General features: G+C 73.1%; 420 protein-coding genes, 6 tRNA genes, 3 rRNA genes, 7 pseudogenes and 1 riboswitch (2 of these 437 cut by a window edge). Of the genes and pseudogenes, 267 read left to right on the forward strand and 169 right to left on the reverse strand.

From position 1 onward, the window contains the following. The 3 genes from QFZ62_RS12275 to QFZ62_RS12285 all read right to left on the reverse strand — a co-directional run. Nucleotides 1-921, reverse strand: partial view of a catalase gene (locus QFZ62_RS12275; protein WP_307506145.1) — the 5' portion only. The gene continues 744 nt to the left of window position 1, outside the view; only the first 921 of its 1,665 coding nucleotides appear in the window; it begins with the start codon at nt 919-921; its stop codon lies off the left edge, out of view. 104 nt (nt 922-1,025) lie between these two features. After that, the gene (locus tag QFZ62_RS12280) at nt 1,026-2,939 is read right to left on the reverse strand and encodes an amidase (protein ID WP_307506146.1); all 1,914 of its coding nucleotides are present in this window, start codon (nt 2,937-2,939) and stop codon (nt 1,026-1,028) included. A gap of 132 nt (nt 2,940-3,071) precedes the next feature. Beyond that, nucleotides 3,072-3,257 (reverse strand): PspC domain-containing protein, encoded by a 186-nt coding sequence (locus QFZ62_RS12285; protein WP_307506148.1) that lies wholly within the window; start codon nt 3,255-3,257, stop codon nt 3,072-3,074. 268 nt (nt 3,258-3,525) lie between these two features. Here QFZ62_RS12285 and QFZ62_RS12290 point away from each other — a divergent pair, with 268 nt between their 5' ends. After that, nucleotides 3,526-4,110: an ANTAR domain-containing protein gene (locus QFZ62_RS12290; protein ID WP_307506151.1), complete on the forward strand. Its 585-nt coding sequence runs from the start codon at nt 3,526-3,528 to the stop codon at nt 4,108-4,110. A gap of 100 nt (nt 4,111-4,210) precedes the next feature. Here QFZ62_RS12290 and QFZ62_RS12295 read toward each other — a convergent pair whose 3' ends face one another. Further along, the gene (locus QFZ62_RS12295) at nt 4,211-5,191 is read right to left on the reverse strand and encodes a sigma-70 family RNA polymerase sigma factor (RefSeq protein WP_307506154.1); all 981 of its coding nucleotides are present in this window, start codon (nt 5,189-5,191) and stop codon (nt 4,211-4,213) included. A 251-nt stretch (nt 5,192-5,442) separates the two neighbouring features. Here QFZ62_RS12295 and QFZ62_RS12300 point away from each other — a divergent pair, with 251 nt between their 5' ends. Further along, nucleotides 5,443-6,975 carry an amino acid permease gene (locus QFZ62_RS12300; protein ID WP_307506157.1) on the forward strand — a complete coding sequence of 511 codons (1,533 nt, stop codon included), beginning with the start codon at nt 5,443-5,445 and terminating at the stop codon, nt 6,973-6,975. 30 nt (nt 6,976-7,005) lie between these two features. Here QFZ62_RS12300 and QFZ62_RS12305 read toward each other — a convergent pair whose 3' ends face one another. The 3 genes from QFZ62_RS12305 to QFZ62_RS12315 all read right to left on the reverse strand — a co-directional run bounded on the left by QFZ62_RS12305 (nt 7,006) and on the right by QFZ62_RS12315 (nt 13,404). Next, nucleotides 7,006-7,809 carry a DNA-formamidopyrimidine glycosylase family protein gene (locus tag QFZ62_RS12305; RefSeq protein ID WP_307506160.1) on the reverse strand — a complete coding sequence of 268 codons (804 nt, stop codon included), beginning with the start codon at nt 7,807-7,809 and terminating at the stop codon, nt 7,006-7,008. Nucleotides 7,810-7,839: 30 nt separating this feature from the next. Then, nucleotides 7,840-12,657: a DEAD/DEAH box helicase gene (locus tag QFZ62_RS12310; RefSeq protein ID WP_307506163.1), complete on the reverse strand. Its 4,818-nt coding sequence runs from the start codon at nt 12,655-12,657 to the stop codon at nt 7,840-7,842. A gap of 105 nt (nt 12,658-12,762) precedes the next feature. After that, complete coding sequence (locus QFZ62_RS12315) at nt 12,763-13,404, reverse strand: alpha/beta hydrolase (RefSeq protein ID WP_307506166.1); 642 nt, start codon at nt 13,402-13,404, stop codon at nt 12,763-12,765. Between the two features lie 146 nt (nt 13,405-13,550). Here QFZ62_RS12315 and QFZ62_RS12320 point away from each other — a divergent pair, with 146 nt between their 5' ends. After that, nucleotides 13,551-14,105 carry an NUDIX hydrolase family protein gene (locus QFZ62_RS12320; protein ID WP_307506168.1) on the forward strand — a complete coding sequence of 185 codons (555 nt, stop codon included), beginning with the start codon at nt 13,551-13,553 and terminating at the stop codon, nt 14,103-14,105. A gap of 37 nt (nt 14,106-14,142) precedes the next feature. Here the strand turns inward: QFZ62_RS12320 and QFZ62_RS12325 are convergent, their stop codons facing one another. The 3 genes from QFZ62_RS12325 to QFZ62_RS12335 form a co-directional block, all read right to left on the reverse strand. Then, on the reverse strand, nt 14,143-14,766 hold the full coding sequence (locus QFZ62_RS12325; protein ID WP_307506171.1) for a TetR/AcrR family transcriptional regulator: 624 nt from the start codon (nt 14,764-14,766) through the stop codon (nt 14,143-14,145). Nucleotides 14,767-14,955: 189 nt separating this feature from the next. Beyond that, the gene (locus QFZ62_RS12330; protein ID WP_307506174.1) at nt 14,956-16,497 is read right to left on the reverse strand and encodes a DEAD/DEAH box helicase; all 1,542 of its coding nucleotides are present in this window, start codon (nt 16,495-16,497) and stop codon (nt 14,956-14,958) included. A 222-nt stretch (nt 16,498-16,719) separates the two neighbouring features. After that, on the reverse strand, nt 16,720-17,382 hold the full coding sequence (locus tag QFZ62_RS12335) for a DUF1684 domain-containing protein (RefSeq protein WP_307506177.1): 663 nt from the start codon (nt 17,380-17,382) through the stop codon (nt 16,720-16,722). Between the two features lie 160 nt (nt 17,383-17,542). On the opposite strand from QFZ62_RS12335, the gene QFZ62_RS12340 reads away from it, so the two are divergent. Continuing rightward, a complete protein-coding gene (locus tag QFZ62_RS12340; protein WP_307506179.1) occupies nt 17,543-18,001 on the forward strand; it encodes a hypothetical protein in 459 nt (152 codons plus the stop codon). A gap of 8 nt (nt 18,002-18,009) precedes the next feature. Here the strand turns inward: QFZ62_RS12340 and QFZ62_RS12345 are convergent, their stop codons facing one another. Then, nucleotides 18,010-18,555, reverse strand: coding sequence for a hypothetical protein (locus QFZ62_RS12345; protein WP_307506181.1), 546 nt, complete (start codon nt 18,553-18,555; stop codon nt 18,010-18,012). 80 nt (nt 18,556-18,635) lie between these two features. On the opposite strand from QFZ62_RS12345, the gene QFZ62_RS12350 reads away from it, so the two are divergent. From QFZ62_RS12350 to QFZ62_RS12360, 3 genes are all read left to right on the forward strand, one after another. After that, nucleotides 18,636-19,136: an EVE domain-containing protein gene (locus QFZ62_RS12350; protein ID WP_307506184.1), complete on the forward strand. Its 501-nt coding sequence runs from the start codon at nt 18,636-18,638 to the stop codon at nt 19,134-19,136. Next, the gene (locus QFZ62_RS12355) at nt 19,120-19,710 is read left to right on the forward strand and encodes a 2-phosphosulfolactate phosphatase (RefSeq protein WP_307506187.1); all 591 of its coding nucleotides are present in this window, start codon (nt 19,120-19,122) and stop codon (nt 19,708-19,710) included. The genes QFZ62_RS12350 and QFZ62_RS12355 overlap by 17 nt, the downstream gene beginning before the upstream one ends. 129 nt (nt 19,711-19,839) lie before the next feature. Continuing rightward, nucleotides 19,840-20,142: a DUF427 domain-containing protein gene (locus QFZ62_RS12360; protein ID WP_307506189.1), complete on the forward strand. Its 303-nt coding sequence runs from the start codon at nt 19,840-19,842 to the stop codon at nt 20,140-20,142. Between the two features lie 13 nt (nt 20,143-20,155). Here QFZ62_RS12360 and QFZ62_RS12365 read toward each other — a convergent pair whose 3' ends face one another. The 6 genes from QFZ62_RS12365 to QFZ62_RS12390 are packed head-to-tail and all read right to left on the reverse strand — an operon-like array spanning nt 20,156 to nt 24,756. Continuing rightward, nucleotides 20,156-20,869: a CGNR zinc finger domain-containing protein gene (locus QFZ62_RS12365; RefSeq protein WP_307506192.1), complete on the reverse strand. Its 714-nt coding sequence runs from the start codon at nt 20,867-20,869 to the stop codon at nt 20,156-20,158. Continuing rightward, nucleotides 20,866-21,372 (reverse strand): SprT-like domain-containing protein, encoded by a 507-nt coding sequence (locus QFZ62_RS12370; RefSeq protein ID WP_307506194.1) that lies wholly within the window; start codon nt 21,370-21,372, stop codon nt 20,866-20,868. The genes QFZ62_RS12365 and QFZ62_RS12370 overlap by 4 nt, the downstream gene beginning before the upstream one ends. A 36-nt stretch (nt 21,373-21,408) precedes the next feature. After that, the gene (locus QFZ62_RS12375) at nt 21,409-21,939 is read right to left on the reverse strand and encodes a hypothetical protein (RefSeq protein WP_094127718.1); all 531 of its coding nucleotides are present in this window, start codon (nt 21,937-21,939) and stop codon (nt 21,409-21,411) included. A gap of 10 nt (nt 21,940-21,949) precedes the next feature. Continuing rightward, a complete protein-coding gene (locus tag QFZ62_RS12380) occupies nt 21,950-23,134 on the reverse strand; it encodes a sorbosone dehydrogenase family protein (protein WP_307506198.1) in 1,185 nt (394 codons plus the stop codon). 43 nt (nt 23,135-23,177) lie between these two features. Then, nucleotides 23,178-24,035 carry a spermidine synthase gene (locus QFZ62_RS12385; RefSeq protein ID WP_307506201.1) on the reverse strand — a complete coding sequence of 286 codons (858 nt, stop codon included), beginning with the start codon at nt 24,033-24,035 and terminating at the stop codon, nt 23,178-23,180. Nucleotides 24,036-24,087: 52 nt separating this feature from the next. Further along, entirely contained in the window at nt 24,088-24,756 is a 669-nt protein-coding gene (locus QFZ62_RS12390; protein WP_307506205.1) for an MBL fold metallo-hydrolase, read from the reverse strand. Between the two features lie 304 nt (nt 24,757-25,060). On the opposite strand from QFZ62_RS12390, the gene rpoB reads away from it, so the two are divergent. The 36 genes and pseudogenes from rpoB to map all read left to right on the forward strand — a co-directional run bounded on the left by rpoB (nt 25,061) and on the right by map (nt 55,904). Continuing rightward, nucleotides 25,061-28,549 carry a DNA-directed RNA polymerase subunit beta gene (gene rpoB, locus QFZ62_RS12395; RefSeq protein ID WP_191147471.1) on the forward strand — a complete coding sequence of 1,163 codons (3,489 nt, stop codon included), beginning with the start codon at nt 25,061-25,063 and terminating at the stop codon, nt 28,547-28,549. 48 nt (nt 28,550-28,597) lie between these two features. After that, nucleotides 28,598-32,498: pseudogene (locus tag QFZ62_RS12400) on the forward strand (DNA-directed RNA polymerase subunit beta'). Nucleotides 32,499-32,694: 196 nt separating this feature from the next. Then, the gene (locus tag QFZ62_RS12405; protein WP_307507796.1) at nt 32,695-33,174 is read left to right on the forward strand and encodes a hypothetical protein; all 480 of its coding nucleotides are present in this window, start codon (nt 32,695-32,697) and stop codon (nt 33,172-33,174) included. 201 nt (nt 33,175-33,375) lie between these two features. Further along, the gene (locus tag QFZ62_RS12410) at nt 33,376-34,224 is read left to right on the forward strand and encodes an amino acid ABC transporter substrate-binding protein (RefSeq protein WP_307506210.1); all 849 of its coding nucleotides are present in this window, start codon (nt 33,376-33,378) and stop codon (nt 34,222-34,224) included. A 44-nt stretch (nt 34,225-34,268) separates the two neighbouring features. Beyond that, complete coding sequence (locus QFZ62_RS12415) at nt 34,269-34,934, forward strand: amino acid ABC transporter permease (RefSeq protein WP_307506213.1); 666 nt, start codon at nt 34,269-34,271, stop codon at nt 34,932-34,934. Further along, a pseudogene (locus QFZ62_RS12420) lies at nt 34,921-35,752 on the forward strand (amino acid ABC transporter ATP-binding protein). Before QFZ62_RS12415 ends, QFZ62_RS12420 begins: the two are co-directional and overlap by 14 nt. 73 nt (nt 35,753-35,825) lie before the next feature. Beyond that, nucleotides 35,826-36,827 (forward strand): hypothetical protein, encoded by a 1,002-nt coding sequence (locus tag QFZ62_RS12425; protein ID WP_307506216.1) that lies wholly within the window; start codon nt 35,826-35,828, stop codon nt 36,825-36,827. A 19-nt stretch (nt 36,828-36,846) separates the two neighbouring features. Then, on the forward strand, nt 36,847-37,272 hold the full coding sequence (locus QFZ62_RS12430; protein WP_307506219.1) for a DUF6121 family protein: 426 nt from the start codon (nt 36,847-36,849) through the stop codon (nt 37,270-37,272). 265 nt (nt 37,273-37,537) lie between these two features. Then, a complete protein-coding gene (gene rpsL, locus QFZ62_RS12435) occupies nt 37,538-37,912 on the forward strand; it encodes a 30S ribosomal protein S12 (protein ID WP_012039312.1) in 375 nt (124 codons plus the stop codon). Next, a complete protein-coding gene (gene rpsG, locus QFZ62_RS12440; RefSeq protein ID WP_012297750.1) occupies nt 37,912-38,382 on the forward strand; it encodes a 30S ribosomal protein S7 in 471 nt (156 codons plus the stop codon). Before rpsL ends, rpsG begins: the two co-directional genes overlap by 1 nt. Before the next feature lie 47 nt (nt 38,383-38,429). Then, nucleotides 38,430-40,544 carry an elongation factor G gene (fusA, locus tag QFZ62_RS12445; RefSeq protein ID WP_307506223.1) on the forward strand — a complete coding sequence of 705 codons (2,115 nt, stop codon included), beginning with the start codon at nt 38,430-38,432 and terminating at the stop codon, nt 40,542-40,544. A gap of 113 nt (nt 40,545-40,657) precedes the next feature. Continuing rightward, nucleotides 40,658-41,852, forward strand: a pseudogene (gene tuf / locus QFZ62_RS12450) (elongation factor Tu). 156 nt (nt 41,853-42,008) lie between these two features. After that, the gene (locus tag QFZ62_RS12455; RefSeq protein ID WP_307506225.1) at nt 42,009-42,977 is read left to right on the forward strand and encodes a DNA topoisomerase IB; all 969 of its coding nucleotides are present in this window, start codon (nt 42,009-42,011) and stop codon (nt 42,975-42,977) included. A gap of 438 nt (nt 42,978-43,415) precedes the next feature. After that, nucleotides 43,416-43,724 (forward strand): 30S ribosomal protein S10, encoded by a 309-nt coding sequence (rpsJ, locus tag QFZ62_RS12460; RefSeq protein ID WP_012039307.1) that lies wholly within the window; start codon nt 43,416-43,418, stop codon nt 43,722-43,724. A gap of 8 nt (nt 43,725-43,732) precedes the next feature. Next, nucleotides 43,733-44,386, forward strand: coding sequence for a 50S ribosomal protein L3 (rplC, locus tag QFZ62_RS12465; protein ID WP_012039306.1), 654 nt, complete (start codon nt 43,733-43,735; stop codon nt 44,384-44,386). 2 nt (nt 44,387-44,388) lie between these two features. Then, nucleotides 44,389-45,045: a 50S ribosomal protein L4 gene (gene rplD / locus QFZ62_RS12470; protein ID WP_307506227.1), complete on the forward strand. Its 657-nt coding sequence runs from the start codon at nt 44,389-44,391 to the stop codon at nt 45,043-45,045. Beyond that, nucleotides 45,042-45,341: a 50S ribosomal protein L23 gene (gene rplW / locus QFZ62_RS12475; RefSeq protein WP_191147461.1), complete on the forward strand. Its 300-nt coding sequence runs from the start codon at nt 45,042-45,044 to the stop codon at nt 45,339-45,341. Before rplD ends, rplW begins: the two co-directional genes overlap by 4 nt. A gap of 22 nt (nt 45,342-45,363) precedes the next feature. Then, nucleotides 45,364-46,203 (forward strand): 50S ribosomal protein L2, encoded by an 840-nt coding sequence (gene rplB, locus QFZ62_RS12480; RefSeq protein WP_307506231.1) that lies wholly within the window; start codon nt 45,364-45,366, stop codon nt 46,201-46,203. A 12-nt stretch (nt 46,204-46,215) separates the two neighbouring features. Further along, on the forward strand, nt 46,216-46,497 hold the full coding sequence (gene rpsS / locus QFZ62_RS12485; RefSeq protein WP_012039302.1) for a 30S ribosomal protein S19: 282 nt from the start codon (nt 46,216-46,218) through the stop codon (nt 46,495-46,497). A gap of 25 nt (nt 46,498-46,522) precedes the next feature. After that, nucleotides 46,523-46,915 carry a 50S ribosomal protein L22 gene (rplV, locus tag QFZ62_RS12490; protein ID WP_116054425.1) on the forward strand — a complete coding sequence of 131 codons (393 nt, stop codon included), beginning with the start codon at nt 46,523-46,525 and terminating at the stop codon, nt 46,913-46,915. Continuing rightward, nucleotides 46,915-47,712 carry a 30S ribosomal protein S3 gene (gene rpsC / locus QFZ62_RS12495; RefSeq protein ID WP_012039300.1) on the forward strand — a complete coding sequence of 266 codons (798 nt, stop codon included), beginning with the start codon at nt 46,915-46,917 and terminating at the stop codon, nt 47,710-47,712. The genes rplV and rpsC overlap by 1 nt, the downstream gene beginning before the upstream one ends. A 2-nt stretch (nt 47,713-47,714) precedes the next feature. After that, nucleotides 47,715-48,134 carry a 50S ribosomal protein L16 gene (rplP, locus tag QFZ62_RS12500; protein WP_191147459.1) on the forward strand — a complete coding sequence of 140 codons (420 nt, stop codon included), beginning with the start codon at nt 47,715-47,717 and terminating at the stop codon, nt 48,132-48,134. Next, nucleotides 48,134-48,460 carry a 50S ribosomal protein L29 gene (gene rpmC, locus QFZ62_RS12505; RefSeq protein WP_063070794.1) on the forward strand — a complete coding sequence of 109 codons (327 nt, stop codon included), beginning with the start codon at nt 48,134-48,136 and terminating at the stop codon, nt 48,458-48,460. Before rplP ends, rpmC begins: the two co-directional genes overlap by 1 nt. Nucleotides 48,461-48,462: 2 nt before the next feature. Then, a complete protein-coding gene (rpsQ, locus tag QFZ62_RS12510) occupies nt 48,463-48,759 on the forward strand; it encodes a 30S ribosomal protein S17 (RefSeq protein WP_094116585.1) in 297 nt (98 codons plus the stop codon). A 28-nt stretch (nt 48,760-48,787) separates the two neighbouring features. Next, complete coding sequence (gene rplN / locus QFZ62_RS12515) at nt 48,788-49,156, forward strand: 50S ribosomal protein L14 (RefSeq protein ID WP_012039296.1); 369 nt, start codon at nt 48,788-48,790, stop codon at nt 49,154-49,156. A 2-nt stretch (nt 49,157-49,158) separates the two neighbouring features. Next, nucleotides 49,159-49,518, forward strand: a complete 360-nt coding sequence (gene rplX, locus QFZ62_RS12520; RefSeq protein WP_043668810.1) for a 50S ribosomal protein L24 — start codon at nt 49,159-49,161, stop codon at nt 49,516-49,518. Between the two features lie 2 nt (nt 49,519-49,520). Then, complete coding sequence (gene rplE / locus QFZ62_RS12525; RefSeq protein WP_043668813.1) at nt 49,521-50,117, forward strand: 50S ribosomal protein L5; 597 nt, start codon at nt 49,521-49,523, stop codon at nt 50,115-50,117. A gap of 129 nt (nt 50,118-50,246) precedes the next feature. Next, entirely contained in the window at nt 50,247-50,645 is a 399-nt protein-coding gene (gene rpsH, locus QFZ62_RS12530) for a 30S ribosomal protein S8 (RefSeq protein ID WP_012039293.1), read from the forward strand. 4 nt (nt 50,646-50,649) lie between these two features. Then, nucleotides 50,650-51,186 (forward strand): 50S ribosomal protein L6, encoded by a 537-nt coding sequence (gene rplF, locus QFZ62_RS12535; RefSeq protein ID WP_307506247.1) that lies wholly within the window; start codon nt 50,650-50,652, stop codon nt 51,184-51,186. A gap of 2 nt (nt 51,187-51,188) precedes the next feature. Further along, nucleotides 51,189-51,560 (forward strand): 50S ribosomal protein L18, encoded by a 372-nt coding sequence (rplR, locus tag QFZ62_RS12540; RefSeq protein ID WP_307507798.1) that lies wholly within the window; start codon nt 51,189-51,191, stop codon nt 51,558-51,560. Between the two features lie 35 nt (nt 51,561-51,595). Then, nucleotides 51,596-52,261, forward strand: coding sequence for a 30S ribosomal protein S5 (rpsE, locus tag QFZ62_RS12545; RefSeq protein ID WP_012039290.1), 666 nt, complete (start codon nt 51,596-51,598; stop codon nt 52,259-52,261). Beyond that, nucleotides 52,261-52,443, forward strand: coding sequence for a 50S ribosomal protein L30 (rpmD, locus tag QFZ62_RS12550; RefSeq protein ID WP_012039289.1), 183 nt, complete (start codon nt 52,261-52,263; stop codon nt 52,441-52,443). Before rpsE ends, rpmD begins: the two co-directional genes overlap by 1 nt. Further along, nucleotides 52,443-53,018, forward strand: a complete 576-nt coding sequence (gene rplO / locus QFZ62_RS12555) for a 50S ribosomal protein L15 (protein WP_307506249.1) — start codon at nt 52,443-52,445, stop codon at nt 53,016-53,018. The genes rpmD and rplO overlap by 1 nt, the downstream gene beginning before the upstream one ends. 124 nt (nt 53,019-53,142) lie before the next feature. Then, complete coding sequence (gene secY, locus QFZ62_RS12560; protein WP_307506252.1) at nt 53,143-54,465, forward strand: preprotein translocase subunit SecY; 1,323 nt, start codon at nt 53,143-53,145, stop codon at nt 54,463-54,465. Continuing rightward, a complete protein-coding gene (locus QFZ62_RS12565; protein WP_307506255.1) occupies nt 54,462-55,064 on the forward strand; it encodes an adenylate kinase in 603 nt (200 codons plus the stop codon). Before secY ends, QFZ62_RS12565 begins: the two co-directional genes overlap by 4 nt. Nucleotides 55,065-55,067: 3 nt before the next feature. Next, nucleotides 55,068-55,904: a type I methionyl aminopeptidase gene (gene map, locus QFZ62_RS12570; RefSeq protein WP_307506258.1), complete on the forward strand. Its 837-nt coding sequence runs from the start codon at nt 55,068-55,070 to the stop codon at nt 55,902-55,904. A gap of 50 nt (nt 55,905-55,954) precedes the next feature. On the opposite strand, the gene QFZ62_RS12575 is transcribed toward map, so the two are convergent. Continuing rightward, nucleotides 55,955-57,979 carry a transcription antiterminator gene (locus QFZ62_RS12575; protein ID WP_307506260.1) on the reverse strand — a complete coding sequence of 675 codons (2,025 nt, stop codon included), beginning with the start codon at nt 57,977-57,979 and terminating at the stop codon, nt 55,955-55,957. Between the two features lie 209 nt (nt 57,980-58,188). On the opposite strand from QFZ62_RS12575, the gene QFZ62_RS12580 reads away from it, so the two are divergent. From QFZ62_RS12580 to glmM, 17 genes are all read left to right on the forward strand, one after another. Next, the gene (locus tag QFZ62_RS12580; protein WP_307506263.1) at nt 58,189-58,614 is read left to right on the forward strand and encodes a PTS sugar transporter subunit IIB; all 426 of its coding nucleotides are present in this window, start codon (nt 58,189-58,191) and stop codon (nt 58,612-58,614) included. A 113-nt stretch (nt 58,615-58,727) separates the two neighbouring features. Then, nucleotides 58,728-58,994: an HPr family phosphocarrier protein gene (locus tag QFZ62_RS12585; protein ID WP_191147452.1), complete on the forward strand. Its 267-nt coding sequence runs from the start codon at nt 58,728-58,730 to the stop codon at nt 58,992-58,994. Further along, complete coding sequence (ptsP, locus tag QFZ62_RS12590) at nt 58,991-60,661, forward strand: phosphoenolpyruvate--protein phosphotransferase (protein ID WP_307506268.1); 1,671 nt, start codon at nt 58,991-58,993, stop codon at nt 60,659-60,661. Before QFZ62_RS12585 ends, ptsP begins: the two co-directional genes overlap by 4 nt. 110 nt (nt 60,662-60,771) lie before the next feature. Next, nucleotides 60,772-62,310: a PTS mannitol transporter subunit IICB gene (locus QFZ62_RS12595; RefSeq protein WP_307506270.1), complete on the forward strand. Its 1,539-nt coding sequence runs from the start codon at nt 60,772-60,774 to the stop codon at nt 62,308-62,310. Between the two features lie 118 nt (nt 62,311-62,428). Then, nucleotides 62,429-62,866 carry a PTS sugar transporter subunit IIA gene (locus QFZ62_RS12600; protein WP_307506273.1) on the forward strand — a complete coding sequence of 146 codons (438 nt, stop codon included), beginning with the start codon at nt 62,429-62,431 and terminating at the stop codon, nt 62,864-62,866. Then, on the forward strand, nt 62,863-64,038 hold the full coding sequence (locus tag QFZ62_RS12605) for a mannitol-1-phosphate 5-dehydrogenase (RefSeq protein WP_307506276.1): 1,176 nt from the start codon (nt 62,863-62,865) through the stop codon (nt 64,036-64,038). Before QFZ62_RS12600 ends, QFZ62_RS12605 begins: the two co-directional genes overlap by 4 nt. 231 nt (nt 64,039-64,269) lie before the next feature. Further along, complete coding sequence (gene infA, locus QFZ62_RS12610) at nt 64,270-64,491, forward strand: translation initiation factor IF-1 (protein ID WP_012039277.1); 222 nt, start codon at nt 64,270-64,272, stop codon at nt 64,489-64,491. 70 nt (nt 64,492-64,561) lie between these two features. After that, a complete protein-coding gene (gene rpmJ, locus QFZ62_RS12615; protein WP_043668846.1) occupies nt 64,562-64,675 on the forward strand; it encodes a 50S ribosomal protein L36 in 114 nt (37 codons plus the stop codon). Nucleotides 64,676-64,830: 155 nt separating this feature from the next. Further along, nucleotides 64,831-65,205, forward strand: a complete 375-nt coding sequence (gene rpsM / locus QFZ62_RS12620; RefSeq protein ID WP_015491172.1) for a 30S ribosomal protein S13 — start codon at nt 64,831-64,833, stop codon at nt 65,203-65,205. A gap of 45 nt (nt 65,206-65,250) precedes the next feature. Continuing rightward, nucleotides 65,251-65,649, forward strand: coding sequence for a 30S ribosomal protein S11 (gene rpsK, locus QFZ62_RS12625; RefSeq protein WP_012039274.1), 399 nt, complete (start codon nt 65,251-65,253; stop codon nt 65,647-65,649). Nucleotides 65,650-65,812: 163 nt separating this feature from the next. Continuing rightward, nucleotides 65,813-66,808 (forward strand): DNA-directed RNA polymerase subunit alpha, encoded by a 996-nt coding sequence (locus QFZ62_RS12630; RefSeq protein WP_043668849.1) that lies wholly within the window; start codon nt 65,813-65,815, stop codon nt 66,806-66,808. Between the two features lie 51 nt (nt 66,809-66,859). After that, the gene (gene rplQ, locus QFZ62_RS12635) at nt 66,860-67,429 is read left to right on the forward strand and encodes a 50S ribosomal protein L17 (RefSeq protein WP_307506280.1); all 570 of its coding nucleotides are present in this window, start codon (nt 66,860-66,862) and stop codon (nt 67,427-67,429) included. Nucleotides 67,430-67,545: 116 nt separating this feature from the next. After that, nucleotides 67,546-68,637, forward strand: coding sequence for a GNAT family N-acetyltransferase (locus QFZ62_RS12640; RefSeq protein ID WP_307506281.1), 1,092 nt, complete (start codon nt 67,546-67,548; stop codon nt 68,635-68,637). 30 nt (nt 68,638-68,667) lie between these two features. Next, nucleotides 68,668-69,657, forward strand: a complete 990-nt coding sequence (gene truA / locus QFZ62_RS12645; protein ID WP_307506283.1) for a tRNA pseudouridine(38-40) synthase TruA — start codon at nt 68,668-68,670, stop codon at nt 69,655-69,657. 151 nt (nt 69,658-69,808) lie between these two features. After that, nucleotides 69,809-70,255, forward strand: coding sequence for a 50S ribosomal protein L13 (gene rplM / locus QFZ62_RS12650; RefSeq protein ID WP_043668861.1), 447 nt, complete (start codon nt 69,809-69,811; stop codon nt 70,253-70,255). Between the two features lie 50 nt (nt 70,256-70,305). Beyond that, nucleotides 70,306-70,791, forward strand: coding sequence for a 30S ribosomal protein S9 (rpsI, locus tag QFZ62_RS12655; RefSeq protein WP_043668864.1), 486 nt, complete (start codon nt 70,306-70,308; stop codon nt 70,789-70,791). Between the two features lie 23 nt (nt 70,792-70,814). After that, nucleotides 70,815-72,164: a phosphoglucosamine mutase gene (gene glmM, locus QFZ62_RS12660; RefSeq protein ID WP_307506285.1), complete on the forward strand. Its 1,350-nt coding sequence runs from the start codon at nt 70,815-70,817 to the stop codon at nt 72,162-72,164. A 32-nt stretch (nt 72,165-72,196) separates the two neighbouring features. Here glmM and coaA read toward each other — a convergent pair whose 3' ends face one another. Further along, a complete protein-coding gene (gene coaA / locus QFZ62_RS12665; RefSeq protein WP_307506287.1) occupies nt 72,197-73,156 on the reverse strand; it encodes a type I pantothenate kinase in 960 nt (319 codons plus the stop codon). Nucleotides 73,157-73,358: 202 nt separating this feature from the next. Here coaA and glmS point away from each other — a divergent pair, with 202 nt between their 5' ends. The 7 genes from glmS (at nt 73,359) to QFZ62_RS12700 (ending at nt 81,222) form a co-directional block, all read left to right on the forward strand. After that, nucleotides 73,359-75,209, forward strand: coding sequence for a glutamine--fructose-6-phosphate transaminase (isomerizing) (glmS, locus tag QFZ62_RS12670; protein WP_307506289.1), 1,851 nt, complete (start codon nt 73,359-73,361; stop codon nt 75,207-75,209). A gap of 10 nt (nt 75,210-75,219) precedes the next feature. Next, the gene (locus tag QFZ62_RS12675) at nt 75,220-75,579 is read left to right on the forward strand and encodes a holo-ACP synthase (protein ID WP_307506291.1); all 360 of its coding nucleotides are present in this window, start codon (nt 75,220-75,222) and stop codon (nt 75,577-75,579) included. Continuing rightward, the gene (gene alr / locus QFZ62_RS12680) at nt 75,576-76,733 is read left to right on the forward strand and encodes an alanine racemase (protein WP_307506293.1); all 1,158 of its coding nucleotides are present in this window, start codon (nt 75,576-75,578) and stop codon (nt 76,731-76,733) included. The genes QFZ62_RS12675 and alr (QFZ62_RS12680) overlap by 4 nt, the downstream gene beginning before the upstream one ends. Next, nucleotides 76,730-78,445 (forward strand): alanine racemase, encoded by a 1,716-nt coding sequence (gene alr, locus QFZ62_RS12685; protein WP_307506295.1) that lies wholly within the window; start codon nt 76,730-76,732, stop codon nt 78,443-78,445. Before alr (QFZ62_RS12680) ends, alr (QFZ62_RS12685) begins: the two co-directional genes overlap by 4 nt. A gap of 9 nt (nt 78,446-78,454) precedes the next feature. Next, a complete protein-coding gene (gene tsaB, locus QFZ62_RS12690; RefSeq protein ID WP_307506297.1) occupies nt 78,455-79,072 on the forward strand; it encodes a tRNA (adenosine(37)-N6)-threonylcarbamoyltransferase complex dimerization subunit type 1 TsaB in 618 nt (205 codons plus the stop codon). Further along, nucleotides 79,069-80,682, forward strand: a complete 1,614-nt coding sequence (gene tsaD, locus QFZ62_RS12695; RefSeq protein ID WP_307506299.1) for a tRNA (adenosine(37)-N6)-threonylcarbamoyltransferase complex transferase subunit TsaD — start codon at nt 79,069-79,071, stop codon at nt 80,680-80,682. The genes tsaB and tsaD overlap by 4 nt, the downstream gene beginning before the upstream one ends. A gap of 114 nt (nt 80,683-80,796) precedes the next feature. Continuing rightward, nucleotides 80,797-81,222, forward strand: coding sequence for a DUF4190 domain-containing protein (locus tag QFZ62_RS12700; protein WP_307506301.1), 426 nt, complete (start codon nt 80,797-80,799; stop codon nt 81,220-81,222). 82 nt (nt 81,223-81,304) lie between these two features. Here QFZ62_RS12700 and QFZ62_RS12705 read toward each other — a convergent pair whose 3' ends face one another. Continuing rightward, nucleotides 81,305-82,507 carry a class I SAM-dependent methyltransferase gene (locus QFZ62_RS12705; protein ID WP_307506303.1) on the reverse strand — a complete coding sequence of 401 codons (1,203 nt, stop codon included), beginning with the start codon at nt 82,505-82,507 and terminating at the stop codon, nt 81,305-81,307. A gap of 144 nt (nt 82,508-82,651) precedes the next feature. Here QFZ62_RS12705 and groES point away from each other — a divergent pair, with 144 nt between their 5' ends. The 3 genes from groES (at nt 82,652) to QFZ62_RS12720 (ending at nt 85,478) form a co-directional block, all read left to right on the forward strand. Further along, nucleotides 82,652-82,948, forward strand: a complete 297-nt coding sequence (gene groES / locus QFZ62_RS12710) for a co-chaperone GroES (RefSeq protein WP_012039257.1) — start codon at nt 82,652-82,654, stop codon at nt 82,946-82,948. Nucleotides 82,949-83,056: 108 nt separating this feature from the next. Beyond that, nucleotides 83,057-84,010: an EamA family transporter RarD gene (rarD, locus tag QFZ62_RS12715; RefSeq protein WP_307506305.1), complete on the forward strand. Its 954-nt coding sequence runs from the start codon at nt 83,057-83,059 to the stop codon at nt 84,008-84,010. A gap of 178 nt (nt 84,011-84,188) precedes the next feature. Next, nucleotides 84,189-85,478, forward strand: a complete 1,290-nt coding sequence (locus QFZ62_RS12720) for an ABC transporter substrate-binding protein (RefSeq protein WP_307506307.1) — start codon at nt 84,189-84,191, stop codon at nt 85,476-85,478. A 449-nt stretch (nt 85,479-85,927) separates the two neighbouring features. Here the strand turns inward: QFZ62_RS12720 and QFZ62_RS12725 are convergent, their stop codons facing one another. The 4 genes from QFZ62_RS12725 to QFZ62_RS12740 are packed head-to-tail and all read right to left on the reverse strand — an operon-like array spanning nt 85,928 to nt 89,860. Continuing rightward, nucleotides 85,928-86,686, reverse strand: coding sequence for an ABC transporter ATP-binding protein (locus tag QFZ62_RS12725; protein WP_307506309.1), 759 nt, complete (start codon nt 86,684-86,686; stop codon nt 85,928-85,930). Beyond that, nucleotides 86,683-87,606, reverse strand: coding sequence for an ABC transporter ATP-binding protein (locus QFZ62_RS12730; RefSeq protein ID WP_307506311.1), 924 nt, complete (start codon nt 87,604-87,606; stop codon nt 86,683-86,685). Before QFZ62_RS12730 ends, QFZ62_RS12725 begins: the two co-directional genes overlap by 4 nt. Continuing rightward, nucleotides 87,599-88,570 (reverse strand): branched-chain amino acid ABC transporter permease, encoded by a 972-nt coding sequence (locus tag QFZ62_RS12735; RefSeq protein ID WP_307506313.1) that lies wholly within the window; start codon nt 88,568-88,570, stop codon nt 87,599-87,601. Before QFZ62_RS12735 ends, QFZ62_RS12730 begins: the two co-directional genes overlap by 8 nt. Nucleotides 88,571-88,576: 6 nt before the next feature. Continuing rightward, nucleotides 88,577-89,860 carry a branched-chain amino acid ABC transporter permease gene (locus QFZ62_RS12740; protein ID WP_307506315.1) on the reverse strand — a complete coding sequence of 428 codons (1,284 nt, stop codon included), beginning with the start codon at nt 89,858-89,860 and terminating at the stop codon, nt 88,577-88,579. A gap of 412 nt (nt 89,861-90,272) precedes the next feature. On the opposite strand from QFZ62_RS12740, the pseudogene guaB reads away from it, so the two are divergent. The 8 genes and pseudogenes from guaB (at nt 90,273) to guaA (ending at nt 99,454) form a co-directional block, all read left to right on the forward strand. Beyond that, nucleotides 90,273-91,776, forward strand: a pseudogene (gene guaB / locus QFZ62_RS12745) (IMP dehydrogenase). 165 nt (nt 91,777-91,941) lie between these two features. Then, complete coding sequence (locus tag QFZ62_RS12750) at nt 91,942-93,060, forward strand: hypothetical protein (RefSeq protein ID WP_307506317.1); 1,119 nt, start codon at nt 91,942-91,944, stop codon at nt 93,058-93,060. Then, nucleotides 93,053-94,171 carry a GuaB3 family IMP dehydrogenase-related protein gene (locus QFZ62_RS12755; RefSeq protein WP_307506318.1) on the forward strand — a complete coding sequence of 373 codons (1,119 nt, stop codon included), beginning with the start codon at nt 93,053-93,055 and terminating at the stop codon, nt 94,169-94,171. Before QFZ62_RS12750 ends, QFZ62_RS12755 begins: the two co-directional genes overlap by 8 nt. 98 nt (nt 94,172-94,269) lie before the next feature. Beyond that, nucleotides 94,270-94,803, forward strand: coding sequence for a cation:proton antiporter regulatory subunit (locus QFZ62_RS12760; RefSeq protein ID WP_307506320.1), 534 nt, complete (start codon nt 94,270-94,272; stop codon nt 94,801-94,803). 3 nt (nt 94,804-94,806) lie between these two features. Continuing rightward, the gene (locus tag QFZ62_RS12765; protein ID WP_307506322.1) at nt 94,807-96,336 is read left to right on the forward strand and encodes a cation:proton antiporter; all 1,530 of its coding nucleotides are present in this window, start codon (nt 94,807-94,809) and stop codon (nt 96,334-96,336) included. Further along, entirely contained in the window at nt 96,336-97,322 is a 987-nt protein-coding gene (locus tag QFZ62_RS12770) for an SURF1 family protein (protein WP_307506324.1), read from the forward strand. Before QFZ62_RS12765 ends, QFZ62_RS12770 begins: the two co-directional genes overlap by 1 nt. A gap of 9 nt (nt 97,323-97,331) precedes the next feature. Beyond that, nucleotides 97,332-97,877: a DUF3817 domain-containing protein gene (locus QFZ62_RS12775; protein ID WP_307506326.1), complete on the forward strand. Its 546-nt coding sequence runs from the start codon at nt 97,332-97,334 to the stop codon at nt 97,875-97,877. Continuing rightward, on the forward strand, nt 97,874-99,454 hold the full coding sequence (guaA, locus tag QFZ62_RS12780; protein WP_307506328.1) for a glutamine-hydrolyzing GMP synthase: 1,581 nt from the start codon (nt 97,874-97,876) through the stop codon (nt 99,452-99,454). Before QFZ62_RS12775 ends, guaA begins: the two co-directional genes overlap by 4 nt. A gap of 99 nt (nt 99,455-99,553) precedes the next feature. Here guaA and QFZ62_RS12785 read toward each other — a convergent pair whose 3' ends face one another. After that, nucleotides 99,554-100,357, reverse strand: a complete 804-nt coding sequence (locus QFZ62_RS12785; protein ID WP_307506330.1) for a Bax inhibitor-1/YccA family protein — start codon at nt 100,355-100,357, stop codon at nt 99,554-99,556. A 141-nt stretch (nt 100,358-100,498) separates the two neighbouring features. Between QFZ62_RS12785 and QFZ62_RS12790 the strand changes: the two genes are divergently transcribed. Further along, on the forward strand, nt 100,499-101,566 hold the full coding sequence (locus QFZ62_RS12790; protein ID WP_307506332.1) for a glycerophosphodiester phosphodiesterase family protein: 1,068 nt from the start codon (nt 100,499-100,501) through the stop codon (nt 101,564-101,566). 225 nt (nt 101,567-101,791) lie between these two features. Then, entirely contained in the window at nt 101,792-104,242 is a 2,451-nt protein-coding gene (locus tag QFZ62_RS12795) for an ATP-dependent helicase (RefSeq protein ID WP_307506334.1), read from the forward strand. Here the strand turns inward: QFZ62_RS12795 and QFZ62_RS12800 are convergent. Both QFZ62_RS12800 and QFZ62_RS12805 read right to left on the reverse strand, forming a co-directional pair. Next, nucleotides 104,214-106,214 carry a hypothetical protein gene (locus QFZ62_RS12800; protein ID WP_307506336.1) on the reverse strand — a complete coding sequence of 667 codons (2,001 nt, stop codon included), beginning with the start codon at nt 106,212-106,214 and terminating at the stop codon, nt 104,214-104,216. The genes QFZ62_RS12795 and QFZ62_RS12800 overlap by 29 nt on opposite strands. Before the next feature lie 101 nt (nt 106,215-106,315). After that, the gene (locus QFZ62_RS12805; protein ID WP_307506338.1) at nt 106,316-107,137 is read right to left on the reverse strand and encodes an oxygenase MpaB family protein; all 822 of its coding nucleotides are present in this window, start codon (nt 107,135-107,137) and stop codon (nt 106,316-106,318) included. Nucleotides 107,138-107,385: 248 nt separating this feature from the next. Between QFZ62_RS12805 and sucC the strand changes: the two genes are divergently transcribed. The 11 genes from sucC to QFZ62_RS12860 all read left to right on the forward strand — a co-directional run bounded on the left by sucC (nt 107,386) and on the right by QFZ62_RS12860 (nt 125,005). Next, on the forward strand, nt 107,386-108,549 hold the full coding sequence (gene sucC / locus QFZ62_RS12810; RefSeq protein ID WP_307506340.1) for an ADP-forming succinate--CoA ligase subunit beta: 1,164 nt from the start codon (nt 107,386-107,388) through the stop codon (nt 108,547-108,549). A gap of 27 nt (nt 108,550-108,576) precedes the next feature. Then, nucleotides 108,577-109,464 carry a succinate--CoA ligase subunit alpha gene (gene sucD / locus QFZ62_RS12815; RefSeq protein ID WP_307506342.1) on the forward strand — a complete coding sequence of 296 codons (888 nt, stop codon included), beginning with the start codon at nt 108,577-108,579 and terminating at the stop codon, nt 109,462-109,464. A gap of 159 nt (nt 109,465-109,623) precedes the next feature. Next, nucleotides 109,624-110,904, forward strand: coding sequence for a DUF6350 family protein (locus QFZ62_RS12820; RefSeq protein ID WP_307506345.1), 1,281 nt, complete (start codon nt 109,624-109,626; stop codon nt 110,902-110,904). A 9-nt stretch (nt 110,905-110,913) separates the two neighbouring features. Further along, on the forward strand, nt 110,914-111,507 hold the full coding sequence (gene purN, locus QFZ62_RS12825) for a phosphoribosylglycinamide formyltransferase (protein ID WP_307506347.1): 594 nt from the start codon (nt 110,914-110,916) through the stop codon (nt 111,505-111,507). Beyond that, entirely contained in the window at nt 111,504-113,129 is a 1,626-nt protein-coding gene (gene purH / locus QFZ62_RS12830; RefSeq protein ID WP_307506350.1) for a bifunctional phosphoribosylaminoimidazolecarboxamide formyltransferase/IMP cyclohydrolase, read from the forward strand. Before purN ends, purH begins: the two co-directional genes overlap by 4 nt. A 574-nt stretch (nt 113,130-113,703) precedes the next feature. After that, nucleotides 113,704-115,224 (forward strand): 16S ribosomal RNA (locus QFZ62_RS12835). Between the two features lie 427 nt (nt 115,225-115,651). Next, nucleotides 115,652-118,771 (forward strand): 23S ribosomal RNA (locus QFZ62_RS12840). A gap of 117 nt (nt 118,772-118,888) precedes the next feature. Then, a 5S ribosomal RNA gene (rrf, locus tag QFZ62_RS12845) occupies nt 118,889-119,005 on the forward strand. Together the 16S, 23S and 5S rRNA genes form the textbook arrangement of a ribosomal RNA operon. Before the next feature lie 548 nt (nt 119,006-119,553). Further along, the gene (ddaH, locus tag QFZ62_RS12850) at nt 119,554-120,735 is read left to right on the forward strand and encodes a dimethylargininase (RefSeq protein ID WP_307506353.1); all 1,182 of its coding nucleotides are present in this window, start codon (nt 119,554-119,556) and stop codon (nt 120,733-120,735) included. Nucleotides 120,736-121,433: 698 nt separating this feature from the next. Continuing rightward, complete coding sequence (locus QFZ62_RS12855; protein ID WP_307507801.1) at nt 121,434-123,200, forward strand: ABC transporter ATP-binding protein; 1,767 nt, start codon at nt 121,434-121,436, stop codon at nt 123,198-123,200. Further along, on the forward strand, nt 123,197-125,005 hold the full coding sequence (locus QFZ62_RS12860; protein ID WP_307506355.1) for an ABC transporter ATP-binding protein: 1,809 nt from the start codon (nt 123,197-123,199) through the stop codon (nt 125,003-125,005). Before QFZ62_RS12855 ends, QFZ62_RS12860 begins: the two co-directional genes overlap by 4 nt. Nucleotides 125,006-125,062: 57 nt before the next feature. Here the strand turns inward: QFZ62_RS12860 and QFZ62_RS12865 are convergent, their stop codons facing one another. The 3 genes from QFZ62_RS12865 to QFZ62_RS12875 all read right to left on the reverse strand — a co-directional run bounded on the left by QFZ62_RS12865 (nt 125,063) and on the right by QFZ62_RS12875 (nt 126,477). After that, nucleotides 125,063-125,581: a hypothetical protein gene (locus QFZ62_RS12865; RefSeq protein ID WP_307506357.1), complete on the reverse strand. Its 519-nt coding sequence runs from the start codon at nt 125,579-125,581 to the stop codon at nt 125,063-125,065. 119 nt (nt 125,582-125,700) lie between these two features. Beyond that, nucleotides 125,701-126,021 (reverse strand): MGMT family protein, encoded by a 321-nt coding sequence (locus QFZ62_RS12870; RefSeq protein ID WP_307506359.1) that lies wholly within the window; start codon nt 126,019-126,021, stop codon nt 125,701-125,703. A gap of 3 nt (nt 126,022-126,024) precedes the next feature. Continuing rightward, nucleotides 126,025-126,477, reverse strand: a complete 453-nt coding sequence (locus QFZ62_RS12875; RefSeq protein ID WP_307506363.1) for a GNAT family N-acetyltransferase — start codon at nt 126,475-126,477, stop codon at nt 126,025-126,027. Between the two features lie 221 nt (nt 126,478-126,698). On the opposite strand from QFZ62_RS12875, the gene QFZ62_RS12880 reads away from it, so the two are divergent. From QFZ62_RS12880 to QFZ62_RS12900, 5 genes are all read left to right on the forward strand, one after another. Then, the gene (locus tag QFZ62_RS12880) at nt 126,699-127,913 is read left to right on the forward strand and encodes an NADP-dependent isocitrate dehydrogenase (RefSeq protein WP_307506365.1); all 1,215 of its coding nucleotides are present in this window, start codon (nt 126,699-126,701) and stop codon (nt 127,911-127,913) included. A 258-nt stretch (nt 127,914-128,171) separates the two neighbouring features. Then, the gene (locus tag QFZ62_RS12885; protein ID WP_307506368.1) at nt 128,172-131,234 is read left to right on the forward strand and encodes a S8 family serine peptidase; all 3,063 of its coding nucleotides are present in this window, start codon (nt 128,172-128,174) and stop codon (nt 131,232-131,234) included. 310 nt (nt 131,235-131,544) lie between these two features. Beyond that, nucleotides 131,545-135,156, forward strand: coding sequence for a S8 family serine peptidase (locus tag QFZ62_RS12890; protein ID WP_307506371.1), 3,612 nt, complete (start codon nt 131,545-131,547; stop codon nt 135,154-135,156). A gap of 109 nt (nt 135,157-135,265) precedes the next feature. Then, the gene (locus tag QFZ62_RS12895; protein ID WP_307506374.1) at nt 135,266-136,321 is read left to right on the forward strand and encodes an ATP-binding cassette domain-containing protein; all 1,056 of its coding nucleotides are present in this window, start codon (nt 135,266-135,268) and stop codon (nt 136,319-136,321) included. Then, on the forward strand, nt 136,318-137,172 hold the full coding sequence (locus QFZ62_RS12900) for an ABC transporter permease (protein WP_307506377.1): 855 nt from the start codon (nt 136,318-136,320) through the stop codon (nt 137,170-137,172). Before QFZ62_RS12895 ends, QFZ62_RS12900 begins: the two co-directional genes overlap by 4 nt. Nucleotides 137,173-137,206: 34 nt before the next feature. Here QFZ62_RS12900 and purU read toward each other — a convergent pair whose 3' ends face one another. Further along, nucleotides 137,207-138,079, reverse strand: coding sequence for a formyltetrahydrofolate deformylase (gene purU / locus QFZ62_RS12905; protein WP_307506380.1), 873 nt, complete (start codon nt 138,077-138,079; stop codon nt 137,207-137,209). Between the two features lie 78 nt (nt 138,080-138,157). Here purU and QFZ62_RS12910 point away from each other — a divergent pair, with 78 nt between their 5' ends. The 3 genes from QFZ62_RS12910 to QFZ62_RS12920 all read left to right on the forward strand — a co-directional run bounded on the left by QFZ62_RS12910 (nt 138,158) and on the right by QFZ62_RS12920 (nt 141,778). Continuing rightward, nucleotides 138,158-139,468 (forward strand): MFS transporter, encoded by a 1,311-nt coding sequence (locus QFZ62_RS12910; protein ID WP_307506383.1) that lies wholly within the window; start codon nt 138,158-138,160, stop codon nt 139,466-139,468. 47 nt (nt 139,469-139,515) lie between these two features. Beyond that, nucleotides 139,516-140,436, forward strand: a complete 921-nt coding sequence (locus tag QFZ62_RS12915) for a hypothetical protein (protein WP_307506386.1) — start codon at nt 139,516-139,518, stop codon at nt 140,434-140,436. 91 nt (nt 140,437-140,527) lie between these two features. Further along, the gene (locus QFZ62_RS12920) at nt 140,528-141,778 is read left to right on the forward strand and encodes an Nramp family divalent metal transporter (protein ID WP_307506389.1); all 1,251 of its coding nucleotides are present in this window, start codon (nt 140,528-140,530) and stop codon (nt 141,776-141,778) included. Between the two features lie 23 nt (nt 141,779-141,801). On the opposite strand, the gene QFZ62_RS12925 is transcribed toward QFZ62_RS12920, so the two are convergent. Then, nucleotides 141,802-142,482, reverse strand: coding sequence for a metal-dependent transcriptional regulator (locus QFZ62_RS12925; RefSeq protein ID WP_307506392.1), 681 nt, complete (start codon nt 142,480-142,482; stop codon nt 141,802-141,804). 156 nt (nt 142,483-142,638) lie between these two features. Here QFZ62_RS12925 and QFZ62_RS12930 point away from each other — a divergent pair, with 156 nt between their 5' ends. After that, complete coding sequence (locus QFZ62_RS12930) at nt 142,639-143,670, forward strand: aldo/keto reductase (protein WP_307506394.1); 1,032 nt, start codon at nt 142,639-142,641, stop codon at nt 143,668-143,670. Here the strand turns inward: QFZ62_RS12930 and QFZ62_RS12935 are convergent. Next, entirely contained in the window at nt 143,579-145,048 is a 1,470-nt protein-coding gene (locus tag QFZ62_RS12935; RefSeq protein ID WP_307506397.1) for an MFS transporter, read from the reverse strand. The two genes, QFZ62_RS12930 and QFZ62_RS12935, sit on opposite strands and share 92 nt — an antisense overlap. Nucleotides 145,049-145,199: 151 nt before the next feature. Here QFZ62_RS12935 and QFZ62_RS12940 point away from each other — a divergent pair, with 151 nt between their 5' ends. Continuing rightward, the gene (locus QFZ62_RS12940) at nt 145,200-146,057 is read left to right on the forward strand and encodes a LysR substrate-binding domain-containing protein (protein WP_307506400.1); all 858 of its coding nucleotides are present in this window, start codon (nt 145,200-145,202) and stop codon (nt 146,055-146,057) included. Nucleotides 146,058-146,066: 9 nt separating this feature from the next. Here the strand turns inward: QFZ62_RS12940 and QFZ62_RS12945 are convergent, their stop codons facing one another. Both QFZ62_RS12945 and QFZ62_RS12950 read right to left on the reverse strand, forming a co-directional pair. Beyond that, entirely contained in the window at nt 146,067-146,570 is a 504-nt protein-coding gene (locus QFZ62_RS12945) for a hypothetical protein (RefSeq protein ID WP_307506402.1), read from the reverse strand. A gap of 40 nt (nt 146,571-146,610) precedes the next feature. Continuing rightward, nucleotides 146,611-147,234: a DUF3459 domain-containing protein gene (locus QFZ62_RS12950; protein WP_307506404.1), complete on the reverse strand. Its 624-nt coding sequence runs from the start codon at nt 147,232-147,234 to the stop codon at nt 146,611-146,613. A 1,205-nt stretch (nt 147,235-148,439) separates the two neighbouring features. After that, a riboswitch (ZMP/ZTP riboswitch) is annotated at nt 148,440-148,523 on the forward strand. 32 nt (nt 148,524-148,555) lie between these two features. Between QFZ62_RS12950 and glyA the strand changes: the two genes are divergently transcribed. Beyond that, nucleotides 148,556-149,833, forward strand: coding sequence for a serine hydroxymethyltransferase (gene glyA / locus QFZ62_RS12955; protein ID WP_307506406.1), 1,278 nt, complete (start codon nt 148,556-148,558; stop codon nt 149,831-149,833). After that, entirely contained in the window at nt 149,830-150,732 is a 903-nt protein-coding gene (locus QFZ62_RS12960) for a bifunctional methylenetetrahydrofolate dehydrogenase/methenyltetrahydrofolate cyclohydrolase (RefSeq protein ID WP_307506408.1), read from the forward strand. Before glyA ends, QFZ62_RS12960 begins: the two co-directional genes overlap by 4 nt. 48 nt (nt 150,733-150,780) lie before the next feature. Here QFZ62_RS12960 and QFZ62_RS12965 read toward each other — a convergent pair whose 3' ends face one another. The 4 genes from QFZ62_RS12965 to galT are packed head-to-tail and all read right to left on the reverse strand — an operon-like array spanning nt 150,781 to nt 154,639. Continuing rightward, nucleotides 150,781-151,374: a gamma carbonic anhydrase family protein gene (locus tag QFZ62_RS12965; RefSeq protein WP_307506410.1), complete on the reverse strand. Its 594-nt coding sequence runs from the start codon at nt 151,372-151,374 to the stop codon at nt 150,781-150,783. Continuing rightward, entirely contained in the window at nt 151,371-152,297 is a 927-nt protein-coding gene (locus tag QFZ62_RS12970; protein WP_307506413.1) for a GNAT family N-acetyltransferase, read from the reverse strand. Before QFZ62_RS12970 ends, QFZ62_RS12965 begins: the two co-directional genes overlap by 4 nt. Before the next feature lie 42 nt (nt 152,298-152,339). Further along, a complete protein-coding gene (galK, locus tag QFZ62_RS12975; protein WP_307506417.1) occupies nt 152,340-153,500 on the reverse strand; it encodes a galactokinase in 1,161 nt (386 codons plus the stop codon). Continuing rightward, nucleotides 153,497-154,639 carry a galactose-1-phosphate uridylyltransferase gene (galT, locus tag QFZ62_RS12980; RefSeq protein WP_307506419.1) on the reverse strand — a complete coding sequence of 381 codons (1,143 nt, stop codon included), beginning with the start codon at nt 154,637-154,639 and terminating at the stop codon, nt 153,497-153,499. The genes galK and galT overlap by 4 nt, the downstream gene beginning before the upstream one ends. Nucleotides 154,640-154,731: 92 nt before the next feature. On the opposite strand from galT, the gene QFZ62_RS12985 reads away from it, so the two are divergent. Continuing rightward, a complete protein-coding gene (locus QFZ62_RS12985) occupies nt 154,732-155,556 on the forward strand; it encodes a DeoR/GlpR family DNA-binding transcription regulator (RefSeq protein ID WP_307506422.1) in 825 nt (274 codons plus the stop codon). A 10-nt stretch (nt 155,557-155,566) separates the two neighbouring features. Beyond that, the gene (locus tag QFZ62_RS12990) at nt 155,567-156,487 is read left to right on the forward strand and encodes an aldose 1-epimerase family protein (RefSeq protein WP_307506425.1); all 921 of its coding nucleotides are present in this window, start codon (nt 155,567-155,569) and stop codon (nt 156,485-156,487) included. Here QFZ62_RS12990 and QFZ62_RS12995 read toward each other — a convergent pair. The 3 genes from QFZ62_RS12995 to QFZ62_RS13005 all read right to left on the reverse strand — a co-directional run bounded on the left by QFZ62_RS12995 (nt 156,484) and on the right by QFZ62_RS13005 (nt 157,069). After that, the gene (locus QFZ62_RS12995) at nt 156,484-156,729 is read right to left on the reverse strand and encodes a hypothetical protein (RefSeq protein ID WP_307506427.1); all 246 of its coding nucleotides are present in this window, start codon (nt 156,727-156,729) and stop codon (nt 156,484-156,486) included. The two genes, QFZ62_RS12990 and QFZ62_RS12995, sit on opposite strands and share 4 nt — an antisense overlap. A gap of 59 nt (nt 156,730-156,788) precedes the next feature. Then, a tRNA-Lys gene (locus QFZ62_RS13000) sits at nt 156,789-156,861 on the reverse strand. A 34-nt stretch (nt 156,862-156,895) separates the two neighbouring features. Further along, the gene (locus QFZ62_RS13005; RefSeq protein ID WP_307506429.1) at nt 156,896-157,069 is read right to left on the reverse strand and encodes a hypothetical protein; all 174 of its coding nucleotides are present in this window, start codon (nt 157,067-157,069) and stop codon (nt 156,896-156,898) included. A gap of 84 nt (nt 157,070-157,153) precedes the next feature. On the opposite strand from QFZ62_RS13005, the gene QFZ62_RS13010 reads away from it, so the two are divergent. The 3 genes from QFZ62_RS13010 (at nt 157,154) to QFZ62_RS13020 (ending at nt 159,831) form a co-directional block, all read left to right on the forward strand. Beyond that, nucleotides 157,154-157,786: a DNA-directed RNA polymerase subunit beta gene (locus tag QFZ62_RS13010; protein WP_307506432.1), complete on the forward strand. Its 633-nt coding sequence runs from the start codon at nt 157,154-157,156 to the stop codon at nt 157,784-157,786. Nucleotides 157,787-158,374: 588 nt separating this feature from the next. After that, nucleotides 158,375-158,977: a sigma-70 family RNA polymerase sigma factor gene (locus tag QFZ62_RS13015; protein ID WP_307506434.1), complete on the forward strand. Its 603-nt coding sequence runs from the start codon at nt 158,375-158,377 to the stop codon at nt 158,975-158,977. Continuing rightward, nucleotides 158,974-159,831: an anti-sigma factor domain-containing protein gene (locus QFZ62_RS13020; RefSeq protein WP_307506437.1), complete on the forward strand. Its 858-nt coding sequence runs from the start codon at nt 158,974-158,976 to the stop codon at nt 159,829-159,831. Before QFZ62_RS13015 ends, QFZ62_RS13020 begins: the two co-directional genes overlap by 4 nt. Nucleotides 159,832-159,910: 79 nt before the next feature. On the opposite strand, the gene pstB is transcribed toward QFZ62_RS13020, so the two are convergent. The 8 genes from pstB to QFZ62_RS13060 all read right to left on the reverse strand — a co-directional run bounded on the left by pstB (nt 159,911) and on the right by QFZ62_RS13060 (nt 169,092). Then, nucleotides 159,911-160,690 (reverse strand): phosphate ABC transporter ATP-binding protein PstB, encoded by a 780-nt coding sequence (gene pstB / locus QFZ62_RS13025; RefSeq protein ID WP_307506439.1) that lies wholly within the window; start codon nt 160,688-160,690, stop codon nt 159,911-159,913. Between the two features lie 43 nt (nt 160,691-160,733). Beyond that, nucleotides 160,734-161,834 carry a phosphate ABC transporter permease PstA gene (gene pstA / locus QFZ62_RS13030; RefSeq protein ID WP_307506443.1) on the reverse strand — a complete coding sequence of 367 codons (1,101 nt, stop codon included), beginning with the start codon at nt 161,832-161,834 and terminating at the stop codon, nt 160,734-160,736. Further along, the gene (pstC, locus tag QFZ62_RS13035) at nt 161,834-162,835 is read right to left on the reverse strand and encodes a phosphate ABC transporter permease subunit PstC (RefSeq protein ID WP_307506446.1); all 1,002 of its coding nucleotides are present in this window, start codon (nt 162,833-162,835) and stop codon (nt 161,834-161,836) included. Before pstC ends, pstA begins: the two co-directional genes overlap by 1 nt. Nucleotides 162,836-162,940: 105 nt before the next feature. After that, nucleotides 162,941-164,044, reverse strand: a complete 1,104-nt coding sequence (locus QFZ62_RS13040) for a phosphate ABC transporter substrate-binding protein PstS (protein WP_307506449.1) — start codon at nt 164,042-164,044, stop codon at nt 162,941-162,943. Between the two features lie 203 nt (nt 164,045-164,247). After that, nucleotides 164,248-165,189: an NUDIX domain-containing protein gene (locus QFZ62_RS13045; protein ID WP_373425959.1), complete on the reverse strand. Its 942-nt coding sequence runs from the start codon at nt 165,187-165,189 to the stop codon at nt 164,248-164,250. Nucleotides 165,190-165,242: 53 nt separating this feature from the next. Then, entirely contained in the window at nt 165,243-167,423 is a 2,181-nt protein-coding gene (locus QFZ62_RS13050) for an RNA degradosome polyphosphate kinase (protein ID WP_307506454.1), read from the reverse strand. Nucleotides 167,424-167,516: 93 nt separating this feature from the next. Further along, nucleotides 167,517-168,431, reverse strand: a complete 915-nt coding sequence (mshD, locus tag QFZ62_RS13055) for a mycothiol synthase (RefSeq protein WP_307506459.1) — start codon at nt 168,429-168,431, stop codon at nt 167,517-167,519. Continuing rightward, nucleotides 168,400-169,092: a response regulator transcription factor gene (locus QFZ62_RS13060; protein WP_307506461.1), complete on the reverse strand. Its 693-nt coding sequence runs from the start codon at nt 169,090-169,092 to the stop codon at nt 168,400-168,402. The genes mshD and QFZ62_RS13060 overlap by 32 nt, the downstream gene beginning before the upstream one ends. Before the next feature lie 53 nt (nt 169,093-169,145). Here QFZ62_RS13060 and QFZ62_RS13065 point away from each other — a divergent pair, with 53 nt between their 5' ends. From QFZ62_RS13065 to QFZ62_RS13080, 4 genes and pseudogenes are all read left to right on the forward strand, one after another. Then, the gene (locus QFZ62_RS13065) at nt 169,146-169,412 is read left to right on the forward strand and encodes a hypothetical protein (protein WP_307506463.1); all 267 of its coding nucleotides are present in this window, start codon (nt 169,146-169,148) and stop codon (nt 169,410-169,412) included. A 193-nt stretch (nt 169,413-169,605) separates the two neighbouring features. Next, nucleotides 169,606-170,205 carry an FABP family protein gene (locus QFZ62_RS13070; protein WP_307506466.1) on the forward strand — a complete coding sequence of 200 codons (600 nt, stop codon included), beginning with the start codon at nt 169,606-169,608 and terminating at the stop codon, nt 170,203-170,205. After that, a pseudogene (locus QFZ62_RS13075) lies at nt 170,195-171,347 on the forward strand (folate-binding protein YgfZ). The gene QFZ62_RS13070 and the pseudogene QFZ62_RS13075 overlap by 11 nt, the downstream one beginning before the upstream one ends. Then, nucleotides 171,331-172,452, forward strand: a complete 1,122-nt coding sequence (locus QFZ62_RS13080) for an aromatic acid exporter family protein (RefSeq protein WP_307506469.1) — start codon at nt 171,331-171,333, stop codon at nt 172,450-172,452. The pseudogene QFZ62_RS13075 and the gene QFZ62_RS13080 overlap by 17 nt, the downstream one beginning before the upstream one ends. Here QFZ62_RS13080 and QFZ62_RS13085 read toward each other — a convergent pair. After that, complete coding sequence (locus QFZ62_RS13085; RefSeq protein ID WP_307506471.1) at nt 172,449-173,261, reverse strand: class I SAM-dependent methyltransferase; 813 nt, start codon at nt 173,259-173,261, stop codon at nt 172,449-172,451. The two genes, QFZ62_RS13080 and QFZ62_RS13085, sit on opposite strands and share 4 nt — an antisense overlap. 35 nt (nt 173,262-173,296) lie before the next feature. Here QFZ62_RS13085 and QFZ62_RS13090 point away from each other — a divergent pair, with 35 nt between their 5' ends. Then, entirely contained in the window at nt 173,297-174,052 is a 756-nt protein-coding gene (locus QFZ62_RS13090) for a phosphoglyceromutase (RefSeq protein WP_307506473.1), read from the forward strand. Nucleotides 174,053-174,139: 87 nt separating this feature from the next. Here QFZ62_RS13090 and phoU read toward each other — a convergent pair whose 3' ends face one another. Further along, nucleotides 174,140-174,793, reverse strand: a complete 654-nt coding sequence (phoU, locus tag QFZ62_RS13095) for a phosphate signaling complex protein PhoU (protein ID WP_012039182.1) — start codon at nt 174,791-174,793, stop codon at nt 174,140-174,142. Nucleotides 174,794-174,998: 205 nt separating this feature from the next. Here phoU and QFZ62_RS13100 point away from each other — a divergent pair, with 205 nt between their 5' ends. Then, nucleotides 174,999-176,162 (forward strand): cell wall metabolism sensor histidine kinase WalK, encoded by a 1,164-nt coding sequence (locus QFZ62_RS13100; RefSeq protein ID WP_307506476.1) that lies wholly within the window; start codon nt 174,999-175,001, stop codon nt 176,160-176,162. After that, nucleotides 176,159-176,839 carry a response regulator transcription factor gene (locus QFZ62_RS13105; RefSeq protein WP_307506480.1) on the forward strand — a complete coding sequence of 227 codons (681 nt, stop codon included), beginning with the start codon at nt 176,159-176,161 and terminating at the stop codon, nt 176,837-176,839. Before QFZ62_RS13100 ends, QFZ62_RS13105 begins: the two co-directional genes overlap by 4 nt. A 90-nt stretch (nt 176,840-176,929) precedes the next feature. On the opposite strand, the gene QFZ62_RS13110 is transcribed toward QFZ62_RS13105, so the two are convergent. Next, nucleotides 176,930-177,496, reverse strand: coding sequence for a hypothetical protein (locus tag QFZ62_RS13110; RefSeq protein ID WP_307506484.1), 567 nt, complete (start codon nt 177,494-177,496; stop codon nt 176,930-176,932). 161 nt (nt 177,497-177,657) lie between these two features. Between QFZ62_RS13110 and QFZ62_RS13115 the strand changes: the two genes are divergently transcribed. The 4 genes from QFZ62_RS13115 (at nt 177,658) to rlmB (ending at nt 181,998) form a co-directional block, all read left to right on the forward strand. After that, nucleotides 177,658-178,140 (forward strand): CarD family transcriptional regulator, encoded by a 483-nt coding sequence (locus QFZ62_RS13115; RefSeq protein WP_307506486.1) that lies wholly within the window; start codon nt 177,658-177,660, stop codon nt 178,138-178,140. Nucleotides 178,141-178,182: 42 nt separating this feature from the next. Continuing rightward, nucleotides 178,183-179,415, forward strand: a complete 1,233-nt coding sequence (ispD, locus tag QFZ62_RS13120; protein ID WP_307506488.1) for a 2-C-methyl-D-erythritol 4-phosphate cytidylyltransferase — start codon at nt 178,183-178,185, stop codon at nt 179,413-179,415. A gap of 83 nt (nt 179,416-179,498) precedes the next feature. Continuing rightward, entirely contained in the window at nt 179,499-180,950 is a 1,452-nt protein-coding gene (cysS, locus tag QFZ62_RS13125) for a cysteine--tRNA ligase (protein ID WP_307506491.1), read from the forward strand. Further along, complete coding sequence (gene rlmB, locus QFZ62_RS13130) at nt 180,940-181,998, forward strand: 23S rRNA (guanosine(2251)-2'-O)-methyltransferase RlmB (RefSeq protein ID WP_307506493.1); 1,059 nt, start codon at nt 180,940-180,942, stop codon at nt 181,996-181,998. The genes cysS and rlmB overlap by 11 nt, the downstream gene beginning before the upstream one ends. A gap of 70 nt (nt 181,999-182,068) precedes the next feature. Here rlmB and QFZ62_RS13135 read toward each other — a convergent pair whose 3' ends face one another. Both QFZ62_RS13135 and QFZ62_RS13140 read right to left on the reverse strand, forming a co-directional pair. Further along, nucleotides 182,069-183,373: a DUF4032 domain-containing protein gene (locus tag QFZ62_RS13135; RefSeq protein ID WP_307506496.1), complete on the reverse strand. Its 1,305-nt coding sequence runs from the start codon at nt 183,371-183,373 to the stop codon at nt 182,069-182,071. 101 nt (nt 183,374-183,474) lie between these two features. Then, nucleotides 183,475-184,575, reverse strand: coding sequence for an ABC transporter ATP-binding protein (locus QFZ62_RS13140; protein WP_307506499.1), 1,101 nt, complete (start codon nt 184,573-184,575; stop codon nt 183,475-183,477). A gap of 316 nt (nt 184,576-184,891) precedes the next feature. On the opposite strand from QFZ62_RS13140, the gene QFZ62_RS13145 reads away from it, so the two are divergent. Both QFZ62_RS13145 and QFZ62_RS13150 read left to right on the forward strand, forming a co-directional pair. Next, a complete protein-coding gene (locus QFZ62_RS13145) occupies nt 184,892-185,809 on the forward strand; it encodes a thioredoxin domain-containing protein (RefSeq protein WP_307506502.1) in 918 nt (305 codons plus the stop codon). A gap of 41 nt (nt 185,810-185,850) precedes the next feature. After that, nucleotides 185,851-185,923: transfer RNA gene (locus QFZ62_RS13150), tRNA-Thr, on the forward strand. Between the two features lie 40 nt (nt 185,924-185,963). Here QFZ62_RS13150 and QFZ62_RS13155 read toward each other — a convergent pair. Then, nucleotides 185,964-186,566: a nitroreductase gene (locus tag QFZ62_RS13155; RefSeq protein WP_307507804.1), complete on the reverse strand. Its 603-nt coding sequence runs from the start codon at nt 186,564-186,566 to the stop codon at nt 185,964-185,966. A gap of 5 nt (nt 186,567-186,571) precedes the next feature. Continuing rightward, nucleotides 186,572-186,973, reverse strand: coding sequence for a peptide-methionine (R)-S-oxide reductase MsrB (msrB, locus tag QFZ62_RS13160; protein ID WP_116056251.1), 402 nt, complete (start codon nt 186,971-186,973; stop codon nt 186,572-186,574). A 236-nt stretch (nt 186,974-187,209) separates the two neighbouring features. Between msrB and QFZ62_RS13165 the strand changes: the two genes are divergently transcribed. From QFZ62_RS13165 to groL, 4 genes are all read left to right on the forward strand, one after another. Beyond that, on the forward strand, nt 187,210-187,539 hold the full coding sequence (locus QFZ62_RS13165; RefSeq protein WP_307507807.1) for a DUF3263 domain-containing protein: 330 nt from the start codon (nt 187,210-187,212) through the stop codon (nt 187,537-187,539). Between the two features lie 33 nt (nt 187,540-187,572). Next, nucleotides 187,573-188,145: a LytR C-terminal domain-containing protein gene (locus QFZ62_RS13170; protein ID WP_307506507.1), complete on the forward strand. Its 573-nt coding sequence runs from the start codon at nt 187,573-187,575 to the stop codon at nt 188,143-188,145. Nucleotides 188,146-188,376: 231 nt separating this feature from the next. Beyond that, complete coding sequence (locus tag QFZ62_RS13175; protein ID WP_307506510.1) at nt 188,377-188,595, forward strand: cold-shock protein; 219 nt, start codon at nt 188,377-188,379, stop codon at nt 188,593-188,595. 189 nt (nt 188,596-188,784) lie between these two features. Beyond that, nucleotides 188,785-190,404, forward strand: coding sequence for a chaperonin GroEL (gene groL, locus QFZ62_RS13180; RefSeq protein WP_094116505.1), 1,620 nt, complete (start codon nt 188,785-188,787; stop codon nt 190,402-190,404). A 102-nt stretch (nt 190,405-190,506) separates the two neighbouring features. On the opposite strand, the gene QFZ62_RS13185 is transcribed toward groL, so the two are convergent. From QFZ62_RS13185 to QFZ62_RS13210, 6 genes are all read right to left on the reverse strand, one after another. Next, nucleotides 190,507-190,797, reverse strand: a complete 291-nt coding sequence (locus tag QFZ62_RS13185; RefSeq protein ID WP_307506513.1) for a WXG100 family type VII secretion target — start codon at nt 190,795-190,797, stop codon at nt 190,507-190,509. Between the two features lie 46 nt (nt 190,798-190,843). After that, nucleotides 190,844-192,604 (reverse strand): cell wall metabolism sensor histidine kinase WalK, encoded by a 1,761-nt coding sequence (locus QFZ62_RS13190; RefSeq protein ID WP_307506516.1) that lies wholly within the window; start codon nt 192,602-192,604, stop codon nt 190,844-190,846. Nucleotides 192,605-192,722: 118 nt separating this feature from the next. Continuing rightward, the gene (locus tag QFZ62_RS13195; protein ID WP_012039163.1) at nt 192,723-193,415 is read right to left on the reverse strand and encodes a response regulator transcription factor; all 693 of its coding nucleotides are present in this window, start codon (nt 193,413-193,415) and stop codon (nt 192,723-192,725) included. 64 nt (nt 193,416-193,479) lie between these two features. Next, nucleotides 193,480-195,132 carry a DNA repair helicase XPB gene (locus tag QFZ62_RS13200; protein WP_307506518.1) on the reverse strand — a complete coding sequence of 551 codons (1,653 nt, stop codon included), beginning with the start codon at nt 195,130-195,132 and terminating at the stop codon, nt 193,480-193,482. Nucleotides 195,133-195,152: 20 nt separating this feature from the next. Next, nucleotides 195,153-197,039 (reverse strand): helicase-associated domain-containing protein, encoded by a 1,887-nt coding sequence (locus QFZ62_RS13205; protein WP_307506521.1) that lies wholly within the window; start codon nt 197,037-197,039, stop codon nt 195,153-195,155. A 10-nt stretch (nt 197,040-197,049) separates the two neighbouring features. After that, entirely contained in the window at nt 197,050-197,319 is a 270-nt protein-coding gene (locus QFZ62_RS13210; protein WP_307506524.1) for a hypothetical protein, read from the reverse strand. 154 nt (nt 197,320-197,473) lie between these two features. On the opposite strand from QFZ62_RS13210, the gene QFZ62_RS13215 reads away from it, so the two are divergent. Beyond that, nucleotides 197,474-197,857: a cold-shock protein gene (locus tag QFZ62_RS13215; protein ID WP_307506527.1), complete on the forward strand. Its 384-nt coding sequence runs from the start codon at nt 197,474-197,476 to the stop codon at nt 197,855-197,857. Continuing rightward, complete coding sequence (locus QFZ62_RS13220; RefSeq protein ID WP_307506528.1) at nt 197,850-198,593, forward strand: DUF3027 domain-containing protein; 744 nt, start codon at nt 197,850-197,852, stop codon at nt 198,591-198,593. The genes QFZ62_RS13215 and QFZ62_RS13220 overlap by 8 nt, the downstream gene beginning before the upstream one ends. Before the next feature lie 79 nt (nt 198,594-198,672). On the opposite strand, the gene serC is transcribed toward QFZ62_RS13220, so the two are convergent. Further along, a complete protein-coding gene (gene serC / locus QFZ62_RS13225; RefSeq protein ID WP_307506532.1) occupies nt 198,673-199,791 on the reverse strand; it encodes a phosphoserine transaminase in 1,119 nt (372 codons plus the stop codon). 109 nt (nt 199,792-199,900) lie between these two features. Here serC and QFZ62_RS13230 point away from each other — a divergent pair, with 109 nt between their 5' ends. From QFZ62_RS13230 to QFZ62_RS13245, 4 genes are all read left to right on the forward strand, one after another. Next, nucleotides 199,901-200,599, forward strand: a complete 699-nt coding sequence (locus QFZ62_RS13230) for a metal-dependent transcriptional regulator (RefSeq protein ID WP_307506535.1) — start codon at nt 199,901-199,903, stop codon at nt 200,597-200,599. A gap of 402 nt (nt 200,600-201,001) precedes the next feature. Further along, on the forward strand, nt 201,002-201,853 hold the full coding sequence (locus QFZ62_RS13235; RefSeq protein ID WP_307506538.1) for a C40 family peptidase: 852 nt from the start codon (nt 201,002-201,004) through the stop codon (nt 201,851-201,853). 357 nt (nt 201,854-202,210) lie between these two features. Then, on the forward strand, nt 202,211-202,708 hold the full coding sequence (locus QFZ62_RS13240) for an HNH endonuclease (protein WP_104235109.1): 498 nt from the start codon (nt 202,211-202,213) through the stop codon (nt 202,706-202,708). Nucleotides 202,709-202,766: 58 nt separating this feature from the next. Continuing rightward, entirely contained in the window at nt 202,767-204,839 is a 2,073-nt protein-coding gene (locus QFZ62_RS13245; protein WP_307506541.1) for a prolyl oligopeptidase family protein, read from the forward strand. A gap of 42 nt (nt 204,840-204,881) precedes the next feature. Here QFZ62_RS13245 and QFZ62_RS13250 read toward each other — a convergent pair whose 3' ends face one another. The 4 genes from QFZ62_RS13250 to QFZ62_RS13265 all read right to left on the reverse strand — a co-directional run bounded on the left by QFZ62_RS13250 (nt 204,882) and on the right by QFZ62_RS13265 (nt 209,154). After that, a complete protein-coding gene (locus QFZ62_RS13250; RefSeq protein WP_307506544.1) occupies nt 204,882-205,703 on the reverse strand; it encodes a bacterial transcriptional activator domain-containing protein in 822 nt (273 codons plus the stop codon). 200 nt (nt 205,704-205,903) lie between these two features. Continuing rightward, nucleotides 205,904-207,445 carry a hypothetical protein gene (locus tag QFZ62_RS13255; protein WP_307506546.1) on the reverse strand — a complete coding sequence of 514 codons (1,542 nt, stop codon included), beginning with the start codon at nt 207,443-207,445 and terminating at the stop codon, nt 205,904-205,906. 220 nt (nt 207,446-207,665) lie between these two features. Continuing rightward, nucleotides 207,666-208,016: an Lsr2 family protein gene (locus QFZ62_RS13260; protein WP_204570022.1), complete on the reverse strand. Its 351-nt coding sequence runs from the start codon at nt 208,014-208,016 to the stop codon at nt 207,666-207,668. Between the two features lie 355 nt (nt 208,017-208,371). Then, nucleotides 208,372-209,154, reverse strand: coding sequence for an L-threonylcarbamoyladenylate synthase (locus QFZ62_RS13265; protein ID WP_307506549.1), 783 nt, complete (start codon nt 209,152-209,154; stop codon nt 208,372-208,374). Between the two features lie 204 nt (nt 209,155-209,358). On the opposite strand from QFZ62_RS13265, the gene QFZ62_RS13270 reads away from it, so the two are divergent. Together QFZ62_RS13270 and QFZ62_RS13275 are read left to right on the forward strand one after the other, a co-directional pair. Then, nucleotides 209,359-210,909 carry a DUF4041 domain-containing protein gene (locus QFZ62_RS13270; protein ID WP_307506552.1) on the forward strand — a complete coding sequence of 517 codons (1,551 nt, stop codon included), beginning with the start codon at nt 209,359-209,361 and terminating at the stop codon, nt 210,907-210,909. 182 nt (nt 210,910-211,091) lie between these two features. Further along, on the forward strand, nt 211,092-212,204 hold the full coding sequence (locus QFZ62_RS13275; RefSeq protein WP_307506554.1) for a type I restriction endonuclease: 1,113 nt from the start codon (nt 211,092-211,094) through the stop codon (nt 212,202-212,204). Between the two features lie 83 nt (nt 212,205-212,287). On the opposite strand, the gene QFZ62_RS13280 is transcribed toward QFZ62_RS13275, so the two are convergent. Further along, nucleotides 212,288-212,359, reverse strand: a tRNA-Arg gene (locus QFZ62_RS13280). 187 nt (nt 212,360-212,546) lie between these two features. On the opposite strand from QFZ62_RS13280, the gene QFZ62_RS13285 reads away from it, so the two are divergent. Then, a complete protein-coding gene (locus QFZ62_RS13285) occupies nt 212,547-216,353 on the forward strand; it encodes an AAA family ATPase (RefSeq protein ID WP_373425960.1) in 3,807 nt (1,268 codons plus the stop codon). Next, nucleotides 216,353-216,625, forward strand: a complete 273-nt coding sequence (locus QFZ62_RS13290) for a hypothetical protein (protein WP_307506558.1) — start codon at nt 216,353-216,355, stop codon at nt 216,623-216,625. The genes QFZ62_RS13285 and QFZ62_RS13290 overlap by 1 nt, the downstream gene beginning before the upstream one ends. 49 nt (nt 216,626-216,674) lie before the next feature. Here QFZ62_RS13290 and mscL read toward each other — a convergent pair whose 3' ends face one another. From mscL to QFZ62_RS13305, 3 genes are read right to left on the reverse strand one after another with little or no spacing between them, the layout of a single operon-like run. After that, entirely contained in the window at nt 216,675-217,157 is a 483-nt protein-coding gene (mscL, locus tag QFZ62_RS13295; protein WP_307506560.1) for a large conductance mechanosensitive channel protein MscL, read from the reverse strand. A gap of 28 nt (nt 217,158-217,185) precedes the next feature. Beyond that, on the reverse strand, nt 217,186-217,614 hold the full coding sequence (locus tag QFZ62_RS13300) for an FmdB family zinc ribbon protein (RefSeq protein ID WP_307506562.1): 429 nt from the start codon (nt 217,612-217,614) through the stop codon (nt 217,186-217,188). Between the two features lie 6 nt (nt 217,615-217,620). Continuing rightward, nucleotides 217,621-218,196 carry a 5-formyltetrahydrofolate cyclo-ligase gene (locus tag QFZ62_RS13305; protein ID WP_307506563.1) on the reverse strand — a complete coding sequence of 192 codons (576 nt, stop codon included), beginning with the start codon at nt 218,194-218,196 and terminating at the stop codon, nt 217,621-217,623. A gap of 40 nt (nt 218,197-218,236) precedes the next feature. On the opposite strand from QFZ62_RS13305, the gene galU reads away from it, so the two are divergent. The 4 genes from galU to QFZ62_RS13325 all read left to right on the forward strand — a co-directional run bounded on the left by galU (nt 218,237) and on the right by QFZ62_RS13325 (nt 221,120). Continuing rightward, nucleotides 218,237-219,133 (forward strand): UTP--glucose-1-phosphate uridylyltransferase GalU, encoded by an 897-nt coding sequence (gene galU / locus QFZ62_RS13310; RefSeq protein ID WP_307506565.1) that lies wholly within the window; start codon nt 218,237-218,239, stop codon nt 219,131-219,133. A gap of 93 nt (nt 219,134-219,226) precedes the next feature. Next, the gene (locus QFZ62_RS13315) at nt 219,227-219,895 is read left to right on the forward strand and encodes a GNAT family N-acetyltransferase (protein WP_307506568.1); all 669 of its coding nucleotides are present in this window, start codon (nt 219,227-219,229) and stop codon (nt 219,893-219,895) included. A gap of 120 nt (nt 219,896-220,015) precedes the next feature. Next, nucleotides 220,016-220,978 carry a hypothetical protein gene (locus tag QFZ62_RS13320; RefSeq protein WP_307506571.1) on the forward strand — a complete coding sequence of 321 codons (963 nt, stop codon included), beginning with the start codon at nt 220,016-220,018 and terminating at the stop codon, nt 220,976-220,978. A 69-nt stretch (nt 220,979-221,047) separates the two neighbouring features. Next, nucleotides 221,048-221,120 (forward strand) — tRNA-Ala (locus QFZ62_RS13325). Between the two features lie 351 nt (nt 221,121-221,471). On the opposite strand, the gene QFZ62_RS13330 is transcribed toward QFZ62_RS13325, so the two are convergent. Then, nucleotides 221,472-222,068, reverse strand: coding sequence for a hypothetical protein (locus tag QFZ62_RS13330; RefSeq protein WP_307506574.1), 597 nt, complete (start codon nt 222,066-222,068; stop codon nt 221,472-221,474). A 118-nt stretch (nt 222,069-222,186) separates the two neighbouring features. On the opposite strand from QFZ62_RS13330, the gene QFZ62_RS13335 reads away from it, so the two are divergent. Together QFZ62_RS13335 and QFZ62_RS13340 are read left to right on the forward strand one after the other, a co-directional pair. After that, nucleotides 222,187-223,806: a methyltransferase gene (locus QFZ62_RS13335; protein ID WP_307506577.1), complete on the forward strand. Its 1,620-nt coding sequence runs from the start codon at nt 222,187-222,189 to the stop codon at nt 223,804-223,806. 9 nt (nt 223,807-223,815) lie between these two features. After that, on the forward strand, nt 223,816-224,211 hold the full coding sequence (locus QFZ62_RS13340; protein WP_307506580.1) for a DUF3054 domain-containing protein: 396 nt from the start codon (nt 223,816-223,818) through the stop codon (nt 224,209-224,211). Nucleotides 224,212-224,218: 7 nt separating this feature from the next. Here the strand turns inward: QFZ62_RS13340 and QFZ62_RS13345 are convergent, their stop codons facing one another. Further along, complete coding sequence (locus QFZ62_RS13345; protein ID WP_307506583.1) at nt 224,219-224,656, reverse strand: pilus assembly protein CpaE; 438 nt, start codon at nt 224,654-224,656, stop codon at nt 224,219-224,221. A 118-nt stretch (nt 224,657-224,774) separates the two neighbouring features. On the opposite strand from QFZ62_RS13345, the gene QFZ62_RS13350 reads away from it, so the two are divergent. The 5 genes from QFZ62_RS13350 (at nt 224,775) to QFZ62_RS13370 (ending at nt 230,789) form a co-directional block, all read left to right on the forward strand. Continuing rightward, entirely contained in the window at nt 224,775-225,782 is a 1,008-nt protein-coding gene (locus QFZ62_RS13350) for a LacI family DNA-binding transcriptional regulator (protein WP_307506585.1), read from the forward strand. Nucleotides 225,783-225,880: 98 nt separating this feature from the next. Further along, nucleotides 225,881-227,233, forward strand: a complete 1,353-nt coding sequence (locus QFZ62_RS13355; protein WP_307506587.1) for an extracellular solute-binding protein — start codon at nt 225,881-225,883, stop codon at nt 227,231-227,233. A gap of 73 nt (nt 227,234-227,306) precedes the next feature. After that, nucleotides 227,307-228,254, forward strand: coding sequence for a carbohydrate ABC transporter permease (locus QFZ62_RS13360; protein WP_307506590.1), 948 nt, complete (start codon nt 227,307-227,309; stop codon nt 228,252-228,254). Next, nucleotides 228,251-229,165 carry a carbohydrate ABC transporter permease gene (locus QFZ62_RS13365; protein ID WP_307506592.1) on the forward strand — a complete coding sequence of 305 codons (915 nt, stop codon included), beginning with the start codon at nt 228,251-228,253 and terminating at the stop codon, nt 229,163-229,165. Before QFZ62_RS13360 ends, QFZ62_RS13365 begins: the two co-directional genes overlap by 4 nt. 85 nt (nt 229,166-229,250) lie before the next feature. After that, nucleotides 229,251-230,789 carry an alpha-N-arabinofuranosidase gene (locus tag QFZ62_RS13370; RefSeq protein WP_307506595.1) on the forward strand — a complete coding sequence of 513 codons (1,539 nt, stop codon included), beginning with the start codon at nt 229,251-229,253 and terminating at the stop codon, nt 230,787-230,789. A gap of 69 nt (nt 230,790-230,858) precedes the next feature. Here the strand turns inward: QFZ62_RS13370 and QFZ62_RS13375 are convergent, their stop codons facing one another. Next, on the reverse strand, nt 230,859-232,433 hold the full coding sequence (locus tag QFZ62_RS13375) for a S1C family serine protease (RefSeq protein ID WP_307506598.1): 1,575 nt from the start codon (nt 232,431-232,433) through the stop codon (nt 230,859-230,861). 137 nt (nt 232,434-232,570) lie between these two features. On the opposite strand from QFZ62_RS13375, the gene QFZ62_RS13380 reads away from it, so the two are divergent. After that, complete coding sequence (locus QFZ62_RS13380) at nt 232,571-233,035, forward strand: hypothetical protein (RefSeq protein WP_307506600.1); 465 nt, start codon at nt 232,571-232,573, stop codon at nt 233,033-233,035. A gap of 49 nt (nt 233,036-233,084) precedes the next feature. Then, entirely contained in the window at nt 233,085-234,077 is a 993-nt protein-coding gene (locus tag QFZ62_RS13385) for an aldo/keto reductase (RefSeq protein WP_307506603.1), read from the forward strand. A 66-nt stretch (nt 234,078-234,143) separates the two neighbouring features. Here QFZ62_RS13385 and QFZ62_RS13390 read toward each other — a convergent pair whose 3' ends face one another. Next, nucleotides 234,144-234,623 carry a hypothetical protein gene (locus QFZ62_RS13390; protein ID WP_307506605.1) on the reverse strand — a complete coding sequence of 160 codons (480 nt, stop codon included), beginning with the start codon at nt 234,621-234,623 and terminating at the stop codon, nt 234,144-234,146. A 113-nt stretch (nt 234,624-234,736) separates the two neighbouring features. Next, the gene (locus QFZ62_RS13395) at nt 234,737-235,948 is read right to left on the reverse strand and encodes an MFS transporter (protein ID WP_307506608.1); all 1,212 of its coding nucleotides are present in this window, start codon (nt 235,946-235,948) and stop codon (nt 234,737-234,739) included. Between the two features lie 362 nt (nt 235,949-236,310). Between QFZ62_RS13395 and QFZ62_RS13400 the strand changes: the two genes are divergently transcribed. From QFZ62_RS13400 to QFZ62_RS13415, 4 genes are all read left to right on the forward strand, one after another. After that, nucleotides 236,311-238,812 carry a ribonucleoside-diphosphate reductase subunit alpha gene (locus QFZ62_RS13400; protein WP_307506611.1) on the forward strand — a complete coding sequence of 834 codons (2,502 nt, stop codon included), beginning with the start codon at nt 236,311-236,313 and terminating at the stop codon, nt 238,810-238,812. A 161-nt stretch (nt 238,813-238,973) separates the two neighbouring features. Then, on the forward strand, nt 238,974-239,969 hold the full coding sequence (locus QFZ62_RS13405) for a ribonucleotide-diphosphate reductase subunit beta (protein WP_015491025.1): 996 nt from the start codon (nt 238,974-238,976) through the stop codon (nt 239,967-239,969). Nucleotides 239,970-240,140: 171 nt separating this feature from the next. Further along, complete coding sequence (locus QFZ62_RS13410; RefSeq protein ID WP_307506614.1) at nt 240,141-240,677, forward strand: GNAT family N-acetyltransferase; 537 nt, start codon at nt 240,141-240,143, stop codon at nt 240,675-240,677. A 34-nt stretch (nt 240,678-240,711) separates the two neighbouring features. After that, on the forward strand, nt 240,712-241,560 hold the full coding sequence (locus QFZ62_RS13415; RefSeq protein ID WP_307506616.1) for a sulfurtransferase: 849 nt from the start codon (nt 240,712-240,714) through the stop codon (nt 241,558-241,560). Here the strand turns inward: QFZ62_RS13415 and QFZ62_RS13420 are convergent, their stop codons facing one another. Together QFZ62_RS13420 and hrpA are read right to left on the reverse strand one after the other, a co-directional pair. Continuing rightward, nucleotides 241,561-242,727, reverse strand: coding sequence for a PP2C family protein-serine/threonine phosphatase (locus QFZ62_RS13420; RefSeq protein WP_307506619.1), 1,167 nt, complete (start codon nt 242,725-242,727; stop codon nt 241,561-241,563). A 163-nt stretch (nt 242,728-242,890) separates the two neighbouring features. Further along, nucleotides 242,891-246,709, reverse strand: coding sequence for an ATP-dependent RNA helicase HrpA (gene hrpA / locus QFZ62_RS13425; RefSeq protein WP_307506622.1), 3,819 nt, complete (start codon nt 246,707-246,709; stop codon nt 242,891-242,893). A gap of 138 nt (nt 246,710-246,847) precedes the next feature. Here hrpA and QFZ62_RS13430 point away from each other — a divergent pair, with 138 nt between their 5' ends. From QFZ62_RS13430 to QFZ62_RS13450, 5 genes are all read left to right on the forward strand, one after another. Then, nucleotides 246,848-248,440 carry a long-chain fatty acid--CoA ligase gene (locus tag QFZ62_RS13430; protein WP_307506624.1) on the forward strand — a complete coding sequence of 531 codons (1,593 nt, stop codon included), beginning with the start codon at nt 246,848-246,850 and terminating at the stop codon, nt 248,438-248,440. Nucleotides 248,441-248,484: 44 nt separating this feature from the next. Continuing rightward, a complete protein-coding gene (locus tag QFZ62_RS13435) occupies nt 248,485-249,285 on the forward strand; it encodes an aldo/keto reductase (protein ID WP_307507813.1) in 801 nt (266 codons plus the stop codon). Between the two features lie 60 nt (nt 249,286-249,345). Then, a complete protein-coding gene (locus tag QFZ62_RS13440; RefSeq protein WP_307506627.1) occupies nt 249,346-250,521 on the forward strand; it encodes a magnesium and cobalt transport protein CorA in 1,176 nt (391 codons plus the stop codon). A gap of 67 nt (nt 250,522-250,588) precedes the next feature. Next, complete coding sequence (locus QFZ62_RS13445) at nt 250,589-252,496, forward strand: thioredoxin domain-containing protein (protein ID WP_307506630.1); 1,908 nt, start codon at nt 250,589-250,591, stop codon at nt 252,494-252,496. 157 nt (nt 252,497-252,653) lie between these two features. Next, on the forward strand, nt 252,654-253,100 hold the full coding sequence (locus QFZ62_RS13450) for a hypothetical protein (RefSeq protein WP_307506633.1): 447 nt from the start codon (nt 252,654-252,656) through the stop codon (nt 253,098-253,100). 39 nt (nt 253,101-253,139) lie between these two features. On the opposite strand, the gene QFZ62_RS13455 is transcribed toward QFZ62_RS13450, so the two are convergent. Beyond that, nucleotides 253,140-254,096 carry a 5-dehydro-4-deoxyglucarate dehydratase gene (locus QFZ62_RS13455; RefSeq protein WP_307506636.1) on the reverse strand — a complete coding sequence of 319 codons (957 nt, stop codon included), beginning with the start codon at nt 254,094-254,096 and terminating at the stop codon, nt 253,140-253,142. Between the two features lie 143 nt (nt 254,097-254,239). On the opposite strand from QFZ62_RS13455, the gene QFZ62_RS13460 reads away from it, so the two are divergent. The 3 genes from QFZ62_RS13460 to QFZ62_RS13470 are packed head-to-tail and all read left to right on the forward strand — an operon-like array spanning nt 254,240 to nt 256,982. Beyond that, the gene (locus QFZ62_RS13460) at nt 254,240-255,046 is read left to right on the forward strand and encodes an NAD(P)-dependent oxidoreductase (RefSeq protein WP_307506639.1); all 807 of its coding nucleotides are present in this window, start codon (nt 254,240-254,242) and stop codon (nt 255,044-255,046) included. Beyond that, complete coding sequence (locus QFZ62_RS13465) at nt 255,043-255,861, forward strand: IclR family transcriptional regulator (RefSeq protein ID WP_307506642.1); 819 nt, start codon at nt 255,043-255,045, stop codon at nt 255,859-255,861. Before QFZ62_RS13460 ends, QFZ62_RS13465 begins: the two co-directional genes overlap by 4 nt. Further along, entirely contained in the window at nt 255,858-256,982 is a 1,125-nt protein-coding gene (locus tag QFZ62_RS13470; RefSeq protein WP_307506644.1) for a hypothetical protein, read from the forward strand. The genes QFZ62_RS13465 and QFZ62_RS13470 overlap by 4 nt, the downstream gene beginning before the upstream one ends. Here the strand turns inward: QFZ62_RS13470 and QFZ62_RS13475 are convergent. The 4 genes from QFZ62_RS13475 to QFZ62_RS13490 all read right to left on the reverse strand — a co-directional run bounded on the left by QFZ62_RS13475 (nt 256,979) and on the right by QFZ62_RS13490 (nt 259,821). Next, complete coding sequence (locus QFZ62_RS13475) at nt 256,979-257,230, reverse strand: hypothetical protein (RefSeq protein WP_307506647.1); 252 nt, start codon at nt 257,228-257,230, stop codon at nt 256,979-256,981. The two genes, QFZ62_RS13470 and QFZ62_RS13475, sit on opposite strands and share 4 nt — an antisense overlap. A 158-nt stretch (nt 257,231-257,388) precedes the next feature. Then, complete coding sequence (locus QFZ62_RS13480) at nt 257,389-258,756, reverse strand: L-serine ammonia-lyase (RefSeq protein ID WP_307506650.1); 1,368 nt, start codon at nt 258,754-258,756, stop codon at nt 257,389-257,391. Beyond that, nucleotides 258,753-259,424 carry a hypothetical protein gene (locus tag QFZ62_RS13485; RefSeq protein WP_307506653.1) on the reverse strand — a complete coding sequence of 224 codons (672 nt, stop codon included), beginning with the start codon at nt 259,422-259,424 and terminating at the stop codon, nt 258,753-258,755. The genes QFZ62_RS13480 and QFZ62_RS13485 overlap by 4 nt, the downstream gene beginning before the upstream one ends. Before the next feature lie 136 nt (nt 259,425-259,560). After that, nucleotides 259,561-259,821, reverse strand: a complete 261-nt coding sequence (locus tag QFZ62_RS13490) for a GlsB/YeaQ/YmgE family stress response membrane protein (protein ID WP_043583378.1) — start codon at nt 259,819-259,821, stop codon at nt 259,561-259,563. Between the two features lie 184 nt (nt 259,822-260,005). Between QFZ62_RS13490 and QFZ62_RS13495 the strand changes: the two genes are divergently transcribed. Continuing rightward, complete coding sequence (locus QFZ62_RS13495; RefSeq protein ID WP_307506658.1) at nt 260,006-260,515, forward strand: DUF427 domain-containing protein; 510 nt, start codon at nt 260,006-260,008, stop codon at nt 260,513-260,515. A 34-nt stretch (nt 260,516-260,549) separates the two neighbouring features. Here the strand turns inward: QFZ62_RS13495 and QFZ62_RS13500 are convergent, their stop codons facing one another. From QFZ62_RS13500 to QFZ62_RS13515, 4 genes are all read right to left on the reverse strand, one after another. Further along, nucleotides 260,550-261,080 carry a CoA-binding protein gene (locus tag QFZ62_RS13500; RefSeq protein ID WP_307507816.1) on the reverse strand — a complete coding sequence of 177 codons (531 nt, stop codon included), beginning with the start codon at nt 261,078-261,080 and terminating at the stop codon, nt 260,550-260,552. Nucleotides 261,081-261,298: 218 nt separating this feature from the next. Beyond that, nucleotides 261,299-262,594 (reverse strand): O-acetylhomoserine aminocarboxypropyltransferase/cysteine synthase family protein, encoded by a 1,296-nt coding sequence (locus QFZ62_RS13505; RefSeq protein WP_307506661.1) that lies wholly within the window; start codon nt 262,592-262,594, stop codon nt 261,299-261,301. Nucleotides 262,595-262,701: 107 nt separating this feature from the next. Beyond that, on the reverse strand, nt 262,702-263,706 hold the full coding sequence (locus QFZ62_RS13510) for a YeiH family protein (RefSeq protein WP_307506664.1): 1,005 nt from the start codon (nt 263,704-263,706) through the stop codon (nt 262,702-262,704). Next, nucleotides 263,706-265,391, reverse strand: coding sequence for a dolichyl-phosphate-mannose--protein mannosyltransferase (locus QFZ62_RS13515; RefSeq protein ID WP_307507820.1), 1,686 nt, complete (start codon nt 265,389-265,391; stop codon nt 263,706-263,708). The genes QFZ62_RS13510 and QFZ62_RS13515 overlap by 1 nt, the downstream gene beginning before the upstream one ends. 181 nt (nt 265,392-265,572) lie before the next feature. On the opposite strand from QFZ62_RS13515, the gene QFZ62_RS13520 reads away from it, so the two are divergent. Next, entirely contained in the window at nt 265,573-265,938 is a 366-nt protein-coding gene (locus QFZ62_RS13520) for a DoxX family protein (protein WP_307506667.1), read from the forward strand. A 12-nt stretch (nt 265,939-265,950) separates the two neighbouring features. Here QFZ62_RS13520 and treS read toward each other — a convergent pair whose 3' ends face one another. Then, nucleotides 265,951-268,209 carry a maltose alpha-D-glucosyltransferase gene (treS, locus tag QFZ62_RS13525; RefSeq protein ID WP_307506670.1) on the reverse strand — a complete coding sequence of 753 codons (2,259 nt, stop codon included), beginning with the start codon at nt 268,207-268,209 and terminating at the stop codon, nt 265,951-265,953. A gap of 181 nt (nt 268,210-268,390) precedes the next feature. On the opposite strand from treS, the gene QFZ62_RS13530 reads away from it, so the two are divergent. Next, nucleotides 268,391-268,891: an ATP-binding protein gene (locus QFZ62_RS13530; protein WP_307506672.1), complete on the forward strand. Its 501-nt coding sequence runs from the start codon at nt 268,391-268,393 to the stop codon at nt 268,889-268,891. 55 nt (nt 268,892-268,946) lie between these two features. Here QFZ62_RS13530 and QFZ62_RS13535 read toward each other — a convergent pair whose 3' ends face one another. Next, nucleotides 268,947-269,819 (reverse strand): oxidoreductase, encoded by an 873-nt coding sequence (locus QFZ62_RS13535; RefSeq protein ID WP_307506674.1) that lies wholly within the window; start codon nt 269,817-269,819, stop codon nt 268,947-268,949. A gap of 111 nt (nt 269,820-269,930) precedes the next feature. Between QFZ62_RS13535 and QFZ62_RS13540 the strand changes: the two genes are divergently transcribed. After that, a complete protein-coding gene (locus tag QFZ62_RS13540) occupies nt 269,931-270,374 on the forward strand; it encodes a helix-turn-helix domain-containing protein (RefSeq protein ID WP_307506676.1) in 444 nt (147 codons plus the stop codon). A 19-nt stretch (nt 270,375-270,393) separates the two neighbouring features. Here the strand turns inward: QFZ62_RS13540 and QFZ62_RS13545 are convergent, their stop codons facing one another. Next, entirely contained in the window at nt 270,394-271,491 is a 1,098-nt protein-coding gene (locus QFZ62_RS13545) for an acyl-CoA desaturase (protein WP_307506678.1), read from the reverse strand. 232 nt (nt 271,492-271,723) lie between these two features. Between QFZ62_RS13545 and QFZ62_RS13550 the strand changes: the two genes are divergently transcribed. From QFZ62_RS13550 to rsmI, 3 genes are read left to right on the forward strand one after another with little or no spacing between them, the layout of a single operon-like run. Beyond that, on the forward strand, nt 271,724-271,876 hold the full coding sequence (locus tag QFZ62_RS13550; protein WP_307506680.1) for a hypothetical protein: 153 nt from the start codon (nt 271,724-271,726) through the stop codon (nt 271,874-271,876). Between the two features lie 3 nt (nt 271,877-271,879). Beyond that, nucleotides 271,880-272,218 (forward strand): hypothetical protein, encoded by a 339-nt coding sequence (locus QFZ62_RS13555; protein ID WP_307506682.1) that lies wholly within the window; start codon nt 271,880-271,882, stop codon nt 272,216-272,218. Then, on the forward strand, nt 272,215-273,030 hold the full coding sequence (rsmI, locus tag QFZ62_RS13560; protein WP_307506684.1) for a 16S rRNA (cytidine(1402)-2'-O)-methyltransferase: 816 nt from the start codon (nt 272,215-272,217) through the stop codon (nt 273,028-273,030). Before QFZ62_RS13555 ends, rsmI begins: the two co-directional genes overlap by 4 nt. 13 nt (nt 273,031-273,043) lie before the next feature. Here rsmI and QFZ62_RS13565 read toward each other — a convergent pair whose 3' ends face one another. Next, nucleotides 273,044-273,604 (reverse strand): CGNR zinc finger domain-containing protein, encoded by a 561-nt coding sequence (locus QFZ62_RS13565; RefSeq protein WP_307506686.1) that lies wholly within the window; start codon nt 273,602-273,604, stop codon nt 273,044-273,046. A gap of 73 nt (nt 273,605-273,677) precedes the next feature. On the opposite strand from QFZ62_RS13565, the gene QFZ62_RS13570 reads away from it, so the two are divergent. Continuing rightward, a complete protein-coding gene (locus QFZ62_RS13570; RefSeq protein WP_307506688.1) occupies nt 273,678-274,700 on the forward strand; it encodes a DMT family transporter in 1,023 nt (340 codons plus the stop codon). Here QFZ62_RS13570 and QFZ62_RS13575 read toward each other — a convergent pair. Next, nucleotides 274,686-275,789: an aromatic acid exporter family protein gene (locus tag QFZ62_RS13575; protein ID WP_307506691.1), complete on the reverse strand. Its 1,104-nt coding sequence runs from the start codon at nt 275,787-275,789 to the stop codon at nt 274,686-274,688. The genes QFZ62_RS13570 and QFZ62_RS13575 overlap by 15 nt on opposite strands. A gap of 77 nt (nt 275,790-275,866) precedes the next feature. Continuing rightward, a complete protein-coding gene (locus QFZ62_RS13580; protein ID WP_307506693.1) occupies nt 275,867-276,727 on the reverse strand; it encodes an aldo/keto reductase in 861 nt (286 codons plus the stop codon). 177 nt (nt 276,728-276,904) lie between these two features. Here QFZ62_RS13580 and QFZ62_RS13585 point away from each other — a divergent pair, with 177 nt between their 5' ends. Further along, nucleotides 276,905-278,455 (forward strand): MmgE/PrpD family protein, encoded by a 1,551-nt coding sequence (locus tag QFZ62_RS13585; RefSeq protein WP_307506695.1) that lies wholly within the window; start codon nt 276,905-276,907, stop codon nt 278,453-278,455. After that, nucleotides 278,455-279,369, forward strand: coding sequence for a methylisocitrate lyase (gene prpB / locus QFZ62_RS13590; protein ID WP_307506696.1), 915 nt, complete (start codon nt 278,455-278,457; stop codon nt 279,367-279,369). Before QFZ62_RS13585 ends, prpB begins: the two co-directional genes overlap by 1 nt. Here the strand turns inward: prpB and QFZ62_RS13595 are convergent, their stop codons facing one another. The 8 genes from QFZ62_RS13595 to QFZ62_RS13630 all read right to left on the reverse strand — a co-directional run bounded on the left by QFZ62_RS13595 (nt 279,370) and on the right by QFZ62_RS13630 (nt 287,079). Beyond that, complete coding sequence (locus tag QFZ62_RS13595) at nt 279,370-279,531, reverse strand: hypothetical protein (RefSeq protein ID WP_307506698.1); 162 nt, start codon at nt 279,529-279,531, stop codon at nt 279,370-279,372. Between the two features lie 464 nt (nt 279,532-279,995). Beyond that, a complete protein-coding gene (locus tag QFZ62_RS13600; RefSeq protein ID WP_307506700.1) occupies nt 279,996-280,904 on the reverse strand; it encodes a glycosyltransferase family 2 protein in 909 nt (302 codons plus the stop codon). Further along, nucleotides 280,897-281,997 (reverse strand): glycosyltransferase, encoded by a 1,101-nt coding sequence (locus tag QFZ62_RS13605; RefSeq protein ID WP_307506702.1) that lies wholly within the window; start codon nt 281,995-281,997, stop codon nt 280,897-280,899. The genes QFZ62_RS13600 and QFZ62_RS13605 overlap by 8 nt, the downstream gene beginning before the upstream one ends. Next, on the reverse strand, nt 281,994-283,250 hold the full coding sequence (locus QFZ62_RS13610) for a hypothetical protein (protein ID WP_307506704.1): 1,257 nt from the start codon (nt 283,248-283,250) through the stop codon (nt 281,994-281,996). The genes QFZ62_RS13605 and QFZ62_RS13610 overlap by 4 nt, the downstream gene beginning before the upstream one ends. A gap of 7 nt (nt 283,251-283,257) precedes the next feature. Beyond that, nucleotides 283,258-283,857 (reverse strand): CatB-related O-acetyltransferase, encoded by a 600-nt coding sequence (locus QFZ62_RS13615; protein WP_307506706.1) that lies wholly within the window; start codon nt 283,855-283,857, stop codon nt 283,258-283,260. Continuing rightward, entirely contained in the window at nt 283,847-285,100 is a 1,254-nt protein-coding gene (locus QFZ62_RS13620) for a lipopolysaccharide biosynthesis protein (protein WP_307506708.1), read from the reverse strand. The genes QFZ62_RS13615 and QFZ62_RS13620 overlap by 11 nt, the downstream gene beginning before the upstream one ends. After that, a complete protein-coding gene (locus QFZ62_RS13625; protein ID WP_307506710.1) occupies nt 285,100-286,200 on the reverse strand; it encodes a polysaccharide pyruvyl transferase family protein in 1,101 nt (366 codons plus the stop codon). Before QFZ62_RS13625 ends, QFZ62_RS13620 begins: the two co-directional genes overlap by 1 nt. A gap of 303 nt (nt 286,201-286,503) precedes the next feature. Beyond that, a complete protein-coding gene (locus tag QFZ62_RS13630; protein ID WP_307506712.1) occupies nt 286,504-287,079 on the reverse strand; it encodes a TetR family transcriptional regulator in 576 nt (191 codons plus the stop codon). Nucleotides 287,080-287,124: 45 nt separating this feature from the next. Here QFZ62_RS13630 and QFZ62_RS13635 point away from each other — a divergent pair, with 45 nt between their 5' ends. Continuing rightward, nucleotides 287,125-288,168 carry an NAD(P)-dependent alcohol dehydrogenase gene (locus tag QFZ62_RS13635; protein WP_307506714.1) on the forward strand — a complete coding sequence of 348 codons (1,044 nt, stop codon included), beginning with the start codon at nt 287,125-287,127 and terminating at the stop codon, nt 288,166-288,168. Between the two features lie 14 nt (nt 288,169-288,182). Here QFZ62_RS13635 and QFZ62_RS13640 read toward each other — a convergent pair whose 3' ends face one another. The 3 genes from QFZ62_RS13640 to QFZ62_RS13650 all read right to left on the reverse strand — a co-directional run bounded on the left by QFZ62_RS13640 (nt 288,183) and on the right by QFZ62_RS13650 (nt 290,678). Continuing rightward, entirely contained in the window at nt 288,183-288,773 is a 591-nt protein-coding gene (locus tag QFZ62_RS13640) for an NAD(P)H-dependent oxidoreductase (RefSeq protein WP_307506716.1), read from the reverse strand. A 55-nt stretch (nt 288,774-288,828) separates the two neighbouring features. Further along, complete coding sequence (locus QFZ62_RS13645; protein WP_307506718.1) at nt 288,829-289,062, reverse strand: PLD nuclease N-terminal domain-containing protein; 234 nt, start codon at nt 289,060-289,062, stop codon at nt 288,829-288,831. A gap of 143 nt (nt 289,063-289,205) precedes the next feature. Further along, a complete protein-coding gene (locus tag QFZ62_RS13650; protein WP_307506720.1) occupies nt 289,206-290,678 on the reverse strand; it encodes an NAD(P)/FAD-dependent oxidoreductase in 1,473 nt (490 codons plus the stop codon). 240 nt (nt 290,679-290,918) lie between these two features. Between QFZ62_RS13650 and QFZ62_RS13655 the strand changes: the two genes are divergently transcribed. From QFZ62_RS13655 to QFZ62_RS13675, 5 genes are all read left to right on the forward strand, one after another. Next, a complete protein-coding gene (locus QFZ62_RS13655; RefSeq protein ID WP_307506722.1) occupies nt 290,919-292,052 on the forward strand; it encodes a bifunctional 2-methylcitrate synthase/citrate synthase in 1,134 nt (377 codons plus the stop codon). Nucleotides 292,053-292,158: 106 nt separating this feature from the next. Continuing rightward, on the forward strand, nt 292,159-293,736 hold the full coding sequence (gene metG, locus QFZ62_RS13660; protein ID WP_307506724.1) for a methionine--tRNA ligase: 1,578 nt from the start codon (nt 292,159-292,161) through the stop codon (nt 293,734-293,736). Between the two features lie 58 nt (nt 293,737-293,794). Further along, nucleotides 293,795-294,745 carry a TatD family hydrolase gene (locus QFZ62_RS13665; RefSeq protein ID WP_307506726.1) on the forward strand — a complete coding sequence of 317 codons (951 nt, stop codon included), beginning with the start codon at nt 293,795-293,797 and terminating at the stop codon, nt 294,743-294,745. Next, a complete protein-coding gene (gene rsmA / locus QFZ62_RS13670; protein ID WP_307506728.1) occupies nt 294,742-295,665 on the forward strand; it encodes a 16S rRNA (adenine(1518)-N(6)/adenine(1519)-N(6))-dimethyltransferase RsmA in 924 nt (307 codons plus the stop codon). The genes QFZ62_RS13665 and rsmA overlap by 4 nt, the downstream gene beginning before the upstream one ends. A gap of 10 nt (nt 295,666-295,675) precedes the next feature. Further along, nucleotides 295,676-296,614 (forward strand): 4-(cytidine 5'-diphospho)-2-C-methyl-D-erythritol kinase, encoded by a 939-nt coding sequence (locus tag QFZ62_RS13675; protein ID WP_307506730.1) that lies wholly within the window; start codon nt 295,676-295,678, stop codon nt 296,612-296,614. Between the two features lie 31 nt (nt 296,615-296,645). On the opposite strand, the gene QFZ62_RS13680 is transcribed toward QFZ62_RS13675, so the two are convergent. After that, nucleotides 296,646-297,206 carry a helix-turn-helix transcriptional regulator gene (locus QFZ62_RS13680; protein ID WP_307506732.1) on the reverse strand — a complete coding sequence of 187 codons (561 nt, stop codon included), beginning with the start codon at nt 297,204-297,206 and terminating at the stop codon, nt 296,646-296,648. A 31-nt stretch (nt 297,207-297,237) separates the two neighbouring features. Here QFZ62_RS13680 and QFZ62_RS13685 point away from each other — a divergent pair, with 31 nt between their 5' ends. Beyond that, nucleotides 297,238-298,170 (forward strand): DMT family transporter, encoded by a 933-nt coding sequence (locus tag QFZ62_RS13685; protein ID WP_307506733.1) that lies wholly within the window; start codon nt 297,238-297,240, stop codon nt 298,168-298,170. A gap of 12 nt (nt 298,171-298,182) precedes the next feature. Here QFZ62_RS13685 and QFZ62_RS13690 read toward each other — a convergent pair whose 3' ends face one another. Then, nucleotides 298,183-298,725: a CGNR zinc finger domain-containing protein gene (locus tag QFZ62_RS13690; protein ID WP_307506735.1), complete on the reverse strand. Its 543-nt coding sequence runs from the start codon at nt 298,723-298,725 to the stop codon at nt 298,183-298,185. 44 nt (nt 298,726-298,769) lie between these two features. On the opposite strand from QFZ62_RS13690, the gene QFZ62_RS13695 reads away from it, so the two are divergent. Then, nucleotides 298,770-299,630, forward strand: a complete 861-nt coding sequence (locus QFZ62_RS13695; RefSeq protein WP_307506736.1) for an alpha/beta fold hydrolase — start codon at nt 298,770-298,772, stop codon at nt 299,628-299,630. 16 nt (nt 299,631-299,646) lie between these two features. On the opposite strand, the gene QFZ62_RS13700 is transcribed toward QFZ62_RS13695, so the two are convergent. Further along, complete coding sequence (locus QFZ62_RS13700) at nt 299,647-301,353, reverse strand: hypothetical protein (RefSeq protein ID WP_307506738.1); 1,707 nt, start codon at nt 301,351-301,353, stop codon at nt 299,647-299,649. Here QFZ62_RS13700 and QFZ62_RS13705 point away from each other — a divergent pair. From QFZ62_RS13705 to QFZ62_RS13720, 4 genes are all read left to right on the forward strand, one after another. Continuing rightward, complete coding sequence (locus QFZ62_RS13705; RefSeq protein WP_307506740.1) at nt 301,352-302,539, forward strand: ThiF family adenylyltransferase; 1,188 nt, start codon at nt 301,352-301,354, stop codon at nt 302,537-302,539. The two genes, QFZ62_RS13700 and QFZ62_RS13705, sit on opposite strands and share 2 nt — an antisense overlap. Further along, nucleotides 302,536-303,345, forward strand: a complete 810-nt coding sequence (locus QFZ62_RS13710) for a nucleotidyltransferase family protein (RefSeq protein WP_307506742.1) — start codon at nt 302,536-302,538, stop codon at nt 303,343-303,345. Before QFZ62_RS13705 ends, QFZ62_RS13710 begins: the two co-directional genes overlap by 4 nt. Before the next feature lie 98 nt (nt 303,346-303,443). Beyond that, entirely contained in the window at nt 303,444-304,436 is a 993-nt protein-coding gene (locus QFZ62_RS13715) for a hypothetical protein (RefSeq protein WP_307506744.1), read from the forward strand. Then, on the forward strand, nt 304,429-305,889 hold the full coding sequence (locus tag QFZ62_RS13720) for a hypothetical protein (protein WP_307506746.1): 1,461 nt from the start codon (nt 304,429-304,431) through the stop codon (nt 305,887-305,889). The genes QFZ62_RS13715 and QFZ62_RS13720 overlap by 8 nt, the downstream gene beginning before the upstream one ends. A 76-nt stretch (nt 305,890-305,965) precedes the next feature. Here QFZ62_RS13720 and QFZ62_RS13725 read toward each other — a convergent pair whose 3' ends face one another. Next, nucleotides 305,966-306,442 (reverse strand): OsmC family protein, encoded by a 477-nt coding sequence (locus QFZ62_RS13725; protein WP_307506748.1) that lies wholly within the window; start codon nt 306,440-306,442, stop codon nt 305,966-305,968. A 233-nt stretch (nt 306,443-306,675) separates the two neighbouring features. Here QFZ62_RS13725 and QFZ62_RS13730 point away from each other — a divergent pair, with 233 nt between their 5' ends. The 4 genes from QFZ62_RS13730 (at nt 306,676) to QFZ62_RS13745 (ending at nt 312,574) form a co-directional block, all read left to right on the forward strand. Continuing rightward, nucleotides 306,676-308,178, forward strand: coding sequence for a M20/M25/M40 family metallo-hydrolase (locus QFZ62_RS13730; protein WP_307506749.1), 1,503 nt, complete (start codon nt 306,676-306,678; stop codon nt 308,176-308,178). After that, the gene (locus tag QFZ62_RS13735; protein ID WP_307506751.1) at nt 308,175-309,443 is read left to right on the forward strand and encodes a glutamate--cysteine ligase; all 1,269 of its coding nucleotides are present in this window, start codon (nt 308,175-308,177) and stop codon (nt 309,441-309,443) included. The genes QFZ62_RS13730 and QFZ62_RS13735 overlap by 4 nt, the downstream gene beginning before the upstream one ends. A gap of 102 nt (nt 309,444-309,545) precedes the next feature. Continuing rightward, nucleotides 309,546-311,564 (forward strand): aldo/keto reductase, encoded by a 2,019-nt coding sequence (locus QFZ62_RS13740; protein ID WP_307507823.1) that lies wholly within the window; start codon nt 309,546-309,548, stop codon nt 311,562-311,564. Continuing rightward, the gene (locus tag QFZ62_RS13745) at nt 311,543-312,574 is read left to right on the forward strand and encodes a LacI family DNA-binding transcriptional regulator (RefSeq protein WP_307506753.1); all 1,032 of its coding nucleotides are present in this window, start codon (nt 311,543-311,545) and stop codon (nt 312,572-312,574) included. The genes QFZ62_RS13740 and QFZ62_RS13745 overlap by 22 nt, the downstream gene beginning before the upstream one ends. Nucleotides 312,575-312,603: 29 nt before the next feature. Here QFZ62_RS13745 and QFZ62_RS13750 read toward each other — a convergent pair whose 3' ends face one another. Next, on the reverse strand, nt 312,604-314,784 hold the full coding sequence (locus QFZ62_RS13750; RefSeq protein WP_307506755.1) for an ATP-binding protein: 2,181 nt from the start codon (nt 314,782-314,784) through the stop codon (nt 312,604-312,606). A 217-nt stretch (nt 314,785-315,001) separates the two neighbouring features. On the opposite strand from QFZ62_RS13750, the gene QFZ62_RS13755 reads away from it, so the two are divergent. Together QFZ62_RS13755 and QFZ62_RS13760 are read left to right on the forward strand one after the other, a co-directional pair. After that, entirely contained in the window at nt 315,002-315,352 is a 351-nt protein-coding gene (locus QFZ62_RS13755) for a GntR family transcriptional regulator (RefSeq protein WP_307506757.1), read from the forward strand. A gap of 17 nt (nt 315,353-315,369) precedes the next feature. Next, entirely contained in the window at nt 315,370-316,311 is a 942-nt protein-coding gene (locus QFZ62_RS13760) for a DUF1648 domain-containing protein (RefSeq protein WP_307506759.1), read from the forward strand. A 44-nt stretch (nt 316,312-316,355) separates the two neighbouring features. Here the strand turns inward: QFZ62_RS13760 and QFZ62_RS13765 are convergent, their stop codons facing one another. From QFZ62_RS13765 to QFZ62_RS13785, 5 genes are read right to left on the reverse strand one after another with little or no spacing between them, the layout of a single operon-like run. Continuing rightward, entirely contained in the window at nt 316,356-316,691 is a 336-nt protein-coding gene (locus QFZ62_RS13765; protein ID WP_307506761.1) for a hypothetical protein, read from the reverse strand. Between the two features lie 31 nt (nt 316,692-316,722). Further along, nucleotides 316,723-317,046, reverse strand: a complete 324-nt coding sequence (locus QFZ62_RS13770; protein ID WP_307506763.1) for a hypothetical protein — start codon at nt 317,044-317,046, stop codon at nt 316,723-316,725. Beyond that, a complete protein-coding gene (locus QFZ62_RS13775) occupies nt 317,043-317,555 on the reverse strand; it encodes a hypothetical protein (protein ID WP_307506765.1) in 513 nt (170 codons plus the stop codon). Before QFZ62_RS13775 ends, QFZ62_RS13770 begins: the two co-directional genes overlap by 4 nt. Beyond that, complete coding sequence (locus QFZ62_RS13780; RefSeq protein WP_307506766.1) at nt 317,552-317,935, reverse strand: hypothetical protein; 384 nt, start codon at nt 317,933-317,935, stop codon at nt 317,552-317,554. Before QFZ62_RS13780 ends, QFZ62_RS13775 begins: the two co-directional genes overlap by 4 nt. Next, nucleotides 317,932-318,585: a DJ-1/PfpI family protein gene (locus tag QFZ62_RS13785; protein ID WP_307506768.1), complete on the reverse strand. Its 654-nt coding sequence runs from the start codon at nt 318,583-318,585 to the stop codon at nt 317,932-317,934. Before QFZ62_RS13785 ends, QFZ62_RS13780 begins: the two co-directional genes overlap by 4 nt. A gap of 113 nt (nt 318,586-318,698) precedes the next feature. On the opposite strand from QFZ62_RS13785, the gene QFZ62_RS13790 reads away from it, so the two are divergent. Continuing rightward, on the forward strand, nt 318,699-319,712 hold the full coding sequence (locus tag QFZ62_RS13790) for a GlxA family transcriptional regulator (RefSeq protein WP_307506770.1): 1,014 nt from the start codon (nt 318,699-318,701) through the stop codon (nt 319,710-319,712). On the opposite strand, the gene QFZ62_RS13795 is transcribed toward QFZ62_RS13790, so the two are convergent. Next, nucleotides 319,663-319,929: a MoaD/ThiS family protein gene (locus tag QFZ62_RS13795; RefSeq protein ID WP_307506772.1), complete on the reverse strand. Its 267-nt coding sequence runs from the start codon at nt 319,927-319,929 to the stop codon at nt 319,663-319,665. The genes QFZ62_RS13790 and QFZ62_RS13795 overlap by 50 nt on opposite strands. A gap of 1 nt (nt 319,930) precedes the next feature. Next, nucleotides 319,931-321,016, reverse strand: coding sequence for a GTP 3',8-cyclase MoaA (moaA, locus tag QFZ62_RS13800; protein ID WP_373425961.1), 1,086 nt, complete (start codon nt 321,014-321,016; stop codon nt 319,931-319,933). A gap of 93 nt (nt 321,017-321,109) precedes the next feature. On the opposite strand from moaA, the gene QFZ62_RS13805 reads away from it, so the two are divergent. From QFZ62_RS13805 to QFZ62_RS13820, 4 genes are all read left to right on the forward strand, one after another. Further along, nucleotides 321,110-321,640, forward strand: a complete 531-nt coding sequence (locus QFZ62_RS13805) for a molybdopterin-binding protein (protein WP_307506775.1) — start codon at nt 321,110-321,112, stop codon at nt 321,638-321,640. Between the two features lie 114 nt (nt 321,641-321,754). Further along, a complete protein-coding gene (gene modA / locus QFZ62_RS13810) occupies nt 321,755-322,468 on the forward strand; it encodes a molybdate ABC transporter substrate-binding protein (protein ID WP_307506776.1) in 714 nt (237 codons plus the stop codon). After that, the gene (locus QFZ62_RS13815; RefSeq protein ID WP_307506778.1) at nt 322,458-323,279 is read left to right on the forward strand and encodes an ABC transporter permease; all 822 of its coding nucleotides are present in this window, start codon (nt 322,458-322,460) and stop codon (nt 323,277-323,279) included. The genes modA and QFZ62_RS13815 overlap by 11 nt, the downstream gene beginning before the upstream one ends. Then, the gene (locus QFZ62_RS13820) at nt 323,276-324,415 is read left to right on the forward strand and encodes an ABC transporter ATP-binding protein (protein WP_307506779.1); all 1,140 of its coding nucleotides are present in this window, start codon (nt 323,276-323,278) and stop codon (nt 324,413-324,415) included. The genes QFZ62_RS13815 and QFZ62_RS13820 overlap by 4 nt, the downstream gene beginning before the upstream one ends. Nucleotides 324,416-324,456: 41 nt before the next feature. Here the strand turns inward: QFZ62_RS13820 and QFZ62_RS13825 are convergent, their stop codons facing one another. Beyond that, on the reverse strand, nt 324,457-325,905 hold the full coding sequence (locus QFZ62_RS13825; RefSeq protein ID WP_307506781.1) for a glycosyltransferase 87 family protein: 1,449 nt from the start codon (nt 325,903-325,905) through the stop codon (nt 324,457-324,459). 78 nt (nt 325,906-325,983) lie between these two features. On the opposite strand from QFZ62_RS13825, the gene QFZ62_RS13830 reads away from it, so the two are divergent. Together QFZ62_RS13830 and QFZ62_RS13835 are read left to right on the forward strand one after the other, a co-directional pair. Next, nucleotides 325,984-327,228 (forward strand): molybdopterin-dependent oxidoreductase, encoded by a 1,245-nt coding sequence (locus QFZ62_RS13830; RefSeq protein ID WP_307506782.1) that lies wholly within the window; start codon nt 325,984-325,986, stop codon nt 327,226-327,228. After that, nucleotides 327,225-327,689, forward strand: coding sequence for a hypothetical protein (locus tag QFZ62_RS13835; protein ID WP_307506784.1), 465 nt, complete (start codon nt 327,225-327,227; stop codon nt 327,687-327,689). Before QFZ62_RS13830 ends, QFZ62_RS13835 begins: the two co-directional genes overlap by 4 nt. Here QFZ62_RS13835 and QFZ62_RS13840 read toward each other — a convergent pair. Genes QFZ62_RS13840 through QFZ62_RS13850 form a run of 3 tightly spaced genes read right to left on the reverse strand, consistent with a single transcriptional unit; the run spans nt 327,638 to nt 329,714 of the window. Beyond that, entirely contained in the window at nt 327,638-328,336 is a 699-nt protein-coding gene (locus QFZ62_RS13840) for a bifunctional 2-polyprenyl-6-hydroxyphenol methylase/3-demethylubiquinol 3-O-methyltransferase UbiG (RefSeq protein WP_307506786.1), read from the reverse strand. The genes QFZ62_RS13835 and QFZ62_RS13840 overlap by 52 nt on opposite strands. Next, complete coding sequence (locus QFZ62_RS13845; protein WP_307506788.1) at nt 328,333-329,016, reverse strand: DUF2064 domain-containing protein; 684 nt, start codon at nt 329,014-329,016, stop codon at nt 328,333-328,335. The genes QFZ62_RS13840 and QFZ62_RS13845 overlap by 4 nt, the downstream gene beginning before the upstream one ends. After that, on the reverse strand, nt 329,013-329,714 hold the full coding sequence (locus QFZ62_RS13850) for a glycosyltransferase family 2 protein (protein WP_307506791.1): 702 nt from the start codon (nt 329,712-329,714) through the stop codon (nt 329,013-329,015). Before QFZ62_RS13850 ends, QFZ62_RS13845 begins: the two co-directional genes overlap by 4 nt. Nucleotides 329,715-329,833: 119 nt before the next feature. On the opposite strand from QFZ62_RS13850, the gene QFZ62_RS13855 reads away from it, so the two are divergent. From QFZ62_RS13855 to QFZ62_RS13870, 4 genes are all read left to right on the forward strand, one after another. After that, nucleotides 329,834-330,670 carry a response regulator transcription factor gene (locus QFZ62_RS13855; RefSeq protein WP_307506793.1) on the forward strand — a complete coding sequence of 279 codons (837 nt, stop codon included), beginning with the start codon at nt 329,834-329,836 and terminating at the stop codon, nt 330,668-330,670. Beyond that, a complete protein-coding gene (locus QFZ62_RS13860) occupies nt 330,667-331,935 on the forward strand; it encodes a sensor histidine kinase KdpD (protein WP_307506796.1) in 1,269 nt (422 codons plus the stop codon). The genes QFZ62_RS13855 and QFZ62_RS13860 overlap by 4 nt, the downstream gene beginning before the upstream one ends. After that, nucleotides 331,932-333,551 carry a molybdopterin-dependent oxidoreductase gene (locus QFZ62_RS13865; RefSeq protein ID WP_307506799.1) on the forward strand — a complete coding sequence of 540 codons (1,620 nt, stop codon included), beginning with the start codon at nt 331,932-331,934 and terminating at the stop codon, nt 333,549-333,551. The genes QFZ62_RS13860 and QFZ62_RS13865 overlap by 4 nt, the downstream gene beginning before the upstream one ends. A 100-nt stretch (nt 333,552-333,651) precedes the next feature. Next, nucleotides 333,652-333,909, forward strand: a complete 258-nt coding sequence (locus QFZ62_RS13870) for a hypothetical protein (protein WP_307506802.1) — start codon at nt 333,652-333,654, stop codon at nt 333,907-333,909. A gap of 81 nt (nt 333,910-333,990) precedes the next feature. On the opposite strand, the pseudogene QFZ62_RS13875 reads toward QFZ62_RS13870, so the two are convergent. Further along, nucleotides 333,991-334,693 (reverse strand): annotated as a pseudogene (locus tag QFZ62_RS13875) (PadR family transcriptional regulator). A 266-nt stretch (nt 334,694-334,959) separates the two neighbouring features. Here QFZ62_RS13875 and QFZ62_RS13880 point away from each other — a divergent pair. Continuing rightward, entirely contained in the window at nt 334,960-335,652 is a 693-nt protein-coding gene (locus tag QFZ62_RS13880; RefSeq protein WP_307505201.1) for a hypothetical protein, read from the forward strand. 172 nt (nt 335,653-335,824) lie between these two features. Here QFZ62_RS13880 and QFZ62_RS13885 read toward each other — a convergent pair whose 3' ends face one another. From QFZ62_RS13885 to QFZ62_RS13930, 10 genes are all read right to left on the reverse strand, one after another. Then, a complete protein-coding gene (locus tag QFZ62_RS13885) occupies nt 335,825-336,019 on the reverse strand; it encodes a hypothetical protein (RefSeq protein WP_307506804.1) in 195 nt (64 codons plus the stop codon). 71 nt (nt 336,020-336,090) lie between these two features. Continuing rightward, nucleotides 336,091-337,482 (reverse strand): hypothetical protein, encoded by a 1,392-nt coding sequence (locus tag QFZ62_RS13890; protein WP_307506807.1) that lies wholly within the window; start codon nt 337,480-337,482, stop codon nt 336,091-336,093. A gap of 7 nt (nt 337,483-337,489) precedes the next feature. Then, the gene (locus QFZ62_RS13895; RefSeq protein ID WP_307506810.1) at nt 337,490-338,254 is read right to left on the reverse strand and encodes a TIGR03943 family protein; all 765 of its coding nucleotides are present in this window, start codon (nt 338,252-338,254) and stop codon (nt 337,490-337,492) included. A 140-nt stretch (nt 338,255-338,394) separates the two neighbouring features. Beyond that, nucleotides 338,395-339,330: a permease gene (locus tag QFZ62_RS13900; protein ID WP_373425980.1), complete on the reverse strand. Its 936-nt coding sequence runs from the start codon at nt 339,328-339,330 to the stop codon at nt 338,395-338,397. Between the two features lie 439 nt (nt 339,331-339,769). Next, a complete protein-coding gene (locus QFZ62_RS13905; protein ID WP_307506815.1) occupies nt 339,770-340,747 on the reverse strand; it encodes a hypothetical protein in 978 nt (325 codons plus the stop codon). Next, nucleotides 340,744-341,913: a hypothetical protein gene (locus tag QFZ62_RS13910; protein WP_307506818.1), complete on the reverse strand. Its 1,170-nt coding sequence runs from the start codon at nt 341,911-341,913 to the stop codon at nt 340,744-340,746. Before QFZ62_RS13910 ends, QFZ62_RS13905 begins: the two co-directional genes overlap by 4 nt. A gap of 28 nt (nt 341,914-341,941) precedes the next feature. Continuing rightward, a complete protein-coding gene (locus tag QFZ62_RS13915; RefSeq protein WP_307506821.1) occupies nt 341,942-342,832 on the reverse strand; it encodes an ABC transporter ATP-binding protein in 891 nt (296 codons plus the stop codon). Next, nucleotides 342,829-343,860: an iron chelate uptake ABC transporter family permease subunit gene (locus tag QFZ62_RS13920; protein WP_307506824.1), complete on the reverse strand. Its 1,032-nt coding sequence runs from the start codon at nt 343,858-343,860 to the stop codon at nt 342,829-342,831. Before QFZ62_RS13920 ends, QFZ62_RS13915 begins: the two co-directional genes overlap by 4 nt. Before the next feature lie 74 nt (nt 343,861-343,934). Next, nucleotides 343,935-344,993, reverse strand: a complete 1,059-nt coding sequence (locus QFZ62_RS13925; protein ID WP_307506827.1) for an iron ABC transporter permease — start codon at nt 344,991-344,993, stop codon at nt 343,935-343,937. Beyond that, entirely contained in the window at nt 344,990-346,021 is a 1,032-nt protein-coding gene (locus QFZ62_RS13930; RefSeq protein ID WP_307506830.1) for an iron-siderophore ABC transporter substrate-binding protein, read from the reverse strand. Before QFZ62_RS13930 ends, QFZ62_RS13925 begins: the two co-directional genes overlap by 4 nt. A gap of 244 nt (nt 346,022-346,265) precedes the next feature. Between QFZ62_RS13930 and QFZ62_RS13935 the strand changes: the two genes are divergently transcribed. The 3 genes from QFZ62_RS13935 (at nt 346,266) to QFZ62_RS13945 (ending at nt 348,072) form a co-directional block, all read left to right on the forward strand. After that, complete coding sequence (locus QFZ62_RS13935; RefSeq protein WP_307506833.1) at nt 346,266-346,715, forward strand: Dabb family protein; 450 nt, start codon at nt 346,266-346,268, stop codon at nt 346,713-346,715. 102 nt (nt 346,716-346,817) lie between these two features. Continuing rightward, nucleotides 346,818-347,207 carry a hypothetical protein gene (locus QFZ62_RS13940; RefSeq protein WP_307506836.1) on the forward strand — a complete coding sequence of 130 codons (390 nt, stop codon included), beginning with the start codon at nt 346,818-346,820 and terminating at the stop codon, nt 347,205-347,207. Nucleotides 347,208-347,283: 76 nt separating this feature from the next. Next, nucleotides 347,284-348,072: a glucose 1-dehydrogenase gene (locus tag QFZ62_RS13945; RefSeq protein WP_307506839.1), complete on the forward strand. Its 789-nt coding sequence runs from the start codon at nt 347,284-347,286 to the stop codon at nt 348,070-348,072. A 37-nt stretch (nt 348,073-348,109) separates the two neighbouring features. On the opposite strand, the gene QFZ62_RS13950 is transcribed toward QFZ62_RS13945, so the two are convergent. From QFZ62_RS13950 to QFZ62_RS13960, 3 genes are all read right to left on the reverse strand, one after another. Beyond that, nucleotides 348,110-348,559 carry a hypothetical protein gene (locus QFZ62_RS13950; protein WP_307506844.1) on the reverse strand — a complete coding sequence of 150 codons (450 nt, stop codon included), beginning with the start codon at nt 348,557-348,559 and terminating at the stop codon, nt 348,110-348,112. Between the two features lie 159 nt (nt 348,560-348,718). Beyond that, the gene (locus QFZ62_RS13955; RefSeq protein ID WP_307506846.1) at nt 348,719-349,783 is read right to left on the reverse strand and encodes an NAD(P)-dependent oxidoreductase; all 1,065 of its coding nucleotides are present in this window, start codon (nt 349,781-349,783) and stop codon (nt 348,719-348,721) included. Beyond that, nucleotides 349,780-350,733, reverse strand: a complete 954-nt coding sequence (locus tag QFZ62_RS13960; RefSeq protein ID WP_307506848.1) for an MTAP family purine nucleoside phosphorylase — start codon at nt 350,731-350,733, stop codon at nt 349,780-349,782. Before QFZ62_RS13960 ends, QFZ62_RS13955 begins: the two co-directional genes overlap by 4 nt. A 136-nt stretch (nt 350,734-350,869) precedes the next feature. Between QFZ62_RS13960 and QFZ62_RS13965 the strand changes: the two genes are divergently transcribed. Next, nucleotides 350,870-351,994: an NAD(P)/FAD-dependent oxidoreductase gene (locus QFZ62_RS13965; protein ID WP_307506850.1), complete on the forward strand. Its 1,125-nt coding sequence runs from the start codon at nt 350,870-350,872 to the stop codon at nt 351,992-351,994. Then, nucleotides 351,988-353,079: an arsenic resistance protein gene (locus tag QFZ62_RS13970; protein ID WP_307506851.1), complete on the forward strand. Its 1,092-nt coding sequence runs from the start codon at nt 351,988-351,990 to the stop codon at nt 353,077-353,079. Before QFZ62_RS13965 ends, QFZ62_RS13970 begins: the two co-directional genes overlap by 7 nt. A gap of 49 nt (nt 353,080-353,128) precedes the next feature. Here the strand turns inward: QFZ62_RS13970 and QFZ62_RS13975 are convergent, their stop codons facing one another. Beyond that, nucleotides 353,129-353,902: an isocitrate lyase/phosphoenolpyruvate mutase family protein gene (locus tag QFZ62_RS13975; protein WP_307506853.1), complete on the reverse strand. Its 774-nt coding sequence runs from the start codon at nt 353,900-353,902 to the stop codon at nt 353,129-353,131. Nucleotides 353,903-353,997: 95 nt separating this feature from the next. Next, entirely contained in the window at nt 353,998-354,222 is a 225-nt protein-coding gene (locus QFZ62_RS13980) for a hypothetical protein (RefSeq protein WP_307506855.1), read from the reverse strand. Nucleotides 354,223-354,454: 232 nt separating this feature from the next. On the opposite strand from QFZ62_RS13980, the gene QFZ62_RS13985 reads away from it, so the two are divergent. The 10 genes from QFZ62_RS13985 (at nt 354,455) to QFZ62_RS14030 (ending at nt 361,860) form a co-directional block, all read left to right on the forward strand. After that, nucleotides 354,455-355,207, forward strand: coding sequence for a GDSL-type esterase/lipase family protein (locus QFZ62_RS13985; RefSeq protein ID WP_307506858.1), 753 nt, complete (start codon nt 354,455-354,457; stop codon nt 355,205-355,207). 220 nt (nt 355,208-355,427) lie between these two features. Then, nucleotides 355,428-355,913 carry a hypothetical protein gene (locus QFZ62_RS13990; protein WP_307506860.1) on the forward strand — a complete coding sequence of 162 codons (486 nt, stop codon included), beginning with the start codon at nt 355,428-355,430 and terminating at the stop codon, nt 355,911-355,913. A 103-nt stretch (nt 355,914-356,016) separates the two neighbouring features. Beyond that, complete coding sequence (locus QFZ62_RS13995; protein ID WP_307506863.1) at nt 356,017-356,613, forward strand: DUF305 domain-containing protein; 597 nt, start codon at nt 356,017-356,019, stop codon at nt 356,611-356,613. Between the two features lie 330 nt (nt 356,614-356,943). After that, nucleotides 356,944-357,642, forward strand: a complete 699-nt coding sequence (locus tag QFZ62_RS14000) for a M23 family metallopeptidase (RefSeq protein ID WP_307506866.1) — start codon at nt 356,944-356,946, stop codon at nt 357,640-357,642. 163 nt (nt 357,643-357,805) lie between these two features. Beyond that, nucleotides 357,806-359,101: a gephyrin-like molybdotransferase Glp gene (gene glp, locus QFZ62_RS14005; RefSeq protein WP_307506869.1), complete on the forward strand. Its 1,296-nt coding sequence runs from the start codon at nt 357,806-357,808 to the stop codon at nt 359,099-359,101. After that, a complete protein-coding gene (moaC, locus tag QFZ62_RS14010) occupies nt 359,094-359,594 on the forward strand; it encodes a cyclic pyranopterin monophosphate synthase MoaC (RefSeq protein WP_307506872.1) in 501 nt (166 codons plus the stop codon). Before glp ends, moaC begins: the two co-directional genes overlap by 8 nt. Further along, nucleotides 359,591-360,130, forward strand: coding sequence for a molybdenum cofactor synthesis domain-containing protein (locus QFZ62_RS14015; RefSeq protein WP_307506875.1), 540 nt, complete (start codon nt 359,591-359,593; stop codon nt 360,128-360,130). The genes moaC and QFZ62_RS14015 overlap by 4 nt, the downstream gene beginning before the upstream one ends. Next, on the forward strand, nt 360,127-360,558 hold the full coding sequence (locus tag QFZ62_RS14020) for a molybdenum cofactor biosynthesis protein MoaE (RefSeq protein WP_307506878.1): 432 nt from the start codon (nt 360,127-360,129) through the stop codon (nt 360,556-360,558). The genes QFZ62_RS14015 and QFZ62_RS14020 overlap by 4 nt, the downstream gene beginning before the upstream one ends. Before the next feature lie 49 nt (nt 360,559-360,607). Beyond that, on the forward strand, nt 360,608-361,342 hold the full coding sequence (locus QFZ62_RS14025) for a glycosyltransferase family 2 protein (RefSeq protein ID WP_307506881.1): 735 nt from the start codon (nt 360,608-360,610) through the stop codon (nt 361,340-361,342). Continuing rightward, nucleotides 361,339-361,860: a DUF2304 domain-containing protein gene (locus QFZ62_RS14030; RefSeq protein WP_307506884.1), complete on the forward strand. Its 522-nt coding sequence runs from the start codon at nt 361,339-361,341 to the stop codon at nt 361,858-361,860. The genes QFZ62_RS14025 and QFZ62_RS14030 overlap by 4 nt, the downstream gene beginning before the upstream one ends. On the opposite strand, the gene QFZ62_RS14035 is transcribed toward QFZ62_RS14030, so the two are convergent. From QFZ62_RS14035 to QFZ62_RS14045, 3 genes are all read right to left on the reverse strand, one after another. Then, entirely contained in the window at nt 361,761-362,246 is a 486-nt protein-coding gene (locus QFZ62_RS14035) for a GtrA family protein (protein WP_307506887.1), read from the reverse strand. The two genes, QFZ62_RS14030 and QFZ62_RS14035, sit on opposite strands and share 100 nt — an antisense overlap. Continuing rightward, complete coding sequence (locus QFZ62_RS14040; RefSeq protein WP_307506890.1) at nt 362,243-363,877, reverse strand: DUF2142 domain-containing protein; 1,635 nt, start codon at nt 363,875-363,877, stop codon at nt 362,243-362,245. The genes QFZ62_RS14035 and QFZ62_RS14040 overlap by 4 nt, the downstream gene beginning before the upstream one ends. 195 nt (nt 363,878-364,072) lie before the next feature. Continuing rightward, nucleotides 364,073-365,392 (reverse strand): MFS transporter, encoded by a 1,320-nt coding sequence (locus QFZ62_RS14045; RefSeq protein ID WP_307506893.1) that lies wholly within the window; start codon nt 365,390-365,392, stop codon nt 364,073-364,075. 148 nt (nt 365,393-365,540) lie between these two features. Here QFZ62_RS14045 and QFZ62_RS14050 point away from each other — a divergent pair, with 148 nt between their 5' ends. Then, nucleotides 365,541-367,358: an ABC-F family ATP-binding cassette domain-containing protein gene (locus QFZ62_RS14050; protein ID WP_307506895.1), complete on the forward strand. Its 1,818-nt coding sequence runs from the start codon at nt 365,541-365,543 to the stop codon at nt 367,356-367,358. Nucleotides 367,359-367,370: 12 nt separating this feature from the next. On the opposite strand, the gene QFZ62_RS14055 is transcribed toward QFZ62_RS14050, so the two are convergent. Beyond that, complete coding sequence (locus QFZ62_RS14055; RefSeq protein WP_307506898.1) at nt 367,371-368,270, reverse strand: hypothetical protein; 900 nt, start codon at nt 368,268-368,270, stop codon at nt 367,371-367,373. Between the two features lie 307 nt (nt 368,271-368,577). Between QFZ62_RS14055 and QFZ62_RS14060 the strand changes: the two genes are divergently transcribed. Genes QFZ62_RS14060 through QFZ62_RS14070 form a run of 3 tightly spaced genes read left to right on the forward strand, consistent with a single transcriptional unit; the run spans nt 368,578 to nt 371,205 of the window. Continuing rightward, a complete protein-coding gene (locus QFZ62_RS14060) occupies nt 368,578-369,510 on the forward strand; it encodes a MetQ/NlpA family ABC transporter substrate-binding protein (protein WP_307506900.1) in 933 nt (310 codons plus the stop codon). After that, on the forward strand, nt 369,507-370,544 hold the full coding sequence (locus tag QFZ62_RS14065; protein WP_307506903.1) for a methionine ABC transporter ATP-binding protein: 1,038 nt from the start codon (nt 369,507-369,509) through the stop codon (nt 370,542-370,544). The genes QFZ62_RS14060 and QFZ62_RS14065 overlap by 4 nt, the downstream gene beginning before the upstream one ends. 1 nt (nt 370,545) lies before the next feature. Continuing rightward, complete coding sequence (locus QFZ62_RS14070) at nt 370,546-371,205, forward strand: methionine ABC transporter permease (protein ID WP_204567552.1); 660 nt, start codon at nt 370,546-370,548, stop codon at nt 371,203-371,205. Between the two features lie 50 nt (nt 371,206-371,255). Here the strand turns inward: QFZ62_RS14070 and QFZ62_RS14075 are convergent, their stop codons facing one another. After that, the gene (locus tag QFZ62_RS14075; protein WP_307506906.1) at nt 371,256-372,152 is read right to left on the reverse strand and encodes a LysR family transcriptional regulator ArgP; all 897 of its coding nucleotides are present in this window, start codon (nt 372,150-372,152) and stop codon (nt 371,256-371,258) included. A 69-nt stretch (nt 372,153-372,221) separates the two neighbouring features. Here QFZ62_RS14075 and QFZ62_RS14080 point away from each other — a divergent pair, with 69 nt between their 5' ends. Then, on the forward strand, nt 372,222-373,043 hold the full coding sequence (locus tag QFZ62_RS14080) for a LysE/ArgO family amino acid transporter (protein WP_307506908.1): 822 nt from the start codon (nt 372,222-372,224) through the stop codon (nt 373,041-373,043). After that, entirely contained in the window at nt 373,040-373,396 is a 357-nt protein-coding gene (locus QFZ62_RS14085; RefSeq protein WP_307506911.1) for a TraR/DksA C4-type zinc finger protein, read from the forward strand. The genes QFZ62_RS14080 and QFZ62_RS14085 overlap by 4 nt, the downstream gene beginning before the upstream one ends. Nucleotides 373,397-373,456: 60 nt before the next feature. Here QFZ62_RS14085 and QFZ62_RS14090 read toward each other — a convergent pair whose 3' ends face one another. Beyond that, a complete protein-coding gene (locus tag QFZ62_RS14090; RefSeq protein WP_307506914.1) occupies nt 373,457-373,960 on the reverse strand; it encodes a MarR family winged helix-turn-helix transcriptional regulator in 504 nt (167 codons plus the stop codon). A gap of 128 nt (nt 373,961-374,088) precedes the next feature. Here QFZ62_RS14090 and QFZ62_RS14095 point away from each other — a divergent pair, with 128 nt between their 5' ends. Continuing rightward, nucleotides 374,089-375,555: a DHA2 family efflux MFS transporter permease subunit gene (locus QFZ62_RS14095; protein WP_307506917.1), complete on the forward strand. Its 1,467-nt coding sequence runs from the start codon at nt 374,089-374,091 to the stop codon at nt 375,553-375,555. Between the two features lie 106 nt (nt 375,556-375,661). Here QFZ62_RS14095 and QFZ62_RS14100 read toward each other — a convergent pair whose 3' ends face one another. Beyond that, the gene (locus QFZ62_RS14100; RefSeq protein WP_307506920.1) at nt 375,662-376,474 is read right to left on the reverse strand and encodes an NADPH-dependent F420 reductase; all 813 of its coding nucleotides are present in this window, start codon (nt 376,472-376,474) and stop codon (nt 375,662-375,664) included. Between the two features lie 15 nt (nt 376,475-376,489). Here QFZ62_RS14100 and QFZ62_RS14105 point away from each other — a divergent pair, with 15 nt between their 5' ends. The 5 genes from QFZ62_RS14105 (at nt 376,490) to QFZ62_RS14125 (ending at nt 381,073) form a co-directional block, all read left to right on the forward strand. Continuing rightward, nucleotides 376,490-376,879, forward strand: a complete 390-nt coding sequence (locus QFZ62_RS14105) for a MerR family transcriptional regulator (RefSeq protein ID WP_307506922.1) — start codon at nt 376,490-376,492, stop codon at nt 376,877-376,879. A 75-nt stretch (nt 376,880-376,954) separates the two neighbouring features. Continuing rightward, the gene (locus tag QFZ62_RS14110) at nt 376,955-378,307 is read left to right on the forward strand and encodes an NtaA/DmoA family FMN-dependent monooxygenase (protein ID WP_307506924.1); all 1,353 of its coding nucleotides are present in this window, start codon (nt 376,955-376,957) and stop codon (nt 378,305-378,307) included. 104 nt (nt 378,308-378,411) lie between these two features. Next, a tRNA-Gln gene (locus QFZ62_RS14115) sits at nt 378,412-378,483 on the forward strand. Between the two features lie 53 nt (nt 378,484-378,536). Continuing rightward, nucleotides 378,537-380,081, forward strand: coding sequence for a bifunctional UDP-N-acetylglucosamine diphosphorylase/glucosamine-1-phosphate N-acetyltransferase GlmU (gene glmU, locus QFZ62_RS14120; RefSeq protein ID WP_307506926.1), 1,545 nt, complete (start codon nt 378,537-378,539; stop codon nt 380,079-380,081). A gap of 14 nt (nt 380,082-380,095) precedes the next feature. Continuing rightward, nucleotides 380,096-381,073: a ribose-phosphate diphosphokinase gene (locus QFZ62_RS14125; RefSeq protein ID WP_307506928.1), complete on the forward strand. Its 978-nt coding sequence runs from the start codon at nt 380,096-380,098 to the stop codon at nt 381,071-381,073. A gap of 32 nt (nt 381,074-381,105) precedes the next feature. Here QFZ62_RS14125 and QFZ62_RS14130 read toward each other — a convergent pair whose 3' ends face one another. Further along, a complete protein-coding gene (locus QFZ62_RS14130) occupies nt 381,106-381,480 on the reverse strand; it encodes a hypothetical protein (protein ID WP_307506930.1) in 375 nt (124 codons plus the stop codon). Between the two features lie 71 nt (nt 381,481-381,551). Beyond that, nucleotides 381,552-383,006 carry an NADP-dependent phosphogluconate dehydrogenase gene (gene gndA / locus QFZ62_RS14135; protein ID WP_307506933.1) on the reverse strand — a complete coding sequence of 485 codons (1,455 nt, stop codon included), beginning with the start codon at nt 383,004-383,006 and terminating at the stop codon, nt 381,552-381,554. A gap of 83 nt (nt 383,007-383,089) precedes the next feature. On the opposite strand from gndA, the gene QFZ62_RS14140 reads away from it, so the two are divergent. The 4 genes from QFZ62_RS14140 to mfd all read left to right on the forward strand — a co-directional run bounded on the left by QFZ62_RS14140 (nt 383,090) and on the right by mfd (nt 390,331). Next, nucleotides 383,090-385,075: a gluconokinase, GntK/IdnK-type gene (locus QFZ62_RS14140; RefSeq protein WP_307506935.1), complete on the forward strand. Its 1,986-nt coding sequence runs from the start codon at nt 383,090-383,092 to the stop codon at nt 385,073-385,075. 170 nt (nt 385,076-385,245) lie between these two features. After that, entirely contained in the window at nt 385,246-385,893 is a 648-nt protein-coding gene (locus QFZ62_RS14145) for a 50S ribosomal protein L25/general stress protein Ctc (protein ID WP_307506938.1), read from the forward strand. A gap of 141 nt (nt 385,894-386,034) precedes the next feature. After that, a complete protein-coding gene (pth, locus tag QFZ62_RS14150) occupies nt 386,035-386,622 on the forward strand; it encodes an aminoacyl-tRNA hydrolase (RefSeq protein ID WP_307506941.1) in 588 nt (195 codons plus the stop codon). Nucleotides 386,623-386,698: 76 nt separating this feature from the next. Next, nucleotides 386,699-390,331 carry a transcription-repair coupling factor gene (mfd, locus tag QFZ62_RS14155; protein WP_307506944.1) on the forward strand — a complete coding sequence of 1,211 codons (3,633 nt, stop codon included), beginning with the start codon at nt 386,699-386,701 and terminating at the stop codon, nt 390,329-390,331. Nucleotides 390,332-390,353: 22 nt separating this feature from the next. Here mfd and QFZ62_RS14160 read toward each other — a convergent pair whose 3' ends face one another. Further along, the gene (locus tag QFZ62_RS14160; RefSeq protein WP_307506947.1) at nt 390,354-391,586 is read right to left on the reverse strand and encodes a Na+/H+ antiporter NhaA; all 1,233 of its coding nucleotides are present in this window, start codon (nt 391,584-391,586) and stop codon (nt 390,354-390,356) included. 106 nt (nt 391,587-391,692) lie between these two features. On the opposite strand from QFZ62_RS14160, the gene QFZ62_RS14165 reads away from it, so the two are divergent. The 15 genes from QFZ62_RS14165 (at nt 391,693) to QFZ62_RS14235 (ending at nt 408,111) form a co-directional block, all read left to right on the forward strand. Then, nucleotides 391,693-392,487: a MazG family protein gene (locus tag QFZ62_RS14165; protein WP_307506950.1), complete on the forward strand. Its 795-nt coding sequence runs from the start codon at nt 391,693-391,695 to the stop codon at nt 392,485-392,487. Between the two features lie 155 nt (nt 392,488-392,642). Then, on the forward strand, nt 392,643-393,299 hold the full coding sequence (locus QFZ62_RS14170) for a TetR/AcrR family transcriptional regulator (RefSeq protein ID WP_307506953.1): 657 nt from the start codon (nt 392,643-392,645) through the stop codon (nt 393,297-393,299). A 12-nt stretch (nt 393,300-393,311) separates the two neighbouring features. Next, nucleotides 393,312-394,619, forward strand: coding sequence for a histidine--tRNA ligase (gene hisS, locus QFZ62_RS14175; protein ID WP_307506957.1), 1,308 nt, complete (start codon nt 393,312-393,314; stop codon nt 394,617-394,619). A gap of 115 nt (nt 394,620-394,734) precedes the next feature. Then, the gene (gene eno / locus QFZ62_RS14180) at nt 394,735-396,015 is read left to right on the forward strand and encodes a phosphopyruvate hydratase (protein WP_307506959.1); all 1,281 of its coding nucleotides are present in this window, start codon (nt 394,735-394,737) and stop codon (nt 396,013-396,015) included. 160 nt (nt 396,016-396,175) lie between these two features. Then, complete coding sequence (locus QFZ62_RS14185; protein ID WP_307506961.1) at nt 396,176-396,730, forward strand: septum formation initiator family protein; 555 nt, start codon at nt 396,176-396,178, stop codon at nt 396,728-396,730. Beyond that, on the forward strand, nt 396,727-397,242 hold the full coding sequence (locus QFZ62_RS14190) for a DUF501 domain-containing protein (RefSeq protein ID WP_307506964.1): 516 nt from the start codon (nt 396,727-396,729) through the stop codon (nt 397,240-397,242). The genes QFZ62_RS14185 and QFZ62_RS14190 overlap by 4 nt, the downstream gene beginning before the upstream one ends. Continuing rightward, nucleotides 397,239-398,513 carry a S8 family serine peptidase gene (locus QFZ62_RS14195; protein WP_307506966.1) on the forward strand — a complete coding sequence of 425 codons (1,275 nt, stop codon included), beginning with the start codon at nt 397,239-397,241 and terminating at the stop codon, nt 398,511-398,513. Before QFZ62_RS14190 ends, QFZ62_RS14195 begins: the two co-directional genes overlap by 4 nt. A gap of 43 nt (nt 398,514-398,556) precedes the next feature. Then, nucleotides 398,557-400,047, forward strand: coding sequence for an NAD(P)/FAD-dependent oxidoreductase (locus QFZ62_RS14200; protein ID WP_307506968.1), 1,491 nt, complete (start codon nt 398,557-398,559; stop codon nt 400,045-400,047). 116 nt (nt 400,048-400,163) lie between these two features. Further along, nucleotides 400,164-400,241: transfer RNA gene (locus QFZ62_RS14205), tRNA-Leu, on the forward strand. Nucleotides 400,242-400,416: 175 nt separating this feature from the next. After that, nucleotides 400,417-401,616 (forward strand): PP2C family protein-serine/threonine phosphatase, encoded by a 1,200-nt coding sequence (locus tag QFZ62_RS14210; RefSeq protein ID WP_307506969.1) that lies wholly within the window; start codon nt 400,417-400,419, stop codon nt 401,614-401,616. Next, entirely contained in the window at nt 401,613-403,604 is a 1,992-nt protein-coding gene (locus QFZ62_RS14215) for a glycosyltransferase (protein ID WP_373425962.1), read from the forward strand. The genes QFZ62_RS14210 and QFZ62_RS14215 overlap by 4 nt, the downstream gene beginning before the upstream one ends. Further along, nucleotides 403,601-403,939 carry an STAS domain-containing protein gene (locus tag QFZ62_RS14220; RefSeq protein ID WP_307506972.1) on the forward strand — a complete coding sequence of 113 codons (339 nt, stop codon included), beginning with the start codon at nt 403,601-403,603 and terminating at the stop codon, nt 403,937-403,939. Before QFZ62_RS14215 ends, QFZ62_RS14220 begins: the two co-directional genes overlap by 4 nt. 4 nt (nt 403,940-403,943) lie before the next feature. Further along, nucleotides 403,944-404,378: an ATP-binding protein gene (locus QFZ62_RS14225; protein ID WP_307506975.1), complete on the forward strand. Its 435-nt coding sequence runs from the start codon at nt 403,944-403,946 to the stop codon at nt 404,376-404,378. Between the two features lie 74 nt (nt 404,379-404,452). Then, nucleotides 404,453-406,984, forward strand: coding sequence for an OpgC domain-containing protein (gene opgC, locus QFZ62_RS14230; RefSeq protein ID WP_307506977.1), 2,532 nt, complete (start codon nt 404,453-404,455; stop codon nt 406,982-406,984). A gap of 185 nt (nt 406,985-407,169) precedes the next feature. Continuing rightward, complete coding sequence (locus tag QFZ62_RS14235; protein WP_307504607.1) at nt 407,170-408,111, forward strand: ferritin-like domain-containing protein; 942 nt, start codon at nt 407,170-407,172, stop codon at nt 408,109-408,111. Nucleotides 408,112-408,204: 93 nt separating this feature from the next. Here QFZ62_RS14235 and QFZ62_RS14240 read toward each other — a convergent pair whose 3' ends face one another. Next, on the reverse strand, nt 408,205-409,647 hold the full coding sequence (locus tag QFZ62_RS14240) for an amino acid permease (RefSeq protein WP_307506979.1): 1,443 nt from the start codon (nt 409,645-409,647) through the stop codon (nt 408,205-408,207). Between the two features lie 124 nt (nt 409,648-409,771). Beyond that, nucleotides 409,772-412,075 (reverse strand): hypothetical protein, encoded by a 2,304-nt coding sequence (locus QFZ62_RS14245; protein WP_307506981.1) that lies wholly within the window; start codon nt 412,073-412,075, stop codon nt 409,772-409,774. Between the two features lie 164 nt (nt 412,076-412,239). Here QFZ62_RS14245 and QFZ62_RS14250 point away from each other — a divergent pair, with 164 nt between their 5' ends. Both QFZ62_RS14250 and QFZ62_RS14255 read left to right on the forward strand, forming a co-directional pair. Next, on the forward strand, nt 412,240-413,658 hold the full coding sequence (locus QFZ62_RS14250; protein ID WP_307506983.1) for a glycoside hydrolase family 1 protein: 1,419 nt from the start codon (nt 412,240-412,242) through the stop codon (nt 413,656-413,658). 118 nt (nt 413,659-413,776) lie between these two features. Further along, nucleotides 413,777-414,343 (forward strand): LemA family protein, encoded by a 567-nt coding sequence (locus tag QFZ62_RS14255; protein WP_053775006.1) that lies wholly within the window; start codon nt 413,777-413,779, stop codon nt 414,341-414,343. 10 nt (nt 414,344-414,353) lie between these two features. Here QFZ62_RS14255 and QFZ62_RS15635 read toward each other — a convergent pair whose 3' ends face one another. Beyond that, nucleotides 414,354-415,208: a winged helix-turn-helix domain-containing protein gene (locus tag QFZ62_RS15635; RefSeq protein WP_373425963.1), complete on the reverse strand. Its 855-nt coding sequence runs from the start codon at nt 415,206-415,208 to the stop codon at nt 414,354-414,356. Further along, nucleotides 415,138-415,623: pseudogene (locus QFZ62_RS15640) on the reverse strand (DNA glycosylase AlkZ-like family protein); the annotation flags it as partial. The pseudogene QFZ62_RS15640 and the gene QFZ62_RS15635, both read right to left, overlap by 71 nt. A 98-nt stretch (nt 415,624-415,721) precedes the next feature. Here QFZ62_RS15640 and QFZ62_RS14265 point away from each other — a divergent pair. Continuing rightward, a complete protein-coding gene (locus QFZ62_RS14265) occupies nt 415,722-416,957 on the forward strand; it encodes an AI-2E family transporter (protein WP_307506986.1) in 1,236 nt (411 codons plus the stop codon). Further along, on the forward strand, nt 416,954-418,309 hold the full coding sequence (ilvA, locus tag QFZ62_RS14270; RefSeq protein WP_307506988.1) for a threonine ammonia-lyase: 1,356 nt from the start codon (nt 416,954-416,956) through the stop codon (nt 418,307-418,309). The genes QFZ62_RS14265 and ilvA overlap by 4 nt, the downstream gene beginning before the upstream one ends. A gap of 89 nt (nt 418,310-418,398) precedes the next feature. On the opposite strand, the gene greA is transcribed toward ilvA, so the two are convergent. Together greA and QFZ62_RS14280 are read right to left on the reverse strand one after the other, a co-directional pair. Next, on the reverse strand, nt 418,399-418,887 hold the full coding sequence (gene greA, locus QFZ62_RS14275) for a transcription elongation factor GreA (RefSeq protein WP_307506991.1): 489 nt from the start codon (nt 418,885-418,887) through the stop codon (nt 418,399-418,401). A 60-nt stretch (nt 418,888-418,947) separates the two neighbouring features. Next, the gene (locus tag QFZ62_RS14280; RefSeq protein WP_307506992.1) at nt 418,948-419,430 is read right to left on the reverse strand and encodes a DUF4307 domain-containing protein; all 483 of its coding nucleotides are present in this window, start codon (nt 419,428-419,430) and stop codon (nt 418,948-418,950) included. Nucleotides 419,431-419,496: 66 nt separating this feature from the next. Here QFZ62_RS14280 and mca point away from each other — a divergent pair, with 66 nt between their 5' ends. Together mca and QFZ62_RS14290 are read left to right on the forward strand one after the other, a co-directional pair. Beyond that, nucleotides 419,497-420,384 carry a mycothiol conjugate amidase Mca gene (gene mca, locus QFZ62_RS14285; RefSeq protein WP_307506994.1) on the forward strand — a complete coding sequence of 296 codons (888 nt, stop codon included), beginning with the start codon at nt 419,497-419,499 and terminating at the stop codon, nt 420,382-420,384. After that, nucleotides 420,384-420,725 (forward strand): hypothetical protein, encoded by a 342-nt coding sequence (locus tag QFZ62_RS14290; protein ID WP_307507834.1) that lies wholly within the window; start codon nt 420,384-420,386, stop codon nt 420,723-420,725. Before mca ends, QFZ62_RS14290 begins: the two co-directional genes overlap by 1 nt. A gap of 52 nt (nt 420,726-420,777) precedes the next feature. On the opposite strand, the gene QFZ62_RS14295 is transcribed toward QFZ62_RS14290, so the two are convergent. Beyond that, entirely contained in the window at nt 420,778-421,545 is a 768-nt protein-coding gene (locus tag QFZ62_RS14295; RefSeq protein WP_307506997.1) for a hemolysin III family protein, read from the reverse strand. Nucleotides 421,546-421,622: 77 nt separating this feature from the next. Here QFZ62_RS14295 and QFZ62_RS14300 point away from each other — a divergent pair, with 77 nt between their 5' ends. Together QFZ62_RS14300 and QFZ62_RS14305 are read left to right on the forward strand one after the other, a co-directional pair. Further along, nucleotides 421,623-422,411, forward strand: a complete 789-nt coding sequence (locus tag QFZ62_RS14300; RefSeq protein ID WP_307507001.1) for an isoprenyl transferase — start codon at nt 421,623-421,625, stop codon at nt 422,409-422,411. Between the two features lie 219 nt (nt 422,412-422,630). Then, nucleotides 422,631-423,977: a PhoH family protein gene (locus tag QFZ62_RS14305; protein ID WP_307507835.1), complete on the forward strand. Its 1,347-nt coding sequence runs from the start codon at nt 422,631-422,633 to the stop codon at nt 423,975-423,977. Nucleotides 423,978-424,065: 88 nt separating this feature from the next. Here the strand turns inward: QFZ62_RS14305 and QFZ62_RS14310 are convergent, their stop codons facing one another. The 5 genes from QFZ62_RS14310 to xseA form a co-directional block, all read right to left on the reverse strand. Beyond that, nucleotides 424,066-425,493 (reverse strand): aspartate ammonia-lyase, encoded by a 1,428-nt coding sequence (locus QFZ62_RS14310; RefSeq protein WP_307507004.1) that lies wholly within the window; start codon nt 425,491-425,493, stop codon nt 424,066-424,068. An 81-nt stretch (nt 425,494-425,574) separates the two neighbouring features. Further along, a complete protein-coding gene (locus tag QFZ62_RS14315; protein ID WP_307507007.1) occupies nt 425,575-426,222 on the reverse strand; it encodes a carbonic anhydrase in 648 nt (215 codons plus the stop codon). After that, on the reverse strand, nt 426,219-426,938 hold the full coding sequence (locus tag QFZ62_RS14320) for a DUF4245 domain-containing protein (RefSeq protein ID WP_307507010.1): 720 nt from the start codon (nt 426,936-426,938) through the stop codon (nt 426,219-426,221). Before QFZ62_RS14320 ends, QFZ62_RS14315 begins: the two co-directional genes overlap by 4 nt. Nucleotides 426,939-426,940: 2 nt before the next feature. Continuing rightward, nucleotides 426,941-427,183, reverse strand: coding sequence for an exodeoxyribonuclease VII small subunit (locus QFZ62_RS14325; RefSeq protein WP_307507012.1), 243 nt, complete (start codon nt 427,181-427,183; stop codon nt 426,941-426,943). A gap of 10 nt (nt 427,184-427,193) precedes the next feature. Then, nucleotides 427,194-428,510 carry an exodeoxyribonuclease VII large subunit gene (gene xseA, locus QFZ62_RS14330; protein WP_307507014.1) on the reverse strand — a complete coding sequence of 439 codons (1,317 nt, stop codon included), beginning with the start codon at nt 428,508-428,510 and terminating at the stop codon, nt 427,194-427,196. A gap of 101 nt (nt 428,511-428,611) precedes the next feature. On the opposite strand from xseA, the gene QFZ62_RS14335 reads away from it, so the two are divergent. Continuing rightward, nucleotides 428,612-429,646 (forward strand): 4-hydroxy-3-methylbut-2-enyl diphosphate reductase, encoded by a 1,035-nt coding sequence (locus QFZ62_RS14335; protein ID WP_307507839.1) that lies wholly within the window; start codon nt 428,612-428,614, stop codon nt 429,644-429,646. Next, nucleotides 429,643-430,515, forward strand: coding sequence for a DUF6264 family protein (locus tag QFZ62_RS14340; RefSeq protein ID WP_307507017.1), 873 nt, complete (start codon nt 429,643-429,645; stop codon nt 430,513-430,515). The genes QFZ62_RS14335 and QFZ62_RS14340 overlap by 4 nt, the downstream gene beginning before the upstream one ends. A 76-nt stretch (nt 430,516-430,591) precedes the next feature. Here QFZ62_RS14340 and fbaA read toward each other — a convergent pair whose 3' ends face one another. From fbaA to QFZ62_RS14355, 3 genes are all read right to left on the reverse strand, one after another. Then, the gene (gene fbaA, locus QFZ62_RS14345; RefSeq protein WP_307507018.1) at nt 430,592-431,617 is read right to left on the reverse strand and encodes a class II fructose-bisphosphate aldolase; all 1,026 of its coding nucleotides are present in this window, start codon (nt 431,615-431,617) and stop codon (nt 430,592-430,594) included. Between the two features lie 168 nt (nt 431,618-431,785). After that, entirely contained in the window at nt 431,786-433,159 is a 1,374-nt protein-coding gene (locus QFZ62_RS14350) for a DNA recombination protein RmuC (protein ID WP_307507021.1), read from the reverse strand. 88 nt (nt 433,160-433,247) lie between these two features. Beyond that, nucleotides 433,248-433,877 carry a 3'-5' exonuclease gene (locus tag QFZ62_RS14355; protein WP_307507024.1) on the reverse strand — a complete coding sequence of 210 codons (630 nt, stop codon included), beginning with the start codon at nt 433,875-433,877 and terminating at the stop codon, nt 433,248-433,250. A gap of 99 nt (nt 433,878-433,976) precedes the next feature. Here QFZ62_RS14355 and ychF point away from each other — a divergent pair, with 99 nt between their 5' ends. Together ychF and QFZ62_RS14365 are read left to right on the forward strand one after the other, a co-directional pair. Continuing rightward, a complete protein-coding gene (gene ychF / locus QFZ62_RS14360; protein ID WP_307507027.1) occupies nt 433,977-435,050 on the forward strand; it encodes a redox-regulated ATPase YchF in 1,074 nt (357 codons plus the stop codon). Nucleotides 435,051-435,209: 159 nt separating this feature from the next. Beyond that, nucleotides 435,210-437,030, forward strand: coding sequence for a DUF262 domain-containing protein (locus QFZ62_RS14365; RefSeq protein ID WP_307507030.1), 1,821 nt, complete (start codon nt 435,210-435,212; stop codon nt 437,028-437,030). A 156-nt stretch (nt 437,031-437,186) separates the two neighbouring features. Here the strand turns inward: QFZ62_RS14365 and QFZ62_RS14370 are convergent, their stop codons facing one another. From QFZ62_RS14370 to QFZ62_RS14380, 3 genes are read right to left on the reverse strand one after another with little or no spacing between them, the layout of a single operon-like run. Further along, nucleotides 437,187-437,954: an SCO1664 family protein gene (locus QFZ62_RS14370; protein WP_307507032.1), complete on the reverse strand. Its 768-nt coding sequence runs from the start codon at nt 437,952-437,954 to the stop codon at nt 437,187-437,189. Beyond that, nucleotides 437,954-438,505 carry a DUF3090 domain-containing protein gene (locus QFZ62_RS14375; RefSeq protein ID WP_307507035.1) on the reverse strand — a complete coding sequence of 184 codons (552 nt, stop codon included), beginning with the start codon at nt 438,503-438,505 and terminating at the stop codon, nt 437,954-437,956. Before QFZ62_RS14375 ends, QFZ62_RS14370 begins: the two co-directional genes overlap by 1 nt. Nucleotides 438,506-438,528: 23 nt before the next feature. Then, nucleotides 438,529-439,221 (reverse strand): histidine phosphatase family protein, encoded by a 693-nt coding sequence (locus QFZ62_RS14380; RefSeq protein ID WP_307507039.1) that lies wholly within the window; start codon nt 439,219-439,221, stop codon nt 438,529-438,531. Between the two features lie 209 nt (nt 439,222-439,430). On the opposite strand from QFZ62_RS14380, the gene QFZ62_RS14385 reads away from it, so the two are divergent. From QFZ62_RS14385 to QFZ62_RS14405, 5 genes are all read left to right on the forward strand, one after another. Continuing rightward, nucleotides 439,431-440,453 (forward strand): CPBP family intramembrane glutamic endopeptidase, encoded by a 1,023-nt coding sequence (locus QFZ62_RS14385; protein ID WP_307507042.1) that lies wholly within the window; start codon nt 439,431-439,433, stop codon nt 440,451-440,453. Further along, a complete protein-coding gene (locus tag QFZ62_RS14390; protein ID WP_307507046.1) occupies nt 440,440-441,783 on the forward strand; it encodes a sensor histidine kinase in 1,344 nt (447 codons plus the stop codon). Before QFZ62_RS14385 ends, QFZ62_RS14390 begins: the two co-directional genes overlap by 14 nt. Continuing rightward, entirely contained in the window at nt 441,780-442,460 is a 681-nt protein-coding gene (locus tag QFZ62_RS14395) for a response regulator transcription factor (protein WP_307507049.1), read from the forward strand. The genes QFZ62_RS14390 and QFZ62_RS14395 overlap by 4 nt, the downstream gene beginning before the upstream one ends. A 113-nt stretch (nt 442,461-442,573) precedes the next feature. Next, nucleotides 442,574-443,344, forward strand: a complete 771-nt coding sequence (locus QFZ62_RS14400; protein WP_307507052.1) for an ABC transporter ATP-binding protein — start codon at nt 442,574-442,576, stop codon at nt 443,342-443,344. A 3-nt stretch (nt 443,345-443,347) separates the two neighbouring features. Beyond that, entirely contained in the window at nt 443,348-445,216 is a 1,869-nt protein-coding gene (locus tag QFZ62_RS14405; protein ID WP_307507056.1) for an ABC transporter permease, read from the forward strand. A 65-nt stretch (nt 445,217-445,281) separates the two neighbouring features. Here QFZ62_RS14405 and QFZ62_RS14410 read toward each other — a convergent pair whose 3' ends face one another. Further along, entirely contained in the window at nt 445,282-445,734 is a 453-nt protein-coding gene (locus tag QFZ62_RS14410; protein WP_307507059.1) for a universal stress protein, read from the reverse strand. Nucleotides 445,735-445,736: 2 nt separating this feature from the next. Further along, nucleotides 445,737-447,203, reverse strand: a complete 1,467-nt coding sequence (locus QFZ62_RS14415; protein WP_307507062.1) for an APC family permease — start codon at nt 447,201-447,203, stop codon at nt 445,737-445,739. A 247-nt stretch (nt 447,204-447,450) separates the two neighbouring features. Here QFZ62_RS14415 and QFZ62_RS14420 point away from each other — a divergent pair, with 247 nt between their 5' ends. Both QFZ62_RS14420 and QFZ62_RS14425 read left to right on the forward strand, forming a co-directional pair. Beyond that, nucleotides 447,451-447,855 carry a hypothetical protein gene (locus tag QFZ62_RS14420; RefSeq protein ID WP_307507064.1) on the forward strand — a complete coding sequence of 135 codons (405 nt, stop codon included), beginning with the start codon at nt 447,451-447,453 and terminating at the stop codon, nt 447,853-447,855. A gap of 83 nt (nt 447,856-447,938) precedes the next feature. Continuing rightward, complete coding sequence (locus QFZ62_RS14425; RefSeq protein ID WP_307507067.1) at nt 447,939-448,502, forward strand: GIY-YIG nuclease family protein; 564 nt, start codon at nt 447,939-447,941, stop codon at nt 448,500-448,502. Nucleotides 448,503-448,520: 18 nt separating this feature from the next. Here QFZ62_RS14425 and QFZ62_RS14430 read toward each other — a convergent pair whose 3' ends face one another. Then, nucleotides 448,521-449,657, reverse strand: coding sequence for a zinc-ribbon domain-containing protein (locus tag QFZ62_RS14430; protein WP_307507070.1), 1,137 nt, complete (start codon nt 449,655-449,657; stop codon nt 448,521-448,523). Nucleotides 449,658-449,706: 49 nt separating this feature from the next. Here QFZ62_RS14430 and QFZ62_RS14435 point away from each other — a divergent pair, with 49 nt between their 5' ends. After that, nucleotides 449,707-450,261 carry a GNAT family N-acetyltransferase gene (locus QFZ62_RS14435; protein WP_307507073.1) on the forward strand — a complete coding sequence of 185 codons (555 nt, stop codon included), beginning with the start codon at nt 449,707-449,709 and terminating at the stop codon, nt 450,259-450,261. Between the two features lie 159 nt (nt 450,262-450,420). Next, the gene (locus QFZ62_RS14440) at nt 450,421-453,270 is read left to right on the forward strand and encodes a family 43 glycosylhydrolase (protein ID WP_307507076.1); all 2,850 of its coding nucleotides are present in this window, start codon (nt 450,421-450,423) and stop codon (nt 453,268-453,270) included. 50 nt (nt 453,271-453,320) lie between these two features. On the opposite strand, the gene QFZ62_RS14445 is transcribed toward QFZ62_RS14440, so the two are convergent. Further along, nucleotides 453,321-453,685 carry the 3' portion of a ChaB family protein gene (locus tag QFZ62_RS14445; protein ID WP_307507079.1) on the reverse strand. The gene runs 31 nt beyond the window's last position, so only the last 365 of its 396 coding nucleotides appear in the window; its start codon lies off the right edge, out of view; its stop codon occupies nt 453,321-453,323.

Below are 453,685 nucleotides of genomic sequence, written 5' to 3' on the forward strand. Positions count from 1 at the left end.
CTTCGGCGGGAAGTCGTTCTCGGGCCAGACCTTCGTGTCGTCGAGCGGGTCGAAGTCGAGCTCAGGGTGGTCGCCGTCGTCCATGAGCTGCACGCGGAGCTCCCACTCGGGGAAGTCGCCGCGCTCGATGGCCTCGTAGAGGTCCTTCGACGCGTGGCCGAGGTCGCCGCCCTGCACGACGGCCGCGTCGGCCTCGGTCATGCTGCTGACGCCGGCCTTCGGGATCCAGTGGTACTTCACGAGCTTCGTGCCGCCCTGGGCGTCCACCCACTTGTAGGTGTTCACGCCGAAGCCCTGCATGTGGCGGTAGTCGGCGGGGATGCCGCGCGGGCTGAACAGGTTCATCAGCATGTGCATCGACTCGGGCGTCTGCGACATGAAGTCGAAGATCCGCGCGGGCTCCTGGCGGAAGGTGACGGGGTCGGGCTTCAGCGAGTGGATCACGTCGGGGAACTTGATCGCGTCGCGGATGAAGAACACGCCGAGGTTGTTCCCCACCATGTCCCAGTTGCCGTCCTCCGTGTAGAACTTCACGGCGAAGCCGCGCGGGTCGCGGGCGGCCTCGGAGGAGTCGCGGCCGCCGATCACGGTGGAGAAGCGGATCGCGACGTCCGTGCGCTTGCCCGCCTCCTGGAAGAGCTTGGCGCGCGTGTACTTCGCGATGGGCTCGTCGCCCCACGTGCCGGTGGCCTCGAAGTAGCCGAACGCGACGGCGCCGCGCGCGTGCACGACGCGCTCCGGGATCCGCTCGCGGTCGAAGTGGCTGATCTTCTCGAGGAACTGGTAGTTCTCGAGCGTCGCGGGGCCGCGCGCGCCGACGGTGCGCTGGTTCTGGTTGTCGTAGACGGGGTGGCCCTGGCGGTTCGTGAGGACCTCGCGGTCATCGCCCTCGGCGGGGCCCTGGGAGGAGACGTCGGTCATGGGATTCCTTTCGTCGTCGTGCCTCCAGCCTGCCGGGGGACCGCCGACACGCCCAGCGCCGCGCGGCGACTCCCAGAGGATCGGCCGGTCGCGGAGGGCGGCGCCTAGGCCGGGCGGCGTCGCGGGCGTCGGCCTCCGCCTCCGCCTCGGCCTCGGCGTCGGCGGAGGAGGCCGACGGCGAGGGCCGTCACGATCCCGCCCGCGAGCGCGAGGCCCGCGGAGATGGCGGCGTTCTGCGCGCCGGTGTTGACGCCGAGGCCGGCGATGCGGGCGGCGCCGAGCGCCTGCGGGGCGGATCCGGCGGGCGCGGCGGGTACGGGGACGCTCGCAGGCTCCGCCGCGTCGTCCGCCGCCCCGTCAGCGCCGGGATCCGCGACGGCCACGAGCTCCGGCGTCGACGCGGGCGCGACCCGGTGCCGCGTCGCCTGTTCGTACGCGTAGGCCATCGCGAGGAGGTCGCCGTCACGGCTGCGGGGCGCGGCGAGCTCGAGGCCCACGGGCGCGCCCGTCGACGTGGTGCCCGCCGGCACCGAGATCGTGGGGATCCCGGTGTTCGCGCCGACGTCGCAGAAGGTGGTGCCCGCCCAGGTCGGGGTCGCGCTCGTCGCGCTCACGGGCATCGCGAGGGCGTCGACGTCGTGCTCGACGAAGAAGCGGTCCATCGCCGCCCTGCCCGCGTCCTGCTCGGCGATCGACCGCTCGTAGTCGGGGTTCGGGATGTCCTCGTGGCTGAGGAAGTAGGCGATGTCGCTGTCGGTGAGCGCGCTCGGCCGGTCGGCGATCACGTCGGCGAAGCTCAGCACGTCGGCCGGCTCCGTCCGCGCGGAGAGGCGGGCGGGCCAGGTCGCCGGCGTCTCGGCGAGGAAGCGGTCGATGCTCGGCCGGATGTCGCGCCAGCCGCCGCTCTGCAGCGTCCCCTCCACGAACTCGCGCGTGAGCGGCACCTCCACGACCTCGGCGCCCTGGGCCCGCAGGTCGGCGACGGCCCGCTCCATGAGGGCGGTCGTGTCGGCGAGGCCCGGCCGCTCGGGATCCTCCGCGATGTCCCAGCGCACCCAGCCGATGCGCTTCCCGGCGAGGGCGGTGGTCGACAGCCCGGCGACGTACGCGTCGGTCGCCTGATCGTCGGCGATCGCGGTGAGCGGATCCGCGGGGTCGCGCCCCGCGAGCACCTCCATCAGGAGCGCGGCGTCGGCGACCGTCGTGGCCATCGGCCCGGAGACGTCCTGCCGGGGCGACAGCGGCAGGATCCCGGCGGTGCTCGTAAGGCCCATCGTCGGCCGGTAGCCGACCAGGCCCTGGTGCGCGGCCGGGCCGAGGATGGATCCGCACGAGTCGGTGCCCAGCCCGGCCGGGGCGTACGCCGCCGCGACGGCCGCGCCCGTGCCGCCGCTCGATCCGCTCGCGCTGTTCCGCTGGTCGTAGGGGTTCGCCGTGCGGCCGCGCGCGGAGCTCAGCGTGTAGGTGCCGTGCCACGCGAACTCCGACATGTTGGTCTTCGCGAGGATGATCGCGCCGGCCGCCCGGAGGCGCGCGACCGCGGTGGCGTCCTCCTCGGTGCGGTAGGAGCGGAGGGCCGCGCTGCCCGCGGTGGTGGGCATGTCGGCGGTCGCGTGGTTGTCCTTCACGACGACGGGCACGCCGTGCAGCTTCCCGCGGATCGTGCCGGCCGCCCGCTCGGCGTCGAGCTCGGCGGCGGTCGCGAGCGCCTCGTCGTTCACCGTGATCACGGCGGCGAGGCCCGGCTGGTCGCCGTAGGCGTGGTCGTACGCCTCGATGCGCGCGAGGTAGGCCCGTGTCAGCTCGACGGAGGTGGTGGCGCCGGACTCGAGGAGCGCGAGCGCGTCCGCGACGCCGAGGTCGACGACGGCGGGCGCGGTCACGTCGGCCGCCCCGGCCGCGGGGAGGACGGGATCCGCGGCGGCGGGCACGACGCCGCCGGTGAGCGCGAGGCCCAGGCAGAGGACCGCGGCCGCGGGGAGGCCGACGGCCGCGCGGATCCGGCCACGTGCGGGCATGCGCGGTCCTCCAGGTCGGGGAGAGGTGTCTCCCCAGTCTGGGAACCGGGTGTTGCGGCGGCGTTTCGGGCGCGGGACGATCCCGGTCCGTCCGCGGTCACGCGCGCGGGTGGGAGGGCGCGCACGACGGGATCAGGCGCGCTGCTTGGGGAACACGATCCAGAGGATCAGGTACAGCAGCACCTGGGGGCCCGGCAGCACGATCGAGATCACGAACAGGAGCCGGACGAGGAACCGGCTGATGCCGAAGCGGTCGGCGAGGGCGGCGCAGACGCCGGCGATGATCTTCCCGCTACGGGGACGCATGAGGGTGGCCATGCATCGAGCATGGCAGGGGCGCCTGCGCCGCGGCCGGGAGGGCGCCCCCGGCGGATGCTCGCCGGATCCACCTCGGGGGCGCCGTCCGCGCCGCCGCGTGACGGGGAACGGCTCCCCGTGAGTTCTCCCGAGCCCCGGTTTGGGCCCAAAGCGATGGTGCGATACTCGAACGTCGAGCCGGGGCTCGGCGTCTCCTCGCGCCGGCGCGGGTCGCGGTCGCGCAGGCAGCCGCCGAGCCGTCCGCCCCACGAACCACGGGAGGAGCCGCATGCAGTCGCACTGCTCGCCCCTGCCCGCCCACGTCGTCGCCGGGTTCCACGCCGCTCCCGGCCGCGCCGCCGCCGTCGAGCTGCTCCTCGCCGCCCTCCTCGACGCCTCCTCCGCCACGGGGGCCGCCGTCCTCCTGCCGCGCGCGTCCGGGGTCGAGGTCGCGGGGGAGTCCGGCGACGCGCTCGCCGCGCTGCTCGCGCAGCCCGCTCCCGCGACGGGTCCGGGACTGCTGATCGTCGCGATGGGCGACGCCGCCGATGCGGCCGACGCCGACCCGCGGACGGCCGGGGCGGTCGCCCTCCACCGGGCGTCCGGCGCGCTGACGGGCGCCGACCGCGCGCTCGCCGCGGAGGTCGCCGTGCACGCGCGCGTCGCGCTCGCCGCATGGGACGCCACCGAGGAGCTGGAGCGCGGTCTCGCGGCGCGCACGCTCGTCGGCCAGGCCCAGGGGATCCTGATGGAGCGCTTCTCGCTCGACGCCGACCGCGCGTTCCAGGTGCTCCGCCGCTACTCGCAGGACGGCAACGTGAAGCTCGCGGAGGTCGCCCGCCGCGTCGTCGAGACGCGCGCGCTGCCCGGCTGACGCGCGCGCTGCCCGGCTGACGCGGGCTGCGCGGCTGGCGCGACTTCTGCACGCTGCCCGGCCGACGTGGGCACCGGGCGATCCGCGCCCGGCGCGTCGGTCAGGCCGAGCGGCGGTCCGCTTCGCGCAGCCGGATCGGCGACACGGCCGCGAGCGGCGCCGTCTCCGGCACGAGCTCCGGCTCGCCGCGCGTGAGCTCGGTCCGCAGCTGCCCGAGGATCCGCGCGAGCAGCCGCGACACCTGCATCTGGGTCACGCCCAGCTCGGCCGCGATCTCGCTCTGGCTGCACTCGTCGACGAAGCGGAGGTGCAGGATCCGCCGGTCGCGGTCGCTGAGGATCCCGCGCGCGGCGTCGAGCAGCACGGTGCGCTCGGCGCGGGCGTACCCGGGGTCGTCGGCGCCGATGGTGTCCGCGAGGGACGTGCCCTCGTCCTCGTGCACCGTGAAGTCGAGGGACACCGGCCGCAGGCTCGAGTGCGCGGCGAGCGCCTCGGCCACCTCCGCGCGCGGGTGCCCGGTGTGCGCGGCGAGCTCCGCGTCGGTGGGCGTGCGGCCGAGGCGCTGCGTGAGCGCGGGCACGACGGACAGCAGCGCGTGCCGCAGCTCCTGGATCTGCCGCGGCGGCCGCACCACCCAGCCGTTGTCGCGGAGGTGGCGCTTGATCTCGCCGGAGATGGTGGGGATCGCGAACGACACGAAGGGCGCGCCGAAGCCGGGGTCGTAGCGGCGCGCGGCCTTCACGAGGCCGAGGTAGCCGACCTGGCGGAGGTCGCTCCAGTCGTGGGTGCGGCCCGCGTGCTGGCGGGCGAGCTGGTCGGCGAGCTCCAGGTGGTCGAGCACGATCCGGTCGTGCAGGCGGCGGCGCTCGGCGTCTCCGGCCGGACCCTGGCCGACGGCGGCGGCGCGCACGAACCGGTCCTGCGTCACGCGGCGCTTCTCCTCGCGGGCGGCGGCGATCCCGGTCGGGACGGCGGCCGCGAGGGGCATGGCGGCCGCGAGGGGCACGGGCGTCGCGGGGGCGACGCCCCGCAGGGCGGACGGTGCGGCGACGAGGGCGCGCGAGCGCAGCGATTCGGTCACTCAGGACCCTCCGGACGAGGACGGATGCGGCACGCTGCTTGGCCGCTCCTCCAGAGAAGCACTGCTTCTCGGGGGTGCCTAGGTCGGGCGAGCACTTCTCCTCCTGCTTCTCCTGCTTCTCCTGCAGGCCGGGCGTGTCGACGGCCCGCGCATCCGCACCAGTCCGGAGCAGCGCCCCCGTCCGGGTGCGCGCGTCCCGCGCCGGTAGGCTCGATCCCCGTTCCCCGCCTCCCCACCCGAACGGACGCCCCATGAGCCTGTTCCGCACGAAGAGCATCGAGTCGTCGCTCGCCGACGCCGCGGGAGGCGAGCGCAGCCTCACCCGCTCCCTGGGCACCTGGGACCTCATGCTCATGGGCGTCGCCGTCGCGGTCGGCGCCGGCATCTTCTCCGTCGGCGCGAAGGCGGCCGGGAACTACGCGGGTCCGTCGGTGACGCTGGCGTTCGTGCTGGCCGCCGTCACGTGCGGCCTCGCGATCATGTGCTACGCCGAGTTCGCCTCGGCGGTGCCGGTCGCGGGCAGCGCGTACACCTTCACCTACGCGACCATGGGCGAGCTCCTCGCCTGGATCATCGGCTGGGACCTCATCCTCGAGATGCTCACCGCGGCGGCCGTCATCGCGAAGTACTGGGGCATCTACCTGGAGTCGGCGCTGCAGCTCGCGGGGCTCGACATCCCCGCCACCATCACCGTGTTCGGCCTCGGCATCAGCTGGGGCGCGGTGCTCATCACCGCGATCTTCACCGTGCTGCTCGTGCTCGGCACCAAGCTCTCGAGCCGCGTCTCGAGCGTCTTCACCGTGCTCAAGGTCGCGGTCGTCCTGTTCGTGATCGTCGTGGGCGCCTTCTACGTGAAGGCCGAGAACTACGCGCCCTTCATCCCGCCGCAGCAGCCCGCCGAGGGCGCCGCCGCCGACGTCTGGACCCAGTCCCTCTTCTCCTGGGCGAGCGGCCAGGAGCCCACGCAGTACGGCCTCTACGGCCTGCTCGCCGGCGCCTCGCTCGTCTTCTTCGCGTTCATCGGGTTCGACGTCGTCGCCACGAGCGCCGAGGAGGTCAAGGACCCGCAGCGCACCCTGCCGCGCGGCATCTTCGCGGGCCTCGCGGTCGTCACCGTCCTCTACGTGCTCGTGACCCTCGTGCTCACCGGCATGGTCCCGTACACGGTGCTCGCCGACGCCGAGGACCCCTCGCTCACCACCGCGTTCACCGCCGTCGGCGCGGGATGGGCGGCGCAGGTCATCTCCATCGGCACGCTGCTCGGCCTCACCACCGTGCTGATGGTGCTGCTGCTCGGCCTCGCGCGCGTGGTCTTCGCCATGAGCCGCGACGGCCTGCTGCCGCGCGGCCTCAGCCGCACGAGCGCGAAGCGGCGGACGCCGGTGCGCGTGCAGATCATCGCGGGCGTCGTCGTCGCGGCCCTCGCCGGCTTCACCGACGTGGGCGTGCTGGAGGAGATGATCAACATCGGCACGCTGTCCGCGTTCGTGCTGGTGAGCATCGGCGTGATCGTGCTCCGCCGGAAGCGCCCCGACATCCGCGCGTCGTTCCGCGTGCCGTTCATGCCGTGGCTGCCGATCCTCTCGGCCGTGCTCTGCGTCTGGCTGATGCTCAACCTCACGACCCTCACCTGGGTGCGCTTCGTCGTCTGGCTCGCGATCGGCTTCGCGATCTACTTCCTCTACGGCCGCCGCCACTCGGTGCTCGGCCAGGAGGAGGCGCGGATCGCGGCGGGCGGGGAGCCCGCGCCCGAGCTGCCGTCGGCGTCGACGCCGCGGGACTGATCCCGGGCTCGTGCGCCGTGCGGGCGTGCGTCAGGTTTGGCAGCGCGGGCACCAGTAGGTGACCCGGTCCTGCGATCCCATCCCGGGCCGCACGGGGTCGCCGAGCTGGCCCTGCAGGATCCGCGTGCCGCACCTGAGGCACGGCTTGCCCTTCCGTCCGTACACCCAGTCGGTGCGGCCGCGGCGGAGGTCGCCCGTGGTGGTGCGCTCGATGCGGTCGCGGTTGGCGCGCATGGTGCGGCGGGCGAGCGCGACCATCGCGGGCAGGTCCGGCACCTCGGACACGGGCCGCGTCGGCAGCACGCCGCGCAGGAAGCAGAGCTCGGCGCGGTAGACGTTGCCGATCCCGGCCGCGTTCCGCTGGTCGAGGAGCGCGAGGCCGACGGGCCGGTCGGGCTGGGCTGAGATCCGCCGCACGACCTCCTCCGCCTGCGCGTCGTCCCAGCCGGGCCCGAGGATGTCCGGGCCGAGGTGCCCCACGACCGTGTGCTCCTGGTCGCGGGGGATCACCTCCAGCACCCCCAGCGCGAAGCCCACCGTGATCCGCTCCGCCGTCTCGAGCACGACGCGCGCCTCGAACGCCGGCCGCCGCCAGGCCGTGCCGTGCTGGTAGATGTGCCAGGACCCCTCCATCTTGAGGTGGCTGTGGATCGTCAGGTCGCCGACGCGGTGCAGGATGTGCTTCCCGACGCTCACCACCTCGTCGACCTCCCGGCCCGCGAGGTCGAGCGTCGCGAAGGCGGGCACGCGGAAGTCGGAGCGCGTGAGCACCTGGCCGCCGATCGCCTCCTGCAGGTGCGCGGCGGTGCGGTAGACGGTGTCGCCCTCAGGCACGGGCGCCTCCGCCGCGTCGCGTGGACCGGGTCACGAGCGCATCCGCAGACCGCGCGGCGTCGCCGAGAAGCCGTGCTCCTGCAGCGCGGAGCCGAGCGGCGTGCCGAGGATGAACTCCCCGTTGACCTTCTCGATCGCGAGCTTGGCCACGCCACCGCGCCGCACGACGCCGCCGAGCGACTCGGCGGCCGCCCGCAGCACCGCCTCGTCGGCGTCGAACTGCAGCACCGTCTTGCCGCCGCGCTCCACGTAGAGCACGAGCTCGCCGTCGACCAGCACGACGAGCGCGCCCGCCTTCCGGCCGGCCCGGTGGCCCGTGGGCCGTTCGCCGCGGGCGTCCACGCTGCCGGAGGGGGCGACCGCGCCGGTCGCGGTCGCGTCGAGCGCTGCGGCCTCGCCCGCCGGATCCGCACCCGTGCCGTCGTCGCCGTCCGCCGCCGACCCGTCGAGCCGCGGCCAGGCCAGCGCCGCGCCGTACGCGTTGGCCGGATCCGTGGCCGCCAGCGTCAGCGCGTTCAGCGGCCGCTCGGCCGCGTCCGGATCCCGCGTGAACCCGCGCAGCCGGTCGACCGTGCCGCCCGTGGAGAACTGCGCCGCGCCCAGGGTCTCGATGAAGTACCCGCGTCGGGCCCGCCCGGTGTCCTCGAACCCGGCGAGCACCTTGTAGGTGAGCGCGAAGCCCCCGGGAACGCGCTCCGTCATGACGGACCCGCGCGTGACCACGCCGTACCGCTCGAGCAGCAGCTCGGCCGTGCCCGCGGCGCGCACGGTGGCGTCCGTCTCGGCGAGCGGCACGATCGACCACCGGCCGGCGGCCGTCGACGGCCCGGTGCGCGTGGGCATGTCGGGCCGCGGCATCCTCCCGCCCCGGTACATCCGCCCGCGCGGCGCCCGCTGCGGCGTCTTGTGCGCGGTGGATCCGCCCGCGAGCAGCGCCCGCAGCGGCGAGAGCGTGTCGTTCGTGACGAGGCCCGCCCACACGAGGTCCCACAGCGCGGTGACGAGCGCCTTGTCGTCCGTGGATCCCACGGCGTCGCTCAGCTGGCGGAAGAAGTAGCCGCCGCCCGTGCCGAGCGTGGTGAGGACCTCGCGCTGCAGCTCGTCGGTGTCGTGCGCGTCGGGCTCGGGCAGCGTGAGCGCGACCTGGTCGGCGAGGTGCAGGCTCACCCAGCCGTCGGCACCGGCGAGCGTGCCGGCGCCCGACCAGATGACCTCGCCCGTGGAGGTGAGCTCGTCGAGGAACGCGGGCGTGTAGTCGCGCACCCGGGCCGGCAGCACGAGCGTCTCCCACGCGGAGGCGGGGACGGGCGCACCCGCCAGCTGCTCGATGACCTGCAGCACGCCGTCGACCCCGCGGAGCCCGCGCTCGCGGTCCGCGCCCGCGCCCGCGACGTGCTGCCACGCCGGCAGGAAGCGCGCGAACGCCGCCTGCTCGACCGGCTCGACCTCGCTGCGGAGCGCGGCCAGCGAGCGGCTGCGGAGGCGCCGCAGCACCTCGACGTCGCACCACTCGCTGCCGGACGCGCCGGGCCGGAACTCGCCCTCGACCGCGCGCCGCTGGGCGCCGAGCCGGGCGAGCGTGTCGGCGATGACCGCGGATCCGAGGCCGATGGCGGTGGCCGCGTCGGCGATGGTGAACGGCCCGTGGGTGCGCGCGTAGCGGCCCACGAGGTCGCCGAGCGGATCGGCCACGGGCTCGACGAACGCCATCGGCGTGCCGATGGGCAGCGGCACCCCGAGGGCGTCGCGGAGGCGGCTCGCGTCCTCGATGGCGGCGACGCGCGGCCGCCCGCCGAACGAGACGCGGAGCGCGCGCTTGCCGGCGACGAGCGCGTCGAGGTGGTCCGCGGCCTCGCCCGCCTCCTCGGGCTCGAGGCGCGCCGCGACCTCCTCGGCGTCGAGCGGCCCCAGGATCCGCAGCAGGTCGGCCACGCCCTCCCGCCCCTTCGCGCGCCGGTCGGTCGCGAGGCGCTGCAGCTCGAGCTCGGTGCGCGCGATGACCGCCGGGTCCAGCAGCTCGCGCAGCTCCGCGCGCCCGAGGAGCTCCGACAGCAGCCCCGCGTCGAGCGAGAGCGCGGCGGCCCGGCGCTCGGCGAGCGGGCTGTCGCCCTCGTACATGAACGCGCCGACGTAGCTGAAGAGGAGGCTGCGCGCGAACGGCGACGCGTCCTCCGTGGTGGTCTCGACGATCTTGATGCGCCGGGCCTCGATGTCCTTCGCGAGCGACGTGAGCGCGGGCAGGTCGTAGACGTCCTGCAGCACCTCGCGCACGGTCTCGAGCACGATGGGGAACGCGGGGAACTTCCGCGCGACGTCGAGCAGCTGCGACGCGCGCTGGCGCTGCTGCCAGAGCGGCGAGCGGCGCCCGGGGTTGTAGCGCGGCAGGAGGAGCGCGCGGGCGGCGCACTCGCGGAAGCGCGACGCGAACAGCGCGGATCCGCCGACCTCGCGCGTGACGATGGCGTCGAGCTCGTCGGGCTCGAACACGAAGAGGTCGGCTCCCGGCGGCTCGCCGTCGGTCTCGGGGATGCGGACGACGATGCCGTCGTCGTTGGCCATGGTGGCGCCGTCGATGCCGTACAGCTCGGTGACCCGCGCGCCGACCGCGAGCGCCCACGGCGCGTGCACCTGCATCCCGTAGGGGGAGTGCAGCACCACGCGCCAGTCGCCCAGCTCGTCGCGGAAGCGCTCGACCACGAGGGTGCGGTCGTTCGGGACGTGGCCCGTGGCCTTCTTCTGGTCGTCGAGGAACGCCAGCAGGTTGTTGACCGCGCGGTCGTCGAGGCCCACGCGGCCGGCGCGCGCGCGGGCGTCGTCCACCGCGGATCCCGACAGCTCGCGCACGAACGCCCCGATGGCGCGGCCGAGCTCCAGCGGCCGCCCGAGCCCGTCGCCCTTCCAGAACGGCAGCTTGCCGGGCTCGCCGAACGCGGGCGTCACGAGCACGCGGTCGTGCGTGATCTCCTGGATCCGCCAGCTCGTGGCCCCCAGCGCGAACACGTCGCCGACGCGCGACTCGTAGACCATCTCCTCGTCGAGCTCGCCCACGCGCGACGCCTTCTCGCCCACCATGAACACGCCGAAGAGTCCGCGGTCGGGGATGGTGCCGCCGGAGGTGACCGCGAGCCGCTGTGCACCCGGCCGCCCCTCGATGGTGCCCTCGTCGCGATCCCAGACGATGCGGGGCCGCAGCTCCGCGAACTCGTCGGACGGGTAGCGGCCGCTCAGCAGGTCGAGCGTGGCCTCGTAGGCGGAGCGCGGCAGGGTCGCGAAGGGCGCGCTCCGCCGGACCGTGTCAAACCACTCCTCGACGCCCACGGACTCGAGCGCGACGGCCGCGACCGTCTGCTGCGCCAGCACGTCGAGCGGGTTCGCCGGCACGCGCAGCGACTCGATCTGTCCGCTCGCCATGCGCTCGGCGGCGACGGCCGAGTGGATGAGATCGGCGCGGTGCTTGGGGAAGATGACGCCGCGCGAGACCTCGCCCACCTGGTGCCCGGCGCGGCCGACGCGCTGCAGGCCGCTTGCGACCGAGGGCGGCGCCTCCACCTGCACGACGAGGTCGACGTCGCCCATGTCGATGCCGAGCTCGAGGCTGGAGGTGGCGACCACGCAGCGGAGGCGGCCGGACTTGAGGTCGTCCTCGATGAGGGCGCGCTGCTCCTTGGAGACGGACCCGTGGTGCGCCTTGGCGAGCACCGGATCCGCGCCCTCGGTGCTCCCCGCCTGCGCCATGACCTCGGCGGGCGGGCGCGCGGCGGTGCGGCGCGTGGCGGAGAAGGCCGTGGCGTCGACGGGTCGGGACGACCCGGATCCGGCCGCCGCGCCCGCCAGCACGGGCACGGCGTCGGCCGACGCGCCGGCCTCCGCGGACCCGGCGACGATCGCCCGCCCCTGGGCGTCGATCCGCCCGTCCTCGATGCGCGCCGTGTAGATCTCGTTGAGCCGGGCCGTGAGCCGCTCCGCCAGCCGCCTGCTGTTCGTGAAGACGATGGACGAGGTGTGCTGGAGCACGAGGTCGACGATGCCCTCCTCCACGTGCGGCCAGATGGACCCCTGCTGCGGCTCGCCCTGCGCCGCCGACCCCTCGAGCGGCGCCGTGGTGCCGAGCTCGGTCATGTCGTCGACGGGCACGATGACCCGGAGGTCGAACTCCTTGGTGTTCTTCGGCGACACGATGGTGACGGGCGCGCGCCCGCCGAGGAACCGCGCCACCTCCTCGGGCGGCCGCACGGTGGCGGACAGCCCGATCCGCTGGGCGGGCTTCTCGAGCAGCGCGTCCAGCCGCTCGAGCGAGAGCGCCAGGTGGCTGCCGCGCTTCGTGGCCGCGACCGCGTGCACCTCGTCGACGATGACCGTTTCGACCCCCGCGAGCGTCTCGCGCGCGGCCGAGGTGAGCATGAGGAACAGCGACTCGGGCGTGGTGATGAGGATGTCCGGCGGCGTCTTCGCGAGCGCGCGCCGGTCGGACGCCGGGGTGTCGCCCGAGCGGACGCCCACCGTGACCTCGGGCGGCTCGGCGCCCAGCCGCTTCGCCGTCTGCACGATGCCCACGAGCGGCGAGCGGAGGTTGCGCTCCACGTCGACCGCGAGCGCCTTCAGCGGCGAGATGTAGAGGACGCGCGTGCGCCGCATCGGGTCCTCCGGCGCGGGCCGCGACGCCAGCCGGTCGATGGACCAGAGGAACGCCGCGAGCGTCTTGCCGGATCCCGTGGGCGCCACGACGAGCGCGTGCGACCCCTTCTGCACGGCCTCCCAGGCGCCCGTCTGCGCGGTCGTGGGGCCGGGGAACGCGCCCTGGAACCACTCCCGGGTGGCCGGGGAGAAGCGTGCGAGGACGGGATCCATCTCCCCATCCTCCCCTGCGCCACCGACATCGGGCCGGGCCCGGCGCTCGCCGGACGGCCGCGACGCGCACCGCGACGCGCGCCGTGCCGCGAGCCGCGCTGCGCGTCAGCCCGCGTGCTCCCGGATGAACGCGGACACGTCCCGCAGCTCGGCCGTCGACACGGAGTGCGGCAGGTCCTCGTAGATGCGCTCCGTGAGGGCGGTGTGCTCGCCGATCCAGGCGCGCGTGCGGACCACGGCCGCGTCGGGGATCACGGTGTCGGCCGTGCCGCGGCCCCAGAAGACGGGCGTCGGCGCGGCGACGAGGGCCGGGTCGCCCGCGTGCTCCCCGCGCACGGAGAAGCCGCTGAGCTGCACCGCGTACGAGAAGCGGCCGGGCGCGAGCCGCAGCAGCTGGAGCGCGGTCGCCCCGCCCTGGCTGAAGCCGAGGAGGCCGACCGAGCGCGGCGGCACGGGCAGCGCGTCGAGCCAGTCGAGGACCCCCTGCGCGGCGGCATCGGCGGCGTCCGGATCCGGATCGCCGGTGGATCCGGGCACGATCGGGAACCACGCGTGCCCGCCCTGAAGCGCGATCGGCGCGCGCAGCGACGCGATCACGGGCCCGAGCGGCAGGTAGGGCGACAGGCCGAACAGGTCGCCCTCGTGCGAGCCGTAGCCGTGCAACAGGACGAGGAGTGGGCGGTCGGCGAGCTCGGCGGCGGAGGCCGACCAGAGGACGGCGTCGGGATCCAGCGGGAGAGCGGTCACGGTGTCCTCGTCGGCTGCGGCGGATGCGCGGACGCGGGGGTTCGACCGGCCCGCCCATCCTCGCACCCGCGCCCGTGCGGCCGTCCGGCGCGTCCGGCCAGCGCGCCGGGTGGCGGCCGCGCTCCGGCCGTGGGTGACAATGGACCATGACCGTTCGCACCCCGGACCCGAACATCCCCGACCCGAACTCCGGCTGGCTGTCGGACGTGGAGCTGGCGCAGATCCGGCAGCGGCTGCCCCTCCTCTACGTCGAGGCGGTGCCCGTGCGGGTCGACGGCATGGGCCGGGTGAAGGACATCGGCGTCCTGCTGCGCGCGACGGTCACCGGCCAGATGACGCGCATGCTCGTCTCCGGCCGCGTGATGTACGGCGAGACCCTGCGCGACGCGCTCTTCCGCCACCTCGAGAAGGACCTCGGGCCGATGGCGTTCCCGCAGCTCCCCGCGAGCCCGACCCCGTTCTCGGTGGCCGAGTACTTCCCGTTCCCCGGGGAGAGCCCCTACACGGACGAGCGGCAGCACGCCGTCTCCCTCGCGTACGTGGTGCCGGTGACGGGAACGTGCGACCCGCGGCAGGACGCGCTCGAGATCACCTGGATGACGCCGCAGGAGGCCGCGTCCGACGCCGTCTCCGCCGACATGGAGGGCGGCCGCGGCGCGCTCCTCCGCGCGGCCCTCGCGTCGGTGGGCGTGCTGCCCTAGCCGGACGGAGGCGTCCGCGGCACCCGGGGCGGAGCGCTCAGACCGCGGCGACCCGCTCGGCGAACTCCGGCGGCTCCAGGTAGTGGCGCCGCAGGTCCTCGAACGCCTGGCTCGCGCCCGCGCCGACGCCGTAGGAGCGCTGCACGTGCAGCCCGTCCATGGCGGAGAGCACGACGGCCGCCGCGGCCTCCGGGACGAGGTGCGGGTCGATGAGGCCGCGCGCCTGGTCGACGATGACGCCCGAGGTGATCCGCTCCAGCTCGCGGGCGCGGCGCTCGCGGAACAGCTCGTGCAGCGGGTGCCCGGCCACCGAGGCCTCCGACGAGACGACGGCGATGACGCGCGTGAGGCACGCGCTCTGCTCCCCGTCGGCGATGGCGACGGCCGCGTGCTCGGCCACGCTCCGGGGGCGGTGCAGCTCGATGGCCGCGGCGAGGCGCTCCTCGCGGCGCTCGAGCACGGCGAGCAGCAGCGCCTCCTTGCCGCTGAAGTGGTGCAGCAGCCCGGCCGGGGTGATCTCCGCCCGGGACGCGATCTCCCGCAGCGAGCTGCCGCGGTACCCCTGCTCGGCGAACACCTCGATGGCGGTGCGGATGAGGAGCTCCCTCCGCTCCACGCCCTTGCGGTACGGGCCACGGGCGGCGAGGGCGGGGCGAGTCATCCGCACACCGTATCCGGGTGCGGGCGCGCGCCTTCCCGACCGTCCCCAGGCCGCGCCTCGGCTGCGGACGATCGGGGCGCGGACGCGTCGCCGGGCGGCTCGCGCGCGAGGCCAGGGGACGACGGAGGGCCCCCGTCCGCAGACGAGGGCCCTCGATGCCATGCTGGCGCGCGCTGCGCGCCGTGCGGTCTAGCGTCCGCTGGAGACGCGGCGGTGCGTGCGCGCACGACCGCCGGCCGCGGCACCGCCGGACGCCGCGGGGCGCTCCTGGCGGGGACGCGAGGGAGCGGCGGACGAGCCGCCGCCGAAGCCCTCGGAGGAGGTGCTGAACGTGCGGGGCGTCCCGCCGCGCTGTCCGCTCGAGGCGGCTCCGTCGCGACGACCCGACGCGGCGCCCTCGCGGCGACCGCCGACGGGCGCGCCGTCACGGGTCGCGCGCTTGCGCTGGGCGTTCGCGCCCTGCGAGCGTCCGGCGCCGTTCGCGCGGCCGCCCTGCGACTGGCGCTGGGTGGACTCGCGCACCGACTTCGTCTCGCGCGGTGCGGGCTTGACGTACGCCGCGACGGCGCCCGTCAGCTCGGCCACGGCGGGGGAGGACTCGGTGACCTGCTGCGGGGTGACGTGGATGTCGGCCTTGCGCATCAGGAGCTGCACGTCCTTGCGCTGAGCCGGCAGCATGATCGTGACGACGTCGCCCGCGGAGCCCGCGCGCGCCGTGCGGCCCGAGCGGTGCAGGTACGCCTTGTGCTCGGCCGGCGGGTCGACGTGGATCACGAGCTCGATGTCGTCGACGTGCACGCCGCGCGCCGCGACGTCGGTGGCCACGAGGACCTTGACGTCGCCCGCGGAGAACGCGGCCAGGTTGCGGTCGCGGGCCACCTGCGAGAGGTTGCCGTGCAGGTCCACCGACGGGATGCCCGCGTCGGTGAGCTGCTTCGCGAGCTTCTTGGCGTGGTGCTTGGTGCGCATGAAGAGGATGCGGCGGCCGCTGCCGCCCGCGAGCTTCTGCACGAGGAGGCGCTTGGCCTCGACGTCGGACGCCTCGAACACGTGGTGCGTCATGGCGGCGACGGGCGAGTTCGCCTCGTCGACGGAGTGCAGCACCTGGTCGTGCAGGTAACGGCGGACGAGCTTGTCCACGCCGTTGTCGAGCGTGGCGGAGAACAGCATGCGCTGGCCGGTGTTCGGGGTCTTGTCGAGGATCCGCGTGACGACGGGCAGGAAGCCCAGGTCGGCCATGTGGTCGGCCTCGTCGAGGACGGTGATCTCCACGGCGTCGAGGTTCACGAAGCCCTGCTTCATGAGGTCCTCGAGGCGGCCGGGGCAGGCCACGACCACGTCGACGCCGGCCTTGAGGGCCGCGACCTGGCGCTGCTGCGAGACGCCGCCGAAGATCGTCGTGGTGGTGAGGTTGTAGGCCTCGGCGAGCGGCGCCATGGCGGCGGTGATCTGCGTGGCGAGCTCGCGGGTCGGCGCGAGGATGAGGCCGAGCGGGCGGCCCGGACGACGACGGCCGCCGGCGAGGCCGCCGCCGAGGCGCGCGATCATCGGGATGGCGAACGCGAGCGTCTTGCCGGAGCCGGTCTTGCCGCGGCCGAGCACGTCGCGGCCGTTCAGGGTGTCGGGCAGCGTGTCCACCTGGATGGGGAACGGCGTCGTGATGCCGTTCGCCGTGAGGGCGGAGACGAGGGGTGCGGGCACGCCGAGCGCGCCGAAGGTGTCAGTGGTCATGCGGGGGAGTTGCCTTCCAGGCAGGGGTCCGCCCCGGTGTGCGTTCTCGGGGATGTGCGACTACGCACGGAAGCGGAGGATGGCGAAGGCGCCGATGGGCGCATCCGTTCGCCGTAAGAAAGATGTCACCCGCACCCGTCGGCCGGAATCGGCGATCTGATCGGGGCGAGGAGGGAACGCGTTCTCTCGACGCAGGGAGCACGATGATGTGCTCGCAAGTGACTACAGGCTAGCAGGTCCCTCCGGGGAGAACGCCATCTCGCCCACGGGCACCTCGAGGTCGAGCACGTTCCCGGCCGGCGCGAGGGGGCAGGCCCACTCCGGGTCGTAGGCGCAGGACGGGTTGTAGGCGAAGTTCAGGTCGACGACGATCGACCCCGGGGCGCCGGGTCCGAGGTCGGATCCCTTCACGGTGTCGAGCAGGTAGCGCCCGCCCCCGTAGGTGCCGCCCTCCCGCCGGTGCGACGCGTCCTTCACGGGCAGGTGCAGGCCGCCGCCGTAGCTCGCGAGGCGCCAGACGTCGAGGGTCGCCGCGTCGCGTCCGTCGGCGGCGGGCAGGTGCACGGATCCCAGGAGCTCGAACGGCACGATGCCGTCGGTGCCCGTCTCCACCTCGTGGCGCTCCTCGCCGCGGTCGTCGTGGATCTCCAGCTCGAACCGCCAGGCCGGGTCGTAGTCCGCCACGTCGAGGCGCTCGAAGCCGGCGCGGTGCTCGGCGAGGAGCGGCGTCGCGGGGTGGCTGCGGAACATGTCGTCGCGCGTGCGGCGCCAGAGGGCGTGGGCCGCGGCGGGATCCGTCTGCGCCACCCAGCGCACCTCCGCGTACATCTCGTGCGTGCGGCGGCGCCAGTCGGCGACGTGGAGGGCGGTGACGGCGGAGGGCATGGGGACACCGTACGCGGCCGGTCGCGCGGGGCCCTCGCGGCGTCGCCCGGCGGCTGTCCGCATCGGGCGGCCCTGTCGCCGGGGGCCGGGGCGACGTAGCGTCGTCGTCACGGACGCCGTCGACCCGCGCGGCGCCCGCTCCACGGATCGGATGCCGGCCATGCGCGCTCGCCTGATGCTCGTCCCGGCGCTGGTCGTCGCCCTCGCCGCGTGCTCGACGCCGTCCGCGGTGGCGCCGGACGACGCGTCGCTGATCGCCCGCGATGCGCGGGCCATGCCGGACGCGAGCGCGGCCGTCGAGCTCCCCGTCCTCGACGGGGAGGCGCCCGGCGGCGCGGCCTCGTCCGCCGCGTGGAACCCGTCCGACGTCACCTCGCCGGAGGCCTGGGTCGACGTCTCGTGGACCTCCGGGGACCCGGCGTGCGGCGGTCAGGTGGAGGCCGCGCGCGTCGAGGAGACCGAGGCGCGCGTCGTCATCGACCTCCCGCGCGGGGAGTCGCACCTCGCCGAGGGCGGGGCCGTGTGCGGCGACGTCGGGTTCCTGCGCAGCGCGCGGATCCCGCTCGAGCGGCCGGTGGGATCCCGCCAGCTCCTGCAGCACGCGCCGCCGGCGGGCTGAGCGCCCGGTCAGGCGGCGGGCGACGTGCCCGCGTCGTCGTCATCCGACGGCTCGGGCTCCCAGTCGTAGGCCCACGTCGGCGCGAGCTGGCGGAGCCGGAACGCGCGCCACTGCCAGAACGCCCAGAAGGTGGGCCACATCGCGGGCCCGAGGAGGCCCGCCTCGAACTCGAGCTGGTCGCGGAAGAGGGTCTTGACGCGACCGTCCTCGTCGGGGCCGGCGGGATCCGCGGAGACGGCCATGCTGTGCCGCATGCTCGTGGGGATGGACATGAGCCCGGAGAGCCCGTGGCCGTCGTCGCGCACGATGCGGACGCCGTCGACGCGCGGCTTCATGTCCCGCAGGCGGATGCTCTGGCGTCCGGCCGTGAACGGGCCGGTCTGCATCGCGGCGACGTGCTCGCGGCCGTCCCAGCTGGTGGGGAACCCGCCGTCCTCGAGCGGCACGAAGTCGACGAGCGGGCCGGCGACCTCCCGCATGACGGTGGGCGAGTGGAGCGCGCGCCAGGCGGCGTCGGGATCGCAGTCGAGGATGGTCTTCAGCAGCACGCGCATGGCCCCAGTCTGCCCCGCGCGGCTGGGGGATCGGCCGGGCGTGCCGGGCGACCGTGCCCGTGGGACAGGATGGGACGGACATGATCAGGTACTGGGTGGGCGTCGTCTCGCGCGACCGCGTGCTCGACGGCCTGGACCTCGGCATCGCGCAGGTCAACCGCGGCGCCCGTGAACCGGTCGAGCGGCTCGGCGAGGCCGACGGCTTCGTGTACTACTCGCCGCGCGAGTCGTACCCGGACGGTCAGCTCCTGCGGTCCTTCACCGCGATCGGCCGCGTCGCCGACGCCGCGCCCTACCAGGGGCGCGTGGGCGAGTGGCGGCCGTGGCGGCGGCGGATGGACTGGGACCTCGGCGCGGTCGACGCCCCCATCCGTCCGCTCGTGCCCGTCCTCGACTTCACGCGCGACTCCCTCGAGTGGGGCCGCAAGCTCGCGCCCGGGCTGCTGGAGATCTCCCGCGACGACTTCGAGGTGATCCGCCAGGCCATGCGCCGCGGGGCGCCCGAGCCGTCGCGCCGCGTCATCCGCGGAGGGGCGGGGCCCTGGACGCCCGTAGCATCGGATCGTGACCTCCTCCGCTGACGCCGCGCACCCCGACCCGTCGACGCAGGCCCGCTACCAGGTCCGGCTCGACGGCGGGGTCGCCGGCGCCCGCCGCATCGCCTCCGGCGCCGACGTCATCGTCTGGGTGGACGCCCTGCCCTCCGTCCCGCCGCCCACGGCCGCCCGCCGCGACGAGGTCCTCGCGACCATGCCCGCCCGGCCCGCCGTGGTGAGCGCGGGCCTCGCGGACGGCCCGGCCGTCGCCGCGTGGATCCTCGCCCTCCAGGAGGCGCTCGACCGCCGTGCGTACGTGGCCGTGGTCGCCGCGGGGACGGTGGAGGCCGACGGATCCTGGCGCGCCTGCGCCGAGGACCAGCTCGCCGCGGGCGCCGTGGTCGACGCGCTCGCCGCCCTCGGGATCGACGCGACGTCGCCCGAGGCCGCCGTCGCGTGCGCCGCGTACCAGCAGCTGCGGCCCGCCGTGGGCCACCTGCTCACCGCGAGCGTCTCCGCGCGGCGCCTCGACGCCGCGGGCCACGGCGCGCTCGTGTCCGCGTCGCTCGCCGCGGACCCGGCCGACGTGGTCGTGCACCGCCTCCACCGCGACGCCTGAGCTGCGGCCTGCCGCCCCGCCCGCACGGGCTCGGATGCCCGCGCGGAATGGGCTCACGGCCGCGCGTGTTCTCCTGTGTCAGGCGCCGCCGTCCGCGTGACGCCCCCGATCGTCAGGAAAGGCACGCACATGAAGGCACTTCTCAACGGCGTCACCGTCGCCGAGGCTCCGAAGGACGAGCTCATCCAGATCGAGGGCAACTGGTACTTCCCGCCGCAGAGCGTGGACATGTCGCTCCTCACCGAGACCTCCACGCCCTACCACTGCCCGTGGAAGGGCGACACGCAGTACTACTCCGTGAAGGACGGCGAGACCCAGCTGCAGGACCGCGCCTGGTCGTACCCGACGCCCATCCCGTCGTCGTTCGACCGCGTCGGCCGCGACTACAGCGGCTACGTCGCGTTCTGGAAGGAGGTCCGCGTCAGCGAGTGACGCGGATCGCCGGTCACGGCCCGGGGGCTCCGGCTCCCGGGCCGTCGTCGTCCCCGGGGCCGTCCGCGGGAGCCCCGTCGGCGGGCGCGGGACGCAGCGGCGCCACGCGGGCCGGGATCCCCGTCCGCCGCTCGCGCAGCTGCCGGGCGCGGTGCGCGCGCACCTTCGCGCGGTTGCCGCAGCGGCGCATCGAGCACCAGCGGCGCGTGCCGGAGCGGGTGGTGTCGAGGTAGAGCACGGTGCAGTCGTCCGCCGAGCAGCGGTGGATCCGCTCGGAGCCCGCCCCGAAGACCGCCACCGCGTCGCGCGCCGCCGAGGCGAGCGCCTGCGCGGGCCGGGCGAGCGCGCGGCCGGCCTGGCGGGATCCGCCGCCGAGCGCGGGCGGCAGGTCGGGCGTCGCCGCGTAGAGGTTCAGGACGTCGACGTCCCGCGGCGCGGGCTCCCGGCCGTCGGCGAGCGCGGCGGCGATGTCGCCGATCGCCTGCCGGAGCGTGCGCGCGTCGGCGAGGTCCCGCTCCGCCGGCTCCGAGACCGGCGCGAGGTGCGCGCTCAGCCACGCGCCGAGCGCCGCGGCGTCGGGCAGCGCCTCGCGCGGCTCCGGGTCGCCGAGCGCGCCCGTGTACGCGAGGTCGAGGCTCACGGCGCCCGTGTCGAGGAACCAGCGGAGTCCGTCCGGGTCGGTGATCCACTGGCCCGTCGGCCGCTCGGACCCCGGCGCCCGGCTCACGCGGCGCCCTCGCGCCGATCGGCGCGCGACGCGGACGCCGCCGCGCCCGACGGCACGTCGCGCTTCGTCCACGCGATCAGGTGCGCGGCGTCGAACCGGCGCGAGCAGAGGCCGCACGCGAGCGGCCGGGTGGGCTTCCGGTAGCGGAAGTGCGCGTGCCCGGCCGGGCAGGCGCCCACCCAGGGCGCGAGCTCCTCGGCGACCGCGCCCGAGTGCAGGCGCGACCCCTCGTAGCCGAGCTCGGCGGCCGTCCGCTTCCAGCGCGGGCCGTGCCCGGCACGGGATCCGGCGAGCGCGTGCGCCACCTCGTGCAGCAGCACCTGGTGGATCTCGTCGTCCGCGAAGCGCCCCGCCAGGTGCCGCGAGACGGTGATCCGCCGGTCGCCGTAGTGGCAGGCGCCCGCGCGCGTGCGGGCGTGGTCGAACGCGAAGGTCCACGACGGGTCGAGGTGCAGGGCGATGAGGGCCTCGGCCCAGATCCGCACCCGGGCGAGGTCAGCCACGGTCGGCCGCCCGCGGCCGACGGGGGAGCGGGCCCATCACGCGGGCTGGGCGGCGATGCGCTCCTTGGCGACGTCGATCGCGAGCGCGGAGCTCTCGAGCTGGTCGCTCGGCAGGCCCTCGCGCGTGCGGAGCGTGTACGCGTCCTCGAAGTCGCTCAGCGCGTGGCGGTAGTCGCCGCGGTCGAAGTGCACCTTGCCGCGGTGCTGCAGCGCGAACGCCTCCAGTGCGTACCACTCGTGCGCGCGGGCCTCGTCGACGCAGCCGCCGAGGTCCTGCAGCGCGATGTCGAGCTTGCCCTGGTACTGCTGCACCTGCGCGCGGCGGATGCGGCACGCGAGCAGCGTCTCCCGGTCGCCCGTGAAGCGCGCCTGGCGCACGGCCGCGTTCGCCATGTCCCACGCCTCGTCGAGCCGGCCGAGCATGCGGAGGAGCGCCACCTTCTCGGTGATGGCGGAGAGGCTGCGGAGGTTCTCGAGCTCGTCCAGGCGCTCGCCGGCCGCCCGCAGGTCCACCTTCTCCCGGAGGGTGTCCCTGTCGTAGCCGATGATGATCGCGGTGCCTGTCACGAGGAAGAGATTATCCCGCCTGGATCGGCATGAGCTCGACCCGGAGCAGCTTGTCGTCGCCGTCGCGCGGCGTGCCGCGCCCGTCGGTGTTGCCGGTGAGCATCCGGAGCGACCCGTCGGGGGCCGCCTGCACGTCCCGGATCCGCCCGTACTCGCGGGTGTAGAACTCGGCGACGCGGTCGTCGGGGATGGGGTCCGTGGCCACGGCGCCGGGCCGGACGACCCAGAGGCGCTGGCCGCCGAGGCCGGCCATGAAGACCGTGTCGCCCACGACGGCGATGCCGCTCGGGCTCGCGTCGTCGGTGCCCCACTGGCGCACGGGGTCGATGTAGGCGTCCGCGGCCGCGTCATCGCTCGCGCCCTCCACGACCGGCCAGCCGTAGTTCCCGCCGGGCTCGATGAGGTTCAGCTCGTCCCAGGTGTCCTGCCCGAACTCCGCCGACCAGAGGTTCCCCTCCGCGTCCCACGCGATGCCCTGCGGGTTCCGGTGGCCCATCGAGTACACGGGCGATCCCGGCGTCGGGTTGTCCTCGGCGCCCTGCCCGTCGGGCGTGAGGCGGAGGATCTTGCCGGCGAGCGAGATCGGGTCCTGCGCCGCGTCGCGGAGGTTCGCGTCGCCCGTGGTGGCGTAGAGCATGCCGTCGGGGCCGAACGCGATCCGGCCGCCGTTGTGGGTGGTGTCGCGGGGGATCCCCGTGACGACGTCCTCGGCGACGCCCAGCCCGAGCGACCCCGGCTCGCCCGTCACGGGCATCCGGACGATGCGGTTGTCCGTGGCGCTCGTGAAGTACGCGTACAGCTGCGTGCCCCCGTCGACCTCGCGCGTGGCGATGCCGAGGAGGCCGCCCTCGCCCAGGGGGCCCACGCCCGCGATCGTCCCCGCGACGCGCGTCGTGCCGTCCGCGAGCACCTCGACGATGCGGGAGGTGTCGCGCTCGCTCACGAGCAGGGCGCCGGACGGCAGCTCGGCCATCGACCACGGCGACGTGAGGCCCGTGGTGGTCGCGGTCGGCGTGCCGGAGGGGGCGACGCCCGGAGGCGCGGTGTCCGTGCTCGTGGGGGAGGGGGCCGGCGGCTCCGTCGCGCGCACGTCGACCGGCGACCCGTCGTCGTTCGTGCAGCCCGAGAGCGCGACGATCGCGGCGAGGCCGAGCACGGCGAGGCGCGCCGGGCGGGTGCGGGAGCGGCGGTTCATGGGGACTCCGGTGGTTCGGCGGGCGTCGGCGCCCGGTGCGGCCTCAGGGCCTGGTCTGGAAGACGCTGCGGGCGGGGGAGGGGGACGGGACGGCGGTCGCGTCGGTGACGACGGAGGCGCCGGCGATGAAGTCGGCGAGCTCGCGCCCCTCGACGACCTTGGCGGGGTGGGGGCCGCCCGCGAGCAGGCGCGGCACGAAGTCGAGCGGGAGCGGCGTGGCGGACGCCGCGAAGACGACGTTGCCGAACCGCCGCCCCTTGAGCACCTGCGTCTCCGCGAGCGCGGCCACGTGCGGCAGCACGTCCTGGATGGTCGCGGCCTGCCCGCGCGCGAAGGCGAGGCCGTGGCCGTCGGCGACGTTGACCGTGATGATCCCGCCGGGCGCGAGGAACGCGGCGGCCTCCGCGTGGAACTCGCGGCTCGTGATGTGGGCGGGCGTGCGCGCGCCGCTGAAGACGTCCACCACGATGAGGTCGACGGATCCGCGGAGCCCCTGCGGCAGCCGCCCCATGACCTCGCGCGCGTCTCCGTAGCGCAGCCGGATGGAGGCCTTCCTCGACCACGGCAGGTGCTCGCGCACGAGGTCCACGAGGTCCTGCTCGAGCTCGATGACCTGCTGGCGCGATCCCGGCCGCGTCGCCTCCACGTAGCGCGGGATGGTGAGCGCGCCGGCTCCGAGGTGCAGCGCGGTGATCGCCTCCCCGGGCTCGCCGAGCAGGTCGATGACGTGGCCCATCCGCTGCACGTACTCGAAGAACAGCTCGCCCGGGTCGTCCATGTTCACGTGCGACTGGGGCGTGCCGTCGACCACGAGCTGGTACGCGCCCGGCACGAAGCGGTCGGGCTCGATGACGGCCCGGTGCCCGCTCAGGGTCAGGACGGTCGACGGGTGCTCGGGCATCTCCTCAGCCTAGGCGTCCGCCCCGCGCACGGCCGGGCCGCGGGGCGCGCCGTCACCAGCCGCGCGCCCGCCAGTCGGCGATGGATCCGCGCTCGGCGCCCAGCGTCGTCGAGTCGCCGTGGCCGGGGTGGACGTGCGCGTCGTCGGGGAAGCGCGCGAACAGGCGCTCCTCGACGTCGTCGAGGAGCTGCCGGAACCTGTCCGCGTCCCCCTGCGTGCTCCCCACGCCGCCCGGGAAGAGCGAGTCGCCCGTGAAGAGGTGGGTGCTGCCGTCGCCCGGCTCCAGGACGAGCGCGACGCTCCCCGGCGTGTGGCCGCGGAGCGCGACGACCTCGAGCGCCACGCCGCCGACGGCCACCCGGTCGCCGTGCGCGAGGCGCCGGTCGGCGTCGACGGGGAGGTCGCCCGCGTCCTCCGCGCCCACGGCCGCGTCGGCGTCGGTCGCGTCGAGCACGGCCGCGAGGGCGCCGTGGTGGTCGGCGTGCCCGTGGGTGGTGACGACGACCGCGAGCCGGCCGACGGGATCCGGCTCCGCCACGAGGGCGAGCAGGCGGTCGACGTCGGCTGCCGCGTCGACGAGCAGGCGCTCGCCGGAGTCGAGGTCGGTGAGGAGGTACGCGTCGTTGTCCATGCGCCCGACGGAGGCCTTCCGGATCTCCACGTCGCCCGCCCGGTGCACGTGCGAGGGGCCGCCGGGGGACACGTGCCAGGGTGCGCTCATGCCCGGAGGCTACGCGCGCGCCGCGCCCCCGGAGCAGGGCGACCGGACGTTATACACCGAGACACGCCGAGGATGCAAGATTCCGCTGGACATGGCGCGTCGCGACCCGTATGGTGATCCTTTGCGCTCCCACTCCCTTTGCCTTCATATTGCGGTCGGTCATCGTGTGCGCTCGGGTCGATCCCGAGCCCATCCCGCGAGGTGTGGCGAGCAACTCCATCAGGATCGGCACGGGTGACAGCCCGGGTCGGTCTCGGCGTATCGACGACATCGGAGCCCGACGGGGCCCACGGAGGTAATTTCCTTGGCTGCTGCGCGCAACGCAACTCCCACTCCCCAGAACGGTCGCGACGCATCGCGGCTCTCGTTCGCGAAGATCACTGACACCCTCACCGTCCCCGACCTGCTCGCCCTGCAGACCGAGAGCTTCGACTGGCTCGTCGGCTCGGACGTGTGGAAGCGGCGCGTCGAGGAGGGCACCAAGCAGGGTCGCACCGACCTCGCCCTCAACTCCGGCCTCGAGGAGATCTTCGAGGAGATCTCCCCCATCGAGGACCTCGGCGAGACCATGCAGCTCGGGTTCACGAACCCGTACCTCGAGGAGCAGAAGTACTCCATCGACGAGTGCAAGGAGCGCGGCAAGACCTACTCCGCTCCCCTCTACGTCGAGGCCGAGTTCATGAACCACCTCACGGGTGAGATCAAGACCCAGACGGTCTTCATGGGCGACTTCCCCCTCATGACGGAGAAGGGCACGTTCATCATCAACGGCACCGAGCGTGTCGTCGTGTCCCAGCTCGTCCGCTCGCCCGGCGTGTACTTCGAGCGCCAGCAGGAGAAGACCTCCGACAAGGACATCTACTCCGCCCGCGTCATCCCGTCGCGCGGCGCCTGGCTCGAGTTCGAGATCGACAAGCGCGACCAGGTCGGCGTGCGCATCGACCGCAAGCGCAAGCAGTCGGTCACCGTGTTCCTGAAGGCCCTCGGCCTCACCAGCGAGCAGATCCTCGAGGAGTTCAAGGGCGTCGCGTCCATCGAGCTCACGCTCGAGAAGGACTCCATCCTCACCAAGGAGGAGGCCCTCAAGGACATCTACCGCAAGCTCCGTCCCGGCGAGCAGGTCGCCGCCGAGGCCGCCCGCGCGCTGCTCGACAACTTCTACTTCAACCCGAAGCGCTACGACCTGGCGAAGGTGGGTCGCTACAAGATCAACCGCAAGCTCGGCATCGACAAGCAGCTCACCGACTCGGTGCTGACGGTCGAGGACATCCTCGCGACCATCAAGTACCTCGTCTCGCTGCACGCCAACGAGACGAAGATGAACGGCACGCGCGACGGCAAGCCCGTCGAGCTGCGCCTCGACGTGGACGACATCGACCACTTCGGCAACCGCCGCATCCGCGCGGTCGGCGAGCTCATCCAGAACCAGGTGCGCACCGGCCTCTCCCGCATGGAGCGCGTCGTCCGCGAGCGCATGACCACGCAGGACATCGAGGCCATCACGCCCCAGACCCTGATCAACGTGCGCCCCGTCGTCGCCGCGATCAAGGAGTTCTTCGGCACGAGCCAGCTGTCGCAGTTCATGGACCAGAACAACCCGCTCGCGGGTCTCACCCACAAGCGCCGCCTCTCGGCGCTCGGCCCGGGTGGTCTGTCCCGTGAGCGCGCCGGCGTCGAGGTCCGCGACGTCCACCCGTCGCACTACGGCCGCATGTGCCCCATCGAGACCCCGGAGGGCCCGAACATCGGCCTGATCGGCTCGCTGGCGTCGTTCGCCCGCATCAACTCGTTCGGCTTCATCGAGACCCCGTACCGTCGCGTCGTCGACGGCGTGGTCACCGACACGATCGACTACCTCACGGCCAGCGAGGAGGACGAGTTCCTCGTCGCCCAGGCCAACGCGCCCCTCACGAAGGACTTCCGCTTCGCGGAGGACCGCGTCCTCGTCCGCCCCAAGGGCGGTGAGGTGGAGCTCGTCGCCAAGGAGAACGTCCACTACATGGACGTCTCCCCCCGCCAGATGGTGTCCGTCGCCACCTCGCTCATCCCCTTCCTCGAGCACGACGACGCGAACCGGGCCCTCATGGGCGCGAACATGCAGCGTCAGGCCGTCCCGCTGCTGCGCAGCGAGAGCCCGCTCGTCGGCACCGGCATGGAGGGCTACGCGGCGATCGACGCCGGCGACGTCCTCACGGCCGACGCCTCGGGCGTCGTGCAGGAGGTGTCGGCCGAGGTCGTCACCATCCAGCTCGACGAGGGCGGCACGCAGACCTACTACCTGCGCAAGTTCGACCGCTCCAACCAGGGCACGAGCTACAACCACCGCGTCCTGGTCTCGGCCGGCGACCGCATCGAGGCCGGCGAGGTCATCGCCGACGGCCCCGCCACGGAGAACGGCGAGCTCGCGCTCGGCAAGAACCTGCTCGTCGCGTTCATGCCGTGGGAGGGCCACAACTTCGAGGACGCGATCATCCTGAGCCAGAACCTGGTCAAGGACGACACCCTCTCCTCCATCCACATCGAGGAGTACGAGGTCGACGCGCGCGACACGAAGCTGGGCAAGGAGGAGATCACCCGTGACCTCCCCAACGTCAGCCCCGAGCTGCTCGCCGACCTCGACGAGCGCGGCATCATCCGCATCGGCGCCGAGGTCCGCCCCGGCGACATCCTCGTGGGCAAGGTCACGCCGAAGGGCGAGACCGAGCTCAGCGCCGAGGAGCGCCTGCTGCGCGCGATCTTCAACGAGAAGAGCCGCGAGGTCCGCGACACGTCCCTGAAGGTGCCCCACGGCGAGCAGGGCACGATCATCGGCGTCAAGGTCTTCGACTCGCAGGACGGCGACGACGAGCTCGGCTCGGGTGTCAACCAGCGCGTCGTGGTGTTCATCGCGCAGAAGCGCAAGATCACCGAGGGCGACAAGCTCGCCGGCCGCCACGGCAACAAGGGCGTCATCTCCAAGATCCTGCCGGTCGAGGACATGCCGTTCCTCGCCGACGGGACCCCGGTCGACGTCATCCTCAACCCGCTCGGCATCCCCGGCCGCATGAACTTCGGCCAGGTCCTGGAGACCCACCTCGGGTGGATCGCCAAGCAGGGCTGGGAGGTCGAGGGCAGCCCCAAGTGGGCCGAGCGCCTGCCCGACCACGCGCGCCAGGCCCCGGCCGGCACGAAGGTCGCCACACCGGTGTTCGACGGAGCGCTCGAGGAGGAGATCGCCGGCCTGCTCGACTCGACGACGGTCACCCGCGACGGCGACCGCCTCATCGGGTCCAGCGGCAAGACGCGCCTGTTCGACGGCCGCTCCGGCGAGCCGTTCCCCGAGCCCGTCTCGGTCGGCTACATGTACATCCTGAAGCTGCACCACCTGGTGGACGACAAGATCCACGCGCGCTCGACGGGTCCCTACTCGATGATCACGCAGCAGCCCCTGGGCGGTAAGGCCCAGTTCGGCGGCCAGCGCTTCGGCGAGATGGAGGTGTGGGCGCTCGAGGCGTACGGAGCGGCCTACGCGCTCCAGGAGCTCCTCACCATCAAGTCGGACGACATCCTCGGCCGCGTGAAGGTGTACGAGGCCATCGTCAAGGGCGAGAACATCCAGGAACCGGGTATCCCCGAGTCCTTCAAGGTCCTGATCAAGGAGATGCAGTCCCTCTGCCTGAACGTCGAGGTCCTCTCGGCGGACGGCCAGGCGGTCAGCCTGCGCGACACGGATGACGAGGTCTTCCGCGCGGCGGAGGAGCTCGGCATCAACATCTCCACCCGCTTCGAGTCGTCCAGCATCGACGACATCTAAGCCCGCTCAAGACTTTCGACTCGAAGCTTTCCAAGGAGAGAAGGAAAATTGCTCGACGTAACAACTTTCGATGAGCTGCGGATCGGCCTCGCGACGGCCGACGACATCCGCCGCTGGTCGCACGGTGAGGTCAAGAAGCCCGAGACCATCAACTACCGCACGCTGAAGCCCGAGAAGGACGGCCTCTTCGGAGAGCAGATCTTCGGACCCAGCCGCGACTGGGAGTGCTCCTGCGGCAAGTACAAGCGGGTGCGCTTCAAGGGCATCGTCTGCGAGCGCTGCGGCGTGGAGGTCACCAAGTCCGCGGTCCGCCGCGAGCGCATGGGCCACATCGAGCTCGCCGCGCCCGTCACGCACATCTGGTACTTCAAGGGCGTGCCCTCGCGCCTCGGCTACCTGCTCGACATGGCGCCGAAGGACCTCGAGAAGGTCATCTACTTCGCCGCCTACATGGTGATCAGCGTGGACGAGGACGCTCGCCACGAGGACATGCCGGGCCTCGAGAACGAGCTCCGGCTCGAGATCAAGACCCTGCAGGACCAGCGCGACTCCCAGATCGCCGAGCGCCTCGGGCGTCTCGAGACCGATCTGGCCGCGCTGGAGGCCGAGGGCGCCAAGAGCGACCAGAAGCGCCGCGCGAAGGACGGCGCCGAGAAGGAGATGGGTCAGACGCGCAAGGCGTTCGACGAGGACATCTCCCGCCTCGAGCGCGTCTGGGAGGAGTTCCGCAGCCTCAAGGTCGGCGAGCTCAAGCCCGAGGACGCCGTCTTCCACGAGCTGCAGGACCGCTTCGGCATCTACTTCGAGGCCCACATGGGCGCCGAGGCGATCCAGAAGCGCCTGGAGGCCTTCGACCTCGAGGCCGAGGGGGAGCTGCTCCGCGAGCAGATCGCCACCGGCAAGGGCCAGAAGAAGATCCGCGCCATCAAGCGCCTGCGCGTCGTCAGCTCCTTCCTCGCGACCGGCAACTCGCCGGCCGCGATGGTGCTGCAGGTCGTCCCGGTCATCCCGCCGGAGCTGCGCCCCATGGTGCAGCTCGACGGCGGCCGCTTCGCGACCAGCGACCTGAACGACCTGTACCGCCGCGTGATCAACCGCAACAACCGCCTCCGTCGTCTGCTCGACCTCGGCGCCCCCGAGATCATCGTGAACAACGAGAAGCGCATGCTGCAGGAGGCCGTCGACGCGCTGTTCGACAACGGCCGCCGCGGTCGTCCCGTCACGGGCACCGGCAACCGCGCGCTCAAGTCCCTCAGCGACATGCTGAAGGGCAAGCAGGGCCGGTTCCGCCAGAACCTGCTCGGCAAGCGCGTGGACTACTCGGGCCGCTCGGTCATCATCGTCGGCCCGCAGCTCAAGCTGCACCAGTGCGGTCTGCCCAAGCAGATGGCGCTCGAGCTGTTCAAGCCGTTCGTCATCAAGCGCCTGATCGACCTGAGCCACGCCCAGAACATCAAGGCCGCCAAGCGCATGGTCGAGCGCAGCCGCGGACAGGTCTGGGACGTGCTCGAGGAGATCATCCGCGAGCGCCCCGTGCTGCTCAACCGCGCGCCCACGCTCCACCGCCTGGGCATCCAGGCGTTCGAGCCCCAGCTCGTGGAGGGCAAGGCGATCCAGCTGCACCCGCTCGTCTGCGCCGCGTTCAACGCGGACTTCGACGGCGACCAGATGGCCGTCCACCTGCCCCTGTCGGTCGAGGCCCAGGCCGAGGCGCGCATCCTGATGCTCGCCTCGAACAACATCCTCAAGCCGTCGGACGGACGCCCGGTCACCCTGCCCACGCAGGACATGATCATCGGCCTGCACCACCTGACCACCCTCAAGGAGGGCGTCGCCGGTGAGGGTCGCGCGTTCAGCTCGGTGGCCGAGGCCATCCTGGCGAAGGACCAGCTCTCGCTGGACCTCAACGCCAAGGTGCGCATCCGCCTGCACGACCTCTACTTCGCCGAGGGCGAGACGCCCGAGGGCGTCGAGCTCGACGAGAAGGGCAAGACCGTCGGCCCCGTGCTGCTCGAGACCACCCTCGGTCGCGCGCTGTTCAACGAGACCCTGCCGGTCGACTACCCCTACATCGAGGCCGTCGCCGACAAGGGCAAGCTTTCCGAGATCGTCAACGACCTCGCCGAGCGCTACCCCAAGGTGGAGGTCGCGGCAGCGCTCGACCGGATCAAGGACGCGGGCTTCTACTGGGCCACGCGCTCCGGCGTCACGGTCGCCCTCTCCGACGTGCTGACCCCGCCCACCAAGGCGGCCATCCTGTCGGGCTACGAGAAGCAGGCCGCCAAGGTCCAGGGCCAGTTCGAGAAGGGCCTCACGACGAACGCCGAGCGTCGTCAGGAGCTCATCGAGATCTGGAACAAGGCCACCGCCGAGGTCGCGAAGGCGATGGAGGACAACCTCCCCGCCGACAACAACATCAACCGCATGGTGTCCTCCGGGGCACGAGGCAACTGGATGCAGGTCCGCCAGATCGCCGGCATGCGCGGCCTCGTGTCGAACCCGAAGGGCGAGATCATCCCCCGCCCGATCGTCCACTCGTACCGCGAGGGCCTGACGGTGGCGGAGTACTTCATCTCCACCCACGGCGCCCGCAAGGGACTGGCCGACACCGCGCTGCGCACCGCCGACTCCGGGTACCTCACCCGTCGTCTAGTGGACGTGTCGCAGGACGTCATCATCCGCGAGGACGACTGCGGCACCAGCCGCGGGCTCGACCTGCCGATCGCCGCGTACGCGGCGGACGGCACGGCCGTGCGCGACTCCAACGTGGAGAACTCCGTGTACGCCCGCTCGCTGGCCGCGGACGCGGTCAACGAGTCCGGCGAGGTCGTGGCCCCCGCGGGCAGCGACGTCGGCGACGTCCTGATCGACCACCTCATCTCGGCCGGCGTGCACGAGATCAAGGTGCGCTCGGTCCTGACCTGCGAGTCCGCCGTCGGCGTGTGCGCGGCCTGCTACGGCCGCTCGCTCGCCACCGGCAAGCTCGTCGACATCGGCGAGGCCGTCGGCATCATCGCGGCCCAGTCCATCGGCGAGCCCGGCACGCAGCTCACGATGCGCACCTTCCACACCGGTGGTGTGGCATCGGCGGACGACATCACGCAGGGTCTGCCCCGCGTGCAGGAGCTCTTCGAGGCCCGCACCCCCAAGGGCGCGTCGCCGATCGCGGAGGCCGCCGGTCGCATCACGATCGAGGACACGGATCGCAGCCGCAAGGTGATCCTGACCCCGGACAAACGGCGACGAGCCGCACATCTACCCGGTGCTCAAGCGCGCGACCCTCCTCGTCGAGGACGGCCAGCACGTCGAGCTCGGGCAGCAGCTGCACGTCGGCGCCATCGACCCGAAGGAGGTCCTCCGGGTCAAGGGCGTGCGCGAGGTGCAGAAGCACCTCGTGGGCGGTGTCCAGGGCGTCTACCGCTCGCAGGGCGTCCCGATCCACGACAAGCACATCGAGGTCATCGTGCGGCAGATGCTGCGCAAGGTCACGGTCGTCGAGCACGGCGACACGGACCTCCTCCCCGGTGAGCTGGTCGACCGGGCTCGCTACAACGAGGTCAACCGCGCCACGCTGACGGAGGGCAAGAAGACCGCCTCCGCCCGCCAGGAGGTCATGGGCATCACCAAGGCCTCGCTCGCGACCGAGTCGTGGCTGTCGGCCGCGTCCTTCCAGGAGACGACCCGCGTGCTCACGCAGGCCGCCATGGAGGGCAAGTCCGACCCGCTGATGGGCCTCAAGGAGAACGTCATCATCGGCAAGCTGATCCCGGCCGGGACGGGGCTCGCGAAGTACCGCGACGTCACCGTCACCGCGACGGAGGAGGCCAAGGCCGAGCGCTACCCGAACCGCATCTTCACGGATGAGTCGGTGTTCAACGAGTCCGACCTGAGCTTCGTCGACTTCGACAGCTTCAGCTCGGACGACTACACGCCCGGCACCTACAACTAGGAACGCCGGCGCGTGAGCGCACGATGAGAAGGGCCCCGCTCCGGCGGGGCCCTTCCTCGTCCCCGGGACGTCCGCGGACATCTCCGGGCGGCGGCCGCGGCCGCGGACGCGTCCCGGCCCGGTGGCGCCCGGCGATACAGTGGGCGGGACCCGGCGGCCGCCTCGCCGGGGACCCGAGGAGGCGTCGGACGTGCGGATGCTGGAGGACGTGGTCCTGGCGTGGCGCGCGCACGCGCTCCGCTACGCGACCGAGTCGTCGACGACCGCGGGCGGCGGGTCCGGGTCCTGTCCGGCCTGCGACGCCTCGTTCTTCACGGACCAGGAGGCGATCCCGCGCGACGCGCCCCACACGGCGATCCACCCCCTCATCGCCGCGCTCGAGGCAGCGCGCGCCGAGGCCGCGCTCGATGCCCGGGAGCGCCTGTACCGGGAGACCCGCGGCCCCGTCTACCGCGACCACCCCTTCGGGATGCCGGCGTTCGTGGACTACGGGGAGCGGAGCGCCGAGATCCAGGACGTGGTCGACCAGGCGCTCGCGCGCGAGCTGGCGCCGCTCGCGCCCGTGATCCGCCAGGCCCTCGACCGCTTCGTCAACCTGCGGCTGCTGGAGCTCGAGGGCGAGATCGGGCCCGTGCCCGACGGCCGCGACGGCTCGGATCCCGAACCGCTCTTCTAGCCGGCGCGCGACGCCCCGGGAACGCGCGCGCCGTCATGCGGCGACATGGGAATACCGACACGACGTCGGCGTTGAGACCATGGCGACCGGCGCTCCCGGGATGCCGGGCGACCCGCGCGGCATCACCGCACCCACCGCACCGCACAGCACCCGCACGAGGCGATCCCGCACCGAGGATCCGCCCAGACCGCAAGGACCCCCATGACGCTCCTGTCCCGCATCCGCCCGTCCCTCGCCCTCACCGGCCTCGTCGCCGCGGCCGCCCTCGGCCTCGCCGGCTGCGCGTCGGGCGACGCGGGCACCGGATCCGCGCCGGACGCCTCGGGCACCCCCGCCGCCGCGTCGAGCCTCGCCGACGTGCAGGCCGCGGGCGAGCTCGTCATCGGCACCGAGGGCACCTACTCGCCCTTCTCCTTCCACGAGGGCTCCGGCTCCGGCGCGCTCACCGGCTACGACGTCGAGATCGCCACGGCCGTCGCGGAGAAGCTCGGCGTGAAGCCGGTCTTCGAGGAGACCCAGTTCGACGGCATCTTCGCGGGCCTCGAGGCCGGCCGCTGGGACGTCATCGCCAACCAGATCTCCATCACGGACGAGCGCCAGGAGGTCTACGCGTTCTCCGAGCCGTACACCGTCTCGCCCGGCGTGATCATCGTCAAGGGCGCGGACTCGGGCATCTCCTCCTTCGACGACCTCGCCGGCAAGACCACGGCGCAGTCGCTCACGAGCAACTGGAACGAGCTGGCGACCGAGAGCGGCGCCAAGGTCGAGGCCGTCGAGGGCTTCGCCCAGGCCGTGACGCTGCTGCAGCAGGGCCGCGTCGACGCGACCATCAACGACCGCCTCACCCTCCTCGACTACCAGAAGCAGCAGGGCGACTCCGACCTGCAGGTGGCCGCCGAGACCGAGGACCCGTCGCTCAGCGCGCTCGTCTTCCGCAAGGGCAGCGACGACCTCGTGGCCGCGGTCGACGAGGCCCTCGCCGACCTCCGCGCCGACGGCACGCTGGCCGCGATCTCCGACGAGTACTTCGGCGCGGACGTCACGCAGTAGCTCCCCGCGTACGCTGACGGACGAGGACGAGACGAAGGGGACGCATGTCGAGGGAGTGGGACCTGTTCTGGTCGTCCTTCGGGCCGCTCGCGCTCGAGACGGTCCGCGGCACCATCCCCCTGGCCCTCGTCACGTTCGCCCTCGGGCTCGCGATCGCGCTGGGCCTCGCGCTCATGCGCCTCTACGGCAACCGGCTCGTCTCCGGCATCGCGCGCTCCTACATCTCGGTCGTGCGGGGCACGCCGCTCCTGGTGCAGCTGTTCGTGATCTTCTACGGGCTGCCGTCCATCGGCGTCGTGCTCCCGCCGTGGCCGAGCGCGGTCATCGCCCTGTCGGTCAACGTCGGCGGCTACGCGGCGGAGATCATCCGGGCGTCGATCCTCTCCGTCCCGCGCGGGCAGTGGGAGGCCGGACACACCATCGGCATGTCCCGCGCGATGACGCTCCGGCGGATCATCGTGCCGCAGGCCGCCCGGGTGTCCGTCCCGCCGCTGTCGAACACGTTCATCAGCCTGGTGAAGGACACGTCCCTCGCCTCGGTGATCCTCGTGACCGAGCTCTTCAAGCAGGCGCAGCTCATCGCGTCCTCCACGTTCGAGTACATGCTGCTGTACCTGGAGGCGGCGCTGATCTACTGGCTCGTCTGCCTCGTGCTCTCGTTCGCGCAGACCCGCCTCGAGAGGAGGCTCGACCGGTATGTCGCCCACTGATCCCGCACCCGCCGCGCACCGCGCCCCGGGCGAGCCCGTGCTCACCGTCCGCGGCCTCCGCAAGTCCTTCGGCGACAACGAGGTGCTCCGCTCCATCGACCTCGAGGTCCGACGCGGCGGCGTGACCGCGCTCATCGGGCCGAGCGGATCCGGCAAGACCACGGTCCTCCGCTCGCTGAACGGGCTCGAGGTGCCCGAGGCGGGCGTCGTCGAGGTCGCGGCCGCGGACGCCGACTCGCGGGCGGGCACCACGGGCCCCCTCACGGTGGACTTCGGGCGGAAGCCGAAGGCGCGGGAGCTGCTAGCGCTCCGCGACCGCTCGGCGATGGTCTTCCAGCAGTACAACCTGTTCCCCGCACCGCACGGTGCTCGAGAACGTCATCGAGGGGCCCGTGCAGGTCCAGCGCCGGCCGGTCGCCGAGGCGACCCGCGAGGCCGAGGAGCTGCTCGCCAGGGTGGGCCTCGCCGACAAGCGCGACCAGCACCCCTTCCAGCTGTCCGGCGGGCAGCAGCAGCGCGTGGGCATCGTGCGCGCGCTGGCGCTGCGTCCGCAGATCCTCCTGTTCGACGAGCCGACCTCGGCCCTCGACCCCGAGCTCGTGGGGGAGGTGCTCAGCGTCATCAAGGAGCTGGCCGACGAGGCCTGGACCATGGTGATCGTCACGCACGAGCTGGCGTTCGCCCGCCAGGTGGCCGACGAGGTCGTGTTCATGGACGGCGGCGTGGTCGTCGAGCGCGGGCACCCGTCGCAGGTCCTGCAGCATCCCGCGGAGGAGCGCACGCGCCGCTTCCTGCAGCGTCTCCTCGAGCCCTTCTAGCCGCTCGCGGCCATCTGGCCGCTCCCCGGCACGCCGCCCGGGCGGCGGACGCCCCCCGTTGTAGGTTCGAGCCATGACCGACGACAGGCCCGCCCCGCACCGACAGCCCGACGAGGCCGACCAGCCGCAGGACCCCCGCCCCGCCGACGAGGGCCACGTCGCCGCCGTCGCCGCGTTCGATGACGGTCCCGCCGACCGCACCGACGACGCCGGCCGCTCCGACACCTCCAGCTTCGACCAGACGGCGTTCGCCGCGCCCGTCGACGAGGACCGCGAGGCGCGCGAGCGCGAGGCCCGTGAGCGCGACGCCCAGGAGGCCGAGGCCCGCGAGCGCGATGCCCGTGAGGCGGAAGCCCGCGAGCACGAGGCCCGCGAGGCGGAGGCTCGCGAGGCCGAGGCGCGCCAGCGCGACGTCGAGGACCGGGAGCGCCGCGAGCGCGAGGCCCGCGATGCCGACGCCCGCGAGCGCGAGGAGCGCGACCGCCGCGCCCGCGACGAGGAGGCCACGCGCCAGAGCGCGTCGCAGCCCATCTACGTCCAGGCCCCCGTCCCGCCCCAGAAGCGCGGCAACCGGGGCTTCGGCGTGCTCGTCGCCGTCGTCGCCGCCATCCTGTTCGCCCTGCTGTACTCGCTCGGCACGGCCCTGCTCGCGTCGGTCCGCAACCCGGACGCGTTCGGCGACGTGTTCGGCCGGTACCTCACGTCGCCCGTGTTCTACGTCCCGACGATCGCCTTCCTCATCCTCTTCGTCCTGCTCGCGCTCCTCGTGAACCGCGGCAGGTGGTGGACGTTCGTCCTCGGCGGCCTGCCCGTCGCGATCCTCGTCTACGCCGCGTACGTCGGCACCCGCCTCCTGCAGGGCGGCGTCATGGACCTGGCCCCCGCGGAGCAGGCCCTCCTCCTCCAGCGCACGGTGACCTTCCCCGACGGGATCCTCGCCGGCTTCCTCGCCCGCGAGCTCGTCACCTGGCTGGGCGCCGGCATCAGCGCGCGCGGCCGCCGGGTCAAGGCGAAGAACGTCGAGGCCCGCGCCGAGTACGACCGCAAGCTGGCAGAGCAGCCGGACCACCGCTGACGCGTGTCAGGGTGGGGGAGTGATCCCCCTCCTGGCCGCCGTCCTGCACGTCGCGCTCGTCGTGTGCGTCTTCGGCTTCGTCGCGCTGCTCGGCGGCGACGACGTGATCCCGGAGCGCGACGCGGGCGTCCTGCTCGGCCCGTCGATGGTGCTGAGCGCGACGCTGGTCTTCGCCGGCGGGCTCCTCCGCACCACGCGCGAGGCGGACCGCGAGCGCCGGATCCCCGTGGTCCCCGTGCTCGGCTGGGGTGCCGCCGCCTGGCTCGCCTACGGGATCGTGGGCGCCGTCGCCTACCTCGTCGGCGGCGCGGACGTGTTCGCGAGCGTCGCGTTCGCCGGCCGCCACCTCGTGGATCCGTTCGGGATCGCGGTGCTCGGGATCTCCGCCCTGCTGGGCCTCGGCGCGGTCGCCCTGGCCGCCCGGGGGCCCGCGTCCACCGTTTGACCGGCGAGTCGCGGAACTGTATCGTGGTGGGGGTGTGCGCTCAGGCGTGCGCTCGTGTCGTGCCGTGAAGACGGAGCGCATGAGCGGGCCGGGAGCGCACCGATCAGGGTTCGTCCGTTCGGGCGGCCCCCACGGCATACCCGCCGGCGCCTCCCACTCCCGTGGACGGCGGACGCGCGGGTCCAGTTGAACTCGATCCCGTCCTGCGGGCGTCGAATGCTGACCATCAACCCGCTGTCACCGTGCAGCATCGAGGAGTCCCGTAGTGCCAACCATCCAGCAGCTGGTCCGCAAGGGCCGCACGCCCAAGGTCGTCAAGACCAAGGCGCCCGCCCTGAAGGCCAACCCCCAGCAGCGGGGCGTCTGCACCCGCGTGTACACGACCACCCCGAAGAAGCCGAACTCGGCTCTCCGCAAGGTCGCCCGCGTCAAGCTCAGCAACGGCCAGGAGGTCACGGCCTACATCCCCGGTGAGGGCCACAACCTCCAGGAGCACTCCATGGTGCTCGTCCGCGGCGGTCGCGTGAAGGACCTCCCCGGCGTGCGCTACAAGATCGTCCGCGGCGCGCTCGACACCCAGGCCGTGAAGAACCGCAAGCAGGCTCGCAGCCGGTACGGCGCGAAGATGGAGAAGAAGTAATGCCTCGCAAGGGTCCCGCCCCCAAGCGCCCTGTCGTCGCAGATCCCGTCTACGGTGCGCCGATCGTCAGCCAGCTCGTCAACAAGATCCTGCTCGACGGCAAGAAGGGCCTCGCCGAGAGGATCGTCTACGACGCCCTCGCCGGCGTCGCCGCGAAGAACGGCCAGGACGCCGTCGTCACGCTGAAGAAGGCGCTCGACAACGTCCGCCCGGCCCTCGAGGTCCGCTCGCGCCGCGTGGGTGGCTCCACCTACCAGGTGCCGATCGAGGTCAAGCCGCACCGCGCGAACACCCTCGCGCTCCGCTGGCTCACGACGTACGCCAAGTCGCGTCGCGAGAAGACCATGACCGAGCGTCTCACCAACGAGATCCTCGACGCATCCAACGGCCTCGGTGCCGCGGTCAAGCGCCGCGAGGACACCCACAAGATGGCCGAGTCGAACAAGGCCTTCGCGCACTACCGCTGGTAGTCGTCCCCCTCGTTTGACAGCACCACCAACCCCTTTCGGAGGAACCTGTGGCACAGGACGTGCTCACCGACCTGAACAAGGTCCGCAACATCGGCATCATGGCTCACATCGATGCCGGCAAGACCACCACCACCGAGCGCATCCTGTACTACACGGGCATCACTCACAAGATCGGCGAGGTCCACGACGGCGCCGCCACGATGGACTGGATGGCCCAGGAGCAGGAGCGCGGCATCACGATCACGTCCGCCGCGACGACGTGCTTCTGGAACAAGAACCAGATCAACATCATCGACACCCCCGGGCACGTCGACTTCACCGTCGAGGTGGAGCGCTCGCTCCGCGTCCTCGACGGCGCGGTCGCCGTGTTCGACGGCAAGGAGGGCGTCGAGCCCCAGTCCGAGACGGTGTGGCGCCAGGCCGACAAGTACGACGTCCCGCGCATCTGCTTCGTCAACAAGATGGACAAGCTCGGTGCCGACTTCTACTTCACGGTCGACACGATCATCAACCGCCTCGGCGCGAAGCCGCTGGTCATCCAGCTGCCCATCGGCGCCGAGAGCAGCTTCGAGGGCGTCATCGACCTCGTCGAGATGCGCGCGCTGACCTGGCGCGGCGACTCCAAGGGAGACGTCGAGCTCGGTGCGAAGTACGACATCGAGGAGATCCCCGCGGACCTCCAGGACAAGGCGGACGAGTACCGGGCCAAGCTGCTCGAGACCGTCGCCGAGACCGACGACGCGCTGCTCGAGAAGTACTTCGGCGGCGAGGAGCTGACGGTGGCGGAGATCAAGGCCGCCATCCGCAAGCTCACCGTCAACAGCGAGATCTACCCCGTGCTGTGCGGCTCCGCGTTCAAGAACCGCGGCGTCCAGCCGATGCTCGACGCGGTGATCGACTACCTCCCCAGCCCGCTCGACGTGCCCCCCATGGAGGGCCACGACGTGCGCGACGAGGAGAAGATCATCATCCGCAAGCCCGACTCGACGGAGCCGTTCTCGGCCCTCGCGTTCAAGGTCGCGGTGCACCCGTTCTTCGGTCGCCTCACGTACGTCCGGGTCTACTCGGGCCACATCGCGAGCGGCGCCCAGGTCATCAACTCGACCAAGGGCAAGAAGGAGCGCATTGGGAAGATCTTCCAGATGCACTCCAACAAGGAGAACCCGGTCGACTCGGTGACCGCCGGTCACATCTACGCGGTCATCGGCCTCAAGGACACGACCACGGGCGACACGCTCTGCGACCCGACGGACCAGATCGTCCTCGAGTCCATGACGTTCCCCGAGCCCGTCATCGAGGTCGCGATCGAGCCGAAGACGAAGGCCGACCAGGAGAAGCTGGGTCTCGCGATCCAGAAGCTCGCTGAGGAGGACCCGACCTTCCGCACGGAGCACAACCAGGAGACCGGCCAGACGGTCATCAAGGGCATGGGCGAGCTCCACCTCGACATCCTGGTCGACCGCATGAAGCGCGAGTTCAACGTCGAGGCGAACGTCGGCAAGCCGCAGGTCGCGTACCGCGAGACCATCCGCGGCACCGTCGACAAGCACGACTTCACCCACAAGAAGCAGACGGGTGGATCGGGCCAGTTCGCGAAGATCCAGATCAAGATCGAGCCCATGGAGGTGACCGCGGAGAAGACCTACGAGTTCGACAACAAGGTCACCGGCGGTCGCGTCCCGCGGGAGTACATCCCCTCGGTCGACGCGGGCATCCAGGACGCGCTCCAGGTCGGCGTCCTCGCGGGCTACCCCATGGTCGGCGTCAAGGCGACCCTGCTCGACGGCGCGGCGCACGACGTCGACTCCTCGGAGATGGCGTTCAAGATCGCCGGCTCCATGGCGTTCAAGGAGGCGGCCCGCAAGGCGAAGCCCGTCCTCCTCGAGCCGCTCATGGCCGTCGAGGTGCGCACGCCCGAGGAGTACATGGGCGACGTCATCGGCGACCTCAACTCCCGCCGCGGCCAGATCCAGGCCATGGAGGACGCGAGCGGCGTCAAGGTCATCACGGCGAACGTCCCCCTGTCGGAGATGTTCGGCTACGTCGGCGACCTGAGGAGCAAGACCTCCGGCCGCGCGGTGTACTCGATGAGCTTCGGCAGCTACGCCGAGGTCCCGAAGGCCGTGGCCGACGAGATCGTCCAGAAGAACAAGGGCGAGTAGCCCTCGATTCGAGCGGCATCCGCCGTTTCAGTAACATAAGCACCATCTCCAATCCGCAGGGCGTCCGAGAGACAACCGGACGCCCTGCCACCGAGTCCTGAGGAGGACCCACAGTGGGTAAGGCCAAGTTCGTCCGCGACAAGCCGCACGTCAACATCGGAACCATCGGTCACGTCGACCACGGCAAGACGACGCTGACGGCGGCGATCTCGAAGGTCCTGGCGGACAAGTTCCCGTCCTCGACCAACGTGCAGCGCGACTTCGCATCGATCGACTCCGCTCCCGAGGAGCGCCAGCGCGGCATCACGATCAACATCTCGCACGTCGAGTACGAGACGCCCAAGCGTCACTACGCTCACGTCGACGCCCCCGGTCACGCTGACTACATCAAGAACATGATCACCGGCGCGGCCCAGATGGACGGCGCGATCCTCGTGGTCGCCGCCACCGACGGCCCGATGGCCCAGACGCGCGAGCACGTGCTGCTCGCGAAGCAGGTCGGCGTGCCGTACCTGCTCGTCGCGCTCAACAAGTCCGACATGGTCGACGACGAGGAGATCCTCGAGCTCGTCGAGCTCGAGGTCCGCGAGCTGCTCTCCAGCCAGGACTTCGACGGCGACAACGCCCCCGTCGTCCAGGTCTCCGGCCTCAAGGCGCTCGAGGGCGACGAGAAGTGGGTCGACCAGATCCTCAAGCTCATGGAGGCGGTCGACGAGTCGATCCCCGAGCCCGTCCGCGACAATGGACAAGCCGTTCCTCATGCCCGTCGAGGACGTCTTCACGATCACCGGTCGTGGCACCGTCGTCACGGGTCGCGCCGAGCGCGGCACGCTCGCCATCAACTCGGACGTCGAGATCGTGGGCATCCGTCCCACCGTCAAGACCACCGTCACGGGCATCGAGATGTTCCACAAGCAGCTCGACGAGGCCTGGGCCGGCGAGAACTGCGGTCTCCTGCTCCGCGGCACCAAGCGCGAGGACGTCGAGCGCGGCCAGGTCATCGTCAAGCCGGGTTCGGTCACGCCGCACACGGACTTCGAGGGCACCGCGTACATCCTCTCCAAGGAGGAGGGCGGGCGTCACAACCCGTTCTACGCGAACTACCGTCCGCAGTTCTACTTCCGCACCACCGACGTCACCGGCGTCATCACGCTGCCCGAGGGCACCGAGATGGTCATGCCCGGCGACACCACCGACATGAACGTCGCGCTGATCCAGCCGATCGCCATGGAGGAGGGCCTCGGCTTCGCCATCCGCGAGGGTGGCCGCACCGTCGGCGCCGGCACGGTCACGAAGATCGTCAAGTAGCACCCAGCTCCACCAGCACCACCTCCGACAGGGTCGGGCCGTCATGGCCCGGCCCTGTCGGCCGTTAATGGGCGGAGTCCTCACGGCCTCCTGCGGATGCCGTCTCCCGATCTGTTGTGCGCAAACGATCCGCGGGTCTGCGCGTAGGTTCGAGGGATGGTCAGACTCCGTCGCAGCGACGCCAACGGCAAGGGCTATACGCGGAAGCGGTCCGGCAAGGGCTGGACCTACCTCGACTCCGACGGGAACCGGATGACCGACCGCGAGCTCCGTGCGCGCATGGAGGGCCTCGGCATCCCGCCCGCCTGGACCGACGTGTGGATCGCCCCGTACGAGAACGGCCACGTGCAGGCCACCGGCGTCGACAGCGCCGGGCGCCGGCAGTACATCTACCACCCGACCTGGCGCGAGCAGAAGGACCGGATCAAGTTCGACCGGGCGCTCCAGCTGGCCGAGTCGCTCCCGTCCGCGCGTCGGCAGGTGACCATGCACCTCCGCCAGGACGGGTTCACGCGCGAGCGCGCCCTCGCCGCCGGCTTCCGCATGCTCGACACCGGCAGCCTCCGGGTGGGCAGCGAGCGCTACACGGAGTCGAACGGCAGCCACGGGCTCACGACGCTGCTGTGCTCGCACGTCACCGTGCACGGCGACGCCGTGCACCTCGAGTTCCCCGCGAAGAGCGGTCAGGAGTGGTCGAGCGACATCCGCGACCCGGATCTCGTCAAGGTCGTGCGGGGGCTCAAGCGCCGCGGTCCGAACGCCCGCCTCCTGGCCTACAAGGAGGGGACGACCTGGCACCCGCTCGGCGCCGCCGACATCAACGACTACGTGCGGGAGCGCACCGGCGGGGAGTTCACCGCCAAGGACTTCCGCACACTGCACGGCACGGTCGCCGCGGCGATCAGCCTCGCGAAGCACGGGCCCGAGGAGACGAAGGGCAAGCGGCAGAGGGCGCTCGCGCAGGCGTACCGGGATGCGGCCGAGGTCCTGAGCAACACCCCCACGATCGCGAAGAACAGCTACGTGGATCCGCGGCTCGTCGACGAGTACGCGCACGGCCGGACGATCGACCCGCAGCGCCTCGGGTCGGGGGAGACGGAGCTCCGGAACCTGCTGTTCCGCTGATCGAGATGGGGCCGTCGAGCCCTCCTCCGAGCCGGTCCGGAGGCCCGGAATCACGGGGGAGTGGGCGCGACACGCCCGGGTTGCACGGAGGGCCCGACTATGACAAACTCGTCTAGTTCAACATTCCGGTGCACGCCGCCCTGCGCGCGAGACACCGGATCACTGCCAGGCAGTGCATAGCCGCCCGGAGCGCACGTCGCTCCAGGAGCAGGTTAGGCCGCGGGCAGCAGAGCACAGGCACCGACACCCACCGGATGAGCATCGCTCGTCCGCGCCCGCATGCGGGCGGGTGCACGAGCTGCCCGAGGCCGCGTCCCACGATGCGAGCCCGGGTGCACGACGGACGGGGACGCCACGAGGCGCACCGGTCCGAGCGAGGGACACACGCGTCCAATACGGTCCGAGGCCGCATGACGCACGAAAGAGAGAGAGTCACACATGGCGGGACAGAAGATCCGCATCCGACTTAAGTCGTACGACCACTCGGTCATCGACTCCTCGGCCCGGAAGATCGTCGACACGGTGACCCGCGCGGGCGCCACGGTCGTCGGCCCGGTGCCGCTGCCCACGGAGAAGAACGTGATCTGCGTGATCCGTTCCCCCCACAAGTACAAGGACAGCCGCGAGCACTTCGAGATGCGCACGCACAAGCGTCTGATCGACATCGTCGACCCGACGCCGAAGGCGGTCGACTCGCTCATGCGACTCGACCTCCCGGCCGACGTCAACATCGAGATCAAGCTCTAAGGGAACCCATGTCTACCGCTAACAGGACTTTCACCGGTCTGCTCGGCACGAAGCTGGGCATGACGCAGGTGTGGGACGAGAACAACAAGCTCATCCCCGTGACCGTCGTGCAGATCACCCCGAACGTCGTCACCCAGGTGCGCACGCCCGAGGTCGACGGCTACGGCGCGATCCAGATCGCCTACGGCCAGATCGACCCCCGCAAGGCCGACAAGCCGAGCACCGGCCACTTCGACAAGGCCGGCGTCACGCCGCGCCGCCACCTCACCGAGGTGCGCACGGCCGACTTCGCCGAGTACGCGCTCGGCCAGGAGATCACGGTCGGCGCCTTCGAGCCCGGCACCAAGGTCGACGTCGTCGGCACCAGCAAGGGCAAGGGCTTCGCCGGCGTCATGAAGCGCCACAACTTCAAGGGCGTCTCCGCGTCGCACGGTTCGCACCGCAACCACCGCAAGCCCGGTTCCATCGGCGCCTCCTCGACCCCCAGCCGTGTCTTCAAGGGCATGCGCATGGCCGGTCGCATGGGTGGCGAGCGCGTCACCGTGCTGAACCTCGTCGTCCACAGCGTGGACGCCGAGAAGGGCCTCCTGCTCGTCAAGGGCGCAGTGCCCGGCGCGCGTGGCCGCATCGTCTTCGTCCGCAACGCAGTGAAGGGGAAGTAGTCATGGCTACCGACACCCAGCTCGACGTCCTCGACGCGACCGGTGCAGTCACCGGCTCCGTCGACCTGCCCACGTCGATCTTCGACGTGCAGACCAACGTCCCGCTCATCCACCAGGTCGTCGTCGCCCAGCTCGCCGCGGCGCGCCAGGGAACGCACAAGACCAAGGGCCGCGGCGAGGTCTCCGGCGCCGGCCGCAAGCCGTTCAAGCAGAAGGGCACCGGCCGCGCCCGTCAGGGTTCCATCCGCGCGCCCCAGATGACCGGCGGTGGCATCGTCCACGGACCGACGCCCCGCAACTACTCGCAGCGCACCCCCAAGAAGATGATCGCCGCGGCTCTGCTCGGCGCGCTCTCCGACCGCGCGCGCGGCGCCCGCCTCCACGTCATCGAGAGCCTCTCCGCCGGAGACGTCCCCTCGACGAAGACCGTGGTCGCGCTGCTCGACGGCATCGCCACGAGCAAGCACGTCCTCATCGTCCTGGAGCGCACCGACGAGGTCAGCCTCCGCAGCGTGCGCAACATCCCGACGGTCCACGTGCTGTCCTACGACCAGCTCAACGCGTACGACGTGCTCGTGAGCGACGACATCGTCTTCACGAAGGGCGCGTTCGACGCGTTCGTCGAGTCGAAGACGGCCAAGGAAGAGGTTGCCGCATGAGCGCCACCCAGAAGGACCCCCGCGACATCATCATCGCGCCGGTCGTCTCCGAGAAGAGCTACGGCCTGATCGACCAGGGCAAGTACACGTTCATCGTGGACCCCCGCTCGAACAAGACCGAGATCAAGCTCGCGATCGAGAAGATCTTCGGCGTGCAGGTCGCGTCGGTCAACACGCTCAACAAGCAGGGCAAGACGCGCCGCACGAAGTTCGGCCTGGGCAAGCGCAAGGACACCAAGCGCGCCATCGTCTCCCTCAAGTCGGGCTCCATCGACATCTTCACGACTGTCGGCTGAGACCGGGACTAGGAAAACACCAATGGCTATTCGCAAGTACAAGCCCACGACCCCGGGTCGTCGCGGTTCGTCCGTCGCCGACTTCGTGGAGATCACGCGCTCGACGCCCGAGAAGTCGCTGCTCCGCCCGCTCTCCAAGACCGGTGGCCGCAACAACCAGGGTCGGATCACGACCCGTCACATCGGTGGTGGCCACAAGCGCCAGTACCGCGTGATCGACTTCAAGCGCAACGACAAGGACGGCGTCATCGCGACCGTCGCCCACATCGAGTACGACCCCAACCGCACGGCGCGCATCGCGCTCCTGCACTTCATCGACGGCACGAAGCGCTACATCCTCGCGCCGAACAAGCTGAAGCAGGGCGACAAGATCGAGTCGGGCGCCACGGCCGACATCAAGCCCGGCAACAACCTGCCGCTGCGCAACATCCCGACGGGTACCGTCATCCACGCCATCGAGCTCCGCCCCGGCGGCGGCGCGAAGATGGCCCGCTCCGCCGGCGCCTCCGTGCGCCTCGTGGCGAAGGACGGCCCCTACGCCCAGCTGCGTCTCCCCTCGGGCGAGATCCGCAACGTCGATGCGCGCTGCCGCGCCACCATCGGCGAGGTCGGCAACGGCGAGCAGTCCAACATCAACTGGGGCAAGGCCGGCCGCATGCGCTGGAAGGGCGTCCGCCCGACCGTCCGCGGTGTCGCCATGAACCCGGTCGACCACCCGCACGGTGGTGGTGAGGGCAAGACCTCCGGTGGTCGCCACCCGGTCAGCCCGTGGGGCCAGAAGGAAGGCCGCACGCGCCACATCAACAAGCCCAGCGACAAGCTCATCGTTCGCCGCCGCAACGCCGGCAAGAAGCGCAAGTAGGAGTTGTAGAAGATGCCACGCAGTCTGAAGAAGGGCCCCTTCGTCGACGACCACCTGCTCCGCAAGGTGATCTCGGCGAACGAGGCCAGCAGCAAGAACGTGATCAAGACCTGGTCGCGCCGCTCGATGATCATCCCGGCGATGCTGGGTCACACCATCGCGGTGCACGACGGTCGCAAGCACGTCCCGGTGTTCGTCACCGAGTCGATGGTGGGCCACAAGCTCGGCGAGTTCGCTCTCACGCGCACCTTCCGCGGCCACGTGAAGGACGACAAGAAGGGTCGTCGTCGCTAACGCGGCGACGAGAAGGAGGAGAGAAATGGTGGAGTCGATCGCACGCGTGCGTCACATCCGCGTCACCCCCCAGAAGGCCCGTCGCGTCGTGGACATGATCCGCGGGAAGCAGGCCGAGGAGGCCCTGGCCATCCTGAAGTTCGCGCCGCAGGGCGCGAGCGAGCCGATCTACAAGCTGGTGGCCTCGGCCATGGCGAACGCGCGGGTCAAGGCCGACGCGTCGAACAGCTTCCTCGCGGAGCAGGACCTCTACATCGCCAAGGCGTTCGTGGACGAGGGCACCACCCTCAAGCGGTTCCAGCCGCGCGCACAGGGTCGCGCATTCCGTATCAACAAGCGCACCAGCCACATCACGGTCGTCCTCGCGACGCCGGATGAGGCGGACGTGGCGTCGACCACGAAGAAGGCGAGCAAGTAATGGGACAGAAGGTCAACCCGTACGGGTTCCGTCTCGGGATCACCACCGACCACGTGTCGCGTTGGTTCTCGGACAGCACGAAGAAGGGGCAGCGTTACAGCGACTACGTCGCCGAGGACGTGCGCATCCGCACCATGCTCAAGACGAGCCTCGACCGCGCCGGAGTGGCGCGCATCGAGATCGAGCGCACCCGTGACCGTGTCCGCGTGGACATCTACACGGCCCGCCCGGGCATCGTCATCGGCCGCCGCGGCGTCGAGGCCGAGCGCATCCGCGCCGACCTCGAGAAGCTCACGGGCAAGCAGATCCAGCTGAACATCCTCGAGGTGAAGAACCCCGAGGCCGAGGCGCAGCTGGTCGCCCAGGGCATCGCCGAGCAGCTCGCGGGTCGCGTGGCGTTCCGCCGCGCGATGCGCAAGGGCCTGCAGGGCGCCCAGCGCGCCGGCGCCAAGGGCGTCCGCATCCAGGTGTCGGGCCGCCTCGGCGGCGCCGAGATGAGCCGGTCGGAGTTCTACCGGGAGGGCCGCGTGCCGCTGCACACCCTCCGCGCGAACATCGACTACGGCTTCTACGAGGCCCGCACCTCCTTCGGCCGCATCGGCGTGAAGGTCTGGGTCTACAAGGGCGACATCACCAACAAGGATCTCGCTCGCGAGCAGGCGAACCAGAAGTCGTCGCGCCCCGAGCGCCGTAACGACCGTTCCGACGGTCGAACCGGGGATCGCCGCACCAACGCGCCGCGCACCGCGCCGGCCGCCGAGGCAGCGCCGGTCGCCGCAGCAGGAGTTGAGGCGTAACCATGCTTATCCCCCGTCGAGTCAAGCACCGCAAGCAGCACCACCCCGGTCGTACCGGCCACGCGACCGGTGGCACCACCGTGTCGTTCGGTGAGTACGGCATCCAGGCCCTCACGCCCGCCTACGTCACGAACCGGCAGATCGAGTCCGCTCGAATCGCCATGACGCGTCACGTCAAGCGCGGCGGCAAGGTGTACATCAACATCTTCCCCGACCGTCCGCTCACCAAGAAGCCCGCCGAGACCCGCATGGGTTCCGGCAAGGGCTCGGTCGAGTGGTGGGTCGCGAACGTCAAGCCGGGCCGCGTGCTCTTCGAGCTCTCCGGAGTCGACGAGGTCACGGCGCGCGAGGCGCTCACCCGGGCCATCCACAAGCTGCCCCTCAAGGCACGCATCATCAAGCGCGAGGAAGGCGACGCATAATGGCGATCGGTTCCAAGGAGCTCGCCCCCGTCGAGCTGGACACTTTCGAGGACGAGCGACTCGTCGAAGAGCTGAAGAAGGCCAAGGAGGAGCTGTTCAACCTGCGCTTCCAGTCGGCCACCGGTCAGCTCGACAGCCACGGCCGCCTCCGCGCGGTCAAGCGCGACATCGCTCGGATCTACACGGTCATCCGCGAGCGCGAGCTGGGCATCCGTCCCACGCCCGCCCCCGTCGAGGTCCCCGAGAAGCCCGAGAAGAAGAAGGCGACGAAGAAGGCCGCGAAGGCCGACGACGCCGCCGTCACCGAGAAGGCTGAGGAGGCTTGATCATGGCGAACGCCGAAGAGAAGAACACGGCGGACACCGCGACGGTCGACCGCGGCTACCGCAAGTCCCGTCGTGGCTACGTCACGAGCGACAAGATGGACAAGACCATCGTCGTCGAGGTCGAGGACCGCGTGAAGCACCCGCTGTACGGCAAGGTCATCCGCCGCACCTCCAAGGTCAAGGCGCACGACGAGGCGAACTCCGCCGGCATCGGCGACCTGGTCCTCATCAACGAGACCCGTCCCCTCAGCGCCTCCAAGCGCTGGCGCCTGGTCGAGATCCTCGAGAAGGCCAAGTAGCCCCGGCTGCTTGGATGAAGGAGCAACAGTGATTCAGCAGGAATCCCGACTCAAGATCGCGGACAACACGGGCGCCAAGGAGATCTTGACCATCCGCGTCCTCGGTGGCTCGGGTCGTCGCTACGCCGGCCTCGGTGACGTCATCGTCGCGACCGTCAAGGACGCGATCCCCGGCGGCAACGTCAAGAAGGGCGAGGTCGTCAAGGCCGTCATCGTCCGCACCAAGAAGGAGACGCGCCGTCCCGACGGCTCGTACATCAAGTTCGACGAGAACGCCGCCGTCATCCTGAACAGCAACGGGGAGCCCCGCGGCACCCGCATCTTCGGACCGGTGGGCCGCGAGCTCCGGGACAAGAAGTTCATGAAGATCATCTCGCTGGCACCGGAGGTCATTTAGTCATGGCGAACATCAAGAAGGGTGACCTCGTGCAGGTCATCACGGGTCGCACGCAGGCCAAGGGCGGCGACCGGGGCAAGCAGGGCAAGGTCCTGTCCGTCCTGGTCGAGCGCAACCGCGTCGTCGTCGAGGGCGTGAACTTCATCACGAAGCACGTCCGCGTCGGCCAGACGCAGCGCGGCTCCAAGACCGGCGGCATCGAGACCGTCGAGGCGCCCATCCACATCTCCAACGTCGCGCTCGTCGACCCCGAGTCCAAGAAGCCCACGCGCGTCGGCTTCCGGACCGAGACGGTCGAGAAGGACGGGGTCTCCAAGACCGTCCGCGTCCGCTACGCCAAGAAGTCAGGTAAGGACCTCTAGCAATGACCGACACCGCAACCGCTGGCACGGCCGAGGGCAAGCAGCTCCCGCGCCTGAAGCAGAAGTACCGCTCCGAGATCGTCAGCCAGCTGACCGCTGATCTCGGCTTCACGAACGTGCACCAGGTGCCCGGGCTCACGAAGATCGTCGTGAACATGGGCGTCGGCGACGCGGCTCGCGACGGCAAGATCATCGACGGCGCGGTCGCCGACCTCACCAAGATCACCGGCCAGAAGCCGCAGGTCACGAAGGCCCGCAAGTCGATCGCCCAGTTCAAGCTGCGTGAGGGCCAGGCCATCGGCACCCACGTCACGCTCCGCGGCGACCGCATGTGGGAGTTCCTCGACCGCCTGCTGTCCCTCGCCCTGCCCCGCATCCGCGACTTCCGGGGGCTCAGCCCCAAGCAGTTCGACGGGAACGGCAACTACACGTTCGGTCTCAACGAGCAGTCCATGTTCCACGAGATCGACCAGGACCGCATCGACCGGGTCCGCGGCATGGACATCACGGTCGTCACGACCGCTCGGACGGACGACGAGGGACGCGCGCTGCTCAAGGCGCTCGGCTTCCCGTTCCAGACGCCCGAGAACACGCCGTAGCACGTTCCACCCGCACGACCAGCACCACCGCACGATCGGCGCCGGGCACCTCCGCCCGGCGCCGCCACCACCACAGGTCGTCATCCGTGTCCGGATGAACGAAACCAGGCGAGAGAGGTACCACCAGTCATGACAATGACCGACCCGGTCGCCGACATGCTGACCCGACTCCGGAACGCGAACTCCGCGCACCACGACACGGTCTCCATGCCGCACTCCAAGCTCAAGTCGCACATCGCCGACATCCTCAAGTCCGAGGGCTTCATTGCCGGCTGGGACGTCGCGGACGCCCGCGTCGGCCAGACGCTGACGCTCAGCCTCAAGTTCGGACCGGACCGCGAGCGCTCCATCCGGGGCATCAAGCGCGTGTCCAAGCCCGGCCTCCGCGTCTACGCGAAGTCCGCCGAGATCCCCCAGGTCCTCGGTGGCCTCGGGGTCGCCATCCTGTCCACCTCCTCGGGGCTCCTCACGGACCGCCAGGCTGCGAAGAAGGGCGTGGGTGGGGAAGTCCTCGCCTACGTGTGGTAACGACATGTCCCGCATCGGAAGACTCCCCATCGACGTCCCCGCAGAGGTCGACGTCACCGTGGCCGGCCAGGTCGTCACGGTCAAGGGCCCCAAGGGCGAGCTGAGCCTCACCGTGGCACAGCCCATCCGCGCCGAGGTCCAGGACGGACAGGTGCTCGTCACCCGTCCCGACGACGAGCGCGAGTCGCGCTCGCTCCACGGCCTCACGCGCAGCCTCATCGCCAACCAGATCGTCGGCGTCACCACCGGCTACACCAAGGGCCTCGAGATCGTCGGCACGGGTTACCGCGTCGCGATCAAGGACAAGGGCGTCGAGTTCGCGCTCGGCTTCTCCCACCCGGTGTACGTCGAGGCGCCCGCGGGCATCAGCTTCACCGTCGAGGGCGTCAACAAGATGACCGTCGTCGGCATCGACAAGCAGCTCGTCGGCGAGACGGCCGCCAACATCCGCAAGATTCGCAAGCCCGAGCCCTACAAGGGCAAGGGCGTCCGCTACGCCGGCGAGAACGTTCGCCGCAAGGCCGGAAAGAGTGGTAAGTGATCATGGCTCTCGGAGTTAGAGGAAAAAGCAAGTCCGCCGCCCGCGGTCGCAGGCACGCACGCCTGCGCAAGAAGGTGGAGGGGACCGAGCTGCGTCCGCGCCTCGTCGTCACCCGGTCGGCCCGCCACGTCTTCGTGCAGGTCATCGATGACAGCCGTGGTCACACCGTCGCGTCCGCGTCGACCCTCGAGGTCGACATGCGCACGTTCGACGGCGACAAGACCGCCAAGTCGCGCAAGGTCGGCGAGCTCGTCGCCGAGCGCGCCAAGGCGGCCGGCGTGGAGAGCGTCGTATTCGATCGTGGTGGCAACCGCTACGCAGGACGCGTCGCGGCCATCGCCGAAGGAGCTCGAGAGGGTGGTCTGAGCCTGTGAGCGCAGCCGAGAACAACAGCAAGGAGCCCGAGGTCGTGGCCGTGGCGGAGACGCCCGTCGAGACCGCGGCGTCCACCGCACCCGCGCAGAACGAGGGCCGCGAAGGCCGTCGTGGCGGACGCGACCGGAACCAGGGCGGCCGCGACAGCCGCGGTGGCCGTGATGCCGACAAGAGCCAGTTCCTGGAGCGCGTCGTCACCATCAACCGCGTGTCCAAGGTCGTCAAGGGCGGTCGTCGCTTCAGCTTCACCGCGCTCGTCATCGTCGGAGACGGCAACGGACTGGTGGGCGTCGGCTACGGCAAGGCCCGCGAGGTCCCGACCGCCATCTCCAAGGGCGTCGAGGAGGCGAAGAAGAACTTCTTCCGCGTCCCCCGCATCGGCCTGACCATCCCGCACGCCGTGCAGGGCGAGGCCTCCGCCGGAGTCGTCCTCCTGCGTCCCGCGTCCGCGGGTACCGGCGTCATCGCCGGTGGCCCCGTCCGCGCGGTGCTCGAGTGCGCCGGCATCCACGACGTGCTGAGCAAGTCGCTCGGCTCGTCGAACACGATCAACATCGTGCACGCCACGGTCGAGGCGCTCAAGCAGCTCGAGGAGCCGCGCGCCGTCGCGGCCCGTCGTGGGCTCGAGCTCGAGCAGGTCGTCCCGGCCCGCATCCTCCGCGCCCAGCGTGCCGAGGCCGACGCGAAGGCAGGTGTCTGATGGCTCAGCTCCGAGTGACGCAGATCAAGTCCAAGATCAGCGAGAAGCAGAACCAGCGCGACACCCTGCGGAGCCTCGGGCTCCGCCGCATCGGTGCCGTGGTGGTCCGAGAGGACAACGCCCAGAACCGCGGCTACGTCAACACCGTCGCGCACCTGGTGAAGGTGGAGGAGATCGACTGATGGCTGAGAAGAACGAGTCGGCCGAGCAGGCGCCCGTGAAGGCGCCCAAGGCCGCACCCAAGAAGACCGCGAAGGCCCCCGTCGCCGCCGCTTCCGCCGAGACGACCACGGTCGCCTCGACGGAGACGGTCAAGCGCGAGCAGGTCCTCAAGGTCCACCACCTCCGTCCCGCCGCCGGGGCCAAGAAGGCACGCCAGCGTGTCGGCCGCGGTGAGGGCTCGAAGGGCAAGACCGCGGGTCGTGGCACCAAGGGCACGAAGGCCCGCTACACGGTCCGCATCGGCTTCGAGGGTGGGCAGATGCCGCTGCACATGCGCACCCCGAAGCTCCGCGGGTTCAAGAACCCGTTCCGCGTCGAGTACCAGGTCGTCAACCTGGAGAAGCTCGCCGTGCTCTACCCCGACGGCGGCGACGTCACCACGAGCGACCTGGTCGCCAAGGGTGCCGTGCGCAAGAACGAGAAGGTCAAGGTCCTCGGGGACGGCGACATCTCGGTTAAGCTGACCGTTGCTGTCGACAAGGTCTCCGGCTCCGCTGCGGAGAAGATCGTCGCAGCAGGCGGCTCCGTCAAGTAGCACTGCAGCACGCACGGGAGGGGCGGTCGGGGAACCGGCCGCCCCTCCCGGCTACTGGGGCCGCATCGGGTCGGCCCGACCCCCGCCTCCCGGCGGACCTCCCACAGAAAGCAGGACACCCTCCGTGTTGAGCGCCGTCGTCAGGATCTTCCGCACCCCCGATCTGCGTCGCAAGATCGGCTTCACGCTGGGCATCATCGCCCTCTTCCGCCTGGGATCGTTCATCCCCGCGCCGTTCGTCGACTTCGCCAACGTGCAGTCGTGCCTCGCGGCGAACCAGGGCACCTCGGGCCTCTACGAGCTCGTCAACCTCTTCAGCGGCGGCGCGCTGCTGAAGCTCTCCATCTTCGCGCTGGGCATCATGCCGTACATCACGGCGTCGATCATCGTCCAGCTGCTCCGCGTGGTCATCCCGCACTTCGACACCCTCTACAAGGAGGGCCAGTCCGGTCAGGCCAAGCTCACGCAGTACACGCGCTACCTCACGATCGCCCTCGCGGTCCTGCAGTCCACGACGCTCATCACGGTCGCGCGCAGCGGTGCGCTGTTCGGCCAGACGAACGTCAGCGCCTGCACGCAGCTCATCACGAACGACGCCTGGTACGCGATCATGCTCATGGTCATCACGATGACCGCCGGCACCGGCCTCATCATGTGGATGGGCGAGCTCATCACCGAGCGCGGCATCGGCAACGGCATGTCGCTCCTCATCTTCACGTCGGTCGCCGCGGCCTTCCCGACCTCGCTGCTCGCCATCCAGCAGAGCCGCGGCTGGGAGGTCTTCGCCCTCGTGATCCTGGTCGGCCTGCTGGTCGTCGCCGCCGTCGTCTACGTCGAGCAGTCGCAGCGCCGCATCCCGGTCCAGTACGCCAAGCGCATGGTCGGCCGCCGCACCTACGGCGGCAACAACACCTACATCCCCATCAAGGTCAACATGGCCGGCGTCGTGCCCGTCATCTTCGCCTCGTCGCTGCTGTACCTGCCCGCGCTCGTCGCGCAGTTCAACCAGCCCGCCGTCGGCGAGGCGCCCGCGCCGTGGGTGCAGTGGATCACCGACAACCTCACGACGGGCGACCACCCGCTCTACATGGCGATGTACTTCCTGCTCATCGTCGGCTTCACGTACTTCTACGTCGCCATCACCTTCAACCCGGAGGAGGTCGCCGACAACATGAAGAAGTACGGCGGCTTCATCCCCGGCATCCGCGCCGGCCGCCCGACCGCCGAGTACCTCGACTACGTGCTCACGCGCATCACGCTGCCGGGCTCGCTGTACCTCGGCCTCATCGCGCTCCTGCCGCTCATCGCCCTCTCGCTCGTCGGCGCCAACCAGAACTTCCCGTTCGGCGGCGCGAGCATCCTGATCGTCGTGGGCGTCGGCCTCGAGACGGTGAAGCAGATCGACTCGCAGCTGCAGCAGCGCCACTACGAGGGGCTGCTCAAGTGACCCGGCTCCTGATCGTCGGGCCGCCCGGCGCCGGCAAGGGCACGCAGGCGAAGCTCATCGCGGCCGAATACGGCATCCCGGACATCTCGACCGGCGACATCTTCCGCCAGAACATCAAGGACGGCACCGAGCTCGGCCAGCAGGTCCAGGCCCTCGTCGACGCGGGGAACTACGTCCCGGACGAGCTCACCAACAGCCTCGTGACCAGCCGCCTCCAGGAGGAGGACGCGCAGGCGGGCTTCCTGCTCGACGGCTACCCGCGCACGCTCGACCAGGTCGCGTACCTGGAGGAGCTGCTGCAGGGCTGGGGTCACGAGCTCGATGCCGTGATCCAGCTCGTCGCCGACGAGGACGAGGTCGTCTCCCGCCTCACGCGCCGCGCCACCGAGCAGGGCCGCGCGGACGACAGCGAGGACGCCATCCGGCACCGCCAGGAGGTGTACGTCCGCGAGACGTCACCGCTCATCGCGGTCTACCGCGACCGCGGGCTGCTGCTCGAGGTCGACGGCCTGGGCGAGGTCGACGAGGTCGCCGCGCGCATCCGCGAGGCCCTGGCTGCCCGCGGCATCCGGCCGGTCTCCGACGCGGGCCGCGTCTAGCCCGTGGGAGCGCTCCGCCGCACCCCGGGGATCTACAAGACCCCGGACGAGATGCGCCGCATGGTCGCCCCCGGGCTCGCCACCGCTGCGTCGCTCGACGCGGTGCGGGCGCTCATCGCCCCCGGTGTCACGACGGGCGAGCTCGACCAGGCGGCCGACGCCGCGATCCGCGCGCTCGGCGGGCACTCGAACTTCCAGCTCGTGCCGGGCTACCGCCACACGGTGTGCGTCTCGGTGAACGACGAGGTCGTGCACGGGATCCCCGGCGACCGCGTGCTGCAGCCGGGCGACATCGTCTCGGTCGACAGCGGTGCGGAGATCGACGGCTGGAACGGCGACTCGGCCATGACGGTCGTCGTCCCCGACCCCGCCCGGCCGGACGTCGTGGAGGCGCGCGAGCTCCTGTCCCGCGTCACCGAGGACTCGCTGTGGGCCGGCATCGCCCGGCTCGCGACGGCATCCCACCTCAACGAGGTGGGGGAGGCCGTCGAGGAGTCCGTCGAGGCGGCGGGATCCTTCGGCATCGTCATGGACTACACGGGCCACGGCATCGGCCGGAGCATGCACGAGGATCCGCCGGTGTTCAACTACCGCGTGCGCGGGAAGGGCCCGGCCGTGAAGCCCGGGCTGGTCGTCGCGATCGAGCCGATGATCACCGACGGCGAGGCGGAGACGCGCGTCCTCGACGACGACTGGACCGTCGCCACCGTGGACGGCAGCATGGCCTCGCACTGGGAGCACTCCGTCGCCGTGCACGCGCGCGGCATCTGGGTGCTCACGCTGGCGGACGGCGGTGCGTCGCGCCTCGTGCCGCTGGGGATCACGCCCGTCGCGCCCTGAGCGTCGCCGACGGCTGACGGCGGGCCCGGACGCTGCCCACGAGCCTCGGGTCAGGTGTCCATGACGTGCACGAGCTCCTCGATGAAGGAGCCGTGCGATCCCGACGCCCGCATGATCGCCTGCACGTCGCGGTGGTCGGAGAAGACCTCCACGAACTGGTCGAACACGTGCTGGAAGCTCGTGCGGCCGCTCGCGCTGAAGGCGACGAGCGCCACCACGTGCACGCGGTTGCCGCCCCACTGCATCGCCTCGTCGTTCACCACGATCGCGATGGCCGTGCGGTGCGCCGTCATGGCCAGCGAGTGCGGCACGGCGAGCGTGTCCGTGAAGGCCGTGGACGACAGCCGCTCGCGCTCGATGGCGCCCTCGATGTACTCGGGCTCGATGATGCCTTGCTCGACCATGCGCTGACCGAGCAGCCGGATCATGGCCTCCTCGTCGGGCGCGTGCAGGTCCCGGAAGAACAGGGACTCGTCGAGGAAGCGCAGCAGGTCGTGCTTCATGGAGCTCCGGCGCGCGTGCCGGCGGATGCGGGCGACAGCCCGGCGGATCGACTCGATGTCGTCGGGCGTGGGCAGCGGCTGCACGACCACGACGTTGTCGGCGGGCGGACGGGACCCGGTGGCGTCGATCACGAGCTGCACGCCGAGCGCGTCGGCGTCGACGTCGGTGCGCGTCACGACGGCGTCCACGCTGATGTCCGCGCCGAGCGCCTGCTCGATGCGGCTGCGCATGATCTGGTGCAGGTCGTAGTAGTTCGGGCACACGAGCGCGCAGGCGACCCGGTCGTCGCGCCGCGCGATCCGCTCCCGGTGCGACCCCACGTGCAGGGCGATGTAGGCGATCTCGTCGTCGTTGATCGCGATGCCGCGGCGCCGCTGCACCTCGCTCGCGATGAAGACCGCGATCTCGTAGGTCATCGGGTAGGAGGTCTTGATGGAGCGCGCGAGCGGGTTGCGGGAGAAGGAGCGGTCGGCGGCGCGCGCGACGAGGTTGCCGAGGTGCAGGGAGAAGCGGACCGTGAAGTCCTCGTCCTCGAGGTCGACCAGGTACTCCTGCTTCACGCGGCGGACGATGGCGCGCACCACGTCGAGGTCGCTCTCGACGACGTGCTCGCGCATCACGGTCGCCAGCGACTGCTCGTTGCCGGGCGTGACGACGCGCGTCCGGACGAGGAGGGCGAGGTAGGCGATGTCGCCGGCCGGCACCGGCACGTCGAAGTGGGCGGCGAGGAGGCGGGCGAGCACGTCGCGGATGGCGAGCGCCGTGGGATCCGCAGCGGCTCCCGCGGCGGGGTCGTGCCCGGCGGGGTCGTGCCCGGCGGCGTCGCGACCGGCCTCGGCGCCGTCGTCGGCCGGATCCCCATCCGCCGCGGGATCGGGATCGACCGCGGCGTCCCCGTCCGCCCGCCGCGGCGCCCGCGCGAGCCGGTCCACCGCGATGGCCACGTGCAGGAGGACGTTGTCGACGCCGTACTCGTTCACGAAGAAGCCGCGCTCCGTGAGCTCGCGGATGAGGTCCGTCTTGAACGCCTTCAGCGAGTCGGAGGCGAACTCGCGCTGCACGGACTCCAGCGGCAGGAAGCCCTGCGCGCTCTCGTCGCGGAACATGCGCGAGAGCAGCCGGCGGAAGTCGCGCTCCGAGCCCTCGAGGACCACGGTGGATCCGGCGCGGCGGAGCGCGAGTCCCGCGTCCTCGACGAGGGCGCGGACCTTGCGGAGGTCCGCCTCGACCGTGGAGTCGCTCACGTGCAGCTCGTCGGCGAGCAGGTGGACGTCGAGGCCCTCGGGCGCGTCGCCGAGACGGCGGACGAGCGCGTGCAGCCGGTCGCGGGGCGTGCCCTGCGGATCCGCCGTCGGCCGGGCGCCGAGGTGACGGGCGTAGCTGCCGGCGTCGATGCGGTAGCCGTCGGGGGAGGAGGCGACGACCACGCTCGAGCGCTCCCGGACGGCCGTGACGTAGTTGCGGACGCTGCGGGTGGTGACGCCGAGGCGGTCCGCGAGCTCGCCGGCCTCGACCCACCGGTCGGCCGTGGACAGGTAGTCCAGCAGCCTCTCCTGGTTGTCGCTCAGCATGGTCGTCTCCCTCGCGGCGGTCCGCCTCGGCCGGATCCGCGGGGCGGGGTCGGTCCGTGCACACCGAGTCAACCATCCGGTCCGGGTCCGGATGCCCGAGCGGGACTGCGCCGCACCGGTTTTCCTACCCTGCGGAAGCGGATCTGCTGGCGCCCCGCCCGGCCGCGGAGCACGATGGGACGACCAGCGACGACGCGAGGAGGCACAGCATGACCGGGAGGATCCTCGTCGTCTGCGGCTCCGGCGCATCCAGCACCTTCCTCGCCCACCGCCTCCGCGAGCTCGCCGAGGCCGACGGGCTCGAGATCGAGGCCGTCGCCGGATCCCTCGCCCAGGTGCGACTCGACGCCGCCGGCATGGACGTCGTCCTCCTCGGCGCCCACCTCGCCGACCGCCTCGACGCCGTCCGCGACGCCGCCGCCGACGAGGGCGCCACCGCGGTCCTCCTCGACGCCGACGCCTCCCGCCCCGAGGGCGCGCGCGCCGCGCTCGACCGGGCCCTCGCGGTGATGCGCACGGGCGCCCGCTCACTCCGCCGCGCGCCCGGCCCGGCCGGCCGGTCGGGCCCGTCCGGCCTGCCGGGCATCCCCGGCCTCCACGGCCGCCCCGCCGGGGGAGCACCGCCCGCGGCCTGACCACCGGCGCCCGCGCCGGCCCCGCACGACCCGCGATACCCGCACGACCACCCAGACCCGCACGACCACCGCCCACCAGGGCCCCGCCGACGGGGCCGAACGAAGGAGCCACCATGGCAGAACGCACCGTCACCATCGCCTCGTCGCACGGGCTGCACGCCCGCCCCGCCTCGCTGTTCACGCAGGCCGCCGCGAAGGCCGGGATCCCCGTGCAGCTCGCCAAGGGGGAGCGCAGCGTCAACGCCGCGAGCATCCTCGGCGTCATCTCCCTCGGCGTCGACACGGGCGACGAGGTCGTCGTCTCGGCCGAGGGCGAGAACGCCGAGCAGGTCGTCGCCGACCTCGCGACGCTCCTCGAGTCCGACCTGGACGCCGCATGAGCTCCCGCACCCTCTCCGGCATCGGCATCGGCCGGGGCTCCGCCGTCGGTCCCGTCATCCGGATGCCCGACCCGCTCCCCGAGCCCGCCGACACCGCGAGCGCCCTCTCCGCCGACGAGGAGCGCATCCGCGTGAGCGCGTCGCTCGCCGCGGTCGCCGCCGACATCCGCATCCGCGGGGAGAAGGCCGGCGGCGCGGCGAAGGACGTGCTCGAGGCGCAGGCGTTCATGGCCGAGGACCCGACGCTCGTCGACGACATCACCGCCCGCCTCGCGACGGGCCGCACCGCCGAGCGCGCCGTGCACGAGGCGTTCGCGGGCTTCCGCGACCTGCTCCTCAGCATGGGCGGCTACATGGGCGAGCGCGCCACCGACCTCGACGACGTCTCGCAGCGCGTCGTCGCGCACCTGCAGGGCGTCGCCGCCCCCGGCGTGCCGGACCCCGACCACCCGTTCGTGCTCGTCGCCCGCGACCTCGCGCCCGCCGACACCGCCCTCCTCGACCTCGAGAAGGTCCTCGCGCTCATCACGACCGACGGCGGCCCCACCTCGCACACGGCGATCCTCGCCCGCGAGAAGGCGATCGTCGCGGTCGTCGGCGTCGCGGCCGCGGCCGACCTCGCCGACGGCGAGATCGTCGTGGTCGACGCGCTCACGGGCGCCGTCACCGTCGCGCCGAGCGAGGACGAGGAGCGGGCGGCCCGGGCCGAGATCGAGACCCGCCGCAACCGCACCGCCGTCCCCACCGGCCCCGGCGCGCTCTCCGACGGGACCACGATCCCACTGCTCGCCAACCTCGGATCCGCCGACGGCGCCGAGGACGCGGTCGCGAAGGGCGCCGAGGGCGTCGGCCTCTTCCGCACCGAGTTCCTCTTCCTCGACGCCACGAGCGCCCCGACCGTCGCCGAGCAGGAGGAGCACTACACGCGCCTCCTCCGTGCGTTCCCCGGCCAGAAGGTCGTCGTCCGCGCGCTCGACGCCGGCGCCGACAAGCCGCTCGCCTTCCTCAACGACGCCGACGAGGAGAACCCGGCCCTCGGGCTCCGCGGCCTCCGCGCGCTCCGGGCCAACGAGCAGGTCCTCCGCGACCAGCTCACCGCGCTCGCGAACGCCGACGCCGCCACCGAGGCCGACCTGTGGGTCATGGCCCCCATGGTCTCCACCGTGGAGGAGGCGCGGTACTTCTCCGCGCTCGGCCGCGAGCTGGGCCTCACGACCGTCGGCGTGATGGTGGAGGTCCCCTCCTCCGCGCTCCTCGCCGACCGGATCCTCGCCCACGCCGACTTCGCGAGCATCGGCACCAACGACCTCACGCAGTACACTCTCGCGGCCGACCGGCTGCTGGGGTCCGTGGCCGCGTTCCAGGACCCGTGGCACCCCGCCGTCCTCCGCCTCGTGCAGGAGGTCGGCGCCGCGGGACGCGCGCTCGGCAAGCCCGTCGGCATCTGCGGCGAGGCGGCGGCCGACCCGCTGCTCGCCGTCGTGCTCGTCGGACTCGGCGCCACCAGCCTCTCGATGTCGCCGGCGGCGCTCGCCGACGTGCGCGCCGAGCTCGCCCTCCACACGCGCGAGGAGACGGAGGCCCTGGCCGCCGTCGCCCTCGCCGCCGACAGCGCCGTCGAGGCGCGCGCCGCGGTCACCGCGGCGTCGGCGCCCGCCACCGTCTGACCGGCACCACCGACCCTCTCCACCGCACCACCCGCACCCGCGATCCCTCCACCCGCAGCACGGCGAGCCGCAGCAGGCCCGCCACCCACCACGACAGGAGCACCACCCCCATGACGACGTCGTCACCCACCCGCAGCACGGGCCAGTCCGTGCGCACGGGCGTGCAGAAGTTCGGCACGTTCCTCAGCGGCATGATCATGCCCAACATCGCGGCGTTCATCGCCTGGGGCCTGCTCACGGCCCTGTTCATCCCGGACGGCTACCTGCCGAACGCCGACATCGCGCAGCTCATCGCGCCGGTGCTGTACTTCCTCCTCCCGCTGCTCATCGCGAACACCGGAGGCCGCATGGTCTACGACGCGCGCGGCGGCGTGGTCGCGACCATCGCGACCATGGGCGTCATCGTCGGCACGGTCGGCGAGCCCTACTTCGACGGCGGCAGCCCAATGTTCCTCGGCGCCATGATCACGGGCCCGCTCGCGGCCTACCTGCTGAAGGTCATCGAGCGCCTCTGGGTCGACCGGATCCGCCCCGGCTTCGAGATGCTCGTCAACAACTTCTCGGCCGGCATCCTGGGCGCGATCTTCGCGATCGGCGCCTTCTACCTGCTCACCCCGGTGATCCGCGGCATCACGGCGGTCCTCGGCGGCGGCGTCGGCTTCCTCGTCGACAACGGCCTCCTGCCCCTCACGAGCATCGTGATCGAGCCGGCCAAGGTGCTGTTCCTCAACAACGCCATCAACCAGGGCATCCTCACCCCGCTCGGCACGACGGAGGCGCTGGAGGACGGCAAGAGCATCCTGTTCCTGCTCGAGGCCAACCCCGGCCCGGGTCTCGGCGTGCTCCTCGCCTTCGCGATCTTCGGCGCGGGCGCGGCGCGCTCCACGGCCCCCGGCGCGATCCTCATCCAGTTCGTCGGCGGCATCCACGAGATCTACTTCCCCTACGTGCTGTCGAAGCCGCTCCTGTTCCTCGCGGTCATCGCGGGTGGCGCCTCGGGCGTCGCGACCAACGTCGCGTTCGGCTCCGGCCTCCGCGGCCCGGCCTCGCCCGGCAGCATCATCGCCGTGCTCGGCCAGACGGAGCGCAACAGCTTCCCGGGCGTCATCCTCTCGGTCATCATCTCCGCGGCCGTCACCTTCATCGTCGCCGCGGTCATCCTCCGCACCGGCAAGAAGGGCTCCGGCGACTTCGGCGCCGCGGTCGCCGCGACGCAGGCCAACAAGGGCAAGGAGTCCTCGATCCTCACGGGCCTCGGCGCCGAGACCGGCACCGCGGGCACGGTCGGCGGCCTCGCCGACGGCACGACCGGCGCGAACGCCACGGGCACGGACGGCGGCACGGCCACGGCCACCCGCATCCAGGACATCGTCTTCGCCTGCGACGCCGGCATGGGCTCGTCCGCCATGGGCGCCTCGGTGCTCCGCAACAAGATGAAGAAGGCCGGCCTCACGGACGTCACGGTCGTCAACAAGGCCATCGCGGCCCTCGACGGCTCGGCCGACCTCGTGATCACGCAGCGCGAGCTCACCGACCGGGCCCGCCAGAAGAGCCCGGGCTCCGAGCACGTCTCCGTCGACAACTTCATGAACTCGCCGCGCTACGACGAGATCGTGGAGCTGGTCCGGAAGCAGCGCTCGGACAGCTGATCCCGGTCCGCCCCCGCGGCGGACCCGCACCACCGCACGCGCAGGGCCCCCGGGGCCCGGTCGACACCGACCGGGCCCCGGTAGCCTCGCATCAGGCACGCAACACGTCAGGAGCACCATGTCGAACGTCCTCGAACCCGCCCAGATCCGCGTCGGCGGCACCGCGTCCAGCGTGGAGGAGGCCATCGCCGAGGCGGCGGCCATCCTCGTCGCCGCGGGCGCCGTCACCCCCGAGTACGAGGGGTTCATGCTCGAGCGCGAGAAGAGCGTCTCGACCTACATGGGCAACCTGCTCGCGATCCCGCACGGCACCAACGAGGGCAAGGACACGATCCTCGACTCCGCCCTCTCCTTCGTCCGCTACGACGCCCCCCTCGACTGGGCGGGCAACGAGGTCCGCTTCGTGGTCGGCATCGCCGGCAAGGACAACGGGCACCTCGAGATCCTCAGCAAGATCGCCATCATCTTCAGCGACGACGACGAGGTGCAGAAGCTCCTCGACGCCTCCACCGCGGAGGAGCTCTACGCACTCCTGTCCGAGGTGAACGAGGCGTGAAGGCCGTCCACTTCGGCGCGGGCAACATCGGCCGCGGCTTCGTCGGCCTGATCCTGCACGAGGCCGGCTACGAGGTCGTCTTCGCCGACGTCAACGCCGAGCTCATCGGGCACCTCGACGCCGCCGAGTCCTACCGCGTCACCGAGGTCGGGCCCCACGCGCGCGACTGGACCGTCACCGGCTTCCGCGCGATCGACAGCGCGGCGGACGGCGAGTCCCTCATCCGGGAGATCGCCACCGCCGACATCGTCACCACCGCGGTGGGCCCGAACATCCTCCGCTTCGTCGCCCCGGCGATCGCCGCCGGCCTGCGCGCGCGCTCCGCCGACCTCGGCCCCGTCGCCGTCATGGCCTGCGAGAACGCGATCAACGCGACGGACACCCTGCGCGCCGAGATCGAGAAGGCCCTCGTCGAGGAGCCGGACGCCGTCGGCCGCGCGATCTTCGCCAACACGGCCGTCGACCGCATCGTGCCGAACCAGGACCCCGCCGCCGGCCTCGACGTCACCGTCGAGGACTTCTCGGAGTGGGTCGTGGAGCGCGGCCCGTTCGGCGACACCGTCCCCGAGATCGCCGGCGCCACGTTCGTCGACGACCTCGCGCCCTACATCGAGCGGAAGCTCTTCACGGTGAACACCGGGCACGCGACCGTGGCGTACCACGGCTACGCGCGCGGCGCCGTGAGCCAGTCGGACGCGATGGCGATCCCCGAGGTCGCCGACGAGGTCCGCCAGGTCCTCGAGGAGACGAGCGCGCTGCTCGTCGCCAAGCACGGCCTCGACGAGGCCGAGCAGGCGGCGTACCGCGAGAAGAACCTCGCGCGCTTCGCGAACGCGGCCCTCGCCGACACCGTCGAGCGCGTCGGCCGCCAGCCGCTCCGGAAGCTCTCCCGCGAGGAGCGCTTCGTCGGCCCCGCGTCGCAGCTCGCCGAGCGGGGCCTCCCGCACGACGCGCTCGTGCGGGCCATGGGCCAGGCGCTCCGCTTCGACCCCGCGGGCGACCCGCAGGCGCTCGAGCTGCAGGAGCTCCTCCAGACCGACACCGCGGCGGACCTCGTGCGCCGCGTCACCGGGCTCGACGACCAGCACCCGCTGACCGCCGACCTCGTCGCGCTCGTCGACGCGGCCCAGGCCGACCGCCGCAGCGCGCCCCGTCACCGCGCGGACCAGTAGGGCCACGCGCACGGGCCGGGCGGGCGACCGCCCGGCCCGTCGTGCGCTCCGCTAGCGCAGGATCCGCGGATCCTGCCGCGACACGCGGGGGGAATTGCGACACGCCCGGGGATGCCGTACTCTCGACCCTTGGTGCTCGGCCGCCTCCCGGCGTGCCATCGGCACCATGCGCGCTCCACCTGATGCGCATCCGCACGACCAGCAGACACCACCTCTAGCGACAGTGAGTATATGGCCAAGAAAGACGGCGTCATCGAGATCGAAGGCGGAGTTGTCGAAGCTCTGCCGAACGCGATGTTCCGCGTTGAGCTGAGCAACGGGCACAAGGTCCTCGCCCACATCTCGGGCAAGATGCGTCAGCACTACATCCGCATCCTCCCCGAGGACCGCGTGATCGTGGAGCTGAGCCCGTACGACCTCACGCGCGGCCGGATCGTCTACCGCTACAAGTAGGCCTGCTGCACAAGGAACGGCCCCGCAGCCGCGGGGTACGAGGCCAGCGAAGAACACATAAGGAAGCGTCATGAAGGTCAACCCGAGCGTCAAGCCGATCTGCGAGAAGTGCAAGGTCATCCGACGCAGCGGCAACGTCATGGTCATCTGCGAGAACCCGCGCCACAAGCAGCGCCAGGGCTGATCAGACCCATCGCACGGCACCACCCGCACCACCCATAAGAAGAACGACAGCAACGCCGGAAGCCGGGACCCGCGAGGGTCCGGGGGACACCATCGGTCGGAGGCCGGTGCACAGGCGCTGCTGCAGACCTCCACTCATCACCAGGAGAAGCCTCAATGGCACGTCTAGCAGGCGTCGACCTCCCGCGCGACAAGCGCGTCGAGATCGCACTCACGTACATCTACGGCGTCGGCCGCACCTCGAGCGTCAAGACCCTCGAGGACACCGGCATCGACAAGAACATCCGCGTCAAGGACCTGAGCGACGACCAGCTCATCGCCCTGCGCGACTACATCGACGGGAACTTCAAGGTGGAGGGCGACCTCCGCCGCGAGGTCGCCGCCGACATCCGCCGCAAGGTCGAGATCGGCAGCTACGAGGGCATCCGCCACCGCCGCGGCCTCCCTGTCCACGGGCAGCGCACGAAGACCAACGCTCGCACCCGCAAGGGCCCGAAGCGCACCGTAGCCGGCAAGAAGAAGGCGCGCTAGGCCATCGGCCAGCGCCCTCGCCACCCGTAGACACAGGAGATCTCAATGGCAGCACCCAAGTCGGCTGTTCGCAAGCCGCGCCGCAAGGACAAGAAGAACATCGCCGTGGGCCAGGCCCACATCAAGAGCACCTTCAACAACACGATCGTGTCGATCACCGACCCGACCGGCGCCGTCATCAGCTGGGCGTCCTCGGGCGTCGTCGGCTACAACGGCTCGCGCAAGTCGACGCCGTTCGCCGCGCAGCTCGCCGCCGAGTCGGCCGCCCGCCAGGCGCAGGAGCACGGCATGAAGAAGGTCGACGTGTTCGTCAAGGGACCCGGCTCCGGCCGCGAGACCGCGATCCGCTCGCTCCAGGCTGCCGGCCTCGAGGTGGGCTCGATCAACGACGTCACCCCGCAGGCGCACAACGGCTGCCGCCCGCCCAAGCGCCGCCGCGTCTAGCTCGCGCTGATCGGCCGCTGCCGTCCCGCTCCGTCAGGAGGGGGACGGCGTCGGCCGATCCGCCGTGTGTCCGTTCGACCAATCCACCACCCGCCCGGGCCGCCATCCGGGGGGCATCGCAGGCCGTCATATAGCGGACGCCTCGCCGAAAGGAAACAACACAGTGCTCATTGCGCAGCGCCCCACCCTCACCGAGGAGCAGATCTCGGAGTTCCGCTCGCGGTTCGTCATCGAGCCGCTCGAGCCCGGCTTCGGCTACACGCTCGGCAACTCCCTCCGCCGCACGCTCCTCTCGTCCATCCCCGGCGCGGCCGTCACCAGCATCCGCATCGACGGCGTGCTGCACGAGTTCAGCACCGTCCCCGGCGTGAAGGAGGACGTGACCGAGATCATCCTCAACATCAAGGGCCTCGTCGTCTCCAGCGAGCACGACGAGCCCATCACCGCCTACCTGCGCAAGCAGGGTGCGGGCCAGGTCACGGCCGCCGACATCTCCGCTCCCGCGGGCGTCGAGATCCACAACCCCGAGCTCGTCATCGCCACGCTCAACGAGAAGGCGAAGTTCGAGCTGGAGCTGACCATCGAGCGCGGCCGCGGCTACGTCTCCGCGACCCAGAACCGCAGCGAGTTCAGCGAGGCCGGCCAGATCCCGGTCGACTCGATCTACTCGCCCGTGCTCAAGGTCACCTACCGTGTCGAGGCCACCCGTGCCGGCGAGCGCACCGACTTCGACCGCCTCGTGGTCGACGTCGAGACCAAGTCGGCCATCACGCCGCGCGACGCCATCGCGTCGGCCGGCCGCACGCTGACCGAGCTCTTCGGCCTGGCGCGCGAGCTCAACACCGCCGCCGAGGGCATCGAGATCGGCCCCGCGCCGGTCGACGCGGTCCTCAGCTCCGAGCTGTCGATGCCCATCGAGGACCTCGACCTGTCGGTGCGGTCGTACAACTGCCTCAAGCGCGAGGGCATCAACAACGTCAGCGAGCTCGTCGCCCTCTCGGAGACGCAGCTCATGAACATCCGCAACTTCGGTCAGAAGTCGGTGGATGAGGTCAAGGACAAGCTGGTCGAGCTGGGTCTGTCGCTGAAGGACGCCGTCCCCGGCTTCGACGGCGCGCACTACTACAGCTACGACGAGGACGAGACCACCACCAACTGACCCGTCCGGCCTCGGCCCGACTTCCTTTCGACCACTACGGAGACATAGACCATGCCCAAGCCCACCAAGGGTCCCCGCCTCGGAGGCGGCCCGGCGCACGAGCGCCTCATGCTCGCGAACCTCGCCCAGAGCCTCTTCGAGCACAAGTCCATCAAGACGACCGAGACGAAGGCCAAGCGCCTGCGTCCCGTCGCCGAGCGCCTGGTCACCTTCGCGAAGCGCGGGGACCTGCACGCCCGTCGCCGCGTCATGGGGATCATCCCCTCGAAGAGCGTCGTCCACGAGCTCTTCACGGAGATCGCGCCCCTCGTCGCCGAGCGTGACGGCGGCTACACCCGCATCACGAAGCTCGGCTTCCGCAAGGGCGACAACGCCCCCATGGTGCAGATCGAGCTCGTGCTCGAGCCCGTGACCCCGAAGGTCCGCTCCACGCGCACCGCGACCACGACGGCTCCGGCCGCCGCGGCCCCGGTCGCCGAGGCGCCCGCCGAGGACGAGACGACCGACGTGCCCGTCGAGGGCACCGACGCCGTCGAGCACACCGACGCGACCCCCGCGGAGGCGACCGACGAGGCCGCCGCCGAGGTCGAGGCCGACGCCGCGGAGAAGTCCGACAAGTAGCACCCGCACCACCCGAGAGCCCCCGCCGCCCTGCGCGTCGGGGGCTCTCGCGCGTCCGGGCCGCATCGCGCGCCCGGGCACGGCAGGGGGAGGACGAGCCCCGGTACCCTGGATGGATGACCGACAGCAGCCCGACCATGCCGGACGATCCCGCCTCCACCGCCCCCGTGCCGCTGCCCGAGGGGCCCGACGGGATCACCTGGCGCGCCATGTCCCCGGACGACGTGGACGCTCTCGTGGAGCTGCAGAGCGCCATCGCCGACGCCGACCACCCCGAGTACCGGGCCGCGCGCGAGGAGATCGAGATGGCTCTCGGCTTCTCCTACGTCGACGTGGCGCGCGACGGCATCGTGGCGGTCGACGCCGACGGTCGCCTCGCCGCGGAGGGCCACGCGATCGTGAAGCCCGACGACGAGTCCGTCGTCCGCGCCGACATCTCGGGCGGCGTCCGGCCCGACCTCCGCCGCACCGGCATCGGAGCCCGCCTCCTCGACTGGCAGATCGCCCGCGCCACCGCGAAGCTCGCGACCGCGCAGGCCGCCGAGCACGTCGAGGGCCCCGTCCCCACGCGCATGACCACCGAGACGCAGGCCGACTCCCCGGGCGCCGCCGCTCTGCTCGAGTCGCGCGGCTTCACGCCGAGCCGGTACTTCATCGAGATGCACCGGGACCTCGCCGCCGACCTCCCCGACGTGCCCGTCCCGGAGGGGCTGCGCCTCGTCCCCGTGACGCGGGAGTGGTGGGAGCGCACCCGGCAGGCCAAGAACGAGGTGTTCCGCGACCACTGGGGATCCGAGCCGGTCAGCGCCGAGCGGTGGGACGCGTTCCTGTCGCTGCCGACCGCACGCGGCGACCTGTCCGTCATCGCGGTCACGGGCGACGACGAGGACGCGGTCGTCGCGGGCTTCGCCATGGCCGAGGTCTACCCGGACCACTGGGAGGCCGCGGGCTACACCTCGGCCTACATCGGCCTCGTGGGCGTGCGCCGCGAGTTCCGCGGTCGCCGGCTCGCGCAGGCGCTCCTGTCGGCGTCGCTCGCGGGCTTCCGCGGCGAGGGCCTCCAGCGCGCGGTGCTCGACGTCGACTCCGACAGCCCCACCGGCGCGCTCGACCTCTACGAGCACCTCGGCTTCACCCAGGCCAGCCGCTCCGCCGTGTACGAGCGCGAGGTCGGCACGACCCGTCCGCGGTCGACACCGGAGCGATGAGCGGATCCGCCCGATGAGCGGATCCGCCCCATGAGCGGGGACGGCGGCGCGCGCGTCCGCCTCGACGTCGCCTACGACGGCACCGGCTTCGCGGGCTGGGCGAAGCAGCCCGGCCTGCGCACGGTGCAGGGCGCCCTCGAGGACGCCCTCGCGCAGCTGCTCGCCCGCACCCCGCCCGCTCCGGCCCTGGTCGTCGCGGGGCGCACGGACGCGGGCGTGCACGCGACCGGGCAGGTCGCGCACCTGGACCTCTCGGACGCGCAGGTCGCATCCCTCGACCGTCCGCCCCGGGGCCGCGCCGCGGAGGCCGCCGAGGGGCAGGGGCCGCACGAGCCCTCCCTGGGGCGCGCAGCCCCCGCCCTGGCCCGCCGGCTGAACGGCGTCCTCGGCGCGCGCTCCGACGTGGTGGTCCTCGCGTGCGCCCCCGCGCCCGCCGGCTTCGACGCGCGCTTCTCCGCCACGTGGCGGGCGTACCGCTACCGGATCTCCGACGCGTCCGGCCCCCGCGACCCCCTGCAGCGGCACCGCACCGTCGAGGTCCCGGTGGAGCTCGACGCGGCCGTGCTGCGGGAGGCCGCCGACGCGCTGCTCGGCCTCCACGACTTCGCGGCGTACTGCAAGCCCCGGGAGGGCGCGTCCACCATCCGCACCCTTCAGGAGCTCACGTGGACGCGGACGCCCGACGGCGCCCTCGAGGCCGTGGTGCGCGCCGACGCGTTCTGCCACAGCATGGTGCGCGCGCTCGTCGGCGCGTGCGTCGCGGCGGCGTCCGGCCGCGTCGCGGTGGCCCGGCTCCGCGACCTGCTGGAGCTGCGCGAGCGCACGAGCGAGTTCACCGTGATGCCCGCCCGCGGGCTCGTGCTCGAGCGGGTGGGCTACCCGGCCGACGCCGACCTCGCGGCGCGGAACGAGATCACCCGCGCCCGACGCGGAGCGCACGAGGTCGACCCCGTGCGCGCGAGCGCCGACGCGGCCGCCCGCGACCTCGCGCGGCTCCACGACACGCCCGGGATTGCCTGATCCCCTCGGATCGCGTACTCTGAACCGGTTGTCTGCACGCCTGCGTGCGACGACGTACAAGGTTGAGCCCTCCACCGGATGCGTTCTCGTCAGAACGCCCACGGAGCGGGATCCACGACCATCTCACCTCGAAAAGAAGGCAGTCAGATCAATGACGCGCACCTATTCCCCCAAGGCCAGTGAGGTCCAGCACGACTGGGTCGTCATCGACGCCACGGACATCGTCCTCGGCCGTCTCGCCAGCCACGCCGCCGCGCTCCTGCGCGGCAAGCACAAGGCCACCTTCGCCCAGCACATGGACATGGGCGACTTCGTGATCATCGTCAACGCCGACAAGGTGGCGCTGACCGGTCAGAAGCTCGAGAAGAAGCTGGCATACCGCCACTCCGGCTACCCGGGCGGCCTCTCCTCGATGACCTACGTCGAGATGCTCGAGAAGCACCCCACGCGCGCGGTCGAGAAGGCCATCCGCGGCATGCTGCCGAAGAACTCGCTGGGTGCGGCGCAGCTGAAGAAGCTCAAGGTCTACGCGGGCCCCGAGCACCCCCACGCTGCTCAGCAGCCCACCCCGTACACCCTCGGCCAGGTCGCTCAGTAGCTCCGGCTGCCGACAGCGACGACCAAAGACCTCAGAAGGAATCGAACCCAGTGGCTCAGATCTCAGACTCCCTCGACGTGGCTCCCGAGAGCTTCTCGACCGAGACCCCGAACGAGGAGGCCCCCAAGGCCCCCCGCGCGGTCCTCAACGTGTCCGGCGGTGCCGTCGGACGACGCAAGCAGGCCATCGCCCGCGTGCGCCTCGTCCCCGGCTCCGGCTCGATCACGGTCAACGGCCGTGAGTTCGCGGACTACTTCCCCAACAAGCTGCACCAGCAGCTCGTCAACGACCCGTTCAAGGTCCTCGACCTCCTCGGCAGCTACGACGTCGTCGCGCGCATCTCCGGCGGTGGCCCCTCCGGCCAGGCCGGCGCGCTGCGTCTCGGCATCGCCCGCGCCCTCAACGAGATCGACGAGGAGAACAACCGCGCCACGCTGAAGAAGAACGGCTTCCTCAGCCGCGACGCGCGCGTCAAGGAGCGCAAGAAGGCCGGACTCAAGAAGGCCCGCAAGGCGCCCCAGTTCTCGAAGCGCTAAGGCGCTCGGGGACCCCGGCAGCCATGCCCCGGCTCTTCGGCACGGACGGCGTCCGCGGCCTCGCCAACGGCGAGACCATCACGGCGGACCTCGCCCTGCGCCTGGCCCAGGCCGCCGCGCACGTGCTCGGCCAGGACGCCCGGGACTCCGGGCGACGACCCATCGCGGTCGTCGCCCGGGATCCCCGGGTGTCCGGCGAGTTCATCGCGGCGGCCGTGGCCGCCGGCCTCGCGAGCTCCGGCGTCGACGTGTTCGACGCCGGGGTCATCCCGACGCCGGCCACGGCGTACCTCATCTCGGACTTCGACGCCGACTTCGGCGTCATGATCTCCGCGTCGCACAACCCCGCTCCCGACAACGGGATCAAGTTCTTCGCCGCAGGCGGACGGAAGCTCGCCGACGAGCTCGAGGACCGCATCGAGGCGCAGCTCCGCGAGCCCGTCCTGCTCCCCACGGGAGCCGACGTCGGCCGCATCCGCCGCTTCGCCGACGCCGAGGACCGCTACGTCCTCCACCTGCTCGGCACGCTGCAGCACCGCCTCGACGGGATCCACGTGGTCCTCGACTGCGCGCACGGCGCCGCCGCGGGCATCAGCCCCGAGGTCTTCACCGACGCGGGCGCCCGCGTCACCGTCATCGGCAACGACCCCGACGGCATGAACATCAACGACCGGGTCGGGTCCACGCACCTCGACCTGCTCGCCGAGGCCGTCCTCCGGCACGGCGCCGACGTCGGCATCGCGCACGACGGCGACGCGGACCGCTGCCTCGCCGTCGACCACACGGGCGCCATCATCGACGGCGACCAGATCATGGCCGTCCTCGCGCTCTCCATGGCCCGCCGCGGCCTGCTGGTCGACCGCACGCTCGTGGCCACCGTCATGAGCAACCTCGGCCTCCGCATCGCGATGGCCGAGAACGACATCACCGTGCTGCAGACGCGCGTCGGTGACCGCTACGTGCTCGAGGCCATGAACGAGGGCGGCTACTCCCTCGGCGGCGAGCAGTCCGGGCACCTCGTCATCGCGGAGCACGCGACGACCGGCGACGGGATCCTCACGGGGATCCAGCTGCTCGGCGAGATGGCCGCGACCGGGAAGAGCCTCCGGGAGCTCGCCTCGGTCATGACCGTGTACCCGCAGGTGATGATCAACGTCCGCGGCGTCGACCGCGAGCGCGTGGGCGACGACGCGGAGCTGAACGCCGCCGTCGCGCGCGCCGAGGCGGAGCTGGGCGACACCGGCCGCATCCTCATGCGCGCGTCGGGCACCGAGCCGATGATCCGCGTGATGGTCGAGGCCGCCGACCAGGCGACCGCCGAGCGGCACGCGCAGGAGCTGGCCGCGCTCGTCACGGAGCGCCTGGCGATCTAGCCCGATCGCCGGCGGCATCCCCGCCGCCGCCGTCAGAGCTTGCGCAGCAGGACGTTCGCGACCGAGTGGTCCGCGTCCTTGCGGAGCACGAGCGTGGCGCGCGAGCGGGTCGGCCGGATGTTCTGCTCGAGGTTCGGCTCGTTGATGCTCGACCAGATCCGCCGCGCGTGCGCCACCGCCTGCTCGCGGCTGAGGTCCGCGTAGCGGTGGAAGTAGGAGCGCGGGTTGCTGAACGCGCCCTGCTGCAGGCTCAGGAACCGCTCCTCGTACCACTGGGCGATGTCGTGCGTGCGGGCGTCCACGTAGATCGAGAAGTCGAAGAGGTCGCTGACCGCGAGCCCGGCGCCGGACGCGGCCGGCTGCAGCACGTTGAGGCCCTCGATGATGAGCACGTCCGGCTGACGGACGACGACCTCGGCGCCCGGCACGATGTCGTACGCGAGGTGCGAGTAGAACGGCGCCCGCACCTCGGGCACCCCGCTCTTGACCTGCGTGACGAACCGCAGGAGCGCGCGCCGGTCGTACGACTCCGGGAAGCCCTTGCGCTCCATGAGGCCGCGGCGCGCGAGCTCCGCGTTGGGGTGCAGGAAGCCGTCGGTGGTCACGAGCTCGACGCGCGGGGTGTCCTCCCAGCGGGCGAGCATCTCGCGGAGGAGCCGGGCGACGGTCGACTTGCCGACGGCCACGGATCCCGCGACGCCGATGATGAACGGCGTGCTCTTCGCCCGCTCGCCGAGGAACGCGCTCGTCTCCCGGTGCAGCTTCTTGGTGCCCGACACGTAGAGGTTGAGCAGCCGGCTGAGCGGGAGGTACACGTCGCCGACCTCGCGCATGTCCATCCGGTCGCCGATGCCGCGCAGCTGCACGAGCTCCGTCTCCCGGAGCGGCAGGCGGGTCGCGGGGGCGAGCGCCGCCCAGTCCGCGCGGGCGATCTCCACGAAGGGGGAGAGGCTGCCGTGGCTCGTCGGGTGTCCCGTCGCGGTGTCTGCCATGGCATCCCCATCCTACGGCGGGGCAGGCGGGCGGCCGGTGCCGCGCGGGTGCCGTCGCGCGCTCGCGACGCGCGGCGGGCGGGCGGCGGGAGGGCGGTGGGCAGGCGGCGGGAGGGCTGCGGCAGGGCGCCGCGCGGGCGGGGCGCGCCGCCGGGCCGGGCGCGCAGGGGAAGCCCCGCGCGGGCGGCTAAAGTGGTGCCCCATGTGCGGAATCGTGGGATACGTCGGTGAGTCCAAGAGCCTCGAGGTCCTCCTCGGGGGGCTGCGGAGGCTCGAGTACCGGGGATACGACTCCGCGGGCGTCGCCGTGCTCGACGAGGACGGGACGCTCGGCGTCCGCAAGCGCGCCGGCAAGCTCGACCGCCTGCTCGAGGACCTCGAGGCGTCTCCGCTGCCGAACGGATCCACCGGCATCGGCCACACCCGCTGGGCCACGCACGGCGGTCCCACCGACCGCAACGCGCACCCGCACCTCGGCGACGACGGCAAGCTCGCCCTCATCCACAACGGCATCATCGAGAACTTCGCGGAGCTCAAGGACGACCTCCTCGCGGACGGCTACACGTTCGACAGCGACACGGACACCGAGGTCGCCGCCCGCCTCCTCGGCCGCGAGTACGCCGTCACCCAGGACCTCGAGCAGGCGTTCCGCAACACCGTGAGCCGCCTCGAGGGCGCCTTCACGCTCCTCGCGGTGCACCGCGACCAGCCCGGCCTCGTGGTCGGCGCCCGCCGCAACTCCCCGCTCGTCATCGGCCTCGGCGACGGCGAGAACTTCCTCGGATCCGACGTCGCCGCGTTCGTGGAGTTCACGCGCCGCGCGGTCGCGATCGGCCAGGACCAGATGGTCGCCATCCGCCCCGACTCGGTCACCGTCACCGACTTCCACGGCGCGCCCGTCGAGACGCACGAGTTCGAGATCGCCTGGGACGCCTCGGCGTCCGAGAAGGGCGGCTGGTCGAGCTTCATGGCGAAGGAGATCAGCGAGGGCCCGGACGCGGTGGCGAACACGCTGCGCGGCCGCATCGTCGACGGCGTCGTCGTGCTGCCCGACCTCGACGCGATCGGCGAGGTCGACCTCGCGGACATCTCGCGCATCGTCATCGTCGCCTGCGGCACGGCCGCGTACTCCGGGATCCTCGGCAAGTACGCGATCGAGAAGTGGGCGCGCGTCCCCGTCGAGGTCGAGCTCGCCCACGAGTTCCGCTACCGCGACCCGGTGCTCGACGCGACCACGCTCGTCATCTCCATCAGCCAGTCCGGCGAGACCATGGACACGCTCCTCGCCGTCCGGTACGCCCGCGAGGCCGGCGCGCGCGTCCTCTCCATCTGCAACACGCAGGGCGCGACCATCCCGCGCGAGTCGGAGGCCGTCGTCTACACGCACGCGGGCCCCGAGGTCGCGGTCGCGTCCACCAAGGCGTTCGTCGCGCAGGTCGCGGCGCTGTACCTCTTCGGCCTGCACCTGGCGCGCATCCGCGGCACGCTCTCGGCCGACGAGATCGTCGTGAACACCGAGGAGCTGCTCGCCGTCCCGGAGAAGCTCCAGACCGTCGTGGAGCAGGGCGAGAGGATCAGCCAGCTCGCGAAGTGGATGGCGGACACCCGCGCGGTGCTCTTCCTCGGCCGCAACGTCGGCTTCCCGGTCGCGCTCGAGGGCGCGCTGAAGCTCAAGGAGCTCGCCTACATCCACGCGGAGGGCTTCGCCGCGGGCGAGCTCAAGCACGGGCCGATCGCGCTCATCGAGCCGGGCCAGCCCGTCTTCGTCATCGTGCCGAGCCCCGTGCACCAGCTCGCGCTGCACAAGAAGGTCATCTCCAACATCGAGGAGATCCGCGCGCGCGGCGCCCGGGTCATCGCGATCGCCGAGCAGGGCGACGCGTTCGTGCTGCCGCACGCGGACGAGGTCATCCCGATCCCGCTCGCCGCGCCGCTGTTCGAGCCGCTCCTCGCCGTCACGCCGCTGCAGATCTTCGCGATGGAGCTCGCGGCGGCCAAGGGCCTCGACGTCGACCAGCCGCGCAACCTCGCGAAGTCCGTCACCGTCGAGTGACCGCGGCGGCGTGATCAGGGGCATCGGCGTCGACGTGGTCGACGTGGCGCGCTTCGCCCGGAGCGCCGAGCGGACGCCGGGCCTCGTGCCGCGCCTGTTCGCGCCGGCGGAGCGGTCCCTGCCCGCGCGCTCTCTCGCGGCTCGGTTCGCCGCGAAGGAGGCGCTGATCAAGGCGCTCGGCGGTCCCGGCGGCATCAGCTGGCAGGACATGGAGGTCGTGCGGGACGCGCACGGCGACCCGTCGCTCGTGGTGCGCGGGGCCGTCGCGGCGGTCGCGGCCGAGCGGGGCGTGACGCGGATCCACCTGAGCATGAGCCACGACGCGGGGCTCGCGACCGCGTTCGTGGTCGCCGAGGGGGAGGACGCATGACCGACGAGACGACCGTCCAGCTCCCCGCCGCCCTCCGCCGGGAGGCGCGCATCGACACCGGGGCGATCTCGACGAACGTCCGCACCCTCCGGGCCGCGACGGGCGCGCCGCTCGTGATGGCGGTCGTCAAGGCCGACGGGTACGGGCACGGCGCGGTCGCGTCCGCGCGCGCCGCGCTCGCGGGCGGGGCCGACCGGCTCGGCGTGGTCGACATCCGCGAGGCGCTCGCGCTGCGGGCCGCAGGCGTGGAGGCGCCGATCCTCACCTGGATGCACGCGCCCGGCGCCGACTTCGCGACCGCTGTCGCGCACGGGATCGACCTCGGCCTCAGCAGCCTCCGCCAGGTGCGCGAGGCGGCGGAGGCCGCGCGCCGCGTCGGCCGGGCCGCCGACGTCCACCTCAAGGTCGACACCGGCCTCGGCCGCAACGGCGTGACCCCGGCGGAGTGGCCGGCCGTCGTGGCCGAGGTCGCCGCGCTGGTCGCGACGGGCGCGATCCGGCTCGGCGGCGTCTTCAGCCACCTCGCCAACGCCGGCCCGGACGAGGACGCCGCGCAGGTGCGCGCGTTCCACGCGGCCGTCGACGTGGTGCGGTCCGCGGGTCTCGAGCCCGGGATCCGGCACCTGGCCGCGACGGCAGGCGCCCTGCGCGTGCCGGAGGCCCGCCTCGACATGGTGCGCCTCGGCATCGGGATCTACGGGATCTCGCCGCTCGACGGCGTCACATCCGCCGACCTCGGCCTCGTGCCCGCGATGACCCTCGTCGGCAGCGTCGTCGCGGTCAAGCGCGTGCCCGCCGACACCGGCGTCTCGTACGGCTACACGTACCGCACCACCCGCGCCACGACCCTCGCGCTCGTCTCGCTGGGCTTCGCCGACGGCGTGCCGCGGCTCGCGAGCAACCGCGCGCCCGTCGCGATCCACGGCGCGCGCTTCCGGGTGAGCGGCCGGATCGCGATGGACCAGTTCGTGGTCGACGTGGGCGACGGCGCGGTCGACGGCCACCCGGTGGCGGTGGGCGACGACGCCGTGCTCTTCGGGGATCCCGCGACCGGCGCGCCCTCCGTGGAGGAGTGGGCCGAGGCGACCGGCACCATCGGCTACGAGATCGTCACGCGCGTCGCCGGCCGCGTGACCCGGAGGCACGTCCCATGACCGGTCCCGCCCACGCCGCCGGCCCGGCCGCGTCCGCTCCCGTCGGATCCGCGGCCGCCGCACCGGCGCCCGTCGCGCCCGGCCGCCGCGCCGTCGTCGACCTCGACGCGATCCGTCACAACGTCCGCGTGCTCGCCGCGCTCGCCGCCCCCGCCCGCACGATGGTCGCGGTCAAGGCCGACGCCTACGGCCACGGCGCCCTGCAGGTCGCCCGCGCCGCCCTCGAGGCCGGCGCCGAGAGCCTCGCGGTGCTCGACGTCGCGTCCGCGGTCGAGCTCCGTCGCGCCGGCATCGACGCCCGCCTGCTCGCCTGGCTGCACGGCGTCGACACCGACTTCCGCACGGCGGTCGAGGAGGGCATCGACCTCGGCGTCTCGGCGCCGTGGGAGCTGGAGCGCATCGCCGCCGCGGGCCGTGCCACGGGGATCCGGGCCCGCGTGCACCTCAAGGCCGACACGGGCCTCAGCCGCAACGGCGCCACCCCCGGGATGTGGCCCGACCTGGTGCGCGCCGCGGTCGCCGCCGACGCCGCGGGGGAGCTGACCCTGCACGCCCTCTGGTCGCACCTCGCCGACGCCTCGCCCGAGGACGACGACGCCGCGCTCGCCCGCTTCCACGAGGCCGTGCGCGTGGCCGAGGAGCTGGGGGCGCGCCCGGCCGAGAAGCACCTGGCCGCGAGCTCCGCGGGGATCCGCCTGCCCGCCGCGCACTTCGACATGGTGCGCTTCGGGATCGCCGTCTACGGCATCTCCCCGTTCGACGACCGCTCCGGCCGGGACCTCGGGCTCATCCCCGCCATGACGCTCGAGGCCGACGTCGTCTCGGTGAAGCGCGTCGAGGCGGGCCACGGCGTCTCGTACGGCCTCGACCACCGCACCGCCGGTCCGTCGACGCTCGCGCTCGTGCCGCTCGGCTACGCCGACGGGATCCCGCGCATCGCCGGCCCCCGCGCCTCCGTGCTGCTGAACGGCCGCCGCTTCCCGGTCGCCGGCCGCATCGCCATGGACCAGCTCGTGCTCGACGTCGGCGACCTGCCCGTCGAGGTCGGCGACACCGCGGTGATCCTCGGCCCGGGCGATCGCGGCGAGCCCACCGCGGAGGAGTGGGCCGGCTGGGCCGAGACCATCGGCGACGAGATCGTGACGCGCGTGGGGCCGCGGGTCGACCGGATCCACCTGCACGAGCGCGCGACCGCCGACGAGGCCGTCGCCGCCGACGAGGTCCTCTCCGACGAGCTCGTCCCCGTCGCCACCACGGACGACATGGAGGAGCTCGGCCGCGCCTTCGCCCGCGAGCTCGGCGCGGGCGACCTCGTCGTGCTCTCCGGTCCGCTCGGTGCCGGCAAGACCACGTTCACGCGCGGGCTCGGCGAGGGCCTGGGCGTCCGCGGGCCCGTCACGAGCCCCACCTTCGTGCTCGCGCGCACCCACCCGAGCCTCGTCGACGGCCCGCCGCTGGTGCACGTCGACGCGTACCGGCTCGCCGACGCCCGCGAGCTCGACGACCTCGACATCGACTTCGCCCGTTCTGTCGTCGTGGTCGAGTGGGGCCAGGGCAAGCTCGACGGCGTCGCGGACGCGTGGTGGGACCTCGCCATCGCCAGGCCCACGGGCGCGGGCGACGCGGATCCGCTCCCCGGCGACGAGGACGCCGCCCCCGAGGAGCCCCGCGCGGTCCGCGTCCGCCGCCTCCGCGCGCGCCCCCGCGCCTAGACTCGTCCAGTGCTCCTCGCGATCGACACCTCCGCCGGCACGGGCGTCGCCGTCATCGACCCCGACGGCCGCGTGCTCGCCGAGCGCCAGGAGGCCGACACGATGCGGCACGCCGAGGTCATCGGCACGCTGCTCGAGGACTGCCTCACCGCGTCCGGCGTCGAGCGCTGCGACATCCGCGCCGTCGTGGCGGGCATGGGCCCCGGACCCTTCACCGGCCTGCGCGTCGGCATCGCGGCGGCCCGGGTCCTCGCGACCGGCCTCGACGTCCGGGTGATCCCCGTGGTCAGCCATGACGCCCTCGCCTACGACCACTACGCGGCGGGCGGCACCGGATCCCTCGTCGTCGTCACCGACGCGCGCCGGCGCGAGCTGTACTGGTCCGTGTACCGCGCCCCCGAGCCGGGCGGCGTCGCCGAGCGCACGGCCGGCCCCGGACTCAGCAGGCCGGACGACGTGCCCGCCGCCGACCACCGCGTGGACGCCACCGCCGTGCGCGCGGCCTCGCTCGCGCAGGTCGCCCGCCGCATGGACGAGCTCGACCTCCCGTCCGCGGCCGACGAGGCGCTGTACCTCCGCTCGCCCGACGTCACGGTGTCGGCCGGACCGAAGCGGGTGACGGCGTGAGCGTCCTGTTCCGCCCCGCGGCGCTCGACGACCTCGGGGCGCTCATGCACCTGGAGACGACCACGTTCGTCAGCGACGCCTGGTCGCCCGACTCCATGCGCGGTGAGCTGACGACCCGGCACGGCTGGTACGTCGTCGCGGTCGACGGGTCCGACGGCCGGATCCTCGGCTACGCCGGCCTCTCCTGCCCGCGCGGCGCGCACGCCGCCGACGTGCAGACCATCGCGGTCGCCGAGGGGAGCCGCGGCCGCGGCATCGGCCGGGCCCTCCTCACCCGGCTCGTCGCGGAGGCGCACGCCCGCGGCGCCCGCGAGGTGCTGCTCGAGGTCCGCGACGACAACCCGGTGGCGCAGGCGCTCTACTCCTCGCTCGGCTTCGAGGCCATCGCCGTCCGCCCGCACTACTACCAGCCGGACGACGTCGACGCCGTGGTGATGCGCGTCGCCCTGGGGGAGGCGCCGCCCGAGGTCGCCGAGCCGCGGGACGGACCGCGCCCGGCCGACCCCGCCGCCGTCGACCCCGACCCCGGCGCCCCGGAGCGCTCGGCCGCCGACGCCGGCCCCCTCGTCCTCGGGATCGAGACCTCCTGCGACGAGACCGGCATCGGCATCGTGCGGGGCCAGACGCTCCTCGCCAACGTGATCTCCAGCTCCATGGAGGAGCACGCCCGCTACGGCGGCGTCGTGCCCGAGGTCGCCGCCCGGGCGCACCTCGAGGCGCTGACCCCCGCGATCGATGCCGCGCTCGCCGAGGCCGGCGTCGCCCTCCGCGACCTCGACGCCGTGGCCGTCACCGCGGGCCCCGGCCTCTCCGGTGCGCTCATGGTGGGCGTCGGCGCGGCCAAGGCGCTCGCCGTGGCCCTCGACGTCCCGCTGCACGGCGTGAACCACCTCGTGGGGCACGTCGGGGCGGACCTCCTCAGCACCGACGGCGGCCCCGGCCGCCCGCTCGAGACCCCGAGCATCGCGCTCCTCGTCTCCGGCGGCCACACCTCCCTGCTGCTCGTGCGCGACCTCGTCGACGACGTCGAGCTCCTCGGCGAGACCATCGACGACGCGGCGGGCGAGGCGTTCGACAAGGTCGCGCGCGTGCTCGGCCTGCCGTACCCCGGCGGCCCCCACATCGACCGGGTCGCGGCCGACGGCGACCCGAAGGCGATCCGCTTCCCCCGCGGCCTCAGCCTCCCGAAGGACATGGAGCGCCACCGCTACGACTTCTCCTTCTCCGGCCTCAAGACGGCGGTGGCCCGCTGGGTGGAGAAGCGCCAGGACGCCGGCGAGCCCGTCCCGGTGGCGGATGTCGCCGCGAGCTTCCGCGAGGCCGTCGTCGACGTGCTGCTCACCAAGGCCGTCGCCGCGTGCGTCGAGCACGGCGTGCCGCGCCTCCTGCTGGGCGGCGGCGTCGTCGCGAACGCGCGGGTGCGCGAGCTCGCGGCGGAGCGGTGCGCGGCCGCGGGCATCGAGCTGCGGATCCCGCCCCTGTCGCTCTGCACCGACAACGGCGCGATGATCGCGGCGCTCGGTGCCCGCCTCATCGTGTCCGGCCGAGCACCGTCGGGCCTCGCGTTCGGCGCCGACTCGACCCTGCCGGTCACCGTCGTCCAGGTCTGACCGCCGCCCGTCCCCGCGTCCCCGCTGAGCGGGACCCCCGTACGGGGCATTTCCGCGTGCCGCTGAATGCGGGACGCGCATCACGGTATGTTCCCAGGGACGAAAGGAACGACAATGACCGATCCGCAGAACCCGGACCGCTCCGCCCACGACTTCCCGCCCGCTCCCGGCCAGCCGTCCTACCCGGCGGCCCCCGCTGCCGGATCCGGCTCGCCCTACGCGGCGCCGTACCAGCCCGGCCAGGGCGGTGCTCCCAAGAAGGGCCTCGCCATCACCTCGATGGTGCTCGGCATCGTCTCGGTCGCGCTGTCGCTGTTCCTCTGGTTCCTCACGTTCTTCGTGGGCATCGCGGCGATCATCACGGGTGTCCTGGCGCGCAAGCGCAACCCGGAGGCCAAGGGCTTCGCGCTCACCGGCATCATCACCGGCGTCGTGGGCGTCCTCCTGAGCCTGCTCTTCGGCATCCTCGCGATCGCGGTCATCGGCGGCGCCCTGAGCACGGGCACCATCGACGGCACGCCCATCCCGACGGCTCCGTAGCACGCACCACCCGCACGACACGACGCGGCCGTCCCCTCGGGGCGGCCGCGTCGTCGCGTCCCGGCCCGCGGGCCGACCGGCCTCAGCCCGCGTCGACCCCGTGCCGGTCCGCGAGGATCGCCACGCGCCGGCCGCCCACGCGCGTCGCGATGAGCGTCGCCGACGCGTCGCCCTTCAGCTGCAGCCGCGTGCGCAGCCGCGCCGGATCGACGTCGACCCCGCGCTTCTTGATCTCGAGCGTCCCGATCCCGCGCGCCCGCAGCTCGCGCTTCAGGCGCTGCTCGTCGAGCGGCAGCACCTCGCGCACGCGGAACCCGCGCGCGAAGGGCGTCGCCTGCTCCCGGTCCGACGTGATCCACGCGATGCCCTCGCCGACCATGCGCCCGTCGAGCGACCGGGCCACGTCGCCGATGAGCCGCGCGCGGATCACCGCGCCGTCCGGCTCGTACAGGTGCGCGCCGAGCTCGCCGAGCTCCGCGTCCTCGCTGTCGGCGGCCGACGTGAGCTCCGCCTGCGACCCGCCGGCGATCACGAGCGCCGCCCGCCGCACGCCGTCGCGCCGCGTGGGCCCGAACCACAGGCCCATCTCCACCGCCTGCCCGTCGACGGACACCCACTGCGCCTCCGCCTCCTCGGGGATGAGGTCGCGGTCGAGCCCCGGCCCGAGCTTGATCCCGGCGGCCCGCCCCGCCGCGAGCGCGAACGCGGCGGAGAGGGTGGGAGAGTAGGCGTCCGGATCCGAGATGCGCCGGGTGGAGGAGTGCCCGTCGGTGCGCCGCGCCGGGTCGAGGTACACGCCGTCGACGCGGCCGGCGTCGAACGCCTCGGCCGTGCCCTGCTCGACCTCCGCCTCGGGGAAGGGCGCCAGGTTCCAGCCGGCGACCGCCGCCGTCACCTCGTCGCGCTCCACGGCCGTCACGCGGATCCCGATGGCCGCCATCGCCATGGCGTCCCCGCCGATCCCGCAGCCGAGGTCCGCGACGTGCGCGACGCCGGCCTGCTGGAAGCGGCCCGCGTGCTGCGCCGCGACGGCCAGCCGGGTCGCCTGCTCGAGCCCCGCCTCGGTGAAGAGCATGCGCTCGGCGAAGTCGCCGAACTTGACCCGCGCGCGGGCCCGCAGGCGGGCCTGCGTGAGCACCGCGCTGACGCGGGCGAGCGAGTGCCCCTCGGCCCGCAGCGCGCTGACGATCCGCACCATGTCGTCGCCCGGTCGGGGCTCAGGGAGGGAGTCGAGCAGGCGGAGCCCCTCGAGCGAGAGCACCTCGCGGAGGTCGGTCTGGTCCATCCGCCCACCGTACCGGGGCCGCTTCCCACGGATTGGCACTCGCGTTGCACGAGTGCAAGCCCAGCCCGTAGAATCTCACCTGGCACTCTCCCCCGGGGATTGCCAATCAGTCTTGTCCCGTATGTGAGAAGGAAGAGGTCAACCGTGTCGGTCTCCATCAAGCCGCTCGAGGATCGCATCGTCATCCAGCAGGTCGAAGCCGAGCAGACCACCGCGTCTGGTCTGGTCATCCCCGACACCGCCAAGGAGAAGCCCCAGGAGGGCGAGGTCGTGGCCGTGGGCCCCGGTCGCATCGACGACAACGGCAACCGCGTCCCGCTCGACGTCGCCGTGGGCGACAAGGTCATCTACTCCAAGTACGGCGGAACCGAGGTCAAGTACGACGGCCAGGACCTCCTCGTCCTCTCCGCGCGCGACGTCCTCGCCGTCATCGAGCGCTGACGCTCGTCGCGTAGCGACACCGCACCACCCGGGAGCCCGGCCGACGCGTTCGGCCGGGCTCCCGTGCGTCCGGGAGGGCGCCGTCCGCCGCGGGGCTAGCCTCGGGAGGTGACGCACCCCGCCCCGGAGCCCTCGACCCGCACCGGCCTCCTCGCCGCCGTGAGCGCGTACGGCCTGTGGGGCGTGCTCCCCGTCTTCTTCCTCCTGCTCGTCCCGGCCGGGGCGTTCGAGATCGTCGGCTGGCGCATCCTCTTCTCGCTCGTCGTCTGCGCCGTCGTCATCACGGTCGCCCGCCGCTGGTCGCACGTGGCCGCCATCGTGCGGAGGCCGCGGATCCTCCTCGGCCTCGGGCTCGCCGGCCACCTGATCCTCGTCAACTGGACCGTCTACGTGTACGGCACGCTCTCCGGCCGCGTCGTCGAGACGGCGCTCGGCTACTTCATCAACCCGATCGTCACCGTGCTCCTCGGCGTGATCCTGCTGCGGGAGCGCCTGCGGCCCCTGCAGTGGACGGCCGTCGGGCTGAGCGCCGTCGCGGTCGCCGTCATCGCGATCGGCTACGGCCAGCTGCCGTGGGTCTCGCTGGCGCTCGCCGGGTCCTTCGGCCTCTACGGCCTGGTGAAGAAGCGCGTGAGCGGCGGGGCGGACGCGCTCTCGGGCCTGGCGCTCGAGACCGCCTGGCTCGTGCCGGCCGCCACGGCCATGCTCGTGATCACCGGAGCGGGAGCGGGCCTCACGATCGGCACGGTCTCGCTCGGGCACACCCTCCTCCTGGTGAGCACCGGCGTCGTGACCGCGGGACCGCTCCTCCTGTTCGGCTTTGCCGCGGGCCGCCTGCCGCTCTCGGTGATCGGCCTCACCCAGTACCTGGCGCCGCTCCTGCAGTTCGCCTTCGGCGTCTTCGTGATGCACGAGGCCATGCCGCCGGAGCGCTGGGCGGGATTCGCGATCGTCTGGGCGGCCCTCGTGCTGCTCACGATCGACATGCTCCGCACGGCCCGCCGCCCGGCGGCGCCCCGGGTGCCCATGCAGAGGGAACCGGCGGTCGTCGACGGCATCTGATGCGGATCCCGTCGCGCATTCCCCGAAAGGTAACGATCGGGTCGCGTTACACGCTGGAAATGCCGATGCATTGTGTCCGTCTCACGCGCACCCTAGGGTCGCACCAGGCGAGGCGCGCATTCGCGTGCCTCATGCACCACATTCCCGAGCATCACCACACACATCCATAAGGAGCACCATGAGCGCATTCGGCAGGGCTTCGGCCTCCCGCTCACGATCCGCCCGCACCGCCCTCAGCGCCGTCACCGTCGCGGTGGCCGGCGCCCTCGTCCTGGCCGGCTGCTCCGGCGGCGGCGACGCCGGAGGCACCGGAGGAGGCACGGCCGACGGCGGCCTGGACCTCAAGATCGGCACGATCCTCCCGCAGACCGGTTCGCTGGCCGTCCTCGGCCCGCCCGAGTTCGCCGGCGTGCACCTCGCCGAGCAGGAGATCAACGACGCGAAGGCCGGCATCACGGTCACCGTGACCGACAAGGACTCGGGCGACACCACCACCGACATCGCGAGCCAGTCCGCCACGTCGCTCATCGCGGACGGCAACAGCGCCATCCTCGGTGCCGCGTCCTCCGGCGTCTCGAAGACCTTCATCGACCAGGTCACGCAGGCCGGCGTCGTGCAGCTGTCGCCGGCGAACACCTCGCCCGACTTCACGACCTACGAGGACGACGGCTACTACTGGCGCACCGCCCCCTCGGACGTGCTCCAGGGCCGCATCCTCGGCAACAAGATCCTCCAGGACGGCAAGACCAACGTCTCGATCCTCTACATGAACGACGCGTACGGCACCGGCCTCCGCGAGAACATCAAGAAGACGCTCGAGGAGGGCGGCGCCACCATCGCCGCCGAGTCGGTCTTCGAGCCGTCCGCCACGGACTTCAACAGCGCCATCACGTCGGTGCTCGCCCCGAACCCCGACGCGCTCGTGGTCATCTCGTTCGACGAGATCAAGACGATCGCCGACCAGCTCGCGTCCAAGGGCTTCGACTTCGCGAACTTCTACGGCACGGACGGCAACTACGGCGTCATCAAGGAGACCGACACCAACGTCGACATCGCGGGCGCGCAGTTCACGAACCCCGGCGTCGAGGCCAAGGAGGACTTCCAGGGTCGTCTGCAGGACATGGTCAAGGCCGACGGCGACCCCGAGCTGACCGTGTTCAGCTACGCCGCCGAGTCCTACGACGGCACGACGCTCCTCGCCCTCGCCGCCCTCCAGGGCGGTGCGACCGACGGCGCCACGCTGAAGGAGAACCTGCAGTCCGTCTCCGAGGGCGGCACCAAGTGCGAGTCCTTCGCCGACTGCGCGAAGCTCATCGAGGACGGCGAGGACGTCGACTACGACGGCATCTCCGGCCCCATCACGTGGGATGAGAACGGCGACCCGACCGAGGCGTACGTCTCCGTCTACAAGTACACCGAGGGCAACGTCCAGACCTTCTCCGAGCAGGTCTACGGCAAGCTCGACTAGCACCGCACCACGCACGTCCCGAGGGGCCCGGTCCGCATGGACCGGGCCCCTTCGGCGTGCCCGGGCGGCCGTCGCCGCGCGGCGTGGGAGCTCGGATCCGACTGGGTCGCGACGCACGCATGCCCGAGGCGCGGGACGGCGTCCTGGCGGCCGGTGGAGCGGCGACGGAGTCCTCCTGCGCCGGCTGCCCCGACCCCGGTCCGCGCCGCCCTGCGCCGATTGGGCGGGGTCATCGCCGAGGACCTGCCGCAGCGCCGTCAGGGCGTCAGGGCGTCAGGGGAGGGCTGCCGTGCACGGATCCCGACCCGGACCGCGGCGCGCCTCCATGAGGGCGCGGGCGACGCGGGCGGCGCCCGTCATCATCCGGGTCCCCGCCGCCCGGTCATGCCCCGCACACGACGACGCGGCACCCCCGGAGGGATGCCGCGTCGGGTCGTGCGAAGAGCGGATCAGGGCTGCGGCGCCGCCTTGGCCTTCTCCTGGTCGGCCGCGAGCGTGCCGAGGTACAGCTCGATGACCTTCGGGTCGTTCATGAGCTCGCGCCCCCGGCCCTCGTACGCGTCCCTGCCCTGGTCGAGGACGTAGCCGCGGTCGCAGATCTGCAGGGCGCGACGGGCGTTCTGCTCCACGATCATGACCGAGACGCCCGCGCGGTTGATCTGCGCGACGTTGATGAACGTCTCGTCCTGGCGCACGGGGGACAGGCCGGCGCTCGGCTCGTCGAGGAGCAGGACCGTCGGGTCCATCATGAGCGCGCGCGACATGGCGACCATCTGGCGCTCGCCGCCGGACAGGGATCCGGCGCGCTGCTTGAGGCGCTTGCCGAGCTCCGGGAACAGGTCGGTGACGAACGCCAGCCGCTCCTTGTACATCTTGGGCTTCTGGTAGACGCCCATCTGCAGGTTCTCGTCGATCGTGAGGGTCGGGAACACGTTGTTGTTCTGCGGCACCATGCCCACGCCGCGCGTCACGAGCTTGTCGGCCTTGAGGCCGGTGATGTCCTGGCCGTTCAGCTCGATGCTGCCGCCGCGCACGTTCACCTGCCCGAAGATCGCCTTGAGGAGCGTCGACTTGCCCGCGCCGTTCGGGCCGATGATGCCCACGAGCTCGCCCTTGTCGACGTGCACGTTGCACCCGTTGAGGATGTTGACCCCGGGCAGGTAGCCCGCGTGGAGGTCGGTGGTCTGGAGGACCCGCTCTGCCGTCACTTCTCTGCCGCTTCCTTCTCGATCTCGTCCTTGACGAGGTCGGACTCCATGTCCTTCGCCACCTCGCGCTGGCCCGTGAGGGTGCCGAGGTCGGTGTCGTGGTGGGCGCCGAGGTAGGCGTCGATGACGGCCGGGTCGCTCATCACGGTGGAGGGCGGGCCCTCGGCGACGATGCGGCCCTCGGCCATGACGACGACCCAGTCGGCGATCTCGTTGACCATGTGCATGTCGTGCTCGACGAACAGCACGGTCATGCCCTCGGTCTTGAGGTCGAGGATGTGGTGCAGCAGCGACTGCGTCAGCGCGGGGTTGACCCCGGCCATCGGCTCGTCGAGCATCACGAGCTCGGGCTTGGTCATGAGCGCCCGCGCCATCTCGAGGAGCTTCCGCTGGCCGCCGGAGAGGCTGGCCGCGTAGTCCTCCTCCTTGGCGTCGAGCTTGAACTTCCGGAGGAGTCCGCGAGCGCGCTCCGTGATCTCGTCCTCCTTCTTTCTCCAGAGGGGGCGGATCAGGGCGGAGAAGAAGTTCTCGCCGCCCTGGCCGGTGGCGCCGAGGCGCATGTTCTCCAGCACCGTCATGCCGCCGAGCGCCTTCGTGAGCTGGAACGTGCGCACCATGCCGAGGCGGGCGACGCGGAACGCGCTCATGCCGGCGAGGTTCCGGCCCGAGAACTCCCACTTGCCCGTGTTCGGCTTGTCGAAGCCGGTGAGCAGGTTGAAGAAGGTCGTCTTGCCGGCGCCGTTCGGGCCGATGAGGGCCGTGATGGAGCCGCGCGGGATCTCGAGGTGGTCGACGTCGACCGCCTTCAGGCCGCCGAACTGCCGACTGACGCCGTGCGCGACGATGATGGGGTCCCTCTTGGCGCAGCCCGGACCGGCGTCGCCGTCGAGGATGGCCGAGACCGGGGTCTTGTCAGGCAAAGTGCGTCTCCTTCTTCTTCCCGAAGATGCCCTGTGGTCGGAAGATCACGAGCAGCATGAGCGCGACGCCCACGATGATGAAGCGGATCGGGCCCTGCTGGGTGCTCGAGATGGGCAGCCACTCGTTCGATACCGCGAGGCTGAGCAGGCCGTCCGAGAGCGACAGCGTGACCCAGAAGATGATCGAGCCGATGACCGGGCCGAAGATCGTCGCGGCACCGCCCAGCAGCATGATCGTGTAGAGGAAGAACGTGAGCTGCGTGCCGTAGTTGTCGGGCTGCAGCGACCTCGGGAGGATGAAGACCACGCCCGCGAGCCCGCCGAACACGCCGCCGAGCACGAGCGCCTGCATCTTGTAGGAGTACACGTTCTTGCCGAGCGCGCGGACCGCGTCCTCGTCCTCGCGCACGCCCTTCAGCACGCGGCCCCAGGGGCTGCGCATGAGCAGGAAGACCAGGAGGCAGGCGATGCCGACGAGGCCCCAGCCCACGATGCGGATCCACCACTGGTCGGCGGAGTAGGTGAGGACGCCGGCGCCGAAGCGGCCCTCGGGCAGCGGGTTGAGGTCGTTGAACCCCGCGGCCGCGCCGTTGATGCCCTCGGAGCCGCCCGTGACGCTCGAGAACTCCGGCGTCTTGACGCTCAACCGGATGATCTCCGCCGCCGCGATGGTCACGATGCTCAAGTAGTCGGCCCGCAACCGGAGGGTCGGGATGCCGAGGATGAGCGCGAACACGGTGCTGGCGACGATCGCCGCGAGGAGGGACGCCCAGACGGGCCAGTCGTACATGACCGCCGTGATGGCGAACGCGTACCCGCCGATGGCCATGAAGCCGGCCTGGCCGAAGTTGAGCAGGCCCGTGAAGCCGAAGTGGATCACGAGGCCGACGGTCGCGAGCGCGTACGCCGCGGTGGTCGGCGAGAAGATCTCGCCGATCGCCAGGAAGATGAAGTTGGTGTTCATGCGCGGCTAACCGATCCGATCTTTCCGACCCAGGATGCCCTGGGGCCTGACGAGCAGGATGACGATCATGACCACGAGAGCGGCCACGTACTTCATGTTCTCGGGCAGGACCATGGTGCTGACGTTGATGAACACGCCGATCACGATCGAGCCGATGAGCGCGCCGAACGCCGTGCCCAGGCCGCCGAGGACGACCGCGGAGAAGACGAGCAGCAGGATGGACGCGCCCGTGTCCCACCGCAGCGACTGGTAGTAGGCGATGAAGACGCCGGACAGCGCGGCGAGGGCCGCGCCGCCGATCCACACGACCCGGATCACGCCCTCGACGTCGATGCCGGACGCTGCCGCGAGCGAGCGGTTGTCGGAGACGGCGCGGGTGGCCTTGCCGATCTTCGTGTACAGCAGCACGTAGGCGACGGCGAGGAGCAGCACGATCGAGACCACGGCGCCGGCGACGTCGGTGAACTTGAGGCTCACCGGCCCGACGACCAGGAACGGCGCCGGGCTGTTGGGGAGCGTCAGGCGGTCCGCGCCGAAGATGAACTGGAAGAGGTAGCGGAGGGCGAGCGACAAACCGATCGTGACGATCATCAGCGGCACGAGGCCGAGGCCCCGCTTCCGGAGGGGCTTCCAGATCGCCGCGTCCTGCGCGTAGCCGAACGCGCCGCCGAGGACCACCGTGATCAGGATCGCGAGCACCGGGTTGAGGCCGAGCACGTTGCTGAACAGGTACGCCATCAGCGCGCCGAAGGTCACCAGCTCGCCGTGGGCGAAGTTGTTGAGGCCGGTGGTGCCGTAGATGAGGGAGAGGCCGATGGCGGCGAGGGCGAGGAGGAGGCCGAAGATGAGGCCCGTCACCACCTTGGGCCAGAAGATCTTCCAGAAGTTGTTGCCCGTCACGGGCTCCGCGGTGCCCGAGACCGCGCCGGTCTCGGTGTCCGGGGCGGCGGTCTCGCCGCCCGACGGCGTCCCGGCGTCGGTGCTCGGCGTGGGGCTCGCACCGCCCGCGCCGCCCGCGGCGGCGTCGGGGGAGAGGAAGAAGAAGGCCGGCACGTTCTTGTTGCCCGCGGCCACGTCGATCTCGCGGGGGCTCGAGCCCGCGCGGGGGAGGCCGGCGCCCTCGGGGATCGTCGACTCGTCGACCTGGACCGTGAACGAGCCCGGCGCGCTGAGCCCGACCTCGGCCTTGCCCTCCGCGTCCGTCGTGCCGGTGGCGCGTCGACGCCGCCGCCCGAGACCGTGACGGTCACCCCGGCGATGCCGGTCTTGTCGGCGTCCGCCCGGACCCACACGAGCAGCGACTGCTCGGCGGCGGCCGGGTCGACCGCCTGCGGCGCCGCGCGCGGATCCGCGTGGGCGCCCGACGGGGGCGAGAGGAGAAGTGCGGTGCAGGCGAACGCCACCGCGAGAATCAGGGCCCACACGCGCTGCGCGCGTGCTCCGGCCGAACCAGTGGCTATCACTAGACCTCCATAGGGGGAGCCGGCGGATGGTGAGTTCCGCGCAGGCGCCGCGACTACCGTCAGGACGACGTTGGTTGACAGTACGTGCTGATTATGTCCTGGATGTTTCGGGGCCGGGCCGCGTGGCGACGTGCTACGCGGGGAATAGCGCACGACGGCGACCGTTAACATCGATGCACCGGTTGCCGACGCGGTCCCCCGGCTCCACCATCCGCCTCTCATCGTCCCCTGGAGGGAACTTGGATCAGTCCGACCCGTTCGGCGTCATCGGCCTCACCTACGACGACGTCATGCTCCTGCCGGGGCACACCGACGTCATCCCGAGCGAGGCGGACACGACCTCCCGCCTGACGCGCAACATCAGCGTCGCCGCTCCCCTCCTCTCCTCCGCGATGGACACCGTCACCGAGGCGCGCATGGCGATCGCCATGGCCCGCCAGGGCGGGCTCGGGGTCATCCACCGCAACCTCTCCATCGAGGACCAGGCCGCCTTCGTCGACAAGGTGAAGCGCAGCGAGTCCGGCATGATCACGAACCCGGTCACCACGCGCCCCGACGCCACGGTCGCCGAGGTGGACGCGCTCTGCGGGCAGTTCCGCGTCTCCGGCCTCCCGGTCGTCGAGTCGGACGGCACGCTCGTCGGCATCATCACGAACCGCGACATGCGCTTCGTCTCGCCGGTGCAGGCGGCCACGACGCTCGTCCGCGACGTCATGACCCGCACCCCGCTCATCACCGGCCGGGTCGGCATCGACCCGGACCACGCCATCGCGATCTTCGCGGAGCACAAGATCGAGAAGCTCCCGCTGGTGGACGACGCCGGCAAGCTGCGCGGCCTCATCACCGTCAAGGACTTCGACAAGTCCGAGCAGTACCCGGACGCCACGAAGGATGCCGAGGGGCGCCTCCGCGTCGGCGCGGCCATCGGCTTCTTCGGCGACGCCTGGCAGCGCGCGCTCGCGCTCGTCGAGGCAGGCGTGGACGTGCTCGTGGTCGACACCGCCAACGGCGACAGCAAGGGCGTGCTCGACATCATCCGCCGCCTGAAGAGCGACCCGGCCACGTCGCACGTCGACGTGATCGGCGGCAACGTCGCGACCCGCTCGGGCGCGCAGGCGCTCATCGACGCCGGAGCGGACGCCATCAAGGTGGGCGTCGGACCCGGATCCATCTGCACCACGCGCGTCGTCGCCGGCGTCGGCGTCCCGCAGGTGACCGCCGTCTACGAGGCGTCGCTCGCGGCGCGCGCGGGCGGGCATCCCCGTCATCGCGGACGGCGGCCTCCAGTACTCGGGCGACATCGCCAAGGCGCTCGTCGCCGGCGCGGACACGGTCATGCTCGGCAGCCTCCTCGCGGGCTGCGACGAGAGCCCCGGCGACCTCATGTTCGTCGGCGGCAAGCAGTTCAAGAGCTACCGCGGCATGGGCTCGCTCGGCGCCCTGCAGACGCGCGGCTCGAAGACGTCCTACTCGAAGGACCGCTACTACCAGGCGGACGTGCCGAGCGACGACAAGCTCATCCCCGAGGGCATCGAGGGCCAGGTGCCCTACCGCGGGTCGCTCGCCAACGTCGTGTACCAGCTCACGGGCGGACTGCGGCAGTCGATGTTCTACGTCGGCGCGCGCACGATCGGCGAGCTGAAGGACCGCGGGCGCTTCGTGCGGATCACCGCGGCGGGGCTCAAGGAGTCGCACCCGCACGACGTGCAGATGGTGGTCGAGGCGCCCAACTACCGGCGCTGAGGCGAGGAGCCGCGCGATCCGCGCGGTGGTGACGAGGGGCCGGTGCGCATCGCACCGGCCCCTCGCGCGTGCGGGCGCTCCCTCACAGGGCGCAGGGCGCACGGGGTGTCCGGCGGGTCGCGGGGCCTCGCGTGCCGGGGCGGTCCCCGACGCGACACTTCCCGCATGCCGTCGTCCCCGCGTCCCGTCCCCTCCTCCGCTCCTCCCACGGAGCCCGCGCTCGGGCCGCCCGGGGTGGCGCTGATCCTCTCCGGGGCGCCGCCCGCGACCCCGGCGTCGTGCCTCGGCTCCTCGGGTGAAGAGGAGCGCGCGGACGCGGGGGCCGTCGCCCGCGCGGAGGCGCGGGGCTCGCTCGTCCGGCTGCGCGCCGGGGTGCACGTGGACCGCCTCGCGTGGGAGGCGGTGTCGGCGCGCGAGCGGCACCTGCTGCGGATCCGCGCGCTCGCCCGGGTCTCCGCGGCCCCGATCGTGCTCGGCGGGGCGTCCGCGGCGGCCGTGCACGCGCTGCCGCGCCTCACGCCGTGGCCGACCCTCGTCACGCTGCTCGAGCTGCCCGGGACGCCCGCGGGACGTCCGGCGGGCACCCGCATCTCCCGTGATCCCACGCGGGGGCGGTCGCCGCTCGTGCGGGTGACGGAGGGCGTGGGTCTGCCGGGTCTCGCGGCGACGGCGCTCGCCGCGTCGCACGAGGCGGCGATGGCGGCGGTGCGGGACGCCTCGCCGCACGGCCCGGGCTGGCTCGCGCACGGGCTGGTCGCGCTCGATGACGTGCTCGGGCCGACGCGCGCGTCGCCCGCGACGCGCGCGGACCTCGAGGCGGAGCGGGAGCTGCGCGGTCCCGGGCCGTGGAGCCGGCGGGCGGAGCTGCTCGTGGAGGCGGCGGACGGCGCGGCCCGCTGCCCCGTCGAGTCGGTCGCCCGCGGCGTCGCCCGGGAGACGGGGCTCGCGCATCCGGACGTCGGGGTCGGCGTGGACGGTCACGGGCGGCTCGTGCTGGCCTGGCGGCGCGAGCGGATCGGGCTGCGGATCGCGGCGTCGGCGACGGCCGACGACCGGCCGGATCCCGTGGCCGGGGAAGCCGGGCAGGCCACGGAGCGGGGTCGGTGGCGCGTCGTCGTGGCGGCGGAGCGCGACGTCCTGGCCGCGGGCCGGCTGCGGGCGCTGCTGCTCCATGCGGGTCTCGAGCCCGAGCGTCGGTCCGCGCACGTGCGACCCGGGGCGCGGCCGGATCCGGGCGGCGGCCGGTCGCGCAGGAGCCCGCCGCTAGGCTGTGCGGGTGAGTGATGTAGAGATCGGCCGCGCCAAGCGCGCCCGCCGCGTGTACGCGTTCGACGACATCGCCATCGTCCCGTCCCGTCGCACACGCGACCCCCAGGACGTGTCGGTCTCGTGGTCGATCGACGCGTACCAGTTCGAGATCCCGTTCCTCGCGGCGCCCATGGACTCCGTGGTCTCCCCGGCCACGGCGATCGCCATGGGGCGCTTCGGCGGCGTCGGGGTCCTCGACCTCGAGGGCCTCTGGACCCGGTACGAGAACCCCGAGCGCCTGCTCGAGGAGATCCGCTCGCTGCCGCCCGAGTCGGCGACCGCCCGCATGCAGCAGATCTACGCCGAGCCGATCAAGCCGGAGCTCATCACGGCGCGCATCGCCGAGATCCGCGCGGCCGGCGTCGTCGTCGCCGCGGCCCTCTCCCCGCAGCGCACCGCCGACCACTACGAGACCGTGGTCGCGGCCGGCATCGACCTCTTCGTCATCCGCGGCACCACCGTGTCCGCCGAGCACGTCTCCAAGGGCGCCGCGCCCCTCAACCTCAAGGAGTTCATCTACGAGCTCGACGTCCCCGTCATCGTCGGCGGCGCGGCCACCTACACGGCGGCCCTGCACCTCATGCGCACGGGAGCGGCGGGCGTGCTCGTCGGCTTCGGCGGGGGAGCGGCGTCGACCACGCGCTCGGCCCTCGGGATCCACGCGCCCATGGCCACCGCGCTGTCCGACGTCGCGGGCGCGCGACGCGACTACATGGACGAGTCCGGCGGCCGCTACGTGCACGTCATCGCGGACGGCGGCCTCGGCAGCTCCGGCGACATCGTCAAGGCCATCGCGGTCGGCGCCGACGCCGTCATGCTCGGCTCGACGCTGGCGCGCGCCACCGACGCACCCGGCCAGGGCTTCCACTGGGGCGCCGAGGCGCACCACCCCGAGCTGCCGCGCGGCCACCGCGTCCGCGTCGACCAGGTCGCGCCCCTCGAGCAGATCCTCTACGGCCCGTCTACCCGGGCCGACGGCAGCTCCAACCTGGTCGGCGCCCTGCGCCGCGCCATGGCCACCACCGGCTACTCCGACCTCAAGGAGTTCCAGCGCGTCGAGGTCGTCGTCGCTCCGTACGGCAAGTAGTACGCCGGCCGCCCCGCCGGACCCGCATCGCGTCGAGCGACCGGGAACATGCGGGGTCCGGCCGGCGTTGTGATCCACAGGAAGAGGGAGGTGCGCGCATGGCGGAGGTCCGTCGCGTCAAGCTGCCGGGTGTCGGCGTGCTGCACACCTTCATCACCGACGACGGGGGCAAGGTCGGCGTCATCGCCCACCGCTCCGGCCACAGCGACCTGATCACCTTCTCGGAGGAGCAGGACGGGCCCGACACGCAGAAGGTGTCGCTCCGCCTCAGCGAGGACGAGGCCCACACGCTCGCGGAGCTGCTCGGCGGCACGCGCATCACCGAGTCGCTCGACAAGCTCGACCAGATCCCGGGCCTCAGCATCGACTGGTTCACCGTCGACTACGACGACCACATCGCCGGTCAGGCGCTCGGCAACCTCGCGTCGCGCGGCGTCGTCGGCCTCACGGTCGTGGCGGTCGTGCGCGGCGACTCCGCGAACCCCGCGCCCGCCGACGACTTCACGGTGTACCCGGGCGACACGCTCGTGGTCGCCGGCTCGCCGGAGAAGGTCGCCAAGGCCTTCGCGTTCTACCGGACGGGCGAGTTCCCGCACCGTCCCGCATCCGGCTCCGCGCCGGACGGAGGGTAGCGGGTGCACCACGGCCACGACCTCATCGTCCTCGGCCTGCTGTTCGTCCTCGCCTACGCGTTCGGCCAGCTCGGCAAGCGCGTCGGCCTGCCCGCCATCCCCATCTACATGCTCATCGGGCTCCTCGCGAGCCCGAGCGTCGACTGGTTCCCGCTCGACTTCGCCTCGGGCGACATCGAGCTCATCGCCGTCTTCGGCCTGATCCTCCTGCTGTTCAACCTCGGCCTGGAGTTCGACCAGGACGAGTTCTTCGGCAACGCGGGCAAGCTCATCGTCTCCGGCGGCTCCTACGTGCTCATTAACATGGGCGTCGGGTTCGCGTTCGGCTTCGCGCTCGGCTGGGGCACCCGCGAGGCGCTGGTCATCGCGGGCATGACGGCCACCTCCTCGAGCGCCATCGTCACGAAGCTCCTCATCGAGCTGAACCGGCTCGCCAACGACGAGACGCCCATGATCCTGGGCGTCACGGTGGTCGAGGACATCTTCATCGCCGTCTACCTCGCCATCGTGTCCGTCGTGCTGAGCGGCGAGACCGAGCCCTGGGCCGTGGTCGGCCAGCTGGCCGTGTCGTTCGCGTTCCTCGTCATCATGTTCACGGTCGCGCGGAAGGGCGGCGCCTTCCTCTCGCGCTTCCTCCGCACGCGCGACGTGGAGCTGTTCACGGTCCTGTTCTTCGGCCTCGCGATCCTCTTCGGCGGCATCGGGGAGGTCCTCGGCGTCACGGACGCGATCGGGGCCTTCCTCATCGGCCTCGTGCTCGGGGCGACCCGCGTGCGCAACCGCATCGAGCAGATCGCCATCCCGCTGCGCGACGTGTTCGGCGCGTTCTTCTTCCTGAACTTCGGGCTCGCGCTCGACCCGGGCGAGTTCCCCACGGTGGTGGTCCCGGTGCTGGTGGCCGTCGCCATGACCGTCACGCTCAACCTCATCGCGGGCCAGTTCGTCGCCTGGCTCAACGGCCACGGCGCCCAGGCCGGCATCAACACGGCCTTCATCCTGCAGAACCGGGGCGAGTTCGCGCTGATCCTCGCGACGCTGTCGCTCTCGGCGGGGCTCGACGAGCGGATCCAGCCCTTCGCCGGCCTCTACGTGCTCGTCATGGCGATCATGGGGCCGCTCCTCGCCGCCAACTCGGTGCGCATCGGCACGGCCGTCCTGCCCACGCGCTACCGCTCCGCCACCAAGCGCGCGGCGGAGAAGGCCGAGCGCGACGCCGAGCGCGCGGGCGCCCTCGCCCTGTTCGAGGCCGCCGAGCGCGGGGACCCCGTGCCCGCGGACGCCTTCGACGACGGCCTCGCGATCGCGGGATCCCGACCCGGCACGGCCGCGCGCGGCACGACGCCGGGCACCGGTCCCGAGGCGGAGGGCGGGCGCGGATCGGGCGTGCCGCGCGGTGCGGGAGCCGACGCCGCCGACGGCGACGACGAGGAGGCGCGTCCCGCCCCCGACCGCCGCCGTGCCGAGCAGGCCGGGCAGCAGTCCGACCACGACACCTGGACACCGCCGACGCGCGAACGGGAACCCGACTACTGATGACGCACGCATCCGACCACCTCCCCGACGGCAGCGGGCGCTCCGGCTCCGGGACGCCCGGACCCGGCGGTCCGGGATCCGAGGGCCCCGGCCCCACCGTCGCCCAGGTCGCCCGGCGCCCCCGTTCGATCGCGCTGCTCGCGCTCGCGCTGGTCATCGCCGCGGGGTTCGCCGCGCTCGGGCAGTGGCAGCTGGCCCGCGCCGTCGAGTCGGGCGTCGTGATCGAGCGCGACACCGAGACGGCGCTGCCGCTGGGGACGCTCGCCGAGCCGCAGGGCTACGTCACCGACCGGTCGGCCGGGCACATGGTCACCGTCTCGGGCGCGCTCGTCCCCGGCGACTTCGTCGTCGTGTCGGACCGGCTGGACGACGGCCGCACCGGCGCCTGGGTCGTCGGCCACCTGTCGGTCACGGACGACGGCCGGCCCGCGGATGCCGCGCCCGACGCCCTCCCCGCCAGCGTCCCCGTCGCCCTCGGCTGGGCCGCGACCGACGACGAGGCGGCGGCCGTCGCCGCGCGCCTGAACGCCGATGCCGGTCCGTCGGCAGGCACCCGGGAGGTCGTCGGCCGCTTCCTCCCCAGCGAGCAGCCCGAGCCGTCCGGCACCGGCCAGGATCCGCAGCGCATGACGCGCCTCAGCACGGCGGCGCTCGTCAACGTCTGGCAGGGCGACGTGGGCGACGTCTACAACGGCTTCGTCGTGGCCTCCGACGCCCAAGCGGGGCTCTCGCCCATCTACTCGCCGCCGCCGAGCGAGGACGTGCAGCTCAACTGGCTCAACATCTTCTACGCGGCGGAGTGGGCGGTCTTCGCGATCTTCGCGATCGTCATCTGGTACCGCACCGTGCGCGACACCTGGACACGCGAGCAGCCGGGCTACCGCGACGACGACGACGATGACGACGACGACCCGCTCCCCGAGGGCGCCCTCGACGCGTCCGGCGGCGCTCCCCGCCCCGGGAGCCGCGCAGACGCCGACCGGTAGGATCCAGGCATGGCCCACGGACTCAAGCGCTCCGACGTCCCGCAGATCCGGAGGGTCCTCGGCTTCTACCGCGTCATGGCCTTCATCACCGGCGCGTTCCTCCTCCTCCTGGTCGTGGAGATGGGGTTCAAGTACCTGCCGGGCTTCCAGTTCGCCGACGGTTCGCTGCAGTACCTCGCGGGCGCCGGCTACGAGCTCGAGCTGAACGGCCCGTCGGGCTTCCTGGCGCTGTCGCCGGCCGACACCCTCACGGGCACGAACCTCAGCCTCATCGTCCAGATCGTCCACGGCAACATCTACGTCGTCTACCTCATCAGCGACTTCCTGCTCTGGCAGCGGATGCGCTGGTCGTTCACGCGCTTCATCCTCATCGCGGCGGGCGGCGTCGTGCCGTTCCTGTCCTTCGTGGTCGAGGCCCGCATCGCGCGCCAGGTGCACGCGACCATCGCGGAGCTCGAGGCGCCGCGCCGCGCCGCCGCGAGCGCCCCCGGCGACGACGACCGCCGCGCCCCCCGACCCACCGACCCGACCACCACCACGGAGGCCACCACTTGAGCGTCGACAACCCCACGAACCAGCGCCCCGTCCTCGTCGTCGACTTCGGCGCCCAGTACGCGCAGCTGATCGCCCGCCGCGTCCGCGAGGCCAACGTCTACTCGGAGATCGTGCCGTCCACGATCACGGCCGAGGAGATCCGCGCGAAGGACCCGTCCGGCATCGTCCTGAGCGGCGGCCCGTCGAGCGTCTACGAGGAGGGCTCGCCCGGCCTCGACGAGGGGATCCTCGACCTCGGCGTCCCCGTGCTCGGCATCTGCTACGGCTTCCAGGTCATGGCCCGCGCGCTCGGCGGCGAGGTCGCGCACACCGGCCAGCGCGAGTACGGCTCCACCGCGGTCACGCTCACGCCCGGCAGCACCCTGCTCGACGGCCAGCCCGACGACCAGACGGTGTGGATGAGCCACGGCGACTCCGTGTCGAAGGCACCCGAGGGCTTCGAGGTCCTCGCCTCCAGCGCGTCCACGCCCGTCGCCGCGTTCGCGAGCGACGAGCGCCGCCTGTACGGCGTGCAGTGGCACCCCGAGGTCAAGCACTCCGCGCACGGCCAGGCCGTGCTCGAGAACTTCCTGCACCGCGCCGCCGGCATCCCGGGCGACTGGAACAGCGGCAACGTCATCGCCGAGCAGGTCGAGCGGATCCGCGCCCAGGTCGGCGACGCCCGCGTCATCTGCGGCCTCTCCGGCGGTGTCGACTCCGCCGTGGCCGCCGCGATCGTGCACCGCGCGGTCGGCGATCAGCTCACGTGCGTGTTCGTCGACCACGGCCTCCTCCGCCAGGATGAGCGCCGCCAGGTCGAGGAGGACTACGTGGCCGCCACGGGCGTCCGCCTCGTCACGGTCGACGCGGCCGAGCAGTTCCTGGACGGCCTCGCGGGCGTCACGGACCCCGAGGCCAAGCGCAAGATCATCGGCCGCGAGTTCATCCGCTCGTTCGAGGGCGCCGCGGAGGCGCTCGTGCTCGAGGCGAAGGCCGACGGCGAGCCCATCCGCTTCCTCGTGCAGGGCACGCTCTACCCGGACGTCGTCGAGTCCGGCGGCGGCACGGGCACCGCGAACATCAAGAGCCACCACAACGTGGGCGGCCTCCCGGAGGACCTCAAGTTCGAGCTCGTCGAGCCGCTGCGGACCCTCTTCAAGGACGAGGTGCGCGCCATCGGCCGCGAGCTGGGCCTCCCCGAGGTCATCGTGGGGCGCCAGCCCTTCCCCGGTCCCGGCCTCGGGATCCGCATCGTCGGCGAGGTCACGGCCGAGCGCCTCGAGCTGCTGCGCCAGGCCGACGCGATCGCGCGCGCCGAGCTCACCGCGGCGGGCCTCGACCAGGAGATCTGGCAGTGCCCCGTGGTGCTCCTGGCGGATGTCCGGTCCGTGGGCGTGCAGGGCGACGGCCGCACCTACGGCCACCCCATCGTGCTGCGTCCCGTCTCGAGCGAGGACGCGATGACGGCGGACTGGACCCGCCTCCCGTACGACGTGCTCGCGCGGATCTCGAACCGCATCACGAACGAGGTCGACGGGGTGAACCGCGTCGTGCTCGACGTCACGTCGAAGCCGCCGGGAACCATCGAGTGGGAGTGATCCTCCCGCCCGGGCGTTGGACGACGAAGGCCGCTCCCCTCGGGGAGCGGCCTTCGTCGTTCTGCCGGTCCGCGGTGCTGCGCCGCGGACCGGGTGCTGCTAGTCGTTGCCGCGCAGGATCGCGAACAGGCGGAGCAGCTCGACGTACAGCCACACGATGGTGACCACGAGGCCGAAGGCCGCGGTCCAGCCGTAGCGACGCGGGGCGCCGGCGCGGACGCCGCGCTGGATGAAGTCGAAGTCGAGCACCAGCGAGTAGGACGCCAGCAGGACGACGAAGATGCCGAGGATGACGCCGAGCGGGATGCCGAACACGGGCTGGCTGCGCAGTCCGAAGGCGCTGTCGGTGACGCCGAAGGCCATCAGGCCGAAGTTCAGCAGCGAGAACAGCAGGTAACCGACCATCGCGACCATGAAGATCTTCGTGGCCTTCTTGGAGGCGCGGATCTTGCCGCTGCGGAACAGCAGGAGGACGGTGGCGAACACCGCCGCCGTGCCGAGGACCGCCTGCGTCGCGACGCCGGGGTAGATGCCCTCGAAGACGCGGGAGATGCCGCCCACGAAGAGGCCCTCGAACGCGGCGTACGCGACGATGAGCGGGACGGACGGCTCCTTCTTGAAGGAGTTGACGAGTCCGAGCACGAATCCGCCGAGCGCGCCGAGCAGCGCGAGGGGCATGGCCAGCGGGCCCGAGAGCCAGGCGACGGCGCCGAGGACGATGACGATCGCGAGAAGGCTGACCGTCTTGACGGTCGTGTCCTCGAACGTCATGCGGTCGGTCTGGGAGGCCGTCGCGGACGGGCGGTTGTAGAGCTCGTCGAGGCTCTCCGGGGTCACATCCCTCGTGGGCGTCGCACCCCGGCCGTTGAAGACCGGGTTGTTGGAGAACGTGGGGTTGGCCATGATCCTTCTACTCTCAATGGTGGATGAACGTGATCGGGCATCAATTTAGCCGACCAGGCTGGGAAACCACTCGCGCGGGCCCTGTATTTCCTCACATGGGCACCCGCTCGCCGTCCACCTGGCGCCTGTAGCGTCCCCCGCGTGGATCACGCCCCTCGCCCCCGCCCCCTCGTCATCGCCCATCGCGGAGCGAGCGGACACCGCCCCGAGCACTCCGCGGCCGCCGTGCGGCTGGGCTTCGCGCAGGGAGCGGATGCCGTCGAGCCCGACCTCGTCACCTCGTCCGACGGGGTGCTCGTCATCCGGCACGAGAACGAGCTGTCGGGCACCACGGACGTCGCGGACCGTCCCGAGTACGCCGACCGCCGGACCACGCGCGTCGTCGACGGCGTCGAGCGCACGGGCTGGTTCACCGAGGACATGACGTGGGCCGAGATCCGGACGCTCCGATGCCGGGAGCGGATCCCCGCGATCCGGCCGGGCAACGCGACGCACGACGACGAGGAGGCGGTGCTCTCGCTGCCCGACCTGCTCCGCATCATCGACCAGGAGTCCGCGCGACACGGCCGACCGCTCGGCATGGTGGCGGAGATCAAGCACGCCACCCACTTCGCCGCCTTCGGCCTGCCGCTCGACGAGCTGCTCGCGCGCGACCTCGTGGCTCACGGCTGGGCGTCGGACGCATCGCGCCTCACGGTCGAGTCCTTCGAGCGGGACGTGCTGCTGCGGGTCCGGGCACGCGGCGTGGAGGCCCGGCTGGTGTACCTGCTCGAGGGACGCGGCGCCGCAACGGACGAGGTCGCGCGCCACGGCGGATCGGCGGCCACCTTCGACGAGCAGCTGACGGACGCGGGGCTCGCGGCGCTCGCCGCCGACGTGGACGGCATCAGCGTCGGCGTGGAGCGGATCTGCCCGGCGGCGGGCTTCACCGCCGATCGCGCCGACGATGCGGTCCCCGCTCCCGGCTCCGACCTGGTCGGGCGCGCGCACGCCGCCGGCCTCTCCGTGTTCACCTGGACGCTCCGGCCCGAGAACGCGTTCCTGCCCCGACCCCTCCGCGGGTCCGGGCCGAGGTCCGCGCACGGCGACTTCCGCGCGCACTGGGGGCGGCTCCTCGACGCGGGCGTCGACGGCGTGTTCGTCGACCATCCGGATCTCGCGGTGCGGCTCGTCGAGGAGCGGGCGGCGGCGGTCGGGGCCGGGGGATAGGGGCGCGGGGCGTCAGGTCCGGTCGCGGGGGCTCCGGGTCGCTCGGCTCGCTCGGTCGCTCGGTCGCTCGGTCGCTCGGCTCGGCTCGGCTCGCTCGGTTCGGATCGCTCCGCTCCGCTCGGCGCTCGCGCCGCCTCGCGGCGGGCGTACCGGATGGTGCGGCCACGGGCCGCGCGTCTCCCGCCCGGACCGGCGTCGGGGGCAGCGCCTAGGATCGATGCCGACATGAGTGCCGACCCCGCCGCCCTTCCCGCCTCCAGCACGCCGATCATCCTCGACGGCCGCGGGGGCGCCGGCGGAGGGCCCGGGACCCCGTCGGATCCGCTGCTCGAGGGCCTCAACCCGGAGCAGCGCGAGGCCGTCGTGTACCGCGGGCCGGCCCTCCTCATCGTCGCTGGCGCCGGCTCCGGGAAGACGCGCGTGCTCACCCACCGCATCGCGAGCCTCATCGAGTCGCGGGAGGCGTGGCCGAGCCAGATCCTGGCCATCACGTTCACGAACAAGGCCGCCGCGGAGATGCGCGAGCGCGTCGAGTCGCTCCTCGGCCAGGCGTCCGAGGGCATGTGGATCTCGACGTTCCACTCCGCGTGCGTGCGCATCCTGCGTCGCGAGGCGGAGGCGTTCGGCTTCACGCAGAACTTCACCATCTACGACTCGGCCGACAGTCGGGTCCTCATCAAGCGGATCATCAAGCAGCTCGACGCGGACACGCTCGGCTTCACGGTCTCCTCCGTGTCCGGCCGCATCTCGAAGCTCAAGAACGAGCTGTCGGACGCCGACACCTTCGCCCGCACGGCCAACTTCAACGACCCGGCCGAGGCCATGTTCGTGGAGATCTTCCGGCAGTACACGCGCTCGCTGGCGTCCGCGAACGCCTTCGACTTCGACGACCTCATCGGGCAGACCGTCTTCCTGTTCCGCGCGTTCCCGAAGGTGGCGGCGCTCTACCAGCGGCGCTTCCGGCACGTGCTGGTGGACGAGTACCAGGACACGAACCACGCGCAGTACTCCCTCATCCGCGAGCTCACACGCGCGGTCTCGCCCGACGACGTGCCCGTCGACACGCGCATGTCGACGAACGGCATGGGCGGCATCGACGGAGCGTCGCTCACCGTGGTGGGCGACAGCGACCAGTCGATCTACGCCTTCCGCGGCGCCGACATCCGCAACATCACCGAGTTCGAGCGCGACTTCCCGCAGTCGAAGGTCGTGCTCCTCGAGCAGAACTACCGGTCGACGCAGAACATCCTCACCGCGGCCAACGCCGTCATCTCCCACAACTTCGACCGCAAGGACAAGAAGCTGTGGACGTCCATCGGCGACGGCGACAAGATCGTCGGCTTCACGGGGTACTCGGGTCACGACGAGGCGCAGTTCGTGGCCGACGAGATCCAGAAGCTGCACGAGGAGGGCACCGCCTACTCGGAGATCGCGGTCTTCTACCGGACCAACGCGCAGACGCGCGCGCTCGAGGAGATCCTCATCCGCTCCGCAGTCCCGTATCGGATCATGGGCGGCACGAAGTTCTACGAGCGGGCTGAGATCAAGGACGCCATGGCGTACCTGGTCTCCGTGGCGAACCCCGCCGACGTGCTCGCGCTCCGCCGCATCCTCAACACCCCGAAGCGCGGCATCGGCCCCGCCACGGAGACGGCGCTGGCGAACTTCGCCGAGGCGCACGGCGTCACCTTCCGGGAGGCCATGCGGCGCGCGTCCGAGCTGGGGCTCGGGCCGAAGGTCACCCAGGCGATCCTCACGCTCTCTCGCATGCTCGACGAGGTGGCGCTGCTGCTCGATCCCGACCGGCCGGAGGGGCGCACCTCCGTCGGCGACCTCGTCACCACGCTCCTCGACCGGAGCGGCCTGGTGCAGGCGCTCCGCGCGAGCAAGGACGCCCAGGACGAGGCGCGCGCGGAGAACGTCGAGGAGCTCGTCGCGGTGACGAAGGAGTTCTCGCGCAACAACCCGGAGGGCCAGCTCGTCGACTTCCTCACGGAGGTCTCCCTCGTGGCCGCCGCCGACGAGCTGGACGACTCGAGCGGCACGGTGTCCCTCATGACCCTCCACACGGCGAAGGGCCTCGAGTACGACTCGGTATTCCTCACCGGGGTGGAGGAGGACCTGCTCCCGCACCGCATGTCCGCGAACGAACCCGGCGGCCCTGCCGAGGAGCGGCGTCTCTTCTACGTCGGCATCACGCGAGCCCGCCGCCGCCTCTTCATCTCCCTCGCCATGACCCGCGCGCAGTTCGGCGAGGTCAACGTGGCCATGCCGAGCCGGTACCTGCAGGAGATCCCAGCCGAGCTGATCGACTGGAAGCAGTCCCCGGGCATGGCCACGTCGCGCGGCGGCACCCAGCCGCGGGCGCTCAACGCCCGTCGGGAGGGCGGCGGGTACAGCGGTCGATCCCGGTCGACGAGCGGCTTCGAGGACCCGGCCCTGCCGCCGCCCCCGCGTCCCAAGACCCAGTGGGCCAACACGGTCACGGGGCAGGTGCGCGACAACGGCGACCTGGAGCTCGCGTTCGGCGATCGCATTCGCCACACCGACTTCGGCGACGGCCGGGTCACGGCTGTCACGGGCGAAGGGCGCAAGCGCATCGCGGAGGTGCAGTTCGACGGACCGGCGGGGCGGAAGCGGCTCCTCATCAAGATCGCGCCCATCGAGAAGCTCTAGCGGTCCTCCGGCGACGTCGGCCGCTGGTGCGGGCGCCGACGCCGAGCGCGCCGATGGCGCCGACGGCGGCCGCCGCGCAGGCCAGCTGCCCGGCGCCGACCCGCTGCCCACCTGCTGTTCCCGGGACGTCGATCCCCGGCGCGCCGCCCGTCATCGCCAGCTCGGGGTTCGCGGGCGGGGTGGGCGGGGTCGCCGGCGGGGGCGGGCTGACATGGAACGTCTCGGCGGCGTGCGCCACGTGGTCGGCGAAGGGGGCGATGGCAGCCCCGTCGGCGTCGTCCGCCGGGCGCCCGGGGCTGTCGAGCACGGCCACGTACCACCCGGGAACGTCGACGCGCATGCACGGCGTGGTCACGTCGCCGTCGCCCCTGAGCTGCACCACGGCCTGGGCGGCTGCGGGCGACGTCTCGTCGGAGGGCTCGAGGGCCTCGCCCTCCGCAGGAGCGGAGTCGAGCGGTCCGACGAGGCGCACCCGGATGGGCACGGGCCCCACGCCGACGAACCCCGTGGCGTGCAGCGTGTCGGCCTGGCACTCGCCCGTGGTGATCTCCGGCGCCCCGATCGTGGTCGTGACCGTCGGAGGGTGCGGGACCTGCGTCGACTCCGTCGCGGCACCGAAGGTCGAGCGCCAGGGGAGCACCCGCGTCCGGCCCTCCGCCATCGGGGTGTCGTCCGGCGAGATGGACTCGACCCAGGTGTAGAAGCCGCCCGCGGGCACGCGGCAGGCGGGCGTGGTGTAGTCGCCCGGTCCGCGGTCGACGGGGGTGGTCACCGCGCAGACCTGCGGTGCATCGTCCGGGGCGTCGTCCCGCTCCGGGCCCACCTGCCCCGGGAACGGGCCGAGGAGCCTGCTCCGGACGATGACGGGCACGGGGACGAGGCTCCCGTCCTCACGCCGCGCGACCCCCCAGCCGTCGGAGGTGGCCGGCCTCCCGGGCGCAGCCGGCGCCGCCGGGTCGCTGGAGACGAGGAGATGGTCCGCCACCTCGTCGCCGACCGCGGCCACCGCACGTGACGTGCGCGTGACGACCCGGGGCGCGAAGGGGAGGGGACTCGGCGCTCGCGCATCCGCCCGTGCCGCGGCGCGCGCATCCGCAGGACGGGCCAGGACCAGTCGCTGCGACGCGGCCCCGGCGCCGACCACGTCGAGCGCGTCGCCGTAGGGGAGGCCGGAGAACGCGGCGCTCGCCGTGACGTGGGACTCCGGGGAGGACCCGGTCGCCGTGACGGGGACGGCGGTGCCGTTCGCCACCTCCGTGCTCGTGCTGCCGTCCGCGAAGACGGCGCCCTCCAGGGAGACGGTGCCCGTCCGGGTCCCGGGGGCGACGTCTGCCGGCCCGGTGGCGAGGAAGTCGGCACGCAGGTCGGCGCGCACCGTGCCGTGGCCGTCGTCCCCGAGCGTGACCGCGGCGGCGGCGGTGATCGACCGCGAGGCGCCGGTCGCGGAGCCGGCCTCGGCGAGCATGTCCCGGGCACGCGACTCCACGACGCCCGCCCGATCGCCGGCGCGCGATGCGTACCAGTCGAGGTCGTGCCCGCCGAGGCCGGTGATGCTCCACGTCGCGAGCTGCCCGGCGGCCGCGGTGTCGGGATCCGCGGTCCCCGCCCAGGTTCGGGCGATGTAGGCGAGGCGCGCCCGGTCGTCGGCGGAGCGGCCCGGATCGTCCACCGGTGCGTACTCGTGACCGGGCGGGGCGGCCAGCCCGACGTCGATGCAGAAGCCGAGCCGCCCGTCGTCCAGCCGGTACGACCCGAGCCAGCGGCCGTCCGGGCCGGAGGCGTAGCCCGTTCCGCGGGAGGTCGCGCTCAGCGCCTGCGCGGGAGGCGCGGCGCTCGTCGCGAGGCCGAGGCCGGGGCCGATGGCCAGCCCGATGCCCACGAACGTGGCCACGAGGCGGGCGGCGGGGCAGGGGCCCGGCGGCCGCGCGGGGCGTCGGCGGGTCGGGGGAGCGGGGGAGGGGATCCGTGTCATGGCCGCAGGGTGCGGCATCGCGCGCGCCCCCGATCGGGCTCCCGGCGGGACGGGGAGGGGATGCGGGACGCGCGACCTGTGCAGGAGCGGCCCGGCGTCCGCTAGTCGGCGTCGCGCCGCCCGTACCGGCGCGTGATCACCGACCGCGGCGCCTCGCGGACCGCGCGCGGCATCAGCCGGTAGACCGCGAGGACGGTCCCGAGCGCCCGTCGGAAGCGGCGCTCGAGCCGCGCGTCCCAGCGCATCCCGAAGCCCGAGCGGATCCGCGGCGGCAGCAGCCCCGCCGTCACGAGGGCGACGAGCGGCATCACGGCGCGCACCACGGGCGATCCCACGCGTCCGCCCAGCAGCGTCCGCGCGACCCGGCGGGCGTCCGGCGTCGGGTCGAGGGTCGCGATCCGCTCCTCCCAGTACGCGCGGAAGGCGACCCTGTCCGCGGGCCAGCGCCCCTCCGGGACCTGGAGCGCCGTGCCCAGCACGGCGTACTCCGCGTAGATCCGGTCCGCGGCCTCCTCGGGCAGCGGGCCGAAGCAGGTCTCGAACATCAGGACGGCAGAGTCGTAGAGCGTCGCCGCCACCCACAGCTGCAGGTCGGCGTCGTACGCCGAGTACGCCGGCGCGGAGCCGTCCGCGGCGGGGACCGCCGACCGCACGGGAGCGTGGGCGCGTCCCACGATGCGCCGAGCGCGCGCGACCTCGGCGGGCGACCCGAAGACGACGGCGTACACGTAGCCGAGGGTGCCCTCGAGCCGGTCGAGCGGACGCGAGGCGAAGTCGCTGTGCTCGGCCACCCCGCGGGCGACCGACGGGTCGGCGATCTGCAGCAGGATCGCCCGTCCGCCCGCGGCCAGGAGGATCCCCTCGCCGGCGAGGTCGCGGATGGATCCGTCCCGCCGTCGCGCGGCGTGCGTCGTCGGCCTCATCCGCCCAGTCTCCCTCCCCAGGCGGGCGGTTCCCGTCCCGCAGCACGGGCGCAGGGCGCCCCGGTCGGCCGACGCGGGACCCGATAGGCTCTCCACGGTCGTCGACGCGGCGGGCCGGTCCACCCCGGTGGGCGGCGTGCGCGTCGACCAGCCGCTACACACCGGGTGCCGCCACCAGACGGTCGTGGCACCGCAGCCTCGAACGACGCACGTAACCGCCGAGCGCGGGTGCGGATGGGATGACACGCGTGGATCTTTTCGAATACCAGGCCAGGGACCTCTTCGAGTCCTACGGCGTCCCGGTCCTCCCGGGGATCGTCGCCGACACCGCCGAGGAGGTGCGCGCCGCGGCCGAGAAGCTGGGCGGCACCGTGGTCGTGAAGGCGCAGGTGAAGACCGGCGGCCGCGGCAAGGCCGGCGGCGTCAAGGTCGCCCAGAGCGCCGACGCGGCGTACGAGGCGGCGCAGTCCATCCTCGGCCTCGACATCAAGGGCCACACCGTGAACCGCGTCATGGTCGCCGCCGGTGCGCGCATCAAGCAGGAGTTCTACTTCTCGATCCTGCTCGACCGCGCCGAGCGCTCCTACCTCTCCCTCACCAGCTACGAGGGCGGCATGGAGATCGAGGAGCTCGCGGTCACGCGCCCCGAGGCCCTCGCCCGCATCGAGATCGACCCGGTCACCGGCATCGACGCCGCCAAGGCCGAGGAGATCGCGCGCGCCGCGTCCTTCCCGGAGGAGCTCATCGCCAAGGTCGCGCCCGTGTTCGAGCGCCTCTGGTGGGTCTACCGCGACGAGGACGCGACGCTCGTCGAGGTCAACCCGCTGGTGCTCACCGAGTCGGGCGACATCATCGCCCTCGACGGCAAGGTCACGCTCGACGAGAACGCCGGCTTCCGCCACGAGGGCCACGCGGCCCTCGAGGACGCGGCCGCCGCGGACCCGCTCGAGGCGAAGGCCAAGGAGTCCGACCTCAACTACGTGAAGCTCGACGGCCAGGTCGGCATCATCGGCAACGGCGCGGGTCTCGTCATGTCCACGCTGGACGTCGTCAGCTACGCGGGCGAGAAGCACGGCGGCGCGCGCCCCGCGAACTTCCTCGACATCGGCGGTGGAGCGTCCGCCGAGGTCATGGCCGCGGGTCTCGACGTCATCCTCGGCGACGAGCAGGTCCGCAGCGTCTTCGTCAACGTCTTCGGCGGCATCACGTCGTGCGACGCCGTCGCGAACGGCATCGTCGGCGCGCTCGACAAGCTGGGCGACACCGCCACCAAGCCGCTCGTCGTCCGGCTCGACGGCAACAACGTCGAGGAGGGCCGCCGCATCCTCGAGGAGCGCGCGCACCCCCTCGTCACCGTCGTCGGCACCATGGACGAGGCGGCCGACAAGGCCGCCGAGCTGGCCGCCGCGTAACTCCCGAGAGAGAACAGGAACAGGTACATGTCGATTCTTCTCGACGAGAACAGCAGGATCATCGTCCAGGGCCTCACGGGCTCCGAGGGCACCAAGCACGCGGGCCGCATGCTCGCGTCCGGCAGCAAGGTCGTGGGCGGCGTCAACCCGCGCAAGGCCGGCACCACGGTCGAGATCGCGGGCGTCGAGCTCCCGATCTTCGGCTCCGTCGCCGAGGCCATGGCGGAGACGGGCGCCGACGTGTCGGTCATCTTCGTGCCCCCGGCGTTCGCCAAGAGCGCGGTGCTGGAGGCGATCGACGCGGCCATCCCGCTCGCGGTCGTCATCACCGAGGGCATCCCGGTCAAGGACTCCGCGGAGTTCTGGTCGCACGCCAAGAGCACCGGCGGGAAGACCCGCATCGTCGGTCCGAACTGCCCCGGCATCATCAGCCCCGGCAAGTCGAACGCCGGCATCATCCCCGCCACCATCACCGAGGCCGGCCCCATCGGCCTCGTGTCGAAGTCCGGCACGCTCACGTACCAGATGATGTACGAGCTGCGCGACCTGGGCATCTCCACCGCCATCGGCATCGGCGGCGACCCCGTCATCGGCACCACGCACATCGACGCCCTCGAGGCGTTCGAGGCGGACCCGGAGACGCGCGCCATCGTCATGATCGGCGAGATCGGCGGCGACGCCGAGGAGCGCGCGGCCGAGTACATCAAGGCGCACGTCACCAAGCCGGTCGTCGCGTACGTCGCGGGCTTCACCGCCCCCGAGGGCAAGACCATGGGCCACGCCGGCGCCATCGTCTCCGGCGGCAGCGGCACGGCGCAGGGCAAGAAGGAGGCCCTCGAGGCCTCCGGCGTCAAGGTCGGCAAGACGCCGACCGAGACGGCCAACCTCCTCCGCGAGGTCTTCGCCGCGCTGTAGGGCGCCCGCGCTCCAGGCGCATGACGACGGCCCGCATCCGGTGGATGCGGGCCGTCGTCACGCCCGCGCCTCCTCCCCTGGCGGATCGCCCCGCGGATGCCCCGCCGCGCCCGCCGCCCGACCGGTCGCGCAGGGCCCGGCCGGTAGGGTCGTCGAGGCATGAACCGACACGCAACCGCCCTGTTCGCGGCACTCGAGGCGCTCCTGGTGGTGGGGGTCGGCGTCGCCCTGCCCCTCGTCCCGCTCACCGCGCTCTGGGCGGGGCAGTACGACCTGCAGATCGACTGGGGCGTCTTCGCGCGCACGGCGATCGACCTGTGGCTCCTGGGGCACGGCGTGCCGCTCACCGCGTCGCTGGATCCGGCGCTCGCGGCGGCCCTCGGGCTCCCCGCGGTGGACGCGCCGTTCATGCTGTCGCTCGCGCCGCTCGGCTTCGCCCTCCTCACGCTCCTCCTCGGGATCCGCGCCGGCCGCCGCATCGTCGAGACCGACCACCCGGGGATCGGCGCGATCGCCGCCGTCGGGACCACGGCCGTGCTGTCGCTCGGCCTGGCGCTCGCCGCGCAGCACGAGGGCATCGCCCCGGCCGTCGTGCGGGGTGCCGCGCTCCCGACGCTGGTGCTCGCCCTCGGCCTCCTCGTGGGCGGCATCGCCCGCGTCGACCGCGCGCGCGCCGGCAGATGGTGGGCCTCCCTGTCGTCCGGCCGTCTCGCGGCGGTCATCCGGAGCGGGCGCGACGCGTTCGACCGCCTCCCGGCGGGGGCGGCATCGGTCACCGCGACGGCCCTGCGCGGGGGAGCGGCGGCGGCCTTCGCGGTCGTCGCGATCTCGGCCGTCGTCGTCGCCGTGCTGCTCGGCATCCAGTACGCCACCGTGATCACCCTCTACGAGACGCTGCAGACGGGGATCGTCGGCGGCGTCGCGCTCACGCTCGGGCAGCTCGCGCTCCTGCCGAACCTGGTGCTCTGGACGGCGTCCTGGCTCCTCGGTCCGGGCTTCGCGATCGGCACCGGGTCGTCCGTGTCGCCGCTCGGCACGTCGGTGGGCCCGCTGCCGTCGGTGCCCGTGCTGGGCATCCTGCCGCAGGGCGCGCTCGACCTCGGCTTCCTCGGCATCCTCGTGCCCGTGGTCGTGGCCTTCGTCGCGGCGGTCGCGCTGTCGCCGCGCGTGTCGCGCATCCCGGAGCCGGAGGCGCGGCGGTGGCCGTGGTTCCTGGTGGCCGGGCTCGGCATGGGCGTCGTCGGCGCGGGGATCCTCGCGCTGCTCGCCGTGATCTCCGGCGGGGCCGCGGGTCCGGGCCGCCTGGCCGACGTGGGGCCGGCCGCCGGGTGGATCCTCCTCGCCGCGTTCCTCGAGATCGGCATCGCCTCCGTCGCCGGCATGTTCGTGTCCGGGCTGATGGCGCCGCTCGTCCGGCGCAGCGCCGAGGGACGCGGATAGGCTGTGGCCGTGCTCAACGTGGTCGTCCTCATCTCCGGCAGCGGGACCAACCTCCACGCCCTCCTCCAGGCGGCCGAGCACGCCGACTACCCCGCGCGGGTCGTGGCCGTCGGCGCGGACCGCGACGCCGACGGGCTGCTCTTCGCCGAGGAGCGCGGCATCCCCACCTTCACGGTCCCGTTCGGGAGCTTCCCCGACCGTGCGGCATGGGGCGACGAGCTGGCCGCCGCCATCGCCGGCTGGGAACCCGACCTGGTGGTCCTCAGCGGCTTCATGCGCCTGTTGCCGCCGCGCGCCGTCGCTGCCTTCGCGCCCCGCATCGTGAACACGCATCCGGCGTACCTGCCCGAGTTCCCGGGCGCCCACGCCGTGCGCGACGCCATCGCGGCCGGGGCGACGAGCTCCGGCGCGTCCATCATCGTCGTCGACACCGGCGTCGACACCGGTCCCGTGCTCGCGCAGGAGCGCGTGCCCGTGGAGCCGGGCGACACCGAGCACACCCTGCACGAGCGCATCAAGGTCGTGGAGCGCAGGCTCCTCGTCGACACGGTGCGCGCGATCTCCCTCGGCACCATCGACCTCAAGGAGCTGTCCCCGGCATGAGCGGACCCCGTCACGACCCGTCCCTGTTCCGCGATCGCGACGGCATCGAGGTGGCACGCGCCCTCGTCTCGGTGAGCGACAAGACCGGCCTGCTCGAGCTGGCGTCGGCCCTCGCGGAGGCCGGCGTCGAGATCGTCTCCACCGGATCCACGGCGAGCACCATCGCGGAGGCGGGCTTCCCCGTCACCCAGGTGCAGGACGTCACGGGGTTCCCCGAGTCCCTCGACGGTCGGGTGAAGACGCTGCACCCCGCCGTGCACGCGGGCCTCCTCGCCGACCTGCGGCTGGAGTCGCACGAGGTGCAGCTGGCGGAGCTCGGGATCTCGCCGTTCCAGCTCGTGGTCGTGAACCTGTACCCGTTCGTGGAGACGGTCGCCTCGGGCGCTCCCGCGTCGGACGTGATCGAGCAGATCGACATCGGCGGGCCCGCCATGGTGCGCGCCTCCGCCAAGAACCACGCCAACGTGGCCATCGTCGTGTCGCCGGCGAGCTACGACGAGCTGATCGCGGCGGTCCGGTCCGGGGGGACCACCCTCGAGCAGCGTCGGCGCCTCGCCGCGTCGGCCTTCGCGCACACCGCCGACTACGACCGTGCGGTGGCGGACTACTTCGGGTCCGCGGTCGTCGGCGCCGAGCCGTCGGCATCCGGCGACCCCGGCTGGCCCGCGACGTGGGATGTCCGGGGTGAGCTCGCGCAGGTGCTCCGGTACGGCGAGAACTCCCACCAGGACGCGGCCCTGTACCGACGATCCGACGGGGCGGGCATCGCCCAGGCGGTGCAGCTGCACGGCAAGGAGATGTCCTACAACAACTTCGTCGACGCGGACGCGGCGGTCCGAGCCGCCTATGACTTCGCCGAGCCGGCGGTCGCCATCATCAAGCACGCGAACCCCTGCGGGATCGCCGTCGCCGCGCCGCGTGCAGTGGACGCCATCGCCTCGGCGCACAGGAGCGCCCACGACTGCGATCCCGTGTCGGCGTTCGGCGGCGTCATCGCGGCGAACCGGACCGTGACGCTGGGGATGGCCGAGACGGTGAAGGAGATCTTCACCGAGGTCCTCGTCGCGCCGGGCTTCGACGACGACGCCCTCACGCTGCTGAAGACCAAGAAGAACCTGCGGCTGCTCACGCTGCCGGAGGGGTACCACCGCGAGGACCTCGAGGCCCGTCAGATCTCCGGCGGATACCTGGTGCAGTCGGGCGACGCGTTCCCGACCGACGGCACGCGGCTGTCGGGATCGTGGACCCTCGCCGCCGGTGAGCCGGTCGACGACCAGACGCTCGCCGACCTCGAGTTCGCGTGGAAGGCGTGCCGCGCGGTGAAGTCGAACGCGATCCTGCTCGCGCACCACGGTGCATCAGTCGGCGTGGGCATGGGGCAGGTCAACCGGGTGGACTCGTGTCAGCTCGCGGTGCAGCGGGCGGGGGACCGGGCGACCGGCTCGGTCGCGGCATCGGACGCGTTCTTTCCGTTCGCCGACGGCCTGCAGGTCCTGCTCGACGCCGGCGTCCGCGCCGTTGTCCAGCCCGGGGGATCGGTCCGCGACGAGGAGGTCGTCGAGGCCGCCCGTGCCGCGGGCGTCGCCATGTACTTCACGGGCGAGCGCCACTTCTTCCACTGACGGGGGGAGCAGCGGCGCCTCCGGGTGCCGCCGCCCCTCCTGTGCGGGACACCGTCGCGACACGCCCGGGATGCGGGTTGTTTTGCGGGGGTGGGGTGGTCCGCGTAATGTCTCCTCTTGTCGCCGGAACGGGCGGGAAGCTGAAAGGCTTCCGGAGCTGTTCTGGCGGGTGATGATCCTGGTGAAACAGAAGTTGCCGCGGCCTACGGGTTGCGTGTGTACCACCAACTGAGCTAGGGTCTGATTCTGCTTCCGACGTGAGTGCTGGGCCTTGTGGTCTGGATCACTCCCACGGGGAGCGGTGGAGTGTGAGCTCCGATGGCTGGCTGTGATGGTCGGTGTCGGGAGCGTCCGTTCCTTGAGAACTCAACAGCGTGCACAATGTCAAATGCCAAATACCCGTGGCATCGTCCTTCTGGATGGTGTCCGGATTCCTTTGGAATACATTTAAACAAACAAGCAAGTCAGTAATGATTTGTTCTGTCGGTTTCAAACTTGCTGGTTCGTGTTCGATTCCCGTTCACGTCCGGCTTTAGATGTGCCGATCGCCTTCGGGTGGTCGTGCGTTTAAGCATTTATGGAGAGTTTGATCCTGGCTCAGGACGAACGCTGGCGGCGTGCTTAACACATGCAAGTCGAACGGTGAAGTCAGAGCTTGCTCTGGCGGATCAGTGGCGAACGGGTGAGTAACACGTGAGTAACCTGCCCCCGACTCTGGGATAACTGCTAGAAATGGTAGCTAATACCGGATATGACGACTGGCCGCATGGTCTGGTCGTGGAAAGAATTTCGGTTGGGGATGGACTCGCGGCCTATCAGGTAGTTGGTGAGGTAATGGCTCACCAAGCCTACGACGGGTAGCCGGCCTGAGAGGGTGACCGGCCACACTGGGACTGAGACACGGCCCAGACTCCTACGGGAGGCAGCAGTGGGGAATATTGCACAATGGGCGAAAGCCTGATGCAGCAACGCCGCGTGAGGGATGACGGCCTTCGGGTTGTAAACCTCTTTTAGTAGGGAAGAAGCGAAAGTGACGGTACCTGCAGAAAAAGCACCGGCTAACTACGTGCCAGCAGCCGCGGTAATACGTAGGGTGCAAGCGTTGTCCGGAATTATTGGGCGTAAAGAGCTCGTAGGCGGTTTGTCGCGTCTGCTGTGAAATCCCGAGGCTCAACCTCGGGTCTGCAGTGGGTACGGGCAGACTAGAGTGCGGTAGGGGAGATTGGAATTCCTGGTGTAGCGGTGGAATGCGCAGATATCAGGAGGAACACCGATGGCGAAGGCAGATCTCTGGGCCGTAACTGACGCTGAGGAGCGAAAGCATGGGGAGCGAACAGGATTAGATACCCTGGTAGTCCATGCCGTAAACGTTGGGAACTAGATGTGGGGACCATTCCACGGTCTCCGTGTCGCAGCTAACGCATTAAGTTCCCCGCCTGGGGAGTACGGCCGCAAGGCTAAAACTCAAAGGAATTGACGGGGGCCCGCACAAGCGGCGGAGCATGCGGATTAATTCGATGCAACGCGAAGAACCTTACCAAGGCTTGACATATACCGGAAACGTGCAGAGATGTACGCCCCGCAAGGTCGGTATACAGGTGGTGCATGGTTGTCGTCAGCTCGTGTCGTGAGATGTTGGGTTAAGTCCCGCAACGAGCGCAACCCTCGTTCTATGTTGCCAGCACGTAATGGTGGGAACTCATAGGAGACTGCCGGGGTCAACTCGGAGGAAGGTGGGGATGACGTCAAATCATCATGCCCCTTATGTCTTGGGCTTCACGCATGCTACAATGGCCGGTACAAAGGGCTGCGATACCGTAAGGTGGAGCGAATCCCAAAAAGCCGGTCTCAGTTCGGATTGAGGTCTGCAACTCGACCTCATGAAGTCGGAGTCGCTAGTAATCGCAGATCAGCAACGCTGCGGTGAATACGTTCCCGGGCCTTGTACACACCGCCCGTCAAGTCATGAAAGTCGGTAACACCCGAAGCCAGTGGCCTAACCGCAAGGGAGGAGCTGTCGAAGGTGGGATCGGTGATTAGGACTAAGTCGTAACAAGGTAGCCGTACCGGAAGGTGCGGCTGGATCACCTCCTTTCTAAGGAGCATGTGCACCTCTCCTCTGTATACAGGGAGATCAAGGGTGCCAAGTCACGCGTCAGGCGTATGTCCTGGCGGTGGCGCTCATGGGTGGAACATTGACATTGATGCCGGCTGATATGTCGTGCTGCTAGTACGCCTCCTTGTGGGGTGGGAACGTGGTGCGGGGTGTCGAGGGCATGTTGCACGCTGTTGGGTCCTGAGGGACCGGGCCGCACCTTTCGGGTGTGTCTGGTTTCTTGTCGGACCCTTTCCGTCGTCCTGTTGTGGATGGCGGTGGGGTACCGCCCGTATATTGAGAACTACACAGTGGACGCGAGCATCTTAGATTCACCGGTTTTCCGGTGGATCACAAAGATCTATTTATAGATCATTGGTCAATTCTGTCTCCTCTAGGGGAGGCGAAACGATTCAATCTCATGTGATTTCAAGATTCTAAGAGCAAACGGTGGATGCCTTGGCATCTGGAGCCGAAGAAGGACGTATAAATCTGCGATAAGCCTCGGGGAGCTGATAATAGAGCTTTGATCCGAGGATCTCCGAATGGGGAAACCCCGCCAGGCCCTTTGGGTGACCTGGTGACTCCCGCCTGAATATATAGGGCGGGTAGAGGGAACGTGGGGAAGTGAAACATCTCAGTACCCACAGGAAGAGAAAGCAAAAGCGATTCCGTTAGTAGTGGCGAGCGAAACCGGAAGAGGCCAAACCGATCATGTGTGATATCCGGTAGGAGTTGCATGGTCGGGGTTGCGGGACTTTCCGTACAGTTCTACCGAGCTGTGAGGGCAATGAGCGCGATATAGACGAATGGTCTTGAAAGGCCAGTCATAGAGGGTGCGAACCCCGTAGTCGAAATGTCGTCGCCTGTCCGGAGAGTATCCCAAGTAGCACGGGGCCCGAGAAATCCCGTGTGAATCTGTCAGGACCACCTGATAAGCCTAAATACTCCCAGATGACCGATAGCGGACAAGTACCGTGAGGGAAAGGTGAAAAGTACCCCGGGAGGGGAGTGAAATAGTACCTGAAACCGTTTGCTTACAAACCGTTGGAGCACCCTTGTTGGTGTGACAGCGTGCCTTTTGAAGAATGAGCCTGCGAGTTAGTGATATGTGGCGAGGTTAACCCGTGAGGGGCAGCCGTAGCGAAAGCGAGTCTTAATAGGGCGTATGAGTCGCATGTTCTAGACCCGAAGCGAAGTGATCTATCCATGGCCAGGTTGAAGCGACGGTAAGACGTCGTGGAGGACCGAACCCACTTCAGTTGAAAATGGAGGGGATGAGCTGTGGATAGGGGTGAAAGGCCAATCAAACTTCGTGATAGCTGGTTCTCTCCGAAATGCATTTAGGTGCAGCGTTGCGTGTTTCTTGCCGGAGGTAGAGCTACTGGATGGACGATGGGCCCCAAAAGGTTACTGACTTCAGCCAAACTCCGAATGCCGGTAAGTGAGAGCGCAGCAGTGAGACGGTGGGGGATAAGCTTCATCGTCGAGAGGGAAACAACCCAGACCACCATCTAAGGTCCCTAAGCGCGTGCTAAGTGGGAAAGGATGTGGAGTTGCATAGACAACCAGGAGGTTGGCTTAGAAGCAGCCACCCTTGAAAGAGTGCGTAATAGCTCACTGGTCAAGTGATTCCGCGCCGACAATGTAACGGGGCTCAAGCACGCCACCGAAGTTGTGGCATTTATATTATAGGCAGGCCTTCGTGGTCCAGCCGTATGGATGGGTAGGAGAGCGTCGTGTGGCCAGCGAAGCGGCGGTGTGAACCAGCCGTGGAGGCCACACGAGTGAGAATGCAGGCATGAGTAGCGAAAGACGGGTGAGAAACCCGTCCTCCGAAAGACCAAGGGTTCCAGGGCCAGGCTAATCCGCCCTGGGTAAGTCGGGACCTAAGGCGAGGCCGACAGGCGTAGTCGATGGACAACGGGTTGATATTCCCGTACCGATGAAGAACCGCCCAAGACAACCCAGTAATGCTAAGTGTCTGAATCCTTGATTCGATCCCTTCGGGGTGACGGTCTTGGCCTAGCACACGACCCTACGCTGGTGCGTTTAGCGTATTAACAGGTGTGACGCAGGAAGGTAGCTGAGCCGGGCGATGGTAGTCCCGGTCTAAGGATGTAGGGCAGAAGATAGGCAAATCCGTCTTCTATTAAGCCTGAGACCCGATGGGTAGTCCTCACGGACGAAATCAGTGATCCTATGCTGCCGAGAAAAGCATCGACGCGAGGTTCCAATCGCCCGTACCCCAAACCGACTCAGGTGGTCAGGTAGAGAATACTAAGGAGATCGAGAGAATCGTGGTTAAGGAACTCGGCAAAATGCCCCCGTAACTTCGGGAGAAGGGGGGCCTGAGGCGTGTAGGGATTTACTCCTGAAGCGTTTGAAGGCCGCAGAGACCAGTGGGAAGCGACTGTTTACTAAAAACACAGGTCCGTGCTAAGTCGCAAGACGATGTATACGGACTGACGCCTGCCCGGTGCTGGAAGGTTAAGAGGAACGGTTAGCACGCAAGTGCGAAGCTGAGAATTTAAGCCCCAGTAAACGGCGGTGGTAACTATAACCATCCTAAGGTAGCGAAATTCCTTGTCGGGTAAGTTCCGACCTGCACGAATGGCGTAACGACTTCCCAGCTGTCTCAACCGCGAACTCGGCGAAATTGCACTACGAGTAAAGATGCTCGTTACGCGCAGCAGGACGGAAAGACCCCGTGACCTTTACTACAGCTTGGTATTGGTGTTCGGTGTGGCTTGTGTAGGATAGGTGGGAGACTTTGAAGCTCGGACGCTAGTTCGGGTGGAGTCATTGTTGAAATACCACTCTGGTCACTCTGGATATCTAACTTCGAACCGTAATCCGGTTCAGGGACAGTGCCTGGTGGGTAGTTTAACTGGGGCGGTTGCCTCCTAAAAAGTAACGGAGGCGCCCAAAGGTTCCCTCAACCTGGTTGGTAATCAGGTGTCGAGTGTAAGTGCACAAGGGAGCTTGACTGTGAGACTGACAAGTCGAGCAGGGACGAAAGTCGGGACTAGTGATCCGGCAGTGGCTTGTGGAAGCGCTGTCGCTCAACGGATAAAAGGTACCTCGGGGATAACAGGCTGATCTTGCCCAAGAGTCCATATCGACGGCATGGTTTGGCACCTCGATGTCGGCTCGTCGCATCCTGGGGCTGGAGTAGGTCCCAAGGGTTGGGCTGTTCGCCCATTAAAGCGGTACGCGAGCTGGGTTTAGAACGTCGTGAGACAGTTCGGTCCCTATCCGCTGCGCGCGTAGGAAATTTGAGAAGATCTATCCCTAGTACGAGAGGACCGGGATGGACGAACCTCTGGTGTGTCAGTTGTTCCGCCAGGAGCACCGCTGATTAGCTACGTTCGGAACGGATAACCGCTGAAAGCATCTAAGCGGGAAGCCGGCTTCGAGATGAGATTTCCATCCCTTTTAGGGTGAAGGCTCCCGGCTAGACTACCGGGTTGATAGGCAGGATGTGGAAGCGAGGACTAAAGACTCGTGGAGCTGACCTGTACTAATAAGCCGATATCTTGAAAACACTTTGCTTGCGTCCACTATGTGGTTCCCGATATACGGTCGGGTATCAATTGAACAACCAGCTTGACTGGTCGATTCATCACAGATTTCATGCCCCTGTGGGGTGTGTATGAGGTGTTTCGGTGGCCATAGCGAGAGGGAAACGCCCGGTTACATTCCGAACCCGGAAGCTAAGACTCTCAGCGCCGATGGTACTGCAGGGGGGACCCTGTGGGAGAGTAGGACACCGCCGGACTTTACTTGTTTGATCGGGGAGGCCCGTCGCACTTTGTGCGGCGGGCCTTTCTGCGTTAACACGCACGACGCGAGATCCCAGCCGTCCGCCGTCTGACGTCGACGTGCCTGGCACGCGGTGCGAGGTAGTGCGCGGTGCCTGCTGCGGCCCGGTGTTCGGCGCGCGGGGCGTCATGCGGCGGCCGGCAGGGGGACCGGCTTTCGCGCGAGTGGCTGTGCGCGCATTCCCCTTGAGCCACCCACGGACGTCGATGCGCAAGGGTCCTCCCAGGGGAGGGGGCAGGTCGAGTTCGGTGGCAGACCAGCCATCGGTGGCACCGGTGCCGCTGGCCGACACCGCTTCCCCCTGTCAGCGCCCTCACATCGCGTTCATCAGCCCGCCCGTTATGGTCGTGGGTCGTGACCGATCCCCGTGAGAACGACCGCGCATCCGACCAGTCCGACGAGAAGGCCGCCATTGTTTCGCCGGCGGGCCGCCCTTCGGCGCCCACGACGGCCCCACCGCGGTCGACGCCTCGCGCCTCTGCGGGCACGCCCCTCGGGCGTGCGGTGTCCGCCGCGCTCGTAGCCGCAGGGGTCGCCGCGATCCTCGGGCTCCTCTTCAGCGTCCTTGCCCTGTTCAGCGCCAACCAGCCCGGTGCCGCTGTCCTGGTCACGCTGCTCGACTACTGGACCGTCCACACCCTGGTCGCGTTCGTGCTCCTCGCCGCCCTCGCGGGGACGGGGATGTACCGCCGTCTGTGGACGACCATCGTCGGGTCGATCGCCGCGGCGGTCGTCGGCGCCCTCGTGGGGAGTCTCGTCGGGGCGCTGGGGCAGGGCGCCACGGTGACGGGCGACATCGTCGGCCCGCTGCTCGAGACGCTCCTGGGGCTGAACCTCATGTTCGTGCTGGGCGTGTCCCTCGCCTCCGTGCTCCTCGGTCGTCGCATCTGGCGGCGACTCGTCGGCGTCACCGATGAGACCGCGCGGGAGCGCGTGGCACTGGTGCGCATCCCGTCCTCCCGTCTGGCGGAGGGGGAGCTCACGCACCTCGAGCGGCGTCCGCTCGACGCCGACCTCGCCGACCAGCAGTGGGAGCGCTATGTCCTCGCCTTCGAGGAGCACGGCTGGTCGACCCGCGAGGTCCCGCCGGCGGACGACCACCCCGACTCGGTGTTCGTCGAGGACGCGGTGCTCGTGCTCGGCGGGACGGCGGTCCTCCTCACCTCCGGAGCCGACTCGCGCCGGGGCGAGCGCACCGGGGTGGAGCGTGCGCTCGAGGACATGGACCTCACCGTGGCGTCCATCGACCTGCCGGCCACCATCGACGGCGGCGACGTGCTCGAGGTCGGGCGCACGATCTACGTCGGCGCGAGCAGCCGCACCAACGCCGCGGGGATCCGGCGATTGCGCGAGATCGCCCGTCCCCTGGGGTACTCCGTCGTGGGCGTCCCCGTCAGTCGCACGCTGCACCTCAAGTCGCAGGTGACCGCGCTGCCCGACGGCACCGTGATCGGCTACGAGCCGCTCGTCGACGAGCCGCGGGTGTTCCCGTCGTTCCTCGCCGTCCCCGAGGCGGAGGGGACCGCGGTCGTGGCGCTCGATCCGGACACGCTGCTGCTGTCGGCCGCGGCCCCCCGCACCGCCGAGCTCCTCCGGGGGCTCGGCTACGAGGTCGTCACCGTCGACATCAGCGAGTTCGAGAAGCTCGAGGGCTGCGTCACCTGCCTCTCCGTGCGCATCGGCTGACGCCCCTCGCCCCACGACGAGCCCGGCGCGCATCCACGGATGCGCGCCGGGCTCTTGTGCGCGTACCGCTCCGCTCCGTATCCTGAAAGGCTGCTCGGAGCGGCCACTGACGTGGTCATCCCGGTGCGGCCCACGTGAATCGCATACGCAGCCAGGGAGGATGTCATGACCACGACATCGACGACAGACGCACGCACGGCCTCGAACCGGATCGGTGCCGACCGTCGGCGCATCGTCCCTGCGTCTCCCACCTCGATCCGCTAGCGCGGCGGGCGGGTCCGGCGCCTCTCATCCTCGGCGCCGACTGCAGCATCCGCGCATGAGCGCGCGGCCTCGCGGCATCCGCACCCGGGGGCGGCGTCGCCCCCGGAGCCGGACGCGATGCTCGCGCTCCTCCCCGGTGGTCGGTCCGGCCGCCGGCCTCCGGCCGCCCGTCGGCCGCCCGTCGGCCTCCGTCCCGGGGACCGAACACCGGCCGTCCGCATCGACGCCCGCCCTCCGGCCGGCCGTCTCCGCTCCCGACCACCCACCCGATCCTCCGCCGCGTGCGTCCCGACGCCCGCGGCCGCAGAGCACGTCCGGCCGCGCATCGGCCGGGACTACAGAAGGAATGACACGTGTCCACCTCCCCGTCCGAATCGCCTGAGCAGGCGCCGTCCGACCGTCACGGTCCGCGGCCCGGCACCATCCGGGTGCTGATGCGGCTGCTGCCGTTCGCCCGCCCTGCCATGCCCAGCATCATCGCGGGCATGGTGGTCGCGCTCATCGGGTCGCTGCTGTCGCTCGTGATCCCGCAGGTCCTGCGCGGACTCGTGGACGGGCCGCTCGGCGACGGCGACTCCGCCGCCGTCGTGCCCGCCGTGCTCCTCATCCTGGGCCTCGGGGTCCTCGAGGCCGTGATGATCGCGCTCCGCCGCTGGTTCGTGCTGAAGCCGGGCACGCTCATGGAGGCGGACATGCGGAACTCGTTCTACCGGAAGCTGCAGCGGCTGCCGGTCGCGTTCCACGACCGGTGGCAGAGCGGGCAGCTGCTCTCGCGCATGGTCAGCGACCTCAACCTCATCCGTCGCTGGATGGCGTTCGGCCTCGTCCTGTTCATCGTCAACATCCTCACGATCCTCGTGGGGATCGGCTTCCTCGTCGCCATCGACTGGCGCCTGGGGCTCGGGTTCCTCGTCTGCTCCATCCCGCTGTGGGTGTACGGCTACCTGTTCGAGCAGAAGTACTCCTCGGTCGCGCGGCTCAGCCAGGACCAGTCCGGCGACCTCGCCACGAGCGTCGAGCAGTCGGTGCACGGGATCCGCGTGCTCAAGGCGTTCGGCCGCGGCAAGCACATGCACGACGCGTTCGCCGAGCAGGCCGAGGAGCTGCGCGGCACGGAGATCAAGAAGGCGAAGGCGATCGCCGGCATCTGGCTGTGGCTGCTGCTGGTGCCCGACCTCACGTTCGCCCTGGCCCTGCTCGGCGGCGTGCTGCTGGCGTTCGGCGGGGAGATCTCCGTGGGCGACCTCGTGGCCTTCTTCGCGACGGCGGCGGTGCTGCGCTGGCCGATCGAGTCGGTCGGGTTCCTGCTCTCCATGACCTTCGACGCGCGCACCGCCGTCGACCGCTACTTCGAGGTGATGGACGAGGACGACGCGATCACGGACCCGGCGACGCCGACGCGCATCGGCGAGCCCCGCGGCCACCTCGTCTTCCGGGGCGCGCACTTCCGCTACCAGGACGCCGTCGCGGGTCAGCCCGACCTCATCGACGGCGTGGACCTCGACCTCCAGCCGGGGGAGACCATGGCGCTCGTCGGGATCACCGGCTGCGGCAAGTCGACGCTGACGGCGCTCACGACCCGGCTGTACGACGTGACGGGCGGCAGCGTCGAGCTCGACGGCGTGGACATCCGCGACCTGCGGCTCGAGGAGCTGCGGAGCCGGGTCGCCATGGCCTTCGAGGACGCGACCCTGTTCTCCTCGAGCGTCCGCGACAACGTGCTGCTCGGCCGTCCCGAGCTCGCGGCCGGCGGGCCCGAGGCGGAGCGCGTGCTCCAGGAGGCGCTCGACATCGCGCAGGCCGGCTTCGTCCGCGACCTCCCCGACGGCGTCGACACCACCGTCGGCGAGGAGGGGCTCAGCCTCTCCGGCGGCCAGCGCCAGCGGCTCGCCCTCGCGCGCGCCGTCGCCGCGGCGCCGGACGTGCTGGTCCTCGACGACCCGCTCTCCGCGCTCGACGTCGACACGGAGGCGCTCGTCGAGGCGGCGCTGCGCCGCGTGCTCGCCTCCACCACCGCGCTCATCGTCGCGCACCGCCCCTCGACCGTGATGCTCGCGGACCGGGTGGCGCTCATGCAGGACGGCCGCATCACCGCGGTCGGCCGGCACTCCGATCTGCTCGCCACGAGCGAGCACTACCGGTTCGTCATCTCGAGCCTGGACGTGGAAGGGAACACCGTGCGCGAGGAGGCCTCAGCATGAGCGTCACCGGGGTCACCGGCGAGGAGAGGGACGACTTCTCCCGCGCCGAGAGCAAGGAGATCCGCCGGCGGTCGACGCGGCTGCTCGTCAGCACCATCCAGCCCGTCAAGCAGACGCTGATCCTCACGGCCGCGACGATCCTCGTCGCCACCGCCGCGAACGTCGCGGGGCCCGCGCTCATCGGGATCGGCCTCGACCGTGCCCTGCCGGCGCTGCTCGAGACGGACGACCCCACCGGGCTCGCGCTCGTGATCGGGGCGTACGTCCTGGTCGCGGTGACGGGCGCGGTGCTCGTCGCCAAGTACCAGGTGATGTCCGCGCGCATCGCGCAGGAGATCCTCATCGACCTCCGCAAGCGCATGTTCCTGCACACGCAGAAGCTGAGCCTGGAGTTCCACGAGACGTACACGTCCGGCCGGATCATCTCCCGCCAGACGAGCGACCTCGATTCGATCCGGGAGCTCCTCAACGGCGGCATCAACCAGCTCGTGCAGGGTGCGCTCTACATGGCCTTCACCGCCATCGCGCTGTTCTCCTTCGACTGGGTGTCCGGCCTCGTGCTGCTCGCCGCGCTGGTGCCGCTGTTCTTCCTGAGCCTCTGGTTCGCGGTGAAGTCGCAGGCGCTGTTCCGGCAGACGCGCGTGAAGTCGGCCCGGCTGATCGTCCACTTCGTCGAGACGATGACGGGCATCCGCGCGGTGAAGGCGTTCCGCAAGGAGAAGCGCAACGCGGAGGAGTTCGCCGAGCACGTCGAGGGGTACCGCGACACCAACATGCGCGTGATCCAGGTGTTCGGCGTGTTCGACCCGGGCCTCGTCCTCATCGGCAACGTCACGGTCGCCGTGGTGCTCCTGGTCGGCGGCCTCCGCGTCGCCGACGGGCAGCTCGGCATCGGCGCGCTGCTCGCCGTCGTGCTCTACACGCGGCAGTTCTTCGGCCCGGCGCAGGACATGGCGATGTTCTACAACAGCTACCAGTCGGCGTCGGCCGCGCTCGAGAAGATCTCGGGCGTGCTCGAGGAGGAGCCGAGCGTGCCGGATCCGGTCACGCCGGTCGACCTGTGGGAGTCCACGGGGCACGTGTCCTTCGAGGGCGTCGAGTTCGGCTACGGGAAGGGCAAGACGATCCTGCCGCGGTTCGACCTCGACCTGCCGGCCGGGCAGACCATCGCCCTCGTCGGGTCGACGGGAGCGGGGAAGACGACGCTCGCGAAGCTCATCTCCCGGTTCTACGACCCGTCGGACGGCCGCGTGGCGCTCGACGGGATCGACCTCCGCGACCTGCACCCCAAGGACCTCCGCCGCGCCATCGTGATGGTCACGCAGGAGGCGTACCTCTTCTCCGGCTCCGTCGCGGACAACATCGCGATCGGCAAGCCCGACGCGACGCGGCGCGAGATCCAGGAGGCGGCCGAGGCGGTGGGGGCGCACACCTTCATCGAGTCCCTGCCGGACGGCTACGACACCGACGTGAACAAGCGCGGCGGGCGGGTGTCGGCGGGCCAGCGCCAGCTGATCTCCTTCGCGCGCGCGTTCCTCGCGGACCCGGCCGTGCTGATCCTCGACGAGGCCACGAGCTCGCTCGACATCCCGAGCGAGCGGCTCGTGCAGCAGGGTCTCACCACGCTGCTCGCGGACCGGACGGCGATCATCATCGCCCACCGCCTCTCGACGGTGGCGATCGCGGACCGCGTGCTCGTCATGGAGCAGGGCCGCATCGTCGAGGACGGCACGCCGGAGGCGCTCATCGAGGGCACCGGCCGGTTCTCCCAGCTGCACGCCGCCTGGCGGGAGTCGCTGGTCTAGGTCAGGTGACGTCGGACGGCCCGGGCGCCCCGTGATCGGGGAGCCCGGCCGTCTGCGTCAGAGATCGAGCGCGGGGGCTCCCTCCGGCAGCCACGCACGCACGGCGTCGCCGTCCGCGGCGGCCAGCCAGCCGTCGCCGCACGTCATGGTCGCGGCGGGGGAGGGATCCGGCCACCACGTGTCCTGCACACCGGCCGGTGCGGCATCTGCGGGTGCGGCGGCGCAGCCCAGCTGGTCGGCCGGCGTCGCGGAGCGGAACGCGAGGATCGCGCCCTCGCCGCGCAGGGACGTCTTGATCCGCACGTCGGTCGCGTCCGCCGGGATCCACGACGGGATCCGGCCCTCGGCGTCCGCCGCCGTCGCGTAGACGCGCGCGTCGGCCGGGGTGGTCATGCCGCCGACGGTGCTGGCCGCGCCGCAGCCGCCGAGCGCCAGCACGAGCAGCACGGTCACGGGGACGGCCGTGAGGCGCGCCGTCGGCCGGTGCCCCGTCCGGCGAGCGGAGGCGGAGCCGGCGACGCCCGGCTCGGAGGGTGACGTGACGACGAGGGGGAGGGCGGACAGGCTGCGGGGCATGATCCCAGTCCAGCGGAGCGGCGGATCCGGCGCATCGGCCGCGAGGCCTCGCCCGTGGTCCCGCAGCATGACCCGCGTCCGGCCGGAAGGCGGACGCGCCGCGCCGGACGGTCAGGGGATCACGGGAACCAGCGCGCCGCCTCGAGGTCCACGCGGTACCCCGCGTCCGTCGGGGCGGAGACGAGCGGCGTCCCCTCGGCCTCGTAGCGGGGCCGCGCCTCGTCCGCCAGACCCGTCGGAGGGTGCCCGCCCGCGCGGAGGACGCGCCACCAGGGGAGCCCGGAGCCGTGGTAGCGCAGCACCATTCCGACCGCCCGCGCGCCGCGGCGACCGAAGACGGCGGCGACGTCGCCGTAGGTCATGACCCGTCCGGACGGGATCTCGGCCACGACCTCGAGCACGCGGTCGGTGAACTCGCCGGGCGTCGCGAAGACGGCCACGCGCTAGAGCGCCAGCGCGCCGATGGCCTCGCCGTACTGCGTCTCGCCGATGACCGCGAAGCCGACGCGCGTGAAGAAGTCCTCCGGACCGTCCTCGCCCGGCTCCCACACGACGGTGAGGCGGTCGAAGCCGCGCGAGCGCGCCTCGTCGGCGAGGGCGAGCACCGCGAACCGGCCCACGCCGTGGCCCTGTGCGTCGGCGTCGACGTTGATGCGCCAGATGCAGCTGCGGAAGATCTCCTCGTGGGCCTCGGGGTCGAAGTTGCCCATGATGAAGCCGACGACCTCCTCGTCCTCGATGACGACGCGCGGCCATGCGGTGGTGGGGTTGACGTACGCCTCGGCGATGGAGTGCGACACGGGGGCGACGTAGTTCTCCTGCCCCGGCTTGAGCGTCAGCGTGTTGGCCGCCACGATCGTGCGGGCGCTCAGCTCTTCGAGTCTCATGTCGCTCATGGGCACAGGGTATCGGGCGGATCCCGGTCCGGCCAGGAGCCCGCGGGCGGCCGGGACCGGACCGCGGCCCGGGGAGCCAGCCGACCCACCGGTCTCTCGATGTCGAGAGACCGGGGTCGGCGGGTAGGCTGGCCGACGGATCCACCGGCGACGAGCCGGACCCGCCGCGCGCCGACGGAGACGCGCGGACGGAGGGCACCGACGAGCATGAGGAGGACTTCGTGGAGAAGATCAAGGTAGAGGGGACCGTCGTCGAGCTCGACGGCGACGAGATGACGCGCATCATCTGGCAGTCCATCAAGGACACGCTCATCCACCCGTACCTCGACATCGACCTCGAGTACTACGACCTGGGCATCGAGAAGCGCGACGAGACCGACGACCAGATCACGATCGACGCGGCCGAGGCCATCAAGCGCCACGGCGTGGGCGTCAAGTGCGCGACGATCACGCCCGACGAGGCGCGCGTCGAGGAGTTCGGCCTCAAGAAGATGTGGCGCTCGCCGAACGGCACCATCCGCAACATCCTGGGCGGCACGATCTTCCGCGAGCCCATCATCATCAGCAACATCCCGCGTCTCGTCCCCGGCTGGAACAAGCCGATCATCGTCGGACGCCACGCGTTCGGCGACCAGTACCGCGCCACCGACTTCCGCTTCGAGGGCGAGGGCACGCTCACGATGACCTTCACCCCGAAGGACGGCTCCGAGCCGCAGCAGTTCGAGGTGTTCCAGAGCCCCGGATCCGGCGTCGCGATGGGCATGTACAACCTCGACGACTCGATCCGCGACTTCGCGCGCGCCTCGCTGTCCTACGGCCTCGCCCGCAACTACCCCGTCTACCTCTCCACCAAGAACACGATCCTCAAGGCCTACGACGGCCGCTTCAAGGACCTGTTCGAGGAGGTCTTCCAGGCGGAGTACGCCGACCAGTTCGCCGCCGCGGGCCTCACCTACGAGCACCGCCTCATCGACGACATGGTCGCCGCGTCGCTCAAGTGGGAGGGCGGCTACGTCTGGGCCTGCAAGAACTACGACGGCGACGTCCAGTCCGACACCGTCGCGCAGGGCTTCGGCTCGCTCGGCCTCATGACCAGCGTGCTCACCACGCCCGACGGCAAGGTCGTCGAGGCGGAGGCTGCGCACGGCACGGTCACGCGCCACTACCGCCAGCACCAGCAGGGCAAGCCCACGTCGACGAACCCCATCGCGTCGATCTACGCCTGGACCCGGGGCCTCGCGCACCGCGCCAAGCTCGACGGCAACGACGCCCTCAAGGAGTTCGCGGACACCCTCGAGGACGTCGTCATCACGACGGTCGAGTCCGGCAAGATGACGAAGGACCTCGCGCTCCTCGTCGGCCCCGACCAGCCGTACCAGACGACCGAGGAGTTCCTCGCGTCGCTCGCGGACAACCTGCAGGCGCGCCTGGCCTGATCCCGTCGGCGTCGCGCACGACGCCGCACCGCCCGAGAGGCCCCCGACCACGCCGGTCGGGGGCCTCTCCTGCGTCCGCTCCGTGCCCGGGCCCGTCCCCGGGTGTGCAGAGGACGGGTGCGGGGCGCCGCGTCCTCCCTACGGTTCTCCCCATCGCGTCATCGACGCGACTCCGCGACGGCGATCTCCGCCGTCCCGCGCACGTGGTGCGCCGCGGATCCGGACGCCGGCGGTCGCCGGTGACAGGAGGGAACAGCCATGCCCATCCATCGAGAGACGATCCCGCCCGGCCGGAGGCGCGCCCTGCACGCGGCCCGGCCCCTCACCGCCTGCGCCCTGGCGTTCGCGCTCGCCGCCGCGGGAGGTTCCGCGGCCGGGGCCGCCGTCCTCCCGCAGGCCGCCGTCCCGCTCGACGCCGCCGACGGCCACTACCTCGTCACGCTCAAGGGCCAGCCGGCCGCCACCTACGACGGGACCCTCGACGGGCTCCCGCGCACGGAGGTCGACGCCGGCGCGCGCCTCGACGCGCGGTCCGATGCCGTCCAGCGCTACACCGACCACCTCGCCGAGGCGCACCGCTCGGTCGCGGACTCGATCGGCGTGACGCCCACGCACGAGTACTCCCTCACGACGAACGGCTTCTCCGCGGCCCTGACCGCGGCGCAGGTCCGGGCGCTCGGCCGCTCGGCCGACGTCCTGAGCGTCGAGCCCGACCGGACGAGGCACACCCAGTCGACGCCCGCGATGCGGGCGCTCGGCCTCGAGGGCGACCACGGGCTCTGGGCGGCCGCGGGAGGTGCGGACAAGGCGGGCGCGGGCACGGTGATCGCCGACATCGACACCGGCATCGCCCCCGACAACCCGTCGATCGCGGGGAGGCCCCTCCGGTCGAGCCCGGGCGACGAGCCCTACCGCGACGGCACCGGCATCGCGTTCCGGAAGGCCGACGGCAGCGTCTTCCACGGGGCCTGCCAGACCGGGCCCGGCTTCACGGCGGCCGACTGCTCGACGAAGCTCATCGGCGCCCGCTACTTCGACGCCGGGCGGAGGGCGTCCGGGGCCGCCCTCGGGCCGCAGGAGATCCGCTCCCCGCGCGACACGCTCGGACACGGCACCCACACCGCCAGCACCGCCGCGGGTGACGTGGGCGTCCCGGCCGCGATCGAGGGACATGTCCTCGACAGCATCTCGGGCGTCGCACCGGCGGCGAGGATCGCCGCGTACAAGGCCTGCTGGCAGGGACCCGACCCGGACGTCGAGACCGACGACGGGTGCGAGGAATCCGACGTCATCGCGGCCATCGACCAGGCCACGGCCGACGGCGCGGACGTCATCAACATGTCGCTCGGCGGCAGCGGGAAGTCGACGGACGCGTGGCAGCGGGCCCTCCTGGGCGCCGCGAGCGCCGGCGTCTTCGTCGCCGCCTCGGCGGGCAACAGCGGACCCGACGCCGGCACCGTGGCGAACCTCGAGCCCTGGATCACGACGGTCGCGGCGAGCAGCGTGCCGGACAACTACTCGGCCACCGTGGAGCTCGGCGACGGCGAGCGCTTCTCCGGTGCCTCCATCACGGTGCCGTCCGCGGTCACGGGCCCGCTCGTGCGCGCCGCGGTCTCCGGCGTCGTCGGTGCGAAGTCGCCGGAGCTGTGCGGGGAGGGCACCCTGGACCCGGCGAAGGTGACGGGCCGCATCGTCCAGTGCGACCGCGGCGTGTCGGGGCGCGGCGCCAAGAGCGCCGAGGTCCGGCGCGCGGGCGGGATCGGCATGGTCCTCACCGACGTGGAGGCGGGCTCGCAGGAGTTCGACACCCACGCCGTGCCGACCGTGCACCTCGGCGTCGACGCCCGGCCCGCGGTCGTGGCGTACGCCGCGACGGTCGGCGCGACCGCGACGCTCACGCCCGGCAACACCTCGGGCGTGCAGCGCCCGGCCCCGCAGGTGGCCGCCTTCAGCTCGCGCGGACCCGACGAGTCCGACGGCGGCGACATCATCAAGCCCGACATCACGGCTCCGGGTGCCGGCATCCTCGCGGCGTCCGCGGACAGCGACGGCAAGCCGGGCTTCGCCGTCCTCTCGGGCACGTCGATGGCGGCGCCGCACATCGCGGGGTTCGCGCTCCTCTACCTCGGGCTCCACCCGACGGCATCGCCGTCGGAGATCAAGTCGGCGATGATGACGACCGCCACGGACACGGTCGACGCGCAGGGCAGGCCCGCGACCGACCCCTTCGCGCAGGGCGCCGGCCAGATCGCGCCGGACAGGTACCTCCACCCGGGCCTCGTATACGCGAGCGGGCCGCGCGACTGGGCGGGATACGCCGCCCAGACGGGGCTCGAGCTGCCGCATCCCGCGGCGGCCGTGCCGGTGTCGCAGCTCAACCTGCCGAGCATCGCGGTCGGCTCGCTGGTCGGCAGCGCGACCGTCACGCGGACGGTGACGTCGCAGGCCGCCGGGACGTGGACCGCGTCCGTGCAGGGGGTGGCCGGTGCCGCCGTGTCGGTCAGCCCCGCGCGGCTGACGTTCACGGGGCCGGGCCAGACCCGCACCTTCCGCGTCCGCATCGCGGCCAAGGCCGGAGCGTCCATGGGAGCCTGGACGACCGGGTCGCTCACCTGGTCGGGCGCCGGGGGCACCGTCCGCAGCCCCCTCGCCGTGCGCCCCCTGCAGCTCGAGGCCCCGACGGCCGTCGCGGGCAGCGGCACCACCGGGAAGGCCGCCGTGACGGTGACGTCCGGTGTCACGGGACGGATCGGGCTGACCGCGTCCGGCCTCGCGAAGGGGCAGGTGCTCCGCGACCCGTCCGGACCGCCGACGGGGCCGACCCTCTCCCTCACGGAGGGCCAGCCGCGCGAGGTCCCGTTCACCGTCACCGCGGGCGAGGGGGCGCTGGTGCTCGCCGCGACCCCGCGGGACGGCGAGTCGGACCTCGCCCTGCAGCTGGAGCGGGTCGCCGCGGACGGCACGCGCACGGTGGTGGACGTGCAGCTGACGTCGTCGCCGTCGGAGCGGATCGTCGTGCCGGCGCCCCCGGCCGGGTCGTACGTCGCGACGGTGCGGGCCGACTCGGTGGCGGGGTCGGCGGCGACGGCCGACGTCGACCTGACCCGGTACGACGTCCCCGCCTCGGGCGGGGAGGGGGCCTTCGCGGTCACGCCCGCGCAGCTCCGCGTCACGGCGGGGCGGAAGGCGACGTACACCGCGTCGTGGTCCGGCCTCGCACCGGGTTCCCGGTACGTCGGGGTCGTGTCGTACGCGGGAACCGGCGCCGTCACCCTGGTCGACGTCACGACGCCCGCGAGGGCGGGGCGCCCCGCGGGCTGACGCGCATGGGATGGGGAGGGGCGGGTGCCGACGGCACCCGCCCCTCCGTCGTCCCCGGGCGTGTGGACGCCGTGATCTCCCCGGACGGGCTCCTGGGATCCTGCTGTGCGCGCGGCATCGACGGCAGGTCGGAGACGGGGATCACGCGGGTCGAGAAGGCCGGGATGACGGGCATCCGAGAGCGTCCGGCAACTGTTACACGGCGGTAACACGCGCCCTGTCTCAGGGCGAATACCCGGGGTATGTTGAGGATTCGTGCGCGTCGCAAGGGGCGCGGGCGACCATCCATCCCCTCTCGAAGGACGTGTTCGTGATCCCACGCTCCCCGCGGCTCCGCACGGAGTCCGCCCGCGCCGCATCGCTGCGCAGGGCGACGGCCTCCGTCGCCGCCACCGCCCTCGTGGCCGCCGGTCTCGTGACCCTCGGAGCCGGAGGTGCCCTGGCGGCCCCCGCCCCGACCGTCGCGACGCAGGCGTCCGATCTGAAGGACGGCCGCTACATCGTGACCCTCGCCGACGAGGCCGCCGCGACCTACCAGGGCGGCGTCTCCGGGCTCGCCGCGACGCAGGCGCGCTCGGGCGCGCAGCTCGACGCCGAGGCCGCCCCGGTCGTCGAGTACACCGACTACCTGAAGCAGCAGCAGGAGGAGGTCGCCGCCAGCGTCGGCGCCGACATCTCCTACTCGTACTCCCTCACGGTCAACGGGTTCTCCGCCGACCTCACCGCCGCGCAGGCCGCGAAGCTGTCGACCGACCGCGCCGTCGCGAGCGTCGAGCCCGACCGGATCTACCACCCCACCTCGACCCCGGCCGCGGACTTCCTCGGCCTCACGGGACCCGACGGGGTCTGGGCGAAGACGGGCGGCCAGGAGAAGGCCGGCGAGGGCGCCGTCATCGGCGTCATCGACACCGGCATCGCGCCCGAGAACCCGTCCTTCGCGGGGGAGCCGCTCGGCCGCGCCAAGGGGTCCGAGCCGTACCGGCAGGGCACGACCATCCGCTACGACAAGGGCGACGGCACGCAGTTCACCGGCCTCTGCCAGAGCGGCCCGCAGTTCACGGCAGCCGACTGCTCCACGAAGATCGTCGGCGCGCGCTACTACGTCGACGGCTTCGGCAAGCGCAACATCGGCACGGCGAAGACGGGCGAGTACCTCTCCCCGCGCGACGGCGACGGCCACGGCTCGCACACCGCGTCCACCGCGGCCGGCAACGCCGGCGTGACCGCGACCATCGGCGGCAACGACCTCGGCGAGATCTCGGGCGTCGCGCCCGCGTCGAAGATCTCGTCGTACAAGGTCTGCTGGTCCGGACCCGACCCCGCGTCGCAGGACGACGACGGCTGCGCGGGCGCGGACCTCGTCGCCGCCATCGAGCAGGCGACCGCGGACGGCGTCGACGTCATCAACTACTCCATCGGCGGCGGATCCGCGGCGACCACGGTCTCCGCGACCGACGTCGCGTTCCTCGGCGCCGCCGCGGCCGGCATCTTCGTGTCCGCCTCGGCGGGCAACTCCGGCCCCGGCGCCTCGACGCTCGACAACGCCTCGCCGTGGATCACCACGGTCGGCGCGAGCACGGTCGCGGGCAACTTCCAGGCGACGGCGCAGCTCGGGAACGGCACGGCCTTCGCGGGCGCGTCGATCACCGTCACCGAGCCCGTCTCGGGCGCCTTCGTCACGGCGGCCTCCGTCGCCGCGGCCGGCGCCACCACGCCGGCGCTCTGCGGCCCCGGATCCCTCGACCCGGCGAAGGCCGCGGGGAAGATCATCCTGTGCGAGCGCGGCACGTTCGACCGCGTCGCCAAGTCGGCTGAGGTCGCACGCGCCGGCGGCATCGGCATGGTGCTCGTGAACCCGACCCCCAACTCGACGGACTCCGACACCCACGCGGTGCCGACGGTCCACCTCGACGCGGACGCGTACGCGGCGGTGTCGGCCTACGCGGCCACGCCGGGCGCGACCGTCACCCTCGTGCCCGACAACACCACGGGCATCGAGGAGCCGACGCCCCAGGTCGCCGGCTTCAGCTCGCGCGGCCCGGTCCTCGCGGACGGCAGCGACATCCTGAAGCCCGACGTCACGGCGCCCGGCGTCGCGATCATCGCGGCGACCAACAACCCGAAGGGCGGCGAGCCGACCTACGGCCTCCTGTCCGGCACGTCGATGGCCGCCCCGCACGTCGCCGGCCTCGCGCTCCTCTACCTCGGCGAGCACCCGAAGGCGCCCGTCTCGGAGATCAAGTCCGCGCTCATGACGACCGCCTACGACACGGTGGACGGCGACGGCCAGCCCGTCACCGACCCGTTCACGCAGGGCGCGGGTCACGTCGACCCGACGCGCTACCTGTCGCCCGGCCTGCTGTACCTGAACGACCTCGACGACTGGCTCGGCTACGTCGCCGGCGTCGGGTACGACAGCGGCGCCGACCCGGTCGACCCCTCCGAGCTCAACCTGGCGAGCATCGCGATCGGCACCCTCACGGGTGCCGAGACCGTGACGCGCGAGGTCACCTCCACGGGCCCCGGCACGTACACGGCGTCGATCCAGGGCCTCGAGGGCGTGCGCACCGACGTCACGCCGAAGACGCTCGAGTTCACAGCCGCCGGCCAGACCAAGTCGTTCGAGGTGTCGTTCACGCGCACCACGGCGACGGTCGACGAGTACGCCACCGGATCGCTCACCTGGACGGGCGGCGGCACGACCGTGCGCAGCCCGATCGCGGTGAACCCCGTCAGCATCGCGGCCCCGGCCGAGGTGCGCGGCGAGGGCACCGACGGATCCGTCGACGTCACCGTCACGCCCGGCACCACCGGCCCGATCGACCTCACGGCCGAGGGACTGACCGCCGGTCGCGCGTTCCCGGACCCGGACGACGCCGCGTCGCCGTCCACCGGATCGGGCGCCGCCAAGGAGTCCTTCCAGTACCGCACGACGGTGCCGGAGGGCCAGCTGGCCACGCGGATCGACCTCGACGCGGACGACGACGCCGCCGACCTCGACCTGTCGGTCTTCCGGCTCGAGGACGGGGAGCCCGTCGAGCAGTTCGACTCGGCGACCGCCTCGGCCGACGAGTCCGTGACCATCGACACCCCGGTCGCCGGCGACTACGTCGTCCAGGTGTCGATCTTCTCGATCCCGAAGGGCCAGCGCACCGAGGAGTTCACGGTCACGCAGTTCGACCTCTCCGCGACGACGGACGAGGGCGCCTTCACGGTGACCCCCGACCCGATCGACGCGACGCAGAGCCGTCCGGTCACCTACACCGCCTCGTGGAGCGGCCTCGCTCCCGAGACGGCGTACCTCGGCCGCGTCGCCTACGCGGGCAGCGAGGCCACGACGTACGTGCGCGTCGAGTCCGGCGCGGCGCCGGCCCCGGAGGCCACCGCGCCTCCCGTCATCACCGGCACCCCCGCCGTCGGGCAGACGCTCACCGCGTCGACCGGCGAGTGGGACGCCGAGGGCCTCACGTTCTCGTACGCCTGGTACGCGGACGGGAAGCCCCTCGCCGGGCAGACGCGGGCGACCCTCCGGGTCTCGCCCCCGGTCGCCGGCAAGGAGATCACGGTGGTCGTCACCGCGACGCGCGCCGACGGCGCCACGGGCACCGCGACCAGCGCGGGCGTCCGGGTGAAGCAGGCCAGCACGATCACGGTGGGCCTCACTCCGTCCGTCCTGACGAGCACGCAGAAGGCCGTCGTCACCGTGAAGGTCGACAGCCCGGCCGCCGCGGCGCCCACCGGCACCGTCACCGTGACGGTCGGCTCGGACGCGTACGAGGTGGCGCTCGACGCGGCCGGCACCGGCCGCGTGGAGCTCCCGGCGTACGCGAAGGGCCGCTACGCGGTCGTCGCGACCTACCCGGGCGACGACGCGAACACGGCGGGGACCAGCTCGCCGAAGTACCTCGTCGTGAGCCGCTGACCCGGCTGACGCAGGGGATCGACCGCGGAGGGGCGGGTGCCGGAAGGCGCCCGCCCCTCTCGGCGTCCGGGTCCGTTGCGTGGGGAAATGCCCGGCGCTACCATGCGCCATGGCCGTCATCGAAGCCGAGGGGCTCGTCAAGACCTACCACCCGCGCGGGGCGCCGCCGGTGCACGCCCTCGCGGGCCTCGACCTCGACGTGCCCGAGGGCACCGTCCTCGGGCTGCTCGGACCGAACGGCGCCGGGAAGACCACCGCCGTGAAGGTCCTCACCACGCTCGTGGCGCCGCACTCCGGCACCGCCCGGGTCGACGGCGTCGACGTGCTCGCCCGCCCCGCCGAGGTGCGCGCGATGATCGGCGTCTCCGGCCAGTACGCCGCCGTCGACGAGAACCTCACCGCGTTCGAGAACCTGGACATGGTGGGTCGCCTGTACCACCTCGGTCGCCGCGCCTCCCGGGCGCGGGCCGACGAGCTGATCGGCACGTTCGGCCTGACCGAGGCGCGCGACCGCGCCGTCAAGGGGTTCTCGGGCGGCATGCGGCGGCGCATCGACCTGGCCGGCGCGCTCGTCGCCCGGCCCCGCGTGCTGTTCCTCGACGAGCCGACCACGGGCCTCGACCCGCGCAGCCGCCTCGGCCTCTGGGACGTGATCACCCAGCTCGTCACCGAGGGCACGACCGTGCTGCTCACCACGCAGTACCTGGAGGAGGCGGACCGCCTGGCCGACGACATCGCGGTGATCGACGGCGGCACCGTCATCGCGCGCGGCACCGCGGACGAGCTGAAGAGCTCCATCGGCGGGCACCGGGTGGAGGTCGCGCTGGTGCGCGACGCGGACGGGCCCACCGTGCGCGGGATCCTCGAGCGCGCGGGCACGACCATCCCCGCGGTGTCCTCCGACGGCCGCACCCTCTCCGTACAGGTCGACGACGGCCCGCGCGCGCTCGCCGCGGTGGTCGGCGAGCTGACGGCGGCGGGCATCGAGCTGCACGACGCGGGCATGCGACGGCCGACCCTCGACGACGTGTTCCTCCGGCTCACCGGGCATGCGACGGCCGGGAACGAGGAGGACGGGGACGGGGGCGCGACGGGAGCCGGCGGATCCGATCCCGCGGCCGTGCACCGCGCCGCCGGCCGCGCGCAGGGGTCGGACGCGGCATGACCGCCGTGGAGGGCCGCAGGGCCGCCCGCGCGCCGCGTCCCGAGCCGCGCGCCACGTTCGGCACGTGGCTCGAGGACGGGTGGATCGCCACGCGTCGGAACCTCATCAAGATCAAGCGGCTGCCGGACATCCTCGTCTTCACGCTGATCCAGCCGATCATGTTCGTGCTGCTGTTCAGCTTCGTCTACGCGGGCGCCATCGACATCCCGGGCAGCGACTACAAGGAGTTCATCATGGCGGGCATCTTCGCCCAGACCGTGGTCTTCGGCTCCACCTACTCGGGCTCGGCGATGGCGAACGACCTGAAGGACGGGATCATCGACCGCTTCCGCACCCTGCCGATGAGCCCGTCGGCGGTGCTCGTGGGGCGCACGAACGGCGACCTGCTCATCAACGTGTTCTCCATGGTCGTGATGCTCGCCACCGGGCTCGTCGTCGGCTGGCGCGTGCGCTCGAGCCTCGTCGAGGCCCTCGCGGGCGTCGCGCTCCTGCTGCTGTTCGCCTACGCCCTGTCCTGGGTGATGGCGCTGCTCGGCATGAGCGTGCGGAGCCCGGAGGTGATCAACAACGCGTCGTTCCTCGTGCTGTTCCCGCTGACCTTCATCAGCAACGCCTTCGTGCCGAGCGACACGCTGCCGACGCCGCTGCGGGTGTTCGCCGAGTACAACCCCGTGTCGTCGGTGGTGCTCGCCGCGCGGCAGCTGTTCGGGAACGTGCCGCCGGGCGCGCCGGAGCCGGACGCGTGGACGCTGCAGCACCCGATCGTGACGACGCTCGCGTGGGCGGCGGTGCTCCTCGTCGTCGCGGTGCCGCTCGCCGTGCGGAAGTACCGGACGATCAGCACGCGCTGACGGCGGGCGGTCCGGCGTCGGCGTCGGCGTCGCGTCAGCGGAAGATGATCGTCCGCGCCCCGTCGAGCAGCACGCGGTGCTCCGCGAACCAGCGCACGGCCTGCGTGAGCGTGCGCGACTCCTCGTCCTGGCCGATGGCCATGAGCTCGCGGGCGCTCCGCGAGTGGTCCACCCGCACGACGTTCTGCTCCACGATGGGGCCCTCGTCGAGGTCGCTCGTGACGAAGTGGGCGGTCGCGCCGATGAGCTTCACTCCGCGCGCGTGCGCCTGCTTGTACGGGTTCGCGCCCTTGAAGCCGGGCAGGAACGAGTGGTGGATGTTGATGATCCGACCGCTGAGCGCCGCGCACAGCCCGGGGGAGAGGATCTGCATGTAGCGGGCGAGCACCACCAGCTCGATGTCGTGCTCCTCGACCGCGCGCATCACGCGCGCCTCGAACGCGGCCTTGGACTCCTCGTCGGTGACGGGCACGTGCTCGAACGGCACGCCGTAGAAGCCCGCGAGGTCGGCGAGGCGCCCGTGGTTGCTGAGCACCAGCGGGATCTCGACGGGCAGCTGGCCCGCGCGCTGCCGGAAGAGCAGGTCGTTCACGCAGTGCTCGGCGGTGGATCCGAGCACCAGCGTGCGGAGCGGCCGGCCCACCTCGTCGAGGTGCCACGTCGCGTCGTAGCGCTGCACCACCGCGGCGAGCGCGGCGGCCAGCCGGTCGTCGTCGGCGGCGGTCTGGATCTGGAGGCGCATGAAGAACCGGCCCGTGTCGGCGCTCGAGAACTGCTGCGACTCGGTGATGTCGCCGCCCGCCTCGACGATGGCGCCGGCGATGGCGTGGACGATGCCGGGACGGTCGTCGCAGGAGAAGCTGAGGACGCGGTGCGGGGCGCGCGCCCGGGTGGCCTGGTCGGTCATCCGTCTAGGCTATTGCCTGGCTGCGCGGATCCCGCCGGCCCCGGGAGCTCTCCCGCCGTCGACGTCCTGTGGGTCTCCATGACGAACACCTCCCCCATCTTCCTGCCCGATCCCGACCGCGCCGCGCACGCCGGCCGGCGGTCCCCGGCGCCCCCGCACGACCCCGCCGACCCGGCGTTCCGGTTCCCGTGGGTCGGCATCCTCACGCTCGCGGCGTGCGTCTTCCTCAGCGTGACGAGCGAGATGCTGCCCACCGGCCTCCTCAGCGAGATGAGCGGCGACCTCGGCGTGGAGGAGTCGCGCGTCGGCCTCCTCGTCTCGGTGTTCGCGGTCGCCGTGGTGGTCTCGAGCGCGCCGCTCGCGGCCCTCACCCGCCGGGTGCCGCGGCACGCGCTGCTGCTCGCGGTGCTCGCCGTCTTCGCGACGAGCAACCTCCTCACGGCGCTCGCGCCCACGTTCGAGCTCGTCGTCGCGACGCGCGTGCTCGGCGGACTCGCGCACGGCCTGTTCTGGGCGGTCGTCGGCGCGTACTCGGCGCACCTCGTGCCGCCCGCGCTCATCGGCCGGGCCGTCGCGCTGACGGTCGGCGGCGGCAGCCTGGCGTTCGTCCTCGGGGTGCCGCTCGGCACCGCGGCCGGGCAGGCCCTCGGCTGGCGGGCGGCGTTCGCGGGGATCGGCGTGCTCACCCTGCTCGGGATCCTGCTCACCTGGCGATTCCTGCCGGCGGTCGGTCGGCCCGAGCGGGAGGCGCCCGCGGACGCACCGGCGGGTGCGCGCCTCGGGATGCGGCAGCGCATGGCCGGGCAGGGCGTCGGCGGCGTGCTGTTCGTGTGCCTCACGGCGATGGTCATCATGATCGGCCAGTACGGCTTCTACACGTACGTCGACCCGTTCGTCACGCGCGTGATGGGGATCCCGGAGCAGCAGCTGAGCGCCATGCTCTTCGGCTACGGGATCGCGGGCGCCGGAGGGCTCCTGCTCGCCGGCACCGTGTTCTCCAGCCGCCCTCAGCTCGGCGTGCTCGCCGGCCTCGCGGCCGCGGCGCTCGGGGTCACCGCCCTCGCGCTCGTGCCGGGCCTCTGGGCCGTCGCGATCCCCGGCTTCCTCCTCTGGGGCCTCGCGTTCGGCGCGATCCCGTCCCTGCTCCAGACGCGCATGCTGCACGCGGCGCACCCGTCCTTCCGCGACACCGCGAGCTCCTTCTACACGACGGCCTTCAACGTCGGGATCGGCGGCGGGGCGCTCGCGGGCGGCGCGCTCCTCGACGGACTCGGCATCGCGTCGCTCCCGGGGGCGTTCCTCCTGGTGATGGCGGTCTCGCTCGTGCTCGTGGTCGGATCCGCGGGCCGGGCCGCCCGCGGTCGCGCCGTCGCGCGCGCCGACGGCTGACGGGCCGCCGGCCGTCTCCCCCCGCCCGCCTGCGGGAGGATGGATCCGTGACCACGACCCCCGCGCCCCTCGGCCTCCTCCTCGACGTCGACGGCCCCATCGCCAGCCCGATCACCCGCACCCTCGCCATCCCCAGCATCGCCGCCGACCTCGTGGAGCTCGCCGCCGCCGGCGTCCCGATCGTGTTCAACACGGGCCGCTCGGACGCCTTCATCCGCGCCCAGGTCGTCGGCCCGCTGATCGACGCGGGCCTGCCCGAGGGCGCGCGCGTGCACGCGGTGTGCGAGAAGGGCGCGTCGTGGTTCTCGATCACGCCCGCGGGCGCGGGGGAGGTGCACGTCGACCGGACGCTCGCGCTGCCGGAGGCGTTCATGCGCGACATGGAGCGGCTCGTCGCCGAGCGGTTCGCCGACTGGATGTTCTTCGACACCACGAAGCTCGCGATGGTCTCGCTCGAGCAGCTCACGAGCGTCGCGTCCGCCGACTACCTCGCGGTCCAGCCGGACCTCGACGCGCGCGCGGTCGAGATGCTCACGGCGCACGGGCTGGGCTCGGTGCTCGAGGGCGTCGAGGTGCCCGACGCCGAGGGGCGCGTGCAGGTGCGGGTCGACCCGACGATCATCTCGACCGACGTCGAGTCCGTCCGCCTCGGCAAGGACCTCGGTGCCGCCCGCGCCCTCGAGCTCCTCGCCGACAGCGGACCGCTCCCCGTGCGTTGGCGCACGGTCGGCGACTCGCGCACCGACTACGCGATGGCGGGCTGGCTGCACGAGAACGGGCACGAGGTCGCGCACGTCGACGTGCGCCCGGCCGACGGCATCCCCGCGACGCCGTACCCCGTGCTCACAGCGGGCGACCTGATCCACGACGAGGCCGGCGCCGCCCTGCTCGCGCACTGGGTGCGCATGATCCGCGGCGAGGAGGCCGACGACTCCGCGTTCCTCGCCCCGGCGCGTCCCGCGAGCTGATCGCCGGCGGACGCACCGGATCCGGATCCGCCCCTTCTCGGCGGCCGCCGTGAATGTTAGCCTCGGCTAACACTTCGACGGAGAGGCCGCCATGACCCGCACCGCCCCCGCGCCCGCTCGCGCGCGCCGGCCCGTCACGGGGCCCCGGCTCGTCCTGCTGCTCGGCCCGGCGTTCGTCGCCGCCATCGCGTACGTGGATCCCGGCAACGTGGCGGCCAACCTCACCGCCGGCGCGCGCTACGGGTACCTGCTGGTGTGGGTGCTCGTCGCCGCGAACCTCATCGCCGTGCTCGTGCAGTACCAGTCGGCGAAGCTCGGGCTCGTCACCGGCCGGAGCCTGCCGGAGCTCCTCGGCCAGCGCCTGCCCACCACCCGCCGCCGGGCGTTCTGGGTGCAGGCCGAGCTGATCGCCGCGGCCACCGACCTCGCGGAGGTCATCGGCGGGGCCATCGCGCTGCACCTCCTCTTCGGGATCCCGCTCGTGGCGGGCGGGGTGATCGTCGGCCTCGTGTCCATCGGCCTCCTCGCCGTGCAGTCGCGGCACGGGCAGCGGCCCTTCGAGCTCGTGATCGGCGCGCTGCTCCTCGTCATCACGGTCGGCTTCCTCACGGGCCTCGTCGTGAGCCCGCTGTCGGCCTCCGGCATCGCGGGCGGCCTCGTGCCGCGCTTCGACGGCGCCGACAGCGTGCTGCTGGCCGCGAGCATGCTCGGCGCGACCGTCATGCCGCACGCCGTCTACCTGCACTCGTCCCTCAGCCGCGACCGGCACGGGGTCCAGACGGACGACGGCGTGCTGCGGCGGCTGCTCCGCGCGACGCGGTGGGACGTGATCACGGCGCTCGCCGTGGCCGGCGCCGTCAACATCTCCATGCTGCTCATCGCGGCCGCGAGCCTCGGCGGCGTGCCCGGCACCGACTCGATCGAGGGCGCGCACGCGGCCATCACGGCCTCGCTCGGGCCGGTCGTGGGCGTCGTGTTCGCGGTGGGGCTCCTCGCGTCCGGCCTCGCGTCGACGTCGGTCGGCGCCTACGCGGGCGCGGCGATCATGGGCGGGCTGCTGCACGTGCGCGTGCCGCTGCTCGCGCGGCGGGTGGTGACGCTGATCCCGGCCCTGGCGATCCTCGCGATCGGCGTCGACCCGACGTCGGCGCTCGTCGTCAGCCAGGTGGTGCTGAGCCTCGGGATCCCGTTCGCGCTCGTGCCGCTGATCCGCCTCACGGGCGACCGCCGCGTGATGGGCGACCACGTCGACCGGCCGCTCACGCGCGTCGCGGCGTGGGTCGCGGTCTCGCTCGTGGTGGTGCTGAACGTCGCGCTCGTCGTGCTCACCGTCACGGGCTGACCGTACGGGGCCGCATCCGCGGTTCAGCCGGCGTTGGACACCCAGACCGCGGACGCCGCGGCGGGCGTGAGCGGACGGCCCGCGGATCCGTCGACCGTCACGACCACGGCGGCGGGGTCCCGCGCGTCGGACGCGTCGGCGCGCACGAGCGTGGCGTCCAGCCCGATCCCGTGCTCGGCGAGCTCGCGCAGGAGCCGCGGGTCCTCGTCGGAGATGCGGCGGACCCGCATGGGCCGGTCGGCGACGGCGTCCGCGAGCACGGTGGCCTCCGGCAGGTGCGGCTCGCCGTCGGCCGACGGGATGGGGTCGCCGTGCGGATCCCGCGACGGGTGCCCGAGGTGCGCGTCGATGCGCGCCACGAAGTCGTCGGAGACCGCGTGCTCGAGCACCTCGGCCTCGTCGTGCACCTCGTCCCAGCCGTAGCCGAGCACCTCCACGAGGAACGTCTCGAGCAGGCGGTGCCGGCGCACCATCTGGATCGCGTGCCGCCGGCCGTCGACCGTGAGCTCGATGCTGCCGTACGGCCGGTGCTCGACGAGGCCCTGCGCGGTGAGCCGGCGGAGGCCGTCGGACGCGGTGGCGGGCCGGATCCCGAGCCGCTCGGCCAGCCGGGTCACGGTGACGGGCTGGTCGGACCACTCGGTGGCGGTCCAGATGAGCTTGAGGTAGTCCTGCGCGGCGCTCGAGAGCTCGTCGACGGACATGCGCCCATGGTAGCGACCGCCCCGGCGGCCACCCGGTCCTCCGGCGGCCGCCCCGTCCCCGGGCGGCCACCTGGTCCCCCGGACCCGCCGGGGCGGAGCATGCTGGGTGGTGACCGCGGGCAGGGACGCCCGCGGCGCATCCGATGGAGGAACCACATGCAGTACCGCACTCTCGGCAACAGCGGCGCGATCGTGTCGACCTACGCGCTCGGCACCATGACCTTCGGCGCGGAGGCGGACGAGGAGACCTCCGGTCGCATCCTCGAGGCCTACGTCGCGGGCGGCGGCACGTTCATCGACACCGCCGACGTCTACTCGGCCGGCATCTCGGAGGAGATCGTGGGCCGCTGGCTCGCGGCGCACCCCGCCGAGGCCGACCAGCTCGTCATCGCCACGAAGGGCCGCTTCCCGATGGGGGAGGGCAACAACGACGTCGGCACCTCGCGCCGCCACCTCACGCGCGCGCTCGACGACTCGCTCCGCCGCCTCGGCGTCGACACGATCGACCTGTACCAGATGCACGCGTGGGACGCGGTGACCCCGCTCGAGGAGACCCTGCGCTTCCTCGACGACGCCGTGCGCGCCGGCAAGATCTCGTACTACGGCTTCTCCAACTACCTGGGCTGGCAGCTCACCAAGGCCGTCGGGCTCGCGAAGGCGCTCGGGTACACGCCGCCCGTCACGCTGCAGCCGCAGTACAGCCTGCTGGTGCGCGAGATCGAGTCGGAGATCGTGCCGGCGTCGCTCGACGCGGGCATCGGGCTCCTGCCGTGGTCGCCGCTCGCGGGCGGCTGGCTCACCGGCAAGTACCGCCGCGACGAGACCCCGACCGGCGCGACCCGCCTCGGCGAGGACCCGGAGCGCGGCATGGAGGCCTTCACGCCGCGGAACGGCCAGGAGCGCACCTGGGCGATCCTCGACGAGGTGCGCCGCATCGCCGACGCCCACGGGTCGAGCTCCGCGCGCGTGTCGCTCGCGTGGCTCGAGGCGCAGCCGGCGGTCACCAGCGTGATCCTCGGCGCCCGCACGGTCGAGCAGCTCGAGGACAACATGGCCTCGGCCGACCTGGAGCTCAGCGCGGAGGAGATCGCGTCGCTCAGCGCGGTGAGCGCGCCCGTGGTGTCCGACTACCCGTACGGCCCGGCCGGCGTGCAGCAGCGCCACCGCGCGATCGACGTGCGCGGCTGAGGCCGCCGCCGGCCGTCCCCGCGTCCGCTCCGGCGACGCGGGGACGACCGGCCCCCGGCGCCCGGGGCGTGATCCGCACGCGCGGCACGTGCCGGCGCACCACGACCTCGAGGGTCAGCTGACCCCGCCGCGCCAGCACCACGGCCACGACGGCCGCGGCCAGCGCCGGCACCCCGCCGGACACCACCATGCCGACGTGCACGCCCCACGCCTCGACGATCCCGCCCATGAGCGGGCCGCCGACGGCCTGGCCGCCGAGGAGCACGAGCACGTAGACGCTCATCACCCGCCCGCGGATGGCGACGTTGCTGGAGAGCTGCACGAGCGAGTTCGCCGCCGTCTGGAAGAGCAGCGACGCCATGCCGACCGTGACGAGCACGGCCGCGAACGGCGCGATGCCGGGCATGAGGCCCGCGACGGCCTGCAGGACGCCCGTGATCCCGACGCCGACCACGATGGTCCGCAGCCGCACGGTCGCCCGCCGCGTCGAGAGCAGCGCGCCCGTGAGCGCGCCGATCGCGACCATCGAGTTGAAGAAGCCGTAGCCGCCCGCGCCCACGTCGTAGACCTCGCTCGCGAACGCCGCGAGGAGCACGGGCATGGTCAGCCCGAAGACGCTGAAGACGGCCACGAGCACGACGGGCCAGAGGATGGTCGGCTTCGACCGCGCGTACCGGAGGCCCTCCGCGAGCTGGCCGCGGCGGCGCGGGGCGGGCGGGATGCGGATCAGGTCCCGCGTCCTCAGGCTCCACAGCGTGAGCACCACGACGACGCACGCGACCGCGTTGATGGCGAACGACCAGCCGGCCCCGACCGCGAGCAGCAGGATCCCGCTGAGCGCCGGGCCCACCATGCCGCCGAGCTGGAACACCGACGAGTTGACGCTGATCGCGTTCCGCAGGTGCTGCTGCCCGACGATCTCCGTCACGAACACCTGGCGCGCCGGGTTGTCGATCACCGTCACGAGCCCGGTCGCGAACGCGATGGCGAAGATGTGCCACGCCTCGACCGCGCCCGAGAGGGTGAGGACGGCGAGCAGCGCGCTCAGCAGCGCGTACGTGCCCTGCGTGATCATCATCAGCATCCGCTTCGAGCACCGGTCGACGATGACGCCGCCGAGGAGGCCGAAGAGGAGCATGGGCGCGAACTGCATCGCCACCGTGATGCCGACGGCGGTGACGCTGCCGGTGAGCTCGAGCACGAGCCAGTCCTGGGCGATGCGCTGCATCCAGCCCGAGGTCATGGCGATCACGTTGGACGCGGTGAACCGGCGGAAGTTCGGCACGCTCAGGGCGATGAGCGTGTGGCGCCACGGCGGGCGCTCGGTCTGGACGGGGAGCGGGGCGGTCGGGGGGAAGGCGTTCGGGGGCGGGGTCACTTCATCCTGCGTGTGCGTTGCGTATGGGCGGATCGGTTCCGTATGGGTGCGGCCGCGGACGGCCGAGATCGACGGTACTCCGGGGCTTCCCATTCGGATCCCGCCTCGACATGATGAGTGTCATCACGTGATCGAATGACCGGAGGCCGCCGTGCTGGACCCGACCCTGCTCGCCACGTTCCTCGCGGTCGCCGACACCCGGAGCTTCACGCAGGCGGCCGCCCGGCTCGGCATCAGCCAGCCCACCGTGAGCCAGCAGGTGCGGCGGCTCGAGCGGGCCGTCGACCGGACGCTGGTCGCGCGCGACACCCGCGCGATGCGGCTCACCGACGCGGGTGACGCGATGGCCGGCTTCGCGCGCACGATCCTCGCGGCCCACCAGGTGGCGGAGAGCTACTTCGGCGGATCCGCGGTGAGCGGCCGCCTGCGCTTCGGCACCGCCGACGACCTCGCGATCACGCAGCTCCCGCGGATCCTCCGGCACTTCCGGCAGCTGCACCCGCAGATCGAGCTGGAGCTCACGGTCACGCAGAGCGGGCCGCTGCACCGGCGGCTGCTCGCCGGGCAGCTCGACCTCATCCTCACGAAGACCGCGGTCGACGAGCAGCCGGCGGCCAGGCGCGTGGGCCGCGACCGGATGGTGTGGGTCGGCCTCGACCGCACGCTGGTGGAGCCGGGCGCGAGCGTGCCGCTCATCGCCTACCGCGCCCCGAGCATCAGCCGGCAGATGGCGATGGACGCGCTCGAGCGCGCCGGGCGCACCTGGCGGATCACGTGCAGCACGCGCGACGTGAACGGGGTGCTCGCCGCGGTGCGCGCCGGCATGGGCGTCGCCGTGCTGCCGCAGGCGCTGATCCCCACCGATCTCGTGAAGGTCACGTCGCGGCTCGGCCTGCCGGAGCTCGACGAGGTGGACTACGTGCTGCTCGACAACCCGGCGGGGCCGCGCGCGTCCATCGAGGCGCTGACGTCGGCCATCATGTCGCGCGGGGTGGCACGGGCGAGCTGAGCGCGCGCGCTACCAGCGGGCGACGGGCGGCAGGCCGTCGTCGTCGAGGTCGCCGCCGCGGACCCGCGCGCGGCCCCGGCGGCCGCGACCGCGGGCTCCGGGCTGGTGCGGCGGCTCGGGCTTGTCGGGATCCGCGGTCGGGTCGCCGGGCTGCTCCAGCTGCATGGCGAGCGCGCGGAGCCGGGCGTCCATCTCCGCGTGCGCGGCGGCCGCGTCGCCCGGGCGGGCCGGATCCTCGTCCGGGTCGGCGGGCATGCGGGTGGCCTGCGCGAGCGGCAGGGCGTCGGCCTCCGCCTCGGCCAGGCGGCGGGCGCGACGGCGGGACGCGAGGATCCCGAACGCGCCCACGGAGATCTGGAACGCGCCGAGCCAGCCGGACGCGTCATTGACGGGGGCGACCACGTGCCACGCGCCGAGCGCGATCCAGCCGATGTTGACCCACATGGGCCAGGCGAACCCCGTCGGGCGCGCGCCCTCGCGCGGCTCGTCCGTGCCGCGTCCCTCGTCGCTCATGCCGTTCCTCCGTGCCGCCCCGCCTGTGTCCGTGAGTGTGTCACGCCGGGTCGTGAGCGGCCTGGAGCCAGACGAAGGTGCGCGGGCTGAGCACGATGCCCTTCGTCAGGCGGAGGCGCTCGTCGCGCACGAGGTCGACGGCGTGCTCGGCGAAGCCGCCGAGCGTCTCCGCGGAGACCGTCGCGGGCTCGTCGCCGAGGTTGGCGAGCACGAGGACCGTGCCGTCCTCGTGCGGGCGCTGGTAGCCGAGGATGCGCGGGTCCTTGGCGTCGAAGCCGACGACGCGCGTGCCGCCGAGCGCGGGCGTGGCGCGGCGGACGGCCACGAGGCGACGGACGCCCGCGTGGATGACCCCCGTGCTCGTGGTGCGGTCGTCGCGCTGGTCGTAGCGCTCGAAGGGGTAGAGCGGGCGGTTGACCCAGCGGCTGTCCTCGGCGTGGGCCGGGACGTCGTCGTAGCCGTAGTCGTTGATCTGGCCGACCTCGTCGCCGAGCACGATCAGCGGCAGGCCGCCCGTGCTGAGCGCGACGGAGTGGGCGAGGAGGATCCGCTCCACGGCGCCCGGGTCGTCCTGCTCGAGGCCCGCGAGGGAGGCCGTGGTGCCGGCGACCGCGCCGTCGGCGTGCCAGACGCCGCGCGCGTGGCTGCCCGGGAAGCGGCCCACGTGGTAGTCGGCGAGGAAGCGGCGATGCTCGTCGGGGTCGATGCCGAGGGGCGCGCGCGTCGTCGTCGTCGAAGGCCCAGCGGAGCGCGTCGTGGCTGCGGACGCGCGCGATCCACGCGGATCCGGCGGGCGCCTCGCCGCGGCGCGCGAGGGCCCGGGAGAGGAGGGACGCGGACCGGGTGGCGAGCGCCTCCCAGACCAGGGCGGTGAGCGCGGGGTCCTCGGCGAGGCGCACGGCGTCGCCGTCGAGGAGGTCGGCGCCGCCGCGGGGCTCGGCCTCGGCGGCGACGGCCAGCGCGAGGGCGGGGGCGACGCGGCGGGCGAGGGCGCCGATGACGCGGAGGAGGGCGGCGCGGTCCGCGTCGGGGCGGTCGCCCAGGACGGCGGCCGGGTCCACGCGCACGACGTCCGCGCCCACGGCGGCGAGGGCCGCCGCCTCGCGCATGGCGGCGCCGACGCGGTCGGCGGGCGAGGCGTCGGGATCCGCGGGGGAGAGGTCGACGGCGAGCGTGAGGCCGGCGTCGTGCAGCGCGTCGACGAGCGCGGCCAGGTCGTCGGCGGATCCGAGGCCCGCGCGCACGCGCACGCCCGGCGCGAGGAGGGCGTCCGGGTCGTCGTCGGTCGCCCGCTCGGCGACGGGCGTGACCTGCAGGTGCGTGAGCCCCAGGTCGCGGAGGGCGGGGATCCGCGCCACGAGGCCGCGGAGGTCGTCGGCGTAGCGGTCGACGTAGCAGACGCCGCCGGTGCGGCGGTCGAGGTCGAGGGACGCGGGCGGGGTGCGGCGCGCGTGCACGCCACGGAGGTCGGCGGCGAGGGCGTCCGCCAGGGCGTCGGCGTCGTCGCCGAGGAGCGGGCGGAGGTCGGCGGCGAGGGCGTCGCGGTCGAGCGGGGGCGCTTCGGCGGGTGCCGCGGGGGCCGCCGCGTCGTCGAGGCGCGCGTCGTCGCGGTCGTGTCCGCCTGTGGCGGGATCGGTCGTGAGCGCTGTGCTCCCCATGCTCGGTCCTTCCTCCGCATCCGGCGGGCACCGTCGCCCGACCCTCCGATCCTACGGGCGAGGGGTGCCCGTGACCGGCCGATCCGTTCGTGCCCTCCGCTTTTCCTCGCTCGGCGGCCATGCGGGCTCCGCAGAGGGCGTCCGGCCGGACGTCCGCGCGGCATCGGGAGGACGGCGCCGCCTCGCGTCGGCGTGCCCGCCCGGGTAGGCTCGACGACGTCGCGACTGGCGTTCGGATGGGTCACCATCGGGGAGCGACTCACACGGTTGGTGGCCGTACGCCTGGGCCACGACGCATCCGCTCGTCCACCGTGCACAAGGAGTCCCATGCCCGTCGACCAGTCCTTCAACGCCCCCCTCTCCGAGGTCGATCCCGAGATCGCGGCCGTCCTCGAGCAGGAGCTCGGCCGTCAGCGCGGCACCCTCGAGATGATCGCGAGCGAGAACTTCGTGCCGCGCGCGGTGCTGCAGTCGCAGGGATCCGTGCTCACCAACAAGTACGCCGAGGGCTACCCGGGCCGCCGCTACTACGGCGGCTGCGAGTTCGTCGACGTGGCCGAGCAGCTCGCCATCGACCGCGCGAAGAGCCTCTTCGGCGCCGAGTTCGCCAACGTCCAGCCGCACTCCGGCGCCACGGCCAACGCGGCCGTCCTCGCCGCCATCGCGCAGCCGGGCGACACGATCCTCGGCCTCGAGCTCGCGCACGGCGGCCACCTCACGCACGGCATGAAGCTCAACTTCTCGGGCAAGCTCTACGACGCCGCGGCGTACGGCGTGGACCCCGACACCTTCCTCATCGACATGGACGTCGTGCGCGAGAAGGCGCTCGAGCACCGCCCGCAGGTCATCATCGCGGGCTGGTCGGCCTACCCCCGCCACCTCGACTTCGCCGCCTTCCGCTCCATCGCGGACGAGGTCGGCGCCAAGCTCTGGGTCGACATGGCCCACTTCGCCGGGCTCGTGGCCGCCGGCGTGCACCCCTCGCCCGTGCCGTACGCGGACGTCGTCTCCTCCACCGTGCACAAGACCCTCGCGGGTCCCCGGTCCGGCGTCATCCTCAGCCGCGACACCGCGCTCGCCAAGAAGCTCAACTCGGCCGTCTTCCCCGGCCAGCAGGGCGGGCCGCTCATGCACGTCATCGCCGCCAAGGCCACGGCGTTCAAGATCGCGGCCACGGAGGAGTTCGCGGACCGCCAGCGCCGCACCATCCAGGGCGCGCAGATCCTCGCCGAGCGCCTCATGGCCGCCGACTCCACCGAGGCGGGCGTCTCCGTGCTCACCGGCGGCACCGACGTGCACCTCGTGCTCGCGGACCTCCGCCACTCCGAGATCGACGGCAAGCAGGCGGAGGACGCCTTGCACGAGGTCGGCATCACGGTCAACCGCAACTCGGTGCCGTTCGACCCGCGCCCGCCCATGGTCACCTCCGGCGTCCGCATCGGCACGTCCGCGCTCGCGACCCGCGGCTTCGGCGAGGCCGAGTTCACCGAGGTGGCGGACGTCATCGCCGAGACCCTGAAGCCCGGCAGCGACCTGGCGAGCCTCCGCGCGCGCGTGCTCACGCTCACCGACGGCTTCCCGCTCTACGAGGGCCTCACCCAGTGACCGCGGTCGTGCTCGACGGCGTCGCGACCGCGTCGGCCGTCAAGTCCGAGCTGGCCGTGCGGATCCGCGCGCTCCGGGAGCAGGGGCTCGTCCCCGGCCTCGGCACGCTCCTCGTGGGCGACGACCCGGGATCCCGCTCGTACGTCGCGGGCAAGCACCGCGACTGCGCCGAGGTGGGCATCGAGTCCATCCGCGTCGACCTCCCCGCCGACGCGAGCGAGGCCGACGTGCGCCAGGCGATCGAGCGCCTCAACTCGGACCCGGCCGTCACCGGCTACATCGTGCAGCTGCCGCTCCCGGCGGGCATCGACGAGAACGCGATGCTCGAGCTCATCGACCCGTCGAAGGACGCGGACGGCCTGCACCCGACGAACCTGGGGCGCCTCGTGCTCGGCGTCCAGGGGGAGCTGACCTCGCCGCTGCCGTGCACGCCCGCCGGCATCGTCGAGATGCTCCAGCGGTACGACGTGCCGATCGCCGGCCAGCACGTGGTCGTCGTCGGCCGCGGCCTCACGGTCGGGCGGCCGCTCGGCCTGCTGCTCACGCGCAAGGGCCTCGACGCCACCGTGACGCTCACGCACTCGCGCACGCGCGACCTCGAGCAGGAGGTCCGCCGGGCGGACATCGTGGTCGCGGCCGTGGGCGTCGCGCACCTGATCCAGCCCGGGTGGGTGAAGCCGGGCGCCGCGGTGCTCGACGTCGGGATCACGCGCGTCGTCGATCCCGAGACCGGCAAGGCCCGCCTCACGGGCGACGTCGACCCGGCCGTCGCCGAGGTCGCCGGGCACCTGTCGCCGAACCCGCGCGGCGTCGGCCCGATGACGCGCGCGATGCTGCTCGTCAACGTGGTGCTGGCCGCCGAGCGCGACGCGCGCCTGGCCGCCGAGCTGCGCGGCTGACGGCGCTCGCCGCGGTCGCGCGGCGCGGATCGAGGAGGGGACGGCCGGTCAGGCCGTCCCCTCCTCGCGTCCGGCGTCGGTCGAGGCGGCGAGGAGCACGGCCGGCATCGGGATCGTCCCCGCGTGCAGCCGCGCGTTCTCCACGTAGTGCGCGGCGTTCGCGCGGAGCCCCGTCACCTCCTCGTCGGTGAGCTCGCGCCGCACCTTCCCGGGCACGCCCGCGACCAGCGAGCGCGGCGGGATCACCTGCCCCTCGAGCACGACGGTGCCGCCCGCGAGGAGCGACTCCCGGCCGACGATCGCGCCGTTCATCACGGTGGCCGACATGCCGACGATGCAGTCGTCCTCGACGGTGCAGCCGTGCAGCACCGCGTTGTGGCCGACGCTCACGCCCGTGCCGACGGTGAGCGGGAAGCCGGCGTCGACGTGGCAGCTCACGTTGTCCTGCAGGTTGGAGCCCGCGCCGATCACGATGTCCGCGGCCTCGGCGCGCAGCACGGCGTTGAACCACACGCTGGATCCGGCGCCCAGCGTCACCCGCCCCACGATGCGCGCACCGGCGGCCACGAGGGCGTCGGGGGCGATGCCGGGCGCGGGCGACCCGGGGAGCGCGCGGACGGTGGCCTGGGGGTCGACGGTCATGCCGCCAGGGTAGGCCGCGGGCGCATCCGCGTGCCCCGGTCCAGGGGCGCGAAGCCGACCGCGACGTAGGCGTCCCAGGGCGCGCGGTAGTACGGCAGCGGGGAGGCGTTGATGAGCACCTCGCGGCCGCCGAGCTCGGCGACCCGGCGGCAGACGTCGAGCGCGAGGATCCCGGCCAGCCCCCGCCGCCGGTGCTCGGGCACGATGCCGAGCGGCTCGAGCTCCGTCCAGCCGCTCGTCGGGTCGAGCCAGGCCGTGCAGGTGCCGGCGAGCGAGCCGTCCGGGGCCTCGATCACGAGGTCGAGGTCGCGCCGGTAGACGGGAGCGCGGCGCATGGCGGCGTAGGCGTGGGCGTCGAAGCGGCTCTCGGCGGCCGGGTCGATGCCGTCGCCGGATCCGTCGGTGAAGGGCAGGTCGACCGGCTTCCAGGCGCGGCGGTGCGCGTCGACCCTCGCCGGCTCCTCGCCGTCCGCGACCGGCCGGATCCGGTACCCGGCGGGCGCCCGCGCCCCGGTGTCGCGGGCCGCGTGCCGGAGCCCGGCGAGCGGGATCGCCTCGTCGACGAAGCCGCGGTCCGCGAGGATCCCGCGCAGCCGCGCCTGCCCGCGGTGGACGGCGACGCTGACGGACGCGCCGCCGGCCGCGTCGAGGAGCCAGGCCGCCAGCAGGTCGGTGGTCGCGTCGTCGCCGGGCGCGCACTCGACGCGCGCGTCGTCCGGCGAGGAGGCGGCCCAGCCGATCACCGCGCCGGCGCCGTCGCGGACCACGGCGATCCGCGCGGGCAGCTGCCCGGTGGCGGCCTCCCACGCGAAGCCGCCCGGGTGGGTCGACGCCGGGGTCCACGCGGACAGCGCCCGCGCGACGTCCCGCAGGGCGTCGTCCCGGTCGTCCGCGATCTCGGTCAGGCCCGGCCGTCGTCGCATGCGCCCGAGCCTAGGGGCGGCGCCGCGGGAGCGCCCCGCGCCCTACTGCTCCGCCGTCGCCCCGTCCGACGGCGTGACCGTGAAGACGGTCGGGCCCGTGTAGCCGTGCTCCGCGAAGGCGCCGTCGATGGCCACCTGGAGGCGCGACAGGGAGTCGACGTCGATCAGCGCGATGGCCGATCCGCCGAAGCCGCCGCCGGTCATGCGCGCGCCGATCGCGCCCTCGTTCTGCGCCACCTCGACCGCGAGGTCGAGCTCGGGGACGCTGATCTCGAAGTCGTCGCGCATGGAGCGGTGGCTCGCGTCGAGCAGCTCGCCGATGGCGCGCGGGCCCTCCTCGCGGAGCGCGCGCACGGTGTCGAGCACGCGCTGGTTCTCGGTGACGATGTGCCGCACGCGGCGGAACGTCTCGTCGTCGAGCACCTCGCGGGCGCGCACCAGGTCGTCCACGGACAGGTCGCGGAGGGACGCGACGCCCATCAGGCGCGCGCCCGTCTCGCACGACTCGCGGCGTGCGCGGTAGCCGCCGTCCGCGTGCGCGTGGGCCACGTGCGTGTCGATCACGGCGATGGTGAGGCCCGCGGCCTCGAGCCCGAGCGGGATGACCTCCGCGTCGAGCGAGCGGCAGTCGAGGAACACGCCCGCGTCCTGGCGGCCGAGGAGGCTCGCGGACTGGTCCATGATCCCGGTCGGAGCGCCCACGATCTCGTTCTCGGCCAGCTGCCCCACGGCGGCGAGGGTGGGCCGGTCGAGGCCGAGGCGCCAGATGTCGTCGAGCGCGAGCGCGACGGATCCCTCGAGCGCGGCCGACGAGGAGAGGCCCGCGCCCACCGGCACGTCGCTGTCGATGAACACGTCGAAGCCGGGCACGGCGGCGAGGTCGGCCCCGCGCTGCCCGAGGGCCCACGCGACGCCCAGCGGGTAGGCCTGCCAGCCGGCGATGCGCTCACCGGTGAGGTCGGCGAGGCGCGCCTCCACGACCTCCTCGGAGAACGAGCTCGCCAGGCGGATCCGGTCGTCGTCCCGTGGCGCGAGCGCGATGACCGTGCGGCGGTCGATCGCGAACGGGAACACGAAGCCCTGGTTGTAGTCGGTGTGCTCGCCGATGAGGTTCACGCGCCCGGGCGCGGACCACACGCCGTGCGGCTCGCGGTCGAAGCGCTGGCGGAATCCCTCGCGCACGTCGTCTCGGATGTCGGTCATGCGTCCTCCACTGCCTTCCGGATCATCTCGGCCGCCTTCTCGGGCGGCACGTCGCCGATCCAGGCGCCCATGGCCGCCTCGGATCCGGCCAGGAACTTGAGCTTGTCGGCCGCGCGACGCGGCGAGGTGATCTGCAGCATCAGGCGGATCTCGTCCCGGTGCGCGTCCACGGGCGCCTGGTGCCAGGCGGCGATGTAGGGCGTGGGGGTGTCGTAGAGCCGGTCCATGCCCTGCAGCAGCTTCAGGTACATCGCGGCGAGCTCGTCGCGCTCGGCGTCGGTCGTCTCGGCGAGGTCGGGCACGTGCCGGTGGGGGAGCATGTGCACCTCCACGGGCCAGCGCGCCGCGAACGGCACGAACGCGGTGAAGTGCTCGCCGCGGAGCACGACGCGCTCGGACGCCTGCTCGGTCTCGAGGATGCGGTGGAACAGGCCCGGCCCGAACCGCTCGATCGACTCGACGAGGCGGCGCGTGCGCGGCGTGACGTAGGGGTACGAGTAGATCTGCCCATGCGGGTGGTGCAGCGTGACGCCGATGGCCTCGCCGCGGTTCTCGAACGGGAACACCTGGCGGATGCCGGGCATCGCGGAGAGGGCGCGCGTGCGCTCGGCCCACGCCTCCACCACGGTGCGGGCGCGCGACGGCGTGAGGCCGCTGAACGAGCCGGTGTGCTCGGGGCTGAAGCAGACGACCTCGCAGCGGCCGACCGAGGTGCGGGTGCGCTCGACGCCGACGGAGGTGAGGTCGTCGTCGTCGACGGGGGCGTCGACGCCCGCGGTGTCCGCGAGCGCCGGGCCGAAGGACGGCGACTTGTTCTCGAAGACCGCGACGTCGTACATGCTCGGGATCTCGGACGGGTTGGTCGCGCTCGCCGGGGCGAGGGGATCCAGCTCCGCCGGCGGCAGGTGCGCGCGGTTCTGGCGCGCGGCCGCGATGGACACCCACTCGCCCGTGAGCACGTCCTGCCGCATCGTCGCGGTGGGCGGGCGGGGCGCGGCGGGGCGGGCGTCGACGGCCCGCTCGGGCGGCAGGGTCGTGTCGGCGTCGTCGAAGTAGACGAGCTCGCGGCCGTCGGAGAGCAGCGTGCGGCGCTGCGTGATCCCGGACGGCGACGTCGTGACGGTCTGGTCGGCATGCATGATCCCCCGATCCTACGGGCTCCCGCGGCCGGGATCTGCGCTCGCGAAAGGCCGGCTTGCGTTCCGGCAACCCCGTGCGGGAGGCTCGCGGCATGGCCGACGACACCGCATCCGTCCCCGCGGCGACCCGCCGCTCCCGGATCCTCGCGGCGCTCGCCGACCGCGGCTTCGCGACCGTCGCCGAGCTCGCGGCCGACGCGGGCGTCTCCGCCGTCACGATCCGCGCCGACCTCGACGCGCTCGCCGACTCCGCCGCGGTGCAGCGCGTGCACGGCGGCGCCGTCCTCCGCTCCGGCCTCGGCGCCCGCGAGCAGAGCCTCGAGGTCACGCTCGAGTCCGCGGCCGACGCCAAGCGCGCCATCGGGCGGGCCGCCGCCGACCTCGTCGAGAGCGGGCAGAGCGTCCTGCTCGACGTCGGCAGCACGACGCTCCAGGTGGCCCGGGCGCTCGTGGCGCGCGAGGACCTCGTCGACGTCACGGTGATCACGAACGGGCTCACCCTCGCGCTGGAGCTCGAGCGCGCCATGCCCCGCTTCACCGTCGTCGTCACGGGCGGCACGCTCCGGGCCCTGCAGCACAGCCTCGTGGATCCGCTCGCCTCGGTCGTGCTCGACCGGCTGCACCCCGACGTCGCGTTCATCGGCTGCAACGGCGTCGACGTCGACCGGGGCGTGACGAACGTCAACCTCCCCGAGGCGGAGGTGAAGCGGCGGATGGTCGACGCGAGCGCCCGCACGGTGGTCGTCGCGGACGCCGCGAAGCTCGGCCGCACGCACCTGGGGTCGGTGGCACCGCTCGACCTCGTCGACACGCTCCTCACCGACGACGGCGCGGACCTGCACGAGCTCGCCCGGCTCCGCGACGCGGGCCTCCGGATCGTCCAGGCCGGCCGGTCGCCGGGCGTCGGACGGTCGTAACGTGGATCCCATGAGACCCGTCACCGGAGAGCAGCACCACCTCGTCCACGCCGGCCCGTCCGGTGAGCTCCGCGCCACCGTCGTGCAGCTCGCGGCCGCCGTCCGCGGCCTGACCCTCGACGGCGTCGACCTCGTCGAGCCCTACGGCGAGGACCTCGTGGCGCCCATGGGCGCCGGCATGGTGCTCGTGCCCTGGCCGAACCGCATCCGCGGCGCCCGCTACGAGCTCGACGGGAAGGCGCAGCCGCTCGACGTCTCCGAGCCCTCGCTCGGCAACGCCTCGCACGGGCTCCTCCGCAACACGGGCTACACCGCGTCCGACCGGGCCGACGACCGCGTGACCCTCTCGGCCACCGTCTTCCCGCAGCACGGCTACCCGTTCCTCCTCGACACCTCCGTCACGTACCGGCTCGCCGACGACGGCCTCGTCGTCACGCACCGGATCCGCAACGACTCGGAGGCGCCCGCGCCCGTCGCGGTCGGCGCGCACCCCTACCTCGCGATCGGCGGCGTGCCGTCGTCCGAGCTCACCCTCACCGTCCGCGCCGACACGTGGTCCGAGGTCGACGACGCGCTGATCCCCGTCGCCGACCACCCCGTCGACGGCGCCGACGAGGACCTCCGCGAGGGCCGCGTCGTCGGCGACCTCGACCTCAACACGGGCTACGGCGACGTGCACGTGGTCGACGGCACCAGCCGCCACGGCCTCACCGCGCCCGACGGCCGCGGCGTGGAGCTCTGGGCCGACGCGTCCTTCCGCTTCCTGCAGGTGTACACGCCGCGCGAGTTCCCGACCCACGGGCGCCAGGCCGTCGCCATCGAGCCGATGACCGCGCCGGCTGACGCCTTCAACTCGGGCGTCGGCGTGCGCCGGCTGGAGCCCGGCGAGGAGTGGACGCTCAGCTGGGGGATCCGCGCGACCGGCTCCTAGCCCTCGTCCTCCTGCGCCCACTGCAGGGCCACGCGCCGCGTGTACTGCTCCAGCGCGATCCGGTTCTCCTCGGGCTCGCGCAGCCCGTCGATGTAGGCGAGCAGCCGCCCGACGACCCCGGACAGGTACTGCACGCCCCGGTCGTCGTGCTCCTCGAGCGCGGTCCTCAGCAGGTCGTACCGCTCGCTCGTCTCCTCGGCGGTCAGCATCGCGATCACGAGTTCGTCGGCCTGCATGCTCATGCGCTCCAGCATCGCACCGCCTCGCGGCACGGCGACGCTCCGGACGCGGAGCGCGGAAGTGGGCCCCGTCGGGCTCGAACCGACGACCCAGGGATTAAAAGTCCCTTGCTCTACCAACTGAGCTAGAGGCCCGCGTCCCCGATGCTACGGGACGGCGGATGCGCGATCAGAGCCGGTCGACGTCGCGCGAGGAGCCGCGGCGCACGAGGGCGCCGGCGACCAGCGTCACCACCACGAGGAAGATCCCGACGCCGACGAGCCACGCCAGCGCCTTCACGACGAAGCCGACGACGACCAGGACCAGCCAGAGGGCCACCAGGCCGAGGACGAAGCGCTTCATGCGCACCACCCTACGTGCGCGTCCCGGGTGCCCGCCGGTCGATCATCCGGCGACCGCGGCCGGTCGCGGCGTACGCTTGCCGGGATGTCCGGCGAATATCACAAGCCCACCAAGTTCTCCGGGTCCAAGTTCGAGAGCATGCTCGGCGGCGAGGACCCCGCCACGATCAGCCGCGTGGCCCACGAGACCGCGTCGGCCCTGCTCGCGCGCGTGCGCGCCGATCCCGACCCCGCCGTCGTCGAGCGCCTCATCGCCTACACCGACGAGCACGGGATCGACGCGGTCGCCGAGCTCTGGTCGCGCGCGAGCCCGAGGAGCCTGCCGGGAGCGCTCTGGCGGCTCTACCTGATGCGCGCCCTCATCCGCCAGGATCCCGACGGCATCAGCCTGCTGTACCAGCGCGGCACCGAGGTGGCCACGACCATCGACCAGGTCGTCGCCGGCGCCACCGCCCCGACGGGTCCCGCGGAGATCATGGACCTCGCCGACAGCATCCTCCGCGGCCTCTTCACGGGCGACTTCGCCGTCGCCCTCGACCGCGCGGGCGCGTTCAGCCGCCTGGCCGCGCTCGGCGCCACGAGCGTCGCGGACGACCTCGACGCGACGGCGTCGCCCGAGCGCGCCGGCGACCTCACCACCCGCGCCCTCCGCCTCTCGCAGATGGCGGCCGACCTCGTGCAGTGCGCCCGGCTCTGGCGGAGCGACCGGCTCGACTGACCCGCCGCGGCCACGGTCACCGCCCCGGCCCGCCCTCCGGCCCGTCCCGCACCGCGGATCCGCCCCGTTCGCTGTGAGCGCGATGCCCGGGGACGACAGCCCGCGCGGACTCGGTTACAGTGGACGAGGTCGGGCCGCAGTAACCCCGGGCTCCAATATTCGCCGCTCCGAGCGGCCTCGCGCCGAGAGGCGTTCTGCGGCCCGGCTTCCCTCTTCCCCCTCCTCGCCGGAGGGCCGGCCCCCATGCGAGCGGCCGCCGCGACCGGCGTGCGGCCGGGTCCTCATCCGCGTGCCCTGTGACCAATCCGCGCCGTCGCCCGCGCCGAAGAGTCATGGTGAGGCGGTCACCCGCCTCGCACCCGTCACCCGCGAGGGTGCGACCCGCATCGGTCGGATCCTGCCGCGTGGCAGGCCGTCCGGCCATCCCAGATGTCCCGCATGCGGGGCCCGGCCGATGCGGGGCGACGCACCCCCGACCGACGTCCATCGCCCGAACCACGACCGGAAGCACCAGATGACCTCCCCGCTGCACGACCCCAGCACGCCGGGCCCCGCCCTGCCTGCATGCGGAACGCACGTGGGTCTGGGATGCTGGGGCTCGTGCCTTCATCGATCGAGCGTCCCGACCTGCCAGGGCCGGCGGACCCCGAGTCGAAGGAAGCCCTCCTCGGCCGCGTCGCCCAGGGCGACCGGCGTGCCTTCTCGGAGCTCTACGACCAGCTCGCCCCCCGCGTCCTCGGCCTCGTCCGACGACTGCTCGTCGACCACGCGCAGTCGGAGGAGGTCACGCAGGAGATCTTCCTCGAGATCTGGCAGTCCGCTTCCCGCTTCGACCCCGCCAAGGGCGCAGCGACCACGTGGGTCCTCACCATGGCCCACCGCCGCGCGGTCGACCGCGTGCGCGCCTCCCAGTCGAGCCGTGACCGCGATGTCCGCATCGGCATCCGGGATCACGAGAACGGCTACGACCAGGTCTCCGAGACCGTCGAGATCAGCATCGAGCACGAGAGGGTGAAGAAGGCGATGACGAAGCTCACCGAGATCCAGCGCCAAGCCGTCTCCCTCGCGTACTACGGCGGCTACAGCCACAGCGAGGTCGCCTCCATGCTCGACGTGCCCATCGGCACCGTGAAGACGCGTCTGCGCGACGGCATGATCCGCCTGCGCGACGAGATGGGGGTCGCATCATGACCGCCGACGACGACCTCCGCACCCTCACCGCGGCGTACGCGCTCGGCGCCGTGGACGCGGACGAGGCGGCCGATTTCGAGGCCCTCCTCGAGCGCGACCCGGCCCTCCGCGCCGAGGTCGAGGAGCTGCGGGCCACCGCGGCCGACCTCGCCTGGACGACCGAGCCGGTGACCCCGTCGCCGCGCCTCAAGTCCGACCTCATGGCCATGCTCGACGCCACGCCGCAGCTCCCGCCCCTCCACGTCCCGGCCGCCGTGCCGGACGAGGAGCGGCAGCCGGCGCCGGTCACCGAGCTCCGCCCTGCCGCGCGGGTCGCCGCCGCACCGTCCACGCCGGACGCGAGCGCGCCTCGCGAGCGCCTCGGATCCGCATCCGCCCGCGCCTCCGAGCGCTGGTTCCGCAAGCCGGGCGCCCTCATCGGCGTGGCCGCTGCCGCCGTCGTGATCGTCGTCGGCGGCGTGGTCGTCGGCACGAACGTGGGCGGCCCCGGCACCTCGCAGGCCCCCGTCGCCTCGGCGTACGAGCGGGTCACGACCGCGTCCGACGTGGTCATCGACAAGCGCGACGTCGTCGGCGGGGGAACCGCCACCGTCTACTTCTCGGCATCCGAGGCGAAGACGGCCGTCGTGCTCAACGACGCGTCGCCGCTGCCCGCGGGCCGCGTCCTGCAGCTCTGGTACGTCGGCCAGTCCGGCCCCGTCTCGGCCGGCGTCATGCCGTCCGAGGACGGCGCCGGCCACGCTGTCCTCGAGGGCGCGTACACGCCGGGCGACACCGTGGCCATCACGGTCGAGCCCGAGGGCGGATCCGAGCAGCCCACCACCGAGCCCATCGTGGCGGTCACCAGCACCTGATCGGCCCGACGGCCCGCACATGACGACGGCCCCGCATCCTCCAGGGGATACGGGGCCGTCGTCATGTGCGGGCGGGGGATCAGCCGAAGCGGCCGCTCACGTAGTCCTCGGTCGCCTGCACGCTGGGCTTGGAGAACATCGTGGTGGTGTCGTCGTACTCGATGAGCTTGCCCGGCTTGCCGGTGCCCGCGATGTTGAAGAACGCGGTGCGGTCCGAGACGCGGCTGGCCTGCTGCATGTTGTGGGTCACGATGACGATCGTGTACTGCGCCTTGAGCTCCTCGATGAGGTCCTCGATGGCGAGCGTGGAGATCGGGTCGAGCGCGGAGCACGGCTCGTCCATGAGGACCACGTCGGGCTGCACGGCGATGGCGCGGGCGATGCAGAGGCGCTGCTGCTGGCCGCCGGACAGGCCCGAGCCCGGCAGCGCCAGGCGGTCCTTCACCTCGTTCCAGAGGTTGGCGCCCATGAGCGACTGCTCGACGAGCGCGTCCGCGTCGCCCTTGGAGATCTTGCGGTTGTTCAGCTTCACGCCCGCGAGCACGTTGTCGCGGATCGACATCGTGGGGAACGGGTTCGGCCGCTGGAAGACCATGCCGACCTGGCGGCGCACGAGCACCGGGTCCACGCCCGGGCCGTACAGGTCGTTGCCGTCGACGAGGACCTCGCCCTCCACGTACGCGCCGGGGATGACCTCGTGCATGCGGTTGAGCGTGCGGAGGAAGGTCGACTTGCCGCAGCCGGACGGGCCGATGAAGGCGGTGACGGTGCGGGGCTCGATCCGCAGGTTGACGTCCTCGACCGCCTTGAACTTGCCGTAGTAGACGTTCAGGTCGTTGACTTCGATGCTCTTGGACAAGGGTTTCCTAACCGTTCGGGTTCGTGGGCCGGGGGAGCGGGCGCTAGCGGCCGAGCTTGGGGGCGAAGAGGCGCGCGATGAGGCGCGCGATGACGTTGAGCGCCATGACGATGAGGATGAGCACGAGCGCACCCGTCCACGCCCGGTCGACGTAGGCCGCGGCGTCCGCGCCCTGGTCGGCGTACTGGCGGAAGACGAACACCGGCAGGGTCATCATCTGGTCCTTGAAGGGGTTGTAGTTCATCCCCTGCGTGAAGCCGGCCACGATGAGCAGCGGCGCGGTCTCGCCGATGACGCGGGCGATGGCGAGCATGACGCCCGTCACGATGCCGGCGAGCGACGTCGGCAGCACGATCTTCACGATCGTGAGCCACTTCGGGACGCCCAGCGCGTAGGAGGCCTCGCGGAGCTCGTTCGGCACCAGCTTGAGCATCTCCTCGGCGCTGCGGACGACCACGGGGATCATCAGCACCGCGAGCGCGAGCGCGCCGCCGAAGCCCATGCGGACGCCCGGGCCGAGGAACAGCACGAGCAGCGCGTAGGCGAAGAGGCCCGCGACGATGGAGGGGATGCCCGTCATCACGTCGACGAAGAAGGTGATGGCGCGGGCCAGGCGGCCGCGGCCGTACTCGACCAGGTAGATGGCCGACATGAGGCCCACGGGGATGGAGATGACCGCGGCGATGGCCGTGATGATCAGCGTGCCCATGATCGCGTGGAGCCCGCCGCCGCCCGCGCCCACCACGTTGCGGAGGCTCGAGTTGAAGAACAGTGGGTCGAAGCGGGCGGAGCCGTTCGTCACGGCGGTGAGGACGAGCGAGATGAGCGGGATGAGGGCGAGCACGAACGCGACCGTCACGAGGATCGTGATGACGCGGTCCTTCGCCTTCCGCTCGCCCTCCACGGCGAGCGAGATGAAGAAGAGGGCGACCCCGAACAGGAGCGTGCCGAAGACGGCGGTGCCCACGATGTTGAAGCTCTCCGCGGCGCCCGAGAGCACGAGCACCAGGAAGATGACGGCCATGACGAGCCACGACGCGAGGAAGATCGCGGGGGCCGTGAAGCGGTGCAGCTTGCCGGCGGTGAGGGAGTTGGGCAGCGTGCTCGCGACGGGCCGCGTGCGGGAGGGGGCTGTCGTCGCCATTAGTTCGCTCCGGAGAAGGCCTTGCGGCGGCTGATGATGTAGCGGGCCAGCATGTTCACGGCCAGCGTGATGATGAAGAGCATGAGGCCCGAGGCGATCAGCTCGTTGATCTTGAGGCCGTACGCCTCGGGGAAGCTCAGCGCGATGTTCGCGGCCACCGTGTTCGAGTTCGTCGACTGGAACCAGGCGAAGTTCACGACCGCGGCGGGGGAGAGGACGATCGCGACCGCCATCGTCTCGCCGAGCGCGCGACCGAGGCCGAGCATCGAGGCCGAGATGATCCCGGGGCGGCCGAAGGGCAGCACGGCCGTCTGGATCATCTCCCAGCGCGTGGCGCCGAGGGCGAGCGCCGCCTCCTCGTGCAGCTTCGGGGTCTGGAGGAAGACCTCGCGGCAGAGCGCGGTGACGATCGGCAGGATCATGACGGCGAGGACGACCGCGACCGTGAAGATCGTGCGGCCGGTGCCCGAGACGGGGCCGGCGAAGAGCGGGAACCAGCCGAACGTGTCCGTGAGGAACGCGTAGAACGGCTGCAGGAAGCGCGCGAGGACCGTGATGCCCCAGAGGCCGAAGACCACGGACGGCACGGCGGCGAGCAGGTCGATGATGTAGCCGAGGCCCTGCGCCAGGCGGCGGGGCGCGTAGTGCGAGATGAACAGCGCGATGCCGACGGCGACCGGGACGGCCATGACCATGGCGAGCGCGGCGGCGTACACGGTGCCGAACATCAGCGGCCCGACGAAGCCCCAGAACCCGCCGCCGCCGGACACCTCGGCGGGCGGTGCGGTGAGGGCCGGGATGCTCTGGACGACGAGGAAGAGCGCGACGGCCGCGAGGATCACCAGGATCAGCGTGCCGGAGCCGGAGGACAGGCCGGAGAAGACGCGGTCGGCCAGGCGGGCCTTGGCCTTCACGTCCTGGGAGCTGCGGGGAGCGACGGCCGCGTCGCGCGGCCTGTCGGACTCGGGAGCCTCGGGAGGCTGCGGGGCGGCGGTCGTCATGGGTCGGGATCCCTACGTCGAGATGGTGGAGCTGGGAGCGGCGGGCCGCCCGTGGGAGCGCCCCCTGACCCGCGCGGACGCGGATCAGGGGGCGGACAGCGGGTGCTACTTGATGGACTCGACCGCGGTCTTGACCTGCGCGGCGACCGTCTCGGAGAGCGGCGCGGCGCCGGCCTCGTCGGCGGCGACCGTCTGGCCCTCGGTGCTGGTCACGTAGCCGAGGTAGGCCTTGACGAGCTCGCCGACGGCGGGGTCCTGGTACTCCTGGCAGGCGATGAGGTAGCTGACCAGGACGATCGGGTAGACGCCCGCCTCGGTGGTGGAGTAGTCGAGGTCGAAGACCACGTCGTTCTCCTCGCGGCCCTCGGCCTCGGGCGACGCCTCGACGACGGCCGCGGCCGCCTCGGGGGAGAAGCCGACGAACTCCTCGCCGACCTTGATCTTGGCGGTGCCCAGCTCGCCGGCGCGCGACGCGTCCGCGTAGCCGATGACGTTGGTGCCGCCGGTGACGGCGTCGACGACGCCGGAGGTGCCCTGGGCAGCCTCGCCGCCCTCGTAGGGCCAGACGCCCGCGGGCTCCGCGTCCCAGACGGTCTCGGCCGTGGTGTTGAGGTACTTCGCGAAGTTCTCGGTGGTGCCCGAGTCGTCCGAGCGGTGCACGGCGGTGATCGCGGCGTCGGGCATCGTGGCGTCGGGGTTGAGCGCGGCGATGGCCGGGTCGTTCCACTTCGTGATGGTGCCCTTGAAGATGCCCGCGGCGGTGGCCGGGTCGAGGTTCAGCTCGTCGACGCCGTCGATCTGGAAGATCATGGCGATGGGGGAGATGTACGCGGGGATGTCGATCGGCTTGGTGCCGTCGGCGCACTGGCCGAAGGTGCCCTCGAGCTCCTCGGTCTTCAGCGCGCGGTCCGAGCCGGCGAAGTTCGCGTTCTGGCCGCCGGCCATGAAGGCCTCGCGACCGGCGCCGGAGCCGTCGGGGGAGTAGTTGAGCGTCACGCCGGAGTTGGCGGTCTGGAACGCGGCGATCCAGGCCTCCTGGGCGGAGCCCTGCGAGGAGGCGCCGATGCCGTTGAGCGTGCCCTCGAGCGTGGAGGCGGACGGATCGCCGGCGCCACCCTCGGCGGGGGCCTCGTTGGCCGCGCAGGAGGAGAGGGCGAGGGCGGTGACGGCGGCGAGCGCTGCTGCGCTGCCGAGACGCGAGATCTTCACGTGATGGAGCCTTCCGGGTATTTCGTGCTGTGAGGGGGCCGGTGCGAGCCCCTCGGAGACGCTATGTCGGGCTCTTGTCCGGATCGGCCGATATCGGTGAACGGAAGGTGAACAGACCGCGCGGATCGGCACGGGCCCAGCCGGACGGGCGGACAGTTGTCGGTCGGGCACCGTGCGGACGTCGCCTCCAGCGGCGTGTGCGGTCAGGCGGACGGCCCGTAGGTCTCCACGGCGAGGATCCCCGCCTCCGGGTCGGACGCCGACAGGTGCACGACCGAGAACTCGGCGGGCGACAGCATCCCGGCGCGCGGCATGCGGCTCGCGCGGGGCGTCTCCGTGGCGAGCGCGATCTCGTGCAGGATCTCGGGCAGCACCGGGCTGTGGCTGCAGAGCACGGCGCTCCGCGCCTTCCGCACGCGCTTCGCGACGGTCTCCCGCACGGACCCGCCGTCGGTCTCGTAGGCGTCCTGGCTGATGCCCGTGTCCTCCTTCACCCGCCGGCCGAGCTCCTCGGCGAGCGGCGCGACCGTCTGCAGGCAGCGCTCCGCGGTGCTGCTCGTGATGACGCGCGGCCCGAACGCGGCGAGCGTCGGGACGATGGACCGCGCCTCGCCCTGGCCGCGCGCGCTGAGCGGGCGGGACGCGTCCGGCCCGTCCCACTCGTAGGGCTGCACGGCGTGGCCGTGCCGCAGCGCGATGAGCGCGAACGAGCGGTGCGACCCGGTCTCCACGAGTCCCGCGAACAGGTCGAGGATGTCGATCTCGCCCGGGTAGTCGAGGCGCTTGCGCGCGTTGGGGATCGACACCCACTCGATGCTCTCCACCTCGTGGTCCGGCTCGAAGCGGCCCGCCTCGACGACGGCCTCCGTGGCCTCGGCGGCCCAGTAGCTCACCGACTTGCGGCGCCCGCCCGAGATGCCGTACTCGATGGCGCCGAGCGGCACGCCGAGCGCGATCCGGAGGCCGGTCTCCTCGTGCACCTCGCGGACGGCGGTCTGCGGCAGCGTCTCACCGGGATCCACCTTGCCCTTGGGCAGCGACGTGTCGCGGCGGCGGGTGCGGTGGATGATGAGGACCCGGATCCGCCCCTCGACGACGCGCCAGACGACGGCGCCGGCGGCGAGGACGAAGGGGGCGCTTCTCACGCCCCCCACGCTAGCCGGGTCGGCGGCAGTCCGACCGCCCGGCGCAGCCGCGCTCAGCGGAGCACGCGGCGCTTGCGCTTGGCCACGATGCCCATGACCGCGGTCTGCAGGTCCTCCAGCGTCGTGCCGTCCTCGGCCTTGTTGCGGCGGGTCCACTCCCCGGCGGAGTCGAGCACCCACGCCGACGTCGTGTCGGCCATGGCGCGGTCGAAGAGGTCCTCGATCTCCTGCAGGTGCGGGGGATGGACGAGCCGGACGAGCGCCTCGACGCGGCGGTCGAGGTTGCGGTGCATCATGTCGGCGCTGCCGATGTACGTGGCCTGGTCGCCGCCGTTGACGAAGGAGAACACGCGCGAGTGCTCGAGGTACCGGCCGAGGATCGACCGCACCTCGATGTTCTCGCTGAGGCCCGGCTGACCCGGGGTGAGCGAGCAGATGCCGCGCACCCAGACCTGCACGGGCACGCCCGCGTTGCTCGCCCGGTAGAGCGCGTCGATGATCTTCTCGTCGACGATGGAGTTGACCTTGATCCGGATCCCGCTGGGCTTCCCGTCGAGGGCGTTCTGCGTCTCCACGGCGATGCGCTTCAGCAGGCCCTTCCGCAGGTGCAGCGGCGCGACGAGCAGGCGCTTGAACTTCTTCTCGATGCCGTAGCCCGACAGCTCGTTGAACAGCCGCGTGAGGTCCTTGCCCACGACGTCGTCCGCGGTGAGGAGCCCCAGGTCCTCGTAGATGCGGCTCGTCTTGGGGTTGTAGTTGCCCGTCCCGATGTGGCTGTAGTGCCGGAGCACTCCGCCCTTCTCCTGGCGGATCACGAGCGCGAGCTTGCAGTGGGTCTTCAGCCCCGCGACGCCGTAGACCACGTGCACGCCGGCCTTCTCGAGCTTGCGCGCCCAGGTGATGTTGGCCTGCTCGTCGAAGCGCGCCTTGATCTCCACCAGCGCGAGGACCTGCTTGCCCGCCTCGGCCGCGTCGATGAGCGCCTCCACGATGGGGCTGTCGCCGCTCGTGCGGTAGAGCGTCTGCTTGATGGCGAGGACGTGCGGATCCGCCGCGGCCTGCTCGAGGAACGCCTGCACGCTCGTGGTGAAGGACTCGTAGGGGTGGTGGAGCAGGATGTCCTGCTGCGCGATGGACCGGAAGATGTCGGCACGCGAGTTGTCCTCGCCGGGCTTCAGCGCGACCGCGGTCGTGGGCACGTTGTTCGGGTAGTGCAGCGCCGGCCGGTCGAGCTTGGCGAGGTCGAACAGGCCGCCCAGGTCGAGCGGGGAGGGGAGCGTGAACACCTCCTGCTCGGTGATGTCGAGCTCGCGCATGAGCAGGTCGAGCGTGACCGCGTCCATGTCGTCCGAGATCTCGAGGCGGATGGGCGGGCCGAACCGGCGCCGGAGCAGCTCCTTCTCGAGGGCCTGGATGAGGTTCTCGGTCTCGTCCTCCTCGATCTGCACGTCCTCGTTGCGCGTGACGCGGAAGACGTGGTGCTCGACGATCTCCATCCCGGGGAACAGCGTCTCGAGCTGGTTCGCGATGAGGTCCTCGAGGGCGATGAAGTCGATGGGCCCCGAGCGGGTGTCCGGCGTGAGCGGCATGAAGCGCGGCAGCATCTGCGGCACCTTGATGCGCGCGAACTCCTGGCGGTTCGTCTTGGGGTTCCGGATGCGCACCGAGAGGTTGAGCGACAGGCCGGAGATGTAGGGGAACGGGTGCGCCGGGTCGACCGCGAGCGGCATGAGCACGGGGAAGACCTGCTCGGAGAACAGCTCGTGCAGGCGGTCCTGCTGCGCCTCGTCGAGGGAGTCCCAGCGCACGATGCGGATGCCGTGCTCCTCGAGCGCCGGGCGGACGCTGTCGTTGAAGGCGGCCGCGTGGCGGACCTGGAGCCGGTACGCGGTCTCGTTGATGGCGGACAGCACCTCGGAGGGCGTCCGGCCGATGTTCGTGGGGACCGCGAGGCCCGTCGCGATGCGTCGCTTGAGGCCGGCGACGCGGACCATGAAGAACTCGTCGAGGTTGCTCGCGAAGATGGCGAGGAAGTTGGCGCGCTCGAGGACCGGCAGCTCCGGGTCCTCGGCGAGCTCCAGCACGCGGCGGTTGAAGGCCAGCCAGCTCAGCTCCCGGTCGAGGAAGCGCCCCTCGGGGAGGGTCCCGTCGTCCTCGAGGATCTCGTCCTCGTCGAAGTCGTCCAGGGATTCGGCGACCGCCTTGGCATCGCCGATGTACGTCTCGCTGTCCATCCGCCCATCATGGCATCGCGGTGCGCGGTCCGGCCTCCGGGAGGTGAACGCAGGGTGAACCGCACCGGGGGAGGCGCCGGGGAGGCGCGGGGATCAGGCGCGGCGGTACTGGACGTCGACGGCGGCGTCGACGAAGGCGGCCCGGCGGTAGAGCGCGAGGGCGTGCGCGTTGTCCGCCTCGACGTAGAGGTCGACCTCCTCGTGGCCCCGCTCGGCGAGCAGGTCGAGGCCGGCGGCGAGGAGGGCGGACCCGAGCCCGCGGGCGGCGCGGTCGGGATCCACGCCCAGCACGTAGACCTCCGCCTGCCCGTCCTCGACCTTGAGCCAGTGGAAGCCGGCCAGCCGCCCGTCCGCGTCCCGCGCGAGGAGCAGCGCCGCGGGATCGAACCAGGGCTCGGCGACGCGGTCGTCGAGGTCGGCGCGGGACATGCGGCCCTGCTCGGGGTGGTGGGCGAACGCGCGCGCGTTGAGCGCGACCCAGTCGTCGGCGTCGGCGGGGGCGAAGGAGGAGAGCGCGAGCCCCTCCGGCATCGGCCGCTCGCCGAGTCCGGCGCGCGCCTCGGCGACCGACGCGCGCAGCTGCAGGAGCTCCCGGGCGCGCGCGAGCCCGGCGGCCGAGGCCAGCGCGCGGGCCCCTGGGTGGTCGCCGTGGGCCCAGACCGAGACGGGCGCGCCGTCGGCCTCCGCGAGGACGGCGTCGAGGAGCGCGCGGCCGATGCCGCGGCGGCGGTGGTCGGGATCCACGACGAGCTCCGCCTCGATCCCGCCCTCGCCGCGGGCGGCGACGGCGGCGCCGGACGGACGGCCGTCGGGGGCGTGCGCGACGAGCGCCGCGGGACCGCCGTCGGCGCCGAGCGTCAGGCGCGTCTGCTCGTTGAACGGAGCCGGCCCGTCCGCCTGGCGCGCGCGGTCGGCGAGCGCGAGGATCGTCCCGGCGTCCTCGGGGGACGGGGCGATGCGGGTGACGCGACGCGCGTCAGGCTCCGACGGGGGCGGGAACGCGCTCACTGTCCTCCTCGTACACGTTGAAGCGGTAGCCGACGTTGCGCACCGTGCCGATGAGCGACTCGAGGTCGCCGAGCTTCGCCCGCAGGCGCCGCACGTGCACGTCGACCGTGCGCGTGCCGCCGAAGTAGTCGTACCCCCACACCTCGCTGAGCAGCTGCTCGCGCGTGAAGACGCGGGAGGGGTGGCTCGCGAAGAAGCGGAGGAGCTCGAACTCCTTGAAGGTGAGGTCGAGCGGCTTGCCGTGCACCTTGGCCGAGTAGCTGGCCTCGTCGATGACGACGCCGGAGGCCTGGATCTTGCTGCCCGTGCGCTCCTGGGCCGCGCGGCCGATGACGAGCCGCACGCGCGCGTCCACCTCGGCGGGGCCCGCGGAGTCGAGGATCACGTCGGTCGCGCCCCAGTCGGCGCTGACCGCCGTGAGGCCGCCCTCCGTGAGCACGAGGATGAGGGGCGTGCCGCCGCCCGTGGTGGTGAGGATCTTGCAGAGCGACTTGGCGCTGGCGAGGTCGCGGCGCGCGTCGACGAGCACGAGGTCGGCCGCGGGGGCGTTGACGAGGCTCGCCGCATCCGCCTGGATGTGCCGGGTGCGGTGGCTGAGGAGCCCGAGTGCCGGGAGCACGTCGGTGTCCGCGGACGAGGTCAGGATCAACAGCTGGGCCACAGGGATCCTCCATGGATGAATTGACCCCATGATACGTGGGGCAGGATTGGCGGGTGACCTCCCCCCTGCGCAGCCTCCTGCCCGTCTGGCTGGCCGCCGCCGTCGGCGCGGTCGCGGTCGCCGTCGCGGTGGGCCCCGAGGCCGCCCCGCGCTGGTTCCCCCTCGTGCTCGCCGTGTGCGTCGTCGGGACCTTCGTGATCCAGCTGGCGCTGCCCCGCAAGACCGGCTTCGTCGACCGCGCGGTCGGCAGCGTGGTGGGGGCCGTGCTCGTGCTCGCGGCGGCCACGGCCGTCGTGATGCTGCTGCCCCTCGCGGGCTGACCCGCCGCCCGGACGGGCCCCGCACGCCCGGCCCGCCCCGGCCGCCCGTGGGGTAGATTGAGGCCATGTCGTCGCTGCTTGCTCTGGAACTCCTCTTCACCGGACTGCTGGTCCTGGCGAGCCTCTCCATCGGCTGGGTGTCGCTCGTCGTGGTGTACAACCTCTTCCGCGGCCAGCGCTGACCGCGCGCCGCATGATCGAGATTCCCACGGGCCTCCCCGCCGAGCTCGTCCCCCTGTCCTGGCTCCTCGGCGTCTGGGAGGGCACCGGCGTCGTCGAGTACGCCGTGGGCGACGACCTGGTCCGCCGCGAGTTCGGGCAGCGCATCAGCTTCAGCCACGACGGCCTCCCGCACCTCAACTACTCCTCCTACGCGTGGGTCGAGGGCGAGGACGGTCCCGTCCCCTTCGTCACCGAGACCGGCTACTGGCGCCTGCGCCGCGGCGTCACCGATGGCGACCCCGGGCCGGCCATGCTGCCGCCCAGCGCCGAGCCCCCCTTCACGACGGCCGACGAGGTCGAGACGCTCCGCAACGCGGACGGCGGCTTCGACGTCGAGGTCGCCCTCGTCCACCCGGGCGGCGTGAGCGAGCTCTACGTCGGCCAGGTGAAGAGCGCGCGCATCGACCTCGCCACCGACGCGGTCCTGCGCACCGAGGGCGCCAAGGAGTACACGGGTGCCACGCGCCTCTACGGCCTCGTCGAGCGCGACCTCCTCTGGGCGTGGGACATCGCCGCCCTGGGCCAGCCGCTGCGCACGCACGCCTCCGGGCGGGTGTCGCATGTCGACTGACCCGGATCCCGTCATCCGCTCCCCGTTCCTCGACCTGCCCGGCGCCGTCGCCGCGGACGGCGCGGACTCCGGTGTGCCCGCGCACCTCGGGTCCCTCGTCGCCGAGCAGCGCGCGCTCGCCGCGGGCACGGCGATCGTCGACCTCTCCCACCGCGCGGTGCTCTCCGTGGCGGGCGAGGACCGGCTCACCTGGCTCGACTCCATCACCAGCCAGTCGCTCCGCGGCCTCGCGCCCGGTGATTCCGCCGAGACCCTCTTCCTCGACCAGAACGGCCGACTCGAGCACGCGGTCGGCGTGCTCGACGACGGCGTCACCACCTGGCTCCTCCTCGGCGCCGGCGACGCGGACGCCCTGCTCGCCTACCTGCAGCGCATGCGCTTCATGCTCCGGGTGGAGCCGGCCGACCGCACGGCCGAGCTCGCCGTGATCGGCACGCTGGGCGAGCCCGACCTCCCCGTCGCCGCGCCGGACGGCGTCCCGCTCGTGTGGCGCGACCCGTGGGCGCACGTCGTGCCCGGCGGCCACCAGTACGCGTCCGCGTCGCCGCATCCCGCCGAGGGCTGGTCCTGGAGCGAGCGCCTCGTGCCGAGGTCGGAGCTGCCCGGCCTCGCCGCGCGCGCCGCGGCCGGCGAGCTGCAGGTCGCGGGCGTCCTCGCGGCCGAGGCCCTGCGGATCGCCGCGTGGCGGCCGCGCTTCGCGACGGAGGTCGACGACCGCACCATCCCGCACGAGCTCGACTGGCTCCGCAGCGCCGTGCACCTCAGCAAGGGCTGCTACCGCGGCCAGGAGACGGTCGCCAAGGTGCACAACCTCGGCCGTCCCCCGCGCCGCCTCGTGCTGCTGCAGCTCGATGGCTCCGACGCGGTGCTGCCGGGCGCCGGATCCGAGGTGCGGCTCCCGGCCGGCGCCGAGGGCGCGCTCGGCGAGGTCGTCGGGTCGGTGACCTCGAGCGCGCTCCACCACGAGCTCGGCCCGATCGCCCTCGCCGTGGTGCGGCGGAACGTCGACCCCGCCGCGCAGCTCGAGGTCGTCGCCGACGACGTGCGGGTGCAGGCGGCGCAGGACGTCATCGTGCCCCACCGACGCCGGCCGCTCCGCCGACGTCCCCCGCCTGCCCCGGCTCGGTGCGGTCCGCCGCTGAGCGCGCGCGGCAGCGGTCGGCCCGTGCCGCCCGCACCCTGAGGCATCGCGCGGATCCGCGAGCCGCGCTCCTGCGGCTCTGGGGATCCGCGCCCGCCGCGCTGCAGATCGCCGTCGCGGCGACGGGCGGCTGGGCCTTCGCGCACCACGTGCTCGGTCACGACACCCCGCTGCTCGCGACGACCGTCACCATCACCAGCCTCGGCTTCGTCCGGGACGCCCGGCCCGTGCGCGTGCTCGAGACGGCGATCGGCATGACCGTCGGCATCACGCTGAGCGAGGTGCTGCTGCTCGGCATCGGGCGGGGCGCGTGGCAGCTGTTCGTCATCATCCTCGCCACGCTGCTCGTGGCGCGGCTGCTGTCGTCGAACGCCGCGTTCGCGGTGGCCGCGGGCGTGCAGGCCGTGCTCGTGGCGCTCCTGCCCGCGCCGCCGGGCGGCGTCTTCGTGCGCAGCGTCGACGGGCTCGTGGGCGGTGCGGTGGCGCTGCTCGCGACGGCGCTCATCCCGCGGGATCCGCGCCGGCAGGCCCTCCGCGAGGCGCGCCGCGTCTTCTCGGAGTGCTCCTACGCGCTGACCTCGCTCGTCACGGCGCTGCGCCTCGGGGACACGACGGCGGCCGACCGCGCGCTCGACCGGCTCCGGCGCACGCAGCCGCTCGTCGACGCGTGGAGCGCGGCCGCGGACTCGGCCCTGTCGATCGCGCGCATCTCGCCGTTCCTCCGCCGCCACCTCCCGGAGCTCCGCGCCCAGCGGCGGGTGCTCGACGGCATGGACCTCGCGGTGCGGAACCTCCGGGTGATCTCCCGCCGCATCGACTTCCTCGTCGTCGACGGGGTCCGGCGCCCGGTCCTCGCGGAGCTGCTCGCCACCGTGTCGAACGGTGTGAACCTGCTCGGGCAGAGCCTGTCGGACCCGTCGGCCGCGCCGCTCGCGCAGCAGAACCTCGTGCTGGTGGCCGTGCGCCTGGATCCGCGCGAGCTCATCCCCGGCGCCCCCGTCGGCGAGGTGATGCTCGTCATGCTGCTGCGGCCCCTGCTCGTCGACCTCCAGGTCGCGGCGGGCGTCGACGAGGCCGCGGCGCGCGCGGCGCTCCCCGCGGTCTAGGCCGGCGCCACCGCGGACCACGGCACGGTCAGCTCGCCGAGCCGCCACCGCGCGGGGCCGCCCTCGACGGGCACGCCCGCGTCGCGCATCCGCCGCACGGCCCCCAGCCACTGCTGGCGCGGGCCGTAGACGCCGAGCGGGGCGCTGAGGATCCAGCTCCGGTCGAGGAGCGCGAGCACCTCGTGCACGCGCTCGCCCGGGACGTTGCGGTGGATGAGCGCCTTCGGCAGCCGCTCCGCCACGATCGACGGCAGCTCGAGGCCGGTCAGCCGCAGCGAGATCGTCAGGCTCCGGGGTCCGTCGGCGCGGACGTCGATCCAGCTCGCGACGCGGCCGATCTCGTCGCACGTGCCCTCCACCACGGAGCCGCCGGGGGACAGCCGCGCCGCCATGCGCGCCCAGGCGGCCGGCACCTCCGCCTCGTCGTACTGCCGCAGCACGTTGAACGCGCGGATCACGGTCGCGCGCTCGCCGCCGGGAAGCGGCACCTCGAAGCCCCCGCGCGCGAACGACACGCGCTCCCGCGCCTCCGCGTCCGGCCACCCGGCGAGCTGCTCCCGGGCCCGCGCCACGCGCCCCGGCTCGATCTCGATGCCCACGACGCGCACGTCCGGCCGCGCCTCGCGCAGCCGCCGGTGCATCTCGAGCGCCGTGATCCCGCTGGCCCCGTAGCCGAGGTCGACCACGAGCGGCGCCTCCGCGGTGCGCAGGGAGTCGAGCGTGCGGATCCACCGGTCGACCCGCCGGAGGCGGTTCGTGTTGGTCGTCCCGCGCGTGACGGAGCCGACGGGGGAGGCGGCGCCCGGCATGGGTCCAGTCTCCCATCGCTCGGTAGGCTGGCGGCATGGCTGAACCCCGCACCCTCGTCCTGCTGCGTCACGGCAACAGCGACTGGAACCAGAAGAACCTGTTCACCGGATGGGTGGACGTCGAGCTGAGCGAGCAGGGCGTCGCCGAGGGCCAGCGCGCCGGCGAGCTCCTCGCCGAGTCCGGCATCCTCCCCGATGTGCTGCACACCTCCGTCCTCATCCGCGCCATCGACACCGCCAACATCGCGCTCAAGCGCGCCGGGCGCTCGTGGATCCCGGTGCAGCGGACGTGGCGCCTCAACGAGCGCCACTACGGCGCGCTCCAGGGCAAGGACAAGGCGCAGACCCTCGCCGAGTACGGCCCGGAGCAGTTCGCGACCTGGCGCCGCTCGTTCGACGTGCCGCCGCCCCCCATCGACGACGCCGACGAGTACTCGCAGTCCGGCGACCCGCGCTACGCCGACCTCGGCGACGACCTGCCCCGCACGGAGTGCCTCAAGGACGTCATCGAGCGGATGCTGCCCTACTGGGAGTCCGACATCCAGCCCGACCTCGCGTCCGGCCGCACGGTGCTCGTCACCGCCCACGGCAACTCGCTGCGCGCGCTCGTGAAGCACCTCGACGGCATCTCCGACGCCGACATCGCCGAGCTCAACATCCCCACCGGCATCCCGCTCGTCTACCGCCTCGACGAGGACTTCCGCCCCCTCGTCCCCGGCGGCGAGTACCTCGACCCCGAGGCCGCCGCGGCCGGCGCCGCCGCGGTCGCCGCGCAGGGCACCAAGAAGTAGGACCGCCCGCACCGACGACGAGAGCCCGCCCGGATGATCCGGTCGGGCTCTCGTCATGCGGGCCGGACGTGCGCCGGCGGTCGCGGATCAGGCGTCGGCCTGCACCCAGTCGCCGGTGGCGAGGTACTGCACGGTCTTCGCGATCGACACGGCGTGGTCGGCGAAGCGCTCGTGGTAGCGGCTGGCGAGCGTGGAGTCGACCGTGTCGACGGCCGCGCCCTTCCAGGTCTCGCCGAGCACCTTGTCGAAGACGCTGAGGTGCAGCTCGTCGATGCGGTCGTCGTCGTTGCGGATCTCCTCGGCGAGCTTCGGGTCCTCGGTGGTGAGGAGGTCCGTGAGCTTGCGGGCGATGGCGACGTCGAGCTGGCCGAGCTCGAGGAACGTGGGGCGGAGCGACTTCGGCACCACCTTGTCCGGGAAGCGGTAGCGCGACAGCTGCGCGATGTGCTCGGCGAGGTCGCCCATGCGCTCGAGCGAGGCGCTGATGCGGAGCGCGCTCACGACGATGCGGAGGTCGCGGGCCACGGGCTGCTGCCGGGCGAGGATGTTGATGGCCAGCTCGTCGAGGCTCGTGGCGAGCTCGTCGATGCGGCGGTCCTGCTCGATGACCGTCTCGGCGAGGCTGACGTTCGACTCGTTGAACGCCCGGGTCGCGTTCTCGATGGAGATGGCGACGAGCGCGGAGATCTCGATGAGACGCTCCTGGACCTCGTGGAGCTCCTGCTGGAACACTTCGCGCATGGGGACGTCCTTTCAGGCCGCCCCGCTGCAGGAGGGACGGGGTGGTTCTCGGGCACGGCGGACCCCGGGTGCCGGGTCCACATCACCCGACTCTGGTCATGCGAGGTTAACGCACGGTGCCGTCGAGCTGAATTCGCGGCTCCGGCCCCTGCCGCGAGCGCACCCGCGGCCGGATGGGCCCGACGCCGTCTCCTAGTGTGGGCGCATGGACACCGGTGCGTTGGTGCTCGTCTGCCTCCTCATCGGGTTGGTGGTCGGCGCGGGATTCGTGTGGCTGCTGCACCACGCGGCGGACCGCGGCGACCGTGCCGTCGAGATCACCAACCCGGTCGTGCCGGACGGCGTCGACCAGGTCCTCGAGGCCCTCGAGTCCGCCGGGATCGTGCTCGACCCCTCCAACAACGTGATGAAGGCGTCCCCCGGCGCCATCTCCTCCGGCCTCGTCTTCCACCAGGCCCTCGTGCACCCCGAGCTCGTCTCGATGGTCGACCGCGTGCGTCGATCCGGCGAGCCGATGGCGGAGGAGGTGTCGCTCGCGCGCGGGCCGTTCGGCGCCGCGGAGTTCCAGATGCACGTGCGGGTCGCCCGCCTCGGCACGCGGTACGTGCTCCTCCTCGCGCAGGACCGCACCGAGTCGCACCGGCTCGACCAGGTGCGGCGCGACTTCGTGGCGAACATCAGCCACGAGCTGAAGACCCCCATCGGCGCGGTGGGGCTGCTCGCGGAGGCGCTCGACTCGTGCGCCGACGACCCGGTGCAGGTGCGGCGCTTCGCGGCACGGCTGACGACGGAGTCGGCCCGGCTCGCGCGCATCACGCAGGAGATCATCGAGCTGTCGCGGCTGGAGGCGTCGAACGCGCTGGAGAAGGCGGAGCCCGTCGACGTCGACCACGTGATCAGCGTGGCGCTCGACCAGGTGCGGCTCGGCGCGGAGCTGCGCGGGATCGAGCTGGCGCGCGGCAAGCGCTCGCGCTCCACGGTCTACGGCGACGAGGCGCTCCTCGTGGTCGCGGTGCACAACCTGCTGAGCAACGCCGTGAACTACTCGCCGGACGGGTCGCGCGTCGGCATCGGCGTCATGGTCGACGACGGGGCCGTCGAGATCGTGGTCACCGACCAGGGCATCGGCATCCCCGAGGACGAGCAGGGCCGGATCTTCGAGCGCTTCTTCCGCGTCGACCAGGCCCGCGCGCGCGACACCGGCGGCACCGGGCTCGGGCTCAGCATCGTCAAGCACGTCGTGCAGAACCACGGCGGCGACGTGCGCGTCTGGTCCCGCCCCGGCCGCGGCTCGACCTTCACCATCCGCCTCCCCGAGGCATCGCAGATCCCGGCGCTCGCCGGTACGGACATCGGAGAACCCACGTGACACGCATCATGCTCGTCGAGGACGAGGCGTCGCTCAGCGAGCCGCTCGCCTTCCTGCTCCAGCGCGAGGGCTACGAGGTCGACGTCGTCGAGGACGGTCCGTCGGCCGTGGCGGCGTACGACCGGGACGGCGCGGACCTCATCCTGCTCGACCTCATGCTCCCGGGCCTGCCCGGCACCGAGGTGTGCCGGGAGATCCGCACGCGCTCGGCCGTCCCGATCATCATGCTGACCGCCAAGGACTCCGAGGTGGACATCGTCGTGGGGCTGGAGCTCGGCGCCGACGACTACGTCACGAAGCCGTACTCGACCCGGGAGCTGCTCGCCCGGATCCGCGCGGTGCTCCGCCGCCGCGTCGAGGTCGACGAGGAGCCCCTCAACGTGCTCGAGGTCGGCGCCGTGCGCATGGACGTCGAGCGCCACACGGTCGAGGTCGACGGGCGCGAGATCGCCATGCCGCTGAAGGAGTTCGAGCTGCTCGAGCTGCTGCTGCGGAACGCCGGGCGCGTGCTCACGCGCGGACAGCTCATCGACCGGGTCTGGGGCTCCGACTACTTCGGCGACACGAAGACGCTCGACGTGCACATCAAGCGGATCCGCTCGAAGATCGAGCGCGAGCCGTCCGACCCCGTGCTGCTCGTCACCGTGCGCGGGCTCGGCTACCGCTTCGAGGCGTAGGCGCGTCGCCGCCGGCCCGCCGGCTACGACGAAGGCCCCGTCCCTCCGGGGGCGGGGCCTTCCTCGTGCGGGCCGGGTCCGGCGCCGCGGTCAGTTCTGGTCGTCGTCGAGGCCCTGGTCCTCGTCGCTGGTGCCGGGCGTGGTCGTCACGGTCGTGTCGGGCGTGGAGCCCGTCTCGCCGGGGACGAGCTGCGTGTACGTCTCCTGGTCGCCGTTGAGGACGGGGACGTCCATCTCGACGCCCTCGGTGTCGCCGTACTGGATGTAGATCTTGGTCAGCGACCCCGGGGTCGGCTCGACGGAGTCGAAGACGATGCGCTGCGAGTCCTCGGCGCCGTACTTGGTGAGGCCGGGCGCCGCGGTGACGGTGCGGGTCTCGCGCTCGGCGCCGCCCTCGGTGAGCTCGTGCTGGAACGAGACGCGCTGGCTGTCGGTCGAGCCGTTGACGAGCGTGACGACGAGGCTGGCGCCCGCATCGGAGCCGCCCTCGGTGAGGAGGATGGCGTTGCGGACCTCGATCTCGCCGACCGTGGCGTCGAAGCCGTCGCTGGGGAAGTAGGAGATGCGCGTGGCCTGGGGCGTGATGAACGTGCACGACGACGTGCCGACCGCGATCAGGGCCGCGAGGACGATGGACGATGCGGTACGCGCTCTCACGGGACCCTCCGGTTGTTGCGCGGTCCGGCGCCGGGCGTCCGGGCGTCCGCGCGTGGATCAGCTGACCCGCTCAGCCTACGGGATCACGTGCCGGGCGACCGCCCGCGGGCGCCCGCGACCCGGCTGGTACCCTGGACCGCAGTCTGAGGAACGGGGAGTCCATGATCTTCGAGGTCGGCGAGACCGTCGTGTACCCGCATCACGGGGCGGCGACCATCATCGAGGTGAAGAAGCGCGTCATCCGCGGCGAGGAGAAGCTGTACCTCAAGCTCGACGTCAACCAGGGCGGGCTGCGGATCGAGGTCCCGGCGGAGAACGTCGACATGGTCGGCGTGCGCGACGTCATCGGGCGCGAGGGCGTCGAGCGGGTGTTCGGGGTGCTGCGCGCCGAGTTCACCGAGGAGCCCACCAACTGGTCGAGGCGCTACAAGGCGAACCTCGAGAAGCTCGCGTCGGGCGACGTGCTCAAGGTCGCCGAGGTCGTCCGCGACCTGTGGCGCCGCAACGAGGACCGCGGCCTGTCCGCCGGCGAGAAGAGCATGCTCCAGAAGGCGCGCGGCATCCTCGTGGGCGAGCTGGCCCTCGCGGAGAAGACCGACGAGGAGCACGCGTCGACGCTGCTCGACGAGGTCCTCGCCTCCTGACCCGCGGGCATCGCCCGTCCGGCCCGCCGGTAGCCTGACCGCATGAGCCACGACCCCGTCGTCCCGTCCGCCCGCGCGACCGACGACGGGGGCCCCGCCGGCCCCCGGCTCGGCGTCGTCGTGGTCGCGGCGGGCAGCGGCACGCGGCTGGGCGCGGGGATCCCGAAGGCGCTCGTCGAGGTCGGCGGCGCCACGCTGCTGGCCCGCTCCCTCCGCGCGGTCCTCGGCCTCGCCGAGGAGGCGCACGTCGTCGTCGTCGCGCCCGCCGCGCACGTGGCGGAGACCACCGCCGTGGTGGACGCGGTCGCCGGCGCGGCCCGCGGATCCGTCGCCGTGGTCGTCGGCGGGGCCACCCGGCAGGGATCAGTGCGGGCCGGCCTCGCGGCGCTCGCCGGATCCGTCGACGTCGTCCTCGTGCACGACGCCGCGCGGGCGCTGACCCCCACCTCCCTCTTCGCCTCCGTCGCACGGGCCGTGCGCGCCGAGGCCGCCGGCGTGGTGCCCGGCCTGCCCGTCACCGACACCGTCAAGCGCGTCGACGCCGCGGGGGAGTGCCTCGGCACGGTCGACCGCAGCGACCTCGTCGGCGTCCAGACCCCGCAGGGCTTCCCGCGCGGCCCGCTCGACGCGGCCTATGCCGCGGCGACCGCCGAGCACACCGACGACGCGGCGCTCTTCCAGGCCGCGGGCGGCGCGGTCCGCGTGATCCCCGGCGACGCGCTCGCGTTCAAGGTCACCACCGCATGGGACCTGCGGCGCGCGGAGGAGCTCGTCGCGCGGGCCGAGGGGAGCGGATCGGCGGCCTCCCGTCTCCGCTCCGGCATCGGCACCGACGTCCACGCGGTCGACGCGACCCAGCCGCTCTGGCTCGCGGGCCTGCACTGGCCGGGCGAGGCGGGGCTCGCCGGGCACAGCGACGGCGACGCGGTGAGCCACGCCATGTGCGACGCGCTCCTGTCGGCCGCGGGCCTCGGCGACATCGGCGGGATCTTCGGGACCGACGACCCCGAGCTCGACGGCGCGCACGGCGAGGTCTTCCTGCGCCGCACCGCGGAGCTCGTCCGCGGGGCCGGCTACGGCATCGTCAACGTCGCGGTCCAGGTCATGGCGGTGCGCCCCAAGCTGTCGCCGCGGCGGGCCGAGGCCGAGCGGATCCTCTCGGCCGCGGTCGGCGCGCCCGTCTCGCTCGCGGGCACCACGACCGACGGGCTCGGCTTCACGGGCCGCGGCGACGGCGTCGCGGCGGTCGCGACGGCCCTCGTCGAGCGCCTCTGACCGCGGCCCTCGGGGGCACGGGCCCCGGCCGCGCGGCCCGTCATCCGGTGAGGGCGCGGAGGCGCGCTGACTAGGATCTCTCTGTGACCCTGCGCCTCCATGACTCCCGGACGCAGTCCCTGCGGGACTTCGTGCCGCTCGTCGACGGCAGGGTCGGCATCTACGTCTGCGGTCCCACGGTCCAGTCGGCGCCGCACATCGGCCACCTCCGGAGCGCGCTCGCCTACGACCAGCTGCGCCGCTGGCTCGCGTATCGCGGGCTCGACGTCACGCTCGTCCGCAACGTCACCGACATCGACGACAAGGTCATCGACAACGCCCGGCGCGGCCAGGAGGCCGGCGGCACCGAGGAGTGGTGGGCGCTCGCGTACCGCGTCGAGCTCGAGTTCTCCCGCGCCTACGCCGCCCTCGGGATCCTCCCGCCCAGCTACGAGCCCCGCGCCACCGCGAGCGTCGGCGAGATGCAGGAGATCATCCGGCGCCTCGTCGACCGCGGCCACGCGTACCCGGCCGACGACGGGTCCGGCGACGTCTACTTCGACACCGCCTCCTGGCCCGAGTACGGCGAGCTCACGCGCCAGCGCGCCGCCGACATGGAGGCCGCCGCCGACGCGGATCCGCGCGCCAAGCGGGACGAGCGCGACTTCGCCCTCTGGAAGGGCGCGAAGCCCGGGGAGCCCGCGAGCGCGTCGTGGCCGTCGCCCTGGGGCGCCGGCCGTCCCGGCTGGCACATCGAGTGCTCCGCCATGTCCACGCGCTACCTCGGCGCCGAGTTCGACATCCACGGCGGCGGGCTCGACCTGCGCTTCCCGCACCACGAGAACGAGCTCGCCCAGTCCCGTGCGGCGGGGGATCCGTTCGCCCGCTACTGGCTGCACAACGGGCTCGTCTCCGTGGCCGGCCAGAAGATGAGCAAGTCGCTCGGGAACTCGCTGTTCGCCGCCGATCTGCTCGCCTCCGCGCGCCCGGTCGTCGTCCGCTACTTCCTCGGATCCGCGCACTACCGCTCCACCCTCGAGTTCCACGACGGCGCGCTCGCCGAGGCCGAGGCCGCGCTCGACCGCATCGAGACGTTCCTCGACCGCAGCGCCCGCCGCCTCGCCGGCACGCGCTTCCAGGCCCCCGCCCCCGATGGCGTCGGCCCGGCCCCCGTGCCCGCCGCCTTCGCGGAGGCGATGGACGACGACCTGAGCGTCCCGCAGGCGCTCGCCGTGCTCCACGACGCCGTCCGCGCGGGCAACGCCGCCCTCGACGCCGGCGACCTCCAGGAGGCCGCGGCCCAGCGTGCGGACGTCTCCGCGATGGTGGCCGTGCTCGGCATCGACCCGCTCGCTGACGAGTGGCGCACCGCGTCCGACCAGCCCGTGCGCCGTGCGCTGCAGGCGCTGGTCGAGCATCGGATCGCCGAGCGACAGACCGCGCGGGAGGCCAGGGACTTCGCCCTCGCCGACCGCATCAGACAGGAGCTGGCCGAGGCCGGCATCACGATAGAGGACTCGCCCGGCGGGTCGCATTGGAGCATCGATGGCGAATAAGCCCAGCCGATCAGGCGCGGTACGCAAGACCAAGAAGGGCCCGCTCAAGGGTTCCGGAGGGCAGGGCCGGCAGGCCCTCGAGGGCAAGAAGCCCACGCCGAAGGCCGAGGACCGCCCGTACCACCCCGCGGGCAAGCGGAAGGCCGCGAAGGACCGGTACGAGGCGGCATCCGCGGGCGCCAGTCGCGGCCGCGACGAGCGCCCCGAGCGCTCGGCACCGCCGCGCGCCCGCGCCACCGACCGCCCCGCGGCGGCCGACGCCCCGCGCGCCCGCCGCGCGAAGCAGCAGGACGAGTCCGAGGTCGTCACCGGCCGCAACTCGGTGGTCGAGGCGCTCCGCGCGAAGATCCCCGCGACCGCGCTCTACATCGCCTCGCGCATCGAGTACGACGACCGCGTCAAGGAGGTGCTGTCGCTCGCCACCGGGCGCGGGATCCCCGTCCTCGAGGTCATGCGCCCCGAGCTCGACCGCATCGCCGGCCACGACGCCGTGCACCAGGGCCTCGCGCTCAAGGTGCCGCCGTACGAGTACGCGGACGCGATCGAGCTGCTCGACAAGACCATCTCCCGCGGGCAGGTGCCGCTCATGGTCGCGCTCGACGGCATCACCGACCCGCGGAACCTCGGGGCCATCATCCGCTCGGTCGCCGCGTTCGGCGGGCACGGCGTGATCGTGCCGCAGCGCCGCTCGGTCGGCCTGACCGCCAGCGCGTGGAAGACGTCGGCCGGCGCCGCGGCGCGCACGCCCGTCGCCATGGCGTCGAACCTCACGCAGACGCTGAAGGCGCTCAAGCAGCGCGGCGTCTTCGTGGTCGGCCTCGACGGCGGCGGCGACATGTCGCTGCACGAGTTCACGCTCGCCGACCGCCCGATCGTGGTCGTCGTCGGATCCGAGGGCAAGGGCCTGTCGCGTCTCGTCACCGAGACGTGCGACACCATCGTCTCCATCCCGATCGGCGCCTCCACCGAGTCGCTCAACGCGGGCATCGCGGCGAGCGTCACGCTCTACGAGATCGGCAAGCTGCGCGCGGCGGCCCGCCGCAAGTAGCCCACCACGACGACGAGCCGGGACCCCGAGGGTCCCGGCTCGTCGTCGTCCCGGCGCTCGCGCCCCCGGATCAGACCTTCGTGCGCCAGTCCTCCGCGGCCTCGGCCTCGGTGATCGGCACGTCCGACTCGTCCTCGATCACGCCGATCGACTCGGTGGGCGGGTCGATGACGGTCGCCTCGTCGCGGCGGAACCGGAGGATGTCGTGCACGTACGCGGTGACGGCCTCGGCGAGCGGGATGTCCCGGCTGAGCTTCTGCGACATGTACCAGCGGTGCTCGAGGAGCTGGTGGAAGACCTCGGCCGGCTCGAGCTTGCCGCGGAGGTCCCGCGGGATCGCGCGCACGACGGGCTCGAAGACGCGGGCGAGCCACTCGTGCGCGACCATCTCCTCGTCGAGGTCCTGCTTGTCGAAGGTCGCGGTGTACGAGTCGAGGTCGTTGAGGAGGCGGCGGGCCTGGTTCTCCTGCGCGTCCACGCCCGTGAGGCGCAGCAGGCGGCGCTGGTGGTGGCCGGCGTCGACGACCTTGGGCTGGATCCGCACCTGCGACCCCTCGGCGGTCGTACGGATCGCGAGCTCCTCGATGTCGAACCCGAGGTCGTTGAGGCGGTCGACGCGCTCGTTGATGCGCCAGCGCTCCGACGTGGGGAACTCCTCGCGACCGGTGAGCTCCTTCCAGAGCGTGCGGTACTGGGCGACGATGCGCGTGCTGGTCTCGAGCGGGTCGAGACCCTCCTCGATGCGGCCGCCGGCCTCGAGGTCCATCAGCTCGCCGGCGATGTTGACGCGGGCGATCTCGAGGTCGTTCTCGCGCTGCCCGTTGGAGAGGCCGCCGTTGAAGAGCTTCCCGGTCTCCGCGTCCACGAGGTACGCGGCGAAGGCGCCGGCATCCCGGCGGAAGAGGGTGTTCGAGAGCGACACGTCGCCCCAGAAGAAGCCGATCATGTGCAGCCGCACCAGGAGCACGGCGAGGGCGTCGACGAGCCGCGTCGCCGTGTCGGGCCGCAGCTGCTGCGAGAACAGCGCCCGGTAGGGGAGCGAGAACTTGAGGTGCCGGGTGACGAGCACGGACTTCAGCGGGTCGCCGTCCTCGTCCGTGCGGTTCATGATCACGGCGACGGGCTCGACGCACGGGATCTCGAGCCGCTGGAGCGTCCGCAGCATGTCGTACTCGCCGCGCGCCATCTCGTCCGTCGTCTCCTTGATGGCGATGACGTAGCCGGACAGGTTCGCGAACCGCACGAGGTGGCGCGAGATGCCCTTCGGCAGCGTCGCGATCGCGGAGGAGGGCCACTCGTCGAGCGGCAGCTGCCAGGGCAGGTCGAGGAGCGCGGGATCGACCGTCGCCGAGGTGATGTTCAGGGATCCGGCCATGCTGCGACCCTACCCGACCGGGGAAACGGAGCTGCCGCGGCCCCGGCTCTCCGAGGGAGAGCGCAGGGACCGCGGCAGCGGACGTGCGGCGTCGGGCAGGATCAGCCCGCGGCGACCGGCGCGTTGAGGCGGAGGCCGCTCTCGGCGTCGAAGGCGTGCAGGTGGCCCGGCTGCGGCGTGATGAAGACGGTGTCGCCGGCGTTGGGGTGCAGGCGGCCGTCGACGCGCGCGACGAGGTCGGTGCGCTTGCCCTCGATGTCGGTGTGGCCGTAGAGGTAGCCGTCCGCGCCGAGCTCCTCGACGAGGTCGACCGTGACCGACAGGCCCTGGCCCTGCGTGGTGGACACGACGACGTCCTCGGGACGCACGCCGATGGTGACCGCGCCGCCCGTGGCGTGCGTGAGCACGTCGCGCTCGACCGGGACCACGGCGGAGCCGAACTGCACGCCGCCGTCGACGACGTTCGCGGTGAACAGGTTCATCGCGGGGGAGCCGATGAAGCCGGCGACGAAGACGTTCTGCGGCTTCTCGTAGAGGTCGCGGGGCGTGCCGACCTGCTGCAGGACGCCGTCCTTGAGGACCGCGATGCGGTCGCCCATGGTGAGGGCCTCGGTCTGGTCGTGCGTGACGTAGACCGTGGTGACGCCGAGGCGGCGCTGGAGCGACGCGATCTGCGTGCGGGTCTGGACGCGGAGCTTGGCGTCGAGGTTCGACAGCGGCTCGTCCATGAGGAACACCTGCGGCTGGCGCACGATCGCGCGGCCCATGGCGACGCGCTGGCGCTGGCCGCCCGAGAGGGCCTTGGGCTTCCGGCTGAGGTAGGGCTCGAGGTCGAGGAGCTTGGCGGCCTCGAGGACGCGGGTGGCGCGCTCGTCCTTGCCGACACCGGCGATCTTGAGCGCGAAGCCCATGTTCTCGGCCACCGTCATGTGGGGGTACAGCGCGTAGTTCTGGAAGACCATCGCGATGTCGCGGTCCTTCGGCGGCACGTCCGTGACGTTGCGGTCGCCGATGAAGATGTTGCCGTCGTTGACCTCCTCGAGGCCCGCGAGCATGCGGAGGGTGGTCGACTTGCCGCAGCCGGACGGGCCGACGAGGACGAGGAACTCGCCGTCGGCGACCTCGAGGTCGATGCCGTCGACCGCGGGGCGGGTCGAGCCCGGGTACAGGCGCGTGGCCTTGTCGAAAGTTACAGATGCCATTTCGGTGTTCTCCTTCACGGGCAGGTACGTGCCCGACGATCCGTGGTGATGGATGTGATGCTCATGGCTCATCGCTGTGGGCGACGATGACCACCCGATGAGTATTGCACGGGGCCATCCGGCCGCATACCCCGCCGTCGTGCGGATCGGCGGCCATTCCCCACCTGGGGGATGAGGGTCTCCGGCCTGTATCGTCACCTGCGGCGCCGTACCCGCGCCCGCCGCGTTGGCGCTTTCCCAGACTCGCCTCCTATAGTCCTGAGGTCGTCCGGGAGCCCGCCCGCGCCCGACTCCCCCATCACCGGAGCGAGGACCCATGAGCAGCACGCCGCCCGCGCACGAACCGCACGGCGGTCATCGGCGACGCCGCGAGGCGGCGCGCGAGAAGGCGCGGCTCAACCGGATGAAGCAGCGGCGCCGCGACGTGGCGGCGCGCGGCCTCATCCGCGGCGGCATCGCGGCGGCGCTCGTCGCCGTTGTCGTGGTCGTCGGCCTCATCGTCGTCCAGGGCGCGCGACCCGCGGGCCCCGGCCCGCAGAACATGGCGAGCGACGGCATCCTCATCGGCAAGGACCTCGCCGCCGTCCCCACCGCGGCCCTCGACCCCGAGCAGGAGCCGGTGCCCACGGCGGCGCAGGCCGCCGGCGCCGCGCACATCCGCGTCTACGTCGACTACCTCTGCACCGCGTGCAAGGAGTTCCAGGACACGAACGGCGCGCAGATGGAGGGCTGGCTGCAGTCCGGCGCCGCCACCGTCGAGATCCACCCGGTCGCCATCCTCACCAGCAAGTCGCAGGCCTACTCGCTGCGCGCCGCCAACGCCGCCGCCTGCGTGGCCGACTCCTCGCCCGACGACTTCTGGGCCTTCAACTCGGCGCTGTTCGAGGAGCAGCCGGCCGAGCAGAGCGCGGGCCTCAGCGACGACCGCATCGTCGAGCTGGCCGAGCAGGCGGGAGCCGATCCGTCCGACGTGGAGGAGTGCGTGTCCGACCAGCGCTTCCAGTCGTGGGTGAACGGCGCGACCGACCGGGTGCTCGACGGGGACATCCCCGAGTCGAACGTGGAGAAGGTCGTGGGTGCGCCGGTCATCGTCGTGGGCGACCGCCAGTACACCGGCCAGCCCGACGACGCGAAGGCGTTCGCCGCCTTCGTCCTCCAGGCCGCGGGTCAGGACGCGACGCCCGCGCCGACCGATGCGCCGACGCCCGCCGAGACGCCGACCACCGCGCCGTAGCGCGGCTCCTATGATGGATCGACGGCCCCTTAGGGACGTCGGCCGGCCTGGCGCAATTGGTAGCGCACCGCACTTGTAATGCGGCGGTTACGGGTTCGAGTCCCGTGGCCGGCTCCGAGACGGGAGTCGCATCCCCGCAGGGTGCGGCACGGGATCAGTCGAGGACCGTGATCATCCGCTCGCCGTCGACGGTCGAGCGGGGCCCCTTGCCGTCCGGCTCCGCAGCCCCGACGTAGAGCCATCCGAGCAGCTCCTCGCCGTCGCGCAGGCCGTGCATGCGACGCACCGCGTCGCTGCGCGTGAGCGATCCGGTGCGCCAGAAGACGCCCCACCCCTGCTCCTCGAGCAGCAGCGTGAGCGCGTGCGCGACACCGGCGGCGACGGCCTCCTGCTCCCACCCCGGCACCTTGCGGCTCGGCGCCACGCAGGCCACGACGGCGACGAGCAGGCTCGCGCGGTGGGTCTTCTTGCGGTGCTTGCCCGATCCGGGGTCGCCCGCGGCCTCGTCCATCGCGGCGCCGAGGCCGTCGCGGGCCGCACCGCGGATCTCGATGATGCGCCACGGCCGCAGCCCGCCGTGGTCGGCGAGCCGGGAAGCGGCCTCCACGAGTGGAACGAGGTCCTCGTGCGCCGGGGCCGCTTCGCCGACGGACGAGCGCGAGCGCCGCTCGCGCAGCGCAGTCAGCACGGGGCCGGCCGGTCCGGGGGTGCCGGGCGCGGACGGGTCGGCATGGCCGCCCGCCCGATGCCGCGGCACGTCGGTCACTCCGCGGTGCGGAACGACATGGAGACCGAGTTCATGCAGAACCGGTCGCCGGTGGGGGTCTGCGGCGCGTCGTCGAAGACGTGCCCGAGGTGCGATCCGCAGCGGGCGCAGACGACCTCGACGCGCTTCATGCCGAGGCTCGTGTCCGTGTACAGCTTGACCGCGTCGCTCTCCTTAGGCGCGTAGAAGCTCGGCCATCCGCAGTGGGAGTCGAACTTCGTGTCGCTCGTGAAGAGCTCGGCGCCGCAGGCCTTGCAGCCGTAGACGCCGGTGCGCTCCTCGTCCAGCAGCTCGCCGGTCCAGGGGCGCTCGGTGGCCTGCTGGCGCAGCACCGCGTACTCCTCGGGGGAGAGCTCCTGACGCCACTGGTCGTCGGTCTTCTCGATCTCGTAGGCCATGGTGCGGGTCCTTTCTCGCTGGTCGATCCTAGGGGCGGCGTCCCAGCGCGCCTCCAGGGGGAACCGACGCGACGGCCCCTGGATTCCTCCATCCGGGGAACTCTCGGCCGGGCGCGTGGTGGCCCGCACGCCGTCGCGGAGGCCGTCCGGAGCGGGCGGGGACACCCCGTGGAGGTGAGCGGGGCGCCCAGGGAGGCGCACCTAGTATGTGGGGGATGTCGGGGAAGGAGAACGCCGTGGACCAGCGCGAGACCCGCCCCGCGACCGTCTCGGCGACCGAGCAGCGTCCCTCCGGCGAGCTCGACGAGCGGGCACGCGCGGTGCTCGACTTCGAGCGGGACTGGACGCGTCACGCCGGTGCGAAGGAGGAGGCGATCCGCCAGGCCTTCGGCATCTCCGCCACGCGCTACTACCAGCTGCTCGGGGCCCTCCTGGAGACGCGCGGGGCTCTCGCCTACGACCCCCTCCTCGTGGGGCGCCTCCTGCGCCTCCGCGAGACGCGCGCCGCCGCCCGCGCGGCCCGTGCCCTGCCCACCGGTCTCCCGCACCGTCCGTCCGCGCGCTGACCCCGCGCCCCACCGAGGAGACACGAGACCGCCATGCCCTCCCACGCTCCCGATCGCTTCGACGACGTCCCCGGCGACCTGAGCCGCGTGGGCGCGCACCGGGCGCCCCGCCCGCGGCACCACCGCTTCCGCGCCTTCGCCTGGGCTGCCCTCGCGACGGCCGTCCTCGTCGGGCTCGGCGTCGTCGGCCTCGCCGTCATCGACGACCGCGTCTCCTTCACCGACATCATCCCGAGCGACGGCGCCTCCGAGGCGGCGACCCCCACGGAGGTGCCGACCGCAGCGCCCACCGCGGTCCCCGGCATGGTCGTGACCGTCCTGAACGGCACGCGGACCACCGGCCTCTCCGCACGGGCCGCCGCGACGCTCGAGTCCGGGGGCTGGAAGATCGGCTCGCGCCTCAACGCCAGCGCGTCCGACATCACCGCGACGACCGTCTACTACTACGACGCGGCGGACGAGGGCGCCGCGCGAGGACTGGTCCAGGCCCTGGGGGTGGGCGACGTGCAGCAGTCGGACCAGTTCCGGCCCGCCGAGGGCACCCCGGCCGCGACCGCGCCGCGGCTGACCGCCGTGCTCGGCGCGGACTACGCGGCCCGCGGCTGACCGGAGGCGCACCCCCGCTCCACTCCCGCACCCCGCGCGTCCGTGGAGGAACCGGACGGCGGGCCGTCGGCCGTGGCTATCGTGCTGCCTGGTCGCACGCCCGTCGCGCACCAGGCGCTGCATGCGGTGAGTCCCGAGGGCGTGGTGCGGGGTCGATGCAGGGCTCCGCGGTCGACCCGGGGGTGGCGGCACCGCGCCCCCGACACCGCGCAGTCGCACATGGAGAAGCACATGGCCAACGGCACCGTGAAGTGGTTCAACGGGGAGAAGGGGTTCGGGTTCATCACCGTCGACGCCGTCGAGGGCGGACCGGCCCAGCAGGACGTCTTCGTCCACTACTCGGCGATCGAGATGTCCGGCTACAAGGTCCTGGAGGAGGGCCAGCGCGTCGCCTTCCAGATCGGGCAGGGGTCCAAGGGCCTGCAGGCCGAGAACGTCTCGCCCGCCTAGAGCGGCGCCGCCACGACGCCGTCGCCCACGAGGGCGGCGGCGTCGTCGCGTTCCCGCCGGCCGCCCGGCCTGTGGGCGGCTCGCTTGCACTCCCGTAGGGCGAGTGCCAGAATCGTCCCTGGCACTCCCTCACGGGGAGTGCTAGACGACTGCCTTTTTCCTGACGTCCGGGAGGGACGAGAGATACACATGGCTAAGATCATCGCTTTTGACGAAGAAGCCCGCCGCGGCCTCGAGCGCGGCCTGAACATCCTGGCCGACGCGGTCCGCGTGACCCTCGGCCCGCGTGGCCGCAACGTCGTCCTGGAGAAGAAGTGGGGCGCCCCCACCATCACGAACGACGGCGTGTCCATCGCCAAGGAGATCGAGCTCGACGACCCGTTCGAGAAGATCGGCGCGGAGCTCGTCAAGGAGGTCGCCAAGAAGACCGACGACGTCGCCGGTGACGGCACGACCACCGCGACCGTCCTCGCGCAGGCCCTGGTCCGCGAGGGCCTCCGCAACGTCGCCGCGGGCGCCGACCCCATCAGCCTCAAGCGCGGCATCGAGAAGGCCGTCGCCGCCGTCACGGAGGAGCTGAAGCTCGCCGCGAAGGAGATCGAGACCAAGGAGGAGATCGCCGCCACCGCGTCCATCTCCGCCGGCGACTCCACCATCGGCGCGATCATCGCCGAGGCGATCGACAAGGTCGGCAAGGAGGGCGTCGTCACCGTCGAGGAGTCGAACACCTTCGGCACCGAGCTCGAGCTCACCGAGGGCATGCGCTTCGACAAGGGCTACCTGTCGCAGTACTTCGTCACCGACCCCGAGCGCCAGGAGGCTGTGTTCGAGGACGCGTACATCCTGATCGTCAACTCGAAGATCTCGAACATCAAGGACCTGCTGCCGATCGTCGACAAGGTCATCCAGTCGGGCAAGCAGCTCCTCATCATCGCGGAGGACGTCGACGGCGAGGCCCTGGCCACGCTCGTCGTGAACAAGATCCGCGGCATCTTCAAGTCGGTCGCCGTCAAGGCCCCCGGCTTCGGCGACCGCCGCAAGGCGCAGCTGCAGGACATCGCCATCCTCTCGGGTGGCCAGGTCATCGCCGAGGAGGTCGGCCTCAAGCTCGAGAACGTCACCCTCGACCTGCTCGGCACGGCCCGCAAGGTCGTCATCACCAAGGACGAGACCACGATCGTCGACGGCGGCGGCGACGCCACCGAGATCGCGGCCCGCGTGCAGCAGATCCGCAACGAGATCTCCAACACCGACAGCGACTACGACCGCGAGAAGCTCCAGGAGCGCCTCGCGAAGCTCGCGGGCGGCGTGGCGGTCATCAAGGCCGGCGCGGCGACCGAGGTCGAGCTCAAGGAGCGCAAGCACCGCATCGAGGACGCCGTGCGCAACGCGAAGGCCGCCGTCGAGGAGGGCATCGTCGCCGGTGGTGGCGTCGCCCTCATCCAGGCCGGCAAGCTCGCCTTCGAGAAGCTCCAGCTCGAGGGCGACGAGGCCACCGGCGCGAACATCGTCCGCGTCGCGGTCGACGCTCCGCTCAAGCAGATCGCCCTCAACGCGGGCCTCGAGCCCGGCGTCGTGGCCGAGCGCGTCCGCAACCTCCCCTCGGGTCACGGCCTCAACGCCGCCACGGGTGAGTACGTCGACATGCTCGCCGCGGGGATCAACGACCCGGTGAAGGTCACGCGCTCGGCTCTGCTGAACGCCGCGTCCATCGCCGGTCTGTTCCTCACGACCGAGGCGGTCGTCGCCGACAAGCCCGAGAAGAACCCGGCCCCGGCCGGCGACCCCACGGGTGGCATGGACTTCTAGTCCGATCGGGCGGGAGCGGCAGCGCTCCCGCCCATCAGCACGACCAGCACGACGAAGCGGGCGGTCCCTCACCGGGGCCGCCCGCTTCGTCGTGCATGGGGCTCAGTGCGCGAACATGCGCGCGTTGCCCTCCTCCACCTCCGCGTACTGCCGTGCCGCGGCGCTCAGGGCCTGGTTGATGCTCGCCAGGGCCTCCTCGACGCGCTGCTGCGTGCCCTTCCACTCGGCGACCACGCCCTGGAACGCGGTCGCGGCGCTACCCGACCACGATCCCTGCAGGTCGGCGAGCTGGCCGTGCAGGCCCGCCACCTCCGCCTGGATGCGGCTGATGCTGCCCTGCACGGCCGCCGTGGCCGACAGGACGGCCTCGCTGTCCACCTGGTACCTCGTCATGCGTCTCCTCCATCTCGTCGTGGGACGAGCGGAGACTAGGCCGGCCTCAGGAGGCGGACGCGGCGGGAGGGGCGGGCGTGGAGCGGACCGGTGCCTCCGGGGTGGGGAGGAGGGGCAGGATCACGCGGAAGGTCGCGCCGCCGCCCTCGGTCTCGACGACGTCCACTCGGCCGCGGTGCGCGGCGACGATGGCCGACACGATCGCGAGGCCCAGTCCGCTGCCGCCGGTCTCCCGGGTGCGGGACGTGTCCGCGCGCCAGAAGCGCTGGAAGATCTTCTCCCGGATCTGCGGGGGGACGCCGTCGCCGTGGTCGCGCACCTCGATGCGGGCCTCACGCGCCGCCTCGTCCACGACGGTCGCGAGCTCGATGGGGCTGCCCGCGGGCGTGAAGCGCACGGCGTTGCCGATGAGGTTCGTGACGACCTGGCGGATCTTGTTCTCCTCGGCCGACACCATGGCGACCCCCTCGGCGGGGACGGACGAGCCGTCGTCGTCGGGGCGCACCGGCACGAGGGCGTCCGTCGCCGTCTCGCCGGGGCGGCGGAACCGCCGGGCCCGGAAGCGCGACAACGTGGCGCCCGCGAAGGCGATGGGGCCCGTGACGTCGCTCCCGGTGCCCGCGCCCGCGGCCCGCAGCGCCTCGGGTGACATGTCCTGGGTCGGCTCCAGCCCGTCGGCGTCGAGGATCGGGCCGACCGGGTTCACGAGCACGGGCGGCAGGGCGGTGACGGTGCGCGTCTGCGAGGACGCCATGGCGTCGAGGGCCGCGTCGCGTGCGATGGGGTAGAGGTCGACCGGGGCGAGCTGCAGCGGCTTCGTCTCGTCGAGGCGCGCGAGCTCGAGGAGGTCCTCGACGAGGCCGCCCATGCGGATCGCCTCCTTCTCGATGCGCTCCATGGCCTGCGAGACGTCCTCGGGGGTCTGCAGCGCGCCCATCCGGTAGAGCTCGGCGTAACCGCGGACGGAGACGAGCGGGGTGCGCAGCTCGTGGCTGGCGTCGCCGACGAAGCGCCGCATCTGGTCGATCGTCTTGGCGCGGTCGGCGAAGGCGCGGTCGATGCGGCTGAGCATCATGTTCAGGGAGCGGTTGAGGCGGCCGACCTCGGTGTTCGGGGTGGCGCCGCCGAGCCGCTGGCTGAAGTCACCGCCCGCGATGGCCGCGGCGGTGCGCTCCACCTCCCGCAGCGGGCCGAAGGTGCTGGTCACGAGCATGCGGGTGACCGCGGCGCCGAGCACGACGACGGCGAGGCCGAAGCTCGCGAAGATCACGATGTAGGTCGCGACGAGGTCGTCGACCTCCTCGAGCGGCTTGGCCACGACGAGGGTCGAGTACTCCGTGGAGTCCGGGCCCGTGTTCTGGGAGACGCGGACGATGCCGTGCCAGCTGTTCTTGCCGGAGTTGTCGGAGAAGACCACGATCTGGTCGTTGACCTGCGAGGCGCGTGCCAGGTCGAGCCCGAAGACGCGGGGGTGCCGGGACGCGTCGCCCGTCCAGTTGTCGGCGATGACGTCGCCCTGGGCGTCGAGGAGGACGACGAACCACGACGGGTTGGCGCCCTCGACGTCGGCCTCCGTGAAGGTGTCGGGCTGGGAGGGGTCGGTGTCGAGGACCTTGGGGAGCTGGTTGATGGCGATCGAGAGCTGGCCGTCGAGCTGGGTGACCATCTGCTGCCGCAGCAGGTACATGGTGCCCGCGCCGGAGACGAGGAGTCCGAGGAGCAGGAGGAGCACGGTGACGCCCGTGATCTTGGTGCGCAGGGAGACGTTGTTCCACTTCTCCGCGACGTAGTCGTGCACTGGCCGCACCCCGTGTTCCTCGTCTTGGTGACCGTGTCCCACGAGGATAGGCGACGCCGGATGTGCGACCGGCCGGGCGCCCAGGGGCGTCCGGCCGATCAGGTGGTGCGGGCGCGAGCCCGGCGCGTCAGGACTTGGCGGCCTTCAGCATGTAGCCGAAGCCGCGCTTGGTCTGGATGACCGGCTCCGACGAGTGCTGGTCGAGCTTGCGGCGCAGGTAGGAGATGTAGGACTCCACGATCCCGGCGTCGCCGTTGAAGTCGTACTCCCAGACGTGGTCGAGGATCTGCGCCTTGGAGAGCACGCGGTTCGGGTTCAGCATGAGGTACCGCAGCAGCTTGAACTCGGTGGGGCTCAGCTCGATGGGCTCCTCGCCGACGAGCACCTCGTGCGTGTCCTGGTCCATCGTGAGCTCGCCCGCGCGGATGATCGCGTCCTCGTCGGCGTGCATGGTGCGGCGGAGGATCGCCTTGATGCGGGCCACGATCTCGTCGAGGCTGAACGGCTTGGTGACATAGTCGTCGCCGCCGACCGTGAGGCCCGTGATCTTGTCCTCGGTGTCGTCCTTCGCCGTGAGGAAGAGGATTGGCGCGGTGTAGCCGGCGGCGCGCAGCCGCTTCGTGACCCCGAAGCCGTTCATGTCGGGCAGCATCACGTCGAGGATGATGAGGTCGGGCTCCTCCTCGAGGACGGCCGAGATGGCCTGGGCGCCGTTGCCGACGGCGCGGACCGCGAACCCGGCGAACCGGAGGCTCGTGGTCAGCAGGTCGCGGATGTTGGGCTCGTCATCGACGATAAGGATCTTCGGGCCATCGCTCATGGGATGAAGTATCTGCGCACTCGCTGGGAGCCGCCTGGATGCGCAGTGACGCGCAGCCGTGCGCCTATCGAGCGGAGGCGCCGGTGATGCCGGCGGCGTCGAGGATCGTGTAGCTGTAGCCCTGCTCCGCGAGGAAGCGCTGGCGGTTCTGCGCGAAGTCCTGGTCGACGGTGTCGCGCGACACGAGCGTGTAGAAGCTGGCCGAGAGCCCGGACGCCTCGGGGCGGAGGAGCCGGCCGAGCCGCTGGGCCTCCTCCTGGCGCGAGCCGAACGAGCCGGACACCTGGATCGCGACGGTGGCGTCCGGCAGGTCGACCGAGAAGTTGGCGACCTTGCTGACCACGAGGACGCGCTCCGTGCCGTCGCGGAACGCCTGGTAGAGCCGCTCGCGCTCGGGGACGGACGTCGCGCCCGTGAGCTTCGGGGCGCCGAGGGCCTCGGAGAGCGCGTCGATCTGCTCCAGGTACTGGCCGATCACGAGGATGCTCTCGCCGCGGTGCCGCTCCACCAGCGCGCGCGTGACCTCGAGCTTGGCGGGCGCCGTGGCGGCGAGCCGGTATCGCTCGTCGTCGGCCGCCGCCGCGTAGGTCAGCCGCTCGTCGTCGGGGAGGTCGATGCGCACCTCGAAGCACTCCGCGGGGGAGATGAAGCCCTGGGCCTCGATCTCCTTCCACGGCGCGTCGAACCGCTTCGGGCCGATGAGGCTGAATACGTCGCCCTCGCGACCGTCCTCCCGCACGAGCGTCGCGGTGAGCCCGAGGCGACGACGCGCCTGCAGGTCGGCGGTGAGCTTGAACACGGGCGCGGGCAGCAGGTGCACCTCGTCGTAGACGACGAGGCCCCAGTCGAGCGCATCGAGGAGGGCCAGGTGGGCGTACTCGCCCTTCCGCTTGGCGGTGAGGATCTGGTAGGTGGCGATGGTGACGGGCCGCACCTCGCGGGACTGGCCCGAGTACTCGCCGATCTCGTCCTCGGTGAGGGTGGTGCGCTTCAGCAGCTCCGCGCGCCACTGGCGGGCCGACACCGTGTTGGTCACGAGGATCAGGGTCGTCGTCTTGGCCTTCGCCATCGCGGCCGCGCCCACGAGCGTCTTGCCGGCGCCGCAGGGGAGGACCACCACGCCGGATCCGCCGTCGAGGAAGTGGTCGACCGCGTCCTCCTGGTACCCGCGGAGCGCCCAGCCGTCCTGCACGAGCGCCATGTCGTGCGGGGTGCCGGGCGTGTAGCCGGCGAGGTCCTCGGCGGGCCAGCCGATCTTCACGAGCTCCTGCTTGAGCTGGCCGCGCGCCCACGCCTGCACGCGGTACGTGGAGGCGTCGACGCGCTCGGTGAGGAGCGGCGCGATGCGTCGGGCGCTCGCGATCTCGGAGAGGACCGCGGACTCCGTGCTGGAGATCTGCAGCTCGCCGTCGGCGTCGCGGCCGATCACGAGGCGCCCGTAGCGGCCCACGGTGTCCGTGACGTCGACCGTCACGGACTGCGGGACGGGGAAGCGCGAGTAGCGCTCGAGCGTGGCGAGCATGTCCTCGGCCGTGTGGCCGGCGGCGCGCGCGTTCCACAGCCCGAGCCGGGTGATCCGGTACGTGTGGATGTGCTCCGGCGCCCGCTCCAGCTCGGCGAACACGGCGAGGTCGTGGCGCGCGTCCTCGGCGTCCGCGTGGGCGATCTCGAGGAGGACGGTGCGATCGCTCTGGACGATGAGGGGGCCGTCGGACATGCCCGCCAGCCTAGGCGCGCTCACCCGGGCGTCGGCCCGGGGGAGAGGGACACGATGCTCGACAGGGGGAGGGTGCGCTCCACGTCGGCCACGCGGTCGCGCGCGCGCAGGCGGCCGCCGGCGACGCTGGCGGGCTCGAGCACGTGATCCACCTCGCGCCCGTCGGGCATGCGGACGCGGACGCGGACGGCGGCCTTGGCGCGGATCGCGACTTCCAGCTGCCGCGCGGTCCACGCGGCTCCGTCGTCAGGGCCGTCGGCGGCGCGGACGCGGGCGACGAGTGCGTCCGCCGCGTCGGGCTCGGGATCGCGGGCGGGACCCGGCGCCGGGGACGTGCGGGGAGCGGGGGCGATGCGCTCGCCGTCGGCGTCCTCGCGGACGGGACCGAGCCGCGCGGCCGCGAGCGCGCGCTCGACGGCCTCGGGCGGCGCGGCCGAGACGAGGACGCCGACGGCGGCGCGCGTGAGCCGCAGAGGCGCCAGGTCGCGGTCGACCAGGAGGGTGGCGAGCAGCGTCGCGTCGTCCGAGACGACCGCGGTGCGGGCATCCGGTGCGGCGTCCGAGGGCGCCGCCGGGCGGATGCGGAGCCGGCCGAACCGCGCTGCGGTCTCGTCGAGCAGGTAGTCGAGCGGCTGGGGGATGCCCGTCAGCGAGATCCCCGCGAGGAAGGAGCGGACGGCGTCGACGGTCTGGCCCGAGGCGAGGGCGCGCGTGACGGAGTCCGCGGACACGCGGTAGCTCGCGGCGAGGCCCCGGCCCTCCGCGTCCGCGACGGACAGCAGGCGCGACTCGACGGCGGGATCCAGCGGACCGGGCGAGACGATCGTGAGGTCGTGCTGCAGGTAGACCCGGTCCACCTCCGCGGGGAGGTGCGGCGCGAGCGCGGCGGCGGCCGCCTCGGGGCCGGAGGTGAGGAGCGCGCGGCCGGCGGAGCTCGGCACGTCCCCCGTGGTGATGCCGAGGAGGCCGGCGTCGCGCGTGAAGGCGGTGATGCGCGCGCCGATCCACGCGGATCCGCCGGGGAAGCGCCAGAGCACGCTGTCGAGGAGGCCGGCGCCCCACGACGCGTCGGCGCGCTCGGCGAGGATGCTGCGGGTCGCGGGCGCCAGCGCCTCGAGCCAGGACGCGGCGAGGGCCTCCCACCGGGCGGGGGTCGGGAGGCCCGACCAGACGTCGGAGGCGACGGCTGCGGACCACGTGCGGCCCGTGCGGGCGACGAGGCCGGCGCGGGCGGCGATCGACAGGACGACCGGCACGTCGTCGACGTCGGCGCCGAGCGCGGCCGCCAGCCGTCGCGCGTCGGGGAGCGACATGCCGCCGCGGCTGAGCTCGCGGGCGGGTTCGTGCAGGAGCGCGTCGACGAGCGCGGCGACGGAGACGACGGCGGCGAAGGCGCTCTCGCCGGCGCGTCGGTCGACCTCCGCGGGGTCGGTGCGCGGGACGGCGGCGAGGGGAGCGGGAGGGTCGAGGCGCGCGAGCGCGTCGGCGCCGGGCAGGCCCTCGGCGGGCCAGGCCGCGAGCACGGCCGCGACCTCGGGATGCATCGTGATGCCGTCGTGGTCGAGGTCGGCGAGGAGCGTGGACGCGGCGCGGGCGGCGGCGTCCGCCAGCTCCCGCTCGTCGCGCGGCTCCTCGCCCGAGCGCCGCGCGACGGCGTCGCGGACGGAGTCGAGCGGGACGCGGCGTGCGGTGGCGCCCTCCGCGGCGGCGACCGCGAGCACGGCCAACGCGGGGCGGTCGAGCTGCTCGAGGGCCTCGGCGACGGCCTCCGGGGCGAGCAGCGCGTCCGCGAGGTCGAAGAGGTCGGCGATGCGGGCGGCGTCGATCCCGCGGTCGCGGACGAGGGCGGCCAGGGCGTCGTCGTCGAGCGCGCGCAGGCGGGACGCGAGCACCAGGGCGTCGGTCATGGTCGTCCCGCTAGCGGGACGGGCCGTCCACGCGACGACGGCGACGGACGCTGATGACCAGGATCGCGATGAAGAGGAGTGCGGCGATGGGGATGCCGACGGCCGGCAGCAGCAGGATGACCTGCCAGAGGGGCGTGCTGTACTCGGCCGCGTCGACCGCGATGAGCGGGGCCAGCAGGATCGCGAGGATGCTCAGGACGGCGATCAGCAGGATCCCGGCGAGCATGTACGCGAGGATGCGCTCGGCCCGTCCCTCGCTCGGTGCGGTCTCGGATGCCATCCGCCCAGACTACGCGGTGGCACGCCCGGGCGCGTCGCGGGGAACCGGCCCGGGTCGGGCCCCGCCGCCGCCCCGCGACGCCTGGGGACCGGGCGAATAGACTGGACCGCCCACCAGCACATCGAGCCCCTCCGGGGCGAGGGAAGAGGATCGCATGCCCACCGGCAAGGTGAAGTTCTACGACGAGGACAAGGGGTTCGGGTTCATCAGCTCGGACGACGGCCAGGAGGTCTTCCTGCACGCGTCGGCCCTGCCCTCGGGCGTCGCCGGCGTGAAGGCCGGCACCCGGCTCGAGTTCGGCGTCGCCGACGGCAAGCGCGGCGCGCAGGCCCTCTCGGCGCGGATCCTCGACGCCCCGCCCTCGCTGGTCCGCATGTCCCGCAAGCCCGCCGACGACATGGCCGTCATCGTCGAGGACCTCGTGAAGGTGCTCGACGGCATCGGCACGAACCTCAAGCGCGGCCGCTACCCGGACGACGCCCACAGCCGGAAAATCGCCGCGCTGCTGCGCCGCGTCGCGGAGGAGCTCGATGCCTGAGCGCCGGGACGACGACGTGAGCACGACCGAGGCCGGCACCGCGCCGGAGGCGGAGCCGACGACGGGCGCCGCGTCCGCCCCGGACGCCGGGACCTCGGAGGCGACGTCCTTCGAGCAGGCGCCGGGCGGAGAGGCGCCCGGGGAGACCGACGCGCCGGCCGAGGCCGAGGCCGAGCCCGAGTCCCCGGTGGAACCGGCCGTCCCGGACGCCGAGCTGCTCGCGGCCGTGGACCTCGCGCGCGCCGCGCTGCTGGAGATCACGCCCGCCGACACCGTCGGCGAGCCCGCCGGGTCGATCGTCGAGGGCGACCGCGTGTTGTCGCTCCTCTTCGCGAACACGATGCCGGGCTACCCCGGCTGGTTCTGGACGGTGACGCTGGCCCGCGTCGACGACGCCGCCCCGACCGTCCTCGAGGCCGAGCTCATGCCCGGGGAGGGCGCGCTGCTCTCGCCCGAGTGGCTGCCCTGGTCCGACCGGCTCGCCGGCATCGAGGCGGACCAGGAGGCCGAGCGCATCGCGGCGGAGTCCGACGACGACGAGGACGACGAGGACGAGGACGAGGACGACGACCCGGAGGACGACGACCCGTCGGAGGACGCCGAGGACGCGGACGACGTCCTCGACGGCGTCGACTTCGAAGCCGCGCCGGCGCAGGACGACGACGACGACGACGACGACGACGACGACGATGACGACGACGACGACGACACGAGCTTCGACGGCGCCGATCGCTGACCCGCACCCCGCATGACGACGACGACGGCGGCGGCCCCCGAGGGGACCGCCGCCGTCGTCATGCACGGGAGGGACGGGATCAGCCCGCGCCCTGCTCCACCACGAACTCGATGCAGCGCACGAGCGCCCGCACGTCGTCCGGCTCGATGGCCGTGAAGGTGGCGACGCGCAGCTGGTTGCGCCCGAGCTTCCGGTAGGGCTCGGTGTCGACCACGCCGTTGGCGCGGAGCGTCCTCGCGACGGCCGCCGCGTCGATGCCCGCGTCGAAGTCCATCGTCACGACGACCTGCGAGCGGTGCGCGGGGTCCGACACGAACGGCTGCGCGTACGCGACCCGCTCCGCCCACTCGTAGAGGACGGCGGACGACTCGCGGGTGCGGGCGTCGGCCCAGGCCAGGCCGCCCGCCCTCTCGATCCAGTCGAGCTGGTCCTCGAGCATGAGCAGCGTCGCGAGGGCGGGCGTGTTCAGCGTCTGGTTCAGGCGCGAGTTGTCGACGGCGTTCTTGAGGCTGAGGAACTCGGGGATCCACCGGCCCGACGCCGCGATGCGCTCGACGCGCTCGAGGGCGGCGGGGGAGAAGAGGGCCAGCCAGACGCCGCCGTCGCTCGCGAGGTTCTTCTGCGGGGCGAAGTAGTAGACGTCGGCCTCGGCCGCGTCGAAGTCGATCCCGCCCGCCGCGCTCGTGGCGTCGACGACCGTGAGCGCGCCCTCGTCGCCGTGCACGCGGGTCACGGGCGCCATGACGCCGGTGGACGTCTCGTTGTGCGGCCACGCGTAGACGTCGACGCCCTCGACGGGGTTCGCGGCGGAGCGGCTGCCGGGCTCGGCGCGGATCACGTCCGGCGCCTCGAGGAACGGCGCGCCCGCGGCCGTGGCGAACTTGCCGCCGAACTCGCCGAAGACGAGGTTCTGGCTGCGGCGCTCGATGAGGGAGAAGGCCGCGGCGTCCCAGAACGCGGTGGATCCGCCGTTGCCCAGCACGACCTCGTAGCCGTCGGGCAGGCGGAACAGGCGGGAGAGGCCGTCCCGCACGCGGCCGACCATGTCCTTGACGGGGGCCTGGCGGTGGGACGTGCCGAGGATCTGCGCGCCGGCGAGCGCCAGGTGGTCGAGCTGCGCCTGCCGCACCTTGGACGGCCCGCAGCCGAATCGTCCGTCGAGGGGCAGCAGTTCGGTGGGGATCTTCGTGGTCGGCATGCCGCAATGGTAGGGGACCGTGCACGCGCGTCCGGGGGCCTCCTGCGCCCCCGCGCCGTCCATCCCGTACCCGGGGAAGTAGGCTGGTCCCTGGCGCAAGGGAGGCCCGATGACTGATCTCGTGGACACGACGGAGATGTACCTCCGCACCATCCTCGACCTCGAGGAGGAGGCCATCGTCCCCCTGAGGGCGCGCATCTCCGAGCGCCTCGGGCACTCGGGCCCCACCGTCTCGCAGACCGTCGCCCGCATGGAGCGCGACGGACTCGTGGTGGTCAGCGGCGACCGTCACCTGGAGCTCACCCCCGAGGGGCGCAGCAAGGCCGTGCACGTGATGCGCAAGCACCGCCTCGCGGAGCGCCTCCTCAGCGACGTCATCGGGCTCGAGTGGGAGTTCGTGCACGACGAGGCCTGTCGCTGGGAGCACGTGATGAGCGAGCAGGTGGAGCGGAAGATCCTCGACCTGCTCGGCCACCCCACCGAGTCCCCGTACGGCAACCCCATCCCCGGGCTCGACGAGCTGGGCGACTCGCCCGCCGTCGCGTTCATGGCCGGCGTGGTGAGCATCGTCGAGGCGTCGCTCGGCACGACGGAGGACGCTCCCGCGCGCGGCGTGATCCGCCGGCTCGGCGAGCCCGTGCAGTTCGACCCGGAGCTCCTCTCGCAGCTGAAGCAGGCCGGCGTCCTGCCGGGCGCCACCGGATCCTTCTCCCGCGAGGGCGCCTACGTCCTCGTGCGCGTCGAGGGCGCGGGATCGGGCCTCGAGCTGCCGCTCGAGGTCGCGGGCCACATCTTCATCGAGCGCTGATCGCGGCCTCCGTCGGGCCCTCCGGCGGGTGGATCCCCGGGACCACCCCCGGACTGGGCACACGGCGACGGCACGCCGCCGTCACCGGGGGTTCTGCCCCGCGTACATCGCGAGGATGACGTCTGTCGTTATGGATTCGTTAGAAATATGGTCCCTCAGGATGACAAACCGGAGCCCGTCCCTTACTCTCGAACAGGCCCGACCGACCACCACAGAGGTTCCGGGCCCGGTGCAGGGCGTCTCGACACCCGTCCCCTGCATGTGTACCCCTCGACGACCTTGGAGGGACGGGGCGCCTGCATGCCCGGCGTCGAGACGCAGGAGGTTCACAACTTGATCCATGGTGACATCAGCGGTTCCGTCGGGAACCCGTCCGACCCGACTCGACCGCCCGCACCCGGGATGGATCGCCTGCCCAGCCGCCGCGAGCTCCGCGCCGCCGAGACCGCGAAGGCCGTCCGCCCGCGTCGCGACTCCGCGACCCGCACGCTCCAGGCCCCCGCTCCTCGCCTGACCCCCGCCCCCGTCGGCCGCTCGCGCCGCACGAAGGCCGCCAACGCGGTCGTCATGACCTTCGTCACCGGCCTCGTCGGCGTCATGGCCATCCCGGCCTACGCCGCCGGCTCGCAGCTCGAGCACACCGCGACCGCCGAGGGCACCTCCCTCCAGGACTACACGGCCGCCAACGCGCAGGTCGTCACGGCCGACAGCGCGACGTCGACCCCCGTCGAGGAGGAGGGCTTCACGGCCACCTCCGTCGCCGAGCTCAACGCCGCGAAGGCCGCGGCCGAGCAGGCCGCCCTCGCCGAGCAGCGCCGGGTGCAGCTGGCCTCCACGGCCACGACCTACACGGGTGCCTCGGCCGCCCAGATCGCCGCGAACCCCGTCTACCAGACGCCGCCCACCTCCGCGGCTGCGGGTGGCGTGGCCGCGGTGGCGCGCCAGTACCTCGGCGTGCCCTACGTCTTCGGCGGCGAGACCCCCGCGGGCTTCGACTGCTCCGGCCTCGTCAAGTACGTGTTCGCCCAGTTCGGCCTGAACCTGGCGCACTCGGTGCGTGCCCAGGGCAATGCCGGCACCATCGTCTCCCGTGCGGACGCGCGCCCCGGCGACATCGTCGTGTGGAACGACTTCAGCCACGACGGCATCTACACCGGCAACGGCATCTTCATCGACGCGCCGAAGCCCGGCGACCGCGTCAAGGAGCGCCCCATCTGGAGCCAGAACGTGCACTTCGTCCGCCTCCTCGGCTGACACCCGCACGAGATCGACCTGCGAGGGCCGGCGGCACGCATCCACGGATGCGCCGCCGGCCTTCCGCATTCCCCGGGACAATCGGGACCCGCTGAGCTACCCTGGCCGGTGAGACGTCCCTCGACCCGCCCGGGAGCCCCGATGACCACCGCACGCGACATCCGCACCATGGATGCGCACGTGCGCCACGGGCATCGGCACCATCCCCGGGTGGGCATCCACCGGATCCACCCGAGCGGTCACCCGCTCTCCTAGAAGGCATCGCCGAGCACTCGGCGGTGCCTTCGCGTGTTCCCGGGGGCGGGACGCCTCGTTCGGATGCCTGGAAGCCGTCCAGGCCGGTCTGAGAGGGATGTCGTGCGCACACTGGTACTCAACGCGGGCTTCGAGCCGCTCGCCGTCGTGTCGTTCAAGCGGGCCCTGGTGCTCGTGCTGAGCGGCAAGGCCACCATGCTCGCCCAGGACGAGGAGCATCCGATCCTCGGGAACGGCGGGGCGTGGGGCCGCCCGTCGGTCATCCTCCTCACGCGCTACGTGCGGATCCCGCATGCGCGGCGCGTGCCCGTCTCGCGCCGCGGCGTCCTCCGCCGGGACGGCGGCCGGTGCGCGTACTGCGCGCGGAACGCGACGACCATCGACCACGTGCTCCCGCGCTCGCGCGGCGGCAAGGACACGTGGGAGAACCTCGTGGCCTGCTGCCTCTCCTGCAACAACCGCAAGAGCGACCGCACGCCCGAGGAGATGGGATGGACGCTCCGAACGGCGCCGCGGGCCCCGCAGGGGAGCGGCTGGGTGGTCAGCGGGATGGAGCGGCCGGCGCCCGGGTGGGACGAGTTCCTCGCCCCCGCCGCCTGACCGCGGTCGCCTGGGGGCACCGCGCGGGCGGGGCCGGCCCCGTCCGTAGGCTGAGGGGATGACCGACGACGCTCCCCCCTCCGAGACACCCGACGACCCGTTCCTCTGGCTGGAGGAGATCCACGGCGACCGTGCGCTCGCCTGGGTGCGGGCGGAGAACGAGCGCACGCTCGGCCGGTCCTCCGAGGAGTCCCGCGCCGGGCTCACGGGCGAGCTGCTCGAGGTGCTGGAGTCCGACGCGCGGATCCCCTACGTGACGCGCCACGGGGCCCACCTCTACAACCTGTGGCGCGACGCCGAGCACGTGCAGGGCCTCTGGCGGCGCACGACGCTCGACGAGTACGAGGCGCCCTCTCCGGAGTGGGAGGTGCTGCTCGACCTCGACGCGCTGGGCGCGGCCGAGGGCATCCCGTGGCAGTTCTCGCACGCGCAGCTGCTGCCGGAGGAGCGGGACCGGGCGCTCGTGTCGCTCTCGCCCGACGGCGGGGACGCGGTGGCGGTGCGGGAGCTCGACCTCCTCATGGGCCGCTTCGTCGCGGGCGGCTTCGACGTGCCCGTGGCGAAGACGATGGTGTCGTGGATCGACCGCGACACCGTGTTCGTCGGCACGGACTTCGGCCCCGGCAGCCTCACCGAGAGCTCGTACGCGCGGACCGCCCGGCGCTGGAGCCGCGGGCAGGCCCTCGCCGACGCCCCCGAGGTGCACGCGGTCGCGGCGACGGACATGCTCGTCCACGTCACGCACGACCCCACGCCGGGGTTCGAGCGGGACGTCGTGCGCGAGGTGCCCGACTTCTTCACGTCGCGCACGCTGCTGCTGACGGACGCGGGCACCGTGCCGATCGAGGTCCCCGAGGACGTCGACGTCGACCTGCACCGCGAGTGGCTCGTGCTGCGGCCGCGCACGGACACCGAGATCGGCGGCGTCGTGCACGCGGGCGGCTCGCTGCTGGCGGCGCGCCTCGACGACTTCCTCGCCGGATCGCGCGAGCTCGCCGTGCTGTTCGCCCCGACCTCGTCGCGGAGCCTCGAGGACTGGGCGTGGACGGCGGGCCACCTCGTGCTCACGCTGCTCGAGGACGTCGCCAGCAGGATCCGCGTGCTCACGCCGCCGGCGTCGCACGGTCCCGCGGGCTGGCACGAGGAGGACGTGCGCGTGGGGACGCCCCTCGCGTCCGTCTCCGTCGTCGCCACCGACCGGGAGACCGACGAGTACTGGCTCGCGGTGACCGGGTTCCTCACGCCGCCCACGCTCCTGCTCGGGGTCGTGGGGGAGGGCGCGCCGCGACCGGTCAAGGAGCAGCCGGCGTCGTTCGACGCGGAAGGGCTCGAGGTCGCGCAGCACTTCGCCGTCTCCGACGACGGCACGCGCGTGCCCTACTTCCAGGTGGGCCCGCGGGACCTGCCGCTCGACGGATCCGCCCCCACCCTCCTCTCCGGCTACGGCGGCTTCGAGAACAGCCGCCTGCCCTCGTACAGCGGCATCGTGGGCCGCGGCTGGCTGGCGCGCGGCGGCGTCTTCGTGCTCGCCAACATCCGGGGCGGCGGGGAGTACGGGCCGGCGTGGCATCGGGCGGCGCTGCGGCAGGACCGCCACCGCGCGTACGAGGACTTCGCGGCCGTGGCGCGAGACCTGGTGGCACGCGGCGTGACGGTCCCGGCGCGCCTCGGCTGCGAGGGCCGGAGCAACGGCGGGCTGCTCGTCGGCAACATGCTCACGACCTACCCGGAGCTGTTCGGCGCGGTGATCTGCGGGGTGCCGCTGCTGGACATGCGGCGGTACACCCGGTTGTCGGCGGGGGCGTCGTGGATCGCCGAGTACGGCGACCCCGACGTGGCGTCGGACTGGGAGTTCATCCGCACCTTCTCGCCGTACCACAACGTCCGCGCGGGGGTCGCGTACCCGCCGACGCTCGTCTACGCGGCCACGAGCGACGACCGGGTCGGCCCCGTGCAGGCGCGCAAGATGGTCGCGCTGCTGCACGAGACGGGGGTCGAGGACGCCTGGTACTTCGAGAACACGGCCGGCGGGCACGGCGGATCCGCCGACAACCCCGCGACCGCGCGCCTGCAGTCCCTCATCCACGCGTTCCTGTGGGAGCGGCTCCGGAGCGTGCGCGTCGGGCGGTGACCCCGGCTCGGGCGGTCCGGCGCGAGGCCGGCGGGGGCGAGGTCAGCGGCGTCGGTGGGCACCGGCCGTGGCGCCGACGACCGAGCGGGGCCGCAGCCCGGCCACGAGGTCGGTGAGCATCGCGGTCGGCTCGAGGCCCACCTCGCGGTCGAGCCGGGTGCGGTAGATCCCGTACGCCCGCAGCGCGTCCGACTGGTTGCCGGCGGCGAGGTGCACGGCGATGAGGCAGCGCTGGGCGGTCTCGCGGAGCGGATCCACGTCGATCGCCCGCCGGGCCGCCGACGCCGCCTCGTGCAGTCGGTCGCACCTGAGGAGCGCGTCGGACTGGGCCTCGAGCGCACTGACCCGCAGGTGCCGCCACTCCTCGGACGCGGGCTCCAGCCACGCGTCGAACCAGTCGGGCAGGAGGTCGGAGCTGAAGAGCGCGACGGCCTCCGGCGAGATGTCGGCCGGATCCACCGCGTCCGTCGCCGTCCGGCGCGGCTCGAGCAGGCGGGCCGCGGTGGCCCGGGCCGTCCGCAGGTCCACCGCGACGGCCTCGTGCAGGACGAGCCCGCCGGGCGCGGGGTCGACGATCTCACGGCCCCCGTCGCCGAGGCGGGCGAGCGCGGACCGGAGGCACGAGGCGGCACGGCCGTCGAGCGCGCCGGGCCACAGCTGCGCGGCGAGGGTGCCGCGGTCGGCCGCGCGGGTGCGGATGGCGAGGGCGGCGATGAGGCGACGGGTGCCGTCCGAGAGCGTGGCGCCGGCGGGATCCGCACCGGGCGACGGCGATCCCGGCAGCGCGCCGAGCCCGGCGACGCGGAAGCCGCCGAGCACGTCGACGCTGATCACCGCGACGCTCCGGAGCGTCGTCGGCGGCATCGTGTGGCTGTCGGGGAGGCCGGCGAGCGGCGCGCGGGTGAGGATCTCCTGCCCCGCGCCTGCTGATCCATGCGACCCCCCGTCACCGCCACGGTAACCGCTCCGAGGTGGATCCCCACCACCGGGGGGCTTTTGGGGCTACCGACGACCCATCGCCCGTCGACGGATCGACGGGCGATGGGCGGCGTATCGCAGGGTGCCTAGCCCTGGGCGGACCGGCGGCGGGAGTGGATCCCGAGCCCCAGCGCACCGAGGACGAGGGCGGTGAGGCCCCAGCCGATCGTGGGCGTCGGGTCGTAGCCGGTCACGGGCAGCGAGTCGTCCGGGGTGGTGCCGCTCGGGATGAGGGGCGCCGCGGTGGTGCGCGACGGGGACGGCGTGGCCGAGGGGACGGGCGTACCCGCCGTCGCGGACGGCGTAGGCGCGGTGGGCGTCGGCGTCGGGACCCCGGGGGTCGGGACGGGGACGGTCGCGCTGGGGGTCGGGATCGGTGCGGTGGGGGTGGGGACAGGCGCGGTGGGCGTCGGCACGGGGACGGTGGCCGTGGGGGTCGGGACCGGTGCGGTGGGCGTCGGGACGGGGACGGTGGCTGTCGGCGTCGGGACCGGTGCGGTGGGCGTCGGGACGGGGACGGTGGCTGTCGGCGTCGGGACCGGTGCGGTGGGCGTCGGGACGGGGACGGTGGCCGTGGGGGTCGGGACCGGTGCGGTGGGCGTCGGGACGGGGACGGTGGCCGTGGGGGTCGGGACCGGTGCGGTGGGCGTCGGGACGGGTGCGGTCGGCGTCGGGATCGGCGTCGTGGGCGTCGGGGTGGGCACGGGTGCGGTCGGCTCGACGGTCGGCGTCACGGTGGGCTCGACGGTCGGTGCGATCGTGGGCTCGACGGTGGGCTCGATCGTGGGCTCGATCGTGGGCTCGATCGTGGGCTCGATCGTGGGCTCGATCGTGGGCTCGACGGTGGGCTCGACGGTCGGCTCGATCGTGGGCTCGACGGTCGGCTCCACCGCCGGCGTGACGAAGTTGCGGATGGACGTGCGGCAGATGGCGGTCGAGCCGCCGCCGTTCACGGAGCGGTTGCACTGGTCCACGTCGACGAGGAGCGCCGATGTGACCGTGGACCCGGGCACGGTGCAGATGACGCGATCTGCCGCGCCGCCGCCGTTCCCCGAGCCGTTGCACTGCGTGACGTCGGCGTCGGTGGTCGCCGACTCGGGTGAGCACAGCGTGCCGCCCGCGGCGCCGTCGGTCGCGGATCCGATGCACTGGTTGACGGTCGCGGCGGTGGTGGTGCTGTCCCCGACGAGGTTGTTGGTGATGTCCACGGAGCAGATGAGGTTGCTGCCGCCGCCGTTCGCGACGTCGTTGCACTGCTGGACCGAGGTGATGATGATCCCCTCGCGCTGGGACACGTTCGTCGTGCAGAGGGGCACGGTGCCCGCGGCGCCCGTGCACGCTCGCGTGGTGACCGTCGAGGATCCGGTCTGCGTCGCGACGTCCAACTCGTTCACGACGGTCACGTCGCATTCGACCTGGTTGCCGCCCCCGTTGGGTACGTCGTTGCACTGGGCCGTGGTCGTGGGGGACACGGCGGCGGATGCGGACTGCATCTGGCCGGTCATCCCGGCGACGGCGACGAGGGCGATGAGCGCCGCTCCCGCCGACGCGGCGATGCGCGTGCGGAGGGCATGGCGGCGGCGGGTGGCGGGCTGGGCGTTCCCGGGTCTTGCGAGGTGTCTCGGCACGGTGCTCCTTCTTCCCCGCCAGGATGCTCGCGCCGTCGCGACGGACCCGCGACGGGAGCGTGACGCGCGCGTGACACGCGGCGCGCCGAGGTCGCGCATCCCCGTATACCGGGAGCAGCGGAATTCATTACGGAGTGCCCGCCTACGACGACGAGGGCCGATCCTGTGGCGGATCGGCCCTCGTCGTCGTGCTCGCGCGCGGATCGCGCGCCGTATCGCCCTACTTGTTGGCGCGGTATTCCTCGAGCAGGTCCGCGGAGATGCGTCCGCGCTCGGAGACCTTGTGGCCGTGCTCGCGCAGCCATTCGCGCGCGGCGCCGAGGTCCTCCTTCGGGGCGCTCGAGGACGAGCGGCGCGGGCTGGAGGAACGGCCGGTGGAGGCGCGGCCGACGCGGCGCGCGCGGTCGACGTAGGTGTCCAGCGCCTCGCGCAGCTTGGCGGCGTTCGCGTCGCTCAGATCGATCTCGTAGTTCACGCCGTCGAGGGCGAAGGGGACGGTCTCGCCCTTTCCCTCTTCGATGACGACGCCGTCGATGTCGTCGACGAGCGTGGTGACAACCTTGCGAGCCACGTCTGTTCCTCTCCTTGCAGATGGTGCATCAGATGATGCGGTGATCCACACGATACCTGTTCTCCGCGGCATTTCCGACATCGTGCGGAAGTCGGGTCGATAAACGCGGTGAATGCCCGTCCATTGTCCGGCTGAGCGTTCCGCGGCATGCGCATCCGGATTGCACACCGGCACCGGCGCCCATTCCGCAGCGATTAGCGGTGATGCCGGTCGACGGGAGCATGCATTCCGCGATGGCGTCGCCGAGAATCTCCCCAGGGGCGGAATTAGTCGCGATCCGAAATGGACACCGGGTGCGGACGCGCGAGGGCCCGCGGAGGCGTGCTCCGCGGGCCCTCGTCGGCGCTGGTCGGGTTCAGTAGTACTGGCCGTGGCGGTAGTCCCACGACGGGAACGACCGCGCGAGCGCCGACATGATGACGTCGACCGCGAGGCCGCGGCGGATGAGCGTGGGGTTCGGCGTGACCGAGCGCTCACCGCGCTGCTCCGGCACGAGGGCGCCGGCCTCGTCGACCATGGAGACCATGACGCCCTGCTCGTGCCGGCTCGTCTCGTCGAGGCCCGGCTGGATGGAGGCGACGTAGTCGTCGGCCGCGACGATCACGTCGGCCTGCTGCTCGATGCGCTCGCCGATGCCCTCGACGCGTCCCCGGTTGCCCTTGCCGGACGGGTTCGCGGAGCTGGCGAACGCGAGCCGCCCGCTCGCCCACAGGTGCTCGGCGAGCTGCTCCGCGGGGCGGCCGAAGCGGATCACGAAGCAGCTCGTGCCGCGGCGGTCCATGGCGAGCTGCTTCGCGGTCTCGTCGGGCAGCAGGTGCTTCGCGTCCTCGCGCCAGGGGAGGATGCAGCCGAGCAGCACGTCGGCGTCCCAGTGCTCCTGGTAGAAGGCGAGGATCTCGTCGTTCAGCACCGCGAGCTGCTGCAGCTGCTCGATGCTCGTGCAGAGCACCACGCCCGGCTTGTCGCGGTTGCGCTGCTTGGCGTCGAACTTGCGATCGAGGCCCGCGCCGTCGGTGGTCATCAGGATGTAGCCGACCTTGGTGGCGGCGACGACGAGGCCGCCGGGCGCCTCGACGGCCGTGGCGGCGCGCGGGTCGAGCGTGCCGTCCCAGGGGATCGTGCGGGTGGTGTCGGTCATGGGGGCATGCCTCTCGTGGGTGGCGGGATGGAGCCGCCCGGGCGCACCTCCGTCGGGTCGGGGTGCGTCGTGCCGCGAGTGCGGCAGGAGGGCGGTGGAGACGACGGTAGGCGCGGGGGAGCGGCGGCGCGGCTGAGCGTCCACAGGGCGGGCCGCCTCGAACGGGGGCTCCTGACGGCCGGTGTCCCTACCTAGCCTGGGCGGATGAGCGCTGCTGCCGGCTGGTACGACGACAAGGACCCCCGCTTCATCCGATGGTGGGACGGGGTGCAGTGGACGGATCACGTGCAGCAGAAGCCGGAGGCTGTGCCCGCACCCGAGGAGTCGGCTCCTGAGGAGCCGGCCGCGCTCGCGGCGCCTCCCGTCGACCGTCTCTCGAAGCGCGACGCCCGGGAGCGGGCGGCCACCGCGGAGGCGCACATCGCCGTCTTGGAAGACCTGATCGCGCGCCACGGCGCACGGTCGTTCGCTGAGATCGACGACTACCGGGCAGCAGCCGACCGCGAGGCGGAGGCGAGCCGTCGGACGGGGGCCGAGGCGGCTGCCTCGCTGGTCGCCGCGGCAGGCGAGGAGCGGGACCGGATCCTGGCGGAGGTCAATGCCTCGCGATCCCGGGCCGAGGCGGAGCTCGCGGCGGTCGATGAGGAGGTGCACGCGCGGCTGGAGACCCGACGGCTCGTGGAAGCGCAGATCCAGGCGGCGCGCGCGGAGCTGGTCGAGGTGACGACGACCGCGGACCTCCAGGGCGTCGGCCTGTTCGACTATGACCACCCGGCAGAGACCTCAGCGGAGCTCGCCTCGCGGCTGGAGGCCCTGCGGTACACGATCAAGAACGCGGTGCGGGACAAGAAGGCGGTGACAGCGACCTCCGGCTTCACCTTCAACGGCTCGGAGGCACAGGGGCGAAAGTTCGTCGGCGACATGTCCAAGGTTCTGCTGCGCGCTTACAACGCCGAGGCGGAGAACGCCTTGAAGGCGACGAAGGCGGGAAACCTCCAGACAGCGCAGACCCGCTTGACGCGCGCTGCGGAGCAGATCGCGAGGAGCGGCACCATGATCGACCTCCGCATCGAGGACGGGTACCACGAGCTCCGACTGGAGGAGCTGCAGCTCGCGAGCGCCCACCTCCGCGTCCTGCAGGCGGAGAAGGAGATGGAGCGGGAACGCCGGGCCGAGCTGCGCGAGCAGGCGAAGGCCTCCGCCGAGCTCCAGGCGGAGCACGACCGACTCGACAAGGAGCGCGCCCACTACGCCGCCACGCTGGCAGCGCTCGAGAGCAAGGGCGACCTCGAGGGAGCGGCGCGCATGCAGGCGCGCATCGACGACGTCGACCGCGCCCTCGTCGAGGTCGACTACCGCGCTGCGAACGTGCGCGCCGGATACGTCTACGTCATCTCGAACGTGGGCGCGTTCGGGGAGCGCATGGTGAAGATCGGCATGACCCGGCGGCTGGAGCCCATGGACCGGGTCGTCGAGCTCGGCGATGCTTCCGTCCCCTTCCGCTTCGACGTCCACGCGCTGTTCTTCGCGGACGACGCCGTGGGGGTCGAGGCGATGCTGCACCGCACGTTCGCCGAGCACCGCGTCAACCGGATCAACCTGCGCCGAGAGTTCTTCTACGTCACCCCGGACGAGGTGCTGGAGGCGCTGAAGGCGCACGCCGTGGAGATCGTGGAGTTCGCCCTGCACCCGGCCGCGGAGGAGTACCGGGCGAGCCGAGCGCTCGAGGGGACGGAGCCGGTGCTGGCCTCGTGATGGCTGGCCCGTGACGGCGGGATCGGATGTCGGAGCGCACGGTGCGCCATCACGAGGGCGAGGGTGACATCGCGGAGCGCCCGCATGCGATTCGGCGCTCGTCCCGAAATGGGGTCACGCCCATCTCCATGAGCGTGCATCGACGCCCGTATCGTCTGACCCACCGAGACGAGGGAGTCCCCGTGGAATTCGCCGAACGCCTGGCCGCCCTGGCCCTGAAGGTCCGCAATCAGCGCGACGCCATCCAGACGGAGGAGGCGACGAAGAACGCGTTCATCATGCCGTTCATCTCCACGATCCTCGGATACGACGTCTTCAACCCCCTCGAGGTGGTGCCGGAGTTCACCGCCGACCTCGGCCTCAAGAAGGGCGAGAAGATCGACTACGCGATCATGCGCGACGGCGAGGTGCAGATCCTCATCGAGTGCAAGAAGTCGACGGAGCCGCTGAAGATCGAGCACGCGTCACAGCTGTTCCGCTACTTCGCCGTCACCAATGCCCGCATCGCCGTGCTCACGAACGGCGAGGTGTACCACTTCTACACGGACCTCGACGCGCCGAACCGCATGGACGAGAAGCCGTTCCTCGTGCTCGACCTCGCGGACATCGACGAGACGCTGCTGCCGGAGCTCATGAAGCTCACGAAGGATGTGTTCGACCTCGATTCGATCATCAGCGCCGCGGGCGAGCTCAAGTACGTCGGCGCGTTGAAGCGGGCGATCGCGGCCGAGTTCCGCGAACCGACCCCGGAATGGGTGAAGCTCCTCACCCGTCGCGTCTACGAGGGCTCGTTCACGGAGAAGGTGCGCGAGCAGTTCACGACGCTCGTGGGGAAGGCGTCCAAGCAGTACCTGAACGAGCAGGTGAACGACCGCCTGAAGACGGCGCTCGGCGCTCCTGCGTTCCCGTCCGCGCCGAGCGCCCCGTCGGCCGACGCGATCACGAGCGAGGCGGTCGTCGAGGCGGACCTCGATCGCGACACGGAGATCGAGACGACGCTCGAGGAGCTCGAGGGGTACCAGATCGTGAAGGCCATCGCCTGCAGCGAGGTGAAGCCGCAGCGCGTGGTGCACCGCGACGCGAAGTCCTATCTCGCCATCCTCCTGGACGACAACAACCGCAAGCCCATCGCGCGCCTGCACTTCAACGGCAAGAAGCAGAAGTACCTCGGGCTCTTCGACGCGCACAAGGCGGAGACGCGGCACCCCATCGCGTCGCTCGACGAGATCTACGCGCACGCCGATGCGATCCGGGAGTCCATCCGGAGCCACGCAGGAGAAGCGGTCGGCGCCTAGCCGCGGCGCGCGCTGTCTCGCTCGAGGAGGAGCGGCACGGCGGGCGGCCTGAGCGACGGCAGATGGACGTCGGCGGACGAGGGTGCCCCTGGAGGGACTCGAACCCCCAACCCTTTCCTTAGGACGGAACTGCTCTTCCATTGAGCTACAGAGGCTGACCGGCCCATGGTAGCGGAGCCGCGCCCGGACGGCCGGGCCCGCCGGGTGCGCACGGCGATCGCGGGGAGGGCGGTGTCGTCGCGGCCCGGCGCGAGGGAACCAGTGGTCGGCGTGCCCCGCGGATCCGCGCCCGCGCCGCCCTGCCTGCCGGTTTCCCCGCCCGACGCGTCGTACTGTTGCCGGGTGTGGCGTGCCAATGAACGATCCGACGACGACGACGACCTGCTCTCCGGGTTCGCCTCCGAGCCTCTTGAGGACCCCCACGTGAATGCTTCCCACAACAGCACCAGCCCCCACGACCTCCGGGTCGGCGACGTGCACCTGGGGAGCGGCAACGTGGCCGAGCCCCGCTGGCGCGAGTGGCGCGAGCAGCTGGCCGGCATCGGCGGCTCCTCCCCCCTCCTCCACTTCGTCGACGCCCCGGGCTCGCGCATCGAGCTGAGCACGACGCACCCCGGCGGCCTCGCGCAGTTCATCACGGGCAAGACGACGCTGCTGTCGTCCCTGATCCGCGACGAGCTCGCGCTCCGCAGCGCCCGCAAGGCGGCGAACCGCATCACGCAGAAGGGGATCGAGCTGGTCTCCGCCCGGGGGATCGAGTCGATCCACCTGGCCATCGGCCTCGCCGAGTGGCGCTTCGCGGACGAGCAGTTCCGCGGGCCGGTGCTCCTGCGCCCGCTCGCCATCCGCCGCCACGGCAGCGACTACGAGGTGCGCCTCAAGGGCCAGCCGTTCCTCAACCCGGCGCTCGCGCGGGCCCTCGAGGAGCAGTTCCAGATCACGCTGGACGCCGACTCGTTCGTCGCCCTCGCCGTGCAGAACGGCGCCTTCAAGCCGCAGCCGGTCATCGACCGCCTCCGCGGCCTCACCTCGCACCTGCCCGCCTTCACCGTGCAGCCGCGGCTCGTCGTCTCCTCCTTCGCCGAGGTCGGCCAGGCGCTCGCCGAGGACGCGGCGGACCTCGAGCACCTCGTCATCGACGCGATCGCCGGCAACCCCACGGCCAAGTGGGGCGTCGGCGAGGCGTACGCGCCCGTCGACCCGATCCCGCAGGACCAGCGCCCGCCCGTCACCGACACCCTGCTGCTCGATGCGGATCCCGAGCAGGAGTACGTGATCGCGCAGATCAACGCGGGCAACTCGCTCGTGGTGACGACGCTGCCGGGCACCGGCGGCACGCAGACCATCGTCAACTCCATCGGCTGCCTGGTCGCGCAGAACAAGCGCGTCCTCGTGGTGAGCCCCCGGGCGTCGTCGCTCAAGGGGATCGGACAGCGCCTCGCCGACGTGGGCCTGCCGGGGCTCGCGGTCGCGCCGAAGTCGCTCAAGCGCGACGTGGTGCAGTCCATCGTCCGCAACGAGAAGGCCGCGCCCGCGCAGACCGCCGAGGTCGACGACGCGCTCGTCCGCCTCCGCCACGTGCTGCTCGACTACCGCTTCGCGCTCGGCCGTCCCGACAAGGACCTCGGCGTCTCCGTGCTGGATGCGCTCGGCGAGCTCTCCCGCCTCGCCCTGCTCCCCAGCCCGCCGGCCACGACCGCCCGCCTCACCCGCGGCGCCGTGACGGCCATCGCGCACGACCGCGCGAGCGCCGCCGCCTCCCTCGTGAAGGCCGCGAGCCTCGGCGAGTTCCGCTACGGGCCGGGCGACTCGCCCTGGTACGGCGCCACCTTCTCCACGAGCGCCGCGGCGAGCCACGCGCACGACCTCGCGAAGTCCCTGTCCGCGGACGGCCTGCCGCGCCTCCTCGAGCGCGCCGACGAGCTCATCGGCCAGACGCGGATGCGCGCGTACCGATCCGTCGACGAGCTGGGCGTGTACCTCCGCCTCCTCCTCGACGTGCGCGAGACCCTCGACAAGTTCCAGCCCGTCGTGTTCGACCGGTCGCTCAGCGAGATCATCGCGGCCACCGGGTCCCGCCGTGACGCCCCGGAGATGACGAGCATCACCCGCCGTCGCCTCCGCAAGCTCGCGCGCGAGTACGTGCGCCCGGGCGTCCACATCTCCGACATGCACGAGAGCCTGAAGGCGATCCAGAAGCAGCGGATCCTGTGGCAGCGCTACGTCGCGGTCGGCTCGACCCCGGAGGTCCCGCGCGGCATCTCCGACGTCCACGCGCGCTACCAGGAGGTCGCGGCCGACCTGAAGGTGCTCGACGAGCCGCTGAGCATGGTCACCCGCCCGACGCCGCTCGCCGAGCTGCCCGTCGACGAGCTGCGCGAGAAGGTCGCCCAGCTCGCCGAGGACAGCGAGGTGCTGCAGAACCTGCAGGAGCGCACGTCGCTCCTCGCGGACCTCCGCCGCCTCGACCTCGACCCGCTGCTGCACGACCTCTCCGACCGGCACGTGCCGCAGGAGGCCGTCGCCGCCGAGCTCGAGCTCGCGTGGTGGCAGTCCGTGCTCGAGCAGATGCTCGCGGGCGACAAGGCGCTCCTCAACGCGAACACCAGCGTCCTCGACCGCCTCGAGTCGGACTTCCGGCTCGTGGACGAGGCGCACGCGACCGCCAGCGCGGGGCTCCTCGCCTGGCAGCTCGCGGAGACGTGGAAGATCGGCGTGGTCGACTGGCCCGAGGAGGCGCACCACCTGCGCGAGCTCCTCGGCGGATCCGCCCCGGTCGACGCCGCGGCCCTCCACCACTCCGCGCCCCACCTCTCCCGCACCATCGCGCCGGTCTGGCTCGCGTCGCCGTACGAGGTGCCGACCATCACGGACGAGATGCCGTTCGACGCCGTGTTCCTCGTGGATGCCGGCGCCATGACGCTCGCGGAGGCCCTCGGCGGCATCCGCCGCGGGAAGCAGACCGTCGTGTTCGGCGACCCGGTCACGCAGACGCCGTCGCCCTTCACCATCGCGGTCGTCCCGCAGCCGGAGCGCTCTACGCCGCAGCTCGCGGACGACGACTCCACGCTGGAGGAGCGCCACGCGGACTCGGCCCTCGCGCGCCTGAGCGAGCTCCTGCCCGCCCTCTCGCTCACGCGCAGCTACCGCGCGGGCGGCGAGGACCTGGCCGAGCTCGTCAACCGCCGCTTCTACGGCGGGCGGATCCAGTCCCTCCCGTGGGCGGGCACCTTCCTCGGCCACGGCAGCCTCTCGCTCGACTTCGTCGCCGACGGCCACGGCATGCCCGACGAGGACACCGGCGCCGTCGAGAGCGTCGACGCCGAGGTGATCCGCGTCGTGGAGCTGGTCCTCGATCACGCGAGCCACCGCCCGCGCGAGTCGCTCATGGTCATCACCGCGAGCGCCCGGCACGCCGTGCGCGTGCAGCAGGCCGTGCTCCATGCGGCGGCGAAGCGCAGCGACGTGACCGAGTTCTTCATCGGCGACCGCGCGGAGCCGTTCATGGTCGCGACCCTCGAGCAGTGCGTCGCGCAGAGCCGCGACCGGGTGATCTTCTCGGTCGGCTACGGCCGCACCCCGCACGGCCGCGTGCTGTCGAACTTCGGCGCTCTCGCGGCGCCCGGCGGGGAGCGCCTGCTCGCCGTCGCGATGACGCGCGCCCGCCGCTCGATGGTGGTCGTCTCCTGCTTCCAGCCCTCCGACATCGACCAGGACCGGATGAAGCACGGCATCGTCGCGCTCGCCCAGATCCTCTCCGAGGCGGAGGCCCGCTTCAAGGAGGACCCGATCCCGGACGACGGCGACGCCATGCTGGTGGACCTCGCCCGCCGCCTCGAGGGCCTCGGCCTCGCGCCCGCCCTCGGGCACCGCGACAAGCTGGGGCTCGTCGCCTCCTACGGCGGCCGGGCCATCGCGATCGAGACGGATCCGGTGGTCAACCAGACGAGCCTCCGCGAGTCGCTGCGCCTCCGCCCGGAGATGCTGAAGCGCCTCGGCTGGCACTACCTCCGCGTGCACTCCTTCGAGCTGTTCGCGGATCCGGACGCCGTCGCCCGCCGCATCGCGACCGCCCTCGGCGCGATCTCGGACGCGCACCCGATCACCGCGCCCGTGCAGGTCCAGGCCGGCGCGCACCGGGCGGAGTGATGCCGGAGCGCGACGCGGCGGACGGGGTCGACGCGTCCGCCGGTGAGGCCGGTCCCGCCGCGTCCGCCGCGGGGGAGCGCCGCCCCGCACGCCGGTCGCGGCGCGCCTCCACCGCGCCCGTCCCCGGATCCGACCCGACACCCCAGGCCGACGCGCACGAGGCCGCGGTCCGCGCCGCCGAGGACGCCCCGCAGGGCTGGGGCGACGCCCCCGCCGCCTCCGACGCGAACGACGACCGCCTCCGGCTCGACCGCCCGCCCCACTGGGGCTGAGGGCGGACACAGGAGGCGGTCGGGTCGTGCGGGTGAGGCGCCTCGCGCGCTAGGCGGGCCTCCCGGGCTCGGCCACGTGCTGGCCGGACGACGACGGGATGCCGTGCGCTCCCTCGGGCGACGGCCGCCCGGCGAGCAGGTCGCGGATCTCGATGAGCAGCTCGGTCTCCGTCGGCGGCACGTCCTTCGGCGTCGCCTCCTCCTCGGCCTTCTGCTTCGCGAACGCGACCTTCTTGAGGTGGTTCACCGGGAGCACGAGGGCGAAGTAGACGACGGCGGCGACGATCAGGAAGTTGATGATCGCGGCGATCACGGCCCCGAAGAAGATCTTCGCCTCGCCGCCCGAGGCGGTGGGGATCGTGACGGGCAGGGCCTCCGCGAGCGTCGACGCGTCGAACAGCGCCCCGATGAGCGGGTTGAACACGGACGTGACGATGGCCGTCACGATCGCGGTGAACGCCGCGCCGATGACGACCGCGACCGCGAGGTCGATGACGTTGCCGCGGAGGATGAACTCCTTGAAGCCCTTCACGGGTGCTCCTGTCGGACGGGCCGCCCGATCAGGTGGACGGCGAGGACGATCCCGAGCCGGAGGACGCCGGGCCGGAGGGGGTGCTCGGGGTCACGGTACCGGAGCCCTGTCCGACGGTGCCGGAGCCCGAGGAGCCGGACGACCCCGAGGACCCGGAGGAGTCGGACGACCCCGAGGACGACGAGGAGTCGGAGGACCCCGACGACGAGGACTCCGACGAGCCGGACCCCTTCGCCGAGGACGAGCCGGACGACGAGCGCGACCGCTTGGCCGCGTCCTCGGTGCGCGAGTCGTTGCGGTAGAAGCCGCTTCCGGTGAAGCTCACGCCGACGGCGGCGAAGAGCTTGCGGAGCTTGCCGCCGCAGACGGGGCACTCGGTGAGGGAGTCGTCGGTGAACGCCTGGACGATGTCGAAGGCGTTGCCGCACACCGTGCAGCGGTAGGAGTACGTGGGCATGGGTCCCTAGAAGGAGTGGATGAGGGTCGGGGTCACGATGCCGTCGACCGGCATGTCGTGCTTCTCCCGCGGGAGCTCGTCGACGAACTCGGCGTCGAACACCACAGCGTAGACCGGGGGGCAGGCCTCCATCGAGCCGAGGGTCTTGTCGAAGTAGCCGCGCCCCCAGCCCATGCGCATGCCGCCCTGGTCGACCGCCGCCGCGGGGACGACGATGAGGTCGACGTCGTTGATCGCGATGGGCCCGAGCAGCTCGCCCACCGGCTCCGGCAGGCCGAACAGGCCCTCGGTCTCGGTGCCGTCGCTCACGACCCAGTCGAGCAGGCCGTCGTTCCGCGACACCGGCAGCAGCACCTGGCGTCCGTCCGCGTGCAGCCACTGCAGGAACGGGCGCGTGGTCGGCTCGTCCACCGTGGAGAGGTAGCAGGCGACGCGGCGGGCGTCGTGGTTGGCGACGAGCTCCGTCAGGCGGCTCGTGAGGCCGTGGGCCGCCTCGTCGCGCTCCGTCGAGGTCATCTGGCGACGACGCTCCCGCAGCTGGGCGCGCAGCGCCCTCTTCTCGTTCCCGACTTCGCTCGGCATGGGTCGAGTCTAGGTATGTCGGCCCGCTACGCTCGATCGCATGGTCACCCACATCACGAAGGCCGTCATCCCCGCAGCGGGACTCGGAACACGATTCCTGCCCGCGACGAAGGCGATGCCGAAGGAGATGCTGCCGGTCGTCGACCGCCCGGCCATCCAGTACGTGGTGGAGGAGGCCGTCGGGGCGGGCCTCCACGACGTCCTCATGATCACGGGCCGCAACAAGACGGCCCTCGAGAACCACTTCGACCGCAACGCCGAGCTCGAGGCCACCCTGCAGCTCAAGGGCGACGCGGCGAAGCTCCGCAAGGTCAACGAGTCCACCGACCTCGCCGACATGCACTACGTCCGCCAGGGCGACCCCAAGGGCCTCGGCCACGCGGTGCTCCGCGCCGAGATGCACGTGGGCCGCGAGCCGTTCGCCGTGCTCCTCGGCGACGACATCATCGACAAGCGCGACGTGCTCCTCTCCCGCATGATCGAGGTCCAGCAGCAGCGCAACTGCTCGGTCGTCGCGCTCCTCGAGGTCGACCCCTCGCAGACGCACCTCTACGGCGTGGCCACGGTCGAGGAGACGGACGACGACGACGTCGTGCGCATCACCGGCATGGTCGAGAAGCCGGCCGCCGGCACGGCGCCCTCCAACCTCGCCATCATCGGCCGCTACGTGCTGCGCCCCGAGGTCTTCGACGTGCTGCACAAGACGGAGCCCGGCAAGGGCGGCGAGATCCAGCTCACCGACGCGCTCGAGAAGATGGCCGCCGCACCCGAGTGGACCGGCGGCGTGTACGGCGTCGTCTTCCGCGGCCGCCGCTACGACACGGGCGACCGGCTCGACTACCTCAAGGCCATCGTGCAGCTCGGCGTCGACCACGAGGACCTCGGCGAGGGCCTGCGCGAGTGGCTGCCCGAGTTCGTCAAGACGCTCGAGCGCTGATCCCGCTCCGCGGCGCGCGGACGGCGCCCGACGGGCCGCTGCGCGCGGGAACGTCGCGGGGTCGCGCCGTCGCGTCCGGGCGGGCCTAGGCTCATGGACGTGCCGCAGACCGTTCCCACCATGCGGGACGGGCGCATCTCCGTCCGGCCCATCCGGCTCCGCGACTCGCGGGCCCTCGAGCGCTCCCTCCTCGACAACCGCTCCTGGTTGCGGAAGTGGGAGGCCACGAGCCCCTACGCGCCGATGGCCTTCGACACCCGCGCGAGCATCCGGTCGCTCCAGGCCAACGCGCGCGCCGGTCTCGGCGTGCCGCTCGTGATCGAGTACGACGACGAGTTCGCCGGGCAGCTCAACGTGTCGTCCATCTCCTACGGCTCGCTCTCGAGCGCCACCATCGGCTATTGGGTCGGCCAGGAGTACGCCGGCCGCAACGTGACGCCCACGGCGGTCGCGCTCGCGACCGACCACTGCTTCACGACCCTCGGGCTCCACCGGATGGAGATCTGCATCCGCCCGGAGAACGCGCCCAGCCTCCGCGTCGTGCAGAAGCTCGGCTTCCGGTACGAGGGGCTGCGCCGCCGCTACATCCACATCAACGGCGACTGGCGCGACCACTTCTGCTTCGGCCTCGTCGTCGAGGAGCTCTCCACCAGCGTGCTCGCGCGCTGGAAGGAGGGCGGGGTGGATCCGGAGTGGTCGCGCGTCCCCGACGCCGACGTCGAGGCGGCCGCCGCGCCCCTCGCCGTGCAGCGCCGCATCTGACCCCGCACCGGGCCGCGTCCCGGACCTGTCGGCGCGCCGACCTGCGGATGCGCCGGTCCGGCCGTGGACACGCGGCGCGCTTCCCGCGTCGCGACCGCCGGACCTCCTAGCCTCGGGATCATGCAATCCGGCGGCATCATCATCGCGCTCTCCGCGGTGCTCTGGCTCGCCTACCTCCTGCCCACGTGGCTGCACCGGCGCCAGTACATGGCGACCGAGCGCAACGCCGTGCGCCTCCAGCAGACCCTGCGGATCCTGGCCGAGACGGCCGAGGTCCCCGACGCCGTGCGGGCGGAGACCAGCGCCCGCAGCGTCGTCGAGCAGCAGCGCGCCCTCCGTCGGGCCGCCGAAGAAGCCGAAGCCGCCGCGCGTGCGCGAGACGCCGCCGCCCAGCGCGCCCTACCGAAAGTGGCCCCCGTGTCCGCAACGTCGCCCTCCGCCGCCACGCGCCTCCGCCGCAGCCGGCTCACCGCCACCGTGGTCCTCGCGCTCGCCCTCGTCGGCGTGATCGTCGGCCTCGCGCAGGTCACGACCGCCGGTGCCTGGACGCTGCTCGTGATCTCCTCCCTCGCCACCATGGGCTCGCTCGCGGCCCTGCAGCGCATGTCCCAGATCGCCGCGGCGCGCCGCCTCCAGGCGCCCGAGGCCCGCCCGCGCCCCCGCACCGGCTTCACCGACTTCCACGAGACGGCCGCACCCGTCGCCGAGACGGTCGCGGATCGCGAGGAGGGCGAGTCCTGGACGCCCGTGCCCGTGCCCAAGCCGCTCTACCTGTCGCGCTCGCAGGCGCCCGGCCCCCGTCCCGGCGCCGGCAGCGCGCCCCGCACGCCGATGTCGCCCGTCGAGGAGATGCGCCGGGCCGCCGCCGCGTCCGAGGAGACCCTGCGCCGCGCCCACCTCGAGCCCGAGGTCGCGCGCCTGGCCGCCGACGAGGAGGCCGCGCCCGCGGCCGTCGCGTCGGCCGCCCCCGCCGCCCGCACCGCGCCCGCGAGCCGCTTCTCCCGCATGGGCATCGTCGACGACGCCGAGCCCGGCATGGGCGACCTCGACGAGGTGCTGCGTCGCCGGCGAGCCGTCGGCTGACCCAGGTTCCCTTCCGGCCCACGCGGTCCGGAGGGCTCCCCGCGACGTGGTAGTCTCGTGGAGTTGTCAGGGCCTATGGCGCAGTTGGTAGCGCGCCTCGTTCGCATCGAGGAGGTCAGGAGTTCGAATCTCCTTAGGTCCACAAGAACCCCGCTCCGGCGGGGTTTTTGCTTTCCCCGCACCCGCGTTGCCGCTCAGCACGTACGAGATCGAAAATTGCACGAGGGCTGGCCCCTCTTCCGCGCAGGGCTGCCGTATCTGCCGGTGCATTGTGACATTGGAACATCCAGCTTTGCAATGGCGATCCATATTAGCTAGACATGCACTTGCGACTCAGCCTGCTGCGCATGAACGTTTAGTAGGGGACCGGTCATCGCGCGTGGCATAACTGTGCGCGGTGAGGGTGTCGCGGGCTCGCGATGGCAAGCTCTACTGCGAATCTGAGCACAGCCCCAACGTCCGGGCGCCTAGCGTTTCCTAACGTCCGGACGGATCACGCCTCGCGAGACGCATTCTGGCGTCGACGCTCATTGAGCCAGGTCTGGCTCATCTCGGACCAAGCTTCCTTTCGCCGAAGGTCAAAAGCGAGAAGCTCACTTGGATCTAGATCCTCCTCGCGTCGGGATGCCACGTAGAGCTCCAACTCTTCCTCAGCACGGTGCCATGAAGCTAGAGCGGCATCTGCGGCAATCCACCTCGCGCGCCAGTTGAAGAACCCTTCCAGCGCGGATACGGCTGTCCCTGTGGCGGTGCAAATGAAGCCAGCTATTGCAAAACCATCGAGATCCGCTATCCCGAGGAACACGATAGCCAGGACCGACATCGTGAAAACTGACACGCGGAGCAGCGTTGATCCAGCACTCCAATGGCTCCTGCGGATCCGGGCCCAGTGGCGGTCGGTGTAGAAACGACCGCGGATCATGGTGGCAAGAGCGAGTGGGGAGCTGCCAGGCTGCAGTGCGTTGGTAGGGTCTTTCGGCCTCATGCGGTCTTCACGATTCATGCGATAACGGCTGAGCCACGAAGGCCGCGCGCCTTCTATTGCCTGCACGGGAAGAAATCTGTCATTGTCTGAGCGTGTGTCGGGCATGTCCTGAAGATAGGGCATATCGATCTTGTCAGCCAGGCCGTTTCTGCTACGGCTGCTTCACACTTGCGCCATCGACATATGCGCGCGGTGCCTCGCGCACCCCGGTTAAGATCGAGCGGTGCCCCGCCCCGCGATCCCGTCCGTGACCATCGCGACCCCGGAGGTGCAGGCGCTCCGGGCCGATCTCGAGGCGGCGCCCTTCTCCCTGGCCTCCGCCCTCGACGTGTGGGGCGACGCGGCCGGGCAGGCCCTGCACCGCGGGAACCGGATCCCCGCCCGGCGCGCCGTGGCCGCCGCGCGCACCGTCGACGGCCTGCCCGCGGCCGCCGCGCTCGCGGCGCTGTTCGTGCTCGGCGATCCGGTCGACGCGGACGACCTCCGCCGCGCGCTGCCCGCCCTCGGCCTGGACGGCGCCGTCCGGCTGGGGCTGGTCGAGGTCGACGGCGACCGGGTGCGCCCCGCGGTCGATCTCCGTCCCTACGGCTTCATCGACGCGCACGGCGTGGGCGAGTGGTGGATCGCCTCCGACCTCGGCGAGCTCGCCACCGGCGGCGCGCTGGACGAGGACCACGTGCTCGGCGTCGGCGGCGCGTCCGCCACGCTCAGCGGCCTCATGATCTCCGCCCCCGTCGCGTCCGCGCTCGACCTCGGGACGGGCTGCGGGATCCAGGCGCTGCACGCGTCCCGGCACGCGGACCGCGTGGTCGCGACCGACATCTCCGTCCGCGCCCTCGCCTTCGCGGCGCTCAACGCCGCGCTCAACGGGGTGACCACGATCGAGCTCCGGCTCGGCAGCCTCTTCGAGCCCGTGGCGGGGGAGCGGTTCGACCACATCGTCTCGAACCCGCCGTTCGTCATCACCCCGCGCGCCGAGGGCGTGCCCGCGTACGAGTACCGCGACGCCGGCCTCGTGGGCGACGCGCTCGTCGAGGGCGTGGTCGCGGACCTCGTCGACCACCTGGCGCCCGGCGGCGTCGCGCAGCTCCTCGGCAACTGGGAGCACCGCGCGGGGGAGCCCGGCCTGGAGCGCGTGGCGGGCTGGCTCGACGCGGCCGCGCGGCGCACCGGATCCGGCCTCGACGCCTGGATCGTCGAGCGCGAGGTGCAGGACGCGGCGCTGTACGCCGAGACGTGGATCCGCGACGGCGGCACCCGCGCCGGAACCCCGGAGTCCGAGGCCCTCGTCGACGCCTGGCTCGACGACTTCGCGGCCCGCGGGGTCGACGGCGTCGGGTTCGGCTACCTCACGCTCCGCCGTCCGGCCGCCGGTGCGCCCACGCTCCGCCGCCTCGAGCGGCTGCCCGGCGGCCTCGGCCACAACCCGACCGGCCTCGGCGACCACCTGCGCGCCTCCCTCGCCGCGCACGACGCGCTGGCCGGGATCGACGACCGCGCGCTCGCGGCACTCGCGCTCGTGGTGGCGGGCGACGTCACCGAGGAGCGGCACTACTGGCCGGGCGCCGAGGACCCCACGGTCATGACGCTGCGCCAGGGCGCGGGCTTCGGGCGCGAGGTTCCGCTCGACACGGGGCTCGCGGCGCTGGTCGGCGCGTGCGACGGCGAGCTGGCGGTCGGCGCCATCGTCGACGCGGTCGCGCAGCTCACCTCGGTGGACGCCGGCGCGCTGCGCGCCGAGCTGCTGCCGCGGATCCGGGCGCTCGTCGCCGACGGCTTCCTCCTGCTGCCGGCCGTGGCCGACGGCGCGACGGTCGCCGACCGCCCAGCCCGCGACGCCTAGGATCGCGGGGTGACCCGCCGCTCATCCCGCCCCGCCGCCCGTCCCGAGATCGTCCGCGCCGTCGTGCTCGACGCCGCGCTCGTCGTCGTCTTCGCCCTCGTGGGCCGCGCGAGCCACGGCGAGGACCTCGCGCCGTCGGGCGTCCTCGGCACCGCCTGGCCGTTCCTCGCCGGAGGGCTCGTGGGCTGGATCGTCGCCCGGGCGTGGCGGAGCCCCTCCCGCGTCGTCCCCACGGGGCTCGTGGTCTGGGCCGTGACGGTGGTCGTCGGCGTCGTCCTCCGCGCGCTCACGGGCGAGGGCGTCGTGGTGCCGTTCGTCATCACGACCGCGATCATCCTGGGCGTCCTGCTGCTCGGCTGGCGCGCGATCTCGGCGCTCATCGTCCGCCGGCGCGCGCGGCGCTGAGACCGCTCTAGGCAGCCGGCGAGGCGGAGTCCGCCGCCTCCATCACCGCGATGAGCGCCTTGGCGTAGGCCTCCTCGGCCTCGAGGTCGCGGTGCTCGACCTCCACGCCGTCCATCACGACGAGCACCACGTGCGCGCCGTCCTCCGCGCCGCCGATCTCGCGGCGGAGCGAGCGGAAGGCGCCGCCGAGCAGGGCCCGCAGCTGGTCCTCGCGCGGCAGCCACAGGCTGTCCTCGAGCGCGACGGAGTCGAGCGCCCACTCGGTCGTGCCGTTGAAGCCGAGCACGGTGCCCGTGGCGTGCTCGTGCGCCTCGATGGTGAGCTCGCTGATGGTGAACACGTCGGACTCGAAGCCCTGGCCGCGGATCCGGAACCGGTCGCCGGGCTCGGGGCTCCACTCGAGGCCGAGCTCCAGGAGGGTCGTGGCGTGCGCGGTGGAGATCATCCGTGCAGTATGCCCGGCGCTCCCGGGCGTCGCCTCCGCAGATGAGGGAATCCGGGTGCGTTAGATTCGGGGACACCGCCCGCGGCGCATCCCGCGGCCGGCCGGCCCGGGGAGGACCATGCGCGCGACAGTCAAGGACGTCGCGGCGCGCGCCGGCGTCTCCCCGAAGACCGTGTCCAACGTGGTCACCGGCCGCGTCGCCGTGAGCCCCGCCACCCGGGAGCGCGTCGAGCGCGCGGTCGACGAGCTCGACTACGTGCCGAACCTCAGCGCCCGCGGGCTCCGCAACGGGCGCACCGGCGTGATCGCGGTGGCCCTCCCGGACCTCGGCACGGCGTACTCCGCGGAGCTCGCCCACCACCTGGTGGAGGTGGCGCACGAGGCCGGCTACAGCATCCAGATGGAGGAGACGGGCTCGCGCCCCGACCGCGAGCGCGACCTCATGTCGCGGGCGCGCGAGCACCTCGTCGACGGCCTGATCCTCAACCCCGTGCTGCTGTCGAAGAGCGCCATCGTGCGCGCCGAGTCGCTGCCGCCCGTCGTCGTGATCGGCGAGGTCGAGCAGGAGATCGCGGACCGGGTGGGCGTCGACAGCGTGGCGGCCGCCCGTGACATGACGCGCTTCCTCCTGGCGACCGGCGCCCGGCGCATCGCCGCGGTGGGCACGGCCACGCGCGAGGAGTCCGCCGCGGGCGACCTCCGGCGGATCGGCTACCGGCGCGCGATGGAGGAGGCGGGCGAGGCGCCGATCGAGATCGACCGCACGGGCTGGACGAGCGCGTCCGGAGCGGAGGCCGTCAAGACCTGGCTCGCCGACGGCAATCCGCTGCCGGACGCGCTGTTCTGCTTCACCGACGGCCTCGCGTTCGGCGTCCTGCGCGCCCTCGCCGACCACGGCGTGCGCGTGCCCGAGGACGTGCAGGTCGCGGGCTTCGACGACGTCGACCAGTCCCGCTTCTCGATCCCCACCCTCACCACCGTCCACTTCGACATCCGCGCGTACGCGGAGGCGGCCGTGGGGCAGCTCGTGCGCCGGATCGAGGAGCGCGAGGGGCCGCCCGTGCAGCTCGTGATCCCGCACCGCATCGTCGTCCGGGGCAGCACGCGGACCTCGATCCCGGCCTGAGAGCGCTCCCTCGGCTCGTCCCGCGGAATCGTCATCCCGAAATGTTGCGCGGGGCGTTACAACGATGTAATGATTCGGGGATCACGAAGGGGTGATCGATGGATTCGAATGAGAACTACACCGGGGGACGACCCTCGGCCTGGTCCAGGCGCCAGCTGCTCATGGGCGGCGCGACCGCCCTCGGCGGCATCTTCCTCGCGGGAGGACTCTCGGGCTGCGCGCCCGGGGTCGCGTCCGCCGGCGGCATCGTGGACCTGAAGTACTGGCACCTGCTCTCCGGCGGTGACGGCATCCGCATGGCCGCCATGGTGCAGGAGGCGAACGACTCCGGCGACGGCTTCGCGGTCGAGCAGACGGTGCTCGCCTGGGGGGCGCCGTACTACACGAAGCTCGCCATGGCGTCGGTCGGCGGGCGCGCCCCGGAGCTCGCCGTCATGCACGCGGCCCGCGTGCCCGGCTTCGCGCCCGGCGGCCTGCTGGACCCGTGGGACCTCGACGAGCTCGCGGAGCTCGGCGTGCGCGAGAGCGACTTCGAGCCCCGGGTGTGGGAGAAGGGGCTGTTCGAGGGGCAGCTGTACTCCATCGCCCTCGACAGCCACCCGTTCGTCATGATGTACAACACCGACATCGCGGGCGAGGCCGGGGTGCTCGGCGACGACGGCCAGATGGCGCCCGTCGACTCGCCCGACCAGTTCCTCGACGTCATGCGCAAGATGCAGGCGGTGACGGGCGTCCACGGGTTGAGCTTCGGCTACCTGGGCGACGGCGCGCAGATGTGGCGCGCGTTCTACACGTTCTACAAGCAGATGGGCGGCGACATGGAGCTGCCCACGGGCGGCGAGGTCGTCTACGACCGCGAGAAGGCCATCGCCTCGCTGGAGTTCATCCAGTCGCTGCTCGACGGCACGATCGCCACGCCGAGCGGTGACGCCGGCAACGCCATCGCGGAGTTCGCGGGCACCAAGAGCGGGGCCATCTTCACGGGCGTGTGGGAGCTCCCCACATTCCAGACCGCGGAGATGCCCTTCGACGCCATGCCGATCCCGAACCTCTTCGGCACGGCGGCGACCTACGCGGACTCGCACGCGTTCGTCCTCCCGCACCAGAACTCGCCGGACCCGGTCAAGCGCCGGAAGACGTACGAGTTCGTCGCGGACATGCTCAAGAACTCCCTGCAGTGGGCGGGGGCCGGCCACATCCCCGCGTACAAGCCCGTGATCGACAGCCCCGACTACGCGGACCTGCTGCCCCAGGCGCACTACGCGAACGCGGCCGAGCAGATCAACTACGACCCCGTGGCCTACTTCACCGGCTCCGGATCGGACTTCCAGTCCTTCTTCGCGGAGAACGTGCAGAACGTCTTCCTCGGGCGGCAGGACGCGGCCGAGGGCATCGACGCGTTCGTGCGCCAGATCAACGCCCTGCTCGCCAAGCCCAACCCCACGGCCTGATCCCGGCCCGACCCCCTCCGGCCCGGCCGGATCCGCACGAGCTCATCCAGCGATACGACGAAGGAGTCCATTCGTGACAACGGCAGCACCACCCACCCCCGTCGCTCCCGCGGCGAAGACCGCGGGCGCGGGCCCGCAGAAGGCCCCGCCCCGGGTCCGCCCCAAGGAGCAGATGCAGGGCATCCTGTTCATCGCCCCCTTCGTGATCACCTTCCTGCTGTTCCTCGTCTGGCCGGTGCTCTACGGGTTCTTCCAGAGCCTCACCGGCCAGAGCCTCACGGGGGCCAACGGGCAGATCATCGGCTTCGACAACTACGCCGAGGCGTTCGGCGACGCCCAGATGTGGCGCTCGCTCGGCAACACCGTGGTGTTCACCATCGCGAGCACGGTCCCGCTCCTCGTCGTCGGCCTCGTGATGGCGCTCCTCGTGAACCTCGGGCTCCCCGGCCAGTGGCTGTGGCGGCTGTCGTTCTTCCTGCCGTACCTGCTGGCGTCCACGGTCGTCTCGCTGTTCTGGCTCTGGATGTACAACCCGCAGCTCGGCGTGATCAACGCCATCGGCGGCGCGCTCGGGCTCCCGCAGCCCGCCTGGCTGCAGGACGCGAACTTCGCGATGGCGAGCGTCGTCGTCACCACGGTCTGGTGGACGGTCGGCTTCAACTTCCTCATCTACCTGGCGGCGCTGCAGAACATCCCCGACCAGCAGTACGAGGCGGCGGCCCTCGACGGCGCGGGCAAGTGGCGCCAGCTCCTCTCCATCACCATCCCGCAGCTCGGCCCGACCACCGGCCTCCTCGCGATCCTGCAGGTGCTCGCGTCGCTCAAGGTGTTCGACCAGATCTACCAGATGACCGCGGGCGGCCCCGGCGGGGCGACCCGGCCCATCGTGCAGTACGTGTTCGAGACCGGCTTCACCGGCTTCCGCCTCGGCTACTCGGCCGCCATCTCGTACATCTTCTTCGCCCTGATCGTCGTGATCTCGGTCATCCAGTTCACCGCGACGTCCCGGAGGAAGTCATGACCACCGCCACCCGTCCGGCGCCCGTCGGCGCCCCGCCCCGGAGCCGCTCCGCCGCCGTCGCCCGCGAGGGCCGCACCGAGAAGCCGCGCTTCGACCTGGCGAAGGTCGTCGCGCTCATCGTCCTCGGGGTCATGTCCGCCGTCTGGCTCCTCCCGTTCCTCTGGGCGGTGCTCACGTCGTTCAAGTCGGAGACGGACGCGGCCGCGTCCCCGGTGACCATCCTCCCCGCCGGCGGCTTCACCCTCGACGCCTACGCCAGCGTGCTCGGCGGCGGCAGCATCCCGCTGTGGACGTGGAACAGCCTCATCACCAGCGTGGTCATCACCGTCGTGTCGATCGTCTTCTCGGCGCTCGCGGGCTACGCGCTCAGCCGCATCGACTTCCGCGGCAAGAAGCTGCTGATGGGGGCGATCATCGCGTCGATCATCATCCCGCCGCAGATCCTGATCGTCCCGCTCTTCTACCAGATGCTGTCCTTCGACCTGGTGGACACCCTCTGGGCCGTGATCCTGCCGCAGATCGTGCAGCCGGCCATGGTGTTCATCCTGAAGAAGTTCTTCGACCAGATCCCCGTCGAGCTCGAGGACGCCGCCCGCGTCGACGGCGCGAACCGGGTCCGGGTGTTCCTGCAGATCGTGCTCCCGCTGTCGCGCCCCATCCTCTCGGCGGTGTCGATCTTCGTGTTCATCGGCGCCTGGAACAACTTCCTCTGGCCCTTCATCGCCACCAACGACGCGTCGCTCATGACGCTGCCGGTGGGGCTGCAGACCGTGAAGAGCGCCTACGGGATCCAGTACGCGCAGAACATGGCCTCCGCCGTGCTCGCCGCGCTGCCGCTGATCATCGTGTTCCTCTTCTTCCAGCGCCAGATCATCAAGGGCATCTCGACCACCGGGTTCGGCGGGCAGTGACCGCCCGCCCCGCACCCGCCACCGACCGATCCACCCACCCCGCCCGGGACGCACGCGCCCGGCCGTCCGTCCAGGAGGACGCTCCATGACCCGCGCCCGCATCACCATCGACCGCGACTTCACCATCGGCGACGTGCCCCGCCGCCTGTTCGGCTCGTTCGTCGAGCACATGGGCCGGTGCGTCTATACCGGCATCTACGAGCCCGGGCACCCCACCGCGACGCCCGAGGGCTACCGGCAGGACGTGCTCGACCTCACCAAGGAGCTCGGGGCGACGGTCGTCCGCTACCCCGGCGGCAACTTCGTCTCCGGCTACGACTGGGAGGACGGCGTCGGCCCGGTGGAGGACCGACCCCGCCGCCTCGACGGCGCCTGGCACACGGTGGAGACGAACGCGTTCGGCCTGCACGAGTTCATGGGCTGGTCGAAGGCCGCCGGCGTCGAGGTGATGGAGGCCATCAACCTCGGCACGCGCGGCGTCGACGCGGCGCGCTCGCTCGTGGAGTACGCGAACCACCCCGGCGGATCGAAGTACTCCGACATGCGTCGACGCAACGGCGCCGAGGAGCCCTTCGACATCAAGCTGTGGTGCCTCGGCAACGAGCTCGACGGTCCGTGGCAGATCGGGCACAAGACGCCCGACGAGTACGGGCGCCTCGCACAGGAGGCCGGCAAGGCCATGCGCCTGGTGGATCCGAGCATCGAGCTGGTCGCGTGCGGCAGCTCCAACTCGGGCATGCCGACGTTCGGGCAGTGGGAGCAGACCGTGCTCGGCCACACCTACGACGTCGTCGACTACATCTCGCTGCACGCCTACTACCAGGAGCAGGAGGGCGACGTGCGGAGCTTCCTGGCGAGCTCCGTCGACATGGACTTCTTCATCGAGTCCGTCGTCGCGACCGCCGACGCCACCGGCGCGCGCCTGAAGAACCGCAAGCGCATCGACCTCTCGTTCGACGAGTGGAACGTCTGGTACCAGCGCGGGCTCGACGGCGAGGACCAGCCGCACCGCATCGAGAAGGCCGGCTGGCGCGAGCACCCCCGCGTGATCGAGGACGAGTACAACGTGACGGACGCCGTCGTCGTGGGCACGCTCCTCAACTCGCTGCTGCGGCACGGCGACCGGGTGAAGATCGCGAACCAGGCCCAGCTCGTCAACGTGATCGCGCCGATCCGGAGCGAGGAGGCCGGACCCGCCTGGCGCCAGTCGATCTTCTGGCCGTTCGCCCGCATGGCGCAGCTCGCGACGGGACGGATCCTCCAGGTCGAGGTCGACAGCGACCGCTACGACAACGACCGCTTCGGCACGGCCGACGTCGTCGACGTGAGCGCGACGTGGGACGACGAGGCCGGCACCGTGTCCCTCTTCCTCGCGAACCGCGACCTCGAGGAGTCGGCGTCCACCGAGGTCGCGCTCCGCGGGCTCGACGTCGGCCGGGTCCTCCGGGCCGAGGTCCTGCGCGTGCCCGAGGGCGGAGACCGCTTCACGAGCAACACCGAGCAGTCGGGTGAGCAGGTCGGCCTCGTGCCGCTCGAGGGCGTGCACGCCGAGGGCGGCCTGCTGACGCTCACGCTCCCGGCGCTGTCGTGGGCGGTCGTGGTCCTGGACGTCACGCGGAGCTGACGCTCGACGCACGACGACGGCCCGCCCTGCGCGATGCAGGGCGGGCCGTCGTCGTCGTGGTGGAGGGGATTAGCCGACCGGGCCCTCGGTGAGGGTCACGGTGCCGGTCTGCTGGGCGCCGGCCGCGGTGGTCCACTCGAGGGCGACCCGGTCGCCGGGCTCGTGCGCCGAGATGGCGGCGCTGAGCTCGGACGCCGACGCGACGGCCTTCCCGTCGACCGAGGTCACGACGTCGCCCTGGGCGAGGCCGGCCTGCGCCGCTCCCGACCCGTCGACGACGCCCTGCACGGGAGCGCCCGCGACCGTGCCCGCGCCGTTCGCGAGCAGCACGCCGAGGAACGCCGGGTAGCCGATATCCACGGTGCCGGACTCGACGCCGCTCTCGATCTGCTTCGCGATGCCCATGGCCTTCTCGATCGGGATGGCGAACCCGGCGATCTGCGCCGACCCGGAGGACGCGGCCGTGTCGATGCCGACGACCTCGCCCTCGGCGTCCACGAGCGGCCCGCCGGAGTCGCCGGAGACGATGGGCGCGTCGGTCTGGATGAGCTCGGTGAGCGTCTCGCCCGCCGCCGTCCCCTCGGACTGCGTGGTGATGGTCTGGCCGAGCGCGGTGACCCGGCCGGCCGCCGCGGTGAGCGTGCCCGTGCCGCCCGCGTTGCCGACGCCCGTGACGGCCTCGCCGACCTGCACGCCGTCCGCGTCGAGCTTCGCCGGGGTGAGTCCCGAGGCGCCCTCGAGCTCGAGGACCGCGACGTCGTTCGCGGCGTCGGTGCCGACGACCTTCGCGACGTACGCCTTGCCCGTGGACTCGACGGTGACGCGGATGCTCGTGGCGCCGCTGACCACGTGGTTGTTGGTGAGGATCGTGCCGTCGGACGACAGGATGATGCCCGTGCCGGCGCCGGCCGCGTTCTCGTAGGTGAGCGCCGAGTCGATGGTCACGACGCCGGCGGTCTGGGCGGCGTCCGCCGCGGGGGACGTGACGGACGCGCCCCGCCCGGTGCCCGGCTGCGTCCCGGAGTCCGAGCCGCTGCCCGACCCCTGGCCGGGGAGCGTGGTGGTGCCGCGGCCGAAGCCCTCGCCGGGCGTGAAGGAGCCCGGGTCCTGGATCCGCGTGTCGCCCGCCGGGGAGGAGGAGCGGCCGAGGTCGGCCATGAACCCGACCGCCGTGCCGCTGCCGAAGGAGAGGAGCAGGGCGAGGGCGGACGCGCCCGCGATGAGGCCCGTGCGGAGGCCGCGTCGCATGGGCTGTCGGGGCACGGGGGCTCCCGCCGCGTCGACGGGGAGGGGGTGGCCGAAGGCGTCGGTCGCGGGTGCGGGCCACGGGGAGCCGGCGGGGTGACCTGCGGCGGGCGGAGCGCTGGCGTACGCGGCGGCGGGCTGGTGCGGCGCGGGCTGCTGCGTCGTGGGGGCGGCTGGGCCGGCGGGGGCGGCTGGTGCGGCGGGTGCGGATCCCGGCGCGGCCGGTCCGTCGACCGCGGGCCCCGAGGGGGCGGTCCAGGTCGCGGCCCGCTCCTCGGGTGCCGCGGTCGCGGCGGGCTGCTCGGGCGCACGGCCCGCGGGGGCGGAGCCGGTCGCGCGGGTGTCGTCGGTGGGGGCCTCGTCCGGACGTCCGGTCGGCTCCTGGGGTGTCTCGTTCATGACGGGTCCTTCGTGTCTGGGGTGGGCCCGGCGGGGGCCATGAGGAGATCACAGCGGCCGACCCTATGAGCACCCCATGACGCGCACGAGCGTCCGCCATGGATCCCCGTCCCGGCCCCGGGCGTACCCTGAGCGGCATGACGCGGAGGTCCGACGGCGACGGCGAGCCCCTCGACGTGGATCCGCGCTACGACCCGGCGTTCCAGCGCGTCACCGGATCCGCCGCCCCGCCGGCCGGCGCCGCGTCCGCGGAGCCGCCGCCCGCCGCCGTCCTCGCCCCACCGCAGCGGGATCCCGGATCCGGAGAGCAGGGGGAGCGGCGCGAGGGCGGCGGCGACCGCCCGCTCGTCGCCCGCTGGCTCGCCCCCGTGCTGTGGATCCTCGCGGTCGCCTTCCCCGCCGCGGGCCTCGGCCTCCGCGCGCTCGCCGCCGGGATCGCGACGTCCATGCCCTACTCGAGCTTCGGCGAGGCGCTCGGGCAGCGCTGGCTCCTCGAGGTCGTGCCGCTCCTCGTGACCCTCGCCCCGGGCGTCGTCGCGGGCGGCCCGCTCGCGGTGATCGCGGCGCTCGCCGTGCACGCCCTGCGCCGCCGTCCGCACTGACCGCCCCGACGGCACGGGTGCCGCCCTCCCGCCCGCGTAGGCTCGACCCATGGAGCAGAGAAGCCTCGGCAGGACCCATCGGAACGTCTCGGTCATCGGACTCGGGACCTGGCAGCTCGGCGGGGACTGGGGTGACGTCGCCGAGGACGACGCGCTCGCGGTGCTCGACGCCGCGGCCGACGCGGGCATCACCTTCTTCGACACCGCGGACGTCTACGGCGACGGCCGCAGCGAGACGATCATCGGATCCTGGCTCCGCGCGCACCCCGGTGCCGGCGTCACGGTCGCGACCAAGATGGGCCGGCGCGACGCGCAGGACCCCGCGAACTTCACGCTCGACCGCTTCCGCGAGTGGACCGACCGCTCGCGCCGGAACCTCGGCGTCGACACCCTCGACCTCGTCCAGCTGCACTGCCCGCCGACCGCCGTCTTCTCGAGCGACCGCGTCTACGACGCCCTCGACGAGCTCGTCGCCGACGGCGCCATCGCGTCCTACGGCGTGAGCGTCGAGACGACGGACGAGGCGCTCCTCGCGATCGCGCGCCCGGGCGTCGCGAGCGTGCAGATCATCCTCAACGCGTTCCGCCACAAGCCGCTCGATCGCGTGCTGCCGGCCGCCGCGGAGGCGGGCGTGGGCATCATCGCGCGCGTCCCGCTCGCGTCGGGCCTCCTCAGCGGGCGGTACACCGCGGAGACGACGTTCGCCGAGACCGACCACCGCAACTACAACCGGCAGGGCGAGGCCTTCGACGTCGGGGAGACCTTCTCGGGCGTCGACTACGAGGAGGGCGTGGCCGGAGCCCGCGAGTTCGCGGCCGCCGCGCACGAGGCGGCACCCGACCTCACGCCCGCGCAGGTCGCGCTCGCCTGGATCGTGCAGCGCGAGGGCGTCTCCACGGTGATCCCCGGTGCGCGCAACGCCGAGCAGGCGCGTGCCAACGCGCAGGCGGGCGACGCCCCGGTGCTCGGCGAGGTCTTCGAGCGGCAGGTCGCGGACATCTACGACCGGCGGTTCCGCGCCGCGGTCCACCCCCGCTGGTAGCGCCACTTGAATGTGCGACGGCCCCGCTCAGCGATGCTGACCGGGGCCGTCGTCCGTGCGGACGCGCTACTGGAGGGAGTCGCAGGCGCTCGACATCTGCGTCTTCAGCTCGTCGGTGATGGGCTGGCCGACGCCGGGCGCGAGCTGGTCGGCGAGGGCCGTGATCTGCTGGCCGGCCGCCGCGGCGCCGCTCTCGGTGGAGGCGGAGATCTCGGTGCCGAGGTCGCGGAACGCCTGCACGTCGGACTCCTCGAGCGTCGACTTGTCCTTGAGGCCGCACGCGATGTCGCGGGTCTTGGCGGCGATGGCCTCGCGCGATCCGGGGGCGGCGGCCGCGCCGGATCCGGCCTCGCCTACGGTGGTCGCCTCGGGCGTGGGGGTCGCGGCCTCGGCGGGCGCGGATGCGGAGGCGGACGGGGTCGGCGTGGTGGCGTCGTCGGCGGCGGGCGAGCTGCAGCCGGCGAGGGCGAGGCCGAGGACGAGCCCCAGTCCGGCGATCCCGGCCCGCAGCCGGCGCGTGGTCAGAGGGGTCTGCTGAGAGGTCATGCCCTCACACTATCCAGCGCGCGGTCCGGTATTCCCCGGGCGCGGGAACGCGGGGTGCAGCCCCGGCCCGCGGTCGGCAGGACGGACGGCCGACGGACGCGGAGCCGCGGGCGTCACGTCATGACGGGGACGGGCTCCGTGTCCGGGATGGGGCCGGCGTCGCGGCCGCGGAGGTCGGGGCTGTGCCGGTGGAACACGGCGGCGATGGCGGCGCCCACCGCGAGCAGCGCCGCCGCCACGACGAACGCGCCCTGCGCGCCCTGCGCGTCGATGACGAACCCGGCCGCGGCCGAGCCGAGCGCGGCGCCGATGAGCTGCCCGGTGCCGACCCAGCCGTACGCCTCGGCGGTGTCGCTGAACCGCACCGACGACGAGACCACCGCGAAGAGCACGGCCAGCGCGGGGGCGATGCCGACGCCCGCGAGGAAGAGGAAGACGGAGAGCCAGGCGAACTGCATCCACACGGCGGCCAGCGCCGTGCCGACCAGGATGATCGTCATCCGCCGCGCCATGGCCCACGGGCTGATGGGGATGTGGCCGAGCGCGAGGCCGCCGATGAGCGAGCCGACCGCGAAGATCGCGAGGACGAATCCCGCCTCCGGGCCGCCGTGCCCGTAGACCGCGACGACGCCCGCCTCGATGGCCGCGCACGCCGCGATGAGGAGGAAGCCGACGACCGTGCTGAGGAGCACCGGCGGGCGGCCGAGGACCACGCCGAACCGGCGCTTGCTGCGGGGGATGCGCACGCGCCCGAGCTCGGGGGAGGAGATGAACCACGCGCCGCCGCCGACCAGGAAGGCCGCCGCGACGAGGATGCCCGCGCTCGTGTCGACCTGGATCGCGAGGAACGTGGCGATGACGGGGCCGAGCACCCAGATGATCTCCTGGGCCGACGCGTCGAGCGAGAAGAGCGGCGTGAGCTGCTTCGAGTTGACCATCTTCGGGTAGATGGTGCGGACGGCCGGCTGCACCGGGGGGTTCGCGAGCCCGGCGAGGAGACCGAGTCCCATGAACGCCGGCACCGAGGTGCTCGCGTCGCCGAGGGCCACCGCGACGACGGCGACGGTGCATACGGCCGACGTGAGGATGAGGACCGGGCGCATGCCCCAGACGCCCATCCACCTGCTCGTGAGGGGTCCCGCGATGGCCTGGCCGATGCTCGTCGCGGCGAGCACGAGGCCGGCGGCGCCGTACGACTCGTGGATCCGCTCGACGTGCATCAGGAACGCCAGCGAGAGCATGCCGCCGGGGAAGCGCGCGACCAGCTGGGCGGTGATGATCCGGCCCACGCCGCGGGTCTTGAGGAGGCTTCCGTACGTGCTCACGAGGGTCAGATCCTACCGTCCGGGGAGGGGCCGCCCGTAGCCCGGATGCCGCCAGGCGGCGATGTCGGGAGGTCTCCGTAGCCTGTGGAACATGTGGACAAGTTCGCGGACTTATCCACAGCTGTGGACGACACGCCCACTACATATGGGGTTGGGCGTGGTCGGTCGCCCGCATATATAGTGATGGAGACGGCAACGGCCCCCGGTCGTCCCGGCTCCACGGAGCGGGCGCGGAGGGGCCGACCGAGCATTTCCCCTGGTGAGGCGCAGGGCGCGGCGGGTACGTCCCGCACCGCGTCGCCGCCGACCGCAGGACAGTCCGCCGCCGATCAGCGCGGACGACGAAGACGACGAGGAGCAGAGTGTCCATCACCGTAGTGAAGCGCGACGGCACGCGGGAGCCGTACGACGCGAACCGCATCAACCTGGCCATCGAGGACGCCACGCAGGGCCTCGACGAGAACATCGGCTGGGTCACGCAGATCGCGTCGGAGCTGGAGATCACCCTCTTCGACGGGATCAGCACCCAGCAGCTCGACGAGGCCGTCATCCAGGTCGCGCTCCAGAACGTGAAGGACGACCCGGCGTTCGACACCGTCGCCGCGCGCCTCCTCCTCAAGACCATCTACAAGCGCGTCCTCGGCGACTACTCGTCGCCCGAGGAGCTCAAGCGCCTCCACGCGGAGCACTTCGCCCGCAACATCCAGCGCGGCGTCGACGAGATGCTCCTCGACTCCCGCCTCGTGCAGCTGTTCGACCTGGAGCGCCTCGCCCAGGCCCTCGAGCCCGCGCACGACGAGCTGCTGAAGTACATCGGCGTCGTCACGCTGAACAACCGCTACGGCATCAAGGGCCGCAACGGCGACGCCCTCGAGGTGCCCCAGTACTTCTGGATGCGCATCGCGATGGGCCTCACGCTCAACGAGCAGGACCCGACCGAGACCGCCATCGCCTTCTACGAGAAGATGTCGAAGCTCGAGTACCTCGCGGCCGGCTCCACCCTCGTCAACGCGGGCACCATCTACCCGCAGCTCGCGAACTGCTTCGTCATGGAGATGCAGGACGACATCGAGCACATCGCGAAGACCACGCGCGACGTCATGTGGCTCACCAAGGGCACGGGCGGCATCGGCCTCTCCGTCTCCAAGCTGCGCGCGCAGGGCTCGCCCATCCGCTCGAACAACACCACCTCCACGGGCCCGATCCCGTTCATGCACACCATCGACTCCGTGCTCCGCGCCGTCAGCCGCGGCGGCAAGAAGTTCGGCGCCCTGTGCTTCTACATGGAGAACTGGCACCTCGACTTCCCCGAGTTCCTCGACCTGCGCCAGAACTCGGGCGACCCGTACCGCCGCACCCGCACCGCGAACACCGCGGTGTGGATCAGCGACGAGTTCATGAAGCGCGTGCAGAACGACGAGGACTGGTACCTCTTCGACCCGCTGGAGGTCTCCGACCTCAACGAGCTCTACGGCAAGGCCTTCTCGGAGCGCTACGCGTTCTACGTCGGCGAGGCCGAGGCCGGTCGCATCCGGATGTTCAAGCGCATCAAGGCGCGCGAGCAGTTCAAGTCGATCCTCATCTCCCTCCAGACCACCAGCCACCCGTGGCTGACCTGGAAGGACACGATCAACAACCGCGCCCTGAACAACAACACGGGCACGATCCACCTCTCGAACCTCTGCACCGAGATCACGCTGCCGCAGGACGAGGACAACGTCTCCGTCTGCAACCTGGCGTCGATCAACCTGTCGCAGCACTTCGCCGACGGCAAGGTCGACTTCGCGAAGATCGAGCAGAGCGCGCGCCTCGCGGTCCGCCAGCTCGACAACCTCATCGACATCACGCGCTCCAGCGTGAAGGAGGCGGACTTCTCCAACCAGCAGAACCGCGCGGTGGGCCTCGGCGTCATGGGCTTCACCGACATCGTGGAGAAGCTCGGCTACTCCTACGAGTCCGAGGAGTCGTACGACCTGATCGACGAGATCATGGAGCACGTCTCCTACGCGGCCATCGACGAGTCGGCCGACCTGGCGCAGGAGCGCGGCGCGTACCCGAACTTCCAGGGCTCGCGCTGGTCGGAGGGCCTCGTGCCGCTCGACTCCATCGCGCTCATGGAGGCGGACCGCGGCGTGCCCGTCAAGGTCAACCGCACCACGCGCCTCGACTGGGACGCGCTGCGCACGAAGGTCAAGGGCGGCATGCGCAACGCGACCCTCATGGCCATCGCGCCCACCGCGTCCATCGGCCTCGTCGCCGGCACCACGCCCGGGCTCGACCCGCAGTTCTCGCAGATCTTCAGCCGCTCCACCTCCTCGGGCAAGTTCCTCGAGGTCAACCGGAACCTGGTGAAGGACCTGCAGGAGCTCGGCATCTGGGAGGGCGTCCGCGAGGACATCCTGCGCAGCCAGGGCGACATCCAGAACATCGCCGCCATCCCCGACCACGTGAAGGCCACGTACCGCACGAGCTTCCAGCTCTCGCCGTACGCCTTCCTCGAGGTCGCGGCGCGTGCGCAGAAGTGGATCGACCAGGCCATCAGCCGCAACATGTACCTCGAGACGCGCGACCTCGGCGACATGATGGACATCTACTTCGCCGGCTGGGAGCGCGGGGTCAAGACCACGTACTACCTGCACATGAAGCCGCGTCACACGGCCGAGCAGTCGACCGTCAAGGTCGACAAGTCGCAAGATGCCGACGGCACCAAGCGCAAGGGCTTCGGCGGATTCGGCGGCGGCGCGCCCGCAGCCGTCCCCGCCACCGCGGCCGGCGCGTCCACGTCCGCGGACGCCCCGGCGCCGCAGGCCGCTCCCGCGCCCCGCAAGGGCTTCGGATTCGGTGGAGTGGGAGGTGCACGCTGATGAACGACGACACGTTCGGCGACTACGTCGTCCCCATGGACCCCATGGACGAGCTGCAGTGCGACTCCTGCCAGTAGGCAGGCGCCGCTCCTAGAGCCCTCCCGGCCCCACCGGCCGCCCATCGCACGACCATGAACGACGCATTCGGAGAGAAGAAGCAGATGTCGAAGATCCTCGGCACGGGAATCCAGGAGGGCCTCCTCCTCAAGCCCGTCAACTACCAGTGGGCCATGGACCTGTACGACCAGGCCGTCGCGAACACGTGGTTCCCCAACGAGATCCAGCTCGGTGAGGACATCGCGGACTTCAAGAAGATGACGGACGAGGAGCGCCACGCGATCACGTTCCTCATGAGCTACTTCAACCCGAACGAGCTGCTCGTGAACAAGGCGCTCGCGTTCGGCGTGTACCCCTACATCAACGCGCCGGAGTGCCACCTCTACCTGGCGAAGCAGATGTGGGAGGAGGCGAACCACTGCATGTCGTTCGAGTACGTCCTCGAGACGTTCCCGATCGACCGCGAGGCCGCGTACAACTCCCACGTCGACATCCCGTCGATGGCCCGCAAGGAGGAGTTCGAGGTCAAGTTCATCAAGCGCATGACCGAGCAGACCCTCGACATCACCACCACCGAGGGCAAGAAGGACTTCGTCCGGAACCTCGTCGCGTACAACGTGATCCTCGAGGGCATCTGGTTCTACTCGGGCTTCATGGTGTCGCTGTCGTTCCGCCAGCGGAACCTGCTGCGCAACTTCGGCTCGCTCATGGACTGGATCGTCCGCGACGAGTCGCTGCACCTCAAGTTCGGGATCAACCTCATCCTCACGGTGCTCGAGGAGAACCCCGACCTGCAGACGGAGGAGTTCGCCGCCGAGATCAAGCAGATGATCCTCGACGCCGTCGAGATGGAGGAGCAGTACAACAAGGACCTCCTCCCCAACGGCATCCTCGGGCTCAACGCGAACTACATCAACCAGTACGTGAAGTACCTCGCCGACCGCCGCCTCGAGGAGCTCGGCTTCGAGGCCGAGTACAAGGTCTCGAACCCGGCGAAGTGGATGGCCACGGCGAACGACACGCTGCAGCTCGTCAACTTCTTCGAGTCGACGAACACGTCGTACGAGTCGAACGCGTCGGCCACCGTCGGCGCCAAGTAGGACCGACCGCCGCACCCGCGGTACCGCGCCACCGACGCCGCCCGCGCCGCGCATCCACCCGGATGCCGGCGCGGGCGGCGTCGTGCCGCCCGCCGGATCGTGCGACCGCACCACGCAGCAGCGCACGACCGCACGACGCACCAGCGAACGACCGCACCATCGAGAGGGCCCATGGACCAGCCGCACGACACCGCCAGCCGACACGTCGCCCGTGATGGGCGCGCCTACGTCACCGAGGTCGTGGGGTGGGACGACGCGCGCGGAGCCCGCATCCGCCGCGCCATGGAGGACGAGATGGACGTCCGCTACGAGGGCCGGCACGCGGACGACCCCGACTGGCCCGCGAAGGCGGCGGTCGCCTTCGCGCTCGACCCCGCGGACGTGGAGGCGGTCGTGCTGCTCGTGCCCGAGGGCGACGAGGCGGAGGCGGCCGCGCACGGCGTCATCCGGCGGCTGGGCGGCGAGCTCGAGCTGAAGAAGGTGGTCGTGGATCCGGCGCACCGCGGCACCGGCCTCGCGCGCGTGCTCATGACGGAGCTCGAGCGGGTCGGCCGGGAGCTCGGCGCGCCGCGGCTGATCCTGCAGACGGGCGACCGGCAGCCGGACGCCGTGCGGCTCTACGAGACCGCGGGGTGGCGGCCGATCGACGTGTACCCGCCGTACCTCCCGGTCACGAACTCGATCTGCTTCGAGAAGCCGCTGGGCTGAGGTCGGCTGACGCCCGGCCTGCGAGCATGGGCGGATGGACATCCTCATCACGCCGGCCGAGCTGGACCACGCCCTCCGCACCCGCGACGACGTGCGCGTGCTCGACGTGCGCTGGTCGCTCGGCGGCCCTCCCGGTCGCCCGCTGCACGAGGCCGGGCACATCCCCGGTGCCGTCTACGCGGACCTCGACACCGAGCTCGCCGGGCACGGCGCGCCCGAGGACGGCCGGCACCCCCTGCCGACGACGGCCGACCTCGAGCGGGCCGCGCGCCGCTGGGGCGTCCGGCGGGGCGACACGGTGGTCGTGCACGACGGCGGCGGCAACATGGCGGCCGCGCGCGCGTGGTGGCTGCTGCGTGACGCCGGGATCCGGGACGTGCGGCTCCTCGACGGCGCCCTGCCGGCCTGGGTCGCCGCCGGCCTGCCGCTCGCGACGGGATCCACGACGCCCGACGAGGGCGACGTGACGCTCACCCGCGGCGTGCTCCCGACCCTCGACGAGGACGCCACCGCCGACCTCGCCCGCACCGGCGTCCTCCTCGACGCGCGCGCGGGGGAGCGGTACCGCGGGGAGGTCGAGCCGATGGATCCGCGCGCCGGCCACATCCCCGGCGCCCGGAGCGCTCCCACCGCCGAGACGGTCGGCGCGGACGGTGCGTTCCTCCCCGCCGACGCGCTGCGCGAGCGGTACGCCGCGCTCGGGATCCGGCCGGGTGGGACCGTGGGCGTCTACTGCGGGTCCGGTGTCACGGCCGCGCACGAGATCGCGGCGCTCGCCATCGCGGGGATCGACGCGGCGCTGTACCCGGGGTCCTGGTCGGCGTGGTCGAACCGGCCCGAGCGGCCGGTGGCGACGGGCGCGGAGCCCGGCGGCGGCCGCTGATCAGGCGGTGCGGCGGACCGCGATGACCGTGCAGTCGTCCGGCTGCCCCTCGGGCGTGAGCTTCACCAGCGCGTCGACGAAGCCCTGGGCCGATGTGTGCCGCCCCATGAGCGCGCCGAGGAAGGCGTAGGTCGCCTCCTCGTCGTCGAAGAAGTCGAGCAGGCCGTCGCTGAAGATCACGAGGCCGTCGCCCGGGTCGAGGCGCACGGACTCCTCCTCCCACGCGTCCTCGGCCTCGAGGCCGAGCGGGAGGTGGCGACCGTGCAGGCGCTGCAGGCCGCCGTCGGCACGGACCACGAGCGACAGCCCGTGCCCCGCGTCGACGTAGGTGAGGACGCCGGTCGCCAGCGACAGCCGCGCGTGGAACAGGGTCGAGAAGGACCCGGCCGTCGAGAGATCGTCGACGAGGGAGGCGGCGGTGCGCACCATGGTGCTGCGGACGCCGTGCGTGCGGGACGCGAGGCGGATGGTCGCGCGCACGCCGGCGGCGAGGATCGCGGCGCCCACGCCCTTCCCCATCACATCGGCGAGGGTGAGCCGGAGGTCGCCGCCCTCGACGAACCAGTCGTGCACGTCGCCGCCCACGACCTGCGCGGGGATGCTCGTGCCGGCGACCTCGTAGCCGTCGAGGTGCACGGCGGCCTTCGGCGAGAGCGCATGCGCGACCTCGGCCGCGCGCCGGCTGTCGGTCTCGCGCGCGAGCTCGTCGGAGAAGAAGTCCCCGATGACGGCGAGGCGCGCGCGGTCGGTCGCGCCGAACTCGCGCGGCGACGTGTCCGCGATGAAGAAGACGCCGATGACGTTGCCGTCGGGGGCGCGCAGGTGCTGCGCCGCGTAGAAGCGCACGCCGAGCGGACCGGTGACGCTGGTGGAGGTCGCGAGTCGCGGATCGAGCAGCGCGTCCTCCACCACGAGCATGCCGTCGTCGGCCGCGAGGGCCGTGTCGGTGAAGGTGCCGTGGCGCGCCCACCGCGGCGTCGGCAGGCCGAGGCTCGACTTCATCCAGATGGCGTCGGCGCCGATGATGCCGATCGCGGCGATGGGCACGCGGTAGAACTCCGCGATCATCATCGTGATCCGGTCGAACCGCGTCTCGGGCCCCGTGCCGAACAGGTGCAGGGTCTCGAGCGTCTCGAGGCGCTGGCGCTCGCGGAGGTCCGTGTCCATGCGCGCCCCTGTCCTCCCGCGGCGGATCCCCCGATCCGTCGACTGCGCCGGCCGGTGCTGCCGGGCAGGCGCGATGATCGGAGTCTACGCGCCTGGGGAAAACGCGGGGAGCCGGTCCGACCCGGCCGAGGGGCCCGGGCGCCGACCGCCGCCGATCGGCCGGCTAGCTCGCGAGCACCTTGCGGATGCGCTGCAGCGACACCGGCTCGGCCGTCGGCAGGTGCTGGGCGAAGAGGCTGAGGCGCAGCTCCTCGAGCATCCACCGGGCGTGCACGAGCGACTCAGGCGCGTGCGGCGCGGACGGGATGATGCCGCCGGCCTCGCGGTAGAGGTCGGTCGCCTTCTGCACCTCGGTCATCCACGCGCGGTCGCGGGCGGGCTGGTCGGGGAGGCGCTGCACGCGGTGCGTGAGTCCGGACAGGTAGGCGGGCAGGCGCTGCAGGCGCGCGAGGCCGGTCGCCGACACGAAGCCCGGGTGCACGAGGCCGGCGAGCTGCTCGCGCGCGTCGGTGAGCGCGCCGATCAGCTGCATGCTCGTGGCCGCCTTGATGGCCCGCTCGGCGTCGCGGTAGCCCGTGAGGATCCGGTTCACGAGCGCCACCGTGTCGAACATCGAGTCCATGACGACGCCCGAGACGCGGTCGCGCGCGGTCTCGAACAGCTCCTTCGAGTAGATCGCGCCGCCGGGGGCCACACGCTCGAGCACCTGGTCGATGCACGCGAGCAGGCAGTCGTCGAAGAGCGCCTGGACGTTCGGGTACGGGCTCGTCGCGAGCATCAGCTTCTCCTGGCTCGTGAGGTGCTGCTTCACGTAGGCGGAGGGGTTCGCGATGGCGAGGACGAGCAGGCGCCGTACGCCGCCGGGCATGGCGCGCGCCTGGTCCTCGGCGGTCGCCATGAGGCGGATCGCGACGGTGGATCCCTCGTCGACGAGCGCCGGGTAAGCGCGGATGACGTGCCGGCTGTCGCCCGTGCCGCCCTGCGCGGTGTCGACGAAGCGGGGCAGCTCGTCGAGGTCCCACGTGGTGAGGCCGGTGCGCTCCATGCCGCGGGTCGCGGATCCCGTCGCCCCGGCGACGCGCTCCACTGGGCGCGCGGTGGCCCGGGCGACGCTGTCGCGGGCGCGGCTGGAGAGCCGGGCCTGCAGCTCGGTGAGGTCGCGGCCGGCGGCGACCTCGCGGCCGCGCTCGTCGACCACCCGGAACGTCATGCGGAGGTGCGCGGGGATCCGGTCGAGGTCGAAGTCGTCGTCCGCGACGCGCACGTGCGCCTTCCGCATGATGAGCGACGCGATCGTGGTGGTGAACGCCACGGGGTGCTGCGGGTCGGGCTCGGGCAGCCCCTCCAGGAGCCGGTCGGCCCAGTCGGCGGCGGGTACGACGTTCTTGCGCAGCGCCTTCGGCAGGGCCTTGATCATCGCGGTGACGAGGTCGCGACGCATGCCCGGCACCTGCCAGTCGAACCCGGCGGGGCTCAGGCGCGCGAGGAGCGCGAGGGGGACCTGGACGGTCACGCCGTCGTCGGGCGCGCCCGGCTCGAAGCGGTAGGTGAGCGAGAGGCGCTGGTCGCCCTGCTGCCAGGTGGGCGGGAAGGCGGCCTCGTCCACGTCGATCGCGTCCTCGGCGAGGAGCTCCTCGGCGGTCATCGTGAGGAGGTCGGGCGTCTCCTGCCGGGCCTTCTTCCACCAGCCCTCGAAGGCGCGCGTGGAGGCGACGTCGCGCGGGATCCGCTTGTCGTAGAACTCGAAGACGGCCTCGTCGTCGTTGAGGATGTCGCGGCGGCGCGTGCGCTCCTCCACCTCGGCGAGCTCCTCGCGGAGGCGGCGGTTGGCGCGGTCGAACGCCTGCTGCGACTCCCAGTCGCCCTCGACGAGCGCGTGCCGGATGAAGAGCTCGCGCGCGTACGCCGGGTCGATGCGGGAGAGCTGCACGCGGCGCTTGAGGATGATCGGCACGCCGTAGAGCGTCACCCGCTCCCACGCCACGGTCGCGCCCTGCTTCTTCTCCCAGTGCGGCTCGCTGTGCGTGCGCTTCACGAGGCCGCCCGCGATGGGCTCGGCCCACGCCGGGTCGATGGCCGCGTTCGTGCGCGCGAACAGGCGGCTGGTCTCCACGAGCTCGGCGCTCATGATCGCGTCGGGCTGCTTCTTCGCGAGCGCGGACCCGGGGAACACCACGAACCGCGACTGCCGCGCGCCCACGTAGTCCTTCTTCTGCGCGTCCTTCAGCCCGATGTGGGAGAGGAGGCCCGCGAGGAGCGACTTGTGGATCCCGTCGGGGTCGGCCTTCGGCTCGTTCATGGTGAGGTCGAGCGGGCGGGCGAGCTGGCGGAGCTGCCGGAACACGTCCTTCCACTCGCGCACGCGCACGTAGTTGAGGAACTCGGCCTTGCACATGCGGCGGAACGCGCTCGAGGAGAGCTCGTCCTCCTTGGCCTCGAGGTGGTTCCACAGGTTGAGCAGCGTGATGAAGTCGCTCGTGGGATCCACGAACCGCGCGTGCTGCTGGTCGGCCTGAGGGCGCTTCTCGAGGGGGCGCTCGCGCACGTCCTGGATGGTGAGGCCGGCGACGATGATCATGACCTCGCGGCTGACGCCGTGCTTCCGGGACTCGACCACCATGCGCGCGAACCGCGGGTCGATCGGCAGGCGCGACAGGTCGCGGCCCACCTTCGTGAGCGCGGGCGTGCCGTCGGGGGAGCGGACGACCGCGCCCAGCTCGGTGAGGAGGTCGACGCCGTCCTTGATGCCGCGCGAGTCCGGCGGCTGGAGGAACGGGAACGCGGCGATGTCGCCGAGGCCGAGCGACACCATCTGCAGGATGACGGCCGCCAGGTTGGTGCGGAGGATCTCCGGCTCCGTGAACTCGGGCCGCCGGAGGAAGTCCTCCTCGGAGTACAGGCGGATCGCGATGCCGTCGCTCGTGCGGCCGGATCGCCCGGAGCGCTGGTTGGCGGACGCCTGCGACACGGCCTCGATGGGCAGGCGCTGCACCTTCGAGCGCACCGAGTAGCGCGAGATGCGCGCGGTGCCGGCGTCGATGACGTACTTGATGCCGGGCACCGTGAGGCTCGTCTCGGCGACGTTGGTGGCGAGCACGATGCGGCGGCGGACGCCCGCCTGGGTCGACGGCCGGAAGACGCGGTGCTGGTCGGCGGAGGAGAGGCGGCCGTAGAGCGGCAGCACCTCGGTGTGCGGGAGGTTCCGGCTGCGGATCGCGTCCTCGGCGTCGCGGATCTCGTTCTCCCCGCTGAGGAAGACGAGCACGTCGCCCGAGGACTCGCCCGCGAGCTCGTCGAGCGCGGCGTTGATCCCCTCGAGGTAGTCGCGGTCGTCGGCCGGGCGCTCGAGCGGCGCGTCGGCGAGCTCGTCGTCCTCGCCCGCGACGGCGGCCTCCGCCACGAGCGGCCGGTAGCGGATCTCCACCGGGTAGGTGCGGCCGGACACCTCGACGATGGGCGCGTCGCCGAAGTGCTTCGAGAAGCTCTGCGGGTCGATGGTGGCCGACGTGATGATGAGCTTGAGGTCGGGTCGGCGCGGCAGCAGCTGCTTGAGGTAGCCGAGCAGGAAGTCGATGTTGAGGCTGCGCTCGTGGGCCTCGTCGATGATGATCGTGTCGTACTTCCGGAGGAGCCGGTCGCGCTGCAGCTCGTTGAGGAGGATGCCGTCCGTCATCAGCTTGATGCGGGTGTCGGCCGAGACCTTGTCCGTGAATCGCACCTGGTAGCCCACGAGCTGGCCGACCTCGCCGCCGAGCTCCTCCGCGATGCGCTCCGAGATGGTGCGCGCGGCGAGCCGGCGGGGCTGCGTGTGGCCGATGCTCTCGCGGCCGAGCTCCAGGCAGATCTTCGGCAGCTGCGTGGTCTTGCCGGACCCGGTAGCGCCCGCGACGATGACGACCTGGTTGTCGCGGATGGCGTCGGCGATCTCGTCCCGCATCCGGCTGACGGGGAGCTCCGGCGGGTACGCGATGCTGAATTCCATGCTGGATCCATCCTATCCGCGGGCCGTCCGGCCCCCGGATGGCAGGGGGCGGTGGCTATCGTCAGGGGACGGGCGCCGATCAGCTCGGCGCGCGGGGGGCGCGGCCTCCCGAGTCGACGACGACCGACGGGATCCGCCATGACCTCCGACACGCCCCTCCTCCCCGAGCACGATCGCGAGCGGGCGGACGCCGGATTCGCGTCGGTCTCCGTCGCCGCGATCCTCGCCGAGTCCGCCGAGCGGCACGCCGACCGGGTGGCCGTGGTCGTGGGCGACGTGTCGACCACCTACCGGGAGCTGTGGGACGAGACCCGCGCCTACGCCGGGGCGCTCGCCGAGCGCGGGGTGGGGGAGGGCACGCGCGTCGCGATGCTCATCCCGAACGTCGCCGACTTCCCGCGGGTCTACTACGCGGTGCTCGCCCTCGGGGGCGTCGTCGTGCCCGTGCACGCGCTGCTGAAGGCGGAGGAGATCGCGTACGTGCTCCGCGACTCCGGGTCCGCCCTCCTCGTCTGCGCCGGCCCGCTGCTCGAGCAGGGCGGGAAGGGCGCCGGGCTCGCCGGCGTGCCGGTGCTCACGGTGCTCGTGCCGGCGTCGTCCGAGGGCGGCCCGGACCGGCTGGAGGAGCTCGCGCGGGCCGCGACACCGATCCGCACGTACGTGCCCCGCCGCCCGTCCGACACCGCGACGATCCTCTACACCTCCGGCACCACCGGTCAGCCGAAGGGGGCCGAGGGGTGCCACCTGGCGCTCGTCATGCAGGTCGACGTGCTGCTGCTCGACACCTTCGACCTCCGCACCGGCGACCGGATCCTGGGCTGCCTGCCCCTGTTCCACACGTTCGGGCAGACCTGCACCATGAACGCGTCCTTCCGGACCGGCGCGACCATCGTGATGGTGCCGCGCTTCGACGGCGACACGGCCCTCGCGCTCATGGTCGAGCACGACACCCAGGTGTTCATGGGCGTCCCGACGATGTACTACGCCCTGCTCGCCGCGGCCGGCCGGAACCCCGCCCGCCCGCACCTCCGGTACGCCGTCTCGGGCGGCGCCGCGATCCCCGTCGCCGTCATCGACGCCTTCCGCGAGCAGTTCGACGCCGAGATCCACGAGGGCTACGGCCTCACCGAGACCTCGCCGGTGGCGTCGTTCAACCACGTGGGCGTGCCCGCGCGGCCGGGCACGGTCGGGAAGCCGATCTGGGGCGTCCAGGTGGAGATCGCCGACCCCGAGCACGAGGACCGGGTGGAGCTCCTGGAGCGCGGGACGCTCGGGGAGATCGTGATCCGCGGCCACAACCTCATGAACGGCTACCTGCATCGGCCCGAGGACACGGCGCGCGCCGTCGTGGACGGCTGGTTCCGCACCGGCGACCTCGGCACCATCGACGACGACGGCTACATCCGCGTGGTCGACCGGACGAAGGACATGATCCTGCGCAACGGCTACAACGTGTACCCGCGCGAGGTCGAGGAGGTGCTCGCCCGGCACCCCGCCGTCGCGCAGTGCGCCGTGTTCGGCGTGCCGCACGACGAGCACGGGCAGGAGATCGTCGCGGCGGTCGTGGCGCGGGCGGACGCGGCCGTGGACGCCGAGGAGGTCGTGGCCTGGATGCGCGAGCGCGTCGCGTCGTACAAGCACCCGCGACGGGTCGAGGTGCTCGAGGCGCTGCCGCTCGGGCCGAGCGGCAAGATCCTCAAGCGCGCCCTCGTGGAGTGGTTCGGCGCGTGAGCGACGGACGCACGGCGCTGCGCAGCCCCATCCCCTCCGTCCCGATGGGCGACGGGATCCCCATCCCGCAGTTCGGCGTCGGCACCTACAAGGTGTCGGACGCGGACGCCGAGCGGATCGTCGCGGAGGCGCTCGAGGTCGGCTACCGGCACATCGACACCGCGGCGATGTACGGCAACGAGGAGGGCGTCGGCCGGGCGATCCGCGCCTCGGGGATCCCGCGCGACGAGCTGTTCGTCACCACCAAGGTCTGGAACGACGACCACGGCCGCGACCGCGCGCGCGACGCGATCCGACGCAGCCTCGACCGGCTCGACCTGCCCGCGGTCGACCTGCACCTCATCCACTGGCCGGCGGCCGAGCGCGGGCTCTACGTCGAGACGTGGGAGGCGCTCGCCGCGGCCCGCGAGGAGGGGCTGACCCGCTCCATCGGCGTCTCCAACTTCCTCGTGCCGCACCTGGAGGCGCTCGCCGCGGCCGGGCTGCCCGCGCCCGCCGTCGACCAGATCGAGCTGCACCCGCGGCACCAGCAGCGGGAGACGACCGCCTACCTGACCGAGCACGGGATCGCCGTCGAGGCCTGGAGTCCGCTCGCGCGGGGCGCCGTCGCCGACGCGCCCGTCGTGCGCGAGGCCGCCCGCGCGCACGGCCGCACCGACGCGCAGGTCGTGCTGCGGTGGCACGTGCAGCGCGGCGCCATCGTCTTCCCCAAGACGACGCGGCGGGAGCGGCTGGTCGAGAACGCGGACGTGTTCGACTTCTCGCTGACCGACGCGGAGATGGCGGGGATCACCGCGCTCGAGTCCGCCGGACGCGTCGGCAGCCACCCGGACCAGGTGGTCTGACCCGCGTCCCCGCCCGGCCGTCGACGGGTGGCGGGGATGGCGTCACCTCCGGCGGGTACGGTGGCCGTCATGTCCCAGCACCGCATCCGCACGCGCCTCAAGTCCGTGGTCGCCCGGGGCGTCGCGCCCCTCGGCGGGAGCGTCGGCGGTGCCGCGGGAGCCGACGCCGACGGAGTCGACCACGGCACCCGCGCCGCCCCCGGCGGTGCACGCCGCCCGAGCCTCGTCGACAACGGCGTGTACGTCGACGGCTGCCGCGTCGCGAGCCCCGCGACGCTCGCCGACACCTTCCGGGAGCTCGACGAGCGGCCCGACGCCATGGCGTGGATCGGCCTCTACCGCCCCACGGTCGAGGAGCTGCAGGCGCTCGCCGAGGAGTTCGACCTGCACGAGCTGGCGGTCGAGGACGCGATCCAGGCGCACCAGCGTCCCAAGACGGAGCGCTACAGCTCCACCCTCTTCACGGTGCTGCGCGCCGCCCGCTACGTCGACGAGCGCGAGGAGGTGGAGTTCGGCGAGCTGCACGTCTTCCTCGGCCGCAACTTCGTCATCACCGTGCGGCACGCGGAGTCGCCCGACCTCTCGGCCATCCGCACCCGCATGCAGGAGCGGCCGGAGCTGCTCGCCGACGGCCCCGAGTCGGTGCTCTACGCGATCCTCGACGCGGTCGTCGACGGCTACGCGCCCGTCGTCACGGGCCTCGCCAACGACATCGACGAGATCGAGGACCAGGTGTTCGACGGGGACCCCGCCGTGTCGCGCCGCATCTACGAGCTGTCGCGCGAGGTCATCGACTTCCAGCGCGCCGTGCGCCCGCTCACCGGCATGCTGCAGCAGCTGCAGGCCGGATCCGGCAAGTACCGCGTGGGGGAGGGGCTCCAGCAGGCGCTCCGCGACGTGGCCGATCACGTCATCGTCGTCAACGAGCGCGTCGAGGAGTTCCGCGTGCTGCTCCGCGACATCCTCACCGTGAACAGCACGCTCGTCGGCCAGCGCCAGAACGAGGAGATGCGCGAGCTCAGCGAGTCGAGCAACCGGCAGAGCGTGGAGACCCGCAAGATCTCCGGCTGGGCAGCCATCCTCTTCGCGCCGACCCTGGTCTCCAGCGTCTACGGCATGAACTTCGACCTCATGCCCGAGCTGCACTGGGACTGGGGCTACCCGCTCTCCCTCGTGCTCATGCTCGGCGTGAGCGGCGTGCTCTTCGGGATCTTCCGCAAGCGCGACTGGATCTGACCCGGGCGCGGGCCCGACCCGCCCCCGGATCCCGACCCGCGTCAGGACCCGCGCGTAGCGTGGACGCATGCCCAACCGCCTCGCCGACGCCGTCAGCCCGTACCTCCTCAGCCACGCGGACAACCCGGTCGACTGGCGGCCGTGGGGCGAGGAGGCGTTCGCCGAGGCGCGGCGCCGTGACGTGCCCGTGCTCGTCTCGGTCGGCTACGCGACCTGCCACTGGTGCCACGTCATGGCGCGCGAGACGTTCTCGGACCCCGCGCTGGCCGAGCGCCTGAACGCCGGCTTCGTCGCGATCAAGGTCGACCGCGAGGAGCACCCGGAGGTGGACGCGGCGCTCATCACCGCGGCCGGCGCCTTCACGCAGCAGCTCGGCTGGCCGCTCAACGTGTTCACGACGCCCGAGGGGCGCACCTTCCACGCGGGCACCTACTCGCCGCCCGAGCCGCGCGCCGGGCACCCGTCGTTCCGGCAGGTGCTCGACGCCGTCGGCGACGCCTGGACCACGCGACGCGACCAGGTGGAGCAGGGCGCGGGCCAGCTGAGCGCGGCGATCCGCGAGGCCTCGGCGCGCGGAGCCGTCGCCTCGCCCCTGCCGGACGCCGCCGCCCTCGACCGCGTGGCCGCGGAGCTCGCGGGGTTCGAGGACCCGGAGCACGGCGGGTTCGGATCCGCCCCGAAGTTCCCGGTCGCGCCCGTCGTGCTGCTGCTCGACACGCTCGCGACCTCCGAGGTCCTCGCGGCGGGGCGCGCGGAGGCGACGGGCGCGCTCGTCCGCCGCACGCTCGACGCGATGGCCCGCTCCGACCTCCGCGACCCGGTCGAGGGCGGCTTCTTCCGCTACTCCACGCGCCGCGACTGGTCCGAGCCCCACTACGAGCGGATGCTCTACGACAACGCTCTCCTCCTCGACGCGTACGCGCGCGCGGGCGACGAGGACGTGGCGGCCGGGATCGCCGCGTTCCTCACGACCACGCTCCGCCGGGCGTCCGGCGGCTTCGCGTCGGCGCAGGACTCGGAGAGCACGGTCGGCGGCCGCCGCGTCGAGGGCGGGTACTACGCGCTCGACGCCGCCGGCCGCGCGGCCGAGGAGCCGCCCGCGGTGGACGGCAAGGTGCTCACCGGCTGGAACGGCCTCGCGATCGGCGCGCTCGCCCGCGCGGGCCGCGCGTTCGACCGGCCCGCGTGGATCGCCGCCGCCCGGGATGCCGCCGACATGCTGCTCGCGGAGCACGTGCGTGCCGACGGGTCGCTCGTCCGCGCGTCCATCGACGGCCGCGTCTCGCCCGCGGTCGCCACGCTCGAGGACCACGGGATGCTCGCCGACGGGCTGCTCGCGCTGGCGCTCGCGACGGGCGACGTCGCCTACGCGGTGCGCGCCCGCGACCTCGTCGACGCGCTCATCGCGGCGGCCGACGCGGAGCCCCAGCCCGGCGCAGCGGGGTTCCGGGTGCCGACGGGCGCGGATCCGGTGCTCGCGGGCTTCGGCCTCGACCTCGCCGCCGACCCGTCCGAGGGCGCGTACCCGTCCGGGCTGACCGCGGCGTCCTCGGCGGCGCGCGTCCTCGGGCGGCTGACGGCGGATCCGCGCTACGAGCGCGCCGCCCGCGCCGCGCTCGCGACGGTCGCGGCGGCCGGCGCGACGCGACCCATCGCGTTCGGCGGCGCGCTCGAGCAGGCGGTCGCGATCGACGCGGCGGGCCGGCAGCTCGTGGTGGTGCTGCCCGACGGCGCCGATCCCGCGGGCGACCCGCTCGCCGACCTCGCGCGGGGTCGCATCCGCCCGCCGGACGTCGCGCTCGTCGTCACGGCGTCGGCCGCACGCGCGTGGGCGGACGCGGGCTTCGAGCTGCTCGCCGACCGCACCGCGGGATCCAGCGCCACCGCCTACCTCTGCGCCGACTTCGTCTGCCGCCTCCCGGTGAAGACCGCGGACGCGCTCCGGGCGCAGCTCGCCGACGACCCGGCCGCCTGACCCCGGACGAGGGCATCGCGCCGGGCTTCGACGCTGCCGCCGCGGCGCGTCACGCCGCTGGGGAGCATCACGACGCTGCTGCCCGCCCGACTCCTACCCTCCGAGGGCGCGCGTCAGCGACGCGCGACACCACCACACCCCCGAGGAGAGGACCACCATGCCCCTGCCCACGAACGCCGCCTCCGTGCGGAACCTGCTGATCGCCGCCGCCGTCGTCGTCACGACGAGCGCCCTCGCCGTCGCCGGACCCGCACCCGTCGCGCACGCCGAGGCGGGCTTCCGCGTGTGCGGCGTGTACAACTCGAGCAACGCGCCCACGAGGGGCGGCATCGGCACCGGGCTCGTGATCAAGGTGTCACGGAGCGGCAAGGACACCTGCGGGAGGAAGGTCACGGAGATGGAGCAGCGGTACGCCCAGGCGTACCCGGGCTCGCGCGCGGAGTACAACTACCAGATGCTGAGGTGCGAGGACTGGATGACCCGCATGGCCTTCCCGGGTGCCGACTTCTGCGTGAACATGGCCAAGGACGTCATCTACAAGGTGTCGTCGCCCGCCGACCTGCTGCACCCGGTGACGACACCGGTCCTGCAGGAGCTCGGCTAGCGTGCGTGGATCCTCGACCCCGTCGATCGTCGCTTCCGCTCACGCGGTCAGCTCGTCGCCGCGGTCGAGGATCCGGGCGAGCCGCTCCAGCTGATCCGGGCTCGGGTCCACGAGCGGCGCCCGCACGGAGCCGACGGCCAGGCCGCGGAGCCGCAGCCCCGCCTTGATGAGCGACACCGCGAACCCGGGCGTCTCGTCGCGGAGGCGCACGAGCGGCGTGAAGAACCCGTCGAGGAGGCGGTGCTGCGTCGCCTCGTCGTCGGCCAGGTACGCGGTGTGGAAGGCGAGCGCGATCCGCGGCGCCATCGCGAACACGGCGGACGAGTAGAGCGGCACGCCGATGGCGCGGTACGCGGCCTGGCTCGCCTCCGCGGTCAGCATCCCGTTGAAGAACCGCACGTCCGACCGCCCCGCCCGGCGGGCCGCGAGCACGAAGCGCTGCATCTGCGCCATGTCGCCCACCCCGTCCTTGATCCCGGCGAGGGTCGGCAGCCGCAGCAGGCGCTCGACGGTGGCGTCCCCGAACGTGGCGCTGCCGCGGTGGTAGGCGATGACGGGCAGCGGCGTCGCCCGCGCGACCGCCTCGACGTACGCGGCGACGCCCTCCTGCGGACCGGTCACGAGGTACGGCGGCAGCACGAGCAGGCCGTCGGCACCGGCGTCGGCCGCGATCCGTGCGCACCGGCGCGCGTGCCCGAGGGGTCCTCCCGCCCCCGCGATCACGAGGTGGCGGCCCCCGGCGGCGGCGACCGCCACGCGCACCGCCTGCGCGTACTCGTCGACGTCGAGCGCATGGAACTCGCCCGTGCCGCAGGCGACGAAGGCGGCGCCCGCGCCGTCCGCGAGCCCGTCGGCGACGTGCCGCGCGAGCACGTCCTCGTCGACCCGGTCGGCGGCGTCGAACGGCGTGACGGGGAAGAAGAGGACCCCCTCCAGCGGCGGGAGCGGGCGGTGCCCGGTCGGCACGGCCGTCGTCGGGTCGGCTGTCTCGGTCATGGGTGCCTCGTCGCATCGTGGTGGTCGGATCACGACCGGCATTCACCTACGTGAATTTCTTCCGTCATCGTGAACGTGGCTGCTACCGTAGGCGGCATCGGGTCCGCCGTCAACGAGGACGGACCCCGGAGGGAGACCACGGCATGGCCGACGCACGACGCATCGTCATCACCGGCGCGGCGGGGCAGGTGGCCCGCGGGGTGCGCCCGCTGCTGCGGGAGGCCGGCCACCGGCTGACGCTCCTCGACCTGGTCGACCCGGATGCGGTGGACGGCGAGACCGCGGTCGTCGCCTCGGTCACCGACACGGCCGCCGTCCGCGCGGCCCTCACCGGCGCGGACCTCGTGGTGCACCTCGGCGGGCTCAGCCGCGAACGCCCCTGGGCCGCGCTCGCCGACGCGAACGTCGAGGGCACCCGGAGCGTGCTCGAGGCCGCGCGCGACACCGGCGTGCGCCGCGTCCTGCTCGCGAGCTCGAACCACGTCGTCGGCTTCCACCCCATCCCGCCGCAGCCCGTCGAGGAGCTGGATCCCCGGCCCGACGGCTACTACGGCGCGAGCAAGGCGGCGATGGAGGCGCTCGGCTCCGTCTTCGCGGACCGGCACGGCCTCGCGGTCGTCAGCGTGCGGATCGGGAGCATCCTCGAGCGGCCCGTGAACCGGCGGACGCTCTCGACCTGGTTCTCCTTCCCCGACGTGGTGCGGCTGATCGAGGCCGCCGCCGTGCTCGACGAGCCCGGTGCCCACGTCGTCTGGGGCGTGTCGCGCAACACCCGCGCGTGGTTCTCGCCCGTCCCCGGCGAGCGGATCGGCTTCCATCCGCGCGACGACTCCGAGGTCCACGCCGACGCCGTCCTCGCGGCGGCCGGCGACGGGGACGACCCGGACGCGAACGGCCTCATCGGCGGGGAGTTCGCGGCCCCGCAGCACGCCCTGGGGGAGCCGTGGTGACGGCGGAGGCGGTGGTCGACGAGGCGGTGGGCGAGGCGCCGGCCGACCGCGCCCTCCGTCCCGTGAAGTCCGCCGAGCGGACGCTCGCCCTCCTGGAGCGGCTGGCCGATGCCGGTGCGCCCGTCGCGGTCGTCGACCTGCACCGGGCATCCGGCTACCCGCGTTCGAGCCTCCACCAGCTGCTGCACACCATGGCCGCGAGCGGCTGGATCGAGCTGCTGCACGACGGCACGCACGTCTCCATCGGATCCCGCGCGCTCGTCGTCGGCACCGCCTACCTCGACCGCGACCGGGCGCTGCCGCACGCGCTCCCGGCGCTCGAGCGGATCCGCGACGAGACGGGGTACACCGCGCACTACGCCCGACGCGAGGGCGGACGGGTGCTCTACCTCGCCACCCGCGAGACGACCGAGCCCCGGCGGGCGGCGTCCCGCGTGGGCCGGCAGCTCCCCGCCCACGCGACGGCGCTCGGCAAGGCGCTCCTCGCCGAGCTCACGCCGGAGGAGCGGCGCCGGGCGCTCGGCACCGGCACCCTCGCGGCCCTCACGCCCGCGACCGTCACCGACGGGGCCGCCCTCGACGCCCAGCTCGACGCGGCGCGCGCGGCCGGACATGCGACCGAGCGGGAGGAGAACACGCCCGGCGTCGCGTGCGTCGCCGTGGCGGTCGGCTACCGGATCCCCGCCACCGACGCCGTCAGCTGCTCCATCCCCGTCGAGCGGGCGGATCCCGACGAGGTCGCCCGCGTCGCCGCCGTCATCGAGGCGCACGCCCGCCGCCTCGCCGAGACCCTGCGCTCGACGGGCGTGCGATGAGCGCCCCCACCCCGCGCCTCTCCTTCTGCGCCTACCCCTGGGATCTCGTGGACGATCCCGACGCCGTCGCACGCGTGCGTGACGCCGGCGCGGACGGCGTCGCCATCGCCTCGGCCTATCACTCGGCGCGCGCCGCCACCCCGCTGCATCCGCGGCACCGGATCGTCGACGCGCGGTCCGCCGCGCTCTACCTCCCGGTCCGCGACGGCGCGTGGGGCGAGCTCCGCCCCGACGACCGGACGCCGTGGGTCGGGCCCGACGCCTTCGCCCGCGCCGCCGCGGTCGCGCGCGCGGGCGGACTGCGCGTCGAGGCGTGGATCGTCCTCACGCACTCCACCAGCGTCGGCAGCCGCCATCCGGGCAGCTGCGTCGTGAACGCGTTCGGCGAGTCCTACCCGTACGCCCTCTGCCCCACGCGGCCCGAGGTGCGGGAGTACGCGACCGCCCTGGTCGCCGAGACCGCGGCCGTCGCCCCGCTCGACGGCGTGCTGCTCGAGGCGTGCGGCCCGATGGGCGTCGCGCACCTGGGCCACCACGAGAAGACCGCGGGCGCCGACTGGTCGGCGGACGCGGAGGCGCTGCTCTCGATCTGCTTCTGCTCGGCCTGCGGCGACGCGCTCCGGGCGGCGGGCGCGGATCCGGACGCGCTGCGCGGCCTGGTCCGCGAGCGCGTGGACGCGGGCGGCGGACTCGAGGGCCTCGACGTGGTCCTCGTGGTGCGCGCCGCCGCGCGTCGGCTGCTCCTCGAGGCGTGCGTCGCGGCAGCCCGGGCGGCGGGCGTCGCGCGCGTGGTCGTGCACGCGCAGGCGGATCCCTGGGGCACCGGCCCCTTCGCGGCGCTCCTCGACGAGGCCGACGCGGTCGACGGCGTCGTGCTGACGGACGCCGTCGCGTCGGACGCGGCCCAGCTCACCGCGCTCCGCGCCCGGCTCCCCGGCACCGCGCTCGGCGGCTGGATGTGGGCGCTGCCGCCGGCGACCCCCGCGAGCATCCGCGCCGACTGGCCGGCCGCGGTCGCCGCGCTCGACGACGTGTACGCGTACCACCTCGGCCTCCTCGGCCGGGAGCGCCTCGACGCGGTCGGCGACGCGCTGAGCTCCGGCCGTCCGGTCGGGAGCTAGCCGCGGCGGAGGGGCGGGCGCTCGTCCTCGCGGCGGCGCGTGACGGCGCGTGCCGCCCGCCCGGCCCGGAACGTGCTCCACACGATGCCGCCGACGAGCAGCAGGCCGCCCCAGCTCGCGACGCTGTTCATGCCGGCGCCCGCGGCGATGCCGCCGATCACCCCGCCGATCGCGACGGGCAGGCACGTGCTCCGGAGGGCGGGGAGCGCCGCGCGGTGGCCGGCCCGCCAGGCCTCGTCGCTCGCCATGAGGGGGCGGGTGCGGATCCCGATCCAGCCGTTGCGCTTGAGTGCGCCCCCACGCGGCGAGCTGGGTGGTGCCGAGGATCAGCAGCGCCGCGACGGCGAGGAGCAGCGCGGGGACACCCATGCGCCCAGCCTGACACGGCGGGCGGCGCCGCAGGCCCTCAGCACTCGATGACGTTGACCGCGAGGCCCCCGGTGGACGTCTCCTTGTACTTGGTGGACATGTCGAGGCCCGTCTGCCGCATGGTCTCGATCACCGTGTCGAGCGAGACGAGGTGCGTGCCGTCGCCGTGCAGCGCCATGCGCGCGGCGTTGACGGCGGTGGACGCGGCGATGGCGTTCCGCTCGATGCACGGGATCTGCACGAGCCCGCCCACGGGATCGCACGTGAGGCCGAGGTGGTGCTCCATCGCGATCTCGGCGGCGTTCTCGACCTGGCGCGGGGTTCCGCCGAGCACCGCGCAGAGCGCCCCGGCGGCCATGGCGCACGCGGTGCCGACCTCGCCCTGGCAGCCGGCCTCCGCGCCCGAGATGGACGCGTTGGCCTTCACGAGCGAGCCGATGGCGGTGGCGGTGAGCAGGAAGTCGCGGATCCCGTCGCGGTCGGCGCCGGGCACGAACCGCAGGTAGTAGGAGCCGACCGCGGGGATGATCCCGGCGGCGCCGTTCGTGGGCGCCGTGACCACGCGCCCGCCCGACGCGTTCTCCTCGTTGACCGCGAGCGCGAACGCGTGCAGCCACTCGTGCGAGGTGTCGCGCGCGCCCTCGGCGTCGATGGCGGCGAGCTGCGAGGCGACCCGCGCGGCGCGCCGCCGCACGTTCAGCCCGCCGGGCAGCGTGCCCTGGCCGCCGAGGCCGGCGGTGACGCACGCGGCCATGGCGTCCCAGATGGCGTCGAGCCCGGCGACCGCGCGGCGGGATCCGTGGATCGACTCCTCGGTGTCGCGCGCCACGTCGGCGATGGAGCGGCCCGTCGACTCGGCCAGCGCGATGAGCTCGTCCGCGTTGGAGAAGGAGTGGGGCAGCCCCGTGGGCAGCACGGCCGACGGCGCCTGGTCCTCGCGCAGCACGAACCCGCCGCCGACGGAGAACCACGTGCTCTCGAGCACCGTCCCGCCGTCGGCGTCGAGGGCCGCGAGGTGCATGGCGTTGGGGTGCCGGGGGAGCCGCGTGAAGGGCTCGAAGGTCAGGTCGCGCCCGACCATCCGCACGGGGTGGATCCCCGCGAGCGGCACGTCGACGCCCTCGCCGAGCCCGGACCAGCGCCCCCGGACCTCGTCCGGGTCGCACGTCTCGGGCGCGAGCCCGGCGAGCCCCGCGACGACCGCGTCCGGCGTGCCGTGGCCGAGCCCGGTCGCGCCGAGCGAGCCGAAGAGGCGCACGGTGACGCGCGCGATGTCGGTGAGCCGGGGCGAGGCGGCGCACTCCTCCGCGAACAGCAGGGCGGCGCGCATGGGGCCGACGGTGTGCGAGCTCGACGGCCCGATCCCGATGGAGAAGAGGTCGAGTGCCGAGACGTACGCTGTCATGCCGTCAGACTATGCCGCGGCTCCGGCTCGCCCGGCGAGCCGGTGGCGGAGCCCGCGCGGGCGGAGCGGTCGGCGCGGGCGGTGCGCGCGGGGCCGCGGGAGGCGAGCGCCAGCCAGGTCCAGCCGACCGCGAGGCCGAGCATGGTGATCACGCCGCGCGGCGGGAAGATGTGGCTGTCGACGAACGAGACGGCCGCGACCACGGCGATCACGGCGCCCGGCAGCGCCCGCAGCCCCGCGTGCCGGATCACGAGCGCGCTCGCGAGCACGGTGGCGGCGACGTACGCCCACACGCCGGTGACCACGATCCCGTCCGCGAGCGCGTACATGGTGGTCACGCCCTGCCCGCCCTGCATCTTCAGGGCGCCGGCCGCGATGCCCGCGAGGATGTCGAGCGCCTGGTAGCAGACAGCGTACGCGAAGCCGAGGGCGATCGCGAGGATCCCGAGCCGGCGGTCGTGGCGGCGCGTGAGGAGGATCGGCGCGATGGCGAGGAGCGGGAAGAGGGGGAGGAGGGCGATGTGCAGGTCGCGCCACCGCAGGGCGGTGTCGTCCGTCAGCGAGGTCGGGTGCGTGAGGCCCGCGACGGCCAGGGCCAGCGGCGGCAGGGCGACGGCCACGAGGACGGCGGCCGTGCGGGATCGGGTGGGGGCGGCGGCGTCGGGCATGCGGTCATCGTAGGCAGGGCGCGGCCGGGATCCCGCGCGGATCAGGAGCCCGACAGGACCCGGCCGGACATGGGAAGAGCCCCCGCCGTCGATCCGGTCCGGATCGACGACGAGGGCTCCTCGAGCTGCAGAAGGACTAGGCCTTCTTGCGGCCGACGATCGCGCCGTAGACCAGCAGGACGATGATCGCGCCGACGATGGCGAGCGCGAGCGAGCCGAGGTCGAAGCCGTCGACCGGCTTGTTGAACAGCGCGCTGCCGATGAAGCCGCCGAGGAACGCGCCGACGACGCCGAGGATCAGGGTGACGATGATTCCGCCACCCTGCTTGCCCGGGAGGATCAGCTTGGCGAGCGCGCCGGCGATCAGGCCCAGAACGAGAAAACCGATGATGCCCATGTGAATTGCTCCTAAAGATGACGTGCTGTGTGGCACCCGAATGCGGGTGGACGTGCCCTAGTCAAGCACCCTGAGGACCATTCGTGCAAAAACGTTTAGTGGATACGCCTTTACGGGACGGAGTCCGGCAGCCGGATCCGCCCCGGGCTACGGGCCGTCCAGGCGCCCGCGGTACGGTCGGCGCATGCGCATCCCCCCGGTCCGTCGTCCCCGTGAGATCCCCGGCGAGGGGCAGGAGTCCGTGTGGGACTACCCGCGCCCGCCGCGCGTCGACCCGTCGCGGGAGCACGTCGTGATCGAGCTCGGCGGGAAGGCCGTCGCCGACACCCGCGCGGCGGTCCGCGTGCTCGAGACGAGCCACCCGCCCGTCTACTACATCCCCTCGGGCGACTTCGCGGCCGGCGTCCTCGCCTCGGCCGCCGGACGCTCCTGGTGCGAGTACAAGGGGGAGGCGTCGTACCTCACCATCACGGGCGGCGGCGTCACAGCGGACCGCTCCGCGTGGTGGTACCCGTCGCCGACGCGCGGATTCGAGGTGCTCGCCGACATGATCGCCGTGTACCCCTCGCGCATGGACCGCATCACGGTCGACGGCGTCGTCGTGGAGGCGCAGGAGGGCGACTTCTACGGCGGCTGGATCACGCCGCGGGTCGTCGGCCCGTTCAAGGGCGCCCCCGGCACGCTCGGCTGGTGAGGCGCGCGGGCTCCCCGCCGCCGGATCCGCTCCGCTAGACGACGGCCTTCCGCGAGCTGATGACGCCCGTGTCGAAGCCGAGCAGGTGCAGGCCGCCGTGGAAGCGGGCGTGCTCGACCTTGATGCAGCGGTCCATGACCACGGTGAGGCCCCGGGCCTCCGCGTCCTCGGCCGCCTCCTGGTTCCAGATGCCGAGCTGCACCCAGATGACGGGCGCGCCGACGGCGACCACGTCGTCCACCACCGACGGGATGTCGCCGGCCTTCCGGAACACGTCGACGATGTCGGGCACCTCGGGCAGCGACGCGAGGTCCGGGTACGCCTTCTGGCCGAGGATCTCGGTGGCGTTCGGGTTCACGAAGTACACGCGGTAGTCGCTCGACTGCTGCAGGTACGTGCCGACGAAGTAGCTGGACCGGGCGGGATTCGGGGACGCGCCGACGATGGCGACGCTCGTCGCGCGGCGGAGGATCGCCTGGCGCTCCTTCGCGCTCGGGCCCGTCCAGCTGCGCTCCGAGCGGAGGAGCGCGGCGAGCGGGCTGGAGCGGGGGATCGCGCAGGTCAGGCCGTTCTGGAGCTGCGTGGTCTGGGTGCCGTCGGCGTCCGGGTCCGCGACCGGGGTGACCGGCGCGGTCGCGTCGTCGTCCTGCGCCTCGGCGGCGTCGCCGGCGGCGCGGTCGGCAGCCTCCTCGGCCGGGTGGAGGGGCGCGAGGTCGGCGGCGTCGGCCGACGGGTGGGACGTGGATCCGGTGCGCTCGGGCGGCACCCCGCCGGTGTCGAAGCTCACTTCGCTCCCTCCGTGGCGGCGGCGAGCGCCTGGTCCAGGTCGTGGATGATGTCGGCGACGTCCTCGATGCCGACGCTGATGCGGACGATCCCGGGCAGCACGCCCGCGTCCACCAGCTGCGCCTCGCTCAGCTGCGCGTGGGTCGTGGAGGCCGGGTGGATGACGAGCGTCTTCGCGTCGCCGATGTTGGCGAGGTGGCTCGCGAGCTCCACCGACTCGATGAAGCGCTGGCCGACGGCACGGCCGCCCGCGACCTCGAACGTGAACACGGATCCGGGTCCCGTCGGCAGGTACTTGCGCGCCCGCTCGTGGTGCGGGTGCGCCGGGAGGCCGGCCCAGTTGACGGCGGTGATGCGCGGATCCGCGTCGAGCCACTCGGCGACGGCCCGCGCGTTGTCGATGTGCGCCTGCATCCGGTACGGGAGCGTCTCGACGCCCTGTGCGAGCAGGAACGCGGAGTGCGGCGCGAGCGCCGGCCCGATGTCGCGGAGCTGCTCGGCCCGGAGCCGGGTGAGGAACGCGTACTCGCCGAAGTTGCCCGTCCAGTTGAGCCCGCCGTAGCTCGGCACGGGCTGGTCGAGGAGGGGGAAGCGCGCGCTCTCCCAGTCGAAGAGGCCCGACTCCACGACCACGCCGCCGAGCGTCGTGCCGTGCCCCCCGAGGAACTTCGTGGCCGAGTGGATGACGATGTCGGCGCCCCACTCGATGGGCCGGTTGAGGTACGGGGTCGCGATGGTGGAGTCGATGACGAGCGGGACGCCGGCGGCGTGCGCGACGGCCGCGAGGCCCTCGATGTCGGCGATCTCGCCCGACGGGTTCGCGACCGTCTCGGCGAAGACGAGCTTGGTGCGGTCGGTGATCGCGGCGGCGTAGTCGGCCGGGTCGCTCGACTGCACGAAGGTGGTCTCCACCCCGAAGCGGCGGAGGGTGACGTCGAGCTGGGTGATGGATCCGCCGTAGAGGTTCGCGGAGGCGACGATGTGGTCGCCGGCGCCCGCGAGCGACGCGAAGGTGATGTACTGCGCGCTCAGCCCGCTGGCCGTCGCGACGGCGCCGAGGCCGCCCTCGAGGCTCGCCACGCGCTCCTCGAACGCCGCGACGGTGGGGTTCGACAGGCGCGAGTAGACGTTGCCGTACTTCTGCAGCGCGAAGCGCGCCGCGGCGTCGGCGGTGTCGTCGAACACGAACGCGCTCGACTGGTAGATGGGGAGGGCGCGTGCGCCCGTGGTGGCGTCGGGGATGTTGCCCGCGTGGATCGCCCTCGTCCTGAACCCGTACTCGCGATCGACCATGGCCTCACGCTAGCCCGGGCTCCCGGGGGTTCCCCGGCCGCGTCGTAATGCGGCGACATGCGCCCGACGCGGCGTGCCCGTCGGGCGGGGCGGCGGTCGCGGCGGACCTAGGACAGGCGCACGGCCGCGAGCGCCAGGCCCGCGATGAGGGCCCAGGAGAGGAGGCCGGCGGCCAGCGCGGAACCGCCCTGGCCGACGAGCTCGCGGAGGCGCACCGCGGACCCGAGCGCCACCAGGGCGATCGCGAGGAGCGCCGTCTGCACGAGCTGCGCGGCATCGAGCACGCCGTCCGGCAGGGGGACGAACGTGCGCACCAGCACGGCGGCGAGGAAGCCGAGCACGAACAGCGGCACGATCGGCGGACGCGCCGTGCCCTCGACCCGGCCCTCGCGGCGGCGCATCACGACGCCCGCGACGGCGACCACGGGCGCGAGCAGCAGCACGCGCGTGAGCTTCACGGCGATCGCGATGGTGAGGGCGGCGGATCCCGCGATCTGCGCGGTCGCGACCACCTGCCCCACGTCGTGCACGCCCGCGCCGACCCAGTGGCCGAACGCGACGTCGTCGAGCCCGAGCGGGCCGGCGAGCGGCGGCAGCACGGCGATCGCGAGGGTGCCGCAGAGGGTGACGAGCGCGACGGGCGCGCCCTGGTCCGCGGGCCGGGCGCGCGTGACGCCGGCCATCGCGCCGATCGCGCTCGCGCCGCAGATGGAGAACCCGGTGGCGAGGAGGAGCGGCTGCTGGCCGGGCATCCGGAGCGCGCGGGCGATGGCGTACGTGCCCGCGAACGACAGCACCACCACGGCGACCACGAGCAGCACCGCACGCCCGCCGAGCCCGACGATGTCGGAGAGCCCCAGCTGCAGGCCGAGGAGCACGACGCCGATCCGCATCAGCCGCTTCGACGCGAGCGTGAGGCCGGGCTTCAGCGGGCCGGTGAGCGCGGGGCGGGCGGCCGGGACCTGCGCGGCGGCGATCCCGAGGGCGACCGCGACCGTGAGCAGCGGGATCGCCGGGACGAGCAGGTGCACGAGCCACGCGACCAGCGCGGCGGCGGCGGCCGCGGCGAGGCCGGGGAGCGCGGGGTGGACGCGCGCGGCGGTGGCGGGCATCAGACCCAGCCCGAGGGGATCCACGCGTGCAGCCGCCAGAACCACGTCGGCACCAGCTGCCCCGTCCAGAGCGGGTAGAAGAACGCGCTGACCAGCACGCACACGACGAGGACCGCGCCGACGATCACGATGCCACGGGTGCGCCGGGGACGGGGATCGTCCCGGTCGCCGAGCACCATCCCCAGCACCATCGCGAGGCCGAGGAGGAGGTACGGCTCGAACGCGATCGAGTAGAACTGGAACACCGTCCGGTCCACGTAGAGCAGCCACGGCAGGTAGCCCACGACGATCCCCATCAGCACGAGGCCCACGCGCCACTCGCGGCGGGCCGCGAGCCGGTACACGAGGTAGAGCATCGCGGCGACCGAGAGCCACCAGATGATCGGGTTGGCGATCGAGGTGATGGACTCCGCGCACGCGTCGATCGTGCAGCCCGCCTCGCCGGGTCCGTAGCCCTCGTAGTAGAACTGCGTCGGCCGGTAGAGGAGGAGCCACAGGCGCGGATCCGCCCGGTACGGGTGCGTGACGTCGAGCCCCACGTTGAACTGGTACTGCTGCGACAGGTAGTGCCACAGGCTCTGGACCGACAGCGGCACCCACGCGAGCCCGCCCTGCCAGGCGTTCGCGCCCTCCGCCGCCCAGCCGCGGAAGTAGCCGCCCGCCGTCGCGAACCAGCCCGCGTAGGAGGCGAGGAACGCGGCGATCGCCGGCGGCACGAGGAGCAGGAAGGAGATCGGGCCCTGCACGACCGCGCCCGCCGTGAACCACGCGGCGAGCCCGTGGCGGCGGCGCAGGAGCATGTCGGTGAGCACCACGTAGAGGCCGAAGCCCGCGAGGAAGAAGATCCCCGACCACTTGACCGACGACGTCGCGCCGAACGCGAGGCCGGCCGCGATGAGCCAGGGCCGCCACAGCACGACCGGGCCCCACTCGAGCGGGCGGGCGTCGTCCGGGCGGGCGTCGCGGCGGAGGGCCAGCAGCCGCGCGAAGCGGCGCTCGTGCCAGGTGCGGTCGAGGAGGATCGCGCCGAAGCCCAGCAGCCCGAGGAACATGACGTGCGTGTCGAGGAGCGCGACGCGGCTCATCACGATGGCGTGGCCGTCGATCGCGAGGAGGAGGCCCGCGATGGCGGCGACCACCGGGGAGCCGGTGAGGCGGCGGGCGATGAGCATGAGGAGGACGACCGCGAGCGTGCCGACCACGGCCGTCGCGATGCGCCAGCCGAAGGGATCGGCGGCGCCGGACACGGCGAGCCCGAGCGCGATGATCCACTTGCCGAGCGGCGGATGCGCCACGAACGCGGGCGCCTGCAGGTAGCCGTCGGTCTGCCCGGCGATGAAGTCGGGGTTCGGATCCGTGGGCCAGGAGCCCTCGTAGCCGAGGTGGAGGAGGGTCCACGCGTCCTTGACGTAGAACGTCTCGTCGAACACGAGGGTCGCCGGGTGGCCGAGCGACTGGATGCGGAGCACCGCCGCGAGCAGCGTGATGAGGATCGGCGTGCCCCAGTGCCAGGCGCGGCGGCGCGCGGGCGCGGAGACGAGGCGCGCCCACCGGTCGTCGAGCCGGGAGCCGCGGGCGGTGAGCGCCCGCTCGTCGGCCCGCTGGGACGCGCGGGTGGGGACGCCGTCCGTCGCGTCGACCTGCCGGGCCTCGTCGACGCCGTGCGCGGCGGAGCGGTGGGGCATGTCGGGCACGGCTCATCATCGCATGCCGGTGCGGGACCGCCCCGGCCGGAGCGGGTGCCGGCGGTCCGCTCGGGCGTCGGCATCCCGCCGCGTGCTGCGGCCGGTCGCACCGCCCGTCGACGTGGAGGCGCCCCGGCGCTACGGTCGGCATGTCGACCGATCGCGCACGAAGGGGGGACCCGTGCTCATCGCCCTCTGGGCCGTCTCCGCCATGCTGGCCGTCGGCGTGCTCGGCGCCGGGATCCTCAAGCTCGTCCGCTCGCGGCGGGCCCTCATCGACGGCGGCATGCCGTGGGCGGAGGACTTCCCCGCGGCCGCCATCACGGCGATCGCCGCCCTGGAGGTCGTCGGGGCCGTCGGGCTGATCCTGCCGCTCGCCACCGGGATCGCGCCGGTGCTGAGCCCCGTCGCGGCGGTCTGCCTCGCGGTGCTGATGCTCGGGGCGGTCGTGGTGCACGCCCGTCGGCGCGAACCCGTCACGCCGCCGCTCGCGCTCCTGGTGCTCGCGGTCGCGGCGGCCGTGCTGGGCTTCGTCGTCCTGGGGTGACCCGGCGGCGGCCTACCGGTCGGCGTCCTCCTCGTCGGACTCCGGCTCCTCGTCGAGCAGCAGGAACAGGCCCGCGTACGGCTCGAGCTGCACGGGGAAGCTGGACAGGTCGTCGACCGTGCCGATGACCTGGTCCGTGGTGGCGTCGCGGACGGCGCGACGGCTCGGCAGGTGCTCGGAGCGCACCGTGGCGAGGATCGGCTCGCCCGTGAAGTTCAGCACCGTCAGCTGGAGCCGCGCGTCACCCGACGGGTCGCCGTTGTCGAGGCGGTGCACCATCACGAGCATGCCGTGGTGGCCGACGTCCGGGACGTCGACCTGCGTGCCGACCGCGACGTCGAAGCGCTCGCGCACGTCGAGGACGCTGCGGAGGCCGGACACGAACGACGCGGGGTCGTCCACCTGCGCGGGCAGCGACCCGTAGAGCGAGCGGCCGCGCGGCATGCCGGATCCGGACGTGGTCGCCTCGGGCGCCGCGTCGAGCAGGTCGTGGCCGCCGCGGTGGACCCAGCGGGTGTCGCCGCCCTCGATGAGGTCGGCGACCTGCGACGCCTGCAGCGGCAGGACGCCGAGCAGGTCCCACGCGGAGAGCGCGAAGACGCCCGGCTGCCACGCGTTGAACTTCGCGAGCAGGAGGTGCGCGGCGCGGATCCCCGCGACGTCGTCCTCGCCGATGGCGTCGAGGGTCGTGAAGCCCTGCGCCGCCGCGATGACGGAGGCCGTCGTGCAGGCGATGCCGTTCGTGGTGAACACGTGGTTGTAGTCGGCGCTCTCGCCGGTGAGCTCCTCGAGGAGGTCGCCGCGGATCGTGACGGCGAGGTCCGCGCCGGTCACCTCCTCGCCCCGGAACGGGAACACGTCCGCGCAGTGCTCGGTCGCCCAGTGCACGAGCTCGTAGGTGAGCTCGTCGTGGTTCTGCAGCGCGTGCACGAGGGTCACGGGCTCCACGCCGACCTCGAGCGAGGTGCGGAGCGTGAGGCGCAGGAACTCGGTGTCGCCGGTCGCGAGCGCGTGCTGGTACGCCGGCCGGTTGATGAAGTCGTACGACAGGTCGGCGCCGACGCGGCCCGTGTCCCGGATGTCCTCCATCGTGAGGTTCAGCTCCTGGAAGGAGAAGCCGCCGACCTTGCGCACCATGCTCGCGATGAGGTGGTTCGCGGCCTCGGAGAGCGGGTGGCCCTCGGACCACGCCGGTCCCTCGACGCTCTTCTCGACGCCGAGGAAGCCGTTCGCGTCGAGGCGCAGCGCGCTGGCGCCGAGGTCGCCGAGCGAGTGCAGCGCGTCGCCGATGACCATGCGCATTCCGGCGAACGTGGGGTCGAGCCAGTTGATGGAGGGCTGCCCCTGCTTGAAGTAGTGCAGGTACACCCAGCGGCGCGTGCGGCCGTCGACGCCGAGCACGGGCGCGGTGGCGCTCCAGTTGGTCTCCTTGACGCCCGGCGCGTAGAAGATCACGCGCTGGAGGCGGCCGATGATGTAGCCCTGGTCGGCGAGCGCCTGCTCGGCGACGACGTCGAGGTTCACGGCGTCGCGGCCCGGCAGCACGTCGGGGAGGAGGTGCCAGTCCTCCTCGGGGATCTCGACCATGTGGTAGATCCCGGGGAAGTCCTTGTAGCCCATCTCCGCCAGGCGGAAGTCGGCGCCCTTGCCGGTGTGGCCGGGCACGATGTCGTCGATGACGCTGCCGCCGTGCTCGTCGGCGACCTCGGTGAGGCGGCGGAACTCGTCCTCCGTGCCGAACGCGGAGTCGATCTGGGTGCTGATGCGGTCGAAGTGGCCGTCGACGCTCGCGGTCTGCGACCACTCGGTGATGCCGCCGGCGAGCTTCACGGGCCCGGTGTGCACGGCCTCGATGCCGATCGACTGGAAGATCTCCCACAGCTGCGGGTCGCCGAGCGCGGCGAGGTACGACTCCCCGGGCTTGGTGATGAGCGAGATCGGATACGCGGTGAACCACACGGAGGCGGTGTCGATGGCGCGGCGGGCGTCCGGGCGCGCGTACGGGTTCGACCACATGCTGGGCGAGCCGGAGAGGCCGCGGCTCAGCACGTCGGCGTCGCCGAGCATCGACTGGCGGCGGAGCCACTCCACGTAGGAGGGGTTCGAGGCGTCGGCGGCGCGCGGATCCGAGGAGGAGCGGCGGATCCCGCTCGCGCGCATCTGGGGACGGGAGCGGAGACGCGCGGGACGCGCGGGGAAGCGGTCCTCGTCGTAGGTGATCTCCGTGGGCTCCGGGTCGGGGATCGCGTTCGTCTCGATGGCGTCGTCCACTGTGGTGCTCCTCGGGGTGGTGGTGCGCGCCCGGTCCGGGCGCCGTCGGCTCGCAGGCCGCTGCCACGAGCGTACGCAGGATGGCGGGCCCCGTGGTCCGCCGCGGCGTCGCCCGGGCGCGAGTCGCGTCGAGGGGCGGGGACGCTAGGAGCGGGGCCGGGTCGTATGGGAGCATCGCGCCATGGGGAGCGACGACACGGGGGATGCGCCGGCGATCCACGGACCGGCGTGGGAGCGCACGGTGCTGCTGCTGGTGCCGCCGAACGACGTCGACGAGGTGCACGAGTCGGTCGACGACTTCTGGCACCTGAACGCCGACCTGGGCGACCGGGAGCGGATCCGCTTCGAGACGGCGCTGGTCGAGCTCGCGGGGAACGTCATCGAGCACGCCGACGGGGGCGAGCGGCTGCTGTGCCAGCTGACCCTGCAGCGCACGGCCACCGCGTTGGAGGCCGTGCTGAGCGACAGCGGCGCCGAGGTGCACGTCCCGTTCCGCACGAAGATGCCGGACCCCGAGGAGATGGCGGAGTCCGGCCGCGGCATCGCGATGATCGAGCTGCTGATGGACGACTTCTCCTACGAGCGCGACCCCGGCGGCAACCGCTGGCGCCTCGTGATGCGCCTCCCCGACGTGCTCCAGCGCGACCACCACGTCGCCGTCAGCGGCGAGACCGCGGACTGAGCGCCCGGCCCGCCGCGGGACGCGTCGCGCCGGGCCGGGCGCACGTCACGCGGCGTCAGCCCGCGATGCGGTCGAGCTCGGCGACGTCGTCGGCGGAGAGCCGCAGGGCGCTGCCGGCGACGTTCTCGCGCAGGTGCGCCGCCGAGGAGGTCCCCGGGATGAGGAGGACGTTCGGCGAGCGCTGCAGCAGCCACGCCAGCGCCACGGACATCGGCGTCGCGTCGAGCCGCGCGGCGACGGCGGAGAGGGAGCCGGACTGCAGGGGGGTGAATCCGCCGAGGGGGAAGAACGGGATGTAGGCGATCCCCTCCGCCGCGAGCCGGTCGATGAGCGCGTCGTCCGTCCGGTTCGCCAGGTTGTACATGTTCTGCACGGAGACGATCGGGGCGATCGACTGCGCCTCGGCGACCTGGTCGGCGGTGGCGTTGCTGACGCCGAGGTGCCGGATCACGCCCTGCCGCTGCAGGTCGACGAGCGTCTCGAACGCCTCGCCGATCCGCTCCGGCACCGGTCCGTCGGCGTCGCCGAGCCGCAGGTGCACGAGGTCGAGGACGTCGACGCCGAGGGTCTCCAGGTTGTCGTCGACCTGCGCGCGGAGCTCGTCGGGCGTGCGCGCGGACGGCCAGCCTCCCTGCCCGTCACGGCGTCCGCCGGCCTTGGTGGCGATCAGCAGGTCGGCGGGATAGGGGTGGAGCGCCTCGCGGATCAGCTCGTTGACGACGCGGGGCCCGTAGGTCTCGGCGGTGTCGATGTGCGTGATCCCGGAGGCGACGGCCTGGCGCAGGACCTCGAGGGCGCCGTCGCGGTCGGCGGGCGGGCCGAGGACCCAGGGCCCGGCGAGCTGCATGGCCCCGTAGCCGAAGCGCGTCACGGTGCGGTCGCCGAGGGTCCAGGTGCCGCCGGGCAGGTCGGATGCGGTGGTGCTCATGGTGTGTGCCCTCCAGGGCTTGTGGGACGGGGTGTCGTGCTCCACCCTGGAGGTTCTGCTATCCGTCCGGAAGCAGGCACCTGAAAGTGCGTAGGTACCCGGGAGGTCCGCATGGCCACGACGACCGCTGCCGAGGAGAGGGCGACCGCGAAGGCGCGGTACGACGCGTACCTGTCGGTCTGCCCGAGCCAGCAGATCCTCGCCCGCGTCTCCGGCAAGTGGGTGACGCTCGTCCTCTCCGCCCTGGGCAGCGGCCCCGACTGCGACGGGGAGCCGCGTCCCCTGCGGTACTCGGAGCTCGGCCGGATCCTCGCGGGCGTCAGCCCGAAGATGCTGTCGCAGACGCTGCGGTCGCTGGAACGGGACGGCCTCGTCACCCGCACGGCGACCGCCACGGTGCCCGTGACCGTCACCTACGAGCTGACCGACCTCGGGCTCTCCCTGCACGGCACGGTCCGGCAGCTCAAGCTGTGGGCGGAGTCGCACCGCGACGAGGTGGCAGCGCACCAGGACCGGTTCGACGGCGGCCGCGAGGAGCGGGGCGAGAGCGCGTAGCGCCTGCAGCCGCCGCGGGTCAGCGTCCGAAGGACGCCGACGCGGGGCAGTCGAACGGGTCGCCGCCGGCGGAGAGGCCGACGCGGTTGAGGTACGCGACGACGATGCCGTACGAGGCCAGGAGGGTGGTCTCGGTGTACGGGATCGAGTGGGTGGCGCAGTACTCCTTGGCGATGACCTGGGCCTTCTTCAGCGCCGGGCGGGGCATGTTGGGGAAGAGGTGGTGCTCGATCTGGTAGTTGAGGCCGCCCATGTAGATGTCGGTCAGCCAGGTGCTCTTGATGTTCCGCGAGGTGAGGACCTGGCGGCGGAGGAAGTCGACCTTGGAGTCCTTCGGGAGGACGGGCATGCCCTTGTGGTTCGGGGCGAACGAGGCGCCCATGTAGACGCCGAACACGGCGAGCTGGACGCCGACGAACGCGAACGCCATGCCGAGGGGGAGGAAGAAGAAGACGACGGCGAGGTAGGCGATGATGCGGGTGGAGAGCATCGAGATCTCCAGCCAGCGCTTGTCGACCTTGCCGCGACCGAAGACGGTCCGCATCGACGTGACGTGCAGGTTCAGCCCCTCGAGGGTGAGCAGGGGGAAGAACAGCCATCCCTGGCGCCGGATGATCGCGCCGGCGAACCCGCGGGCGCCCTTCGCGTCCTCCGGCCGGAACACCAGCACGCCGGGGGCGATGTCGGGGTCCTTCTCGACCACGTTCGGGTTCGCGTGATGGCGCGAGTGCTTCGTCATCCACCACGAGTAGCTGATGCCGACGAACAGGTTCGCGAGCGTGCGGCCGGCGATGTCGTTGGCCTTGCCGGACTCGAACACCTGGCGGTGCGAGGCCTCGTGGGCGAGGAAGGCGAACTGCGTGAAGATGATGCCGAGGCCCGCCGCGATGAGCAGCTGGAACCAGCTGTCGCCGAGGAGCACGAAGCCCGTCACCGCGCCGCCCAGCGCCACCACGGTGGCGGAGAACATCGCGACGTAGAAGCCGACGCGGCGCCGGAGGAGCCCCGCGTCGCGGATCGTCCTCAGGAGGCCCGAGTACTCGGACGTCGGGTTCGCGCCGCCCCCGCGCTTGGCACGCGTCAGCACGATCCGCGGGGCTGCGGTGGTGTCGGTCATGTCTGCTCGTTCCCGGGCCTCGGGGCCTGATCGAGTGGTCCGCGTGGCGGACCGCTGGGTGGGACGTCGTGGAGGCACGACGCGTGCAGCCGGGGTCTGGGGCAACGCCTGAGCTTCCCACCGAAACGGGTCGTGTGTTCCCAGCCGGTCCTCAGGCGGATGGCCTCAGGTGCGCGGCGGCGACGGCGGTGCGCGCCGCGACCGGCAGCGGACGGCATGCCACCATGGATCCGTGCCCGTCGTCGAGTCCCGCCGCATCGTCCCCGTGGAGCCCGCCGTGGCCTTCGCGATCCCGCAGACGCAGGGGGAGGCCCGGAAGCGGTGGGATCCCCTCATCGCCCACCAGCACCTCATGGGCGGCGCGGGCGCGCCCGCCGCGAGCTGACCGGTGTTCCTGCGGGACCGGGCGCGCGGGCGCGACACGTGGAGCCTGGTGGTCCTGGGGGTCGTCCTGTGCGCGGTATCGGTGCTCGGGCTCATGGGCGTGTTCGGCGAGCTCGACGGCGCCGGGCGCTTCGGCACCGTCGTCCTCATCGGCGTGCCCCTGGGTCTCGTCGCGATCGGGGGCGGGATCGCGAACGGGATCCGCGGTCTCCGCGACACGAGCGCGGGCGCGGGCTCGGGCGATGAGGGTGCCCCCGCTCCTGCCGGCGACCGTGCCGACCTGTCGGGCCCGGACGGCACCGACCTGGAGCCCACCCGGCCGGATGGGATGATCGACCGGTGATCATCCTCGGCGCGACCCCCATCGGCAACCTGGGCGACGCGTCGCGGCGGCTCGTGGAGGCGCTCTCCTCCGCCACGGTCGTGGCCGCCGAGGACACCCGCACGACCATCCGCCTGCTCACCGCGCTCGGCGTCGAGAACCGGCCGCGCCTCATCGCGCTGCACGATCACAACGAGCAGGAGCGCTCCGCCGACCTCGTCGAGCTCGCGCGCGAGACCGACGTGCTCGTGCTCTCCGACGCCGGCATGCCCGCGATCTCCGACCCCGGCTTCCACCTGGTGGAGGCGGCGGCCGCGGCGGGCGTCCGCGTCACGGTGATCCCCGGCCCGAGCGCCGTCCTGAGCGCGCTCGCCGTCTCGGGGCTCCCCACCGACCGCTTCACGTTCGAGGGCTTCCTGCCGCGCAAGGGCGGCGACCGGCGCCGCGTGCTCCGCGAGCTCGTGCGCGAGCGCCGCACCATGGTCTTCTTCGAGTCGCCGAACCGGCTGCAGGCGTCGCTCGAGGACGTCGTCGCCGAGTGGGGCCCGGACCGCCGGCTCGTCGTGTGCCGCGAGCTCACGAAGCTCTACGAGGAGGTGCGCCGCGGATCCGCCGCCGAGCTCGCCGCCTGGGCGGCCGAGGGCGTGCGGGGCGAGATCGTCGTCGTCGCGGAGGGCGCGGCGGCGCTCGAGGTCGACCTCGCCACGGGCGTGACCCAGGTGCTCGAGCTGGTGTCCGACGGCGCGCGACTCAAGGACGCGGCCGGCACCATCGCCGAGGCGACGGGCCTCGGCAAGCGCGACCTGTACCAGGCGGCGCTGCAGGCCCGGTGATCCGGCCGGCGGGCTAGCCCGTCGGATCCTGCGCGCGGCGCTCGCGGAACGCCACCATGTTCATCCGGTTGCCGCAGCGCACGCTGCAGAACCGCTTCGACCCGTTGCGGGACAGGTCGACGAGCACGCCGTCGCAGTCGTCGGCCGCGCACACCCGCAGGCGGTCGGTCGCGTCGGAGCGCACCACGTCGACGAGCGCCATCGCGGCCTCCACGAGCACGCGGTCGGCGAGCGGCGCGTCGTCGGGCGTCGCGTGCAGGTGCCAGTCGAGGGCGTCGTGCCGGACGAGCCGGGGGGAGGCGCGGTGGCGGGCGAGCAGCTCGTTGACGGGGTCCACCATGGCGTCCCGGTCGAGGGTCCAGATCTCGCGCAGCCGGGCACGGGCGTCGTGGACCTCCCGGAGCTCGCGCTCGTCGCGGTCGAAGCGGCCGGAGAAGCCGCTGCGGGTCATGAGGACGGCGAGCTGCTCCGGGGTGGCCAGCAGGTCGAGGCCGGACCGGGTGGCGCGCGGGGCGGTGTTGAGGATGACGGCGTCGAACGTGAGCACGTCCTCCGTGTCAGGGGCGAAAAGCAATTTGACTCCTTATCCGAGACCAGTCTAGCGTCAGGACCGTAGGCCGCTTGGCCCCTGACGGAACGAGCTCACCATGGAACGACGCCACCTCACCACCGGACTCCTGCTCGCGGTCGTCTCCGCGGCGTCCTTCGGCCTCTCCGGCGCGTTCGTGAAGCCGCTGCTCGAGGCCGGCTGGAGCCCGGTCGCCGCCGTCACGCTGCGCGCGCTCATCGGCGGGCTGCTGCTCGCGCCGGTCGCGCTCGTGCAGCTGCGCGGCGACCTGCGACCCGTGCTGCGCGCCTGGCGGCGGGTCCTGGGCATGGCGCTCGTGGGCGTGGCCGGCGCGCAGGTGCTGTACTTCGCGGCGATCGAGCGGATCCCCGTCGGCACGGCGATCCTCATCGAGTTCATGGCGCCGCTGCTGCTCGTCGCGGTGGCGTGGGCGATGAGCCGGCGGCGGCCCGCGGTGCCGGTGCTCCTCGGATCCGTCGCGGCGGCCGGCGGGCTCGCGCTCGTGGTGTCGCCGTCGGGCGGCGGGGCGCTCGACCCGGTCGGCGTGCTGCTCGCGATCGGCGCCATGGTCGGCTGCGCCGGGTACTTCGCGATCGCGGCGCGGGGCGCCGATGGCCTCCCGCCCGTGGCGCTCGCGGCGGCGGGGCTGCTCGTCGCCGCCGTCGTGCTGGCCCTCGTCGGCGTGACCGGGATCCTGCCCTTCACCGGCTCCGTCGCCGACGTGGTCGTGCTCGGGAACGTCGTGCCGTGGTGGGTGCCGATGCTCGTGGTCGGAGTAGTGGCGACGGCGCTCGCGTACGGCGCGGGGATCACGGGGAGCGCGATGCTCGGATCCCGACTCGCGTCCTTCGTGGGCCTCCTCGAGGTTGCGGCGGCCGGCGCCTGGGCGTGGCTGCTGCTCGGCGAGGAGCTGACGGCGCTGCAGATGGTGGGCGGCCTGCTGATCGTCGCGGGGATCGTCGCCGTGCGCTTCGACGCGCGGGCGGACGCACTGCCCGACGCGCGGCCCGTCGGCGTCGAGCCCGGGACCGAGGCGGCCGCGGGCGCGGAGCCGTCGCCGTCGCCCGGGGCGGATCCGGACCCGGCGCTACGGGGCCGGTGACTCCGCCGCGTCCACCGGCTCGAGGTGCCCCAGGACGCGCGTGAGGTGCATCGCGGTGAGGACGCCGGGGCCCATGGCGCGGCCGAGCTCCTGGGATCGCCGGTCGACCGCCTCCACGAGCAGGCGCACCCGCCGGGCGGCCTCGCCCATCGCGCGGTGGCGCTCGGGGGAGTCGGGGTCGTCGAGGTCGAGCACGCCCGCGACCGCGTGGCACGCGTCGCGGACCGGCCCCGTGATCTCCCGGTCGAGGCGGGGAGCCCCCGGCCGCTCCCAGATGGTGTCCGCGAGCGCCCCGGAGATGTCGCGCACGTGGAAGACGATCTGGTCCATCGCCTCGAGCCGCGCGTGGTCGATGCGCACGTCGCGCTTGTTGAGGAGCGCGCGCGGGTTGCCCTTGCGGCTCTCGTCGGCCTCGGCGAGGTCGGCGCGCACGGCGCGCGCGGTGTCGGCGAGGCCCTCGCTGGCGAGGATCCAGTCGTCGTGCGCGGGCGGCGCATCGGACTCGACGGCGTCGCCCACCTCCCGCAGCCGCTGGGCGACCTCGCGCTGGAACGCGCCGATGCGGGCGCTCGCCGCGCCGCTCGTCAGCTGCGGGACCACGAGCACGTTGACGAGGAGGCCGGTGACGACGCCGACGGCCATCTGCACGAGGTAGCCGAGCGAGTACGTGTCGGCGTCCTGGCCGCCGATGATGAGGACGAACAGCGCCGCCATGGGCACGTACTCGCGACCCGCGCCGAACCAGCCGGAGCCGGAGAGGATCACGCCGATGCCGACGATCACGGGGATCGACCACCAGGACGGGCCCGTGGTGAGGGTCACCGCGGTCGCGAGGACGATGCCCGCGCCGAGCCCCAGGAGCGTCTGCAGCCCGGTCCTCGCGGATCCCATCAGGGTCGGGTACATGCTCACGAGCGCGCCGAGCGGCGCGTAGTACGGGTACTCGTTCGCGACCCCGGGCACGTGTGGCGCGATGGCCCAGGCGATGCCGACCGCGAGCGCCGTCTTGGCCGCCAGCAGGAGGCGGCCGGTCGAGGTCGCGGCGTGCCAGGCGCGCGTGACCTCGGTGCGCACCGCGGGGGATCTCATCCCCCGAGGCTAGGCGACGCGCGCGCGGGCTCCGTCCGGGCGGCACACGTCCGGACGGACGCCGGAGACGGTTGCCGTCAGGCCCCGGTGAGCCGCGCGACCTGCTCCGCCGTGAGCTCGAGGTCGGCCGCACGCGCGGAGTCGGCGATGCTCTCCGGTCGGCTGGCCCCCGGGATCGGCAGCACGGCGGGCGAGAGCGCGAGCTCCCACGCCAGCGCGACCTGCTGCGGGCTCACGCCCAGCTCGTCGGCGACCTCGCCGAACGCGCGGTTCTCGTCGGCGAGGCCGGCGGTGCCCTGGATGCCGCCGATGGGGCTCCACGGCAGGAACGCGAGGCCGAGCCGGGTGCACAGCTCGAGCTCGGGCAGGCTCGAGCGCCAGCCGGGGGAGAAGCGGTTCTGCACGGACACGAGCTTCGCGCCCAGGATGCGGTGGGCCGTGCGGATCTGGTCCGGGTCGGCGTTGGAGATGCCGACCGCGCGCACGACGCCCTGGTCGACGAGCTCGCCGAGCGCGCCCATGGTCTCCTCGTACGGCGTCGCCGGATCCGGCCGGTGGTGCTGGTACAGCGCGATCGCGTCGACCCCGAGCCGCGCGGCCGACGCGCGGGCCGCCTCGTGCAGGTGGGCGGGGGAGCCGTCGGTGCCCCAGGGCCCGTCGTCCCGGTGCAGCGTGCCGCCCTTCGTGGCGACCACGACGTCGGACACGTCGCCGCCGTACGCCTTCAGCGCCTCGGCGATGAGGATCTCGTTGTGCCCCACGCCGTCCGCGTCGAGGTGGTACGAGTCCGCGGTGTCGATGAGGGTGACGCCCGCGTCGAGCGCGGCGTGCACCGCCCGGATCGACGTCTCCCTGTCCTTGCGTCCCTGGACCGACATGGGCATGCCGCCCAGACCGATCGCGCCGACCTCGTACGGACCCAGCTGCCGTGCCCTCATAGTGACCTCCTCGTCGCCTGCCACGCTACGCCGGTCGCCCCCGGCCGACCCGGTCCGGCGGCGCGCACTCGTCCGGTCTCCCGACGGGGTGGGCCCCGGCGGTGGATACGCTGGACCGGTGCCGCGCGGACGAGGTCACGAGCCCTCCGCGCCAGGCGCCCGACCGTGAGGAAGAGCATGCAGATCCACCGCGTCCGCGTCCACCGCAGCGGCGAGGCCCTGCCTCCCGGGGAGCAGCTGGCGGGGCGCATCGCCGCCGTCGCCGCGGACCCGGTCGAGGTCGACGCCGACGTCACCGAGATGATCGTCAACCGCATCATCGACAACGCCGCCGTCGCGACCGCCTCGCTCACCCGCGCGCCCGTCGTCGCGGCGCGCGCGCAGGCCCTCGCCCACGGGCCGTCCACGGGCGGCGCCGGCGCGACCGTCGTGGGCGCGGATCCCCGCACCCGCGTGAGCGCCGAGTGGGCGGCCTGGGCGAACGGCGTGGCCGTGCGCGAGCTCGACTACCACGACACCTTCCTCGCGGCCGAGTACTCGCACCCGGGCGACAACATCCCGCCGATCCTCGCCGCCGCGCAGCACGCCGCAGCTGCCGGCCGACCCGACGGCCGCGCGCTCACGGGCGCCGACGTGGTCCGTGGCATCGCGACCGGCTACGAGATCCAGGTCGACCTCGTGAAGGCCATCAGCCTGCACGCGCACAAGATCGACCACGTGGCGCACCTCGGCCCGTCGGCCGCCGCCGGCATCGGCACGCTCCTCGGGCTCGACGAGGGCACCGTCTTCCAGGCCGTCGGGCAGGCGCTGCACACCACCACCGCCACCCGCCAGTCGCGCAAGGGCGCGATCAGCACGTGGAAGGCGCACGCGCCCGCCTTCGCCGGGAAGATGGCCGTCGAGGCGATCGACCGGGCGATGCGCGGCCAGACCAGCCCCACCCCCATCTACGAGGGCGAGGACGGCGTCATCGCCTGGCTCCTCGACGGCCCCGACGCCGCCTACGAGGTGCCGCTGCCCGCGCCCGGCGAGGCCAAGCGGGCGATCCTCGACACGTACACGAAGGAGCACTCGGCCGAGTACCAGGCGCAGGCGTGGATCGACCTCGCGCGCCGCCTGCACCACGCGCACCCGGTGCTCGCGGACGCCGACGCCGTCGACCGCGTGCTGATCCACTCGTCGCACCACACGCACGTGGTCATCGGATCCGGCGCGAACGACCCGCAGAAGTACGACCCGCGCGCCAGCCGCGAGACGCTCGACCACTCGATCCCGTACATCTTCACCGTCGCGCTGCAGGACGGCGCCTGGCACCACGTCGACTCGTACGCGCCCGAGCGCGCCGGCCGCCCCGACACGGTGGACCTCTGGCGTCGCGTGACGACGACCGAGGACCCCGAGTGGACCCGCAGGTACCACTCCATGGATCCGACGGAGAAGGCGTTCGGCGGGCGGGTGGAGATCCGGCTGACGGACGGCTCGACGATCGTCGACGAGATCGCCGTGGCCGACGCGCACCCGCTCGGCGCCCGGCCGTTCGCGCGCGCCGACTACGTGGCGAAGCTCCGCACGCTCGCCGACGGCGTGCTCGAGGAGACCGAGGTCGACCGCTTCCTCCGGCTCGTGGAGCGCCTGCCCGAGCTGACCGCCGACGAGCTCGCCGGCCTCACCGTGACCGCCCGGCCCGGCCTCCTCGACGGCGCCGGCTCCCCGAAGGGACTCCTCTGATGCTGCACTCCGCCCTCACCTCCGCCGCCAAGCGCCGCGCGTTCCGCGAGCGCCTCGCCTCGGGCGAGCTGCTCCGGATGCCCGGCGCGTTCAACCCGCTGTCGGCCCGCCTCATCCAGGACAAGGGCATGGACGGCGTCTACATCTCCGGCGCCGTGCTCTCGGCGGACCTCGGCCTGCCGGACATCGGGCTCACCACCCTCACCGAGGTGGCGGGGCGCTCGCAGCAGATCGCGCGCGTCACCGACCTGCCGTGCCTCGTGGACGCCGACACGGGCTTCGGCGAGCCGATGAACGTCGCGCGCACCGTGCAGATGCTCGAGGACGCCGGCGTCGCGGGCCTCCACATCGAGGACCAGGTGAACCCCAAGAGGTGCGGCCACCTCGACGGCAAGCAGGTGGTGGACGAGTCGACGGCGCTGAAGCGGATCCGCGCGGCCGTCGACGCCCGCCGCGACCCGGACCTGCTGGTCATGGCCCGCACCGACGTGCGCGGCGTGGACGGGATGGCCGCCGCCGTCGACCGGGCTCGCGCGCTCGTCGACGCCGGTGCGGACGCGATCTTCCCCGAGGCGATGGCCGACCTCGCCGAGTTCGAGGCGATGCGCGCGGCGGTCGACGTGCCGATCCTCGCCAACATGACCGAGTTCGGGAAGAGCGAGCTGTTCACGACATCGCAGCTGCGCGACGTGGGCGTGAACATCGTGATCTACCCGGTCTCGCTCCTGCGCCTCGCGATGGGCGCCGCCGAGCGCGGCCTCGACGCGATCCTCGAGGAGGGCACGCTCGCCGGCAAGGTGCCCGAGATGCAGACCCGCGCCCGCCTGTACGAGCTGCTCGACTACGCCGGCTACAGCGCGTTCGACGAGGACGTCTTCACCTTCACGCTGGAGGGGAACCGCGGCGGGGCGTGATCACGTCGAGCCGTCCTCGACGTCGCGGCGCAGCGACCCGTCGAGCGCGAGGCCCAGCGCGAGGACGGCCAGGAGGATCCCCATCGCGAGTCCGCCGACGACCCGTCCCGCGCGGGTGAGCGCGCACTCCAGGAGGCGGGGACGCGCGGCGGGGGTGGGCACCCGCCGAGGGTAACGGCGACCGCGGCCCGCTGCCGGATCCGTGCACAGGGGCGGGCGGGAGCGGGCGGGCAGGGGCCCGGCGGCGGGATCGGACCTCGCGGAGTCGCGGACGGCCGGCGCCGCCGACGATGCGGCGACCGACCTCTCCGCCCCCGAGGTAGCGGGCGCGCACCGAGTGTCGACTCCACGAGCGAGAGCGCCAGGGGACCACCTCGCGTCCTCGACGTCATCGCGTGGGCGACCACCGGAACGTGCCGGGCACCGTCCACTCCTCCGCCGGCGTCGAACGTCTCCCTGCTCGTGTGATCGCCGCCTCACCTGTCCGCGCTGGGCGGACGGTCCTCTGGTAGTCGAGGAGGCGCAGCGGCGCGTTCGACTCCGACCCGAGGCGCGACCACGCCGCCCCGGAGGCGATGGCGCTGGGAGGGCACTCGCGGCCAGGGCGGCGCTGCCGGACCAGCTCGTCAGGGTTCGAAGGGCTTGAGGTCCCGTTTGAATCCCCACTTCAGGAGGACGCCGAGACGTTGACGTCGCGATGCGAGCGTGCCGCTGGAGCCCACCTGTGCGACCAGGATCCCGACCACCGTGACGAGCGCGAGATCCAGCTGGGTGAGGAGGGATGAGCCGAGCGGGAGGTGGTAGCGCGAGACCCGGATCGCGGCATCGGTCCGAGCCCGCTCGATCAGAGCGGAATGGTGATCCTGGCTCGACGCCGCGTGGTGCGTGATCGGCGCCCCGGGGACTGCTCGGAGCGCATGCCCGAGCTGGCGCGCTCGCACCGACAGATCAGCGTCCTCTCCGTAGAGGAAGAAGCGCTCATCGAACGGCCCGAGGGACAGCAGCAGTTCCCGGCGGGCGTAGAGACCGCCACCGCTCACCTTCTGCACGCGGACGGAGGAGCTGTTGCGCTTGGCCGCCTCGAGATAGCGCCGGTAGCCCCTGCGTCGCAGCAGCCGGCCGGACGACGACCACCAGTGCATGTACGCGTCGACCTGCACCCGGTCGCCGCGCCCGAGCCAACCGCACAGGAGGGAGTCCGGATGCGCAGCTCCTTCATCGACCAATGCGTCGAGCGCGAGGGGCTCGAGCTCGGCATCCGGATTGAGCAGCAGGATGTTGTCGTGCCGTGCCATGCCGATGCCCAGGTTCGCGGCACGGCCGAAGCCGATGTTCCCGTGCCCTGATACCCAGCTGTCGACTTCAGCCCCGAACTGCTGGGCCAGGCGATCGTGCGGACTGTTGTCGACCACGATCACCTCGAGGGGGCGAGCCGACGCCGAACGCGCGCGTCGCAGTGAGCCGAGGCAGGACTCGAGCAGGGCCGGATCGGTGTCGAAGACGACGACGACCGCGGAGACGCTTTCTTCATTCATGTTCGATGAGCCCTTGCAGTTCGAGGAGCAGTGGATTGTCGGCGACGGACACGTCGGGGGTGTCGAGCAGGCCGTCGCGTTCCGGGGAGTCGGCGGCCGCGGCCTGGAGCAGCAGCTCATGGAGGGAGTCGCGGTCATGGAACATCCGGAGCGGACCGGACTCGGCGAGATCCTGGAAGGCAGCCACGTCCGAGGTGATCGCAGCGCGACCACGTGCCCATGCCTCCCACACCACGACCGGATTCAACTCGTAGCGACTCGGGAGGAACAGGAAGTCGACCGCATCGATGAGCTCGAATATGTCGTCGACGTGCCCCCGGTAGTCGACGACGAGCCGGCCCGGCTTCGCGACCAGTCGCTCGACCACCGGCCGAAGAGGACCATCGCCCGCGACCAGCAGTCGGATCGGGATGGGAGACCCGCCCAGGAGGTCCTCGATCCGATCGATGCCCTTCTGGTGGTCGAGGCGTCCCGCGAGGAGGAGTCGCAACTCGCCCAGGGGCCCGGTGCGGGGTGGGACGAGGGGGCGGGCGTACTCCGCGATCAGGTTGGGTGACATCACCCCGGCCTCCGGACGGATCAGCTTCCGTGCTCGGAGCTCACGGAGGCCTCGCGTGGAGGGTGCGGTCACGAGTTCCGCCCGGCTGACCGCACGACGGACGAGCATGTTCTCGAGGAAGCTCAAGCGCCCCTGGGCGTCGACGGAGGGCAGCTGGTGGAAGGAGGCGACCACCTTCAGCGATCGGAGCTGACGAGCAGGGAGCATCCCCAGCACGACGTGGCTTCCTCGCATCAGGGAGAAGACGACGTCGCCCGGCTTCAGGAAGGCTGCGAGCCATCGGCCGGCCTTCCACGCACCGTGGGCGCTCTTGCGTCCGCGGAGCAGATGGACCTCGTGGAACTCCGCCTCGAGGGAGGCCGTGTTCCGGTTGTCGTCGAAGCAGACGACGAGGACGGCGTTCGTCGCCTCGAGACGCCGCATGGTCTCTCGGAGTGCCGCCTGGGCGCCACCGCCCTGGAGCCACGGGACGACGACGACGAGGCGGTGCGCAGCTGGTGCGGACATGGGGTCCTTCCGTCGGTGTTCGGTCATGTCAGAGCGCCCTTCGGTGCGATCCGCTCCGCCCAGCCCAGGCAGATGCCCACCACCAGCCCGAACAGGAGCGCCATGGGCCGCACGTAGAAGACGTCGAAGGCGAGGCCGCTGGCGATGAGCGTGAGGCCCCCCATGGCTGCGCCCACCACGACCGCGTCCGTCGACCTCAGCTTCCGAAGGAGCATGACGAGGATGACGAGCATCAGCAGTGCACCCAGCAGCCCGAAGTCCCAGAGGAGGGTCACGAAGAAGTTGTCGATCGTGCTCAGGTAGTTGCCTCGGTACGCGGACAGGGTCTCCTGGAGGTCGCGCGGACCCCCGCCGATGAGGAGGACGAGCGCATCACCGGAGTTCGCCCACCGACCCAGGTACTCCGTCGCGAGCAGTCGGTTCAAGAGGGATGTGCTTCCGGTGAGGGAGTCGAAGTCCCCGATCCTGCTGCTGCGGAAGTCGCTCCCGAATCGCACGGCGAGCAGGATGCCTCCCGCGATGAGAGCGGGGCTCGCGAGCAGGAGGGGACCGATGAAGTGCACGCCGCGGCGCACGGCGTAGCGGATCAGGAACACCGCCCCGACGACGAGCGCGAGCACCAAGGCCGAACGGGTGCCGGTGAGGGCCAGGGTGACGACGACTCCCACGGAGAGAGCGGCGATCGCTGCCAGACGGCGCCGTGCATCCGCGATGCTCGCCGCGGCGGGGAGCAACGTCGCGAAGAGGAACACGGACGCGAACGCCGCGGGTACCGGTTGGCCCAGGAGGCCGCGCGCCCGGGTTCCGGTGAGCACCGAGAGCTGGTTCGGGAGACCGAAGATCGACGAGGTGACCGGTCCGCCGCCTGCCGCGTCGACGATGACGCTCAGCACGAGGACTCCCGCCAACGTCGAGAGCAGCAGGCGTGCACCTCGCCTGTCGACGACAGCAGCGACTCCGATGCCGATCAGGAAGGGGAGGATGAAGTAGGCGGACCTCCCGGGCTCCGCGCTCGCCAGCGAGGCCGTCGCCACGAGGCCGAGGCTGCTCAGCAGGACCTTCAGGCGCAGCCGTCGATCATGGAGGATGCACAGCGCGCCGAGGACCGCTGTCACGAGGAGGGCGATCTCGTCGACGCGATCCCACGTCGCGGTCAAGCGCACGAAGTCGGCCGGGACGATGCACAGGAGGAAGAACCCGCAGAGCAGGATCGCGCGGACGCCGCTCCAGCGAGGTCGCGCGGGCGCCTCGGGTTCGTGGAGCTGGATCCGTTGTCGCACAGCCCTCTCAGGCAAGGCCGTCACCCCACCGGTCGGTGGCGGTCGAAGCAGGCCAGTCGTTCAACTCGTCGACGCGTCGTCGTATCTCGTCGTCCGGCCACTCCCACCATCGCGACCTGACGATGCCCTCTCCCACCGACTCGCTGCATCGGTAGCTCAGGACACGCGCGGGGGTCCCGCCGACCACTGCGAAGGGAGGGACGTCCCGCGTGACGAGAGCGCCGGCAGCCACGACGGCGCCGTGTCCTATCCGCACGCCCGAGAGGATCGTGACGCCGAACCCGATCCACACGCCGTCGGCCACGGAGATGTCGCCGCGACTCGACGGGAACCCGTCATCTGCCGTCGGCAGGCCGAAGCGCTCTCGGATGGGGAATGTGGTCACGCGGTCCAGGGGATGGTTGCCGCCCAGGACGAAGGTGACCCGCGGGCCGATCGAGCAGAAGGCGCCGATGTCGACCCGTGTCTGGTCTCCCGCGAACGTCAGGAGCTCGGGGGCGCCGTACGTCCCCCGTCCGACCGTGAGGCGGCCGGCTCGCACCAGCGTCTTCATCCGGCTGCCCACGACCTCGCGTCGGAGTCGGTTCACGATGCGTTCAACCAGCATTTTTCGTCCATTTCATGAAACGAGGAGCCCAGAATATGAAGGAGATCGACGTGATGACCATCGCGCTGGCCCAGGTGGCCACCTGCACGAGGGGAGAGCCGGTGACGTTCCCCAGCACGTAGGCGATGCCGCAGAGGACCGCCAACGGAGCGAGGTACGCCAGCTCGACCTCCGGTCGACCCGCCCCCATGGTCAGGAAGCTGGCCGGTATGGTCATGGCGTTCACGGCGTGCGCCACGACCGCCAGGATCGCGAGGGGCGCGATGAAGCTGAGCGGTTCCGGCGTCCGCGCGCTGGCGACGACGAGCGTGATCACCAGGACCGGGAGCGTCGCCAGGGCGCTGAGCGCGGCGAAGAGCCGGCTGTAGCGCTGGTAGAGCGAGTGCAGACGGGTGCGTTCGACGTCGCCGCTCGCCTCGGTGATCAGTCCGGAACCGAACGCCAGGAGCGCGATCTTCGGCATGGTGGCGAAGCGGATGGCGAGGTCGTATGCCGTGAGCGCGGCTGCGCCGGCGAAGAGCCCCAACGACCATCTGTCCAGCTGCGTGACCGTCACACCGAGGATGACCGCGACGCCGCGTGCCGAGGCGAAGCGCCGGACCAGGGGCCACACGGAGGCGCTCGTGTCGGCCCGGAGGTCCGGTCTGGCCAGCAGCACACCCACGACGCTCTGGAGGATGCCCGCGGTCACGATCCCGTACCCCAGCGCGAGGAAGTCGACGCCGGCGAACAAGGCGCCGATGGTCACGACAGCCTGCACGAGAGCACCGCCCAACAGGACGGTCCCCCTGCGTCCGAACTGCCTTCGCCCCAGCGCGACAGCGGCGCTGATCAGGCCGAAGCTCCGCAGCGCGGTTCCGATCCCGACCAGGACGATGAGGACGATGGCGCGAGGGTCTTGAGCATCGACCAGCCCGGCATGGCGAGCGTAGGTCGGCCAGACAGCAGCCGTGATGGCGGTGAGGGCCAGGGGAGGGGCGGTCGTGAGGGCGTAGAGGGTGCCGAGAGCGCCACCGCTCAGCCGCTGTTCGGCGGCGAGCTTCGTGGCGAGGCTCGTCGTGCCGAAGTCGATGAGCAGGAAGATCGTCGTGAGCGTGGCGGCGAGAGCCCAGACGGCGTAGGAGTCGGTGCTCAGGAACAGGATGCCCGCGGCGGGGAGGAGCGCGGTGATGACGCTGCTCAGCAGCGCCGGCAACCCGCCCTTGAAGAGGTTGACGAGGGTCGTGTGACGATCTGACCGCACTAGGAGTTGCGCGCCATGTCTCGCAGGGAGGCCACGAGCCGGGCGCGGGCGTCCCGGAGATGCACCTTCGCGTCCTCGACCGCCGCCCAGTAGTCGGAGGGGTCCTCCGCCAACGCTCTCGCCTGCTCTGCGACGGCATCGACGTCGAAGTGCCGGGCGGAGTGCACGTACGCGCCCAGCCCGAGGTCCTCGAAGGCTCCCCATCCCTTTCGTTCGTAGCTGAGGTGGATGGTCGGGGTCCCCCTGTGGAGGGACTGCAGGCTCCCATGGAGGCGCACGGAGACGACGACGCTCGGGCGATCGGTACCCGACAGCGCGTCCGCGACCGCGGCGTGGCCCGTGCCGAGGCCGAGCCGCTGGTAGTAGGCGGGGTCGTCGTTCCCACGCCCGCTCGACTGCACGAGAGGTCTCGCATCGAGAGCATCCCGCAGAGCCAGGATCGCGGCGTCGTACCGGCTCGACTTCCGTCCCAGCTGCCGGGCGATCAAGCCGAAGCCCTGCCCGGTCGCAGGGCTCCCGTCGCCGAGCTCGCGGGAGAGCAGTGCGAGGTCGGGCATCCGCTCGGCGAGGACCCCGTTCTTGCGCAGGAGCGAGCGCGACAGGTCATCCCGGACGTAGACGTGACGCGCGTTGCGGAGGTCGCGCAGCATCCGGCCGCTCCCGGGGAACGGTCCGATGCTCTGCGGCAGGTAGATGAACGGCGGGGATGCGGGCGATGACGGCAGCTGAGGGAGGTGAGCCAGCGAGGTCTTGACGAAGCCCCGGACGGTGTCGGCGCGCAGGTATCCGCCCCCGACGGCGATGACGAGGTCGGCACGGGCGATCTCGTCCTGGACCGTGGGATGGAGCCTGCCCGCAGCGGCCCGGGCGAGCGCCTTCGCGCTCGCGCCACGGCGACCGTAGAGGGGGTGGAGGGCATCCGGGAACTCCGGGAACGTGTCGGGAGCCAGGGCGACCAGGTCGATCCGCGCACCGGGGAATGCCTCCCGGACGAGTTCCGCGCTCTCGTCGACCAGGAGGCCGTCGCCGGAGTTCGCCCTCGAGTACGCATGGATGAGGACCACCCGCGGGCGTCCGGTCAGCTCGCGGTCTGTCGTCATGCTCGTGTCGGCCCCTCAATTGGTTCGCACCTGATCGGGCATGGCTGAGAAAAGCGCCCCCCTGGGTGGCGGCGTCAACACGCCGCACCCCCGCCCCTGAACGATCATAGGGTCTCCCTGCGGGTGCCTCTCTCCCGCTGCGCGACCGTCCTCGCGCGTGGCACCCGGACGGCACCCCCGTGGACGACGCGACCTCGCACGCACCTCGGCGCGGCATCGCACCGGCCATGACGCCCAGGTGGTCGCCGCGGGACGTGCGGCGGTGCCGGGCGATGGCACGTCGGCCGAGCCCGCGCGACGGGCTCAGCCCCCGCAGAGCCCGTCGCGCACGAAGGCGGCCAGCGCCGTGCGCCGCCGCGCGTGCAGGTCCGCCGCGTCGTCCGTCGTCGCGACCGTCGTGATCGAGACCTGCGCCCAGCTCGCGGCCGTGGCGATGACCAGCGTCCACACGTCGTCGGGGTCGAGGTCCGAGCGGATCCGGCCCGCGGCCTGCGCGTCGACGATGTCGCGTCGGTGCCCCGCGTCGTGGTCCTCGAGGCCGGGGTAGAGGTAGCCGGTGCCGTCGCGCTCGAGGCGCTTCCACATCACCAGGCGGGCGAGCGCGGGATCCGCGAGGTAGTCGTCGTAGAGGCGCGACGCGTAGCCGGGCAGGTCGTCGGCCGTGAAGGGCACGCGGTCGCCGTTCGCGATGACGTGCGCGGCGAAGACGGCGTCGAACAGCCGGTCCTTGGCCCCGAAGTGCGCGTACAGCATCGGCTTGCTCATGCCGGAGGCGGCGGCGATGCGGTCGACGCGCGCGCCCGCGATGCCGCGGACGGCGAACTCCTCCGTCGCGGCATCCAGGATGCGCTGGCGGGTGCGGTCGGCCGACGTGGTCATGCCGCCGACTATACATGGCTACCAACTAGTAGGTAGGTTGAGCGCATGCGCACCACAGCCCTCCTCTCCCCGGCCTCCGGCCAGCCCCTGCGACCGACCGCGATCGACCGCCGCGACCTCCGGCCCGACGACGTCGACATCCGCGTCACGCACTGCGGCGTCTGCCACTCCGACCTCCACGCGCTCGGCCAGCGGGGCCGCGACCACGCCCTCGTGCCCGGCCACGAGTTCGTCGGGGAGGTGGTGGCCGTCGGATCCGCCGTCACGGCCTTCGCGCCCGGCGACCCCGTCGCGGTCGGCAACATCGTGGACTCGTGCGGCGCGTGCCGCATGTGCCGGGCGGGGCACGAGAACATGTGCGTCGAGTTCCCGACGCTCACCTACGCGGGGCGCGACCGTGTCGACGGATCCACGACCCTCGGCGGGTACTCGGGCCGCTACGTGGTCCGCGAGTCGTTCGTCTACCGCCGGCCCGCGTCGCTGGATCCCGCCGCCGTCGCCCCGCTCATGTGCGCGGGCGTCACGGTGTGGGAGCCGATGCGCGCCGCGGGCGTCGGGCCGGGCACGCGCCTCGGCGTGGTCGGCCTCGGCGGGCTCGGCCACCTCGCGGTGCGGCTGGGGCGGGCGCTCGGCGCCGAGGTCACGGTGTTCACGACGACCGCGGCCAAAGGCGCCGACGCCGTGCGCCTGGGCGCGACCCGCGTGGTCGTCTCCACGGACGCCGAGGCGATGGCCGCGGCCGGCTCGAGCCTCGACCTCGTGGTCGACACCGTCTCCGTCGACCACGACCTCGCCCCCTACCTCCGGGTGCTCGACCTCGACGGGACGCTGTGCGTCCTCGGCTTCCTCGGCCCGCTCGGCGTGCAGGCGATGGACCTCCTCACCGCGCGCCGCCGCCTCGCCTCGTCCGGCAGCGCCGGGCGGCCCGCCACGCAGGACCTGCTCGACTTCTGCGGCGAGCACGCAATCACCGCGGACGTGGAGGTCGTGCCGGTGGCCGACGTCGAGGTCGCCTTCGACCGGCTGCGCCGCAACGACGTGCGCTACCGCTTCGTGCTCGACATGGCCGGGATCGACGACGCGGTCTGATCCGCGCCCGCGCGTCAGGCGGCCATGACCGCCGCGACGACCTCCGCCACCGCACGGTCGGCCTCGGCTGCGACCGCGTCCCGGTCGCCCGACTCGGAGTCGTGGACGAACGCGGTGGCGCCGCGGCGCGCGCCGCAGTAGTCGAGGATCCCGTGCCCTACCTGCGTCTCGAACGACGCCAGGTAGCCGTGCCGGGCGAAGGACTCCCGGCTCGTCCCGGAGACGGGCACGAGGTGCACGGTGAGGCGCTGCAGCCGCTTCTCGATGCGTCCGTCGTCGTCGACGCCGAACGCCCAGCCGGCGATGAACGTGCGGTCGATCCAGCCCTTCAGAAGCGCGGGCATCGACCACCACCACACCGGGAAGACGAGCACGACGTGATCCGCCCGGTCGAGCCGCGCCTGCTCGGCGACGACGTCCGCGGGGGCGCCGGCGGCACCCGAGTAGGCGCGCCGGTCGGGCATGCCGGACACCGGGTCGAAGCCCTCCTGGGCGAGGTGCGCGACCGTCGTGCGGTCGGCGCCGAGCGCATCGGCGAGCCGGCGGGCGACGTCGTGGGTGAGGGAGTCGGGATCGGGGTGGGCCGTGACGATGAGCGCGGTCATGCGCCCATCCGACCACGCGTCGCCGAGCGTCCCCTCCGGAGCGCTCGGTGGAGGATCAGCGGAGGGCGCGCGCGTTCCGGCGGTCGAGCCCCCGCGTGGCGGCGCCGAGCGTCAGGTCGATGAGCCACCCGACGAAGCCGGCGATGGGCAGCAGCACGATGACGAGCGACCAGACGACCTTCGCCGTCCTGCTGCGGCTGCGGTCGCGCACGACCTGCACGAGCGCGACGAGGTCGAGGGCGAGCACGATGCCGATGATGATCGTGTGCCAGGCGGTGAGGGATCCCACGGTGTCCTTCCGGATGCGCGGCCGATGAGCTCGGCCTGCCTGCACGCTACGACCCGGTCGCGCCCGGGCGCGTCACCCCCGGGTACGACGCGGGTCGGCCGCCGGGCCCGGGCCCGGGCCCGGGAGCCGGGGCCGGCCCGCCGTCAGTCGAGCTCGGCCGGGGTCTGCTCCGCGAGGAGCGCGCGCGCCGCGATGCCGATGATCGCGCTGTACGTCGGGTACGCGAACCGCACGTGCGCGAGGGTCGCGACGTCGACGCCCGCGGCCATCGCGGTGGTGACCGACTGGATCACCTCGACCGCGTTCTCGCCCACGGCGTGCGCGCCGAGGATGAGCTCGCGGCGGCGGTCGGCGATGAGGAGGAGGAAGCCGGCCTCGCGGTCGTCGATCACCGCGCGGTCGACCGCGGAGAACGGCACGCGCGCGACCACGCACCCGCTGTCGCGCTCGCGGGCCTTCGCCTGGGTGAGGCCGACGCCCGCGTAGTCGGGGTCGGTGAAGCCGCCGGCGGGGAGGAGCTGCAGCGGGATCCGCCGGTTGACGCCGAGCACCGCGTTCTCGGCGGCGGCCTCGCCCTCGGACTGCGCGGCCTGCACGAGCATGTCCTTCCCGTTGGCGTCGCCCACCGCGAGGATGTGCGGCACGCGGGTGCGGAGGTAGCGGTCCACCGGGATCGCGGACCTCGCCACCTCGACGCCCGCGGCCTCGAGCCCCAGGTCCTCGACGTCGGCCGGCCAGCCGGTGGCCATGATGACGGCGTCGAAGCTGGAGGACTGCGGGCGGTCGCCGTCGCGCCAGAGCAGTGTGAGGCTTCCGTCGGCCGAGCGCGTGATGCCCGTCACGGTGTCGATGCCCACGTGCACGCGCACGCCCTGCGCGACGAACGCGTCGGACACGGCCTCGGAGATCGCCGCGTCGGAGGCGGTGAGCACGCGCGGCGCGACGTCGAGCAGCGTGACCTCGGAGCCGAACGAGCGGAACACGGTCACGAGCTGCGCGCCCGTGTTGCCGGCGCCGATCACGGCGAGGCGGCGGGGGATCTCGGGCAGCGCGAGCACGTCCTCGGGGACGGTCGCGAGGTCGGCGCCGGGCACGGGCAGGCGCCGCGAGTGGCCGCCGACGCACACGATGATCGAGCCCGCGGTGATCCGGCGCCCGCTGTCGAGCTGGAGCGTCCGGTCGTCGACGAAGCGCGCCCGGCCCTCGTGGACCAGCTCGACGCCCGCCTCCCGGAACCGCTCGCCCTCGCGCTTGAGGGAGCGCACGCGGTCGACCTGCTGGTGCACGCGCGCGACGATCGACGGCCAGTGCGGCACAGGCGTGCCCACGCCGATCCCGTTCTCGCCCGCGGAGCGCACCTCCCGGACGAGCCGCGCGGTCTTCGCGAGCACGCGCGTGGGCACGCACCCGGTGTTGACGCACGTGCCGCCGACGCGGCCGGCCTCCAGCACGACGACGGATGCGCCGAGCTCGGCGGCGCGGAGGGCGGCGGCGGTGCCCGCGGGTCCGGCGCCGATGACGGCGACGTCGTAGTGGGCCGGGGTGTCGCTGGCGGCGTCGGGCGCGGTGTCCGCTGCGGCGTCGGCGGGATCGGCGTGGTCGGTGCTCTCGGGCATGGCGTCCTCCGGGGTCGGCGCGGCTGCGCGGGCGGCGCCTCGGGTGCGCCTGCTCGTGAGGCTACCGAGCGGATCCGGCCGCGACCCGGGTCCGGAGGCGCCGCGTCATGCCGCGGATGCCGGCCGGCGACCGTCACGGACGACCCTCGCTCCCGCGCCACCCGCCCCGATACAGTGACGAACGCACCCGGAGGCACCACCCGCCGACCACGCGGGTGCGGCATGCCGCGAAGGAGCACCATGACCGACATCCGCAAGGGCCTCGCCGGCGTCGTCGTCGACACGACCTCCGTGAGCAAGGTCGAGCCGGCCACCAACTCCCTCCTCTACCGCGGCTACCCGGTGCAGGAGCTCGCGGCGCACTGCTCCTTCGAGCAGGTGGCGTACCTCCTGTGGCACGGCGAGCTGCCCACCGACGAGGAGCTCGCGCACTTCGAGGCGCAGGAGCGCGCGGAGCGGCAGCCCGACGAGGCCGTGCTGCGGATCGTCGACGCGCTCCCCGTGGACGCGCACCCCATGGACGTCCTCCGCACCGCGGTCAGCGCGATCGGCGCGGCGGATCCGACGCCGGAGGACCACTCCGCGGACGCCGACCTCGAGCGGTCCGTGCGGCTCCTCGCGCAGATCCCCGTCCTCATCGCCTACGACCAGCGCCGCCGGCAGGGCCTCGCCCCCGTCGAGCCGCGCGACGACCTCGGCCTCGCCGAGAACCTCCTCCTCATGGTGCACGGTGACCGGCCCACGGAGGCCGACGCGAAGGCCATGGAGGTCTCGCTGATCCTCTACGCCGAGCACTCCTTCAACGCGTCCACCTTCACGGCGCGCGTCATCACCTCGACCCTCGCCGACCTGCACTCCGCGGTCACGGGCGCGATCGGCGCGCTCAAGGGCCCGCTGCACGGCGGCGCCAACGAGGCCGTGCTCGAGACGCTCGACGAGATCGGGGACGCACCGCGGGTGGACGCCTGGCTCGACGAGGCGCTCGCCGCCAAGCGCAAGGTCATGGGCTTCGGGCACCGCGTCTACCGCGCGGGCGACTCGCGCGTGCCCACCATGAAGGACGCGCTCGACGATCTCGTCGCCGTGCGCGTCGCGGCCGGCGGCCCGGCGGGGGAGTCGGCCACCCGCACCATGGAGCTGTACGACGCGCTCGAGCGCGGCATGGCCGAGCGCACCGGGATCCTGCCGAACCTCGACTACCCGTCGGGCCCGGCGTACGCGCTCCTCGGCTTCGAGACCCGCGCCTTCACGCCGCTGTTCGTGGCCGCGCGCGTCGTCGGCTGGACCGCGCACATCGTCGAGCAGCGGGCCGCGAACTCGCTCATCCGGCCGCTCTCCGAGTACGACGGGCCGGCCGAGCGCCACCTGTCCTGAGCGCGGACGGACCGCCCGGCGCCCCATCCGGAGCCCGCCCCGAGCCGCTGCGCGAGCCCCCGTCACGCGGCCGGGAGCCCTCCCGCCGATCGTTAGGATGGAGCCCATGTCCCGCGGCGAGCCCTTCTACATCACCACGCCGATCTTCTACGTGAACGACGTCCCGCACATCGGGCACGCGTACACGGAGGTCGCCGCCGACGTCCTCGCCCGCTGGCACCGCCAGCGCGGCGACGACACCTGGTTCCTCACGGGCACCGACGAGCACGGGCAGAAGATCCTCCGCACCGCCACGGCGCACGACACGACCCCGCAGGCCTGGGCCGACCGCCTCGTCACCGAGAGCTGGCAGCCGCTGCTGAAGGCCGTCGACATCTCCAACGACGACTTCATCCGCACCACGGACGCCCGCCACGAGGAGAGCGTCAAGATCTTCCTGCAGCGCCTCCACGACGCCGGGTTCATCTACACGGGCGAGTACAAGGGCTACTACTGCGTCGGCTGCGAGGAGTACAAGCAGCCCTCCGACCTCCTCGAGGGCACGGGTCCGTTCGAGGGCCAGCTGGTCTGCGCCATCCACTCCAAGCCCGTCGAGCTGCTGGAGGAGAAGAACTACTTCTTCCGCATGAGCGACTTCGGCGAGCGCCTCCTCGCGTTCTACGAGGAGCGCCCCGACTTCATCCAGCCCGAGAGCGCCCGGAACGAGATCCTGTCGTTCGTGCGCCGGGGCCTCGAGGACCTCTCCATCTCGCGCTCCAGCTTCGACTGGGGCATCCCGATCCCGTGGGACGAGAGCCACGTGGTCTACGTGTGGTTCGAGGCGCTCATGAACTACGTCACGGCCATCGGCTACGGCGTGGACGACGAGCGGTTCCAGCGCCGCTGGCCCGCCACGCACCTCGTCGGCAAGGACATCCTCCGGTTCCACGCGGTCATCTGGCCCGCCATGCTCATGGCCCTCGGCGAGGAGCCGCCCCGCCGCGTCTTCGGCCACGGCTGGCTGCTCGTCGGCGGCGAGAAGATGTCGAAGTCGAAGCTCACGGGCATCGTGCCGCAGACCATCACCGACACCTTCGGCATCGACGCGTTCCGCTACTACTTCATGCGCGCCTTCGCCTTCGGGCAGGACGGCTCCTTCAGCTGGGAGGACCTGAGCGCCCGCTACCAGGCGGAGCTCGCCAACGGCTTCGGCAACCTCTCCTCCCGCGTGATCGCCATGGTCGGCCGGTACTTCGAGGGCCGCGTCCCCGAGGCGCACGAGCTCACCGAGGCCGACGAGCGCGTGCTGTCGGTCGCGCGCGCCGCCGCCTCCACCGCGGACGACGCCATCGAGCGGCTCGCCATCCACGAGGCGCTGGCCGCCGTGTGGACCCTGGTCGACGAGCTCAACGGCTACATCACGAGCCAGGAGCCGTGGGCGCTGGCGAAGAAGGACGCGGACCGCGCGCGCCTCGAGACCGTGCTGCACACGGCGGTCCGCGGCCTCGGCACGCTCGCCGTGCTGCTCGCGCCCGTGCTGCCCGGCGCCACCGCCAAGCTCTGGACCGCCCTCGGCGGCGACGGCACGGTGGGCCAGCAGCGCATCGACCTCGCCGACGAGTGGACCGGATCCGGCGTCGTCACCCCGCTCGAGGCGCCGCTGTTCCCGCGCATCGAGCAGGAGCCCACCGCCGCCACCGCGTGACGTCCCGGGTGCCGCGCCCCGCCGGGCGCGGCACCCTCCCGTCGGTAGAGTGAGCGCGATGTCCGATTCGAACTACGTGCGCCAGCGCGACACCACCGCGGTCCACGGCCAGACGCGCGACCTCACGTACCCGCCGCTGCCCGAGGCGCTCACGGTCCCCGTCTACGACAACCACACGCACCTCGAGATCGCGGACGGCGAGTCGCCCATCGACTTCACCGAGCACCTCGACCGGGCGAGCTCGGTCGGCGTCCGCGGCGTGATCCAGGTGGGCGGCGACCTCGAGACGTCCCGCTGGTCGGCCGAGACCGCCGCGCACGAGCCGCGCATGCTCGCCGCCGTCGCGATCCACCCGAACGAGGCCCCGGCCTACGAGGAGGCGGGCACGCTCGACGACGCGCTCGCCGAGATCCACGAGCTGGCCGGCCGCCCGCGCGTGCGCGCCGTCGGCGAGACCGGCCTCGACTTCTTCCGCACGGGGGAGGACGGCCGCGCCGCCCAGCAGCGCTCGTTCGAGGAGCACATCCGGATCGCGAAGGAGCGCGGCATCGCGCTGCAGATCCACGACCGCGACGCGCACGACGAGGTCGTCGCCACGCTGCTGCGCGTCGGGGCCCCCGAGCGCACCGTCTTCCACTGCTTCTCCGGCGACGAGGACCTCGCCCGCATCTGCGCCGAGAACGGCTGGTACATGTCCTTCTCCGGCACGGTCACCTTCAAGAACGCGCACGACCTCCGCGAGGCGCTCGCGTTCGCGCCGCGCTCGCTCCTGCTCGTGGAGACGGACGCGCCGTTCCTCACGCCCGTGCCGTTCCGGGGCCGCCCGAACGCCCCGTACCTCATCCCGCACACGCTGCGGGCGATGGCGGCGCACCTCGGCACCGACGTGTCGATGCTCGCCGCGCAGATCTCCTCCAACACCGAGCTCGTCTACGGCCGCTGGGACGACGAGCCCGTCACGTCGCCGTCGAAGGACCCCGCCGAGATCGACCCGGCGGGTCGCGCGTGAGCGACGAGGCGTCGACCGCGCCCGCAGCCGCCGCGCCGAACGCCGCACCGGCCACCCTGCTCGGCCCCGCGGAGATCCGCGACCTCGCCGAGCTCCTCGGCGTCGCGCCCACCAAGAAGCTCGGCCAGAACTTCGTCATCGACGCCAACACCGTGCGCCGCATCGTGCGGGTCGCGGGCGTCACGGCGGGCACGCACGTGGTCGAGGTCGGGCCCGGGCTGGGATCGCTCACCCTCGGCCTCCTCGAGACGGGCGCGAGCGTCGTCGCGGTGGAGATCGACGGCCGGCTCGCCGAGCAGCTGCCGATCACCGTCGCCCTCTACCAGCCGGACGCCGACCTCACCGTCGTGCACGAGGACGCGCTGCGCGTCGCCGAGCTGCCCGGGGATCCGACCGCGCTCGTCGCGAACCTGCCCTACAACGTGTCCGTGCCCGTGCTGCTGCACCTGCTCGAGCACTTCGCCGCCATCCGCACGGGCGTGGTCATGGTCCAGGCCGAGGTCGGGCACCGCATCGCCGCGGCGCCCGGATCCAAGGTGTATGGATCGCCGAGCGTCAAGGCCGCCTGGTACGGCGCGTGGCGCACGGCCGGCCAGGTCAGCCGCCAGGTGTTCTGGCCGGTGCCGAACGTCGACTCCGTGCTCGTCGCGTTCGAGCGCCACGCGGAGCCCTTCGCGTCCGAGGCGCTGCGCGTGCGCACCTTCCGGATCGTGGACGCGGCCTTCCAGCAGCGCCGCAAGATGCTCCGCCAGGCGCTCGCCGAGCTGCTCGGCGGGAGCGAGGCGGCGTCCGCGCTCCTCGAGGCCGGAGGGGTGGCCCCCACTTCGCGGGGCGAGCAGCTGAGCGTCCACGACTACCTCCGCGTGGCGCTCGCCTGGGCCGATCGGGACGCGGACGGAGCGCCTCCCCGCCTCCGCTAGGTTGGAGCACATGACCTCCGCGGCCACCACCTCCGACGTGGTGCATGCGCGGGCTCCGGGCAAGATCAACGTCTCCCTCACGGTGGGCGCCCTCCAGGAGGACGGCTACCACGACGTCGCCACCGCCTACCAGGCCGTGAGCCTCTACGAGGACGTGTGGGCCACCCGGTCCGACGGCTTCTCGGTCGAGTTCGGCGGGTCCATCGACACGTCGCACCTCACCACCGGCGCCGACAACCTGGCCATCCGCGCCGCCCGCCTCCTCGCCCGCGCCACGGGCTACCGCGGCGGCGTGCACCTGCGGATCGAGAAGCACGTGCCCATCGCGGGCGGCATGGGCGGCGGATCCGCGGACGCCGCGGCCACCCTCCTCGCCTGCGACGCCCTCTGGGGCACCGAGCGCACGCGCGACCAGCTGCTCGCCCTCGGCGCGGAGCTCGGGGCCGACGTCCCGTTCGCGCTCGCGGGCGGCACCGCCATCGGCACGGGCCGCGGCGACCGCCTGAGCCCCGCGCTCGCCAAGGGCACCTTCCAGTGGGTGCTCGCCATCGCCGAGTTCGGCGTCTCCACGCCCGACGTCTACGGCGAGCTCGACAAGCACCGCGAGCGGCACGCGCAGGACATCTTCCCGGCGCAGCAGATCCCGCAGGTCGACTCGGGCGTGCTGCAGGCGCTCCGGGCGGGGGATCCGCACATGCTCGCCGAGGTCCTCCATAACGACCTCCAGGCGCCCGCGCTCCACCTCGCGCCCGGGCTCGGCGAGGTGCTGCAGCTCGGCGAGGAGAACGGCGCGCTCGCGGGCATCGTCTCGGGATCCGGCCCCACGGTCGCGTTCCTCGCGGCCGACCTCGACAGCGCGCTCGAGCTGCAGATCGCCCTGAGCGCCGCCCGCCTCACGGTCATCCGGGCCACCGGGCCCGTGCACGGCGCGCGCATCATCACCGGCTGACCCGGGCACGGCGCGCCGCCCCGGCGGACGGTCAGCTCACGACGACGCGCGTGAAGACGACCGCGTCGACGTCGCTGGCGTTCGCGTAGGCGTACGGCCGGGCCGTGGAGAAGGCGACGTGCTGCCCCACGGCCAACGGCACGACGTCGTCCGCGCCGCGCTCGAGGAGGAGCGTGCCCGCCGTGACGAGGAGGATCTCGTGCCAGCCCTCCGGGTCGGGCTGCGCGTCGTAGCGCTCGCCCGGGCCGAGGGACCAGGTCCAGAGCTGCGCCTCCGCCCGGGCCGGGACCGACGACATCAGCACCGCGACGCTGGCGGGGTGGCGTCCGCGCCAGGCGACCTCGTCGATGGCCGCGGGCGAGGCGCCGGGCGCGGAGACGAGGGCGGTGAAGGTCGTGCCGAGGGCCTCCGCGAGGCGGTCGAGCCCGATGAGGCTGATGTTCGCCTCTCCCGCCTCGACCATGACGATCGTGCGGCGGCTGATCCCAGACCGCTCGGCGAGCGCCGCCTGGCTCATCCCCGCGGCGTGGCGGACGCGACGGAGGTTGCCGCCCACGTGGACGAGGACGGCGGTCGACGGCGACGGTGGCATGTGCGACATCCTGCACCATAGAGTGTGCAGGATGTTGCGCATTCCTCTGCCGCGAGCGATCCGGCCCTCCCGCCCCGAGTGGGCCCTCATCGGCATCACGGCGATCTGGGGCGGCACGTTCCTCGCGGTGCACGTGGCGATGGAGCACAGCGGGCCGCTCTTCTTCGTGGGGCTCCGCTTCCTCGCGGCGGGCCTCATCAGCGCGGTCGTCTTCCGACGGGCGCTCCGCGGGATGCGCCGGGTCGACCTCGGGGCCGGCGCCGCGATCGGCCTGATGATCTTCCTCGGCTACGGCCTGCAGACGTACGGGCTGCAGACGATCCCGAGCAGCACCTCCGCCTTCATCACCGCGCTCTACGTGCCGCTCGTGCCGCTGCTCCAGTGGGCCGCGTTCCGGAAGCGGCCGAGCGCGCTCGCGCTGGTCGGCGTCGCGCTCGCCTTCGTGGGGCTGCTGCTCGTCGCCGGTCCGCAGGAGGGCGTGGCGCTCGGGGCGGGGGAGCTGGCGACGCTCGTGAGCACGCTGCCCATCGCGGCCGAGATAATCCTCATCGGCCTGTTCGCGGGCCGCGTGGACGTCGGCCGGGTGACCGTGGTGCAGCTCCTCGTCGCCGGGCTGCTGTCCCTCGCGTGCATGCCCGTGGCCGGCGAGGCGATCCCGGCTTTCTCCTGGGTGTGGCTCGTGGCGGCGCTGGCGCTGGGCGCGAGCAGCTGCCTCATCCAGGTCACGATGAACTGGGCCCAGCGCTCCGTCTCGCCCACGCGGGCCACCATCATCTACGCGGGCGAGCCGGTGTGGGCGGGGGTCGTGGGCCGTGTGGCGGGCGAGCGGCTGCCGGCGCTGGCGATCCTCGGGGCGGCGCTCATCGTCGCCGGCACGCTGGTCAGCGAGCTGAAGCCGCGGGCGGGGCGGGAGCCCGACGCGGCGCCGCTCGCGGAGGGCGGGGACCCGCGGGCCGTCGGCTGACGACCGCTCGGCTCAGCGCGTCCGCCGGGCGTGCGCGCGGGCCTTCATCCGGTTGCCGCAGGTGGCCATGGAGCACCACCTGGCGGTGCCCGGGCGGCTGCGGTCGAGGAGGAACAGCTCGCACTCGTCGTTCGCGCACGGGCGGAGGCGGCCGGGCAGACGGGCGGTGACGCTCGACCACGCGAGCACGGCCTCCACCGGGAGCCGGTCGTCGCGGGACGCAAAGAGCTCCCAGTCCACGCCCTCGGCGGTCACGCGGGGTGTGCGCACGACGCCGGCGACGACGGCTGCGAGGTCGGCGACGGCGTCCGGAGCGGCGGCGTCCCCGCGCACGACGGCCTGGATCGCGTCACGGGCGCGGCGGAGCCGGTCTAGCTCGGCGGCGGTGCCGGTGCCGCCCCAGGTGCGGGCGAGCTGGCGGCCGGATGCGCCGTCGAGCCGGTCGTCGCGCCGGCCGTCGACCACCGGCGCGCTGTTCAGCACCGCCAGCAGCAGCTCCTCGTCGCGGTCCACCGCTCCTCGATCCTCCGCGCCCGGGTGGCGCGATGGATCCATGCTACCGTCCTGCTAACCACCAAAACAAGCCGAAGGGGTTAGCCATGGCCACCGTCCACCACCGCACCGTCTCGATCGACGGGCTCGACGTCTTCTGGCGCGAGGCCGGGCCCGCCGACGCGCCCGTGCTCGTGCTCCTGCACGGCTACCCGTCGAGCTCGCACATGTTCCGGCACCTGATCCCCGCGCTCGCGGGCCGCTTCCGGGTCATCGCGCCGGACCTCGTCGGGTTCGGGCGCTCGTCCGCGCCGTCGGTCGACGAGTGGCACTACTCGTTCGCCGCGCTCGCCGACGTGGCCGGCCGGTTCCTCGCCGCCGTCGGGGTGACCCGCTACGCGATCTACGTGCAGGACTACGGCGCTCCGGTGGGCTGGCGCCTGGCGCTCGCCGACCCCGCGGCCGTCACGGGCGTCATCACGCAGAACGGCAATGCCTACGAGGAGGGCTTCGTCCCGTCCTTCTGGGACCCGATCTGGGCCGACGCCGCCGAGCGCACGGACGCGACACGCGACGCCCTCCGCCCGGCCCTCGGGCGCGCGGCGGTCGAGTGGCAGTACACGCACGGCGTCCCGGATCCGACCGCGGTCGACCCCGACGCCTGGGAGCACGACCTCGCGCTGCTCGCCCGCCCGGGCCAGCACGACGTGCAGCTCGCGCTCTTCCGCGACTACGCGGCCAACCGGGAGCTGTACCCGGCGGTGCACGCGTGGCTGCGGGGGTCCCGCGTGCCGCTGCTCGCCATCTGGGGGCGCAACGACGAGATCTTCGCCGCGGCCGGAGCGGAGGCGTTCCGCCAGGACGCGCCGCACGCGCGCATCGAGCTGGTCGACGGCGGGCACTTCCTCCTCGAGTCGCACCTCGACGACGTGGTCCGGGCGATCGGCGAGTGGCAGGACGCGACGTAGGGCGTGCTCGGGCCGGTCACCCGGCGGCGACCCGCTCGTAGCGCTCGACGTTCGCGTTCTTCACGTGCCAGTCGTCGGTCTTGGCGAAGCCCCGCGGCGTGAGCGCCTCGGCGACCTCGGGCCGGATGTCCTGCTTGTCGCTCGTGACGAGCCACACGACGTCCGCGTCATCGACCTCGTCGACCCGCTCGGCGAGCGGGTACGCCTCCTCCCAGAGGCCGTCGGTGTCGCCGGGCGGGGTGCGCAGCAGGATGTCGTCCATGCCGCGGAAGGCGTCGGGGTAGGTGTACGCGACGACGCGCGAGGTGGCCTTCGGGTGCCGACGGACCGGCCCGAAGATCACGGCTTCCGCGGTGCCGGGCGCCTCCTGCGCGCGCTCCTCCGTGACGATGCGCGCGATGCCCGCCCAGTCCGCGTCCGCCTTGCGCGTGGTGCCGCGGTCGTGCGCGACCTGCACGACCGACAGGGCCACGAGGCCGGCGGTGACGACCGCGACCAGCGGCTTCCACCGCAGCGCGAGGATCCCCACGGCCATGAGCATCGCGAACGCGGGGGCCGTGTACGCGAGGTACCGCGGCGAGTACAGCGGGGACGTGAGCGTGGACGCGTAGACGAGCAGCGTCGTCGGCACGACGAGCCACACGACCGCGAGCTGCAGCAGGGTCGGCGACCAGCCCGCGTGGAGGTACGCCGACTCGAAGGCCGCCATCTCGCCCACGGGCTCCGCGGTCGAGGCCCGGCGGGCGCGCACCAGGCGGATCCCGCGCCGGACGAGCATCGCGACGCCGAGCAGCGCCAGCGGCCAGGCGACCCACGCGAACGCGGTGTTCTCGGGGAAGAGCTGCGTGAGGACCACCTGCCCGGGCGTCCTCGGGCCGATGGGCTTGATCCAGCCGACCTGCCCGGACTGCGCCGTGACCACGTCCACGAGCGGCAGGGACAGGAGCCCCGCCGAGATGGAGGCGATGCCCCAGCCGAGCAGGGAGACCATCATCGGCCGCAGCGTGCGGCGGCCCACGCGGGCGGAGGCGATCGACCACATGATCACGGCGCCGTGCGCGCCTACGAGCAGGGCCAGGTAGATGAAGGTCGAGGCGCCGAACCACGCGATGAGGCCGTAGAGCGCCCACCACGCGGCCTGCACCCGGGGCGGCGAGCCCGCGCGCCGCGCCGCCAGCACGAGCACCACGGTGAGCGCGACCGCGATGAGCGTGCCGAGCGCGAAGGAGCGGCCCTCCGTGCCCATCCAGGCCGAGCGGGGGATGACGACGAACGCGATGCCCGCGACGACGCCGGTGGCGCGCGTGGACACGGTGCGCGTGAGGAGCACCACGCCGGCGGCGGCGAGCCCGACGAAGACGGCGCTCGGGAACCGGAGCGACGTGGGGGAGTAGCCCACCAGGTCGAACCACACGTGCATGAGGGCGTAGTAGAGGCCGTGCACGGCATCCACCGTGCCGAGCATGCGCAGGAGGCCGTCCCAGCCGCGCGTGGCCGACACGACCGTGGCGGCCTCGTCGTACCAGACGGACGGCTGCCCGGCGAGGGGGAGCGCGAACAGGAAGCCGAGGAGGCCGATGAGCCAGGCGTCGCCCCAGCGGCGGTGGTGGAAGCGGCCGAGGGGGCCGGAGGGACGGCCGCCGCGGGTCCCGTCGGCGGGCCGTCGTACGCTGGGTCCGGTCGACGCGGGTCCGCGTCCGCCGTCCGTACGGAGGTCTGTCATGGGGTCGTCACTGCCGCTCGTCGATCTGGACGGCACGCACCCCGGGGGGCGGGGCCTGGGTGGTCATGGCTCCGGGCGGGATGCGCACGAGCGGCGCGAACGGCACTCCCGGCACCTCGCCCTTCCCGGCATCGGGATGGGGGGTCAGTCCCGCATCGACCGCGCGCGCGTCCTCGTGATCGGCGCGGGCGGCCTCGGCTCCCCGGTGCTGCAGTACTTGGCCGCGGCGGGGATCGGGACCCTGGGAATAGTAGACGACGATGCTGTGGACCTCTCGAACCTCCAGCGCCAGACCATCCACGGCACACCCGACGTCGGCCGGCCGAAGACCTCGTCAGCGGCCGATTCGGTGCACCGGACGGACCCCGGGATCGAGGTGGTGGAGCACGCCGAGCGGTTGACGGCCGACAACGCGCTCCGGATCCTCGGCGGATACGACGTGGTCGTCGACGCGACCGACAACTTCGCCACGCGGTACCTCATCAGCGACGCGGCCGCCCTCGTCGGCATCCCGTGCGTGTGGGGATCCGTGTACCGGTTCGACGCGCAGGTCACCGTGTTCTGGGATGCCGCGCCCGACGGCCGGGGCATCGACTACCGCGACGTGTTCCCCGAGCCGCCGGCCGACGGCGCCGTGCTCTCCTGCGAGGAGGCGGGCGTGTTCGGCGCGGTGTGCGGCACGGTCGGCTCGCTCATGGCGACCGAGGTCATCAAGCTCGTCACGGGCGCGGGCCAGCCCCTGCTCGGGCGGGTCGTGGTGCTCGACGCACTGGCCGGCACGAGCCGCACCATCGGCGTGAAGCGCGCGAAGGGCCGCCAGCGGGTCACGGCGCTCGCCGACTACGACCTGTTCTGCGGCGTGGGCGCCGCGACCGACGGCACCGAGCTCGACGCGGAGGAGGTGGAGCGGATCCTCGCCTCCGACGAGCCCGTCGTCCTCCTCGACGTGCGCGAGCCCGACGAGCGCCTCGCCGACTCGATCCCCGGCCACGTCGCGGTGCCGGTGCGCATCGTCACGGTGGATCCGGGCGCCGTGCCGGGCGGGAACACGGATCGCGTGATCGTCTACTGCGCGTCCGGCGTCCGCTCGCGGGCGGCCGCGGCGGCGCTCCGAGAGGCGGGCCGCGACGCGGTGAGCCTGCGGGGCGGGATCCAGTCGTGGCGGAGTGCGGCGGGGCGGGCGTGAGCAGCGTTCCCGAGGCCGGCCCCGTCCTCGGCCTCGACGACGACGCGTTCCTCGAGCACGTGGCCGACGCGCTCGCCGCGGTGCCGGGCGTCCGCGGCGTGGCGCTCGGCGGATCCCGGGCCCGGGGCGCGAACCGCCCCGACAGCGACTGGGACGTGGCGGTCTACTACCGCTCCGCGTTCGACCCCGACGACCTGCACGCGCTCGGCTGGCCCGGCGCCCTCAGCCCGCGCGGCGGCTGGGGCCGGACCTTCGACGGCGGCGGGGCGCTGCACGTGGACGGCCGGGCGGTCGACATCCACTACCGCGACCTCGACGTCCTGGAGGCCGTGCACGTGGAGGCGCTCGCCGGGCGGTTCACGATCGAGCGGCTGCTCTACCACCAGGCGGGGCTGCCGAGCACGATCCTGCTGGCGGAGCTCGGCGTGAACCGCGCTCTGCGCGGGGAGGTGCCGCGGTGGGAGTACCCGCCGGCGCTCCGAGCGTCCGCCCCGAGCATCTGGTGGGAGCACGCGGCGCTGACGCTGCACTACGCCCGGGAGGGCCATGCCCGTCGCGGCCGGGTCGCGCAGTGCGCCGGCCTCCTGTCGGAGGCGGCGTGCATGACGGCCCACGCGGTGCTCGCCCACCGCGGCGAGTGGACCACCAACGAGAAGCAGCTGCTCACGCGCGCGGGACTCCGCGGGGTCGACCCCGTCGTCGCCGGGCTGGGCGTCGAGCCGGCCGAGCTGATGCGCGGCGTCGATGCGGTCGAGGCGCTGCTGGTGGACGCCGTGCGGCGGGAGGGGATCGCGGTCGCGTCGTGAGATGCGGCGTTGATCCGTCCTCGACTCCCGCCGTGGCGTCGTCCGTCGTCTATATCCTCCAGTGAGGAAACGACATCGACGGGGATCGCGGAGGAACGATGGACGATCAGCGCGGGCTGGGCAAGGCCAGGGACGGGATCGCGAAGGCGGTGGACGAGGCAGCCCGGAGGGCGCGCGCCGCTTCCGCACAGCTCGGCGAGCGGGCGGGCGACCTGATGGACGCGACGAAGGGGAACGTCGAGAAGCTCGCCGCGAGGAAGCCGGATCCCTACGAGGAAGCGGTGGCGGAGTACAACCGGGCGTACACGACCATGAACGACGCCGGGCTCGCTCTCCTGCGGCAGCGCGAGCGGTCGACGGACCTCATCGAGCACGTGGAGGCGCTGGTCAACAGCATCGCGAACACCCCGAAGTCCTTCGACGCGGCCATCGGTCGGATCGACGTCGACAGGGCGGAGTTCCTGGACGTGGAGGAGTTCGCCCGCCGTGATCTCGAGGCCGCTCGCCGGTCCGCTGCCGGGGGTGGCGCCGGCTTCGCCGCCGGTGCCGCGGTCGCGAGCGTGGCCCCGAGCGCCGCGATGTGGGTCGCGACCACCTTCGGGGCCGCGTCGACGGGAACGGCGATCTCCGCCCTCTCCGGTGCCGCCGCGACGAACGCGGCACTGGCCTGGCTCGGCGGTGGCGCCGTAGCGGCCGGCGGCGGAGGCACGGCCGTGGGAGGAGCGATCCTCGCGCTGTCGGGTCCGGTCGGCTGGAGCGTCGCGGGGGCGGCGATCCTGACCTCGGTGGCGCTGTTCGCCTGGAAGAAGAACGAGACCCGCGAGGAGAAGCAGGAGGCGCTGACCGCGGTGAAGCGCAACACCGCCCGTGTCGAGGAGCTGGCCGCCCGGGTCGATGACCTCCTCCGGCGCACCGAGGAGCTCCGGTCCCTGCTGACCAGGAGCTACCGCGAGTCGATGCGGTCCTTCGGGGCGGACTTCTCGGCGCTCCCCGCGAGCGACCAGTCGCGCCTCGCCGCGCTCGTGAACAGCACGCAGGCATGCGCGTCCCTGCTGAGCGCGCGGGTCGAGCAGGACGCCGGCCGTGGTTGAGATGCCGGACTTCGTTCGCCGGAACCAGGAGCAGGCGGTCGCGGCCTGGGTGAACCACCTCAACCAGGTGCGACTCGACGGGCTGCTGGACGCGCTCCGGCGGCAGGACGGGAACCTCCGTGACGCGCTCGCTCGCGTCGACTCGGCGATCCGGACCATCGACCTCGAGGTGGTCGGCAGGAACCGCGGGGGGACGCGGGGCATGCACGGCTTCATCGCCGAGGCGGCTGAGAGCGGCATCGGGGACGCCCGCAGCCAGATCCTGGGGGAGGGCAGCGTCTACCAGTGGGTCAACGACAACGGACCCGTCGACCTCATGCGCGGCGGCGTGGAGATCCAGCAGAAGTTCGTCGCGGCCGGAGGGCGCTTCGGCCTGGGAGCCGTCGCGGAGCACATGGAGAGGTACCCCGACTTCGTGAGCCGCGGAGGGAGGTATCAGATTCCCCGTGACCACTTCGAGACGATCCAGGCGCTGCACGGCATGAGTCGGGAGGAGGCGGGCCGCCTGCTCGCACGCGGGGGCGATGGTCCGTCCTTTCGCGACTGGAAGAGCGTGCAGACCTTCTTCGCGACCCGCTCGGTCGACATCGACTCCCTCGAGCCTTCGCACCTCCGGTACGACGAGGTGCAGCGGGGTGCGTACGGCGCGACCCTGGAGGGGGAGAAGGAGTCGTTGCGCGCGACCGATCAGGGCCGCCGGGACGACGCCCACCGGACGAGCCGCCCCGGCGTGAGCGAGGGGGCGAAGGCCACCCTCGTGGCCGCGGGCGTCGAGGGAGCGACCGCCTTCGTCCTCGCCGTGGTGCGGAAGCGGCGCGCGGGCACCCGGCTCCCGGACTTCACGGACGAGGACTGGGCTGAGATCGCCGGCGACAGCGGCAGGGGGGTCCTCAGGGGCGGGATCCGGGGCCTGAGCATCTACTCGCTCACCAACTTCACGGCGACCTCGGCGGCAGTCGCGAGCGCCATGGTCACCGCGGCGTTCGGGATCGCGGAGCAGGCGCATCGGCTGCGGAAGGGCGAGATCGGCGAGGTGGAGTTCATCGAGAACGCCGAGCTCGTCTGCCTGGAAGCCGCCGTCGGCGCGCTGTCGTCCTTCGTGGGGCAGGCGCTCATCCCGGTGCCCGTCCTCGGCGCCGTCATCGGGAACACCGTTGGCATGATCATGTTCTCCGCCGCAGCCTCGTCCCTCTCCCGGCATGAGGCGGCTCTGATCGAGGGCTACCTCCGCGACCAGCGCGATCTCGACGCGCATCTCGCCGCCGAGCACCAGGAGCTCATCGACGAGCTCGACGTGAGCATGGCCGCATGCCTCCAGGTTCTCGAGCGGGCCTTCTCGCCCGACGTCGAGGAGGCTCTCCTGGGCTCGGTCGATCTCGCCCGAACGGTGGGAGTGGCGACGGAGCGGATCCTGGACTCGGAGGAGAAGGCACGGAGCTACTTCCTCGACTAGCGGAGCCGAGCGCCGGGAGGATCCGAGGGGCGGCCCGGTCCTCGCAGCGCCTGCCGCCCGTCCTGCCTCGGCGCCGTCAGGCGCGCACCAGCACCCGGTTCGTCCACGTGTTCGTGATCTCGACGCCCGCGCGCTCGAAGAGCTGCGTCAGGGGGCAGCGGCGCGCGACCTCGGCGACGAAGGCCTCGAAGGCCTGGTCGTCGAGCTCGGTCTCGAGGTCGACCGTGAGCGTCAGGCGCGAGAACGTGCCGTCGCCCTCGGCGCCGAAGACGAGCACGGAGTTGTCGAGCTCCGCCTGCACGCGGCCGTCGAACGCGCCGAGGGTGATGCCCTGGCCGAGCGCGACGATCGTCGCGGTGACCTGGTTGCAGGAGACGTAGGCGGAGAGCACGAGGTCGAGCGGGCTGGGCGCGCTGTCCGTGCCGCCGAACGCGGGGTGGCCCTCGGCGCGGACCGTGTGCGTGCTGCCGGCGATGGTCACCTCCTGGAGGACGCCGGATCCCGACCCGCGGAGGTCGAACGGGAGGACGGATCCCTTGGGGTGCTGCGGCATGGTGCGCTCCTTCGTCGTCGAGGTCAGGCGGTCGCGGCCGGAGGGCCGCGTGGGGTCGACGATAGGCAGCCGCGCGGCCGCAGCGGCCTGCGTGACGCGACATGACGGGCCCGCCGACCGGATGCCCGTCCCGGTCGGCCGCTCCGTTGTCAAGGCCCGGATGCCCGTCCGCGCCTCCGGCTTGGCTCGAGGTGCCGCGTCGACGCCGACGCCGGACGCGACGAGAGGACAGCATGACGACGACACCCCCCGCCCCGACCCACCTGACCGCCGCGTCGGGCATCCGACCGAGCGCCGCCGACGACGACGTGGCCCGGTTCCTCCGCGACCGGTCCGGTGAGCTCGTCGCGGCCCTCGCGGAATGGGTGCGCATCCCGTCGATCTCCGCCGAGGAGGCGCACGCGGTCGACGTCGAGCGGTCCGCCCACTGGCTCGCGGGCGAGCTGCGGTCGCTCGGCTTCGTGACCGAGCTGATCCCGACCGGGTCCGCGGTGGCGGTGCTCGCCGAGCGCCGCGTGGATCCGGCCCTCCCGACCGTGCTCGTCTACAGCCACCACGACGTGCGCCACGCGAAGCCGGAGGAGTGGTCGGAGACCGCGCCGTTCGAGCCCGTCCTCCGCGACGGGCGCCTGCACGGGCGCGGGGCGTCGGACGCCAAGGGCCAGGTCCTCGCGCACGCGTGGGGCCTCCGCGCGCACCTCGCGGAGCGCGGCGACCGGGACGCCGCCGTGAACCTCGTGCTGCTCGTGGAGGGCGAGGAGGAGATGGGATCGCCGCACCTCGCCGAGCTCCTCGACGCGCACGCCGACCGGCTCGCGTGCGACGCGGTCGTCTTCTCCGACACCCTGCAGTGGAAGGGCGGCGACCCCGCGGTCGTGTCGTCGATGCGCGGCATGGTCAGCGCCACCCTCCGGATCTCCGGCCCGCACCGCGACGTGCACAGCGGCGCCGCCTCGGGACCCGCGCCGAACCCGGTGCACGTCCTCGTCGACGTGCTCGCGCGCCTGCACGACCCGCGCGGGCGCATCGCCCTGCCCGGGTTCTACGACGACGTGGAGGAGCCGACGCCGGAGCGGCGCCGCCAGCTGGAGGAGCTGCGGTTCGACACCGGCACGTGGCTCGAGCGCACCGAGACCCGCAGCGTCACGGGTGAGGACGGCTTCACGGTCGAGGAGCGGCTGTGGGCCCGGCCCTCGCTCGAGGTGCTGTCGGTGCTCGCGGGGGACCCGACGGGGATCCAGCGGGCGGTGATCCCCGCGGAGGCGACGGCCGACCTCAACGTGCGGACCGTGCCCGCGCAGCGCGTGGCGACCGTGGCCGAGCAGCTGCGCGCCTTCTTCGCCGAGCACGTGCCGGACAGCGTCGCGTACGAGCTGGAGGTCGCGGAGGAGACCGGGCAGGAGCCGTACGTGACGCCCGAGGGGCCCGCGATGGACGCGCTCGTCCGCGCCATGGAGCGCGGCCACGGGACCGCGACCGCCGGGCGGATGGGCAACGCGGGCGGCGGGCCCGCGGAGCTGCTCGCCCGCGTGCTCGACGCGCCCGTCCTGTTCCTCGGCACCGGGCTGCCGGAGGACCACTGGCACGCGAGCGACGAGAGCGTGGACGTCCGGATGCTGCTCGACGGCGCCGCGTCCGTCGCGCACCTCTGGACGGAGCTGGGGGCGGCGCTCGGCCCCGGCGGCGAAGACCCGGCGGACGCGGCAGATGCAGCGGATGCGGCGGATCCGCGGTGAGCGCCCCGACCGGATCCGCGGCCCCTGCGCCGATGCCGCCCGCGGCCGCCGCGCCGTCGGACCGACCCGTCCCGGCCCACGTCCCGCCGCCGGCCACGGCCCCCGTGCCGCCCGGCGCCCGGGTCGTCCGCACCGTCGGCGTGGAGGAGGAGCTGCTGCTCATCGACGCGGAGACGCTGCAGCCGGCGCCGGTCGCGGGTGACATCATCCGCGGGCCCGGGTCGGTCGACGGGGGAGACGCCGCCGCCGTGACCGCGCGCACCGCGGACGGCCTCGTGCCCGGCGCCCTGCTGGAGCTGGAGGTGAAGCACGAGCAGATCGAGGTGGTCAGCCCGCCGCTGCGCACCCTGGACGAGCTGCGGGAGGCGGTGCTGTCCGGGCGGCGGGCCGCGGACCGGGCCGCCCGCGAGGTGGGCGCGCGCGCCGTGGCCGTGGCCACGAGCACCGTCCCCTGCACCCCGCACGCCGTCCCCGGTCCGCGGTACGACCGGATGATCGAGCGCTACGGCCTCACGATGACCGAGCAGCTCACCTGCGGCTTCCACGTGCACGTCGCCGTCGCCTCGGACGAGGAGGGCGTGGCGGTGCTCGACCGGATCCGGCCGTGGCTGCCCGTGATCCTGGCGCTCAGCGCGAACTCGCCCTTCTGGCAGGGCGGCGACACGGCGTTCGCGAGCTACCGGTACCAGGCGTGGGGCCGGTGGCCGTCGGCAGGGGCGTACGACGTGCACGGATCCGCCGCGCGCTACGCCGCGTCGCTGGGGGAGATGCTCGCGGCCGACGTGTCCCTCGACATCGGCATGGTCTACTCCGACGCCCGGCTGTCGGCGCACTCGCCGACCGTGGAGACGCGCATCGCGGACGTCTGCCTGGTGCCGGAGGACGCGGCCGTGATCGCGGTGCTCGTCCGGGCGCTGGTAGAGACCGCGGCCGCGGAGTGGCGGGCGGGGATCCCGGCCGACGACGTCCCGACCGCGCTGCTGCGCCTGGCCACCTGGCGCGCGAGCCGCTCCGGCCTCGACGACGACCTGCTGCATCCGGTGACGCGCCGGCCCTGCCGGGCGGCCGACGCCGTGGCGGCGCTCCGCGAGCACGTCCGCGACGGGTTCGCCGACGACGCCGAGCGGCGGGCCGTGGCGGAGGGGCTGGCCGCGGTCCTCGCGCGGGGGAACGGCGCCGCGCGGCAGCGGGAGATCATGGCGCGGGCGGGGAGCTGCGAGGCCGTCCTGGCCGAGATCGCCGACGCGACCCTCGGGGACGCGTGAACGTTCACGACCTCATCCCGCGCGTGCCCTTGACCCTCGTGGAGCGGATCCCGTAGCGTCGTCGTGAACGTTCACGACGACGACGCCGCGAAGGGCCCCACCATGACCGACCCCACCCCGACCACCCCGACCGTACCCGGCTGGGCCGTCCTCGGCCCGGGCTCCATCGCCCGCCGCTTCCTCTCCCAGCTGCCCGCGAGCGAGCGGGGCGCCCGCCTCGTCGCGGCCGGCAGCTCCAGCCCCGAGCGCGCGGAGGCCTTCGCGGCCGAGGCCGCCGGCGAGGGATTCGCCGACGTCACGGGCGGCGACTACGACGCCGTCCTCGCGGATCCGGACGTCCACGCCGTCTACATCTCCACGGTGCACACCGGCCACGCCGACCTCGTGATCCGTGCGCTCGACGCCGGCAAGGCCGTCCTCTGCGAGAAGCCGCTCGCCGTCAACCACGGGACCGCGATGGCGCTCGTGGACGCGGCCCGCGAGGCCGGCCTCCCTCTCGTCGAGGCCTACATGTACCGCTTCCACCCGCAGACCGCCGCGCTCCTCGAGCTCCTCCGGGACGGGGTCATCGGCGACGTCGCCCACGTCGACGCCTCGTTCTCCTTCCGCACCGGATCCCGCACCGGCCGCCTCTACGACCCCGCGACCGCGGGCGGCGGCATCCTCGACGTCGGCGGCTACACGGTGACCGCCGCGGCGGCCGTCGTCCAGGCCGCGACCGGGATCGCCGTCGCCGAGCCCCTGACCCTCGAGGTGGACGGCACGGTCGGCCCGACCGGCGTCGACGAGTGGTCCGTCGCGCGGGCGATCTACCGCGGCGGCATCACCGCGACCCTCCGCACGGGCGTCGCCCTCGAGGAGCCGCAGGCGCTCACCATCCTCGGCAGCCGCGGCCGCATCCACCTCGCCGACCCGTGGACCCTCGGCGGCGAGCCCGCGATCGTGGTCTCCGTGGTCGGCGAGGAGCCGCGCACGCTGACCTTCCCCGACGCGAAGCCGTACGCGATCGAGGCCGACGCCACGACCGACGCGCTCGCGGCCGGCCTCGGCGAGGCCGCGCAGATGACGCTCGACGAGACCCTCGCGACGGCCCGCACGCTCGACCGCTGGCGCGCGGCCCTCGAGCTGCGGTACCCCTTCGAGTCCGAGGACGCGGACATCCCCCCGGTCTCCGGCCGCCCGCTGCGCGTCCGCGACGACAGCCCCATGCTCTACGGCGAGATCCCCGGCGTCGGCAAGCGCATGTCCCGGCTCGTGATGGGCGTCGACAACCAGCCCGACCTCGCGCACGCGTCGGCGATCTTCGACCACTTCGTCGAGCAGGGCGGCAACGCCTTCGACACCGGCTACATCTACGGCGGCGGCGTGCTCGAGGGGCGCCTGGGCAGGTGGATCCGGAACCGCGGCATCCGCGAGGACGTCGTCGTCATCACCAAGGGCGCCCACACCCCGCACTGCGACCCGGAGTCGCTCACGAGCCAGCTGCTCGAGAGCCTCGAGCGCCAGGGCACCGACTACGCCGACATCTACCTCATGCACCGCGACAACCCCGACGTGCCGGTGGGGGAGTTCGTCGACGTGATGGACGAGCACCAGCGCGCGGGGCGGATCCGCTCCTACGGCGTCTCGAACTGGACGCCGGAGCGCTTCGACGAGGCGCAGGCCTACGCGCAGGCGAACGGCCGCGCGGGGTTCCAGGCGCTGAGCGACCACTTCGGCCTGGCCGAGGCGTACGACGTGCCGTGGGCCGGATGCGTGCACGTCACGGATCCCGCCTCCAAGGCGTGGCTCGAGGAGCGGCAGGTGCCGCTGCTGCCGTGGTCGTCGCAGGCCCGCGGCTTCTTCACGGGCCGCGCCCGCCCGGACGACCTGAGCGACCCGGAGCTCGTGCGCTGCTACTACGGCGACGACAACTTCGAGCGCCTGCGCCGCGCCGAGGAGCTCGCGGCCGAGCACGGCGTGCAGGCCACGGCGATCGCGCTCGCCTACGTGCTCGCGCAGCCGTTCCCGACCTTCCCGCTGTTCGGCCCGCGCACGATCTCCGAGGTCCGCTCCTCGATGCGCGGCCTCTCGGTCGAGCTCACCCCGGAGCAGGTGGCGTGGCTGGACCTCCGGGGCTGAACGGAGAGGGCGCGGCCGGTCGCGAGGCGGCCGGCCGCGCCACCATCCACGACGTCGCAGCCGCCGCCGGGGTCTCCCGCCAGACCGTGACGCGCGCGATGAACGGCATGCCGGGCATCAGCGAGGCCACCAAGCGGCGCGTGCTCGACGCGGCCGACGCGCTCGCGTACCGGCCGTCGCGCTTCGGCCGAGGCCTCGTGACGGGCGGGGACCACCAGCTCGGTCTCGTCGTCGACGACCTGCGGAACCCGTGGTCGCCCGAGCTCGCGGCCGCCGTGGTGCGGATCGCCGCGGCCCGCGGCTGGAACGTCTCGCTCGCCGACGTGGGCCTCGCGGCCGACTCCGACCGCATGGTCGAGGCGCTCGGCGCGCAGACCGACGCCGTCATCGGCACGCTCGGGTTCCGCGCCGCCGAGTGGATCGCCCGGCTCGGCTCCGTGCCGGTGGTGGAGCTGGATCCGCACGCCGCGCCCCTCCGCGCGGCCGTGCAGCTGGACCCGTCCGAGGCGATCGAGGCGCTCGCCGACCACCTCGCCGCGTCCGGGGTGCGCCGCCCGGTCGTGCTCGACGCCGCGGTCGCCGCAGGGCCGAGCACCCGCGCGGCGCTCCTCCTCCGCGCCTTCCAGGCCCGGTCGATGGAGGCGACGGTCGTCCGCGCGTCCGCCCCCACCGCCGAGGCGGCCGCCGCCGCGACGGAGCGCATCGTCGCGCGTCCGCGGACGGCCGACGCGATCGTCGCCTTCAACGACGTCTGCGCGCTCGGCGTCCTCTCCGCCTGCCGTCGGGCGGGCGTGGACGTGCCGGGCGAGGTGCGCGTGGTCGGCATCGACGGGCTGTCCCTGGGGCGCCTGCTCGCGCCCACCCTCACGACCCTCGCGGTGGACCTCGACGAGCTCGCCCGTCACGCGCTCGACCTCGCCGTCGCCATGATCGCGGGCGAGCTGCCGCGCTCGGGCACCGAGGTGGTGCGCACGGTGCGGCACCAGCTGGTGGTCCGCGAGTCGGCCTGAGGGCGGCGCGGTCGTGCGGCTCCCGGCCGTCAGCGCGTCGCGCGGGGTGCCGGTCGCGGGACGGTCGTCCAGAGATCGACCGCGTCGTCGCCGTCGAGCCCGAGGGCGGCCGCCGTCTCGTCGGGCGAGGACGCGACGATCGTGACCGCCGTGTCGGACTGGGGATCCCCGGTCCGGATCACGATGCGGCTCGACCGCACCGGACGGAGCCGCTCCGCCACGTCGTCGAGGAGCACGTCGAGCGCGGCGGGCGCGACGTCGTCCAGGCCGCCGTCGTCGAGCACCTGCACGAGCGCGCCCCGTCGCCGGTGGGCGCGGATGACCCGGCGCAGGGCGTCGTTCAGCAGGCGCCGACCGCGGATCTCGTCCCGCAGGGTCTGCTCGAGGACGCCGCACTCCGCCCGCGACGCGTCGTCCAGCTCGCCGTCGCGCGCGACGATCCGGCGGAGCACGGGCGCGGCCTCGCTCTCCGCCAGGCGCAGCCGGTCCTGCCGCTCGAGCTGGTAGGCGTCGAGCTCGGCCTGCCAGAGCAGGGTCTCCCGCTCGGTGGCGGCGGCCCGGTCCGTCGCGTCGGTCACACGGCGGAGCGCCCGGTGCAGCAGGAGGCCGGCGGCGACGAGCACGATCTCGGCGGCGAGGCCCAGGCGCACGACATCCGCGGGGCCGCCCCAGACGGCGATCGCCGTCACGAGGAAGGCCGTGGCCACGAGCGGCGGCAGGCGGTGGCCGGCCATCCACACCAGGACGCAGCCGGCGAGCACCCCGCACGTGAGCCAGGCGATGGTCACCGAGTCGACCTCGCCGGGGGCGAGCCCGATCGTGCCGGTCACGCAGATCCCGCCGCCGACGGACGCGAGGGTCCACGCGGTGCGCGTGCGCATCCGGCCGGTGCGCGCCCCGCGGACGAGGAAGGGCATCGCGGTGAGGCCGAGGGCCGCCGCGATCATGGGCCCGACAGCCTGGTAGACGAGCGCGGCCTCCAGGGTGGCGGCGACGATCGCGCCCATGGCGAGGCCGATCATCGTCGCGTACAGCACCCGCCGGGGGACGAGGCTCTCGCGTGCCGGGGCGCCGGCGGCGTCCGCCGGGGGAGGCGCGTCGTCCGGCCGCCACTCGAGCACCACCGTGGTGCCGCGGCCCGGCACGGACCGGACGTCGGCGTCGCCGCCGACCTGTCGCATGCGCTCGAGGATCGAGACGCGGACCCCGAGCTGGTCCGGCTCGAGGTGCGCGGGGTCGAAGCCGCAGCCGTCGTCCCGCACGTGGATCCGCACCCCGCCGTCGTGGGTCGCCGCGGCCGTGGCGGTGCGCACGGTCGCGGCGTCGGCGTGCGCGACGCTATTGGTGAGGGCCTGGATCATGGCGGCGACGAGCGCGTCGGCCGCCGCGGACGGCAGCTCGACGGTGGACACCCGCGAGAGGTCGAGCCGTGCGAGGCCCTCCAGCGGGGCGATCTCGCGCTCGGCCGCGGCGACGGCGTCCCCGAACCGCACGGTGCGGGATCGGGCATCGGGGCCGCCCGCCGTGTCGGAGACGATGTCGAGGGCGGAGCGGGCCATGAGCGCGACCCGGTCGGGCGCGTCGCGGCCGGCGGCGGACAGGAGGGCCGCGAGGACGGTGTCGTGCAGGAGCGCGTCGGTGCGCACGCGCTCGGCGGTGAGCGCGGCCCCGCGGCGCGAGCCCTCGAACAGCGCCCGGGCCCGGCGCTCCGCCGCGTCCGCCCGGCTCGCCCGCACACGCAGGGCCCGGACGCCGAGCACCAGCGCCGCCGCGAGGGCCGCGAGCCCGACGGCCTGCGCGACGAGCTCGGCGGTCGGCAGGCGGCCCGCGTAGATTCCGGCGACGAGGAGGACGCACGCCCAGCAGGCGGCGAGGGCGCGGCGCGGGCCCTCCACCCCGATCGCGATGCAGCTGAACCCGATGCACGACAGCGCGACGAGCCACGGCGCCGCGTCGGGGAGCGTCGACCCGGCGATCCGGAGCGGCTCGAGGACGATGAGCACCGCGTAGAGGACGGCCGAGAGGTGCAGGCTCCGGTACGCGGGCAGGCCGCGCGGCACGAGCGACACCGGCACCGCCACGATCATCAGGGCGGCGAGGCACAGGGCCACCGTCCGGGCGGGCGAGGCGGCGTCCGCGTCCTCCCCCGCGAGCGCGGGGAGCGACAGCAGGGCCAGCAGGGGGCCGATGACCGACAGCGTGCGCACCATCCCGCGCTCCACGCCCGCGCGGATGGGCGACTCCGCGATGAGGCGCGCCGCATCCGGCCCGACCGCGCCCCGGCGCAGACGGAACCCCCGCCTCCGACGCCGCGCGTCGGAGGGCCGCCCCCCGCGGTCCTCCATGACCCCACGGTAGGGCGCGGCGGGGGCGGACGCGAGCGCGCCGCCCCTGGCGCCCGCAGCATTGTTCGCATAGAATGCGAACATGTTGATCACGGTGGACCCCTCGGCCCGTGCCTCGCTCGCCGAGCAGGTGGCCACGCAGATCCGCCACGCCATCGCGCGCGGGGAGCTCGCGAGCGGGGAGCGGCTGCCGTCGGCCCGCGACCTCGCGGCCGCCGTCGACGTCAACATGCACACGGTCCTCCGGGCGTACGCCGCCCTCCAGGACGACGGCCTCATCGAGCTGCGGCGCGGCCGCGGCGCGACGGTCCTGCGTTCCGGCCACGCCTCGTTCGACCGCCTGCGGACCCTCGTCGAGGAGCTGCGCGACCAGGCGGAGACCCTCGGGGTCCCCCTCGACGACCTCGTCACGATGATCAAGGGAGCACGATGATGCACGACCCCGCAGCCATGACCACCCGGACGCGCGTGGCGGTCGTCGCCCCCGGGGTGGTCCTCGTCCTGGCCCTCGTCGTGGCGGCGGTCGCGCTCGCGCCGTCGCTGCCGGGTCGCGTCGGGATCCACTTCGCGGCCGACGGGCAGCCGGACGGGTGGGGCTCGCCGTGGGTCCTCCTCGCGATCGCGCTCGGCCTCGCCGTCCTCGGGGTCGTGGTCGCCGTCGTGAGCCTCGGGGCCCGGGACCGGCGCACCGCGGCGACGGGGGTGCTCGTCGTGCACCTGCTCGCGGGCAGCCTGGCCGCCGCGTGGATCGCCGTCGCGGCCAGCGCCGCGATCGGCGACGGTACGCTCCCGATGTGGTGGGCCGCGGTGATCCTCGGCGTCGGCGCGCTCGCGGCGGCGATCCCCGTGCTCGCGCTGATCCGCGGGGCCGCGCCCGTCCCCGCCCGCGACGTGGCGCCGCTCAAGGTTCCTTCCACCGCCCGGGTCGCCTGGCGCGCGCACGCGGGCAGCGGCTGGTTCGCCGGCGTCGGCGCCGCCGTCCTGGCCCTGGGGATCGGCGTCGCCGTCGCGGCCCCGGCGACGGGCGAGGGGAGCGCGGCGCTGGCCGCCGTCCCGCTGCTCGTGGCCGGCCTGTCGATGCTCGCGCTCGCGCGGGTGGAGGTCACGGTCGACGCGCGCGGGCTCCGGGTCACGTCCTCCTGGAGCCGGATCCCGGTGATGCGCGTGCCCCTCGACCGGATCGAGTCGGGCGGCTGGGAGGACGTGTCGCCCGGCCAGTGGGGCGGCTGGGGCCTGCGGCTCTCGGGTCGCGGCGTCGCGTACGTCACCCGGTCCGGGCCCGGCCTCGTCGTCCGGCTCCGGAACGGCCGGGCGCGGCTCGTGACCGTCGCCGACGCTGAGCGCGGGGCGGCTGCCGTCGCGACCCTGGTCGCCGCCCGCGGGGCCGCCTGATCGGGCGGACGCAGGCGGCCTCGCGCCGCACGGGCGGTCGGCGGTCAGGCGCCCGCCGCCCCCGCCGCCCGCTCGGCGCCGAGCAGCAGGAGGAGCGAGCCGAGCGCCACGACGGCGATGAGGATCATGAGCCAGGCGAGGGCGACGTTCCGCGCGCGGACGGGCCGCACCGTCCCGGCGACGACGAGCATCGCGGCGTAGAGCAGCGCGGTCGCGGCGATCCCGACCGCGGGGATCCACGTCTCGAGGTCGAGCGCCGCCACGAGCAGCGCGATCGTCACCGCGGCGAGCAGCCCGGCCGGCACGAGCCAGGCCCGCCGTCGACCGCTCCGGATCGCGGGCTGGTCGCGGACGCGGGTGGGGTCGATGCCGTCGCTCATGCCCCAGCCTCCCGCGTCGGCGGGCCGACGCCTACGGTGCGGGTGCCGCGGATCCGGGCGTCGCGGGTCCGCCGGCCCCCGCGACGGGCGCCGGCCGGGCCCGCTCCCGCCGCACGTTCGCGAGCGTGAACGCCCCGCCGACGAGCGGCACCAGCGCCAGCAGCCGCGTCCGGACGAGGAGCCCGCGGCCGAGCAGGGCGGTGACGGCGACGGACAGGTACAGGGCGCCGTGCACCGGCCCGAGCGCGGAGGCGACCCCGGGCGCGTGGACCGTGAGCAGGTTCCCGAAGAGCGCCGCGATGCTCACGAGCTCCAGCACCGACAGCACCTCGAGCGCGCGCAGCAGCGGCCTCATCCGTACGCCCCCGGCCGGAGGACCATCAGCACGACGACGGTCACCCACAGCAGGTTGAAGATCCCGGTCAGCGAGCGGAGCGCGCGGAGGTCGGCCGCGGTCGCGGGGCGCGTGAGCGTCTCGCCCTGCAGCGGCACGATCCGGAGGGCGAGGAGCCCGCCGGCGACCGCGGTGAGCACCATCGCCGCGACGATCCACACCTCGGTCAACCGGCCCTGCGCCGCCGCGAGGACCAGCCCGAGCACGGGCACGGCCAGCGCCGCGACGGCGTACGTGCGCGTGATCCGGTGCAGCGTCGCCGCCACGGGCGCGCTCTCCCGCGGCCGGCCCGGCATCCGGGCGGCCGCGCGGACGGCACCGGCGCCGCCCCCGCCCCCGGCCATCGCGGCCTCCGCGGCCGGGACCTCCGACGGCACCACGCGCGGGAACATGCTCGTCGTCACGGCGACGGGCCCGACGAACAGGATCCCGGCCACCACGTGCGCCGCCAGGAGGATGCCCTCTATCATCGGGCGGCCACGCGCGAGGCGGCCACGCGCGTGCCGGTCACGGCCGTGCCGGGCAGGCGTCCGGCCCGCGACCGCCCCGCCATCCGGTCGCCCTCGACCACGACGTCGAAGTCGAGGTGCAGGCGCAGCGGCGTCGTGATGGTCTGGGACCAGGTCACCCGGAACCCGGCGTCGGCGGGCGCCGCCCGCACGTCGCGGAGCGGGACGGTCTCGTCCGTCCCCTGGGCGGTGCCGGTGAGCGTCCCGTCCTCGTCGAGGAACGCGACGGTCGCGTGCATCGTGCCGATCGGCGTGCGCATCGCGAGCTCCCACGTGCCGACCAGCGGGTGCGCGGCGCCGCGCTCCGGCACGGGTGCGGGGGATCCGGCGGGCGCGCTCACGCGGGCACCGCCTCGAGGCCGCGCGCCGCCCACACGGTGCCGCGGCGCTCGTGCTCGAACAGCACCTCGACCGCGTGCGCGATGCGCGGGCCGAGCTCCCGCTCGAGCAGGTGCAGCGCGAGGTCCAGCCCGGAGGTGACGCCGCCGGAGGAGACGAGGTCGCCGTCGTCCACGACCCGCGCCCGCACCACCGTCGTGCCCGTGGCCTCGAGCACGTCGTTGCCGAGGTGGTGGGTGACGGCGGTGCGGCCCTCGAGGAGCCCCGCCATCCCGAGCGCCAGGCCGCCGCCGCACACGGTCGCGACGATCACGTCCGGCGCCTCGAGCGCGCGCCGCATGAGGTCGGGGAGGGCGGTGGCGCCGAGCCCGGCGAGGATCACCGGGATCGTCCGCACCTCGTCCGGGTCGCCCGCGACCGGGCCGGAGGCGCCGGGGAGGATCACGACGCCGGGCGCCTCGGGGTCGAGCACGTGCGTCGCCGTGAGGGCGAGGCCGCGCGTCCCGCTCACCACGCGACCGGGGGCGTCGAGGGCGACGAGGCGCACGTCGAGGACGCCGCCCGCCGCGTCGGATCCGGCGGCGAGCACCTCGAAGGGCGCGATGACGTCGAGCGGGTCGAACCCGTCGAACAGGATGATCTGGGCGAGCACACGGTGTCCTTCCGTTGACCCTCCCGACGCTACGAACGCGTGATCCCGGCCACGAGTGGCGGGTCAGCCGTCTTCCGCCGGGATCCCGCCACGCGGTCGCCTAAGCTCGCGGCATGCATCGGATCGTCGTGCTCGCCCTGGATGACGTCATCGCCTTCGACCTCGCCACTCCCGTCGAGGTCCTCGGCCGCGCGGCGGACGAGCAGGGCCGGCCGCTCTACGACGTGCGCGTCGCGGGGCCGACGGCGTCCGCGGGTTCCGGGCCCATGCGGATCCAGGTCCCGCACCGGCTCGACGCCCTCGACGGTGCCGACACCGTCCTGGTGCCCGGGCGCTACGACCCGACCGCCCCCGTGGATGCCGCCGCCCTCGACGCCGTGCGGCGCGCGGCCGGGCGCGGCGCCCGGGTCGCGTCGATCTGCGTCGGCGCGTTCGACCTCGCGGCGACCGGCCTCCTCGACGGCCTCCGCGCCACCACGCACTGGCGCGCCGCCGACCTCCTCGCGGCCCGCCACCCGGCCGTCGACGTGACGCCGGACGAGCTCTTCGTCGACAACGGCCAGATCCTCACCTCCGCGGGCGCCGCCGCCGGGATCGACCTCTGCCTGCACCTCGTCGGCCGGGACTTCGGCGCCGCGGCCGCCGCCGACGCCGCCCGCGCCGCGGTCGTCCCGCTCACCCGCGAGGCCGGCCAGGCGCAGTACGTGAAGGACGACACGCTGGGCGCGACGAGCCTCACCGCGGCCCTCCGCTGGATCGACGCGCACGCGGCGGAGCCGATCACCGTGGCCGACATCGCCGCGGCCGCCTCGGTGAGCACGCGCACGCTCAACCGCCGCTTCCTCGCGGAGCTCAAGCTGCCGCCGACCCGCTGGCTGATCCGCGCCCGCGTCCGCATCGCCCAGCGCCTCCTCGAGACGACCGACCTCGGCGTGGACCAGGTGGCGGAGCGGTCCGGCCTCGGTTCGGCGTCGAACCTCCGCGAGCACTTCACCCGCGTCGTCGGCACGACCCCGGGCCGGTACCGGCGGGCGCTGACGGTCGCGAGGGTCCTCCGCGCCCGGACTACCGGTCGGATCAGCCGCCCGAGAACGGCGGCAGCACGTCCACCGCGCTGCCCGCGGTGAGGGGCGCGTCGCGGTCGGTGGTGGCGACGCCCTCCACGAGGTAGGAGCAGCGGGCGAGGACGGCGGCGGCGTTCGCGGGATCCTCCGACGCAGCAGCCCGGGCGCCGAGCGCGTCCATGAGGTCGCCGAGCGCAGCGCCGTCGGGGAGGTCCAGCTCGTCGGTCGTGCGGCCGAGCGCGGCGGCGGCGGCGGCGAAGAGCTCCACGGGCACGATCACGTCAGCCGCCGATCGCGCTCATCGAGCGGGCGGGCTGGATGAAGTCGGCGTCGTCCATGCCGTGGCCCTTCGGCTTCGCCCACATCGCCTGGCGCCAGAGGTCCGCGATCTCCCGGTCGGACGCGCCGGCGCGCATCGGCGCGAGCAGGTCGGTCTCGGTGTGCGAGAAGAGGCAGCTGCGCACGCCGCCGGTCGCGGTGAGGCGCGTGCGGCGGCAGTCGGCGCAGAACGGCTCGGTGACGCTCGCGATCACGCCGACGCGGCCGAGCATCGCGGTGCCCGCGCCGCCCTCGCGGGAGTGCACGCGCCACAGCTCCGCGGGGGCGCCGTCGCGCGGCTCCTCGTCGGGCACGAGCGTGAAGCGCTCCGACAGGCGCGCGCGGATCTCGGCCGCCGTGATCATCTCGTCCCGGTCCCATGCGTGGTCGGCGTCGAGCGGCATCTGCTCGATGAAGCGGAGCTGGTGGCCGCCCTGCACCGCCCAGGCGAGGAGGTCCGCGGCCTGGTCGTCGTTGACGCCGCGCACGAGCACCGCGTTGATCTTGATGGGCGCGAGCCCGGCGGCCGCCGCCGCGTCGATGCCCTCGAGCACGCGCTCGAGGAACGGCCGACGCGTGATGAGGCGGAAGGTCTCGGCGTGCACGGAGTCGAGCGAGACGTTGATCCGGTCGAGCCCGGCGTCGGCGAGCGCCTGCGCGCGGGACGAGAGGCCGATCGCGTTGGTGGTGAGGGAGATCTCGGGCCGGTCGGGGAGCGCGGCGCACGCGGCGATGATCTGGATGAGGTCGCGGCGGAGCAGCGGCTCGCCGCCCGTGAAGCGCACCTGGCGCACCCCCAGGTCGCGCGTGCCGATGCGCACGAGCCGCTCGATCTCGGCGAGCTGCAGCGCCTGCCGGTCGGGCGTGAAGGGCAGCCCCTCGGCCGGCATGCAGTAGGTGCAGCGGAGGTTGCAGCGGTCGGTGAGCGAGATGCGGAGGTCGGTCGCGCGGCGGCCGTGGGCGTCGAGGAGCGCCGGGTCGTCGGGCCGGGCGGGACCCGGCGCGGCGGCGGGACGCGGCATCGCCGGCATCCCCAGCGAGGTGCTCATGGGACCAGGCTACGCCGGCGTCGCGGCAGGCCCGACGCGGGGCTGATCTGTCGCATCAGCGCACGCCGCGGGCGCGGTGCCTAGGATCGTTCCATGACGCAGAAGAGGGACCGCACGCCGTCGCGCGCCGCGGATGCCGAGAAAGTGGCGGACGCCCAGGCGGTCGCGGACGCCGCGCCCGCCCCGGCGCCGTTCCGCTACCGCGTGAGCGAGGCCGCCGCGCTCATCGGCGTGAGCGACGACACTCTCCGGCGCTGGGCGGATGCCGGCCGACTCGACCTCGTGCGCGGGGAGGGGCGGCTGATCCAGGTCGACGGCGTGCAGCTCGCCCACCTCGCGACGGAGCTCGCCGCGGACGGGGCGCTCGCCGCGTCCGTCGCCCGCGGTCCGCAGGCGTCGGCGCGCAACCGCATGGCCGGCATCGTGACGCGCGTCGTGCGCGACGGGGTGATGGCGCAGGTGGAGATCCAGGCGGGGCCGTTCCGGATGGTGTCGCTCATCAGCCGCGAGGCCGCCGACGAGCTCGGCCTCGAGGTCGGCGCGCCCGCCGTCGCGACCGTGAAGGCCACGGCCGTGGGCGTCGAGCTGCTCGCGCCGGACGCGCTCACGGGCGGGCGGGCGTGACCCGCGCGGGCCGCGCGGGCCGCGGGCGGCGGCTCGCCGTCGCCGTCGCGGTCCTCGCCGCCGCCGGGCTCCTGGCCGCGTGCTCCCCGGGCGGATCCGCGCCCGGCGCCTCCGGTGCCCCCGCCTCGGGCGCCCCCGCGCTCCGACCCCCTCGCCGGCGCCCTCGTGGTGCAGGCCGCCGCGTCGCTCACGGGCAGCATGGACGAGGTCGCCGCCGACTTCTCCGCGGCGCACCCGGGCGTCACCGTGACCGTGACCTACGGCGGGAGCTCGACGCTCGCGCAGGCGATCGTGCAGGGCGCGCCCGCCGACGTCTTCGCCGCCGCGTCCGACGCCACCATGCGGACCGTCGTCGACGCGGGCGAGGCGGCCGCGGATCCGCGCGTCTTCGCGCGCAACGCCCTCGAGATCGCGGTGCCGCCCGGGAACCCCGGCCGCGTGGCCGGGCTCGCCGACTTCGCCGACGCAAACCGCACGTTCGCCGTCTGCGCGCCCGAGGTGCCCTGCGGCGCCGCGGCCGCGACCGCCTTCGAGGAGGCGGGCGTGGCCCCGCGGCCGGACTCGCTCGAGCAGGACGTGCGCGCCGCCCTCACACGCGTCGAGCTCGGCGAGGTGGACGCCGCGGTCGTGTACGCGACCGACGTGCGGGCCGCGGGCGAGCGGGTCGAGGGCGTGCCCCTGCCCGACGACATCGACGTGACCACCGACCTCGTCGTCGCGCCGCTCATCGGATCCGGGTCGCCCGAGGCCGCCCGTGCGTTCGCCGACTTCGTGGCCGGCGACGCCGCCCGTGCCCGCTTCGAGGCCGCGGGGTTCCGTGCGCCGTGACGACCGGGCCGAGCGGGCCGACCGCGTGCCCGTCCTCCTCTGGATCCCCGCCGGAACCGCCCTCGCCGTCCTCGTGCTGCCGCTCGTCGCCCTCGTGGTGCGCGCGCCCTGGGCGACGCTGGGGGAGCGGCTGGCGGATCCCGCCGTCGCCCGCGCGCTCGGCCTCTCCCTCGGCAGCGCCCTCGCGGCCACCGCGCTCAGCCTCGTGCTCGGGGTGCCGCTCGCGTTCGTGCTCGCGCGCCCGGCCGGGCGCCCGCCGGTGGTGCAGCGGATCCTCCGCGCGCTCGTGACGGTGCCGCTCGTGCTCCCGCCCGTGATCGGCGGCGTGGCCCTGCTCCTGCTGCTCGGGCGCCGCGGGCTCGTGGGCGGGCCGCTCGAGGCGCTGACGGGGATCACGATCCCGTTCACGACGGCCGCCGTGGTGATCGCCGAGACCTTCGTGGCCATGCCGTTCCTCGTGCTCGCGGTGGAGGGGGCGCTGCGCGGCGCCGACCGCCGCTTCGAGGACGCCGCCGCGACCCTCGGCGCGAGCCGCGGGACGGTGTTCCGCCGGGTGACCCTGCCGCTCGTCGCACCGGGCATCGGCGCGGGCGCGGTGCTCTGCTTCGCGCGCGCCCTCGGCGAGTTCGGCGCGACGCTGACCTTCGCGGGCAGCTTCCCCGGCGTGACGCGGACGATCCCGCTGGAGGCCTACCTGGCGCTGCAGACGGATCCCGACGCCGCCGTCGTGCTCAGCCTCGTGCTGCTCGCGGTGTCGGTCGTCGTGCTGGTGTCGCTCCGCGACCGGTGGACGTCGGGGGTGCACGCGTGAGCGGGGCCGCGCCCGGGGCCGGGCGCGGGGATCGCGGAGTCCCCGTCGGCGGCCTCGCGGCGCGCGTCGTCGTGGAGCGCGCCGCCTTCCGCCTGGACGTCGACCTCGGCGTGCCTGTGGGATCCGTCGCGGCCGTCGTGGGGCCGAACGGGGCCGGGAAGTCGACGCTGCTCCGCGCGCTCGCCGGGCTCGTGCCGCTCACCGCGGGGCGCGTCGCGCTCGACGGCCGCGTGCTCGAGGAGGTGGGCGCGGGCCCGGCCGTGCGGATCCCCGCGGAGGGCCGGGGCGCGGGCGTCGTCTTCCAGGACCACCTGCTCTTCCCGCACCTGACGGCGCTCGCGAACGTGGCCTTCGGGCTGCGGGCGCAGGGCGTCCCGCGGGCCGACGCCGACGACCGCGCCCGCGCGCTCCTCGACCGGCTCGGGATCGCGCAGCTCGCGGACCGCCGGCCCGCCCGGCTGTCCGGCGGGCAGTCCCAGCGCGTCGCGCTCGCCCGCGCGCTCGTGCTGGAGCCGCCGCTGCTGCTCCTCGACGAGCCGATGGCCGCGCTCGACGCGGGCACGCGGCTCGACGTGCGCGACCTCCTCGCCGAGGAGCTCCGGCGCTTCGGCGGAGCGGCCGTGCTCGTCACGCACGACCCCGTGGACGCGCTCGCGCTGGCGGACCGGATCCACGTGCTCGAGGGCGGCCGCGTCGTGCAGGAGGGCGCGCCCGCGGAGGTCGCCGCGCGGCCCGCGACGGCCTACGTCGCGCGGCTCGTGGGCATGAACCGGATCGAGGGGAGGGACGCCGCGGGGCGCCCGACCGTGCTGATCGCGGCGCCCGGCGACGTGCGGCTGTCCCGCGGGGCCGAGGCCGGACCCGGTGCCGGATCCGCGGCCGCGGACGAGGGCGGGTACGACGACGGCCGCCACGTGCGGGGCGTCGGCGTCGTCCGCCGCGTGGAGGCGTCGGCCGGCCGCATCCGCGTCGCCCTCCGTCTGGACGCACATGACGCGGCGACCGGATCCCCGTCGCCCGGCCCGGCGCTCGCCGACGGCGCCGAGGTCGTGGCGGAGCTCGACGCCGCCGGCTTCGCCGTGCTCCGGCCGACCGCGGGCGAGCGGCTGCACGTGCGGCTCCCGCGCGGCGCCTGACCGGGCGGGACCGCGACCCCGACCGGCCCGCGCGGCGCCGGTCAGCCCGCGCCGGGCCCGTCCGCCGGCACGCGCGCCCGGCCGAGCCGCCGCCGCACGGACGCGGGCACGAGCCGCCTGCGCCCGTCCGGGCCGAGGCGCGCGAGCGAGCCGGCCACGACGATCGCCAGGGCCGCCACGAGCGCGATCTGCCACGCCCAGACGTCCGGCGCGAACAGCCGCAGCGCCAGCGCCCCCACGACGGCGAACCACTCGCCGCGGCCCGTCATGGCGATGAACGGGATGAGCAGCAGCGCGTACCAGGAGTAGCGCGGGCTCACGGCGAGGAGCGTGACGCCGATCATCACGACCTGGCCGAGCCACGGATCCGCCGGGTCCGTCCTCCACCAGACGAGCGCCGCCGTGACCGCGAGGATCAGCGCGACCGCGACCAGCCCGAGGCGCCCGGGCACGACGAGCTCCACGAGCGGGAACCGGCCGCCGTCCTCGTAGCCCTCCTCCTGCAGGTAGCCCGGCAGGTAGCCGAGCACGGCGATACCGGTCGTGAGGACGTAGGGCACGTAGAGCAGCGCGAAGGTCACGACCGCGGCGGTGATGACCTTCCACGGCTGCCGGCGCAGCAGCGCGGGCGCCGCGATCACGGGGATGAGCTTCGTCGCGATGGCCGCGCCGAGCGCGATGCCGCCCCGCCAGCGCATCCCCCCGGCGACGAGCAGCGAGGCCGCGAGCGCGAGCAGCGCGCCGAGCGCGTCCACGTGAGAGTTGGTGACGACCTCGCTCGCGACGAGCGGGCACCACGCCCAGAGCGCGGCCCACCACACGGGTCGGCCGCGCGTGCGCAGCGCCCGCACGAGCAGGAGCGTGACCGCCGTCATCATCAGGAGCCCGGCGGCCTGGAAGGCCCAGTACTCCGCGGTCGCGGGCACGACGCCGCGCACGCCCGCGAAGAACAGCTCGGCCATGGGCGGGTAGATGGTCGGGACGTGGGGGCGGTTGAGGGCCGTGCACATCGGCTCGGCCGTCTCCTCCTCGCGGAGGCCCTGGATCCGGGTGCCCGTGCAGGTCGCCGAGCCGTCGGCGCGGGCGACGGTGTCGGGGTACAGCCACGCGGGCCGGAGCTCCCGCAACGCCGGGTCGGCGGGCGTGTAGCGGTACGGCGACTCGCCCGCGTTCTGCACGATGCCGTCCCAGGCGTAGCGCGCGGAGTCGGTGCTGGTGTTCGGCGGACCGGCCATGGCGGCGGCGCCGAGGCCCACGGATCCGAGGATGATGAGCGCTGCGGCGGATCGGGCGGGCAGTCTCCGCACCAGGAGCACCGCGGCTCCGAACACCACCCAGAGCACGACGACGAGCCAGAAGAACGGCGCGGCACCCTCGCGGCGGAAGAACGCCTCGTCGTCGGCCTCGCCGAACAGATCGAACGCGACCACCGACCACCCGGTGAGCGCGGCCATGACGAGCAGGACGAAGGCGGTGAGGGCGGTGCGCACACCCCATCTTGGCGGCCGTGCCCCGGACGATCGCCGCACGACCCCGACCCCCCGCCCCCGAGACGCCGGAAGGCCCCCATGCGGACGCTGATGCACGAGGCCCGGAGGCGCCTGGCCTCGCCCGCGCGCACGACGCGCCTCGCGGTGGTGATCGGGCGCCTCCTCGGCCTCGCCTTCCTGGTCTGCTTCGCGACCGGCCTCTACAGCCACTACCTGCAGGAGCCGCTGCCGTGGATGCGCTTCCCGACGGCCCCCGTCTCGCTCTACCGGGTGTCGCAGGGCATCCACATCGCGGCGGGCATCGCGTGCGTGCCGCTGCTGCTCGCCAAGCTCTGGATCGTCTTCCCCGAGCTGCTCACGTACCCGCCCGTCACCGGGGTCGTCTCGTTCCTCGAGCGCGCGTCGATCGCCGTCTTCGTGGGGGCGTCGCTGCTCGAGGTGGCCATCGGCCTCCTCAACACCTTCCAGTGGGTGCCGTTCCCCTTCTACTTCCGGCAGACGCACTGGGCGCTGGCGTTCGTCGTGGTCGGATCGCTGGCGATCCACATCGGCGTGAAGCTGCCCGCGATCGCCGGGCACTGGCGGCGCGGGCAGGCGGACGAGTCGCCGATCGTGGAGGACGCGCCCGCCGTCGACGCGCCCGCGGCCGTGGCGTCCGCGTCCGCGCCCCGCGGCGTCACCGGCCGGGTCCTCGCCTGGATCGACGACACCCCCGTCACGCCGGCCCCCGTCGCCCGACGCGGCTTCCTCGTGGCGGTCGGCGCGTCCGTCGCCGCGGTCGTGGGCCTCACCGCGGGGCAGTCCTTCCGGTTCCTCGCCCCCTTCAACGCCTTCGGCCCGCGCGTCATGGGCACCGGCCCGCAGGCGCTGCCCGTCAACCGCACGGCCGAGGCGGCCGGCGTCACCGAGTCCGCGGTGGATCCCGCGTGGACCCTCACCGTCACCGCCGGATCCGCCTCCCGCGCCTTCACGATGGCGGACCTCCGCGGCATGGACCTCGTCACCGCGACGCTGCCCATCGCCTGCGTCGAGGGCTGGAGCCAGTCGGCGACGTGGCGCGGCGTCCGGCTCCGGGACCTGATGGACGCGGTCGGCGCCGACCCCGGCGCGCGCCTCCGGGTCACGAGCCTCGAGCAGCGCGGCGGCTTCCGGCGCACCGAGATGGGCCCCGAGTACGTGCGCGACCCGCTCACCCTCGTCGCCCTGGAGCTCGACGGCGCGCCCCTCGACGTCCAGCACGGCTACCCGGCGCGCATGATCGCGCCCGGGCGCCCCGGCGTGCTGCAGACCAAGTGGCTCTCGACCCTGGAGGTGGTGTCATGACCGGCGCCCGTCGCATGCTCGCCGCCCGCGCGGCCCTCATCGCCGTCGGCGTCGTCGGGCTCGCCGTCGGCGTCCGCACGCTGCTCGACACGCAGCGCACGGACCAGGTGATCGGCGTCGCCGTGTTCCTGCTGCTCGCGATCCTCGTGCACGACGCGATCCTGTCGCCCGTCGTCTTCGCGGCGGGCCTGCTGCTGCGGAAGGCCGGCCGGCGGCTGCCCCCGGTCGCGCTCGTCGTCGTGCAGGCGGGCGTCGTGGTGATGGCCGTGATGACGCTCGTGGTCGTGCCGGAGATCCGGGCCCGGGCGATCGGCAACGAGAACCCGACGATCCTCATCGCCGACTACGCGCCGCGCCTCGCGCTGATGTGGGTCGCCACCGCGGTGGCGACGGCCGTGATCGCCGCGCTCTACGCGCGGACGAGGCGGCAGAAGGACCGGCCCTCGGTCTCCCAGGACTGATCGAGCACGAGGCCCGTGTCGGCGGCCATGCGCGCGACGGCGTCGCGGCCGACCTGCGCCCACGGGAAGGGGTCGCTCGCGTGGCCCTGGCCGTCCTCGACCGTGGACTCGAAGGTGCGGTCGCGGGCGGGATCCGGGTGGGTCTCCACCACGAGCGCGCCGTCATCGGCGAGCAGCTCGCCGCATCGGGCGAGGAGCGCGGCCGCGTCGCCGCCGATGCCGATGTTGCCGTCGAGGAGGAGCAGCGTGCCCCAGCCGCCCTCGCGAGGGAGCCGCTCGAAGACGGACCGCGGGAGGACGGGGATGCCCTGACCGGCGGCCATCTCCACCACGGTGGGGGAGACGTCGATGCCGAGCGCGCCGAGACCGGCGTCCATGGCCGCGCGGACCATGCGGCCGGGACCGCAGCCGATGTCGAGGACGGGTCCGGCGACGTCGACCAGCAGGCTCACGTCGACCGCGTCGGCGGCGGCGCTCCAGCGGCTGATGTCGATGACCTCGGCGCTGCCGTCATCCGCTGCGAGCGACATGAAGAGCACCTCGCCGGAGTCCCGGAGCGCGCGGGCGTACGGCTCGCCGCCTCCGGATCCGAACGTGCGATCGCTCGTCGCGACGCGGTCCTCGGGGTGGTCGACGGCCAGGCTCATGCGGGGTCCCCCTGCGGTGGTGCGGTCGGTGCGGGCGCGTCGCGGGTGTCCGCGGCGGTCATCAGGGTTCGGAGCGCGACCGCGAAGCGATGGGCGGGCGCGGCCGCGGCGGCCTCCCGGGCGTCGTCGACGGTGTCCACGTCGGTGAGCTCCGGGAGCATCGCGACGTCGAGCCCGGCGTCGATCAGGCGCGAGAGCTGCATGGCCCCGGTGTCGCCGCGCGACATGGGGACGCCGCGCACGAGGGCGCCGTCGGGATCGCGCAGCCCGAGCGCCCAGAAGCCGCCGTCGTTCGCCGGGCCGAACCAGGCGTCGGGGCCGCGGGCGCCGTCCGCCCACGAGTCGAGCACGGGGCGGAGCAGGTCCGCCGTGAGCTGGGGGGTGTCCATGCCGACGAGCAGCACGGGGCCGTCGAGCGCGTCGAACATGGCGGCGAGCCGCTCGTCGAGGTCGCCCGCGACCTGCGGGATCACGTCGTAGCCGGCGGCCTCGGCGGGCGGCGTCGTGCCGTCGAAGAGGAGGACGCGGCGGTCGGGGGCGGCGGCGTCGACGGCAGCGAGCGTGTCGGCGAGGGCCGCGGATGCGAGCTCGGCCGCCTCCTCGAGCGTGAACGGCGGATGCAGGCGCGTCTTCACGCGGCCCGGGATGCACTCCTTGGCGATGACGACGACGGCGGTCACGCGGCTCCTCCCGGGGTGCGGTCGGCGGCCGCGGCGCGCGCCTCGGCCAGCACGCGCGACATGTCGCGCACCGCCTGGACGGTCCCGCGCACGGTGCCGGTCACCTTGGACCGCCCCACGCGCGGCGCGTACGGCATCTCCACCTCCAGGATGCGCCACTCCGCCGCCGACGCCCGCAGCAGCATCTCCAGCGGATAGCCGCTGCGCCGGTCGAGGATCCCGAGGCCCAGCAGCTCGGTGCGCCGGCCGCAGCGCATCGGGCCGAGGTCGTGCAGCGGCACGCCCGTGATCCGCCGGAGCCGTCGGGCGAGCTCCAGGTTCGCGATCCGCGCGTGCAGCGGCCAGGCACCGCGCGTCGACGGGATCCGCCGCCCGAGCACGAGGTCGCGCTCGCCGTGCCGCACGGGGTCGACCACGCGGGGGAGGAGCGCGGGATCCATCGACGCGTCGGCGTCGCAGAACGCGACGAGCGGCGCCGTCGCGGCCTCGAGCCCCGCGTGCGCGGCGGCGCCGAACCCGCGGCGGGCCTCCGTGACCACGAGGGCGCCGTGCTCCCGCGCGACGTCGGCGGAGCGGTCCGTGGACCCGTTGTCCACGACGATCGCCCGGTACCCCTCCGGCAGGCGGCCGAGCACCCACGGCAGGGCCTCCTCCTCGTCGAGGCAGGGGAGGACCACGTCCACGAGCGCTTGCGTCATCCGTCGAGCCTAGGAGGCCGGGCCGCCCGCGGGCGTCGCCGGGCCCCGAGGGGTGACGGCTGCCTCGCAAGCCGGACACGCCCGGGCGCACCCCAGGGACCGGCGCATATCCTGGCCGGGTGAGCCCCACCTCCGATCCCGCGCGCGCCGACGCGGCACGCCCCGAGTCCGCGCGCCCCGACCCGACGCGCCAGGACCCCCTGCGCGGCCGCCGCATCCTCGTGGTCGAGGACGACCCGACCGTCAACGAGGTCGTGTGCCGCTACCTCAAGGCGTCCGGCTTCCAGGTGGAGACGGTCGCCGACGGCCTGGAGGCCGTGCGCGTCGCCACCGAGCGCATGCCCGACCTCGTCGTGCTCGACCGCATGCTCCCCGGCCTCGACGGCCTCGAGGTGTGCCGCCGGATCCGCGCGGAGCACCCTGAGTCGCCCGTCCCCGTCGTGATGCTCACCGCGCTCGGCCAGGGCGAGGACCGCGTCAACGGCCTCGACGCCGGCGCCGACGACTACCTCGCGAAGCCCTTCTCCCCGCGCGAGCTCGTGCTGCGCGTGCGCGCCGTCCTCCGCCGCACCGTGCCGGAGGCGCAGCCGGAGCCGGCGTTCGTCGCGGGCCCGTTCGTGCTCGACCTCGGCGCGCGCGAGATCCACCAGGCGGGCGCGATGCTCTCGCTCACCTCCCGCGAGTTCGACCTCCTCGCCTTCCTCCTGCGGAACCCGCGCCGCGTCTTCGGGCGCGACGACCTGCTCCGCTCGGTGTGGGGCTGGGAGATCGGCGACCTCTCCACCGTCACCGTGCACGTGCGGCGGCTGCGGGAGAAGATCGAGGCGGATCCCGCGCATCCCGTGCTCCTCGGCACCGTGTGGGGCGTGGGCTACCGCTTCGACCCGGACGCCGCGTCGCCGGCCGCGCCCGTCGCGCCCACCGCCCCCGCGACGCCCGCCGGGAGCGACGCGTGACCCCCGACTCCTTCCTCGTCGTCGTCCTGACGGCGCTCGTCTGCGCCGCGGTCGTCGGCCTCGGCGCGAGCGTCCTGCTGCGCCTGCTCCGCCGCCGCTCGCTCGTGCTGCAGATCTGCGTGGTCGCGCTCGCCGCCGTGCTCTCGGTCGTGGGCGGCATGGTCGCCGTCACCGCGACGATGCTCGTCGACGACGCCGGCCTCACCGCGTTCCTGTCCGTCGCCGCCGTCTCCGCGCTCGTCTCCCTCGTCATGGCCGCGATGCTCGGCATGACCCTCGTGCGCGGCAGCCGCGAGCTCGGCCGCTACGCCGCGTCCATGGGCGAGGAGGCCGCGGTCGAGCCCGGCCGCCCCACCAGCACCGAGTTCGCGCAGCTGGCGCGCGAGCTGAGCGCGGCCAACCGCCGCCTCGCCGACGCGCGCGACCGCATGGAGGCGCAGGAGCGCAGCCGACGCGAGCTCATCGCGTGGATGTCGCACGACCTGCGCACGCCGCTCGCCGGGATCCGCGCCATGGCGGAGTCGCTCGAGGACGGCATGGTCGACGACGAGCACCGCTACTTCCGGCAGATCCGCGTGCAGGCGAACCGCCTCAACGGCATGGTCGACGACCTGTTCGAGCTGTCGCGCATCAACTCGGGCAGCCTGGAGCTCGCCGTCGAGCGCGTCTCCCTCTACGACGTCGTGAGCGACACCGTGGCCGAGCTGGGCCCGGTCGCGCAGGCGCGCCAGGTCGACCTCCGCGGCGTGACCGCGCACGACGACCTCGTGGTGCAGGGCGACCCCCGCGAGCTGTCGCGCGTCGTCGGCAACCTCGTCATGAACGCGATCCAGCAGTCCCTCCCGGGCGGCCGCATCGTCATCTCCGCGCACCGCGACTCCGGCAACCTCGCCGTCCTCTCCGTGGAGGACACCGCGGGCGGCATCCCGGAGGACGACCTCCCGCGCGTGTTCGACGCGGGCTGGCGCTCCACCGGATCCCGCACCCCGCGCGCCTACGCCGGGAGCGCCGCGCAGCGGGCCGCCCTCGGACCGGACTTCCCGGAGCCCGCGGCCGCCGACGAGCCCGCGGAGCCGGATCCCGCCGTGCACGCGGAGTCCACGCACGACGGCGGATACGCGTCGGGCGGCGGCGGCGCGGGCCTCGGCCTCGCGATCGTCCGCGGCATCGTGCGCGCGCACGACGGCGACGTCACCGTCCAGAACGTCGACGGCGGCTGCCGCTTCGACGTGATCCTCCCGTACAGCAAGCCGGTCACCGCGTGACCCGCGCGGCCCTCCGCGCGTGGTCCGCGCTCCTGGGGGTCGTCGCGGCGCTGGCCGTCCTGGCCGTGGCCGAGATCGCGGCCGCCTTCGTCGCGCCCGCGGCGAGCCCGGTCCTCGCGGTCGGCGCTCTCGTCATCGACCTCGTGCCGCCGGGTGTCAAGGACGCGGTGATCGCCCTGTTCGGCACGGGCGACAAGGTCGCGCTGATCGTCGTGCTCGGTGTCGTCGTGCTCGTCGCCGCCGCGCTCGCCGGGATCCTGCAGGTGCGCCGCCCGCCGCTCGGCGTGGTCGTGCTCGCGCTCTTCGCCGGCGTCGCCGTCCTCGCCGCGACCACGCGCGCCGGGGCGACGGGCGCCGCCGCGATCCCGACGATCGTCGGCATGATCGCGGGCGTCTTCATCCTGCACCGCGGCGCCGACCGCCTCCGCGACTGGCGGGACGCCGCCGACCGCGCGTCCGCCGCGTCGGCGGAGGCCGCCGAGCCCGTGCGCGCCCTCGCCCGTCCGGCCGCGCGCGCCCCGCTCACGTCGGGCGGCGGCGCCCGCGTCGAGCGCCGCACGTTCCTCGTGATGACCGTGGTCGCGGGCGTCGCGTCCGTCGTCGCCGGATCCGTGGCCCGCGGCCTCAACGCCGCCGCCGCCCGCGTCGACGACTTCCGCCGCACCCTCGTGCTCCCGCGCGCCGCCGCGCCGGCCGCCGCGATCCCCGCCTCCGCCGAGCTCGGGATCCCCGGCCTCGCGCCCTTCGTCACGCCCTCGGGCGACTTCTACCGCATCGACACGGCGCTGCAGGTGCCCTCGGTCGACGCCGCGTCCTGGCGGCTGCGGATCACCGGCATGGTCGAGGAGGAGGTCGAGATCACGTTCCCGGAGCTGCTCGCCCTGCCCCTCGAGGAGCACGTGGCCACGCTCGCCTGCGTGTCCAACGAGGTCGGCGGCAAGCTCATCGGCAACGCGACGTGGCTCGGCTACCCCATCCGCCTGCTCCTCGAGCGCGCGCGCCCGACCGCGGGCGCCGACATGGTGCTCTCCACGAGCCAGGACGGCTGGACCGCGAGCACGCCCCTCGAGGCGCTCACGGATCCCGACCGGGCGTCGATCCTCGCGGTCGGCATGAACGGCGAGCCCCTGCCGCAGCAGCACGGCTTCCCCGTGCGGATGGTCGTGCCCGGCCTCTACGGCTACGTCTCCGCGACCAAGTGGGTCACGGAGCTGAAGGTCACGACCTTCGCCGACGACGTCGCGTACTGGTCCACGCGCGGCTGGACCGAGCGCGGCCCCATCAAGACCGGCTCGCGCATCGACACCCCGCGCTCCGGCGTGCGCGTCGACGCCGGCCGCGTCGCGGTCGCGGGGATGGCGTGGGCGCAGCACACCGGCATCGACCGCGTGGAGGTGCGCGTCGACGAGGGCGACTGGGTGGAGGCCACGCTCGGCGACGGCGTGGGCGCGGACACCTGGCGGCAGTGGTCGTACGCGTGGGACGCGACGAGCGGATCCCACCGCGTGGAGGTGCGCGCCACCGACACGACGGGCGCGACGCAGACCTCCGACGAGGCCCCGCCCGCGCCCGACGGCGCGACCGGCTGGCACGGGGTCACGGTCTCCGTCGCCTGATCCGCCTCCCCGCGCAACGATCCCGGGTCACCCGGAGCCAGGGCGCGTACCGTCGAGGGGCGGCGCGAGCGCGCCGCATCGACCAGCAGAGGAGAGCACCGTGAGCGACATCGAGAACCCCCGCGATCCCGCGGACCGCGACCTGGACGACACCGGCATCGACGAGGAGGAGGCCGTGGGCACCGACGGGCGCGACGCCGCGGAGGCCGTCGACGCCGAGCGCGTCGTGCCGCTCGACGACGACTCCGTCGCGGACGACGACGCGGACGACGACGGCCTCGGCATCGACATCACGCAGTCGGACGGCCCGTACCTCGAGTCGGGCGACGACCTCGACACGGGGGCCGCGATCAGCTGATCCGCCTCCCGCACGCACGACGACGGCCCCCGCAGCAGCGGGGGCCGTCGTCGTGCGCGGCGCGGGTGCGCCGGTGGGGGATCAGTCGGCGAGGATCGCGTACAGCGCGCGCCGCGTCTCGTCGAGCTTCGCCGCCGCGGCCTGGCGCTGGGCGTCGGTCGCGTCGTGCATGAGGGGCTTCACCACGCCCATGAGCTTCATGAGACTCGTCTGGAACGCGTCCTCGCCCTCGGACTTGTCGGTGGTCGCGGCCCAGGCCGCGTCGATCTCCGCCTGGTGCTCGGCGACGTGGGCGCGGCCCGCGTCCGTGAGGGAGTAGACGCTCTTCGCGCCGGTCTCGTCGGCGACGATGAGGTCCTCGTCGACCAGCGTGCTGGAGCGTGGGGTAGACGGATCCGGGGCTCGGCCGCCAGGCGCCCTCGCTCTTCGCGGCGATGCCGGTGATGAGGCCGTAGCCGTTCGAGGGCGCCTCGGCGAGGAGCGAGAGGATCGCGAGCCGGACGTCGCCGCGGCGGGCGCGACCCCGTCCGCCGCGTCCGCGGCCCGGGCCGAAGCCGCCGCCGAAGCCGGGGCCGCCGAAGCCGCCCATGCCCGGGAAGCCCGGGAACCCGGGGAAGCCGGAGCCTCCCTCGCCGGGGTGGAAGCCGCGGGCGAGGGGGTGGCCCGGCATGATGCGCGGGCGGCCGCCGCGGTGGTGCTGCATGCGGGGCTCGTGGGGGGCGGCGGGGGATCCGTCGTGGGAGCGGGACGACCCGTGGTCGTCGTGGTGGTGGTGGGTGCGCATGAGCGCTCCTTCCGGTCAGGTGATGTCAGGGGATCGCGGCGTGCTGTCGCGATGTAGCGACGATATATCGGCGACAGTCGCGATGTCAACACCTCCGTCGGAGCCGCGCGGCGCTCCGCCCCGTGATCCCGGGGGCGCGGCCGGCCAACCTGGCGTTCCCCTGGGAAAGGAGCGCGGTCCCCAACCCGTTCCGCCGCGGTGCCGAAGTCCCTGTGTCGCCCGGGGGTACCGGGCGGAACCCCGGTCCACACAGCGAAGGAACTCCCATGCGCAACCTCACCAAGTCCGTCTTCAGCCTCACCGCTGCCGGCTTCCTCATCGTCGGCCTCGCCGCCTGCTCCACCCCCGCCGAGACCCCGTCGTCCTCGTCCTCCGCCGCGCCGTCCGCGTCCGCCACCACCGAGGCCGACCCCACGCCGCTCGCGTCCATCCCGACCCTGACCGGCGTCGACACCAAGGTCACCCTCGACGCCGGCTTCGCCAGCGCCCTCACGACCCTGGGCCTGACCCCCGGCGTCATCGGCGGCGCGACCCTCGACGCCGCCACCGGCACCCTCGCGTTCCCCATCACCGGCGGCAACGTCGACTACTACGACCCCGAGATGGACTACCGCCCCTACGTCCAGGGCGAGATCGACCACGACGGCTCCGGCATCAGCCTCACCGCCGGCGAGACCGTCGTGAAGCTCACCGACTTCGTCATCGACCCCGGCACGAGCCGCCTCACGGGCTCGGTCCAGGTCGGCGAGGGCGAGATCATGAACGACGTCTACATCTTCAACCTCGACGGCACGACCCTGAAGCCCCTCGCGATGGAGGGCGACAACGCCGTCCTCGAGGGCACCACGGTCAAGGTCAGCCCCGACGCCGCCGCGCTGCTGAACAGCACCTTCGGCACCGACGCGGTCACCGACGAGCTCGTCGTCGGCATCGCGAAGATCACCGTCAACACCAAGTAGCACCCACCCGGCACACGCCGGGGAAGCACCACCTGCGATCACAGCGGAACGCATCGACGGCCTCGTCTCCCCTCCGGGGAGCCGGGGCCGTCGGCGCGTCCGGGCGCGGCGCCCGGTGCGCGGTTCCGGTGCACCGCGGTCGCGGTCGGCGGCACGACGGACGTCGTGCGCGTCAGCGGCGGAGGCGTCGCCACCAGCGGACGCGAGGGGCGAGGGGCGCGTAGCCCGGCACCGGCGTGGAGCGGGCGTCGAAGGCGTCCGGCCGATCGCCGGTGGCGTCCTCGGGCCGTCGACCGGCCTCCGTGCGCAGGAGCCTCGCGCGCGCCTCCGAGAAGGCGACGGCGAGCAGGTGGTCCGATCCCGTCACGTTCCCAGCCCGTCCCCGGACGCGTCGTGTCGTCCCGTCGGCTCAGGCTACGGCGGACCGCCGCACGCGCGTCAGCCGATCGTGACCTCGAAGCCCGCGACGCTGCGGGTCACGGTGCCGGTCGCGAGCTCGACGAGGAGCGTGGTCACCGTCGTGTCGCGCGGGTTCCGCGGGTAGTCGTCGCTGGCGCCGCGGGCCGGATCCGGGACGGTCTCGAGCAGCGCGAAGCGGCCGTTGGGCGTGACGGTGAGGCCGGTGATGCGGGTCGCCGGGTCCGCGGGCACGTACACGTCGCTCGCGGTGCCGCCGCGCACGACCACCAGGCGCTGGGTCGCGGCGCCGGTCGCGGGATCGAGCGCCGTGCGCACGCGGAGCACGGCGCCGTCGTCGCCGGGCACGAAGGAGATCGCGCCGTCGTACTGCAGGTCGGCGCCGCCGGTCTCGGTCGGCAGCGTGGTCTGCTCGGCCGTGCGGAGGTCGATCTCGGTGGTCGACCCGGGGTCCGTCACCGCGAGGCGCGTGCCGTCGGCGGAGAACGGGCCGAGCGTGCCGTGACGGCCCAGCGGGACGAGGGGCGTGGATCCGTCGACCGTCACGAGGAACAGGTCGCCGTCCTGCCCGTGCGCCACGAGCTGCGGCCGGCCGGGCACGAAGCCCCAGGCCTGCACGCTGAGGTCCCGCCCGTCGAGCCCGACCACGGGCGTGGGCGCGGCGCCGGACGCGACGTCGTCGACCATGAGCGCGTCGTCGAAGCGGTCGCCGTCGGCGCTCGTGAAGCGGAAGCCGACCGTGGTGCCCGCGTCCTCGGCGTGGAGGTCCTGCAGCGTGCCCCGGTCCGGGAGCGGCAGGGGCACCTGCCCGGAGCCGTCGAGCGCCGCGATCACCAGGCCGTTCGTGCCGTCGTCCTCGAGCGTCGCGACCACGAGCGACTGCCCGACGACCGCGTACTCCTGGATCTTGGTGGCCTCGAACACCACGTCGCTCGCGCCGGACCCGGTGCCGGCCACCGTCTGCCGCACGATGCGGTCGGCCTGCTGCTCGCCGCCGCGGATGAGCACGTACATGCCGGGGTCGCCCGTGCGGAAGGACGTGCGGAGGTCGGACGCGGGCCCGCCGCCGATGCCCCGGACGTCGTCGATCGCGACCGTGTAGTCGGCGTCGTAGGCCAGCGGCCGGTCGAAGTCGATGATGATCCGGTCGGCCTGCGTGTCCACGCGGAAGTCCGCGCCGGGCTCCATCCGGATCCTGGACGCGTCGACGGGCTGGAGCGGCCGGTTCGCCGCGAGCACCAGCCGCTGGCGGGACTGCTGCACGACGGCGAGCGGATCCACGTCCGTGCGCACGAGCCGCGGCCCCTGGCTGCCGGCGACCGCGAGCAGGCCGCCGCAGACGAGCGCGAGCACCACGATCACGGCGGTGAACGCCCGGCGGAAGGCGCGCGGGGAGGCGGCGGCGTCGGTCACGGGCGGCTCAGTACACGTAGGGGTCGGCGGGCTGCTCGACCTGCTCGACGCCCTGCGGCATCACCGCGAGCGGCTGGCGGCTCTTCGCGCTGGGGTTCGAGGCGAACGGGCCGGTGACCCGCACCCACTCGTCGACCTCCAGCGTGGAGGCCCAGCCCGGCTGGTAGACGGGCACGCCGACGGGCTGCGCGTCGACCGCGCAGCACGTGACGACGAAGCGCGTGACGTAGAAGACGTCCTCCGGGTCGTCGGGGTCGGCGCTCACGAAGCCCGTGACGTCGACGGACTTCGAGGTGAAGAAGGTCGGGTCGGTGGTCTGCGACAGGAGCACCGACCAGTCCTTGACGCCCAGCGTGGAGAAGTCGCTCGTGCCGAGGAGCTCCTCGTCGGGCGCGGCGTCGGAGGCGACCGTGCTCGAGTTGAGGGCCCGCTGCGTGACGGTGCTCGAGGTGAGGGTGCGCGGCGGGAGGACGAGGACCGCGACGACCGTGATCGTGACGACGCCCGCCACGGCGAGGCGGCCGACGCGCGCGCGGAGTCGCCGGCGCTCGGCCGAGCGGGTCGCGGGAGCGGCGGCGGCGAGGCCGAGCGGGTCGTGGTCGTGCTCCTCCGCGGCATCCGCGGGGCGCAGCGCGAAGCCGGCGACGGTCGCGACCAGGCCGATCACGGCCATGATCCCGGTGAAGACGAAGTAGCGCGGGTGGATGTAGAGGCCGAGCTGCCCGGTGATCGTGAGCCACAGCGTCGAGACGACGCACGCCGCGAGCAGCACGAGGCCCACCGTGGAGGAGGCGCGCGCCGCCGGCCGCGCGGCGGCGTCGGACAGGGCGGAGGGCGAAGGAGGTCCGGCCGTCGGGTGTGCGGCCGTCGGGGCTGCGGCCCTCGGGCTCCTGGTCCTCGGGCGTCCGGTCGTCAGGCGATCGCATTGACACCCCATCCCAGCGCGAGGCTGATCAGCGCGACGACCGAGGTGATCATCACGAGCGTGCGGGTCGAGTAGGTGGTGCGCATGAGCGCGAGCATCTTCACGTCGATGACCGGGCCGAACACGAGGAACGCGGCGATGCCGCCCGGCAGGAACACGGATCCGAACGAGAGCACGAAGAACGCGTCGACGTTGGAGCAGACCGAGACGACGAAGGCGAGGAGCATGAGCGCGAGCACCGACAGGATCGGGCTGCCGCCGAGCGTGACGAGCACCTCGCGCGGCACGGCGACCTGGATGAGGCCGGCGAGCAGCGAGCCGATGACGAGCGCCGGCATGATCGTGGTCGCCTCGCGGCCGAACAGGGAGATCGACTTCCGGACGCGCGCGCCGCCGTGCGCGTGCGCGTCGGGCAGGGCGCACTCGGCGCGGAACTCGTCGGTGAGGAGCCGGTCGGGCTGCGGGTGGAGGCTGAACAGCCAGCCGACCACGTTCGCGATGAGGAAGCCGCCGACGATCCGGGCCACGAGGATCCAGCCGTCCCAGCCGAAGGCCGCGTGCGTCGTGATGATCGTGATCGGGTTGAGGATCGGCGCCGCGAGCAGGAACGTGATCGACTCCGGCACCGTGAAGCCGCGCACCACGAGGCCGCGCGCGAGCGGCACGTTGCCGCACTCGCAGACGGGCAGCGCCATGCCGAGGAACGAGATGCAGGCGCGGCGGGCGAACGGGTTCCTGGGCAGACGGCGCTCGATGACGCCCGGCGGCACCCACACCTGCACGGCGATCGACAGGACGATGCCGAGGATCACGAACGGCAGCGACTCCACGATGACGCTGACCGACAGCGTGACGAGGTCCTGCAGCCGGTCGGGCAGGACGCTGTCGCCGAGGGCGGGGGAGGCGGCGCGGAGGGCGAGCAGCAGGAGGACGAGCGCGAGGCCCGTCGCGAGCCCGGAGCGGAGGCCGGTGGGGGTCGCGGGGCGGGAGGCGCGGGTGGCGGCGGATCCGTGGTCGTGGCCGTGGTGGTCGGCGGCGCGGGCGTCGCGGGGGCGGGTGGCGGTCGCGACGGCGGAGGCGGGGGCTCCGGCAGAGGCTGCGGCCTCGGGTGCCGTCGCGGCGGCGGGCGCGGCCGCGCTCTCGCGTGCCCGGCGGTCGCGGGTGCGCTCGCGGCGGGGGCGCGCCGGGCGGTCGAAGGGGGAGGCGCCGTCGTCGGGTGCCCAGGGGCTGTGCCGGTCCGTCATCGCGGACCGGTGGCGCGGGGCCGGGGTCCGAGGAGGGCGCGCACGGGCTCCACCCTAACCGCGGGGACATGAGAAGCGTCCTCAGCAGGCGGGGCGGCGGGTCGGGCGCGTCCGCGGATCAGGGTTCGGCGGCGGGGAACCGGACGGAGCAGGCGTAGGCGAGCACGGGATCCACCTCGGACGCGGAGAGCCGCGCGTCCGCGTCCGGGTCGACGACGCCGACGTCCACCCCGGACGCGCGCAGGCACGCCGCGTGCTGCTCCAGCCAGCGGTCGGCCGGTACGGTGAGCTCCGGGCGGACGTCGGGCCGCACCGCGTCGGAATCCCGGGCCAGCACGGCCGCCCACTCGGCGTCGGCGCGCGCGGAGGCGTCCTCCTCCCCGCCCGACGGGAGCGGGACGGGCGGGTCCGCCGAGAAGTCGGGCACGGCCGACCCGCGGCGGCCGTCCGCGGTGCCCATGGCCTGGCCGCGCGGCGGGGTGGCCGGGGCGTCCGCGTCCGCGTCACCGGGTCCCGTCGACGACCGGCCCGCCTCGGCCGCGCTTCCATCCGGGTTGGTCACGTCGAACGCGCCCGAGGCGGCCGCGGATCCGAGCCCCGCGAGCAGGAGGAGGCCGGCCGCGACGGCCGCGAGAGGAGCGGGGCGGAGTCGGCGGGGGTGCGGCGCGGACGGGTCCTCCCGCGTGCCGGCGTCCGCCCGCGTGTCCGTGGACCGGTCACCGATCGGATCGGCGGCAGCAGGGTCAGCGCCGCCGTCGGCCGTAGGCCCCGTCGACGGCGTGGAGACGGGCCCCGGCGCGTCCGCGGCGAGCAGCCCCGCGCCCTCGTCCGTCAGCCGGGCCTCCTCGGCCAGCAGCGCGACGAGCGGCACCGGGAGCTCGACCGCGTCGACGCCCGTGCGCGCGCGGAGGGGCGCGGGGACCTCGGCGAGCGGCGCCGTGGATCCGTCGCGCCCGAAGGCCGCACGCCGCAGCTCGTCGAGTCGGCGCGTCGCGGCGGGGTCGTCGCGGAGGCGCCGGGCGAGGGCGCGGGCGTCGGCGGCGTCGGAGCGCGCGTCATCGGAGCGCGCGGCGTCGGAGCGCGGTGCGTCGCTCATCGCCACGCCGGCGGCGCGGACGGGCAGCGCTCCAGGAGCGCGTTGTCCGCGTCATCCGGGTACGGGAACCAGGGGGCGCCCGACCGCGTGCGTGCCACGAAGTCCTCGCGCGCGGGCACGGCGTCCATGTACGGCGACCCCTCCATCGCGTAGCAGGGGAGGACGAAGGAGACGATGTAGTCGTGCCGGTACGCGAGCTCGGCGTCGCTCAGCGGGTCGGGGAGCTGCATCGGGAAGCGGGTGTGGCAGGTCCAGATCGCGACCGGATCGCCGTCCTGGTACGTGATGCCGCCGTCCCCCGTCGCCTCGGCGTGGTACCCGGCCGCCGTGAGGCACGCCACCTGCTGCGCGGGGAAGTCCTCCGGCGACACGACACGCTCGAGGGCGACATCCGGCCGCACGGCGTCCGGCACGTCCGAGGTGAACGCGTCCCAGTCGATGTCGGCCTCCTGCCGGTAGGCGGCGGCGAGCTCCTCCTCGGTCGCGGCCACGTGCGGCGGCGGCGGTGCGGTGAAGGCGGGGAGGGCGGAGGCGGCGGACAGGCGGCGGCCGTCGGGCGTGCCCATCGCCTCGACGCGCGAGCCGCGCCCGTCCGCGGCGGACGTCGCCGTGGCGGGATCGGGGGCGTCGCGCAGGTCGGCGGCGACGGTGCCGCCGAGGGCGCCGACCACGAGGGCCGCCGCGACCACGGCGACGACGGTGCGTCGCCGGAGGGGGACGGGGCGTCGGGTCCGCGGGTCGAGGGGGTCGGCGCGCGCGCCGGGATCGCCGGACGCGGGCGCGTCGCGGGGCGGCACCGGGTCGGCGCCCGTCGGCCCGGGGCGCCGGTCGTCGGCGGGCTCGGCGGGCTCGATGGGCTCGACGCGGGCGGCGCCGCGGTCGCCGTCGAGCAGGGCCCGGCCCTCGGCGACGAGCCGCGCCTCCTCGGTCAGCAGGGCCACGAGCGGGGCGGGCAGCGCGGGATCCTCGATGCCGGTGACGCGGCGCAGCGCGTCCGGGACGGGGACGAGCCGCGCGTCGGTCGCCGCCCGGCCGTAGGCGTCGCGGCGGAGCGCCTCGAGGTGCCGGCCGGTGGCCGCATCGTCGCGCAGGCGCCGGGCGAACGCGGCGTCGTCGGTGTGACGCGCGCCGGCGTCGCCGAGAGCGGATGCGCCGTCGTCGGGCATGCGGCCTCCTCGTCGCGTGCGGGTCCGCTCAGGCTATGCCGTGCGCGGCCGGCGCGGGAGGGGCGGCAGCGCCCCCGACCACCGCGCCCCCGACCACGGCGCCCCCGACCACGGCGGCCTCCGCCACGTGGTGCCGCCCGAGCGGGAGCATCAGGGGGCGGCCCGAGGTCGGATCCACGATCACCCGGCTCTCCAGCCCGAACACCGCCCGCACGCACTCCTCGGTCAGCACCTCGGACGGCGGCCCGGCCGCGTGCAGGCGCCCGTCGGCGAGCGCGATGAGCTGGTCGGCGTACCGGGCCGCGAGGTTGAGGTCGTGCAGGACCATCACCACGGTCGTGCCGCGGGACCGGTTGAGGTCGGTGAGCAGGTCGAGGACCTCCACCTGGTGGCTGACGTCGAGGAACGTCGTCGGCTCGTCGAGCAGCAGCAGGTCGGTGCGCTGGGCGAGCGCCATGGCGATCCAGACTCGCTGGCGCTGCCCGCCCGACAGCTCGTCGACGGCGCGGTCGGCGAGCGCGGCCGTGTCGGTGGCCTCCAGCGCCTCCGCGACGGCCAGGTCGTCCTCCCGGCTCCACCGCGACAGGAGTCCCTGGTGGGGGTGGCGGCCGCGGCCCACCAGGTCGGACACGGTGATCCCCTCCGGCGCGATGGGCGACTGCGGGAGCAGGCCGAGCGTCCGGGCGAGCTCCTTCGCGGGGATGCGGTGCACGTCGCGCCCGTCGAGGACCACGCGCCCGTCGCGCGGCGCGAGGAGCCGGGACATCGACCGCAGGAGGGTCGACTTCCCGCACGCGTTGGCGCCGACGATGGCGGTGACGCGGCCGGGCGGCACGACCAGGTCGAGCGAGCGGATCACCGTGCGGTCGCCGTAGCCGAGGGTCAGGTCCTCGACGCGCAGGGCGTGGGTGGTGGTCACAGGGAAGCTCCTCGGCGGTTGCTGCGGACGATGAGGTAGACGAGGTACGGGGCGCCGAGGACGCCCGTGACGACCCCGACCGGGAGGCGGATCCCGAGCGCGTGCTGCCCGAGGAGGTCGCCGACGACGACCAGCAGCGCGCCGACGAGCGCGGACGGGACGAGAAGGGATCCGCCCGGTCCGACGATGCGCGCCGCGATGGGCCCGGACAGGAACGCGACGAAGGCGATGGGGCCGGTCGCGGCGGTGGCGAAGGCGATGAGGCCGACGGCGGCGACGATCACGACGAGGCGCGTGCGGTCGACCCGCACGCCGAGCGCCGCCGCGGTGTCGTCGCCGAGCTGCGTGGTCTCGAGCGCCCGCGACCGGCTGAGCAGCACGGGACCGAGCACCGCGAGCGCGACGAGGACCGGGACGGCGTCGCCCCAGCCGACGCCGTTGAGGCTCCCCGTCAGCCAGCGCATGGCCTCCTGGAGGTCCCAGTCCGCCGCGGTCGAGAGCACGTACGAGGTGGCGCTGTCGAGCATGGCGGCGATGCCGATCCCGATGAGGATGAGGCGCGTCCCCGCGACGCCGCCGCGGTAGGAGAGCCCGTACACGAGGAGCGCCACCGCCAGCCCGGCGACGATCGCGAAGACCGAGGTCGCCGTGCTGCCGAGCGACAGCGTCACGATCGCGAAGGCCGCCGCGGCGCTGGCGCCTGCCGAGATGCCGATGATGTCCGGGCTCGCGAGCGGGTTCCGCAGCATCGTCTGGAACGCGACGCCCGAGAGCCCGAAGCACATGCCGACGATCACGGCGAGGGCCGTGCGGGGCAGGCGCAGCCGGCCGACGGAGAAGGTCGCCCCGGGGACGTCCTCGCCGAGCGCCACGCGGACCACGACGTCGAGGGGGTAGGAGGTGTTGCCGACCATCAGGGAGGTGAGCGCGGCGGCCGCGATGAGCACGGCGAGCACGGCCACGACGACACGGCGACGGCGTGTCCGACGGCGGCGGCCGTGCGCGACGACGTCGGCCGTGCGGGACACGCGCGCGGATGCCGGCGCGGAGGGATGCGGATCCGGGGCGGGGGACGTCGTCGCGTCCCGGGGCGTGGTCGCCGTCACAGCGCCCGCACCCGCTGCCGGCGGACGATGTGGATGAAGAAGGGCGCGCCGATGAGCGCCGTGATGATCCCCACGTCGAGCTCCGCGGGCCGCGCGACGATGCGCCCGAGCACGTCGGCGGCGGTGAGGAGCGCGGCGCCGAGGAGGGCCGCGAAGGGCATCAGCCAGCGGTGGTCGACGCCCACGAGCAGGCGGCAGGCGTGCGGCACGACGAGGCCGACGAAGCCGATGGGACCGGCGATCGCCGTGGCCGCGCCGCAGAGCACGACCGCCCCCGCGGCGGCGAGGCCGCGGGCCAGGGCGACCCGCTCCCCGAGCCCCGCGGCCAGCTCGTCGCCGAGCGCGAGCGAGTTGAGGCTGCGGGCGGAGAGCAGGCACGCGATCAGCCCGACGACGAGGAACGGCACCACCTGCTGCATGCTCGCGAAGGTCGCGCCGCCCACGCCGCCGATCTGCCACGAGCGCACGCCGCCGGCGATGTCGTTGCGCGGCAGGACGACGGCGCTCACGAACGACGCGAGCGCGGCCGAGGTGGCGGCGCCCGCCAGCGCGAGCTTGAGCGGGGTCGCGCCGTCGCGGCCCAGGGATCCGACGGCGTAGACGAAGGTCGCGGTGACGGCGGCGCCGCCGATCGCGACCCAGATGAAGCCGGTGGGCGTGCTCAGCCCGAAGAAGGCGATCCCCGTGATGACCGCGAGGGCGGCGCCCGTGTTGACGCCGAGGATCCCCGGGTCGGCGAGCGGGTTGCGGGTGACGCCCTGCATCACCGCGCCCGCGAGCCCCAGGGCCGCGCCCACGGCGACGGCGAGGACCGTGCGGGGGATGCGCGTCGCGACCGCGGCGGGGCCGAAGCCGTCGACGGAGCCCGTGAGCGCCGCCGCGATGTCGGACCAGCCGACCTCGCGGGAGCCGATCACCACGGAGGCGAGCATGACCGCGGCCAGCACGACCGCGGTCGCCAGGAGCCAGACCGCGCGCCGACGCCGCGGGCGTCGTCCGAGGACGACGCCCGCGGCGTCGGCGGCTGCGGGAGCCGCGGTGGTGCCGGCGGTCACGCCGCCCGGTCGGCGGCGTCGGCGATCAGGGACAGGTAGTCGTCGAGGATCCACGAGATCGACAGCGGGGTCGGGTTCGCGGCGGTGCCGAGCGGGCTGGTGCCGGGCAGCAGCACGATCGAGTCGTTCGCGACGGCGGGGATCTGCGACAGCAGCGGGTCGGCCTCGAGGGTGCGCACGAGCTCCTCGTCGCCGTAGGTGACGATCACGTCGACGTCGCGGAAGGCGTCGGCCTGCTCGGCGCTGGTGGTGAGGGAGTACTTGTCGGTCGAGGCGGAGGCGTCCGCGATGCTCGCGGGGGTCTCGAGGCCGATGTCCTCGAAGAACATCGCGCGGGTGTCGTGGGTCGTGTAGAAGCTGACCTCGCTGAGGTCCGCGGCGTCGACGTGCGTGAGGAACATCGCCGAGGTGCCGGTGAGGGCGTCGAAGCCCGCGACGGTCTCGTCGATCTCGGCCTCCAGGTCGGCGACGAGGGCCTCGCCCTCCGCCTCCATGCCCATGGCGCGGCTGTTGACCTGGATCATCTCGCGCCAGGGGGTGCCCCAGGCGGTCTCGGGGTAGGCGACGACGGGCGCGATCTCGCTGAGCGTGTCGTAGTCCTCCTGCGTGAGGCCGGAGTAGGCGGCGAGGATCACGTCGGGCTGCGTGTCCGCGACGGCCTCGAAGTCGATGCCGTCGGTCTCGTCGAACAGGACGGGCGTCTCGGCGCCGAGCTCGGTCAGCGCCTCCTCCACCCACGGCAGGACGCCGTCGCCGTCGTCGTCGCCGAAGTTGGCCGCGGCCATGCCGACCGGGACCACGCCGAGCGCCAGGGGCACCTCGTGGTTGGCCCAGTTCACCGTCGCGACGCGCTCGGGCTTCCCCTCGATGGTCGTCGTACCGAGCGCGTGCTCGATCGTGATGGACGCGGACGCGTCCTCGGCGGCGGTCCCGGAGCCCGGGGTGGCGGGCGGCGTGGAGCAGCCGGCGAGGGCGAGGGCGAGGAGCCCGGCGGCGGAGGTCGCGGCCAGGCGGGCGGTGCGGGACATGCGTGCCTTTCGGTGGGGGAGCCCGGGTCGCCGCGGGCGCGACGGATCGACCCGCGGGGCGGGTTCGAGCGTCGGAGGCAGAGCGGCGGCCGCGCCGTGCTGTCGGGGGCGCTCGTGCCGCCCTCGCACGGCAGGCGGATCGTCCGGGACGATCCATAAGGGTTGCCTAACCTTACCAGCGAGAAGGTTTTCGAAGTCAAGCCCGGGACGGGCGGGGGAGCCCGCGCCGGGCCAGACTCCGACCATGACGACCGATGCCGACCGCGTGACGAGCCCTGCCCTCACCGACGCCCAGCTGACCGCTCGCGACCACGTCCCCGGCCTCGTGCACCACGTCGTGCTGTTCCGGCTCCGCGACGACGCGGCGCCCGGATCGCACGACGAGGTCGCGCGCCGCTTCCGCGCGCTCGCCGACTCGCCGCACCCCGACGGCTCGGGTCCCTACATCCGCTCGCTGCACGCGGGCCCGCAGTCGAGCCCCGAGGGCGTCGGCCGCGGCTTCGAGCTCGGCTTCGTGCTCACCTTCTCCTCCGAGGGCGACCGCAACCTGTACCTGGGCGAGCCGCTGATCTCCGACCCCGCCCGCATCGACGCCCAGCACGCCGCCTTCAAGGAGTTCGTGGGACCGCTGCTCGCGTCCGACCCGCACGGGGTGCTGGTGTTCGACTTCACGGAGGGGGCGCACGCCGCCTGATCCGGCGCCCCCGATGCGGGCCGCGCCGCCCGAACGCGTCGCGAGGGCAGCGGGGGCGGTGAGCATGGGCTCGTCCCTCCGCCGCCCGACGAGACGAGCACCGTGACCTCCTCCTCCTCGCATCCGCTGCACGCCGACGCCCCGCTCCGCGACGACGATCCCGCCGGGGACGCGCAGGTCCGACGTCCGCAGCCGTGGATCCGCGCCGTCCTCGCCGCTCTCCTCGGCTGGGTCGTCCTGGGCGTCGGACTGGGGCTCGCGATCGGGGTCGCCGATGCCGTGACGCGGGCGACGGGTGCGGGCATCCTCGTCGAGGTCATCGTGCAGGCGGTGCTGATGTCCGCGCTGGTGCTGGCGTTCGTCGAGCCCGACGCGATCGCGCTGGTGCTCGTGCACATCGTGCTCGCGGGGCTGGCGTTCGTCGCGGTGCGCGTCGGGCTGGCGCGGCGGGCCGGGCACGGAGTCGGCGTCCAGAATCCCGACCTACGGTAGGTATAGCCATGCGATCGCATGGACGGTGGCTCCGCCCACAACGTGCGGGCTGCCGCCCCACCCGTCAGGAGACCCCATGACCACCACCCGCTTCACCGACCAGGTCGTCCTCATCACCGGCGGAGGATCCGGCCTCGGCCGCGCCGCCGCCGTCCGCCTCGCCGCCGAGGGCGCGCAGCTCGCCCTCGTCGACATCTCCGAGGAGGGGCTCGCCGCGACCGTCGAGGCCGTCCGCGCGGGCTCGCCCGACGCCGAGGTCCTCACCGTCGTCGCCGACGTGTCCCAGGAGGCCGACGTCGCCGCGTACGTCGACCGGACGGTCGAGCGCTTCGGCCGCATCGACGGCTTCTTCAATAACGCCGGCATCGAGGGCCGCCAGAACCTCACCGAGGACTTCACGGCCGCCGAGTTCGACCGGGTCGTCGCGATCAACCTGCGCGGCGTGTTCCTCGGGCTCGAGAAGGTGCTCGCGGTCATGCGCCGGCAGGGCTCCGGCATGGTCGTCAACACCGCGAGCGTCGGCGGGATCCGCGGCGTCGGCAACCAGTCCGGCTACGCGGCGGCGAAGCACGGCGTCGTCGGCCTCACCCGGAACTCCGCCGTCGAGTACGGCGAGTTCGGCATCCGCATCAACGCGATCGCGCCCGGGGCCATCTGGACCCCCATGGTCGAGGCGTCGATGAAGCAGCTCAGCGCCGAGGACCCGCGCGGTGCGGCCGAGCAGTTCATCCAGGGCAACCCGACGAAGCGCTACGGCGAGGCCGAGGAGATCGCGTCGGTCGTCGCGTTCCTGCTCTCGGCGGACGCGGCCTACGTGAACGCGGCCGTGCTGCCCATCGACGGCGGGCAGTCCGCGAAGTACTGACGGCGGCGACCGCGTCGGCCGGGATCGGCGGGCGCGGTCACTCGAACGGCGCCGTCGGGACCTGGCACGTCACGGGCTGCCCGGGGGCGGCCGTCGACGCCGCGATCTCGGTCACGCCGTCGACCAGGATCCGGCAGGTCAGCACCTCGCCGTCCACGGGCGTCGCCTGCACGAAGGCCCAGTCCTCCGCGGTGACGACCGACTCGACCGACCAGACGGAGCTCGCCGAGTCGTCGCCCGGCGCGACCGGGGCGTCGCCCACGTCCTGCACGATCGAGGGCCGGCCGCGGTGGGAGGCCTCGGCGTAGGACACGTCGGTCAGCCCGCCGGCGGCGGGACCGGTGGTCGTCACCTCGTAGGTGATCGCGTAGATGTCGGCGATGTCGTCCGTGACGCTCGAGCAGCCCGCGAGGGCGAGGGCCGAGGCGCCGAGCGCGAGCGCGGCGCCGGAGCGCAGGATGGGGCGGAGGGAGCGAGCGGAGGGCATGCCCCCAGTCTCGCCGGGCGGGGTCGCCGGCTCGTCCTCCGGAGGTGCCGCGGTCGGCGCGGGACCAGCACCCGGGTACCGGTCGCCGTGGTCCGCCGGGTCGGCCGGGCCGGCCGGAGCGGGCAGCGGCGTGCGTCCGCGCCCGGACCCGCACCCGCGTCAGGCCACCGCGCTCCGCAGCGGCGCCGTCGCGAACTCCCGCATGCCCTCCTCGAAGGTCATGCGCGGCTCCCAGCCGAGCTCCGTGCGGAGCCGCTCCGAGGACGCGGTGATGTGCCGCACGTCGCCGAGCCGGTACTCGCCGGTGGTGACGGGCGCGGATCCGCCGGCCTCCCGCGCCAGCGCCTCCGCCATCTCGCCGATGGTGTGCACGATGCCGCTGCCGACGTTGAACGCGCGGAAGGACCCCGCCTCCCGGGTCGCGGTCCAGGCGAGCGCGGCGAGGTTCGCGCCCGCGACGTCGCGGACGTGCACGAAGTCGCGGCGCTGCCGGCCGTCCTCGAAGACGCGCGGGGCCTCCCCGCGCGCGAGCGCCGAGCGGAAGAGCGACGCGACGCCCGCGTACGGCGTGTTCTGCGGCATGCCCGGCCCGTAGACGTTGTGGTAGCGCAGGGCGACCGCGCGGCCGCCCGTGGCCCGGGTCCAGGAGCTCGCGAGGTTCTCCTGCGCGAGCTTCGTGGTGGCGTAGACGTTGCGCGGATCCAGCGGCACGTCCTCGCCGATGAGCGTGGGGACGAGCGGCTCGCCCGTGGCGGGATCGACGGGGTCGAAGATGCCCGCGTCGAGGTCGGCGACCCGGCGGGCGGGCGGCCGCACCGGCCCGTCGGCGCCCTCGTACGCGCCCTCGCCGTAGACGACCATCGAGCTGGCCAGCACGAGCCGGTCGATGCCCGCGCGGGTCATCGCCGCGAGGAGGACGGCCGTGCCGCCGTCGTTCGTGGCGACGTAGTCGGGCGCGTCGAGGAAGTCGACGCCGAGGCCGACCTTGGCGGCCTGGTGGCAGACGACGTCGACGCCGTCGAGGGCGCGCGCGACCGCGTCCGGATCGGTGACGTCGCCGCGCACGAGCTCGACGCGCGGGTCCATCTCCGGGGCGCCCCCGTGCACGTCGGCCCGCAGGGAGTCGAGCACGCGAACGCGCCGCCCCTCCTCGAGCGCGGCGGTGACGACGGTCCCGCCGATGAAGCCCGCGCCTCCCGTGACGAGGAGGATCCCGTCGCTCACGAGCGCGCGCCGGTCGTGGGGCGCGCGAGCACGGACGCGACGGCGTCCGGGGCGATGAGCGGGCGCCCCCGGTAGCCCGCGGGGATCGCGCGGATGACCGCCTCGATCGCCCGCACGATGCGCGGCTGGGCCTCCGCGAGCCGCGCGAAGACGAGCTCGGCGGTGACCGCGTCGCCCTGCTCGCCGGGCAGCGGGGCGAGCCCGGCGTCGGCGTCGGTGACGAACGACAGGTTGACCGTGCCGATGTTCAGCTCGGAGGCGAGGACCACCTCCGGGTACTGCGTCATGTTGACGATGTGCGCGCCGGCCTGCCGGAACCACAGCGACTCCGCGCGCGTCGAGAAGCGCGGGCCCTGGATCACGACGACGGTGCCCGAGGTGCGGAGGGGGCCGGCGGGATGCGCGCGGTCGCCGCCCTCGAGCTCGACCAGCGCGGCGGCGGCGTGCGCGTGCAGCTCCGGGTCGAAGGGGTCGGCGGCGGACAGGTGCTGCACGACGCCCTGGTCGAAGAAGGTGTCGGGGCGGCCCCAGGTGCGGTCGAGCAGCTGGTCGGTGAGCACGAGCGATCCCGGCGGGTAGTCCGGCGAGACGCCGCCGACGGCCGAGGACGACACGATGGCGGAGACGCCGAGCGACGCGAGCGCCCAGACGTTCGCCCGGTAGTCGATGAGGTGCGGCGCGACCGAGTGGTCGGCGCCGTGCCGCGTGAGGAACGCGACCCGGCGCCCGGCCAGCTCGCCGACGGCGACCTCGCTCGAGGTCGGGCCGAACGGCGTCTCGACCGTGAGCGACGTGCTGGTGGCGGGGTCGAGCAGGGCGTAGAGGCCGGATCCGCCGATGACGCCGACCTCGGCGCGGGGAGCGGGGGCGTCGGGCGCGGCGGCGTCGGGCGCCGAGGCGGGCTCGCGCGGGTCGGCGGATGCGGATGCCGGGGTGGGGGTGTCGGTCACGGGTGCTCCTTCGGGCGGTCGTGCCAGTCAACCAGTCCGCATCGGGGGATCCGCCGCGCGCGCTCGGGCGCAGCTCGCTTGTTGAGAACCATTCTCGACTACGCTCGGATCCACCCCGACCGGAAAGCCGTGCGCCATGCCCTCCTCGCTCCCGCAGATCCTCGACGCCCTCGTGATCGGCGCCGGCCCCGCCGGCCTCGGCACGGCGCTCGCCCTCGACGCCGTGGAGGGCCTCCGCTCCGGCGTGGTCGAGCGCGGCACCGTCGGCGAGACCTTCCGGCGCTGGCCGGCGCGCCAGCGGTTCCTCTCGCCGTCCTTCACGGGCAACGGCTTCGGCGCGACGGACCTCAACGCCGTGCACCCGTCGACGTCGCCCGCGTTCTCCCTCGGCGTCGACTACCCGACCGGCCCCGAGTACGCGCGGTACCTCGCCGGGGTGGCCCGGCACTTCCCCGTCCCGCTCATGACGGGCACGGAGGTCACCGCGGTGACGCCCGTCGACGACGGCTTCCACGTCGACACGACCCGCGGCCCCGTCGGCGCGCGCGCCGTCGTGTGGGCGGGCGGCGAGTTCCACGACCCCGCGCCGGCGCGGTTCGCGGGCGGGCAGCTCGCCGACCACTCGTCCACCGCCGCGGCGTGGGAGCCGCGCACCGGGCGGCTCGTCGTCGTCGGCGGCTACGAGTCGGGGATCGACATCGCGTGCCACCACGTGGAGCTCGGGGCGGAGGTGACCGTCGTGGACCCGGCGCACCCGTGGGCGCCCGCGGACGGATCCGACCCGTCGTACCGCCTCGCCCCGCGCTCCGTGCAGCGCCTGGCGTCGGCCGTGGGCACCGGGCGGCTGGCGCTCGTGGGCGACGCGCGGGTCGTGGGGATCCGCCCCGACGGCGACGGCCACCGCGTGCAGGTGTCGGGGGCGACATCGCTCCCGTCCGACTCGCGGCCGGTCCTCGCGACCGGCTTCGGTCCCGGGCTCGGGCCCGTCGCCGACCTCTTCGACCGCCGCGACGACGGGTGGCCGCTCCTCACGGAGGACGACGAGTCGACCCTCGCCCCGGGCCTGTTCCTCTCGGGACCCGCCGTCCGGCACGGCGCCGTGCGCTTCTGCTTCGTCTACAAGTTCCGACAGCGGTACGCGCACATCGCCCGCGTGATCGGCGAGCGGCGGGGCGCGGACTGCGCCGGGCTCGAGATGTGGCGCGCCGCCGGCATGCTGACCGACGACCTCAGCTGCTGCGGCGTGGAGTGCGCGTGCTGACGGGGGAGGGGCGCCCCGACGGGCTGGACGGGCGCGACGGGCGTGACGACCGGCGCGACGACGGGCGGCGTCTACCGGAGGGCGTGCGCCTGCCCGCGCGGCCCCTCGTCCTGTTCCTCGGCGCGATCGCGGCCGGCTCGCTCATCGGCGTCGTGAGTCCCGACGTGGGCGCGGCGCTCGGCGGCGGCGTGGATCCGACGGTGCTGCTGCTCGTGACCGTCCTGTTCGCCGAGCTCGACCTCTCCGGCCTCCGGCGTCTCCGCCTGCGGGGCACCGCGCGGCTGGTGGGCGTGGCGTGGCTCGCCAACTTCGTGCTCATGCCCCTGCTCGGCCTGGCGATCGCGTCGCTGTCCCTGTCGGGCGCGCCGCTGCTGTTCGCCGGCGTCGTCATCTACTTCACGGCGCCCTGCACGGACTGGTTCCTCGGGTTCACCCGGCTGGCGGGCGGAGACACGGCGCTCGGGGCAGTGCTGCTGCCCGTCAACATGGTCACGCAGCTCCTCGCGTACCCGTTCCTGCTGAGCGCGCTCGTGCACGCGCCCGCGGTGGCGGATCCGCTCCTCGTCGCCGAGACGCTGCTCAGGTGGTGCGTGCTGCCCGCCGCCCTCGCGCTCGCGATCCGGCTCGTGGTGGGGCACGTGCTCCCGCGCACGGCCGGTGCGCGCGTCCGCGTCGCGACAGGTCGGCTCGTGCCGCTCGTCATCGCGGCGCTCATCGTGCAGATCTTCGCCGCGAACGTCGGCACGATCCGCGCGCACGCGGAGGCGTTCGCGGCCCTGATCGGGGCGGTGGTCCTCTTCTTCGCCGTCGGCTACCTGCTGGTCGACCGCATCTCCCGCGCGCTCGGGCTGGCCCACCCGCAGCGCGCGCTCCTCGCCATGACGACCGCGGCGCGGAACGCCCCGCTCATGCTGGCCGTGACGACGGTGGCGCTCCCCGACGAGCCCCTCGTCTCGGCGGCGATCGTGATCGGCATGCTGATCGAGTTCCCGCACCTCGCGGGCATCACGTGGCTCCTCACCCGCCGGCGTCCCGCACGGAGGCCGCGGAGCGCACCCGAGCCGGCGCCCGCGTCCGCCCGGTGAGGCGGACGCCGGACGCCGGGCGCGGACCCGGCGGCGGGCTCCGCGCGCGTCAGTTGAGCGGCCGCGTCCCCTCGGGCAGCGCGCCGCCCGCGTACAGCTCCGACGCCGCGTCCTGCAGGGCCGTGAGCGCCACGCGCTGGGTCCACGGGCCGTAGGAGATGCGGGCGACGCCGAGCTCCTCGAAGCGGGCGGGGGAGAGGGAGCCGGGGATCCCGATGACCGTGAGGCGCTGCGGGCCGAGGGCGTCGACCAGGGTGCGGACCTCGTCCTCCGTGAGCGGGCCCGGCACGAAGATCGACGTCGCGCCTGCGGCCAGATAGGCGCGGCTGCGCTCCACGGCGTCTGCGAGGACGTCGGAGCGGTCGCGGTCGCCGCCGAGCACGTAGGCGTCGGTGCGGGCGTTGAGCGCGAACGGCACGCCCTCGGCCTGCGCGGCGGCGACGGCCGCCTCGACCGCGCGGACGGAGTCGGCGAGGGGGCGCATGCCGTCCTCCAGGTTCGCGCCGACGACGCCCACGCCGATGGCGCGGCGCACGGTCTCGCCCGCGTCGCCGTAGCCGGACTCGAGGTCGGCCGAGACGGGCTGCTCGACGGCCGCGACGATGCGGCCGATCATGTCGAGGTGGAGGTCGAGCGGGATGTTCTCGCCGTCCGCGTAGCCGAAGGTGGCGGCGATGGAGTGGCTGGCGGTGGCGAGCGCACGCGTCTCGGGGAGGGCGGCGACGGTGGCGGCCGAGACGGCGTCCCACACGTTCACCACCCGGAGGAGCTCGGGTGCGGTGTGGAGGTCGACGAGGTTCTGCCCGCGGGCGGCGATGGTCATGCCCCGACCCTAGGGCGGGCCGCCCGTGCGCGGCAGGGCCCGGTTCGGGACTCGGACACGGATCCGCGGACGGCCGGTGGGGAGGAGCGGCCGGACTAGCGGGAGCGGCTCGCGCCCGCCCGCACGGCGGAGACGACGAGGCCCGCGCCCGCCGTGAGGAGGGCGAGCCCCGCCACGAGGAGGAGCAGCCCGAGGTCGGATCCGCCCGTGTAGACGACCACGCCGGCGACGCCGAGCACCAGCGCCGCGGCGAGGAGGACGACCCCTGCTGCGGTGGCCACGCGGCGGAGGAGGGCGGATCGGCGTTCCTGCGGGTCCATGCGCCCAGGGTCCCCCGCGCTGCACGCCGGTGGCAAGGGAATCGCCCCGTCGATCATCCCGGCTCGGCTCCGCACGGGAAGGCCCGCGGCCCTAGGCTGATCGCGAGCTCCCAGACCCCGGGCCGGCGCGTGCGTGGCGCCTGTCCTCGGTCGCGCTCCCTCGCCGGCTCCGGATCCGCACTCGACGACCGCTGACCCGCAGCGGCTCCCGTCATCGGAAGCGGAGCACGGCATGATCTCCCCTCACCCCGCGAGCCGGAGCACCCGGGCGATGATGCAGGTCGCGCGGCCGTACCTGCGGCTGCACCTCGCGCACTACTCGCGCACGATGGCGACGGCGACGTTCCCCCTCGACGACCGGGAGCGCATGGTCCTCGGACCGGATCCGCATCGGGTCCTCTTCGTCGGGGACATCGGGGTGGCCGGCTACGGCGTCCTCCTCCCCGGGATGGGCATGCCCGCCCAGGCGACCGCCCGCCTCGCGGCCGCCACCGCGCGGGGCTGCATCTGGACGACCGTGTCCGCTTCCGACATGACCGCCGCGAGCGCACGGGAAGCCGTGGCCGGCCGCGCCGCCCGCGTCGACGTCGCGGTCCTGGCGCTCGGACTCCCGGACGCGCTGATGATGACGTCCCCCGAGCTCTGGAGGAGCCGGCTCCTGGAGGTCATCGCCAGCACACGGGAGCAGGCGGGAGGAACGTGCCGCATCGTCCTGGCCGGCATCCCGCCGATGGACCGGTTCCGGCATCTCCCGCCCGTGGCCCGCGCCCTCCTGCGCGCGCAGGTGCGGCGGCTGAACTCCGCGACGCGGCAGATGCAGGACCCGGACGCCGGGATCGTCTACGTGCACTTCCCGGACCTCGCCTCCGACCGCATGCACGTGCGGAACGGGTTCTCCTTCCGTGCCATGCACGACTTGTGGGCACGTGCCATCGCCCCGCACCTGATCCCGCACCGGCGGGGCGCGGGGGTGGTGACGTGGTGACCGACGCCCTCCTCCGACGTCCATGGCCGTCCTCACGCTCACGCCCGCTGCGCGACGCCGACGACCACCGGCTGAGGGGCGACGACGAGTCGCGCGGGGGTGGAGCCGGGGTCCTGACGAGCAGCAGCCACGAGGGTGTGAACACGTCACCCCCGTGCGGTGTCGACATCACGATCGGGTAACGTGCGGCGGGTACGAGCCGCGACGGGAAGGAGCTCGCATGATCACCGTGTCGACTCCGACGCTCCACGACCGCCTCGCGGGGTCCCCGTTCCTCGGGTCGCTGGTGCAGCTCGTCGCCCTGATCGCCATCGTCGTGGGCCTCGTCGTGATGAGCCCGACCGCGCAGGGCTGGGGCGAGTCCCCGGGCACGCCGCATCTGCATTCCGCCGACGATCTGCACGCGCACGGCACCGGTCACGGTGTGGCGGACAGCCGTGCGGATGCCGCGGTGGAGCCCGCCTTCGTCGCCGAGGCTCCCGCCTCGGCCGACCTCTCCGCCGGGATGGTCGGCGGCGTGGTCCTGGTGGCGTCCGCCACCCTCCTGCTCCTCGCCGCGCTCGGCATCGCCCTCCTCCGAGCGCTCCGACGCGACCCCCTCGTCGACGACCCGCTCGGTCGTCGGCTCCTTCCCCGCGTCGCCCCGGACGCGGCATGGCTGCCGCCCCCGCCGACGCCTGCCGCCCTGTCCGTCTTCCGCATCTGACCCGTCCTGCATCGACCAGAGACCCGGGCTGATCCGCGGCGCCCTGCGCGCTGCACGGATCCGGCCCTGCCATCCCGATCGCATGGACAGGACGAGACAGACCATGAAGGACACCACCCCGCTCCTCCGCGCCGGCATCGCCCTCGCGGCCGCGTTGACGCTCACCGGCTGCGCTGCCGGCGGCACCGGAGCGACACCCGAGAGCAGCACGTCCGCCGAAGCCGAAGCCGAAGCCGAGAGCGGGAGCACGGACGTCGGCGACGCGGACGAGACGTTCGTGCAGATGATGCGCCCGCACCACGAGCAGGCCGTCGAGATGAGCGAGTCGCTCCTGGCCACGACCGGCATCCGCCCCGAGGTGACCGCGCTGGCGACGGAGATCGCAGATGCGCAGGTGCCGGAGATCGCGCAGCTGAGCGCCTGGGCTGATCAGTGGGGCATCGAGGAGATGCCCGGCATGGACCACCGCATGGACGGCATGATGTCCGACGCCGACATGCAGGAGCTCGACATGGCCGAGGGCCCGGACGCCGAGCGGCTGTTCCTGACCCGGATGATCGAGCACCACACCGGCGCCATCGAGATGGCGCAGGCCGAGATCGAGGACGGTCGGAACCCGGACGCCATCGAGATGGCGGAGGGCATCGTCGCCACGCAGGAGGACGAGATCTCCCGCATGCGCGTGCTCCTCGGCTCCTAGCGTCCCCTCCTCCTCTGCTCCACCGCAGTGCGGACGGCTGCACCCTGATGCCGTCATGCCTGCCTGCCCCCGGAAAGGCACCCATTGCCCGACGAGACACCCCCCACGCGCACGCCCAGCAGGCGCCGTCCCCGCGTCGCTCCACCGGCTCGCGCCGCCTCCCCCCGACGCACGACGTTCGAGCACCCCGAGCCCGCTCCGGCCACCGGCCGGCCCCTCACCTGGCAGCAGGAGGCACGGCGCCGGGCCCGCACGATCCAGGCGCACGCCACACCGGCAGCGAGCGGACGCCGCACCGTCACCAGCCCGTGGAGGACCGCCGTCGGCGCGATGCTCGCCGCCGGCGCGATCGCCGTGACCTACGGCCTCCCGGCATACGCCGTCCCGGACGGCATCACCGGCGGCGCCGTCACCGTCCACGATCCCGACACCGGTGAGATCCAGACCCTGCAGGTCGACGGCGCCTCCTACTCCGTGATCGCGGAGGCGGGCTTCTCCGTCACGCTGCCGCCGCCTCCGCCGCCGCCTCCCGTGGCTCCCGCCCCGACGTCCGGCACCGCATCGTCCGGCGCGAGCGGCAGCGCACTCTCGAGCGCCGTCCCGGCGGGGATGGACGTGCGCTGGCCCATCCCGTCGTCCCTGCGGATCTCGAGCCACTTCGGCCCGCGGGCCTCCCCGTGCTCGGGGTGCTCCTCCAACCACCAGGGCCTCGACTTCACCCCCGGGAGCGGTGCGGCGATCCAGTCCATCGCGGCAGGAGTCGTCCGCCAGGTCGTGAGCTCGAACTCGGGGCTCGGCGTGCACGTCGTCATCGATCACGAGATCGGCGGGACGCGGGTCAGCAGCACGTACGCGCACATGCAGTTCGGATCCGTGCCGCTGCGTGCGGGCCAGGTCGTGGCGGCCGGCGACCCCGTCGGCCGTGTCGGCACGACCGGTGCCAGCACCGGCCCGCACCTGCACTTCGAGATCGCGTACGGGTCCCAGCGTGTCGATCCCCACCGGTGGTTGAGCGCCAACGTCCGATGAGCCCACGTCCCTCCGGGCCCGTCTCCGCCGGCGGATCGGGCGGGACGACGCTCCTCGCGTCGTCGCCGAGCCGCTCGGCGAGGACGCACCCGCGTCCGCGCTCCTCGGCCGGCAGGACGCGCCCGACCCCGGAGCACCCGGCCGCGTCGGGGATGATGGGGTGATGAGCCCCGACCGCCCCGCGGACCGCCGACGACGCACGGTCGACGAGCACCGCGCGGCCGTGTCCGCGCTCCTCGCGCCGCTCGCCGACCGGGGGACGGAGGAGCTGGCCGTCTCCGCGGACGCGCTCGCGGCGGATCCGCACCGGTACGCCGAGCGCGTCCTGGCTCGCGACGTCACGAGCTCCCTCGACCTGCCGCCCTTCCGCAACTCGCAGATGGACGGCTACGCCGTGCGCGCGGCCGACCTCGCCCGCGCGTCGACGGCGCGTCCCGTCGCCCTGCGGATCGCGCCCCGCATCCCCGCGGGCATCGCGCCCGCGCCCCTCGCGCCGGGCACCGCCGCTCCGTGCATGACCGGCGCCCCCGTCCCACCCGGCGCCGACGCGATCGTGCCCATCGAGGCCGCGACGCCCGACCGCTTCGTCGACGAGGACCGGGCCGACGCCGTCGTCTCCTTCGCCGCGCCCGTGGATCCGGGCGCCTCCGTCCGCGCGCAGGGCAGCGACCTCGCCGCCGGCAGCGTGCTCGTCGCCGCCGGCACGCGCCTCCTGCCCGCGCACCTGGGCGTGCTCGCGTCGGCGGGCATCGCGCGCGTCGAGGTGCGACGCCGCCCGACGGTCCTCCTCCTCTCCACCGGCCTCGAGCTCCGCGGGCCCGGCGAGGAGCTCGCGCCCGGGCAGATCCACGACGCCAACTCGATCGCGCTCGCCGCCTCCCTCACGGCCGTGGGCGCCGAGGTCCGCACGCTGCGGGTCGCCTCCGACGACCCCGACCGGGTGCGCGACGCCCTCCGGGACGCGGCGCCGGGCGTCGACCTCCTCCTCACCACGGGCGGCGTCAGCGCCGGCGCGTACGAGGTCGTGCGCGACGTGCTCGAGGGCGGCGGCGTCGAGTTCGCCTCCGTCGCCGTGCAGCCCGGCGGGCCGCAGGGCCTCGGCACGGCGGAGCTCGGCGGCGCGCGGATCCCCGTCGTCGCCTTCCCGGGCAACCCCGTGAGCGCGCTGGTCTCCGTCGAGCTCTTCCTCCGCCCCGTGCTGCGCGCCCTCGCCGGGCATCCGCACCCGGACCGCCCCGCTCGAGAGCTGCCGCTCGCCGCGCCGCTCGACTCGCCCGTCGGCAAGCACCAGGTGCGCCGCGGCAGGGTCGACCCCGACGGCCGCGTGGTCGCGGTCGGCGGCCCCGGATCCCACCTCCTGCACGCGTACGCGACCGCCACCCACCTCGTCCACATCCCCGCGGGCGTCGACCGGCTCGAGGCCGGCGACCCCGTCACCGTCTGGAGCATCGATGACTGATCCCGCCCCGACCGCGGACGCCGCGCCGTCCCTCACCCACCTGCGGCAGGACGGGTCCGCGCACATGGTCGACGTCACCGACAAGGCCGTCACCAAGCGCCGCGCCGTCGCCCAGGCCGTGCTCGTGACCCGGCCGGAGGTCGTCGCGGCCGTGATCACCGGCGACCTCCCCAAGGGCGAGGCCGTCGGCACGGCGCGCATCGCGGGGATCATGGCGGCGAAGCGGACCTCCAGCCTCATCCCGCTGTGCCACCCGCTGCCGATCGGCCGGATCGAGATCGACATCACCGGGGCCGACGACCGCGTCACCGTGGTCGCGTCCGTGAGCACCACGGGCGTCACGGGCGTCGAGATGGAGGCGCTCACCGCGGCCTCGGTCGCCGCGCTCACGCTGTACGACATGCTCAAGGCCGTCGACGCGCGCGCCGTCATCACCGACGTGCTCGTCCGGGAGAAGCAGGGCGGGAAGTCCGGCGACTGGGAGCGGGCATGACCGCCGCGGATCCGCGTGGTCGCGCGGTCGTGATCGTCGCCTCCACGCGCGCCGCGGCGGGGGAGTACGAGGACCGCACCGGTCCCGTCATCGCAGCCTGGCTCGCCGAGCGGGGCTTCGCGGTCGACGGCCCGCACGTGCGCGCCGACGGACCCGCGGTGGCGGCGGCGCTCGCCGAGGCCGTCGCGGGCGATGCGCGCGTGATCCTCACCACCGGCGGCACCGGCGTCACCCCCACCGACCGCACGCCCGAGGCGACCCGGCCGCTGCTCGACCTCGAGATCCCCGGGATCATGGAGGAGGCCCGCCGCACCGGCACGGCACACACGCCCACCGCCGTGCTCACGCGCGGGCACGCGGGGGTCGCGGGCGGGGCGTTCGTGATGAACCTGCCGGGGTCGCCCGGCGGCGTGCGCGACGGGCTCGGCCTCCTCGCCGGGATCCTCGACCACGTGCTCGCGCAGATCCGCGGCTCCGTGCACCCCGCGACCGACCCGGCCGCCGCCGCGGCGCACGACGCGGAGGCGGCCTCGTGACCGCCGACCGGGTCCTCTTCGCCCGCATCGCCGGCGGCGCGATCCGCGTCGAGGACTGCGCCGACGCCGTGCGCGCCGACGACGCCGGCGCCGTCGTGACCTTCGAGGGCGTCGTGCGCGACCACGACGACGGCAAGGGCGTCCTCTGGCTCGACTACTCCGCGCATCCGGCCGCCCGGCAGGCGATCCGGCAGGTCGCGCTCGACGTGTCCGCCCGGTACCCGGACGTGCGGATCGCGGCCGAGCACCGCATCGGCCGGCTCGGCATCGGCGACGTCGCGCTCACGTGCGCCGTCTCCTCCGCGCACCGCGCCGACGCGTTCGCGGCGTGCGGACTGCTGGTGGACGAGATCAAGCAGCGCGTGCCGATCTGGAAGCAGCAGGCCTTCGACGACGGCACGAGCGAATGGGTGGCGTCGCTGGGCTGACCCGGCGATCCCGCGTGGGCGCCCGGCGCCGGCTTGCTACCCTCTCAGCATGCCCGCCAGCCTGAGCACGACCCTCATCGTCATGCCCGCGTACAACGAGGAGGAGGCGGTCGGCCAGGTGGTCCGGGAGGTGCTCGACACGCTCCCCGGCATCGCGTGCCTGGTCGTCAGCGACGGCTCGAAGGACCGCACGGTCGAGGTCGCGCAGGCCGCCGGCGCCCGCGTCCTCGAGCTCCCGTTCAACCTCGGCGTGGGCGGCGCGATGCGGGCGGGCTTCCGCTACGCGCAGCGGCACGGCTTCGAGAACGTCATCCAGATCGACTCCGACGGGCAGCACAACCCGGAGAGCGTCCCGCAGCTGCTCGAGGCCCTGCAGCGCAAGGACGTCGTCATCGGCGCGCGCTTCGCCGGCGAGGGCGACTACGAGGTGTCCGGGCCGCGCAAGTGGGCGATGCGGTTCCTGAGCTTCGCGCTCAGCCGCATCGCGCGCACGGCCCTCACCGACACGACCTCCGGCTACCGGGGATCCGGCCCCCGCGCAGTCGCGCTCTTCGCCGAGAACTACCCGGCCGAGTACCTGGGGGACACGGTCGAGTCGCTCGTGATCGCGGCACGCCACGGCCTGACGATCGAGCAGGTGCCCGTCTCCATGCGGCCCCGGGCCGGCGGCGTCGCGTCCCACAACCCCGCCAAGGCCGCCGTCTACCTGGCGCGCGCGGGCATGGCGCTCGTGATCGCCCTCATCCGTCCGATCACCCGACCCGGCCAGGCGGTCGCCGCGTGAACACCACCAGCTACATCTTCAGCATCGTGGCCTCGCTGCTCGCGATGGGCGTCGTCGTGGAGCGGCTGCGGAGGCGGCGCCTCCGGGAGCGTCACGCCGTGTGGTGGCTGCTCGCCGGCCTGGTCGCCGTCATCGTGAGCGTGTTCCCGGCGCTGCTGTCGGGCCTCTCCAGCGTCCTGGGCGTGCAGCAGCCCGCGAACCTCGCGTTCTTCGCGAGCATCGTCGTGATCTTCATCGTCTGCGTGCAGTACAGCGCCGAGCTCACCGACCTCGAGGACAAGGTGCGCCGCCTCGCCGAGGAGGCCGCCATGGCCGACCTCCGCCTGCACGACCTCGAGCGCGCGACCGGCATCGGATCCGCCTCGGAGGCCGTCCGTCCGGAGGGCGCCGCGTCGACCCGCCGGCCGGCGGACGGGCCTCAGAGCGGCGCCGCGTCCTCCTCGTCGGAGCGGGGTGCCGGACGGTCGACGTCGACTCCGGCGTCCTCGCCGCGTCCCGCGAACACCCACGACTTGTAGGCCGCGTAGTTCCACAGCGTGGTGAGCGCCGTGGAGACGAACTTGCCCACCACGTAGCCCCAGCCGATGCTGTCGAACAGCGCGATGATCAGCACCGTCGCGAGCGAGTTGACGGCCACGAGCACGCCGTACCTCCACAGGCTGTGCCACGACGACCGCTGGCCGCGGAACGTCAGGAAGCGCTGCATCACGTAGCTGACGAGGAGCCCGGCCCAGAACGCCATCGCGCTCGCGACGGGCAGCGGCCAGCCGAGCGCGTCGCGCCCGACGATGAGCAGGCCGAGGTCCACGACGAAGGCGACGCCGCCCACGGCCAGGTACAGGAACGGGCCGTAGAGGCGGCCGGAGCGGAAGCGGGCGAGGCGCCCGGGCATGCCCGTGCTCACGCCGAGCCCGTCCCGGCCGCGACGGCGGTCGTCGTGCCGCGGCCCTCGAGGGGCGCCTCGGGATCGGATGTCCCGTCGGCCGGCTGCGCGTCCGTCGAGCGGTGCGCGGCCCGCGCGGCGACCACGAGCGCCGCGCCCGCGACGAGGGAGCCGACGGTGATGACGAGGACCCACGGGACGAGCCCGAGCACGGGCGGCCACCAGCGCGGCTCGGTGACCAGCTGGGTCCAGGTCGCGCTGACCCCCACGGAGTTGCGGCGGAGGAACGTCATGAGCCCCACGAACATGGCCGCCGCGTGGGCCGCGGCGACGAGGAGGAGGACCCGGCGCCGGACGACGGCGGGCAGGCGGTCGTGCACGGGGGCGACGACGACCGCGGTCATCATGATCAGCAGAACGTACGCGGCGAGGTTGTAGCGCCCCTGCCACACGAAGCCCGACACCGTGACCGACGCCGCCTGGACGAGGGCGGGCAGCAGGACGTAGCCGACGAGCACCACGGCCACCGTGCGGCGGGTGCGGGGGGCGGCGGGTGCGAGGAACGCGACGGCGACGAGGGCGCCGCAGCCGACGAAGTAGGCGAACACGACGTACGAGGGGATCGGGGTGTCCAGCCAGCCGAAGATGCCGACCATGTCGCGCGCGAAGTCGAAGGTGCGCTCGAGCATCAGGATGAGGCCCTCGCGGAAGCTGGTGCCCACGCCCGGGTAGACGCCCACGGCCGCGAGCGAGCCGGTCCGGAGGATCCAGACGAGGGCCAGCGCGGTGGAGACCACGACCGCGCCGACCGCGGCCAGCACCGGCGGACGTCGGAGGAACTCCCAGGACCGCGACCAGCCGACGATGCACGCGCCCGCGATCACGGCGACGCCGAGCCACAGGGGGGACAGCCCGCGCGCGTGCACCAGGAGCCCGCCGGTGACGGCGAGGAAGGCCGCGGTGCGCCAGCTCACGGGACCTCCGCGCACGAGGCAGGCGACGTAGGCGGCGGCGAAGGCGGCGACGGTGGCGATCTCGAAGGCGTTGGGGTTCACGGCCCCGAAGAGCGAGCCGATCATCGGGGTGAGGGCGGCGGAGGTCGCGATCACGGGCAGCACCGGTCGCGGAAGCCGGCTGAGGTACGCGAGGGCTCCCGCCATGAGCGCGGAGCAGATGAGGGCGCTCACGAGGCGCATGCCGAAGACCGCCGCCGTGCCGCCCCCGGCGACGAGCGTGGGCCAGCCGACGAGCACGTAGTAGACGGGGTCGTAGAGGCCCGCGCTGGTGGTCGTGGAGACGATGCGGTCGGCCGTGTCGCCCGGGGGGAAGCCGGGGGCGCAGTCGGCGGTCGTGTCGGCCTTGTGCCGCCCGCACCCGGACGCGGGGATGGTGTACGCGATGCCCGCCGGCACCTGCACCGTGCGGACCTGCGGCTCGTCCGTCACGTCGCCGAGGAGCTGGCCCCGCACGACGGAGGCGGCCTTGATCATGTGCGCGGGCTCGTCGGGACTCGCGCCGATCGGGGTCGTCACCGCCCAGAGGCCGCTGATCACGCCGATCCCGACGAGGGCCGCGAGGAACACGACGAGCGGTGCCCGTCCCGTCCGGCCGTCGGCGCGCGGGGCGCGGGCGTGCAGGGGCGTTCGCATCATGGTGTCTCCGTGGATGTCAGCGCGTGCGGGCAGGGGCCGCCGACGGGCACCCTGCGGACCGACCTGCGCGTCGCGGGCCCGCTGTCCCCGTCGAGGATAGCCGGTCGCCCGCGCGGGGCCGGGTGCCCGCCGGCGGGGCATCCGGCGTCGTGACGGCGTGTCCGCGGCCTCGTGCCGGCGGACGGCGGACGGCGCCTAGCGCACCGAGGCGGCGTCGAGCGCGTCCGCGCTCCGCTCGGCGCGGCGCGTGCGGCGCCCCGTGAGCTGCAGCACGAGCGCGACCAGGGCGCTCAGCGCGACGAAGGCGCCGTAGACGGTGAGCACGACCGGCAGGCCGTCCGCCTCCACGAAGATGCCCGCGACGATGCTCGGCACCCCGAAGGCGAGGTAGCTCGCGACGTAGACGGAGGAGAGGAGGCTCGCGCGCTGGTCGACGGGCGCCTCCGCCAGCACGAGCCGGAGGCCCGCCTGGAACCCGGCGCCGAAGCCGACGCCGCCCACGACCGCGGCGACCGCGAAGAGGGGGAGCGAGGAGGTCCAGATGGCCGCGACGAGGCCCACCGGCCCGAGCACGAGGGCGACCACGCCGACGACGAGGCTGCGGCGGGCGTCGCGGGTGCGGATCACGATGCCCGTGACGGCGCCCGTGCCGGTGAAGAGGGCGATGGCCGCGCCCGTCACCGCCGCGCTGTGCAGGCCGAAGGTCGAGCCGAGCACGGATCCGATGAAGGCCAGGAACATGCCGCCGAGCGCCCAGCTCGCGATCATGCCGCCGACGACCGCGGTGAAGACGGGACGCGCCGCGCGGGGCACGGCGACCGACGGGATCAGCGACCGGAGCGCGCCCGCCCGGCGCGGCTGCCGCTCGGGCACGACCGCGACGGCGACGCCCGCGGCCACCATGAGCGCCGCGAGCACCAGGAACACCGTCTCCTCCGGCGCGGGCCCGTAGGCCACGAGGAACCCGCTGCCGAGCGCGCCGACCGTGAGCGCGGCCGGCGGCACGACGCCGTTGAGGAACGCGGCGAGGCCGGTGCGGCGGGTCGGCTGGTGGTCGATCATGCCGGCGCCGAGCGCGCCCGTGGCGAGGCCGATCGCGAGCCCCTGGAGGATCCGCGCGACCACGAGGGCGAGCCCGTCGTGGGCGAAGGCGAACACGAGCATCGCCGCGGTGGACACGGCGAGGGCCCCGAGGATCACGGGACGGCGCCCGATGTGGTCGGAGAGGCGGCCGGCGGTCAGCAGCGTCGCGAGCAGTCCGGCGACGTAGACCGCGAACACGACCGTGAGGACGACGGGCGGCAGCGCCCACTCCTCCTGGTACACGGGGTAGAGGGGCGAGGGCGCGGCGCCGCTCGCGACGAGCACGAGGAGCGTCAGCGCGTAGACCACGAGCCCGGCGGCGGACTCGCGGCGGGCGGGAGCGGGGGCGGACGCGACGGGCGCGACGGGCTCGGCGGATGCCGCGGTCGCCGCGGTCGCGGGGAGGGATGCGGTGTCGGGGCCGGTGGTCATGTGCGCTCCTCGCGGTGGGCGGATCCCCGTCGGCGGGCGGCGGGCGGGCTGCTCCCCGTCGAGCGCGCGGCCCTCGCGGGTCACGATGGGGGCCAACGGCGGGCGGCTCGCGGGAATTCCCCGGGCACGGACCACCTAGGCTCGTGCGGTGGCCCATCTGCTGGGAGCCGAAGCGCTCCACCTCGAGTTCCCGACGCGCGTGATCTTCGACGACGTGACCATCGGGGTGAACGAGGGCGACCGCATCGGCATCGTCGGACGCAACGGCGACGGCAAGTCGACCCTCCTCTCCCTCCTCGCCGGGCGGCTCGAGCCCGACGGCGGCCGCGTCACGCGCCGCCGCGGCGTCACGATCGGCGTGCTCGACCAGAGCGACACCCTGCCGGACGGCCAGACCGTCGGCGAGGCGATCGTCGGCGGCATTGACGAGCACGAGTGGGCGGGCAACCCGCTCGTCCGCGACGTGATCGACGGCCTCGCCTCCGACGTGCCGTGGGACGCCGACGTCGCCCAGCTCTCGGGCGGCCAGCGCCGCCGGGTGGCGCTCGCGAAGCTCCTCATCGGCGACCACGACATCCTGTTCCTCGACGAGCCCACCAACCACCTCGACGTGGAGGGCATCGCCTGGCTCGCCGGGCACCTCCGCCGCCGCTGGTCGCCGAACTCGGGCGGCCTCATCGTCGTGACCCACGACCGGTGGTTCCTCGACGAGGTGGCCAACTACACGTGGGAGGTGCACGACCGGCTCATCGAGCCGTTCGAGGGCGGCTACGCGGCCTACATCCTCCAGCGCGTCGAGCGCGACCGCAGCGCCGCCGTCTCCGAGGCGAAGCGCCAGAACCTCATGAAGAAGGAGCTCGCCTGGCTCCGCCGGGGCGCGCCCGCGCGCACGGCCAAGCCCAAGTTCCGGATCGAGGCGGCCAACGCCCTCATCGCCGACGAGCCGCCCGCGCGCGACGCCGTCTCGCTCGCGTCCATGGCGATGCAGCGTCTCGGCAAGGACGTCGTCGACCTCCTCGGCGTGTCGGTCAGCTACGGCGACCGGCAGATCCTGAAGGACGTCGAGTGGCGCATCGCGCCCGGCGAGCGCACCGGCATCCTCGGCGTGAACGGCGCGGGCAAGTCGACCCTGCTCTCGCTCGTGGCCGGCACGCTCCAGCCCACGACCGGGAAGGTGAAGCGCGGCAAGACCATCAAGGTCGCCGTGCTCACGCAGCAGCTCGACGAGCTGAAGGACGTGCTCGAGGACCGCGTGTCCACCGTCATCGGCCGCCAGCGCACCACGTACGTCGCGGGCGGCAAGGAGATGACCCCCGGTCAGCTGCTCGAGCGCCTCGGCTTCACGAGCGCGCAGCTGTCGACGCCCGTCAAGGACCTCTCGGGCGGCCAGAAGCGGCGCCTGCAGCTCCTCCTCATCGTGCTCGACGAGCCGAACGTCCTCATCCTCGACGAGCCCACCAACGACCTCGACACCGACATGCTCGCGGCGATGGAGGACCTCCTCGACTCGTTCCCCGGCACACTCCTCGTCGTCAGCCACGACCGGTACCTGCTCGAGCGCGTCACCGACCAGCAGTACGCGGTGATGAACGGCAACCTCCGCCACCTCCCCGGCGGCGTCGACCAGTACCTGAAGCTCCGCCAGCAGCCCGGCAACGCGGAGAAGTCGACCGTCGCGCGCCCTGACGAGGTCGGCGGCCAGGCCACGGCGACGCTCGGCGGATCCACCGGCCCGTCCCTGCAGGGGGCTGAGCTGCGGAACGCGCAGAAGGAGCTCGCGAGCATCACCCGCAAGCTCGAGAAGGCCGACACGCGCCGCCGCCAGGCCCTCGACGCCATGGCCGAGCACGACCCCAACGACTACGAGGGGCTCGCGAAGGCCAACGAGGGCGTCCGCGCCATCGAGGGCGAGGTCGAGGCGCTCGAGTCCCGCTGGATGGAGCTCAGCGAGTTGCTCGAGGGCTGATCCGCCGGCCGCTCAGTACGCGAGGATGCGGTCCGGCGTGGTCAGCGTGATGAGGTCGTCGGCCGACCAGATCGCCTCGACGTCGCCGGTGATCATGCCCGTCGACCCGTCGCGGTTCCGCGAGGGGAACTCGGTCGTCCAGGCGATGCGGAGGCCCTCGGACGCGACCCGGTCGGGCGACGCGCACGTGACGACGCCCGCGCCGCCGCTCGGGAACACCAGGAGGCACCGATCGCCGCGGTTCGACGCCGCCGCATAGAGGCCGACGCTCGCCTGGACCGCGCGGATCGTGGTCGCGTCGACGTCGGCGCGCACGGCCCGCGGCGGCAGGTCGCCGTCCTCCTGCGGGCCGTCGAAGATCGGGCCGGCGGGGCGGCTGCGCCGGTCGGAGGAGGAGTCGGGGCCGAGGAGCGCGGGGCCGTCGGCGCTCGCCGTAGGGGCGGGGGCCGATCCCGCGGCGACGGGAGGCGCGTCGGCGCCGGGGCTCGGGGTGCCGCCGGCCGCGGTGGACGGCGGGGATCCCGCGGAGGCCGCGCCGATCGCGCCGCCCGCGAGGAGGCCCACCGCGAGCGCGCCCGCGGCCCAGGCGAGGGCGCGGCGGGATGCGGGGACGGGCACGGCGGCGTCCGCATCGCCGTCGTCCGCCGTCGGGTCCGCCTCCGCGGGGCCGGCGTGGGCCTCGGTGGAGCGGGAGGTCTCGGCGGAGGCCGTGTCCCCATGGATCGCCGCCGCCGCCGCCGCCGCCGCCGTCTCCGCCGCCGCCCCGTCGGCCGGCCGGGACGCGCGGCCGCGCCGGTCGAGCTCGGCGGCCGCGCGGATCCACCGCTCGTCGCGCTCGTCGGCGCCCTGCGCGTACACCCGGCGCCGCAGCTCCTCGACGGGGAGCGCGGAGACGTCGTCGTCCTCGTGCATGGGCACCTCCGTGGCCGACCCTGCCACATCCCGCGGGCGCCGCGGGGTGTCCCCGTGTTACGGCCCGGTTCGACATGCCCCGCCTGGCCGCCTACCGTCGAGGTGCTGCAGGGACGCGGCCACCGGCCGTCGTCGGCGTCCCGCACCGCGCACCGCTCGCCCGCGTCGTGCGCATCCGCGGGTCCGCCCGCCGCGCCGTCGCGCGCCGCCGTCGCCGTGCGCTCCCGCGCCCGCACCGCCCCGAAGCACCCCGCATCGCACGCATCACCCCGGACAGCACCGGCCCCGCACCACCGAGAGGATCCCCATGACCACCCAGGCCCCCCTGATCGACGCCCCGAAGCGGAAGAACCGCCTCGGCCTCATCATCGGCGCGGTCGTCGTCGTCCTCGCGATCGTCGCGGCCGTGCTCTTCTCGACCGGCGCGTTCTCGGGCGGCGGCAAGTCCGTCCGCATCGGCGTCGTCGGCGCGAGCGACCCGCAGTGGCAGCCCTTCGTCGACGCGGCGAAGGAGGAGGGCATCGACGTGGAGGTCGTGAACTTCTCCGAGTACACGCAGCTGAACCCCGCGCTGTCCGAGGGCGAGATCGACCTCAACCAGTTCCAGCACCTCGTCTACCTCGCGCAGTACAACGAGGGCGCGGGCGACGACCTCACGCCCATCGGCGCCACCGCCATCTACCCTCTCGCGCTGTACTCGCAGAAGCACGGCTCGGTCGACGAGATCCCCGAGGGCGGCACCGTCGTCGTCCCGAACGACGAGTCGAACCTCGCCCGCAGCCTCCTGGTGCTCCAGAGCGCGGGCCTCGTGACGCTCAAGGGCGGCGGATCCAGCATCTCGACGCTCGACGACATCGACCAGGCCGCGTCGAAGGTCACCGTCACCCCCGTCGACGCCGCGCTCACGGCCACGTCGCTGCCCGACGCCGACGCCGTCATCATCAACAACGACTTCGTCACCGACGCCGGCCTCACCTCCGACGACGCCATCGCCCAGGACGACCCGAGCGACCCCAACTCCCTCGCCTACGTCAACGTGTTCGCGGCCCGTGCCGACGACGCGGACGACGAGACCTACCTCCAGCTCGCGCGCATCTTCGAGGACACCCCGGCCGTCATCGACGCCCTCGTCGAGAACTCGGGCGACACCGCCGTCCCGCTCAAGACCCCGGCCGACGAGCTGCAGAGCATCCTCGCCACCACCGAGAAGGCCGTCGCGGAGCGGAAGTCGGCAGAGTGACGGACGCCCCGCACGTCTCCCTGCGGGGCGTCGGCAAGCAGTACCCGCCGCGCGCCAAGGGCGAGCAGGGGCTCGACGCCCTCGCCGGCGTCGACCTCGACATCCGCCGCGGCGAGGTGTTCGGGATCATCGGCTACTCGGGCGCCGGCAAGAGCACGCTCGTGCGGCTCGTGAACGCGCTCGAGCGGCCGACCTCGGGCACGGTGTCGGTGGACGGGCGGGAGATCCAGGACCTGCCCGAGCGGGAGCTGCGGAAGCTCCGCCTCGGCATCGGCATGGTGTTCCAGCAGTTCAACCTCTTCGCGTCGAAGACGGTGTGGGGCAACGTGGCGTACCCGCTGTCCGTCGCGGGCATGCCGAAGGACCAGCAGCAGCGGCGGATCAGCGAGCTCCTCCACTTCGTCGGCCTCGCCGACAAGGCGCACGCCCGGCCCGACGAGCTGTCCGGCGGCCAGAAGCAGCGCGTCGGCATCGCCCGCGCGCTCGCCACGAGCCCCGCGATCCTCCTCGCCGACGAGGCGACGAGCGCGCTCGACCCCGAGACCACGAGCGAGGTCCTCGCGCTCCTCCGCCGCGTCAACGAGGAGCTGGGGGTCACCATCGTCGTCATCACGCACGAGATGGAGGTCATCAAGTCCATCGCCGACCGCGTGGCCGTCATGGACTCCGGCCGCGTCATCGAGCAGGGCGAGGTGTTCGACGTGTTCTCCCGCCCCACGAGCGACGCCGCGCGGCGATTCGTCTCCACCGTCGTCGCGGGCGTGCCCGAGGCCGAGGAGGTCGCGCGCCTGCGGGCGCGGCACCCCGGCCGGCTCGTCACGCTGTCGTTCGCGGACGGCGGCGCCACCCAGAGCGAGGTCTTCCGCGCGCTCGCCGACGCGGGCATCGGCTTCGAGGTCGTGCACGGCGGCATCACGGACATCCAGGGCCGCACGTTCGGCAACCTGACCCTCGCGCTCGGGGGCGACGCCGCGCGCATCGACGAGGTGCTCGCGGCCGACCGCGCCGGCGTCACCGTGACGGAGGTGGTCTGACATGGACGCGCTGACCCCGCTCCTGCCGCTCCTCGGCCGCTCGACGATCGAGACGCTCACGATGGTGCTGCTGACGCTCCTGTTCGGCGGGCTCGGCGGGCTCGTCATGGGGCTCGGGCTCTACCTCACGCGCGGCGGCAGCCTGCTCGCGAACCGGCCCGTGTTCGCGGTGCTCAACGTGGTGGTCAACACCTTCCGGCCGATCCCGTTCATCATCTTCCTGGTGGCCGCGCAGCCCCTCGCCCGCATCGTGACGGGCCGGGGGATCGGGCAGGCGGCGATCATCTTCACGCTGTCGCTCGCGGCCTCGTTCGCCATCAGCCGCATCGTGGAGCAGAACCTGCTCACCGTGCAGCCCGGCGTGATCGAGGCGGCGCGGTCCGTGGGCGCGAGCCCGGTGCGGATCATCTTCACGCTGCTGATCCCGGAGGCGCTCGGCCCGCTGATCCTCGGCTACACCTTCGTCTTCGTCGGCATCGTCGACATGACGGCGGTCGCGGGCGCGATCGGCGCCGGCGGCCTCGGCGACTTCGCGATCGTCTACGGGTACCGGCAGTTCGAGCCGGTCGTCACGTGGGCGGCGGTGCTCATCATCATCGTGCTCGTGCAGGTGGTGCAGCTCATCGGCAACCGGCTGGCCCGGGCGGCGCTGCGGCGCTGATCCCGCGGGTCGCCGACCCGCTCCTCGCACGACCCGCGGCCGCCCGCTCCCTACCGGAGCGAGGCGGCCGCGGCGCGCACGTGCCGCGTGAGGTCGGCGAGCACGGGGGAGTCGACGCTCCACCGCTGCCAGTGCAGCGCCACGTCCACGTGGCTCGCCGCGTCGAGCGGCACCAGCACGCCCTGCCGCACGAGCTCCTCGCCCTGCAGGTCGGGCAGCATGCCCCAGCCCATCCCGAGCGCGACCGCCGTGACGAACTCCGCCGACGACGGCACGTAGTGGCGCGGCTGGCCCGCGGGGGCGCGACGGCCGCGGAGCCAGCGGTCCTGCATCGCGTCCTTGCGGTCGTACATGACGAGGGGCGCCACGGCCAGCGCGCTCGGGGTCGGCCCGTCGGGGAGGTGCGCGGCGACGTAGGCGGGCGTCGCGAGGGCGCGGTACCGCATCCGGCCGAGCCGCTCGGAGGTGCAGCCCTGCACCGGGTCGCGCACGCTCGTGACCGCGGCCATCGCGGATCCGTCGCGCAGCAGGTCGAGGGAGTGGTGCTCGTCCTCGCGCAGCACCTCGACGGCCTGCCCCGTCTCCGCGGCGAGATGGGCGAAGGCCGGCAGCAGCCACGACGCCAGCGAGTCGCCGTTGACGACCACCGGCACCGCGGCCGTGCCCGCCCGGGGCGCGTCGCCGTCGCCCACGCCGAGCAGGCCGTCGAGGTCGCGCTCGAGCAGGAGCACCTGCCGCGCGTGCCGGAGGACCGCGTCGCCCGCCTCGGTCGTGGTCGCGGGCCGGGTGCGGCGGAGGAGCACGCGGCCGGCGCTCCGCTCCAGCGCCGTGATGCGCTGGCTCACCGCGGACGGCGTGAGGCGCAGGGCGCGGGCGGCGGCGTCCAGCGTGCCGGTGTCGACGACGGCGGCGAGGGTGCGCAGGTGCTCGGTGCGGATGTCCATCATCAGCGATGCTAATGCTGCTGCAGGAACATGAGCTGGTCTGATGCACGCGCCATGCCTAGCGTGGAGGCCATGCACCCCCTCGCCCACGCGCTCTCCGGCTTCGGCCTCGGCCTCTCGCTCATCGCCGCCATCGGCGCGCAGAACGCGTTCCTCCTCCGCCAGGGCACGCGGCGCGAGCACGTCGGTGCCGTGGTCGTGATCTGCGCCCTCTCCGACGTGATCCTCATCGGCCTCGGGGTGGCCGGGGTCGGCGCGGTCATCGAGGCGGCGCCCGTGGCGATCGTCGTGATCCGCGTCCTCGGCGCCGCGTTCCTCGCGGGCTACGCCGCCCTCTCGCTCCTCCGGGCCGTCGCGCCGCGGGGCCTCGCGGTCGCCGCGAGCGCGCCCCGCTCCCTCGGCGCCGTGGTCGGCGCGTGCCTCGCGCTCACGTGGCTCAACCCGCACGTGTACCTCGACACGGTGCTCCTCGTCGGATCCGTCGCCGTGGGCCACGGCGACGGCCGCTGGGCGTTCGGGATCGGCGCGATGGTGGCCAGCTGCGTCTGGTTCACCCTCCTCGTCCTGGCGGCGCGCGTCTTCGCGCCCGTGCTCGCCCGCCCGGCCGCGTGGCGCGTGCTCGACACCGCCATCGCGCTCGTGATGCTCGTGCTCGCCGTGCAGGTGCTGCTGCCGCTCGTGCCCGCGGGCGCGGGGGAGGGGGCGCGGATCCTCGTGGCGGCCGTGATCTGCCTCGCGCTCGCTGGGGCGGTCGCGGCGTGGTCCCGCGCGCGGTCGCGTCGCGTCGCCGTCGTCGACCTCGCCGGCCCGGGGACGCAGCGGGACGCCGTCGCCGCGCCCCTCGCGGATCCGGCCGGGAAGCCCGCGGACCCCCGGCGCGTTCCGGTGGAGTGACCTCCGCCCCCGATCCCGACCCCGTCGACCCGCGCGCCGCCCTCGCCGCGCTCCGCGCCGACACGCTGGCCCTCATCCGCGGCCTCGACCGCGACGTGGCGGCCATCGTCGAGGCGCGACAGGACGCGAACTCCGACGACGAGCACGACCCCGAGGGCGCGACCCTCGCGTTCGAGCGCTCGCAGTCCGACGCGATGATCCGCGAGGCCCGCGTGCGCCTCGACGACGTCGATGCCGCGGTGGCCCGCCTCGACGCGGGCTCCTACGGCCGCTGCGAGGCGTGCGGCGAGCCGATCCCCGCGGGCCGCCTCGCGATCCGCCCGGCCGCGCGCCGCTGCGTCGCCCACGCCTGACCCGGACGGCGCGCCGGCCGATCCGCCGGTCGCCGGGGCCCGGACGCGGCCGATCCGCCCTCAGGCCCCGTCGTCGTCGAGGTCGAGGATGAGCTGCCGCAGCAGCCCCGCGAGCACGTCGCGATCGGCGCCGGGCATCGTCGCGAGCAGGTCCGCCTCCTCGGCCACGAGCCGCGTGATGGCCGTGTCGACGCGCGTGCGCCCCGCGGCCGACATGACGACGAGGATCCCGCGCCCGTCGTGCGGGTCGGTGCGCCGCTCGACGAGGCCGCGCGCCACGAGCCGGTCGATGCGGTTCGTCATCGTTCCCGAGGAGACGAGCGTCTGCTGCAGGAGGGCCTTGGGGCTCAGCTGGTACGGGTCGCCCGCCCGGCGCAGCGCCGACAGCACGTCGAACTCCCACGACTCGAGCTCCGACTCCTGGAACGCCGAGCGCCGCGCGCGCTCGAGCAGCCGCGACAGCCGGCCGACCCGCGACAGCACCTCGAGCGGCGAGAAGTCGAGGTCGGGCCGCTCGCGGCGCCACGCGTCGACGATGCGGTCGACCTCGTCGCGGCTGGGCATCCCCCCATCATGCCGGTCCGGGCGGAGCCGACGGAGCGCGGCGGCGCCGGGCCGGATCGCGGGGTGCCCGGGAGCGGATCCGCCGCCGACTTGACCTTCACACTGATGTCAGTGTTGAGGATGGAGGGATGACCGCTTCCCTCCGACCGCGCGAGCAGCCGCGTACCTCCGATCGCCTCCAGCCGGGCGACGCACTCGTCATCGGCCTGCTGATGGCGTCCACGTTCCTCGTGCTGCTCAACGAGATGCTCCTGGGCGTCGCCCTGCCCACCCTCATCGCCGACCTCCGGATCACCCCGTCGGCGGGCCAGTGGCTCACGACCGGCTACCTGCTGACCCTGGCGGTCCTGATCCCCGCCACCGGCTTCGTGATGCGTCGCTTCCACCTGCGGACGATCTTCCTCACCGCCCTGTCGGTGTTCATCATCGGCACCGCGATCTCCGCCGCAGCTCCGTCCTTCGGCATCCTCCTGATCGGGCGGATCGTCCAGGCCGTCGGGACGGCGGTGTTCCTGCCCCTGCTGATGACCACCGCCATCCGGCTCATCCCGGAGTCGCGCCGGGGTCGCGTCATGGCGCTCGTGACGGCGGTGCCCGCCATCGCCCCGGCCGTGGGGCCGGCCGTCTCGGGCCTCGTGCTGACCTACCTCCCGTGGCGGTGGCTGTTCCTCCTCGTGCTCCCGCTCGCCGTCGTCGCGCTGATCGCCGGTGCCGTGAAGCTGAGGAACATCACGACCCCGGAGCGCGCCTCGCTGGATCTCGTCTCCCTGGCCCTGTCGGCGGTCGGCTTCGGCGCCCTGGTGCTGGGGTTGTCCCTCGTCGGCGAGTCCGCGTCCGGCCACGCCCCGATGCCCCCGCTCGTCCCGACCGTGGTCGGCGTCATCGGGGTCGCCGGGTTCGTGTGGCGCCAGGTGGCGCTGCGCCGACGCACGGAGCCGTTCCTCGACATGCGCATCTTCCGGAGCAGGAGGTTCGCGATCGCGGTCGTGGTGATGCTGTTCGTCGCGATGAACGGCTTCGGCGTCGCCCTCGTCCTGCCGTTCGTCCTGACCGGCGCACTCGGGCTCAGCACGCTCGCGATCGGGCTGTTCCTCCTCCCCGGAGGCGTCATCATCTCCGTCGTGTCCGCGCTCGGCGGGCGCGTCTACGACCGGTGGGGTCCCCTGCCGCTGACCATCCCGGGGGCCGGGATCTGGGCGGCGAGCATCTGGTTCCTCAGCGCCCTGGACGGCACGAGCGGCGTGTGGACCTACCTCACCGGCTACCTCCTCATGACGGCAGGCCAGGCGATGATCTGGGGACCGGTGACGACGCTCGCCCTGTCGTCGCTGCGCTCGGAGCTGTACCCGCACGGGACCGCGGCGTTCACCACGGTGCAGCAGCTCGCGGGTGCCGCCGGCGGGGCGGTCCTGGTGTCCGCGTACACGATCGGCTCCCGGGCGACCGACGCCGGAGCCCTCACCGCGGCGCAGACGGTCCACGCGGGACAGGCGGCCTTCATGACCGGCGGGATCATCGCGGTCGCCGGCCTCGTGGCCACCCTGCTCATCGGGCGCCGTCGGGCGACCTCGGCCGACGCGGCTCCGAGCGCCTGATCCCACCGGGTACGACGAGAGGCTCCCTCATGGAGGGAGCCTCTCGTCGTGCGTCCGCACCCGCCGGCGCGATCGCGGTCCGGTCGCGTCGGGGCGATCCCCGCGCTCAGTAGACGGCGCGGTTGAGCCGCACGAGGTAGTCGGACGACACGTCCCCGCCGGCTTCCGCGCGCTCGGTCACGACGTCGATGACGAGATCGCGGCGACGTGCCGACCGGGCGCGGTCGGCTCCGGCGAGGGCGGCGGGCATCTCCTCCGCGGTGAGGTCGGTGCAGTACGCCGGCGTGCCGGGCTGCTGTCGCCACGACTCCGCCAGCGAGCCGCTGTCGAACGCGTCGAAGCCGGTGTCCTCGACCAGCGACATCGCCAGCGCCTGCGCGGCCGCGTCGTCTCCGGCGACGGGGACGGCGATCCGCCCGGCCGCGCCCTCCGGGGTGCCGCGCTCCGCGAAGGACTGCGCCACGATCGCGTTCCACGCCTTGACCAGCGGCCGTCCGTACTGCTCGCCGACCCACAGGCTCTCCACCTGGCCGCCGTCGAGCTCGGCGATCGCCTCGTCGCGCATGGGGTAGTAGTTCGAGGTGTCGATGATGACGGCGCCCTCGGGCGCGGCGCGGACGAGGGGAGCGACGTCCGGGACCCGGTTCAGCGGCACGGACACGATGAGGGCGTCGACCCCCGCCGCGACGTCCGTCGCCTCCACCGCCCGCGCGCCGGTGCTGAGGGCCGCGCCCTCGATGGTCTCGGGGCCGCGGGAGTTCGCGATGGCCACGTCGTGTCCTGCGCCCGCGAGGCGCCGTGCGAGGGTGGCGCCGATCATGCCGGTGCCGATGATGCCGATCCTCATGTGGTCCTGCCTTCTTCCGTCTCGTGGTCTCCCTCCAGTGTCGACATTGCCATTAGTGTGAAGGTCAAGCACGGACGAGAGGACGGCATGCGCATCGGAGAGCTCGCGAAGAGGACGGGCGTGCCTCCGCGCATGCTCCGGTACTACGAGGAGCAGGGCCTCATCTCCCCGCAGCGCCTCGACAACGGGTACCGCGACTACGGGGACTACCTCGTCGACCGCGTCAACAAGATCCGCGGCCTGGCCGACGCCGGCATCCCCTCGCGCATCATCATCGACATCCTCCCGTGCCTCGATCAGCCGCAGACGATCGTGGTCCGGAACGCGGAGCCCGGGCTGCGCGACCTCCTGACGCGCGAGCGCGACCGCATGGCGGAGAAGATCGACTTCCTCATCCAGAACCGCGACGCGATCACGAGCTACATCGCCGCCCTCGACGAGGCCACCACGCAGGAGCCGCTGGCGCACGCGAGCTGAGCGCGGCGACATCCGACGTCCGCGGGGAGACGCCGCTTGACATTCACACCTATGTGAAGGTCGGACCATGGATCCATGGAGATCGACGACAGGTCCCGCACCACCCCCCAGATGCTCATCGCCATGCAGCTCGTCGGCGGCTTCGGCGGAGTACCCGGCGCCTGGCGCCTCCCCGGTGTGCCGCTGGACAGCTACACGGACATGGACGAGCACGTCCGCCATGCGCAGGCCGCCGAGCGCGGCAAGATCCACCTGCTGTTCTTCGCCGACACCCCGGCGTTGGAGACCGATCTCGACGTCCAGCCGCAGCGGCACGTGATCGACCCGGTGGTCGTCATGACCTCCCTCGCGCGTGAGACGACGCGCATCGGCCTGGTCGCGACCGCGTCCACGACCTTCAACGAGCCGTACAACATCGCCCGCCAGTACAAGGCGATGGACGTGGTCAGCCACGGCCGGATCGGCTGGAACGCCGTCACGACCTCGAACCCGGACGCGGCCGCCAACTTCGGCGCGCAGGTGCCGCCGCGGCCGGAGAGGTACGCCCGGGCGCACGAGGTCATCCAGATCGTCGAGGCGCTCTGGGGCAGCTGGGAGGCGGACGCGCTCATCGGCGACGTCGCGGCCGGCCGCTACGCGGACGCGTCGAAGGTCCGGCCGATCGACCTGAGCGGCCAGCACGTCGCGTCCGTCGGCCCCCTGCCGATCCCGCCGTCCGAGCAGGGGCAGCCGGTGATCTTCCAGGCCGGGGGAGGGCAGAACGGGCTCGAGCTCGCGGGTCGCTACGCCGACGGCGTCTACGCGAACCCGTTCGACATCCCCTCCGCCCGCGCCCAGCGCGATGCCCTGCGCGCGGCCGCCGTCGCGGCCGGCCGGGACGCGGACGACATCAAGATGCTCGCCGGCTTCATGCCCACGGTCGCCGCCACGAAGCGCGAGGCCCTCGACCGGCGCCGGTTCCTGGACGAGTCGCTCGACCTGCACCAGCGCGTCGCCTACCTCGGGCACATGATCGGCCTGCCCCTGACGTACGACGCCATCGACGAGCCCGTGCCCGCGGAGCTCCTCGCCCGCGCGGTCGCGAGCCCCGGGGATCCGCGGGCCGTCCGGGCCCTCGAGGTCGTCCGCGAGGGCTGGTCGCTGCGCGACGTCATCGCGCACGGCGTCATCGACTTCCACCCCGTCGTCGCCGGCACGGCCGAGGAGGTCGCCGACTTCATGCAGGAGTGGTTCGAGGCCGGCGCCTGCGACGGGTTCTCCCTGTCCATCGACAGCCTGCACGACGGCGTCGACGACTTCGTCGACCAGGTCGTCCCGATCCTCCAGGATCGCGGGATCTTCCACCTGGACTACGAGGCCGCCACCCTCCGCGAGAGCATGGGCGCGGCCCCGCGCTACGGACGGGACCGGCGCGTGCTCGGTCGCTAGGGGATGCCCCGCGGCGCGAGCCCGGCCGGCCGGCCGCGCGCACGGGGAGCCCGCGTCCCGCGGTCTGGCAGACTCGACCTGCGCACGGCCGGGCCGTGGAGCGGTCCGCCTTGGTGTAACGGCAGCACTTCAGCCTTTGGAGCTGTGAGGTCCAGGTTCGAATCCTGGGGGCGGAGCGACGCCCCACCCGGGCGCGCCGGACCGACGGACCCAGATCAGGGAGATCGCCATGACCGACTCAGACAGCACGCCGAGGACCCGCGAGATCCCCATCGTCACCGGCGAGCTCGACGTCGACGGGGAGCCCCGCAGCCCGTCCATCGCGGTCGTGATCCTCGCGGCCGGCCAGGGCACGCGCATGCGCTCGCGCCTCCCCAAGGTCCTGCACCCGCTCGCCGGCCTGCCGCTCGTCGGCCACGTGCTCGCGACCGCCGAGGAGCTCGGCGCCCGCCACATCGTCACGGTGGTCCGCCACGAGCGCGACCAGGTCGTCGAGGTCGTCCGCGCGCTCTCCCCGCAGGCCGTCGTGGTCGACCAGGACGAGATCCCCGGCACCGGCCGCGCCGTCGAGGTGGGCATCACGGCCCTGCCCGACGGCTTCACGGGCCAGGTCGTCGTGCTCTCCGGCGACGTCCCGCTGCTCGACGCGGCCACGCTCCGCTCGCTCGTCTCCGCGCACCGCCAGGCCCGCAACGACCTGACCCTCCTCACCGCCCGCCTCGACGACCCGACCGGCAACGGCCGCATCATCCGCGGCCGGGACGGCGCCTTCGAGGCCATCGTCGAGCAGAAGGACGCCACCGGCGACCAGCTCCGCATCGACGAGGTGAACGCGGGCGTCTACGTCTTCGACGCCGAGGCCCTCCGCCAGACCCTCGGCGTCATCGGCACGGACAACGCGCAGCGCGAGAAGTACCTCACCGACGCGGCCGACGTGATCCGCCGCGCGGGCGGCTCCATCGAGGCCCTGCCCGTGCGCGACAGCTGGCTCGTCGCCGGCATCAACGACCGCGTGCAGCTCACGGCCGCCGCGACCGAGCTGAACGCGCGCATCATCCGCCGCTGGCAGCTCGCGGGCGCGACGATCCAGGATCCGCGCACCACGTGGATCGACGTGCGGGCCACGCTCGCCGCCGACGTCACGATCCTCCCGGGCACGCAGGTCCTCGGCGCCTCGACGGTCGCCGCCGGCGCGACCGTCGGCCCCGACACGACCCTCCGCGACACCGAGGTCGGCGAGGACGCGGAGGTCCGCCGCACCGACGCGAACCTCAGCGTCATCGGCGCCCGCGCGACCGTCGGCCCGTTCTCCTTCCTCCGCCCCGGCACGCGCCTCGGCGACGACGGCAAGATCGGCGCCTACGTCGAGACGAAGAACGCGGAGATCGGCGCGCACAGCAAGGTGCCGCACCTCAGCTACGTGGGCGACGCGACCGTCGGGGAGCACTCGAACATCGGCGCGGGCGCGATCTTCGCCAACTACGACGGCGTCGCCAAGCACCGCACGGAGGTGGGCGACCACGTCCACCTCGGCTCGCGGAACGTCCTCGTCGCACCCGTTAGGATCGGTACGGGCTCCTACACGGGTGCCGGTGCCGTCATCCGCAAGGACGTCCCGCCCGGCGCACTCGGCATCTCGGTGGCGCCGCAACGCAACATGGTCGGCTGGACCGAGGCCAAGCGACCGGGCACCCCCGAGGCCCGGGCCGCCGTCGAGGCGGCCGACGGGCACCAGGACGAGCCGTCCGGGACCGACCCCACCGAGCAGCACTGACGAGACGGAGTCCCGTGCCCGCAATCAAGACCGCCGGAGAGAAGCGGCTCGTGATCGTCACGGGTCGCGCGCACCCCGAGCTCGCCGAGCAGATCGCCCAGGAGCTCGAGACCACGCTCGTGCACACCGACGCGCGGACCTTCGCCAACGGCGAGCTCTACATCCGCTACGACGAGAGCGTCCGCGGCAGCGACGCGTTCGTCATCCAGTCGCACACGGCGCCCATCAACGAGTGGCTCATGGAGCAGCTCATCATGGTCGACGCGATGAAGCGGGCCTCGGCCAAGCGCATCACCGTGGTCGCGCCGTTCTACCCCTACGCCCGCCAGGACAAGAAGGGCCGCGGCCGCGAGCCGATCTCCGCCCGTCTCGTCGCGGACCTCTTCAAGGCCGCCGGCGCCGACCGCATCATGTCGGTCGACCTGCACGCCGCCCAGATCCAGGGCTTCTTCGACGGCCCCGTCGACCACCTCTTCGCGATGCCCGTGCTCCTCGAGCACATGCGCTCCGTGCTCGACTCCAAGACGCTCACGGTCGTGTCGCCCGACATGGGACGTGTCCGCGTCGCCGACATCTGGAGCGACAAGCTCGGCGCGCCGCTCGCCATCATCCACAAGCGCCGCGACCCGAAGGTGCACAACCAGGTCACCGTGCACGAGATCGTGGGCGACGTGGAGGGCCGCGTCTGCCTCCTGGTCGACGACCTCATCGACACCGGCCGCACCATCGTCTCGGCCGCTGAGGCGCTGAAGAAGAACGGCGCCACGGGCGTCGTCGTCGCCGCCACGCACGCGGTCTTCTCGGACCCGGCCACGCAGATCCTCGACAGCCCGCACATCGACTCGGTCGTGGTGACGGACTCGCTGCCGATCCCGGAGGAGAAGCGCTGGGACAAGCTCACGGTGCTGCCCATCGCGCCGCTGCTGGCCCGTGCGATCCACGAGGTGTTCGACGACGGATCCGTCACGAGCATGTTCGACGGCGCGGCCTAGGCCCCTCGTCGCCGTCGGTCGGAGCGACCGGGTCAGTCCCGGGAGCCCCGCTCGACGACCTCGCGCGCGACGCGCCCCGAGGGGATGAGCCCGAGCGACACGATGTGCTCGTCGCCGCCGAAGGCGTACCTCGTGTAGCACTCGTACCCGACGACGCCGGGTCCGAAGAGCTGGAACCGCACCTCGTAGGAGGGCGAGTCCGGCCGCTCGAAGCGCACGAAGTCGGCGCAGGCCATGTCGGCCGTGCTCGCGCCGACGCGCACCATGGTGACGATGCCGGGGAGCAGCAGGCTCACGATCCCGACGACGACGACCACCCGCATCACGACGAGCGTGCGCTTGCTGCGCAGGCTCCGCGGGCGGTGCGGCTCGTAGCCCGCGAGCTCGGGGTGCTCGTCCTCGTCCATCCGCCCCAGTGTGACAGACGCCCCGCCGCCCACGAGGGGCGGCGGGGCGTCGGCGACGCGGGGCGGATCCGCTAGTGCGTGTCCTCCGCCTCGACCTCGGAGCGGTCGCCGGACCACAGCGTGTGGAAGGTGCCCTCCCGGTCGGTGCGGTGGTACGTGTGCGCGCCGAAGAAGTCGCGCTGGCCCTGCACCAGGGCGGCGGGCAGGCGCTCGGAGGCGAGCGAGTCGTAGTAGCTCAGCGCCGACGCGAAGCCGGGCACCGGGATCCCCGACAGCGCGGCGACCGAGACGACCCGGCGCCAGGCCTGCTCGCCGTCGGCGACGGCCTTCGCGAAGTACGGGTCCTCGAGCAGCGTCGCGAGGCCGGAGTCCTTCTCGTACGCCTCCACGATGCGGTTGAGGAACTGCGCGCGGATGATGCAGCCGCCGCGCCAGATCTCCGCGACCTTGCCCTTGTCGATGTCCCAGCCGTACTCCTTCGCGCCCGCGATGATCGCGTCGAAGCCCTGGGCGTACGCGACGACCTTGCTCGCGTAGAGCGCGGCCCGCACGTCGTCCTCGAACGTGTCGCCGCCGGACTGGATCTCCGGCCGGCTCGTGATCGTCGCCTGCACGGCCTTCCGCTGCTCCGGCTTCGAGGACACGGCGCGCGCGAACACGGCCTCCGCGATCCCGCCGACCGGCACGCCGAGGCCCACCGCGTTCTGCACCGTCCAGACGCCCGTGCCCTTGGAGCCGGCCTGGTCGACGATCACGTCGACGAGCGGCGTGCCCGTCGACGCGTCCTTCTGGCGGAGCACCTCCGCGGTGATCTCGATGAGGTACGACTCGAGGTCGCCCCCGTTCCACGCCTCGAACACGTCCGCGATGGCGTCCGGCTCGTGGCCGCCCACGCGGCGCAGGAGGTCGAACGACTCGGCGATGAGCTGCATGTCGGCGTACTCGATGCCGTTGTGGATCATCTTCACGAAGTGCCCGGCGCCGTCGGTGCCGATGTGGGTGACGCAGGGCCTGCCCTCCGCGACCGCGGCGATCGACTCGAGGATCGGGCCGAGCGTCTCGTACGCCTCCGCGGTGCCGCCGGGCATGATGCTCGGTCCCTTGAGCGCGCCCTCCTCGCCGCCGGAGATGCCGGCGCCGACGAAGTGCAGGCCCTGGGCGCGCACCTCCTTCTCGCGGCGGATCGTGTCGGTGAACAGCGCGTTGCCGCCGTCCACGATGATGTCGCCCTCCTCGAACGCCGCGGTCAGCTGCTCGATGACCGCGTCCGTGCCGCGCCCGGCCTTCACCATGATGATCGCGGTGCGGGGGGGCTGCAGCGACGCCGCGAACTCCTCGACCGTGGTGGCGGCGACGAAGCCGGCCTCCGGGTGCGCCTCGATGAGGTCGGTGGTCTTCTGGGTGGTGCGGTTGTACACCGCGACCGTGTTGCCCTCGCGGCTGGCGAGGTTGCGGGCGAGGTTCGAGCCCATCACCGCGAGCCCCACCACCCCGATGTTCGCCGTGGCCTGCTGGTCATCTGACATCTGATGCCTCCTTGTCGACAGTGGTGCTCAGGCTACGCCCGGGCTCCCGCGCGTCAGCGGGACGACAGGGAGCGTCTCGTAGGATGGACGGGCGCACCGCGACGGTCGCGCCGCACGAGTTCCTCACCGAACCGCAGGGAGTGATCCGCATCGACGCCGTCCGACCGTTCCCGCCCGTGATCGTGATGGGGGTCTCCGGATCCGGGAAGTCGACCGTCGGCGAGCTCCTCGCCCAGGACGCGGGCGTGCCCTTCGTCGACGGCGACGACCTGCACCCCGAGGCCAACCGCCGCACGATGGCCGAGGGCCGCGCCCTGGACGACGAGGACCGCCGCCCCTGGCTCGAGGAGGTCGGACGCGCGCTCGCCGGCCGTGCCGAGGGCGGGCCCGTGGTCGCGTGCAGCGCGCTGAAGCGCTCCTACCGCGACGTCCTCCGCGCCGCCGCGCCCGACGCCGTCGTCGTCCACCTCGCCGGCGACCACGAGCTGCTGGCCGAGCGGCTCCGTGCCCGCGAGGGCCACTTCATGCCGTCGAGCCTCCTCGCGTCGCAGCTGCGCACGCTCGAGCCGCTCGGCGACGACGAGCCGGGGATCACGCTGGACACCGCCGACGACCCCGTGGCGCTCGCCGACGCGGCCGTCCGCGAGCTGCTGCCGGGCGGCCGTACGGCGTCGCCCGGGCGGGTCGACGACGCGCCGGCCACGTCCACCGAGCCCGCCGCGGCGGTCCCCGAGGCGTCCGTCCCCGCGCTCGTGCGCGCCGCGCGCTCGGACGCCGGCGTCGACGCATCCGCCGACAGCGCCGCGGTCCGCGCCGCCGATCCCGCCCCGGCTGCCGACGGCGCCCCCGCGGCCGCCGTGCACGAGCCGATCCGCGTCGCGATCGTCGGCTGCGGCGTCATCGGCACGCACCACGCGCGCGTCCTCGCCGAGCACCCCGAGTTCCGCGTCGCCGCGCTCGTCGACGTCACCGCGGCCACGGCCGAGGAGCTGGCCGACGTCGTCGTCGACGAGCTGCGCGCCGCCCGCCCGCGCGTGTTCGCCCGGCTCGGCGACCTGATCCGCGAGGACGCCGCCGAGCTCGTCGTGATCTGCACCCCGAGCGGCCTCCACATCGGCCTCGCCGAGGAGGCGCTCGCGGCGGGCCTGCACGTCGTCATCGAGAAGCCCCTCGACGTCGACCTCGCGCGGGGCCGCCGCATCGCGGAGCTCGCGCGCGAGGCCGCCGGGCGGGGGATCCTCTCCACCGTCATCAGCCAGCACCGCTTCAACCCGTCGAGCGTCGTCGTGGACCGCGCCGTGCGCTCGGGCCGCCTCGGCCGCCTCACGTCCGCCGTCGCGACCGCGCCCTGGTGGCGCAGCCAGGGCTTCTACGACTCCGGCCACTGGCGCGGCACCTGGGACCTCGACGGCGGCGGGGCGCTCATGAACCAGGGCGTCCACACGCTCGACCTCCTCGTCTCCTACCTCGGCCGCCCGGTCGAGGTGTACGCGCAGACGGCGCTGCTCGCCCACGACGGCATCGAGGTCGAGGACGTCGCGGTCGCCGTGATCCGCTTCGCGTCCGGCGCCCTCGCCACCATGCAGGCGACCACCGCCGGGTACCCGGGCCTCGACACCCGCGTGCAGGTGCAGGGGACGCGCGGATCCGCCGTCATCGAGGCCGGGTCGCTCACCTACTTCCACGCAGCGCCCGAGTCCGGCGTGCCCGCGCAGGCCGACGTGCGGAACGACGCGGAGCTCGAGCTGCACGCCGCCGAGCTGCCGCGCTCGCCGCGCCTCGACAACACCTACCTCGAGGGCCACTACCGCCAGTACGACGACATCGCCGACGCGCTCCGCACCGGTCGCCCGGCCGGCGTCACGGTGGATGACGCGTTCCTCTCGCTCGCCACCGTCGTCAGCGTCTACGTGTCGGCCACGCTCGGCGCGCCCGTCGCGTTCGAGGACGTGGTCGACGGCGTGCACGACGGGCTGCGGCTCCGCGTGGGGCAGTCCACGCCGCCCGCGCCGGGAGCCCCGGCGCCCGCTCCCGCGGGGACGTCGACCGGGGACCCGTCCGTCCGGTAGCATCGGGGGTTGAACTTCGGCGAGGGATCGCAGGGGCCGTGCGCGAGCACGGCGGCGGTCCGTTATCGACGCGGTGGACGGGGCTCGCACCTCATTCCTCACGCGCAAGCGTTCGAGCAGACGACACACACACGACGCGAGCCCTCACGGGCCGCACTAGGAGCGACACCATGGTTGACAACAACCTCACCGCGGAGCTGCGCACGCAGTTCGGCAAGGGCGCGGCCCGCAAGATCCGCGCGGTCGGCAAGATCCCCGCGGTCATCTACGGCCACGGCACCGACCCCCAGCACGTCACGCTGCCCGGCCACGAGCTCATGCTCATCATCCGCAAGGCGAACCAGATCATCACGCTCGACATCGCCGGCACGCCGCAGCTCGCGCTGGTGAAGGACGTCCAGAAGGACCCCGTCCGCCAGATCATCGAGCACGTCGACCTCATCGTCGTCCGCCAGGGTGAGCGCGTCGAGGTCGAGGTCCCGATCCACGTCGAGGGCGAGTCCTACCCCGGCACGATCCACAGCCTCGAGAACACGTCCATCACGGTCGACGTCGAGGCCACGCACATCCCGGAGAACTTCGTCGTCTCCATCGAGGGCTTCGAGGAGGGCGCGCAGGTCACGGCCGGCCAGGTCACCCTCCCCGCCGGCGCCACGCTGGTCACCGACCCCGACACCCTCGTGCTCGCGGTCTCCGTGCCCCAGCTCGACCTCACCACCGACGCGGTGGACGAGGACGTCGTGGCCGAGGGCGACGCGGACGTCGCGGTCACCGACGACGGCGCCACCGGCGACCAGTCGGACGACTCCGACAAGTAGCACCCGCGCGGCCCCCGCGGCCGCGTCGCACGACAGCACGCAGCACGACGCAGCCCGTCGGCCGCCGACCGGGGACCCGGCGGCGGCCGGCGGGCTCCGCGCATCCGGGAGCGGATGCGCACGAGGACGAGGAGAGCGCACGTGGACGACCGGACCCTGCTCGTGGTCGGCCTCGGCAACCCCGGCCCGCAGTACGCGGGCACGCGACACAACGTCGGCCAGATGGCGCTCGACGTCCTCGCCGACCGGATGCGCGTCGCCTTCCGCTCGCACCGCGCCAACGCGCAGGTCGCGGAGGGGCGCGCGGTGCCCGGCGGGCCGAAGCTCATCCTCGCGAAGCCGAGCTCGTTCATGAACCTGTCCGGCGGCCCGGTCGCCAACCTCCTCAAGTACTTCTCGCTCGACGAGACGCAGCTCGTGGTCGCGCACGACGAGCTCGACATCCCCTTCGACGCGATGAAGCTCAAGCAGGGCGGCGGGCACGGGGGCCACAACGGCATCCGCGACATCATCTCCTCGGTCGGGACGGGCGACTTCACGCGCGTGCGGATCGGCATCGGCCGGCCGCCCGGGCGCCAGGACGCCGCCGACTTCGTGCTGAAGCCCTTCGCCTCCACGGAGCGGCAGGTGCTGCCGAACGTGCTCGAGGACGCGGCCGACGCGGTGGAGATGATCGCCTCCGACGGCCTCATCGCGGCGCAGCTGCGCTTCCACACCGCCGCATCCTGATCCGTCCGCGGGATCCGCGCGTCCGCCCACGGCGGACGACGGCGGCCCTGTCGGTGGCGGCGCGTACGATCATCTGGTGATCCTCCAGGGCTTGATCCCGGCGCTCTCGCGCGCCTCCACGTTCGACGACGCCCTCGCATCGGCCTCCCGCGACGCCGACTTCTCCCTCACCGAGGGGCTCCAGGGGCCGCTGCTCGCGGGGCTCCTCCGCCAGCGCATCCAGCGCGGCATCCCGGGGTGCCTGCTCGTCGTCACCGCCACCGGCCGCGAGTCCGAGGGCATGCGCCGCAGCCTCGACGCGGTGCTGCCCGACGCCGAGATCCTCGAGTTCCCGGCGTGGGAGACGCTGCCGCATGAGCGGCTGAGCCCGAGCGCGGAGATCGTCGGCAAGCGGATCCACGCCCTCCGCCGCATGGAGGCGTGGCACGCCGCGCTCGGCCAGGGCGCCCGCGAGGTGCCGGCCGCCGCGGTCCGCCCGCTCGTCATCGTCGCCTCCGTGCGCGCAGCGCTGCAGCCCGTCGCCGACAACCTCACCGAGCTCGCGCCCGTGCAGCTCGTCACCGGCAGCCGCGGCCACGACCTCTCCGAGCTCGCCGTGCGGCTCGTCGACCTCGCCTACTCGCGGGTCGACATGGTCACGCGCCGCGGCGAGTTCGCGGTGCGCGGCGGCATCCTCGACGTCTTCCCGCCCGTGTCCGACCACCCCGTCCGCGTCGAGTTCTTCGGCGACGAGGTCGACCAGATGCGGCCGTTCGCGGTCGCCGACCAGCGCTCCCTCGAGGAGACGGTCGAGTCCGTGGAGCTGCCGCCGAGCCGGGAGCTGCTGCTGAGCGCGCCCGTGCGGCAGCGCGCCCGCGAGATGCAGCACGAGTTCCCGAACCTGCAGCAGATGCTGGCGAAGATCGCCGAGGGCATCCCGGTGGAGGGCATGGAGTCGCTCGCGCCGGCGCTCGTCGACCGGCTCGTCCCGGTCACGCACTACCTGCCGGTCGACGCCGCCATCGCGGTCGTGTCGCCGGAGCGCGTGTCCACCCGCGCGCAGAGCCTCGCCGACACCAACCGCGAGTTCCTCGACGCCGCGTGGAACGCCGCCACCGCGGGCGCGCAGGCGCCCATCGACCTCGCCTCCGGCGACTTCCTCTCCCTCGGCCGCCTGCGCGACGCCCGCGGCCCGCGCCGCTGGTGGACCCTGTCGGGCTTCCAGGCCACGGACGTGCTGCCGGAGGACCTGGGCATCGACGAGGTCATGACCGTGCGCATCCAGGCCGACCCCGTGCCGAGCTTCGCGGGCAACGCCGACGGGGCCATCGAGCACGTGCGCGAGCGCCTCGCGGCCGGCTGGAGCGTGGGCATCGTGGCCCAGGGATCCGGCCTCGTCGAGCGCGCCGACACCGTCCTGCGCGAGGCCGGCGTCCCCGCGCGCGTCGTCGAGGAGTTCCCCGCGGAGCCCGAGGCGGGCATCGCGTACCTCCTCCGCTCCGCCATCGACGCCGGCTTCGAGATGCCCGAGGTCAAGCTCGCGCTCCTCACCGAGAGCGAGTTCTACGGGCGCGCCGCCGGGTACGACAGCCGCCAGGTCAAGAAGCTCGCCACGCGGCGCAAGAACGTCGTCGACCCGCTGCAGCTGAAGCCCGGGGACCACGTCGTCCACACCACGCACGGTATCGGAAGGTTCGTCGAGCTCACGCAGCGCGAGGTGTCCTCCGGCGGCCGCAACGCGGTGAAGACGCGGCGCGAGTACCTCGTCATCGAGTACGCGCCCTCGAAGCGCGGCTACCCGGGCGACAAGCTCTTCGTGCCCACCGACCAGCTCGACCTCCTCAGCCGCTACGTCGGCGGCGAGGAGCCCGCCCTCAGCAAGATGGGCGGCAGCGACTGGGCCGCCGCGAAGGGCAAGGCGCGCCGGGCCGTCCGCGACATCGCGGTCGAGCTCGTCAAGCTGTACTCCGCGCGCATGGCGTCGCGCGGGCACGCCTTCCCGCCGGACACCCCGTGGCAGCGCGAGCTCGAGGAGGCGTTCCCCTTCATGGAGACGCCCGACCAGCTCACCGTCATCGACGAGGTCAAGCGCGACATGGAGAGCCCCATCCCCATGGACCGCCTGGTCTCGGGCGACGTCGGGTTCGGCAAGACGGAGATCGCCGTCCGCGCCGCGTTCAAGGCGGTGCAGGACGGCAAGCAGGTCGTGATGCTCGTGCCCACGACGCTCCTCGTGAAGCAGCACTTCGAGACGTTCTCCGAGCGCTTCGCCGGGTTCCCCGTGCACCTGCGCCAGCTCAGCCGCTTCCAGTCGGAGAAGGAGTCGCGCGAGACCGTCAAGGGGCTGGAGGACGGATCCGTCGACGTCGTCATCGGCACGCACCGCCTCCTCACGGGCAGCATCGCGTTCAAGGACGTGGGGCTCGTCATCATCGACGAGGAGCAGCGGTTCGGCGTGGAGCACAAGGACGCGCTGAAGAAGCTCAAGGCCAACGTCGACATCCTCGCGATGTCGGCCACGCCGATCCCGCGCACGCTGGAGATGGCGGTCACGGGCATCCGCGAGATGTCGACGCTCGCGACCCCGCCGGAGGACCGGCACCCGATCCTCACCTTCGTGGGCCCCAACAGCGAGAAGCAGATCGCGGCGGCCATCCGGCGCGAGCTGCTGCGCGAGGGGCAGGTCTTCTTCGTGCACAACCGCGTCTCGAGCATCAACCGCGTGGCCTCCGAGCTGGCGGAGCTCGTGCCCGAGGCGCGCGTCGCCGTCGCCCACGGCAAGATGAGCGAGTCGATGCTGGAGCAGGTCATCGTCGACTTCTGGGAGCGGAAGTTCGACGTGCTCGTGTCGACCACCATCATCGAGACCGGCCTCGACATCGCCAACGCCAATACGCTCATCATCGACCGGGCCGACAAGTACGGCCTCAGCCAGCTGCACCAGCTGCGCGGCCGCGTGGGCCGGGGCCGGGAGCGCGCGTACGCGTACTTCCTCTACGACGCCGACAAGCCGCTGTCCGAGACGGCGCACGACCGGCTGTCGACCATCGCGGCCAACAACGAGCTGGGCTCGGGCATGCAGGTCGCGCTCAAGGACCTCGAGATCCGCGGCGCGGGCAACCTGCTGGGCGGCGAGCAGTCGGGCCACATCCAGGGCGTGGGCTTCGACCTCTACCTGCGGATGATCGGCGAGGCCGTCTCCACCTTCCGCGGCGACGTCGCCGAGGGCCAGACCGAGCTGCGGCTCGAGCTGCCGGTCGACGCGCACATCCCCGAGGAGTACGTCGACAGCGAGCGGCTGCGCCTCGAGGCGTACCAGAAGCTGTCCACGGCGGCCTCGCCCACGGCGACCGACGACCAGATCGACCGGGTCATCGAGGAGCTGTCGGACCGCTACGGCGAGCCGCCCGTGGAGGTCGACAACCTCGTGCGGGTGTCGCGCCTGCGCCGCGTCGCGCAGCGGGCCGGGCTCAGCGAGGTCGTCGCCATGGGGCCGAACCTGCGCATCGCGCCGGCCGACCTCGCCGACAGCAAGCAGGTGCGCCTGCAGCGCATGTACCCCGGCAGCCGCCTGTTCGCGCAGACCAACGCCGTGACCGTGCCGCTCCCCAAGCGCGACGGCGAGCCGCTGCCCGACGCCGAGCTCGTCGACTGGGTGCGGCAGCTGCTCGACGCCGTGTTCACGGTCGAGCCGGCGCCCGCCGCCAAGGAGTCCGCGCCGAAGGCGTGAGCAGCGGCCGTCCGGTCGGCGCCTAGGCGCGAGCCGGACCGCCGTCGACGTGCGCCGGGAAGTCGTCGCGCGTGGCGTCGTCGTCCCCGTCCGCGGAGGCGCCGTCGCGGCGGGCGCGGCGGCTGCGGATCGACAGCGTGACGGCGGCCGCGACGATCGAGACGCCCGAGCCGAGCAGCACCGCGAGGGTGCCCTCGTCGCGCACCTCGTCGAGGCCCGCGAACGCGAGCTCGCTCATGAGCAGCGACACGGTGAAGCCGATGCCGCCGAGGAGCGACACCGTCACGAGGTCGGGTACGGCGAGGCCGCCGGCGGATCCCCGACGGCGGGCGACCCAGGCGCCGAGCAGCCCGCCCGCGGTGATGCCGACGAGCTTCCCGAGCGGCAGCGCGAGCGCGATGCCCCAGAATGCGGGCGCGAGCTCCGCGAGGCCGACCGCGGGGATCGCGACGAGCGCGGCGGAGAACGCGAACAGCGGGAGCACGATCCCGTTCGAGAGGGGCTCGAGCGCGTGCGCCGCGCGGAGGCCCGAGAGGCGGGGGAGCGCGAAGCCGAGCGCGACGCCGGCGATGGTCGCGTGGATCCCCGAGGAGAGCGTCGCCCACCAGGTCACCAGGGCGATGAGGACGAGCAGGGCGACGACCGCGACGCGCACCGCGCCCGTCCGCCCGACGCCGAGGCGGCCCACGACGGCGAACAGCACGACACCGACGACGGCGACGACGAGCGGCACGATCGCGAGGTCCTCGGTGAAGAAGACCGCGATGATCCCGATGGCGATGAGGTCGTCGAGCACCGCGAGCGCCAGGAGGAACACGCGCACGGCCGCGGGGAGGCCCCGGCCGAACACCGCGAGCACCCCGAGCGCGAAGGCGATGTCGGTGGCCGTCGGCACGGGCCAGCCGCGCTCGAAGCCGCTGCCGGCGGTGATCGCGAGGTAGACGCCCGCGGGCACGATCACGCCGCCGACCGCCGCGATCGCGGGGACGAGCGCCGCCGAGACGCTGTTCAGCCCGCCGGCGAGGAACTCGTGCTTCAGCTCCACGGCGACGATGAAGAAGAAGACGACGAGCAGGCCGTCGCTCACCCAGTGGCGGAGCGACAGGTCCACGCCGATCGCGGGGAGCGCGAGGTGGCCGTCGGCCCAGGCGATGAGGCCGGGTCCCGCGGGCGTGTTCGCGACGACGAGGCCGACGAGGGCGGCGAGGAGGAGGAGTCCGGCGGCGATGCGCTCGGAGCGGATGAGGGCGGTCATGTGCGCCTTCCGGGGTCGGGGGAGGGGGAGACGGTCACCCGCCGCCGACCAGACTTCCCGGCACACCGCTGCCGATCCTACCGGGGCCCGGTGGGAGGATGACGGCATGAGCGAGCCCGCGGCGCCGTCCGCATCCGCATCCGGATCTCACGCCGCCGACGACACCGCAGCAGCTGACGACGCCGCGGCCGTCGCGGAGCTGGCGGCGTCGATGGGCGTCCTCCGCGCCCCCGACGGCTGCGTCTGGAACCGGGGCATGACGCACCGCTCGCTCGTCCCGTACCTCCTCGAGGAGAGCCACGAGCTCGTCGAGGCCATCGAGACGGACGACGTGCCGGGCATGCGCGAGGAGCTCGCGGACGTGCTCCTGCAGGTCGTCTTCCACGCCGACATCGCGCGCACGGAGGGCGAGGGCTTCGGCCTCGCCGACGTCGCGCGCACCGCGACGGAGAAGATGGTGCGCCGCCACCCGCACGTGTTCGGCGACGAGCGCGCGGACACCGTCGAGGACGTGCTGCGCGTCTGGGGCGCGGCGAAGGACCGCGAGAAGGCCGCGCGCACGAGCGTCCTCGACGGGATCCCGACGGGCCTGCCGTCGCTCGCCCTCGCCGACAAGCTGCTGGGGCGGGCCGAGCGCATCGGCCTGCTCGACGGCGACGCCCCGCCCGCGATCCCGGTGGAGGACGAGGACGACCTCGGCCGCCTGCTGCTCGCGGTCGTCGTCTCCGCGCGATCCCGGGGCCTCGACGCCGAGCGCGCGCTGCGCACGACGCTCCGGTCGCTGTCGGAGGAGATCCGCGCGTCGGAGCCCGTGCGCGACGGGGCGGGCGGCGCGGTGGAGCCCGCGGCGGACGACGCCGGAGCGGCCGGCGGATCGCCCAGCGCGGGCCGGAGCGCCTGAGGCGTCGTCCGGCCCGCGGGGGCGTCACCCGGGATTTACCCGATCCCGGGCCGCCTCGTCCGACGCCTCCACCCGAAGGAGACGGCGGACAGACTCGGGCACCCACACCGTACGGGGCTTCGCCCCCTGTCCATCACGCTTGTTATGGTGAGGCCGTGGCAGCTCCCGATCCGCACCGTCGCGACGATCTGCTGGCCCACATCCTCGACCACCTCCGCACGCACCCGCTCCAGTCGGTGACCTTCCGCGGCCTCGCCGACGCGCTGGGGGAGAGCACCTTCGTGCTCGTTTACCACTTCGGGTCCAAGGAGAGGCTGCTCGAGGCCGCCATGGACGCCATCGACCAGCGCCAGGCGGAGATGGTCGAGGGCGACCCCCGCGCGATCCGGTCCGACCAGCTGCGCGAGTGGGCGACCCGGGCCTGGAGCTGGCGCCTCACCGACGTGAACCGCGACTTCCAGCGCCTCGAGTTCGAGGCCGCGCTCCTCCGCAGCCGCGACGGCGTCGTGCGTCCGCACGCCATCGCGAGCGTCACCGCGTGGCGGCGCTTCGGGCTCGAGTGGATGCTCGCGCACGGCGTGCCCGAGGACGTCGCGGTCGACACGGCCGACCTCCTCCAGGCCGGGTCCTACGGCCTCCAGTTCGACTTCGTGATCTCGGGCGACCGCGACCGGGCGATGCGCGGCTTCGAGGCGCTCATCGACGCCTTCACTCCGCGCATCGAGCCGTGGCTCGACCTCGCGGCGGCGGAGGCGGCGGCCGCGGCGGCCGCTGCGGCCTCCGGGGCGCCCGAGGGGCCGCCCGCCGCCTGACAGAATCGGGGGATGCCCCAGCAGATCACGCCGCCCCGCGGCATGCGCGACTTCCTGCCCGCCGAGAAGGCCCGCCGCGAGCAGGCGCTCGCGATCATCCGCCGCACCTACCGCGCGCACGGCTTCGACGAGATCGAGACGCCCGTGGTCGAGGAGTCCGGCAGGCTGCACGCGGGCCTCGGCGGCGACAACGAGAAGCTCGGCTACTCCGTGCTGAAGCGCGGCCTGTCGGGCGACGACCTGCACGCGGCCGCCGACTCCGGGGACGTCCTCGCGCTCTCCGACCTCGGCCTCCGCTTCGACCTCACGGTGCCGCTAGCGCGCTTCTACGCCTCGCACCGCGCCGAGCTGCCGGGCGTCTTCCGCTCCATCCAGGCCGCCCCGGTCTGGCGTGCCGAGCGCCCGCAGAAGGGCCGGTACCGCCAGTTCATGCAGTGCGACATCGACGTCATCGGCGAGGCCGGCCAGCTGGCCGAGGTCGAGCTGATCTCCGCCACGGCCGCCACGCTCGCGGCCCTTGGCCTCACGGGCTGCACGATCCGCGTCAACGACCGCCGCCTCCTCGCCGGGATCCTCGACTTCTGCGGCTTCGCGCCCGACCGGCAGGCGCAGGCGCTCATCAGCATCGACAAGCTCGACAAGATCGGCGCCGCGGGCGTCGTGGCCGAGCTCGCGGAGGACGGGGCGGACGCCGCGGCGGTGCTCGGCGGGATCCTCGAGCGCATCGAGCCGGCGCTCGCCGACGGCGGCGTGCCGATGAACATCGAGGCGATCACCGGCATCCTCCCCGCGGGCGTCGACCCCGACGCGGTCGCCGACCTCGAGACCCTGGCTGGCGCCCTCGTCGGCCTGCCCGACGGCGTCACGCTGCGCTTCGACCCGACCCTCGTCCGCGGCATGGGCTACTACACCGGCACGATCTTCGAGATCGCGCACCCCGCGTCCGGCAGCTCGGTGGGCGGCGGCGGCCGCTACGACGGCATGATCGGCCGCTTCCTCGGCCAGGACGTGCCGGCCGCCGGCTTCTCCATCGGCTTCGAGCGGATCGTCGACCTGGCCGTCCTCCCGGCCGCGGAGGACGCCGACGCGATCGCGCTCGTGCACGACCGGCGCACCCCGGTCGCCGTGCTCGCGCGCCTCAAGGCCGAGCTCGTCGCGTCCGGTCGCCGGGTGCGGCTGGAGCCGCGCCCCAAGAACGTCGCGCCGCTGCTCGAGTCGCTCAAGCAGCAGGGCTTCCGCACGTTCGCGGCGGTCGACGCCGACACGGCCGACGCCGCGTCGCTGCAGGAGCGCCCGCTCGACGGCGGCCCGCGCGGCTGATCCGTCACCTGCGCGACACCTGCGCGGGCAGATCGCCGCCCGCGGCCCGGAAGGGGCCCGCGGCTAGGATGGACGCGACTTCCCACCCCCCACCGCAACGCAAGGAGACCATTCCGTGGCAGCCATCGAAGCAGTCAACGCACGCGAGATCCTCGACTCCCGGGGCAACCCGACCGTCGAGGTCGAGGTGCTCCTCGAGGACGGCACGTTCACGCGCGCCGCCGTCCCGTCCGGCGCGTCCACCGGTGCCTTCGAGGCGTACGAGCTGCGCGACGGCGACGCGGGCCGCTACCTGGGCAAGGGCGTCCAGAAGGCCGTCGCCGCCGTCGTCGACGAGATCGGCCCGGCCATCCAGGACCTCGACGCCGCGGACCAGCGCATCGTCGACGCGACGATGATCGAGCTGGACGGCACCGAGAACAAGTCCCGCCTCGGCGCCAACGCGCTCCTCGGCGTCTCCCTCGCCGTCGCGAAGGCCGCGGCCGACTCGGCCGAGCTGCCCCTGTACCGCTACCTCGGCGGCCCGAACGCCCACACGCTGCCCGTGCCGATGCTCAACGTCATCAACGGCGGCTCGCACGCCGACACCAACGTCGACATCCAGGAGTTCATGCTCCTCCCCGTCGGCGCCAGCACCTTCTCCGAGGGCCTGCGCTGGGGCGTCGAGACGTACCACGCGCTCAAGAGCCTCCTCAAGGGCAAGGGCCTGTCCACCGGCCTCGGCGACGAGGGCGGCTTCGCCCCGAACCTCGACAGCAACCGCGCCGCGCTCGACCTGCTCATGGAGGCCATCGAGTCCGCCGGCTTTACGCCCGGCAAGCAGATCGCGCTCGGCCTCGACGTCGCCTCGAGCGAGTTCTACTCCGACGGCGCGTACACGTTCGAGGGCCAGAAGGTGGACGCCGCGCACATGACGGCGTACTTCGCGGACCTCGTCGCGTCCTACCCCCTCATCACCATCGAGGACCCGCTGGATGAGGACGACTGGGCCGGCTACGACCACTTCACCGCCGAGCTCGGCTCGAAGGTGCAGATCGTCGGCGACGACCTCTTCGTCACGAACCCGAAGCGCCTCGCCGACGGCATCACGCGCGGCGTCGCCAACTCGATCCTCGTCAAGGTCAACCAGATCGGCACGCTCACCGAGACGCTCGACGCGGTCAGCCTCGCCCAGCGCAGCGGCTACACCACCGTGCTGTCGCACCGCTCGGGCGAGACCGAGGACACCACCATCGCGGATCTCGCGGTCGCGGTGGACGCGGGCCAGATCAAGACCGGCGCCCCCGCCCGCAGCGAGCGCGTCGCGAAGTACAACCAGCTCCTCCGCATCGAGCAGGACCTCGGCGCCGCCGCGGTCTACGCCGGCCGCAGCGCCTTCCCGCGCTTCCAGGCCTGATCCGGCCGGCCCGCCCCGCCCACCGGCGCGGGCGGGCCGCCGGCGCAACCGGATCGCACGGCGGGGCGACGGGCCACGGGGCCCGGCGTCCCGCCGCCTCCGTCCGGGACCACCGCACGACCGCACGGCACGACTCGAATCGAATCACGAAGGAGGACCGATGGCCCGCTTCCCCGGCCTCGACACCCTCCGCGCCCGCCGCGCGTCGCGTCCGCGCACCGAGCGCGTCCCCGTGGCGCTGCCCGAGGACGCCCCCGCCGGCAACTGGCTCCGCAGCATGCGGTTCTCCGGCTTCTCCGCGATGGTCCTCGTGCTCCTCGTCCTCACGGTCGTGGTGCTCGCGCCGGGCCTCCGCATCTACCTCGAGCAGCGGCAGCAGCTGAGCAGCCTGCAGAGCGCGGTGGACGCCCAGAAGGGCACCATCGCCGAGCTCCAGGATCAGCGCGCCCGCTACGACGACCCCGCGTTCCTCAAGGCGCAGGTGCGCGACCGCCTCTTCTACGTCATGCCCGGCGAGACGAGCTACCTCGTCCGCGGGCTGCCGGCCGCGTCCGGCGACGCCGCGACCACGGCCGACGGCGCGCCCATCAGCGACGACCTGCAGGAGACGCGGAAGGACTGGGTCCAGGCCCTCCTCGGCTCCGCGCTCACCAGCGCCCTCAGCGACACCCCGCCCGACCAGCTCCAGGGATCCGTCCAGGGAGGCGACCAGTGACCCGACCCCCCTTCGACCCGCCCTCCGAGCGTGACGTGCGCATCGTGTCCGAGCAGCTCGGCCGCCCCGCGCGCGACGTGGTCGGCATCGCCGCCCGCTGCGTCTGCGGCAACCCCACTGTTGTCAGCACGGCCCCGCGCCTCAGCGACGGCACGCCGTTCCCCACGCTCTACTACCTGTGCCACCCCGCGGCCACGGCCGCCATCTCGCACCTCGAGGCCGAGCACGTCATGGCCGAGCTGCAGGACGGCCTCGCCGAGGACGAGGAGCTGCGCGACGCGTACGCCGCGGCCCACGCGTCGTACCTCGCCGACCGCGAGTCGATCCTCGTGGTGCCGGAGCTCGCGGGCGTCTCCGCGGGCGGCATGCCCGTGCGCGTGAAGTGCCTGCACGCGCTGGCGGGCCACGCGCTCGCGGCCGGCCCCGGGGTCAACCCGATCGGCGACATCGCGCTCGCCCGGGCGTCCTGGTCGCCCGACGTGTGCGAGTGCGCCGAACCCGCCGCGGCATGACCCGCGGGCGCCCCGTCGACGCGACCGCCCCGCGCCACCGGATCGCGCGCGCGGCCGTGGTCGGGATCCTCGCGCTCGCCGTCGTGCTGCCCGCCGCGGCGCCCGCGCACGCGGATCCCGTGCGCGAGCGCCAGTACTGGCTCGCCGACTACGGCGTCGAGCAGGCATGGCAGACCACGCGCGGCGAGGGCGTGAAGGTCGCGGTGATCGACACGGGCGTCGACGCCTCCGTGGCCGACCTCCGCGGCGCCGTCGTGGGCGGCACGGACGTCTCGGGCATCGGATCCGCGGACGGCACCCGCCCCGTCGGCGCGTCCAGCGAGCACGGCACCATGGTCGCGTCGCTCCTCGCCGGTCGCGGCACGGGCACCGGATCCGGCGTCGTCGGCGTCGCACCCGGCGCGAGCCTGCTCGCGGTGTCCGTCGCGCTCGGCGGCCCGACCCCGGGCGCGCGCGACGAGGACGCGCAGATCGCCGACGCCGTGCGCTGGGCCGTCGACAACGGCGCCAGCGTCATCAACATGTCGCTCACCCGCAACTCGCTCGACTGGCCGGAGAGCTGGGACCGGGCGTTCCTCTACGCCTACGAGCACGACGTCGTGGTCGTCGCGGCCGCGGGCAACCGGGGGAGCGGCACGACCGAGGTGGGCGCGCCCGCCACGATCCCCGGCGTGCTCGCGGTCGCGGGCGTCGACCGCTCCGGCGCTGCGAGCTTCGACGCGTCGTCGCAGGGCATCACGATCGCGGTGGCCGCGCCCAGCGAGCAGCTCGTGGGCGTCGAGCCCGGCGGCGGGTACGTGCAGTGGAGCGGCACGAGCGGCGCCGCGCCCCTCGTCTCCGGCGTGGTCGCGCTCGTGCGCGCCGCGCATCCGGAGCTCTCAGCCGACGACGTCGTCGAGCGCGTCCTCGCCACCGCCCGCCAGAAGGGCCAGCCGGAGATCTACGGCCGCGGGCTCGTCGACGCGGCCGCCGCCGTGTCCGCGACGGTCGCGCCCGCGAGCGGCAAGCCCCTCGGCGACCTGGCGGAGTGGGTGCGCCTCTACCGCCGCGCGCCCGTCGTGACGCCGACGCCGACCGCGACCGCCACCCCGGACGCCAGCCCCGCGGTCCCCGCCGACGCCCCCACCGCCGACCCCGCGACCGACGCGCTGCCGACCGCGGGGACGCTCCGCCAGGTCGGGATCCCGGCCCTCGTGCTCTCCGTCTTCGCGGCGCTCGCCGCCGCCATGGGCGTCGTCGCGTTCCGGCATTTCAGACGGCTGCTCCGTTAGGGGTAGCCTGATTTCGACCACAACCTGCAGGGAGTCATCCATCGTGCCCAAAATCCTGATCGTCGGCGGCGGCTACGCCGGTTTCTACACGGCATGGAAGCTCGAGTCGCACCTCCGATCCGGCGAGGCCGAGGTCACCATGGTGGACCCGCTGCCGTACATGACGTACCAGCCGTTCCTGCCCGAGGTCGTCTCCGGATCCATCGAGCCGCGCCACGCGGTCGTGTCCCAGCGACGCCACCTCCGCACCACCAACGTCGTCACGGCGAAGGTCACCGGCATCGACCACGCGTCGAAGACCGCGACCATCACGCCGCCCGTGGGCGAGCCGTACGAGTTCCAGTACGACATCATCGTCGTCACCGCCGGCAGCGTCTCCCGCACGTTCCCGATCCCGGGCGTCGCGGACGAGGCCATCGGCCTGAAGACGATCGAGGAGGCCGTCGCGATCCGCGACCGCATCTTCGCGAACTTCGACCGTGCGGCCACCCTGCCGGCCGGCCCCGAGCGCGACCGCCTCCTCACCTTCGTGGTGGTCGGCGGCGGCTTCGCCGGCATCGAGGTCTTCGCCGAGATGCGCAGCATCGCGACCGACCTCGTGAAGAAGTACCCCGAGATCGACTTCGAGGACACGCACTTCCACCTCATCGAGGCGATGGGCCGCATCATGCCCGAGGTGTCGCTCGAGACCAGCCACTGGGTGCTCAAGAACCTCGCCGAGCGCGGCGCGCTCGTGCACCTCGACACGCAGCTCAAGTCCGCCGTCGGCGGCGTCGTCGAGCTGTCGACCGGCGAGTCCTTCGAGTCCGACGTCATCGTCTGGACCGCGGGCGTCATGGCGAGCCCGATGCTGAAGAACACCGACCTCCCGATCGAGGAGCGCGGGCGCCTGCGCGTGCGCGCCGACGGTCGCGTCGAGGGTGACGACGGCATCGTCGCGGACGCCTGGGGCGCCGGCGACGTAGCGGCCACGCCCGACCTCACCGGCGGCGGCGTCGGCGGCTTCTGCGTGCCCAACGCCCAGCACGCCGTCCGCCAGGGCAAGCTCATGGCGAAGAACCTCACCGCGAGCCTCCGCGGCGAGGGCATCACCGACTACTTCCACAAGAACCTCGGCGCCGTCGCGGGGCTCGGCCTGTACCAGGGCGCGTTCCAGTCCGGCAAGATCGGCATCACCGGCTTCCCGGCCTGGGTCATGCACCGCGGCTACCACGGCCTCGCGATCCCGAGCTTCGAGCGCAAGGCGCGCGTCGTCACGGGCTGGCTGAACAACCTGGTCTGGGGCCGCGACATCGTCTCCCTCGAGGCGCGCGAGACCCCGCGCGTCGCGTTCGAGACGTTCGCGTCGCGTCCGCGCCCCGCCGCGGACGCCGCCCCGGCCGCGCCTGCCGAGAAGAAGGACGCCCCCTCGAAGAAGGCGGCCGACGAGGCCAAGGCCGACGCCCCCACCGAGGGCGAGAAGTCCCCGGCCCTCGCCGGCAGCTACAGCACGTCGCCCACCGCGGAGACGAAGGGCGAGGAGCGCACCTCCTGATCCATCCGCTAGCACCACCCGTCGACGGCCCGCAGGCAGCAGCCTGCGGGCCGTCGTCGCGTCCGGCCGCGCGGCGCTCCGGCCGACCGTAGGCTGTCGGGAGCGCTCCGGCGCCGGCCCCCGTAGTCCAATCGGCAGAGACGGGCGACTTAAAATCGCTACAGGTCAGGGTTCGAGTCCCTGCGGGGGCACCACCACCCGACTCGAGCGCGGCCGCGCATGCCGGCGCCCCCGGCCACCACCGGTACGACCACCTAGGCAGCCACGCGTCACCACTCGGTGCGCCCGCGAAGGATCCGGGCACGTAAGCTGAGGGGGCCCGGAGAATCGGGACCGTGGACGGGGGTCCATGGCAGTGAGGGGGCGGGGATGAGTCTGATCGACGACGCACGCCGGTCGGGGGCCCGGCAGCGCGCGGTGGATGCGCTCGGTCTCCTCGACAGCGCGCCCGAGGAGCGCTTCGACCGCGTCACGCGGCTCGCGCAGACCGCGTTCGGCGTCCCGCTGTCCACCATCGGCCTCGCCGACCACGACCGCATGTGGTTCGCGTCCTGCGCGGGCGCGGAGGTGCAGGAGGCGCCCATCAGCGCCATCTTCTGCGACACCACCGTGCGGGAGGAGCGGGTCCTCATCGTCGAGGACGCCCAGCAGCACCCGGTGTTCCGCGACCTCCCGAGCGTCGCCGGGGAGCCGCACGTGCGCTTCTACGCCGGCTACCCGCTGCGCGACACCGAGGGGCTCGTCATCGGCACGTTCTGCCTCTACGACGTGCGCCCGCGGAAGCTCGACGACCAGCAGCTCGCCCTGTTCGCCGAGCTCGCCGAGTGGGCGCAGCGCGAGCTGGTCACCAGCGCCGAGATGGAGCGGGCGCAGGCCGTGCAGGCGGCGCTCCTCCCCGAGGCCGAGGTCGTCGTCCCCGGATACGAGATCGCCGCCGTGTGCGTGCCCGCCCAGGTCGTGGGCGGCGACTTCTACGACTACGAGCGCACCGCGTCCGGCCTCCGCTTCGCCATCGCCGACGTCATGGGCAAGGGCACGGGCGCGGCGATCCTCACCGCCACCGTCCGCGCGGTGCTGCGCGGGCTCGCCGGCGCGGCCGACCGCTACGGCGCGGGGGTCCTCGAGGACACCGGCCGGATGATGAGCGACGCCGCGTACGCCCTCGACGCCGACCTCGACCGCACGGGCGCCTTCGTCACGCTGCAGCACGGCCACCTCGACGCCGCGTCCGGCCTCCTCCGGTACGCGGACGCGGGCCACGGCCTCACGATCGTCGTGCACGCCGACGGCCGCGTGACGCACCTGGTCACCACGGACCTGCCCATGGGGATCGACGTGGAGCACCCGTGGCGCGAGCGCCACGTCGTGCTCGCGCGCGGCGACACGTTCGTGACGTTCAGCGACGGCCTCTTCGACATGTTCGGCGGCAGCGCCCCCGCGTTCGCGCTCATCGGGCGCATGGTCCAGGAGGCCGGCGGCGTGCAGGCGCTCGTCGACCGGGTCCGCCTCCTCTCGTCCGCGGGCACGCCGCTCGACGACGTCACCGTCCTCGCGGTGAGGCGGGCATGACGACGACGGCGACGCGCACGCCGGGCACCTCCCGCATGACGTTCCGCTTCGCGCTCATCCGGCTGCTCGCCGTCGTCACGGCGATCCTCGGCCTCAACTACATCGTCTGGCGGCTGCTCTTCTCGGTGAACCCGGGGGCGCTCTGGATCGCGATCCCGCTGGTGCTCGCGGAGACCTACAGCCTCATCGACTCGCTCCTGTTCGGCTTCACCATGTGGCGCGCCCGCGAGCGGCCGAAGCCCCCGTCGCCCGCGCCGGACCTCACGGTCGACGTGTTCATCGCCACGTACAACGAGCCGCTCGACCTCGTGATGGACACCGCGCGCGCGGCCAAGCGCATCACCTACCCGCACAAGACGTGGGTGCTCGACGACGGCAACCGGGAGGAGCTCCGCGAGATCGCGGAGGCCGAGGGCATCGGCTGGATCACCCGCAGCGCCGACTGGACGGGACGCGCCCGCCACGCGAAGGCCGGCAACCTCAACAACGCGCTGCTCACGACCGAGGGCGAGTTCATGCTCATCCTCGACGCCGACCAGATCCCCGAGCCGGACATCCTCGACAAGACGCTCGGCTACTTCGACGACCCGCAGATGGCGCTCGTGCAGACGCCGCAGGTGTTCGTGAACGTGCCCGAGGACGATCCGCTCGGCAGCCAGGCGCCCCTGTTCTACGGCCCCATCCAGCAGGGCAAGGACGGCTGGAACGCGGCCTTCTTCTGCGGCTCGAACGCGATCCTCCGGCGCGAGGCGCTCATGCTCCTCGGCGTCTCCCGCTACGTCACCGACATCGAGATCAGCGTGTTCCGCGCGCTCCGCACCGCGGCCGACGTGCTGAAGCGCGCCCGGGCCGAGCTCGAGCCCGACCAGCAGGAGCTCCGCCAGGCGCTCGACGACGTCGACTACGACGTGCGGCGGGCGCGGGCCGAGCTCCGCCGCGGCCAGCCGCTGGCGGACGTGACGTTCCGCTTCCAGAAGCGCGTCGACTCCATCGCGGCCCGCGTCGTGCAGAGCGACATGGCGGCGCTGAACGCCGACCTCGCGGAGATCCAGGCCCTCGCGGGTGCTCCGGCCAGCGAGGAGGGCGCGGCGCCGCTCGTCGACGAGCGCGCCATGACCCGCCTCGCCCAGCGCGACTGGTCGCCGCTCGGGGCCATCGACGCCGTGCGCGCGCTGATCTCCGAGATCGACGTGCACCGCGAGTCCGACGCGCAGTCGATCATGCCGCTGGCCACCATCTCGGTCACCGAGGACATGGCCACCTGCATGCGCCTGCACGGCCTCGGCTGGAAGACGGCGTACCACGACGAGACGCTCGCCTACGGCCTCGCGCCCGAGGACCTGCCGACCATGCTCACCCAGCGGCTCCGCTGGGCGCAGGGCACGATCCAGGTGTTCTTCCGCGAGAACCCGCTGCTGCAGAAGGCGCTCACTATCCCGCAGCGCCTCATGTACTTCGCCACCATGTGGAGCTACTTCTCCGGCTTCACGGCCGTCGTCTACGTGGCCGCGCCCATGATCTACCTCGTCTTCGGCGTGCTCCCCGTGCAGGCGCTGTCGTCGGACTTCTTCATCCGGCTGATCCCGTTCCTCGTGGTGAACCAGATCCTGTTCGCCGTGGTCGGGCGGGGGAAGCGCACCTGGCGCGGGCAGCAGTACTCGCTCGCGCTGTTCCCCGTGTGGATCGCGTCGGTGACCACCGCCGTGGGCAACGTGTTCTTCCACAAGCCCCTCGACTTCGCCGTCACCTCCAAGGTGCGGGGCGAGAGCGGCAAGCCGCGGTGGGACCTCGTCAAGCCGCAGCTCTGGGTCATGGGGCTGCTGGTCTTCTCGTCCGCCATCGGCCTCATCCGGCTCGCGGTCGGTCAGGCGACGGCGCTCGGCACGTACACCAACATCGCCTGGGTCGTCTTCGACCTGGCGATCTTCAGCATCATCATCCGTGCGGCCCGCTATCGGGGCTTCACGCCGGCACAGGAGGACGCATGATCGACATCGCAGTGGACGACGAGGGCACCGACATCAGCATCGTGGCACCGACGGGACGCCTCAACATGGTCTCCGCGCGGCAGCTGACCACCGTGATCACGGAGGTCATCGACGGGGGCCGCCCCTTCGTCATCGTGGACCTCGGCGCCACCGACTTCATGGACTCCTCGGGGCTCGGCGCGCTCGTCTCCGCGCTCAAGCGCGCCCGGCAGGCCGGCGGCGACCTGCGGCTCGCGCGCCCGAACGCGCAGGTGCAGGCGGTGCTCGAGCTCACGAACCTCAACCGGGTGCTCACGGTGCATGAGTCCACCCAGGGCGTGTTCCGTGACCGATGAGGGCATGACGCACCACGCGCCGCCGGTGCGGGCCAACGTCACGCTCCCGGCCGTGGAGGAGAGCCTCTCCGCGGTGCACGCCGTCATCGCGGCGGTCTGGGACCAGGCCTCCGACGTCAGCGACACCGAGCGGATGCTGTTCGAGACCGCCGTGGTGGAGATCGCGGGCAATGTGGTGGAGCACGGCGTCGCGGTGGGCGAGCGCGCCGGCTACCCCGTGACCTTCACCATGACCGTGATCTGCCAGCACGACCGCATCGTGGCGCTGTTCGAGGACGACGGGCAGCCCGCGGTCGTCGACCTCACGCAGGTGTCCATGCCCGACGACCTCACCGAGAACGGCCGCGGGTTGGCGCTCGCGCAGGCGGTCCTCGACGACCTGACCTACGAGCGCACCGACGGCAGCAACCGCTGGCGGCTGGTCCGGCTCCGCGGCTGATGCCCGCGCGCCGCCGGGTGCGTGCGCGCGGGCGCGCGCGCCTGCGTGGCCGGGCGGGCGGATGGGCCGCGGCGATGGTGGCGCTCGCGATCGCCGTCGTGCCCGCGACCGCCGCGCTCGCCGCACCCGCCGTCCCCGCCGCACCCGCCGACGAGGTCGACCTCACGCGCGCGCCCGACGCGCCCTGGTTCGGCGGGATCCTCGACTGGACCGTCGACGACGCGCAGGGCTACGCCGACCGGCTCGGAGCGACCCCGGCGGTCCTCGGCCAGTCGGTGCGGTACCCGCTCGGATCCGAGGACGTCGCCTTCCTCGACCAGTTCGCGCAGCAGGCCGGGCAGCAGGGCGCCCTCCTGCTCCTCACGCTGGAGCCGACGAAGCCCCTCGCGGACCTGACCGCCGCGGACGCCGCCGCCCTCGCCGTCCGCCTCGAGGCGCTCCGGGAGCGCTACGACTCCCGCGCACTGGTGCGCTTCGCGCCCGAGATGAACGGCTCGTGGACCCCCTGGGGGCAGCAGCCGTCCGCCTACATCGCCGCCTTCCGCCAGGTCGCCGACGCCGTGCACGCCTCCGACGCGGGCGCCGTGACCGTCTGGTCGCCCGCCTACGCGGCCGGCTACCCGTTCGGCTCGGCCGACGGGCTGACGGACGCGTCCGGCACGCGCCCCATCGCGGAGCTCGACACGGACGGCAACGGCCGCGTCGACGTCGACGACGACGCCTACCGCCCCTACTACCCGGGTGACGACGCCGTCGACTGGGTCGGCCTCACCGCCTCGCACTTCGGGGCCGAGCAGGACTTCGTCGCGGGGCAGCCGCTCGAGGAGTACCTGGGCGGCGAGGTGGTCCCGCAGCAGGAGTTCGGCGAGAACGTCCTCCCCGAGGAGGGCAAGTTCGCGCGCGAGCTCGACGGCACGTACGGCTACGCCGACCAGAGCGGCACGGGGCGCGACTTCGGCGCCGAGTGGATCGAGGGCACCGGCAAGCCCGCCGTGATCGAGACGGGCACCCTCTACGACCCCGCCCGCACCGACGGCGCGAGCGAGTCCGACGTCAAGAGCGCCTGGTGGGAGCAGGTGCTCTCGGCGGACGTCCGCGCGGAGCACCCGGGCATCGGCATGGTGGTCTGGCGGGAGCTGCAGCGGCCGGAGGCGGAGGCCGACGGCGCCGTCGTCGACTGGCGCGCCACCGGCGACCCCGCCATCGCGTCGGCGCTCCGCGCGCACCTGGATCCCGCGACCGCGACCCTCGGCCCCGTCACGCAGGTCTTCGACCAGGACCGCGCGAACACCGCGACCGCGCAGTACCGTGACCCGGGCTCGCCCGAGGACGAGCAGATGGGCTGGATCGTCCTCTGCGCCGTCGTGCTCCTCGTGCTGTTCGCCGCCTCCGGCGTCATCGGGCGCCTGAAGCCCGGCTGGCGCTACCCGGACGAGGCGAACCCGCGCGACCGCCGCCTCGACCTCTTCCGCGGCTGGACCATCGTGGCGGTGGTCATCACCCACATCGAGATCGCGAGCCCCTACTCGTACGTGACGATCAACGCGATCGGCGCGATCACGGGCGCCGAGATGTTCGTGCTGCTCTCCGGCCTCGTGCTCGGCATGGTCTACCCGATGGCCGTGAAGCGCCTCGGGGAGGCGAAGGCGCTCGTCTCCATCCTGCGTCGCGCCCTCAAGCAGTACGTCGTGGCCGTCGCCGTGGTCGTCATCGTCCTCGCGCTCACGGCCGTGCCGTTCCTCGACACCGACGTGATCACGACCTTCACCGACCGCGGCACCGGCGCCGACGGCAAGGTGACGACGGGCCAGGTCTACGACCTGTACCCGAACGGCGCGCGCCTGCTCGACTACCCGCCGCCGTGGTACGCGATCCGCGACCTGCTGCTGCTCCGCATGGGCCCGTGGGTGTTCAACATCATGGGCCTGTTCGTGGTGCTCACCCTGCTCGTGCCCGCCGCCGTGTGGCTCCTGCGCCGCCGCATGTGGTGGGTCGTGCTCGTCGTCAGCTGGGCGGGGTACCTGCTCAACGCCCGCTACGACATCCGCGTGCTCCCGTCGATGTTCGAGGACGTCTTCCCGCTGCTCACGTGGCAGGTGGCGTTCCTCCACGGCATGGTCATCGGGTACTACCGCAGGCAGATCACCCGCGCCCTCACGGGCCGCCTCGGTCGCGTGCTGGTGACCGCAGGGCTCGTGGCCTACGCGGGCGCGCTGGCCGTGCTCTGGGCCGGCCACACGTACGGGGTGCAGCTGCCGGGCGTCCCCGACGGCCTGTACTCGTCGCTCTACGGGACGATGTACCAGCGCACCTTCCTGCAGCCGGGGCGCCTCGTCGACCTCGCGCTGATGCTCGTCGTCGCGTACACGGTCCTCACGCGCGTGTGGAAGCCCATCGACCGCGCGTTCGGATGGTTCTACACGCCGCTCGGGTCCGCGAGCCTGTACGTGTTCATCGTGCACGTGTTCTTCGTGCTGATCGTCGGCAGCCTGCCGTTCCTCGACAGGTCGAACGCCTGGCAGGGGACAGCGGTCCACACGCTGGTGCTGGCGGCGATCTGGTTCATGGTCACGCGCAAGGTGCTGTTCAAGGTCATCCCGACCTGATCCGCGGATCCGGGATCCGCCCGCATCCGGGCCAATCCGGTTCGACCCTCCGTTCCGAACGCTTCACGACATCCGGCGGAACAGTGCATCGCGCCCCTATGCCGGATGCCATTCATTCGAATAGCGTTCGAAGCAGCACGCGTCGTCATCTGGGATGCGCCGCGCCGATCAAGGGAGCTCCATCCATGTTCGACAAGAAGTTCATCACCCAGGCCATCGACAAGAGCGCGCAGTCGCCGCTCGACCGTCGCCGCTTCTTCACCGCAGCCGGCGTCGCCGGCCTCGGCGTCGGCGCCGCGGCCCTGATCCCCGCGACCGGCGCCCAGGCAGCCGACGCGCAGGCCGAGGCCGCAGCCGGCGCCGTCACCGACGCCGCCGTCCTCAACTTCGCCCTCAACCTCGAGTACCTCGAGGCCGAGTTCTACGTCCGCGCCGTCACCGGCACGGGCCTGCTCCCCAACCTCACCGACGGCGTCGGCACCCCCGGCCCCGTCACCGGCGGCCGCCAGGTCATCTTCCAGGACCGCCTCCTCCGCGAGTACGCCCGCGAGATCGCGAACGACGAGCGCGCCCACGTGAAGTTCCTCCGCGACGCGCTGGGCTCGGCCAAGGTCGCCCGTCCCGCGATCGACCTCGACGCCGCGTTCTCCGCCGCAGCAGCCGCTGCGGGCCTGGTGAAGCCGGGCGAGAAGTTCGACGCGTTCGCGAACCAGGACAACTTCCTGCTCGCATCCTTCGTGTTCGAGGACGTCGGAGTCACCGCCTACAAGGGCGCGGCGCCGCTGATCACGAACAAGACCTACCTCGAGGCCGCGGCCGGCATCCTCGCGGTCGAGGCGTACCACGCGGGCATCATCCGCACGTCGCTGTACGCGCGCGGCCTGGCCGCGCCCGCGAACGCGATCTCCAACGCCCGCGACTCCCTCGACGGTCCCACGGACCTGGACCAGGGCATCACGATGTCCGGCGGCGCGAACCTCGTGCCCACGGATGCGAACTCGATCGCGTTCAGCCGCACCCCGGGTCAGGTCCTGAACATCGTGTACCTGAACAACAAGGCCGTCACCAAGGGCGGCTTCTACCCCAACGGCGTCAACGGCTCCGTCAACACCAGCGCCGCCAACTAGCCCGCAGGCACGTGCACGCAGGGGCGCCGCCCACCTCTCGAGGTGGGCGGCGCCCCTGTCGTCGTCCCGGCCGATGCGCGGGGAGGTCGCCCGTCAGCGCCGGTTGCGGGGGCTCTCGGGCGCGAGCACGGAGTTCCGGCGGGAGTACGTGAGGTAGATGACGAGGCCGATCGCGAGCCAGATCCCGAAGCGCACCCACGTCTCCCACGGCAGCGACGACACGAGCCACAGCGAGAACCCGATCCCGACGATGGGCACCACGGGCATGAGCGGCAGCCGGAAGGTCCGCGGGATCTCCGGCCGCCGGTAGCGCAGCACGATCACGGCCGCGCAGACCACGACGAAGGCCAGCAGGATGCCGATGTTGGTGAGCTCCGCCACCACGGTGATGGGCAGGAAGCCCGCGAACAGCGCCGAGCCGATGCCGATGATCCACGTCACGCGCGTGGGCACGTTCCGCTTCCGGTCGGTCACGGCGAACCAGGCCGGCAGCAGGCCGTCGCGGCTCATGGAGAACCAGACGCGGGACGCGCCGAGCATGAACGTGAGCATCACCGTCACGACGCTGACGATCGCGCCGACCGCCACCACGTTGGCGACCGCGGGCAGGCCCACCGACTCGAAGGCCGTCGCGAAGCCGCTCTCCGGGTTGATGTCCGTGTAGCGCTGCATGCCCGTGAGCACGATGGTCGCGAGCACGTAGAGCACCATCGCGATCGCGAGCGACAGCAGGATCGCCTTCGGCATGTGCTTCGTCGCGTCCTTCGACTCCTCGGCCGCCGTGCTCATGGCGTCGTAGCCGAACACCGCGAAGAACACCGTCGCGGCGCCCGTGAAGACGCCGGCCGCGCCGAAGGGGAAGTACGGCTGGTAGTTGGCGCCGGTGATCTGCGTGAAGCCGATGACGACGATCACCAGCACGAGCGCGACCTTCAGCCCCACGAGGTAGAGCTCGAAGCGGCCGACGCTCTTCATGCCGCGCGTGAGGACGAAGGCGGTGCCGAGGCAGAGGATCACGGCGAAGAGGTCGACCACGTGGCCGTCGCCGGTGCCGGCCGCGCCCAGCATCCACGCCGGGAGGTCGACGCCGAGCTGGTCGAGCAGGAAGCCCGCGTAGCCGGAGACGCCGATGGCGACCACGCCCACGATGGCGGTGTACTCGAGCAGCAGGTCCCAGCCGATGAACCAGCCGACGATCTCGCCGAGGGCCGCGTAGCCGTAGGTGTACGCGGACCCGGCCTTGGGGATCATGCCCGCGAACTCCGCGTAGGAGAGGGCGGCCGCCGCGCTCGCGATGCCGGCGATGAGGAACGAGATGAGGACGGCGGGGCCGGCCGTCTGGTTGGCGACCGTGCCCGCCAGGGTGAAGATGCCGGTGCCGATGATGCCGCCCACGCCGATCGCCGTGAGCTGCCAGAGGCCGAGGGAGCGCGTGAGGCCGCCCTCGGGGGTGCCCGTGCCGGGCTCGTCCTCGATGGCGTCCACCGGCTTCCGCCGGGTGAGGGCCGCCCGGAGGCTCGTGCGGGATGTGCTCATGCAGGACTCCTGCCGTCGGGGCCGCGGGGGCCGGATCGAGGCCGCCGGAGCCGGCGACGCCCCCAGTGTGGCCCCGGCCGGGCGCGGGCGCCAGATGCGCGACGGGCGGCGGGAGCGCGTGCTGCTAGGCGCGCTGCAGGGAGGGCTCGACCACGCGGATCCAGAGCCACACCGCGACGCTCACCGCCGCGAAGGCCGCGGCGATCACGAGGGCGGTGATCCAGACGCCGGCCTGCACGCCGCTCGCGGTCGTGGCGACGGCAGCGAACGCCAGCGTGAGTACGACGACGCTCGCGCCGGCCCACAGGGGGAGGGAGCGGACGAGCAGCGAGCGGCCGAGCACGAGGGAGACGGGCGCGAGCGCGAGGGCAGCGGAGCTGAGCGAGGCGAGCGTGACGACGCTGAGCAGCTCGTTCGCCATCTGCGGCCACATGGCGCCGTCGGCGGGGACGAGGCCGTAGAGGATCCAGGCGACGAGCCCGAGCGTCGCGAGCGAGCCCGCCTGCACGAGCGCGAGGCGGGCGCGCGACCGGTCGTCCCGGTCGTCGGCGACGAGCCCGAGCACCTGGCCGAGGACCACGGGCGGAGCGAGCCCCAGGCTGCGCGACATGAGCACGGCCATGGCGGAGAGGACGAGGAGGGCCGGCACCGCGCGGACCCGGGCGGGACCGGCGCCGACCCGCCCGGCGACCGACGCGACCGCGACGACGCCCACGCCGTTGACGACGGCGAGGCCCGCGAGCGCCGCGAGGAACAGGCGGACGGCATTGGGGTCGGATCCCACGGGCAGGGAGAGCGCGGCCAGCGCGGCTGCGAGGGCGAGCGCCGCGGCGGCCCCGCCCCACCGGGCCGCGCGGCCGGGCTCGCGCGGCGAGCGGGCGCCGAGCAGCGTCGGCTCGACCTCGCGGCGGGCGGGCACGGGGATGGGCGCCGAGTCGAGTCGGCCGGGGACGATGCGCATCTGGCCGGTCGTGGCGGTGGAGTCCGTCCACGCGGCGGCCGCGGCGCGCGTGGTGAGGGCGCCGGCGTCGCCGCGGGGGACGATCCGGAGCGGCGTGACGTCCTCAGCCGCGCGGTGGCGCCCGCCGTAGCGCGCGATGAGCGCGCCGCGGAGGAGGAGCGCCGGCAGGGTCACGAGGAGCACCGCGCCGAGCGCGAGGAGGAAGGGGAGCAGGCCTCGGCCGTCCGTGAAGGCGATGGGCAGCGGCTGCAGCGCCGTGCCGAAGCGCGTGGGCGCGTTCCAGGTGCCGGGCGCGGCCGGCGACGGAGCGGATCCGGACCCGGGCGCGCCGTCGGGCGCGGCGCCGGGGCCCGAGGGGGAGCCGCCGCCGGATCCCGGCACGGGCGCGGGAGCCGCCTGCGTGCCCTCGGGCGAGCTGGTGGCCTGGGGCGCGGGGGTCGCGGGCGGGGTCGTCGCGCCCGGCGTGGGCGAGGAGGCGGGGGCGGCGACGGCGAGGCGCACCTCGGCGGCGAGCGTGCTGATGTTGCCGAGCGGATCCGTGACCGTCGCCGTGATCCCGAGGGGACCGGGCGGCAGCGTGCCGGTCGTGCACGACCACCGGCCGCCGACCACCCGCGCCTGACACGCGGCGTCGCCGTAGCCGGAGAGATAGGCGCGGACGATGCCGCCGTCCTCGTCGGAGGTGCCGGAGATCACGATGCCCGCCTGGTCGACGGTGGCGCCCGCGGCGGGCGCCGTGATGACCGCGGCGCCGGGGGCCGACGTGTCGAAGGACGCCGTGCCGCGGCCGACCGCGGGCGCGCCGGTGCTCCAGGACGTGCTCTGCGTGGCCGTGACGGGGACGCCCGTGCCCGACGCCGGCGGCGGCGCGAGCAGGCAGGCCCACGTGCTCGAGGTGCCGACCGTCGCACGGCAGGCCGCGGATCCGGATCGCGCGTCGACCGTGGCGCCCGGGTAGCCCGTGCCGCTCACGAGCCCGGTCGTGACGACGGCGAAGCTGTTGACGCCGGGCGCCCGGAGGACCGAGGCGGTCGCCGAGGCCTCCTGGCCGGCCGAGGTGACGCGGACCGGGCTCTGGCCGTCGGGCACGCCGGTCGCGGTCGCGCGCCAGGTGGTGGGCGAGGGGAGCGTGACGGCGGCCGGCACGCTCGCGATGGTGACCTGCACGTCGGCGCCCGCGGCGCGCGTGCCCGAGAGGGCGACGGCGCCGTCGGTGGAGAAGGGCGGCGCGTCCACGGTGGGGCCGGGGGCGGGCGGAGCGGAGGGGGTCGGGCTCGGCGCGGGCGTCGGGGCCAGCGGGGCGGCGGACGCGGCGGCCGAGCCGCCGGCGGCCAGCGCCGCGAGGAGGGCCAGCAGGGCGACCGCGCGGACGACCCGCTCGCGGGGTCGCCGGACGTCGCCCGCTCCACCCCCCGTGGACGGACGTGCCCTGTTCTCCGCTCGACACCGCACCGTGCGTCCATTCATGCGTGCACGCCCGGGCGTGTCAACCACCCGCACCGTCCGTGATGGAAGTGGTACGGGAACCTGGGCGCGGCGTCCCCGGGCCCGGTGCGCGGGGTGTGCACGGGCGGTGCGCCGCCGGGTCGCCGCGGCCCGGACCGCCCGACGTCGTGCCGGATACTGACGGGGTGACCCCTCGCGACGCCGTCCCCGACCGCCCGACGCCGACCGAGCTGGCGGGCCTCCTCGCGGGCGGTCCGCGCGTCGGGGTGAGCACGAGCGCCACCAAGGTCGAGGGCCGGGCGCACGAGGGCGGACGCACGGAGTCCGCGTGGGACGCGTTCGCCCGCCGCTCCGGCGCCGTCGCCGACGGCAGCGACCCCGAGCGGGGCGCCGAGCACATGGCCAGGTACCGCGAGGACGTCGCGCTCGCGACCGAGCTCGGCGTGGACGTCCTCTCCTTCTCCCTCTCCTGGTCCCGGATCCAGCCCGAGGCCCGCGGCGGCCTCCGCCGGGAGGGCATCGGCTTCTACGACGAGCTGGTCGACGCGCTGCTGGCCGCGGGGATCAGGCCGCGCGCCGCCCTGCACGACCACGACCTGCCCGTCGAGCTGCAGGACCGCGGCGGCTGGCTGCACCGGGACACCGCGCTCCGCTTCGGCGACCTCGCCTACCTCGCCGCCGAGGCGCTCGCGGACCGCGTGCCCGACTGGGTGACGCTGCGGACGCCCGCGCTGACCACGATGTCCGGCCACGTGACGGGGGAGCACGCGCCCGGATCCCGCCTCGGGCTCGACGCCCTGCCGACCGTGCACCACCAGCTGCTCGCCCACGGCCTCGCCGTCGAGGCGATCCGCGGCTCGCGCTCGTCGGCGCGCGTCGGCATCGTGAACGCGCACCGCGTCATCGAGGCCGCCTCCGCGGACGACGACGACCGCGCGGCCGCCGTCGCCGCGCGCGCCCTGCACCAGGACCTCTTCGCCGACGCCGTCCTCCTCGGCCGCTACCCGGACCTCGACGGCCCGCACGCGGAGGCCTTCGCGCGCCTCGGCCGCGTCGACCCGGCCGACCTCCGCGCCATCGGCCAGCCGCTCGACCACTACGGGGTCGCGCTCGCCGACCCGATCCGCGTCGCCGCCGTGCCGCGCCTGACCACCGGATCCGCCGCGATCCCGTTCGCCGAGCTGCCCTGGACCGACCACCCGTCCTCGCTCGACGGCCACGTCGTCGCGCCCGACCTCGTGCCCGCCGTGCTCGCCGACCTCCGCGCGCGCTACGGCGACGCGCTCCCGCCGGTCGTCCTCTCGGGCCTCGACGCGGCGCACCCCGAGCAGGTGGACGAGCGCGACGGCTCGCGGCGGGACCCGCGCCGGGCGCACGCGATCTCCGACCACCTGGTGCAGGCGCTCGCGGCGGTCGCCCCCGGCGGTCCCGCGGAGGGCGTGCGGCTCGAGGCGGTCATCGCGGGCAGCCTGCTCGACGGCTTCGAGTGGGAGGCGGGACGGGCCCACCCGCGCGGACTCGTCCACGTGGATCCGCGCACCGGCGACCGCACGCCGCGCTCCTCGTACCGCTTCCTCCGCGACACCCTCCGCGAGCGCGGCTGACCCGCGCCGCCGCGCCGCACGCGCGCCGCCGCCGCGCCGGCCGTGCGACGCCCCCAGAACGGGTGCGCGGGCCCCGTGTCCCCGGGTCCTCCCCGGACCCGCGCGTAGGATCCTGACCATGGAATTGTGGATCGCGCTCGGAGTCGTCGTGCTCCTGGCAGTGCTCGTCGGCATCTACCTCTGGGCGACGTACAACGCCCTCGTCACCCTCAACGTCCGCGTGGACGAGGCGTGGAGCGACATCACCGTGCAGCTGAAGAGGCGCGCGGACCTGCTGCCGACCATCATCGAGTCGGTCAAGGGCTACGCCTCCCACGAGAACCGGGTGTTCGAGTCGGTCGCGTCGGCCCGCACGGAGACGATCAGCGCCGCGAACCCGGCCGAGGCGAGCTCCGCGGAGGAGCACCTGCAGGGGGCCATGAAGTCGCTCTTCGCGGTCGCCGAGGCGTACCCGCAGCTGCAGACGAGCCAGACGTTCCTGCAGCTGCAGGGCGAGCTGGTCGACACCGAGGACCGGATCCAGGCCTCGCGCCGCTTCTACAACGGCGGCGTGCGGGAGCTGAACACCAAGATCACGCAGTTCCCGAACACGCTCTTCGTGCGCGGGCTGGGCTTCGGCGAGCGGGACTTCTACGAGGTCTCGAGCCTCGCCTCCATCGCCGAGCCGCCGCGCGTGCAGTTCTAGGGGCCGCGCCTCAGCCGGCCGGGTCCGACGTCGGATCCAGGGTGGCCGTCGGCTCGGCCGCGACCGCCTCCACGGCCGGCAGGTGCGCCCGCAGCGCGCTCGCGAGCGTGCCCCGGTCGACCACCCCCACGCGCTCGAGCCCCTGCCAGGCGGCGGCGCGCTCGAGCAGCGGCGCGATCCGCTCGGCGATGACCGCGGCGTCGTGCCGCCCCTCGATCCAGGACGCCTGCACCCGCAGCACGCCCGCCTGCCGGTCGCTCTTGAGGTCGACCCGGGCGACGATCTCGTCGTCCACCAGCACCGGCAGCACGTAGTACCCGTGCACGCGCTTCGCCGCGGGCGTGTAGATCTCGATCCGGTAGTGCAGGTCGAAGAGGCGGAGCGCCCGATCCCGGAACCACACCACCGGGTCGAAGGGCGACAGCAGCGCCTCGCCCGCGATCCGCCGGGGGAGCCGCGCGTCCCGGTGCAGCCAGACGGGCAGCGGCCCCCCGCGCCCCTCCCAGCCCGGCACCGTCACGGGGAGCACCTCGCCCGCGTCGGCCAGGTCGCGGAGCGCGCGGTCGGTCGCCGCGCGGGACAGGCGGTGGTAGTCGCCGAGGTCCGCCGCCGTGCCGATGCCGTGCGCGACCGCCGCGCGGCGCACGAGCTCCCGCACCGCGTCCTCCTCGGGGACCTCGCGCGCGAGGACGTCCGCGGGCAGCACGTCCTCCGCCAGGCCGTACACGCGCTCGAAGCCGCGTCGGCCGGCGCTCGCGATCTCGCCCCACGCGAACAGCGCCTCGAGCGCGCGCTTCACGTCCGACCAGCCCCACCACGGACCCGTGCGCACGTTCGCCTCGTGCTCGACGGCGCTCGCGGGCACCGGGCCGGTCCGGGCGAGCTCGGCGCGGACCTCCGCCAGCAGCGGCGCGTGCTCGAGCGCCCAGGATCCCGGGCCGCATCCGGCGGGCGCGCTCCGCCTCCATCCGCCAGCGGTACAGCGGCAGGTCGCCGACGGGCAGCACGGCGGCCTGGTGCGCCCAGTACTCCGTGTACGCGCCGCCGCCGCCGAACAGCATCCGGTCGAGCGCCGCGCGGTCGTAGGGCCCCACGCGCGCGAGCACGGGCAGGTGGTGGCTCCGCTCGAAGACGTTGACGGAGTCGATCTGCAGGAGGCCCAGGCGCCGGATCTCCGCCGCCAGGCGCCGCGTGCCCGCGACCTCCGGATGCGGTCGGCCGAGCCCCTGGGCCGCCAGGGCCACGCGGCGGGCGAGGGCGGGGGAGACGGAGTCGGGCATGCCCCGACGCTACCCGCGGCCCCCGACCCGGCGTCCCGCCGGCGACGGCGCGGCCCGCGGGGCGCGGGTGCACGGGAGGCCCGTCCTAGACTCCCAGCATGATCTTCGGCCAGCGATCCCGCGCGCCAGCCGCGGCGGACGCCCGCGCCGCCGAGCGCCGCGTCGACCCCGACCTCGACACGGTCCAGCCGGTCGCGCGCACCGTCGCCGCGGCCGTGCCGCCCGGCATGGTCATCGCCGGCGCGTGGGCCTGGCGGCTGCTCCTGATCCTCGGCGTGCTCGGCGTCGTCGGGTGGCTCGTCATCCAGCTCGAGTACGTGGTCATCCCGCTGTTCCTCGCGGTCGTGCTCGCGGCCCTGCTCGTGCCCATCTCGAACTGGATGCAGCGCCACCACGTGCCGAAGTGGCTCGCGGTCGCGATCTCGGAGATCGGCGTCATCGTGGCGGTGGCGGCGCTGGTCTACCTCGTCACCACGCAGATCATCGGCCAGTACGACTCCATCCGCGCGCAGACGATGACGCGGTACGCCGACGTCCGCGACTACCTCACGAACGGTCCGCTGCAGCTCTCCGAGGCGCAGCTCACCGACGCGTACGCGCAGGCGGTCGACGCCGTGCAGCGCGACGCCGGCGTGCTCCTCAGCGGCGCGCTCTCCGTCACGTCCTCGCTCGGGCACGTGCTCACGGGCGTCCTGCTCGTGCTGTTCTCGACCCTGTTCATCCTCATCGACGGCGCGGGCATGTGGCGCTGGGTCGTGCGCCTGTTCCCGCGCCTCGCGCGCCCCGCGGTCGACGGCGCGGGCAAGGCCGGCTGGACCACGCTGCAGAACTTCGTGAAGGTCCAGGTGCTCGTGGCGCTGATCGACGCCGTCGGCATCGCCGGCGGCGCCGCCATCATCGGGGTGCCGCTCGCGATCCCCATCGGCGTGCTCGTGTTCCTCGGCTCGTTCATCCCGATCGTCGGCGCGGTGCTCACGGGCTTCCTCGCCGTGTTCGTGGCGCTCGTCTACAACGGCCTGCCGCAGGCCGTCGGCATGGTGGTGATCGTCCTCATCGTGCAGCAGGTGGAGGGGCACATCCTCCAGCCGCTCATCATGGGCACGGTCGTCAAGGTGCACCCGCTCGCGGTCGTGCTCGCCGTCGCAGCGGGCGGCATGGTCGGCGGCATCGCGGGCACCTTCTTCGCCGTGCCGCTCGTCGCCACGCTCAACTCCATGGTCAAGCACGTCGCCAGCGGAGCCTGGCGGGGGCAACCCGAGCCGCCCCCTCCCGCGCTCCCCGCCGACGCCTCGCACGCCACCCGCCGCCCCACCCCCAGGAAGCGCACCCGATGACCGACGCCGCCACCGCACCCGCCGCCGCGCACGCCGACCTCCCGCGCCTCCGCGCGGTGGGCGACGAGCTCGACCCCTCGCAGCTGGGCGAGGAGGCCGCGGCGCTCGCGGGCGAGCTGCCCCGTGGATCCGCGCCCACGCTCGAGCGCATCGAGGCGGCCCGCGTGGTCGTCAGCCGCGTCGCCGACGTGACGCCCATGGAGTCGTCGCGGTTCCTCGCCGAGATCCTCGGCAGCCCCGTGCACCTCAAGTGCGAGAACCTGCAGCGCACCGGGTCGTACAAGATCCGCGGCGCCTACAACCGCATCTCGCGCCTCACCGACGAGGAGAAGGCGCGCGGCGTCGTGGCCGCGTCGGCCGGCAACCACGCGCAGGGCGTCGCCTTCGCGGCGCGCGAGCTCGGGATCCGGGCCACGATCTTCATGCCCGTGGGCGTCGCGCTGCCGAAGCTCCAGGCGACCCGGCAGTACGGCGCGGAGGTCATCCTCCGCGGCCACACCGTCGCCGAGCCGCTGCTCGCCGCCGCCGAGTTCGCCGCGCAGACGGGCGCCGTGCTCATCCCGCCGTTCGACCACGAGGACGTCATCACGGGCCAGGCGACGCTCGGCCTCGAGATCCTCGACCAGACGCCCGACGTGGAGACGGTCGTGGTGCCCATCGGGGGCGGCGGCCTGATCTCCGGCGTCGCCACCGCGCTCAAGCTCCGGGCCGCCCGGGAGGGCCGCAGCATCCGCGTCGTCGGCGTGCAGGCGCGCAACGCCGCCGCCTACCCGCCGTCGCTGGCGGCCGGCCGGGCCACGGAGATCGAGATCACGCCGACCATCGCGGACGGCATCGCGGTCGCGAAGCCGGGCCTGCTCAACTTCGACATCATCCGCGAGAGCGTCGACGAGGTCGTGACGGTCGAGGACGACGACACGGCGCGCGCCCTGCTCCTCCTCCTCGAGCGCGCGAAGCTCGTGGTGGAGCCCGCGGGCGCGGTGGGCGTCGCCGCGATCCTGGCGGGCCTCGTGCAGGACGCCGGCCGCACCGTCGTCATCCTCTCGGGCGGCAACATCGACCCGCTCATGATGGAGCGCGTCATCAGCCGCGGCCTCGCCGCCTCCGACCGCTACGTGAAGCTGCGGATCATGCTGCCCGACCGCCCGGGCCAGCTCGCCCGCACGTCGCAGATCATCTCCGAGGCGAACGCCAACGTCGTGGAGGTGCTGCACACCCGGCACGGCCGCGGGCTGCAGATCAGCGAGGTCGAGCTCGAGGTGAGCGTGGAGACGCGCGGCGCCGAGCACACGGCCGAGGTCGTCCAGCGGCTCCGCGACGCGGGCTACGACCCGCGGCTCCAGCGCGACTGACGGTCGCCCGTCCCGCAGCGCCGCCACCCGGACGCACGAGGGGCCGCGGACCCGATGGTCCGCGGCCCCTCGCCGCCGGCACGGGAGCGCTACGGCGTGTAGTTCTCCACGGCCTGGATCTCGACGGGGATCTCGCGGCCGTTCGGCGCGGTGTACGCGCCCTTCCGCCCGACCTCCCAGCCGATGATCGCGGCGCCGAGGGGCGACTGCTCGCTGTACACGTCGAGGTCGCTGTCGCCCGCGATTTCGCGGTTGCCGAGCAGGAACTTCGTCTCGTCGCCGGCGATCAGCGCGGTGACGACCGTGCCGGGCTCCACGACGCCGTGGCTCTCGGGGGCGTCGCCGACCTCGGCCGTCCGCAGCAGCTGCGTGAGCTGGCGGATGCGCGCCTCGATCTTGCCCTGCTCCTCCTTGGCGGCGTGGTAGCCGCCGTTCTCCTTGAGGTCGCCCTCCTCGCGCGCGATCTCGATCTTCTTCGCGATCTCCTGGCGCCCCTGCACGCTGAGGGTGTCGAGCTCCCTGCTGAGGCGGTCGAACGCCTCCTGGGTCAGCCAGGTGACTGCCTGCTCCTGCGCCACGATGGACTCCTTGCACTCGCACGGACGCCCCGACGGATCCGTCGGGGCGAATCCCCCACTCTAGGCGGGCCAGCAGCTGTGGATCAACCCGGTCACCGCGGGGCCGGTGGTGCGGAGGCGCACCGTCTCGCTGCGCTCGAAGCCGTCCATGGCGGGGAGCTCGACGACCTCCCAGCCGACGATGGAGCGCTGCTCGTCCTGCGCCTGCACCGCGCAGAAGGCCTCGGTGCCGGCCGGCATGACGACGGAGAACGTGACGTCGATGGTGCGGTCGTCGACGATGTCGAACGCGCGGTCGGTGGCGTCGATGGATCCCGAGGCCTGGTCGATCCCGGCCCACAGCACCCACGCGCCGAACACCACGGCGACGAGCCCGCCGGCGACCCCGTAGAGCCAGCGCTGGCGGATGCGCGCGGGCCTCGTGCGGCCGTACCGCTCGTCGAGCGCGGCACTGGAGCGGGGCGCGGGGACCCGGTGCTCGACGGTTTCGTCGTCGTCCCCGAGGGGGCCGGCGGGGACGGGGGAGCGGGACTCGGTCGTCACGGCAACTCCTCCACACGCACCTTGTACTCTGGGGATCCAGACTACCTTCCCCACCCTTGGAGCCCCGTGACCCTGCGCCTCATGGCCGTGCATGCCCACCCCGACGACGAGTCGAGCAAGGGCGCCGCGACGTACACCCGCTACACGCAGGAGGGCGCCGAGGTCATGGTCGTCAGCTGCACGGGCGGCGAGGCGGGGGACATCCTCAACGAGGGCCTCGCCGAGCGCGCGATGGCCGAGCGCGACCTCCCCGGGCTCCGCCGCATCGAGATGGCGCGGGCGCAGGCCGTCATGGGCGTCCAGCACCGCTGGCTCGGGTACGTCGACTCCGGCATGGCCCGCGAGGACGGCTCGCTGCCGCCCGCGAGCTTCGCGAGCATCCCGGTGGAGGTGTCGGCCGAGCCGCTCATCCGCCTCGTGCGCGCCTTCCGCCCGCACGTCCTCGTGGCGTACGACGAGAACGGCGGCTACCCGCACCCCGACCACATCCAGGCGCACGTGATCGCGATGGAGGCGTGGCGCGAGTCCGGCGTCGCGGGCTCGTACCCCGACGCGGGCGAGCCGTGGGAGGTCTCCAAGCTCTACTTCGACCGGATCTTCAACGGCGCCAAGCTCCGCGCCGTGCGCGAGCACCTGGTCGCCGACGACGCGGCGCCCGAGATGCTCGAGGCCGTCGACGAGATGCTCGGCTGGATGGGCGACCGCCCCGACCTCGCGACCACGCACGTGCACGTGGCCGACCACTTCGAGGCCCGCGACCGCGCGCTCCTCTCGCACGCGAGCCAGGTCGCCCCCGACAGCACGTTCTTCCGCTGGCCGCGCGACCTGCAGCAGCGGGCGTGGCCGTTCGAGGACTTCCAGCTCGTGGAGTCGCGCGTCGACGCGCCGGACGAGGAGCAGGACCTCTTCGCCGGCATCGCGGACGACGCCGAGGACCGGGCGGCGCGCGCGTGATGGGCGCGGACCTCGCCCTGCGCCTGGCCGCCGCGGTCACCACGCCGAGCCCGACGCCGACCGCCGAGTTCGACCCGGACACCGTCTCGCCCGGGCCCCTGGGCTTCATCGCGATCTTCTTCGTGGCCGTCATGGTGCTGCTGCTCATGGTCGACATGACCCGCCGGATCCGCCGCACGCGCTACCGCGAGGAGATCCGGAGCCGGCTCGAGGCGGAGAAGCTCGAGGCCGACCTCGCGCGCGACGCGGCACCCGAGCGCGGCCGCCCTACCGGGCCCGCGGACCCCGCGTCCGGCGCCGACGCCGCGCCGGACGACCCCGCCGCTCCGCCGCGCGCCTGACCACCACCGCGCGCCTGACGCCGGCGCGCGCGCCGCGCCCCGCGGTCGCCGGTCATAGGACGGGCGGGTGCGTCGCCACCAGGAGGATCCCCGTCCAGTGGCAGAGGAACGCCACGAGCGTGAACGCGTGGAAGATCTCGTGGAAGCCGAAGCGGCCGGGCCAGGGGTTCGGCCGCTTGAGCGCGTAGACCACCGCGCCGACCGTGTAGGCGAGGCCGCCCGCGAGGATCAGCGTCATCATCGCCGCGTCGGCGCGGAAGAAGTCGACGATGAACACGAGCGACGCGTAGCCGAGCACCAGGTACAGGAGCACGTAGAGCCAGCGCGGGGCGCCGATCCACAGCACCCGGAACAGGACGCCGAGCGCGGCTCCCGACCACACGAGCCAGAGCAGCAGCACCGACTTCCCGTGCGGCAGCGCCAGCACGGTGATGGGCGTGTACGAGCCCGCGATGAGCAGGAAGATGTTGGCGTGGTCCATCCTCTTGAGGAGGACCTTCGTGCGCGGCGACCAGTCGAACCGGTGGTAGACCGCGGAGACGCCGAACAGCAGCAGCGACGACGCCACGAACACGGCGCACGCGATGCGGGCGGCCGTGCCCTCGGCGGCCGCGATGAGCACGATCCCCAGCACGAGCGCCACGGGCGTCATGCCCGCGTGCAGCCAGCCCCGCCAGGTGGGGCGCGGCTCGGGGCCGACGTCCTGCGCGTCCTCGACGAGCGGAAGGTGCGGGCCCGGCGCGGCGGCCTCGGCACCGGCGTCCGCGCGGTCGTCCTCCGGGGTGCCGAGCGGTCCGGGGGACGAGGCGGCGGGCGTCATCCTGCGAGTGTAGGACAGCCGCGGCGACGTCCACCGGCCGGGCGATCCGGTGCCCTGGGCGAGTGGGCTAGCGTGGGATGGTGCGAGAGAAGCCGATCCGACCGTGGCGCGGTCTGCTCTACCGGGCGTACCAGAAGCGCATCCGCCGCGGCCTCGACCGGAACGCGCTGCCGCACCACATCGCGATGATCCTCGACGGCAACCGCCGCTGGGCCCGCCAGCTCGGACTCGAGTCCGCGGCCCACGGGCACCGCGCCGGCGCAGCCAAGTTCCTCGAGTTCCTCGAGTGGTGCGACGACCTCGACATCAAGGTCACGACCCTCTACCTGCTCTCCACGGACAACCTCACGGGCCGCGGCAGCGCCGAGCTCACCGCGCTCATCGACATCATCGGGGAGCTCGCCGAGGACCTCTCCCGCCACCGCGACTGGCGCGTCAAGCACGTGGGATCCGACGAGGGCCTGCCGCCCGAGCTCATCGCGCGGCTCGACGCGTCCGAGGAGCGGTCGAAGGGCAACACGGGGCTGCACATCAACCTCGCGGTCGGCTACGGCGGGCGCACCGAGATCGCCGACGCCATGCGCAGCATCGTGCAGGCGCACCACCTCGCGGGCGGCACGCTCGAGGACCTCGCGGCCCTCCTCACCCCCGACCTCATCGGCGAGCACCTCTACACGGGCGGCCAGCCCGACCCCGACCTCGTGATCCGCACCTCGGGCGAGCAGCGCATCAGCGACTTCATGCTGTGGCAGTCGGCGCACAGCGAGCTCTACTTCATGGAGGCGCTGGGTCCGGACCTCCGCGAGGTCGACTTCCTCCGCGCCCTCCGCGACTACTCCTCCCGCCAGCGCCGCTTCGGCTCCTGACGCGCGCGGCCGGGGTCGCCGCTCCCGGGCAAGAGTTAATGTCCCTGACACATCGGCTCGCGCGTGGCACTGGTCACCGGGTGGGGAGGCGACGTAGGTTCCACTCATCGGGCATGGCGCCCGATCGAGAGGGCCGCAGGACCGCTTCTCGTCACCGTGGCCCGCTCGCCGTCAGGTTCCGAGCGCGAACGCTCGGGGATGGAGTGGCCCGTGGCCCCGATGGACAGCCGCAGCAGCACCGCACGACGCGCGAGCCGGGGGGAGGGGACGCCGCAGGCCGAGCGCACGTACGTGCTCGACACCTCCGTCCTCCTGTCCGACCCGCGTGCGCTCTTCCGCTTCGCCGAGCACGCGGTGGTGATCCCGGTCATCGTGATCACCGAGCTCGAGTCGAAGCGGAACGACCCGGAGATCGGCTACTTCGCCCGCCAGGCGCTCCGCCTCCTCGACCAGCTCCGCGAGGAGCACGAGCGGCTCGACTTCCCCATCGAGGTCGGCGACGCGGGCGGCACGCTCCGTGTGGAGCTCAACCACTCGAGCATGGCGGCGCTCCCCAACGGCCTGCAGCTCGGCGACAACGACTCGCGGATCCTCGCGGTCGCCCTCAACCTCTCCACCGAGGGCCTCGCCGTCACGGTCGTCTCGAAGGACATGCCGCTCCGCGTGAAGGCCGCCTCCATCGGCCTCGCGGCGGAGGAGTACCGCGCCGAGCTCGCGGTCGACAGCGGCTGGACCGGCATGGCCGACGTCACGCTCTCCAGCGACCAGATGGCCGGCCTCTACGAGAGCGAGACGCTGCAGACCCGGGCCGTGCAGGACCTGCCCGTCAACACGGGCGTCGTGCTGCACTCCGACCGCGGATCCGCGCTCGGCCGCGTCGTCCGCCGGGGCACCGTGTCCCTGGTGCGCGGCGACCGCGAGGTGTTCGGCCTCAAGGGCCGCTCGGCCGAGCAGCGGCTCGCGATCGACCTGCTCCTCGACCGCGAGGTGGGGATCGTCTCCCTCGGCGGCAGCGCCGGGACCGGCAAGTCGGCGCTCGCGCTCTGCGCCGCGCTCGAGGCGGTGCTGGAGAAGCAGCAGCACCGCAAGATCATGGTGTTCCGGCCGCTGTACGCGGTGGGCGGCCAGGAGCTCGGCTACCTGCCGGGCGACGCCGCGGAGAAGATGAACCCGTGGGCGCAGGCCGTGTTCGACACCCTGGGCTCGGTCGTCTCCCAGAACGTCATGGACGAGGTGGTGGAGCGCGGGATCCTCGAGGTGCTGCCGCTCACCCACATCCGCGGGCGCTCGCTGCACGACGCGTTCGTGATCGTCGACGAGGCGCAGTCGCTCGAGCGGAACGTGCTGCTCACGGTGCTCAGCCGCATCGGCCAGAACTCCCGCGTGGTGCTCACCCACGACGTCGCGCAGCGCGACAACCTGCGCGTCGGCCGGCACGACGGCGTCGCGAGCGTGATCGAGACGCTCAAGGGCCACGAGCTGTTCGGCCACATCACGCTCACCCGCTCGGAGCGGAGCGCGATCGCGGCCCTCGTCACGGGGCTGCTCGACGGCGACCCCGTGTGATCCGCGCCCTCCCCGGCATGACGACGGGCGCCGGTCCCCGCGGGGACCGGCGCCCGTCGGCGTCCGTGGTGCGTCGTGCGGTGCGGGACTAGAGGCCGGGCGCCGTCATCCGCAGCACGTCGAGGCCCTGGTCGAGCTGCTCCTCGGTGATCTCGCCGCGCTCGACGTAGCCGAGGTCGACGACGGCCTCGCGCACCGTCATCTTCTGCGCGACCGAGTGCTTCGCGATCTTCGCCGCGGCCTCGTAGCCGATGATGCGGTTCAGCGGCGTGACGATGGACGGGGACGACTCCGCGAGCGCACGGGCGTGCTCCTCGTTGACGCGCAGGCCGTCGACCGTCTTGTCGGCGAGCAGGCGCGTGGAGGACGCGAGGATGCGGATCGACTCGAGCAGCGACGAGCCCATAACGGGGATCGCGACGTTGAGCTCGAACAGGCCCGAGGCGCCCGCCCACGCGACGGTGGCGTCGTTGCCGATGACGCGCGCGCACACCATGAGCACGGCCTCGGGGATGACCGGGTTGACCTTGCCGGGCATGATCGATGACCCGGGCTGGAGGTCGGGGATGTGCAGCTCGCCGAGGCCCGTGTTCGGGCCCGAGCCCATCCAGCGGATGTCGTTGCAGATCTTGGTGAGGCTCACCGCGAGGGTGCGCAGGGCGCCCGACGCGTCGACGAGGCCGTCGCGCGCGCCCTGCGCCTCGAAGTGGTCGAGCGCCTCGGTGACGGGCAGGCCCGTGTCCTCCGCGAGCACCCGGATGACCTTCTGCGGGAACCCGAGGGGCGTGTTGATGCCCGTGCCGGTGGCGGTGCCGCCGAGGGGGACCTCCGCGACGCGGGGGAGCGCCGTGCGCACGCGCTCGATGCCGAGGCGCACCTGGCGCGCGTAGCCCGCGAACTCCTGGCCGAACGTGACCGGGGTCGCGTCCATGAGGTGCGTGCGGCCCGCCTTGACGAGCCCCTTCCACGCCTCGGCCTTCGTCTCCAGCGCCTCGGCGAGGTGCTCGAGGGCGGGGATCAGCTCGGCGAGGAGCGCGCCGGTGACGGCGACGTGCACCGAGGTCGGGAAGACGTCGTTGGAGGACTGCGACGCGTTGACGTGGTCGTTCGGGTGCACGGGCTTCCCGAGCGACGCCGTGGCGAGGGCCGCGAGGACCTCGTTCATGTTCATGTTCGAGCTCGTGCCGGAGCCCGTCTGGTACACGTCGACGGGGAAGTGCTCGTGGTGGGATCCGCCCGCCACCTCGTCCGCCGCGGCGACGATCGCCCGGGAGACGTCGGCGTCGATGATGCCCATCTCGCCGTTCACGATCGCGGCGGCGCGCTTGATGCGCGCGAGCGCCTGGATCTGCGCGGGCTCGAGGCCGCGCCCGGAGATGGGGAAGTTCTCGACGGCACGCTGCGTCTGGGCGGCGTACAGCGCGGTCCGGGGGACCCGCACCTCGCCCATCGTGTCGTGCTCGATGCGGAACGCGTCCGCGCCATTCGTCTCGGATCCGGGGGAAGTGTCGACCACGCTGTTTCTCTCTCCTTCGGGATGGTGATGCACCCGGGCCGCGGGGGCCGCGGGGGTGGGCGGGTCAGCGCGGACGGCCCTCTAGCGAGGGATGTCGCCCACGATGACGTCGGGCACCGCGGTGCCCTCGAGGAGCTTGTAGTTGGCGCCGACGATGGCCAGGCTACCGGCCGCCACGAGGTCGGAGATCATCTCGGACGCCTCCAGGAGATGCGTCACGGTGTCGCGCAGGTGCTCGCGGCCGACCTCGCCCGCGTCGACCTCGGACGGCACGACGGGGTCGCCCGCGACGCGGCGGACGGCCGGCTCGATGGGCGCGATGAGGCGCGCGATGTGCGGCGGCAGAGCCTCCGCGTCGGGGGCCGCGCTCTCGATGGCGGCGCGCACGGCACCGCACTCGTCGTGGCCGAGCACGACGATGAGCGGGACGCCCAGCACGGCGACGGCGTACTCGAGGCTGCCGAGCACGGAGTCGGAGATGATCTGGCCGGCGTTCCGCACCACGAAGAGGTCGCCGAGCCCCTTGTCGAAGATGATCTCGGCCGCGAGTCGCGAGTCGCTGCAGCCGAACAGCGCGGCGGTCGGGCGCTGGACGTGCGCGAGGGCGGCGCGGCGCTCGACGTCCTGCCGCGGGTGCCGGGGCGCGCCGGCGACGAAGCGGGCGTTGCCCTCCATCATCTCGGCCCAGACCTCGGCGGGCGCCTGCACGGCCTCGTCCTGATCGGTCATCCCTCGATCCCCTCTCCGGGTGCGGTGGTGCTGGTCGTGCCGTCGGTGGTCGAGGGGGCGGACGTCGGCGCGGTGCCCGTCGCCGGGCCGCGCGCGGCGGCGACGGCGTCGATCGCGGTGCGCAGCTCGTTCGCGTCGGCCGTGCCGTAGACCGCGTAGGTGCTGTCGCCGTCGACGGCGCTCGCCGCGAGCACGACGTTGCCCGGGTCGTCGGCGCCGCTGTTGTCGTACAGGGTCCACTCGAGGCCGCCGATCTCCTCGGAGCTCACCTCGGGGGCGGACTGCAGCGTCTCGTCGAGCCAGGTGGGGTTCGCGTCGATGCCCTGCGAGATCCCGACGTAGCGGTTGCTCGGCGTGATGAGGCCGATGTACCAGACGGCCACGCCGTCGCGGCCGGCCGGGCGGATCTCCGCGTCGTTGCTCTTCCACGCGGTCGGCAGCTCCGGCACGACGAGCGTCTCCGGGAAGCCGCCCTGCGCCTCGGCCGCGGCGGCGGCGTAGTCGACGTCGGGGAGGATCGTGGTGTTCGAGCGCGGCACGATGGCGACGATGACGGCGACGGTCGCGACCGTCACGATCAGCGAGTACAGCAGGTTCCGGAAGGTCTGCTTGGCGCGGTGCCGGCGGGAGTCGGCGGCCTTGCGGGCGGCGGTTTCCTCGGGCGTCTCGGGCCGGCCGAGCTCGGCGACGACGTTCGGGGTGCGGGGCTTCGCCACGGTCAGCGGGCGTCGGACGCGGTGGTGCGCGCGGCGTCGAGCCGCGCCTTGGCGCCGAGCAGCCACTCCTCGCAGCGGGCCGCGAGGGCCTCGCCGCGCTCCCACAGGGCGATCGACTCCTCGAGCGTGGAGGCGCCCTGCTCGAGGTCGTTCACGACGCGGACGAGCGCGTCGCGCGCCTCCTCGTAGCTGAGCGCGGAGACGTCGGGCAGGCGGGCACCGGTGTCGGCGGGGCTGGTGGGCATGGGGGAGATCCTAGCTTCCGGCGTCGGGCGCGGGCCGGGCGTCGCGGGCGGGGGAGGCGGGCAGCCGCGCAGCCGACGAGGGGATGTCGTCGGTGGGACCCGTGGAGGTGGCGCCGAGCGCGCCGGCGGCCAGGCGCAGCACGAGGCCCGCTCCGGCGGGGGCGTCGGCGGGGGCGCGGAGGGCGGATCCGTCGGCCGTCTGCACGATGGCGTAGCCGCGGTCGAGGACGTGCTGCGGCGAGAGGGCGCGCAGCTGCCGGGACAGCTCGCTCGTCCGCTGCACGCCGCGCTCGACGACCCGGCCGGCGAGCTCCGCGGAGCGCGCGATGTAGCGGCCGAGCTCCTCGGCGCGCGAGTCGACGATCCACGCGGTGCTCGCGAGCACCGGTCGCGACCGCAGCTGCTCGATGCGGTCGATCTCGCCGCGCACCTGCGAGGTGAGGCGCATGCCGATGCGGGCGCGCGCCTGCTGCACGCGGGACAGCTCCTCCGAGACGTCCGGGACGACGCGCTTCGCGGCATCCGTGGGGGTGGAGGCGCGGAGGTCGGCCACGTCGTCGAGGAGCGGACGGTCGGCCTCGTGCCCGATGGCGCTCACGAGCGGCGTGCGGCACGCCGCGGCCGTGCGCACGAGCGTCTCGTCGCTGAAGACGAGCAGGTTCTGGAAGTCGCCGCCGCCGCGGGCGATGACGATGACGTCGACCTCGGGATCCTCGTCGAGCACCCCGATGGCGCGCGTGACCTCGCCCGGCGCCCGGTCGCCCTGCACCGCGGTGTGCACGACGCGGAACCGCACGCTCGGCCAGCGCAGCTGGGCGTTCCGGAGCACGTCCTTCTCGGCGTCCGAGTCCTTGCCCGTGATGAGGCCGATGCAGCCGGGCAGGAACGGCAGCCGGCGCTTGCGGTCGGCGTCGAAGAGGCCCTCGGCGCGGAGCGTCTGGCGCAGGCGCTCGAGGCGCTCGAGCAGGTCGCCGAGGCCGACGTGGCGCATCTCCAGCACCTGCATCGTGAGCGTCCCGCCCTTGACCCAGTAGTTCGGCTTGACGAGCGCGACGACGCGGGCGCCCTGGCCGAGGTCGTCGGGGATCTTCGCCCGCACCGACGACCAGACCGTGAAGCTGATGGTGGCGTCGACGTCGAGGTCCTTGAGCTTCCCGTAGACGTTGCCGCCGGATCCGCCCCACTGGGTGATCTCGCCCTCGACCCACGCGGTGCCGAGCCGGTCGATCCAGCCCTTGATCTTCCCCGACAGCACCGAGACGGGCCACGGGGCGTCGACCGTCGGGGCTTCCGCCGCGGGCATGGACACGGTGCGCGTCTCGCTCATGGTCCCCCACTCGGCGCCCAGCGCGGGCGCATACAATTGAATACGTGACTACAGCGACCATTGACCAGCGACTCGTGGGAGCACCCGTCGTCAGCCTGTCGATGCCGCGGATGCCCGGCGTCCGCAACAGGCTCAAGGATAACCCGGTGGACGGCCCCAAGCGGGTCCTGCTCGCCGCTCCCCGCGGCTACTGCGCGGGCGTGGACCGCGCCGTCGTGGCGGTGGAGAAGGCGCTCGAGCGCTACGGCGCCCCCGTCTACGTGCGGAAGCAGATCGTCCACAACGTGCACGTCGTCTCGACCCTCGAGCGCATGGGCGCGGTCTTCGTGGAGGAGGTCGACGAGGTCCCCGAGGGCGCCCACGTCGTCTTCAGCGCCCACGGCGTCTCGCCGGCCGTGGTGCAGGGCGCGGCCGACCGCGGGCTCCAGGCCATCGACGCCACCTGCCCCCTCGTCACCAAGGTCCACCGCGAGGCCGTGCGCTTCGCGAAGGCCGACAAGCAGATCCTCCTCATCGGCCACGAGGGCCACGAGGAGGTCGAGGGCACCGCGGGCGAGGCGCCCGAGCAGACCATCGTCGTGAACTCCCCGGAGCACGCCGACGTCATCGAGGTGAAGGACCCCGACAACCTCGTGTGGCTCTCGCAGACCACGCTCTCGGTCGACGAGACGATGGAGACGGTCCGCCGCCTGCGCGTGCGCTTCCCGAACCTGCAGGACCCGCCGAGCGACGACATCTGCTACGCCACGCAGAACCGCCAGGTGGCCATCAAGAAGGTCGCGGTCGACGCCGACCTCGTCATCGTCATCGGATCCGCCAACAGCTCCAACTCCGTCCGCCTCGTCGAGGTCGCGCTCGAGTACGGCGCGAAGGCGTCCTACCGGGTCGACTACGCGTCCGAGGTCAAGCAGGAGTGGCTCGACGGCGTGCAGACGGTCGGCGTCACGAGCGGCGCGTCCGTCCCCGAGGTCCTCGTGCAGGAGCTGCTCGACGACCTGGCCGACGCCGGCTACGGCGAGGTGACCGCGGTCGTCACGGCCGAGGAGGACCTCGTCTTCTCGCTGCCCAAGGAGCTGCGCAAGGACCAGTCCGGCAACACGGACTCCCGCGCCATCGGCGGGCGCACCCGCGCGTGAGCGACGACGACGGCACGCGCCGTCCCGGTCGTCCCGCCCCGCGGTACGGCGAGTACGCGTCGCCCGCGGGCTCCGCGTCCGGCTCCGACTCGGGCTCGGGATCCGGCTCCGGTTCAGGGCAGGGCGGCGCTGACGCGTCGGGCCTGTCCGAGGCGGATGCGCGCATCGTCGCCGAGGCCGCGGAGTACCGCCGCGCGCAGGCCGAGCGGGACGCCCCCGCGTCCGCCCCGGCCCGCGGTGCGAGGAAGGCCGGCAAGTCGTCCGCCCCGCAGACCCTGGCCGAGCAGATGGCCGAGGAGCGGCGCGCGGCCCGCGAGCGGATGCTCGCCGAGCGCCGCGAGGCGGAGAAGGCCGCGGAGGTCGCGCGCCGGGAGGCACGTCGGTCGCCCGCCGCGAAGGCGCCCGCCCGCCCCGCGCAGGACGACGCCGCCTCGCCCGCCGGGGGTGCGCGACCCGAGCGGCCCGCCTACCTCGCCGGTCAGGATGCCCGCCGGGCGCCGCGGCGCTTCGACGCGGCCATCACGATCGGCCTGCTCGCCGCGGGCCTGTTCAACGTCGTGGGCAGCATCTCGTCCAACGCCGACCTCGGCCGATCGCTGAATCAGTCGTTCGCGCTCTTCGGCTTCGGGGAGTACACCGCGACGCCGCAGACGGCTGTGATCGGCATCGCCCTCAACGTCGTCAACGTGGTCGTGTTCGTGGTGACCGCGTGGATCGCGCTCGAGCTCGTCAAGCGACGTCGCATGGCGTTCTGGGTGCCGCTCGCCGGTGCGGCGCTGGCGGCCCTCATCGGCGTGATCCTCCTCGCCACGCTGGTGATGGGCGATCCGTCGTTCCTCCAGCAGCTGCCCGGGTCCGGCCGGACCTGACCCGCCCTCCGCTCGCACGACGGCGGGGCCGGTCCTGGTGGACCGGCCCCGCCGTCGTTCTCTTCACTGGTGCGTGCTAGCTCTGCGAGTGGCCGTGCGAGCCGAGCTGGCGCGTGGCCTCGACGACGCGGGCGGCCATGGCCGTCTCGGCCGTCTTGCCCCAGGCGCGGGGGTCGTACGTCTTCTTGTCGCCGACCTCGCCGTCGACCTTGAGGAAGCCGTCGTACTTGCGGAGCACGGAGTCCGCGATGGAGCGGCTGAACGCGTACTGCGTGTCGGTGTCGATGTTCATCTTCACGACGCCGTTGCGCACGGCCTCCGAGATCTCGTCGTCGGAGGAGCCGGATCCGCCGTGGAACACGAGGTCGAACGGCTTCTCGCCGGTGCCGTACTTCGACTGGATGCCGTCCTGGATCTCCTTGAGGAGCGACGGGCGGAGCTGGACGCCGCCCGGCTTGTACACGCCGTGCACGTTGCCGAACGTGAGGGCGGCCATGTAGCGGCCCTGGTCGCCGAGGCCGAGGGCCTCGACGGTGGAGATGGCGTCTTCCAGGGTCGTGTAGAGGTGCTTCCCGGTGTCGTGGCTGACGCCGTCCTCCTCGCCGCCGACGACGCCGATCTCGACCTCGAGGATCGCGTTGATCGCCTTCATGCGGGGGAGCAGGTCCTTCGCGATGTCGAGGTTCTCGTTGAGCGGGATGGCCGAGCCGTCCCACATGTGCGACTGGAAGATGGGGTTGCCGCCCGCGCGGACCTGCTCCTCGCTGGCCTCGATCATGGGGATGACGAAGCCGTCGAGCGCGTCCTTCGGGCAGTGGTCCGTGTGCAGCGCGACCGTGATGGGGTAGTTCTTGGCGACCTCGGTGGCGAAGCGCGCGAACGCGAGGGCGCCCGCGGCGCGGTTCTTCACGGTGTGGCCGGAGAAGTAGTCGGCGCCGCCGGTGGTGACCTGGATGATGCCGTCCGAGCCGGCGTCGGTGAGGCCCTGGAGGACCGCGTTGATGGTCTGCGACGAGGAGACGTTGACGGCCGGGTAGGCGAATCCGCCGGACTTGGCGCGATCCAGCATCTCGGCGTACTGCTCGGGGGTTGCTACGGGCATGGTGCATCTCCTTCGGCGGATCCACGGCGGCGCCGTGCGGCTGTCGCGGGAGCCCGTCGGCCGGTGGACGCGTGGTCCGCGGCCGGGCCCCGCGTGCTCGCCACTCTATCGAGCGGCCGTGCGCGTGACCCGGGTCGCGCGGCGGCTGGACGCGCGGTGGCCGATGGGCTACCGGTCGGCGCTCGCGGTGGATCCGGGGGACGTGAACTCGTCCGCCGTGAGCTCGCGCGCGGTGGCCTCGAGCGGCTCGAGCGTGCCGATGACCTTCGACTCGTCGAGCCGGGTGAGGCGGCGGGCGGTGGGGAGGACCTGGCGCTCCAGGGATCCGACGACGCGGTTGTAGTCGCCGACCGCGCCCGTGAGGGAGCGCCCGAGCTTCGCGATGTGCTCGCCGCTCGTGGCGAGGCGCGCGTGCAGCTCGCGGCTGAGGTCGAAGAGCTGCTTCGCGTCCTCCGTGAGCACCTCCTGCTGCCAGCTGAACGCCACGGTCTTGAGCACCGACCAGAGGGTGACGGGGGAGGAGAGCGCGACCCGGCGGCTGAACGCGAACTCCATGATGCTCGGATCCGCCTCCAGCGCCGACGAGACCAGCGACTCGCTCGGGATGAAGGCGATGACCATCTCCGGGCTCGCGTCGAGCCCCTCCCAGTACGCGCGGCTGCCGAGCGCCGTGATGTGGTCGCGCACGGCCTGCACGTGCTGCTTCATGAGGTGGTCGCGTCGGGCGCCCTCGGCCCCGGTCGCCGAGGCGGGGATGGCGCTCGCCTCGAGGTACGCGGTGAAGGGGGCCTTCGCGTCCACGGCGATGTGCTTGCCGCCGGGCAGGTGCACCACCATGTCGGGCCGGCCCACGCCCTGCGCCGTGGAGACGGACGTCTGCACGTCGAAGTCGACCCGGTGGATGAGGCCCGCGGCCTCCACGACGCTCCGCAGCTGGGTCTCGCCCCACACCCCGCGCGTGCTGTTCGACCGCAGCGCGGAGGCGAGCGTCTCGGCGGTGGCGCGCAGCCGCTCCTCCGCCTCGGTGGCGCTCCGGAGCTGCTCGCTCAGCTCGCCGTGCTGCTGCCGGCGCTGCTCCTCGAGCTCGTGCACCTTCGCCTGCACCTGCTTGAGGCTCTCGGCGACGGGGCTGAGCGCGGTGAGCACGCGGCCGTCCTCCTCGGTGCGGGCGACCTCGGCGCGCTGGACCTCGCGGAGCCGGGCCTGCAGCTCCGCGATGCGGTCCTCCTGCTGGCCGATCTGCTCGCGGAGGTGGGACTCCTGCGCGTCGAGCCGCTCGCGGTGCAGCGCGTCCTGCGCCTGGGCGCGCTCGGCGAACTGGGCCGTCGTCTGCCCGACCTGCTCCTCGGCGAGCCGCTCCGTGCGGTCCAGCTGCTCGCGGAGGGCGGCGATCGTCGCCTCCGCGGCGGCCAGGCGGGCGGCCTCGCCCGCGCGCCCCGGCGCGTCCACGCCCGAGCGGGCGCGCGACACGGTGAGCCCCACCACCGCGCCCACGGCCAGGCCGATGACGAGGCCGACGAGCAGGGCGATGACGGGATCCATGCGTGCAGTGTGCCAGCGGCCCCCGACACGGCCGGGACGCCGGGCGGGCGGCCGAGGGACGGATCCGGCGCGCTCGCCCCGGGGAGGATCAGGCCCAGTCGATGGGCGGCGTCGCGGCCGCCGAGGCCCGCATGACGGTCTGCGTGCGCGGGGCGCCGATGCGGCCCATGCCGACGCCGGAGGCCTCCGCCAACCCCGCGATGGAAGCGGCGCCGTGCCGGGACGCGGCGTGCACGACGATGGCCGCGCAGGCCCGTGCGTCGGCCAGCGCCTCGTGGTGCGCGAAGTCCTCGAAGCCCGCGGCCCGCGCGGCGACCGGCAGGCGGTACGACTCCAGCGCGTAGGTGCGGCGCGCGACCTGGAGGCTGCAGAGGTAGGAGTACGGCGGGGCGAGGAGCGCGGTCGCCCGGCACGCGCCCTGGATGACCCCCATGTCGAAGCGGGCGTTGTGCGCGACGAGGTGGTCGTCGCCCGCGAAGGCCATGAGGCGCGGCAGCTGGTCGGCCCAGCCGTCGGCGTCGGCCACGTCGTCCTCGACGATGCCGTGGATCCGCGTGTTCCAGACGGAGAAGGAGTCGTGCCCCGCGGGCGGCCGGATGAGCCACGACGCGGTGTCGACGACGACGCCGTCGCGGACCTTGACGAGACCCACCGAGCAGGCGCTCGCCGACGAGTTGTTGGCGGTCTCGAAGTCGATCGCGGTGAAGTCCAACGGCATGTGCTCGAGTGTTCCACGCACGACCGACGCCGCATCTCGGGAGAGCCCCGCCGCGCGCGGGCGGGGGAGGAGCCGGCCCGCCCCGTACGATGGACTCCCGTGGCACTCACTATCGCGATCGTCGGTCTCCCCAACGTCGGCAAGTCGACGCTCTTCAACGCCCTGACCAAGAACCAGGTGCTCGCCGCGAACTACCCGTTCGCGACGATCGAGCCGAACGTGGGCGTGGTGAACCTGCCGGACCCGCGCCTCGAGGTGCTCGCCGGCCTCTTCGGCTCGGAGCGGATCCTCCCCGCCCCCGTCTCCTTCGTCGACATCGCGGGCATCGTCCGCGGCGCGAGCGAGGGCGAGGGCCTCGGCAACCAGTTCCTCGCGAACATCCGCGAGGCCGACGCCATCGCGCAGGTCGTCCGCGGCTTCGAGGACGAGGACGTGGTGCACGTCGACGGCCGCGTGGACGCCGCGAGCGACATGGAGACCATCAACACCGAGCTGATCCTCGCCGACCTGCAGACCCTCGAGCGCGCCGAGCCGCGCTACGAGAAGGAGCTGAAGACGAAGCGCATAGAGCCCGTCGTGCTCGAGACCGCGAAGGCCGCGCGCGAGTGGCTCGACTCGGGCAAGCCGCTGTCGGCGTCCACGATCGACCTGGAGCCCGTCCGCGAGCTCGGCCTCCTGACCGCGAAGCCCTTCATCTACGTCTTCAACGTCGACGAGCAGGTGCTCGGCGACCAGGCGAAGCTCGCGGAGCTGGCCGCCCTCGTGGCGCCCGCGCAGGCCGTGTTCCTCGACGCGAAGATCGAGTCGGAGCTCATCGAGCTCGACCCCGAGGACGCCGCCGAGATGCTCGCCTCGACCGGCCAGGAGGAGTCCGGCCTCGACCAGCTCGCCCGCATCGGCTTCGAGACGCTCGGCCTCCAGACCTACCTGACGGCAGGCCCCAAGGAGACGCGTGCCTGGACCATCGGCAAGGGCTGGAAGGCCCCGCAGGCCGCCGGCGTGATCCACACCGACTTCGAGAAGGGCTTCATCAAGGCCGAGGTCATCTCCTACGACGACCTGGTCGAGACCGGCTCCATCGCCGAGGCGCGCTCGAAGGGCAAGGCCCGCATCGAGGGCAAGGAGTACGTCATGCAGGACGGCGACGTGGTGGAGTTCCGCTTCAACAACTGACCGATACTTTAACGAGCGCTTCTCGCGCATAGCGACCCCTACCCCGTCCTGGCGAAGTGAAGCCGTAGTCTGGCTACCCCCTTATTGGGTCCACCTTAATTACCAAACCTCGGCTACGCTTCAATAGAAATTTATCGAGTGTTGAGGCGGCGAGTGTTGATGTCTGATCAAGCTACAGCAGTGGATTTGATTCCTATTGAAAGCCAAACACGTACAATTCAAACGTGTTTCCTTCAATGTTTATATGAGGTCCCCAACTTTCAGAGACCCTACAGCTGGACGGTAGATCAGCTCAGCGATTACTGGGACGATCTTGTTCTTGCTCAAGGCGACTTTTTTTTTGGCTCCACCGTCACCTGGGTTAGTACGAAAAGGGATTTGTTCAACGACACATATTCTATAATAGATGGTCAGCAGCGCCTCACAACTAGCGCGATTGCTTTGTCTGTACTAAGGGATGCATTCTCAAATATAGCCGGCGATGAATCCCTCATTGACGAGGGCATCAAGAGTGCGGCTTCGAATCAGGCTGCAGCGACGCAGCGATATCTCATCATCAGTGATGACGATGGTAATCAATATCCCGTCCTGAAGAGGCCCGAGAGCATGTTCCGCGAGCACATTCAAGAGCCCGGTGCAATTCCGTCGGGGGCCGCATGGAACAGCAGCGCAGAGCGAATTGGCGAAGCGCGACGCTTTTTCGAAGCACGGGTTCTTGGCGATCTAATTGACTTGGCGGCGCCCGAGCGTATCGAGCGACTTAAAATGATTCGGGCCAATATACTCAAAGCAAGAATTATTCAAGTAGAGCTTGCGTCCGAAGAAGATGGCTTCTTAATTTTCGAAACACTAAACACCCGGGGCGCAGATCTGCGCCTCTCGGACCTTGTGAAGAATCTTCTTATTCGCGGGGGAGCAACTCATAGTGAAGATAGGCGCGCAATCGGCGAGAGGTGGGATCGCGTCGTTGATATGGTTCAGGCTCGGCGGACTACCGCTAATGCCGCAGACCGGTTTATCTGGCAGTCATGGAATTCGCGCCGAACGGCGGTGAAGGAGCCGGAACTTTTCAAAGCCATCGGCAAGCGTGTCAAGGCTTCGCCGGCAGCTCACCTAAATTACTTGCAGGAGTTAGAGGCTGATGCGGCAACCTATGCGTACTTGGAGGACGAAAGCGTCGGAGTTCAACCCAAGTCGCGTGGGAAACGAAATGCGTTTTCACTTCCCGAATTCGTAGACAGCGTTCGCGCCTTAGCTATATTTGACGTTTCGGTAGCAAATTCGACGGTTCTAGCTGTGGCGCGGAAGTATAAGGAAACAAAAATCGTCAAGGAAGCTGACCTGATTGAGGTTTTGAAGCTGACGGAAAACTTCCATTTTCAGTTCACGGCGCTGACGAACAGTGGCTCAACTGGTGGCACTCGCGCTCGATACAATCGCTTTGCGGTCAAATTGGAAGAGGCGACCACTCGCGAAGAAGTCAACTCCGCTATTGCGGATCTCCGGGCGAAACTACAAGCCAGTCTCCCCAACGCCAAAGAGGCTACTAGTGCCTTTGTCGACTTGTTTTATGCGCCGAAGCTTCGCCTCGCGCAAGCGCAAAAACCACGAGCGCGTAAGGTTTTCATTGCCTACATACTTATGGCATTCGCTAAGAAAAACAAAAACATTCCCGCCGGTCAAAATTTACTTACTTGGTCCGTCGAGCACATTAAGCCTCAAGCGGATGCTTCCGAGTCCTACAAAGATGCGGTTTTTTCTATTGGCAATCTCACATTGCTAACTGCCGAGCTCAATAGTGCGTTGGGTGACGCGCCCTTGTCTGAGAAGAGGGAGGCTTTGCAGGCGGGTAGTGCGTACTTCGATCCTCAACTAAGATATTGGGTTCAGCAGCAAATTGACGATTTGAGCGACGATCACATCTATGCGCGAAGCGAAGCCCTTGCCATGGAGGCAATTGAAAGTGTTTGGACGCTTTAAATGCGTTTCTAGCTTGAGCAAGCGCACCCGTGCGCCAGCCGAGCAAAGGCGCACGTTGGTATATAAGTATTGACCCAGCCGTAACTTTAGGCCTTCTAGTCAAAGTCAGATAGGCGCCGCGTCAATCTATATGACGTGGCGCCCTTGTCGATGTGATTAGAACAGCGGCCAGGGCACCGCCGAGGACTGGCCAGCGGGCGCCGGGAACCGTGCCTCCGCACGCAGCCCCAGGCACCGCTCCGCCAACGCCTCGATCTCCTCCTCTGTCAGCAACCCTTTCAGGTCGCGGCAGAGGGCGCCCTCCAGCCCGGCGAGCACGCGGTCGACGCCCGCCAGTTCCTCCGCGCTGAGCGGATCCCCGATCCACCCCCACAGCACCGTGCGCAGCTTGTGCTCCTGGTGGAAGGTGATCCCGTGGTCGACGCCGTGGCGGTGGCCGTCCGGCATCGCGAGGATGTGGTCGCCCTTGCGGTCGGCGTTGTTGGCGATGACGTCGAAGACGGCCATGCGGCGGAGAGCCGGGGTGTCCTCGTGGATCAGGGTGACGGACCCGCCGTCCTGGTCCTCGCCTTCGAGCACGGGCTTCCAGCCGTCCTCCGGCACCTCGTCCGTCGGGAGCAGGTCGACGGCGCTCTGCTCGGGATCCGTCTCCTGCCAGAGCTGCACCATGCCCTCGCCGAACGGACCGTCGCGCAGCCACGTGCGCGGCACGACGCCCCAGCCGAGCGCCTCCGAGAGGCGGTACGCGGCCACCTCGCGCTGCGCCAGGGTGCCGTCGGGGAAGTCCCACAGCGGGTTCTCGCCGTCGACCGGCTTGTAGACGACGGCCACGTCGCCGATGGTGCCGAGGAAGGTCGCGTTGGACGCGGTGCGGATGCGGCCGGTGAGCGTGAGCTCGGCGGTCACGAGATCCGTCGCCGGCATCAGTCCTCGCGCGGAATGCAGATGTGGCCGTCGGGATCCATGGGCTCGCCGCAGAACGGGCACGCCGGGCGCCCGGCGCCCACGATGGCGCGGGTGCGCTGGGCGAACGCGCGGGCGGCGCCGACCGGCATCCGCACGAGGAGCATCTCGGTCTCGGAGCTGGCATCGTCGGCGCGGAACACGTCGTCGTCCGCGTCGTCCTCCGTGAGGGGGTACGCCTCGACCACGATCTGGGCCGTGGTCGGGTCCCAGCCGAGGCTCATGGCGCCGGTGCGGAAGTGCTCCTCCACGGGCTCGAGCTGGTCCTCGTCGATGAGCTCCGGCGGCGTGCTCGCGGGGATGCTGAAGGGGTTGCCCTCGACGGCGATGAGCTGGTCGAGGATCTCGTCGATCTTGTCCGCGAGGAGGGCGGACTGCTGCTTCTCGAGGGCGATGCTCACGACCCGCGCGCCGGAGCGCACCTGCAGGTAGAACGTGCGGGCTCCCGGGAGGCCGATGGTGCCGACCACGACCCGGTCGGGCCAGTCGAACTCGAGGGCGCGTGTGGGCATGGTTCCACTCTAGGCGCGGCGGATCACGGCGTGCTGTGCCCGGCGCCGCCGCCGACCGGTGCATCGCCGGATCCGACGCTCGCGGCCAGCCAGGAGAGGTCGCCCGCGTCGGTGTTGGTCGCGTGGACGGTCGGTCGGCTCGTGCCGTAGCGCACGATCGAGACGGACGCGGGGCCCACGTCGATGCGCTGGAACAGGTCGAGGTGCGTGCCGAGGGCGTCGGCGAGGATCGCCTTGATGACGTCGCCGTGGCTGACCGCGACCCACACGGCGCCGGGCCCGTGCTCCGCCTCGATGTCTGCGTCATGGCGGCGGATCGCGGCGACCGCGCGCGCCTGCATCCCGGCCATCGACTCGCCGCCCGGGAAGACGACCGACGACGGGTGCGCCTGCACGCGCGACCAGAGGTCCTCCTTGGCGAGCTCGCCGAGCGCGCGGCCCTGCCAGTCGCCGTAGTCGCACTCGGTGATGTCGGGCTCGATCGGCTGGGCCGGCTTCCCCGTCTGCCGCTCGAGGATCCGCTGCGCGGTCTCCCAGCAGCGCTGGAGGGGGCTGGACACGACGGCGGCCAGCGGCACCGCGGCCAGCCGCTCGGCGGTGCGGTCCGCCTGCGCGCGTCCGGTGTCGTCGAGGTCGACGCCCGGGGTGCGCCCCGCCAGGATCCCGGTCGCGTTCGCTGTGGTGCGTCCGTGCCGCACGAGGATCACTGTGGCCATCCCGCGAGCCTAGCCGCGGGTCATGCGGAGGTGCGATGCGAGGCGGAGCAGGACCGCCTCTCGATCGGGGCTCGCGGGCGTGGACCGTCCTCTCCGCCTTCGGATGCAAGCCCCGAGGTGCGTCCTCCCGGCGGTCGTCCGCGGACCGGCCGGTTCCTAGCGTCGGAGGTGCGGTCGGATCCGGCCGCGTCGGCGACGGAGGAGCTGCCATGACCACCATCCATCACCCGGAGACGCGCGGCCCCGAGACGCGGCCGCCGACGAGCGGCGTGCGCGGCCTCGTCGCACGGCATCCGCTCGTCGCGTTCGCCTCCCTCGCCATCGCGGGGAGCTGGGTCGCCTGGCTGCCATACATCATGTCGTCGCACGGCCTGGGGCTCTGGGACATCGACTTCCCCGAGATCCTCGGCAGCGCCCAGCTCTCCGGCGTGCTGCCCGGCGCGTACCTCGGGCCGATCGCGGCCGCGTTCCTGGTGACGGCCGTGACCGAGGGGCGGCCGGGCCTGAAGCGCTGGGCCTCACGGCTGTGGCGCTGGCGGGTCGGCGGGCGCTGGTACGCCCTCGCGCTCGTCGGCGTGCCGGTGGTCGTGCTCGCGTCCGGTGCCGCGTTCTCCGGCGGGGACGTCCACGCGCCGTCGCTGCTCGCGCTCGCGGTCTACGTGCCCGCCCTGCTGCTGCAGATGGTCACGACCGGGCTCGCCGAGGAGCCGGGCTGGCGCGACTTCGCGCTGCCCCGGCTGCAGCGGAGGTCGGGCCCGCTCGTCGCCAGCCTCCTGCTCGGACCCCTGTGGGCGTTCTGGCACCTGCCGCTGTTCCTCAGCGACTGGGGCGGATGGCCGGACGCCCGGTGGACGCGGCCGCTGTACTTCACGGGGTTCTGCATCGCGTTCACGATCATCATCACCTGGGTCTTCAACCGCACCCGCGAGAGCCTGCCCCTCATCGTGCTGCTGCACGTGGGCGTGAACAACACGTCGTCGGTGCTGTGGCCGGAGATGTTCCCGACCATCGACGGGGAGACGAGCATGCTCGCGCTCATGACCGCCGCGACCGTCGGCGCCGTCGTGCTGATCGCGGCGACGCGCGGGCGGCTGGGATTGCCGACGGCGCTGCCGACGGCGCTGCCGACGGCGCTGCCGGAGCCGGCGTCGGCGACGCCGGCCGCATCCGACCCACCAGCGCCGGAGCCCGCCGGCACCCGACTCGTACACTCGGACGATGGCCGACGCTGAGACCCCCTGGCGGCCCACCGGCCTCGATCTCGGCGTCGGCGCCGCGTGCGCCGCCGTCTCGGTGCTGCTGCTCGTGGGCCTGCCCGCGGTCGCCGGCGAGGATCCGGACCTCGCGAGCCTCGACCTCCCCACCCCCGGCGACCCCGCCTGGTGGGCGCTCGTCGTCGGCTGCCTCGCGCAGGCCGCCCTCGTCGTCCTCGTGCGGCGGTCGCCCCGGGTCGTCCCGGTGGCGGTCGCCGCGGTCGCGGTCGTGCTGCCGCTCGTGGCGCCCGCCGGCGTCTCCGGCCTCGCGACCGTCGCGATCCTCGTCGCCGTGCTCCGCGCGGTCGCGCAGCGGCCCGTCGTCCGGCTGGCGCCGTCGCTGGTCGCCACGGCCGTCCTGCTCACCGTGGGGGAGACGCTGAACAGCGTGCGCGGGGTGGGCATCGGGCCCGCCGAGGCCGTGCTCGCGGCGCTCGTGCAGGCCGCGGGCATCGTGGGACTCCCGCTCCTCGGCGGACTCGTCGTGCGCTCCCGACGCGAGGCCCGGGACGCCCGCCGTGACGAGCTGAGCGCGCGGGTCGGCGAGCGGGACGCGCTCGTGCAGGCCGCGGTCGCGCGCGAGCGCACGGCCATGGCGCGCGAGCTGCACGACATCGCGGCGCACCACCTGTCCGGGATCGCGCTCATGGCCGCGGTCGTGGACCGGCAGATCGACTCCGCGCCCGAGGAGGCGCACCGCGGGATCCGGCAGGTGCGCGCGCAGAGCATGGACGTGCTCGACGACCTGCGGCGGCTCGTCGGCCTCCTCCGGGAGGACCCGGACCAGGACGCCGAGCGCTCCGTCGAGACGCTCGCCGCCGTGCCCGAGCTGGTCGACCGCGCGCGGGTCGCTACCGGCGGATCCGTCGAGCTCCGCGTGCAGGAGGCCCCCGGCCGTCCCCTCGGGCAGGGCATCGGGCCGCTGGCGCAGCTCGCCGTCTACCGGACGGTGCAGGAGTCGCTGACGAACGCCGCCGCGCACGCGCCCGGGAGCGCCTGCGTCGTCGAGGTCGACGACCGGGACGCCGCAGCGCTCGTCGCGACCGTGACCAACGGGCCGGGCGACGGCGCGGCCGTCGGCCGGTCGCTCGCCAGCGCGGCCGGCGGATTCGGCCTGCTCGGCATGCGCGAGCGCGCCGAGCTCGTCGGCGCGGAGCTCGCGGCGGGATCCACCGCGGAGGGCGGCTGGCGGGTGCGCATGGCCGTGCCGCGCGAGCGCGACGCGCGGGCGGGATCCGCCGTCGGGACCCCCGCGCCCGCTGCCGCCGAGATCACCCGTACCCCCACGCCCCCGGAGGCCATCGCATGATCCGCGTCCTCATCGCCGACGACCAGGCGCTCGTGCGCGCCGGCCTCGCCGCCCTGCTCGGTGGCGAGCCCGACATCGAGGTGGTCGGACTCGCGTCCGACGGGGCCGCGGCCCTCGCGCTCGCCCGGGAGCTCCGGCCCGACGTGGCCTGCCTGGACATCCGGATGCCCGTGCTCGACGGCATCGCGGTCGCGCGGGCGCTCGCCGGGCCCGACGCGGATCCGGCCGTGCCCGTGCTGATGCTCACCACCTTCGACCTCGACGACTACGTCTTCGGCGCGCTCGAGGCCGGCGCCAGCGGATTCCTCCTCAAGGACGCGGAGCCCGACGTGATCATCGACGCCGTCCGTCGCGTGGCCGGTGGCGACGCGACGCTCGACCAGGCCCTCACCCGCCGCGTGCTCCGCGAGTTCGTGGACCGGCGGCGCCTCCAGCCCGTCACCGGCGGCCGCGGCGAGGGCCTCCTCACCGCCCGGGAGCGCGACGTGCTCCTCCTCCTGGCGCAGGGCATGTCCAACGAGGACATCGCGGCGGCGCTCGTCGTGGAGGTGTCGACCGTGAAGTCGCACCTGGCGCGGATGCTGCCGAAGATCGGCGTGACCTCGCGCCTGCAGGCCGTGGTGTGGGCGTACCAGAACCGCGTCGTCGAGGTGCCCGGGGAGGCGGCCGGCGCCTGATCCGGGCCCGCCTCCATCGGAGGATGCAGGTCCCGAGGACCCGTCCTCCGGCCCTGGGGCCGCGGGCGGCGGATCCGCAGGCTGGGATCACCCCATCCGACGAGGAGAACGCCATGCCCCCCGCATCCACCCCCGCATCCACCCTCGCGTCCCGACGCACCGGCACCGCCGTGCACCTGGACCGCGTCACCCGCACCTACCCCGACGGGCCGCGGACGGTCGTCGCCCTCGACGGCGTCAGCCTCGACATCGCGGCCGGGTCCTTCACCGCCGTCATGGGCCCGTCCGGCTCCGGCAAGTCCACCTTCCTCAACGTCGCGGCCGGGCTCGACCTGCCGACCGGAGGCCGCGTCGTCATCGGCGGCACAGACCTCTCCGGCATGTCACCGGACACGCTCACCCGCTTCCGGCGCGAGCGCGTGGGCTTCGTGTTCCAGGGCTACAACCTCATCAGCCACCTCACCGTCGGCGAGAACGTGCGCCTGCCGCTCACGCTCGCCGGTGGCCGGCCCGACGCCGAGCGGATCCGCGCCCTGCTGACCGCCGTCGGCCTCGTCGAGATGGAGGGCCGCCTCCCGGGCGAGCTCTCCGGCGGCCAGGCGCAGCGCGTCGCCGTCGCCCGGGCGCTCGCCGCCGACCCGGACGTGATCTTCGCCGACGAGCCGACCGGAGCCCTCGACGCGCGCACGGCCGACGGGATCCTGCAGCTGTTCCGCACCGCGGTGCGCGACCTCGGGCAGACCGTGGTGCTCGTGACCCACGACCCGCGCGCCGCCGCATCCGCCGACCGCGTGCTCTTCCTCGCCGACGGCCGCTTCCGCGGGGAGCTCGCCTCCCCGACGGTCGAGCAGGTCGCCGCCCGCCTCGTCGAGCTGGGGCGCTAGACCATGCGCACCGCCATCCGCTCCGTGCTCGTCGTGAACCGCGCGAGCCTCCTCGGCACGGCCCTCGTCGTCGCCCTCACCGCGATGATTCTGGCCCTCACCGGCGCCTGGCTCGAGGCGGGCGTCCGCGAGCCGGACCTCCTGCTCCTCTCCACCGTCGCGAGCTCGTTCGCGGGCACGCTCCTCCTCATCGCCGTGCTCGTGGTCGCCGGGTCGTTCTCGGCCGCGCTCGCCCGCCGCCGACGCGACTTCGCGCTGCTCCGGGCGGTCGGCGCCACCACGCGCCAGGTCCGCGGCACCGTCACGGCCGAGGCGCTCGTGATCCTCGGGGTCGCCGGCCCCGTCGGAGCCGTCGCCGGACTGCTGCTCGCGCCCGTCGCCGCGCCGATGCTCGAGGCCGGCGGCCTCCTGCCGGCCGGCTTCACGCTCGGGGTGTCGCCGCTGCCCGTCGTCGGGGCGCTCGCCGTGCTCGTGCCCACGGGGATCCTCGCGGCCCTGCTGGCCGCGCGGGGGATCCTCCGGGTCAGCCCCACCGCCGCCGTGCGGGAGAGCGCGGTCGACCCCGTCGGCATCGGCCGCGGCCGCCGCATCGCCGCGATCGCCACCGCCGCCCTCGGGCTCCTCGCCGCGGGCACGCCGTTCGTCTCGCCGGGCCTGCTCGGCAGCGCCACGGGCGCGTCCTCGGCGATCCTGCTCGTCGTCGCCGCGGGCCTCGCCGGTCCGCTCCTCGTGCGGTGGGCGGCGTCCCGCGCCGTGGCCGCATCCGGATCCCGCGGCGGTGCCGCCCGCGTGCTGGCCGTCGCCAACGCCCGCGGCTTCTCCCGTCGGTTCAGCGCCGCGGTGATCCCGCTGGCCCTGCTCGTCGGGCTCGGATCCGTGCAGTCCGGCACCGACCTCGCCGTCGCCCGCGCCGGTGAGCAGCAGCTCCGGGCGTCCGTCGCCGCGGACCTCGTCGCGGTCGCCTCAGGCGGTGACGGGATCACGGCCGCGCAGGTCGCGGCGGTCCGTGCCGTGCCGGGCGTCGCCGCCATCACCGCCACCGGCGGACTCGACGCGAGCATCCGCGTCGAGCAGCCGGACCCGGACGACGGCGCGTTCGGCGGCCTGTCCTGGGAGCCGGCGTCGCTCCGCACGCTCACGCCCGGTCCCGCGCTCCTGGATCCGGCCGTGCGGGAGGGGTCGCTCGACGACCTCGCCGAGCCCGGCACCATCGCGGTGAGCACCGACGCGCTCGTGCTCACGGGCCTCGGCGTGGGGGACTCCGTCGACCTCCGCATCGCCGACGGCCCCGAGGAGGAGCGGCGCATCGTCGCCGTGTACGACCGGGGCCTCGGCCTCGGCGACCAGATGGTGGGCGCTCCGGCCGCCGGCGCGCCCGCCGACGCCGTGCTCGTCCGCCTCGACGGCGCCGCACCGGACGACGCGCAGGCCGCCATCGCGGCGCTCGGGCTCCGGGCGCTGACCCCCGACGCCTACGCCGACACCGCCACCGCGGGCGGCGCCGCCGAGCGCCAGCTCTCGCTCGTGCTCCTCGTGTCGCTGCTGGGGCTCGTCGCCGCGGCCGCTGCGACGACGCTCGTCGGATCCACGCGCGGCCGCCGCGAGGAGCTCACGCTGCTCCGCCGGGTGGGCGCGACCCGCGCGCAGCTGATGCGGACGCTGGGCGTCGAGACCGCCTTCATCGTGGTCGCAGCCCTCGCGATCGGGATGCTCGCCGTCCTGCCCGCCCTCACGGGGATCGGCCAGGGCCTGCTCGGGATCCCGCTGCCCGTCGTCGACGTGCCGGTCACGCTCGCGCTCGGCCTCGCGGTCGTCGTGATCGCGGCAGCCTCGGTGCTGCCGGCGGGGTGGCGCGGCGCGTCGGGCCGATGACGTCGGCCCGGGGGCGAGGGCGGCGCTCCGGGCGGCCGTCGGTGTCAGGTGACGACGCGCTCGGCCTACGCCCGCCCGCGCACCGGCCGGCAGATCAGCACCGGGCACGGCGCCGAGTGCTGCACGCGGCTCGCGGTGCTGCCCAGGAGGATCGTCGCGGTGAGGCCGCGGCCGCCCGCGGCCATGGAGATCAGGCCGGCGTTCAGGTCCTCGGCGGCGCGGATGATCTCGGTGGCGGGCGAGCCGCTGCGGACCTCGCGGTGGATCCTCGGGCCCCAGCGGTCGAAGACGGCGGCGACCGCGTCGACGGCGGACTCCGCGTCGCGGCGGTAGCTGAGCTCCGTCTGGCCCGGGCCGTGGTGCGGTCCCAGCTCGTTCGCGAACGGCGCCGCGGCGTACGGGCTCACGACCGCGAGGACGGTGACGTCGCGGATCTCGCGGGAGTCGGCGATCAGCTGGAACTGGCGGGCGGCCTCGAGCGACGCCTTCGATCCGTCGGTGGTGACGATCACGTGCATGGTCAGACCTCCCTGTCCGTGGGGCCGGCCGCGGCGACCGCCGCCGCGTCCCCGGGATCCGGCCGCGTGTTCCCGAAGGCGCGCTGGGCCAGGTAGAGCACGAGCCCGAGAGCGAGGAGCCCGCCGACCCACAGCAGCGCGGCGGGGTCGTCGATGAGCGTGTAGATCAGCACGGCCACGTTGCCGACGATGCCGACGATGAGCAGCGGCGTGTTCGCGCGGTAGGTGTCCGCGGTCTCGTCCTGGCCGCGGAGCTTGAGGCACGCGACGATCACGAGCGCGTAGATGAAGAGGAGGAACACCACGGTGATGGTGGCGAGGCGGTCGACGATGTCGAGCCGCTCGTCCTCGGGGATGCCCGCCTGGCTCGAGCGGATCGCGGCGCCGATGATGAGGAGGCTCGCGACCACCGCGCCGCCGAAGATCAGCGCCACGTAGGGGCTGCGCCGCGCCGGGTGGACCTTCGCGAAGATCGCGGGCACGACGTTCTCGCGGGCCATGCCGAACAGGATCCGCGACTGGGCCACCACCGTCACGAGCGCCGTGTTGCTGATGGCGACCATGGCGATCAGGCCGAAGATCACGAGCATCACGGCGGCGGGGATGAAGAAGAGGTCGGCGCGCACCACCTCGAGGAGCGTGTTGCCGGCGAGGGCGTCGATCGGGACGGCGAGGGCCGCCGCCATCGAGACGAGGACGTAGACGACGCCGGCGGTCATCATGCCGCCGATGAGCGCGCGGGGGAACGCGTGCGACGGGTCGATGGTCTCCTCGGCGACGTTGGCGGCGTTCTCGAAGCCGGTCATCGCGAAGAAGGCGAGCGAGACGCCGGCGAGGACAGCGAGCACCGCGGATCCGCCGCCGCCCTCCACCTGGAACTGCAGCAGCACGGACGGATCGCCGACGCCCTCGACCAGGGCGATCACGCCGATGGCGACCACGACGATCAGGCCGGTGATCTCCACGAACGTCATGACCACGTTCGCGACGACCGACTCGCTGATCCCGATGAGGTTGATGAGCGTGATGACGGCCACGAACGCGACCGCGATGCCGGTGGTCGCCCAGATGGCGGACTCGGGCAGGCCGATGAGGTCGCTGAGGTAGCGGACGAAGCCGGCGGCGAGGGAGCCGACCGCGGCCATGTTGGCCGAGAGCATGCAGATGGTGATGAAGAAGGTGAGCACCGGGCTGCGGAACGCCTTGTTGATGTACAGGGAGGCGCCGGCGGCCTGCGGGTACTTGGTCACGAGCTCGGCGTAGGCGAGTCCCGTGATGGTCGCGATGGCGACGCCGACGAGGAACGCCATCCAGAACGCGCCGCCCACGGCCGCGGCCACGAGGCCGACGAGCACGTAGATGCCGGATCCGAGGACGTCGCCGACGACGTAGAAGTACAGCTGCTTCGCGGTGATGGACCGCTTGAGCACGCTGCGCGATGGTGCGTCTGCCTCGATGGGATTCGCCATTTCCCCACACTAGGGGCGGGGTGCCGGGCGGTGAAGGGGGTCGCGCGGATCGGGCAGCGCCCGCTATGCGCGGCAACGCGCCGGCGGAGCGTCGGAGTCCGGGCGCGTCGTGCCGCGGATCGCCCGCCGCGCACCGGTCGCCGACGGATCCCTCGGCGATACTGGACGAGGCGGCGCCGTCCCGGGGGCCGCCGCCGTGACGGGGAGGTCGCATGATCCGAGCAGTCGACGCCAGAGGGGTGCGGGCATGACGCCGCGCATCCGGGCACTCCTGCTCAGCGGGGTGATCACCGGCCTGACCATGGCGATCGTGGCGGCCGCGCGACCCTGGACCCGGCGGCCCGAGCCCGACGACTGGGTCGTCCTGCGGTTCGCGGCGGGCCCGGACGCATCCGCGTACGAGGCGTTCGAGACGCTGGCCGCGACGGAGGCCGCGGGCGACGACGCGCTGCAGCTGCTCGAGGCGGGGCGCATCGACGGCAACGAGTTCGGCGAGGACTCCTACGACGTGCACTTCGTGGGATGGGAGCGCGGGATCATGTGGAGCATCCTCGAGCCGATCTTCGCCGGCGCGCTCGTGCCCTGGACCTCGGTGGAGCTGCGCCGCGGCTTCGAGGACCAGGCGCCGGTGGTGGTGCGGGCGTCGCGCTGAGGGTGTCCGACCGCGCGGCGGGCGGGGACGTCGCGCCCCGCACGGGGAGGGCCGGTGTCGGCCCCCGCGTCTAGCGTCGGGGCATGACGTCGAGTCGATCCGCGGGGTGCCGCGCCGAGGGCTGCCCGGCGCCGGCCGAGCGCGGGGCGCCCGTGCCGCTGTGCGCGGCGCACCTCGTCGCCGCGGCCGGGTGGGCGGAGCGGGAGCACGGCGTGGAGGACGTGCTCCCGTCGCCGTGCCCGGCCTGCGGATCGCGCCTCGGCGTGCGGTACCCCTCCGGCTGGCTGTGCGCGGTGTGCGAGTGGCGGCACGGGGATCACCCGGACGGCGAGCTCGCGCCGCCGCGGGTCGACGTCGTCTACTACATCCGCTTCGGCGACCGGATGAAGATCGGCACCAGCGCGAACCCGCGGCAGCGGCTCGGCGCGCTCCGGCACGACGAGCTGCTCGCGTTCGAGCGCGGCGGGCGGGGCGTGGAGCGGGCACGGCACGCGCAGTTCGCGCGGCAGCGGTACGACCGCACGGAGTGGTTCGCGCTCGACGCGGGGCTGCGCGCGCACGTGGCCGCGCTCGCCGCGGGTCAGCCGGATCCGTGGGAGCTCCTCGCCCGGTGGCGGAGCGAGGCGCTGGCGCTGCGCGTCAGCTGACCGCGCCGGTGCGCCGCGTCACCCGGCCGCGGCCGACGGCGGCGTCTCGCGCAGGTACGCGTCCACGAGGAACGGGCCGCGGATCTCGCGGAGCCGGTCGAGGAGCTGATCCACCGTGCCGCGCGTGAGGCCCGAGACGCACAGGTCGTACGGCCCGAGGGCGGGCAGCTTGCCCGTGCGGATGCGGATGACCTCCCAGCCGGCGGCGCGCAGCGCGCGGTCCTTCCGGCGGTCGGCCTCCTCCCGGCGGCCGACGTGCTCGAGCCCGTGGCGGCCGGTGGAGTCGTACTCGATCGCGACGCGCAGCTCCGGCAGGAGGATGTCCGGCCACGCCTCCCGGTGCTCGAAGAACGGCCGCGCCAGGCGCACCGCGTTGAGGCCGGTCGTGTGCTCGAGGCGCGCGGCCAGGTCCTGGCGGAGGCGCTCCTCGACGGCGGACGCGGGCGGCGGCGCGCACGCGCTCGCGAACGGCTCGCCGACGGGGAGGTCCGGCGTCTTCCCGCAGACGCCGGGGGAGCGGCGGGCGCGGGCAGGCGACGCGGCGGGGCGGACCGCGGGAGGGGCGGCGGAGGAAGGCCCGGCGGCACGCGCGCGAGGTGCGCCAGCGGTCGGCGCGGCGCCGCTCGGCGTGCCGTCCTTGCCGCGGCGGTCGCGTCCCGTGCCGGGCGCGGACGGCCTGCCGTCGCGCGATCCGCGTCGCGCGCGGGGAGCCCCGGACGCGGGCGTCGCGGTCCCGCCGGCCGGCGCCTCGGATCCACCGGCCGCTCCGGCCCCCGCCACCGGCCCCACGAGGAGCGGCGACGCCCCGGGCCACCGCACCTGGTCGGCCATCGGCAGCACGGGCGTGCGCGGGGACGCGGCCTCCGCGCAGTCCGGGCACCACGACGACCGGCGGCGCTCGCGGCCCGGCCGGTTGCGCTGCTCCTCGGGCGTGGCGACGAACACGTGGCCCGTGTCGCACTGCCAGGTGAGGAAGACGTCGGCCGCGGGCGGCACCTGCGTGAGCGTGATGCCGCGGTTGTTCTCGGGGTGGTACTGCCGGATGAGCACGGGGAACGACGCCCACGCCTCGCGGTACGCGCCCACCGGGTACGGCACGTCGAGGCCGCGCGACCAGCGTCGTCGCGCCCACCACGCATCCACCGGCTCGGGCATGCGGTCACGGTACGAGGAGCCACCGACGTCGGCCGCCTAGCCTGGGGCGATGCCCGACCTCGCGACCGACCGCCTGCTCCTGCGTCGCTTCACGGAGGCCGACGCGCCGTTCCTGCTCGACCTGCACTCCCGGCCCGAGGTGCAGCGGTGGCTCGGCTCGGGGGAGGTGCAGTCGGATCCCGCGCAGGCCGCCGCCCGCGCGGCCCGCTACGCCGCGCTCGACGACCCGGTCCGCGGCATCTGGGCGATCGCCGCCCGCGACGGCGGCGCGCTCCTCGGCACGCTCCTCCTCAAGGACCTGCCCGCATCGGCCGCGCCGGTGCCCGACGACGACCCGGCCCCGCGCGACGCCCCCGCGGACGGCGAGACGGAGATCGGCTGGCACCTGCATCCGGACGCCTGGGGTCGCGGCGTCGCCACGGAGGCGGCCCGGCGGGTGCTCGCGCACGCAGCCGAGGGCGGGCTGGCGCGCGTCCTCGCGGTCACGAACCCCGCGAACGCGCCGTCGCAGGCCGTGTGCCGGCGGATCGGCATGCGCTCGCTCGGCCGCACGCGCGCCTACTACGACGCCGAGTGCGAGCTGTTCCGCATCGACCTGCCCTGAGCTCATCCGGGCCGTCGGGGTCCACTCCGACGTCCGCCCGCCGACCTCCCATGTGACATGTCACCGCCTCCCGCGACTAGCGTGGGACGCGATGCGAGGGGGCTCCGCGACGATGCGGCGCGTCCCGATCCGCATCGCGCACCAGGAGGACGATCGACGATGATCACGCAACCATCCGCACCCGGACGCGGGACGCCCGACGCGGGCACCGCTCCCGCCCCGACGCGACGGAGGGGGATCCGGGCGCTGGCCGCGACCGCCGGCCTCGCCACCGCGCTGTCCCTCGCGGGCCTGCCGGCGCACGCCGCGACGAGCGCCCCGGCTCCCGCCGCCGCCCGCGTCGCGGCACCGGCCGCCGCGACCCCGCCGGCCCCCGCGGCCGTCGAGGACGCGACCTTCACCCCCGGCGAGGCCCGGCTCGACACCGCGGGGAACGTGATCCAGGCCCACGGCGGCCAGATCGTCCCGTCCGTCGATGAGACGGGCGCCACCATCTACCACTGGTACGGCGAGGACCGCTCCAACGGCTACGCCTCGAGCCCCGGCGTGCACGTCTACTCCTCGCGGGACCTCGAGGCGTGGACGGACGAGGGCCTCGCCCTGGCCGCCATGTCCTCGCCCGACCAGTTCGACGCCGACCCGTACTTCGCCGGCCTCTACGGCGACCTCGACGCCGAGGCGCGCGCCGCCGTCTACGAGGACCTCGGCACCACCCCCGCGGCCGGATCCTCGCGCCCGGCGGCCATCCTCGAGCGCCCCAAGGTCATCCACAACGAGGCGACCGGGCAGTGGGTCATGTGGATCCACACCGACGGCCCCACCGCCACCAGCGACGCCCAGTACGCGAAGGCCACCGCGGGCGTCGCGGTGTCCGACTCGCCCACCGGCCCGTTCCGCTACATCGAGGACCACCGCCTGCACGAGGCGCCGGCCGGGGAGCCGGACTACCAGCCGGAGAGCAAGGGCATGGCCCGCGACATGAACCTCTTCGTCGACGACGACGGGACGGCCTACATCATCTACTCGAGCGAGGAGAACTACTCGCTCTACATCTCGAAGCTCGACGCCGACTACACCGCGCTCGCGACGGGCCCGGCCGACGCGGTCAAGGGCGTGGACTTCACGCGCCCCTACATCGGCGCGCACCGGGAGGCGCCGGCGCTCTTCAAGTCGCACGGGACCTACTACCTGATCACCTCGGGCGCGACGGGGTGGAACCCGAACCCGGCCTCCTACGCCACGGCGACCGACATCCTCGGCACCTGGACCGACCGCGGCAACCCCGTGCAGGGGGAGGGCGCATCGACGACCTTCGGCTCGCAGAGCACGTCGGTTATCCCGATCGACGCCGCGAACGGCCGCTTCGTCTACATGGGCGACCGGTGGACGCCGGACGACCTGGCGAATGCGCCGTACATCTGGCTGCCGCTGACCTTCGGGGAGGGCGGATCCATGTCGCTCACGAACCCGGGCACGTGGAGCGTGCGCGACATCCCGGCGTACGCGCCGTGGGAGGTCACCACGGAGATCCCCGCGACCGTCCGCACCGACGACGCCTCGTCCCTGCCGGCGGAGGTCGAGGTGACGAGCGACGGCGCGACGACGACCTCCGGCATCACGTGGGACGCCGCGGCGCTCGCCGGCGCGGGTCCCGTGCAGCTGCGCGGCACGCTGGACGACGGGCGCACGCTCGTCCGCCGCGTGGTGGTCGTGCCCCGGGACCTCGAGTACGCGGTCGACGCGGGCGGCTGGGCCACGGCCGACTGGAAGGCGATCGTGGCGGCGGCCTCCGTCGACGGGCCTCTCCTCGGCTCCGTGCCGGAGCAGCCGCTCGGCGCGGATCCCGCCACCGGCACCACCTGGGGCTGGACCGGATCCAGCGACGTGAAGGGCGATGCCACCGGCGACCTCTACTCCACGCTCCGCTGGGCCAGGTCGGGCGCCGCGCTCACCTACTCCTTCGGCGGGCTGACCCCCGGTGAGCACCGCGTCGACCTCGGGTTCTCGGACCCCTGGACCACCGCGAGCCGCACGGCGCGCATCACCCTGAACGGGCAGGTCGTGGAGCAGGCGCGCCCGTTCGGCGCCGACTCCTCGAGCGCCTACACGGCGGTCGTCGGGGCGGACGGGATCCTCCGGGTGGAGATCGCGAAGGCGGCGGGCCCGGACGTCCAGGTCAGCTTCCTCCTGGTCTCCGGCGGACCGGCGGCGCTCGCCGAGCAGACGATCGCCTTCGCGGGACCCACCGGCGCGACCGCGGGCGGCGACGCGATCCGGCTGCAGGCCACCTCGACCTCGGGCCTGCCCGTGTCGTTCCTGGCCTCCGGCGCCTGCACGGTCGACGGGGCGCGGCTCACGCCGACCTCGGCGGGCGTCTGCACGATCACGGCGACGCAGGCCGGGGACGACGAGTTCGCGCCCGCCGCGAGCGTGACGCGCACCTTCCGGGTGCAGGCGGCGCTGCTCGACGGGTTCGACCGCCGCGGCTCCGCGGTCGGCGCATCGTGGACCGGATCCACGACCGCCACCGCCTACCGGCTCGCGGCCGGCACGCTCCGGCCCAACCAGGGCGGCGCGCTCCTGCGGCCCGAGGTGCTCGGCGCCACGCAGGAGGCGTCCGTGGAGCTCGTGAAGGTGGCGCGGACCACCCCGTCGGTGGGCCTCGTGCTCAAGGCGCAGTCGGCCCGCACGGTCGACCGCGGCGCGATCACGGTCGCCTACGACGCCCGCACGAAGGCGATCACCACGACCGCGATCGCGACGGACGGCACCCGCACGGCCTACCCGGCGATCCCGGTGCAGCTGCTCGCGGGCGACGTGCTCACGGCCAGGTACACGGCCGACGACGCCGTGGAGATCCTGCTCGGCGACGACCTCGTGGGCACCACGGAGCTGTCCGACGCGGACGCTGCGCGCTTCCACGACGCCACCGGCCGCATCGGCATCTGGGCCGAGAAGGCGCTGCTGACGGTGCTCGACGACTTCCGCGGCGGCACCACGGTCGGCTGACCCGCGGAGCGGGCCGGAATGGGGCGGGGCGTCGACACGGCGCCCCGCCCTCAGTCCTCGCGCTCGCGGGCCCTCCGGGTCTCGCGGTCGTTCGCCTTCCGGATCCCCGCGACCAGCTCGTCCTTGGTCATGCGGCTGCGTCCGGGCACGTCGAGGCGGCGCGCGACCTCCATGAGGTGCGCCTTCGAGGCGTTCGCGTCGACCCCGCCCTGGGTCCCCGCGCCGCGTCGCTCGGCGCCGTCGTCCGACGGGCCCTTCTCGTCCTTGGGCTCCCAGTGGTCGCCGACCTTCTCGAAGCCGTGCTTGAGCGCGGCGTAGGCGGTGCGCTCGGCGCGCTCGCCGGATCCGTACTGCTCCTCGGCCGCCGCGTGCGCCGCCGACCAGGTGGCCTGCGCGTGCTCGGGGGAGCGGCGGA

This window comes from Clavibacter sp. B3I6 (assembly GCF_030816895.1).
Taxonomy (GTDB): domain Bacteria; phylum Actinomycetota; class Actinomycetes; order Actinomycetales; family Microbacteriaceae; genus Clavibacter.

Coding starts and splice junctions, on each gene's coding strand:
- QFZ62_RS12280 (WP_307506146.1), bottom strand. CDS start 2,939: ATGCCCGCACGTGGCCGGATCCGCGCGGCCGTCGGCCTCCCCGCGGCC.
- QFZ62_RS12285 (WP_307506148.1), bottom strand. CDS start 3,257: ATGGCCACCCTCATGCGTCCCCGTAGCGGGAAGATCATCGCCGGCGTC.
- QFZ62_RS12290 (WP_307506151.1), top strand. CDS start 3,526: ATGCAGTCGCACTGCTCGCCCCTGCCCGCCCACGTCGTCGCCGGGTTC.
- QFZ62_RS12300 (WP_307506157.1), top strand. CDS start 5,443: ATGAGCCTGTTCCGCACGAAGAGCATCGAGTCGTCGCTCGCCGACGCC.
- QFZ62_RS12310 (WP_307506163.1), bottom strand. CDS start 12,657: ATGGATCCCGTCCTCGCACGCTTCTCCCCGGCCACCCGGGAGTGGTTC.
- QFZ62_RS12320 (WP_307506168.1), top strand. CDS start 13,551: ATGACCGTTCGCACCCCGGACCCGAACATCCCCGACCCGAACTCCGGC.
- QFZ62_RS12325 (WP_307506171.1), bottom strand. CDS start 14,766: ATGACTCGCCCCGCCCTCGCCGCCCGTGGCCCGTACCGCAAGGGCGTG.
- QFZ62_RS12330 (WP_307506174.1), bottom strand. CDS start 16,497: ATGACCACTGACACCTTCGGCGCGCTCGGCGTGCCCGCACCCCTCGTC.
- QFZ62_RS12335 (WP_307506177.1), bottom strand. CDS start 17,382: ATGCCCTCCGCCGTCACCGCCCTCCACGTCGCCGACTGGCGCCGCCGC.
- QFZ62_RS12340 (WP_307506179.1), top strand. CDS start 17,543: ATGCGCGCTCGCCTGATGCTCGTCCCGGCGCTGGTCGTCGCCCTCGCC.
- QFZ62_RS12345 (WP_307506181.1), bottom strand. CDS start 18,555: ATGCGCGTGCTGCTGAAGACCATCCTCGACTGCGATCCCGACGCCGCC.
- QFZ62_RS12350 (WP_307506184.1), top strand. CDS start 18,636: ATGATCAGGTACTGGGTGGGCGTCGTCTCGCGCGACCGCGTGCTCGAC.
- QFZ62_RS12360 (WP_307506189.1), top strand. CDS start 19,840: ATGAAGGCACTTCTCAACGGCGTCACCGTCGCCGAGGCTCCGAAGGAC.
- QFZ62_RS12380 (WP_307506198.1), bottom strand. CDS start 23,134: ATGAACCGCCGCTCCCGCACCCGCCCGGCGCGCCTCGCCGTGCTCGGC.
- QFZ62_RS12385 (WP_307506201.1), bottom strand. CDS start 24,035: ATGCCCGAGCACCCGTCGACCGTCCTGACCCTGAGCGGGCACCGGGCC.
- QFZ62_RS12390 (WP_307506205.1), bottom strand. CDS start 24,756: ATGAGCGCACCCTGGCACGTGTCCCCCGGCGGCCCCTCGCACGTGCAC.
- QFZ62_RS12405 (WP_307507796.1), top strand. CDS start 32,695: ATGCTGGAGGACGTGGTCCTGGCGTGGCGCGCGCACGCGCTCCGCTAC.
- QFZ62_RS12410 (WP_307506210.1), top strand. CDS start 33,376: ATGACGCTCCTGTCCCGCATCCGCCCGTCCCTCGCCCTCACCGGCCTC.
- QFZ62_RS12415 (WP_307506213.1), top strand. CDS start 34,269: ATGTCGAGGGAGTGGGACCTGTTCTGGTCGTCCTTCGGGCCGCTCGCG.
- QFZ62_RS12425 (WP_307506216.1), top strand. CDS start 35,826: ATGACCGACGACAGGCCCGCCCCGCACCGACAGCCCGACGAGGCCGAC.
- rpsG (WP_012297750.1), top strand. CDS start 37,912: ATGCCTCGCAAGGGTCCCGCCCCCAAGCGCCCTGTCGTCGCAGATCCC.
- QFZ62_RS12455 (WP_307506225.1), top strand. CDS start 42,009: ATGGTCAGACTCCGTCGCAGCGACGCCAACGGCAAGGGCTATACGCGG.
- rpsJ (WP_012039307.1), top strand. CDS start 43,416: ATGGCGGGACAGAAGATCCGCATCCGACTTAAGTCGTACGACCACTCG.
- rplC (WP_012039306.1), top strand. CDS start 43,733: ATGTCTACCGCTAACAGGACTTTCACCGGTCTGCTCGGCACGAAGCTG.
- rplD (WP_307506227.1), top strand. CDS start 44,389: ATGGCTACCGACACCCAGCTCGACGTCCTCGACGCGACCGGTGCAGTC.
- rplW (WP_191147461.1), top strand. CDS start 45,042: ATGAGCGCCACCCAGAAGGACCCCCGCGACATCATCATCGCGCCGGTC.
- rplB (WP_307506231.1), top strand. CDS start 45,364: ATGGCTATTCGCAAGTACAAGCCCACGACCCCGGGTCGTCGCGGTTCG.
- rpsS (WP_012039302.1), top strand. CDS start 46,216: ATGCCACGCAGTCTGAAGAAGGGCCCCTTCGTCGACGACCACCTGCTC.
- rplV (WP_116054425.1), top strand. CDS start 46,523: ATGGTGGAGTCGATCGCACGCGTGCGTCACATCCGCGTCACCCCCCAG.
- rpsC (WP_012039300.1), top strand. CDS start 46,915: ATGGGACAGAAGGTCAACCCGTACGGGTTCCGTCTCGGGATCACCACC.
- rplP (WP_191147459.1), top strand. CDS start 47,715: ATGCTTATCCCCCGTCGAGTCAAGCACCGCAAGCAGCACCACCCCGGT.
- rpmC (WP_063070794.1), top strand. CDS start 48,134: ATGGCGATCGGTTCCAAGGAGCTCGCCCCCGTCGAGCTGGACACTTTC.
- rpsQ (WP_094116585.1), top strand. CDS start 48,463: ATGGCGAACGCCGAAGAGAAGAACACGGCGGACACCGCGACGGTCGAC.
- rplX (WP_043668810.1), top strand. CDS start 49,159: ATGGCGAACATCAAGAAGGGTGACCTCGTGCAGGTCATCACGGGTCGC.
- rplE (WP_043668813.1), top strand. CDS start 49,521: ATGACCGACACCGCAACCGCTGGCACGGCCGAGGGCAAGCAGCTCCCG.
- rpsH (WP_012039293.1), top strand. CDS start 50,247: ATGACAATGACCGACCCGGTCGCCGACATGCTGACCCGACTCCGGAAC.
- rplF (WP_307506247.1), top strand. CDS start 50,650: ATGTCCCGCATCGGAAGACTCCCCATCGACGTCCCCGCAGAGGTCGAC.
- rplR (WP_307507798.1), top strand. CDS start 51,189: ATGGCTCTCGGAGTTAGAGGAAAAAGCAAGTCCGCCGCCCGCGGTCGC.
- rpmD (WP_012039289.1), top strand. CDS start 52,261: ATGGCTCAGCTCCGAGTGACGCAGATCAAGTCCAAGATCAGCGAGAAG.
- rplO (WP_307506249.1), top strand. CDS start 52,443: ATGGCTGAGAAGAACGAGTCGGCCGAGCAGGCGCCCGTGAAGGCGCCC.
- QFZ62_RS12575 (WP_307506260.1), bottom strand. CDS start 57,979: ATGCTGAGCGACAACCAGGAGAGGCTGCTGGACTACCTGTCCACGGCC.
- QFZ62_RS12580 (WP_307506263.1), top strand. CDS start 58,189: ATGACCGGGAGGATCCTCGTCGTCTGCGGCTCCGGCGCATCCAGCACC.
- QFZ62_RS12585 (WP_191147452.1), top strand. CDS start 58,728: ATGGCAGAACGCACCGTCACCATCGCCTCGTCGCACGGGCTGCACGCC.
- ptsP (WP_307506268.1), top strand. CDS start 58,991: ATGAGCTCCCGCACCCTCTCCGGCATCGGCATCGGCCGGGGCTCCGCC.
- QFZ62_RS12595 (WP_307506270.1), top strand. CDS start 60,772: ATGACGACGTCGTCACCCACCCGCAGCACGGGCCAGTCCGTGCGCACG.
- QFZ62_RS12600 (WP_307506273.1), top strand. CDS start 62,429: ATGTCGAACGTCCTCGAACCCGCCCAGATCCGCGTCGGCGGCACCGCG.
- infA (WP_012039277.1), top strand. CDS start 64,270: ATGGCCAAGAAAGACGGCGTCATCGAGATCGAAGGCGGAGTTGTCGAA.
- rpmJ (WP_043668846.1), top strand. CDS start 64,562: ATGAAGGTCAACCCGAGCGTCAAGCCGATCTGCGAGAAGTGCAAGGTC.
- rpsM (WP_015491172.1), top strand. CDS start 64,831: ATGGCACGTCTAGCAGGCGTCGACCTCCCGCGCGACAAGCGCGTCGAG.
- rpsK (WP_012039274.1), top strand. CDS start 65,251: ATGGCAGCACCCAAGTCGGCTGTTCGCAAGCCGCGCCGCAAGGACAAG.
- rplQ (WP_307506280.1), top strand. CDS start 66,860: ATGCCCAAGCCCACCAAGGGTCCCCGCCTCGGAGGCGGCCCGGCGCAC.
- QFZ62_RS12640 (WP_307506281.1), top strand. CDS start 67,546: ATGACCGACAGCAGCCCGACCATGCCGGACGATCCCGCCTCCACCGCC.
- truA (WP_307506283.1), top strand. CDS start 68,668: ATGAGCGGGGACGGCGGCGCGCGCGTCCGCCTCGACGTCGCCTACGAC.
- rplM (WP_043668861.1), top strand. CDS start 69,809: ATGACGCGCACCTATTCCCCCAAGGCCAGTGAGGTCCAGCACGACTGG.
- glmM (WP_307506285.1), top strand. CDS start 70,815: ATGCCCCGGCTCTTCGGCACGGACGGCGTCCGCGGCCTCGCCAACGGC.
- coaA (WP_307506287.1), bottom strand. CDS start 73,156: ATGGCAGACACCGCGACGGGACACCCGACGAGCCACGGCAGCCTCTCC.
- glmS (WP_307506289.1), top strand. CDS start 73,359: ATGTGCGGAATCGTGGGATACGTCGGTGAGTCCAAGAGCCTCGAGGTC.
- alr (WP_307506293.1), top strand. CDS start 75,576: ATGACCGACGAGACGACCGTCCAGCTCCCCGCCGCCCTCCGCCGGGAG.
- alr (WP_307506295.1), top strand. CDS start 76,730: ATGACCGGTCCCGCCCACGCCGCCGGCCCGGCCGCGTCCGCTCCCGTC.
- QFZ62_RS12700 (WP_307506301.1), top strand. CDS start 80,797: ATGACCGATCCGCAGAACCCGGACCGCTCCGCCCACGACTTCCCGCCC.
- QFZ62_RS12705 (WP_307506303.1), bottom strand. CDS start 82,507: ATGGACCAGACCGACCTCCGCGAGGTGCTCTCGCTCGAGGGGCTCCGC.
- QFZ62_RS12720 (WP_307506307.1), top strand. CDS start 84,189: ATGAGCGCATTCGGCAGGGCTTCGGCCTCCCGCTCACGATCCGCCCGC.
- QFZ62_RS12735 (WP_307506313.1), bottom strand. CDS start 88,570: ATGAACACCAACTTCATCTTCCTGGCGATCGGCGAGATCTTCTCGCCG.
- QFZ62_RS12750 (WP_307506317.1), top strand. CDS start 91,942: ATGCCGTCGTCCCCGCGTCCCGTCCCCTCCTCCGCTCCTCCCACGGAG.
- QFZ62_RS12760 (WP_307506320.1), top strand. CDS start 94,270: ATGGCGGAGGTCCGTCGCGTCAAGCTGCCGGGTGTCGGCGTGCTGCAC.
- QFZ62_RS12770 (WP_307506324.1), top strand. CDS start 96,336: ATGACGCACGCATCCGACCACCTCCCCGACGGCAGCGGGCGCTCCGGC.
- QFZ62_RS12775 (WP_307506326.1), top strand. CDS start 97,332: ATGGCCCACGGACTCAAGCGCTCCGACGTCCCGCAGATCCGGAGGGTC.
- QFZ62_RS12785 (WP_307506330.1), bottom strand. CDS start 100,357: ATGGCCAACCCCACGTTCTCCAACAACCCGGTCTTCAACGGCCGGGGT.
- QFZ62_RS12795 (WP_307506334.1), top strand. CDS start 101,792: ATGAGTGCCGACCCCGCCGCCCTTCCCGCCTCCAGCACGCCGATCATC.
- QFZ62_RS12800 (WP_307506336.1), bottom strand. CDS start 106,214: ATGACACGGATCCCCTCCCCCGCTCCCCCGACCCGCCGACGCCCCGCG.
- QFZ62_RS12805 (WP_307506338.1), bottom strand. CDS start 107,137: ATGAGGCCGACGACGCACGCCGCGCGACGGCGGGACGGATCCATCCGC.
- sucD (WP_307506342.1), top strand. CDS start 108,577: ATGTCGATTCTTCTCGACGAGAACAGCAGGATCATCGTCCAGGGCCTC.
- QFZ62_RS12820 (WP_307506345.1), top strand. CDS start 109,624: ATGAACCGACACGCAACCGCCCTGTTCGCGGCACTCGAGGCGCTCCTG.
- purH (WP_307506350.1), top strand. CDS start 111,504: ATGAGCGGACCCCGTCACGACCCGTCCCTGTTCCGCGATCGCGACGGC.
- QFZ62_RS12855 (WP_307507801.1), top strand. CDS start 121,434: ATGCGGCTGCTGCCGTTCGCCCGCCCTGCCATGCCCAGCATCATCGCG.
- QFZ62_RS12860 (WP_307506355.1), top strand. CDS start 123,197: ATGAGCGTCACCGGGGTCACCGGCGAGGAGAGGGACGACTTCTCCCGC.
- QFZ62_RS12865 (WP_307506357.1), bottom strand. CDS start 125,581: ATGCCCCGCAGCCTGTCCGCCCTCCCCCTCGTCGTCACGTCACCCTCC.
- QFZ62_RS12875 (WP_307506363.1), bottom strand. CDS start 126,477: ATGAGCGACATGAGACTCGAAGAGCTGAGCGCCCGCACGATCGTGGCG.
- QFZ62_RS12885 (WP_307506368.1), top strand. CDS start 128,172: ATGCCCATCCATCGAGAGACGATCCCGCCCGGCCGGAGGCGCGCCCTG.
- QFZ62_RS12895 (WP_307506374.1), top strand. CDS start 135,266: ATGGCCGTCATCGAAGCCGAGGGGCTCGTCAAGACCTACCACCCGCGC.
- QFZ62_RS12900 (WP_307506377.1), top strand. CDS start 136,318: ATGACCGCCGTGGAGGGCCGCAGGGCCGCCCGCGCGCCGCGTCCCGAG.
- purU (WP_307506380.1), bottom strand. CDS start 138,079: ATGACCGACCAGGCCACCCGGGCGCGCGCCCCGCACCGCGTCCTCAGC.
- QFZ62_RS12910 (WP_307506383.1), top strand. CDS start 138,158: ATGACGAACACCTCCCCCATCTTCCTGCCCGATCCCGACCGCGCCGCG.
- QFZ62_RS12920 (WP_307506389.1), top strand. CDS start 140,528: ATGACCCGCACCGCCCCCGCGCCCGCTCGCGCGCGCCGGCCCGTCACG.
- QFZ62_RS12925 (WP_307506392.1), bottom strand. CDS start 142,482: ATGTCCGTCGACGAGCTCTCGAGCGCCGCGCAGGACTACCTCAAGCTC.
- QFZ62_RS12930 (WP_307506394.1), top strand. CDS start 142,639: ATGCAGTACCGCACTCTCGGCAACAGCGGCGCGATCGTGTCGACCTAC.
- QFZ62_RS12945 (WP_307506402.1), bottom strand. CDS start 146,570: ATGAGCGACGAGGGACGCGGCACGGACGAGCCGCGCGAGGGCGCGCGC.
- glyA (WP_307506406.1), top strand. CDS start 148,556: ATGCCCGTCGACCAGTCCTTCAACGCCCCCCTCTCCGAGGTCGATCCC.
- QFZ62_RS12965 (WP_307506410.1), bottom strand. CDS start 151,374: ATGACCGTCGACCCCCAGGCCACCGTCCGCGCGCTCCCCGGGTCGCCC.
- QFZ62_RS12970 (WP_307506413.1), bottom strand. CDS start 152,297: ATGCGACGACGGCCGGGCCTGACCGAGATCGCGGACGACCGGGACGAC.
- galK (WP_307506417.1), bottom strand. CDS start 153,500: ATGACCGACATCCGAGACGACGTGCGCGAGGGATTCCGCCAGCGCTTC.
- galT (WP_307506419.1), bottom strand. CDS start 154,639: ATGCATGCCGACCAGACCGTCACGACGTCGCCGTCCGGGATCACGCAG.
- QFZ62_RS12985 (WP_307506422.1), top strand. CDS start 154,732: ATGGCCGACGACACCGCATCCGTCCCCGCGGCGACCCGCCGCTCCCGG.
- QFZ62_RS12990 (WP_307506425.1), top strand. CDS start 155,567: ATGAGACCCGTCACCGGAGAGCAGCACCACCTCGTCCACGCCGGCCCG.
- QFZ62_RS12995 (WP_307506427.1), bottom strand. CDS start 156,729: ATGAGCATGCAGGCCGACGAACTCGTGATCGCGATGCTGACCGCCGAG.
- QFZ62_RS13005 (WP_307506429.1), bottom strand. CDS start 157,069: ATGAAGCGCTTCGTCCTCGGCCTGGTGGCCCTCTGGCTGGTCCTGGTC.
- QFZ62_RS13010 (WP_307506432.1), top strand. CDS start 157,154: ATGTCCGGCGAATATCACAAGCCCACCAAGTTCTCCGGGTCCAAGTTC.
- QFZ62_RS13015 (WP_307506434.1), top strand. CDS start 158,375: ATGCTGGGGCTCGTGCCTTCATCGATCGAGCGTCCCGACCTGCCAGGG.
- QFZ62_RS13020 (WP_307506437.1), top strand. CDS start 158,974: ATGACCGCCGACGACGACCTCCGCACCCTCACCGCGGCGTACGCGCTC.
- pstA (WP_307506443.1), bottom strand. CDS start 161,834: ATGGCGACGACAGCCCCCTCCCGCACGCGGCCCGTCGCGAGCACGCTG.
- pstC (WP_307506446.1), bottom strand. CDS start 162,835: ATGACGACCGCCGCCCCGCAGCCTCCCGAGGCTCCCGAGTCCGACAGG.
- QFZ62_RS13050 (WP_307506454.1), bottom strand. CDS start 167,423: ATGGACAGCGAGACGTACATCGGCGATGCCAAGGCGGTCGCCGAATCC.
- QFZ62_RS13070 (WP_307506466.1), top strand. CDS start 169,606: ATGATCGAGATTCCCACGGGCCTCCCCGCCGAGCTCGTCCCCCTGTCC.
- QFZ62_RS13085 (WP_307506471.1), bottom strand. CDS start 173,261: ATGCCGGGCGCCGCCTCCCCCGTCGGCTCCGTCACGCGCGGGACGACC.
- QFZ62_RS13090 (WP_307506473.1), top strand. CDS start 173,297: ATGGCTGAACCCCGCACCCTCGTCCTGCTGCGTCACGGCAACAGCGAC.
- phoU (WP_012039182.1), bottom strand. CDS start 174,793: ATGCGCGAAGTGTTCCAGCAGGAGCTCCACGAGGTCCAGGAGCGTCTC.
- QFZ62_RS13100 (WP_307506476.1), top strand. CDS start 174,999: ATGGACACCGGTGCGTTGGTGCTCGTCTGCCTCCTCATCGGGTTGGTG.
- QFZ62_RS13115 (WP_307506486.1), top strand. CDS start 177,658: ATGATCTTCGAGGTCGGCGAGACCGTCGTGTACCCGCATCACGGGGCG.
- ispD (WP_307506488.1), top strand. CDS start 178,183: ATGAGCCACGACCCCGTCGTCCCGTCCGCCCGCGCGACCGACGACGGG.
- rlmB (WP_307506493.1), top strand. CDS start 180,940: ATGGCGAATAAGCCCAGCCGATCAGGCGCGGTACGCAAGACCAAGAAG.
- QFZ62_RS13135 (WP_307506496.1), bottom strand. CDS start 183,373: ATGGCCGGATCCCTGAACATCACCTCGGCGACGGTCGATCCCGCGCTC.
- QFZ62_RS13140 (WP_307506499.1), bottom strand. CDS start 184,575: ATGGCATCTGTAACTTTCGACAAGGCCACGCGCCTGTACCCGGGCTCG.
- QFZ62_RS13145 (WP_307506502.1), top strand. CDS start 184,892: ATGAGCAGCACGCCGCCCGCGCACGAACCGCACGGCGGTCATCGGCGA.
- msrB (WP_116056251.1), bottom strand. CDS start 186,973: ATGGCCTACGAGATCGAGAAGACCGACGACCAGTGGCGTCAGGAGCTC.
- QFZ62_RS13170 (WP_307506507.1), top strand. CDS start 187,573: ATGCCCTCCCACGCTCCCGATCGCTTCGACGACGTCCCCGGCGACCTG.
- QFZ62_RS13175 (WP_307506510.1), top strand. CDS start 188,377: ATGGCCAACGGCACCGTGAAGTGGTTCAACGGGGAGAAGGGGTTCGGG.
- groL (WP_094116505.1), top strand. CDS start 188,785: ATGGCTAAGATCATCGCTTTTGACGAAGAAGCCCGCCGCGGCCTCGAG.
- QFZ62_RS13185 (WP_307506513.1), bottom strand. CDS start 190,797: ATGACGAGGTACCAGGTGGACAGCGAGGCCGTCCTGTCGGCCACGGCG.
- QFZ62_RS13195 (WP_012039163.1), bottom strand. CDS start 193,415: ATGAGCGATGGCCCGAAGATCCTTATCGTCGATGACGAGCCCAACATC.
- QFZ62_RS13200 (WP_307506518.1), bottom strand. CDS start 195,132: ATGTCCGACGGCCCCCTCATCGTCCAGAGCGATCGCACCGTCCTCCTC.
- QFZ62_RS13205 (WP_307506521.1), bottom strand. CDS start 197,039: ATGACCGACGCCCTGGTGCTCGCGTCCCGCCTGCGCGCGCTCGACGAC.
- QFZ62_RS13210 (WP_307506524.1), bottom strand. CDS start 197,319: ATGGCATCCGAGACCGCACCGAGCGAGGGACGGGCCGAGCGCATCCTC.
- QFZ62_RS13215 (WP_307506527.1), top strand. CDS start 197,474: ATGCCCACCGGCAAGGTGAAGTTCTACGACGAGGACAAGGGGTTCGGG.
- QFZ62_RS13220 (WP_307506528.1), top strand. CDS start 197,850: ATGCCTGAGCGCCGGGACGACGACGTGAGCACGACCGAGGCCGGCACC.
- serC (WP_307506532.1), bottom strand. CDS start 199,791: ATGCCGACCACGAAGATCCCCACCGAACTGCTGCCCCTCGACGGACGA.
- QFZ62_RS13230 (WP_307506535.1), top strand. CDS start 199,901: ATGACTGATCTCGTGGACACGACGGAGATGTACCTCCGCACCATCCTC.
- QFZ62_RS13235 (WP_307506538.1), top strand. CDS start 201,002: ATGGATCGCCTGCCCAGCCGCCGCGAGCTCCGCGCCGCCGAGACCGCG.
- QFZ62_RS13245 (WP_307506541.1), top strand. CDS start 202,767: ATGACCGACGACGCTCCCCCCTCCGAGACACCCGACGACCCGTTCCTC.
- QFZ62_RS13250 (WP_307506544.1), bottom strand. CDS start 205,703: ATGCCGCCGACGACGCTCCGGAGCGTCGCGGTGATCAGCGTCGACGTG.
- QFZ62_RS13265 (WP_307506549.1), bottom strand. CDS start 209,154: ATGACCGACACCACCCGCACGATCCCCTGGGACGGCACGCTCGACCCG.
- QFZ62_RS13270 (WP_307506552.1), top strand. CDS start 209,359: ATGAGCGCTGCTGCCGGCTGGTACGACGACAAGGACCCCCGCTTCATC.
- QFZ62_RS13290 (WP_307506558.1), top strand. CDS start 216,353: ATGCCGGAGCGCGACGCGGCGGACGGGGTCGACGCGTCCGCCGGTGAG.
- QFZ62_RS13300 (WP_307506562.1), bottom strand. CDS start 217,614: ATGCCCACGTACTCCTACCGCTGCACGGTGTGCGGCAACGCCTTCGAC.
- QFZ62_RS13305 (WP_307506563.1), bottom strand. CDS start 218,196: ATGCCGAGCGAAGTCGGGAACGAGAAGAGGGCGCTGCGCGCCCAGCTG.
- galU (WP_307506565.1), top strand. CDS start 218,237: ATGGTCACCCACATCACGAAGGCCGTCATCCCCGCAGCGGGACTCGGA.
- QFZ62_RS13315 (WP_307506568.1), top strand. CDS start 219,227: ATGGACGTGCCGCAGACCGTTCCCACCATGCGGGACGGGCGCATCTCC.
- QFZ62_RS13320 (WP_307506571.1), top strand. CDS start 220,016: ATGCAATCCGGCGGCATCATCATCGCGCTCTCCGCGGTGCTCTGGCTC.
- QFZ62_RS13330 (WP_307506574.1), bottom strand. CDS start 222,068: ATGCCCGACACACGCTCAGACAATGACAGATTTCTTCCCGTGCAGGCA.
- QFZ62_RS13345 (WP_307506583.1), bottom strand. CDS start 224,656: ATGATCTCCACCGCGCACGCCACGACCCTCCTGGAGCTCGGCCTCGAG.
- QFZ62_RS13350 (WP_307506585.1), top strand. CDS start 224,775: ATGCGCGCGACAGTCAAGGACGTCGCGGCGCGCGCCGGCGTCTCCCCG.
- QFZ62_RS13355 (WP_307506587.1), top strand. CDS start 225,881: ATGGATTCGAATGAGAACTACACCGGGGGACGACCCTCGGCCTGGTCC.
- QFZ62_RS13365 (WP_307506592.1), top strand. CDS start 228,251: ATGACCACCGCCACCCGTCCGGCGCCCGTCGGCGCCCCGCCCCGGAGC.
- QFZ62_RS13370 (WP_307506595.1), top strand. CDS start 229,251: ATGACCCGCGCCCGCATCACCATCGACCGCGACTTCACCATCGGCGAC.
- QFZ62_RS13375 (WP_307506598.1), bottom strand. CDS start 232,433: ATGAACGAGACACCCCAGGAGCCGACCGGACGTCCGGACGAGGCCCCC.
- QFZ62_RS13380 (WP_307506600.1), top strand. CDS start 232,571: ATGACGCGGAGGTCCGACGGCGACGGCGAGCCCCTCGACGTGGATCCG.
- QFZ62_RS13385 (WP_307506603.1), top strand. CDS start 233,085: ATGGAGCAGAGAAGCCTCGGCAGGACCCATCGGAACGTCTCGGTCATC.
- QFZ62_RS13390 (WP_307506605.1), bottom strand. CDS start 234,623: ATGACCTCTCAGCAGACCCCTCTGACCACGCGCCGGCTGCGGGCCGGG.
- QFZ62_RS13405 (WP_015491025.1), top strand. CDS start 238,974: ATGTCGAAGATCCTCGGCACGGGAATCCAGGAGGGCCTCCTCCTCAAG.
- QFZ62_RS13410 (WP_307506614.1), top strand. CDS start 240,141: ATGGACCAGCCGCACGACACCGCCAGCCGACACGTCGCCCGTGATGGG.
- QFZ62_RS13415 (WP_307506616.1), top strand. CDS start 240,712: ATGGACATCCTCATCACGCCGGCCGAGCTGGACCACGCCCTCCGCACC.
- QFZ62_RS13420 (WP_307506619.1), bottom strand. CDS start 242,727: ATGGACACGGACCTCCGCGAGCGCCAGCGCCTCGAGACGCTCGAGACC.
- hrpA (WP_307506622.1), bottom strand. CDS start 246,709: ATGGAATTCAGCATCGCGTACCCGCCGGAGCTCCCCGTCAGCCGGATG.
- QFZ62_RS13430 (WP_307506624.1), top strand. CDS start 246,848: ATGACCTCCGACACGCCCCTCCTCCCCGAGCACGATCGCGAGCGGGCG.
- QFZ62_RS13435 (WP_307507813.1), top strand. CDS start 248,485: ATGGGCGACGGGATCCCCATCCCGCAGTTCGGCGTCGGCACCTACAAG.
- QFZ62_RS13445 (WP_307506630.1), top strand. CDS start 250,589: ATGCCCAACCGCCTCGCCGACGCCGTCAGCCCGTACCTCCTCAGCCAC.
- QFZ62_RS13450 (WP_307506633.1), top strand. CDS start 252,654: ATGCCCCTGCCCACGAACGCCGCCTCCGTGCGGAACCTGCTGATCGCC.
- QFZ62_RS13455 (WP_307506636.1), bottom strand. CDS start 254,096: ATGACCGAGACAGCCGACCCGACGACGGCCGTGCCGACCGGGCACCGC.
- QFZ62_RS13460 (WP_307506639.1), top strand. CDS start 254,240: ATGGCCGACGCACGACGCATCGTCATCACCGGCGCGGCGGGGCAGGTG.
- QFZ62_RS13470 (WP_307506644.1), top strand. CDS start 255,858: ATGAGCGCCCCCACCCCGCGCCTCTCCTTCTGCGCCTACCCCTGGGAT.
- QFZ62_RS13475 (WP_307506647.1), bottom strand. CDS start 257,230: ATGGCGAGCGACGAGGCCTGGCGGGCCGGCCACCGCGCGGCGCTCCCC.
- QFZ62_RS13480 (WP_307506650.1), bottom strand. CDS start 258,756: ATGACAGCGTACGTCTCGGCACTCGACCTCTTCTCCATCGGGATCGGG.
- QFZ62_RS13485 (WP_307506653.1), bottom strand. CDS start 259,424: ATGCCCGACGCCGCCGCCCCCACCCGATCCCGCACGGCCGCCGTCCTC.
- QFZ62_RS13490 (WP_043583378.1), bottom strand. CDS start 259,821: ATGGGCATCATCGGTTTTCTCGTTCTGGGCCTGATCGCCGGCGCGCTC.
- QFZ62_RS13495 (WP_307506658.1), top strand. CDS start 260,006: ATGCGCATCCCCCCGGTCCGTCGTCCCCGTGAGATCCCCGGCGAGGGG.
- QFZ62_RS13505 (WP_307506661.1), bottom strand. CDS start 262,594: ATGGTCGATCGCGAGTACGGGTTCAGGACGAGGGCGATCCACGCGGGC.
- QFZ62_RS13510 (WP_307506664.1), bottom strand. CDS start 263,706: ATGCCCGCCACCGCCGCGCGCGTCCACCCCGCGCTCCCCGGCCTCGCC.
- QFZ62_RS13515 (WP_307507820.1), bottom strand. CDS start 265,391: ATGCCCCACCGCTCCGCCGCGCACGGCGTCGACGAGGCCCGGCAGGTC.
- QFZ62_RS13530 (WP_307506672.1), top strand. CDS start 268,391: ATGGGGAGCGACGACACGGGGGATGCGCCGGCGATCCACGGACCGGCG.
- QFZ62_RS13535 (WP_307506674.1), bottom strand. CDS start 269,819: ATGAGCACCACCGCATCCGACCTGCCCGGCGGCACCTGGACCCTCGGC.
- QFZ62_RS13540 (WP_307506676.1), top strand. CDS start 269,931: ATGGCCACGACGACCGCTGCCGAGGAGAGGGCGACCGCGAAGGCGCGG.
- QFZ62_RS13545 (WP_307506678.1), bottom strand. CDS start 271,491: ATGACCGACACCACCGCAGCCCCGCGGATCGTGCTGACGCGTGCCAAG.
- QFZ62_RS13570 (WP_307506688.1), top strand. CDS start 273,678: ATGGAACGACGCCACCTCACCACCGGACTCCTGCTCGCGGTCGTCTCC.
- QFZ62_RS13575 (WP_307506691.1), bottom strand. CDS start 275,789: ATGAGATCCCCCGCGGTGCGCACCGAGGTCACGCGCGCCTGGCACGCC.
- QFZ62_RS13580 (WP_307506693.1), bottom strand. CDS start 276,727: ATGAGGGCACGGCAGCTGGGTCCGTACGAGGTCGGCGCGATCGGTCTG.
- QFZ62_RS13585 (WP_307506695.1), top strand. CDS start 276,905: ATGCAGATCCACCGCGTCCGCGTCCACCGCAGCGGCGAGGCCCTGCCT.
- prpB (WP_307506696.1), top strand. CDS start 278,455: ATGCTGCACTCCGCCCTCACCTCCGCCGCCAAGCGCCGCGCGTTCCGC.
- QFZ62_RS13600 (WP_307506700.1), bottom strand. CDS start 280,904: ATGAATGAAGAAAGCGTCTCCGCGGTCGTCGTCGTCTTCGACACCGAT.
- QFZ62_RS13605 (WP_307506702.1), bottom strand. CDS start 281,997: ATGACCGAACACCGACGGAAGGACCCCATGTCCGCACCAGCTGCGCAC.
- QFZ62_RS13615 (WP_307506706.1), bottom strand. CDS start 283,857: ATGCTGGTTGAACGCATCGTGAACCGACTCCGACGCGAGGTCGTGGGC.
- QFZ62_RS13625 (WP_307506710.1), bottom strand. CDS start 286,200: ATGACGACAGACCGCGAGCTGACCGGACGCCCGCGGGTGGTCCTCATC.
- QFZ62_RS13630 (WP_307506712.1), bottom strand. CDS start 287,079: ATGACCACGTCGGCCGACCGCACCCGCCAGCGCATCCTGGATGCCGCG.
- QFZ62_RS13635 (WP_307506714.1), top strand. CDS start 287,125: ATGCGCACCACAGCCCTCCTCTCCCCGGCCTCCGGCCAGCCCCTGCGA.
- QFZ62_RS13640 (WP_307506716.1), bottom strand. CDS start 288,773: ATGACCGCGCTCATCGTCACGGCCCACCCCGATCCCGACTCCCTCACC.
- QFZ62_RS13650 (WP_307506720.1), bottom strand. CDS start 290,678: ATGCCCGAGAGCACCGACCACGCCGATCCCGCCGACGCCGCAGCGGAC.
- QFZ62_RS13655 (WP_307506722.1), top strand. CDS start 290,919: ATGACCGACATCCGCAAGGGCCTCGCCGGCGTCGTCGTCGACACGACC.
- metG (WP_307506724.1), top strand. CDS start 292,159: ATGTCCCGCGGCGAGCCCTTCTACATCACCACGCCGATCTTCTACGTG.
- QFZ62_RS13665 (WP_307506726.1), top strand. CDS start 293,795: ATGTCCGATTCGAACTACGTGCGCCAGCGCGACACCACCGCGGTCCAC.
- QFZ62_RS13675 (WP_307506730.1), top strand. CDS start 295,676: ATGACCTCCGCGGCCACCACCTCCGACGTGGTGCATGCGCGGGCTCCG.
- QFZ62_RS13680 (WP_307506732.1), bottom strand. CDS start 297,206: ATGCCACCGTCGCCGTCGACCGCCGTCCTCGTCCACGTGGGCGGCAAC.
- QFZ62_RS13685 (WP_307506733.1), top strand. CDS start 297,238: ATGTTGCGCATTCCTCTGCCGCGAGCGATCCGGCCCTCCCGCCCCGAG.
- QFZ62_RS13690 (WP_307506735.1), bottom strand. CDS start 298,725: ATGGATCCATCGCGCCACCCGGGCGCGGAGGATCGAGGAGCGGTGGAC.
- QFZ62_RS13695 (WP_307506736.1), top strand. CDS start 298,770: ATGGCCACCGTCCACCACCGCACCGTCTCGATCGACGGGCTCGACGTC.
- QFZ62_RS13705 (WP_307506740.1), top strand. CDS start 301,352: ATGGGGTCGTCACTGCCGCTCGTCGATCTGGACGGCACGCACCCCGGG.
- QFZ62_RS13700 (WP_307506738.1), bottom strand. CDS start 301,353: ATGACAGACCTCCGTACGGACGGCGGACGCGGACCCGCGTCGACCGGA.
- QFZ62_RS13715 (WP_307506744.1), top strand. CDS start 303,444: ATGGACGATCAGCGCGGGCTGGGCAAGGCCAGGGACGGGATCGCGAAG.
- QFZ62_RS13725 (WP_307506748.1), bottom strand. CDS start 306,442: ATGCCGCAGCACCCCAAGGGATCCGTCCTCCCGTTCGACCTCCGCGGG.
- QFZ62_RS13730 (WP_307506749.1), top strand. CDS start 306,676: ATGACGACGACACCCCCCGCCCCGACCCACCTGACCGCCGCGTCGGGC.
- QFZ62_RS13740 (WP_307507823.1), top strand. CDS start 309,546: ATGACCGACCCCACCCCGACCACCCCGACCGTACCCGGCTGGGCCGTC.
- QFZ62_RS13750 (WP_307506755.1), bottom strand. CDS start 314,784: ATGGTGCGCACGCTGTCGGTCATCGGCCCCCTGCTGGCCCTGCTGTCG.
- QFZ62_RS13755 (WP_307506757.1), top strand. CDS start 315,002: ATGTTGATCACGGTGGACCCCTCGGCCCGTGCCTCGCTCGCCGAGCAG.
- QFZ62_RS13760 (WP_307506759.1), top strand. CDS start 315,370: ATGACCACCCGGACGCGCGTGGCGGTCGTCGCCCCCGGGGTGGTCCTC.
- QFZ62_RS13765 (WP_307506761.1), bottom strand. CDS start 316,691: ATGAGCGACGGCATCGACCCCACCCGCGTCCGCGACCAGCCCGCGATC.
- QFZ62_RS13770 (WP_307506763.1), bottom strand. CDS start 317,046: ATGAGGCCGCTGCTGCGCGCGCTCGAGGTGCTGTCGGTGCTGGAGCTC.
- QFZ62_RS13775 (WP_307506765.1), bottom strand. CDS start 317,555: ATGATAGAGGGCATCCTCCTGGCGGCGCACGTGGTGGCCGGGATCCTG.
- QFZ62_RS13790 (WP_307506770.1), top strand. CDS start 318,699: ATGCATCGGATCGTCGTGCTCGCCCTGGATGACGTCATCGCCTTCGAC.
- moaA (WP_373425961.1), bottom strand. CDS start 321,016: ATGAGCACCTCGCTGGGGATGCCGGCGATGCCGCGTCCCGCCGCCGCG.
- QFZ62_RS13805 (WP_307506775.1), top strand. CDS start 321,110: ATGACGCAGAAGAGGGACCGCACGCCGTCGCGCGCCGCGGATGCCGAG.
- QFZ62_RS13830 (WP_307506782.1), top strand. CDS start 325,984: ATGCGGACGCTGATGCACGAGGCCCGGAGGCGCCTGGCCTCGCCCGCG.
- QFZ62_RS13835 (WP_307506784.1), top strand. CDS start 327,225: ATGACCGGCGCCCGTCGCATGCTCGCCGCCCGCGCGGCCCTCATCGCC.
- QFZ62_RS13840 (WP_307506786.1), bottom strand. CDS start 328,336: ATGAGCCTGGCCGTCGACCACCCCGAGGACCGCGTCGCGACGAGCGAT.
- QFZ62_RS13850 (WP_307506791.1), bottom strand. CDS start 329,714: ATGACGCAAGCGCTCGTGGACGTGGTCCTCCCCTGCCTCGACGAGGAG.
- QFZ62_RS13880 (WP_307505201.1), top strand. CDS start 334,960: ATGCGCAACCTCACCAAGTCCGTCTTCAGCCTCACCGCTGCCGGCTTC.
- QFZ62_RS13905 (WP_307506815.1), bottom strand. CDS start 340,747: ATGAGCGACGCACCGCGCTCCGACGCCGCGCGCTCCGATGACGCGCGC.
- QFZ62_RS13910 (WP_307506818.1), bottom strand. CDS start 341,913: ATGCCCGACGACGGCGCATCCGCTCTCGGCGACGCCGGCGCGCGTCAC.
- QFZ62_RS13930 (WP_307506830.1), bottom strand. CDS start 346,021: ATGTCCCGCACCGCCCGCCTGGCCGCGACCTCCGCCGCCGGGCTCCTC.
- QFZ62_RS13935 (WP_307506833.1), top strand. CDS start 346,266: ATGACGACCGATGCCGACCGCGTGACGAGCCCTGCCCTCACCGACGCC.
- QFZ62_RS13945 (WP_307506839.1), top strand. CDS start 347,284: ATGACCACCACCCGCTTCACCGACCAGGTCGTCCTCATCACCGGCGGA.
- QFZ62_RS13950 (WP_307506844.1), bottom strand. CDS start 348,559: ATGCCCTCCGCTCGCTCCCTCCGCCCCATCCTGCGCTCCGGCGCCGCG.
- QFZ62_RS13965 (WP_307506850.1), top strand. CDS start 350,870: ATGCCCTCCTCGCTCCCGCAGATCCTCGACGCCCTCGTGATCGGCGCC.
- QFZ62_RS13975 (WP_307506853.1), bottom strand. CDS start 353,902: ATGACCATCGCCGCCCGCGGGCAGAACCTCGTCGACCTCCACACCGCA.
- QFZ62_RS13980 (WP_307506855.1), bottom strand. CDS start 354,222: ATGGACCCGCAGGAACGCCGATCCGCCCTCCTCCGCCGCGTGGCCACC.
- QFZ62_RS13985 (WP_307506858.1), top strand. CDS start 354,455: ATGATCTCCCCTCACCCCGCGAGCCGGAGCACCCGGGCGATGATGCAG.
- QFZ62_RS13990 (WP_307506860.1), top strand. CDS start 355,428: ATGATCACCGTGTCGACTCCGACGCTCCACGACCGCCTCGCGGGGTCC.
- QFZ62_RS13995 (WP_307506863.1), top strand. CDS start 356,017: ATGAAGGACACCACCCCGCTCCTCCGCGCCGGCATCGCCCTCGCGGCC.
- QFZ62_RS14000 (WP_307506866.1), top strand. CDS start 356,944: ATGCTCGCCGCCGGCGCGATCGCCGTGACCTACGGCCTCCCGGCATAC.
- glp (WP_307506869.1), top strand. CDS start 357,806: ATGAGCCCCGACCGCCCCGCGGACCGCCGACGACGCACGGTCGACGAG.
- moaC (WP_307506872.1), top strand. CDS start 359,094: ATGACTGATCCCGCCCCGACCGCGGACGCCGCGCCGTCCCTCACCCAC.
- QFZ62_RS14015 (WP_307506875.1), top strand. CDS start 359,591: ATGACCGCCGCGGATCCGCGTGGTCGCGCGGTCGTGATCGTCGCCTCC.
- QFZ62_RS14025 (WP_307506881.1), top strand. CDS start 360,608: ATGCCCGCCAGCCTGAGCACGACCCTCATCGTCATGCCCGCGTACAAC.
- QFZ62_RS14040 (WP_307506890.1), bottom strand. CDS start 363,877: ATGATGCGAACGCCCCTGCACGCCCGCGCCCCGCGCGCCGACGGCCGG.
- QFZ62_RS14045 (WP_307506893.1), bottom strand. CDS start 365,392: ATGACCACCGGCCCCGACACCGCATCCCTCCCCGCGACCGCGGCGACC.
- QFZ62_RS14055 (WP_307506898.1), bottom strand. CDS start 368,270: ATGCACGAGGACGACGACGTCTCCGCGCTCCCCGTCGAGGAGCTGCGG.
- QFZ62_RS14060 (WP_307506900.1), top strand. CDS start 368,578: ATGACCACCCAGGCCCCCCTGATCGACGCCCCGAAGCGGAAGAACCGC.
- QFZ62_RS14070 (WP_204567552.1), top strand. CDS start 370,546: ATGGACGCGCTGACCCCGCTCCTGCCGCTCCTCGGCCGCTCGACGATC.
- QFZ62_RS14075 (WP_307506906.1), bottom strand. CDS start 372,152: ATGATGGACATCCGCACCGAGCACCTGCGCACCCTCGCCGCCGTCGTC.
- QFZ62_RS14080 (WP_307506908.1), top strand. CDS start 372,222: ATGCACCCCCTCGCCCACGCGCTCTCCGGCTTCGGCCTCGGCCTCTCG.
- QFZ62_RS14090 (WP_307506914.1), bottom strand. CDS start 373,960: ATGCCCAGCCGCGACGAGGTCGACCGCATCGTCGACGCGTGGCGCCGC.
- QFZ62_RS14095 (WP_307506917.1), top strand. CDS start 374,089: ATGACCGCTTCCCTCCGACCGCGCGAGCAGCCGCGTACCTCCGATCGC.
- QFZ62_RS14105 (WP_307506922.1), top strand. CDS start 376,490: ATGCGCATCGGAGAGCTCGCGAAGAGGACGGGCGTGCCTCCGCGCATG.
- QFZ62_RS14110 (WP_307506924.1), top strand. CDS start 376,955: ATGGAGATCGACGACAGGTCCCGCACCACCCCCCAGATGCTCATCGCC.
- glmU (WP_307506926.1), top strand. CDS start 378,537: ATGACCGACTCAGACAGCACGCCGAGGACCCGCGAGATCCCCATCGTC.
- QFZ62_RS14130 (WP_307506930.1), bottom strand. CDS start 381,480: ATGGACGAGGACGAGCACCCCGAGCTCGCGGGCTACGAGCCGCACCGC.
- gndA (WP_307506933.1), bottom strand. CDS start 383,006: ATGTCAGATGACCAGCAGGCCACGGCGAACATCGGGGTGGTGGGGCTC.
- QFZ62_RS14140 (WP_307506935.1), top strand. CDS start 383,090: ATGGACGGGCGCACCGCGACGGTCGCGCCGCACGAGTTCCTCACCGAA.
- QFZ62_RS14145 (WP_307506938.1), top strand. CDS start 385,246: ATGGTTGACAACAACCTCACCGCGGAGCTGCGCACGCAGTTCGGCAAG.
- QFZ62_RS14160 (WP_307506947.1), bottom strand. CDS start 391,586: ATGACCGCCCTCATCCGCTCCGAGCGCATCGCCGCCGGACTCCTCCTC.
- QFZ62_RS14165 (WP_307506950.1), top strand. CDS start 391,693: ATGAGCGAGCCCGCGGCGCCGTCCGCATCCGCATCCGGATCTCACGCC.
- hisS (WP_307506957.1), top strand. CDS start 393,312: ATGCCCCAGCAGATCACGCCGCCCCGCGGCATGCGCGACTTCCTGCCC.
- QFZ62_RS14185 (WP_307506961.1), top strand. CDS start 396,176: ATGGCCCGCTTCCCCGGCCTCGACACCCTCCGCGCCCGCCGCGCGTCG.
- QFZ62_RS14195 (WP_307506966.1), top strand. CDS start 397,239: ATGACCCGCGGGCGCCCCGTCGACGCGACCGCCCCGCGCCACCGGATC.
- QFZ62_RS14210 (WP_307506969.1), top strand. CDS start 400,417: ATGAGTCTGATCGACGACGCACGCCGGTCGGGGGCCCGGCAGCGCGCG.
- QFZ62_RS14215 (WP_373425962.1), top strand. CDS start 401,613: ATGACGACGACGGCGACGCGCACGCCGGGCACCTCCCGCATGACGTTC.
- QFZ62_RS14220 (WP_307506972.1), top strand. CDS start 403,601: ATGATCGACATCGCAGTGGACGACGAGGGCACCGACATCAGCATCGTG.
- QFZ62_RS14225 (WP_307506975.1), top strand. CDS start 403,944: ATGACGCACCACGCGCCGCCGGTGCGGGCCAACGTCACGCTCCCGGCC.
- opgC (WP_307506977.1), top strand. CDS start 404,453: ATGGTGGCGCTCGCGATCGCCGTCGTGCCCGCGACCGCCGCGCTCGCC.
- QFZ62_RS14235 (WP_307504607.1), top strand. CDS start 407,170: ATGTTCGACAAGAAGTTCATCACCCAGGCCATCGACAAGAGCGCGCAG.
- QFZ62_RS14240 (WP_307506979.1), bottom strand. CDS start 409,647: ATGAGCACATCCCGCACGAGCCTCCGGGCGGCCCTCACCCGGCGGAAG.
- QFZ62_RS14245 (WP_307506981.1), bottom strand. CDS start 412,075: ATGAATGGACGCACGGTGCGGTGTCGAGCGGAGAACAGGGCACGTCCG.
- QFZ62_RS14255 (WP_053775006.1), top strand. CDS start 413,777: ATGGAATTGTGGATCGCGCTCGGAGTCGTCGTGCTCCTGGCAGTGCTC.
- QFZ62_RS14265 (WP_307506986.1), top strand. CDS start 415,722: ATGATCTTCGGCCAGCGATCCCGCGCGCCAGCCGCGGCGGACGCCCGC.
- ilvA (WP_307506988.1), top strand. CDS start 416,954: ATGACCGACGCCGCCACCGCACCCGCCGCCGCGCACGCCGACCTCCCG.
- QFZ62_RS14290 (WP_307507834.1), top strand. CDS start 420,384: ATGGGCGCGGACCTCGCCCTGCGCCTGGCCGCCGCGGTCACCACGCCG.
- QFZ62_RS14295 (WP_307506997.1), bottom strand. CDS start 421,545: ATGACGCCCGCCGCCTCGTCCCCCGGACCGCTCGGCACCCCGGAGGAC.
- QFZ62_RS14300 (WP_307507001.1), top strand. CDS start 421,623: ATGGTGCGAGAGAAGCCGATCCGACCGTGGCGCGGTCTGCTCTACCGG.
- QFZ62_RS14305 (WP_307507835.1), top strand. CDS start 422,631: ATGGACAGCCGCAGCAGCACCGCACGACGCGCGAGCCGGGGGGAGGGG.
- QFZ62_RS14315 (WP_307507007.1), bottom strand. CDS start 426,222: ATGACCGATCAGGACGAGGCCGTGCAGGCGCCCGCCGAGGTCTGGGCC.
- QFZ62_RS14325 (WP_307507012.1), bottom strand. CDS start 427,183: ATGCCCACCAGCCCCGCCGACACCGGTGCCCGCCTGCCCGACGTCTCC.
- xseA (WP_307507014.1), bottom strand. CDS start 428,510: ATGAGCGAGACGCGCACCGTGTCCATGCCCGCGGCGGAAGCCCCGACG.
- QFZ62_RS14335 (WP_307507839.1), top strand. CDS start 428,612: ATGCCGCGGATGCCCGGCGTCCGCAACAGGCTCAAGGATAACCCGGTG.
- fbaA (WP_307507018.1), bottom strand. CDS start 431,617: ATGCCCGTAGCAACCCCCGAGCAGTACGCCGAGATGCTGGATCGCGCC.
- QFZ62_RS14350 (WP_307507021.1), bottom strand. CDS start 433,159: ATGGATCCCGTCATCGCCCTGCTCGTCGGCCTCGTCATCGGCCTGGCC.
- QFZ62_RS14355 (WP_307507024.1), bottom strand. CDS start 433,877: ATGCCGTTGGACTTCACCGCGATCGACTTCGAGACCGCCAACAACTCG.
- QFZ62_RS14365 (WP_307507030.1), top strand. CDS start 435,210: ATGTCTGATCAAGCTACAGCAGTGGATTTGATTCCTATTGAAAGCCAA.
- QFZ62_RS14370 (WP_307507032.1), bottom strand. CDS start 437,954: ATGCCGGCGACGGATCTCGTGACCGCCGAGCTCACGCTCACCGGCCGC.
- QFZ62_RS14375 (WP_307507035.1), bottom strand. CDS start 438,505: ATGCCCACACGCGCCCTCGAGTTCGACTGGCCCGACCGGGTCGTGGTC.
- QFZ62_RS14380 (WP_307507039.1), bottom strand. CDS start 439,221: ATGGCCACAGTGATCCTCGTGCGGCACGGACGCACCACAGCGAACGCG.
- QFZ62_RS14385 (WP_307507042.1), top strand. CDS start 439,431: ATGACCACCATCCATCACCCGGAGACGCGCGGCCCCGAGACGCGGCCG.
- QFZ62_RS14390 (WP_307507046.1), top strand. CDS start 440,440: ATGGCCGACGCTGAGACCCCCTGGCGGCCCACCGGCCTCGATCTCGGC.
- QFZ62_RS14395 (WP_307507049.1), top strand. CDS start 441,780: ATGATCCGCGTCCTCATCGCCGACGACCAGGCGCTCGTGCGCGCCGGC.
- QFZ62_RS14400 (WP_307507052.1), top strand. CDS start 442,574: ATGCCCCCCGCATCCACCCCCGCATCCACCCTCGCGTCCCGACGCACC.
- QFZ62_RS14405 (WP_307507056.1), top strand. CDS start 443,348: ATGCGCACCGCCATCCGCTCCGTGCTCGTCGTGAACCGCGCGAGCCTC.
- QFZ62_RS14410 (WP_307507059.1), bottom strand. CDS start 445,734: ATGCACGTGATCGTCACCACCGACGGATCGAAGGCGTCGCTCGAGGCC.
- QFZ62_RS14415 (WP_307507062.1), bottom strand. CDS start 447,203: ATGGCGAATCCCATCGAGGCAGACGCACCATCGCGCAGCGTGCTCAAG.
- QFZ62_RS14420 (WP_307507064.1), top strand. CDS start 447,451: ATGACGCCGCGCATCCGGGCACTCCTGCTCAGCGGGGTGATCACCGGC.
- QFZ62_RS14425 (WP_307507067.1), top strand. CDS start 447,939: ATGACGTCGAGTCGATCCGCGGGGTGCCGCGCCGAGGGCTGCCCGGCG.
- QFZ62_RS14430 (WP_307507070.1), bottom strand. CDS start 449,657: ATGCCCGAGCCGGTGGATGCGTGGTGGGCGCGACGACGCTGGTCGCGC.
- QFZ62_RS14435 (WP_307507073.1), top strand. CDS start 449,707: ATGCCCGACCTCGCGACCGACCGCCTGCTCCTGCGTCGCTTCACGGAG.
- QFZ62_RS14440 (WP_307507076.1), top strand. CDS start 450,421: ATGATCACGCAACCATCCGCACCCGGACGCGGGACGCCCGACGCGGGC.